Here is a 461,373-nt window from a genome sequence, read left to right as displayed (position 1 = left end):
CGCCGGTGCTCCCATAACGGGCCAGCAGACGGTCCAGCTGGTCGATGACGTCTTCGATGGAATGCCCCGGAGTAACTTGAAGGACCAGGCTATTGAAGGCGCCTCGCATGTCCATGGCTGCTGCGAGGGTTTCCTGATTCAGCCAGAGGACACCAAATCGTTGGTAGTCCGGCAGCATGCCGCCGGGCGGAATGACGTAGATGAATTCCGGGGACTCGACTATGCCAACCACCTTCAGTGTTTGTTTCCGGCCATTGATGATGGCGCTGAAGGTATCATCCAGGCGGAGTTGGTGTGCGTCTGCGAAGCTGCCGATAATCGAGACTTCGGGGGCGTGGGAGGGGGCTGGCAGTCGCCCTTCACGGAGGAAAAGCTGGTTGACCCGAGGCTGGCCTGTGGGCGGCACGGAAACCAGATGAGCGGATACCGGTTCCGGGTAATCGGGCAAGGTTAGTTTGGCCGTGCCTTCCACCCGGCTTGCCAGGCGGGCAACGCCAGGAAGGCTGGCCGCTTGTTGCACGAGTTGGCGGGGGGCTCGTTTCACCGAGACGAACACATCGGCGAACTGATGTTCCTGGTAGTACTGCTCACGGGTTGCAGAGAGTGAGGTGTAATTCACCAGTGACAGCAGGCACACGGCGACTCCGCCGGCGATGACCAGGGCAATGGCCAGTAACTGGCCACGCATATGCCAGATCTCCCTCCTCAGCTTGATGTGCAGAACGCCTGGCCCGAACATCCCGGTGCTACCAGCTCAGGGTTCTGGGATTTTGACGGACGGCGTTTCGGTGCTCGCCGCTGATAACCCCATCCGACAGTGTGATAACCCGGTCAGCCATCCGTGCGATAGAGGCGTTGTGGGTGATGATGACGGTGGTGGTTCCGGTTTCCCGGTTGGCCCGTTCCAGAGCCACCAGCACCAGAATGCCTGTTGCCGAGTCGAGAGCCCCGGTGGGCTCATCACACAGCAGTACCTGAGGGCGCTTGGAAATGGCTCGGGCAATGGCCACGCGTTGCTGTTCGCCACCTGATAGCTGGGCTGGAAAGTGATCCATGCGGCTGGCCAGCCCAACCATGTCCAGAGCGTCTTCCGGCGCCATGGGATCGCGGGCGATTTCGGTGACGGCGATAACATTTTCGCGAGCCGTCAGGCTGGGAATCAGGTTGTAGAACTGAAATACGAAACCCACGTAGTCCCGCCGATAGCGGGTCAGATCCCGGTCTGAGGCACCGGAAAGCTCGATGTCCTGGTAACGAACCTGCCCGCTGGAGGGGATGTCCAGCCCACCCAGAATATTCAGTAAGGTCGATTTTCCGGAGCCAGAAGCACCCAGCATGACCACCAGTTCCCCTGGATAAAGCGCAAGATCCACCCCCCGAAGCGCGTGTACGTCTACCTCGCCCTGATGGTAGGTTTTGGTCAGTCCGGTGGTTTGAAATACCGGGGTTTTCTGGTGGGCGTCAGACGCCATGTTGGATTCCGTTGCTGTCCGGTGCATGCTAAACCGAGTATAGCTTAGCGCCGGAGCCCTGCTATCGAGCCGGTGCAGGTGCGTTTCATGGCAGGATTCGGGTACAGTCCTTTCACACATCATGCAAAGGCAATGGGAGACAACCCTATGAGTGACCCGACATACACGCCTCCAAACGTTTGGAAATGGGATCCGGACAACGGAGGGAAGTTCGCCAACATTAATCGTCCTATCGCAGGCCCCACCCATGACAAAGACCTTCCCGTGGGGGAGCACCCGTTTCAGCTTTACTCGCTGGCTACCCCCAACGGCGTTAAGGCAACGGTGATGTTCGAAGAGCTGCTGGAGTTGGGCATTGAAGGGGCAGAATACGATGCCTGGTTGATCCGGATTACTGAGGGAGATCAGTTCGGCAGCGGGTTTGTGACGATCAACCCGAACTCAAAGATCCCCGCCATGCTGGATCGCAGTGTGGAACCGGCTATTAGGGTGTTCGAGTCGGGGTCGATCCTGTTCTACCTTGCGGAGAAGTTCAACGCCTTCCTGCCGAAAGATCCGGCCAAACGTGCCGAAACCATGAACTGGCTGTTCTGGCAGATGGGTAGTGCGCCCTTCCTGGGCGGCGGCTTTGGACATTTTTTCGCTTATGCGCCGGAGAAGTACGAATATCCGATCAACCGCTACACTATGGAAGTGAAGCGGCAGCTGGATGTACTCGATCGCCAGTTGGCAGAGAATCCGTACATTGCGGGCGATGAATACACCATTGCCGATATGGCGATCTGGCCCTGGTATGGCGCCCTGGTGAAGAACATGGTGTATGAGGCCGCTGAGTTTCTTGAGGCGCATACCTACACCAATGTGACCCGATGGGCTGATGAAGTGGCCTGTCGACCGGCGGTCAGGCGTGGTCGGATCGTGAACAAAGCCTGGGGTGATCTGGCATCTCAGCTCCATGAACGGCATGACGCCAGCGATTTCGAGCATCGCACCCAGGATAAACTGGAAAGCCAGGCGTAATTACCAAGGAGGTAAGGATGGCCCTGCCCGAACCCCTGACAGAGGCTCAGGTCTATCGCCAGTGTCCTCTGGACAGGCTTGATTTTGACACCACTGAATCTCTGGAGGACCTGAGTCTGCCTGTGGGTCAGGACAGGATGCTGCGCGCTCTGGAGTTTGGTGCCAGTATGGAGGCGCAGGGCTTTAACCTTTTTGTTCTCGGGCCGTCTGGTGCCGGAAAGCATGAGCTGGTCAGGCGGGTGTTGGCCAGTCACGCCTCTGCCAGGCCGGTACCGTCCGACTGGTGCCATGTTTTTAATTTCCAGCAGTCTGACAGACCCAGAGCCATAGAGTTGCCCCCGGGGCAGGGGGGCAGGTTCAGGCACGATATGAACGAACTGGCCAGTGAGCTGAAAACTACCGTTCCGGCCACCTTTGAGAGTGAGGAATACCAGGCCCGTATTCAGGAGTTGCAGGATGAAGTTACCCGGCGCCAGCAACAGGGGCTGGCGGCCATCGAAGAGGAGGCGAACGCCAATCACATCGCTATGCTCACAACCCCGGCGGGGTTTACGTTTGCGCCTATGCGCAACGGCGAAGTGATTGAGCCGGAAGAGTACAAAACCTTTTCGGATGACGAAAAGCAGCTGATCGAAGCGAAAGTGGAAGATCTGCAGAAAAAACTGCAGCAGGCGATTCAGCAGGTGCCAAGGCTGCGTAAGGAAGTCCGGGAGCGTGTGCATGCTCTGAACGAAGAAATGGTGCAGCTCACGCTGGGTGGCCCGATGGGGGAGCTTCGGGAAAAGTGGGCGCATGTGTCGGCGGTTGTCGGTTACCTTGACGCTGTGCGTGAAGATGTTGTGGAACATGCCGAGGCGTTCCGGGATGCGGAAAATGGTGCTCCTGCGGGCTTGCTGAACCGTTACCGGGTTAACTTGCTGGTCGACAACACCCACACCCAGGGTGCCCCGGTGGTGTATGAGGATCATCCCAATCATCAGCACCTCTCTGGTCAGATTGAGCATCGGGCGCATCAGGGAAACCTGTATACCGACTTCACTCTGATACGGGCTGGCTCGCTGCATCGGGCCAATGGTGGCTATCTGATACTGGATGCCCGGCGCCTCCTGTCTCAGCCAATGGCCTGGGACAGCCTGAAGCGCATTCTTTTTTCGAGGGAGATCCGCATTGAATCCCTGGAGCGTCTGTATGGGTTGGCAACCACCGTGAGCCAGCAGCCAGAACCAATACCGTTGTCGGTAAAAGTGGTGCTCCTGGGAGACCGAACCCTGTACTACCTGCTTTCCCACTATGATCCTGACTTTCTTGACCTGTTCAAAGTAGAGGCGGACTTTGATGATGACATGGACCGGGATGATGAAAGCTACCCGCTGTATGCCCGAATGCTTGCGACCATGGCCCGGTCGTCCGGGGCCCGGGCCATGGACCGGGGAGCCGTCGCCCGGTTGATCGAGCATGCCAGCCGTTTGGCCAGCGACCAGAACAAACTGACGGGGCATGACCGTGTGCTGAAAGACCTGATCAGCGAGGCTGATTATTGGTCGGGTGTGGCGGAAAGCCCCTGCATTCAGGCCTGCCACGTGCAACAGGCGATTGACGAGCGGGAATATCGGGCCAGCCGTATCCGGGAGCGAAGCCTTGAGCAGATCCGCCGCGGCGTTGTCAGAATTTCGACACAGGGTGAACAGATAGGGCAGGTAAATGGCCTGTCGGTACTGCAGTTAGGGGCCACGCGGTTTGGGCAGCCCACCCGGATTACCGCCACCGCCCGCCCAGGAAAGGGGCAAGTAGTTGATATTGAAAGAGAGGCCAAGCTTGGTGGGCCGATTCACAGCAAGGCTGTGATGATTTTGTCCCGGTACCTGGCGAACCGCTATGCCCCGATGGCCGTGTTGTCGTTGTCAGCCAGCCTGGCGTTTGAACAGTCCTATGGCGGTGTGGAAGGGGATTCCGCCTCGGTGGCAGAGACCTGCGTATTGCTGTCGGCCATCGCAGGCGTTCCTCTGAAGCAGTCGCTGGCAGTGACAGGGTCCATGAATCAGCATGGAGAGGTCCAGGCTGTTGGGGGCGTGAATGAGAAAATTGAAGGTTTTTTCAATGTATGTCAGCAGTCGGGGGCGGTGAGTCAGCAAGGGGCACTGCTACCCGCCAGTAATGCTGAGCATCTGATGCTCAGCAGCGCTGTTCGCCAGGCTGTGAAGAATGGGGCGTTTACCATTTATCCGATTTCACACATTGATCAGGCTATTGAATTGCTGTCGGGACTGGCGCCGGGGGAGCCTGATGGCGATGGTTTGTTCCCGGAAGGCAGTTTCAATCGGCGTGTGGCCGATCGACTGGCTGACTTTGCCAAGGTTGGCAAAAGCAAGGACTCCAGTCAGGACGCAGAACATGACGGAAATGACCCGCAAGCCTGAAGGCACTCCACCAGGCCCGGTGCCGGAGCGACGGATTCTGGTGTTGCTGGATGGTTCGAGGCTGAGCCTGGAAACGCTTGAGACGGTTGCTGATCTTGCCCGGGCCAGCAATGCCCGGGTTCTGGGCATCTTTGTGGAAGAGGTGAATCTGCTCCGTAGCGCTGGGTATGGGTTTGCCCGGGAGGTTGGTCGGAGTTCTGGTATCACCCGGCCTCTGGATGTTGAGTCACTTCACCGTCGCCTGGATGCCATGGCCGTGAACATCCGGCGAGCTTTCGAACAGATGATGGCGCCTCACGGGGTCGCTGGCAGCCTGACGACGTGTCAGGGCAAGGTCGCAGAGCAGGTGCTGACACTGGCGCAGCCCGCCGACCTGTTGGTGCTTGGCCGGGCGGGGTGGTCCGGCGGTTCGGGTGCCCGGCTTGGGTCTACTGCCCGTGCTCTGGTTCATCAGGCGCCGGGTGATGTTCTGCTTTGTCCGGCATTCACGGGGGGCGTGGCGGGTCGGGTTGTGGTGTTACTGAATCATGACCAAGGCGCCAATCACCGCGCGGTCAGGGTAGGGGCGGAGCTTGCCCACAGGAACCGAAGCCCGTTAACGGTTCTGGTGCGGGCTGATGGGGAGGATGATCGCCGTCTGCTGACCGACCTGACAGCGTTCTTGGGGCAAGAAGGTATTGCCGCCACGGTGAAGTGCCTTACCGGAGCGGGCGCGATAGCGATGGCCAGGGCCGTTAAGGTTGAGGGAGCTGGCCAGTTGGTTGTCAGTCGTGGCAGCCGCCTGTTCTCTGAGCGGGGGGCGGCGGAAGCACTGCTCTGTGCCTTGAATATTCCCGTGACCGTCACGCCCTGACCGATGACGGTTGTTTTCAGGCCATCTGATTCTTGCGGGCCTGCTCGAGAACGCGGGTAATGTCCGCTGCCGTCAGCGTTTCCGTTGTCATCACCGCCTCCGCCAGAGCGTCCAGTTCGTGACGGTGTTCAGAGAGAAAGTTCAACGTAAAGGCTTCGAAAGCCATCAGTTGGGACTGAATTTCCGAATCGATCATCTCGGCCAGCTTTTCGCTGTATTCCCGGGGCGCGCCCATTTCGCGGCCGAGGAACACGTGTTCTTCTCCGATGCCCAGCCCCAGAGGGCCGATTTTCTCGCTCATGCCCCACTGGCCAATCATTCGCCTTAGCAGTTTGGTGGCTTCCTTGAGGTCGTTCTGGGCGCCCGTGCTGACTTCACCGTAAATGATTTTTTCTGCGGAACGCCCACCCAGCATGACTCTGATGCGGTCTTTCAGGTAGCTCTCCGTGTAGTTGTATTTGTCTTCCCGGGGCGTTTGCTCTGTTACACCCATGGCCATGCCGTGGGGGATGATGGTGATCTTGGTCAGAGGATCGGCTTTTGGCATATAAAACGCCATGATGGCATGGCCACATTCATGATATGCCACGGCTTCGCGCTCTTCCTTCGTGAGTTGAGCGTCGCGTTTTTCGCCCAGAACCAATCGGTCGCGCGCGATCTCAAAGCAGAGGCTGTTGACTTCAGCAAGGTTATCCCGGGCGGCGGTCAGGGCGGCTTCGTTTACCAGATTTTTCAGATCAGCCCCGGAGAACCCGGTGGTTCGGGCTGCGACGTCTGCCAGATTAACATCGGCAGCCAGCGGAACCTTGCGAACGTGGACGTTCAGGATGGCTTCCCGGGCTTCCCGGTGGGGTCGGTCCAGGGTGACTTTTCGGTCAAACCGGCCAGGCCGTAGCAGGGCGGAGTCCAGAACATCTGGCCGGTTGGTGGCCGCCAGCACCAGAATATTCTCATGAGCCTCGAAGCCATCCATTTCCGTAAGGATCTGATTCAGGGTTTGTTCCCGTTCATCGTGGCCTCCGCCCAGGCCGGCCCCACGGGAGCGTCCCACAGCATCCAGCTCGTCAATGAAGATCAGGGCCGGCGCCTCCTTGCGAGCGGTTTGGAACATATCGCGCACTCTGGCAGCCCCCACGCCCACAAACATTTCAATGAATTCCGAGGCGCTGATGCTGAAAAACGGAACCTCAGCCTCTCCGGCAATCGCTCGTGCCAGCAGGGTTTTCCCGGTTCCCGGAGGCCCAACCAGCAAGACCCCTTTGGGCATCTCGGCGCCCAGTTTGCGGTACTTTTCCGGAGATTTAAGGAAATCGATGATTTCGCTGATGTCCCGTTTGGCGGACTCAATACCGGCGACGTCGTTCAGTGTGGTGGTAGACGTTTCCTTCCGGGCTCTGCGCGCCCTGGATTTTCCGTACTCGAATGGGCTTCCGCCCTGAGTCATCCGTTTCTGGGCGGCGCCCCAGAACCAGAACATGAGTGCCAGCAGGAGAATCCAGGGCAGGAAGCCCAGAATCAGTTCCTGCCACCAGGGGCGGCCGGACCGGGAGCCGCGTATCAGCACCTCCTGCTGCTCCAGTAAGGGCAGCAGGTCCGGGTCTTCCAGCGGTGGGCGCAGGGTCACAAAGCGGTCGGTGGGCTCGCGGTTGTCGCCGGTAAACTGACCGACACCGGTGTTGTTGAAGCGGCCGTTGATGTCTTCGGTGCGAAGGGTGATTTCGGCAACCTGGCCATTGATCACGGCCTGCTTGAACTCTGAGTAGGCCAGTTCTTGCTGTTGTGGTTGCCGATTGTCCTGTAACCACAGAAACATCAGCAGGATGGCGGCGCTCAACCACAGAAATGAATACTGGTTGGGAATGGCCGGTTGAGGTGAGGGCGGCTGGTCCTGCTTTCCGGGCTGGTTGGACGTGTTCATTTCGGTCTCCGGTCGCCCTCCATGATTTTCGCAACAAACACCGATTTACCATAGGTCTCAAATGACCATTTAAGCGTGTCTGAAAGCACCCTCATAACGTCATCGTATTCACCGAAGATCTCCGTGCTCATGCGGCCGGGGTAGACCTCTAACCCGGTTTTTTCAAGGCGTGCGATCAGGTCCCAGATGGGAGGCTTGTAGTCATCTTTGAGCGGATAGCAGCTCAATTGTACGGAAAGATACATCAGTTACCTCCTGGCCGGGTCCGGCCCGGTCAATACATGCATTGTCAGAACCCCATGGCTGATGAGGTACTGCGCCTGGGGTCTGCGCCACCATAAAGCGTACCATCGTCGCCAATCATAATACTCTGGATGGCGCCCATGGCGTTGCCGGTTCTAATGGCGTGGCCGCGGGCTTCCAGCAAAGCCAGCGTATCAGAGCTGATTCCCTGTTCCACCCGGATCTCGTCGGGCAGCCACTGGTGGTGGATGCGAGGAGCGCTGACGGCCGTCTGGATGTTCATATTATGGTCAATCACATTCATCAGAACCTGCAAAGTTGTGGTGATGATACGAGAGCCGCCGGGGCTGCCGGTGACCAGAACATTGCGGCCATCTTTGCGGACAATGGTGGGCGACATTGAGCTGAGCATGCGCTTGCCTGGCTCCACTTTGTTGGCGTCGCCGCCGATCAGGCCGTACGCATTGGCGGTACCGTGTTTGGCGCTGAAATCGTCCATTTCGTTGTTCAGCAGGAAGCCGGCTCCGGCGACGGTGATGCCGGAGCCGTAGCTGAAGTTGATGGTGTAGGTGTTGGAGACCGCGTTACCCCATTGATCCACCACAGAGAAATGCGTCGTCTCCGGGCTTTCCCACGGTGCGGGATCGCCGGGGCCGATGTCGCTGGCTTGCCGGGCTTTGTTGGCCTTAATGGTTGTCCGGAGCTGGTCGGCGTACCGTTTGCTGATGAGTCCCGTCAGGGGCACCGATACAAAGTCCGTGTCACCCAGGTACTCAGATCGGTCGGCGTATGCCAGCTTCATGGCTTCGGCCATATGATGAATCGTATTGGCCGAGTTGTGGCCCCACTCACTGATCGGGTAGGACTCCAGAATGTTCAGTATCTGAACGATGTGGGCGCCGCCTGAAGAGGGGGGCGACATAGAATAGACATCGTGCCCGCGATAGGTGCCGTGCACGGGCTGCCGGATGGCCGGCTGATAGCTAAGGAGGTCTTCCCGGGTAATCAGGCCACCCCCTTTTTGCATTTCGGTGACGATCAGTTCGGCGGTTTTACCATCGTAAAAGCCCTTTGCGCCTTGATCTGCGATGCGCTGGAGGGTGTCAGCGAGGTCGGGCTGACGGAACACCTCGCCCGGTTGAGGGGCAGCGCCGTCTTCCCGGTAAAACGCTGCTTTGGTGGCGGGCCAGCGCTCGAGACGATTTCGGGCTTGCTCCAGGCCTTCGGTGAACCGGTGCGGGACCACAAAGCCCTCCCGGGCCAGGCGTATGGCCGGTGCAAGGGCGTCTTTCAGGCTTAAGGTGCCGTGCCGTTCCAGAGCCATTGCCAGGCCCGCGACGGTGCCGGGAACGCCAGCGGCTTTGTGGCTGAAACGGCTGAGTTCTGTGACGACGTTTCCGTCGCTGTCCTGAAACATCGTTTCTGTCGCGGCTGCCGGGGCTGTTTCACGATAATCGATGGCCTCCGGTGCCTTGCCATCACCCGGAGCGTAGAGCAGAAAACCTCCGCCACCAATATTGCCGGAGCGGGGTTGGGTAACCGCCAGGGCGAAGCCGGCTGTCACGGCGGCGTCGATGGCGTTGCCTCCGTTCTTCAGGACCTTCAGGGCAACGTCTGTAGCCAGAGTGTGGCTGGTGGCTACCATGCCCTGAGTGCCCTGAACCGGATGGAACCGCTCGCCTTCGAGGATGGCCTGTTCGTTGGCGCTCGTCCAGCAGGCCGGCAGAAAGAGCAGTAGGGTGGCTATCACTCCCCAGAAGCGCCTCTGGTTGATTGTCGAGGTGGGGCTGTAGATCACTCTGTCCATGGTTGGATTCCTCGTTTCTGACCGTCAGATAGGCTATCATAGCCGGTCATTTTTATTGGTGCGTACCTGACCGCCACCGCAACGATCCGGTTTGCGGTTTCCTGTCGCGCCCGCTTTCCCGGATTCAAGTTAAGGAAAGGCTTCATGGAGCATACCTATCGTCTTGTTATTTCCTGTCCGGACCGGACAGGAATTGTTGCCAAGGTGAGTAATTTTCTGTCCACCTATAATGGCTGGATTACCGAGGCGAGCCACCACTCTGATACCCAGACAGGCTGGTTTTTCATGCGGCACGAAATCAAGGCCGAATCCATTCCGTTCGGGTTGGACCAGTTTCGCGCGGCGTTTGAACCAATTGCCCGTGAGTTCAACATGAACTGGCACATCGCCGATTCTGCACAGCCCAAACGGGTGGTTCTGATGTGCAGTAAAGAATCCCACTGTCTTGCGGATCTCTTGCACCGCTGGCACAGCAAGGATATGAACGCAGAAATTGTGGCGGTGATTTCCAACCACGATGATCTCCGGCGTATGGTGGAATGGCATGAGATTCCTTACCACCACGTGCCGGTCAGCAGAGAGAACAAGGCGGAAGCCTTCGCGCATATCGAAGAGCTTTTCCAGCAGTATGAGACCGATGTGGTGGTGCTGGCGCGCTATATGCAGATTCTTCCGGCCGAGCTGTGCGCGAAATACGCCGGTAAGGTGATTAACATTCATCACAGCTTCCTGCCATCATTTGCCGGTGCCCGGCCATACCATCAGGCCTACAGTCGTGGTGTTAAGCTGATTGGCGCCACCTGCCACTACGTGACTCAGGATCTGGACGAAGGCCCGATCATTGAGCAGGACGTCATCCGGATCAGTCACAGTGATTCCATTGAGGACATGGTCCGCCTGGGTAAGGACGTTGAGAAAAACGTGCTGGCCAGAGGCCTGCGGTCTCACATTGAAGATCGCGTGATTACCTACGAGAACAAGACCGTCGTGTTTGATTAAGGCTTCACCACAGTTGCCCCCGGCGGGGGCGGTCTGTGGTATGCTTGGCGGCTTGTTGAAGAACAAAGACGGGGTCTGGAAACGGCCCCGGAACGACTTCCAGATAACGCAAAGGAACCTTTCTCGATGGGTGAGTTAGCCAAAGAGATCCTGCCGGTCAATATTGAAGACGAGTTGAAACAGTCCTACCTCGATTACGCCATGAGCGTCATCGTTGGCCGGGCATTACCTGACGTGCGTGACGGTCTCAAGCCGGTGCATCGCCGGGTGCTGTTCGCCATGTCCGAGTTGGGTAACGACTGGAACAAGGCGTACAAGAAATCCGCCCGTGTGGTGGGTGACGTTATCGGTAAATATCACCCACATGGTGACTCTGCGGTATACGACACCATTGTCCGTATGGCTCAGCCGTTCTCTTTGCGCTATCCGCTGGTGGACGGTCAGGGTAACTTCGGTTCCATTGACGGCGATAACGCCGCCGCTATGCGTTACACCGAAATCCGCATGGAGAAAATTGCCCACTCCCTGCTGGCGGATCTTGAGAAAGACACCGTTGATTACGTAGATAACTACGACGGCACGGAGCGCATTCCTGAGGTGCTTCCTACCCGGGTGCCGAACCTCCTGGTGAATGGGTCTTCCGGTATCGCCGTGGGTATGGCGACCAATATCCCGCCTCATAACCTGACTGAAGTCGTCAATGGCTGTCTCGCTCTGATCGAAAATCCGGACCTGAGCATTGATGAGCTGATGGAGTTCATTCCCGGGCCTGATTTTCCGACCGAAGGTATTATCAATGGGCGGGCAGGTATTGTTGAGGCTTATCGTACCGGTCGTGGGCGGATTTATATTCGGGCGCGACATGAAATCGAGCAGGACAAGAAAACCGGTCGTGAGTCCATCATCATTACTGAGCTGCCGTACCAGCTGAACAAAGCCCGGTTGATTGAAAAGATTGCCGAACTTGTGAAAGAGAAGCGTCTTGAGGGCATCTCCGAACTGCGGGACGAATCGAACAAGGAAGGTATCCGGGTTGTGATTGAACTGCGTCGCGGCGAAAACCCGGACGTAATCATCAATAATCTGTTTGCCCAGACCCAGCTGGAAACCGTATTCGGCATCAACATGGTGGCGCTGATCAACGGTGAGCCGAAAACGCTGAACCTGAAAGAAATGCTGGATGCGTTCGTGCGCCACCGCCGCGAGGTGGTTACTCGCAGGACCATCTTTGAACTGCGCAAAGCCCGTGAACGCGGCCATATACTGGAAGGCCTTACTGTTGCTCTGGCCAACATTGACGAGATCATCGAGCTGATCAAGCAGTCGCCGTCTGCGGCGGAGGCGAAAGAAAAGCTGATGGACAAGGGGTGGTCCCCTGGCGATGTGCTGGCCATGCTGGAGCGGGCGGGGGAAGATGCCTGCCGCCCGGATGAGCTGCCGGAAATCTATGGTCTTCGCGATGGCCTGTACCACCTGTCGCCGGAGCAGGCTCAGGCGATTCTGGATCTGCGTCTGCACCGCCTGACCGGGCTGGAAACGGAGAAGCTCCAGAACGAGTACAAAGAAATTCTGGAGAAAATCGCAGATCTGCTGGATATCCTGGGCGATCCCGAGCGTTTGATGCAGGTGATTCGGGAAGAGCTCGAAGAAATTGTGAGCCAGTACGGCGACGAGCGCCGTACCGAGATCACCAGCTCCCGTCGTGATCTGACCATTGCCGACCTGATTGACGAAGAAGATCTCGTGGTCACCATTTCCCACAGTGGTTATGCCAAGACTCAGGCTGTAGAAGATTATCAGGCTCAGCGTCGTGGTGGTCGCGGAAAGGCCGCGACGTCCATGAAAGATGAAGACTTCATTGAAAAACTGCTGGTAGCCAATTCCCACGACACCATTCTGTGTTTCTCCAACCGGGGCAAGGTGTACTGGTTGCGAGTATTTGAGATTCCCCGTGGTAGCCGTGGGTCCCGTGGTCGCCCGATGGTGAATATCCTGCCCCTGGACGACGGTGAGCGGATTACCACATTCCTGCCGGTGCGGGATTATCCGGAAGACCAGTTTGTGCTGATGGCGACGTCGGCGGGAGTGGTCAAGAAGACGCCTCTGCCTAACTTTTCGCGACCGCGCAGCAGTGGTCTGATTGCTCTGAACCTGGATGAAGGTGACACCCTGATTGGTGCAGCCATCACTGACGGCTCGGCTGAAGTAATGCTGTTCTCCAGCGCTGGCAAAGCGGTGCGCTTCCAGGAAGAGCAGGTGCGCCCGATGAGTCGGACGGCGCGGGGTGTGCGCGGTATCAAAATGCCCGAAGAGCATCATGTGGTGTCGCTGATCATTCCGCAGGAAGGCGGTGTGATTCTCACCGCCAGTGAGCACGGTTACGGTAAGCGGACGGCTATTGATGAGTTCCCGGCATACAGTCGCGGCAGCCAGGGTGTTATCGCCATGCAGTGCTCGGAGCGTAACGGCAATCTGGTTACTGCACTGCAGCTGTTTGAAGGTGATGAGATGATGCTGATCTCAGACAAGGGCACGCTGGTGCGTACACGGACCGATGAAGTCTCTGTTCTGAGCCGGAATACCCAGGGTGTCCGACTGATTCGTCTGGCTCAGGAAGATGAGCGCCTGGTAGGTGTGGAGCGGATCGCTGAATCCGATGACGACGACGTTGAAGGTGAGGAAACCGAAGAATGAGCAGGGCGTTCAATTTCTGTGCTGGTCCGGCCACTTTGCCGGAAGCTGTACTGAAGCAGGCTCAGAGCGAGATGCTCGACTGGCGTGGTACGGGTATGTCTGTCATGGAGATGAGCCATCGTAGCGATGAGTTTATTGCCATTGCAGAAGATGCGGAGAAAGATCTGCGTGAATTGGCTGGTATTTCAGATGATTACGCCGTTCTTTTCATGCAGGGTGGAGCTTCCAGTCAGTTCTCAACCATTCCGCTGAACCTTCTGGGTGACAAGACTTCTGCGGACTACGTGAACACCGGAATCTGGTCGAAAAAGGCCATTGCGGAAGCCCGGCGTTACGGTGAGGTGAATGTGGTAGCGAGTTCTGAAGACAGTAGCTTCAGCACCATCCCCGACCCGTCCACCTGGAACACCCGCGCCGACGCCGCGTACCTGCACTACACGCCTAACGAAACGATTGGCGGCCTGGAATACGACTTCATTCCGGACAGCGGTAGTGTGCCGCTGGTTGCGGATATGTCATCGACCATGTTGTCTCGCCCGGTCGAAATCAACAAATTCGGTCTTATCTACGCTGGCGCTCAGAAAAATATCGGTCCGTCCGGACTGGTTGTCGTTATTATCCGAAAGGATCTCCTTGGTAAGGCGCGAAAAGAAACGCCGACCATGATGAACTATCAGGTGATTGCGGATAACGATTCGATGTACAACACGCCAGCCACCTATTCGTGGTACCTGGCGGGCCTGGTCTTCAAGTGGCTGAAAGAGCAGGGTGGCGTGCCAGCCATGGCGGAACTCAATGCCCGGAAAGCCCGGAAACTCTACGATTTCATTGATCAAAATGAGTTCTATGCCAATCCGATTGATCCACGATTCCGCTCCTGGATGAACGTACCGTTTACGCTTGCGGATGATTCTCTGAATGGCGACTTCCTGAAAGGTGCCGATGCCAGGGGATTGCTGAACCTGAAAGGACACCGGTCGGTTGGCGGAATGCGCGCGAGCCTCTATAACGCCATGCCTGAGGTTGGCGTTGATGCCCTGATTGCGTACATGGCGGAATTTGCCAGGGAGCGGGGCTGATCATGACGGATGAGAAGGCCCGCCTGGGCGAGCTTAGGGAAGAAATCGACGCTCTGGATCAGCAGATCATGGAGCTGATCAGCGCCCGGGCAAAATGTGCCCAGGAAGTCGCTCACGTTAAAATGGCGGCCAATCCTGGTCAGGATGTGTTTTTCTACCGCCCCGAGCGTGAGGCGCAGGTTCTGCGCCGGATCAAGGAGGTGAACCCGGGGCCGCTGCCAGCCGAGGAGATGGCCCGTTTGTTCCGGGAAATCATGTCTGCGTGTCTGGCGCTGGAAAAGCCAATGCACATCGCATTCCTCGGGCCGGAGGGCACGTTCACTCAGGCTGCCGCCCTCAAACACTTCGGGCACTCCGTGGTGAGTGTGCCTCTGGCCGCCATTGATGCGGTATTCCGTGAAGTGGAATCCGGAGCGGCCCACTACGGAGTGGTTCCGGTGGAAAATTCTACGGAGGGGATGGTCAATCACACGCTTGATATGTTTATTTCCTCTCCGCTGAAAATCTGTGGTGAGGTCCAGCTTCGTATTCATCATCACCTGCTGGTTTCACCTAAACACAAAGACGAAGAAATTACCCGTATCTATTCTCATCAGCAGTCTTTTGCCCAGTGCCGTCAATGGCTGGATACCCACCGCTATGGTATTGAGCGGGTTACCGTGTCCAGTAATGCGGAAGCGGCGCGACGGGCTGCAGAAGAGCCGGGTACCGCAGCGATTGCGGGCGATATGGCGGCGGAGCTGTATGGTCTGGAAAAGCTGGCCAACAGCATTGAGGATCGCCCTGACAATACCACCCGGTTCCTCATTATCGGTCGTGAGGAAGTGCCGCTCAGTGGCCAGGACAAGTCGTCCATCCTCGTGTCTATGCGCAACAAGCCGGGGGCTTTGTACCAGTTGTTGGAGCCCTTCCACCGTCATGGTATCAGTCTGACGCGCATTGAAACCCGGCCGTCGCCCAGTGGTACCTGGGCGTATGTTTTCTACATTGATTTTGAAGGACACATGGACGGACCGGAGGCCAGCAAAGTACTGGCGGAAATCGATGCCGAAGCCGTTGAGCTTAAACGTCTCGGCTCCTATCCGGTTGGCGTGCTTTGATCCTGATTGACGATCCTGAGGAGAGTTGAATGGCAGTGGATTACCAGAGTCTTGCAGTGAAAGGTGTTCAGGCTCTGTCTCCGTATCAGCCGGGCAAGCCCATTGATGAGCTGGCCCGGGAGCTGGGGTTGGACCCTTCGGAGATTATCAAGCTGGCCAGCAATGAAAACCCTCTTGGCCCGAGCGAAAAGGCCATGACGGCGGCCCGAAAGGCACTGGATGAGATGTGTCTCTATCCGGACGGCAATGGTTTTGAGCTCAAGCAGGCGCTGTCGCACCGGTTTGGCGTAGAGATGGACCAGATCACGCTGGGCAATGGCTCCAACGACGTTCTGGAAGTCATCGCCCGTTGTTTTGCGGACGCAGACAGCGATGTTGTTTTTTCCCAGTACGCCTTTGCGGTGTACCCGATTGTGGCTCAGGCCATCGGTGCGAGAGGCATCTCGGTGCCAGCCAGGGACTGGGGGCATGACCTGGACGCAATGGCCGATGCGGTTACTGACCGCACCAAGCTGGTGTTTGTGGCCAATCCCAATAACCCGACGGGTACGGTACACACGCGGCAGGCCCTTGAAGGGTTTCTCGACCGGATCCCGGAGCGGGTGCTGGTGGTTCTTGATGAGGCGTATTGCGAGTATCTGGTTGGGGATGAGTACCCGGATGGTATCCAGCTTCTCGATCGCTATCCTAACCTCATTGTCTGTCGCACATTCTCCAAGGCTTGGGGGCTTGCGGCGTTGCGAGTCGGTTACACCGTCAGTTCTCCGGCCATTGCGGATATTCTGAACCGGGTGCGCCAGCCGTTTAATGTGGACACGGTTGCGCTGTGCGCGGCAACGGCGGTCCTCAGTGACGAGGCGTACCTGCAGAAATCCCGTGAAGTGAATGAGGCAGGGCTGCGTCAGCTGGCCGACGGCTTCGATAGGATGGGGCTGCCCTATATTCCCTCGGTGGGCAACTTTATTGCCGTTGAGGTGGGCGAGTCCGCGATGGGCGTATACCAGGCTCTGCTGGCGCATGGCGTGATCGTGCGGCCGGTGGCAGGCTATGGTATGCCCAGGCATCTGCGTGTTTCCGTTGGTTTGCCTCATGAAAATGAGCGTTTTCTGGATGCTCTGGCTGAGGCGCTGACGTCTGCCGGGCAGGGTGCCTGAGGTGAGCGTTGCTCAGCCTCCGTTTCACCGGGTTGCCGTCATTGGGCTGGGGCTGATTGGCGGCTCACTGGCCAGCGCCATACGTAAGCAGGGTCTGGCCGAGGTGGTGGTCGGGTTTGATGCGAGGCGGGATGAGCTCAGTCTGGGGGTTGAGCTTGGCGTTATTGATCTGGCGGCGGATTCCGTTGAGGGTGCCGTCGCGGGCTGCGATCTGGTCGTGCTGGCGGTACCTGTCAGGGCGACTCGTCAGGTGCTTTCAGATATTAAGCCCGTGCTTGAGGAAGGCGTTATTCTTTCCGATGTGGGTAGCACCAAATCGAGTTTTGTGGCCGATATCGAGGCCGTTTTTGGTGAGCTCCCCTCCTGGGTTATTCCTGGTCACCCCATTGCCGGGTCGGAGAAAAGCGGTATTCGTGCCGCTCAGGCCGAACTGTTTGCTAATCATAAGGTGATTCTTACGCCGGCCAATAATGCGAATCAGGGCGGCGTGGCCCGGTTGAAAACGTTGTGGGAAGGAACCGGGGCAACAGTTCTCACCATGTCGGCGGCCTATCATGATGAGGTGTTGGCCGCGACCAGTCATTTGCCGCACCTCATTGCGTTTTCATTGGTCGATACTCTGGCGGGCGAAGATGAGAATATGGACATCTTCCGTTATGCGGCCGGCGGTTTTCGCGATTTTACCCGGATTGCAGCCAGTGATCCGGTTATGTGGCACGATATCTTCCTGTCGAATCGGGAGGCTGTGCTTCGGGGTATCGATCATTTTACCGAGGATCTTGGCCGCCTCCGTTGCGCCATTGCCAATGGCGATGGCGCTGAGCTGCTCAGGGTGTTCAGTCGTGCCAAGGCGGCGCGGGACCATTTCTCAAAAATGCTTTCAGGACAGGCGTACGTGACTACCAATATCGATAATCAGGTGACGTTCCACATGCAGCCCGGCGGGGCTGTTAACGGTGATATCCGGGTTCCGGGCGACAAATCCATGTCCCATCGCTCGATTATGCTGGGTGCTCTGGCAGAGGGCACCACAGAAGTGAAGGGGTTCCTGGAAGGTGAGGATAGTCTTGCAACCTTGCAGGCGTTCCGGGATATGGGGGTAACCATCGAAGGCCCCGAAGAGGGTTTCGTGCGTATACATGGCGTTGGCATGAACGGTTTGCAGGCCCCTCGCGGTCAGTTGTATCTGGGTAACTCCGGGACAGCCATGCGCCTGTTCGCCGGCCTTTTGGCTGCCCAGAAGTTCGACTCCGAACTGTCGGGGGATGCCAGTTTGTCGAAGCGCCCGATGGGGCGGGTCGCGGACCCGCTGCGTGCCATGGGGGCGGTGATTGAAACTGCAGACGGAGGTCGTCCGCCACTGAAGATTCGTGGTGGCCACGAGCTGACCGGTATTCATTATGAAATGCCGGTAGCCAGTGCTCAGGTGAAATCCTGCCTGCTGCTGGCAGGGCTTTATGCTGAAGGGGTAACCTCCGTGACGGAGCCGGCCCCCACCCGGGACCACACCGAGCGGATGCTTGAGGGCTTCGGCTACCATGTCCATAGGGACGGGGCAACGGCTAGCGTTACAGGGGGCGGTAAGCTCACTGCCTGCTCAATAGATGTACCTGCTGATATCTCATCCGCGGCATTTTTCCTGGTGGCCGCAAGCATTGCCGAAGGCTCTGATCTTACCCTTCGCCATGTGGGCATGAACCCGACCCGGGTCGGGGTGATCAACATCCTGAAACAGATGGGTGCCAACATTGAGGTGATGAACGAGAGTGTTATCGGCGGCGAACCCGTTGCCGATCTGCGCGTGCGTTCGGCGGCTCTTCGTGGCATTGAGATTCCGGAAGAGCAAGTGCCCCTGGCTATTGATGAGTTCCCGGTACTGTTTATTGCGGCTGTGTGCGCAGAAGGGCGCACGGTTCTGCGTGGTGCAGAGGAGTTGAGGGTCAAGGAGAGTGACCGTATTCAGGTTATGGCCGATGGCCTGGCCAACCTTGGTGTAGAAACCACCGTCACATCAGATGGCATTATCATTGATGGCGGGCAGGAGATTGGTAGCGGTACGGTTGAAAGTTATGGAGATCACCGCATTTCCATGTCGTTCGCCGTTGCCTCCTTGCGTGCGACCGGGGCGATTCGCATTAATGATTGTGCCAATGTCGCGACCTCCTTCCCGGGGTTTGTGGAACTGGCGCTGAAAACCGGCATTCGAATTAACGCAGAAGGTAATGATTGATGACTGAAGGCAAGGCACCGGTAATCACGGTTGATGGGCCTGGCGGTTCCGGCAAGGGCACCATTACCCAGATGCTGGCTCGCAAGCTGGGCTGGCATTTACTGGATAGCGGCGCCTTGTACCGGTTGACAGCTCTGGCTGCGATGCGTCAGGGGGTTGCCCTGAGTGACGAGCCAGCGCTTGTCGGGGTTGCGGCCGGTCTTGATGTCACTTTCGAGCCGACTCCGGCTGGCCAGCCTGTCAGGGTTCTGTTGGCGGGCGAAGATGTCACCGCTGAGATACGAACGGAAACCTGCGGCGATAACGCGTCAAAGGTGGCGGTGATGCAGCCGGTTCGGGATGCGCTTTTGCAGCGGCAGCGGGATTTCCGGGTGGCGCCCGGTCTGGTGGCGGATGGTCGTGATATGGGGACGGTTGTCTTTCCGGATGCTCCGGTCAAGATCTTCCTGACAGCCAGTGCCGGAGAGCGGGCCCGCAGACGTTACAATCAGTTGAAGGATGCAGGTGTCGATGTTAACATTGACGCCCTTTTGGAAGAGATACGGGTACGTGATGAGCGGGATATGAACCGTTCTGCGGCCCCTCTCAAGCCTGCGGATGATGCGCAAGTCATTGATTCCACGGGGTTGAGTATTGAAGAGGTGTTGGACAGGTGTATGGCCGCAGCAGGTCAGGCCTGACCACACCTTTTCGTTGTTGAAATGCCGGAAACAGTGTTAATTGCCAGCCCTGGCTGATTCCGGAAATCGCTAACAGACCGTGTTGCTGGCGACACGGAGTACACTTGCGTTGATCACATAGGACACATAATGAGCGAGAGCTTTGCGGATCTTTTTGAAGAAAGCCTGAAAGAAATTGACATGCAACCGGGTTCCATCGTCCAGGGAACCGTAGTTGACGTCGACAACGACTGGGTCACCGTTAACGCCGGGCTGAAGTCCGAAGGCGTTATCCCCGCCTCCCAGTTCCTGAACGAAAAAGGCGAGTTGGAAGTAGCTGTCGGCGATGTTGTCGATGTGGCTCTCGATGCTGTTGAGGATGGTTTCGGTGAAACCCGCCTGTCCCGCGAGAAAGCCAAGCGTGCTGAAGCCTGGAAGGTTCTGGAGAAGTCCTTCGAAGCTGAAGAAGTTGTCAAGGGCGTGATCAACGGCAAGGTTAAAGGCGGTTTCACTGTCGACCTGGCCGGCATTCGTGCCTTCCTGCCGGGTTCACTGGTAGACGTTCGTCCGGTTCGCGACACTGCGCACCTGGAGAACAAAGAGCTGGAATTCAAGGTTATCAAGCTGGACCAGAAGCGTAACAACGTGGTTGTTTCCCGCCGCGCCGTTCTGGAAGCTGAAAACAGCGAGCAGCGTGAAGCTCTGCTGGAAACCCTGACAGAAGGTCTGGAAATCAAAGGTATTGTCAAGAACCTGACCGACTACGGTGCGTTCGTAGATCTGGGCGGTGTTGACGGCCTGCTGCACATCACGGATATGGCCTGGAAGCGCATCAAGCATCCGAGCGAAATCGTGAATGTGGGCGACGAGATCAACGTAAAAGTTCTGAAGTTTGACCGTGAGCGCAATCGTGTGTCTCTGGGTCTGAAGCAGCTGGGCGAAGATCCCTGGGTCGACATCAAAGGTCGTTACCCGGAAAGCTCCAAGGTTACTGCACGCGTAACCAACCTGACCGACTACGGCTGCTTTGCCGAGCTGGAAGAGGGTGTTGAAGGTCTGGTTCACGTATCCGAAATGGATTGGACCAACAAGAACATCCATCCGTCCAAGGTTGTTCAGGTGGGTGACGAAGTTGAAGTGATGATCCTGGATATCGACGAAGAGCGTCGTCGTATCTCTCTGGGTATCAAGCAGTGTGTTGCTAACCCGTGGGAAGACTTCTCCGGTAACTTCAACAAAGGTGATCGTATCTCCGGTAAGATCAAGTCCATCACGGACTTTGGTATCTTCATCGGTCTGGACGGTGGCATCGATGGTCTGGTTCACCTGTCTGACATCAGCTGGAACGAGACTGGCGAAGAAGCCGTTCGCGAGTACAAGAAGGGCGACGAAGTTGAAACCGTGATCCTGTCTGTTGATCCTGAGCGTGAGCGCATCTCCTTGGGTATCAAGCAGCTGGAAAGCGATCCGTTCGCCGAGTTCGTTCAGCTGAACGACAAGGGCTCTATTGTTAAGGGCACTGTGTCTGCGGTTGATGCCAAAGGCGCGACCATTGCTCTGAACGAAGAAGTTGAAGCGGTACTGAAAGCGTCTGAAATCAGCCGTGACCGTGTTGAAGATGCACGTAACGCGCTGAAAGAAGGCGAAGAAGTTGAAGCGAAGATCATCAGCATCGATCGCAAGAACCGCGTTATCAACCTGTCTATCAAGTCTAAGGATGTAGAGGACGATAAGCAGGCTCTGGAAAACGTGCGCAGTAAGACTGCAGAATCCTCAGGTGCCACCACTATCGGTGACCTGATCAAGGAGCAGATGCAGCAGCAGAATGCCAACAAAGAGTAATATCTTCGGTTGGTGTCAAAAAAACGGGCTCTAAGAGCCCGTTTTTTTTGTGTTTTTTTTTGGTTTGGCTAAACTAGAGGCATTGGGTCCCGGTAAAATTTGCTGCGGAAGAATCACGACAGAGGGAATGCCTCATGACGAAGTCCGAACTGGTTGAACTGATTGCCTCAAAGCAGACTCAGCTCTCCGTAAAGGATGTTGAGCTTGCGGTGAAAAGCATCATAGAGCATATGTCTCAATCCCTTGCTGACGGCCAGCGCATTGAGATTCGTGGATTTGGCAGTTTCTCTCTGCATCATCGGGCTGCACGCACTGGTCGTAATCCGAAAACCGGTGATGCTGTTCAGTTGCCGGCCAAATTTGTCCCGCATTTCAAGCCAGGCAAAGAGTTGCGGGAACAGGTAAACGACAGCTTGAAAAAAGGCTTCTGAAGCCCTGAAGGCTGGCCTTATACCGAACCTTACATACCGGGTGACTGACCCACTTGGAGCGCTTAAGACATGGCAGGACTGAGGAAGATCCTAGTTACGTTATTGGTTCTGGTTCTGATCCTTTTAGCGCTGGTGTTTTCCCTGAACAATCAGATGGCTGTATCGCTCAACTTCCTGTTGTTCGAGACCCAGCCTCATGGTGTGGCCGTCTGGATTATCATGGCGTTTGTGATCGGTGCATTGGTCGGGATTCTGATCACGATGATGGCGACATTCCGGACTTCTGTTTCGCGCCGCAATCTACAAAAGCGCCTTGAGCGAACTGAGCACGCACTTGAGAAATCCAGGGCACAAAACGATCGGGCGCTTTGATGGAAATGCTGTTTCAGTGGCTGCTTCTGACGGCAGCCGTTGCTGCTGGCTGGGCTATAGGTCGTTTCAGTAGCCGAAAGGGCCGTGCTTCCCGGGTTATCATGGATGAGGATTCGGTCCGCGACCGATTGCAGTTTCTCTTCACTAACTATTCTGATCAGGCGGTCGAGAACTTTGTTCAGTCACTCGCCGTCAATAAAGATACCGTCAGTTTGCACCTCTCCATTGGTAGTCACTTCCGGAATAAGGGAGAGACGGATAGGGCCATTCTGATCCATCAGAATCTTCTCGCGCGGCCGGAATTGCCTGCCCGTTACTCTCCTCAGGTTACGCTGGAGTTGGCGACGGACTACCTGAATGCGGGCCTGCTTGACCGGGCCGAGGCACTGTTCCATCAGCTTATGGGGGATCGCGATTACGGACGGCGGTCCGCGACGGCTCTGATTGAGTTGTATCAGCAGGAGCGCGAGTGGGAGAAAGCGGCTCAGGTTGCCAACACGCTCGCCCGGGGTGATGCAGATCCTGCCATTTTCAAAACGCTGGCCTACATTACCTGCGAGTTGTCGGATTTCGCGCTTAGCCGAAACGATGATCGCTGGACGGCTCAGAAGCTGGCAAAGGAGGCGCTGGACTATGATCGTTCCTGTGTGCGAGCAACCTTTCTTCTGACGCGGTTGCAGGTTCGGCAGGGGAGTTTTCGTGACGCGGCAAATCAATGCCTGAAAGTGTTTGACCAGAATCCGGAGTTCGGGCCGGAGGCTGTCGACCGGTTAATGAAGCTGGAGCGCGAGCATGGCGACGTGGCTCGTCTGTATAAGAAGCTTCGCAAACTGTATGAACAGTACCCAAGTACAAGCCTGCTGCTGGCTTTGGTTGAATCTGTCGAGCGTTCGTCCGGGCGCCCTGCGGCGATAGATTTGTTGCGTCTGGAGCTTGAAACCCGGCCCTCGGTTCGTGGCTTGCTTCAGTTGGTTGAAATGGCAGGCTACGAGAAAGGGATGACAACCGATGAAGGTCGCCTGGTTAGCCGGATTGGGCATTTGATCCTGGCTAACCGGCCGATCTACCGGTGCGTTAACTGTGGATTCTCCGGACAGCAGTTGCACTGGCTTTGTCCAAGCTGCAAGCAGTGGGAAACCGTCCGTCCCATCCAGGGGGTTGAAGCGGAGTAGCTTCCCTCTGAAATATTCCGAATACCTCTACTCAGGAATCTGAACGTGAAAAACCTGAATGACCCTAAAATCATCGTTGCTCTCGACTTTCCCTCCCAGGACCCTGCCTTGGCCCTGGCTGATCAGCTTGATCCGAAGAAGTGCCGCCTGAAAGTGGGAAAGGAATTGTTCACTCGCTCTGGCCCGGATCTGGTCAAGGCACTGCAGGGCCGTGGTTTTGATATTTTTCTGGATTTGAAGTTTCACGATATCCCCAACACCACGTCAGCCGCCGTGGCTGCTGCTGCAGAGTTGGGTGTATGGATGGTGAATGTTCATGCATCCGGTGGTGAAAAGATGATGCTTGCCTGTCGTGAGCGCCTGGAGGCGTTTGGCCCTGAGCGTCCACTTCTGATTGCGGTGACGGTGTTGACGAGTATGTCTGATGATGACTTGGCCGGTATCGGTATTGCTGATTCGGCAGAGGTTCATGTCTCGCGTCTGGCGACCCTGGCCAGAAACAGTGGTATGGATGGGGTTGTTTGCTCCGCTCAGGAGGCCGCGCGCCTGAAAGCCGAGCAGGGCAGTGACTTTCAGTTGGTTACGCCGGGTATCCGGCCGCTGACCGCCGATAAGGGCGACCAGCAGCGCATCATGACGCCTGCAGATGCTCGCGAGGCTGGTTCTGACTATTTGGTGATTGGTCGGCCGATTACTCAGGCCCCTGATCCTCTGGCGGCTTTGGAGGCTATTTACTCTGAGGTGGCTTCGGTTTGATGTTTTCCGCTGTTCTGGTTTTTCATTCTTAGCTTTGTAGCTCTGTGCGGGTGCCATGGATGGCCGGGTGTGTGTGCTGGTTGCGGATTCTGTAAAGGGCTGCCTGGTCCGGCGTTTCGTCTTTATCGGTCGGTTAAACAAAAAAGCCCGCTAATTCTTTGAACTAGCGGGCTTTTAAAATAGTGGCTCCCCGAGCTGGGCTCGAACCAGCGACAAACGGATTAACAGTCCGTTGCTCTACCAACTGAGCTATCGGGGAACGTCGTCATGTGACGAGGCGCGTATATTAAGTTGACCATACCGCCTCGTCAACCCCTCTAAGCTAAAATTTTTAGCCGAGGGCCTTCTGCAACCGCTCAATGGCTTTTTCCAGATTATCCATGCTTGTCGCAAAGCTCAGGCGCATGTGTCCCGGGCAGCCGAAAGCAGAGCCAGGCACCAGAGCAACGCCAGCTTCAGACAGGAGCTTCTCGGCGAACTCTACGTCGGTATTTACTCCTTCGGTTGCTTCAATGGCGCCCTGGAAACTCGGGAACACGTAGAAGGTGCCGTCACCGTTGAGGCAGTTCACGCCCGGCAGTTTGTTCAGAGCTTCCACCAGCCAGTCGTGGCGCGCTTTAAAGGCTTTGACCATCTCGCCCACGCAGGCCTGGTCGCCATCCAGCGCAGCGGTTGCGGCAGCCTGAGAGACGGAGCAGGGGTTGGAAGTGCTCTGGGATTGTATCTTCTTCATGGCGCCAATGATCCGGGCCGGGCCTGCAGCGTAGCCAATACGCCAGCCAGTCATGGAGTAGGCTTTTGAGACGCCGTTCAGAACGAAGGTGCGATCGTACAGTTCGGGGCACGCGTTCAGAATGTTGCAGAACGGTTTTCCGGTCCACAGAATCGGTTCGTACATGTCGTCGGTGGCAACCATGATGTTCGGATACTTTTTCAGCACGTCGCCAATCGCTTGCAGCTCTTCCATGGAATAAGCCATGCCACTGGGGTTCGATGGGCTGTTGATCACAAACAGACGGGTACGCTCAGTGATGGCGCTTTTGAGCTGCTCCGGCGTAATCTTGAAGCGCGTCTCTGCCGTGGTCTCAATGATGACCGGCTTGCCTTCGGCAACCAGTACCATGTCTGGATAGGATACCCAGTAGGGTGCCGGAATGATGGCTTCGTCGCCCTCATTGAGTGTGGCCAACGCAAGGTTGAAAAAGCTCTGTTTGCCACCACTGCTTACCAGTATCTGGTTGGCTTCGTATTCCAGGCCGTTATCCCGTTTGAACTTCGCAATAATCGCTTTCTTCAGCGCAGGCGTACCATCCACGGCTGTGTATTTAGTCTGGCCGTTGTTAATGGCGTCAATGGCTGCCTGTTTGATGTGATCAGGGGTGTCGAAGTCGGGCTCGCCAGCACCGAGGCCAATAATGTCCTGGCCGGCCGCGCGGAGTTCTGCGGCTTTGTTGGTGACCGCGAGGGTGGGGGAAGGCTTGATTGCCTGTACTCGGCTGGAAAGTTGAAGGTCCAAACTTGAGCTCCTTAAAGCTGCGTCTTATTGGGCTGCGATCGGCCGGGCAACTGGAGCCAGAATTACGGGCTGATTTTTCACCCAGCCGTCGATCGCACAGATGGTATCATGAAGCTGCCAGAACACTAAATTTCTTGAGGATGCGACGCAACTTATCCGTCGTTTCCGGTGTCCGGAGGTTAGAACGCCAGCTATGGCCACAACATCATCCACTACCAGACACGGGGTCTTCCGGGTCGATTCGGAATACCAGCCCGCCGGTGATCAGCCCAAGGCGATAGCGGGGCTTGTTGATGGTATCGAATCCGGCCTGGCTCACCAGACCTTGCTGGGGGTTACCGGGTCGGGCAAAACGTTCACCATTGCCAATGTGGTACAGGCGGTTCAGCGGCCGACCATTATCATGGCTCACAACAAGACCCTGGCCGCCCAGCTTTATGGTGAGTTCAGGGAGTTTTTCCCTGACAACGCCGTGGAATACTTCGTTTCTTACTACGATTACTATCAGCCAGAGGCTTACGTACCGTCATCCGACACTTTCATCGAGAAAGACGCCTCCATCAATGAGCATATTGAACAGATGCGCTTGTCGGCCACCAAGGCTTTGCTGGAGCGGCCTGATGCCATCATTGTGGCGACAGTATCTTCAATCTATGGTCTCGGCGATCCCCAGTCCTACCTGAAAATGATGTTGCACCTGGACCGGGGGGATCAGGTTGATCAGCGGTTCATTCTGCTTAGACTGGCGGAGCTGCAGTACACCCGCAACGACATAGAGTTTCACCGGGCCAATTACCGGGTGCGTGGCGATGTGATTGATGTGTTTCCGGCGGAGTCCGAAAAAGAAGCCATCCGGATTGAACTGTTCGATGATGAAGTGGAAAACCTGAGCTATTTCGACCCGCTGACCGGCGAGGTGCTCAGACGGGTTCCACGGGTGACGATCTATCCTAAATCCCATTATGTTACGCCCAGACAAAAGGTGCTGGACGCGGTTGAGAACATCAAGGTGGAGCTGGATGTCCGGTTACAGCAACTTCGGGACAACCATCGGCTGGTTGAAGCTCAGCGGCTGGAAGAGCGGACCCGGTATGATATTGAAATGATGCTTGAGCTGGGGTACTGCAATGGCATTGAGAACTACTCCCGGTATCTGTCCGGGCGTAATCCTGGCGAGCCACCTCCGACGCTGTTTGATTACCTTCCGCCCAATGCTTTGCTGGTGGTGGATGAGTCTCACGTGACCATTCCGCAGATCGGCGCCATGTATAAAGGCGACCGGTCCCGGAAGGAGACGCTGGTGGAGTATGGCTTCCGTTTGCCGTCTGCACTGGATAATCGCCCCATGCGATTCGAGGAATGGGAGCGAATAGCGCCGCAGATGATTTTTGTGTCTGCCACACCGGGCCTCTACGAAGCTGAGCATGCCGGTCAGGTGGTGGAGCAGGTCGTACGTCCCACTGGTCTTCTGGACCCGGAGATCGAAGTCCGGCCTGCGTCCACGCAGGTGGACGACTTGCTGTCTGAGATTCATAAGCGGGTAGGTGTAAGCGAGCGGGTTCTGGTTACAACCCTTACCAAGCGAATGGCGGAAGATCTGACCGACTTCCTGATGGAGCACGACATTCGTGTGCGTTATCTGCATTCAGACATCGATACTGTGGAGCGCGTGGAGATTATCCGGGATCTTCGCCGTGGCGAATTTGATGTGCTGGTTGGCATTAACCTGTTGCGGGAAGGCCTGGATATGCCGGAAGTGTCTCTGGTCGCTATCCTGGATGCGGACAAGGAGGGCTTCCTTCGCTCCGAGCGCTCCCTGATACAGACCATCGGGCGGGCGGCCCGTAACGTCAACGGTAAGGCCATTCTGTATGGAGACAAGATCACAGGATCTATGCAGAGGGCCATTGACGAGACCGAGAGGCGACGAGCCAGGCAGACGGCTCATAACGAAGAGCACGGTATTACGCCGACGGGGTTGAACAAGAAAATCGCCGATATTATGGAGGGGGCTGCCGGCGGAGGTCGTGGTCGAAGGAAGGGCGAACGGTCCGGCCAGAAAGCGGCAGAGCAGGCAGAAGATTACCTCGTGAAGGCCGGCAACCGGTCGCCGGAGGATGTCCTCAAAGAGGTGGCGAAGCTCGAGGACGAAATGTACAAAGCCGCCGCAGACCTGGATTTTGAAACGGCGGCTCGCCTGCGAGATCAGATTTCCGAGCTGAAAGACGCGGCCCTGCGTACTGTGTGATCAGTCGCGCTTTGGTCCGACAATCACCGCTGCCTGCAGCGGTTGATTTCGGCCGTAGCGCGAGATTTTTTCAAACACCTTGCGGTCGATCGGCAGGTATTGTTTGTCGGCGATGGTTTCTCCCTCCTGAGTATCAATTTCAGGGTCGTGCAGATACACGAAGTCGTCATCGATGGCGCAGACGGTCACCCAGTGAGGAACCCGGCTTTGGTTCAGCTGCCAGGTGCTGATCAGAATCACCGGGATCCGGCCTTCAAGCAGGGCCGTTTCCATGGCAGGGAGAGTGAGCGGGTCGTGGTGCAGCTCAATGTCGGTCTGAGCCAGGTCGTGCAGAAACCCTTCGTGAACCAGTTCCAGTACCCGTTTTTTATCGTTACTGCGCACAGTATCTTTGAATAAGGCACCTTCGCGGCTGACCCAGGCGCTGGCTTTGAATCCTCGGTGCCAGGCGGAGAGTGCAAGGCCGTGAGGGCCGCAGCCACCGTGGCCTGCCAGCATAAAAATAGTGGTGGCTTCACGCCAGATTTTCAGCTCTTCCAGAGTGTTGACCGGCTGTCGTTCATCCAGCGCCGCCATTGCCATGATTAACGCGGAAGGACCACAGGTGAATTCCGTGGTCTGTGGGTAGTATGGCACCGGCATGAAATCGTGTGACGGCTCGTAATAGAGTATCCGGCGCTCGAACCGAAGGGCGTTGCCGTGATCTTCGTAATAATCCCGGTAGGTGCCGAACTGCCGATACCCGAGCCGGCGGTACAGAGCTATGGCGCCAGCGTTATCTTCTCGCACTTCCAGCCGCATGATGATGCGGTCGGCCTCAACGGCTTCTTTTTCGGCTTCGCGCACCAGTCGTTCTCCCACCCCCTGGCCTCGCACCGAGGGTGAGACGGCGATGGAATAGATTCTTGCCAGACGTGTGGCAGCGCTCATCAGAACCAGGCAGTAACCGACCAGACGGCCCTCCTGTTCCGCAACAATCAGCCTGTCCCGGGGCACTTCCAGAAACCTTCGGAAGCTCCGGCGCGATATCCGGTCTTCCGGGAAACAGTCGTTCTCAAGTTGAACCAAGGCATTCAGATCGTGGGTGTGCGCTTGTCGGAGCATCGCATCAGTCATGGCGTGACGGGCCTGTTCATAGAGGCTGGAGCTGTGCCTGGCAGGCTCGCTCGTTGCCGTTATTATGGTAGAGGTAAGCCATTCCGTCATAGCGACTGTTTATGCGTAGAAGCACGCATTTTCGGGTAATTGTACGGCCGCCGCATGGCGAGTATTGTTGCTGAAATCCGTCGGCCTGTCCTTCAGGGAGGAATGCCGCTCCATGTCCCGATTGCTCATCGTTGTAGACCGTGCCAGAGACTGGGCACCGTATTACCCCAGCGAAGATGTGCTTACATTTGACCAGTACCTCCGGTTCACCGCTCCGGCCAATAGCCGTGTTCGGGTTATTAATTTGTGTCAGAGTGCGAAGTATCTGAGCCGTGGTTACTACTGTTCTTTGCTGGCCGAAGCCAGGGGGCATCATGTGGTGCCGTCGGTTATGACGCTCAACGATCTGAGCCGCAAGGGGCTGTTTTCTCTGGAGCTGGAAGAGCTTGACCGCAGTGTAATCCAGTGGCTGGAAACTTCAGCCCTGACCATCGACCCGGCCACGGATAACGGAGAAGCCACCCACGAGGTGCGGATCCGGACTTATTTTGGTCAGGCCGAACACGAGGATCTGAAGCCTGTCGCCCGCGCGCTGTTTGAGCGTTTTCCCTGCCCGGTTCTTGAAGTGGTCTTTCGTCACCGGAAGCAATGGCAGATTGAATCCATGAAACCAGCTTCTCCGGCGGATCTGGATGTGCGGGAGCAGGATCTGTTTGCCAGCGCGCTGGACCGGTTCAGCAGTATGATCTGGCGCAAGCCCCGGGCACGTCGCCGCTACCGGTTTGACCTGGCCATGCTTGTGAATCCTGAAGAGGAGTTGCCACCAAGTGACGAAACGGCCCTCAGGCGCTTTGAACGCGCGGGCCGGAAACTCGGCATCAATGTTGAGCGAATCACGCGCAGAGACTTCATGCGGCTGCCGGAATATGATGGGTTGTTTATCCGGGAGACCACGGCGATTGATCATCATACCTACCGTTTTGCCCGAAAGGCGGAAGCCGAAGGCATGGTGGTGATTGATGATCCCGTCTCAATCCTGCGCTGCACCAATAAGGTGTTTCTGGCCGACCTCCTGAAAAACAACAAGGTGCCGACCCCGAAAACGCTGATCATTTCGAAAGACCATAAAGAGGCTGTGCAGCAGATCAGCCAGGAACTGGGATTTCCGGTGGTTATAAAAATCCCTGATGGTGCTTTTTCCCGCGGGGTAATCAAGGCGAAGGATGAAACAGAACTCCGTAAGGGGCTCCGTGATCTGTTCAGACAATCAGCCCTGGTCCTGGCTCAGGAGTATTTTTACACCGATTATGACTGGCGTATTGGTGTGCTGGGTGGCCGCGCCATCTATGCCTGCAAGTACATGATGGTTAAGGGGCACTGGCAGATCTATCAGCATGGTGGTGCAACGGTGGAGAGCGGTGGCTTCGAGACGATGCCCACGTATGAAGTCCCTCGTAATGTCATTCAGGCGGCCCTGAATGCGACCCGTCTGATTGGCAGCGGTCTCTACGGTGTTGATATCAAGCAAGCCGGAAACCGGGTGGCAGTGATTGAGGTCAATGATAACCCGAGCATTGACTCGGGTGTGGAGGACAAGTTTCTGGGCGGCGAACTGTACACACTGGTGATGCAGGAATTCCTGTCACGGATGGAGGACAACCGGCGCCGCTAAGAGGGTGGACTAGCTGGCAGCAATCCAAACCCGGACACTGCCGAACCACGGGTAGTCGGCCAAGACGGCCCGAACCTGTTCCGTCGACAGGCTCGGGTTGGAATGATTGCCGTCCAGGAAAATCTCAAGGTGGACCCGGTTCTTCAGATAGTGGAGGCGAAGACGGCTTTGTGGGGGAAGTTCGCCCAGGGCTTCGGTCAGTAACCGATGAATACCTTCCCGGCCAGGTAAATGGGATTCGGTGGTGTGAGGGGCCTTCTGATCATTCTCGGCATCAATGTGAAAGTTGATGTCCCGTATATTCTCCAGAGCATCCCGCATACCCGCGACCACCTTCATGCCGATCTGGTGTCCTTCTGAAACGCTGATTTCGGGCCTGACCACCAGATGAATGTCCAGAAGGATGTCATGCCCCATCCGTCGGCTGCGAAGTTCATGGACATTGCGTACGCCATCGGTTTCCATTGCAATGGTTTTCAGCATCTGGGTGTCGTCCTCAGAGAGGCCGGTGTCAATCAGTTCTTTGACGCTGTCCCAGGTAAACTTCCAGCCGATGTGGATGATGATGGCCGCAATGGCGATGGCGGCCACAACGTCCAGCCAGACAAAACCCAGCATGGCGCCGATCGTTGACACAAGCACCACGACTGACGAAAACGCGTCGGTTCGGCTGTGCCAGGCGTTCGCGATAATGAGATCTGAGCGAATCTTCATGCCAACGTGGCGGGTATAGCGATAGATCCACTCTTTACCGGCAATGGAGACCGCAGCGGCGACCAGAACCGGCCAGCCCGGAACCATCTGTTCTTCGCCAGCCAGCAGGCGCAGGATGTTCTCCCAGGCTAAGGCTGCGCCGACCGCGATAAGAATGCTGCCAAGCAAAAGTGTGCCTAGTGTCTCAATTCGCTGGTGACCATAAGGATGGTCTGCATCCGGCTCCTTTCTGGACAACCTCATGACAGCCAGCACAACCCAATCGGAGGCAACGTCCGTAAACGAGTGAACACCGTCCACTACCAGAGCCTGTGAATTGAAAAGAGTGCCACCAATGACCTTTATCAGTCCGAGGACCGCATCCAGCACCATGCCGATAATGGTGACCCTTGAAGCCGCATGCTTTTCCGATTCAAGGGTTGTCTGGGTGGGCTGACTGGTTTGGCCAGGCTGCGTCATCTGACTTACTCCGGGGTTTTTGATGTCGGCAGTATAGCGGTATTTATGAAATAAAGGGCTGGATTTCCCGGTGTGTTTATGGTCGTTTTATGCACATCATGACGAAACGGTTACCCGGTAGCACTTTGTAACCAAATCCGTCAAACACTAATTCAAACTTTGTAACCTCATGAAAATAAAGCAAAAAAACACTGATCAAAAAATGATCAATTTGTAGGCTGGCGCAGTTATCAAGGGGTAGGGGCGCTTGCTACGGGATTTTCAACAGGGTTATCCACAGAATCCGTGGAAAAGCCTCGTGAGCCTATGCGGGCTGGGCATTTGGCGAGTATTTTGGGTTTTCGCAGGATGGTGTGGAAAACTTTCTGTATACTCGCGCAACCCGAGAAAGGAGTTTAATGATGTACGGCCTTCTACGAAATATCCTGTTTCGTCTGCCCCCGGAACAGGCCCACAATTTTACGCTTAGTAGCCTGGATGTTGCTCAAAAATTAGGCATTCTGAATGCATTTACTCGGACACCGGCGCCGTGCCCGGTGAACGTGATGGGGCTGGAGTTTCCAAACCCGGTGGGGTTGGCTGCGGGGCTGGATAAGAATGCCGATCACATCGACTCCCTGGGAGCCCTCGGTTTCGGGTTTATTGAAGTGGGAACGGTAACTCCACTGGCTCAGGCAGGTAATCCGGCGCCCCGAATGTTCCGGCTACCTGAGCACCAGGCGATCATCAATCGGATGGGCTTTAACAATGAAGGCCTGGATCATTTGATCGCCAATGTTCGTAACCGTCGCTATCGCGGTGTTCTGGGGATCAATGTTGGTAAGAACAAAGATACCCCCAACGAACAGTCCGAACAGGATTATCGCAAAGGGATTGCGGCAGTGTATTCCTATGCGGATTACATCACCGTGAATGTGTCGTCGCCCAACACGCCGGGCTTGCGAGATCTGCAATTCGGCGATTCACTCAAGCAGCTTCTGAATGCCATAAAAGAAGAGCAGTTAGCGTGCAGACAAGCCCACGGGCGATATGTGCCGGTTGCAGTCAAGATCGCGCCGGACATGGACGAGCAGGGAATCCGGTTTGTGGCCGGGGCTTTGCTGGAGGCAGGGCTGGATGGCGTGATCGCTACGAATACGACGATCAGCCGGGAAGCGGTCAAGGGACATCGGCATGAACAGGAGGCCGGTGGATTGAGCGGCGCACCAGTTCGCGAAGCGTCTTTAAAGGTTATCCAGTGCCTGAATGCTGAGCTGGGTGAGAAGATGCCGATTATCGGCGTGGGCGGGATTACCGATGGTGAAAGCGCTGCCGAGAAAATCCGTGCAGGCGCTAAACTGGTTCAGCTCTATACCGGGTTCATCTATCGTGGGCCTGCCTTAATCAATGAGGCGGTAGAAGCAATTCGGAAGGAAGTGCGATAAGTGCAGGGGCAGAGCGAAGGTGGGCCCGCTGAGCGGGCCCTTGCGGGGAATAAACCCCGTAGCGCTTCTTCGCATGATACGGGGCGGGAGGCCCCGTTCTGGTTACTTTGGTTACTGCTCGAATTGTGATGTGTATCTGTAACGTAAAGTGAAAAAAAACAGATCAGGGTTAAGCGGGGTTGGCCACTACCGCAGTCACGTTGCGGTTACCGTGGCCAGTTTGTGGATGCCGGAGACGCCGGTCATGCCCTCCCAGTTATCTGTGCGGCCTTCTCGCCACCCGTTGAGCCACTCCTGGCGGACTTCCTGTTGTTCAATCGGGCAGCTGTCTTTGGATTTGCCAGACACGCCAGCGAGATAACCCCGCTTGAATGCACGAGCGTACATATCTCTCTTCTGTCTTTTCATGCCGTTCCTCACTGATGGATTAACAGAACATGTGTGTACACATCCGCACTGACCGTGGCATGTGGCAGTCTCTCCGGGACAACCCACTATTGCCAGCTCTGGTCAGAGCAGTCAGGATCCTGTTAAAGGAGGCTTATACTTGGCCTCCTGAACGACGCGTCAGTTACAAGGTGGACGAATCTCACGCTGGTGTACACTAATTATTTCATCTAAGTGACGCATTTCTTATTATTTTGTGAAATAAAGATGACGGCGCCCGAAAATCTTTTGCTGCCATTCCGTAAACTTACCGGTATCACTCAGAAAACCAGGAGTTGATCTTGTCTAAGCATGTCTTTTTTGTAACCTGCCCCAAAGGGGTGGAGTACCTCCTGGCCGATGAGATGGAGACGTTCGGCCTCCACCTTGTTCGCAATGCGCCAGCCGGTGTCTGGGTAGAAGGAAGCCTGGAGAGCGGCTACCGGGCGTGTCTGTGGTCGAGGCTGGCGAATCGGGTCATCCTGAACGTGGCGGATGTGGATGCGCGCCACGCGGATGAACTCTATGACGGCGTGGTCTCTCTCGACTGGCAGGTCCATATTCCGGCGGGGGGCAGTTTCCGGGTGACGTTTCTTGGGCAGAATGAAACCATACGGAACACTCAGTTCGGCGCCCAGAAAGTCAAAGACGGTATTGTCGACAGTATCCGGGGCGCTGGTGCACCGCGCCCCTCTGTGGCGCCCAAAGATCCGGATGTCACCGTATCCGCAAGGTTGAACCGGGGCAGGTTGTCGCTTGGTATTGATCTGAGCGGGCACAGCCTGCACATGCGGGGTTACCGGACAGACAAAGGGGTTGCGCCCCTGAAAGAGAACCTGGCAGCAGCGCTTCTGATTCGGGCCGGTTGGCCAGAGTTCGTTGCGACCGGTGGCGATTTTGTTGATCCGATGTGCGGTTCCGGGACTCTGCTCATTGAGGCTGCATTGATGGCGCTGGATATTGCGCCGGGTCGTAAGCAGGAACGGTTTGGTTTTGAAAAATGGCCCGGGCACCAGCCGGATCTTTGGCTGGGGCTACGCCAGGAGGCCGAGCGACGGGCCCATGAAGGAAAGCAGAAGCGGGTGCCGCGGTTCTTTGGTTCTGATCAGGATGAGCGGGTCATTGCGACGGCCTGGAAAAATATTCAGCGGGCTGGTCTTGAAGATATCGTTCAGGTGGAAGCGCGGCCTGTCCATTCATTTCGTCGCCAGGAGGGGCTGAGTGACGTGGGGCTGGTGCTGACCAACCCTCCTTATGGAGAACGGTTGAGCGACCGCAAAGAGTTGGCGGTCCTGTATCAGGCTCTCGGCGAGTCCGTCATCCGAGAATTGCCAGGCTGGCGTCTTGGCGTCTTCACTGGCGCCCCCGAATTCGGCAAATCCCTGGGGCTGAGAAGCTTCAAGCAGTACAAGTTGTTCAATGGCAAGCTGCCGGCACAGCTTTTGCTGTTTGAGGTGCTTGCTGAGAACGCTATGACACCACGGGACCCCGCAGCCCCAGGCGAGATTATGCCGAGAATCGCCAACCCGGAGCGGGCGGCCATGCTGCGCAACCGCCTGAAGAAGAACCTGAAAACCATCGGTCAGTGGGCCAGGAAGCAGGGCATTGGTTGTTATCGGCTGTACGATGCCGACATGCCCGAGTATGCCTTGGCTATTGATATTTATGAAGGACAGGTGCATGTGCAGGAGTACGCGGCGCCGAAGTCGGTGGATGAGAGGGCGGCCCGGGAGCGCCTTGCTGAAGCACTCTCAGTGATTCCGGAGGTGCTGGAACTGGAGCCCGGAATGCTGGTGTGCAAGCAGCGCCAGCGTCAGGCTGGCAGTCGCCAGTATGAGAAGCAGGCGGCCACCGGAGACTATTTCAACGTGCATGAGCACGGCTGCCTGCTCAGAGTAAACCTGAAGGATTATCTGGATACCGGGCTGTTTCTGGATCATCGCCCCGTGCGTCACTGGATTCAGCAGAATGCCCGGGGCAAGCGTTTCCTGAACCTGTTCTGCTATACCGGTGCGGCCAGCGTGCATGCAGCGGTTGGTGGGGCGAGCCGTTCTCTGAGCCTCGACATGTCAAAAACCTACGTAGCCTGGGCCAAAGAGAACCTGGCACTGAACGGAGCCGATTCAGGCAGGCATCGGGTTGAGCAGGCGGACTGTCTCGCCTGGCTGGCCGACAGGAAGACCGTGGACCAGCGTTTCGATCTGATCTTTATGGACCCGCCCACGTTTTCCAACTCCGCCCGCATGAGCGGTGTGCTGGATATACAGCGGGACCATGGAGCGCTGATACGTCAGTGTATGGCCCGGTTGTCCAGTGAGGGGCTGCTTATTTTCTCCAACAACTTCCGCAAGTTCAGGCTTGATGAGTCGCTGGAGTCAGAGTTTGAAGTGCAGGAAGTGAGCGGGAGCACCCTCGACAAGGACTTTCAGCGCAACCCGAAAATCCATCGGTGTTGGCACATCCGCCATCAGAACTCGTAACGGAGGCCGGAGGAAAACTGGAAGGCATTGGCCCCGGAGTCGGTGTCTTCAAACAGTTTTCCGCCTTCAAATACCAGGTAGGTGTTCTCCATCAGCTCCAGATCGAGCCCTGCCAGCCAACTGAAGCTGAAGCTGCTGCCGGGGTAGTCGCCCTCCAGTTTCCGGAACTGGGTATTGGCATCGGCCTCCCGGTTGCTCAGGTGCGCATCGCCGCTGATATGGCTGAATCCGGCCTGGGCATAGATGTTGCCGAGGGTGCCAACCGGGTAGTGCAGCCCCATGTACCAACTGCCAAAGTAGTCCACCGACAGCGTCAGGTCTCCCCTGGAGATTTCAGCATCGGCAAAGCCTCCTCCCAGTCTGATCTCGGCGTGGATCAGCTCACTCAGGTGTCCGCCAATGATCACAGTGCCTGCCTGGCCCCAGCCATCCTCATCAGAAGAACCAATGGATCGGTGTTCGATCGCCGTCGCCAGTAATCCAACGTAGTGTTTGTCGGCGCGGGGTGTTTCCTGGGCCACGATGGCCGGAGCAAACACGCTCAAGGTGGCCAGGGTAAGGCTGAGGACGCGGGGGTGAATGTTGTTCATTATTATCAGGCTTCCTGTCAGTCACGATACTGACGCCCGATTCTGCCTTGTGTAACGCAATGTTACGCAGACACCTGTCACAGTTCCCCGTCAGGGGTTCAGAGGTCCTCCAGGTAGCCCTCTTCCTTAGCCAAAAGCAAAAGTGCGTAAACGCCGTTCTCGGGCAACTGAGGCTCAAGCCCTTCCTCAAACAGCAGCTGGCGCCGCCGGTCTTCCAGAGTGTCTGTATCGAGACCATGGATAAGCTCCGCAATCGGCGCGATCTCGAAGGGGGCTTCCTGATGAACCGCACCGAAAATCAGGTCAATCAGTATTTCATCCGGGTCCAGGCCGTCTACGTAAACGGTCTGGTCTGGCAGGTCTTCGTGTAATTCGCGGGTGAGCTCCAGCAGGGGGACTCCTTGCTCTTCCAGATGCCGGAGGTCGACATCGCCGAGATCGCCGTCTTCCGGCAGCCAGGATTCATCCGGCGCAATCACAACGGTTTTCATCTGGCCGTCTGCCAGCGACCAGGCGATGGCGGTGGGGAACAGGGAATCGTCTGTCTGGCAGTATTCGATGTCCAGAAATCGGGGTAGCGACACAAGCGTCTCCTGCGTTGTCCGTTGAGTGCTCACAGTGAATGTTCGCCCGGTAGGAGCAGGCGCGGCTTCATGCGATACTGTAGCCGCCATTATCATGCAATCAGGAAGATCATGGAACATACTGAATTCAATAAAGACTTGATTGAGTTTTTGAACGCCTCACCCACACCCTGGCACGCCGTAAATACAATGAGGGCTCGGCTTGAGGCGGCTGGATTTGAACCCCTGGATGAACGCGACGACTGGTCGTTGAAGCCTGGGCAGGGCTACTACGTTATCCGGAATGGCTCATCCATTATTGCGTTTCGAACCGGCACCACAGATGTGGTCAGTTCCGGTATCCGCATGGTGGGCGCCCATACCGACAGCCCATGTCTGAAAGTGAAGCCCAACCCTGAAATTCGCCGGAAAGGTTTTTTCCAGTTGGGGGTGGAAGTCTATGGGGGAGTGCTGCTGAATCCCTGGTTTGACCGTGATTTGTCTCTGGCTGGCCGGGTCACATTTTTGGATGATAGCGGTCATGTGCGTGACACTCTGGTGGACTTCCGGAAGCCGGTCGCGATCATTCCCAGCCTGGCGATACACCTTGATCGGGAGGCCAACAGCAATCGCAGCATCAACGCTCAGACGGATCTGCCGCCGGTGGTTATGCAGGTTCCTGAGGCTGATACCACCACATTTTCTGAATTGCTCAGGCAACAGGTGGCCAGCGAACAAGGCCTTAATGCCAGCAAGATTCTGGGCTATGAGCTGAGTTTCTACGATGCCCAGGGGGCCGCACTGGTAGGTCTGCGCGAGGAATTCCTGGCGTCGGCCAGGCTGGATAACCTGCTCAGCTGTTACATCGGTCTTCAGGCCTTGCTGGCATCGTCGGATGACGAACCGGCTCTGTTGGTATGCAACGACCATGAAGAGGTTGGCAGTATGTCCGCTGAAGGGGCGCAGGGGCCGTTTCTGGGAGCGGTTCTTGATCGCTGGTGCGGGTCAGGAAAAGTCCGGGCGATTGCCCGCTCCATGATGATCTCGGCGGACAACGCGCATGGTGTACATCCTAACTATATGGATCGTCACGATGAAAACCATGGTCCGTTACTCAACCAGGGGCCGGTTATCAAGGTGAATCATAACCAGCGCTACGCCACCAACAGCCGGTCGGCTGCGTTGTACCGTCACATCAGTGATGAGTTAGGGTTGCCGCATCAGACGTTTGTGGTGCGCAGCGACATGGCGTGTGGCAGCACCATTGGGCCGCTGACAGCAGGTAATCTGGGAGTGACCACGCTGGATATCGGGGTTCCGCAGTTTGCGATGCATTCGATCCGGGAAATGATCGGTACCCGGGACGGCTACACGCTGTTCCAGGTACTGCGTGAATTCATGCAGCGGAAAGAGATTTTCTAACGTAGAAAAGAAAAGGCCGCTGATAAAATATCAGCGGCCTTTCGAAATAAGTGGCTCCCCGAGCTGGGCTCGAACCAGCGACAAACGGATTAACAGTCCGTTGCTCTACCAACTGAGCTATCGGGGAACAGCATCAATGTGGCGCGCATATTAAGTACTTTAATCCTGTTCGTCAACCCCCTGAAATAAAAGGTCAAAATTTGCACAAAAGTAAGCTGGAACCCTATCGTCCACCGGTCTGGTTACGCAACGGGCATGTTCAATCGGTATGGCCCACTCTGTTCCGCAAAGTGTCTCTGCCAGAACCGGTTACCGAAGTACTGGCTACGGCCGATGAGGACGAATTGCACCTAGACTGGTATCGGCAGGGAAGCAGTCGGCTTGCTGTGTTGTCCCATGGCCTGGAAGGCCACAGCCGGAGGCCCTATGTTCTGGGTCTGGCGCGTGCCCTGATGGGCGATGGCTGGGACGTGCTGGCGTGGAATTTTCGGTCGTGCGGTGGGCAGATGAACCATCGGCCGCGTTTTTACCACAGTGGTGCGACGGAAGACCTTCATGCGGTGGTCAGTCGCGCCCTGTCAGAGCACTACCGGAATTTATTCCTTTCGGGGTTCAGTATGGGTGGAAACCTGACGCTGCTGTACCTGGCTGAGCAGGGGGCGCAGATTGATTGTCGGGTCAGTGGTGCGGTGACTTATTCCGTGCCACTGGATCTTGCCGGCAGCGCCGATGTACTCGCATTGCCCAGTCGACGCATCTATATGCAGAGGTTCCTGAACGACCTGCACGCGAAAATGCTGGAAAAGTCCCGCGCATTTCCAGAGGTGATTGATGTCAGCGGGTTTGAGCAGATCCGGGATTTTCACGAGTTTGATAACCGTTACACTGCCCCGCTCCACGGTTTCCGGAATGCAGCGGACTACTGGGCCCGGTGCTCTGCGTTGTTTCGGTTGAGTGAGATTCGGGTGCCGGCGCTGGTGGTCAATGCCGCCGACGATCCATTTCTGTCACCTCGGTGTTTTCCCTGCGATCCGCAGATATTAGGGCCGTGTGTGCAGATGGAAGTACCCAGGTGGGGCGGGCACGTCGGTTTTGTTCAACATGCCCGGGATGGTTACTACTGGTCCGAGCGGCGCGCGCTTGGATTTGTGCGTCAGGTACTCTGACAGGCTTCAGCCCCTGACCTGATCGCTCAGCAGCGGCTCGAGGCGCGGCCAGATATTGTCGAGAAGCCTCGGCTGGGCGTCTTCGGTCGGGTGGATGCCATCGTCCTGCATCAGACCGTCCTGATCGTAAATGCCGTCCAGAAAGAAGGGAACCAGAACTGTGTCGTAGCGGTCAGACAGGGTCGGGAAGATACTGGCAAACATCCGGGTATAGCGCTGACCATAATTGGGTGGTATCTGCATACCGACCAGAACAGGGGTTGCCCCGGCCTGTTGCACCGTCGAGATCATGTCTGCGAGGTTGGACTCGATGACGTTGGGCGGGAATCCCCGTAAGCCGTCGTTGCCTCCAAGCTCAATGATGACGATGTCGGGGGCGTTCTTTTTCATCAGGTCGGGCAGGCGGCGCAGGCCCCCGTCGGTGGTTTCGCCGCTAATGCTGGCGTTGACCACGGCCCAGTTCATACCCTGGCGCTTCAGGCGGTTCCGAAGCAACTCGACCCAGGCGGTTTCTGAGGGTATACCGTAAGCGGCACTCAGGCTGTCTCCCAGTACAAGAACCGTGTTCTGACTGGCCAGGGCCGGGAGGGCAAGAAGAAAGAGCGTCGAGAGAGCGATTGATCTGACGTACATCGATATCGTATGCATAGCGAAATCATATACCCTTTACAGGTTCAAAGTGACAGACAATGGAGCAACCGTGAACCAGATGACGGATCTCAGAAAAACTGATAACCGCCCCATGTTGCGGGTGTCTGATCTGACCCATCGGGTCAGCCTGGAAACCGATACTCTGACGATCTTGCAAGGGGTCAGCCTGGAAATCAATCGGGGAGAATCCGTAGCCATTGTCGGGCGCTCCGGTTCCGGTAAAACCACTCTGCTCGGGTTGCTTGCAGGGCTGGACACACCCTCTGAGGGCACGGTCGAGCTGGATGGCTCGGTCATCAGCACACTCAGTGAAGATGAGCGGGCGAAACTGAGAGCGCGTCGCGTCGGGTTTGTGTTTCAGTCTTTCCAGTTGCTGCCAGCCCTGAGCGCCCTTGAAAATGTGATGCTTCCACTGGAGTTGGCCGGTATGGAATCGCCACAGCAACGAGCCCGGGAATTGCTGGAGCGGGTCGGACTGGGAGAACGGCTCAATCATACACCACGACAGTTGTCGGGTGGTGAGCAGCAACGCGTGGCCATTGCCCGGGCGTTTGCTTCCGATCCGGTCGTTATGTTCGCGGACGAACCCACTGGCAATCTGGATAACCGGACGGGCCAGGCCGTGTCGGATCTGTTGATGGAACTCAACCGGGAGCAGGGCACGACACTGGTCATGGTGACTCACGATGAGCACCTCGCCGCCCGTTGCGGCCGGCAGTTGCATATTGAAGCTGGCCTTCTGACTGAGCCTGAAACCGCTGGGGAGCCGGAAATCTGATGGCCGCTTCCGGAAAACTCATGTCGGTGACCCGGGACTGGCGAGAACGTGATGTCCGGGTTGTGTTGGTTGCGTTGGTGATCGCTGTTGCGACCGTCGCTACCATTGCGCTGTTTGCCGGCCAGTTGCAAAGAACTCTGGTTTCATCCGCAAGCTCATTTCTGGCTGCGGATCGGCAGCTCGAAGCTGAGAATGGCTTGCCCATTCCGCCCGAGTGGCTGGATGAGGCTGAGGCCCGTGGGCTGGAGACCGGACAGATGGTGGAGTTCTCCACCATGGTTTTCGGTGAGGGTGGTTTCCAACTGGTTTCGGTCAAGGCAGTCAGTGATGAATACCCTTTACGGGGAGATATCGAGACTCAGTCGGGGAATCAGGCACCCCGGGACACTGTTGACCGGGGCCCGGGGCCGGGCGAGGTGTGGGTGAACCCGCGCCTGCTTCGGCTGTTGGAGCTGAACATTGGCGATACCCTGGAAGTCGGCAACCTCGAGCTGGACATCACTCGCCTGCTTATCCGCGAGCCGGATGGCGGCTTTCGGCTGTCTTCTCTGGCTCCGAGAGTGATGATGCACGTGGATGACGTTGCGGGCACGGGCGTTGTGCAGGAAGGCAGTCGGGTGGAATATGTGTACCTGTTTGCCGGTGCGGAACCCATGCTGGAGGACTACTACCACTGGCTGCAGCCGCAATTGGCACCCAGCCACGAGTGGGAAGGTGTACAAGATGGAGAAACCTTTTCCCGTTCTCTTCAGCGGGCGGAGCGTTTCCTGCTTCTGGGGGGCAGCCTTGCGGTTCTGCTGGCGGCGGTCGCCGTGGCAGTCGCAAGCCGACAGTATGCGCTGTCCCAGCGCGATACCGTCGCTCTTTTGAAGACGCTGGGGCTGTCCAGTCGTGGTATTGGTGGCCTCTACCTGCGTCGTCTGAGCCTGTGGGGCGTGGTGGGCATCCTGGGGGGGCTTGCGGTGGCGCTGCCGTTGTTCTGGCTGCTGGTGAGCCTGCTGAGTGATGTTCTGGAGCGACCGGTGGACCTCTATCTGGACCCGGCGGCGGTGATGCCTGCACTGTTGACAGCGGTGGTTTCCCTGTTTGCGTTTGCCTATCCACCCATCCGGCGCCTTCGGAGTGTGCCCGCGATGCGTGTTCTGCGCGCGCAGCCGGGTGAAAGCGGCCGGGAGGTCATACCGGATATGGTTCTGGCGGTGCTCGCGGTGTTCGGGCTGGTCTGGATGTATGCCGGGGAATTCACATTGGTCGTTGCCCTGCTAGGTGGACTGGCTCTGCTTCTTGTGGTGCTTGCCATGCTTGGGTGGGGCATGGTGGCGGTTTTGCGAAGGGTTCAGGGCGGTGGTAATGCCTGGCGTCTGGCGCTTGTGGGGCTCTACCGGCATCGTCGCTCGAGCATGGCTCAGATGGCCGTCTTTGCGATGACCCTGATGCTGGCAGCCACACTTGTTCTGGTGCGTTCTTCGCTTCTGGATGACTGGCAGGCCCAGCTTCCGGAAAACGCTCCCAATCACTTTCTGATCAATATTGCCCCCGATGCCGTAGATGATGTTGAAGGCTTCTGGCACCGTCAGGGTGCGCCGCTGGAAGCCCTTTACCCTATGGTACGAGGGCGCTTGACGGAGCTGAATGGTGAACCGGTGAAAGAGGTGGTCAGCAAAGACGAGCGTATTGGTGCTCTGAATCGTGAGCTGAACCTGACCTGGATGGGCAGCCTTCCGGAAGACAACCAGATTGTGTCAGGGCAGTGGTTCGGGCAAGGCCAGACTGAAGGGGTGTCGGTGGAAGCGGAGCTGGCGGCCAAGTTGGGGCTGAAGCTCGGAGACCGTCTTACCTTCACGATTGGTGCCAGCCGGGTGACAGAGCCGGTGACCAGCATCCGGACCGTCCAGTGGGACAGCATGAAACCCAACTTCTACATGGCTTTCCCGCCAGGTGGCGGGCTGGCAGACATGCCCGCCACCTGGATCACCAGCTTCTTTCTGGGCCCGGACCAAAAGCTGGCACTGAACGATTTCTCCCGAGCATTCCCCACCGTGTCCGTGCTGGAGATTGACCACATTATTGATCGGATCCAACAGATCGTTCGGCAGGTCACACAGGCCATTGAGGCCATTCTGGCGCTGATACTGGCGGCGGCTCTGGTGGTCATGGCGGCTGTGGTCAGTGCGACCCTGAGGGATAGACAGCGTGAAGGGGCCTTGTTGCGTACGCTGGGCGGCCGGCAGTCACTGCTGGTTCGAAGTACCATGCTAGAATTCGCTTTGCTCGGATTCGTTGCCGGTGCCCTTGGTGTGGTTGCCGCTGAGGGGGCCGTTTACGCGCTTCAGGCGGGAATGTTTGAGGGGGAGTTCCGATGGCATTGGCAGGTAGTTTTGCCTGTACCGGTGATTGCCGGCGTATTACTGGCGATCCTTGGTCGCTGGCAATTGCAGCCTGTGCTCAGTGTCTCGCCCATGCTGTTGCTGAGGCGGTTGGAGTGATCCGTTCTTAACGGTAGTCCGCAAGTATGGCCTCCAGTTCGCCATTCTTGCGGATGGTTTCGAGCTCCTGATTAAAGGCTTTGGCGAAGTCGCTCCAGTCTTTTCTGAGCATAATCCGGAAACCAAACTGACTGATGCCTTCCTCTGATGAACGAAACTCGCCAGACAGCCCCTCGTTTCTCAGAATCCAGCGACCCACCAGTTTGTCGGCCAGCGCGGCGTGAAACTGATCTCCGTGCAAGACAAAGGTGAACATGTCCCGGTCCCTTGACACATCAAAGCGTTTGATCCGCCGGTCACCAAAGTAGGGTTCCAGCGTCGGGTACAGGTAGCCCAGGTGCGTGACGACAGTCTTGCCGTATAGATCGGTGGGATGCTCGTAGTCCAGCTCCGAAGTGTTGGGAAAGAAAAACACTTCCTCAACGTGGACAACTGAATCTGTAAACAGGAAGTTCTCCGGGTTTTCGGTCCATTCGATGGCACGGGGTGTACCGTCGATGTAGCCGTCCGCCAGCATGGGGTCCACCCGCTTTCGGGGAATCATCAGTGGTTTCACTTCGTATCCCAGGCGGGGGACGATCAGGTTCACCACATCCCACATAATACCGGATGGTTGCTGTTCGTTGACGATCAGATACGGGGGGTAGCCATTGGGGGAGATGTTGAATCGGAACGTCTGGTTATCTTGCCCGGGCTGAGCGGATGCGTTCAGAGTTGTAAAGGGAATCGCCAGGCTTGTGAAGGTAACGACCGCCGACAGGATGCGTCTGGCCTTGGGGATAGGGACTCTCTTCATCGCGGAACTCTGGATAGGTCAGGCCCATGCATTAGTGTGATGATTATCCGGCCAACTCCCTGCCAGTATGCACCTAAATATTACCTTTTTACCGTTTTATTTCAATCATTGTGAATCTGACTTTAGACTAACCCCGGGAGAAACGGGGTTAGTCTATGGTTATTCCGAGTCAGGCCCAGGCGCGGCGCAGTACTGCCATGGCGTCGTCGAGGCTCACTTCCCTGGGGTTGAACATGATGGAACCGTCGTCCAGTGCGAGTCTGGCGATGCTTTCCAGCTGGCTCTCCAGTACTTTGCCGGTTTCCTTCAACGTTCTGGGCAGTTCACACCGCTTGTACAGTGCGTCCCGTAGCTTCCGGATGGCGGAAATACTGGCTTCGGCACGTCGGGCTGCGGGGGTGGCTGAGTAGACTTCGGGGCCTTCCAGATACAACAGCAGTTCGCCCAGTGGCTCGCGAATGGTCTCAAGGTTGAATTCCAGAACGTAGGGCAAGTACAGGCTCATGCAGAGCCCGTGAGGCAAGTGACAGATGGCACCAGTGGCGTGGCCCAGAGAGTGCACAAGCCCCACCATGGAATTGGAGAATGCGATGCCTGCCATGGTTGAGGCCTGGGCCAGTTCAAGCCGGCCATCGGTATCTTTGGGATTGTCCATCACCGCTACCAGAGACTGGCTGACTTTCCGTATAGCCGCCGTAGCATAGGCGTCGCTGAGCGGATTCTTCGCCATGCAGGTGAAGGCTTCGGTGGCGTGGGTAAGGGCATCCATTGCCGTTGCGGCCGTGATATGAGGCGGCAGAGTCAGTGTCATCCGGGGGTCGATGATGGCGGCGTTGGGGAGCAGGAATGAGGACGTGAAGGGCAGCTTCACGCCTTTGCTCTCATCGGTAATCACGGCTACAGAGGTGACTTCTGAGCCAGTGCCGGCCGTGGTTGGAATGACGAAAAAAGGTTTCAGGGGGTGCTTGAGAATGCCCGCACCGCTGTATCTGGCAATGTCATCGCCGCCTTCGGACACCAGAATGTTGACCGCTTTTCCGGTATCGATGGCAGAGCCGCCCCCCACCGCGATGATGGAATCGCACTTTTCCTGCCGATACACACCGGCAATATCCCGAACCACCGAGGTGGAGGAATCGGGCGGCACATCGTCGTAAACAGAGACGATTTCGAGCCCGCTTTCTTCACAGGCTGAAATCACCGGGTCCAGCAAGCCTGCGGCGCGAACCCCTTTGTCGGTCACAATCATGGGCCGTTTTGCCGCCAGCCCGGTCAGCTCATAAGGAAGGTGTTCCAGCGCGGATTTTCCGGCAATCACCTTAACCGGGCAGAAGAACTCATAGTAGTTATTGGTCATTATGCTCTCACTGTCTCGACAAAATTAGAGGCGACTTTCAGGTAGATTCGGGCAGCGTTGATCAGCTTCTCCGGCAGTTTGAGATTGGCCGGATACTCCTTGACCGCCCGCTCTGCAACCAGTTTAGGAAGAATGAACGATTCCAGACGATTGAGAACCCGGGTCATCCTGACGGCATAGCTGATATCTCCATCCACCAACATGCGGTCGTTGGCAAAGGCCACGGAGGTTTTCTCCTGGAAGGAAAGCACCAGGAATGCATGGGCAATGTGTTTGAACTGGATGGACAGATCGACCGGTCGGGGTGCCTGGTCGCCATGGAAATGCAATCGGCCATCCCCCGTGTGTTCAACGATCAGTTTTGGCCCATTCGGCATTACCTGCATTTCAAACAGGAACCCCTCTGGCAGTTCCCGGGTTTCGGTGCGGGTGGTTTCATCCACTTCACTGATGGCCTGAAGTGCCCGGCCCATCACCTGGAACATCAACTCTACATAGCTGCGCCTGGCATGAGACGCCATTGGCTGAAGTCGTTTTGCAATCATGGTCGCCATCCGTTTGTTGTTGGATTTTTTGATTTTTAGAGTTATTGCTCTAGAAGTCAATGCAATCATTGACGCGATGGGTGTGTCAGGGCAGCAAATGTGACGGGCACAAAAAAAGCCGGACTTGGGAGTGCCCGGCTTTGGTGAGGGTTCGCCGGAGCGATCAGTTGCTTAGCTCGGCCAGCTTACGTTTGGCTTCCTCGCCGATGTTGCCACCGGCTTCTGCTGCCTTTGAGTAGTTGGCCACGGCATCTTTGCGTTGACCCTGCTGGCGGGCAATGTCGCCCAGCCTCAGGTAGGCTATTGAGGTGGGCACCACCTGATTGGCCTTCTGCAGGTGATCCCGGGCGGCTGTCAGGTTGTTCAGCTCCAGTTCATTCAAGCCGTTGTAAAGCTGGTACTGAAACATCTCCGGGTACAGTGACACCGCTTTGTCAAAGTCGGCTTTGGCGAGGTCAGGGTTATCCATGCTACCGTGGATACGACCACGCAGGGCGAAAAACATGGCTTCCCGGGGCTCCTGCCTGATCGCTTTGTCGATCTGTTCCAGCGCAGCCTTGAATTCAGCTTCCGAAGCCAGCTTCAGGGCCTTGTCGTGGGCATCGTAGGCGGGCTTGAGTTCCTTTATCTTGGCGATACGCCGTTGATAAATCTCTTTGCCCCGGAAACCGCCGGCACCGATTTTAAAAACCAGCTCCTGGTTTTCCTGAACTCGCTTTGCGGAGGGGGGGTGGGTGGCAAACAGTCCGTCCAGCCAGCCACTCTGGCGGCCTTCTGACAGCCGGAGAAACAGTTCCTGAAGTTCTACCGCTGCCTGAGGGTCATAGCCGGCTTCTTTCATGTAGCGGATGCCGTAAGAATCTGATTCCAGCTCGTCTCCCTGGCTGTACTGGGCCAGTGCCAGCTGTGCGCCGACGGCCGCGCCTCCCATAATCAGTCCTGCCCATTCATTGTCCGACAGTGCAAAGCCCAAACCTGCGACCCCCGCACTGATCAGCATGCCCTGTTGCATACGCTGGACACTGTGTCTGGCCGCAGCGTGCACAATTTCATGCCCAAGCACAGAGGCCAGCTGGGCCTCGTCGTCCAGTTCGGCCAGCAGTCCACGGTTGATGGCAATTTTGCCACCGGGCAGGGCCCAGGCGTTGGGAACACTGCTGTTGAGCACCACGAACTCGTAGGGGAGGTCTGGGCGATCGCTCACCCGGGCCAGTTTCTGGCCAACGTCCCGGATGTAGATCGAGAGTTCGGGATCAATATAGAAACGGCCACCCTGAGTTTGTTGGGTCGGTGTGTACTGTTCCGCCCCGAGGGCCAGCTCCTGGCTTTCAGATATCAGTGAGAGCTGCTTTTCGCCCGTTACCGGGTTCACAGTACAGCCTCCCAGGCCGGTCAGCGTCAGCGTAAGGGTGGCAATTGCGAGATATCTGCTCAACATTCCTGGTATCACCTCTGGTTCCTTAGCGTTGAAATTCGTTTATAGCACAGACGCTTTTCCAATACTGCGGCCGGAGTGCGTGTCGGTGTCTCCGAAAGCAGGCCGGGGCGCATGGTGGCCGGCCATGGCCCCATGGCGTATCATAGAGAGAAGATGGTTTTTTTCACCCCCGGTAATGCAGGCCTGTAACCACCTAAATGACCTATTATCTGGATTTTCTGGCGCTCTTCTGGTTCATCGCCTGCTGGGGAGGCTACACATGGTATTCCCGGAACCGGGCCAATTCCCGTTCCTGCCTCTCTAACACGCTTGATCTCTACCGGGAAGACTGGATGCGGGTGATGCTCAAGCGGGAAAACCGTATCTCCGATGCCTCCGTGGTCGGTAATCTGGAGCGCAACGGTGCTTTCTTCGCGTCCAGTTGCCTGCTGATTCTGGCGGGTATTATCACCGCGCTGGGGTACACCAGTGAAGCCATGGAGATCTTTGCCACCATGCCGTTCTCGGTGGTGCCCAGCCGGGAAATCTGGGAGCTGAGGCTGGTGGTTTTGTTGGTGGTGTTTATCTATGCCTTCTTCAAGTTTACCTGGTCTATGCGGATGTACAATTTTGTGGCCGTGATGATTGGCAGCGCGCCCTTGCCAGACGACAGCAAAACCAGCCCGGCAGCCCGTGAAGCGTTTGCCCGCAGCGCCGGTAATATTTGCAACCTGGCGGGGGACGCCTTCAACCTTGGGTTGCGGTCGTATTACTACGCTCTGGCCGTGGTTGCCTGGTTTATCCATCCGGTTGTCTTTATGGCAGCCTCAACTCTGGTGGTATACGTACTGTACCGCCGGGAGTTTCACTCTGACGCTTTGAGTGCGCTGCGTGATGGCAAGGTCTTCGAAGAAGCCATACCTGCACGCACCGAGACCGACGTAAAATCGAAAAGCTGATCTGCAGGACAGTCCTGAATGAATGACGAAACCCGAATCAGCCGGGTCAACCGGTTTATCAGTACGCTCAACCAAGGGCGAGAGCTTGGCCTGAACGCCATTGAGGCGGGGGAAGGCTACCTGGTCGTTGAGCTGCCATACAGCGATAAGATCATTGGCAACCCGGACACTGGCGTGATCCATGGCGGGGCCATTACCACGCTGATGGATACCGCATCGGGTTCCGTGATGATCTGTGCGCTGGAAGACTTTGAGCTGTGTCCGACGCTGGACCTGAGGGTGGACTACATGCGCCCTGCAGAACCGCGAAAGCCAGTGTACGCCAGGGCTGAGACCTACAAAATCACCCGGAACATTATATTTACCCGTTGTGAGGCCTATCAGGAAGGCGGCGAAACCATTGCCAACTGCGTGGGCACGTTCATGCGCATTGGCAAAGACGCCACGCCGAAACCCTATCGAGACCTGATTGCCGGAGGTGAAGAATGACCGACCCGGAAATTCTCCGCTACACCCAGGAAACCGGTGACTTTTCCCGCATGATGGAGAGTATTCCGTACGCCAGCTGGATTGGTCTTCAGTGCGACCGTTTTGGCGACGACCTGATTTTTCGCTTGCCCAAAAAAGAAGAGAATCTGGGTAACCCCATTTTGCCGGCCATCCACGGCGGTGTCATCGGCGGGTTCATGGAGATGTCAGCGGCGATCTACCTGATTATGTCACAGGACACCTTCCGCATGCCGCGCATCGTCGACTTTTCCCTCGATTACCTGCGTGCTGGCCTGAACCGGGAAACCTACGCCGAATGCCGACTTACCCGTCAGGGTAACCGGGTGGCCAACGTAATGATCTCTGCCTGGCAGAAGTCCCGTTCCCAACCCATTGCCACTGCTCGGGCGCACTTTCTGCTCGAAGACTGATATTGCCTTCCGGCCGGGGTTGAAATGCCCCGGCCCACCCCCATTTTCAATGTCATTGACAGGGCTCACAGCACGGTGTTGCTGTGTGATCAGCCAAACCAAAACAGCAGGAGACCAACACAGCCATGACGGTAGAAACCAACAAAGAGACCCTTGGGTTCCAGACCGAAGTGAAGCAACTGCTTCACCTGATGATCCACTCTCTGTACTCAAACAAAGAAATCTTCCTTCGTGAGCTTATCTCTAACGCTTCAGACGCGGAAGACAAACTCCGCTTCGCCGCCCTGAAAGACGACACACTTTACGAAGGTGATTCCGAACTGAGAATCCGGCTGGATTACGACAAAGACGCGGGCACCATCACCATTGCCGATAACGGCATCGGTATGTCCCGTGACGACGTTATTGCCAACCTCGGCACCATTGCCAAGTCTGGCACAGCCGATTTTCTCAAGCAGTTGTCCGGCGACGAAAAGAAAGACAGCAAACTGATTGGTCAGTTTGGTGTGGGCTTTTACTCCGCCTTTATTGTTGCCGACAAGGTGGAAGTGTTTACCCGAAAAGCCGGCGAGCCGGCAGATAAAGGCGTGCGCTGGGAATCCAAAGGAGACGGTGAGTTCACTATTGAGCCGGTTAACCGGGAGCAGCGTGGTACTGAAATCGTTCTGCACCTGAAAGCCGAAGATAAAGAATTCGCGGATGGCTGGAAGCTGCGCAGTCTGGTCAAGAAATATTCCGACCACATCTCTTTCCCGGTGGTGATGCCGTCTGAATCTGAGGAAGAGGACAAAAAGGGCGAGGATGAGACGGTTAACGATGCGACCGCCCTCTGGACCCTGCCGCGCACCGAAGTGAAGGATGAAGAATACAAGGAATTCTACAAACACATCGCCCATGACTTTGAAGACCCGCTTGCCTGGTCTCACAACAAGGTCGAGGGCAAGCTGGATTACACCAGCCTGCTGTATATTCCCAAGCGTGCTCCGTTTGACCTGTACAACCGGGAAGCGCCCCGCGGCCTGAAACTGTACGTCCAGCGTGTGTTCATCATGGATGACGCCGAGCAGTTCCTGCCGCTGTATCTGCGCTTTACCAAAGGCGTGATTGACTCGAATGACCTGTCCCTGAACGTCTCGCGGGAAATCCTGCAGAACGACAGCACGGTAGACAGCATCCGCACCGCGATGACCAAGCGCGTGCTGGATATGCTGGGCAAGCTGGCAAAGAAAGACAGCGATGAATACCAGGGCTTCTGGGATGAATTCGGCGCGGTCCTGAAAGAAGGCCCGGCGGAAGACTTCAGTAACCGCGAGAAAATTGCTGGTTTGTTGCGGTTTGCGTCTACCCAGACCGGTGAAGCAGCGCAGAACGTTTCTCTGGACGACTACATCAGCCGGATGAAAGATGGCCAGAACAAGATCTACTACCTTACCGGTGACAACTTTGCAGCGGCCAAGAGCAGCCCGCATCTGGAAGTTTTCCGTAAGAAGGGGATTGAGGTCCTGATCCTGTCTGATCGCATTGACGAATGGATGATGGGCTACCTGAATGAGTACGATGGTAAGTCCTTCCAGGACGTTGCCCGTGGTGATCTCGACCTGGGTGAAGTTGAAACCGAGGAAGACAAGAAGCATCAGGAAGAGGCGGCCAAAGAGCACAAAGATCTGTTGGAGCGCATCAAGGGGGCCTTGGAAGACCAGGTTCAGGAAGTGCGTGTGACCAATCGTCTGACCGATTCTCCGGCCTGCCTGGTTGTGGGTCAGTTCGACATGGGCGCCCAAATGAAGAAAATCATGGAAGCGGCGGGGCAGAAAGTGCCTGAAAGCAAGCCGATCTTCGAGATTAACGTAGAGCATCCGTTGGTTCAGCGCCTGGAAACCGAGCAGGGTGAGGAGCGTTTCAGGGAGCTCTCTGCCGTGCTGTTTGATCAGGCAACCCTGGCGAGCGGCGAGCAGTTGAAAGACCCTGGCGCCTACGTTAGTCGCCTTAATCGTCTGTTGCTGGAACTGGCGAACTGAGCCGGGATTGATGCAGCAGATCATTGTGGACATCGACATTAGTCCTGAGGAGTGGATCAAGCTCTATCAGGGCGTGGCGACCGATGTCCACACACGGGCCCGGGATGGACGCTCTGTTCGTTTCCCGGCCCGTATCCTTTCCCGTTTTTTCCTCCAGGATGGCGTGCGTGGCAGCTTCCGGATTCTGTTTGATGACACCGGAAAGTTCACGTCTATTGAGCGCCTCTAGTCGATTAATAAAAGCTTTCAAAATCTTATCTTTAATTAATTGTCTCTCTTGATAGCCCTGGCGTTAAGGTAGTTCTGTCTCGTAAGCACAGGAGCGTCCCTATGTCAGCGTTGGTTCATTTCACCTCGGTAGCATGGTGTGATTCTCTTTGCATCCTCGCGGATTACTGTGGGAATTATGCAATTTCTCAATGAGTTGTAGTCATCCGAGAAGGGCGGGATATCGATAGTTCTTCACTATTTTGGCGGTAGGAAACATTCAAGCAGTGAACTATGGATGATCTATAGTGATAGTGGCTCTTGAATCAGAAACGCCTTTTTGCCAATGACGCAGAAGCAGGAGAGTATGATGAGTGAGACTAATTCTGGTGGTAAATGCCCCGTCATGCACGGCGCCAATTCGACGGAAAACCGAGATGTCATGGACTGGTGGCCAGAAGCCCTGAATCTGGACATTCTTCACCAGCATGACCGTAAAACCAACCCGCTGGGTGAAGACTTCGATTACCGCAAAGAAGTCAAAAAACTCGACTACGAAGCCGTCAAGAAAGACCTGCACACACTGATGACCGATAGCCAGGACTGGTGGCCCGCAGACTGGGGGCACTACGGAGGCCTCATGATCCGTATGGCCTGGCACTCTGCAGGCACATACCGGATTGCGGATGGACGTGGTGGCGGTGGTACCGGAAACCAGCGCTTTGCCCCCATCAACTCCTGGCCCGATAACGTCAGTCTGGATAAGGCGCGACGGTTGCTGTGGCCGGTTAAGAAAAAGTATGGCAACAAACTGAGCTGGGCAGACCTGATCATCCTGGCCGGTACCGTTGCGTATGAATCCATGGGGCTGCCTTCATACGGCTTTTCGTTCGGCCGTGAGGATATCTGGCATCCTGAAAAGGACATTTACTGGGGCGCAGAGAAAGAGTGGCTGGCGCCGTCAGACGAGCGATACGAAGACGTAGACAAACCCGAAACCATGGAAAATCCGTTGGCTGCGGTTCAGATGGGGCTGATCTACGTGAACCCGGAAGGGGTGAACGGTAAGCCAGATCCCCTCAAGACCGGCGAGCAGGTACGTGTGACCTTTGCGCGGATGGCCATGAATGATGAGGAAACCGCCGCACTGACGGCAGGAGGGCATACTGTCGGAAAATGCCATGGTAACGGTGATGCTGGTGCCCTTGGGGCCGAGCCGGAAGCAGCGGGCGTTGAGCAGCAGGGCCTGGGCTGGAGCAACCCGAACATGAACGGCAAGGCTGCCAATGCGGTAACCTCGGGTATTGAAGGGGCCTGGACAACACACCCGACCCAGTTCGACATGGGCTACTTCGACCTGTTGTTCGGTTACGAATGGGAACTCAGGAAAAGCCCGGCCGGCGCCTGGCAGTGGGAACCCATCAACATGAAAGAAGAGGATAAGCCGCAGGACGCCAGTGATCCGTCCAAGCGCCACAATCCGATCATGACCGATGCCGACATGGCCATGAAGATGGACCCTAAATACCGTGCCATCTGCGAAAAGTTCATGGCCGACCCTGAGTACTTCCGGGATTGTTTTGCGCGGGCCTGGTTCAAGCTGACGCACCGGGATCTCGGGCCTAAGAGCCGCTACATAGGTCCGGAAGCGCCGGCAGAAGACCTGATCTGGCAAGACCCGGTGCCGGCTGGCAATACTGACTACTGCGAAGAAGTGGTGAAAGCAAAGATCGCAGCCAGTGGACTGAGCATCAGCGACATGGTGAGTACAGCGTGGGACAGCGCCCGCACCTATCGGGGATCGGACATGCGGGGTGGGGCGAACGGAGCCCGTATCCGTCTGGCACCCCAGAAAGACTGGGAAGGCAACGAACCGGCTCGTCTGAGCAAAACTCTGAAGGTGTATGAGCAGATTTCGGCAGACACCGGGGCCAGTGTGGCCGATGTCATTGTATTGGCGGGCAGCGTAGGTATTGAGCAGGCCGCCAAAGCCGCCGGTTATGAGGTCCGGGTGCCGTTCCTCAAAGGTCGCGGAGACGCGACGGATGACATGACCGATGCTGAATCTTTTGAGCCGTTGGAACCGGTGGCTGATGGTTTCCGTAACTGGCTCAAGAAGGACTACATCGTCAAACCGGAAGAGCTTCTGCTGGATCGTGCCCAACTGATGGGCCTGACCGCACCGGAAATGACCGTACTGATTGGTGGCATGCGCGTGCTTGGCACCAACCACGGCGACACTAAGTTCGGGGTGTTCACCGATAGAGAAGGACAGCTTACCAACGATTTCTTCGTGAACCTGACCGATATGGCATACAGCTGGAAGCCGGCCGGGAATGGCACCTACGAAATTCGCGACCGCAAGACCGACCAGGTTAAGTGGACCGCGAGCCGCGTAGACCTGGTGTTTGGCTCCAACTCCATCCTGCGCTCATACGCCGAGGTGTATGCTCAGGACGACAACGGTGAGAGATTTGTTCGGGATTTCGTCGCAGCCTGGGCCAAGGTCATGAACAGCGACCGTTTCGACGTGCAGGCGTAAGCCACCCATAACGTTGTTAGACTCGCCGGACATCCTGTTTCGGGATGTCCGGCTACCAACTTCTCCCTGAATTCCTTACAATCCGCCCCGCCTGAAAATTGATCAGCAACACCCTTACTGCATTTCTCTCGACACTGGAGCCCCCATGCGAATCATCCTTGCCCCGATGGAAGGGCTGGTCGACGCACCTATTCGTGAAACCCTGACCAAAGTGGGTGGTATCGACCGTTGCGTGACGGAGTTCATTCGCGTGACTCAGGGCATGTTGCCCCCCCGGATTTTCTACAAGTTTGCGCCAGAGCTGCACAATCGGGCCCTGACGGAAGTGGGTACCCCGGTGGCGGTTCAGCTTCTGGGCTCTGACCCGGAGATGATGGGGCGTCACGGGGCCAAGGCCGCCGAGCTGGGGGCCGGGCAGGTAGACATAAACTTTGGGTGTCCCGCCAAGACCGTCAACAAACACAAAGGTGGTTGTGTGCTGATGCGCGAGCCGGAGCTGATGCACGAGATTACCGCTGCCGTGCGGGCCGCCTTGCCGGTGGATATTCCGGTAACCGCGAAGATGCGCCTGGGGTACGAGGACCGCTCTATGGGAGTGGCTTGTGGCCAGGCATTAGAGGCAGCGGGTGCTGCGGAGATCGTGATTCATGCACGCAGTAAGGTGGACGGCTACAAGCCGCCAGCATACTGGGAAGAAATTGCCCGCGTGCGTGAAGCGGTCAGCAACCGGGTGATTGCAAATGGCGAAATCTGGACCGTTGCAGATTACTGGCGTTGCCGGGAAGTCTCGGGTTGCGACGACGTCATGATCGGCCGGGGTCTGATTGCCAGGCCGGATCTGGCGGCTCAGATTAAGGCCTCCCAGAACGGCGATACTCTGGAGCCTATGGCCTGGCAAGAGGCTGTGGCGCTGGTCCGGGAATACTCTGCTGCCTTACAGGCCCGGCTCGAAGACAAATACGTGACAGGGCGTATCAAGCAATGGCTGAATTATCTGCGCCAGGGGTTTGCTGAGGCCGAGGCTCTGTGGCCCCAGGCTCGGAAAATCCGGGAAGTGGCGCCTATGCTGGCCTGCCTGGACCAGCCGGCACATCAGCTTAAACGCTGCACCAACGCGGCCTAGTCGTCAGCCTCCATTAGCGGTGCGTAGGCGCCGGAACGGGCCAGGCCATTGAGTCTGGCACGTTTTATCAGCGCCGCCTGAGTGGCTCCTGCGTTACTCCGTTGCCCGGCCCAGGCTTTTTGCGCGGGCTCCTGGAGTGCCCGCCCATAGGAAAAGCTCAGTGCCCAGGGGGCCTCTTCCAGGCGGTTCAGGGCGTTCAGATTGTCGGTGGCTTCCTCCGGAGTCTGGCCACCCGACAGAAAGAAAATACCCGGCACCGCTGCAGGCACCGCACGCCGGAAGACTGCCAGAGTGGCGTGTGCAACCTCCTCTGGGCTGGCTCTCCTGCTGGCCTTTCCGGGCGTTACCATACTTGGTTTGAGTACCATTTGTTCCAGACTCACCTGGTGCCGGTGCAGGGCCTTGAATACCTCAAGCAATACCTCTTCGCTAACGTCGGCTGCCCGACTGATACTGTGGGGGCCATCCATCAGCACTTCCGGTTCCACGATTGGCACGATGCCCATGGCCTGACACACGGCTGCATAGCGAGCCAGGACCTCTGCGTTGGAACGTATGGCCTGAGAGGACGGCAAGACATCGGAAATGTGGAACACATCCCGCCATTTGGCGAATCTCGCCCCCAAGGATTTGTAGCGTTCCAGCCGGGACGAGAGTCCGTCCAGGCCGTAGGTAATCTCGTCACCGGGGGCATTTACCAAGGGTCCTTTGCCCATGTCGACCTTGATTCCGGGCACGATGCCCTGGTTGCACAGCAGCCGGGGAATGGCGACATCCTCCAGGCTCAGTTGTTGCAGCGTTTCCTCATACAGAATCACTCCGCTGATGTGTTCGCCAAGGCCTGGCGTGGAGAATATGAGGCTTCGGTATTCGCGGCGGGAAGCTTCGGTGGATTCGACACCCACGGCGCTGAAACGTTTGGCGATGGTGGGTGTGCTTTCATCGGCTGCCAGAATTCCCCTTCCTGGCCGCACGAGGTCGGCAATGGTGGTGTTGAGTTCTTCCTGAATGGACATGGTGCCTCCCTGTGACTGACGTTGGTGTTCAGGATGAGTTTAGACCTAAATTTCGTGGTGGGTATTTGATCTGGGCTAAAGCAGGTGGACGCTCCATCTTCTAGACTGAAGCCATAATAAATCCAAAAGGAAACCCACCATGAAAACGGTTGTCAGCGTTAGCCTGGGATCGTCAGAGTTCGATTACGAACTGGCCACCACGTTTATGGACCAGCCGTTCCGTCTTCTTCGGCTGGGGGCCGATGGCAATCTGGAGCGCGCTGTAGCCCTTCTGGATTCGGTTCGGGGTGAGGCCGATGCCATAGGGCTGAGTATGATTCATGATCACTATCAGGTGGGGGAGGAGCAGTTGGAGCACCCGGATACCGCCCGGCTGGAGGCCTGTGTACCTGACAAACCAGTCACCACCGGGGCAGGGCTGCGGGGTATCCTTCAGGAATGGGCGGTCAGGCATACTCAGGCTGAACTGGGCCACTTCTTTGATAATGCCCGCGTCCTGTTTCTCAACGGTCAGGCCGGGTACCGAATCGCCCGTGCGCTCTCGGAACACACCGACAACCTGTTTTTTGCCGACCCTTATCTGGATTTTGGTGTACCCAGGCTGCTGACGTCGCTACGGCAACTGGAAGCCTACACTTCAATGACAGCTGGCGTTATTTTCCGCCCGGTAGCGGTGAAGCTGATTGAAGCGGTTCACAAAACGCCTTTGTACCGCATGGGTGAGAAGCTGATTCAAGGGTCGTTGCATGAATCGGTCAGGGACTGCCATGTCATCGTGGGCGCCATTGGGGACCTTGAGGCATTCTCAGAGAAAGAACTGGATGGCAAAACCCTGATTACCTCCCGGGTAACCGACTCCGCACTGGATTGGCTAAGGTCCCGTAAAGTAGCCATGGTGGTGGATTACAGCCCGTGGCTGGAAGGCCGACCGGTCGGCGTTAATGTGATGGAAGCGATGATCAGCGCAGCCCTGTCCCGGACCCCGGAGCAACTGGGCACTGACGACTTTCTGGAGGTTATCCAGACGCTGGGTATTGAGCCCAGAATCCTGTATCCCAACGGTTATCGACGGGTAAACCGCTTTGCTTTTGTGATCCATCCGCTTTCGCAGCAGTACTTGACCAAGACACCCCCTTTGGACTGGATTGCCAATGTGTCTCCACCCACGGTGATGAATCTGGTGGAAAAAGCCGTGGCCTACGCACCTCCGTTCATTTATTCGAAGGTGAGTGGTATCCGCTCGCCTACGGGAGACGAAGTGGAAGGCTGGCTGATCACCGTGGGCGGCACGCCAAAAGAAATCATGGCCCATGGCCCTGAATTTACCTATAGCCGGTTACTGGCAGCAGCCCGGCTCGCCAAAAAACTGGGCGCCCAGATTATGGGGCTGGGGGCCTTCACCAAGGTGGTGGGTGATGCCGGCATTACTGTGGCCAAACGTGCGCCATTGCCTATTACCACCGGCAACAGCTACAGCGCCTCAGGTGCGTTGTGGGCTGCCCACGAGGCTGCCCGCAAGATTGGCCGGGTCCGCATTGGCAAGAGTGGCAAAATGGCTGGTAAAGCCATGGTGGTGGGAGCCACTGGTGCAATTGGCTCGGTGTGCGCGCGACTGTTGGCTAAAGCAGTGGACGAAATTTATCTGGTGGCCCCTGAGGCGGCAAAACTGCTGGCCCTGAAAGAAAGCATTGAGCTGGAAACGCCGGGTGCCAGTGTACAGGTGGCAGCCACTACGGACCGGGACCTGCCAGACATGGATATGATAGTGACCGCCACCTCGGGCGCTGGCAAACGCATTCTGGACATCATGAACGTGAAGCCCGGTTGTGTGATTACCGACGTGGCCCGGCCACTGGATATTCCCGCCGAAGACGTGGCTAAGCGGCCGGACGTACTGGTCATCGAGTCCGGTGAAATCCGGTTGCCGGGGGAAGTCCGAATGAAGGACATTGGCCTTCCCAATGGCATCGCCTATGCCTGTCTGGCGGAGACCATTGTGCTGGCTCTGGACGCCCGGTTTGAAAATTTCACCCTGGGCCGGAACATTGAGTGGGAGAAAGTGCGGGAGATCTACAAACTTGGCCTCAAACACGGCATGGCGCTGGCTGCGGTTTCCGGTGTGAACGGCGTGTTTACCGAGGACGATTTCGAGCGGGTCCGGGCCCTTGCCGCCGGAGCGGAAGAGCCCGTGGGATAACGGGTTAGTCTGCCAGGGTTTTACGCATCAGATAGCGAAGGAACTGAGCGCCACGGACGGTCACCCGCTGCTCATCAACCACCTCAAAACCATGACGTTCAAAGAACGGCCGGGCGACCACACTGGCTTCGGTTTTCAGTTCGTTGACGTTCAGAGCTTTGAGCTGTACTTCGGCTTCATGGTAAAGCGCAGAGGCTATGCCCCGGCGAGCATAATTGGGGGCGGTAAATACCAGATCGATGTGGCCGTCTTTTTCATAGGAAATGAATCCGGCCAGATCGTTCCCTTCCTCCGCGACCAGCGTTTCGAGGGATTCCAGGCGTTCGCGCCAGGTATCTAAATGAGGCGTGCGGGAAGCCCAGGCGTAGCGCTGGGTTTCGTCGTAGGCGCCTGCTGTGAGTTCATGCACCGAGTCGGTAAACAGGCGAACCACCGGGCTCAGATCCTGAATCCGGTATTTACGAATAGCGATCGAAGTTACGGTAGTCATGTCGGTTCAGTGTGCACCTGTGTTGGAAAGCAGGTTGATAACCAGTACGCCGGCTACAATCAGCAGCATACCGACAACCGCAGGAAAATCCAGCTTTTGGCCGAGCAGCGCCCAACCGATGAGCGAAATTAATACAATGCCCAGCCCGGCCCAGACGGCATAGGCAATGCCGACTGGAATGACCTTGATGGCCAGGGACAGAAAATAGAAAGCCACGCTGTACCCGATGATGACGACCACAGAGGGCACCAGACGCGTAAAGCCTTCACTGGATTTCAGCGCCGACGTTGCAATCACTTCGGCCACAATGGCCACACCGAGAAGTAACCAGCTTTTCATAACCGCTCTTCAGTTCCTGTCTTTCAATACGGTGTATATCTGATAGGCCGTCGCATGGGCCGCACCCTGAGCTGGCAGCCCGCTTTCAATGGCGGCCGTTAATTCGCCCGGGGCAGGAGCGTCTTGAGTCTTCGCCCAGGCACCCAGCAACCGTAGCACGCGCTTCTCATCGTTGCTGCGGTATCCGGGCCAGTACACGTAGGGCACGAGATCCGGGCGGCTGATAAAAAACAGAGCCGCTTCTTCGGGCTTTTCCGTCATGTCCCCCCGCAGGCCGACCGTAAAGCGCCGTCCATCGCGGCCGATAAGCGACACCATCAACGAATTGTCATCGTCCACCAGCCGGGCATCACGAACCACAATCGGCGGCTCCAGGCCTGGTACCGAAGTGATCATATACTGAAAAACAAGCAACACCAGCAGCAGAACCAGTAGCCCTGCCAACGCTATTGATTTACCCATGATGGTGGTCGCCTTTTGGGAGTTCCAGGACTGGGGAGAGGTCAGATTGCAGCGGCAAAACGTGGGAACACCAGCCCAGCCGGGAGACATGACGTCTCCGGGCCTGGGTTAAAAAGAGCCGGTCTGAACTCACTGCATTTCCGAAACGGCTCTCATGATTTCGCGCTGGATCGCTGGCATGACCATTGCCATGTAGGTGCCGAACTTGCCCATGGCGGATTTGCCAACGTCTGAGCCGTAAAAGTCTGCCAAGGCGTTCAGCTCTTCAAGTGTGAATGTTTTTACCATGGCGTCCAGGGCGGCAGATTCCAGCTTGCTGACGTCGACTTCCGTGGTCATCAGGCGAATGAAGTCGTCTCGTTCTGCTTCCGGGATCTGCATGGCCATATTGCCCGCCATGTCCGACAGCATGTCTGACATGGGGGTCGCCGCCAGATACCGCTCGGCGGCGGCCTTCTTCTCGCTTTCTTCATTTGCAAATGAGGTGGATGCGCAAAGGATAAAGGCCAAGAAAACAACAATTCTCATGTTACTGCTCCGTTTGTAAAGATTGCCCGGCGGAGGTATCGCCAGGCTCCGTTGTCGGCCAATGCATCCTTGAACGCATCAGCGGGCAGGGCATTTTTGATCAAACCGCTTGTGAGCGCAAAACTTTGTGGTTTTTGCTGAAACCTTCGTCTCAGGTCCATTTCTGCCTGGGGGCCTGGTAAGAGCGGATCGACGACAGCAATGTTTCGGCATTATCTGTATGGATCAGCATCTCTGCATGATGGGGCTTCAGAAAGCCGGAATGGACCATGTTTAAGACCATTTCCATCAACAGATTGTAGAAACCGTTGATGTTATAGAACGCACAGGGCTTGGCATGGTGGCCCAGCTGGCCCCAGGTCCAGGCCTCGAAGATTTCCTCCAGAGTGCCAGCACCGCCAGGCAGCGCAACAAATGCATCGGCCATGTTGGCCATGCTCGCCTTTCTCTCGTGCATGTCGGCCACAATACTCAGTTCGGTGAGGCCCTGATGGGCGAGTTCCCGTTCTTTCAGGTATTCTGGAATTACCCCGTAGACCTTCGCGCCTTTTTCAAGAAAAGAATCGGCAATCACGCCCATCAGCCCCACGTTTCCGCCGCCATACACCAAATCCACGCCCTGGCCTGCGAGGTAGTGCCCTAAGGCCCGGGTGGCCTCGACAAAGGCTGGATTCTCACCGCTGCTTGAACCACAAAATACGGCAATTTTCATATCTTTGATGTGACTCCATCGTTTGGTTTGAGGGCAGGACTGCCTGCTTGTAAGCAGAAGGCCTGATAGAAAGATAAGAGAGACCGGGCTGGTGCTGATCCGCCCCGTGGAACTCAGAACCCGGAAAAGCTGTTTAAGCGCTGTGCCTGTTCCTTGGTCACCTTCATCGCCTGCTGGGCCTGTACGACGCGCCAGATTGTACCATCCCGGTCATAAATGGCATGAATGGATACCAGCTGAGCGTCTTTGAAGGCGATCCAGGCTTTCTGGCTTTGTCTCAGAAGGGCCTGCTGCCCTGGGGACAATGTATTCATCAGCCTTTTACAGTGCGCATTCAGCTCTGCATCCCAACGGGCATGGGTCGCGCCGTAGCATTCAATCATTCCAAGGGTTGTCCAGTTTTCCTCAAGGCACTGATCGAGAATTCGGTCCAGCGGGTGCTGAGCCAGCCCGGATAACACGGGAATTTCTTTGCCGGTCTTGGGGTCGTGCAGCAGGGTACCAACGCCGGTCCGGTAGCCCAGAATGAGCGGTTTCCCCTCAGCCCAGCTGTCGACTTCCTCCCACGGGATGGGCTCGTAGATCACTTCTACCTTACGTCCGTCGGCCAGCCAGATCCTGCTGGGATCGCCATTCGCCAGGTATTCCACATTTTCCTGATAGTCCCATGTGGGTTGAGCCAGGGTGGTTCCTGATACCAAGATCAGGAAAAACAGAAGCTTATGCATAGGGTTTCCAGGTATGCTCAGGTAAGTGCTTGGTGGCGCCTTTAAAGGTCAGGGATCAGGCCAGTCAGGAGCGAGGAGCGCGATTAAGTTGGCTCAGACCTTTCCGGGGGTCACTCCTGCAATCGCACGAAACTCTCGTGTCATGTGGGCCTGATCGCTGAATCCAAACTGATCGGCAACCTCCGCCAGATTAGCCTCATTGTGGGTACGGAGGTGGTCGATCGCTCGCTTTACCCGCAAAATACGCTGATACTGCTTCGGTGTCATTTCAATCCAATGTCGGAAAAGACGCTCCAGGTGCCGTTGGCTGACGTTCATCCGATCGATCAACGCACCGGGTGGCACGGTGTGATTAAGGTGATTCAGTGCCTGCTTGAGCGGGCCGGGGATGACGTTTTCGAAACGGAAATTTTGCTGTACCCAGTGATGCAGGGTTGTCACCCGGTGCTCATTGTTTGGAATGGCCTGCAGGTCTGTGAAGAGCTGTTGAAGACCTGGCATGAGGGCGTGTTCCGTGCTCAGGGTGGTAGGGCGGTCAACGTGTTGTCCTATGACACCGTAGCCAATGGCGGGCTGGAAGCGTATCCCTGCAAGCTGTGACTCGGGATACAGGGAAACGGTTTGGGAAGCTTTCTCGACTGGCAGTGCGATGACGCCTTCGGGAATCGAGGTGTCGCCGATCTTTACCTCGCCAGCCAGATGAAACCAGAGACTGCTGCACGCCTCTGAGTGCAGCAGTTTCACCACTGGCCCGGAATCCCCCCTGTCTACCGACGCTGACCAGATACCCTGAACAAAGGCTGATGCTGGTCCCGATGGACAGGACAACTGAAAGTCCAGAACTGGTCTGAGGCTATCTGGGTTTATAGCTTCCTACCTCCGGTTTGAAGGTCTTTACGATCCTGTTCCATCCATTGATTGCATTCACGGCCAGGGTTATATCTAACAGCGCCCGCTCACCCAGGGTATTGACCATGTTCAGGTACATTTGGTCGTCTACCGTTCTGCCATCGGTAAGGTGCTCTGCCCAGGCCAAAGCAGCTTCTTCTACTGCAGAATATAGAGGCATATCGCGCCAGGCGCTCAAGCCAATAATACGCTCCGCAGTTTCGCCCTGCGCCAGTGCCTCTTTGCTGTGCAAATCAATGCAAAAGGCGCATTGGTTTATCTGGGATACTCTGAGTTTGATCAATTCCCAAATGGCAGCCCCAAGGGGCTCCGACGCGTGAAAACGGTCTCTCAGATAGCGTTCCTGATCCATCAGAATCTGCATGGCTTCCGGAGCCAGTGCAACGTAGTTTGCGCGTGCGGTTATCATCAATGTCCTCCCGTTGGTTTGGAGTGACACGATAGGGAATGGTGAGAAACCGGTATTGAAGATTTCCGACACCAGTGCGTATCAACTTCGATGAATGAACAGTTTGATATACAGGCAATAGGCCGAGAACAACACTATTGGTGCTGTATACCAGAGGTAGGCTGATTCACTGGCTCCTGTGCGGTAGAGCCAGATCACTATAACGGCGCTGATCAGGCTGCTTGCCGGCACGGAATAGATGGCAGAGTTCAGCACGGAATTGTCGAACTGCGTTGGGGCCCGGTTGGAGCCTACCGCGCTGAAGCCAAATACCACCAACATAAACAGCATGTAGGCCAGAAGAAACTGCCCGATTGTACCGGCAACTACCCATCCCAGTGTCATCAACATTCCTTTTCAATCAATCAGCGAATGGACCAGATACGGTGACTTCCTTTAGAGCGTCTGTGGTGCAGTTTACTCATTTCATTGGGTCGGCAACATACCTGGAGCTTTGCAGATACTATTGTTCGCTGCGCCTTCGCTCTGGCGGAGTGGGAAAGTAAGGGGCGCAGGCCGCTGACAGTTTAGCCTGTTGCTGGTGGAACCACTCTGCAATCGCGCCATATCCAGGCACGCAATTACCCAGCCTGATGTTCATTTCAGCAGTTCACGTAGATCTATCTGCACAAGTGTTGATGGTGGCTTTTAGGTAGCTTCCCGGACGACTGGTCGTGGTGGTTTACGCTTACCCCTTATAACCATGTTTTTCTCTCGACTTTGCGGATAAACAGGGGGGAGGGTAGATGCTACATCAGTAAACCCTTCCAACTTATTGCATTTATTTAAGTTTTTTGATTTAACATGATTGAAACATTATTATGCCCTCCACCGATACATGGTAGTTCGCCTCTAGTCTGTGACGGAGGCCTCAAAAGGAGGATGTAATGATGGAAATGTTTGAAGCTTCTTACTTTGAGCTCATCGCTCGCTTCGGTATCAACGTGGTGTCGATGTTGGTGCTGATTTTTGGCATGTACTACCGGCGCTATCGCGACAAGGAACTGGTAACCACCGCTGCCATGTTCAACGTGTTTGTATTCGCTGTGCTGTCGGTGCTCTCAAATGTGCAGTTCAGCCTGGGTGCCGGTTTTGGTCTGTTTGCTATCCTCGCGTTGTTTACCCTGCGTTCTGAGCAGATTTCGAAAGTCGAAATCACTTACTTCTTTGGCAGTGTTGCTATTGCGGTGATCTGCTCGGTATATGGCACCCAGCTGCCATTTGTGATGGCTATTTCTTTGTTAGTGCTGATAGGTGCGTATCTGATCGACCACCCCAGAATTCTCAGCAAAGTGGATGGCATCAAGATCACCCTGGATCGCATAGACGTCCATGCCTTGGCTGATCCGAACACCATGCGCACAGACCTTACCGAGCGCCTGGGAGTTCAGGTGATGTCTTACCAGATCCTGTCGTTCGACTACGTGAATGATACCGCTCGCATCAACGTGTTCTACCGCAAAAACTGAGGTGAGTGTGATGTTACAAACGATCTCAACAGCGGGAAGTCGTCGGCAGTTCCGCCATGAAGAACATCATTCATTGGGAGTGTCTGGAGGGGCTGAAACCGGCAATCCGGAACAGGCCATCCAGTCGGACGCTGACCAGAGCGGTTACGACTGGCTGGTGGCACCGTTCGAGCCCATCAGTCTGGATGAATTGAATGCCAAAGCTTCGATGCTGGTCCGGCTCGACAACAAATATGTTCTGGACGCGGCAGATATGAAGCACGCCATTGCGCGCTTCAACGAGAGTTTTGATGTGCTGGAAATCGATGGTCTTCGCCGGTTCAACTACGAAACCTGCTACTTTGATGATGAAGATAACACCTCGTACACCGACCACCATCGTGGCCGCAGGAAGCGCTTCAAAGTGCGTCTGCGCAAGTACGTCGAAGCGCAGCTGTGTTTTGTAGAAGTGAAGCTGAAAAGCAAGCGTGGCATTACCATCAAGAAACGCATGAAACAACAGGTGGAAAACTACGGCACTCTGGATGAGGCTGCTATGGAGCATGTACGCCGTTCTTATGCGGAGGTCTATGGGGGCGATTTCAACCGGCCACTGATGCCATCGGTTGAAATGCGCTATCAGCGGGTAACCCTGGTTTCAAAGGAAGGTGATGAGCGCATGACCATTGACTTCAATCTGGAGTTCATGCGCGGGGAGCGCCGTCTCAGGCTGGATTCCGGCAAGTTCATTATTGAAACCAAATCACCGAACGCCAACGGTCTGGCCGACAAAATCCTGCGGAGCCTGCACAAGCACCCGACCAAGAACTGCTCGAAATACTGTGTGTCGATGGCGTCGATGCAGGCGGTAGACAAATACAACCGGTTCATTCCCGCCATGCGGCGCCTGAATGTGCTGCCGGAATCCAAAATGCTGACCCAGGCGAGAGTGCGAGAATGGGCCAGGGTGCAAGGACAGGATCGGGAGGCGGAGTACTCTGGCAGCGGCGTATTAATATGCCCTGCCTGACGGACATTCAAACCCCTGTGGCGAAACGGGACAGGGTACCTGCCCGTTGGAAACGGTCAGGGTAACCGGCGTGTCGCATTGATTGCAGTCCAATAAAAAGGCCTGGTAGATTTCGCAACCAGGCCTTTTCTGCTTTGGGGTTGATTACCTCAGCCGCACTTGCTGTCTCCGCAAGACAAGCAGGTAGCACAGCCGTCCATGACGATGACGGCCTTGGTGCTGCACTTTCCGCACATAGTGGCGTTGGCCGGGTACTCGCTGGCGCTGTCGTCGTTGGTGGCTTTGTTCTGGCTGGCTTCAAACTCGGCGCGTTTCTCTGCGAGGATGCGCTTGGTGGTTTCGCTCAGCTCGTCACTTTCCAGCAAGCCGATGGCTTTCAGGTGCTTTTCAATCACCGCGCCGATTTCGGCCACCAGTGAGGGCATGAACACGCCACCTTTCTTGAAGTAGCCACCGTTGGGGTCGTACACGCTGCGAAGTTCTTCCACCAGGAAAGTAACGTCGCCGCCTTTGCGGAAGACCGCAGAGATAACTCGGGTGAGGGCGATAACCCACTGGAAGTGTTCCATGGCTTTGGAATTGATGAACACTTCGTACGGCTGTCGGCTTTCGTGGTCGGTGCCTTCGTTTAGCAGGATGTCATTGATGGTAATGTACATCGCATGCTCGGCCACTGGCGGCTTGATCTTGTAGGTGGTGCCCAGCAGGAAATCGGGGCGCTCGATGTTTTCATTCATCTCCACCGGTTTGGTGTCGGCTGCCACAGACGCTTGCTGTTCACCGTTGGTTTCGGCATCGGCTTTCTTTACCCGGTAGCCGACGATTTTGTTGCTGATTTTCACTGTCATTTTCGTAGTCCTGTCTGTCGGTTCCCGGATTAATACTTGCCGTAAGTGCCTTCTTTCAACGCGTCGAAGAGGTTGGCGGCAGTGTGGGTCTCGCCGTCATACTCTACCTGTTCGTTGCCGCGCAGGGTCACTTTGCTGCCGTCGTCCAGCGTAAATTCGTACAGGGTGTTCTCAAGGTCTTTCTCTTTGACCAGTACGCCCTGGAAAGCTTCCGGGTTAAAGCGGAAGGTGGTGCAGCCTTTCAGGCCCTTGTCGTAGGCGTAGAGGTAGATGTCCTTGAAGTCCTGGTACGGGAATTCTGTCGGAACGTTGGCGGTTTTGGAAATGGAGGAATCTACCCACTTCTGTGCCGCAGCCTGGATGTCGACGTGCTGCGTGGGCGTTACGTCATCAGAGGTGGTGAAATAGCTGGGTAGCTTCTTGTCGGCCTCGTCGGAGAAAGGCATAGCGCCCGGGTTAACCAGGTGACGGTATGCCAGCAGCTCAAAGCTGAAAACGTCGACTTTCTCTTTGGTTTTACGGCCTTCACGAATGATGTTCCGGGCGTAGTGGTGAGAGAAGCTCGGCTCAATGCCGTTGCTGGCGTTGTTGGCCAGCGACAGGCTGATGGTGCCAGTCGGGGCAATCGAGGTATGGTGGGTGAAGCGGCCGCCTTTCTCAGCCAGTCTGGCCACCAGTTCCGGCTCTACGTTGGCAATACGGCCCATGTAGGCGCTGTATTTGGCGTGCAGAACCTTGCCCTTTACCTTGTCACCCACCTTGATGCCGTCTTCGGCCAGTTTCGGGCACTTGGTCATCATCTTTGGTGTGATTTCGAAGTCATCTTCCATGATTGGTGCCGGGCCTTTCTCTTCGGCCAGGGCCAGGGACTGGCGCCAGCCTTCTACCGCCATTTCACGCACCACTTCTTCCGTAAACTTCACGGATTCGTCAGAACCGTAAGGCATGCGCAGCATAGCGAGGGTAGACCCCAGGCCCAGAATGCCCATGCCATGCCGGCGCTTGTAGGTGATTTCATGGCGCTGTTCGTCCAGAGGCAGGCCGTTGATCTCAACGACGTTATCCAGCATGCGGGTGAAGGTGCCCACGACTTTGCGGTACTTTTCGTAGTTGAAGCTGGCTTTCTCTGTAAACGGGTAATCAACGAACTTGGTCAGATTCACCGAGCCCAGCAGGCAGCTGCCGTAGGGGGGCAGGGGCTGTTCGCCACAGGGGTTGGTGGCGCGTATGTCTTCGCAGAACCAGTTGTTGTTCATCTGGTTGACCTTATCAATCAGGATGAAGCCGGGCTCAGCGTAGTCGTAGGTGCTGGTCATAATGGTGTCCCAGATGAACTGGGCTTTCACCGTTTTGTAAATGCGGCAGGCCACTTTGCCTTCGTTGTTCGCCACGTAGCCTTCCTGTACCGGGAAGTCGCGGTAGACGAACTGGTTGGCGTCGTTCAGGTTCAGGCCTTCGTCATCGGCTTCTTTCTGGGTGACGGGGAAAGACAAGTGCCAGTCGTCGCCGTTGCGCACGGCTTCAATGAAATCTTCGGTGATCAGCAGAGACAAGTTGAACTGGCGCAGGCGGCCGTCTTCACGCTTGGCCTGGATGAACTCGATGACATCGGGGTGGTGCACATCGAAGGTGGCCATCTGTGCGCCTCGGCGGCCACCGGCAGAAGAGACGGTAAAGCACATGCGGTCGAAGATATCCATGAACGACAATGGGCCAGATGTGGTAGCGCCGGCACCGGCCACGTAGGCACCGCGAGGACGCAGGGTGGAGAACTCATAACCAATACCGCAACCGGCTTTGAGGGTGAGGCCGGCTTCGTGGTTTTTCTCCAGGATGTCATTCATCGAGTCGTCGATGGTGCCTGACACCGTGCAGTTGATGGTAGAGGTCGCAGGCTTGTGGGCTTCTGCTCCGGCATTGGAGGTAATACGGCCCGCCGGGATGGCACCGTTTTGCAGCGCCCACAGGAATTCCTTCATGTACTTGTCGCGCACAGTCTTTTTCTCAACCTCGGCGAGGGCTCTGGCCACCCGCTCGTAGGTTGCGTTGATGTCCTGATCGACCGCTTCGCCGGTTTTCGTCTTGAGCTGGTACTTGCTGCTCCAGATATCCAGCGAAGCTTCCTGCATCGGAATCGTTGTGATCACTGCCTGTGCCTTAGCGTTCATTGCCACCCTCGATTTTCAGTATGTCTCTTTTTGAAGGCGCCGTCCTCAGCGCCTTACCCCTGTAAGTTTCTGGTACTGCTTTGGTTATCTGCGCGCCCGGACCACTAGATGTGGTGTTTTCGCCGGGTAAGGAAGGCGGGCTTCCTTACCCATAAATCTGTCTGCTTCATTGTAGCCAGCGGACTGTCTGCTGGCATTTCTACTGCTTGACTTTCAGTAGGTGTTGGCGTAACGACCCTATATATGGGCTTATTTTGGGGAAGTATAACAGGATATAGTGTTCTGTGAATAAGGGAGCAACTATTGATTGGCCTCGGTAGCGAAAGAAAATCAATGAAAAAATTGTTGAAATGGCGGGAGACCGCGCCAAGCAGGGGTCTCCGAAAGTTACTATATGTTGTGGTTAAAAAGTGTTCGGGAAGATTAACCTGAAGAGCAAAGATTTTGTGATTTCTGCACGTATACGGGCGCGACGTGCCGGTAAAGTATGAAGCGGTGTTGCTAGTATCGGTATGTGGATGGGCGGCCATAAAAAGGGGCCGCTGAAGGCCCCTTTTCTGTGTCCGGCAACTAGCCCAGGAGGAGGCTGTCGTCGTCCACCTGCAGGCCGCGTTGCTTCTCAAACAGGCCGAGAAGGTCTTTCACTTCCAGCCCGTCGCGGTCCTTGCCTTCAATATCAAACACTACCTGGCCCTGATGCAGCATGACGGTTCGGCTGCCGACCTCCAGTGCCTGCTTCATGCTGTGGGTGACCATCAGGGCAGTGAGTTTCTGCTCTTCAATGATCTGTTGGGTGAGCTCCAGCACGAAGTTGGCGGTTTTGGGGTCCAGAGCGGCAGTGTGCTCGTCCAGTAGCAGGATACTGGATGGCGTCAGACTGGCCATCAGCAGGCTAACGGCCTGCCGCTGGCCACCGGAAAGCAGGCCCATTTTGTCACCCAGGCGGTTTTCCAGTCCCAGTTTCAGGGTCGCCAGGCTTTCCCGGAACTGGCCGAGATACTGGCGCTTGACCGCGGCTGTCAGCCCCCGGCTCTGGCCTCGTTTGATGGCCAGTGCCAGATTCTCCTCAATGGAGAGGTTTTCGCAGGTACCGGCGAGAGGGTCCTGGAAAACCCGGGCAACGCGGGCTGCACGTTTGTGTGTGGGCAGGCGGGTCACGTCGAGGTTGTCGACGATGATCTGGCCGCTGTCGACCATCACCTCTCCTGCGAGGGCGTTCAGAAAGGTCGATTTGCCCGCACCGTTACTGCCAATCACGGTAACGAATTCACCCTGGTTGACGGTCAGGCTCATGCCCTGCAAGGCCGGGTTCTCCAGCGGAGTGCCTTTGCCGAAGGTGAGCCTCAGATCGGTTGCGCTGATCATAGTGCCTCCTCAGGCCTTTTTGCTGGTGAAACGGCTGGTGACTTTGGTGCGTATACCCGGCAGAACAATGGCGAGGGTAACCAGAACGGCCGTTATCAAGTTCAGATCCTGAGCCTGAAGGCCCAGCACATCGGCGTTCAAGGCGAAGGCGATTGCTAAGCGGTAGATGATTGCGCCGATCACGCAGGCGAGCAGGGCGCGCACTACTGTAGACGGCGTGATCACGGCTTCACCACCAATGAGTGACGCCAGTCCAATCACGATTACGCCGACCCCCATGGTGACGTCGGCGGCGCCCTGGCTCTGGGCGAAGAGTGCACCAGCCAGGCCGACAAGGCCGTTAGACAGGGCAACGCCAAGGATGATCATGCCGCCAGTGGCGATGCCTTGGGCGCGGGCCATCCGGGCATTGGCGCCGGTTGCGCGCATGGCCAGGCCAGTTTCTGATTTCATGAAACGCCACAACAGGACCAGAGACGCAATCGCAACAAGGGTAAAGAGCACTACGGGAACCTGATGGAAGGCCAGCCCCAGGTCGTACCAGGGGGTAAGAACGGTTTCTTCGGTCAGCAGGGCCACGTTTGGGCGCCCCATGATGCGCAGGTTAACCGAGTAAAGCGCGATCATGGTGAGGATGGAAGCCAGCAGGTTCAGGATGTTGAGCTTCACGTTCAGGATGGCGGTTACCGCACCGGCAGCCATACCGGCAAGAACGGCGCAGCCGGTGGCCAGCCAGGGGTTCCAGCCCTCAATAATCAGGATAGCGGCGACGGCGGCGCCCAGAGGGAAGCTGCCGTCCACCGTCAGGTCGGGGAAGTCGAGTACACGAAACGAGAGATAGATGCCGAAGGCGACCAGACCGTAGATGAGGCCGGTTTCGAGGGCACCGTAGAATGCAATTTCACTGAGCATGGGCTGTTTATCACCGTGAAAGAAAACGGGCGGGCCCTTGTGGGGTCCGCCCGTGTTGGTCAGGCGTTACTTGTCGCTTTTGACGACTTCCTTGGCGTCCTGGATCAGGTCCTCGGGCAGGGTGATGCCCATACGCTCGGCTGCTTCGGGGTTCACGAACAGATCAAGCTCTTCCATAGTTTCAACCGGGATGTCCGCTGGCTTGGCACCCTCGAGAATGCGGGCGACCATAGCGCCAGTCTGGCGGCCGTGGTTGTAGTAGTCGAAGCCCATGGCGGCAACGGCACCACGAGCCACCGTTGCGGTATCTGCCGCGAAGACCGGAATCTTCGCACGCTCACCCACAGAGATAACCGCTTCGGCGGCGCTGACGACGGTATTGTCGGTGGTCAGATAAATGGCGTCAGCCTTGCCAACCAGTGAGCGCGCAGCACCCAGCACTTCGGAAGTTTTGGTTGCAGCCCCTTTTACCAGTTCCAGACCGCGGGCCTGCAGTCGTTCTTCCAGCAGATCAATCAGGGCTGCGGCGTTGGCTTCACCGGGATTATATACGGTGCCGATGCGCTTGGCGTCGGGTACGGCACGTTGCAGCATGTCGAGGTGTTTGTCGATGGGAAGCATGTCGCTGACGCCAGTGACGTTTCCGCCCGGGGCTTCCCAGCTCTTCACCAGTTTTGCGGCAACCGGATCGGTGACGGCAGAGAACACGACAGGCACGTTACGGGCTGCGGCAGCGACGGTCTGGGCTGACGGCGTGGCAATCGCGACGATGATATCCGGGCTCTCGCCAACGAACTTACGGGCAATCTGTGCAGCGATGGCGGAGTTGCCCTGAGCGCTTTCGTGCATCAATCGCAGGTTTTCGCCTTCACGGTATCCGCGCTCGGCCAGCTCATCTTTCACGCCCTGGTGGGCGGCATCCAGGGCCGGGTGTTCAACAATTTGTGTGATAGCAACAACACGAGGGTCGTCCGCCTGAACCAGACTGGCTGCGGCCAGCAGCGACGCGCCGATCAGGGTACGCAAAGATTTTTTGGCCATATGCCCATCTCCGAGTTTGTGGTTGTTTTTCCGTAAAACCGGGGAAAAAAATTATAAGGTGCGCAAGTTTACCACAGGCATAAGGCATTCGGGGTAGCCGAAGGGGCATATTCTTGTACAGATTGGCCGGGTCGTTACAGGTGAAATTATTTTGCACGGATCACGTTTTGACGAGCTCTGGTATGTTGAAATACGCTACTAAAGTCTAATAATACGTAAGCGCGTCACTGCGAATCTGAAACTATAACGACAAATCAGGAAAGTCCATGGACACAACGAAGAAGCTTCCGCTTGAAATGGTCTACCACTGGGAGGCCAGCAGCCCCGATTCTCTCTACATGACTCAGCCGATTGGCGAAGGCAGGGTGGTTGAGTACACCTGGGGCCGAGCCGTGGATGAGGCACGCCGGGTGGCGGCATATCTGAAATCACTGAACCTGCCGGAGAAAAGCCGGATTGGCCTGATTTCCAAAAACTGTGCCCAGTGGGTCATGACTGATTGGGCTATCTGGATGGCCGGGCACATTTCTGTCCCGCTTTACCCGACCCTGAACGCTGAGACAGTGAATTACATCCTGGGCCACGCCGAGTGTGATGTGCTGTTTGTGGGTAAGCTGGACGACTGGGACACCATGAAGCCGGGTGTGCCGGATTCAGTGCGCTGCATTTCTTACCCGCTCAGCCCGCCTAATGACTTTGAAACCTGGGATGACATCGTGGCCAAGTACCCGCCACTGGAGGGCAAAACCCAGCGTGCGCCGGAAGAGTTGGCCACAATCGTGTACACCTCCGGCAGTACCGGCCGCCCTAAAGGTGTCATGCTCAGTTTCAATAACATGGCGTTTGCCGCCGCCGGCGGGATCGAAACCCTGAACGTGGGGCCGGGCGAGCGTATGTTGTCGTATCTTCCGCTGGCACACGTATTCGAGCGCACCTTTGTCGAGCTGGGGTCGTTGTATTCCGGGTTCCAGTTGTATTTTGCAGAGTCTCTGGAGACCTTTGTCCAGGATCTTCAGCGTGCCCGCCCGACCTTGTTCCTGTCGGTGCCCCGTCTGTGGGTGAAGTTCCAGCATGGGGTCCTGCAGAAGGTGCCCAAGCAGAAACTGGAGCGTCTGCTGAAGATTCCGGTGGTGAACAAGCTGATCAAGAAAAAGGTACTCAAGGGGCTGGGCCTGGACAAAGTGAAGCTGGCCGGGTCCGGTTCGGCACCGTTGTCCAACGATGTGCTGGACTGGTACCGCAACCTTGGACTGGAGCTTCTCGAAGGCTACGGCATGTCTGAGAACTTCGCTTATTCCCACATGAACAAACCGGGACGGACCCGAACCGGTTACGTGGGGGAGGCTTTGCCGGGCGTTGAGGTGAAAATCAGTGAGCAGGGTGAAGTGTTGGTGAAGAGCCCCGCTACGATGATGGGTTACTACAAAGACGACGAAAAAACCCGGGAAGCGTTTACCGAGGATGGTTTTCTGCGTACCGGTGACAAGGGCGAGATTGACGAAATGGGTCGCCTGAAGCTGACCGGTCGTATCAAGGAAATCTTCAAAACCAGCAAGGGCAAATACATTGCGCCGGCTCCGATCGAGAACCGGCTGATGGCGCACGATGCCATTGAGATGGTGTGTGTCTCGGGGGCGAACCAGACGCAGCCCCACGCGTTGGTCGTGCTGGGTGAGGAAATTCGCCCGAGGGCTGCGGATGAAAGCTTCCGCAAGGAGTTGGAAGAAAGCTTCCGGCAGTTGATTCAGGATGTGAACAAGACTGTCGATCCGCATGAGCAACTGGCGTTTATTACCGTTGTGAGTGATGAGTGGTCCATTGAAAACAGCTTCCTGACTCCCACGCTCAAGCTCAAGCGAAACGTGGTGGAGGATGCCTATCAGGCGAAAGTGGATAGCTGGTATGCGCAGAAGAAGCCGGTAATCTGGCAGTAAATTGTCCCTTCGTTCCACGAAGAAACAGAAAGGCCCGGCAATTTGCCGGGCCTTTCTGTTTCGGGGCGGGACAAGGCTGTCGTCAGGCCACGGTCCTGGAATTGGAGATGGAGCGATTCATCAGAATGATTGGAATGATGCCGGCGAGTACGATGATCAGCGCGGGAAGGGCGCTGTGGTATAGCTGCTCGTCCGAGGCGAACTGGTACACGTAGGTGGCCAGGGTTTCGTAGTTGAACGGCCGCAGGATCAGGGTGGCCGGAAGCTCTTTCATGCAATCCACGAAGACCACCAGAGCCGCGGTGACCAGCGTGCCGCGCAGAATGGGCAGGTGGACTTTCATCAGGGTTTTGCCCGGTGTGTGGCCAAGAGAACGAGAGGCCATGTCCATGCTGGGGGTTACCTTCTGTAGAGCGCTTTCCACGCTGCCTGCGGAAACTGCCAGAAAGCGAACGGTGTAGGCAAAGATCAGGGCGAATGCGGTGCCACTCAGTAGCAGCCCGGTGCTGACACCGAGATGGTCGCGCATCAGGGTGTCCAGCCAGTTATCAAAGCCCGCCAGCGGCACAATGACACCCACGGCCAGAACGGCACCCGGCATCGCGTAGCCAAGGCTGGAAAGTCGCATCAGCACCTGCATGCCCCGGGTATTGTGCAGCCGTCGGCTGTAGGCCAGTGTGACTCCGATGATCAGGGTGGTGAGGGCTGCGGCGCCCGACAGGAACAGACTATTGAAGGTGTTCCTGATGAAATCAGGGTTCCAGCTGACGTCGAAATACTCCCACGCGTAGTAACCCAGGGAGGCTCCGGGAATGATAAAGCCGAAAATCAGAGGCACGGCACAGACCGCCACGCAGATCATCTGGCGTGGAAATGACATGGTGAAGCGGTGAATCGGGTCCCGGTTGTCGCGGGCAGCATATTGTTGTTGCCGACGCCGGGAGTATCGCTCCAGCGTAACCAGAATAACCACGAACATCAGCATGGTGGTGGCAATCTGGGCAGCACCTCCAAGGTTTCCAAGATTCATCCAGGTGTCGAACAACCCCCGGGTGAGGGTTTGCACTGCGAAGAAATCGACGGTACCGAAATCATTCAGTGTTTCCATCAGTACCAAAGACAACCCAACCGCAATGGCCGGGCGAGCGATGGGCAGAACCACCCTGAAAAACGTGCTCAGGGCCGAATGGCCTAAGCTTCGGCTGACGGCGAACAGCGATGGAGACTGCTCCAGAAATGCGGCCCGGCCCAGCAGGTACACGTAGGGGTATAGCACCAGGCCGATCATCAGGATGGCGCCTTCGAGGCTCCGGATTTCCGGGAACCAGTAGTCGCTGGCGTTCTGCCAGCCAAACCACTCGCGCAGGGCTCTTTGCACAGGGCCAGCGTAATCCAGCAGGCTGGTGTATACATAAGCGATAACGTAAGCCGGTATCGCAAAAGGCAGCAACAGCGCCCATTCGAAGAACTTTCGCCCCGGAAACTCGCACATCGTCACGGCCCAGGCGGTGGCCAGGCCAATTACCAGAGTTAGGGCGCCCACACCGACCATAAGCTTGATGGTGGTCGTGAGATAGCGCGGCAAGGTGGTTTCAAGCAGATGTGGCCAGATGTTCTCTTCCGGGAACAGAGCCAGGAACAGCACAGACAGCACGGGGAGCGCCACAATCGCGGTGGTGATGAATGCGCTGATGAGCCATCGCTTCGAGGTTCGTTTGGCCAGTAGCGGTTGGGCTAGCCCCGGGTTTGCACTGGTAACGACCTCAGTCATGATGATCCTGTTGCGTAATTGGTGATGAGAAGTGTTGCGATTTTAGATAGTGCGTTGCGTCCCTGCAATGACCGCGGTCATCTTTAGTGCCAAAAGAAAAAAAGGATGCCCGGAATGAGCACCCTTTTGCGAGCCTGATTGTGAAGGCAAATTAGCCGTCGTAATCAACCCGATCGACCAGTTTTACGGCAGCTTCGCGGTTGTTGGCGATTTCCTGCAGGGACAGGTTGTCCGGATGGATCTCACCCCACTCAGCGACCAGACCGGAAGGTTTAACCCCGGAGTTGGCCGGATATTCGGTGTTGGCCTCGGCGTAGATGCGCTGGGCCTCGGGAGAGGACAGGAATTCCATCAGCTTGATGGCGTTGTCTTTGTTCGGCGCGCTCTTGGTGAGAGAGATGCCGCTGATATTCACGTGGGTGCCACGGCCTTCAGCATTCGGGAAGACCAGGTTCACTTGCTCGGCAATCGGGCGCTGGTTTTCGTCCATCAGCATGTTGCCGTAGTAGTAGCTGTTACCGATGGAGATGTCGCAAACGCCTTCGGCAATGGCTTTAATCTGGTCGCGATCACCGCCCTGGGGTTTGCGGGCGAGGTTGTCTTTAACCCCTTCCAGCCATTCCTGAGTCTTCTCCTCACCGTGGTGGGCGATCATGGAGGAGATCAGTGCAATGTTGTACGGGTGCTTGCCGCTGCGGGTGCAGATCCGGCCTTCCCACTTGTCGTCTGCCAGTTCCTCATAGGTGCTGATTTCGCCTTCTTTAACCCGGTCTTTCGACGCGAAAATCAGGCGGCCACGGGTTGTCAGGGCATACCATTTACCCTCAGGGTGGCGCAGGTTCTCCGGAATGTTCTTTTGCAGGGTGTCGGACTCCACACCGGCTACCAGATCTTTTTCGACCAGTTCGTTGATCCGGGAGATGTCGACGGTCATCACCACATCCGCCGGGCTGTTACGGCCTTCACGCTCCAGGCGCTCGGCCAGACCTTGCTTGGCGAACACCACGTTGGCTTCAATGCCCGTTTCTTTGGTGAAGGCGTTCAGCAGGGGCTCCAGCAGGTAAGCCTGCCGGTAGGAGTAGATATTGACTTCGCCATCGGCAGAGGCGGAAAGCGGCATGGCGGCCAGCGCGATGGCGGCAGTAGCGGCAAGTTTCATTCGCATAGGTGGTTCCTTTCTATCGCATGGCTGTGATCAATGGGGTTAGCCGTAGATCAATGCTATCGGCAATTAAAAACGACAACTATTCTCATTGTTAAGCGCGAATGAGTCAATAACCCTTCTGGGATATTTTTCAGAAAATAGTGTTATGCTTCATGACACTATAAGAACGAACTAAAATGAGCAGGGTATCCGGGCATGGTCGGTAATGATCGCAGAGAGCATAGCCGCACGGCGATGAGCGCAAAGGTAAAAGTGGTTCATCAGCGATTAGGGGAATTTGTGTTCTCCACTCGTGATATTTCCGACGGCGGTGTTTTTATTGTCCCCGGTGAACAACCCTTTGAGCCGTCCATCGGCGACCTGGTGACGGTACAGGTGCAGGGGCTTCCGGTGCCCGCTCCCATTCTGCACATGGTGGTGGTACGCCGCACGGTCGATGGATTTGGGCTACAGTTTTCCGGGAGTGACGAATAGTCGGCAGAAGTGGTTGCTGTGGTCGCCGTAAACTGTCTGGGTGATCAGGCAGGTTGTAGTCGATGAACAGAATTGTGTCTCTCCGGATGATGGCGTTATTGCTGCCGATGGCCTGGTTGTCGGGGTGCGCCAGTTACTACACTCATTACGCGATGTTTCCCGCCGAAAATTCTGCCGGAGAATCCCGGCATGTGAGAATTCACTGGCAAAGTGCAGAATACCCGGCCTGGTGGCCAGGGGCGGATCAGGCTACGACAATGCGGGTCGAGACCCAGTGCAGTGAGCGTATATGGCGTATTTCAGACGATAGCCATGACGACGCCGGAGCGTGTGGAACCGGGTTGCGGGCTTGTGGTGTGCCAGAGTTCGACATTCTGACGGCGACGGGTGAGCCGGCAGGCGAGGATCAGCCGTGTATGCAAGTGCATCTCCCCGCTGGGGCAGAGCGGGTGGCCGAGGTGGGCAACAGTTTTGACCTTCTGGTGTCTTGCCGCCCGGCGAAGGCGGAAGCCAGGCGAGGTGGTGATCTGGTCAGCCAGGATTACCTCCGGTCGTCCCCTGTGGCGTACACCGTCTATGCCAGGAAAGTTCCCCGAGGCTCCCTGAGCGCGCGTTTGCCGGATTTTGATGAGACTCAGTGCCAGGAAGAGTGAGCGGGATCGGTTTTTACGTGTGAACTTTGTCACGCTGCTACATTTCGTTGCCGAGTGAAACCGGGGGTTACCTTGTGTGTCGAATGAGTAACGCTTGACTACTTATTCGTAATGGTATCTTTACAGTAACGTGTCAAACTGGGAACCCTCAGATGTTCTCTGTCCCCGAGGTGTAGAGTGGGCGTTCGTCAAAAGAAAATTGCGACACATGATCTTGAAATCGGCATGTTTGTGTCTGATCTTGATCGCCCGTGGCATCAGACTCCCTTTCCGATACAGGGCTTTTATCTCCGTACCGAGGATGATCTCAAGGCCGTGGTTTCCCATTGTAAATGGGTGATGATCGACGTTGCCGAAACCCGGGAAGAAATTGCCCTCAGTACAGACCGGATCAAGCCGTTTTCCCGCCGTTCGAACACTCGCTCGGGTGGGCGGGAGGAAGTCCAGTTACCGCCGTTGAGCATTCGTGAACCGGTGACCTATGCCGCCGATGTGCCTCTTCGCAAGGAGGTCAAGGTCTCTCGAAAATTGCTGAGCGACGCCGAATCAGCACTGAGCCGGATGTTTGAATCTCTGGAGGCGGACCAGATGCCGGATCTGCGCCCGGCCGCAGACGTTACCCGTCGGATGGTTGAGAGTGTTGCCAGGCAGCCCAATGCCTTGTTGTGGCTGAGCCGGACCCGCCAGTACGATGACTTTATATACCGCCACGCCTTGAATACGGCGGTCTGGGCGTTGGTGTGTGGTCGGCAGTTGGGCCTGAATGAAGGGTTGTTGAATCACCTGGGTGTAGGCTGTTTGTTGTCTCAGGTGGGTAAAACGGCGCTGCCTAAAGAGTTGCTTGCCCGTGAACACCAGCTTTCCCCTGAAGACTACGCGGTTTACCGGACATACGTAGAGCTTGGCTGCGAGATGCTGGACAGCGCCGGATTATCCCGTGCAGTGATGAGTGTGGTGCAGGGGCATCGTGAGCGCCATAACGGCTCCGGGTTTCCGAAGGGTACTCGGGGTGACCGGATTCCTCTGTTGGCAAAGGTAGCCGGGCTTGCAGAGTTTTTTGAGTCTCTGATTGCGCCGAGAGACGACCAGGAGCCCATGACGCCAGAGAAAGCCGTTGCGCTGCTGTACGACATGCGCAATATTGAGTTTCAGGAAGATCTGGTTGAGGCGTTTATTCAGGCGGTGGGGGTGTATCCCACTGGCAGCCTGGTGGAGTTGTCAGATGGGCAGCGCGGGATTGTCGTGTCTCACTCGCCTGGTCGACGTTTGTGGCCGAGCGTGATGATCATGCAGGACGCAGATCGTCGTCCACTGAAATCGGCCAGGATTATTGATCTGGCCCGCCACAATGAGTCCAGGCCTGCTTCTGAGTTTCTCACGGTGCGCGAATGCCTGCCACATGGTACAGAGGGGCTGGACCCGGCAGGTTACGATGTTACTGGTGCCGAATCCCGCTGGTCCATCAGTAAACTGATCAATCGATAAGCACGCGTATCTGTTTCCGTACCCAGCGATACGTACCTTCGGGTTGAAAGTTCACCAGAATTTCAGATTCCCCGCCTTTCGGGCCATCCACGACATACTCGACTTCCGACGCTTGCCAGTTCTCGGCATGGATAAAGATGTCTGCCGGGCGTTTGCTCTGGGCCTGCAGCCGGATCAGCTGAGGTTTGCCGTCGATTTTCCGGATTCTGACCGTCTGGATGCCGGTGTCGCTGGCAGAATGCACGGCATCTTCCGGTGACAGATAGTATTGCCGTGACAGTGTCCGGGTAATGGCGCCCAACTCCCTTCGCAGGTAATTGCGAGCCTGTTCGTTGTCGAATTCCGTCAGGTCGCGTCTGCCCTGCAGGATCCGGTCTCGCAGGGTTTGCAGGTCCTCCTTGTAGTCAATGTCAGGGTCTAGCTCGCCATCGATGGGGCGCACGGGTGCATCTTCAATCTCAGATTCGGAAGGCGGTTCGCTGCAGAGAGCATCCCCCTTGGGGTAAAAACAGATACTGGCGAGCAACTGGTTGGCCGGAGAGTCCTCGGCGGTAAACTCGCTGATGCTGACGGTAAAGTCCACTTGATTCGGCAGGCCTGGATCGCTCAGCGCCTGGTTGAGCTGGTTGATGACACGCTCACGGAATTCGATGCCTTCATCATCATCTACATTCTCCGACCAGTTCAGGGCCAACAGGAATCGGGAGATGTTCATGAGGGTGCTGTTTTCAAAAAGGGCTTCTTCGGTCACAGAATGGCTGCTCAGGCCTTCGTCATCCACACCCGGGGTTTGCAAGGCATTGCGGGTGGCCTCGAGGAATTCCAGAAAAGTGATGTAATCCCGGGCGGGTACCCCGCCGACAATGGGAAGGTCGCCCACACGGAATGAGATTGTCTCTCCCGGGTAATAACGGAAGCGACCATCGAGGTCTGTCGTTCCGGATTGGCTGGCGGTCTGGTAGGTCAGCCCACTGACACCCTGAAAGTGGAGCTGGCCAACATGCGTGTCGTCGGAGCCTGAGCCTCCGCCACTGTCCAGGCAACCGGCAAGCATGAGTGCGACAGAAAGTGGCATAAGTTGGCGGGCAAGGTGAACGAATTTCATGGCGTGTCGTACAATCCCTTCGCGTTGATCCGGAGTGTCCGGGGGCCGGTGTCCGGTTTGTAAGTTGTTGTAACTGCATTATAAGGGGGGCTTTCGGACCATATCGGGATTCCCGTCGCAGTTTGGCGGTTTCAGGTGGGGTCTTTTCCGGCCCTGCTCCCTTGAATTTTCGGCCCGTGCCTCAATCAAATAGCTCTCTATCTTTTACCTCCTCTGGAGCCATGTTTTGTCACAACGGTGGGGTGTATGACCTACGCACTGGAAATTGAGGGGCTGACCAAAAATTACGGTGATGGTTTTCAGGCTTTGAAAGGCATTGATCTCCAGGTCCGGGAGGGTGATTTTTTCGCGCTTCTGGGGCCGAATGGCGCGGGGAAGTCCACCACTCTTGGTATTGTCTCGTCGCTGGTCAACAAAACCAGCGGGGCGGTCAGGGTGTTTGGTCACGATATCGACACTGATTTGTCGAACGCCAAACTATCGCTGGGAGTGGTGCCTCAGGAATTCAACTTCAATCAGTTCGAGAAAGTGGTGGATATTGTCACCACGCAGGCGGGTTACTACGGCATTCCGCTGAAAGCTGCCAGAGTGTCTGCAGAAAAGTATCTGAAAAAACTCGGGCTGTGGGACAAGCGGGATACCCCGGCACGTATGCTGTCCGGAGGCATGAAGCGCCGCCTGATGATTGCGCGGGCGCTGGTACATGAGCCAAAGTTACTGATCCTTGATGAGCCCACCGCCGGTGTTGACATCGAATTGCGGCGATCGATGTGGCAGTTCCTGGAAGAAATGAATCGCCAGGGCACAACGATTATTCTGACCACGCACTATCTGGAAGAAGCAGAAGCGCTGTGCCGGAACATCGCGATTATTGACCATGGCCAGATCATCCGGCATACCAGCAAGCGCGAACTGCTCCAGCAACTGAGCGTAGAAGCCTTTGTTCTGGATACTGAGCAGGCGTTAGTGGAAGCCCCGGAATTGCCTGGCTTCAAGGCCTGCCTGGGTGAGGATGGGGCGCTTGAAGTGGAAGTGGCCAAAGGGCAGGGCCTGAATGCCTTGTTCCTTGAACTGGAAAGCCGGGGTATCCGTGTGCTGAGTATGCGGACGAAGGCCAACCGACTGGAGGAGTTGTTTGTGCGTATGGTTGAGGAAAATGCCCGCGAGGCGCGTTCTGCAGGGGAGGTGAAAGCATGACGCCCCAAGCACTCTGGACGGCCTTCTCAACCATTGTTATCCGGGAAGTCCGTCGATTCACCCGCATCTGGCCGCAGACATTGTTGCCGCCAGCGGTGACCATGACGCTGTATTTCATCATTTTTGGCAACCTGATCGGTTCTCGTATCGGGGAAATGGGCGGCTACGACTACATGCAGTTCATTGTGCCTGGGCTGATCATGATGGCGGTGATCACCAACTCCTACGCCAACGTGGTGTCGTCCTTCTTCTCAATGAAGTTTCAGCGCAGCATTGAGGAGTTGTTGGTGTCGCCGGTGCCGAACTGGACCATTCTGTCGGGATACGTGGCAGGGGGGATGGCGCGGGGGCTGAGTATCGGGCTGATTGTGACGGTGCTGTCGCTGGCGTTCACCCGGTTGAGCATTCACAACCTGCCCATGGTGGTGGTGACCGTTATCCTGACGTCAGCCCTGTTTTCACTCGGCGGGTTCATTAACGCGATGCTGGCGACGAAGTTTGACGACATTTCGATTGTGCCCACCTTTGTGCTGACGCCGCTCACCTATCTGGGCGGGGTGTTCTACAGCATCCAGCTGTTACCGTCGTTCTGGCAGGGTGTGTCCATGGCCAACCCTATCCTGTACATGGTTAATGGGTTCCGTTACGGCATACTGGGAGTTTCGGACGTTAATCCGTTCGTGTCTCTTGGTATGATTCTGGTTTTCATCATCTTGCTGGCGGTCGTTGCATTGCGCATGCTCGCCCGTGGCAAGGGTATCAGGCACTGATTCATTTCCGGAAGTGATATGGCTCTTGATAATGCGCCGCTGGGCAAGTCCAGTGAGTACCCGGATCAGTACGATCCGGCTTTGTTGTTCCCCGTGGCCCGGGGCGAAAACCGTCGTCGAATCGGGCTGGAGGATGGTCGCTGGCCGTGGTTTGGCGGGGATCTTTGGCAGGCTTGGGAGGTCTCCTGGCTGAAGCCTGGCGGCATGCCTGTCGTGGCCTGGGCGGAGATCTGTTTCCCGGCGGCTTCGCCAGCCATTATCGAGAGTAAATCGCTGAAGTTGTATCTGAACTCTCTGAACCAGGCGGTGTTTTCGTCCGGAGAGCAGGTGGTGGAAACCATCACCCGGGACTTATCCAGCGCCTGTGGTGCATCGGTGAACGTGCAGTTGCGCAGTGTGGATGCATCCGCGCCAGCAGTGGGTCGCCCTGACGGTTTTGAGCTCATCGACGATGAGCCTGTGGATGCTGTGGTTTATGACTACGCGCCGGAATCGCTTCTGGCAGATGGCCCGGTTGTTACCGAGGGCTTGTGTTCCCACCTCCTGAAAAGCAATTGTCCGGTAACCGGGCAGCCGGACTGGGCTACCGTCTTCATACGGTATACCGGCCGGAAGCTTAACCGGTCTGGGATATTGCGTTACCTCGTCAGTTTTCGCCAGAAACAGGATTTCCATGAACACTGTGTGGAAACCATCTTTACTGACCTTATGACCAGATGTCAGCCCGAGTCGCTGACGGTGTGTGCACGCTACACGCGTCGGGGCGGGCTGGACATCAACCCCTGGCGAAGCACGGATGCAGAAGAGGGCCCGGGCCCGAGGCTTGTCAGGCAGTAACGGGCAGATTATTCCGTATCGTCTTCCTGGCGCAGCCGCTCGGCTGCGTCTTCCAGGGCGCAGAGGATGGCTTTGCGCTCCCTTTCGGTCACTTTGTCGGAGTCCAGATACATGGCAAAGCCGCTGTGCTCGTGCTCCAGAAAGCTTCGGTTGGGCCCCATATCGCGGCGGAAATCCACTACTTCATAGATGGGAACTGGCCGGCCAAAACCTTTCACGGTGATCTCGCCTTTGTCCCGGCACATGATGCGGTCTTTGATCAGTGAGAAGGTTTCGTAGGAGACCAGGATTTCACCGGGTTCAGCCAGGGATTCGAGGCGGCTGGCAAGGTTCACTTCCTTGCCGATGATGGTGTAGTCCATTCGGTTTTCAGCGCCAAAGTTGCCCACCGTCGTGTAGCCGGTACTGATGCCCATGCGGATTTCCAGTGGCGTCTTGATGCCCTGGCTGCGCCATTTCTGGCGCATAATCTTCATGTGCTTGCGCATCTCAATGGCCATGGAGACGCAGGAAAATGCGTCTTCCCTTGGGCCCCGGCTGGTCGGGTCACCGAAGAACACCATGATGGAGTCGCCCACAAATTTGTCGATGGTGCCGCCATACTTGAGTGCGACTTCAGACATCTCATTGAAGTAGTGGTTAAGCAGTTCCGTAAGCGCTTCGGGCTCCATTTCCTCAGACAGCTCGGTAAATCCCTTGATGTCTGAGAAGAAGACCGCGAGTTTCTTGCGCTGGGTTTCCAGGCGAACGTCGCGCTCTCCGGTAAATATGGATTGCCAGACCTGCGGCGAGAGGTATTTGGACAGTTTGTGAGACAGGGCGATGGACTGTTCCCGCTGATTCTGGATCTGGGTCTTGGCCAGCAGCAGGGCCCTGGCTTGTTGATGAGAGTAATACGCGGTCACGCAAATGTAGGTGCCGGTCGCAAGGATCGCAACAATGCTGGTCAGTAGTGGGGCGTCAAGGCTGGCTGCCGTGCCGGTGCCGGCAACGGCAGCGACCATCGAGCCCGACATGATGGCGGTGCCAAACAGCCATTGCCGAACACCGCCGACAATCAGGCAGCTGAACATCAGCATCAGAATCACCGAAACGGTGGGGATGGCAATCAGGCCGAGCAGGCCGATAAATACACCGCCGATGAGGCAATCGAAAAACAGCATTTTCTGCCGGATTCGGGCGGAGCGTCTCAGAAAGGTCCTTCGCGTCAGTAAATGTGCGAGATGTGGCCAGATCATTGCGCCTGCCACCATCCAGAGCAACCATTGTGGAAGCACTTCCTGTAGCACCCCGGTTACAATAATCACCGCGGTTGCGGTGTAAGCCAGGATGCGCCCGTTGTAATCCGGCATGGGGGGGATAGCGACGGTGTGGTCGTAGAGTTCGCCTTGTCCAAGCTTGCCGGCGTTGTCGGTGACGCTGCGTAATTCGGCAGGTGCACTCATCATTTTCAGAACCGGATCCTGCCGATCAGCATGTCACGAAACATCACCCAGTCTCCCATCAGGCTATACAGAGGATGTTTGAAGGTGGCGGGTCTGTTTTTCTCGAATTGGAAGTGGCCAATCCAGGCAAACCCGTATCCGATAACCGGTAAGGCGAGCAGCCACAGTACGTTGCCGCTCAGAATGGCCCCGATACCGACCAGAAGTACAAGTAAGCTGCCGGCGAAATGAAGGCGGCGACAAATCACGTTCTGATGTTCTTCCAGATAGTATGGGTAGAATTCTGCAAAGTTGCGAAATGCCCGCTGGTCGCTCATGGTATGCTGCCGGTGCTTTATAATTGTTGGTTTGAACTACGACTAAAGGTTAACAGTATTACGTAGAACTCACAATTGATCCGGAGCAAGGTTGCCCCTGAGAGTCATTGGAAAAACCATCAACAGCGAGAGTGTATGAGTTCGATTACCCGTTTTATTCTGGACCGTGCCTCCGAACCACGTTTGGAGCAGCCTGCGCCGCCGGTGGCGGTTGTTGATCAGGCTTTTCAGTGTGCAAGCAGAGCGCCTGATCACGCCTTATTGAGGCCGTGGCGGTATCTTGTCGTGGAGGGTGGCGGGCTGGCGGCTCTGGGTAAGCTGTTCGCGGCGTGTTGTCCGCCGGAAGCGTCGGAAAAAGAGCAGGAGAGGGCGCGTAATGCTCCTCTTCGGGCACCCATGGTGATAGTCGGTGTTGCAAGCCCCCGTCCTCACCCCAAAGTGCCGGAAGCAGAGCAAGTGATGTCAGCTGCTGTCGGGATGTCCTTTATCTCGTTGGCGCTGAATGAGGCGGGTTTCGGTACGATGTGGCGGACCGGGCCGGTGGCTTATCATTCCTCGCTTCATGAGGGGTTGGGGCTTGAGTCGGGCGAGTCGGTCGTGGGCTTCCTCTATACCGGCACGGTGGCCAGTAAGAAGCCGCAGGTTCCCCGGCCTGAACCCCGGGACTACGTGGCCAGGTGGGAAGCGCCGGATCGGATCATGCCCTGGCAAGAATAGGTAGGCGGAGCCGGTGAGGAAACCGGTTGCCGCCTCCGGCTTCTTATTCGGCTAATTGCCGCCCAAATAATATACAGCCTCCTTTGAAACCCGCACCAGTGCGGGTTTTTCTGTTTCTGGCATCCTGCTTGCTTTACCTGCTTCAGAACGCAAAACCGGCAATCACTGAGGCGTTGGCCGGTCGGTGCAGAGATCTGGAGGCAGTCATGGCAATTTCATTCGATAACGCGCTGGGTATTCACGAGCAGGCCCTGCAGACCCGAGTCAGGCGTGCGGAAGTGCTGGCCAACAACCTTGCCAATGCTGACACCCCGGGATACAAGGCCCGGGATGTGGATTTTCGGGCCATGATGCAAAAAGCTCAGGAGTCGGTGTCCGGGCTGGCAATGGCTACCACTCACAATGGTCATATGGATACCTCTCAACCGGGCAGTGACGGTGAGTTGCTGTACCGGACTCCGCACCAGCCTTCGATCGACGGTAACACCGTTGACGCCCAGGCCGAGCAGAGCCGGTTCATGCGCAATGCCATGGACTACCAGGCCAGTTTCCAGTTTCTGAGCAGTAAGTTTGCCGGTCTGACCAAGGCGCTGAAAGGCGAATGATCCGCCGTATGAGCCCGATTAAAGGAGATTGTCATGTCACTGGGTAACATTTTCGATATTGCCGGTTCCGGCATGACCGCGCAGTCCCTGCGTCTGAACACAACAGCATCCAACATTGCCAATGCGGAGACTGCCAGTTCGAGCACAGATACCGCCTATCGTGCCCGAAAGCCTGTGTTTGCGGCCATACAGCAGGCCATGCTGAATCCGGGCCATCAGGGGGCGGGGGGCAGCGAAGGTCCCGGCGCCGGGGTTCGGGTCGAGGGTATTGTTGAAAGTGATGCCGAACTTCAGATGCGTTACGAGCCGCATCATCCGGCCGCCAATGAGGATGGTTACGTGTTCTACCCGAACGTTAACGTGGTTGAGGAAATGGCGGACATGATGTCCTCGTCCCGGAGTTTCCAGATGAATGTCGATGTGATGAATACCGCGAAGTCGATGATGCAACGAATTCTGACTCTGGGTCAGCAGTAAGAGAACGGGGAGTAAGCCATGAGTGCAGTGAATTCCGCAGCCGCCTCTGATGTGCTGAGCCAGTATCGGGCGCAGGCGGAGAGCCGGTCCGGCAAAAGCAATGAGCTTGGCAAAGATGCCTTTATGGAGCTGATGCTGGCCCAGTTGAAGAACCAGAACCCGTTGGAGCCGCAGGATAATGGTGACTTCATCGCTCAGTTGGCTCAGTTCAGCTCCCTTGAAGAAATGCAGAACCTGTCTTCCCGGGTCGATGATGTGGTGGGGCAGTTCCGCTCAAGCCAGGCGCTGCAGGCGTCGGCGATGGTCGGAAAAACAGTGCTGGCTCCTTCGCAGGTTGGCATTCTGGGTGACGAGGGTGAGGTCACAGGTACCATTCAGGTGCCGGCCTCCACTGGTGGTTTGAGTTTGTCGGTTATGAACCAGAGCGGTGAACTGGTGCGGCAGATTGATATGGGAGGCAGCCAGGCTGGTGTGGTGTCCTTCAAATGGGATGGTCAGGATGGTAACGGCAATGATTTGCCGCCCGGACCCTACACAATTGTCGCAAAAGGGTCCTATCCCTCCGGCATGGAGCAGTTGCCAACGATGGTCAGTGCTAATGTGGATAGCGTGTCGCTGGGCAAGAACGGCTTCATTACATTGAATCTGGCGGGAATGGGCTCTATTCCGCTGTCTGAAGTTCGACAAATTAACTGATCCGGTGTCAGGTCAGGAGGTATAAGTCATGGCGTTTAATACAGGTCTGAGTGGTCTTCGTGCTGCCTCGGTGGATCTTGAAGTTACCGGTAATAATATTGCCAATGCCAGTACCGTCGGTTTCAAAGGCAGTCGGGTGCAGTTCGGCGACCTTTATGCCAGCGGATTCCTGAGTTCCGGTACGAATCCGATCGGGGACGGGGTTCGGGTGCAGGATGTGGCTCAGTCGTTTGGTCAGGGCAACATCAGCTTTACCGATAACGGGCTGGATATGGCGATCAGCGGCGATGGCTTCTTCATACTGAACAATGGGGGAGAGATTCGTTATTCCCGGGCCGGACAGTTCACCATCGACAAAAACGGTTACGTGATCAACAATCAGAGTATGCGTGTTCAGGGCTACACTGCTGACGACGACGGCAATCTGTCAGGGATTCGCGGGGATCTGCAGATTCAGACCGATAACCTGGCGCCCCGGCGTACCACTAATCTGATTTCCGGCCTCAACCTCGATTCCCGGGAATCTGTTCTTGAACGTCGTATTCGGGATTTTGATCCGCTGACCATTGCGGATCTGCAAGGTGAGGGGTTCACCTTCAGTTACTCTGATGGCACGGGTGATTATACGGTGCCACCTCTGTCGGCGACGGCCTCTGCCAGTGAAGCGGCGGCAGCGATTAACGCCGCACCTGGCGTCACGGCAACAGCCACCACCACGGCGGTTCTGGACGGCGGCCTGACGGACAACTTTATCAGTACCGCTGGCAATTTCCGCCTGGAAATCAGCGTTAATGGTTCTGCGCCCATTCCTCTGGATCTTCAGGGCGTCTCCTCGCTGGACGAGCTGGCCAGTGCCATCAATGCCACATCCGATAATGCGATTTCTGCGTCAGTGGTGGATCATGATAACGATCCTGCGACGGCAGGCCGTCTCCGGGTCATTCACAGCGGTGGCGAACCCCTGGAGATCGCCTTTGGTGATGCGCCTGCCGGTGATCCGTTACCCCCAGCGACCGCTTATGAAGGCGAGGTGTTTGTGACCACCAACCGGAACGTGGCGCAGGTGGCGACGGACCCGGCCTCCAGCGGGACGAACTTTGAGACGGCTTTCAACGACACGCCGTTTACGGTCACCAATGAGTTCAACCCGATTGACCAGCGTACCTATAACCACGCAACGTCAACCACGATTTTCGACAGTCTCGGGAATGACCATAAGCTGACTCAGTTCTTTGTCAAAGAGCCGTCACCGGGCAATGGCGTTGGTCAGAGCCAGTGGTCGATCTACCTGCAGATCGATGGAGAGCTGGTGGGTGGTACCGATCAGACGCCATACACTGCGATCTTTGATCAGGATGGTGAACTCGAGTCGATAAACGGAGATCCTAACGGCGAGATCATTGTGACGGATTGGGTGCCCAAGGATCCCAGTGGCCAGCCGAACGGTGCGGATGGCCCTCCGGCAGACCCTGGCAGTGTGGTTAGCCCGATTCCTGAGCCCGCTGTCAGTTCCGCTTTTATACTGAGTCTTGGCGACACCTCCCAGTACGGGGCAACGTTTGGTGTGAATGATCAGCGCCAGAATGGTTACACCACCGGCCGTTTGTCAGGTCTGGATGTATCTGATCAGGGTGTGATCTTTGCCCGGTACACCAACGGTCAATCGAAGTCGCTGGGGCAGGTGGCGCTGGCTGCGTTTAACAATACCGATGGTTTGTCGCCGGTTGGCGATACCACCTGGGTGGAGACGTTTGAATCTGGCCAGCCGGTCATTGGAGCGCCGGATACAGGCACTCTTGGGTCCATTGAGGCCAGCTCGGTTGAGGAGTCCAACGTTGATTTGTCTGCGGAGCTGGTGAATCTGATCATCGCGCAGCGCAACTATCAGGCAAACGCCAAAACGATTGAGACCTCTGACTCGGTCACCCAGACGATCATCAACCTGCGCTAATTCCTTTCATAGAAAACATGGCACGACTCCTGCAGTAAGACTGGAAACAGTCAGAATTCCGGCAGGAGTTTGCCCATGGACAAAGCCCTCTACATTGGAATGTCTGGTGCCAAGCAGAACATGTTGGCCCAGCGTGCCCACGCCAATAACCTGGCTAACGTAAATACCACCGGGTTCAAAAAGGATTTTGCCCAGGCCCGGAGTATGCCGGTGTTTGGGGAACATCATCCCACGCGTGCCTACGCCTTGACCGAAAGGCCAGGGACCGACCTGTCTGCCGGTGCCTTGATGGAGACCGGCCGTAAGCTGGATGTGGCGGTTGATGGCGAGGGGTGGCTGGCCGTTCAGAACGATTTTGGGGAAGAAGTTTTTACCCGCAGCGGGAGCCTTCAGGTAGACGTCAATGGTCTGGTAAGGCTGGCCAGTGGTGAGTTAGTGCTGGGGAACGGTGGCCCGGTGGCTTTACCGCCTTTTGACAATCTGCAGGTCGGGACCGACGGAACCATTTCGATTGTCCCGGTTGGCGGTCCCCCGGACCAACTGGTTGAAGTGGACCGCCTGAAGCTGGTTAATCCGCCGTCCGGGGCACTGGAGAAAGGGCTCGACGGGTTTATTCGTCGCCAGCCGGGCCAGGTGCTGGACGGCCCCGAGCCGCCAGATGCATTGATGCGGGTGGCTACCGGATTTCTGGAGAGCTCCAACGTCAATGCCGTGGAGGAAATGATAGCCAACCTTCAGCTGTCCCGTCAGTACGAGATGCAGGTGAAGGTGATGTCTACCGCCAATGAAAATTCACAGGCTGCGGCACGACTGTTGCAGAACCTCTGATAACGATGATCAAAAAGCCCGTGACCGGCATCAGGCGGCAAAAGATCGCCGCCGTGAACGGTAACAGGCAAGGAGTGGAAGCATGCATCCAGCACTTTGGGTCAGTAAAACGGGGTTGAGCGCTCAGGACACCAATATGTCCACGATCTCAAATAACCTGGCGAACGTGAATACCACAGGGTTCAAACGGGACCGGGCGGTGTTTCAGGATCTGCTCTACCAGATTAACCGGCAGCCAGGCGGGCAAAGTACCGAGAACACTCAGTTGCCTTCCGGGTTGCAGCTGGGCACTGGGGTCCGGATTGTTGGCACCGCAAAACAGTTCAGTCAGGGCAATCTGCAGATTACCGAGCAGCCTCTGGATATGGCGGTTAATGGCCGGGGTTTCTTCCAGATCGAGCTGCCGGATGGTCAGATTGCTTATACCCGTGACGGCCAGTTCCAGCTCAACGCCGATGGTGATGTCGTCACCCCGGACGGGTTTCCGCTGCAGCCCAACATCAATGTGCCGGAGAACGCCACCAATCTGAGTATTGGCAAGGACGGAACGGTTACTGCAATTACCGATGACCAGTCGGCGCCGATCAATCTGGGCCAGATCACGCTCGTGGACTTTATCAACCCGCAGGGGCTGCAGGCGATTGGTAACAACTTGTTCAAGCAAACCAATGCCAGTGGTGATCCCGCAGAAGGTGAAGCCGGGCTGGCCGGCCTCGGAACCATTGAGCAGGGGTCCATTGAGTCCTCCAACGTGGAAGTGGTTGAGGAGCTGGTGAACATGATCACAACGCAGCGAGCCTATGAAATGAACTCCAAAGTGGTCTCCACCACAGACCAGATGCTTCAGTTCATCACCAACAATATTGGTTAAGCCATGACACGCATACAACGCACGTTACGCACTGAAAAGCTGGCCACCCTGGCACTTGTGGGTGTGCTGATTGTGCTGCAGGGATGCACCGCAATGACCCGCCCACGGGCGGTGCCGGATGATCCTGCGTATGCGCCGGTTCGCGCACATTCGATGATGCAGCGAGACCCGGATTCCGGAGCCATCTATCAGGTATCCCGAAACTACAATCTGTATGGCGACACCAAAGCTCTGAACGTGGGCGATGTGCTGACGGTCTTGCTGCAGGAGTCCACGAGCGCGAGCAAAAACGCGGAGACGTCTATCACCAAGGATCAGGAACTGAGCCTCCCGGAGCCCAACCTGTTTGGCAAGAACAACATCGGCCTGAATACGTCGGTGAACTATGAGCGGGATTTCGAAGGCTCAGCCGAGGCAGACCAGAGCAACAGCCTGGCGGGCAGTATCACCGTGACGGTAATAGAAGTGCTTCCTAATGGGGTGCTTCGGGTCCGAGGGGAAAAATGGTTGTCCCTCACCAATGGTGACGAGTATATCCGGATGACCGGACTGGTCCGGCCTCAGGACATTCAGCCCGATAATACCGTTGCTTCGAACCGGGTGGCGGATGCCCGGTTTGCCTATGGTGGCACGGGTGATTTCGATCAGGCCAACCAGATGGGCTGGCTCGCGCGCTTCTTTAACAGTGAATGGTGGCCGCTATGATCCGGAAACTGATATCGGTGATGTTGCTGGTGGCGATGGTCGCTTCGCCGGCGATGGCTGACCGTCTGAAAGACCTGGCCAAGGTGAAGGGGGTTCGCAACAACCAGCTGATTGGTTATGGCCTGGTGGTGGGGCTTGATGGCACTGGTGACAAGGCACCATTCACCAACCAGACCTTCCGGAACATGATGAATCAGTTTGGCATTACCTTGCCAGATGGTGTGAACCCGAACCTGGCCAATGTTGCGGCGGTGACGATCAGTGCCACCTTGCCGGCGTTTGCGAAAGCTGGCCAGGAGCTTGATATTACCGTGTCCTCAATCGGTAATGCAGACAGCCTGCGTGGCGGTACCCTGCTGATGGCCCCTTTGAAAGGCGCAGACGGGCAGGTTTACGCCATGGCTCAGGGCAGCCTGGTGGTAGGCGGTTTTGGTGCGCAGGGGCAGGATGGTTCCCGAATTACGGTGAACGTGCCCAGCGTTGGGCGTATCCCCAACGGCGCAACGATAGAGCGTGAGGTTGAGTCCCCGTTTGCTCGGGGGGACACCATTACGTTTAACCTCCAGCGCTCTGATTTTACAACGGCTCGCCGGGTTGTCGAGGCCATCAACGATCGGCTTGGGCCAGACATGGCTTATGCCCATGATGCCACTTCCATTTCCGTGAGAGCGCCCCGCGATCCTTCCCAGAGAGTCAGCTTTCTGTCCATTCTGGAGAACATTGAAGTTGATCCGGCACAGGAAGCCGCCCGGGTGGTGATTAACAGTCGCACTGGCACCATTGTGGTAGGCCAGAATGTGAAAGTAAGCCCGGCCGCAATTACCCATGGCAACCTGACCGTCACCATCCAGGAAAATCCGGAGGTGGTTCAACCGAATCCACTGGCTCAGGGCGAAACGGCGGTCCAGCAGAATACCCAGATTGCGATCACCGAAGACCCTGCACGCATGTTCCAGTTCGGCCCCGCAACCACCCTGAATGAGATTGTTCAGGCGGTGAATCAGGTGGGTGCGGCGCCGGGTGATGTCATGGCGGTGCTGGAGGCCCTGAAACAAGCCGGCGCATTGCGTGCCGAGCTGATTGTGATCTAGGTGGGACTATGCAGGATTCCCGGATACAGCAAGCCCAGGTCTACACCGATTTCAGTGGTCTGAACGCCCTTAAAGCCCGGGCACGCACTGACAAGCAGGCCGCGCTGGAAGAGGTTGCAAAGCAGTTTGAGAGCCTGTTTCTGTCGGAAATGCTGAAGTCTATGCGAAAAGCCGGAGAGGTCTTTGCGGAAGGCAATTACCTGAACAGCCATGAGAGTGCCTTGTATCGGGATATGTTTGATAGCCAAGTCAGCCTGAGCATGGCCGGTGGGTCGGGTACCGGGCTGGCGGAAGCCTTGGTGCGCCAGCTTGGGAAGCAGGTGCCAGACCTGCCGCAGGCGGGTGAGGCGTTGGGAGGGCACAAGCGTTCCATTGTGGATTACGATCGCAGATTGCCGGCGATTTCCAGCACCTTGCCGGAGCGGTTGGCTGAGGTGGATGAGGTGGTGGCCAGAGTTGACAGGAAGGCCGGGAGCCCGCCCCAGGCCCGGCTGCCTGAGGCATTTGAATCCCCCGAGCATTTTGTCGCCTCTTTGATGCCGTTTGCTGAGCGGATTGGCAATGAAAGCGGGATCGATCCGAAGGTCATGATTGCTCAGGCCGCGCTGGAAACAGGGTGGGGCCGCCACATGATCAAAGGCGACGGGGGCCAGCCCAGTTTCAATCTGTTTGGCATCAAGGCGGACGGTCGGTGGAACGGCGATGCCGTGGGTATTACCACGACGGAGTTCCGGGGTGGCGTGGCCATGAAAGAGCGCGCGGACTTCCGTGCTTACCCCGATTATGAGGCCAGCTTCCGGGATTATGTCGACTTCCTGCAGAGCAACCCCCGCTATCGGGATGTCCTGTCTTCTGCGGGCCAGCCAGAGGTCTTCGCCGACAAGCTGCAGGAAGCGGGTTATGCAACTGATCCCGAGTACGGAGCCAAAATCCGTCGAATCATGAATCGGGATTCTCTGATGACGCTGACGATGAACGGCGACCAGACCAAGGAGTAACAGATCATGGCGGGCCTGATTGGTATTGGTCTGAGTGGCGTGTTGGGCCATCAGACCGCGCTGAACACCACGGCTAACAATATTACCAATGCGAACACGCCTGGCTACAGTCGCCAGGAGGTTCAGTTTGAGACTCAGGACGGCCGGCGCACCGGTGCGGGTACCATTGGCAGCGGCGTTTCAATTTCGAACATCCGCCGGTTGGCGGATGCCTACCTCAACCAGCAGCTGCGGGAAGACAGCACGTTGTTTGGCGAACAGAACGCCTTCAATGCCGAATTGACGCGTCTCGACAATCTGTTGGGGGGCGAGGACACAGGGCTGAACAACGCTCTGAATAACTTCTTTTCTGCCCTGCAGAATGCGGCTGAGGACCCAACGTCTTTGCCGCAAAGGCAACTGGTGCTGAGTGAGGCGCAGCAGTTGGTGAATCGGTTTCAGGGACTGAACCAGGAATTCATCCAGCAGCGAGAATCCGTTAAAACCCAGATGCAGCAAGGCGTTAACGACGTCAATACTTTGCTCAAGAGCATCGCTGACCTGAACCTGGCTATTTCGGAATCGCCGGGTGTGGCTCAGGGCAAGATGCCTCTGGAGCTGATGGATCAGCGAGATGAAAAGCTTCGCCAGTTGTCGGAGTTGGTGAGCATCCGTGTGACCGAGGTGGAAGGCAGTCAGGTTAACGTATCGCTGGCCAACGGTCTGTCTCTGGTTACCGGTGCGAATGCGTCAGAATTCGCAACCCGGTCCAGCGCCCAGGACCCGACCCGGCTGGAATTCACCCTGACCACCGGTGGCCGGACACTGCTGGTGGATGAGCAGATTCAGGGCGGTAAGCTCGGTGGTTTACGGGCGTTTGATGAGCTGGCTCTGAAGCCGGCGTTCGACGAACTGGGCCGGTTGGCCATAGCCATATCTTCTGCCATGAATCACCAGCATGAGATTGGGATGGATCTTGAGGGCGACCTGGGAGGCAGCTTCTTTACCGACGTCAATGCTCTCGAACTGCAGCGAAGCCGGGTGGTGCCAAACGGTAACAACAATCGCAACACCACCGGTCAGCTTGCGGTGGAAATTACCGACAGTTCGCTATTGCCGGCCGGGTCCTGGGAGCTTCAGTTCTCGGGCGATGGGCGCAGCTACGAGCTGATCGATTCCATGACTGGCGAGACGGTGAGGCAAGGGCGGTTACCAGACCCGGTTCAGTCTGAAATCAATATGCCCGGGTTCAATATCCGGGTGGAAGGCGGTGAGTTCAATCCCGGCGACAAATACCTGATTCAGCCAGGCCGGAATGCGGCTGACAGTATGAACCTCAACATTCGTCGAGAGGAAGATCTTGCCTTCGCAAGCCCTATCCGTACCGCGGCGAATGACAGTAATCTGGGAACTGCGACGATCAACCAGGGCGACATGCTGAATGTCCGGAACCCCAATACCGGTGCGTTGCTGGATGACTTTCAGGGAGCCGGGCAATTTCCGGATGGGCCTGTAACCGTTACGTTCAGCAACGACGGGGCCGGTAATATCGGCTACGTCGTCTCGAACGATAGCGGGGTGCTGTTCGACAGTACCATGGTGGACAACGATGGTGACGGGGTGGCGGATACCTACGATCCCCAGAAGATCAATCAGATTTTCAGTTCCCGGCCAGAAGACGAAGCCAATGGGCAGTACCGTGGTTATGTGTTCGAAATGACGGGAGAGCCCGCCGATGGCGATGTGTTTACCATCGATTTCAACAAGAACGGTGTCTCTGACAACCGTAATGCCGAGTTGCTCGCTGGCCTGGGAACGAAGAACACGCTTAACGGTGGTTCCCAGAACTTTACAGAGGGGTATGCCGGGCTGGTCGAGGATATCGGTGTGAAAACTCGTCAAAGCCAGATGGATAAAGAGGCCAGCGCGACACTGCTGGAGCAGTCGGTTAACCAGAGGGAGTCCATGTCGGGCGTGAACCTGGATGAAGAAGCCGGAAAGTTGATTCAGTACCAGGCCGCCTACAACGCTTCGGCTCAGGTGATGTCGGTGGCGCAGGATCTTTTCAATACACTGTTGCAGAGTTTTCGCTAAGTCGAGGTGATGTTTCATGATCAGAATTTCATCACAGCAGATTTTTTCCGGGGGAATTAATCGGCTTCAGGACATCAGCAGTAATCTGGTGAATACCCAGCAGCAGATTTCCACCGGTAAAAAGGTCAACAAGCCTTCTGATGATCCGGTTGCTGCGGCGCGGATCCTGAAGCTTGATCAAGAGCTGAAGCGTATTGAGACCTATGGTCGAAACGCTGATCTGGCTGATAACCGGCTCAAGCAGGAGGAGAGTACGCTGGCCAGTGCCGTGGATCTCCTTCAGCGGGTCCGGGAACTGACAGTGCAGGCTGGCAACGGAACATTGTCAGCCAATGACCGCCAGTCTATCTCGGAGGAGCTGAAAGAACGTCTGGACCAGTTGGCCAATATCGCCAATACACGCGATGCCTCCGGTGAATATATTTTCAGTGGATATCAGGGCAGTACGCCAGCGTTTGCAAAGAATGATGAAGGTAACTGGATCTATCAGGGGGACGAGGGCCAGCGGGAACTCGAAATTGACGACGGTGTAACGGTTGCCATCAGTGACCATGGAAAAGGCATCTTTGTGGATGTTCCGAAGGCTGTTTCTGCCAAAGGAACCACCTCTGCGGACGGATTTGTGTCGGATCTGGAGTTGATCGCGCCCACGGACCTGACTAACGCCTTCGGCCCGCGAGCGCCGGATGATTTTGACCTGACGGTAACGGCTAACGCAGCGGGCGACCTGGAAATAACAGCTTCCTATACCCGGGACGGAACCACCTATCCTTTAACGGTGGAGCCGGCCGGAGCAGTGGTGGGGGAGGAGTTTCAGGTGGCGGGGGTTCGGATGACCCTCAATAACGCACAGGATGGTGATACCTTCACGCTGGGCGTGAGCGACAAACAATCCGTGTTTGGGACCATCGAGAACCTGATAGATGGCCTGGACAGTCTCTCAAAAACGGACCCCAAGAGCCGTGCGGCATACGATGCTCTGGTCGCCGAGTCGCTGATCAATCTGGATAACGCTCAGGAATCCATCATCCTTAAGCAGACCGAACTGGGCGGCCGTATGAATGCGGTAGAATCAACCACGGCCTTTCTGGATGATTCCGGTTTGTACACTCAGGAAATCCGCTCCCAGCTTCAGGACGTGGACTACGCAGAGGCTATCAGCAATCTGAGCTTTCAGAGCTTTGTATTGCAGGCTGCGCAACAGTCTTTTGCGCAGGTTTCTCAGCTGTCCTTGTTCGATCGGCTGTAATTGATTGTGCCAGCGAGCGATTTTTGCCGCTGGCTTGTTGATTTCAGGCTCTGGCTCAGTATAATCCCTTCCACTCTCCGATGGCGGCGTGGTGAAATTGGTAGACACGACGGATTCAAAATCCGTTGGGGTAAAACCCGTGGCGGTTCGAGTCCGCCCGCCGCTACCACTTATAGGCCGCAACCTGCGGCATCGTGAATAGCCCGGCCCATGAACGTCTCCGATTTTCATTTTGATCTGCCGGACGAGCTTATCGCCCGTTATCCGCTGAAAGAACGCAGCGCCTCGCGCCTGCTCTGTCTGAATGGCCTATCCGGCCAGACGCATCACCAGACCTTCAAAGACCTTCAGGGGCTGCTGCAGCCTGGCGATTTGCTGGTGTTTAATAATACCCGGGTAATCCCTGCGCGCCTGTTCGGTCAGAAGGAAACCGGTGGCAAGGTGGAAGTGCTGATTGAGCGCCTGCTTGGTGAGCGCGAGCTTCTGGCGCACACCCGCTCATCGAAATCTCCCAGAGAAGGGCAGCGCCTGTTGCTTGAAGATGGCAGCGCGCTTCGCATGACTGGCCGGGAAGATGCCTTGTTCCGTTTCGAATACGAAGGCGACGGCCCGTTTCTGGACGTGCTTGAGCGGATTGGGCACATGCCCTTGCCGCCCTATATGGAACGGGACGATGAGCGGTCAGATCGTGAGCGTTATCAGACGGTCTACGCAAAAGAAGCGGGTGCGGTGGCTGCGCCCACTGCCGGGCTGCATTTTGATGACGAGGTGCTGGCGGCACTTGAAGCCAATGGCGTTGAATTTGCCTACGTCACACTGCATGTGGGGGCGGGCACATTTCAGCCGGTCCGGGTCGACCGAATCGAAGATCACGTCATGCACAGTGAGATTGCCCACGTACCGGTGGAGACCGTTGAGGCCGTTGGTCGGGCGCGCGCCAGAGGGGGGCGGGTGGTTGCTGTTGGCACGACCTCTGTCCGCTCTCTGGAGTCGGCAAGCCGGGCGGGGCGCCTCAGTGAATTTCGTGGTGAAACCGATATTTTTATCTACCCTGGTTATCGCTTCCAGACCGTAGACGCCATGATCACGAATTTTCATTTGCCGGAATCAACTCTGATTATGCTGGTCAGTGCATTTGCCGGCTATAGCAATATCATGTCGGCCTACCGGGAGGCGGTGGATCAGAAATACCGCTTCTTCAGTTATGGTGATGCCATGTTTCTCACCGCTCAGGAGCCCAGTCGGGGAATGATGCTGGGAGCGGATGCCGCTGAGCAATGTCAAACCGAATCCCGTGGAGAATCCCTGTGAGTGAATCCTGTTTTATGTCGTTCGAAAAACTCGGAGAGGATGGCAAGGCCCGGCGTGGCCGGCTGACATTTCCTCGCGGTGTTGTCGAGACGCCAGCGTTCATGCCGGTTGGTACCTACGGTACGGTGAAAGGCATGTTGCCAAGAGACATCAAGGAAATTGGTGCTCACATTATTTTGGGGAACACCTTTCACCTGATGCTCCGTCCCGGTACTGAGGTGGTTAAGGCGCATGGCGATCTGCACGATTTTACCCAGTGGCACGGCCCCATTCTGACGGATTCCGGCGGGTTTCAGGTGTTCAGTCTTGGTGAGATGCGAAAGATTACCGAGAAGGGGGTGACCTTTCGTTCGCCGGTCGATGGCTCGAAAGTAGAATTGTCTCCGGAGATTGCAATCGGAGTTCAGCGTGATCTCGGCTCAGACATTGTCATGATCTTTGATGAGTGCACGCCATACCCGGCGACGGAAAAACAGGCCAGAGAGTCCATGGAGCTCTCACTTCGCTGGGCGGAGCGAAGCAAGAAGGCTCATGAAGGGAATCCTGCGGCACTGTTTGGGATTGTTCAGGGCGGGATGTACGAGCCACTGCGGGATCAGTCGCTTGAGGGGCTCAAAAGCATCGGATTTGATGGTTACGCGATTGGCGGTCTTTCAGTGGGTGAGCCAAAGGAAGACATGATTCGGATTCTCGACCATTTGCCCCCGAAAATGCCGGAAGATAAGCCCCGGTATCTTATGGGCGTTGGCCGTCCGGAGGATATCGTTGAGGCCGTGCGCCGAGGCGTTGATATGTTCGATTGCGTGATGCCAACCCGGAATGCCCGTAATGGGTATCTGTTCACGTCGACCGGAATTGTCAAAATCCGCAATGCAAAGAATCGCCACGATACCGGGCCACTGGATGAGCGCTGCGACTGTTATACCTGCAAGAACTTTTCGAAGAGTTATCTGCATCACCTTGATAAGTGTGGGGAAATGCTTGGTTCACAGCTGAATACCATCCATAACCTCAGGTTTTACCAGAACCTGATGAGTGGATTGCGTGGGGCCATTGAAGCAGGTACATTGTCGGACTTTGTAAGCGAATTCTATGCCTTACGTGGCGAAACTGTGCCGCCACTGGGCGTTTCCTGAACAAATTTTGCTCTAAATCAGTCAATAAACGGAGAACCTGAATGAAATCAGTCAAATTGCTCATTGCTGGCCTGCTGTCTCTGATGCCTGCTCTGGCTTCGGCTCAGGAAGCTGGCGCTCAGGGCATGAGCGTGATGGGTCAGATCATCTTCTTCGCCGGCTTCATCCTGATTTTCTATTTCCTGATCTGGCGTCCTCAGTCCAAGCGCGCGAAAGAGCATAAGGCTCTGATGTCCGGGCTGAACAAAGGTGATGAAGTGGTGACCTCTGGCGGTGTCGCTGGCCGGATCACCAAAGTAACCGACGACTTCATTGTTCTGGAAGTGTCTGACAACGTAGAGATCAGAATTCAGAAAGTGGCCGTTGCGGCTGCGTTGCCTAAAGGCACTCTCAAGGACATCTGAGCTGTTTCCCGGGCGCATCCTTGATGCGCCTGTTCTTTTTCTGACTGCCTGAAACACCAAGACCGGCGAGTCTGCCGGCTCGAAGGATTCTCATGCTGAACAAGTATCCTCTCTGGAAAAACCTGATCATCGTGTTCGCGCTGGTGATCGGTTTTATATACGCTCTACCGAATTTCTTTCCCGATGATTATGCCGTCCAGATTACCGGTGCCCGCGGCAGCACGGAAATTGATCAGCGTGTGCTTGATCGTGCCCTGGCGAAGCTCGAACGGGAAGGTATTGAAGTCAAGTCCAGTATTCTGGAAGACCGCGATGCCCTGATTCGTCTCAACGGTTCCGATGATCAGTTGCGGGCTCGTCCGGCCGTCCAGGCAGCGCTTGGTAATGAATATCTCGTGGCGCTGAATATGGCGCCGTCTACCCCTGGCTGGCTGCGTAGCCTGGGAGCAGGCCCGATGAAGCTGGGTCTCGACTTGCGGGGTGGGGTTCACTTCCTGCTGGAAGTGGATATGGAAACGGCACTCAATCAGCGGCTGGAGGCTTTGTCTGGCCAGATCAAGCGTGACCTTCGTGATGAGCGTATTCGCTACCGGGGTGGGGATATTGAGAGCCAGACCCGCATTGTGCTGAGCTTCCGCGATGAGGCATCCCGTACTGAGGCATTTCAGCTGGTTCGCGATCAGTACAACGAATTTCTGCTAGACGAGAGCGCGGAAGGGGGCGAATTTCTGCTGACGTTGTCTCTGGCCGAAGCCGAAATCCGGAATATCCAGGAATACGCGCTGGAGCAGAACCTGACGACCATCCGTAACCGGGTAAATGAGTTGGGGGTGGCGGAGCCATTGGTTCAGCGCCAGGGAGCCGATCGCATCATTGTTGAGTTGCCCGGCGTTCAGGATACTGCGCAGGCGAAACGAGTTCTGGGGGCTACTGCTAACCTTGAGTTCCGTATGGAGGCTCGTCAGGATGCAGCGTCTGCTGAAACTGAGCAGTTTTCGTTCCGCGACAATGCTCAGCGCACCGCCCGGCTTGAGCGTGACGTGATTGCCACAGGCAATAATGTCGCCAATGCCCAGCAGGCATTTGATGAAAACGGTCAGCCCCAGGTCAACATCACCATGGACTCTGTGGGTGGTGACCTGATGAATCGGGCTACCCGCAATAGCATTGGTCGTCGGATGGCGGTTCTGTTTATTGAATACCGCACCGAGACCGATACTCGCGAAGTGAATGGAGAGATCCAGGAAACGGAAAAACGGGTGGTCGAGAAGGGCATTATCAGTCTGGCGACGGTGCAGTCGGCCTTGGGTAGCAGTTTCCGTATTACCGGGCTCGATTCTATCCCTGAAGCCTCTGAGCTTGCTCTCCTGCTGCGGGCAGGGGCGTTGGCAGCTCCGATGTACTTCGTTCAGGAGCGCACCATAGGGCCAAGCCTGGGGCAGAAAAATATTGATGCCGGCATGATGTCTGTGTTGCTGGGCTTTGGCCTGGTGCTGCTGTACATGCTGATTTTCTATCGGGGCTTTGGGCTTATTGCCAATGTGTCGCTAACGCTCAACCTGATGCTGTTGGTGGCGTGCATGTCCATTCTGTCTGCAACCCTGACCCTCCCGGGCATTGCCGGTATTGTACTTACGGTTGGTATGGCTGTAGATGCGAACGTCCTGATCTTTGAGCGTATAAAAGAGGAGCTAAAATCTGGTGCGCCTCCCCAGAGTGCTATTAACGCCGGATACGGACGGGCGTTTGTCTCAATCTTCGATGCGAATATCACAACCCTGCTGGTGGCCGTTATTCTGTTTGCCATGGGCTCGGGGCCGGTCAAGGGCTTCGCCGTTACTCTGTGTATCGGTATTCTGACGTCCATGTTCTCAGGGCTGATGGTCAGTCGCAGCATCGTGAACCTTGTCTATGGTGGTCGCCGGGTTGAAACACTGTCGATCGGGGGGAAGCTTAAAAATGCCTGATATGGAAAAGCAACCGTTTGATTTCATGGGGTTGCGGAAGGTTGCTTCCGTAGTTTCTATTTTCCTGGTGGTCGCCTCCATCGCGCTGTTGGCGGTTCGCGGGCTCAATCTGGGGATGGATTTTACCGGGGGGACGTCGGTTGAGCTGGAGTACGCCGAAGCGCCAAGCCTGGATGGCATCCGAAGTACGTTGACCGAAGCCGGATACGAGCAATTTGCTGTCCAGAATTTCGGCGCTGACACCACGGTCCTGATTCGTATGGCCGAGGCGGGCAACGATCAGTTGGCGGCGGACGTTGCTGCGGCACTTGCCGGTAGTGGCAATGAGCTTGAACTGGTCAGTTCTGAGTTTGTCGGCTCTCAGGTTGGTGAGGAACTGAAAGAGGACAGCGGGCTTGGGTTGCTGATTGCGCTTGCGGTAGTGTTGATTTATGTCGGCATGCGCTTCCAGTTCAAGTTTGGCATTGCCTCGGTGATTCCGCTGGCCCACGATGTGATTATCGTGCTCGGTGTTTTCGCGTTGTTTCAGTGGACATTTGATCTGACCGTGCTGGCGGCATTGCTGGCGGTCATTGGCTACTCTCTGAATGACACGATCGTGGTCGCTGACCGGATTCGTGAGAACTTCCGTAAGATGCGAGTGGGTGAGCCCTGGGACATCATTAACCAGTCAATCCATGAGACCATAACACGAACCATCAACACCTCTGGTACCACGTTGGTTGTGTTGCTGGCGCTGTACTTTCTCGGCGGGGAGGCGATCAATAACTTCGCCATTGCGCTGATTATCGGTGTGGTCGTGGGTACCTATTCCTCTATCTATGTGTCGGCGAACATGTTGATGGTGATGGGGGTGACTCGCGAAGACCTCATGGTGCCTTCCAAAGAGGGGGCAGGAGAAGAGGAAGAAGAGCAGCCGCCTGAGTGGCTGAACCGGATGTAAGTCCGGTTTTTGAGCGAGCATAAAAAAACCGCCATCCTTTGGGAGTGGCGGTTTTTTTTATCCGGGCAGGTCAGGTTATTACCGTGGCAGTCTGCCTCGGAATGGGTGAAGCGTTTTGAGCAGTTCCCGGAAAAGCTTGGGGTTGGCCACGACAAGCTGCTTCGCTGCGCCGGCAGCAGGGTTGCCTGAAAAGTCGCCGGTGAGGGCGCCCGATTCCATAGCCAGTGTGACGCCAAGGTCGTAATCGGCAGCCTCTGGCCGGAAGATCACAACGGCGTCCAGCAGGCCGGCTGAAACCCGGGCAATGTCCAGCGTGACACAGCCGGAAGTGCGGAACATTGCTGTATCGCGTGCCAGGACGGCAGCCATCTCGCCCCAGATCATTGGGTCGTCACCCTGCCGTGACTGATCCAGCAGGTTGGTCGCCAGGGCTGCCCGTGATGTGGCCTTGATATCGGACGTGCGCACCCGTCGGCTGTTCAGGGCTGCGCCATGGCCGCGGCTCGCTGAATATTCTTCTCCGGTGATCGGGTTGACCAGCAAGAGGTTTTCTGTGCGGTTGTTCCTCTTCTGGGCCAGGGCGAGGACAAACTCCGGAATGCCCCGGACAAAGTTGTCACGGCCCAGGACCGGGAAAATGTGCCAGCTTTTTTCGTTGGTACCGGCATCGGCCTCGCCTGCTGGGGCGATGACGTGGTCCTTGTAGGCCTTTTCCAGTTGCTCAGTGAAGTTGTCGTAGATTGACCGCTCCACGCGCTCCAGTTGCCGATAACGCTCGGACTCGTCCTTGCCGTTAGGCTCCTGGCGCTCGAAATGGGCTTTCAGGTAGTCAGAACCCTGGCGGGCGACGCGCAGGGCCATTTTAATTGCTGGTTGCATCTGAGTGTTCATTATCCGGGTGTGTGAAGGCCGGCCATCATAGCAAAAAGTGGCCCGTCTTGTATGTTTTTTGGCTCAGCAAAAGCACGGATGTCATGGGGTTGCGAGATATCCTGGAAGCGGATTGGCCCCGAATTCTGTTATAATGCAGCTCCTTTCACTACGTTTCTTGAAGTAACAGGCCTAATGACCATGAACAAGCCCGCGTTGCCGTTGGAAAGCACCGATACCTACAACGACCAGATTCGTATTGTCCTCGTTGAGACGACACATTCGGGCAACATAGGCGCCGTGGCCCGCGCCATGAAGAATATGGGGCTGGGGAATCTTTGGCTTGTTAACCCTTCGTCGTTTCCGGATGAGGCCTCCTATGCGAGAGCTTCTTCTGCGGCTGACGTGCTGGATCGGGCGCAAGTGGTGTCGACACTGGATGAGGCCTTGTCAGAGTGCGTGCTGGTCATGGGGACCAGTGCCCGTGGTCGCAAGGTTCCGTGGCCGGTTGTGTCGCCTCCGCAGGCAGCCGTGACAGCTGCAGAACACAGCAGTCGTGGCCCGGTTGCCCTGGTGTTCGGCCGGGAGAGCAGCGGGCTCTCCAATGAGGAGTTGCAGCATTGCCATTACCACATCCACATCCCTTCGAACCCCGATTACAGTTCACTGAATCTGGCTATGGCAGTTCAGGTGATCTGTTATGAGCTGCGGATGCATTACCTGAGGGGGCTTGAAGAGGAGGAAAGCAGCCCCTACCTTGATGCCATGCTGGTGCCTGGCGATCGCGGCTGGGATGTTCCTCCGGCGACCGTGAATGAGGTAGAAGGCTTCTTTGGCCATCTTGAACAGATGCTGGAGGATGTGGATTTTCATCGCCGTGATAACCCCAGGCAGCTGATGGCCCGGTTGCGGCGGCTTTTTCAGCGGGCGCAGATGGACCAGATGGAAATCAATATTCTTCGAGGGGTGCTGTCGTCGGCGCAAAAGGCTGCAGGTGCCCGTGAAGGGGTAAGAGGCAAGGCAACGGCGGCCAGAGTCGCCGATGAAGGACAGGAATAACATCATGTTTGAGCGCTTACGCGAAGATGTAAACAGTGTATTTCATCGGGACCCGGCTGCCCGGAACACCTTCGAGGTACTGACCAACTATCCGGGGCTGCACGCCCTGTTGTTGCATCGTTTTTCCCACTGGCTCTGGGGGTTGGGGCTGAAGTGGCTTGCCCGGACCATCTCCACTCTGGCGCGATGGTTTACCGGTATCGAAATCCATCCGGGTGCCTCGATCGGGCGTCGTTTCTTCATAGATCACGGAATGGGAGTGGTTATTGGGGAAACCACGGTGATCGGCGATGACGTTACGCTCTATCAAGGGGTTACTCTGGGCGGCACAAGCTGGAATAAAGGCAAGCGACACCCCACCATCGGAAATGGCGTGGTTGTGGGTGCCGGCGCAAAGATTCTTGGGCCATTTGAGGTGGGTGAGGGGGCCAAAGTTGGCTCCAACTCGGTGGTGACCAAGGCCGTGCCTCCGGGGGCAACCGTGGTGGGGATTCCCGGGCGAGTGATTGTTAAGCGCCAGGGCGAGGATGATGTCCGGCGCAAGCAGATGGAAGAGCGCATGGGGTTCGATGCGTATGGCGTCACTGAGGAAATGCCTGACCCGGTCGCTCGCTCGGTCCGGGCGTTGCTGGATCATATGCATGCGGTTGATGACCGGATCGAAATCATGTGCAAGGCGCTGCGCAAGGTTAATGCCGAATACCAGAATGGCGAGCTGCCTCGTTTGCACGATGAGGATTTCGACTGTGTGCGTGATGAGCCGGATGAGCCGGGAGAGTCGGGTGAGCAGGGGCGAGGCTGAATACTTGACTGTTTTGGTGGGTCAATTCATACTCGCTCCAGTGAATCGGGATCCAATCCCATTACTGGGGCTGAGGTTATGAAGCTGACCACAAAAGGCCGCTATGCTGTAACGGCAATGCTGGATCTTGCTCTGCACGCAGGGCAGGGGCCTGTGAGCCTCGCGGATATCTCGACCCGGCAGGAAATCTCCCTTTCTTACCTAGAGCAGCTTTTTTCTCGGTTGCGGCGCCAGAACCTGGTGGACAGCGTGCGTGGGCCGGGGGGCGGGTATCGTCTCAGTCGGTCTGCCGATGAGGTTTACGTGGCGGACGTTGTCGATGCGGTGAGTGAATCTCTGGATACTACTCGCTGTGGCAACAAAGGCGATTGTCAGAACGGCGAGAAATGCCTGACTCATCATCTGTGGTCCGACCTTAGCGATCAGATCCATCAGTTTCTGAGTGAAATCAGTCTGGGTGATTTGATGCGTAAGCATGAAATTCGCCAAGTGGCTGATCGCCAGAACCGCAAGCATTCCGAAGAAAACCCGGAAACCATTAATACCCAACGACTGACTGACCAGGCTCCGGCCTGATAACCCGACCTCTTTGACTATGAAAAAGCCCGTCTATCTGGATTATGCGGCAACGACGCCCGTTGACCCGGCCGTTGCTGAAGAAATGATGAAATGCCTCACGCTTGACGGGGTGTTCGGTAACCCCGCGTCCCGTTCCCATGGCTATGGCTGGCAGGCAGAGGCCGCTGTTGAGAATGCCCGACGCCAGGTGGCGGAACTGATTCAGGCTGACCCTCGGGAGATTGTCTGGACATCCGGGGCAACTGAGTCAGATAACCTCGCCATAAAAGGGGTGGTGGAGCTACACGATCGCCCCCATGTCGTTACGTCGATTATCGAGCACAAGGCGGTGGTCGATACCTGCAAATGGCTGGAAGACAAAGGGGTTGGCGTTACCTGGCTCAGGCCAGATGCCGATGGACGACTTAGGCCTGAGGTGGTGGAGCAGGCGCTTAGGGACAATACGGTGCTGGTTAGTCTGATGATGGTCAATAACGAGCTTGGTTCTATCACTGATACGCAGGCAATTGGTGCCATGCTGCGCCGTCGGGGTGTACTTTTTCATGTTGATGCCGCACAGGCAGCAGGTAAGTGTCCGCTGAATGTTTCCGAGTTGAATGTTGACCTGCTCTCGCTTTCCGGTCACAAGGTATACGGCCCCAAGGGTATTGGGGCGCTCTATGTTCGGCGTGCACCGGATGTTCGCATCGCCGCCCAGATTCATGGGGGCGGTCATGAGCGTGGAATGCGTTCAGGCACGCTGGCAACGCATCAGATTGTCGGGATGGGCAAAGCCTTTGAACTCGCCAGGGCAGGTCTTGAGTCTGAAATGGAGCGGCTTGAGCAGCTTCGGTCCCGGTTTTTGGAAGCGCTCGAAGGGCTGGAGGGGGTTCACTTCAATGGTAGCCGGGATCATCGGGTGCCTGGCCTGATCAACCTGTCGTTCGAAGGTGTAGAGGCAGAGTCGCTGATGCTTGGCCTTAGGCAGGTAGCGGTGTCGTCGGGGTCGGCGTGCGCGTCGGCAACGGTGGAGCCATCTTACGTGTTGCGTGGCATTGGCGTCAGCGATGAGCTGGCGCATCGGGCATTGAGATTTTCGTTTGGCAGGTTTACGACAGAAGATGAAATCGTCTTTGCCTGTTCACAGATCAGGGATGTTGTGGAGCGACTTCGTTCTGTGCGGTAGGCAGGTGCATCCGGACTGCGTATAATCCCACCCCTGAATTTTCAACACTGAACTGACTGGAGAAACATTATGGCCAACGAGCGCACGCTCTCTATTATCAAGCCCGACGCGGTCGCCAAGAACGTTATCGGCGAAATCTACAGCCGTTTTGAAAAAGCCGGCCTGAAAATTGTTGCGTCAAAAATGATGCACCTGACTCAGGAACAGGCGGAAGGCTTTTACGCAGAGCACAAAGAGCGCCCGTTCTTCAATGATCTGGTTGCTTTCATGACCTCTGGTCCGGTTGTGGTTCAGGCTCTGGAAGGTGAAGGCGCTATCCTTAAGAATCGTGAGCTGATGGGTGCCACCAACCCGAAGGAAGCAGAAGCCGGAACCATCCGAGCTGATTTCGCTTCTTCTATCGACGCAAACGCAGTTCACGGTTCCGACTCTGCCGCGTCTGCTGAGCGTGAAGTGGCGTATTTCTTCAACGACAACGAAATCTGCCCGCGCGGCTGAGGTTGTTGTTTCGGGGGTGCCTTTCCGGGCATCCCCGAATTGGTTATCTGATCGAGGTTATGTAATGACTCGCCCCGCCGAAAAAGTCAATCTTCTGGGAATGCCGAAGGCAAAACTGGAAGCGTTTTTTGAATCTCTGGGTGAGAAGCGTTTTCGCGCCCAACAGATGCTTCAGTGGATGCATCAGCGTGGCGTTGATGACTTCGATCAAATGACCAATGTGAGTAAGCCGCTCCGGGAAAAGCTGAAAGAGATCGCCGAAATTCGTGGTCCTGAGGTCGTCTACGATGAGACCTCGAAGGATGGGACCCGTAAGTGGGTCATGCGGATGGACAACGGCAACAGCGTTGAAACCGTTCTGATTCCGGACGGTGAGCGTGGAACACTGTGTGTCTCGTCCCAGATCGGGTGCAGTCTCGATTGCACCTTTTGTTCTACCGGTAAACGCGGTTTCAACCGGAATCTGACGGCTGCTGAGATTATCGGGCAGGTTTGGGTTGCCCGAAAGGCGTTTATGCCTTTTGAGCCCAGTGAACGACCGATCACGAACGTGGTTATGATGGGCATGGGAGAACCCTTGCTGAACTTTGAGAACGTGGTCGATGCCATGAATCTCATGATGGAAGACCTGGCCTACGGTATTTCGAAACGGCGGGTGACCCTCAGTACCTCTGGCGTCGTGCCGGCGTTGGATCGTCTCGGTGAGGTTACCGATGTTTCACTGGCCATCTCCTTGCATGCGCCCAATGATGAACTCAGGAATCAGTTGGTGCCCCTGAACAAGAAATATCCGATCTCCGAGTTGCTTGCGGCTACTCGTCGGTATCTGGCCCGCTTGCCGGATAAGCGTAAAGCGACGATTGAGTACACGGTGATCGAGGGTATGAATGATCAGCCTGAGCATGCCCGTGAGCTTGCCATGGTTTTGAAAGGGTTGCCGTGCAAGATTAACCTGATTCCGTTCAACCCGTTCCCCGAAAGCGATTTCCGCCGGCCGAGCATGAATGCTACCCGGCGCTTTCAGACGGTGCTGAATGAAGCGGGTTATGTAACCACCATTCGCACGACACGTGGTGATGACATTGATGCGGCCTGCGGTCAGCTCGTAGGGCGGGTTGAGGACAGGACCCGTCGGAGCCAGCGATACATAGCGGTACAACAGGTCAACCCCTGAAGGCCGCAGGGTCGAACAACAGGAAAAGGTGTTTGTTGATGGCAAAGGACGTTACCGTGAGATTGATGTCGGTTGTGGCTCTTATGCTCGCGATGCTGGTGTCGGGATGTGTGACCACAACAGACAGCCGGTTCAGCCGGGAAGCTGATCGCCAGAAGGCCCTCAACAACTACGTCCAGCTGGCCACCGCCTACATTGGTCAAGGAAATCTGGACCGCGCCCGCAATCACCTGGACAGAGCGCTTGAACTCGATAACAGCAGCGCGGCCGCACTGGCAGCACGTGGCCTTGTGCTCAGTGCGGAGGGTGAGGAGAAGCTTGCGGAGAAGAGCTTTCGGGATGCCATTTCGTCGGACGGTGGTTATACGCGGGGGCGGGTCTACTATGGCGCCTTTCTTTATAGCCAGTCCCGATTTGAAGATGCCCGTGACCAGTTTCAGGTAGCATCCCGGGATACAGAGTATCCGGATCGGGGGGCGGTCTTCTATAACCTTGGCATGACAGAAGAACGTCTCGGCGCTCCAGAGGCCGCAGAAGCAGCCTACCGGAGAGCTGTTGAGCTGACTCGAGGCGAGGCCAGAGCGCTGCTTTCGCTGTCACGGGTCCTGGTGGAACAGCAGGATTTCAGTGACGCGTCGCGTTATTACAGTCGTCTTCAGACCATGATACAGCGCAACACCCGGCTGACGCATTCGCCGGAAAGTTTGTATACCGGTATTCGGATTGCCCGGCATTTTCAGGACAGGGATCAGGAAGCTAGTCTGGCGTTACTGCTGAGGAACGAGTATCCGGATTCCGTGGAATATCAACACTATAAGGTATTGATTGCCAATGACCGGTGAGGAGCAGTCACAACCAGCAGCGGGAACTTCCGTTGGCCAGCAGCTCAGGCAAGCCCGTGAAAAGCTCGGGCTCAATGTGTCAGACATTGCGAACCTGCAGCACCTTCGCCCGTCGGTTATTCAGGCCATTGAAGCGGGTGACTACAGCAAGGTAGATACTGAGCTGTTTCTCAAAGGCTACGTCCGTACCTACGCCCGGCAGGTCGGGCTGGATGCCGATGCCCTGATTCGGACACTGGACTCTGAGCTTGAGCCCCTTCGTCAGCGTCGGGTTCAGGAGCAGCAGTCAAATCCTCTGATTGATATCGAGCGCAAGAAAAAACGAAAGCGGCAGTTTGCCAAGCTTACGCTGCTTCTGGTTTTTGTTGCTGTTGTCGGGTTTCTGGTTTACGACCATTTTTTAAAGCCGGGGCCTGAGCAGGTGACGCCGGCCGCCGACATTCCTGAAGAAGCGTCGGCACCATTGGTGGATGAGTCTGTCCCGGGCGAGGATATTCCAGCTGAAACCCGTGTGTCGTCAGCTTCCATCGCTGAAGCCCCGATCGTCTCGCCTGAGCCCGGGGTTGTGACTGAGAATACGGACACAGCCCCGTCCGCAATAAGCCAGGAACCTGCATCAGCTGAGCCAGAGATGGCTGTGGGCGGTGAGGCTACAGAGACTGCTGGGCCGTTAACCACCGATACTGAGGTGTCCGTGGTAGCGCAGAGTGAATCTGTGGACCAGGAGAATCTGCCAGGCTTGGTGCGGCTGGAAATGAATTTCAGTAATGACTGCTGGGTTCAGGTAACGGATGCCGATGGTAAGCGTCTCGTAAGTGCTTTGCGCCGGGACGGCGATGCGCTGGACGTCCAGGGCAGGGCGCCTCTGAGGGTTGTGGTTGGTGCGATGAATGCCGTGGAGTCGCTCAGGTTTGAGGGCGAGTCGATGGACCTTGGCAGTTTTCGCGTCGTAAATAACCGGTCAGAGTTTACCCTCGAGCCCTGAACAGAATGATCGAAAAGGTTGCTGGTTGAGTTCCATGAAACAAGAGTCTCCGATAAAACGACGTAAATCCCGTCAGATTATGGTGGGTGATGTGCCGGTGGGTGGTGATGCGCCAATTGCGGTGCAGAGTATGACCAACACCAATACCTGTGATGTTGACGCCACGGTTGGTCAGATCCGGGCGATACAGGATGCCGGTGCAGACATTGTCAGGGTATCCGTGCCTTCTATGGAAGCGGCGGAAGCGTTCGGGAAGATCAGGCAGCAGGTATCTCTGCCCCTGGTCGCAGATATTCATTTCGACTACAAGATTGCGCTGAAGGTAGCGGAACTTGGCGTAGATTGCCTTCGCATCAACCCGGGAAACATTGGCCGGGATGATCGTGTGAGCGCAGTCATCAGCGCGGCACGGGATCGCAACATCCCGATTCGCATCGGGGTTAATGCCGGTTCTCTGGAGAAGGCCCTGCAACGGAAATATGGTGAGCCGACTCCCGAGGCACTCGTGGAGTCGGCGATGCGTCATATCGATATTCTCGATAAACACGATTTTCAGAACTTCAAGGTCAGCCTCAAGGCTTCCGAAGTTTTTATGACCGTGGCTGCATACCGTCAGATTGCTGCTCAGATTGAACAGCCGCTTCACCTTGGTATTACCGAAGCAGGCGGGTTCCGCTCTGGAACCGTAAAGTCCTCAATCGGGCTTGGCATGCTGTTGATGGATGGTATCGGGGATACGATCCGGGTTTCCCTCGCGGCGGACCCTGTGCAGGAAATCAAAGTTGGCTTTGACATTCTCAAGAGTCTGCGCCTGAGAAGCCGCGGCATCAATTTTATCGCATGCCCGAGTTGCTCGAGACAGAACTTCGATGTGATTCAGACCATGAATGACCTTGAGTCTCGTCTTGAAGATGTTAATACCTCGATGGACGTTGCCATCATCGGCTGTATCGTCAATGGCCCGGGTGAAGCAAAAGAAGCGGACATCGGGCTCACCGGCGGTACACCGAAGAACCTGTTCTACATGGGCGGCAAACCGAACCAGAAGCTGGATAACGCGACCCTGGTTGAAGACCTGGAGCGCCTGATCCGCGAAGAAGTCTCGCGTCGTCAGGAGCAGGAAGACGCGGTGATCGCCAGATCTACGGACTGACCCGAAACGATTTCAGAAACACATCAGGATTTTATTTTGGCAAAGATTCAGGCAATCCGGGGGATGAACGATATTCTGCCGGAGCAGACACCCGTCTGGCAGTATGTTGAGTCAACCGTTCGGCAAGTGCTCGGGCAATATGGGTACCAGGAAATCCGTATGCCCGTGGTGGAGCATACGGAACTTTTCAAACGCTCGATCGGTGAAGTCACCGATATCGTTGAAAAGGAAATGTATACCTTTGATGACCGCAACGGAGACAGTCTTACTCTGCGTCCTGAAGGAACGGCAGGGTGTGTCCGGGCGTCGGAAGAGCATGGGTTGCTATTCAATCAGACCCGACGGCTCTGGTATACCGGCGCGATGTTTCGTCATGAGCGCCCCCAGAAAGGTCGTTACCGCCAGTTCCACCAGATTGGTGTTGAATGTTTCGGTATGGCCGGTCCGGATATTGACGCCGAACTGCTGATACTCACCGCGAGGCTCTGGAAAGCCCTTGGCTTGGCCGATCATGCCCGGCTTGAGATCAATTCCATTGGTACCAGTGCATCCCGTAAAGTCTACCGGGAAGCGTTGGTGCAGTATCTGGAACAGTTCAGAGAGCAGTTGGACGAAGACAGCAAACGCAGGCTGTCGACCAACCCATTAAGGATTCTGGACAGCAAAGACCCGGCCACCCGTGACATTCTTCAGGGGGCTCCCAGCCTGGATGATTATCTGGATGACGAGTCGCGCCAACATTACGATCAGCTGAAAGCGATGCTGGATGCAGCTGGCGTACCGTATACCGAGAACCCTGCTCTGGTGCGTGGTCTCGACTATTACGGTAAAACCGTGTTCGAGTGGATTACCGAAAGCCTGGGAGCTCAGGGAACCATCTGCGCCGGTGGTCGTTACGATGGCCTCGTGGAGCAGTTGGGCGGTAAGTCAACGGTGGCCGTCGGATTTGCGATGGGGCTTGAGCGTCTGATTTTGCTACTTGAGACCCTTGGTCTGGTGCCTGATCATGTGAACAACCAGGCAGATGTCTACGTAACGGCGATGGGGGAGCAGGCTGTGGTACCAGCGATGGCGCTGGCGGAGACCCTGCGTAACGAATTGCCGGGTGCAATGGTCGTTTCCCATTGCGGCGGCGGCAGCTTCAAGAGTCAGATGAAAAAAGCCGATCGCAGTGGTGCCCGCTACGCAATTATTCTGGGTGAGAACGAAATCGCTCAGGGCACCGTTGGGCTTAAACCGCTTCGCGACGATGAGCCTCAGCAGGACGTTGCCCAGGCTGAGTTGGCCGGGGTTCTTGCGGGTCTGCTCTAATCAGTATTTAACTAAACAGGCAGTTACAACGGACAACAGGAGTTTTCATGGCGGAGTTGCGTACCGAAGAAGAACAGGTCCAGGCGATCAAGGACTGGTGGAAGAATAACGGTAGCTCACTGCTGATCGGTGTTGGTGCAGCCCTGGCGATTGTGTTTGGTTGGCAGGCCTGGCAGAACCACGAAGCGCAGCAGCGCGCAGAAGCGGCCAGCCAGTTTGCAAACTTGCTGAACGCTTATTCGTCAGGTGATGAGGAGTCTGCGAATACCGTGGGATTCGTGGCTGAGACACTGCGTGATGAGCATGGCGACAGCGCCTATGCAATCTACGGCAATCTTGTACTGGCCCGTGCTCAGCTGGTTGAGGGGAGTGATCCCGCGGCGGCTGTCGAGTCGCTGACCTGGGCTTTGGAGAAATCTGCTGAGCACCCCGCTCTGGAGTTGGTTATCCGTAACCGTCTTGCCCGGGCACAGTTTGCGGCCGGTGAACATGACGCTGCACTCTCGACGATTGACGGTGCCAAAAGCCCGGACGCGTTTTCGGCTATTTTTTCCGAGCTGAAAGGCGATGTATTGTTGGCTAAAGGTGATCAGGAAGGTGCCCGGGAGGCGTATCTGGCGGCGAGAGAACAAAGTCAACAGGGCCGCAGTGGTGTCCTTGAGTTGAAGTTGTCAGACCTTGGTGTCGGGGAGGACGCCTGATGTTTGCCGGGCGTTCGCTCAGAGCCGGGATCGTCTCCGTTGTCTGTGGGCTGGCTATCGGGCTGTCCGGCTGTAGTTCAACGGATACCTTCGAACAGCCTGCACCGTTGCCGGAGATTCGCGAATCGGTTGAGCTGGATACGCTCTGGAGCATGTCTGTTGGTGATGGCCACGATGACCAGTTTCTACAGATGGCACCTCTGTATGCGGGCAGCGTGATTTACGCTGCCTCCGCGGACGGTATTGTGGTTGCTGTGACGCCAGATGACGGTGAGGTCATCTGGCAGAAAGAATATGAAGACCGTTTCTTTGCTGGCCCAGGTGCCGACAACCGCCATGTTTACCTGGTCACTCGGGATGCGGAGCTTGTGGCGCTTTCTTCCGAGGATGGGGAGGAGGTCTGGCGGTCCTCTCTGCCAACGGAAGTTATGGCTGCGCCCCAGTCCAACGGGAATCTTGTGGTGGTGCAGACCACGGATGGTCGCGTCATTGCGCACGATGTCGCCGATGGCGAGCAGCGCTGGCAGTACGAAGCTCAGGTGCCGGTGTTGACTGTGAGAACGGCTGCCGAGCCCCTGGTGGGCGGCGATATTGTAATCTCGTCGTTTTCGAACGGTCGGGTGATTGCCCTGACGGCTGCCGACGGACAACCGGTCTGGCAGTATGAGGTAGGACAACCACAGGGGCGTACCGAACTGGAACGGCTGGTTGATATCGGCGGACAGCCCCTGGTTCTGGATTCAGCCATTATGGTGGCCGGCTATCAGGGAAAGCTGGCGCTGGTTGATATTCGGTCCGGGCAGGAAATCTGGAGTCGTCGTGCGTCCAGCTTCCATTCGCCAGCCCTTGGGGGCGGGAACATCTTTCTTGCATCGGCAAACGGGGATGTTGTAGCGCTTCGGGGCAGCGACCGTCGTGAGCTCTGGGTACAGGATAACCTGTCCTGGCGTCAGTTGACTCGCCCGGCGGTCTCTGGCGATTACGTGGTCGTAGGCGATTTTGAGGGCTACCTTCATGTTCTGTCCGCCAGTGACGGCAGTTTGCAGGGGCAGAAAAAATTTGACAGTGACGGTATCCGCGTACCGGTTCAGTTGATGGAAGGTGGTAAGCTTCTTGTTTTCGGCAATGGCGGAAAAATGGCCGTCCTGAAGATCGAGCAGGACGACTGATCCCGCCCTGAATTTAATGCCCGGCCCAGGTTTACGCCTGTGATGCCGGGTTTCTGGTTTCTTGAATAGCAGATCATTATGACCCCAGTTATTGCCCTTGTGGGACGCCCTAACGTTGGCAAATCCACGTTGTTCAACCAGATGACCCGTTCAAGGGATGCCCTTGTGGCGGATTTTCCTGGACTGACCCGTGATCGTAAGTACGGTGAGGGAAACTATGAGGGTCAGAAATTTATTGTCATTGATACCGGTGGATTGACTGGCGACGAGGCGGGTATTGATGCGGAGATGGCTCGTCAGTCTTTGCAGGCTGTCGAGGAAGCCGATATTGTTCTGTTCCTGGTCGATGGCCGGGCAGGCCTGACGGCCGGTGATGAGATGATCGCCGATTATTTGCGTAAATCCGGGAAGCAGGCCCATCTGGTGGTTAACAAAACCGACGGGCAGGACCCGGACGTCGCCGCGGCAGATTTTTACCGCCTGGGGTTTGAGTCTACGTTCCTGATTGCTGCCGCCCATAACCGCGGAATCCTTTCGCTGCTTGAAACTCTCTTGCCGGAGCCCGTAGATCCCGAAGAGCAGGATCGGGCAGACCGTTATCCGGGCATACGGATTGGTGTGGTCGGGCGGCCAAACGTTGGTAAGTCCACGTTGGTGAACCGGATGCTGGGCGAAGACCGTGTGGTGGTCTACGACATGCCGGGGACCACTCGTGATAGCGTGTACATTCCCTACGAGCGCCAGGGCCATCAATATACCCTGATTGATACAGCCGGGGTTCGCCGCCGCAAGAACGTTCGGGAAACCGTTGAGAAGTTCTCCATCATCAAGACGCTGCAGGCAATTGACGATGCCCACGTGGTGATTCTGGTGATTGATGCGCGTGAAGGGCTCGTGGACCAGGATCTGCACTTGATAGGCTTTGTTCTGGATGCTGGCCGGTCACTGGTTATCGCTGTCAACAAGTGGGATGGGATGGACCCGGAAGATCGCGGCCGGGTAAAAGAGCAGGTGGCCAGGCGCCTCGACTTTCTGGATTATGCCGACAAATATTACATATCGGCGTTACACGGAACGGGTGTCGGGACCATGTATGAGTCCGTTCAGGCCTGTTACGAGTCCGCCATGGCCAAGTGGCCCACAAACCGCCTGACCGCGATTCTCCAGGATGCGGTTGCTCAACATCAGCCACCGATGGTCCACGGGCGACGTATCAAACTCCGCTACGCTCACCAGGGCGGCTCGAATCCACCTGTCGTGGTGGTTCATGGTAATCAGGTGGATTCGCTGCCTGGTGCCTACAAGCGTTATCTGGAAAATACGTTCCGGAAGGTCCTGAAAGTGGTGGGAGCGCCCATTCGCTTCGAGTTCAGATCCGGAGAGAACCCCTTTGCCAACAAGGTAGATCGGCTAACGCCGCGGCAGAAGGTCAAGAAAGACAACGATCTTAAGAAAGGTCGCCGGATCAGGAAAACCCGGCAAAAGAGCGTTAAACGCTGATCTGCCGGGGAGCGCCCTCAGGGAGCCTGGTCAGCCGGCTCCCGCCTCCTCTACCTGCTTGGCCTGCACCGCAGTCAGTGCAATGGTAAAGACGATGTCTTCTACCAGCGCGCCACGAGAAAGATCATTTACTGGCTTTCTCAGACCCTGCAGCATTGGCCCGACACTCACGACATTGGCGCTACGCTGAACGGCTTTGTACGTGGTGTTGCCAGTGTTGAGATCCGGGAAGACAAAAACCGTGGCTTTACCCGCTACCCGACTGTTGGGAGCTTTCGATTTTGCCACGCTTTCGATGGCGGCGGCGTCGTATTGAAGCGGGCCATCGATCAACAGGTCCGGACGCCTTTCCCGGGCAATCCGGGTGGCTTCCCGTACTTTGTCGACGTCCTCGCCACTGCCAGACTCGCCGGTGCTGTAGCTGATCATGGCCACCACAGGCTCTATACCAAAGGCTTCTGCAGATTCGGCGCTCTGGATGGCGATGTCGGCCAGTTCCTCGGCGTTCGGGTCGGGATTGATCGCGCAATCGCCGTAAACAAGAACCTGTTGCGGCAGTAGCATGAAGAAGACGGACGAGACCACCTTGGCGTTATCGTGGGTCTTGATCAGCTGCAGGGCCGGCCGAACGGTGTTGGCTGTGGTATGAATGGCACCGGAGACGAGGCCGTCAGCTTCGTCCATGGCGACCATCATGGTGCCCAGAACCACATTATCTTCCAGCATGGCCTCGGCCATCTCCGGCGTCAGGCCTTTGTGTTTCCTTAACTCCACCATGGGAGCGATGAATCGGTCCCGAACCGAGGGTGGGTGAATGATTTCCAGATCGTCCGGCAGCTCGACCCCCTGAGAGGTCGCGACTGAGCGGATCTCATGTGGGTCGCCAATCAACACGCAATGGGCAAGCCTTCGCTGGTGGCAGATGATCGCGGCCTGAATGGTTCTTGGCTCACAACCTTCGGGCAAGACAATGCGTTTTGCTGCGGCTCTTGCCCGTTCTGAAAGCTGGTAACGGAAGGCCGGTGGTGCCAGGCGGCTTTGTCTCTGAACTTTCAGGTGCTCCTGAAGCCATTGAGTGTTGATACGACGGGCTACGGATTCCATCGCCTCTTCAATGCGCTCTGGATCGTCAATCGGGATGGCGGCTGAGAGATTGGCCAGCATATGGGCGCTTTCGTACGTATTGGTTTCGGAGCTGAGAACCGGAAGGCCGGTATCCAGCGCCCGGCGGCAAAGTTCAATGACCCGGTCGTCGGGCATAAGCCCACCGGTTAGCATCAGGCCCGCCAGTGGTACGCCATTCAGCGCAGCAACCGCCGTGGCGACCACGATGTCTTCGCGGTCGCCGGGGGTTACCATCAGGGTTCCGGGTTTCAGAGTGTCGGTCATGTTGCGGATTGTTCGGGCACAGACAGACACGCGTTGGACGCGTCGGGTTTCCATCTGGCCTTCGTGCAGAACCGGCACCCCCAGTTCACGGGCGACGTCGGATACTCTGGGGGCCAGAAGTTGAGGCTGCCAGGGGATCTGAGCGAGTAACTGGAACCGGCCAGTGGAAAAGACCCTGCAGGAGGACTGGTAGTCGATGTCGGTGGCATCGCTGGAAGGAGGCAGGTTCAGGGCCAAACCGGACTTCTGGGGCTCGCCAACCTTGTTGAGGATGACTGCAATGACGTCCGGGTCCGAAGGTGCAGCGAACAGCCGGGCGGAGAAGTCGAGTTCTTCATCCAGCTCACCGGGTGTGCAGCTTTTGGGTGTGCTTACGAGTATGACTTCAGAGCCCAGGTTGCGGGCCACCTCCACATTCAGACGTGCGATGTAGGCTTCACTCCGGTCGGGAACCAGGCCTTCAATAATCACCACATCAACCTCGTTGGCGACCTTCTGGTATTCCCCGACGATGTTCTCCATCAGTAGGTCGGCTTTGCCGTGATTCAGTAGCTGCTGGGCTTTTTTCAGCGGGATCGGGTTGGGTGGTTGCAGGTGGCTGCGTGCCCGGACAAAGGCGACGGAAGAATCCTTGCCGTCGTTGTGAAGGGCTTCACCCCGATGCACCGATTGACTGAAGGGTTTATAGAAGCCAACGCTGACGCCTTCACGCTCCAGGGCCCGAAGTAACCCCAGGCAAACCGAGGTGAGGCCTGAGTCCAGGGAAGTCGGGGCCAGAAATAGACTTTTTGCCATGATGTATCCTGATCTCGTCAGATAGCGGTGTTGCCGGCGGCAGCAGCCAGGCGGGCTGCCTCACGGGCAATCACCAGTTCTTCGTTTGTGGGGATCACCAGCACGGGGTAGCGGGAGTCTGGTGTATCAATTCGCCCGTTGCTCACCTGGCCGTGGCTCCGGTTTAGTTCCGGGTCTAGACGGATGCCGAGCAATCCAAGGTGTTTAACCGTTTCCTGGCGTATCCGGGGGCTGTTTTCACCAATGCCGCCGGTAAATACCAGGGCGTCCAGGTGGCTCAGCGAAGCTGTCATGGCACCGGTATAACGGGCCAGTCGGAAACAGAAAACATCAATAGCCAACTGGGACGGCTCATGGCCGTGATCGGCAAGTTCGCAAAGGCTTCTCATGTCATTTGTCTGGCCCGACAGTCCAAGCAGGCCGCTGTCGTTGTTGAGCATTCTGTGGGCTTCGCCGGAACTGATCCCTCTCGCGGCCAGATAGTCGAACAGACCGGGATCAACATCGCCGCTTCGGGTGCCCATGACCAGGCCTTCCAGGGGGGTCAGGCCCATGCTGGTGTCCACGCTGAGGCCGTCCCGGATGGCGGTGATGCTACATCCGTTGCCCAGGTGAGCGGAGATGATGGACGTGGTGGCAGGGGTTTTACCAAGACGCTGTGCGGCTTGCTGGGCCATATACTGGTGGCTGGTGCCATGGAAACCATAGCGCCGGATCCCCCAATCCTGATAGCAGTGATCTGGCAGGGCGTACCGATACGCGCGCGCTGGCAGAGTTTGATGGAAGGCGGTGTCAAAGACTGCAACATGAGGAATGTCTGGAAACAACGACTGCATTGCCCGGATGCCCGCCAGGTTAACCGGATTGTGGAGTGGTGCAAGCGCTGCGCAGTTATCTATGGCCGTTATGGTCGATGGATCAATCAGGACTGCCTGACGAAACGTTTCTCCCCCGTGAACCACCCGATGGCCAATGGCAATGGGGTCGCAGGTCATCCATTGGCGGACCCGGAAGGCCTCTACCAGCGAAGCCAGGGCCTGATTGTGGTCCGCGTTGGCTGGCAGAGGCACCGGGACGCTGTCGCCGCTGATCTTCGCATAGGCGTCGGGTTGGTTCAGTCGCTCCGCAAGAGCAGAGGCAATTTTCTGGTGGTCGTGATCAAACAAGGCGAGTTTCAGCGAGGAACTGCCACAGTTTACGACGAGAATTGATTCGTCCATGGTTTTGCCGTGTCAATTACGTGGGATTGGCCCGTTCGTTGGTCTCGAGCCAGTGAATAAAGTCCTGTTCGGGAAGTGGCCGACTGTAAAAGTAGCCCTGTGAGTAGTCACAATGCTCGGCTTTCAGGAAGTGCGTCTGAGCTTCTTCCTCAACGCCTTCTGCGACCACCTTCAGGCCCAGGCTGTGGGCCATATTGATGATTGCCCGGATCAGGGAGGCGTCTTCTGACTCTTTCAATACGTCCTGCACAAATGATTTGTCGATCTTGAGCGTATCGAACGGATAACTCTTCAGGTAGCTGAGTGCAGAATATCCGGTTCCGAAATCATCGACGGACAACCGGATCCCGACCTTATCGAGCTGTTTCAGGATATCGGCGGTTTCGATCGTGTTATCCAGAATCAGCCGTTCGGTAATCTCAAGTTCCAGGAGCTCCGGCTTCAGATTGCTGTCGTTCAATGCCCGCATGATGGCATCGGTGAAGCCGGGGTCACGGAATTGTCTGGGGGAGACGTTAACGGCAATGCTGATCTCCTGACCAGTCATGGCTTGCCAGCAATAGGCCGCTTTACAGGCTTCGCGAACCACCCATTCACCGATGGGGATGATCAGGCCGGTCTCTTCAGCGAGGGGGATGAAGCGGTCTGGCATCACCAGCCCCATGGCGGGGTTATTCCAGCGCAACAGGGCCTCCGCTGCCACCAGTTCACCGCTGGTGGTGTCGACTATTGGCTGGAAGTGGAGTTCAAACTCCCCGAGCTCTAGCGCTTTTCGCATGTGCGATTCCATCTGGAGGCGCTCATGGGAAACCTCGCTCATCTCGGGGGTGAATCGGGCGTAGGCGCTTTTACCTTTGTGTTTTGCCTGATACATGGCGGCATCGGCGTGCTGCAGCAGGGTTCCGCTGTTGTCCGAGTCGGTCGGGAAGGTGGCGATGCCAATACTGGTGGTGACAAAGACCTCCTGACCGTTAAGCATGAATGGCGGAGAGAAAGTCTTGAGGATGCGCTCTGCGACCTGGCACGAATCCTCTGCGCCGTTCAGGCCGGGCAGTACAACCAGAAATTCATCGCCGCCCAGGCGCGCAACGGTGCTGGTCCCCCTCAGGCAACTGGAGACTCGGCGTGCAGCTTCTATCAGCAGCGTGTCACCGGCATCGTGGCCAAGGGTGTCATTGATGTGCTTAAAATTATCCAGGTCCAGAAACATCACTCCGACCTGGGTTTCATCCCGCCGTGCCTGGGCAAGGGCCAGCTTCAGGCGGTCGAGTGCGAGCATTCGGTTAGGCAGCCCGGTCAGGATATCGTAATTAGCCTGGCGTAACAGTTGCTGCTCATAGCGTTTCCGGATACTGATGTCTTCACCCAGAATCAGATAGCCTGTGGATTCGCCGTTGTGGTCTTTTATAGGGGTGACCACCAGTTGCTCCCAGTAACGCTCACCGTTTCGGCGGCTGCTGTTTACCTCGCCTTGCCAAACCCCGACCCTTTGCACCTGGAGCCGGATAGAGTTCCAGAGTTGCCTGGCTTCCATCGAGCCCGTGCCCGGGTCAATCAGTGCAGAGGGGTGTTTTCCGGTGATTTCAGACGCTGCATGGCCGGTCAATTGGCTGAACTTCCGATTGGCGTATTCAATGCGCCATTGCCGGTCGCAGATCAGGACGGAAGAGGGGCTTTGATCGATTGCCTTGGAGAATTTCCGGATTTCAGCTTCGTCCCGTTCTCTGCGAACCACGTCGTCGTTTAACCGTTCGCGCATCTGGTTAATCGCTTCCGTGACCATGCCGAGTTCGTCGCGCTGGAAGGCGGGAGTATCGGGCCTGTCCAGTTCAAGTGGGCGTGAGAGGTTTCGGAGCGAAAGGTCTCGGGTGTAGTCGGCCATGGCCGCGAGGTGCCGGGTAACGAGATGCCGGAAAATCCAGAGAATGAGGATCGAGGCGAAGAAAACAATCAGGAACTGAGTTGCGAGGATGAAACCAACCCGCCGACGAAGTTCATCGTAGAGACGTTCCAGGCTGGCGGTGATAGTCAACTCTCCCAGGTGGAACTCAGTATCGTCGTGGTAGACCAGGTCGAAGCTGTGGGTGAGGGTGTCGGTATCCCGGGGAAGTTCTCCCATAACCAGCTCGGAATCGGGCTCGATCCGGAGTCGGAGATGCTCAATATCGGGCAAACTGAGCATGCCCTCCATCTGGGTTTGCAGGTGTTTCTGATCCAGCGCCCAAAGGCTCTGAGCCAAGCTGGACCGATAGCCGGATTCAATAACCTGCATCCGTTGTTCAATCTTTGAAAGGTCTTCGCGGTAATCGGAATAAATCTGGATGCCGGATGCCAGCAGGGTAAAGGCAGAGCTGAACAAAAGAATCCATGCCACAAGTCTGAACGACAGCGGAGAGGCTGCACGAAAACGTTTCAAACGCGTCGCAATGTCTGGCATGTCGTTGATTTTTTGGCCATCCAAAGAAGTGTCGGACATAGCAATAACGGAAGCGATCCCTGTCGTTGTTACCTTCTTTCCCTTGAATTCGACTATAGCAGCACTTTGTCGCAAATGCGCTGCAAACTCAGGATAAATCGGGAGAAATAGGGGGTGAATGTCTCAGTTTGACAATTACTGCAATGACGAAATGTGCTTGATGCAGATCAATACGACACATACGCCGCGAGCGTAACCTGAGCTCAATCAAGTTCTTCAGTAACAGGAGATAACGCCATGTATATGGACGCCGTTGTAATCGCAGGTATTGTGACCGTACTTCTGATGATTGGCTTTTTCGTTGGGGTAGGGATCTTTGTTATAAAAGATCAGAAAAGCCATGCTGCCAAACAAGATAAGCTCCACCGGAGCGGTCATGGCAGCTGACGATCAGGTCAGTTGAAAAATTGGCGTCCCCTAGGGGGTTCGAACCCCTGTTGCCGCCGTGAAAGGGCGGAGTCCTAGGCCACTAGACGAAGGGGACGCAACGTTTTCAAAAGCTTGCCTCGTCGAGGTGGCGCGTATATTAAGTATGGCGCCGGGGAGTGTCAACACTTTTTTTTAAATTAATTTCCCGTGCTTTCCTTCAGGGCAGCTTCAAGCTCTGTGTAGCGAAATTTGAAGCCCTCTTCCTGTAGCCGTCTCGGGATTGCCTTTTGACCTGTCAGCAGCAGGCTCGCCATTTCGCCGAGCATCAGTTTAAGAGCGGCAGCAGGTACTGGAACCAGAGCGGGGCGATGGAGGGTTTGTGCCAGGGTTTGAGTGAATACCCGATTGGTCACAGGATTGGGGCTGACCATGTTGTAGGCCCCGTTTGCTGAAGGAGTTTCCATCATCCAGAGCAGGCCGGACACCACGTCCTCACGATGAACCCAGGGCATGAATTGTTGTCCGGCCCCCAGTCTCCCGCCCAGGCCCAGTTTAAAGGGAAGAAGCATTCTTTGCAGAAAACCTCCATGACGGCCTGTCACGATTCCGGTTCTGGACAGGCAAACGCGAACATCGTCGGCCTGGAGTTCCAGAGCTTCCTGCTCCCAGTCGCGGCACAGGCGGTGGGTGAATTCGTCATGAGGGGGGGTGTCCTCGGTAACCAGGGAATCCCCCTGGTCTCCGTAATATCCCACAGCGGATCCTGATACCATCACCTCTGGCAGCTTCTGCCAGGATCTCACTATCTGCACCAGATTCCGGGTCAGCTCGATACGACTGCTCCGAAGCGTTTGTTTTCGGGCATCGGACCACCGTTTGTCGGCAATGCCTTCGCCTGCGAGATTAATGACCGCATCAAATCCAGGGTGAGCGCGTAACGTATCCAGTGTCTGGACCACTTCCACTCTGCCGCAAACTGACTTCGCAGCGTCTGCAGACTGGCGGCTAAGAACAGTCAATGAGTGACCTTCTGCCATTAATCTGCGACACAGAATGTGCCCAATAAAACCGGTAGCGCCTGTTAGCAGTATCTGTTTGCCCATGGTGGTCCTCCGGATATGCTGAGTGGTTCTCAGCTTTCGGCCCGCCCAAGTTCGTCCCGAACGACTTCTCGGATGGCGAGGCCAAGCTTTGGGTTGGTGCCAATAGGTTCTGCCAGCCGGATGCTGACCTGATGCTCGGCTTCCAGTTTTTCTATCATGGCAGGGACATCCTTCCGCAGGTGTCGGCCTGCCGCAAGAAACAGGGGAACCACGGTAAACCTCCTAGCACCTGAGCGGGATGCCTGAGCGATTATGGTATCGAGCGATGGCTCTGCCAGCTCCATATACGCAATGGCTGCGTTCTCTATGGACTGAACGGTGGGTTCCGCCAGTTTCTCGAACGTTTCGCACCAGCGGATGTCGCTGCTGCCGTGAGCTAATAGAATGATCTGATGGGGCTGCGTCATAGGGCCTTTGCTCTGGTCGTGTCCTGTTCCTCAATCGTACGTTGAGGAGGCGTTGGTAAGTGCTCTGTTGCTCTGTATAAATGTATCAGGGAGTTGTCATATGTTCGATTGGAAAGAGCTACTGGATTTCTGGTTTGGAAAATTGGATGAGCAAGGTCTCCCGGACCGGGAACACAGGAGCAAGTGGTTCCGCAGTGACCGGGCTTTCGATCAGGAAATTCGGCGTAGGTTTATGTCTCTGGTTCTGTTTGCCTCGGAGCAGGGGCTCGACCATTGGCGGGGTGCGCCCGGTGGCGCGTTGGCAGAGATTCTTTTGCTGGATCAGTTTACCCGCAATATTTTTCGCGGCGGAGCCATGGCATTTGAGAATGATCGGCTGGCCAGAGAGCTCTGCCGACGGGCGATGGAGCGGGGGCAGGATCTTGAGTTGCCCGCAGTACAGCGAGCTTTTCTTTATATGCCTCTGCAGCACTCAGAGAAGCGCAAAGATCAGGATCTGTCCGTAGAGTGTTATCAGCAACTCGCAGCAACAACCTATGGGGTGCCCGGGGAGTTCCTTGGTAGCTTTCTTCAATCGGCCCATGATCATCGGGAGATTATCGTCAAGTTTGGTCGTTTTCCTCATCGTAACCAGGCACTAAAGCGATCCAGCACCCCTGAGGAGCTGCAGTATCTGAAGGGTGCTCGCCGATTTGGGCAGTAGCTTGTTCTGAGTGGCCGACTCATTGAACGAGTTGTGCCATCGGTTTTGGCTGGCTCGTTGCCTGAGGTGCCGAAAGCAAGGGTTGTATTGAAACCTGAAAAAAAAATCACGAAAGTATTGACGCCCAGAAAGTTATCAGTAGAATACGCAGCCGTTGTCAGGCAACGCCCTGAGGACAGTCAGCGGGAATAGCTCAGTTGGTAGAGCACAACCTTGCCAAGGTTGGGGTCGCGAGTTCGAATCTCGTTTCCCGCTCCAGATTCAGGAAACCCGGCCAATGGCCGGGTTTCTTCGTTTTCAGTACCTCATTTCCCACCAGTCAGAAGTCTCGTCAGTTATACTCGGCAGCCATTACCGTTCAGTCGGCAACCGAAAAGGTGTAACCATGAAGGTCAGATCTCTCTATATCTATCCGGTTAAATCCCTGGCAGGGATCCCGGTCACCCGCCTGGAGCTGGACGAATTCGGGCCTCGGGGAGATCGTCGCTGGATGCTTGTCGACGACCAGAATCGATTTATCACTCAGCGACAGCTGCCTCAACTTGCGAATGTTCGTACCTCGTTGGAGGAAGGCTGTGTGGTTGTCCAGATTCCGGAAGAGGGGCGCTACCGTCTGGAGCCTGGTTCAGAGACCACGGGGGTAACCGTGTGGAAGGATCAGGTGGTCGGGACGATGGGGGCTGAGGCGGCTGGCCTGGCGTTAAGTAGATACTGTGGAACGTCGTTGCGGTTCGTTTATATGGACGATGATTCGTACCGAAGGGTTGATCGCGAGTGGGTCAGTGAGCCTCGTCGCGTGGGATTTGCCGACGGTTTTCCGTTTCTGGTCGTCAATCAGTCATCGCTCGAGGAGTTGAATTCCAGGCTTGAGCTCGCCATTGATATGCGTCGTTTTCGCCCGAATATCGTGATTGAGGGAGCTGATGCCTGGGAAGAGGACGTCTGGCAGACGATGCGGATTGGTGACGTTCAGTTGCAACTGGTCAAACCCTGTTCCCGCTGCGTGATGACGACGGTAGACCCGGATACTGGCAAGAAAGATACCGACGTTCAGCCGCTTAAAACCCTTGCCGGCTATCGAAAGACGCCGAACGGGATCATTTTCGGTCAGAACGCCGTACACGACAGTGTTGGCACGATCGCAGTAGGCGACTCGGTAACCGTCTTGAAGCAGGAGAATTGAAACTGTGCCTTTGTTAACGCTTGATCGGATCTCTCTCGCCTACGGAATGCATCCGTTGCTTGATGACGCCGGCCTTATGGTGGAACCCGGCGAGCGGGTTTGTCTATTGGGGCGCAACGGCGAAGGGAAGTCCACGCTTCTTAAAATTGTCAGCGGGGAAGTGACCCCGGACGGTGGTATTGTTCGCCTGGAAGAGGGCTCGGTTTTGTCGGTTCTGCCGCAGAGCCTTCCGTCAGACGACACCCGGACAGCCTATGATGTTGTGGCATCTGCGTTCCCGGAGACGGGGGACTTGCTGGCGGAGTTTCATCGTCTTTCCCTGCAGGCCGATGAGGCTGGTCTCGAGCGCCTTATGAAGGTTCAGGAACGGCTGGAGGCGCTCGACGGCTGGCGGCTAGACCAGAAGGTCACAACGATCCTGGGGCAGTACGGCGTTGATCCCGACCGTGTGCTCAATACTCTGTCGGGAGGCTGGCAGCGGCGTGTGCTTCTGGCAAAAGCGCTGGTTGCGGACCCGGATATCCTTTTGCTGGATGAGCCGACCAACCATCTGGACGTCCCCGCCATTGCGTGGCTGGAAGAGACCCTTGGGCAATTCCGGGGTGCCATGCTGTTTGTCAGTCATGATCGAGCGTTTATACGCCGAATGGCCACTCGGGTTGTAGAGTTGGACCGTGGGAAGCTGGTGAGTTTTGCGGCCAGCTATGACCGTTATCTGGAGCTGAAAGAGAAGGCGCTGGAAGAAGAGGAGCGTCAGAATGCCCTTTTTGACAAGCGCCTGAAGCAGGAGGAAGCCTGGATTCGGCAGGGCATTAAAGCTCGACGTACCCGGAACATGGGGCGGGTGAGGGCGCTTAAGGCGATGCGTGAGGAGCATCGGCAGCGTCGGGTTCGTGGTGGTACTGCGAGTTTCGCTGTAGAGCAAGCCGATATATCCGGAAAGCTGGTGGCAGAGGCGCGTGGTGCCGGTTTTGCCTATGGTTCAGGAGAGGCGGTCGTGCGTGAAATGGATCTGACGATCCTTCGCGGCGATAAGATCGGGCTGGTTGGTGAAAATGGTACCGGCAAGACAACACTGGTGCGCCTCCTTCTGGGAGAATTGCAGCCAACCGAAGGAAGCATACGGCTTGGCACTAACCTTCAGGTTGCCTATTTCGATCAGCTCCGCGGAGAACTGGGTCTTCAGCGAAACGCTCTGGATAACCTGGCGGAAGGTCGTGAATTCATTGACATCAACGGTCAGAGCAAGCACGTCCTTGGATACCTTCAGGAATTCCTCTTTACACCGGAACGGGCGCGTTCTCCTGTGCGGGTGTTCTCCGGGGGCGAGCGGGCGCGCCTGTTACTGGCAAAGCTGTTCAGTAAGCCTGCTAACATTCTGGTTCTGGATGAGCCAACAAACGATCTTGATGTCGAAACGCTGGAGTTGCTGGAAGAGCAGCTGGCGGAGTTCAAGGGCACGGTTATTGTGATCAGCCACGACCGGGAGTTCCTCGACAATGTTGTAACCGACACCATCTTCCTTGATGGCTCGGGGGCTGTGGCTGAGTATGTCGGAGGCTACAGTGACTGGCGCCGTCAGGGGGGGCGATTCCCCGCTGAGAGCTCCGGCAGTCGCCTGGACAAGCAGGACAAGCGTGACAAACCCGACACTTTGGCGAAAAAAGAACAGTCGGTTGGCGGGAGTGTGGGGCAGTCGGCAAAATCAAAGCCTGCAAAACTCAGCTATAAGCTTAAACTTGAGCTGGAGCAATTGCCGGGCAAAATCGAATTGTTAGAGAAGCAGGTTGCCGAGCTTCAGGATAAGATTTCCGGCGCGAATTTTTATTCAGGTCCACCGGAAGAGGTATCGTCTACTCTGGAGCAATTGGCGGACGCCGAAGCGCGTCTTGAGTCGGTGATTGAGCGGTGGATGGAGCTGGAAGAACAGGCGAATTGATGAAAATTGACTACAGTTTCAGGTTTGAGGACGGTCGTAATATTGTATTCAGGGTGACCGGGGAGCCTGAATTGCGTCCACCAGAGCAGACACCGCCTGCCTGGGTTCGGTTGCAGCATTGTCAGTGCTCGAATTGCCCTTTGGGGCCGGCTAACACCCCGAATTGCCCGGCGGCAGTCGGAATCTTGCCGGTTGTGGAGGCGTTTCAGGCGGAAGATGCTTATCAGAAGGTTGATGTGACGGTGACCGATGAGCGTCGATCCTATTTTAAGCAGACCACGCTGGAAGAGGCTCTGCGGTCGCTGTTGGGGTTAAAAATGGCGAACAGTGGCTGCCCTGTGTTGTCAGAGCTCAAGCCGATGGCCCTTCATCACCTGCCATTTGCCAATAGCGATGAGTTCGTGATGCGTAGTGTTGGTTACTATTTGCTTCAGCAGTTGTTTGCGAAGCGTAATCAGCATGAGGCGGACTGGGAGCTGAAAGGGCTTGTGGAGAGGAATCAACGGCTCCAGCTTGTTAATCAGGCGCTTTGGCAAAGAATACACGCCGTGTGCAAAGGGGATAGTAATCTCAAAGCGTTGCTTAACTTTTTTTCGATGGCGTCCAGTGTCAGTGTCTCACTGGAGAGTCAGTTAAGAAAGCTGCAGGCAAGGATGAAGGGGGAGTAAATTCCCCCTCCAGCCATCGATTAATGGATGCGAATGGCGAGCACGTCGCACTCGGTACCATGCAGAACGCCGTTGGCCGTTGAGCCCAGCAATAGCTGGAAGCCCTTGCGGCCATGGCTGCCTACAATGACCAGATCAACGTTATGCTCTTTAGCCAGTCGATGAATTTCTGATTCGGGGCGACCAACGGTTACAACCTGCCTGTCTGCACCGATGCCATACTCTTCCCCATATTTGCCCAGCTGTTCGCGAGCAGCCTTGTCCAGCTGATCCTGCAGCTCGGACAGGTCCATCGGGATATCGCCACCGTAGGCGTAACCAACCGGCTCTACCACATGAACCAGCAACAGCTCAGCTCCCTGTGCGTCACAGATGGCCTTGGCTTTGTTCAGAACCTGCGGCGCCTCTTCGGTCAGGTCGATGGCAACCAGCATTTTCTTGTAGGTGGACATGGGTAATGCTCCTTTGTGCTTTGGGGAATATGTTCAGAATAATACCGAGAGTATACCGGGGAAAGTGATTTGTCATTCTGACGGGCATCAACCGAGCGCCGGATTGAGGGGCTGGATATGTGTCAGCCCCGGGGAGGAATCAGGCGTTGGCGCGCATCAGGTCGATGACGTTGGTCAGGCCTTCAATGATGCCTTTGGAATACCGGTCGATGACAAAGCCGACGTTGTTTTCGTTGTAGTTAATGTATGAGCTCCGTATGAATTGCCACTTGGAGGCAACGTCGTCCAGAGAGGATTTCAGGTCGCCATTGGACTGGCCGTTTCGCATCGACGCGAGCAGTTGGTCAAAGGTTTTGGCCTGTTCGTCAAGGGGGATTTCGCTGGATGCGCCCTGAAAGGTTTGCGCCACCGACGAATGGGTTCGGGCGGCGTAGCGAGCCATCATCTGGGCCATGACCACCGCAGCTGAACGGGCGGATTCAACCCTCGCATCTGGCTTAACATCGCCGCTTTCCTGAGCCACTGCATAAAGTTCCGTGGCGAGGTTATTCATGTTCAGCGCCTGGTTGGCCAGATCGGCCATCAGTCGCAGGTCAGGGTAGCCCCGGTCTCGGACTTCGTTGATATTGCCCCGCATCAGATTCTTGAACTGGTCAAACTCCTGATTGAGCTCTTCTATCTGCTGCGCAGAGAGCGCGCCGCTGGTGCTTGAAACTACTGAGTTCATGGCGTCGTTGGCGTTGTTGACGCCGACAACAATTCGGTTCAGCGTTTCCGTGTCACCTGTGGCGCTGAAACTGTAGAAAGCGTCCAGTGCCAGGTAGTTGTTGATGCGGAAATCGTGGAGGTCAGAAAGAAATTCGGCTCCTGATTCCTGGGCCTTGGCCCCAACGGCTGTGAGTGAGAGAAGGATAAGCGTGGTAGCCAACGAACGGAAGCGCGAGCGGGCATCTTTCATCGGATGAGTCTCCGTAATGCTGTTTTATTATTGTGGACTAAAGTCGCATTCCGAAGTTAAAGTAACTCTGTCGGCTAATCAAGTGGTTTCCGGTCCTCATCGTGAGCCAGCTCTCTTTTTCCTCCGGTTTCGTTAAGAAACAAATTGACAAACGCCCGTTTTTTTTCCATCGTGTTGCCTCACGATTCAAACGACTGTATGAATTTTTGGATCGGAAGATCGGGCAGTGACCGAAATCTCGCTGCACAAACAGCCGGGCAGGCGGCTAGCGCCAACTGGCTGTCAGCAGTTCCAAACACAGACTGGAGATCAGTTGATGATTTACGAAGGTAAAGCCATCACGGTTAAAGAGATCGAAGGCGGGATCGCTCAGTTGGACTTCGACTTGCAGGGCGAGTCAGTCAACAAGTTCAACCGTCTCACCATCGAAGAGCTGGGCGCCGCAGCTGAAGCACTCAAATCCCAGAAGAACCTCAAGGGCCTGGTGGTAACCAGCTCCAAAGACAGCTTTATTGTCGGTGCAGACATTACCGAGTTCACTGAGCTGTTTGCTGGTTCCGAAGAAGATCTCGTGGCCAATAACCTGAAGGCCAACGAGGTTTTCAACGCCATTGAAGACCTGCCGTTCCCGACCGTTACCGCGATCAACGGTATTGCGCTGGGTGGTGGTTTTGAAATGTGTCTGGCGACCGACTACCGGGTGATGGCGAATAAAGCCAAGGTAGGTCTGCCGGAAGTGAAGCTGGGGATTTTCCCGGGCTTCGGTGGCACCGTGCGTCTGTCTCGCCTGGTTGGTGTGGACAATGCGGTTGAGTGGATTGCCGGTGGTACCGAAAATCGCGCTGATGCTGCCCTGAAGGTTGGTGCTGTTGATGCCGTTGTCGGTGTCGACAAGCTGGTCGATGCGGCTGTGGCCATTATCAACCAGTGCAACGACGGCAAGCTGGATCACCTGGCACGTCGTGAAGAGAAGAAAGGCAAGATCAAGCTCAACGCCATGGAAAGCATGATGGCATTTGAGATTTCCAAGGCGTTCGTTGCTGGCAAGGCTGGCAAGAACTATCCGGCGCCTGTGGAAGCGATCAAAACCATGCAGAAGCATGCCGGCATGACCCGCGACAAGGCGATCGAAGTCGAAGCCAAAGGCTTTGCCAAGATGGCCAAGACAAACGTAGCGGCTTGTCTGGTCGGGCTGTTCCTGAACGACCAGGCCCTGAAGAAGAAAGCCAGTGCCTGGGAAAAGGAAGCGTCTGACGTCAATCTGGCTGCCGTACTGGGGGCCGGTATCATGGGCGGTGGTGTTGCATTCCAGTCGGCGCTGAAAGGCACGCCCATCGTTATGAAGGACATCAATCAGGACGGCATCAAGCTGGGCCTGAATGAAGCGAAGAAGCTTCTGTCCAAGCGTGTGGCCAAGGGCAAGATGGATGCAGGCCAGATGGGTGATGTTCTGAACAACATCACGCCGACCCTGAACTACGGCGATTTCAAGAGCGTAGACCTGGTTGTTGAGGCGGTTGTTGAGAACCCGAAAGTAAAAGATGCTGTGTTGCGCGAGACTGAGGATGCAGTTCGCGAAGACGCCATCCTGACTTCCAACACCTCGACCATCTCCATCAACCTTCTGGCCAAGAACCTGAAGCGCCCTGAGAACTTCTGCGGGATGCACTTCTTCAACCCGGTGCACATGATGCCGCTGGTTGAGGTTATCCGTGGCGAGAAGACCAGTGATCGCGCCATCGCGACAACCGTGGCGTACGCCAAGGCCATGGGCAAGACCCCGATTGTTGTTAACGATTGCCCGGGCTTCCTGGTTAACCGCGTTCTGTTCCCGTATTTCGGTGGCTTTGCTGCACTGGTGCGTGACGGTGCCGATTTCCAGAAGATCGACAAGGTCATGGAAAAGTTTGGCTGGCCGATGGGTCCGGCGTACCTGCTCGACGTTGTCGGCATGGACACCGCCAAGCACGCCAACGAAGTAATGGCCGACGGCTTCCCGGATCGCATGAAGGCCGACTTCAAGTCTGCCATTGATGTGATGTTTGAGAATGATCGCTATGGTCAGAAGAACGACAAAGGCTTCTACAAATACGAAGAAGACAAGAGAGGCAAGCCGAAGAAAGTTGTCGATGAAGAAACCTACAAGCTCATCGAGCCTGTGGTTAACGGCAGCAAGGACTTCGACGAAGAAGAAATCATCGCTCGCATGATGATTCCTCTGTGCCTGGAAACCGTTCGCTGTCTTGAAGATAACATTGTTGAAGACCCGGCTGATGCAGATATGGGCCTGATCTACGGTATCGGTTTCCCGCCGTTCCGTGGCGGTGCTTTGCGCTACATCGATGACATGGGTGTCGACAAGTTCGTCGAACTGGCAGATAAGTATGCAGATCTTGGTCCTTTGTACGCACCGACCGAGAAGCTGCGTGAAATGGCCAAGACTGGCAAGAAGTTCTTTGGCTAACCCTAACGAGATTTCCGAACGGAGAAAGATCTATGAGCCTTAATCCGAGAGACGTTGTCGTCGTCGATTGCGTGCGGACTCCGATGGGTCGTGCCAAAAACGGCTGTTTCCGCAACGTACGTGCCGAGACCCTGTCGGCTGCACTGATTGAAGCACTGTTTGAGCGCAACCCGAAGCTGGATCCGAAAGAAGTAGAAGACGTGATCTGGGGCTGTGTGAACCAGACCAAGGAGCAGGGCTTCAACGTGGCACGGCAGATTTCTCTGCTGACCCGTATCCCGCACGAGTCTGCAGCCCAGACCGTAAACCGTCTGTGTGGCTCCGCCATGAGTGCTATCCATACGGCAGCCCAGGCCATCCAGACCGGCAACGGCGATGTGTTTGTGGTGGGCGGTGTTGAGCACATGGGCCATGTACCCATGACGGCTGGTTTTGACCACAACCCTGCGGCCTCTAAATACTCTGCCAAGGCGTCCAACATGATGGGCCTGACCGCAGAAATGCTGGCTAAAATGCACGGTATCACCCGTGAACAGCAGGACGAGTTTGGAGCCCGTTCCCATCGCCTTGCTCACGAAGCGACCCTTGAAGGCCGTTTCAAGAACGAGATTGTTCCGATTCAGGGGCACGATGAGAACGGTTTTGTGAAGCTGATCGAGGAAGACGAAACCATTCGTCCGGAAACGACCGCGGAGTCCCTGGGCCAGCTGCGCCCCGCGTTTGACCCGAAGAACGGTACAGTAACGGCGGGCACCTCCTCCCAGCTGACCGACGGTGCGGCCGCGATGATCCTGATGTCCGCAGAGCGGGCTGAAGCCCTGGGTCTGAAGCCTCGTGCCCGTGTTGTCAGCACGGCGGTAGCTGGCTGTGATCCTGCCATTATGGGTTACGGTCCGGTTCCGGCCACCAAGAAGGCGCTCAAGCGTGCAGGCCTGAAAGTTGAGGATATTGACTTCTGGGAGCTGAACGAAGCCTTTGCAGGTCAGTCCTTGCCGGTTCTGAAGGACCTGAAGCTGCTGGGTGTGATGGAAGAGAAAGTGAACCTGAACGGCGGTGCGATTGCCCTTGGGCACCCGCTGGGCTGTTCCGGTGCGCGTATCTCGACCACGCTGATCAATGTTCTGGAGTCCAAAGGCGGTAAATATGGTGTGTCCACCATGTGTATCGGTCTGGGGCAGGGCATTGCCACGGTGTGGGAGCGCCTCTGATCAGAGCTCTCTGACAGAATCGCTCAATCAGGGGGCCCGGCTTATGCCGGGCCTTCCTGTTTCCGGCTCTGAAAAATGGGACGGAAGCCCGAAAAAAGGACGACAGAAATTAAAGAATGGGTTGTCTTGCCAATCTTGACCCTGTAAAACAGTGGGCCTATACAGAATGGCAGCCTTTGTGTTTTCCAGTTGCCTGATTTTTATGCGAGTTTACGGTTTGGTTCAGTTATTGACCGATTGATCGCCAAGGATACAGATCTCCGATATGGGTAAAAGTCTCGTTATTGTCGAGTCGCCAGCGAAAGCGAAGACCATCAACAAGTACCTGGGCTCGGATTACATTGTAAAATCCAGTGTTGGGCACATCCGCGACCTGCCTGTCAGTGGCAGTGGGAGCCAGTCAGACCCGAAAGAGCGGGCGAAACAGGCTGCCGCTACGCGCAAGATGAGCCCGGAAGAAAAGGCCGCGCACAAGAAGCGAAAAGCCCGGGAACAACTGGTGGCCCGAATGGGGGTCGATCCGGACAAGGACTGGAGCGCACGTTACGAGATACTGCCGGGTAAAGAAAAGGTCGTCAGTGAGCTGAAACGGTTGGCTAAATCTGCAGACCATATCTATCTCGCAACGGATTTGGACCGCGAAGGAGAGGCTATTGCCTGGCACCTTCAGGAGACTATTGGTGGTGAGCCCGAAAAGTATCGCCGGGTAGTCTTTAATGAAATCACCAAGCGGGCTATCCGGGCAGCCTTTGAAGATCCGGGTAGCCTGGACAATAACCGCGTAAATGCGCAGCAGGCCCGGCGCTTTCTGGACCGGGTGGTCGGGTATATGGTGTCCCCGCTGCTTTGGGCCAAGATTGCCCGAGGACTGTCTGCTGGCCGGGTGCAGTCGGTGGCTGTCCGTCTTATTGTTGAGCGTGAGCGGGAAATCCGGAAATTTGTTCCGGAGGAATTCTGGCAGTTGCACGCTGACCTGGCGACCGGGGGGGGCGGTGAGCCCGTTCGTTTTGAGGTTACCCGCTACGACGACAAGCCCTACCGGCCGGTTAATGAAGCCCAGAGCAGCGAGCATGTCAACCGCCTGAAGGCTGGTGCGTTCAAGGTTGCGAAGCGTGAAGACAAGCCGACGCGTTCGCGTCCGTCTGCACCATTTATTACTTCAACGCTCCAGCAGGCCGCAAGCAACCGGATGGGCTTTAGTGTCAAAAAGACCATGATGTTGGCTCAGCGCCTCTATGAAGCCGGCTTCATTACCTACATGCGTACCGATTCCACGAACCTGAGCCAGGATGCGGTTGCTGGTTGCCGGGATTTTATCGAGAAGCAGTTCGGCGAGCGTTATCTTCCTGAAAATCCGCGCGTCTACGGCAGTAAGGAAGGCGCACAAGAGGCGCACGAGGCAATCCGGCCGACCGATGTGTCCCGCCGCTCTGCGGATATTACGGGCCTTGAGAAGGATGCCGAGAAACTTTATGACCTGATCTGGAGACAGTTTATTGCCTGCCAGATGGCCGACGCCGAGTTTCTCAGTACGTCCATCGTTGTTGCCAATGGTGAATATGAGTTACGGACCCGTGGCCGGATCGTCAAGTTTGATGGTTTTCTGAAGGCTGCGCCCCAATCCGCCAAGAAAGATGAAGATGTGGCGTTGCCGGACATCAAGGTGGACGAGGCGCTGGACCTCAAAAAGCTGGAACCTACCCAGCATTTTACCAAGCCGGCTCCGCGCTACACGGAGGCCAGTCTGGTCAAGGAGCTTGAAAAGCAGGGCATTGGCCGTCCCTCAACTTATGCCTCGATTATTTCCACGATTCAGGATCGGGGCTATGTACAGCTCCAGAATCGTCGATTCTATGCTGAAAAGATGGGCGAAATCGTTACCGAAAGGTTGGCGGAGTCGTTCCCGAATCTGATGGATTACGATTTCACGGCGCGGCTTGAGGATGAGCTGGACGATATTGCCGAAGGTGATGTTCAGTGGAAAAAAGTCCTCAACGATTTCTATGCCAAGTTCCGTAATCAGCTGGAGAGTGCTGAACGGTCCGAGGATGGCATGCGTGCGAATCTGCCTACGGAAACCGACATCCCGTGCCCGACCTGCGCGCGCAATATGCAGATCCGGGTTGCCAGTACCGGGGTTTTTCTGGGCTGTTCCGGTTATTCACTTCCGCCGAAAGAGCGTTGTAAGACCACGATTAATCTGGTGTCTGGCGACGAGGTGGTCAGTGCTGATGATGATGTCGAGGGCGAGGGTGAAACCAGACTGCTTCGGATGAAGCGTCGATGTGCCAAGTGCGGTACCGCCATGGACAGCTACCTGATTGACGAAAAACGAAAGCTGCATGTTTGCGGTAACAACCCGGACTGTTCCGGATATGAAGTCGAAGAGGGTAGTTTTCGGATCAAGGGATACGATGGGCCGACGCTTGAGTGCGACAAATGCGGCTCCGAAATGCAGTTAAAAACGGGTCGTTTTGGTAAGTACTTTGGATGCACCAACACGGAATGTAAAAATACCCGGAAACTGCTGAAAAGTGGTGAGCCCGCGCCTCCCAAAATGGACCCTGTGCCCATGCCGGAGCTGCAGTGTGAGAAGGTGGATGACACCTACGTCCTTCGCGACGGTGCCTCAGGGCTGTTTTTGGCGGCCAGTAAATTCCCGAAAAACCGGGAAACCCGGCCACCTCGGGTGATGGAGATCAAGCCGCACCGGAAGGAGATCGATCCTAAATACGATTACCTGATGGATGCACCGGAAAAAGATCCCGAGGGCAATCCAACGGTGATTCGTTACAGTCGCAAGTCGAAAGAGCAGTATGTAATGTCCGAAAAGGACGGCAAGGCGACGGGTTGGTCTGCGTGGTACGAAGGCGGGCGCTGGGTGCCGCGAGATAAGAAAAAATAGGGTAAGCGACTCACCCTTCTGCCATGGGCAGCAGGGTGAGTCTGATTCGTTCTGGCGTCACCGAAACTTCCGCAGGCGCTGAATCAGAGAAGATGTATCCCACCGATTGCCGCCCATGGCCTGCACGTCGGCATAGAATTGGTCGACGAGTGCCGCTACCGGCAGGGAGGCGTTGACCTTTCGAGCCTCCTCAAGGCAAATGCCAAGATCTTTGCGCATCCAGTCGACCGCGAATCCGTGCTCGAACTTGCCATCAATCATGGTGTCCGAGCGGTTTTCCATTTGCCAGGATTGCGCTGCACCTTTTGAGATAACATCAACGACCTTCCGGGCATCCAGATTGGCTTGCTCGGCAAAGTGCAGGGCTTCAGACAGGCCCTGGACCAGTCCGGCGATGGCAATCTGGTTCACCATCTTGGTTTTCTGGCCGCTGCCCGCCGGGCCCATCAGGTTGATGGCTCTGGCGTAGTGCTCCATCACAGGCTTTGCTGCCTCAAAAGACGCTTCAGACCCGCCACACATGATGGTCAGGGCGCCATTCTCCGCGCCTTGTTGTCCTCCGGAGACGGGTGCATCAATGAAGGCTTGCTGTCGGGCTTTCGCGGATTCTGCCAGTTGCTCGGCAATGCCGGCGGACGCGGTCGTGTGGTCAATGAGGATGGCCCCTGCGGGGGCGTTGGCGATAATGCCTGCCGGGCCTTCAAAGACTTCGGTCAGGTCTTTGTCTGCGCCTACGCAGGTCATCACCATATCTGCGCCCTGAACTGCACTTGCGATGGTCTCACAAGCGCTTCCGGAATATTCGGAGGCCCATTGCGTTGATTTTTCCCGGGAGCGGTTCCAGACCCGTACCGTCAAACCGGCCTTTGCCAGATGTCCGGCCATTGGGTAACCCATTACGCCCAGGCCGATAAAAGCGACTGTTGTTGTCATTGGTTTGCTCCAGATTTTGAGTATCAGGTTTGGATGATTATCAGGGTGGCGGTCGGGGAATGGAAGATTTTGGTTGTGAATCCGAAAAAAGGTGCGCTCGAGATGGGGCTTTAAAGGATGAGCTGGGTCGCAAATGTGCAAGCGTGTCGGTACTCCTGGAGCCAAACTGATGGATCTCGACGAGTGGCATTTTTATACTTGGCAGGCTAGCTGCACGGATGCGCAAAGGCTGTTAGAACCGAAATTTTACCTGCCCTGGGTTCACATCTCTGTTGCCTGGCTCCAAAAGGGAGAGCGTTGACGTTCTCCGTCGTTTTTGTTGAGGGATCTGAATGAAGCTTGTCTATAAAAATGAGAAACCGTTATTTCTGATAACGGCGGTGCTTGCGTTGTTGATCTGGTTGGCGCTGGTCGTGGGGACGTTGGGCATTGTGCTGATCTACTTGCTCGCGGCATACGTGTTCTTCCTGTTTGCCCACTCGGCGTTCATTTCACACCTTAAGGGGTCTGGGGTACGAATTACCCAGGAGCAGTACCCGGATCTACACGAACGATTGCTGCGCTGTTGCGATCGGGTGGGCGTCAGAGAGGTGCCGGAAGCGTACCTTTTGCGGACGGATTTTTTTAATGCGCTTGCCACTAAATTCCTGGGGCGCCACTTTGTCGTGCTCTTTACCGATGTGGTTGATGCGCTGGAGGATCAGCCTGGTGCAATTGATTTCTATATCGGACACGAGCTGGGGCATGTTCATCGAAAGCATTTGTCATGGGGGCCTGTGCTGGCGCCCGCGGCCTGGTTGCCGCTGCTGGGGCCGGCGTTGAGAAGGGCGGGCGAGTACACTTGTGATCGCTATGGTGTGGCTTGCTGTCAGTCGCCGGAGGACATCAAAGCGGCACTTGCCGCCATCGCTGCGGGCGATACCCGGTGGGCGACGATTAATGTGGATGCCTTCGTTGGTCAGGTTGCAGCTACCCGGGGTTTTTGGATGTCGTTCAATGAGCTGACGGCGGATTATCCCTGGTTAACCAAGCGTATGGCGACAGCGATGGCGCTTTCGGAAGGTCGGGAAGTGTCTCACCCTGGCAGGAGTAAGCTTGCGTGGTTTCTGGCGCTGTTTGTTCCGAGGCTGGGTGTCGGCGGCGGAGCAGCCTCACTGATCATCGTTGTGGCCCTTGTCGGTGTGTTGGCGGCAGTCGCGGTTCCTCAGTATCAGGAGTATACGGAGCGGGTTCGCTATCAGGGCGCTTATCTTGAGGCCATGGAGGTAACCAGTTCCGTCGAGGTCTTTGTGGATGAGTATCAGGCGTGGCCGGGTTCGATGGAAGATCTGGGGTACGGCCCCGGAGTCCTGGAGGATGAGTCTCAGGGATACTCTATCGATGTCTACGACGGGGGAGTGATTGGTGTCGAGATGGGGGTGGATGAGTCAGGGGAGTCGGAATACATTGTACTGGAGCCGGAAGTTACGGAATCAGGCCTGGTCTGGGCCTGCTACGGGCAAAACGTCACAAATGACTATCTTCCGTCCGGTTGTCGTTGAGTGGTGAATGCCTGGTCGAGGTAAATGCCAACAAAAAGCCGCTGATTTCAGCGGCTTTTTGTTGGATGACGAGACTGCTTATTTCTTTGGGTAGTCTCGCTTGGGAGAGCCAGTGTACAGCTGGCGAGGGCGGCCGATGCGGTTTGCGCCGCTGACCATCTCGTTCCAGTGGGAGAACCAGCCAATGGTTCGGGACATGGCAAAAATAACCGTAAACATGGAGGTCGGAATGCCAATAGCCTTCAGGATGATGCCCGAATAGAAGTCTACGTTCGGGTACAGCTGGCGCTGAACGAAGTATTCGTCTTCCAGAGCAATCTTTTCCAGGCGCTGAGCAATTTTGAGCAGCGGATCGTTTTCCAGGCCAAGCTCGCTCAGGACTTCGTGCGCAGTCTGCGCCATAACCTTGGCGCGTGGATCGAAGTTCTTGTAAACCCGGTGGCCGAAGCCCATCAGGCGGAACGGATCGTCTTTGTCCTTCGCCTTCGCAATGAATTTCTCAATGTTGGACTCGTCGCCAATCTCGGCCAGCATGTCGAGCACGGCTTCGTTCGCGCCGCCGTGAGCCGGACCCCACAGAGCCGCAATGCCGGAGGCGATACAAGCGTAAGGGTTGGCGCCGGTGGAGCCCGCAAGGCGAACCGTGGAGGTGGACGCATTCTGCTCATGGTCAGCGTGCAGAATGAAAATCTTGTCCATGGCGTTGGCCAGAACAGGGTTCGGCTTGTATTCCTCGCAGGGCGTGCCGAACATCATGTGCAGGAAGTTCTCGGCATAGGACAGATCGTTCCGCGGGTACATGAATGGCTGACCCATGGAATATTTGTAGCACCAGGCCGCAATAGTGGGCATCTTGGCGATCAGGCGGTGGCCGGTGATCTCGCGCTGTTTGGGATCGGAGACGTCCATCTGGTCGTGGTAGAAAGCAGACAGGGCGCCTACAACACCACACATGATGGCCATTGGATGCGCGTCACGGCGGAAGCCGTTGAAGAAGTTGCGCATCTGATCGTGCAGCATGGTGTGGTTTTTGATGGTCTCGTGGAACTGCTTATTTTCTTCTTCGCTTGGCAGTTCGCCGTTCAGAAGCAGGTAGCAGACTTCCAGGAAGTCGGAGTATTCCGCCAGTTGGTCGATTGGGTAACCGCGATGTAGCAATACGCCTTTGGCGCCATCAATGTAGGTGATGGCTGATTCGCAGGCTGCGGTGGATACAAACCCAGGGTCGTAGGTGAAAACGCCTTCCTGTACCAGGCCGCGTACGTCGATAACGTCAGGGCCGACGGTGCCGGAGTAAACCGGTAGCTCAATGGACTTATCTCCCACCGAGAGCGTGGCTTTCCTGTCGGTCATGGTGCTCTCCTGTCTGATTAGCTATAACAGCTTTTCTGCATGTGTAGATGCGCCAGAAAGCGCGTATTATCGCAAAACTGGCGGCAAAATATAGGGCGTCAGCTTCTTTTGTCAATGCACGGGTGTTGAAAACGGCAAAATTATTCCCGCGTGTAAATGAGGGATATCCGGAATATCAGGCCGCTGCGGGTGAAATTGTTTTTGTCAATAAGCCTTATAGATGGGTTGGGGCTACACTCGGCAAGGCTTGAGGCGTTGTTGCAAGTTTGTAATTACCGGGGTGTCTCCTTATAATCCGTAGCCCGGAATCGGGGATGCATCTGCTTGCAGGCTTGAGTATAGCAAGCTACCGGGTAGTCATTCTCCCTCCTGAACCAATCGGTTATCGGTATCGTATCGATTCTCCGGTCCCAACATACCAACCATCCGCCACCGCTTAGCGGTCCCGCGGAACCAAGAGAGAGTGTGAGAGCGCTGTGAATAGCAAACGACCAGTAAATCTCGATCTCGGCAAGTTTCATTTTCCGCTGCCAGCCATTACCTCGATCCTGCATCGTATCAGCGGCATCATCATCTTCGTTGGTGTTGCTTTCCTGATGTACGGTCTGGATCTCTCCCTGTCCGGAGAAGATGGCTTCAACCGTGTAAATGAGCTGCTGGACAGTTTCCTTGCGAAGCTGATCATCTGGGGCATCCTGTCTGCTCTGCTGTACCACCTGGTTGCAGGTATCAAGCACCTGCTGATGGACGCCGGCATCGCCGAAGAGCTTGAAAGCGGGCGTCTCGCCGCGAAGGCCACGATTGCGGTCTCCGTTGTTCTCATCGTTCTGGCAGGAGTCTGGGTATGGGCATGAACAGTGTAACGAACATTGGTCGAAACGGTATTCAGGACTGGATCATCCAGCGTGTTACCGCTTACGTATTGGCTCTGTATACGTTGTTTCTGCTGGGCTTCTTTGTAACCACAGAGGTTGATTACCAGGCCTGGTCAGCGCTCTTCGCGCAGGGGTGGTTTAAAATCTTCAGCCTGCTTGCGCTGTTGTCCATCGCCGGGCACGCGTGGGTTGGTTTGTGGACAGTTTCTACCGACTACATCAAATCTGCGATGCCGCGTTTTCTGCTTCAGGCAGCCTGTGTGCTCGTGATGTTTGTGTATGTAGTCTGGGGTATTCAGATTCTTTGGGGGCTTTGATCGATGGCTAATATTAAAACCATGTCCTTCGACGCGATTGTTATCGGTGGTGGCGGTGCCGGTATGCGGGCTGCCCTGCAGTTGACTGAGTCAGGTCTCAACACCGCGTGTATCACGAAAGTATTCCCGACGCGTTCGCATACCGTTTCTGCTCAGGGTGGTATCACCTGTGCAATTGCCAGTGCAGACCCCAACGATGACTGGCGCTGGCACATGTATGACACCGTTAAGGGGTCGGACTACATTGGCGACCAGGACGCAATTGAATACATGTGTTCTGTAGGTCCTCAGGCGGTTTTCGAGCTTGAGCACATGGGGCTTCCGTTCTCTCGTACCGAGCAGGGGCGTATTTATCAGCGTCCGTTTGGTGGTCAGTCCAAGGACTATGGTAAGGGTGGTCAGGCTGCCCGTACCTGTGCCGCTGCCGACCGTACTGGTCACGCGCTGCTGCACACGCTTTATCAGGCAAACCTTAAGGGTGGCACCTCGTTCCTCAATGAGTGGTACGCCGTTGATCTGGTAAAGAACAGCAAAGAAGAAGTGGTTGGTGTTGTTGCGATCGAGATCGAGACGGGTGAGGTCTGCTACATCAAGGCCAAGGCGACTGTTCTCGCAACGGGTGGTGCGGGTCGCATTTATTCCTCTACAACCAACGCTCTGATCAATACCGGTGATGGTATTGGTATGGCGTTGCGGGCCGGTTTCCCGGTTCAGGATATGGAAATGTGGCAATTCCACCCAACGGGTATCCATGGTGCCGGTGTTCTGGTTACCGAAGGTTGCCGGGGTGAGGGTGGTTACCTGATCAACTCCGAAGGCGAACGTTTCATGGAGCGTTATGCTCCGAACGCCAAGGATCTGGCTGGTCGTGATGTTGTGGCCCGCTCCATGGTTCTGGAGATTCTGGAAGGTCGCGGTTGTGGTCCCGACAAGGACCACGTGCTGCTGAAGCTGGATCATCTGGGTGAAGAAACTCTGAATCTGCGCTTGCCGGGTATCTGCGAACTGTCCCGCACGTTTGCCCACGTCGATCCCGTTAAAGAGCCGGTGCCGGTGGTTCCGACCTGTCACTACATGATGGGTGGTATTCCGACCAACGTTGGTGGTCAGGCGCTGACCCAGGATGAAAATGGCAGTGATAAGCCTATCCCCGGCCTGTTTGCGTGTGGCGAGGCTGCCTGTGTATCCGTACACGGAGCTAATCGTCTGGGTGGGAACTCTCTGCTGGATCTGGTGGTCTTTGGTCGTGCGGCCGGTCTGCACATCGAAGAACAGCTGCGCGGTGGCTTTGAGGTTGACGGCGCAAGTGACGAAGACATCAAGCGTGCAATGGCTCGCCTTGAGCGACTGGATAGCGCGGCTGAAGGTGAGGATGTTGCGCAGGTTCGTAAAGATCTTCAGAGCTGTATGCAGCTGTACTTCGGTGTATTCCGTGACGGTGAGAGCATGGAAAAAGGCCTGAAGATGCTGGAAGAGATTGGTGAGCGTGTGCGTAAAACCAAGCTGACCGATACCAGCAAAGCTTTCAACACGGCCCGGATTGAAGCGCTTGAACTGGATAACCTGTATGAGGTTGCCTACGCAACAGCTCATTCTGCGATCGAGCGTAAAGAAAGTCGCGGTGCTCATGCCCGTAACGACTTTACAGAGCGCGACGACGAGAACTGGCTGAAGCACTCCATGTACTTCCCGCTGGACAAGCGTGTTGGCAAGCGTGATGTGAACTTTGCACCGAAAACGGTTCCGACCTTTGAGCCGAAGATTCGGACCTACTAAGGGGGTATCCTGAAAATGTTGGTAAGTCTGTACCGTTATAACCCGGAAACTGACAACGCCCCTTACATGCAGGACGTTGAGGTTGAGCTGCCGGAAGGCAAGGACCTTATGGTTCTGGATGTGCTGGCGCTGGCCAAGGAAAAGGATCCGACTGTTGCATACCGTCGCTCTTGTCGCGAGGGTGTTTGTGGCTCTGATGGCATGAACATGAACGGCAAAAACGGGCTGGCGTGCATCACTCCGGTTTCCGATGTGGCCAAGAACAATAAATTGGTTCTGCGCCCACTGCCGGGCCTGCCGGTTATTCGTGACCTTGTCGTTGATATGGGCTTGTTCTACAAGCAGTACGAGAAAGTCATGCCGTATCTGGTGAACGAGAATCCTGCGCCTGCGATTGAGCGTCTCCAGTCTCCGGAAGATCGTGAGAAGCTGGATGGTCTTTACGAGTGCATTCTCTGCGCCTGCTGTTCTACGGCCTGTCCGTCGTTCTGGTGGAATCCTGACAAGTTTATCGGTCCGTCAGGTCTGCTTCAGGCCTACCGGTTCCTGGCAGACAGTCGTGATACTGCCCAGGCTGAGCGTCTGGCCAATCTTGATGACCCGTTCAGCGTATTCCGCTGTCGTGGCATCATGAACTGTGTCAGTGTTTGTCCGAAAGGCCTGAACCCCACAAAGGCGATTGGTCATATCCGGAATCTGCTGCTGCAGCGAGCCACCTGACCGGCAAAACCTGCAGTAACAGCTATACTGGTGTTCTGGCACCGGTCAGCACCCTTGAAGGCCTCGCTATACGCGGGGCCTTCAACCAAAGGCTTATAGTCAAAAGTCTTAACGGGGTGCAAACTTGTGCGCGCTGCTCCGGTTCCTTATCCAGTCACCGGGCAGTGTTGCTGAGTATAAAAATCACAGGGGACGGAAAACATCCTTGCCGGGTGTGGTGGCCAAAGTCATGCCGTAATAACCCGTATTGACTGAGAATTACCCCTGGCCGACCATACTGGCTCCCCCGCACCAGCCCAAGGTGAGCTATTCAAAATGCACGAAAGCATCATGGAGCAGTTATGGCAGACTTCCCACTTGCAGGGTGGAAATCTAGCCTATGTTGAACAGCTTTTTGAAACCTACCTGACAGACCCCAATGCAGTTCCTGAAGAGTGGCGGAGTTACTTTGATAAACTCCCCAGTGTGGATGGCCATCATGGTCGCGACATTGTTCATTCCACCATTCGCGAACAGTTTGAACACATCTCCCGGAATCAGCGTTTTCTTGCGGCCAATGGCGTGCCGGCAAGTGCGACGTCTGATTCAGATAAGAAGCAGATTCGTGTTCTTCAGCTGATCAATGCTTTCCGTTTCCGTGGTCATCAGGAAGCGAAGCTGGATCCGCTGGGTGTCTGGCAACGACCTCAGGTGGAAGATCTCGATCCGAGATTTCACGAACTCGGTGAATCTGATCTCGATCTGGAGTTCCAGACCGGTTCTCTGAATTTCGGTTCCGAGAGCATGAAGCTGGGTGATATCGTTCAAGGATTGCGCCAGACATACTGCGAAAGTATTGGTGCAGAGTACATGCACGTTGTGGATACCCGCATCAAGCGGTGGTTCCAGCAGCGCATGGAGCCCGTTCGTTCACGTCCGGAATATGAAGCGGAAACGCGCAAGCATGTTCTGGAGCGACTGACAGCGGCCGAAGGACTGGAAAAATACCTGGGTTCCCGCTACCCGGGCGTGAAGCGCTTTGGTCTTGAAGGGGGTGAGAGCCTGATCCCCTGTCTTGACGAGCTGATTCAGCGTGCAGGCTCTTACGGAGCCAAAGAAATCGTTCTTGGTATGGCTCACCGTGGCCGCCTGAACGTTCTGGTTAATACCCTGGGCAAGAACCCGAAAGAACTGTTTGATGAGTTCGAGGGTAAAAAGCTCGCAGATTCCGGTTCTGGTGACGTCAAGTATCACCAGGGCTTTTCATCCAACGTTATGACCCCGGGTGGCGAAGTTCACCTGGCCATGGCGTTCAACCCGTCTCACCTGGAAATTGTGTCTCCGGTGGTAGAGGGCTCGGTTCGTGCTCGTCAGGATCGTCGTGGCGATAAAGACGGCAGTCAGGTGGTTCCGATTGTCATGCACGGCGATGCCGCGTTTGCGGGGCAGGGCGTGGTGATGGAAACCTTCCAGATGTCCCAGACCCGGGGCTTTGGCGTAGGTGGCACCATTCACATCGTGATCAACAACCAGGTTGGCTTCACGACAAGCAAGCAGGAAGATGCCCGCTCGACCGAATACTGTACCGATGTGGCCAAGATGGTTCAGGCCCCGATTCTGCACGTTAACGCAGACGATCCGGAAGCGGTTATGTTTGTCACCCAGATGGCGATGGACTACCGCAACGAATTCAAGCGTGACGTCGTTATAGATCTGGTTTGTTACCGTCGTCGCGGCCATAACGAAGCCGATGAGCCGGCGGCAACTCAGCCGCTGATGTACGACAAGATCCGCAAGCTTAAAACGACTCGCGGGATCTACGCGGACCAGCTGGTGGACGCCGGTGTGATCACCGAAGAAGAAGCCAAGCAGATGGAAAATGACTATCGCGATGCCCTCGACAAAGGGGATCACGTGGTCAAGTCTCTGGTCAAAGAACCGAACAAAGAACTGTACGTGGATTGGGCTCCGTACCTTGGTCATGAGTGGACGGCCAAGTGCAAGACCAGCGTCGCTCTGCGGACAGTGCAGCGGCTGGGCAAGAAGCTGACGGAAGTTCCGGAAGGGTTCAGCGTTCAGCGCCAGGTTTCGAAGATTGTGAATGACCGTGAAAAAATGACGGCGGGCGCTTTGGCTCTGAACTGGGGCTATGGCGAGATGATGGCGTATGCAACTCTGCTCAATGAGGGGCACCCGATCCGTCTGACCGGTCAGGATGTTGGGCGTGGTACGTTCTCGCATCGTCATGCGGTACTGCACAATCAGAAAGATGGTTCCACTCATATTTCCCTGCAGAACCTGAAAGACGAACAGCCGACGTTTGAGATCTACGACTCTTTGCTCTCAGAAGAGGCCGTCATGGCCTTTGAATATGGTTACTCCACAACCACTCCTGATGCATTGATCGTCTGGGAAGCTCAGTTTGGCGATTTTGCCAACGGTGCGCAGGTGGTCATTGACCAGTTCCTCACCAGCGGCGAGCACAAATGGGGCCGTCTCTGTGGCCTGACCCTGTTGCTGCCACATGGGTATGAGGGGCAGGGGCCGGAACACAGTTCCGCCCGCCTTGAGCGTTTCCTTCAGCTGTGTGCGGAACAGAACATTCAGGTCTGTGTCCCGACCACGCCGTCGCAGGTCTTCCACATGCTGCGTCGCCAGGTGAAGCGGCCGCTGCGCAAACCTTTGGTGGCAATCACGCCGAAGAGTCTGTTGCGGCATAAAGAAGCTATTTCCGGTCTCGATGACCTGACTACGGGAACTTTCCAGACAATTCTGCCTGAGAAAGAGCCTTCTGATCCGAAGAAAGTGACTCGCCTGATCATGTGTAGCGGCAAGGTCTACTATGATCTTCTGGAAAAGAAAAAGGCAGACGAGCGGGAAGATGTTGCGATTGTGCGTATTGAACAATTGTATCCGTTCCCAGCCGATGACCTGGATGAGCTGCTGAGTCAGTATCCCAAGCTCAAACATGTTGTCTGGTGTCAGGAAGAGCCGATGAACCAGGGGGCCTGGTATTGCAGTCAGCATCATATGCGCAATGCCCTGCTTCGCCTGAACCCGAAATTATATCTTCAGTATGCCGGTCGTGAGGCTTCTGCTGCTCCCGCTTGTGGACACATGTCTGTTCACATTGAAGAGCAGAAGAAACTGGTTAACGACGCGTTTGAAATCTGACGAGCTACCGAACTAAGGATCCGTAATGTCAACAGAGATTAAAGCCCCCGTTTTCCCTGAGTCGGTCGCCGAAGGCACTGTCGCGACCTGGCACAAGCAGCCTGGTGAAGCCTGTTCCCGTGACGAACTGATTGTCGATATTGAAACCGACAAGGTGGTACTGGAAGTGGTTGCGCCGGCGGATGGTGTGATCGAGGAAATTGTTAAAAACGAAGGCGACACCGTAGAAAGCGGTGAGCTCATCGGGAAGTTTAAGGCCGGTGCTGCCGGCGAGGCCAAGCCAGCTGAAAGCAAGGCCGAAGCCCCGAAAGCTGAGGAAGCGACTGGCTCTGCCAGCTCCGCAGACGCGATTCTCAGCCCGGCTGCCCGTAAGCTGGCTGAAGAAAATAACGTAGACCCGAATGCCGTTAAGGGCACGGGTAAAGACGGTCGCGTCACCAAAGAGGATGTCCAGAAGCATGTGGACAGCAGTAAGGCCTCTGGTACAGCGCCTGCCAAATCGGCAGCAATGCCGGAAGTCAGCGTCGCCCAGGGTGAGCGAGCAGAGAAGCGCGTTCCGATGACTCGTCTGCGCGCCAGCATCGCCAAGCGACTGGTGGACGCCCAGCAGACAGCGGCCATGCTGACCACCTTTAACGAAGTGAACATGGCTCCGATCATGGAACTGCGTAAGCAGTACCAGGAAAGCTTTGTGAAGCGCCACGGCATCAAGCTCGGCTTCATGTCGTTCTTCACCAAAGCGGCGACTGAAGCGCTCAAGCGGTTCCCGGCGGTTAACGCGTCTATTGATGGCAATGACATGGTTTACCATGGGTATCAGGACGTTGGCGTAGCTGTCTCTACCGATCGCGGTCTGGTTGTGCCGGTATTGCGTGACACCGATGCCATGGGCCTGGCTGACATCGAAAAGAAAATTGTCGAATACGGTACGAAGGCGAAAGAAGGTAAACTGGCGATCGAGGATATGACCGGTGGTACCTTCACGATCACTAACGGCGGTATCTTTGGCTCCCTGATCTCCACGCCGATCCTGAACCCGCCTCAGACCGCAATTCTGGGCATGCACAAGATTCAGGAGCGCCCGATGGCGGTGAATGGCAAGGTTGAAGTCCTGCCTATGATGTACCTCGCGTTGTCATACGATCACCGTATGATCGATGGTAAGGAAGCCGTTCAGTTCCTGGTGGCGATCAAGGAAATGCTGGAAGACCCGGCGCGTATCCTGCTGGATGTGTAAGCTGACACTCAACGAATTCGAGAACAGGAAAGACTATGTCCGATAAATTCGACGTTATTGTCATTGGCGCAGGGCCCGGTGGTTACGTTGCTGCCATCAAGGCCGCTCAGCTGGGCCTGAAAACCGCGTGCGTAGAGTCATGGACCGGTAAAGACGGCAAAAGCCAGGTTCTGGGTGGCACCTGTCTGAACGTGGGGTGTATCCCTTCCAAAGCGTTGCTGGAAGTAACTCACAAGTTCGAGGAAGCCAGCCACGACTTTGACAACTTCGGTATTCAGGTCAAAGACGTTCAGATGGACGTTGCCAAGATGATGGAGCGTAAGGCTGGCATCGTTAAGCAGCTGACCGGTGGGATCGCCGGTCTGTTCAAGGCCAACGGCGTCACGCCTATCCATGGTCATGGCAAGCTTCTGGCGGGTCGTAAGGTTGAAGTCACCGACAAGGATGGCAAATCGAAGACCTATGAAGCCGAGAACGTGATTATTGCGACAGGCTCACGCCCGATCGAAATTCCGCCAGCTCCATTCGACGGCGATTACATCGTAGATTCCGAAGGCGCGTTGGAGTTCACCGAGGTGCCAAAGCGTCTGGGTGTTATCGGTGCCGGAGTTATTGGCCTTGAGCTGGGCAGCGTCTGGGCACGCCTTGGGTCCGAGGTGACGGTGATCGAAGCGCAGGACAGCTTCCTGCCCGCGGTTGACCAGCAACTGGCAAAGGATGCACTCAAACAGTTCCAGAAACAGGGGCTGAATATCGTCATGGGTGCACGTATGACGGGCGCGGAAGTCAAGCGTAAGCTCGTTAACGTCAGCTATGAAGACGGTAAGGGCAAACAGGAGGCCAAGTTCGACAAGCTGATCGTGGCTGTTGGACGGCGCCCCTATACCGACGGCGCTCTGGCGGAAGATTCCGGTGTCACCATGGATGAGCGTGGCTTTATTTTTGTAGATGATAACTGCAAAACTGAAGCACCGGGTGTCTGGGCTATCGGCGACGTGGTACGTGGTCCGATGCTGGCCCATAAGGCTTCTGAAGAAGGTGTGATGGTTGCTGAGCGTATTGCCGGGCACAAGCCCCAGGTCAATTACGACTGCATTCCGAACGTCATTTATACCTTCCCGGAAGTTGCCTGGGTGGGTAAGACCGAGGAGCAGCTGAAAGCGGAAGGTGAAGAGTACAACGTCGGCACCTTCCCGTTTGCGGCGAATGGTCGTGCCATGGCCGCGAATGCGGCATCGGGCATGGTCAAGATCATCGCAGATGCGAAGACCGACCGCATTCTCGGCTTCCACGTGGTGGGCCCGCAGGCGTCTGAAATCGTTGCTCAGGGCGTTATCGCCATGGAATTCGGTTCCAGTGCTGAGGATCTGGCCTTGACCTGCTTTGCGCACCCGACGTTGTCTGAGTCGGTGCATGAGGCGGCGCTGGCCGTGGCGGGCGGTGCGATTCACGTCGCGAACCGTCGCAAGAAGAAGTAACGCATTGCTGAAATTCGGGGCGCCAACTGGGGCGCCCCGCTGCCATCATAAAGGCAGACTTTTGCAGGCGTAACCGGCAGTCCGAGGCGACCCCAGGCCTGCCAGAACGAATTCGTTCCAGTTTCACCGGGGATGGTGTGCTGACGGGTTCATTTCCGTACGTGGTTATCCTCCATCAATTGACGGGACATTAACTATGAATTTGCACGAATATCAGGGCAAGCAGCTGTTCGCTGAATATGGCCTGCCAGTATCCAAGGGCATTGCCTGTGATACTCCGAAAGAAGCAGTAGACGCGGCCGCGGAAATCGGCGGCGACGCATGGGTTGTGAAGGCTCAGGTACACGCGGGTGGCCGCGGTAAGGCTGGCGGTGTAAAGCTGGTCAAGAGCAAAGACGAGATCCGTGAGTTTGCTGAAAACTGGTTGGGCAAGAACCTGGTAACCTACCAGACCGACGAAAAAGGGCAGCCGGTCAGTAAAATTCTGGTTGAATCCCTCACTGACATTGACCAGGAACTGTATCTGGGAGCTGTTGTTGACCGCGGAACCCGTCGTATCGTGTTCATGGCCTCCACCGAAGGCGGCGTTGAAATCGAAAAGGTTGCCGAAGAGACTCCGGAGAAAATCCTGAAAGCGGAAGTTGATCCGCTGGTTGGTGCTCAGCCGTATCAGGGACGCGAGCTCGCGTTCAAGCTGGGCCTGGAAGGCAAGCAGATCGGTCAGTTCACCAAGATTTTCCTGGGCCTGGCCAAGCTGTTTGAAGAGTGCGATCTGGCTCTGGTAGAGATCAACCCCCTGGTGATCACTCCGGCCGGTGATCTGCATTGCCTGGACGCCAAGATTGGCGTAGACGGTAACGCTCTGTATCGCCAGAAGAAGATTCACGAGATGCACGATCCTTCACAGGAAGACGCACGTGAAGCCGAAGCTGCCAAGTGGGAGCTGAACTACGTTGCGCTTGAAGGCAACATCGGTTGCATGGTGAACGGTGCAGGTCTCGCCATGGGTACCATGGACATCATCAAGCTGTCTGGCGGCCAGCCGGCTAACTTCCTGGACGTTGGTGGCGGTGCAACCAAAGAGCGCGTGTCTGAAGCGTTCAAAATCATCCTGTCTGACGATGCAGTACAGGCGGTATTGGTGAATATCTTTGGTGGTATCGTTCGCTGCGACATGATCGCAGAGGGCATCATCGGCGCGGTTAAAGAGGTTGGTGTTAAGGTGCCGGTTGTGGTTCGTCTGGAAGGTAACAATGCCGAACTGGGCACCAAGGTACTCGCTGAGAGTGGTCTGAACATTATCGCCGCCACCAGCCTGGCGGATGCCGCAGAGCAAGTCGTTAAAGCCGCAGGGGGTAAATAATGAGCATCCTGATCAATAAAGACACCAAGGTAATCTGCCAGGGCTTTACCGGCGCACAGGGTACCTTCCACTCTGAGCAAGCTGTTGCCTACGGTACTCAGATGGTTGGCGGTGTCAGCCCGGGTAAAGGCGGCACAGAGCATCTGGGGCTGCCGGTCTTCAATACGGTACGCGAAGCTGTTGAAAAGACAGGTGCAGAAGCGACCGTCATCTATGTTCCGGCTCCGTTCTGTAAAGATGCCATCATTGAAGCTGCCGATGCGGGCATTCAGTTGATCGTATGTATTACTGAAGGCATTCCGACCATCGACATGCTGTACGCCAAAGAATATGTTGATCGCAAAGGTGTGCGCATGATTGGTCCCAACTGCCCGGGCCTGATCACGCCGGACGAGTGCAAAATCGGCATTATGCCTGGCCACATCCACAAGAAGGGTAAGGTTGGCATCGTTTCCCGCTCTGGCACTCTGACTTATGAAGCGGTCAAGCAGACCACCGATTTTGGTTACGGTCAGTCCAGCTGCGTGGGCATTGGCGGCGACCCGATTCCCGGTTCCAACTTCATCGACATTCTGAAGCTGCTGCAGGAAGATCCGGAAACCGAAGCCATCGTGATGATCGGTGAAATCGGTGGTACGGCTGAGGAAGAAGCGGCGGCGTTCATCAAAGAGAATGTGACCAAGCCTGTTGTCTCCTACATTGCCGGCGTTACTGCACCTCCGGGCAAGCGTATGGGCCATGCTGGCGCCATCATTTCCGGTGGTAAGGGTACCGCAGACGAGAAGTTTGCCGCTCTGGAAGACGCCGGTGTTAAAACCGTGCGTAGCCTGGCCGACATCGGCAAGGCGCTGCAGGAAGTTACTGGCTGGTAACCCCTGCCTGAGCTTCAACAAAACCCCCGGGTTCGAGAGAATCCCGGGGGTTTTGCGTTATGGTGACGGGGTTTTGGCTCGGTTTGCTTAACGCAGGGCAATGTAACGACTATAATGCCCGGTCAGCCTGCTTTCGATACCCTGTGCACAGGGCTGCGTTCAGGTGCCTTATAAACAGAAAGAAGGAGTTCGTGCTTTGAGTTCTGTCGATTCCCAGCAAAGAGTGTTGTCCGGTATGCGTCCGACCGGAAAGCTACACCTCGGCCACTATCACGGTGTGCTGAAAAACTGGGTCAAGCTCCAACACGAGTACGAGTGCTTCTTCTTTGTGGCGGACTGGCATGCCCTGACGACGCAATACGATGACCCCTCGAATATTGAGCAGAGCGTTTGGGATATGGTGATTGACTGGCTGGCGGCCGGTGTCAATCCGGGGTCATCTACCATGTTCATTCAGTCCCAGGTGCCTGAGCATGCTGAGCTGCACCTGTTGCTTTCGATGATCACTCCGCTGGGCTGGCTTGAACGTATCCCTACGTATAAAGATCAGCAGGAGAAGCTCCGGGAGAAAGACCTCGCGACTTATGGTTTCCTGGGGTATCCGCTGCTGCAAACGGCCGATATTCTTATGTACCGCGCCGGGAAAGTGCCGGTTGGTGCGGACCAGGTATCCCATGTGGAAATCACCCGCGAAATTGCACGTCGTTTCAACCATATTTATGGTCGTGAGCCTGGCTTTGAAGAGCAGGCAGAGGCGGCGATCGTCAAGATGGGCAAGAAGAACGCCAAGCTGTACCGCAACCTGAAGAAGCGCTATCAGGAAGAGGGCGACAGTGACGCGCTGGAGACCGCCCGGGCGTTGCTGAAAGAGCAGCAGAACATCTCTCTGGGTGACCGGGAACGCCTGTACGGTTACATTGAGGGTGGCGGCAAGGTGATACTGCCGGAGCCGCAACCGCTGCTGACGCCAGAGTCCAAGATGCCTGGGTTGGACGGCCAGAAGATGTCCAAGTCTTACAATAACTATATCGGTCTGCGGGAAGATCCTGATAGCGTGGCGCAGAAAATTCGCACCATGCAGACAGACCCCCAGCGTGTGCGCCGTACAGACCCGGGAGAACCCGAGAAATGCCCGGTCTGGGGGATGCACAAGGTCTATTCTGATGAAAAGACCTGCGAATGGGTACAGCAAGGCTGCCGCAGTGCAGGCATTGGTTGTCTGGACTGCAAGAAGCCGTTGATCGACGCCATCGTTGAAGAGCAAAAGCCGTTGCATGAGCGGGCCCGGGAGTATGAGAGTAACCCGGATCTGGTGCATTCGATTTTGCAGGAAGGTCGAGAGCGTGCCCGGGATGCGGCTCGAGACACCCTTGAAGAGGTGCGAGCGGCGATGGGGCTCAGCTATCGCTGAGCCCATCACACCGGAAGGCTGACGCAGGCATGACCGACGATACCAGGGAGCCGCAAGACATCCAGGGCCCGGTGCCGGAGCAGGTGCCGCTGGCACTGGTGTCCGGTAAACCTGTGGTCGACCTTCCGAAAGATCTGTATATACCGCCGGATGCCCTGGCGGTATTTCTTGAGGCCTTTGAGGGGCCTCTGGATCTTCTCCTTTATCTGATTCGCCGCCAGAACATGAATATCCTGGATATTGATGTCAGCGAAATTACCCGACAGTACATGGAATACATCGGGGCCGTTGAGGCGATGCGCTTCGAGCTGGCGGCCGAGTATCTGGTGATGGCGGCAACCCTGGCAGAAATCAAATCCCGGATGCTGCTGCCCAGACAGGAAAGCGACGAAGAGGATGATCTTGACCCAAGAGCGGAGCTGATTCGCCGGCTTCAGCAGTACGAACGGTTCAAGAAAGCGGCTGAGGATATCGATGAGATGCCGCGCCTGGAACGGGATACCTACGCAACGTCTGCGGCTTTGCCTAAGCTGCCTTCGTCGCAGCCTCACCCTGAGGTCGATATGCGTGAGCTTTTGCTGGCGCTGCAGGGTGTGTTGCAGCGGGCTGATTTGTTTACCAGTCATCATGTAGAGAAAGAGCGACTTTCCACCCGCGAACGGATGTCTCACATCCTGTCGGTTCTCCAGGGGGATCGTTTTATTACCTTTGAAAGCCTTTTTTCCCTTGAAGAAGGGCGGCTGGGGGTTGTGGTGACCTTTTTGGCGACTCTGGAGCTGGTCAAAGAACAATTGATTGATATCGTTCAGGCGGAAGTTCTGGGGCCCATCCACGTAAGAGCGCGGGCGGCCAGCTGAAGGATCGAGTGACGTTATGAATGAAGAACACCTGAAGCGGGTTCAGGCAATTGCTGAAGCCGCACTGCTGGCAGCAGGTAAGCCGCTGTCTCTGGAACAGCTCAGAGAGCTCTTTAGCGAAGACGAACGCCCGGTCCGGCAGGTGATGGAGCAGGTCATGATGATGCTTGAGCGGTCCTGCGAAGGGCGTGGCTTTGAGCTGAAAAAAGTGGCCAGTGGCTATCGGCTGCAGGTGCGGGAAGAGTTTGCGCCCTGGGTTGCCCGGCTGTTCGAGGAAAAGCCCCAGCGGTACTCCCGGGCCCTGCTGGAAACGCTTGCGCTGATTGCCTACCGGCAGCCGATTACCCGCGGTGAAATTGAGGATATACGGGGCGTTACGGTAAGCAGCAATATCATTCGGACGCTCCTTGAGAGAGAGTGGGTGCGTGTGGTGGGCCATCGGGATGTTCCCGGTCGGCCTGCAATGTATGCCACCACCCGCCAGTTTCTCGATTACTTTAACCTGACGGGGCTGGATGAGTTGCCTCCTTTGTCAGACGTCAGGGATCTGGAGGAAATTGGCCGGGAAATAGAGCAGAAGATGCAAGGGGAGATCACGTTGGACTCCCAGGCCCATTCTGGAGGCAGCCCGGACGCCGGGGAGGGGGCACAAGCCCCCGACTCTGATCAAACACTACACTGAGGCTAAGGCTTCACACCGTATTCAAGGATTGCATCCATGGCGGCAAACGGCCCCGATAAAAGAACACCCCGTAGCGAAAAGTCCCTGGCAGGGGGGCCGGAAAGGGTCCAGAAGCTTCTCGCCCGGGCCGGTATTGGTTCCCGGAGAGAGGTGGAAGGCTGGATTGAGGCTGGCCGTCTGCTGGTGAATGGCGAACCGGTGCAGCCTGGCCAGAAGGCCTCGACCGATGATCGCTTTGAGCTGGACGGGAAACGGCTGGACGTTAGCGCGGCCGCACAGGTGGTTCGCCGTGTCCTGCTGTACAACAAGCCCGAAGGTGAGGTAACCAGCAGAAAAGATCCGGAGGGACGGCCAACCGTTTTTGATCGGTTACCTCGCCTCAGAGATCAGCGCTGGATCTCGATCGGCCGACTGGACATCAACACAACCGGGCTGGTGCTCTTTACCACGGACGGTGAGCTGGCAAACCGCCTGATGCATCCTTCGAGCCAGATTGACCGTGAGTACGCTGTGCGGGTGTTTGGTGATGTTGACGATGCAATGATTCAGCGTTTGCAGGATGGTGTGTTGCTGGACGATGGCATGGCCCGTTTCACAGACATTTCCCCGGCGGGGGGGAAGGGGATGAACCAGTGGTTCCATGTCACCCTGCTAGAGGGGCGAAACCGGGAGGTGCGTCGGCTTTGGGAGTCTCAGGGGGTTCGGGTGAGCCGCCTTAAAAGGGTTCGATACGGCCCGATCTTCCTGCCAAGCCGGTTGACCATGGGGCGCTGGGAAGAACTCGACCAAAAAGGTGTTGATGCGCTCAGTCGGGCTGTGGGGCTTGAAACCGTGGCGATCCCCCAGAAAACCCCGGGAGAACAGGCTGCCGATGATCGTAAGCGTCGTAAGAGCCCCGGCAAATCTGCCCAGCGGTCAAGAAAGGGTGGCAGTTGGCAGGTTTCCGATGCTGCTCCGGCCCGGAAACCGGGTGCCAGGGCTTCGGATAAACCCATTTCCTCGAAGGGTAAAAAACCAACCCGCTCCCAGGGGCGGTGAGGGCGGGCGGTCAGGAAATGCTTGCGAATACTCGCGTGCAGTTCCGTCCGCCGGCCTTGGCGCGATAGAGGGCCTCGTCGGCTCTGGCGAGCCATTGCTCTGACGATTCTTCGGTCAGGTGCATGGCGACACCACAGCTGGCGGTTACCGTCAGAGGAATCTCTCCCCCGTCTACCCGAATGCTCTCCAGAGCGTTTCGGATCCTGTCTGCCACTTCCCGGGCTTCCTGTTCGTTGGTGTGTGGCAGCAGTATCGCAAACTCCTCGCCACCGAATCGGTAAACGGTATCGGAGTTTCGCAAGGCCTGTTCCAGTTTTTCGGCCGTCCGCGCTAAGATATGGTCTCCGACAACATGACCGTGATGGTCGTTGATCTGCTTGAAGTGGTCTAAATCACAGAGGATCAGGCTCCATGCGTAGCCGTGCCGGTTCGACATGGCGCTCGCCCGTTGAAGTGCTTCGTCCAGCGCACGTTTGTTACCGATGCCGGTCAGCGCGTCGGTCAGGGCGGCCTGTTCGATGGTGAGAAACTGGCAGGCGTTGCGAATGTGGCAGATGGCCCCTGACAGCATCATTTCAATTCCTGCAAGCTCGTCGTCGCTGAAACGCTGGCGACGATGCAGCGTCAGCGTTCCATAAGGGAGGCCCTCCAACGTGAGGCGGTATTCACAACGGTGTGGACCGCCCATGCCGGTTGCAAAGACAAAATCCTGTCGGGCGATGCGATTCCGGTAGTTCAGAGCATCAAATGGGATCGTGCCGGACATCTCGTCGGCGAGAATCGTAAGCTGGTTCTCAAGCGATAAGGTTGTGCTCAGGCGCCGGCAAAGTCTTGTTATGGCGTCCTGTGTGTTGTTCCAGTCCTGAAATGACTGCTTCAGGGCGGCTAGCCGGGCCGGGCGGGACGAACTTGTCTGGATGGGCGTCAGATTCTTCACAATGAGTCGCTCTGATCGTAACAGGAAGTAGTGTTGTTCTATTAAGCATAAAAAGTGCCACCATCTTCATATCATTAAAATACAATGTGATATGAGGTTTATGTAAAGTGGTTTCTATATAAATCTTGAAGGGCCAGGGTGACCTGCCAATTTTTCGGCAGAATATTGCCGCCGGGTTCGACGTGCAATCGAAATGTCAGACAAAGGGGTGGGGCGGAATAACGCCTGTGGTAGACTCGTGCGCCTGAACATGCAGAGTGAGTTAGACCATTTATGAGATTTCAGGCCCCTGAAAGCCTTTCCGAGCAAATTGCCCAACACCTGGGGCAGCGTATCGTGACCCGTGACCTGGTGCCCGGAGAGCGTATACAGGAACTCAAGGTTGCCGGGGATCTCAATGTCAGCCGTGGTTCGGTGCGTGAAGCGTTGCTGATTCTCGAGCGCCGCCATCTTGTTGAAATCTATCCCAGGCGGGGAGCTGTGGTTTCCAAGCTGACCGAGGAATCGGTGAACGCGCTCTATGATATCTATATAGACCTGCTGTGTATGCTGGCCCGGAAAGTACTTGAGCGATGGCCCGGAGAGCAACTGGGTGGTGTGATGGGGCAAGTGAGAGAGCTTCAGGCGATGGTTGATGCCCTCAGTTCCACCGCACCGGACGCAGCGGAGCGCGTCATTGACGCCGGTTTTGGCGTGATGCGGTATGCCTACGGGTTGGTTGAGAATCCCTTTCTGGAAGAAACCCTTGAAAACTTTCGCCCGGCCATCAGCCGGACTTATTACGTGGCTCTCGATCACTTTCGAAGTGAAATTGCCGGAACCGGCACTTTTTTCCGACAACTGTCCGATGCGGCGGTTTTGGGGGATGCCGAGCAGTTGCAGCAGGTTATTCAGGCGTTCGGTGAACACCAGCGTCGTCAGGTTCTGAGCATTCTCAGGGAGGAGAACGCCTGATATGCGGCTGAAGTCCATCAAGCTTGCAGGATTTAAATCGTTTGTTGATCCGACGACCGTTCCGTTTCCATCAAACATGACGGCGGTTGTCGGCCCGAATGGTTGCGGTAAATCCAATATCATTGATGCCGTTCGGTGGGTGATGGGGGAGAGCTCTGCGAAGTACCTCCGTGGTGAATCCATGACGGATGTCATTTTTAATGGGTCCAGTGCCCGGAAGCCGGTAGGCCAGGCGTCTATCGAGCTGGTTTTTGATAACAGCGATGGCACCGCTCCCGGCGAATTCGTGAAGTTCAGCGAGATCTCGGTTAAACGCCGGGTATCCCTTGAAGGACAGTCTGAGTATTTCCTCAACGGGTCCAAGTGTCGCCGACGCGATATTACAGACTTGTTTCTGGGTACCGGTCTTGGCCCCAGAAGTTATGCCATCATCGAGCAGGGCATGATTTCGCGGTTGATTGAAGCGAAGCCCGAGGAGCTTAGGGTATACATTGAAGAGGCCGCTGGCATTTCCAAGTACAAGGAGCGGCGTCGGGAGACCGAAAACCGCATCCGCCGGACCCAGGAGAATCTGGAACGCCTGACAGACCTGCGCGAAGAGCTTGGGCGCCAGCTTCAGCATCTTGAGCGCCAGGCCGCGGCCGCTGAAAAGTACAAGGCCTACAAACTCGATGAGCGTAGGAAAAAAGCAGAGTTAACCGTTCTTCGCTGGCAGGCGCTTGATCAGGATCTGCAGACCTGGCGTGGCAAAATCCGCGATACCGAGCTTGAGCTGGAAAAGTTCCTGACGGAAAGAGTGAATCTCGAAACGTCTTTGGAATCGCTGAGAGAAGCTCATCATGAGCGGACGGAGCATTTTAATCGGGCTCAGGCACGTTACTACGAGGCCGGTGCAGATATTGCCCGAATCGAACAAAGCCTGGAGCATCAGCGCGAACGTAGCCGGCAAACGGCGGCCGAGCTGGACCAGGCCATGGCCAATCAGCGTGAGCTGGCACGGGAGCTTGAACAGGACGAAGAAAAACTGGGTGCTCTTCAGGAAGAGCTCGACATGATTGAGCCCGAGCAAGAGTCCCTGGCGATTCGTTCAGAAGAATCCGGAGAGAAGCTCCAGCAGGCAGAAGATGCCATGAGTGACTGGCAGCATCGCTGGGATGAGTTCAGCACCCGCTCCTCGGATGCACGACGTCAGGCCGAACTGGCGCAATCGCGCATTCGTTCTCTGGAAGAGGCCATTCAGCAGCTGATCAACCGCCAACAGAAGCTCCGGGACGAGCAGACACTGCTTGATGAACAGCTTGACCGGTCAGAGCTTGAATCGTTGGTGGAGCAACAGGAGATCCTGGAGCTGAAAAGGGAAGAAGCGGCTGAACGTATTCAGCAGCTTCAGGATGAAGTCTATGCTGGCAGGCAGGCGCTTAAAGAAGCTGAAACGGTTGGCGCCGGTCATCGCCAGACGGTCCAGAGCCTGAGGGCAACACTGGATTCTCAGCAGGCCCTGCTGGATGAGCAAATGGGGGCCAGCGACGATGCCTTGCAGGCCTGGCTGGCGGCGCAGGGGCTGACCGATGCACCGCGTCTGGCGGCACGGTTAACCATTGAGGCCGGGTGGGAGTTTGCGGTTGAACAGGTGATTGGTCGTTTTACCCAAGGTCTGACCCTCCCGGGCTTTGACCACCTGGGTGCTGCCCTCGAGTCTGCGCCCAAAGGCTTGGCGGTCGTGAATGAAACCGGAGCTGTGGAGCCGGGTTCAGGATTGGGCGCAAAGGTTGGCGGGAACCCCGTGATTGCGTCGCTCCTGGCGCCGATCCGCGTGGCGGACTCTCTGGCAGAGGCGATGGCGGATCGGGCACAACTTGGCAGTGGGGAAAGCATCATGACCCGGGGCGGGGTCTGGCTGGCTCGTGAATGGTTGCTGATGCCGGACTCGGAAGCCGGGCAGGTGGGTGTTATTGAGCGCCAGCAAAAAGTGTCTGAACTGCAAACCAGTCTGGCAGAAGCGGAAGGAAAACTGGGCGAAGTCTCGGATCATATCGCCCACCTTCAAGAGAAGGCTGAGCGTACCGAGGCGGAGCGCGATGCGGCCCAGGCTCGCCATAGCGACATAGAGCGGGATTTGGGCGCGTTGGCGTCCCGTGCGAGCGGGTTGAAAGCACGCGCAGAACAAATCGACGCCCGCCTGAGCCGGATTCGTGAGGATTCCGGGGATGTCGGGATAGCGCTGGAGGATCAGCAGTCTCAGCTCCAGGAAGCCCGGGAAGAGTGGGATATTGCACTTGCGTCCAGTGAAGACAGTGATGAAGAAAAGGAGAAACTGCTTGAGCAGCGAGACTCGCTCAGGGAGACCCTGGATCGCTTACGGCAGGAAGCCCGCCATGACCGGGATCATGCTCATCAGTTACAGCTTCAGCTCCAGACACTTCAGAGTCAGCGCGATGGCGTAAAGCAGACGATTGACCGTATGCAGTTGCAGAAGGCGCGGCTGGAAGAACGCCTCGACGTACTCCGGGAATCCCGGGAAAATGCCGAAGAGCCAATAGAAGATCTTCAGATGCAGCTTGAAGGACTTCTGGAGCGACGCCTGGCGGAAGAGGAGAAACTCGCGGTTGCGCGGGATGCCCTGGAAGATATTGATCGCCAGGTTCGCGATCGCGAACAGGGTCGCAGTCGCTCGGAGCATCAGGTACAGGAGATCCGCTCCCGGCTGGAGAAGCTTAAAATGGAGTCTCAGGCATTGGAGATTCGCTCCGGGAATCATATTGAGCAGTTGAAAGAGCTGGATGTGAAGTTGCAGGAGGTTCTGGAGCAATTACCTGAAGATGCAGAGGAAAAACTCTGGGCCGAGGAGCTGGAAAAAATCGGCAATCGTATTCAGCGCCTGGGGGCCATTAACCTGGCAGCTATTGAGGAGTATCAGGTACAAAGTGAGCGAAAAACGTATCTGGACGAGCAACACGATGACCTGATGGAGGCCCTGGAGACGCTGGATACTGCCATTCGTAAGATCGACCGTGAAACACGCCAGCGATTCAAAGAGACCTTCGATCAGGTGAATGGCGGGTTACAGGCCTTGTTTCCAAAGGTCTTCGGGGGCGGTAATGCCTACCTTGAGCTGACCGGTGAAGATCTGCTTGAAACCGGTGTTGCGATTATGGCCAGGCCGCCGGGCAAAAAAAACAGCACGATTCACCTGTTATCAGGCGGAGAAAAGGCGCTCACGGCTATTGCGCTGGTGTTTTCGATCTTTCAGCTCAATCCGGCTCCTTTCTGCATGCTGGATGAAGTTGATGCGCCGTTGGACGACGCCAACGTAGGGCGTTATGCGAACATGGTGAAAGAAATGTCGAAACAGGTCCAGTTCATCTACATTACTCATAACAAGATTGCTATGGAAATGGCTGACCAGTTGATGGGGGTAACCATGCACGAACCCGGTTGTTCGCGCCTGGTCTCTGTGGACGTGGATGAGGCGGCTGCCCTGGCAGAAGCCTGATCTGAGCAGAAAAGGTTGGCGAATTGCTCGTCAACCATGACAATAACGCCATCTGGGCCCGGTGCGCGTTGTATTCATTACGGGCTTTTCTTAGAGTAGCAACGTTCCAAACTGCAAACAGGACAGCAGCATTATGTCACTTAGGGAATGGTTAATTGCCATAGGTACCCTGGTTATTATTGGAATTGTGATTGACGGAGTTCGCCGGATGCGGCGCGCCCGGAAAGAAGCGATGGCTATCTCGTCCGGCATGGGGGCTGACGACCTGAAAGAGTCGCCGCTGGATGCAGACTACAATCCAGAATTGCCAAATGGCGGAGCCCGGACTATCTCCAGAACGACTCTGGAAGACCGTGGGTATCTGAAATCCCGCTCGCCAGAACCGGTCAGTGCGGATGACGATGAGGTGCTGCCGGAATCTGGTTGGAGTGCGCGTGATGACGAGGATGACCGTTTCCTGAGTTCAGCCGCCGACACCTCGCCTGAGGTTGAGGATGCGCCAACACCTGAGGGCGCAGTTGTTTCTCAGCCAGAAGCGTCCGCACCGAAGCCGACGGGTAGAGAGTCTGGCCGGAAGGCGACCCGGGCCGAGGCGGAGGAGCCGCCAGTGGTGACGACGGATGTCGAAGAAGATACCGCGCGCCGTATTCCGGCTAAACCTGCTAAAAATCAGCCGCTTGCCGGGGCCAATCGGCCAGAGGCGAGTGAAGTTCTCGTGATCAATGTTTTGGCTCGAAAAGGTGAGCAGTTTCAGGGGAATAAGCTGAAGAGTTTGTTCGAAGCTTGCGGTCTGGAGCACGGTGATATGGATATCTATCACCGCCACGAAACTGAAGACACCACGACACCGGTGCAGTTCAGTGTCGCCAATGCGGTGGAGCCGGGAACCTTCAACCCCGAAAATGCTGAGACTCTGAGTACGCCGGGTATCAGCTTTTTCATGAGCCTTCCCGGGCCTACCAATGCCCTTCAGGCCTTCGAGTTCATGCTGGAAACGGCTCAGTGCGTGGTCAAAAACCTGGGGGGTGAACTGAAAGATGAGCGCCGCAGTGTTATGACGCCGCAGACCATTGAGCACTGCCGCCAGCGTATTCGCGAATTTGAACGAAAACAGCGCTCTCCCCGAGCACAGTAGCCCGTCCGGACCCCAACTCTGATGACCGAAATTCCCCACGATGTCCGGGAGCGCGCAGAATACCTGCGCGCGACTCTGGACGATCATAATTACGCCTATTACGTCCTTGATGACCCCACAATTCCCGATGTCGAATACGACCGCTTGTTCCGGGAGTTGCAGAAGCTTGAAGCCGAGCATCCCGAGCTGGCCTCTGAAGCATCCCCTACACGCCGGGTTGGCAGCAGTGGTGATACCAGCTTTGCGGAAGTCACCCATCGTTTGCCAATGCTGTCGCTGGATAATGCATTCAGTGAAGACGAACTCCGGGATTTTGACCGTCGTGTCCGGGAGCGTCTGGGTGTCGACGGGCGGATTGAGTACGTGTGCGAACCCAAGCTCGATGGTCTGGCGGTTAGTCTGAATTATGAGCACGGTGTACTGACTCGCGCTGCGACCCGTGGAGACGGATACACCGGAGAGGACATCACTGCCAATATCCGGACGATACCCTCGGTTCCGCTGCAGCTTCGTGGTTCTGGCTATCCGGAGCTGGTTGAGGTTCGTGGTGAGGTCTACATGCCGAGGGAGGGCTTTGAAAAACTGAATGAGCGACTGGCGGAGCAGGGTGAGAAAACCTTTGTAAACCCGCGGAACGCCGCGGCGGGGAGCTTGCGCCAGAAGAAGTCCACAGTCACAGCCAAACGCCCTCTGGAGTTGTGTGCCTACAGTCTGGCCGTGACCGATGAGGGAATCCTCCCCGAAACTCATTGGGACAGCCTGCAGAAAGTCAGGGAATGGGGTTTCCGGGTGAACCCGGAAATGCGTAAAGCCGATGGGGTAGAAGCCTGCCTTGAGGCTTACACCGGTTTGATGAACAAAAGGGACAGCCTGCCTTACGAAATTGATGGCATTGTCTTTAAGGTGAATCGCCTTGATCAGCAGAAAAAGCTTGGGTTTGTCTCCCGGGCGCCCCGTTGGGCCATCGCCCATAAGTTTCCGGCGCAGGAAGAGCTTACGGTGATTGAGGGGGTTGAGTTTCAGGTTGGTCGCACCGGGGCGGTAACCCCTGTGGCAAGACTGAAGCCGGTGTTCGTCGGTGGAGTAACCGTCTCCAACGCGACACTCCACAATATGGATGAAATCCGGCGCCTTGACGTTCGGGTTGGCGATACGGTGTTCATTCGTCGTGCCGGTGATGTAATCCCTCAAGTGGTCAAGGTGGTGCCAGAGCAGCGCCCTGAGCAGGCGTCCGTGGTTGAAATGCCGAAGCATTGTCCGGTCTGTGGCTCGGATATTGTCCAGATAGAAAGTGAGGCCGTGGCCCGTTGTTCCGGCGGTCTATATTGTCCGGCACAACGTAAGGAAGCAATCCGCCACTACGCCTCCCGGAAGGCGCTGGATATTGAAGGGCTTGGAGACCGGTTGATTGATGTCCTGGTGGATGAGGGCATGGTTCATACCGTGGCGGACCTCTACCGACTGACGAAGTTTCAGGTTTCCAGCCTTGAGCGTATGGGCGACAAATCGGCCGCTAACCTTATTGCTGCAATTGATCGCTCCCGTGCGCCCCTGCTGAGGCGGTTTTTGTATGCGCTTGGAATACGGGAGGTAGGGGAAGCGACCGCCAAGGCGTTGGCCTCCTATTTTGGCACTCTGGAGGCAATCTCCGAAGCAAATGAAGAAGCCCTGCAGGCAGTGCCCGATGTCGGGCCGATTGTGGCGGGACACATTCGCAGCTTCTTCGATCAACCTCATAATCAGGAAACCCTCGCGGCTTTGAAAGAGGCCGGTGTCGTTTGGCAGGAAGAAGAGGTTGTGGCGGCGAACAACCAGCCACTGACAGGCCAGACCTGGGTCCTCACCGGGACATTGTCGAGGATGACAAGGGATGAGGCCAAAGAAAAACTGGAGCGACTGGGTGCCAAGGTGGCGGGCAGTGTGTCAAAGAAGACCGCCTGTGTTGTTGCCGGGGAGGCCGCTGGCTCCAAACTGGCCAAAGCGGAGCAGCTTGGGGTGCTGGTTCTGGATGAGGGCGGGCTGATCGACCTGCTAACGGAGTATGGTCAGGAAGCCTGAGCCCGCTGGCCAAAGAATCTGAGAACTCGCGCAGGTCCCTCAGGATTCAAATTGGCTACCATGACGTTGATCTGTAACGGTGTGTAAACCGGGTGTCTGTTCTGCACCCGGGCACGGCCATAACAACAACGTCATGAAACGGATTTTTGCATGCGCGCCGATTTGCTCCCCCGCACGTTCCCGTCAGGCCGATTCGCAGGCCTGATTTTCCTTGTTCTGGCTGCAACCGGCTGTAAAACGGAAAAAGACCCGGATCAGCCGACCTTGCTGGGTGCCCCGCCTGCCACGGCTTACCTTGGTGTTGAGTACTACTACAACTGGGGTGCCTATGGTGGCGAGAGCATTCTCGATTATTCCCTCACCAATGCACCGTCCTGGCTGGCACTCGAAGATACCAGCAACAAAGCAAGGCAGGGAATTATCATGCGCGGGGTTCCTGGCTTGTCGGGTGGGGCACGGGGTGAGGCGGATCTGGGGCAGACAGAAAATATTGAAATCGTGACCACCGACGGCCGCGTGGCGGGCTTTCAGCCCTTCAATATTGAGGTCAAGAGAAACGTTATTGCGCTTACGGGAGTAAACCTGACCGAAGGTGAAACTCAGGAAGCCGAAGACGGCGCTGAAGAGCGCTGCGCCATCCCGGAGCTGAATGCCGGCTCCTACACCTACGATCTCCCGTTATTCAATGCAGACGGCTCTCCGAACGGAACCCGGGTTGTGACTTATCCGACAACACGAGGATATGTCAAAGTCGAGTTGGATCAACCCTCCGTGACTGAGGTAAAAATTGCGTTTGAGCTGCGTACCAGTTTTGACCCTCTTGTCTGTGATAATAATGAAACTGACCCTGCTCATCAGGATTGCAGATACAGCCGGGCAAACACGGGTGCAGCCATCATCGGCGAAGACATCGTTGCCCTGAGTGACCCGCAGAACCCCCCGACAGACCGTGAAGGCAACCCGCTCGATTACATTGAGTATGATGAGAGTAACCGTGTGATTTCGGGTGGACTGGTCACCTTTAGGCCCGGCATTACCGAATGCTACATTCCTTTTGAAGTGGTAGACGACCTGATCCCGGAACCCACGGAAGTGGCAAACGTTACTCTGACGGAAGTGCGTCAGGGTATTGCCTCACTTGGTAAGGGAGGCGTTGAGGTCAGCGCCAATGTCTCCATTGACGATAACGAGCCGGTGTTGCGCCTTGAGACGATCAAAGGGGGAACCCGGGATACCATCAACACGGGGACGAACCGGGAATACCGGGCGGTGGTGTCGGGTGAGCGAAAAAATCAGGTCCGGGCGCGACTGGTCCGAATCGGCGAACTGACTGGTGTGGTGGAAACGAAAACCTTCGAGATTGGCCAAAATGAACATCAGGGCCAGTTTATTGCAAACAATGAGCTTTTGTTTCCGATAGGCCCCGAGGGTACCCCGATTGACGAGGTTCCTTTCAGTGTTCGCGGGTTGGCATACACCAATAGCCCGGATACGCTGGAGGACAGCGCGGCTCCGATCGGCGTGGATGAGCGTTTTCAGGCAGGTCGTGAAGGATATGTCCGGGGCGTTACCGAGACGCTTCTGCGGGTCAGTCTGAATCGCCTGAATACGCCGCTGGTCTGGAACGATGGGTTCGTCGCCACCGATGTCGCCATCGGCCACGACAGCCGGTTGTTTGTAGCGGGATATGACATCTCGGCGAACCATCAGGTACAGGTGAGGATTTTCGATCAGACGGGAACCCCGTTGCAGGTGGTTGAAGTGACCGATCCCGCATTGGTTTTGCAGGCATCGGAGGTGGTTCTGGATGTTGGCGTCCGCACGGGAACAGGCGCCGTAGGCAATAGTCAGGTCAGTCGCTACGAGATCGCGGTGGCCTTCAGCACGGAGAGTGGTGTGCTGGGGGCTGTGGCCGGTGGGGAGGATGCGGTTGTGTCTCTGCTTCACTTTGACGGCGCAGAGTACGTTCCCAGCTGGACCGATGACGTGTTCCGGATCGGGTCTGCCGGGGATGACATCGTGCGCTGGGTAGGGATCAGCGATACCACAGGCTACGTTTTGCTGGGGGGGGAAACGCAAGGGGCCTGGGCTGACAACCTCTATCTGGGTGGGACTGACAGTTTTCTGGCCCGTGTCGACACCAGGCCGAACGCCAATCTGTTGCAGCCGACCCTGGCGTGGGTAAAGCAGGTGGGAAGTGCCGCCGACGAACAGGTCGTCGGTGGCACTGCAGAAGGCTCGCTGGCCCTGTTGTTTGGTTCATCGCCATCAACCCTGGATGGCTTGGGTAACGTTGGCCCTTATTTCTTCAACGGAAACTCGGCGGACGGGGAAGGGCTGTACCAGATTGGTGAGGATGCTGGTGAAATCCTGGGCCACGGGTTCTACAGTGGAAGCGGTGTGGTGCTTATAGGTCATGGCCCCTACGGATATCAATTCCGGAAGGCTCAGTCTGAAGACGCTGGTACCGTCAACGCCGACGATGAGATTATCCGGACCCGGTTGAACAGCGGGGCAGGGTTTGTGCTTGGGTTCAGCACGGCGGGAGCGCCATTCAGCGCGTATACCGTCAATGATGACGAAGACGTTTCAGAGGAAGTTCTGACCCGTGGTGTCCGATTTGCTGGCGATATTGTCGTGGCAGGTTCGACCACCGGTCGTTTTGCAGGTGACCAGATACCTGTTACAGCGCCAGAGGCTATCCTGGCCCGGGTAGATACGGCAGACACTGAGTTGGCGTTCCGAAACTGGCGTACGCAGTTGGCGGTGGAGAATCTGACCCTTCTGGATCTCGAAAACTACCGGGATGACGAACTGGTGGTGCTGGCAGACCGAAATGGCGAACGTATGGTCCTGATCTTCAGTCCCGAGGGAGAGCTCCTGACGCCGATCACGCCCTAGCTAAAGGCCGTGGTCAGACGGCGCCTTCCTGGCGACCTGCGTTGGCATAGAGTTTGAGGTAGTCGGTACTGGTAACGATCCCTTTAGGCTCGCCAGAGGCGTCGATGACCAGTGCGGCGTTTAGTCGATGGGCGAGCATCAGGCGGGCTAACTGATGGGCGTCAGTTTCCGGAGAGGCCGTCAGGAAGGCGGGCAGTTCAATGTGGGCCAGATTGTGATTCAGAGCGTCTGAACCGTATTGGTGAACCCAGGAAAGCAGCCAGCGAAGGTCGATCAGGCCAGCCACGTTGTTCTCTGCGAAAACAACCAGGTGATGAACGCGGTTCTGTTCCATAGTGTCCAGAGCTTCCGCGAGGGTAGCAGAGGCAGGCACTGAAAATTGCGCGGGTGAACTGATCTCTGCGACCGGAAGGTACACTCGTTCCTCCCGGCGTTCGCCGGCAGCTGCCGCACCGTATTCCTGCAAAGCGCGGAAACTGCCGCTATGGGCCGCTTGCTGAAACTCCGCGTCGGTGGCCTCACTGTGCCCTGGAGAGATAGGCGCCGATTCCGACAGTTCGGTGACATCACCGACCCGACGACTTCGGAACGCTTCGGGAAGCCGGGTTCCGATCGGACGTCCTGGCTCACTGACGAAAATAGACATCTTCCTACCTCTCCGGGTTACCCCTGACAACGACCCTGTTTAAGGTTATCGGCCAGCTTTCAGTTTACTGGAGTGTTGGTTTATTAACGATCAGTAAGCGGCTTCCGGTAAAGTCGTTCGGCGTCGACACGGCGGGACAGTCGCCTGTTGAGGCAGGGCGGGTGCCCGCAGATTCTGTCTGCCAGGTACTCTGCCATTAATGGCGCCCAGGTCAGCCCTTTGCTGCCAAAGCCGGTTAGCAGGTAAGCTCCGTTGGCACAGTCCTCATCTTTCGCAGGGCAGGCTCCGGCGGCGGGTTGGTAGTCGTGAGTGGTGCAGCGAAATGCTACTCGCCCTTGGAGTTCACTGGCATCTGCCGGGCCGGAAATGTTCACGGATGGCAGTAGCTGTGCCAATTGTTCCAGGTTTTCCCGATGGCTCTCGAGGGTTGGGAAAGGCGTGTTGTCGCGGAGATCAAACGTGGCCCCCGTTATGGCGTACCCGTTATAGGGTGGGTTCAGGTACTTTGTGCCGCAGATGACGACCTGGGGAAGCTGAGTACTCTCGGATCGCAACTGCGTGACTTGCCCACGAATAGGTTTAAGCCGGATTTCTGTGCCCTGTGCCCGGGGAGCAATTGATGCTGTTCTATGGCCGGCAGCGATAATCAGCGTTGCCGCAGTTATCTGTTGGTTGTTCGGGCCATGCAGAACCCATTGTCCGCGTTCTCGCCGAATAGACTCTACCCGGAAATCAAACATTGCCGAAATGGCAGGGTGGTCAATGAGCGTGTTGCACGCCATTGCCGGCTGAAGCCAGCCTGATTGTGGGAAACAGAGCGCTTCCCGATGGATGGGGATGCCTGCCAGTTCGGAAGCCTCACCGGCCGTGACCTGGCTAAGTACGTCGTCGGGGTAGTGATTTCGGCTCAGAAAGCGGCGTTGCCGGTCCTGTTCCTGCTCTGTGGAGGCCAGCTGCAGCAAGCCTGTCGGGTGCCAGAATTCGCTCTCCCAGCGTTGGTAAAACCGCTGACTGAAGGCCAGGGCGGTCACTGCAAGTTCGGTCTGGTCATTATAGTCGACCCCAAGTTTTGCATAGAGGGCCCCCTGAGCGTTGCCCGAGGCTCCACTGCCAGGTTCTGGCGCCTCATCGACCAGAATCACCGGGACTCCACGCTCGGCCAGGTTGCGGGCCAGAGTGGCGCCCGCGATGCCTGCACCGATAATTGCGACGGATTGAGGGGAATGGGCTTGGGGAGGGGCGTTCTCCGTAACCGGTAGTTTACCGATCAGCATTTCCCGCTTGCGGCCAAAGCCGGCGACTTTTGCCATGGCGAACCCTTCCGCCGCGAGAGCCCGGCGAACCCTGCCAACGGATGTGAAGGTGGCCAGGGTCGTTCCGGGCTTGCTGTGAGTGCGGACCTTGCCAATGGCTGTTTCCAGCCACATGTCCGGGTTCAGGGAGGGCGCAAACCCATCCAGAAACCATGCGTCAGCCTGAAACTCCAGGTCGTCCCAGGCGTCAAGCACATCGCCCAGATACAGGGTAAGCCGGACCCTGCCTCCGGCCAGAACCAGTCGGTGCGTACCGTTTATCAATGGCGGGTAATGGAGAATCAGTTCCTGCGCCATTGGTGCCAGCTCTGGCCAGCTTTCCAGGGCTTTTCGAAGATCGGCCTTGGACAGGGGATACCGCTCCACCGAAATGAAGTGAAGGATGGCGTGATCTCCCTCTGATGGCCGCTGCTTCAGCCATTCCGACCAGGTTGCAAGGAAGTTGAGCCCGGTTCCGAACCCGGTTTCAGCGATCACAAAGTGGCCGTATGCACCTAGCGAATGAAACCGTTCAGGCAAGTGGTTCCTTTCGATAAAGACGTATCGGGTTTCGGCAAGGCCGTCATCGCGGCTGAAGTAGACGTCTCCGAACTTCGTTGACTCCGGCACGCCATCCCGCCAGATCAGTTCCGCAGTTTCCATGGCCGGAGGCAGGACGTTGGAGGGCATCGGGCTCAGTCGTCCTGCGCGATTTGTTCGGCCAGTTCGATCACGACCGGCGTAACGGGCACATCGGCCATACCGCGTTGACGCCCTGTCTGGACACTGGCAATACGATCAATAACGCCCATACCCTCGGTTACCTTACCGAAGACGGCATAGCCAGGGCCACGTACACCTGCGTTAAGAAAATCGTTGTTGGCGACGTTAATAAAAAACTGAGACGTGGCGGAATCCGGTGCGTTGGTGCGGGCCATGGCGATGGTGCCACGGAGGTTTGGAAGTGTGGGTTTGGCTTCGTTAGGGATCGGAGCCTGGGTTTGTTGGCGTTCCAGCTTTTCATCAAAGCCACCGCCCTGGACCATGAAACCGGGAATCACCCGGTGAAAGACAGTGCCGTCATAGAAGTCGCTGTTTACATAAGATAGAAAATTCTCGACGGTTTTTGGTGCAACGTCGGGCCTGAGCTGAAGGACGAAAGCGCCTTCGGTTGTCACAAAGCGGACTTCAGGAAGCGGCGAATCCTGAGTTTCAGCAGATACCTGGCTGGCGGGTAGAAGGGCGCCAGCCATGACAAACAGAGTGGACATCAAAAGCGAGGAGCGTTTCAGGGAAGTGGCCATATTGGGATTACTCTCTGTTGCTGGTGACCGAGAACATCGAATTGGTTCAGTTCTTACGAAGAATGTGCAGATCTTAACAGATCCTTACGCCAGTGAGGCTAAATCCGAACAGCATACACACAGGTTGTGAGCTACTCTTCAGGAGACTGTTCAGTGCCGGGCCGGGAAGTACGGTGATCACTGTTACTCAGGAGGAATCCGGTGAGAATCCGTCAAGGTTTTGAGGAAAAATCCCGGCTTGGCCGGTTATTGATCAACAGGGGCTATTTGTCGGAAGGGCAGCTCGAAGAGGGGCTCCGGCGCCAGCGCGATACGGGGCAGCGCCTTGGGGAAGTGCTGGTGGCATCCGGCTGGGTTTCAGAGAAAGAGCTGCATCGTGTCCTGAAACACCAGTCGAGGTATCGCAACGCTGCGGCGTTGGTCGCTGTAGTCACTTTGCCTTTCCAGCCTTTGGTTTCGCTGGCGGCCAGTAACACTCAGGCTGCGCCGGTGACACCGGAAGCCGGTGAGCTCTATTCTCAGCCAGGGCTGGCCCCTTTGACGGAGGCCGAGCTGGCCGGTGTTTCCGGTCAAAGTGATCTTGGGTTACTGGTGCGTCTTGAGGCGGTTTCGCTGATGCCAGGTCAGGCTGTGAGTGCTGGGGAAGAAGCCTCAGGCGCGGATGTGGTGGAAGGAATCCGGTTGGTGGCCAATGTGTTTGTGCCTGTGCTGAGTTTCCTGGAGTCGGACTTTAGCGTGAAGGGGGTTCACTATCGGGAAGGAGAATCCCGTTTTACGGTTCTGAATGATGGAGGTTTGCGGTTGGCATTCCCGGAACGTATTGAGGAAATCCGTATGGATAATATCCGGGTCATGGGGGGGCAGACCCCGTCCATGGGAAACGTGAGCCTTCGGGACATCCGTTTTCATCCGGATTCACAGATGACCATTTACACACGTTAGTGTGTCCTGGGAATGATGGGGAAAGCCCGGACTTATGTCCGGGCGTTTGATAAAGGCTGGCTCGATGTCAGGCGCTTGCGAGAATATTGGTGCTGGAAACGCTGGTTTGCTGGCCTTTGGCGCCGTACAGTTTCTGCTGGCCAGAGGCGCCCCGGAAGATATCGGTCAGTCGTGTCAGTCTTTGTTGCAGGTGCCCGAGAACCCGGCCGTTATTCTGGTTGATGGCCTGGCAGTTTCGCAGCTGAGTCTCGGCCTCTTTCCAGAGTTGGTGCAGTGAGTCCATTCCCCCGGCACGGATGAACCTTGAAGGCTCCCCGGCTTTTGGGTTGTAGCCTATGCTGACCAAAAGGTGGATTTTCTTTTTCGCGCGTTCACGAACTCCCTCAAGCAGCCCGTTTTTTAGAGCGGTAATGTCTTGCAGTGGCTGAATGTCGGGGGAAGAAAGAACGCCCTTTTCCTGGAGCAGCAGGGCCGCCAGTTCGTCAAGCTGACGGATGTCTTCCTCAAGAAGGGTCTTCAGTTGATCATGTGCAGTCATGCTTTACTCACCCAAAAATGCTTTTATCCATCTCAAGCATTTTCTGGGCCAGTTTTTGAGCATCCACCTTGTAGGTGCCGTTCTCAAGAGCAGAGCGAATCTGTTCGATGCGGTCATCATCCATTTCTGGGTAATCACCCAGTTTCTGCTCAAGTTGTTTCAGGTTCTTTGCCTGGCTACTCAGGTTGACGTTCTCGCCTCGGCCAGCCAGATTCTGAGCCTTGGCTTGCTCACCCGTGGGAGCCTGCGGAGCCTGATTGCCTGCACTTTTGTCGGCTGTGGTTCTTGTAGTGTTGACTTGGCCGGGGCCAATGCCATTGAAGTCAACTGACATAGTAATACCTGCTTGCCTGGGGCCACGCTGAAGGTGGCGTATTCGGATTTGTAGTCGTCTATCGGCAATTTTGCGCCAGACTTTAATTAAAATGCGGTAAATATTTGCCGCTTTTGTCATTCCCGGTACTACATAGGGATCTCTACCCGTCCTGGCCCGACAGCCCGGGCTTTTACTGTTCTGGACGAACGGAGGTTCTCCACAAGAACCTGCTCGCCAACCCCGGCGTTTGCCAGGGCTTTCCCACGAGAGGTGACGGAGAAGGACCCCGAGCGCGCGGTGATCATAACATGATCACCTCTCTCGATGGCGTTGGGGGCTTCCAGCAGATCGGGGGTTAATATTGTCCCGGCATTTACGGGGCGACGCATCATCATGCCGTCCACCGACGCTTCGTCTGTCAGAACGCCCCGGCGGCTGGCGTTGAGTTGAACCTGTTTAACTGAAAGCAAATCTTTCGTGAGCCTTTCTCCTCGGGCCAGAGGCCGGGCGGCAACCAGTGCCGGGCCAATCACCCTGACGCTGGTGGTGACGTACATTCTCCAGGGGCGCTCACCGCGACAGGAGATCAGAACGGAAGGGCTGGTCGTTCGTAGCGGATCGCCTGAAAATTCCGCTGCCAGCGGCTGATGACAGGATGCCAGAGCCAGTCGGCTGTCAATATGGCCAATCTCGTAAGTGCCTTCATAACCGCGGTTCGAAAGTGAGTCAGCCCACGTGGCCAGAAAAGAGTGGGCGGCTGTTCGGATAGCGTCAGCCGTGGTCTTTTCTGCGGCTGGCGTAACAGGGCTCAGCAAAACGCACATGGCAGCCAAAAAGATGATTCGCATACGCACCGCTTTGTCCTATGCTGTCTGTAGCTGTATGTTTTCCGGCAAATCGTTAAGGATTCCGTCTTCCGGGCCGTTAAACTCTGGAAGGCAGTCAGGCGTCAAAAATATGTCTCTTGTGTGCCTGATATCAATCTACCGAGAATGAAGCAATATTGGTGCCGTTTAGGCATGCCTGGAGTAAATGCGTCATGGCAGGGGTATTAGACAGCGTTAATCAGCGCACTCAACTGGTCGGCCAGAATCGGCTTGAGCTTTTGCTGTTCCGTTTAAAGGGGCGGCAGATATATGGCATCAACGTCTTTAAAGTCAAAGAAGTGCTGCAATGCCCCAAGCTGTCCTCCATCCCGAATAGTCGAAGTGTTGTCCGGGGGGTCTCCCATATTCGGGGAGAAACCATTCCCATTATTGATCTGAGTATGTCAATCGGCTTGCCGGGGATTCCACAGGAGCAGTTGTCAGCCAGTTTCGTGGTCATTACGGAATACAACCGGAAAACTCAGGGGTTTCTGGTCACCGGAGTTGACCGGATCATGAACATGAATTGGGAAGATATCCTTCCGCCTCCCAAAGGGGCGGGTAAAGATGTGTACCTGACGGCAGTTACGAAAATTGACGATAAACTTGTAGAAATCATAGATGTAGAAAAGATTCTTGCAGAAGTTTCTCCGCTCAGGGAAGATGTCACTGAGGAGTTGGTGAGCCGAAGTGCAGAACGGGTTCCCGGGCACATGCCGGTTCTGGTGGTGGATGACTCCTCTGTTGCGCGGAGGCAGATAGAGCGTTGCCTGACCGCCATCGGAATGGATGTTGTTACCCGGAATGACGGGAAGCAGGCCCTTCAGTATCTGCAAGAAATTACAGAAGACGGCTCGAAGGCCAGAGACCATCTTTCTCTGATCATCTCGGATGTTGAAATGCCTGAGATGGATGGTTACACCCTCGTGACCAGAATTAAGGAAAACCCCTCCCTGAAAGACATGTATGTGATGCTGCATACGTCGCTGAGCGGGGTATTTAATAAGGCAATGGTGCAGAAGGTGGGCGCAGACGATTTCATGGCGAAATTCAGCCCTGACGAGCTGGCCGAGCGTGTGATGGAAATTATTGACCAGCACTAGAGAGCCTCGGCTGTTGGTTTTACCCACGAAGAGATCCAATGAAAGCGGATATTACGCCTCAGGAATACGAAGCCTTCAAAAAATTCCTGCAGGATGCCTGCGGCATTCTGCTTGGTGACAACAAGCAATATCTGGTGAAGAGCAGGCTTCGCCGGATTCTTGAAGAGAATAGCCTCAACTCCCTTGGGGCGCTGCTGGAGCGACTGAACCGTCCCGGTCGCGGAGGGTTGAAGGAGGTGGTCATTGATGCAATGACCACCAATGAGACGCTGTGGTTCAGGGACAATCATCCGTTCCGGATTCTGCAGGAAAAGCTGCTGCCTGAGTTTTCTGATCGGAATGGGTTGTCGCCCCTACGCATCTGGTCTGCAGCCTGCTCAACAGGGCAGGAGCCGTATTCCGTGGCCATGGTGATTGATGAATATCGCCGCTCCAGACCTGGCAAACTGCGAGATGTAAAAATCACGGCAACGGACATCTCCAAGAGTGTGCTTGAGGTGGCCCGGCGGGGCGAGTACGAGATGATTGCGATCGGTCGGGGGCTGTCTCCTGAGCGCCAGAAGCAGTTTTTTACCGCTTCGGCCAATGGCGGGTGGCAGATCCGCCCGCAAATTCGATCCATGGTCGATTTTAAGGAACTGAATCTGCTTGATCGATACATGTTGGGCAAGTTCGATGTGATTCTGTGTCGCAATGTGCTGATCTACTTCTCTGCGGATCTTAAAAGGGACATTCTGACGCGATTGCATGGCGCTCTTAATCCGGGAGGTTACCTGATTCTCGGGGCCTCTGAGTCGCTCAATGGGCTTCCCGACCTGTATGAAATGGTGCAATGCCATCCCGGGATCATCTACCGTAAAAAGTAGCACGGCTCTTTTCCGGATCGGAGGGAATTGGTCTTAATGACCAACCCCGGCGTGCCGCCCCTTTATGGTTCTGGGTGGCCGTGTGACGAGAAGGAGGAGCCTGACCTCTTTGTTCATTTAATAAGAGCCTGTACGTCCCGGAAGTGGGGGTGTTTACAGTGGACCATCCACTCAAAGGCCACCATCTCGGTTGTGACGATTCTGGCACCACTCTGATGGAGGCGATCCAGAGCCACGTCCCGGTCGAATTCGTTTCTGGATCCGGTCGCATCTGCAACAACCCAGACTTTGTAGCCGGCATCCAGGAGGCTCAGTGCGGTTTGCAGCATGCATACGTGGCTTTCACAGCCCCCGATGACGATGTGCTGACGGCCTTCGGGCAACTCTTCGATCAGTCCGTCCGGGCATGCATCAAAATGGGTTTTGGGCAGTGTGGTCTGGCACAACTCTTTGACACGCTCTAGATTCGGCCCGAGTTTTTCCGGGAGTTGTTCTGTCGCGATGACCGGTACACTCAGCAGGCCTGCAACGGTCGCCAGGGTGACACATCGTTCCGCCACCTCGGCACCCTGGGTGATGGCGGGCATCAGTCTTTCCTGAACATCAATAAGCAGCAGGGTCGATTGGTCTGCTTTCATGAACATCGCAATTCTCCGTGGATGGGGTTGATGATTTCCTTAAAGGATACGCCAAGGCTCCCGGGTTTGTTACGGTCTTGGGGGGAATGAATGTCGGCCCGAAAAAAAATTTAAGGAATTGAGTGCATAGAGTTGCCAAACGCCGTTAAAAGCATTAAAGTTTGCGCCCTCAAATGAGCGACGAGATTGCTGATTTGAAACAGTTTATTGGAGAGGTGGCCGAGTGGCTGAAGGCGCACGCCTGGAAAGTGTGTATACGTTAATAGCGTATCGAGGGTTCGAATCCCTCCCTCTCCGCCAATATAAAACCCCAGCAGAAATGCTGGGGTTTTTTGTTGCCTGACGGATAAAGGTAAAAATGCTTGCGGGCAACGTCTTGGTGCCTGAAAGCAGAAAGCCCCGGCAAGGCCGGGGCTTTCCTGTCTGACGGGGCGACCGATCAGAAGTTGTACTGGGCGGCAAACATCAGGCGATTTGCATCACCTTCGTCACCGCTCACTTTCTTGACCTCAAAGCGGCCGTATTCGACACCCAGAGTGACGCTCTTCAGCGGACTCCACTTATAGGTAATAAAGGCGTTGGTGTTGCGCTCGTGCTTGTCTGCAACATCAAGACCGTCTTCTTTAGCGTCGTCCCAGTCCATTGACGTCAGTCCATACACCACGCTCAGCGCGCCCGGGCCGACATTCAGTGTCGCGCCCAGGTTGGCGCTGTAACCCTCGATGGTCTCAACGGAATCGCCGTTCAGGTAGGCATCCTCGCCGTAGTAGTTGGTGCCTGAACGCCACAGGTAACCGTTGGCGCCATCGGTGTAGTTGACGTTACCCTGAATGCTCAGATCGTCGGTCAGCTGGTACTTGGCTGCCCCAAAGACCGCGAATCCCAGCGCAGAATCGTCGGTGTTGCCATCATCGTAACCAACTTCCTGAAGCAGGGCGGCGGTAGAGTATTTCAGAGCGCCCGCCTTGGATTCATAGCGTGCAGTCAGCGTTGGCAGGCCGTTTTTGGAGGACTCGTCCAGGATCTTGGATTTCGGGTCTTCTACCGCAACGGAAAAATTGCCGGTGGTATAACGAACCTGTGCAGTCCGGTTGTACAGTCCTGCGTTACCGGCGACTCCATCCATCTCCAGGACCGACGTGTTGCCCACGAAGCTGTTGTAGTTGGACCAGGTGCGGCCAAGAATCCAGTTTTTGTACTGGCCGTAGGCGTGACGAAGGCGCAGCTGGCCTCCGTTTGAGCCACCGCGGAAATCGCCTTCTACGTTGATTTTCAAGCCGTTGGAAAGCTTGGTGGTGATGCCAAGGCGGGATTGAACAGCATCGGCCCCAAAATAGCCACTGGCTTCGCTGTCTTCGGCTGCGCCGGTGTTGATCTGGCTGAAGTCGCCGGATCGTGTTCCGGTGTTTTTGCTGATGTCTTCGTCAATGTCGTAAGACGCGTTCAGGCGTGCATAGCCATAGATGTCGACAGTGGCGTCATCCGTTTTGAATTCAATCGCTGAGGCCGGGTTGGCCAGGCCCATCATTAACGCGCCGGACAGTGCTGTGATTGAGAGGGAAAGTTTGTTCTTTGTCATCGCTATTGCCTTTTCCGTGTTGTTTTTGCTGTTGTACAGGGGTCACGCCAGGGAAATAGGGCGACCCGACGCCGGGTGTTACCCGCGCCGGGAAGCTATCAATGACAAACTATTCGCACAATTATCTAATTTGGATAATTAATATGCCTGTATTGTATGGCTTTGAGGGCTACTCTTCGGAGAGTCCGAAGTTGATCGGTGTGCTCAGGCTATCAAGGCTGCCTTCATTAAACAGTGGGCGGCCTTTCCAGATTCCCTGCTCAACCTGTAGCGTGACCTGGTGCATCACTGTCTCGGCCAGCTTTAGTGTGGCCAGCGTGGGGGGGAGGTCTTTCGGAGTGACGATGGAGAGTGAGCGAAAGAGTTCCGGGCTGGTAATGGGGACGGCGACCACTTCACGACGCTCCAGCATTTCGTGGACAGAGGCATAGGAAAGCACGGTGTACCCCAGCCCGCGCCGGACCAGGTCGGTCATCAGCGGCCAGGCGTTAACCTCCAGAGCCAGCCGTAATTTTTGCTGAAGCTTCATTGCCTCTCGCTCCATTAACTCCCGGAGCCCGTGTTTTTCTTCCGGCATAATCAGCGGCAGATCCAGCACCTCACTCAGGGTCACGCTGTCACGGCTGGCAACTTCGCTGCCTGGATTGGCAATCAGATAAAATCGTTCCTCAATAAGAGGGGTGTATTGCAGGTGTTTTTGCTTGCCGTAGCTGTAGGTGATCGCAAGGTCGACTCGATGCTGGGCAACGAGTTGCTGCAATGTGCCACTCATCGCCGATTTCACGGCGAGTGACACCTGTGGATAGGACCGCCGGAACTCTTCAATTACTCCCCCGGAAAAACTGTAGGCAGCGGTTGGCAGTATCCCAAGCACCACCTGGCCCGTTACCTCACCGGCAATGGCCGAGACCGAGGCCTGGGTGCGCTCAAGATCCTGCAGTATGGCCTGTGCCTTCTCATACAGGAGTTCGCCAGCTGGCGTCAGGACCACGCCGCGACCATGGCGGACAAAAACGTCTACGTTCAGAGCTTCTTCCATCAGTCGAATCTGCCGGCTCAAAGCTGGCTGGGCAATGAAAAGTTTCTCTGACGCGCGACTGAAGCTGCCGGTATTGGCGATGGTCAGAAAGGTGTTCAGCTGGCGGAAATCAATCTTGATCTGGAGTGCCATGGCGGCCTTCTGGGTGTTTGGATTGGGTGGTTTGCTGAATTATACAAGAATTAGATGGCTCGTATATAAAGCATATAATAGTGGTATTTTTTGCCCGGTGGTAAGGTGCCTCTCATCGTAAAAGGCATTGATGAGGCTTGCACCGTGAGTGACGTGAACCTGCTGGCAGAAAACGAAGGACTGAGTGGATTCAGGGACGTCCTTGGGTTTTCCCTGACCGAGTGGAAGGAGGGGCAGGTGGTGATTGAAGCGCCTGTCTCTGGGCGGCATATGAATCGTAATGGATTTGTGCACGGAGGCGTTGTCAGCTCGTTACTGGACAGCGCGGCTGGGCTGGCTGGTACGTTTTGCCCGGTTCCCGGGCATATTCGGCGCTGCAGCACCATTTCGTTGAACACCCAGTTCATGGCGCCTGTTCAAAGCGGCGTTATGATCGCCACCGCACGCCAGCTCAGCCGCGGAAGAAAGATCTTTTTCGTCGAAGCGTCGGTAACGTGCAATGGCATATTGGTTGCGACCGCTCAGGGATCGTTTCGATACATTTTCGGCGGCGAGCACGAACAGGGCGTTCCCGTCCAATGAAATCGATTCAGTTGAAGATGCGGGCTTATGACTGACGGCTCCTTACTCGCCTCGCTGCGCTCGGTTCTCGGGTATGCGGCCCTGGCGTCGGCGGCTTCGGTGTTCTTGCCAGGGCATGCCCAGGTAACGGCTGTTCTGGCCATCCTGGTCATTTTCATGGGGTGGGGGACATTAAGGCCGATTGCCAGAGTCATTGGGTCACTGGTCTTGTTTGTCCTGATTCTGGCATGGCTGTTTGATGCCCAGGTGCTGATAAGTGCCTTTGGCGGTATGTCTGCCATTACCGGGCTGGTTCTCTCTGTCATGTTTTTGTCCGCCGTGCTTGGCAGATCGCAGGATCTGGAGGTGATTTCACGAAGCCTTTTCCGGGGCCGGTCAATGGGTCGGTATCTCGGGCTCAGTGTCGGAACCAGCACTCTGTCTGTGCCTCTGAATTTCGGCTCAATTGGTCTGGTTGCTCCCATGATCGGTACTCAGATTCGGGATGGGGGAGAGTCCGTCGCGACCCGGAACGCCGCCCGGGCTGTGATTCGCGGGTTTGGTGCGTCACCCATGGGGTCGCCACTTTCGGTTGCCGTGGTCATGACTGTAACTCTGCTTCCGGGCCTGGAAAGCTGGAGCCTGCTGGCCTGGAGCGTGCCATTCGCGTTGGCGTATCTCTTTGCAGGCGCCTGTTTCCGGGAAAATGAACACACCGGACATACCGGGTCTTTCGCTCCGGTAAACGCGCCGGAAGACCGGGCGCAGGTTGTTGGATCGTGGCTTCGGTTTTTGGGGCTGGCCGTGCTGATCTCATTATCGGCATTTACGCTCAACGCCAGGTTTGGCTTCCGGTATTCGCAAGCGGTCACTGTCAGCTGTCTGGCGGTCGCCGTCCTGATTCTGCTGAAGCGGCGACTGGGGCGTGCGGGCACCACACTGCCATCCATGGCCAATGTCTCGAATGAGCTGGCCATTATGGGCGGAGCGTCATTTCTGGGGGGAGCCCTGGCGGCTACCGCGATGAATTCGCTGGGTAGTGATTTTTCCCTGCCCGGGGCGGCCTATCCGGTGATCGCACTGTGTGTTCCCTGGCTGTTCTATCTGGGGGGGACAGTGGGAGTAAACCCAATCGTCTCCGCAACAGTGGTCGGCGGTATTCTGGGGCCTGTCTGGCCCCCGGAAGCGTTTGTAGGTCTGGGCCTGGCGATGGTAACCGGGTGGGGCATTACCATTGCCGGAACACCATACTCTGCCAATGCACTTCTACTAGAACGGTTCACCGGATACGGCGCTCGCCGCGCAGCTTATGGCTGGAACCTGCAGTATTCAATGCTTTTTCTCGGACTAAGCGGTTGCCTTTGTGCAGCCCTGGTTTACAGCGCGCTTTGATAGCGTGGTTTTCATACGTTGGTAAGAACATGGGAGGCCGGAATGGCACTTGATCAAGAAACCCTGAATCAGTTTGTCGACAGTGTGCGTCGTTATGTTCGGGATCGATTGGTCCCTCTGGAGATGCAGGTGGCAGAGGAAGACCAGATTCCGGATGACGTCATTGAAGAGCTGAAAGAGCTGGGGCTGTTTGGCATTTCCATTCCTGAAGAATTTGGCGGTCTTGGTCTGAATATGGCCGAAGAGGCGGCCATTATTCAGGAGATGGGCTATACCTCGCCGGTCTTTCGTTCCATGTTTGGTACCAACGTAGGGATTGGCTCCCAAGGCATCATTATTGATGGGACAGAGGAGCAAAAGGCCCGCTACCTTCCAAAGCTTGCTACAGGTGAACTTATTGGTTCCTTCGCACTGACCGAAGCGGACGCTGGATCAGATGCGGGATCCGTGATGACGTCAGCTCGGCGCGAAGGCGACGATTACATTATTAATGGTGCGAAGCGCTTCATCACCAATGCACCCAGGGCGGGTGTTTTTACCGTGATGGCTCGGACTGGCTCTAAAGAAGAGGGCGGGCGCGGCGTTTCTGCATTTCTGGTAGATGCCGACTTGCCGGGAATCAGCCTGGGCAAGCCCGACAAGAAAATGGGTCAGAAAGGCGCGCATACCTGTGATGTCATGTTCGACAATGTCAGGGTGCCAGCTTCCGCCCTGATCGGCGGAAAAGAAGGGCAAGGTTTCAAGACGGCCATGAAAGTACTGGACCGTGGGCGACTGCACATCAGTGCGCTGAGTGTTGGTACGGCAAAGCGTCTGATTGATGAGAGCCTGGCCTATTCATCACAGCGAAAGCAGTTCGGAACAGAAATCGCGAACTTCCAGCTCGTTCAGGCCATGCTGGCAGACAGCCAGACGGAATACTATGCCGGTAAGTGCATGGTTGAAGAAACCGCCCGCTCCTACGATGCAGGGCAGCCAGTGTCTATGAATGCCGCAAGCTGCAAGCTGTTTTGTACAGAAATGGTGGGACGTGTGGCCGACCGGGCCGTGCAGATCCACGGGGGCGCGGGTTACATCAGCGAATACTGTGTTGAGCGTTTTTATCGGGATGTCCGGTTATTCCGTCTCTATGAGGGTACATCACAGATCCAGCAGTTGGTAATTGCCAAGCAAATGCTGCGTAAGGCATCGGGTTCACTATGAGTCGCGAGTTCGCTATGTCCGGTCCTTTAGCTGGTATTCGTGTGCTGGATCTGTCTCGCGTGATGGCGGGTCCCTGGTGTACTCAGATTCTCGCGGATCTTGGGGCGGAGGTTATCAAAATTGAGCGTCCGGGGCTGGGAGATGACACGCGGCATTGGGGCCCACCGTGGCTAAAAGACAAGGATGGGAATGCTACCCGGCAGTCTGCCTATTATCTGTCAGCTAACCGGGGCAAGCACTCAGTTACCGTTGATCTGGGACAGCCCGAGGGTCAGAAACTGATCAGGGAGCTTGCGGTCGAATGTGATGTTCTCGTAGAGAACTTCAAGACCGGAGGCCTCGCAAAGAAGGGGCTTGGGTACGATGCCCTTTCTGAAATTAATCCCGGTCTGATTTACTGTTCCGTCACAGGGTTTGGGCACACAGGGCCGATGGCCAGCGATGCCGGTTATGACTATCTGATCCAGGCGCAATCCGGGCTGATGAGCATTACTGGTGTGGCCGATGGTCAGCCAGGGGCCGGCCCCCAGAGAGTGGGCATGGCTGTGGCTGACCTGACCACGGGTATGAATTCGGTCATCGCCATTCTTTCTGCCTTGCATCACCGGTCGAAAACCGGTGATGGCCAGCACATTGACATGGCCTTGCTGGACGTACAGGTCAGCTGGCTTGCCAACCAGGCGCTGAACTACTTCTGCAGCGGAAACGTGCCGGGGCGCACCGGGGAGTACCACCCCAATCTGGCGCCTTATCAACCGTTCCCGACGAAGGACGGTCAGGTCATCCTTGCGGTTGGGAATGATGGGCAGTTCCAGCGATTGTGTCAGGCAATGGGGTGTCCGGAGCTGGCAGAAGACCAGCGGTTTTCAACGAACCCTCAGCGCGTCCTCCATCGGCCGGAGTTGGTCGGCAAACTGTGTGAAATTATGCGCACACGCACCAGCCGAGACTGGATGGATACTTTGGTGAAGGTCCATGTGCCTTGCGGGCCAATCCAGAACATCGCGGAAGTCTTCGAGGATCCTCAGGTTCTTGCGCGTGAGATGAAGCTTGAGCTCGAGCATCCGGTATTGGGCAAGGTGCCGGGCATCGCTAACCCGATCAAGTTCTCCAGAACGCCGCAGAACTATCAGAAGGCTCCCCCCCTGCTGGGGGAAGACACCGATGCGGTACTCACGCGGGTATTAGGGAAAAGTGCCGAAGATATTCAGAAACTACGATCCACCGGCATTCTCTGATGCTGCTGGTCCCTTTTTCTCCAGGGCCGCTGCTCGCTTTATGAAAGTGGGCTTTGGCTCTTTTTTCCAGGGAGACAGATTTCTATGTTGGTGAAATACGAACGTATCGATGAACTTGGTGTTATTACCATCAGTAACCCCCCGGTTAACGCGCTTTCCCACGGCGTCCGGAGCGGTATTCTTGAGGCTGTAACGCAGGCGCAGGCCGATGATTCGAAGGCGATAGTCATCCTGTGTGAAGGGCGGACCTTTGTGGCGGGTGCGGACATCAGCGAATTTGGAAAGCCAATCCAGGAGCCGTCCCTGCCGCAGGTTAACGCCGCGATTGAAGCGTCAGTCAAGCCGGTGATTGCTGCGATTCATGGTACGGCGCTCGGTGGTGGGTTTGAACTGACGCTGAGCTGCCACTATCGCTGTGCGGTGCCGTCTGCATTTGTTGGCCTGCCGGAGGTCACTCTCGGGTTGTTGCCGGGCGCTGGCGGGACGCAGCGTGTGCCCCGATTGATCGGTGTAAAGGCTGCGCTGGACATGATGACCAGTGGTGAAAAAGTGCCGGCCGACCGCGCCAGGGATCTTGGGTTGATTGACCGGGTGCTTGAGGGTGACCTGCCCGAGGCCGCGTTAGATTACGCCCGGGATTGCGTGGCTGGGGGCCTGGGTGTCCGCAGAATTCGCGATATGCAAATCCCCGTTGACAGCGGTGATGAGCAGACACTGGACGCGTATCGCAAACAGCTGAGTAAAAGGAAGCGTGGCCAGGAGGCGCCTCAACGTATTGTCGATTGCGTCGAAACCGCACTGAACAAGCCGTTTGATGAGGGGCTTGCCTTTGAGCGTGCGCAGTTCGTGGAATGTACCCAGTCCGGTCAGTCGGCTGCACTCCGTCACCTGTTTTTTGCAGAGCGTCAGGCGCTTAAGGTACGCAACTTAAACCCGGACGCTTCCGCCCGCGAGATATCCCGGGTGGGTATTATCGGCGCTGGGACCATGGGGGGCGGTATTGCCATGGCCTTTGCCAATGCCGGTATTCCGGTCACGCTGCTGGAACTGAATCAGGACGGGCTAGACCGGGGGCTTGCGTTAATTGCCAAGAATTATGGTCGCACTGTTACCCGAGGCAAGTTGTCAGCCAGTGAGGCTTCGTCACGACAGGCTCTGATTACTGGAAGCACGAACTACGAAGACCTTGGCGCGGTTGATCTGGTTATCGAGGCCGTTTTTGAGAGCATGGACGTAAAGAAACAGGTGTTCAGGCGTCTCGATGAAGTATGTCGCACCGGGGCTATTCTGGCGACAAATACCTCTTACCTGGATGTAAATGAAATCGCGGCGGCAACTTCCCGGCCTGAAGATGTGGTTGGTCTTCATTTCTTCAGCCCGGCGAACATCATGCGGTTGCTGGAAGTGGTTCAGGCAGAGCACACGGCTGATGATGTCATTGTAACGGCGATGGCGTTGGGCAAGCGCATCCGGAAAGTGCCGGTGCTGGCTGGCGTCTGTTACGGATTTATCGGTAACCGTATGCTGAGGCAATACGCCAAAGAGGCGCAGTTGTGCATGATCGAAGGCGCAGCGCCTGATCAGATTGACGGTGCCCTGACGGATTTCGGGATGGCCATGGGTCCCCTCGCGGTAGGGGATCTGGCTGGGTTGGATATTGGCTATAAGGCCAGGCAGGCGCTGACGGATGAACAGAAAGGGGATCCCCGCACCTACTGCATTGCAGATGCATTGGTTGAAATGGGGCGCCTGGGGCAAAAGACGGGGGCGGGATACTACCGCTATAATCCGGAAACCCGGGCCCGGTCGTTTGATCCCGAAGTGCTGGAGGTCATCAGGTGTGAGGCCGAGAGGCACGGAGTTGTGCAGCGCACGCTTAATAATGAGGAAATCCTGGACCGCCATATTCTGGCTCTGGTTAACGAGGGCTTCCGCATTCTGGAGGAGGGCATCGCCCAGCGGCCGGGCGACATCGATCTGGTGTATGTGCACGGTTACGGTTTCCCATCCTATCGGGGTGGGCCTATGTTCTATGCCAGCCAACGCGGGTTGGATGTGGTCTGTCAGCGCCTGGAGGCCCTGGCTGATCAATCCGGGGAGCGCTACTGGGAACCGGCACCGCTTCTGAAACAGCTGGTGGATCAGGGGCAGTCCCTGGACGACTGGATGAACAACCAGCGCTGAGGGCTGGACCTGTGGTCACAGCGGGGCGACAAGAAGGCCCCGCTTTCCCTTTTTCACTGACTTGCATAGCCGTAGTGGGGCTGTCATCATCCCGCACCGAAAAATGACCGATTATCGAACGGTCAACGGTTGCGTACCAATTTCAAAGGGATGGATTCGGTGAGTCGCGAGAATGAGGGTAATGTGGCTGCAGACAAAGAGTTCCTGACGACGTTTGCGCGTGGGCTGGATGTCATACGTTCGTTCGACACTGACACGCCGTCAATGTCGCTTTCCGCCGTGGCTGAAAAGAACAATCTGTCCAGGGCATCGGCTCGCCGTTTTCTCCTGACGCTGCAGAAACTTGGCTACGTCTCTCAGGACGACAAGAAGTTCAGACTGACCGCCAAGGTTCTGGAGCTGGGTTATTCGTTTCTTGCCTCTCTGGATTTTTCCGAGACGATCACACCTTTTATGGAAGAGGTGTCTTACCAGTTGGGTGAATCCTGCTCTGCACTTGTACTTGATGGTGTAGATATCGTGTATGTGGCGCGGATTCCCAGACGAGGGCTGATTCCGATTAACCTCCAGATTGGGGCACGGTTGCCGGCGTACGCGACCTCCGGGGGGCGGGTATTGCTTGCATACCTGCCAGCCCAGGAGCTGGAACAGGTGATCCAGGATACCCATTTCGAAAAGCTGACAGCCTATACGAAGGGGCCTGAGTCACTTAGGGCCGAGCTGGAACAGATTCGAAGGAATGGTTATGCCATTGTGGATCAGGAGCTGGAACTCGGTATGAGGGCGTTGGCTGTTCCGGTTCTCGACCGCAGGGGCAGGGCGCGGTTTGCTCTCAACTCCAGTAGTCACGTCAGTACGGTGTCGGTTGATCGTATTGTCGAGGAGTATGTTCCGATCATGCAGAGCGCCGCTCGGAAAATTACCGAAGTCTTACCCTGACAGGGCCCTCTTTCTCCTTCCTGAAACGCTTCTGACGATTTTTCCAGGCTGTGGTCAGTAACTGGCCTCAGCTATGCCTCCTCGTGGCAATCTTCCCATCGCCCTGCCTTTATTTGAACCACTTCACATTTGGTTGTTCCAAACCCTCAATGGGTGCCGGAGTTATTTGGGGCAAAAAAATCTTGCACCGCACTTATGAATATGTGAGATTACTCCCGCGAACAATAATCGAACATAAGTTCGATATGCGAACAACGACATGACTAACGAGGACAATCATAAAAATGATGAGTTCAAAAATAGGGTTCCGTTTGAAGCGTAGTGCACTCTGCGTCGTGACAGCTGTATCCATGGCCTGTGGTGGTGTCGCACAGGCCGACGAGTGGCCGGATGACAACATCCGTCTGGTGGTGCCGTACTCTGCGGGTGGGACGACAGATCTGTTGTCCAGAAAAGTTGCTGATCTTCTGCAGCGTGAGCTGACCACCGTGGTGGTTGAAAACCGTCCTGGTGCCGGCTCAACGGTTGCGACCGGACAGCTTGCTCGTGGCGGTCGTGGTTCAGACCACATGCTGCTGATGGCATCCCCCGGGCACACCATTGGTGCTTCACTCTACCCGAATCTTCGTTACGATCCGGTGGCAGACTTTGCCTTTATCCGGAACGTTATCAATATCCCCAACGTGATGGTTGTGCCGGGCAACAGCCCTTACAACACGGTGGCTGAATTTGTTGAGGCGGCTCGTGCCAAGCAGTTGTCGTTCAGCTCGCCCGGGATCGGCAGCTCCGTACATATGTCCGGTGAACTGTTCAAAAACCTGACCCAGACCCAGCTGATTCATGTGCCCTTCCGAGGCTCGGGTGAGGCGCTGCCTGCGCTGCTGGCGGGTGATGTCGACGTCGCGTTTGAAAACATGCCAACGGTCTATCCCCATATTCAGTCTGGTAAACTCAAAGCATTGGCTGTAACAACTCCGCAGGAGTCTGAGTTTCTGCCGGATGTACCTTCCATGCAGCAAGCAGGCGCCGGTTATGGCCTGGAAAACTATGAAACCTCTGCCTGGTTTGGCCTGATCGCCCACAAGTCGTTCCCGGAAGCCGGTCTTGAGAAACTGGAATCTGCACTGGCAAAGATTATGTCCGGAGAAGATTTCCAGAACTTCCTGCCACAGTTCGGTGCGGTTGCAGGTGAGGAAGTCGGAGATGACTTCCGTACGATGGTGGATAACGAAGTGGCAAAGTGGTCTGAGGTCGCTGAACAGGCAAACCTGAAACGCTGAGCAACTTAGCCGTCACAGGCGGGACAGAGCCTAAGGCCGTCCCGCCTTTTTCTTTGAGGCTGATCTGCATAGAGGTCAATCATGGAAATATCAGAAGTTCAATCCAGCAAGGCTGCTAGCGACCATTACGGTCTTCTGAACCCGAACTCCGTGCTTGGAGGGGTGTTCTTTGTACTTTCGATGGTGTTTCTTTTCTTCATCATCCCGAACTACATTAATCTGCCGCCCTACATGCAGCATCCATTGCTATCGCCGCAATTTCTTCCTCAGCTGGCGGGTTGGTTGGTGCTCATTCTGGCCTTTGTGCTGATGGTCAGCGGGTTGTTCAATCCCCCAAAGCGGGAGGAAGCGGACGAGCTTCGCCGGGGTGTACCTGTGCTTCGTCAGGTCCTGATGCTCGCGGCGGGCGCCATTTATGCCATGTTTTTCGAGCAGTTTGGTGCTATTGGCAGCGGCATTTTCGCGAGTGTGTTGCTGTTCCTGGCCAGCGGGCTCCGGAGTGTCTGGATTTACGCGTTGGCTGTCGTTTTTCCCGTGGTTGTCTCGCTCCTCTTTATTCATGTCCTGAATGTGCCTCTGCCAACAGGAACACTTTGGGAAGCTCTCTTTCAGCTGTGAGGGCTGTGCGCCGGATGACTTAGCCATCCGGAGGCAGCGGAAAGGTATTTGTCTGAGATCAGACAGAACGCTCTTGGGTTAGTAACGATGGATAATTTTTCAGAAGTCCTGACACTCTTTCTGAGTGTTGATAATTTTCTTGCCATTGCGGCAGGTGTGCTGATCGGCGTCGTGGTTGGCGCGATCCCCGGGCTGACGGCAACCATGGCGGTTGCACTGGCATTGCCGTTTACTTTTTCAATGGAGCCGGTTACGGCGATTTTGTTGCTGGTTGGTATCTATAAAGGTGGCATGTACGGCGGCTCTATTACCGCGATCCTGATCCGGACGCCCGGTTCGCCGGCTTCTGCCTGCACACTGCTTGATGGTTATCCGATGGCACAACAGGGGCATGCAAAAAAAGCCCTGAAGACAGCGTTGTATTCCTCCGTTGTCGCGGATCTTATCTCAAATATTGCACTGATTTTCTTCGCGGCTTACCTGGCCAAGATCGCACTGAACTTTGGTCCGCCTGAGTATTTCTGGCTGATCTGCTTCTCCCTCACGATTATTGTTTCCGTATCAGGAAACTCGGCTATCAAAGGGCTGATTGCTGCCGGACTGGGTATCATCATTTCGACCATTGGTCTGGACGCGGTGTACGGAACCCAGCGCCTGACTTTCGACAACTACAACCTGATGGATCGGGTATCTTTCATTCCGCTTCTGATTGGTCTGTTTGCGATTCCGGAAGTGATTGATTTCTACACATCGAAAGTTGCGCCGCATATCCGGACGGCCGTTTCCGGTGCCTCTCTGACCTGGAAGGAATTCAAAGGGTCGTTGAAAACCGTCATCCGGGGTAGTGTGATCGGGGTTATTATTGGTGCGATTCCCGGAACCGGTGCAACCTCGGCCGCTTTCATCTCATACAGTGAAGCAAAGCGTACGTCACCAAGAAAAGCCAATTTTGGTAAAGGCGAAGTGGAAGGGGTTGCTGCCGCGGAAGCCGGAAACAACGGTGTTGCTGGTGCAACGCTGATACCGCTGCTTTCTCTGGGTATCCCGGGCGACGTGATTACCGCGATTATTCTGGGTGCGTTCATGATTCACGGCCTTACACCGGGCCCTGTTCTGTTCCAGGAAAACCTTCCGCTGGTGTACGCTCTGTTCTGCGGCATCCTGGTCAGCTCATTTGTTCTGGTGTTCGTTGGAAACGCGGCCATCCGGTACTTCTCGCTGATTGCGGACATCCCGAAAACCATTCTTCTGCCCATTGTTCTGATGTTCTGTATTTATGGTGCGTATGCGGTAAACAACAGTACGTTCGACATTGGCCTTATGCTGGCGTTCGGTATCCTTGGCTTCGTGTTTAACCGGACTGGCGTGGCAGCCGCTCCTTTCCTGATTGGTTTCATCCTTGGCCCCATGTTTGAAGACAACCTTCGGCGCACGTTGCTGATCAGTAAAGGCGATCCGACCATCTTCTTCCGTGGCCCGATTGCGTGGGTGTTTATCACTCTGACTGTTGCCTCCCTGGTATTCGCGTTCCGGCGGTACTGGGTGTCACGTAAGGAGCAGCAGGCCGAAGCCTGATGTTCTCAAGGTCTCCGGCACCTCAGTCATTCACTGAGGCGCCGGAGCCTGAGGCGTGCCCATCGGCCTCTGGCGGGCACGTTCCTGCCTTCCCGGACACGCGCTTTCCTTTCTCCTCCGTATTAACCCCTACCTGCCGCGACCCTTCCCGGTAAAACTGACATCAATCAATCCCTGAAGGCTCCAAAGCACTACATTGGGTCTCAAGCAAAGGACATGACACACCATCCTGAACAGGGGATTCCGTATGAAAAAACAGAAACTTGCGCTGTGTATTGCTGTTGCCGGTTTGGCCTCGGGGCCTGTATTCGCTCAGAACGTCGTTGAGGTGCCGGAGCTGGACGTTGATTTCTATGGCCATATCAACCTGGCGGTCATGCACGCAGACACCGGTGAAGGGTCCGAGCAGTACATCGTGGACAACGATTATGCGTCAAGCCGGGTTGGCGCGAAAATCAGTACCGATTTGCAGGATGTCGGCTTGAAGGTTGGGGCGCACGTAGAGTTTGAATACCAGCATAATCCATCAAATCTGGTGACCCCGGACGACCGCTCAATCAAGGGTGAGTGGAACGAGCGCCATATTAACCTGTTCGCGGCGGGGCGTTACGGCAAGATCTCGGTAGGGCAGGGTTCCGGTGCAGCCGATGGTGCAACGGAAGCCGATTTGTCAGGCACCAAAGTGGCTTCATTCCCGGATTTGGCGCTGGTGGGTGGTGCGTTGAGGTTTGTGGACGATTCCGACGTCGGGCCAACCCTGTTTTCTTCGATCCGAAACCAGGATTTTGAGGCCCGTTATGATCGCCTGCGTTACGATGCCCCGGCCTGGGGTCCGGTGACGCTGTCAGTGAGCCAGGGCTATAAGGACGACATGGATATCACCGAGGTTGCGGCAAGGTATAACATGCACCTTGAGGGGCTCGGTAAGCTGTCTGCAGCGATCGGATACTCCACCAAAGACGTTGGCGGGGCGGCTGGCGATTTTGAAACGCTGGGGGGCTCCTTGTCCTGGTTGCACGACACCGGCATTAACATGACGGTCGTCTATTCCAACGCGGAGAACGACGCGGGCCGGGACTCGGATTTCAACATGTTCAAGGTTGGCTATAAAACCGGGAAGCACGCGTTTACGGTCCACCGGGCCGAGGGCAAGGACTTCGATCCGACCTATGTTGACAGTGCGGGCATGAAGCAGACCGTCATGGGTTCTGATGTTGAAATCTACGGGGCGGCTTATGTGTACCAGCCGGTCAAGCGTTTGGATGTGTACGTTGCCTATAACAACTTCGCTCTGGATGCAGACCGGGGTGATTATGAAGACGTTAACGTTGCGATGATTGGCAGTCGGCTGAAGTTCTAGGCCTACCCTCCGATATCACCGGGCTGGCGTTTCAGGCCAGCCCGGCTGACTGCAGTATAAACACCCCGATGGTGATGGTTACGCTGGCCAGCAAGGTCGTAAGCGCGATGATGTTGGCGGCCAGCCGGTCGTTACCGCCGATCGCCTTGACCATGACAAAACTTGCGGCTGCCGTTGGGCTGGCGAAGAAAAGAAACATCAGCCCCAGCTCCCGGCCTTCAAACCCCGCCATCCAGGCGACCAGGGTGCACGCCGCCGGTAGTGAGATCATTTTCCATACAGATGACCCCACCGCAGGACCACTGTCCTTTTTTATTGCTTTCGAGGAAACGGTGGCGCCAATGCATAACAGAGCCAGGGGTAGGGTAAGAGAGGCAAAGTAATCACCGCTTGTCATGACCCAGCCTGGCAGCCGGAGCTCCAGAGCCGCAAACGGTATGGCCACGACAACGGCAATGATCAACGGATTTCTGGCAATGTCTCTCAGAGTGGTTGCCAGGTTCATGGTTTTTCCAGGTTGGTAGGCGAGTAAGACAATAACCGAAAGAGAGTTGTAGGTGACAATCACAACGCCTAGCAGCAGACCTCCCGCAGACAGGCCATAGTCTCCATAAAGATTGGCGGCCAGGGCCAGGCCCACGATACCGCAATTTCCCCTGAATGCCCCCTGTACATACACTCCCCGGTCTTCAGAATGTACCCGTTTCACTGCCCACATCCAGACTGCAGCAAAGCTCGCCAGGGTGGCAAGAAAGTAAAACCCGAGCACGTCTACATTGAGGGTTGTGTCCAGATCGGCTCTGATGATACTCAGAAAGACCAGGGTAGGCAGCGTGGCCTTGAAGACCAGCGCTGAGGCGGTTGCAACGAAGCCCTGGTCGATCCATCCGATGCGCCGGAGACCGAGGCCGATAAAGACCATGGCGAAGACGGGCAGGGTGGTTTCCAGAGTATGGAGGAAGGTTCCGAGCAGGCTGGTCAATGGATTGTCCTGAAGCCGGTAAACTCGTTGGTAGGAGTTTCCTCATGAACAGACACCCCGTCGACGACAGCCTCTTTGGGGCCTGCCAGGCACCAGGTTCTGAGGGCATCGAGCTGTGGAAGCTCACCTTCCGCAAGAATCTCGACCCGGCCATCGGGTAGATTTCTGACCCAGCCTGTCAGGCCCAGGCGACGGGCAGTCTGTTCGGTTGACGCTCTGTAATACACGCCCTGAACTTTTCCGTTAACCAATAGGTGCCAGCGACGATTTGCCATAGCGTCTCCTTGCCCGTTTACCTGTGATCGAAACCAAAAAGGCCTCCGCTAGGGAGGCCTGTTCTTCACATTATAACGATTGTCAGTCGAATGTTCTCGGACGGATGGAATCCGGCTTCAGGAAGGGTTTTTCCCCGGTGTTGTCGTGATCACCCAGAATCTCCCCGTCTTTTTCCCGGGCCTGGCCGTACAGCGAGTGCTTATGGAACGTTGGCCCGAACTTCTCCAGTGTTTCCTTGATGTCACCGGTGTAACGAGGGTCCTGCGGACGCTCCTGGCTGTCCATGTAGAACGCAATGTCCCAGGCTTCCTGGTCTGTCAGGGAATTAGGCTGGCCCAGCGGCATGTTGTTCTTGATAAAGCCGGCAGCGGTGAACAGGCGAACAATGCCTGCTCCCCAGTTGTTGGACATATCGCCCCAAGTGGCCGGGAAGACGGTCTGGTTGTCGACACGAAGACCTGAGCCATCTTCGGAGTGGCAGATGGCGCAGTTCTCTTCGTACAGCTTCTGGCCATTGTCATAGCTCAGTTCAGCCGGGCGCTCGGGGGCGGGAAATCCGCGGCCATAGACCGGCTGCTTCGGATACATCTCCACCCCCGTGGCCAGCCACTGATGGTAGGCGGACAGCGCCAGCATATTATCGCTGCCATACTCCAGCGGTTTTCCGTTCATGGAATAGGTGAAGCAGCCCGCGATGCGCTCTTCCAGGTTATTCACGTGGCCGTTCTTGCCCCGGTAGCCCGGCAACGTCACCGCCGCCGGCCAGATGGGTGCACTGAATGGCATTCTCCCTTCACCAAGGTGACAGCTAGAGCAGTTCATGTTGTTGAACACGTACTCGCCACGGAGTTGCTGAGTGTTGGTGAACAGGTCGTAGCCCTTGCGAATGACTTTCTTCAGTTCCGGGTGAATATCGGCTGCCTCAAGATCCGCCATAGTAGGGGGAATATGAACCAGCTGGTTTTCCTTCGGAGCCGGCAGCCCCATGGACGTCAGTTGGTCGATGTACGCCTGGGTTGTGGCGTCGTAGTCAGCGCCGTGGGCCGAGAAGGCGAAGGTTCCGGAGAGGGCGATAGTAAGCAGTTTGCGAATCATGGTGTCAGTCCTCTCAGTTATTGCCCGGCTTCTGGCTGGCAAGCCATACAGCCACGGCGTGTATGTCATCATCGCTCATGCGGCGGGCGATAGACCCCATCAGGTCTTGTGGGTCGTTCTTGCGAGCGCCGGTTTTCCAGGCCTTGAGCTGAGCTTCAATGTAACCCGCATGCTGGCCGGCAATCCCCGGGAAAGCTTCGCCGGCACCGCGGTTGCCCGGCCCGTGACAGCTTTTGCACGAGACAATGTACTTGGACCAATCGCCCTGTTCGGCCAACTGCTGGCCTCGTTTCAGCGTTGCAGGATCCGCGTTTTCCCCACCCTTGCCAGCGGTTGGTTCAAGCTGGCTGTAATAGGCCGCAACGTCTGCGGTTTTCTGGTCGTCCAGCATGGAGGCGAAGGGCGCCATAGTGGGGCTAAGTCGGGTGCCCTGTTTGATGTCCCGAATCTGCTTGGCAAAGTACTCGGCGTTCATGCCCGCAAGACCGGGCCACGATTCACCCCCTTCAAGGTTCATGCCACTGCCATCGGGCTGATGGCAGGCAACGCACAGGTTCGCGACTTCTTTACCTCTGCTGGCATCGCCGGCAGGAGCCGACACAGCCATGCCTGCATAGGTAACCAGTCCGAGTGCGGCTAGCGTAACTGGAAGTTTTTTCACGGTAGACAGCCTCTCTCTTTATCATCAAAAGCACTTTTAGTGCTTCAGGTTATTTAGATATAGCTTGATATAATCGGCGGATTCTCGCTTGACGAAGGTCAAGATTGCAATGGAACCCCTCCGAAAGGTGAAGAGGGTGATGCAAGTGGCTGAGTTTTGGTTTACTGTCATGACCAAAGAATGGCGACAAAGAGCCATCTGCTAACGAATGGACAGGGATATTTATGGCGACCGTTAACCCATCGCAGGAAGAGTTAAGGCAAATTCTCGACGACATCCCCAGTGACCAGCCTGTTGTGATGTTGAATCTGCTTCGATTCCGGGACCGTGCAGTCTACAAGGATGACAGTGACGCATGTTCAGGAAGGGACGCTTATGAACGTTATATGCGGGAAGCTGCACGAAGTGTGTCGGCCGTTGGTGCTGAAGTCATCTGGTCTGGCAGGAGTGTGGGCTCTCTGATCGCCCCTCCGGATGAATCCTGGGATCAGGTCCTGTTGGTGCGCTACCCTTCGATCAACGCCTTTCTGGCGATGATCGAGAGTGCAGAATATAAGGGAGTGGAGAAGCACCGTACCGCAGCGCTGGAAGATTCCCGCCTGGTGGCGAATGTTGAGGACGCCTCCTGATCAGAGTGCGCCCTGCAACAGACCGGTCTGTTGAATAGCCATGTAGGTGATCGTTCCTGCCGCAATGGAGAGCAAGGCATTGCGGCGCCACAAATGGATAGCGATCACCAGAAAGGCCGGTATCAGAGCATCTGCGCCAGGCAGTTGCCCCTGCCAACCCGATGAGCGCTGCAGAAATACGGTTGCCAGCAGCGCCATGACGGCCGCAGGCAGAAAGCGGCCGATGTGTTTGACGAGTGGGTGGTCCGTGTGTTTCTCGAAAAACAGGAACGGCACCACACGGGTAGCGAAGGTGGCCAGGGCAGACACGGCAATAAATGCTGCCAGATAATAGCTCTCAACCACGGCTAACGTCTCCTGCTAATACGTTACTTCGGTGCTTTCTGTAATGGATAAGCAGCACGGTGGTGACGATAACAATACCGGCTACCAGCTGATGTGTGGCTGGTACCAGCATAATTGCCAGCCCTGCCGCTGCAGCTCCCGCCCAGACCGGAAACGAATCGCCGAGCGCCTTGAGTTGCTCAATCGTCAGCACAATAAACAGGGCCACCAGAGCAAACTCAATTCCGGTGCTGTTGAACGCCACTGCTTCTCCGAGTACCGCTCCGAGGGTGCATCCTGCAATCCAGTAGAGCTGGTTCAAAACGGTAATGCGAAAGTCGAGATGTTGCTCCTGGGATCGATTGTCGGAGCGGGGGCGACTGGTCAGCAGAGAGTAGGTCTCATCCGTCAGGCCGAAGATAAGATAGGCCTTGCGCCAGCCCGCGCCGCGAAACTGCCCCAGCAAAGACAGCCCATAGAAGAGATGCCGTGCATTCAGAACAAGCATGGCTATGGCGACTTCCAGAAGCCCGGCGTTGGCCGCTAGAAGGCTAACCGCCAGAATCTGGCCGGCGCCTGCATAGATGACCAGCCCCATCAGAGGGGCGACCCACCACGCGTAGTCGAGTTGAGTGGCAAATAGAACGCCAAATGCCATACCCAATGGGATGTAGCCAAAGAGAATGGGAAGGGTCAGTTTGAAAGCTTTGTGATTCATTAGGATCCGACGGGAAATTAAAAAGGGATGATAGTGAATTGAGCGCAGGTTTTGAAGGACGGGCACCGTAGATCTGAAAAACGTGATAATGTGTCTCCATTGGCGGGGGTTCTTGTCGGGCTCATAAAACCGTAACATACAGCGACTGACTGGAGGTTTTATGAGTAACGACGCAGTTCAGCCATCCGAAGCAGACCCCCGGGAAGAAAAATTTGTGGTTGACTCAGGCCTGCTGACGGAGGATCAGTTGGAGGGGTTAGCTGAAGAGTACTGCACCCGATACCATGGCCTGAATGAGACAGAGCACCCTCTGGCAGAGCGGGGCCGGGTTATTGAGGCAGTTCGCCGGGGAGAATTGGTGGTCTGGTTTGATCCGGTGGAGAATACTGCCGGGCTGGGTGCGCCTTCCAACTCTGGAGTGTGGCCGGGGCAGGAGATCATATAGGATTTTCCCGCTCTGGCTATCGGCTGGCCCTGCGAACCGTTACAATCGGCCTGTTTTCCCCATACCTGACGGCGAGGTGAGTTTTGATCAGGGTATTGGTTGTTGACGACCATGAGCTCGTGCGCTCCGGTATCACTCGCATGCTGGCTGACAATCCCGACATCGAGGTGATTGGCCAGGCTTCTTCTGGTGAAGAGGCAATTGACTGTGTGCGAGAGAACCGTCCGGATATTGTCCTGATGGATATTCGCATGCCGGGTATTGGTGGCCTGGAGGCAACCCGCCGCATCCTGCGAATTGACGACTCCATCCGCGTTATTGTGGTGACTGCCTGCGCGGATGATCCTTATCCGGCCAGAGTGATGCAGAGTGGCGCCACCGCTTATATCACCAAGGGGGCCGACATCCAGGAAATGGTGCGGGCCATTCGAAAGGCGCATTCCGGACAGCGTTATATCAGCCCTGAAATTGCCCAGAAGATGGCTCTCAAGCAGTTGGGTGGAGAGCGAGAAGACGACGGGGAATTGTCGCTGTTCGAGCGTCTGTCTGAGCGTGAAATGCAGATTGCCATGATGGTGGTCGATTGCCAGAAGGTGCAGGACATTTCTGACAAACTGTGCCTTAGTCCGAAAACCGTGAATAGCTATCGGTACCGGATTTTTGAAAAGCTGGAGATTTCCAGTGATGTGGAACTGGCCCTGATGGCAGTAAGGCTTGGATTGCTGGATGCCGACAAGGTCTGATTCCGAGCCTTCTTCCGGTAAGTTCGACAGCCAGAGCTTCCTGAAACAACTCACCGAGCGGCCTGGTGTTTATCGCATGTACGATGAGCCCGGGGAAATTCTGTACGTGGGCAAAGCTCGCAATCTTCGTAAGCGGGTGAGCAGCTATTTCCGCAAGACGGGCCTGGCACCGAAAACCGAAGCCCTGGTTGCCCGGATAGCGACCATTGAGGTGACGATCACAGGCAGCGAAACCGAAGCTCTGTTGCTTGAGCAGAACCTGATCAAGTCACTGAGGCCGCCCTACAATATTCTGCTGCGGGACGATAAGTCGTACCCGTACATCTACCTGTCATCCCACTCGGATTATCCGTCTCTAACATTCCGGCGAGGACGCACCAAGAAGGGCGGCGGCACCTGGTTTGGTCCGTTTCCGAGCTCTGGCGCGGTGAAGGAAAGTCTTAATATTCTACAAAAGGTTTTCCGCATAAGATCTTGTAGTGAAAGCTATTTCCGAAACAGAAACCGGCCTTGCCTTCAGTATCAGATCCATCGATGTACCGCTCCTTGTGTGGGGTACATAAGTCCCGAGGCGTATCTGGAAGACATTCGCCATGCCACTATGTTTCTGGAAGGCAGGAATCCGGCCATTCTCCAGGATCTGATGAATTCTATGGAAACGGCGGCACGTAGCCTCGAGTTTGAAAAGGCGGCCGCATATCGTGACCAGATCAATAACCTGCGGCATGTGCAGGAACAGCAGTCGGTTGATGGGGAGGGGGGCGATGCAGATGTGATTGCCATTGCTCAGGACGCTGGTGTGGTCTGCGTGGTTGTTATTGTTGTTCGTGGTGGCCGGGTGCTGGGCACCAAGGACTATTTCCCCCGGTATTCCCTGGAACAGACAGAAGGCGAATTGCTGGCGTCCTTCCTCGGCCAGTATTATTTCGGTGGGGATACCCGCCGGGAAATTCCCAGGGATATTCTGGTGCCTGTTCCCGTTGAGGGGCAGGAGTTGCTCTCCGATGCATTATCAGAAGCGGCCCGGCGCGAAACCCGGGTTCGCGGAAACGTCAGAGGCGAGCGTCGGCGTTGGCTGGAGCTCGCCATGACCAACGCCCGGCAGACGCTCCTGACGCATCTTGCCAGTAAGGAAACGGTGTATCGCCGGTTGCTGGCGTTACGCGACTTGCTGGAGTTGCCCGAAACGCCATCGCGTATGGAATGCTTTGATATCAGCCACAGCCATGGGGAAAATACCGTCGCATCCTGCGTCGTTTTCGACGAGAATGGGCCCCTGAAGAGCGACTACCGTCTCTACAACATTGAGGGCGTGACGGCTGGCGACGATTATGCCGCCATGAAACAGGTGCTGACCCGCCGCTACCGACGGGTGGTCGGCGGTGATGGAAAACGGCCAGACCTTGTTTTCATTGATGGTGGCAAAGGGCAACTGAATGTGGCCAGGGAAGTCTTTGAGGCGCTCGGGATTTCCGATATTCCCTTGATCGGGGTTGCTAAGGGAGTTACGCGCCGCGCCGGAATGGAGCAGCTCATCGATGCGCTGACCGGAGCGGTTTTCAGGGTTCCGGCGGATTCGCCGGCCCTGCATCTGATTCAGCACATTCGGGATGAGTCCCATCGTTTCGCCATCACGGGGCATCGGGCAAGACGTGACAAAAAGCGTCGGCAGTCGACTCTGGAAGGCATTGAGGGTGTCGGCCCAAAGCGCCGGCGCGAGCTGATCCGTTATTTCGGCGGTATTCAGGAATTACGAAAAGCCAGCATTGATGAGATGGCCAAAGTTCAGGGCATCAGCAAGTCGTTGGCCGAGACCATTTACGCAGCATTGCACGATCAATAGGATAACCATGAACTTACCGAACATACTGACCATGTCCCGCATCGTGATGATTCCGGTATTCGTGGCTGTGTTCTATTTACCGATGCAGTGGAGCTATCTGGTCAGTGCACTGATCTTTGCCTTGGCAGGGCTCACTGACTGGTTGGACGGGTATCTCGCGAGAAGGCTGAACCAGAGCACACCGTTTGGTGCCTTTCTGGACCCGGTTGCGGACAAGCTCATGGTGGCGGTGGCACTGGCTGTCTTGATCGAAGAATATTCTGCGGTCCTGCTGACCATTCCTGCAACGGTCATTATCGGTCGTGAAATTGTTATTTCTGCGCTTAGGGAGTGGATGGCAGAAATCGGAAGCCGGGCCAGTGTGGCTGTTTCCTATATCGGGAAAATAAAAACAACGGCTCAGATGGCCGCTATCGTCGGGCTACTGGCCTTTCCTCCGGGCAATGTCTGGGCCTACGTTGCTATTGGCTTGTTGTACATCGCCGCTGCGCTCACCCTTTGGTCAATGTTCCTGTACCTGCGGGCTGCCTGGGGCGACCTGTTTCCCAAAGCGGAAGGCGGACACAGTTAAATGCATGTCCCGCTTAGCATCGTTGTAGGCATTTCTTTCGTATGCGGCCCATCCGATGACCGCTTCCCGGCCGTCGTCTGACAGCCGGGCAAATGGATTGAGACGCTGAATCTCTCGCTGCGGAGGCAGAGTGGCACCCAGGTTCAGAGTATCTTCTATCCGGTGTTTCAGAACGGGTTTTTCGTTGTCGATCCCGAACAACCAGGCCCGTGCAATCCATTGATGCTTTTTGCTTCCGGATTGTTGCTCAAGGCCGCTCAGCAGTGTGTTGCCGTCGGCACTTAATTGGAAGTTCAGGTTGAATCGGTAGGTTTCTGTAAAAACGGAAGCTAAAGCAAAAGATGGAGTGGCCGGATTATCGGGGCCCTGAACGACACTGGCCCTGGGCAACGCAAAAGCGCCGCCGGCGGCCCAACGACTTTCCTGGGTTGGCTTTGTCCAGACACGCAGCCCGGAATGGGCCACTCTTACTGTTACCGGTTTGTTGAGCAGGCGATAACGAGTGTTGTCATCTTCCAGGTTGCTGTACTCGCCAATAACCAGCGTTTGACCGTCGGCACTGACCTCAACTGCCGGAGCGAGCTTTGTTTGCTCGTCTGGCCAGTGTTTGGCGAAGTCAGTCATCAGCTTTAATGCCCCGTTCTCCTGGTGATACTCAAGCACAGTGGCCTGGTAGCTGAGGCCGTACTCTTCTATTCGGGACAGGGCTACATAGATATGCTTGCCGTCCGGCGTTATAGCCAGGTCTGAAACCCAGAGCGATTGATAGTCGGCAGGGTAATCAATATCGGCCAGAGGCTGTTTTGGGGCGGATGTGTTGTAGACGGCCAGGGTTTCCGGGCCGGCAATGACGACGATTTGATCGTCATCCGTCACCTCAAATAACCAAGGTGGGATGCTGCGCCGCTTGCCGGAGCCGTCATTTTCAGGCGCCTGAACGACCGGAAAGAGCACTTCGTCTCCAGCGCGGTCGAACCTGGCTAGTTGGTGACAGAGCAGTTGAAAGCCACACTTTCGGGCATAGAGTGCGCCAGATTCCGGGCTGACGTGCCAATCCCGAAGTTGATAGCTGCTTCCTACCGGGTAGCTGAGGTTGGTTTCCTGAAACGCGCCACCCGGTACATCAAGGTAAGTCAAACTGACCGGAGCCTGTTTCGTGTAATCCCAGCCTGAGCTCATGGGCGAAAAAGACAGCAAGGGTATGCTCGAGTAATTGCTGAAATGGCCGGCAGAAAAATAGGGCAAAGCTGGATTATCCTGCGGGGGGGCATTCCGGTTTGCTGGTAACGCAAAAGGGTTTCCGTCTGGCAACGGGTGCTTGCTCTGATGGCGGTTATCCCTGGGGGTACGGTTGCCCAAATGTCGCCAGGTTGTTCGTTTGTACTCTTCCACCCATGCTTTCTGACGCGCCTCGTCTTGCTGCTGAGCGAGTTCTTGTCTCTCCCGCTTCTGGCTCTCACTGTACAGCTGCCCCCCCAAAACCAGGACGATAAAGATTACGAAAGCAATGCCCGCAACTCGGGATGGTAAGGCTGGGGCTGCGGTCTGGGTGGGTGCAGAAGGGCGGGAGCGGTGAGGATATGCTGGCCTGGGGTTGCGCCGGGGCCGAGCCCTTGGCTTTTTGACATCGATGGCGACATCGCTTTGCTGGCACTGAGGACACACGTTACCCCAGAATGCATGATTCCGGTTTTTCTGGCAGACGGTAAGGCGCTCGAAAGCCCCGGCCAGAATCGTCTCCCACTCAGAGGCTTGTGGCCGGGGTTCATGGTCGCGAAATGCTTTGCTGAACAAATCGGTGACAATGTTGGGGAAATCCCTGTGCAGACTCCAGGGTGATGGGTCGATGCGCCGATGGCCTGGATTGCCGTAGGCATAAAGCCCTTTCCCGATCCGGCTCTGGGTATCGGGAGGAATCTCGGCCTTACCTTTAGGTACGCCCTGATAAGGGTGAAGCCCTTCGTTCAGTAGCTGAAAAATAATGACCGCGAGAGCAAACAGGTCCTGTGGCTGCCCAAGGGTCTCGGGTTTTTGCTCCTGCGACCAGGCTTCTGGCGCAATGTAACCTGCGGTATATTGATGCCCGGGGAGGAATTGGTTCTTTGCCTGAATCGCAAAGCCGTCGCAATCGACCACCACGATGTCGGCGGTGTCGCGGTTCACCAGCAGGTTGGCGGGCTTCATATCAATGATGCAGTGGCCTTTGGCGTGCAATTGGGCCACTCGGGCAGCCAGATTGCCAGCAGCTTTTACCCGGAAGCTACGGCTTTCCAGCAGCTTTCCAAGATCACGCCCACGGCGGGTCAGCAGCAGATCCAGGTTGGCATAGTCCGCCACTGGCAACAGTGGCATTGCGTAACCCACAAACTGCTCGTTCTTATTGAGCACCAAAGCGACCGGCCAGGCAAAGTGTGCCATGCCGACATCATCCGGAGGGCTCTCAAGCATCCGACGGATCTTGTCTGCGCGTTCCGGGTCCTTCGCTGGATCGTGGTAGATCTTCAGGGCGAGTTGCTTTTCGGGCACCCCGAAAATTATGCCGTCTGCGCCCTGGTTCAGGGGCTTGTGCCCCAGCCTTAAGGTTGTGCGCCGGCCATCCAGATAGATCAGCGAATAATCAGTTTTGGCGTTGGTCATTCAGCCACACAAGGGTTTTGTCGTCGGCCGTAATCCGGTCCGCTTCGGGAGACTGCAAGGTGCTCATCAGCGCCTGGCTGCATTCCGTATCATTAGTCTGGTTGAGGAGATAGCGGTGTATGGGTACCAGAAACCGGGAGGTTGGGCGCCAGGGGGCGGTTTTCACTGCGAAACTCGCCGTGCCATCGGACATCAGGAACCAGGACCGGTATTTTCCGGGAACTGAAAAAATACGCAGGTGACGGCGCCAGTCGGGCAGGGTGAAAAAGTAGGTGGTTTCGGCAAAATCACCGTTTTCAGGTTCGCTGACGACAAAGTCTTCCCAGTCAGGGGTGGCTGTTCCCAGAACGATGCCGTCACCTAGATGAAACACCACACTTTGATCGTGACCCATGGCAACACCGCACAAGGTGGCGTGGAAGTCGGATAACGGGCCACGCTCTGCCAGAGCGCGGCGGGTGTTCTCGATAGCCTCCGCCAACGTACCGATAATGGTCTGAGAATCCAGGTTTTCCAGTTCGCAGATCAGCGCTTCGCAAACTGCATCCGCCAGGCATCGGGCGCCCTCTGCTGATCGGGAGGCGGACCCGGCACCATCACAGACGCAGGCAACAACCCCGTGTTCGTTTGCCTTCACGCGCCAGGCGTCCTCGCAGACCGTGCCTGTGTCAAGGTGGCCTTTCCCCGTGGCAGAGGCCCCGGCGTAACGGAAGGTCATATCAGACCTCGATTTCCGCCCAGGAGTCTGTAGCCGGCAGGCTAATGGTTTCGCCCGGTACGCTGGCGGAAACCGTTGACATACTTCTGCTTAGCCAGATGAACAATTCACGAAACTGAAGCCCTTTCAGCTTCTTCGGTGTTTTGTTTGAGAAGCGGCCAAGTGCTTCGAAATCGGCTCCTTTTGTGCCGATGGGGAACACAATAACTCGCTTGTTCTTCTCTTGATTGCGGGCCTGATCGGCGTAGGACTCCCAGCCATAATCGTTGGGGCAGCCGTCGGACAGCATAATGATCCAGGGACGAGTGCTGGAGATACCGTTGGCATCATACAGGGCTTTCTGATTAGCGATCTCATCCAGTGCCTGAGCCATGCCCTGGCCAAGCGGTGTCAGGCCGTTGGCGTGAAGAAAGGGCGGCTCGAAATCTGTGGCATCGGTCCAGGGCTGAACAACCCTCACATCTTCCGGGCCACCAACAGTAATCACCATAACCTGAACCCGAAGTGCCGCAACGGGATCATTTTTGAGCTCTTCGGCAAAGGTTTTCAGGCCTTCGTTCAGTTGCCGGATGGGCTCTCCCGCCATGGAGGATGAAATATCCAGCAAGAGCACGCAGGGGGTGCGCTGGTTGGTGTTGTCGGCGAATTCGAGGCCGGGGATGGCAGACATAGATACTGTCCTTGTAGTGAAGAAATGAATGTCAGGCGGTCCGATTCATAACGCGGCGGCATTTTAGCGTTGAAACCGGACCCCAGCAATTAATCCTGGAGCCCTGGCTGGGACTCCAGGCACTGGTGTGCCCAGCTTGTGATGGCGGTGGATGCGGTATTCGCGGCCTTGCTGAAGGCTTCCATCAGAGGCTCCAGCTCGGTGCCCGAGGCCGGGACCTGCTGTTGGTAGTCCTGCACACACAGGCTTTGCCTTGATCGGTTTTCCATCAGCTCCAGATGGAAAGCAATGGTCACCTCGGCGCCATCCTGGGTCTTTTGGGCTTGAAAACGGTTGATCTCTGAGACCAGGGTAAGGTCGGCGGTTGCCGGGCTGGTATCGGTCATGACATTGGCGAAGCCGCCACTGGCTCTGAGTGTGTCGATCAGGTGGTCGCGAACCACCACGGGAATACTCTCCCGCCAACGGGCGTCTGCCATTGCCTGATATTCGTAGGCCGAAGGCTTGATCAGAATCCGGGCACTATCCAGCGGGTCGGATGCCATTGGCGTATCGACGCGAAGGCTGACCGGTAGCGTCCGGTCGAAGGTCAGATGTTGGCTGGCTGGCATCAGTTCCATAAATCGTGGCGGTTCCGGAACGGGAAATACCGTGCAGCCGGAAAGCATCATACTTAGAAGCAAGGTTGGTGCCTTTTTCATTCTTCATACTCCTTGATTCTCGCTCCGCCCCACAACGTGCCGGTAGGGTCCTGCTCCAGCCTTCGGGTGAATGAGTTCAGGTTACGTAGCGTGCTCCGCAGCTCTCGCAGGGCCGGCGTAATCTCACCCAGGCCTTGCAACCCTGCGTCCAGTGCAAGTTCGTTGTCACCGCTGAGCAGGTCGAGCCGTTCCAGAGTGGGTTGTAATGTATTGAGCGCTTTTGACATAGCCAGAAGCATTGGTTCCACTCGTTCATCCAGGACTTCCCTCGAACGGTCTGCGGCGGCAGATACCTTGATGGCTGCTTCTTCTGCGCGAATGCCGGCAGCGTCGAACTGGGCCAACAGGGCCTCAAGTTCACCGCGGCTGTCTAACAGGGAGTTACTGGCTTGCCGGGTATTTTCAAGAATGGAGGCGACGTTGGCCAGGTTGTTCTCCGACATGAGCTGGCTTGCACTTTCCAGTAACTGCTCTGCTTTCCCAAGCATGGCTTCGCTGTTGGTCAGCAGATTACTAAAGGCGGAGCGGTCGGCGGCTATTAGCGGGGGAGCTTCCCGATTTCCTTCCAGTATCGGACTGTCGGGCGTGCCGCCGGTAAACTGAATGCTCATGCTGCCTGTGATATTGGCCAGCACCAATGTGGCGTGGGTGTTCTCCCGAATCGGGATGTCCCGGTTAACCCGGATCAGTACGCGAACATGGGCCGGGTTATCAGGTGCCAGGGTCAGATCCAGTACGTCCCCGACGGGTACGCCGGTGTACAGCACAGGATTGCCTTTGGCCAGCCCGCCAACGGGGTGGTCAAATCCAATCTGATAATAAGCCCAGTCGGTATCGGTGGAGGATTTTCCGAGCCATAAAGCGAAAAGGAGGGCGGCACCTACGGCAGCCAGGGTAAAGAATCCGATAATCACATGGTGGGCTTTCGGTTCCATTAACCGGGCTCCTGTTGTGAGTGCCTTTGATGGGCGCTGAGGGCTGCACGCCCTCTTGGGCCATGGAAATAATTCTGAATCCATCGGTCATCGGTTTGTGCGACCCGTTCCAGAGTATCGGCAACCAGCACTTTCCGTTGGGAAAGCACCGCCACGCGGTCGCAGGTGGTGTACAGGGTATCCAGATCGTGGGTGACAAGAAACACGGTTAGCCCCAGTGCGTTGCGAAGCGTGACGAGCAGTTCGTCAAACGCTGCAGCACCGATCGGGTCGAGCCCTGCGGTGGGTTCGTCCAGAAACAGGATTTCGGGGTCCAGGGCCAGGGCCCGGGCCAGCGCTGCACGCTTAACCATGCCTCCAGACAGTTCGGCCGGGTACTTTTGCGCCGCATCGGGGGGCAAGCCCGTCAATGCCAGTTTCATTCTGGCCAGTTCTTCTGATTGTGGTCTTGTTAACCCTGCATGCTCAATCAGCGGTAATGCAATGTTTTGTTCCAGATTCAGTGAGGTAAACAGGGCGCCCCCCTGAAACAAAACGCCGAATCGCTGTTCGTATCGGGAGCGTTCCTGCGAAGACAGGCCGGTCAGGTCCTGGCCGAAAACCGTAATGTGTCCACCGGACGGCGGGTTCAGCCCGACGATGCTTCGCAGGAGCACTGATTTCCCTGTTCCGGAGCCTCCCACCACGCCCAGAATTTCCCGGGGATAAAGGTCCAGATCAAGATTCTGGTGAACAATGTGGGGGCCGAACTGATTGTTAAGGCCACGCACCTGAATGATCGGGTGGTCGGTCATCGGGCTACCATCCCATTTCCAAGAAGAACAGAGCAGCGACGGAATCGAGCAAAATAACCATAAAGATCGACTGAACCACGCTTGACGTGGTGTGCTGTCCGACTGACTGAGCGCTCCCTGAAACCTTGAAGCCTTCCAGGCAACCAATCACCGCGATCAGAAAGGCAAAGACCGGCGCTTTGGCAAGGCCGACCAGAAAGTGATTCAGGGCGATATCTCGTTCGACAATGGCAAGGAACTGGCTTGGTGGAATGTCCAGCGCAAAAGCACAAACAACCGCGCCCCCAATCATCCCGGATATCATGCCGATAAACGTCAGGATGGGCAGGCTGAACATCATGGCAAGTACTCTGGGGACCACGAGCAGCTCAACCGGGTTCAGGCCCAGGGTGCGAATGGCGTCCAACTCTTCGTTCACCTTCATGGCACCAATCTGCGCCGTGAAGGCACTGGCGGTTCGTCCCGCCAGAAGGATAGCGGCCAGCAGAACGCCGAATTCCCGCAGGAATGAGAAGGCCACGAGATTGACGGTGTAGATGGTTGCACCAAAGTCTTCCAGTACGGTGGCGCCAAGAAAGGCGACGACGGCGCCAACCAGAAACGTTAGCAGGGCGACGATGGGAAGGGCGTTCAGGCCGGTACTGTGAACCGCGGCAACAAATGGGGTCAGTCGCCAGCGGGCAGGGCGCGGCAAAATAAAAACGAGAGTTGAGAGGGTTTGGCCGATAAAGCCTGCCAGCAGCCAGGTCAGTTGCCAGAATGAGACGACTTGTTGTCCTGTCTGTTCCAGAAATGCCAGCACCGGGTTTACCGGCATGGCCTCTGGCTCTGGTTTTTCCATGGCTTTTGCCACTGCATGCACCAGAGCGCGCTGCTCCTGGGGGAGTTGTGCGTGGTCCAGAGCCCGGATCAGGGCGTTTGCCCCCAGCAACCTGACCATCAGGGAAGCACCCGCGGTGTCCAGCCGGCCCAGTCTGGAAAAATCGGGTTTGGTGCCTGCGGCTCTCTTCGGGGGCGCTTCGATCTGTCGGCTCAGGCGCTGATAATGGTCCAGAGTCCAGTCTCCTTCAAAGGAGATCGTCGTGCCACTGAATTCAGCGTTTCCGGCCTTGTGGGCCCCAAGCGGCTGGGAGAGTCCAGTTTCATTTGCCACGGTGTCACGGAGTCCCTGTCTGAGTTCCCTGAAAGCTTAAAGATTCCATTGGATGTCTGCCAGTGTTCTGCGCTCCTCGTTATCGTGGCTCGCCAGCAACATGGTTACGCCTCGCTGTTTTTCCTCAAGCACCATGTCATAGAGAATCGCTCTGGTTTCGGGGTCAAGGCCGGTCATGGGCTCATCCAGTAACAGGATTGGTTGCTGGCGCAGGAGTGCTCTGAGCAGGGCAACCCTCTGACGCTGGCCGCCGGAGAGCTCGCCGGGCATTCGAGCGCCGAAGCCGGCAAGCCCGGTACGTTCGAGCCCGGAGTCAATCGCTTTACGCTGACTCGGGGTCAGCTTGAGGCCGGGGTGTATGCCCAATCCGATATTACTGAAAACGTCCAGATGTTCGAACAGGTTATGCTCCTGAAACACGCTGGTGACCGGCCTCTGCCAAGGGTAGAGGGTATGGATGGGGTGTTGATCCCAGAAAATCTGGCCTTCATCGGGTGACAGGAAACCGGCAATCAGGCTGAGCAGTGTTGACTTGCCGGACCCGCTGGGGCCTTGAATGGCCAGGCACTGGCCTTTGGGCACCGTTATGTTGAAGCGCCACTGCGTTTCGTTTGGGGCATACCGAAAACACAGTTGATTGATTTCAAGCATGGTCAGGCTCCGGCACCGGTTTTATTGCCCCGGAGCCCTTGCCGGAGGAGGGCGAGGAAACCCCGGAAAGCGAAGCAAAAATTGATATCAGCACCAGCAACAACCAAAGCCCGGTACCTGCGGCCTCGGTCATGCGGTAGCTGCCCAGTTGCTGGTAGAGCAAGACTGGCAATGTGGGTTGGCCGGGGCTACCGAAGAGGGCAATAACGCCAAAGTCACCCAGTGACAAGGCGATTCCGTAGGCCAGAGCAAGGGCGATCGGGCGCCGAAGGATTGGCCAGTAGAGCCAGCGCCACCGATACCATCCCAGAACACCAAGCTGATCTGCCTGGTTCTTTGAGGCACTATCCAGGCTTGAAACAGGCCCCCTGAGAACCTGAAGCGTAAACGGTACCGCCATCAGGCCGTTGATTAGTGCGACCAGACTCCAGCCCTGCATGGGGTTGCCAAGTTGCGGTTTCAGAAAAATGAAAAGACCGGTGCCCAGGACCAGAGGGGGAACGATCAGGGGCAGATAACCGGTCATCGCCGGGATGACTGCCAGCCAGCGACCAGATGCGCGATTGGCTGCGGCCAGGGTGAGCAGGGCGACGGCCACGGCGCCAACACCGGCGGGAACGGCAATCAACAGGCTTCGAGCGGTGGCCGGCAACAGCTGATGATAAAGCGCTATTGGCTCGTTCATGGGTATCAGGGCTGGCAGCCCCCGTACAGCGATGGCCACCAGAGGGGTCATAAGAAACACAATAAATGCGGCAAGCACTAGCCCGCAGGCAACACCAAACCATTTCCCCCTCACCAGCGACGCGGGTTGTGAGAGCTGGCGGTTCGGCATAAAGGCGGTATCGAGGCGTTTTCTGAACACAAGAAACCAAAGGCTGCCGCAAATCGCTAACTGGCATAGCGCAAACAGTGCCGCCTGAGTGAAATCAAATTCAAATCGTAATGCCTGGTAAATGGCCACTTCGAGGGTGGTGGTTCGTGGCCCGCCTCCAAGCGTCATAATGATCGCGAAGCTGGTAAAGCAGAGGGTGAAAACTAATGCCGCAAGGCCTGGCAAGACGGGTTTAAGCGCTGGCCAGTGCACCGCTCGCCATAGCCACCAACCATGGAGCCCCAACTGGGAAGCAACCCGTAATCTGGGCGCCGGGACAGTCTCAAGAGCTTGCAGAAGAATGCGGGCCGCCAGCGGCGCATTGAAGAAAACGTGGGCCAGAAGAATGCCATTCAGTCCGTACAGGTTCCACCCATGGCCCGGCAACCCCGCATCCAGCAACGCCGTGAACCAGCCTTGACGGCCGAAAACCGCAATAAGGCCGGAGACTGCAACAATGGTGGGCAGAACCAGGCTGAGTTCCAGCAACCTGAGAACCAGCGCCCGACCCGGAAAAGCCCGGAAGCGATTCAGGGCGAAGGCAACGGGTAAGGCGATGCCAAGGCTGAGGATAACAGATAGAAATGCCTGCCACAGGGTGAAGCGAATCACGTTTTGAAAATAGGAGCCTGCCAGCAATCGCCCGGCGTCCGATGCCCCTGATGCCTGCAGCAGGCTTCCCAGACCAAGGCCAGCCAGCAGCAATAGCCCGGAACCGATCACGAGGCCGGGCCAGAGTTGCCAGCGGGGATGACTGAACGGGGGGGCTTGAACCTCGTTTGCCATGGGGTCAGCGGGTAAGCGCATCCAGCCAGTCATTCACCAGGCGCCGCCGAATGCCTGAAACGTCGGCTGGGTCGAGATAGAGGGCCTGGCTGGGTTCGATGAGCCGATCGAACACCTCTGGCATCTCGCTACCCAGGTCGATGGCCGGGTACATGACGTTTTTCAGGGGAATGTGACGCTGGAAATCGCGGGTCAGCATAAAATCCAGAAAAGACCGGGCAAGGGGCTTGTTGTCTGATGTTTTAACCAGAGCGGCGACTTCAACCTGGAGATAGTGCCCCTCTTCAAACCGGGCTGCCTGGTAGCGGTCGGTCTTGTCGACGGCCATGTGATAGGCAGGTGACGTGCTATAGGAAAGAATCATAGGAGCCTCGCCATTCATGAACAGCGAAAAATAGCCATCGCTCCAGCTCTGGGTGGTGGCCAGTATCTTGCCACTGAGCTGCTGCCACTTGTCTGGTGCCTGTTCGCCATAGACAGAGTGCATCCAGAGGAGAAAACCTAACCCCGGGGTGCTGGTTCGAGGGTCCTGAAGAATGATCTTCAGGTCGTCCGGGGCCGCAATCAGAGCTTCGAGGCTCCGTGGGGGCTCTGGTAATCGTTCCGTATCGTACACGAAGGCAAAGTAGCCCCAGTCATAAGGCACGAAGGTGTCGTCTTTCCACTTGATGGGCAGTGCCAGATCATCCAGTTTCCGTTCATGGTGATCCAGTAAGCCGATTTGCCGGGCACTTGCCATGGTGCCCGTATCGAGCCCCAGGACCACATCGGCCGGGGTTGATTCGCCTTCAAGGCGTAAGCGCTGAAGAATGGCCCCCCCGCTATCCAGAACCGTGTAGTTAAGTGTGCATTCGCAGTGCGCTTCGAACGCCTCTTTTACAGCGGGGCCGGGGCCCCACTCGGCGGCAAACGAGGGGTGAGTGTACACGTTCAGTTCGGGCTGCGTGTCTGCTCCTGCAAGGAGCGGCAGCGCGGTCATTACGGCAACAGGCAACAAGCGGAAGAACATAAACAGCACCTTTGGGTTCAGGGACGGGGGACCACACCTCGAACACCACTGAACCGTGGCGCCTCAATCCCTACGCCGGTGTTATCCGGGTCAGGTTCCGCGGGTATGGTCTCAGCCTGCCAAGGCACCCCGTTGAGTTACACGAATGGTACCACGACGCATCCTGCCTGGCCCGGCATTGGCGCCAATCTGCCTCATCGCACTGAATAGAGTGGTAGGGGAAATGTGAGGGCGAGGCTATAATATGAACGGCTGCTCATAAATTTGCGGCAGTTTTCTTGCCCGGAACGTTTAGCTACGGATTCCGGTACCGACTGTTGAACATCAGGGAACGATATGCTGTCCGATCCTAATACCATCAAGCCGGGCGCCGGGCCGGTTCGTGTCCGCCGCCCCGCATTCTGGACACTGGCCATGCGCTGTACCCAGATTGCGGCGCTCGTTGATATCGCTTTTTTCATCCTGTTTCTTGCGCTCGATTCACCGGTTCTTGCCTGGGTGAACGTGGTCAGCGTTGGGATGTACGTTGGGGCCTATTACGCCTTGAAAACCCGACGTAACCGGCTTGCCGTCTGGCTATTCTGGACGGAAGTGCTGGCGCACGCCGCACTTGGCATCACCATGATCGGGTGGGGCAGCGGGTTTCATTATTACCTGTTGCTGTTTATCCCCGCCATTTGCCTGTCTGCACCGCGAAAGTGGGTCTTCCCGGGGCTCTGCGCGCTTTGGGCATATTATGTGGCGCTGGACGTGTTGATGTGGTCCATTGAGCCATTACAGCCCATTCCCCAGACCGCATTGTATGTGGTGCACCTGTTCAACCTGACCGTGGTCTTCGCCATGTTCAGCTATTTGTCTGTGTTCTATCTCGGCGTGGTGATTGCTACCCAGCGCAAGTTGCAGGCGGTTGCGATTACCGATGTTCTGACCGGCCTGTTAAATCGCAGGCAGATGCAATATCTGTTGGACCAAGAGGTTGAGCGATTCAAAAGGAGTGGCCAGCCCATGGGGCTCATGCTGCTGGATCTCGACCACTTCAAACAAATTAATGACACGTATGGTCACGATATGGGCGATAAGGTGCTGCAGGAGTTTGCGGTGGTTCTCAATGAACAATTCAGAAGCCAGGATCTCGTTGCCCGTTGGGGTGGTGAAGAATTTCTCGTGGCCATGCCGAACAGTACCGGCGCCGACGTTGTAAGAGCGGCTGAGCGTGTGTGCCAGGCCACTGCTGGCAGGGACTGGTCTGAATGGATGGGGGAGGGAAGGAACGTTACCGTGAGTATTGGCGTGTCTGAAATAAAAGCGGGGGATGATGCAGCTCAGGCGCTGTCCCGCGCGGATGAGGCCCTGTATCAAAGCAAGGCAAGTGGCCGTAACTGTGTAATGGGACTGAAGGTTGGATCAAACTCGGGATCGAACAAAAAACATTCAGTAAGTTGTTAAAAAACAAAAAGATGAAAAAAATAGTTGACGGCAAAGGCGGAATCCGTAGAATACGCAGCCGTTGAAGAGGCAATGCCTCGAAACGAAGAGCGGGAATAGCTCAGTTGGTAGAGCACAACCTTGCCAAGGTTGGGGTCGCGAGTTCGAATCTCGTTTCCCGCTCCAATTTCCCACCGGTCACCCGGTTGGAAATCGCAATTCAAGTCTCTCATTGCCTCCAGAGAGCAAAAGCCAGATTCAAGGCTTCCCCGGCGCGGTGGCAGAGTGGTTATGCAGCGGACTGCAACTCCGTGTACGCCGGTTCGATTCCGACCCGCGCCTCCATTTTTACCCTTTAAAATCAACAAGTTACTCTACCCGCATTTAGTTGATTTTCTCACCCAAAAAATATCCAAATTAAACCCAAAATATTATCCGTGTTCTACGGCAGAACATAGTGTGTCCGCTAACTTGTCTGTCATCATCAGGTCTTTTGTTCCCGCTCAAATCTGATCGTTGTCCTTGCCCGCTTGGGCGGCTTGATCAAACGATAATGATTCCGCATGGCCTGCGTTTCATGTCCGCCTTTGTCGTTTTCTCCTTGGCTCAGGAATTCTTCGGTCAGTCCTTTCTTACGGAGGTCTCTGAGGTGGTACATGCCTCCATAGCCCGCTGTCTTGCAGGCATCTCGCCAGGCGGCCTGCATCGTTCTGTGTTTTACTTGTTGGGCTCTGGACCGCTTATCGAAGTAGCGCGGGTATACTAGGAGGTACTCGCTTATGATTGCCTCTTTCCGCTTGAACTCCACAAACCACTTCCACAGATCGGCGAGATCCTCGTTCATCTCGAGTTCGATGCCGATTTTGGTTTTATGGCGAGCAAAGCGGATCACTCCGTAGGCCAAATAGTCGCCGCGATCGATGGGCTCGGCATAGAGCTCGCCTTGGCTTTCCTTCAAATTGAAAACGTCAATTGGCTGCTGACTCATCATGTAAATGAGATCGCAAATCTTCGCACGCCACGTGCCGTCCATATCTCGCTTGTTATGACGATGGACGCACAGGTTCTCAGTTATCTTTCGATAGGCCTCATCAGGGATTAGAACTTGGCGTTTTTCTTCGGCGGCTTTACGGATATCAATCATCGGATTTCGGTCAATGAGACCTTCCTGAACCGCATGGAGAAACACCCGGTTCAATGTATTTTTGAGACCGTTGTAATGGGTCGGCATCGGAAGCCATGGGGAAAGCAGTTTGCGAATCTTGCGAAGGATTTGCGGATCAGAAAGCGGGAATTTTGCATCGTCGCTTTGCTCCAATTGCCGGGCATCACTCGCGTAATCGACTCGGGTTGGTTTAGCGATAGGGGCGCCTTTATTTGGTCCTCGTAGGGATAGGACTCGGCACTCTGACCAAGCTATGCTCTTTCCCTTTATCTGATGGCCAAGGACCTCCGTTCTCCATTTTTTCAGGTAGTCCTGGAGAAGGATGTGATCCCCCTTGCTTGCTGGTATCGAAAGGCTATCCAGCTTTTCAGCCAGGGCGTTGGTTTTCCGTTCTTGGACTTCGGCCTCCCATCTGTGGTTAAGCATTGACCACAGTCGGATTGCTTGATTCCTGTCCTTGGTGTCCAAGGTGCCACGTTTTTTTGTAATCGGATGGATAACGAAGTAGACACCGTCCTCGCTCTGATAGAGCCCAGGGTACCTGTGCAGCGATGAGTGTTTTTCAGAGCGGTATCTTGGTGCCATGTTAGGAAGCCAGTTTATTTGCCAAGTCATGGATAAAGGCGTCTTCTGCAGCGTCAGATCCGGACACCCGACGCTCCATCTCCCGAAAATACCCGTCCAAGTCAATTTTCCAGGCTTTTCCCAGCTTAAAGGCGCCCGGGATAACTGCCAGTCCGCACTCGTCTCTCGCAGCACAAAGTCGACGAATAGTTGATGGGGCAGGTGGCGTACTGTCGTATTCAAAAACGACCTTAATAAAATCCTCAATCGATACCGGACGCATGGCAATCTCCCGAACTTACTGGTTTGGACGCATCTGAGCCCCTAAAGTGTGCAGTTTCAGAGGCACTTCTGCTCAGACATTGAGATCACTCTACGTTTTTTTGGGGAGGAGCAAGTGCAAAACGACCGCATGAAAATACCGTCGTTTTGCGCAAGGAACAGCGGTTTGGTGTGTCAGGGCATCAATTTTGGCGATGAGCCAAATCGTTAGCGGCGAGGCCTATCCTTTGCTGAATACCTCCTTGAGTACTGAGTGGGCTTGGAACTCAGTGGCGATTTGCATAGGCGTCACCCATTTACCTGAATTTTGATCAAGGTACGTCTTCTCAAGGATTCCACCGGCGCTGACCATTCTGTTTACTAGGTCTAGTTCATCACTTTCAATTGCAAGCATAAGGGGGGTATAGCCTGGAATGGGGTAATTCTGTTCTGCGTTGGGGTCTGCTCCCTGCTCGATGAGCAGTCCGGCCATAGCCCGCAAAACATCCAGGTCAAACGACTTTCGCTCTGTTTCAACCAGAATTTTTCCGGCCGCTTGGTGGATGCTGTTATACCTAGGGTTGGAGGCGACTCGTTCCAGATACTGCCGTTGGGCTTCGAGGGTCATACCAAGACTCCCTGAGGTATATCGCCGGATGCTTTCAAGTAGCACCTGATCTTGGGGAACCTGTGTTATCTGTTTTAAGACCTCACTCTTGCCCTTTACCAATCCAATTTTTTGAATGCAGTAGTACAGGGGTGTGCTCAGCTCGATGCCGGCTCTGGAATCTGGCGCGCAACCCATATCAAGTAATTTTCGCAGCACATCGAGCCTGTTGGTATTGATAGCGGCTGTTAGCAGGGATAGGCGCTTCTTCTGCGTAGTCGCATTCAAAACTTCTGGCTCGTGTGGCTTTTCACTCAGCAAAGTGAAAAACGAATCATAACCTGGCTTTTGGTTCGGGGTAGTGACATCCAGCAACTGCACAGCCTGCAATAATGCTGAGTCGCCCGCATCGGACAATTGATTCACGTTGGCGCCAGCGTCCAGAAGTTTCTCTACAGCGTCTGCGTTTTCCCTCCATACGAAATAGGTAAGTTGGGGCATTCGTTTCTGACGAAGCTGGCCGATTTTTATCTTCCGATTTGGATCTTTGGTGGAGGGTTTCTTGGCGAGGTCCTCATCAGTTACAAGAATCGATCCAAGGAAGTCTGGCTCCTGCTGCGGGTACTCTGTTCCGGGGAACGCACCATCAGAAGGGAATATCCTTGGAAAATGTCCTCGATACTGAGGCATGAACCAGTTTTCAAGATGTTTGTCGTATCGGGACGACACAGCGGTTCTGTCTCCGAGATCCAGGGGTACTTCGAGCCCTAGCACTACCTGCGCATTTCGAAGTTGCCTGAGAAATGTCTTAGGGGGCGATGGGAGTATTGCCGCTACGGCCAGGGCCTCTTGGATAATTAGGCCCTGATTTGGCCCTGCATGAAAATAAGACTGCTCAAACGCTTTCTGGTAAGCCTCAGCGGCACGATCCAATTTTCCTGAGAGGGTGAGCCAGCGCGCTTCATGCCAGCTTTGACAGTAGGAGAGCGAGCCTGAGGGGGCAACCTTCTGCAAAAAGATCTTAAAATGCGTGAGTAGCTGTTGGGTGAAAGCTTGATCCGTGGATGCCTTTTCACGACCAGGATTCAGTAGTGTTGCCAGCATCGTATTCAGCTTCGCGATCGGCTTGAATTGGGGAGCTTTTAACAAGCACTCATCAACAATTCGAGAGTGGATATCTTGCGGGTTTGCAGGGGAACGGCCCTGTGTCCGTTCGATTGCAACCTCTCCAAAAGTCAGAGTTCGGTAATAATCAACGGCTCGCGCTGTAACGAGCAGCGCTCGCAATCGAGTTCTCTGTATTTCATCGAAGAATTTGCCAGCATCTTGTTTAGAAAAGAGGGCGCTGAGCGAACTCAGAGCAGGAAGCTGTGTGCCCGTTTGCCACCTTCGCATGCGGTCTTTCACTTCTTTGCTGAGCTGGCCATAGAAATCGTCCCAGCTAGGTACCGATAACTCGAACCATTCGAACAAAGTTGCAATGGCTTGTTTTCCGGGCGTCAGAAACTGTTCTGGGGGTGGACCGTTGAGGTTATTGCTGACGCTTCTCAAAGCTTCAGCTCCAAAGGAGCTGAATAGGTGACTCGAGAGAATTCTCAAAGCTTCTGTGCGAGAAATTCCCTCTAGGCTCAGGTTCGAAACAAACAAGCTGTATGCTTTGCAGAAGGCGGTTAACTTGGCGGCCACATCTCGCCCAAAATCCTCTCCGATGTATCGTGATAGCGGTTCATAGACTACCTTGTCGGTTGCGACGGGAATGGCTCTATAATCAAAATCCCATTTACCGGCATGGTCATCAATCCACTTATCAGATCCCTTTGTGTCAAACGCTCGTGCAAGTGACCTGATGATCTCGAGGTGGTTCGGATAGGCAGGAGTGCTATGCAAGAGTCGCCTCCCTGCGCTCAAGTTGACGAATATCTCGAATGAGATTCTGTAGGGTCCGTCGGTCGCTGGGGCTCGTCGGGATAACCACTTTGCCAATTCCAGGTAGTTCGATTTTCCCGTGCTTTTTGCCAGACTGATAACGCCAACCGTTCTGAATTAGCTCTTTAATCAACTGATTTATATCCTTATCGCTGCTTACTCGTTTCATCGTACTCTCCCGCAACAAGAGAGCGGGCACAAGGCCCGCTCTCTTGTAATGCCTATTTAGAATCCTTTTTTGCAACAGTCCTCTGAGCCCTGGCGACAAACGAATCCTTACTAACTCCACCGCCAGATTGCTTGGCGGTGGCGCTCTGGATCCTTGCCACATCTGCGGCGGTCATGGGCTTGCTTGAAGGTTTCTTGCTCATTTCATATCTCCGTTCATTGGTTGTTTGAATCGTCCCATCGGGACCCTTTGAAATTTACAGACGCGGAGATAAATCGTCGGCAGCGCAGTTGGCGGAAAAATCTGTTTTTTTGCGGATCGATATTCGGTGGGCTTGCGTAGAGCTATTTTTACCACTCGATTGAAACCATAAATTCCAACCTTTCTGCCGTTTTGGGAATTTCATTCAAATCCAAATCAGGCAGATTCCATCATTTAACCATGTTGTCTGATTTGGATCGGTGCCACGGCCCGCTTATCTGATTTGGATACTTCACCCAATTCCCAAATCTCGAATTTGTTTAATAACTTGGCGATTTGGGAGCCATTTGTAGTGGTTCAATGATTCCGGACACCAACGTAGGTGGTAAGATCGCCACCATAAACGAGGTGTCTGATGACCAGGAAGCGACGTTCTTTTTCTCCTGAGTTCAAACAGGAAGCAGCCAGCTTGGTGCTGGATCAAGGTTACACGATTCCCCAGGCGAGCGTGTCCCTGGGAGTTGGTGAAAGCGCTATCCGGCGCTGGGTTAACCAACTGACCGAGGAGCGTGACGGTGTCACCCCGAAGGGCAAGGCCTTAACCCCAGAGCAGCGCCGTATTCAGGAGCTGGAAGCCCGCTGCAAGCGCCTTGAACTGGAGAAAGACATACTAAAAAAGGCTACCGCTCTCTTGATGTCGGACGACATGAATCGTACGCGCTGATAGACCAGTTGAGTGAGCAGATGCCTGTTGAAATGGTCTGCAATGCGTTTGATATCAGCCGTTCCAGCTATTACGAGTACCGCCAACGGCGGAAGCACGTGGATGTTGAGCGTCTGGCCCTGAAGGCTCAGGTAAACCGTCTATTCACCAAGAGTCGCAGCTCTGCCGGCAGTAGAACGATCAAGGGCATGCTCAATGACGACGGCGTTGTCATCGGGCGCTTCAAGGTTCGACGATTGATGAGTGAGCTGGGGCTGATCTGTAAGCAGCCGGGTCCTCACGCCTACAAGCAGGCGACCGTTGAGCGACAGGATATCCCGAACCATCTGGCTCGTGAGTTTACGGTAGATCGGCCGAATCAGGCGTGGTGTGGTGACATCACCTATGTATGGAGCGGCCAGCGGTGGAGCTATCTGGCTGTCGTTCTGGATTTGTATGCCCGACGCGTCGTTGGTTGGGCGATGTCATCCAGTCCCGATGCCGATTTGGTAGTCAAAGCGCTGGATCACGCCTGGGAACAGCGTGGTCAACCAGAAAAGGTCATGTTCCACTCAGATCAGGGAAGTCAGTATGCCAGCCGTAAGTTCCGTCAGAGGCTCTGGCGCTATCGAATGACACAAAGCATGAGCCGGCGTGGGAACTGCTGGGACACTCAATCTACTATTCTTATGAACATCGTACTGGCCTGACCCTTGCTGGGATTGGCTTGACTGCCTTTGCGTTGACCTGTCGGCCAGTACCGATGTTCCCCGAGAATTCCCGGGCCCGGCGTCTGTGACCTAATAGGAGCTTTGTTCTGCACCGTGAGTGTCCTGTCCTGCGATTGGGGTTGGGAATACGCCGCCACTGCGGAGGATGACCCATGAGAATTGAATCGATACAGGAAGTCATTCTGGGTGTGGATACACACCTGGACGTGCATGTCGGAGTGATTATTAGTGAGATAGGTCAGTTGCTTGGAACTCGGTCCGTTTCTGCAAGCACGGCAGGTTATCTTGACCTGTTGAACTGGGCTTCGTCATTTGGTGTGCTGACTCGTGCAGGTGTGGAAGGTACAGGCACTTATGGAGCTGGGCTTTGCCGCCTCCTGCTCGATCATGGAATTACTGTCCTGGAAGTTAATCGGCCTGACCGAGCAAAGCGACGCCAGCAAGGCAAATCTGACCCGACTGATGCCGAAAGTGCAGCTAGGGCTGTGTTGTCGGGTATAGCGACCGCAATACCCAAGCAGCAGTCCGGAGCCTGTGAGGCGATGCGCATTGTATCCGTCGCTAGGCGTAGCGCTGTAAAGGACAAGACGCAAACAATCAACCAGTTGCGGGCCCTTCTGGTCAGCGCACCACAAGACATTCGTGAAAGGCTCTGGAGAGCGAAAACAGACGACTGTGTAAAAGCCTGCGCAAAGGTACGGAACCTGGGTGACAGTGTCCTCTTGCAAGCACTAAGCTCGACGCTCAGATCACTGGCCAAGCGATGGTTGACGCTTGCCGCCGAACTGGATCAGTTTGATAGACAGCTCGATGCATTGACACGAAAGCATGCTCGGCAATTGCGGAGCCGTTTCGGCGTAGGTCCTCATACGGCTGCGATTCTTTTATCTGTTGCCGGAGACAACCCTGACCGCCTGAAAAATGAGGCAGCGCTAGCCTCCCTTTGCGGTGTAAATCCGTTGCCCGCTTATTCGGGCAAGACGACACGGCATCGATTAAACCGAGGCGGCAGCCGAGCTGCAAACAACGCGTTATGGACAATTGCCATGGTCAGAATGCGAAGCGATCCTCGAACCCGAACCTATGTGAACCGACGAACAACAGAAGGGCTTACGCCTAAAGAAGTTCACCGCTGCCTGAAACGCTATATTGTACGAGAATTATTCCCTCTGATAGTCGGTGATCTCGGCGAATTACGGAGTAGTCCTTGACATAGGAGCGTCAACGCACCGATGGAGAGGCTGTTCCGGAGTCTGAAGTCTGAATGGATACCGGCCCTGGGATATCGAAATCTGCCTGAGGCCAGAAAAGATGTTGGTGGCTATCTGATGGACTACTACAACCGGCAGCGACCTCACGCATTCAACGACGGCATTTCGCCCGTTGCGGCTGAGGAAAACCTTAAAATACTGTCCGGGATTAGTTGACCACTACATTAGTCGCTGTGCAAGGTGTGGCGCAGTCTTTGGGCTAAGCCGATGTTGCGTGACACCTGATAGTGGGCATTCATGCCGTCTGCCACGTTTAATTGGTGAGCGGCGAGCGACTGAAGTGCTTTTGACTAAGCGTCATTTTGAGTCTGGGCAGGCCGAGACTTGGGGACATATTGCAAAATCGGTTGAAGCGCGCAGATTAGATTATGAATGAAGAATAGGGCTGATGAGCGATGATCAAAAATTATGGCATCCTTTTGTTGCCAGAGTTCAGCAATCTTTGTTTTTCAAACCTGATTGAGCCGATTCGAGCCGCAAATGATTTGTCGGATCGGCCAGTTGCCAAATGGCATTTATTCTCGGTTGACGGTCAAGCTGTATCAAGTACGAGTGGACTGACTTTTCCTGTTAGTAAAAGTATTGCTGATATTCCCAGTGCAGCACCGCTGGACGTGCTCTTTGTGCTTGCCAGCTATAATTATGAGTCCTATGTTACGGCGGATTTGGTTAAGAGTCTCCGCAAGCTAAAGCCTTATGCTGCTCAAATTGCGGGGCTGGATGCTGGCGCTTTTGCGCTTGCTAAAGCAGGCTTGCTGAGTGGTTACCGGGCAACGATTCATTGGGCAGAGCTAGAGGTATTTCATGAGCGCTTCCCTGAAATCAAAGTGTGTGCCGACCGTTATGTAATTGATAGAGACAGGATTACGACCGGTGGGGCCAGTACCTCTATGGACCTTATATTGGAGTTGATGCGTCAGCATCACGGCGAGCAATTGGCCCTTGCCGTCGCTGAGTATCTTATTTTCGATATTGAGCAACCGGGCAGCAAGAAGCAAAGGGAGTATGCGTCGACCTGGCTCAGTGTGCGAGCTCCGCGATTGGCGAAAGCCGTGAGGATTATGGAGTCCAATATCGAGCAGCCAATAGCGATCTCGAATTTGGCTTCCAGGGTAGGAATATCACAGCGTCAGCTAGAGCGGGAGTTTCATGAAATACTGGAGACAACACCAGCTCGGCACTACATTGAATTGCGGATTGCAGCAGCGCAGCGTTTGTTACGCGAGACCAGCCTTGGGATAACCCAGATAGCTGTTCGTTGTGGATTTAGTTCCTCCGCAGCGCTAACACGAAATTACCGTTCGGTACATAGCTGTACTCCGTCGAATGATCGTAAGTCTCACAGAGAGCGTGCTGCGTCTCCTCAACCGTGAAAAAAGCCCCCGGAAGGGGGGCAAAGGTTAAGGCATATGCGATCTTGACTGGCGTTAATCCTTGATCAGTTCAGCCAGACGTCCCTGAATAAGGTTGGTAGCATCTGAAACGATTCGTTTTACTAAGACATCCACCGTTGGGATGTCATAAATCAGGCCTTGTGACATACCTGCCCACCAAATGCCGTGTTCCATGTCGCCGGTTTCCAGCACTTTTGCACCGCGCTTACCGGACACTAGTTCCGCTATATCCGAAAACTCAGACTCGTTCTTTTGCTCAATGCTAATAACCTCTTCTGCGATTGAGTTCCGATAGACTCTGGCCGTGTTACGGAACTTGCGGAAAATCAGCTGAGTGTCTAACTCGCTGCCTTCAATAAGTTTGTCTTTTAGGTTTTGATGCACAGGAGCTTCGGCAGTTCCTAGAAACCGGGTGCCCATGCTGACGGCTTCCGCGCCCATAGCCAGGGCTGCTGCAAGACCCCGTCCATCACTGAACCCACCACAGGCTATTACCGGGATGTCCAAAGCATCAATGGTACGTGGCAGTAGTACAAGAGAAGGAATGTCATCTTCCCCAGGGTGACCCGCAGCCTCAAACCCATCAATAATGACAGCATCGCAGCCGACTTCCTGTGCTTTCAGCGCATGGCGTACAGACGTGCACTTGTGTGCCACCTTTATACCGGCTTCCTTAAACGCCGCCATAAACGGTTTGGGGCTACGCCCTGCGGTTTCGACGATCTTCACGCCAGAATCAATGATGACCTGAGCATACTCTTCGTATGGTGGAGGCGTAATGCTTGGCAAGATCGTCAGGTTTACCCCGAAAGGCTTGTTCGTCATCGCCTGAGTTCGAGCAATTTCCTCAGCCAGAGCAGCAGGGGTTGGCTGAGTGAGGGCGCTCAGAAATCCGAGTCCGCCTGCATTCGCCACAGCTGCAACCAACTCTGCTGTTGATACCCGCTGCATTCCGCCCTGAATAACTGGGTGCTCAATACCGAAGAGTTCGGTTATTCGAGTCTTAAACATAGCTCTCTGCTCCTACTGCTGAGTTACGATTGGCTTCGGTATTGACATGCTGCTTGCGCGTCATTTTTGTTTCGATACCTGGATTAAGCATGGGGTAGTCTGCCTGCAACCATTTCAAAAGTGAGAAGAAGGACATACACATCACTAAAAGAAGCGGCACTCCAACAACGAGGCTTGCCGTTTTAAGGGGCTCAAGGCCACCGGCGTTCATAAGAACCAGCCCGGCACCCCCTAATGCAATCGCCCAGAAGAAACGGTTGGCAACATTCGGTTCAACGCCTTCACGAAGGTTATAGGAAGTCACGGAGGCCAGGACATACGCTGATGAGTCGACCGTAGTACCTGAGTAGACGAACCCGACTACGATAAACAGGATTAGGATGACGTCATAAAACGGAAGCTGCTCTAGCGTGCCCAAAATGGCAGCCGAAGGGCTTTCGTTGGCAATTGTTTCCAGTACCGGGAAGGCACCCGTTAATTCAGCGTTCATAGAGGTGCTGCCGAAGAGTACGAAAAACAACATGCACCCAGCGCTGCCTGCCGACAAAACGGTTAGCCCAATGTCTCGGAAAGTGCGGCCACGAGAGATCCGCGCAATGAAAATGCCCATATATGGCCCCATCGCGACCCACCAGGCCCAGTAAAAAATCGTCCACCACTGCGGGAACATGCTGTTCGCAACTGGGTCTGTATAGAACGCCATATGGGCAAATTCGGTGACCATCAGGCCGAGACTGTTGGTAAAGCTGTTCAACATAAAGAAGGTGGGGCCACCAATAAAAATGATGAGGCACAGGATGGTTAGCGCATACATATTGAGTCGGCTCAGACGTTGGATGCCTTTTTTAAGGCCGAGCACTACGGATGTGACGAAGATGGCAACCCAGACAAGGACTACCGCGATGTCGACAGTGAACGTGTGCTCAATATTCAATTGGCGGCTAACGGCCTCTGCGAGCATGGGTGTACCCGATGCCAGTACGGTGCCGATACCTCCAACCAGACCGAACACCATCAGGATGTCGATGATCTTTCCAATGAGGCCATTGGTATTCTTGTCGCCAAGAAGGCCTGCACACGCGGTGCTGAGTCGTAGCTGGGGTTTCTTCCGATTGTAGAACGCGTATCCAATAGGAAAGGCGGTTAAACAATAAAATGCCCAAGCCAGCGGTCCCCAATGGAACATGCCGTACATTGCAGCATAGTCTGCAGCAAGATCACTTCGGGGCTCCAGGCCAAAAGGAGGTGCTGTGAAGTAATAAGTCCACTCAATTGAAGACCAAAAAATCAGCGAAGTCCCAATGCCTGAGCAGAAAAACATGGTGATCCAGCTAAGCCGCGAGAATTCGGGGCGAGCCTCGGGTCCGCCAAGGCGCACTTGACTATAGCGCCCTAGCGATAACCACAACACCGCCCCAAAAAAGAACGCGCCAGCCCAGATATAGGCAAAGCCGAATTGGTTGGTGACAAAATCAAATGCCACCTTGATACCTGCTAACGCCTGATCTTCAAAGACAATCATCCCGAGGATAACCGCCGAAACGATCAGGCAAGAAGGCCAGAAGATGTGCTTATCTATCGGAGCATCTTTGGGGCGGGCAGCCCCAGCAATATTGTTGTTCATTGTTCAATGCCTTTGTTTTGATCTGTTTTATTGTTGGAAGATCTTTTGGGGCAAGATTATTTACTGTGCCTGATTCCTTAGAAGGTCTTTGGAGATGATATGGCGCTGAATCTCAGAGGTGCCTTCCCAAATCCGTTCAATGCGTGCGTTTCGCCACAACCTTTCTACTGGTGTTTCATTCATTAACCCCATACCGCCGAAGATTTGCACGGCTTCGTCTGTGACTCGCCCCAGCATTTCGCTAGCGAACAATTTTGCTATACCCGCATCTGAATCGGTCATCGTACCTTGGTCCATCTTCCAGGCGGCATGAAGCGTTAACAGTTCTGCAGCGCGAATTTCTGTTGCCATATCCGCAAGCTTGAACGAGACGCCCTGATTTCTGCCTATGGATTTGCCGAACTGCTTGCGATCTGCGGCCCACTGAACGGCCATATCCATTGCACGTTGCGCTTGTCCTACACAGTTTGCAGCCACCATGACGCGCCCCGCTGTCAACCATGTGTTGGCGACTTCCCAGCCTTTGCCCACTTCACCCAGAACCTTGGACTTGTGTACACGACAATCATCAAAGAAGAGCTCATATTGCTCGTAGCCACGGTTGCTGACGCAGATTGGGCCACGACGGCACTCAAATCCGGCGATGCCTTTATCGACAAGGAACGCTGTCACCTGGTTGCGAGGGCGTGATGAGGTGTCGTCAACCCCTGTGACCGCAAATACAATGGCGAAGTCAGCCTCACCGGCGTGACTTATAAAGTGCTTGCTACCGTTAATAATGTATTCATCGCCGTCTTCCCGTGCTCGGGTGGTGATGCCGGCAGCGTCCGAACCGGCTCCGGGCTCTGTAAGCGCAAAGCAATCCGACTTTTCGCCGCGTACGCATGGCATGAGGTAGTCATTGATTTGGTCGTCACGACACGCCATCAGAATATTGCTTGGACGAGCTACGTTTACTTGAAGTGCCCAGGAAACTTTGGAAAGCTCCCGCTCAATGAGCGCTTGGCTTACATGATCAATTCCGAGGCCACCAACAGATTCAGGCAAGTTAAAGGCGTAAAGGCCCGCATCAATCGCTTTGGATTGGATGGTTGCTGCCAGTTCGGGGCTTACAAATCCACGTTCTTCAACTTCGTTCTCATGAGGGAGCAGCTCTTTTTCCACAAACGTAGATACCGTCTGCACGAGCATGTTCTGTTCTTCTGTCAGTTGAAAATGCATAACGTTTCTCCGGTTAGAATATTGTTATTGTCCAGTCCACTCAGGTGAGCGCCCCTCAAGAAAGGCTTTGGCGCCTTCCTTCGCATCACTGCTTTCAAGCATGGCCATAAACGCCGGCCACTCTTTCGAGCGGAGGGCGGCATAACTTTCACTGAATGTAAGCCCCTCGGTCAGTTCAGCAGCTTCTTTTATGGCGGCCAGCGATAGCGGAGCGGCTTTGATGAGCTCCTCTGCAAGATCACGTGCTGCAGCCATTGCTTGCCCTGCTGGTACAACGCTGTTTACCAACCCTAGGGCGGCCAACTCTTGTCCTGTGTATCGACGGCCAGTCATTAAAATTTCCATGGCCTTTTGACGTGGCAGGAGTTTCGGTAGCAGGAAGGTTGCTACATCGGGCGCAACGCCAAGCTGGGATTCCGGAAGCCAGAACTGTGCGTTCTCAGCAGCGACCACAAAGTCGGAGCGCAGCAGCATTTCGAAGCCCGCACCGATCGCATAGCCGTTAACAGCACAAATTACAGGTTTGTAGAGTTTTGGCATTTCGATAAATCCGCCAAAGCCACCTTCACCGAAGTCTCCGGTATACTCCTCACCGTCAGCTACTGAATTCAGGTCCCAGCCACCGCAAAAGAACTTCTCGCCCGCACCCGTCAGTATCGCGACTCGTAGGGAGGGATCGTCTCGAAATTCGGCAAACAGGTTTCCCATCTCTCGGCTTAGAGCCGCGCTCACGGCATTGCCTTTTGGCTTATCTAAAGTGATTTCGAAAATTTCGCCATTACGTACAGCGTGTAAATACTCAGACATTACGCTCTTCCTTTATTGTTCTGGGTGGATCTTGGTTGTTTATTTGTGAGCCCATCGGGGAGGGCGCCGTTCACCAAATGCTCTGGCACCTTCTACTGCGTCATCGCTCTCGAGCATGGCCTTGAATGCTGGCCAGGGATGGCTCCGCAAACGTCGGTAACAGTCAGAAAAGGTGGTGGTTTCAGTTTCCTCAACGGTCTCTTTGATAGCTGCCAATGACAGTGGGGCGGAGGTCAGCAAACTCTCAGCCAGAGCCCGGGCAGCCGTCATAAGCTCTGTCCCGGGCACCACTTGATTTACCAGGCCCCAGTTCGCCATCTGTTGGGCTGAAAAGCGCCGTCGAGTCATCAGGGCCTCCATAGCGCGCTGGCGGGTTAACAATTTGGGCAGCATGAAGGTGCCGATGTCCGGAGCAATTCCGATACCTACTTCGGGCAACAAGAACTCGGCGTGGTCGGCAGCAACGACAAAGTCAGCGCGGGTTAGCATTTCAAAGCCTGCGCCTACAGCCATTCCGTTAACCGCGCATATCACCGGCTTGTTGAGAGACTTCAGCTCGGGGAATCCGGCGAATCCCCCCTCGCCAAATTCGCCGATGTATTCTTCGCCATCAGCAACAGCATTAAGGTCCCATCCTGCAGAATAAAAGCGATTTCCCGCTCCCGTCAGAATGGCAACACGAAGCTCAGAGTCATCCCGAAACTCAGAAAATACCCGGCTCAGCTCTTGGCTCAGCGGGATATCTATGGTGTTTGCTTTAGGACGGTTCAGCGTTATTTCGAGCACCGCCCCACGACGCTCCAGTTCCAGGTAGTTGTTCATGACGCTGGCTCCTGATCGGCGATCTCATGAACGCCTTGTTCTGCGTGAGGGAGTTCGGGTGCCAGGCGAATCAAGGCATCGGCAGCTACCACACCTTGGCCTCTAGGTAGAACCATTAATGGATTGACGTCTAATTCGATCAGCGAAGACGCATGTTCCTGGGCGTAGGCAGCGATCGCCATAACGGCATCAATGACAGCTTCAAGATCAGCCTCTTCCCGCCCGCGAAAACCAAACAGCAAGCTAGAGGTCTTAAGTGATCGAAGGGCAGCCTCAATCTCAGATCGGCTGGTCGGCAATAAAAGCGGGTGACTGTCCTTGAGCAGCTCTACCATGACCCCTCCGGCACCAACCACAAGATGCAACCCGAACTGCTCGTCGCGGTTGACTCCGATGATCAACTCGGTGACAGCGCCAGTTACCATCTTCTCGACAAGAACATCCCGAGATAACAGCTTCATTTCGGACACTGCTTTGGCTACAGATTGTGGCTTGGTTAAGTTGAGGCGAACGCCGCCAACATCGGTTTTGTGAGCGATGCCCAGTGCTTTAATAACCACTGGATACCCAAGTGCTTCAGCAGCTGCGATGCCTTCCTCTTCGGTATTAACAATGCGGGAGGGAGGGATTGCCAAGCCGTGTTTGGCGAGCGCTTTTTTTGCGCTCGCTTCATCAACAATCCTCTCGCCTGAAAAACATGTTTTTACGCTCGGCAATATCAGCTCTGTTGGCGCAGTACGCGCCCAGAGGCGGCCGATGCGGGCTACCGCCTCGATGGCCGGAACAGCAGCTTGAATACCGTTTAAGGGTGCGATCTCTCTGTCAATTAACCGAAGTGCCAGTGCTTCGGGTAGATTGTCTGAAACTGTTGACATGACGGCAGTTGGGTATTGAGAGTTTTTGCTGGCTTCAATGAAAGCGAGCTCAGCACTTTGCCAGTCTGACGCGTCGCAACGATCTTCGCGAGGAAGGTCGAGCATGCTAATGGTCAGATCGAAGCCATCGTTCAGAAACGCTTCGTAGGTGGCCTGCAGCCGTTCTTGGTTACCCCAATCGAACAACTGGTAATCCAGAGGGTTGCCAACCGTCATGCGTTCGTGAACGACTTGTTTCAGCGATATTTCACCGCTGTCGGATAGGGGCGCCAGAGTTAACGCCGTTTCACTAATAGCATCGGCCAGGATTGTCATGTCCCCGCCGGAAGTGCTCATTGCACCAATGCGGGCGCCGCGAAGAGGGCCGTGTATGTGCAGCAGTTTCAAGGCTTCAATCAGGGTCTCCAAAGAATTAACTCTGGCCACGCCTGAGCGTTCGAACAAGGCATTAATCAGTTCGTCGGAACCACTGAGAGCTGCGGTGTGTGACATTACAACCTTGCTGGCCACTTCGGAGTGGCCGGACTTCAGGGCGACAATTGGCTTACCAAACTGACGTGCGACTTCAGCGGCTTCCTGGAATGCTCGCGGATTTGTAATGCCCTCGACGTATAGCCCAATTGCCGTGACCTCGTCTCGCTGGGCAAAGGTTGTGATCGCGTCTTGGAGGTCAAACTTGAGGCGGTTACCCAGAGACACAAGATAGGAGATTGGCAGACCGCGCCGCTGCATAGTGAGATTGAAGGCGATGTTGCTTGACATGGTAATGAGTGCGACGCCCCGATCCACTTTTCGACCGCCTTGTTGGTCCGGCCACATCATGGCTCCCTGGATGTAGTTCAGGAACCCATAACAGTTAGGTCCGAGCAGCGGCATGTTTCCGGCTGCCGTCAAAAGTTGCTGCTCGAGTTCCTTACCGTCGTCACCAGACTCAGAGAATCCTGTTGCGTAGCACACCACACCACCTGCTTCCCGAGCGGCTAGCTCTCCAACAATCTGGATGCTCAAATTACGATTAACCGCAATATAAGCTGCATCTGGGCTAGCAGGTAGGTCGGCAACCGAACGGTATGTTTTCCGCCCGGAAATTTCAGAATGTTTAGGGTGAACCGGCCAGATTTCTCCAGTGAATCCAACGGCTTCGCACTGTTCAATAACTTTTCTAGCTTCGCGTCCACCAAACACAGCGATGGATTTTGGGTTTAAGAAACGTGCAGACAACATGAGGGTTAGCCACTCCGGATTGGTTTTTGTTTTTGATGTCTTTCGTGATTACTTGGGTAGAAGGTTCTGGGGTTCGATTGCGCCTTTAGCTATCTACCCGGCACAGGCTTAGTGTTACCCATAAGGTGAGACGACCAATTTCTAAAAAGCGACAGAAAATGACCATAAAACGACATGGCTGATTTTCTTTCATTGAGGTAGGAAGGCTTGTGTGTATTTTCGGGGACACTGCTTTGAACCAGGGACGAGCATCATTCAATACAATCCAGACCGAAAATACCTGGCAAACCCAATGTCATTCGATATTTCGGTGCGGCAAGACGATTTTCTAGCGACCCATAGTCGCGTCGGCATAACCGCCCCGAATCCCCGGGGCGGTTATCTCAGTCCATTTAACGAACGAGGTGAAGGAAATGAAGGTGCTTCTCGTACTGGTCGAGAATGTCGCCGATCACCTGGCCTTTCAGATACCCGACAATGCTGTACTGCTGTCCGCCCTCGCGCAGGAACACTTCGGCGCGGTAATGGGCGTTTCGGTCGGATTCCGCATCCTGAGGCACCGCGCCAATGGTGAATGAGGGCATGGCGTAGGCCCTGGCTCGCACACCGTAGATGAAATCGGCTTCGTCGCCGTGGCTCACCCTCAGGTAACAGCGGTCTTCCTCTCGGGTAATGCGCACATCCAGACCCTGCTTCTCGAACTCCAGTGCCACCTCCTGCATGGCCGGCTGAACGGTTTCATCCAGATAATCCAGCACCTGCTGGCGGCGGGGGGACGACACCAGCACCTTGAGCCTCTGTTGCCAGCGGTAGTTGCTGCCGGAACCAATACGGGAAACGTTGCCCGGGGTATTCGTGGCGTGTTGAAGGCTATCCCGTTTGCAGGCTTCAATGCGCAATGAACGGAACAGGCCAAAACCAACCAGAATCAGAATGGGGGCAAAGGGCAGCGCCGAGGCCAGAGAGGCCGCTTGCAGCGCCGATAGGGCATTGCTCCCGCCGGCCAGAATCAGGGCGCCGGCCACCAGTCCCTGGATGACAGCCCAGAAGATGCGCTGCCACACCGGGGCCTCGCCATTGTCTTTTGAGGTCAGCGTATCAATAACCAACGAACCGGAATCCGACGAGGTGACAAAAAAGGTGATCACCAGCAGCGTTGCCAGCACCGACGTCACGCTGGCCCAGGGCAGGGCGTCGAGAAAGTGGAACAGGGATGTGGAGCTGTCGGCGAACACCTGGTCAACCAGATCGGGCATGGTTCCCGTCAGGATGCCGTGCAACGCGGTGTCGCCAAAAACCGTCAGCCAGACGCAGGTGACCCCGACAGGCACGAAAATCACACCCAGCACAAACTCGCGAATGGTGCGCCCCCGGGAAACCCGCGCCACGAACATGCCTACGAACGGAGACCAGGCAATAAACCAGGCCCAGTAGAACAATGTCCAACTGCCCATAAACGATTGCGTGTTTTCATTGCCCGCATAGGCGTAGGTATTGAACGTCATTTCAACGGCGGATGAAAGGTAGGTGCCGATGTTCTGGGCGAGGGTCTGGAAGATGAACAGGGTCGGGCCCGTGATAATGACGAACGCCAGCAGGATAACTGCCAGGCGGATATTCCATTCCGAGACCCGTCGAATACCGCCGTCCAGCCCCATGGCAACTGACAGCGTCGCGATGCCCGTTACCACTGCAATCAGAAGCAACTGAATTGCTGTGCTGGAGGGGATGTCGAACAGGTAGTTCAGGCCAGCATTGATCTGCATAACGCCCAGTCCAAGAGATGTTGCGATACCGAACATGGTGCCAAACACCGCAAACACGTCGACCGCGTTGCCAATCGGGCCGTGAATGCGTTTGCCGATCAGTGGATACAACGCAGAACTGATGCGTAACGGAAGATTGTGGCGGAAGCTGAAGTAGGCCAGGGCCAGTGCCACGATTGCATACACGCCCCAGGCATGAATACCCCAGTGGAAGAAGGTGGTTTTCATGGCTTCCCGGGCGGCTTCCGGGGTGCCGGCTTCGCCCAGGGGAGGGCCGGCAAAATGGAAGACGGGCTCTGCCACGCCGTAGAACACTAACCCGATGCCCATCCCCGCAGAGAACAACATTGCAAACCAGGATAGATAGCTGAAGTCGGGCTCGCTGTGGTCAGGCCCGAGTTTCACCTGACCATATCGGCTGAGGGCCAGTATCAGGGCCAGTGCCAGATAGATGCCCATCGATAGAAGGTAGAACCAGCCGAAGGTGTCGATGATCCAGCTCTGGGCAGAGCCGAACAAACGACCGGCGGTGTCGGGTGCGGCGATGGTGAAGAGCACGAACAGCAGAATAAGAGCTGCTGAGGGGTAAAAAACCGGAGCATTGATGCCAGAGACCGGTCGATGACCATGTCTAGCCATAGGTATTTTGTCCTCATGGTAGGGTTGTTAGGTGGCGCGGGAGCGGGCCGGGCAGGGAGCTCTGCCCGTCGGGGACGGGGGTTGCCAAAAAAACAGAAAGTTGAACCGTGCACGCCCGGCATGATTGCCATGGCCCGCTGGTCAGGGAAGCGCCTGAAAGACGTGCATCCTCTCAAAGAGTTCGCCATCATGGAAACGAAGTCTTGTGATGGAGTGATCGGATATCATGATGACCCGGGATAACCCTGTGCGCCTGCTGGACCTGGTACTGCTGAAAACGTTTGTCAGTGTGGTGGAGCAGGAAGGGTTTACGGCTGCGGCAAACCAGTTGCATCTTGCTCAATCTACGGTGAGCGCCCACATCCGGCGGCTGGAGGAAACCCTGGGATGCCAGCTCCTGCAGCGCGGGCAGGTGGCAGCCCACCCAACCCAGGCGGGCGAGCGGCTTCTTGCTCACGCCCGGCACATGCTCAGGCAAAATACCCTCGCCTGGCAGGATGTCTGGCAGCAGCGACTTCATGGGGTAGTCCGATTGGGAATACCCGACGACTATCTGGTGTATCTGCCGAAAGCGCTGGCGGAGTTTGAAGAGCGTTACCCGGGGGTAGAGCTGGAAGTGCGGTGTGGGCTGAGTGTCGACCTGATTCAGGAAGTTCAGTCTGGCGCCCTTGATCTGGCCGTGGTAACCCGCCAGCCCAGCAGTCCTGGCGGGGAACTGCTGTGCCGGGAGTCTATGGTCTGGGCGTGCAGCAGTGGCTATCGGCCCCAGAGCCGGTCGCCGTTACCCCTTGCGGTGTCCCGGCAGGGGGTTTGTGTGTTCCGCGACCGGGCCATTGCGGCGCTGGAGGCTGCCGGTATTGCCTGGCGCATTGCCTACGCCAGTGCCAGTCTCTCGGGATTATCGGCCGCCGTGCGCGCGGGGCTTGCTGTGACCGTCCTGACCCCCTCCATGGCGGGGCCTGACCTCCGGCTCCTGGGCGTGGAAGATGGCCTGCCAGAATTACCCAAGACCGAGATTACCCTGCATCGCCGGCCAGGTACCCTCACTGAGGCAGCAGAACAGCTGGCGCAGCAGTTGAAAGCACACGTGAAAGCCCGAAGCGAGCTGGATACCACCACATGGCAGGACGGTGTGGCTTCTGGGGAGTAAATGGGCCACCGCTGGTTGTATCGTTGTGAAATGAAGGTATATTGCAGCGGGAAACTGAACGACTGGCGAGCCTGATGCCCGGAAACCATGCAAACATCGTCCCTTTTGAATCTCTGGCCTGCCCTTTGGATGGTGAGGCATTGCAGTGTGATGAAAAAACCTGCCGTTGTCCCAGGGGGCACAGTTTTGACCGGGCGCGTCAGGGCTACGTGCACTTGCTGCCGGTGCAGAAAAAGCGGTCTAAAGATCCCGGCGACAGCAAAGCGATGGTGGCAGCCCGCCAGAGGTTCCTGGAAGCCGCGTACTACCGGCCCATTGCTGATGCGGTTGCCCGGGAGGTTTTGAAGCATGCCCCTGAAGAAAAGCCACTGGCGTGTCTGGATGCGGGTTGCGGTGAGGGTTACTACCTTCGGCACCTGATGTCTGAGGCCGAAGAAGGTCGGTGTCTGTCGCTGCTGGGGTTGGATATCTCGAAATGGGCGGTGCTGGCCGCAGCGCGTAAAGATCGGCGTGCAGACTGGGTGGTGGGTAGCAATGCCAACCTTCCGGTTTTGCCCGGATCGGTGGATCGCATCCTGTGCCTTTTTGGCTTTCCCGTCTACGCGGAGTTTGCCCGTGTACTTCGCCCGGGAGGCCGATTGATTCAGGTCGACGCCGGCCAGGGTCATCTGAAAGAACTGCGTGAAGTGGTCTATCCGGAAGTCCGCTCAGAGCCCAGATCAGTCAACCCTGTTCCTGACGGATTCCGGAGAGTCGCCACACAGGATCTTCACTTCACTGTGCATCTGGAGGGCGCCGAGGCCATTGCTGATTTACTGGCAATGACCCCGCATCTCTATCGCGCCAGTGCTGAGGGCAGGGAGAAGGCGGCGGCGCTGGACACTCTTTCGGTTACCGTTGACGTCTGTCTGCAGGTGTTTGAGCGTTACGGCCCGGCCAGCTGATCGTTGCTGTCCATGCCCAGGCGTGTGCCCCGGGCCTTGAGTCTGTAAAACTCTTCAACAATGCCGGCCATGGCGTCTGGGCAGTATTCTCTCAGCCCGCCAAGGACCAGGCGCTTGGACACGTCGCCGACAAGCTCCCCTGATGACCGCAACTGGTAATCCAGGGTCACGTTGCCGCGTTTGCCCGCCACTTCCAGGTCGGCCCGGTCAAGCACCAGTTCGGGCTCCGGGTTTTCCAGCCGCGACAGGGCGAGACTCATGCTCTCATACATAACCATGGGACGAGCCGGGTTAAACATCACCCCTTTGGATTCCATCAATGGTTTGAGCGTGTGCGGGAAATTTTTCCCGGATGCCGCCACGTAGCAGCGGGCAAATTCTTCAATGACTTTGGCATCCCGGGTGACATCACCACGCCGGGTGACGTCCAGGTAAATTTTGCCTGCATCGTCCATAACTTCGATGGTTTCGCCATCATCACTTTCCCTGAATATCAGAGGAATACCGGCTCCAAGCAGGTTGCGGAACCGGAACGTCATTGTTTCCGACAGTCCGAAGCGGATCAGCACGACCGTGAACAGCAGGTCACCGGGTACACAAAAACGTCGTGCATCCGGATCGTGGATCGGGTTGAAGTCCCCGGCCACTTCTTTGGCGAAGTAACTGGCCTGTGGCGCTGTGATATGAATCCGACCGTTCTGGACGGAAAAGAATTGTTCAGAAAACATGACAGGCCTTTTCGAAAAGAAGACGACAGCATCTGACCAGGGCAGACACGGCAATCACGATTTTAAGGGTTCAGCGGCATTAGTGGGAGCCCGACTATGGTACTAACACCGGCAATGCGGCAGCATAACCGCTGCTGCCCTGCCTATGGTTGTTTCTGGTAGGGTAGATGGTTTCTGTCTGCATCGCCAAACCTGAGAGGAGACATTATGCCACGGTTCCTGCATACAGCGGACTGGCAAATGGGAAGAACCTTTAGCCGCTTCGAGGCTGAAGACGGCGCCGCGTTGGTAGAGGCGCGCTTCAAGGCCATTGAAACACTGGCTGGGCTGGCCCGTGAGCGCCAGTGTGATGCGGTTCTGGTGGCGGGTGATGTATTTGATGCTCAAGGGGTATCAGACCGGACCATACGCAGAGTTTTCAACGCAACTCAGGGTTTTGACGGCCCCTGGGTGCTGCTTCCGGGTAACCACGACGCGGCCTTGGTCGAAAGCGTCTGGACCCGCGCCCAAAGGCTGAAGTCGGTCCCCGATAATGTGCTTCTTGCCCTGACGCCCGGGGTGATCACTCTGGACGAACAGGGATTGGCCGTATTGTGCGCGCCACTGACCCAGAGACACACCTATAGCGACCTAACGGCAGCTTTTGATCGCTATGAAACGCCGGGCCATCTGGTCCGGGTAGGATTGGCCCACGGGGGTGTAGAAGGCCTGCTTTCCGAAGACATAGATGCAACCAATCCGATTGCGGCAGACCGGGCAAAAGCCAGCCGTCTGGATTACCTGGCCCTTGGGGATTGGCACGGCACGCGTCAGATTGATGAGCGCACCTGGTATAGCGGCACACCAGAACCGGAACGGTTCAGGAACAACGACGCGGGTAATGCACTGGTGGTTGAGATTGATCACCCAGGCAGCCAGCCGCACGTGGAAGCCGTTGCGACGTCACAATTTCAGTGGCACCAATGGCGGGAAGCGCTTTCAGTAAACTCCGATCTGGAGCGCCTGATTGAGCGTTTGCAGGCGCTGCCAGCGACTTCGGTACTGGATCTTCGCCTCTCAGGTGAGATTACCCTCGACGGGGATGAGCGGCTGAACCACGCGTTGTCGGTGGCCGAAGCCCGGATTCGCAGCATTCAGTGTGAGCGCAGTAGCCTGCAGCTTTCTCCCACACAGGAAGACATCGCAACCCTGCAGGCAGACGGCTATCTGGGCAACGTAATTACCCGGTTGCGAGACCTTCAGGAAGGGGAGCAGGGGGAAGCTGCCCGGGATGCCTTGGCCATTCTGGCAACCGTGCTGAAAGACCCGCGTGGGGAGTCAGCGTCATGAAGCTTCAGCGTCTTCGCGTGGAACAGGTTCGGCAATTCCGGGCGCCCTTTGTTCTAAATGACCTGAATCCCGGACTTAACCTGATTCACGGCCCTAACGAGTCGGGGAAGAGCACACTGGTGCGGGCTATCCGGGCGGCATTTTTTGAGCGATACCGGTCAAAATCTGTTCAGGATCTCTGCCCTTGGGGAGATTCCAGTGCAGCACCGACGGTTGAGCTGGAGTTTGAGCACCAGGGCACTCAGTGGCGCTTGATCAAGAGCTTCCTCAAACGCACCCGTTGTGATCTGACCATCGGCGGCGACAGCTTCAGTGAAGATGAGGCAGAAGAGCGGGTGGCAGAACTGCTCGGGTATGAGTACTCAAAAAAAGGGGGCAGCAAGGCGGCTCACTGGGGTATTCCCGGTTTGCTCTGGGTTGAACAAGGCACCGGGCAAGACATAGAACAAGCGGTAGAGCACGCGGGCGATCACCTTCAGTCTGCGCTGAATACCCTGGTGGGTGAAGTGGCGAGCAGTGGTGGCGATGCCGTCATCGACAAGGTGACGGCAGAGCGCGGGGCGCTGCTGACCAGAACCGGTCAGCCGACGGGGGAATACCGACAACTGGGTGAAGCGCGGGAGGGCTATCAGGAAGCGGTAAACGATTTGGAGTCCCGTGTTGCTCAATATCAGCAGCAGGTTGACCGGCTGCAGGCCGTCACGCAGGAATTTCAGAAACACCAGCAGGAACGGCCCTGGGACAAAGCGCAGACGTCGCTTGAAGAGGCGCAGGCGCGCCTGGCCGGCATTCAGCAGCTGGAGCAGCAGCAACAGAGGGAACTGGAAACACTGGGGCATCTTGAGCAGCAGCATGAACTGACCGGCCAGAATCTGGCGCAGATGAAACGAGCCGGTGAGCAACTGACTGAACGCCGGGAAGCGCTCGAAATGGCCGAACAGCGGCTGCGGGTCACGGAGAGTCAAAGCAACGCCGTGACCGGGGAGCTGGCGGCGGCCACAGAAGCCTATAACGCTGCAGCGCGACAGCTAACGGCTGCCCGGGCCCAGGATCAGCGAGCCCGACTGGTGCGTGAGAAAGAGCAGGCTGCGCAGCGAAAACAGACCCTCTCAGAGCAGCTTGAAAAAGCACGGACCTATCAGGTGCAGCTCAATGAGGCGCTGAAACAGTCGCAGGAGAACCGAATTGACGTTGAGGCGGTTGCAGAGCTTAAACGCAGTGACCGGGCGCTGCGTGAAGCCCGGATTCGTTCAGAAGCAATTGCCAGCCGCTTATCCTGGGCATTAGAACCGGGAGTTCTGGCCAGTCTCGACGACCATCCCATCACTGGAGACGGAGCGGAGCAGTTGCTGGACCGCGCCCGGCTCCGCATTGCCGGCGTCGGTACGTTCGACATCACGCCAGGCGGCGACCAGTTGGCAGATACCCGTCGGACCCTGGCGGAACGGGAGCAGAGCGTTCAGGCTCAGCTGGACAAGCTGAGCGTTCCTTCCCCGGAGGACGCGGAGGAACGCAAGGCCCGTTTCGAGGCTGCTGAACAACGGCGAATGCACGCGGAGGATCTGCTCCGATCTGTAGCGCCGTCCGGCATTGAGGTTCTGGGTGTCGCGCAGGCGGAAGCCGCCTCCGAACTTGAAGCACTGGAAAAGCGATTAGGTACCGCGCCGGAGGTTGTGAAAGCCAACGTTCCAGCACTGGCTGAGGCGGAGGTTGAGTTTTCCCGTGCAGAAAGCCGATTGAAGGCGGCCGAGCGTGCGGAGCGAGAGTACCAAACGCTGCTCCTGACCCGGCGGCAGGCCCGTGACAATGCCCACAGCGAATGGCATCGGCTGGATCGGGAATTCCAGAGCAATGAACACCAGAAAAAGCTGGCCGGGCTGGAAGAGCGTTTTGGCGCGCTTTCGGCTGAGAAACGGGAGAAAGCCGGCCGTGTTGAGCGCCGGAAAGAGCAGATCCAGCAGGCGCGCCCGGACATTCTTCGCCAGGATATTGAGCGATTCGAGAAAACCATTCAGCACCTCCACGATACCCAGGTGGCCCGCGAACGTGAAATGCGGGAAATCAAGGTGCGCCTCGAAGCCTGGGGGGCCGAAGGGTTGGAAGAGCAGCTAAGTGAGGCCCGGGTGGGGTTAGAGCAATGCAACCGGCGTTATCAGGAACTTTCCCGTCGTGCGCGGGCCTTGGATCTCCTTCTGAGCCTGTTGGTCGACCAGCGTCAGGCGCTGACCCGCCGCTTGCAGGCGCCGCTTCAGAAGCATCTGGACCACTACGTGTCTTTGTTGTTTCCCGAAGCAAGGCTTGAGGTTGACGAACAACTCCAGCCAGGCCGGTTCAGCCGTGGCCGCGAACTTGGCCACGTGGGCGAACTGAGTTTCGGAGCCAGGGAGCAGATGGGATTAATCAGTCGTCTGGCATACGCAGACCTGCTGCTGGAAGCTGATCGACCGACGCTGATCATGCTGGATGACACCCTGGTGCACAGCGATCAGTCTCGTCTGGACGCCATGAAACGTATTCTGTTCGACGCCGCCCGCCGACACCAGATCCTTCTTTTCACCTGTCATCCCGAAAAATGGCAGGACCTTGGTGTGGCGCCGGTCGATCTTGAACATCTCAAGAAAAGCCCACCGACACCGGCCTGACGTGTGCCAGTGTCGGCTTGCATTTTGGGCCAAAACCCGGAAATTCACGTTTCCGGGAAGATTCCAGCCCGCCGGGTCGTGATAATAGCCCCCCTTATCAAGTGGACTATCGGGAGCCCGTTGCGTGAAGAAAAGACTGCCCTCTCTTTTGACTGCTGTTTTCCTGGCCGTTGCGTTACCGGTTAAGGCTGACGCCTGGGAAATGAACGAGCAGGGTGAACTGCGAACGGAAGTGACGACCTACGTTCGGTCCGTTGAGGATTCCCCCATCAAACAGTTTCGGGGCGTGGTGGAAACCCCGCATTCCGCGCTTACCGCGTTGGCGGTTATTGACGACATTTCTCTGTGTTCCCGCTGGATCTATAACTGTCAGCAGGCCAAATACCACTATACCGAGGATGGCGAACGCCGGTTGTGGATGATGTTCGATGGCGTCTGGCCGGCGGCAGACCGGGACGTTGTGATGCAATCGGAGTTTGTTCAGCAGGAACCCGGCGGCCCGGTCAGAGTGGTTTCGATTGGGGAGCCATCTGCGGCGCCAGAGCAGGGTGGTTATGTGCGCATCCCCATGCTGAACAATAGCTTTTATGTGGAGCCCCTGGAAGACGGATGGACACGGGTGACGTTTACCACTCATATGAATCCTGGTGGGCTGGTGCCGGCCTGGATCGCCAATATGGTAGCGACCGACGCGCCCATGCGCACCCTGGAGGGGCTCAAAAAAATGATGGAGCTGTCGCCGTATCGTGATTACTCGGCCCAGACCCCGCCGCCGGAACTGCTCGGAAAGCACGCTCTCAGTTTCTGAGGAGAGTGCCGGGCAGTCAGGGTTGCCTGAGCTCAGCCGTCAGTCGTTCCATCATCTCGCCTCCGTGCCGCCAGAAATGCCAGTAAAGCGGGACATCCAGTTGGTGGCCCGGCGCGATGCTGGCAAGGCGCCCGGCCGTTATATCTGGTCGGGCCTGAATTTCCGGGATCATGCCATACCCCATTCCCGCCAAAGCAAGTTTGACAAAACCTTCGGATGACGGGCAAAGATGGTGGGGGAATTTACCATGGTAGCCGACCTGTGCCAGAAACCGATGCTGGAGCTGGTCGTTTGGGCCAAAAATGATCGCTGGGGCTCTCTCAAGCCGGGTATCTGTCAGGCCACCTGGGAAATGGTGGTGAATGTAATCCGGCGTTGCCAACGGAAGGTACGTCATGACACCCAGAGGTACACAGCGCCCACCAGAAACGGGCTGAGGGGAGCTGCATAGGCAGGCCGCGACATCGCCCTCCCGCATCCGGCGAAGGCCGATATCCTGATCCTCGATAACGAGGTCCAGCAACAGATTTTCCCTGGCGCAAAAGCGACCGACCCTGCCTGCCCACCAGGTTGCGAGGCTATCGGCGTTGACGGCGATCCTAAGACGCGCCGCAGGCTCCGATAGCGAGGGGATGGCGCTGCCCAGATCCCGTTCAAGCAGACGGACCTGCTGGACGTGGTTCAGCAAACGCTGGCCTGCGGGCGTGGCTCTGGGCATTGGGCTGCGCACCAGCACCGGCTGGCCCAGGCGGATCTCCAGAGTCCTGATGCGTTGAGAGACCGCCGACTGGCTGATATCAAGCACTTCGCCTGCTTTTTCAAATCCGCCGCAATCAACCACCGCAGCAAGAGCCTCAAGAAGTTTGTAGTCCAGCATAAGCAAAACTTATCAGGCATTAACAGAATGAATTTTAAGTATAACGCTAAAGCATTACTCTTGCGCCATGTGAAACAGGGAGCCCGCTTGTGCTTGAAAGTTATCTCACCGGATTGATTGTCTGTGGTGGCATCATTGTGGCCATTGGCGCCCAGAATGCCTATGTATTGAGCCAGGCGATTCGGCAGGAACACCATTGGTGGTCTGCGGGGTTGTGTATGACCTCGGATGTGCTGCTGTTTTCACTGGGTATGTTTGGCGTGAGTGCTGCCTTGATGGCGATGCCTGAGGCCCTGAACGCGTTGCGTTGGCTGGGGGTGCTTTTTCTGGGTTGGCTGGCCATTCAGGCGTTCTATCGCGTCATCATCGGGCGCGCTGCTCTCAAAGCGGGGGAAGGGCGTTCGGCCACTTTAAAAGGGGTCGTGCTGACCACGCTCGCCGTCACTCTTCTTAACCCCCAGGTGTACCTGGACACTCTGTTGCTGATTCCCGCCGTTGGCGCACAACAAGCCGACAGCGCAACGTTCCTGGCTGGTGCAAGCAGTGCTTCGATTCTGTGGTTTGGGGGCCTGGCCTGGGCGGGGTCCCGGTTAGCGCCCTGGTTGGCAACACCCACGGCCTGGAGGGTGATTGATGGTGTGATTGGCTTGATGATGTCTGCGATTGCCCTGCAACTGGCGATCGGGGGGCTTTGAGTTCGGGCGATGCCTGAGGTTTTGAATGTAAAGGTTGCGCAAAAGAATGACCGGTGGCTTTTTATTTGGCTACCGCTTATCTATGGTGCCGGCTGATCTGGATTCCTGGAGACCTGCACCATGGCCCCTGTTGCCTCAAAACGCCGTGAATGGCTGAAACCACTGTTGGTTCTGTTTGTTTTCTGTGTGGTGGGGGCAACCGGCTGGTGGTTTGTGCGCGATGGCCATGCCGAGACCTTATCGCTGGAGACCTTCACGGTCAGCCGGGGCGATATCCTGAAACTGGTGACCGCGACTGGCGTGCTGGAGCCAAGCAACTATGTTGATGTGGGGGCTCAGGTCTCCGGGCAGTTGGAGCGGATTCACGTTCGGGTGGGGCAGTCTGTGGCTGAAGGGGAGCTGCTGGCGGAAATCGACCCAACGGTTTATATGGCGAAAGTGGATGCGACCCGCGCCCAACTGAAGAACCAACAGGCCCAACTGGAGGACCGGAAGGCCCAGCTGAAGCTGGCAGATATTCAGTTCCGGCGCCAGCAAAACCTGTGGCAAGAGGATGCCACTACCCGTGAGGCTCTGCAGGTGGCCGAGGCCACCCGGGCGTCCGCCAGGGCTCAGCTGGCCATGCTGGAAGCCCAGATTGAACAGACGTCGTCCACCTTACGTGCGGAAGAAGCCAACCTTGGATACGCCCGCATCCATGCTCCGATGGATGGCACCGTGGTTTCCATCGAAGCCCGCCAGGGGCAAACCCTTAACGCCACCCAGACCGCGCCTTTGTTGATGCGCATTGCCAACCTGAACACCATGCGGGTTCGGGCTCAGGTGTCGGAAGCCGATGTCACCAACCTCTTGCCTGGAATGCCTGTCTATTTCACGACGCTGGGCGATTCGGACCACAAGCTCTTTGGCGAGCTACAATACATTGAGCCCACACCGGAAGTAACGAACAATGTCGTGCTCTATAACGCGTTGTTTACTGTTGAAAACACCGAACGCCGGCTTTTGCCACAAATGACAGCGCAGGTGTTCTTCGTACAGGAGGAAGCCCGGGGAGTCTTGCGATTGCCGGCCAGTGCGGTGACGGGCGAGCAGGTTCAGGTTCAGGTGCTCGGTGATGGGGGGCAGCCTGAGCCCCGCATCATTGAAACTGGTGTTACCAACCGTGTTCATGTGGAAGTACGAGCCGGGCTGAGTGAAGGGGAGCGAGTGGTGTCGGGCAGCCGGGATCCGCGTGCCGGACAAGGACAGGGGCGCTCTTCGTTTCGGGGCATGTTGCGATGACGTCGCGCCCGCTGATTGAACTGAAGGGCATTACCCGGTCTTTCGGTGAAGGCGAGCTGACGGTACCTGTTCTGAAGGGCATAGACCTGAGGATCTGGCCGGGAGAATTCGTCGCCATTATGGGGCCGTCCGGCTCTGGAAAATCGACCCTGATGAACATTCTCGGCTGTCTGGATATGGCCAGTTCAGGCCAGTACTGGTTTGATGGGGCAGAAGTGTCGGGCCTCGACAGGGATCAGCTTGCGCTGATGCGTCGGGAAGCTTTTGGTTTCGTCTTTCAGAGCTACCACCTGTTACCAGGATTGACGGCCCGGGAGAACGTTGAGATTCCAGCCGTCTATGCAGGGATGCCGCCGGAAAAACGCCGCGAAAAGGGCAAACGCCTTCTGCAAGATCTCGGCCTGGAAGAACGTTTTAATCATAAACCTTCGGAGCTCTCCGGAGGGCAGCAGCAACGAGTTTCCATCGCCCGGGCCCTGATGAATGGCGGCCAACTGATCTTTGCGGATGAACCGACCGGTGCGCTGGACAGCAAAAGCAGTCAGGAAGTCATTCGTCTGTTGACGGAGCTTTCAGAGAATGGCCATACCGTGGTCCTTATTACTCACGACGCCGATGTGGCGAAGGTGGCCCGCCGCCAGATCCGGATAGCCGATGGTGAAATTGTCGCCGACAGTGGCGAAAGCCAGCATCCTGAACAACCGGCATTCCACCAGCGTGACCGGAAGAGCGCTCGCCTGAGTGACTGGCACGAAGGCCTGAAAAGTGCGTTGCGGGCATTGAAAAGTAACGTGTTCCGAACCGCTCTGACCCTTTTGGGGATCGTCATTGGTGTGGCGTCGGTGATCACCATGCTGGCCATCGGGGAGGGGGCGCGGAAGGACGTAGTGGACCGGATCAGCACCATGGGCAGCGATCTTCTGTTGGTGCGCCCGGGAGGGCCGGATCAGCGGGGCGGGCGCTGGAGTGTGACGACGTTGGTGCCCGGGGATTTTAAGTCAATCAATGAGATACCGGGGGTTCTTGCGGCAATACCTGAACTCACCGGTGGCCAGACGCTGCGTTATTTTAACCGCGATCACGCCGCGGAGATCAATGCCACGTCGTACCAGTTTCCGGTTGCCCGGCAATGGCCAGTGGCCGAAGGCACGTTTTTCAGCGCTGCCGATGAGGATGGGTATGCTGCCGTTGCTGTGCTGGGGAAGACCACAGCTGAGACTCTTTTTCCCGATGACAGCCCGCTAGGGAAACACCTGATGGTTAACAATGTGTTGCTTCAGGTGGTCGGCGTGATGGACGAAAAGGGCGCTTCGCCCATGGGGCAGGATCAGGATGACGTCGTTTTTGTGCCCTATACCACCGGCAGTCTCAGAATATTCGGGCAAACCCACCTTCGAAATATCACGGTGGCGGTGGCGGATGTCGATCGAATGACAGAGATAGAGGCGATCATCCACGATACCCTGATGGCCCGCCACGGGCTTGAAGACTTCACCATACGAAACATGGCCTCGCTGATCGATACCATTTCGGAGACCCAGAACACACTGACCTGGTTACTGGGGTCCATCGCCGCCATTTCGTTGCTGGTTGGAGGCATCGGGGTCATGAATATTATGCTGGTCAGCGTTACAGAGCGCACCCGCGAAATCGGTATCCGCATGGCCACCGGCGCGCGGGCCTGGAATATTCTGCAACAGTTTCTGACGGAAGCCTGGCTTGTCTCTGCGCTTGGGGGTGTGATTGGTGTCGTCATCGGGGTGGCGGCGACTCAGGTGATCGGTGTGATTGGAACACCCATTCATGTAACGGCTATGCCGGTGGTTCTAGCGTTCGGTTGCGCCTTTGCCACAGGCCTGCTATTCGGATTCCTGCCGGCCCGCAAGGCTGCGCACCTGGACCCTGTTCATGCCCTGGCATCGGAGTAACAGCATGCATCTTCGCTCTCTTACATTGTTGTCCATTCTGTTGTTATCAGGGTGCGCGAGCTTTGAGCCACAACCTATTGAATATGAAATGGAAATGCCGGGTAGCTGGGCGATTGAAAGCGGGGCGGCTCAATCAGTGGGCACGCGCTGGTGGGAAGGGTTTCACGATCCGAGACTGAACCAGTTGGTTGACCGTGCGTTGGCCAATAATCCGACCCTCGCGGTGACGGCACAGTCCATCCGGCAGGCGGATTTGCAGTTAAAAAACGCCGGCGCAGCACTTTTGCCGTCGATAGAGGCCTCGGGTAATACCGGGAAGCAGACGAGCAAGGCCCCCGGGATGGAGCGACAGAGCGGTGGGTCGTCCAGTCTCGGGCTGTCTGTCAGTTACGAGCTGGATTTCTGGGGGCGCTTGACGGCAGCGGAGGCCAGTGCGCTGGCAACGTTCAAGGCGACCGAGCGGGATTATGATGTGGCCAGAATGACCTTGGCGGCCTCGGTCGCCAGCACCTGGCTTGAGTGGCAGGAATTACGGCAGCGCGCCGATATCGCCCGGAAAAATCTGGCGCTGGGGGAAAGAACGCTTACGCTTGTTGATGCCAGGTATCGAAACGGGGTGGCGGACCGTTCCGAGCTGTCCCGGCAAAAAACTTCGGTACTGAGCCTGCGCAACGCCCTTCCGCCACTGGAATATCAGGCACGTCAAAGGCTGGCCGCGCTGCGTATTCTGACAGGGGACTATCCCTTTACGGATGACCTGCCGGAATCCCGGTTTGGGCAAGTTCAGGTACCGCTGATTGATCCGGGCACGCCAGCCAGCCTTGTGTCGCGCCGCCCGGATCTGGCAGCCAAAGAGCACCGGCTGGCGGCAGCCAGTGCGGATATTGCGCAAGCCAGAGCGGCCTTGTTGCCAGCGGTTTCACTCACCGGTGCGGTTCGCCTGTCTACAGACGCGTTTCTCAGCCTCTCTGATCCGCTCGGGACCGCCAGTGGCTTGCTGGGTTTAAGTCAGACCCTGTTCGATGGGGGGCAGCGGCGTCACTCGGTGGCGCTGAGTGAGTCCCGGCGTATTGCCTTGCTGGAGGAGTATCGGGCAGCCCTGCTGGTGGCCTTCCAGGAAGTGGGCGACGCCCTCGACAGGGGCTCCTTGTACCTTGCCGAGGAGCAGCGCCTGCAAGCCATTCTGGTGCAGGCCAAAGAAACGCTGCAGTTAACCGAGATCCGGTATCGCGAAGGTGCTGATGACCTCCTGGCTTTGCTGGCGAGTCAGCGAGCCGTGTTCGATGCGCGTCAACAGCTCAGTCAGGTTCGCCTGAATCGGCTGATTGCCGCTGTAGACCTGTACAAAGCGCTTGGAGGGGGATGGCAGGCTGGCCTCCCCGAAACGGCTAAGGCGCCGGCTGAGGAAGTTGTCCATCCACAAGGTAGTCGTCCAGGCTAAACTCGAAAACCCGATGGCTCCCATCTGCCTCGGAAAGGCTCATGGAGACCTGGCTGGATGAGGTGACGGCAATCAGTTTCTGATAGGTGCGTGGGGCCGCATCCCGGAATGCTTCCGGGTTGAACAGAGCAACATTCACCCCTTCTACGCCGTTATCTGAAGCCAGTGGCAAGGTATAAAAGCCTGCCTGCCGGGCCCTGGCAGAAAGAAACTGAAAGGCGCCAACGCCCTGAGTTCTCATGTCGGTGCCCATGGCCTGGCTTTCCCGATAACTGAACGGGTCAGAAAGGGTTTGGTGCAGGTCCTGCCAGGTTTCCGAATGCAAACGAAGACCCCGCTCAGTGCAAAACCGGGCGCTGAATACCGTGTGCAAGGTGGTCAGGGGGCGAGAGAACGGCTTTTCCAGGTGGCTGATGAACACAAAACGGTAGAATGCCGTCTCGGCCAGAGCGGTGGGGATGCTCATGGCCCCATAGAACAGGCTCGGCTCAAAACTCCGTCCGTAGCGGGAACCATACTTCAGAGGCGGATACCGGAAAGGGGTGGTGAGCAGGTAGTGACGCTTGCGGGAAGAGGCTGGCATGGCTGGCTTACTGCCTTCCAGAAGCTCTTCCAGGCGGTTTTGTTCCTGCATATTGTCGACGATACGCGCCGTGGCTATGTCTTCCTGACTCTCTACCACACGGAACAGGGTTCCCTGCAGGGGGGCAACGGCTTGGATAATTCTTTCCTGATAATTCAAATGCGCCCCCGCATGGCATCAAGATAATGCACCACTCGCACCAACCCTTCCGTTGTCTGGATCATGTTTCTTGGCGTTGCGGCAAAGTAGTGGTTTGGGGTGTTCAGCCAGTGAATCATGGCTTCCTGCTCGCCGCCCGTCAGGGCATAGACACTTCGGTAGAGTCGTATGAACAGCAGGGCAAGCTCGCCGGATTTGCTGGCGGGATCGATTCCGTCTCGGGTGAGCCCGCTGCGGTTACGGCCAATCACTGCCGCAATCTCCGTCTGAGGCAAGCCGAATGCTTTTGCGGCATTCAGCAGCGCCTTGGACAGCAGTGCCCGGTCGCTGGTCCCCTGCATCATATCAATCGCTTCAGACATGGCTCAGCCTCCCTTGGTGATTTCTCATCATTATAGACATAAATGATGATATTTCACCACGGGCTATCTCGGGTAACCCGTAATATCCCGGATTTTCCGGTACAGCGGCTGAAGCCTGGGGTACATGTCCCGATACACCTCCGAATACAGCCTCTGGTAGAGTGCGGAGTCTGCAGGGTTGGGTTCGAAAACCCTGCCGGTGCGCGTCATGGCGCGCACCGCGGTTTCGAAATCCGGATGCAGCCCCAGCCCGACGGCAGCGTCAATGGCGGCACCAAGTCCTGAGGTTTCATAGGTATGGGGGCGCTCGGCCGGAAGTCCGAAGATATCTGCGGTCAATTGCATGGCGGCGTCGCTTTGAGAACCTCCACCAGCCACCCTCAACCGTTTGATCGCATGGCCACTACGTTTTTCGATGCGCTCTTTGCCTTCCCTCAAGGCATAGGCGAGGCCTTCAAGGATGGCTCGGTAAACGTGGGCCCGGGTGTGGACGTCTCCAAAACCGATGATTGACCCTTTGGCTTCAGGGCCGGGCTGGCGGACGCCCGGGCTCCAGTAAGGCTGCAGCATGAGCCCCATTGAGCCCGGCGGCACGGCATTGACCAGTTCATCGAAGAGTGCTTCGGGCTCGATGCCGTTCTGCTCGGCGAGCCTTTGCTCCCGTAGCCCGAATTCGCGCTTGAACCAGCTGACCATCCAGAAACCGCGATAGATCATGACTTCGGTTGAATAATGCCCGGGCAGTGCAGACGGGTAGGGGGGCATGAAGCGTGTTGGCTCTACGAACCGTGCATTGGTGGTGTTGATGGTTGCTGTGGTGCCATAGCTCATGCATCCGATGTCGGGGCTGAGCCCGCCAGACCCCAGAATTTCGCAGGCTTTGTCCGACGCAGCCGCAATCACCGGCAATCCCGCCGGTAAGCCAAGGTGGGTGGCTGCCTCGGGTAAAAGCGATCCGATCGGCTGCCCCGGAGGCACCAGTTCCGGCAACATCTGGCGCTTGATGGGCATGACCTGCCACTTGAAATCCCGAGGAGGGGCCCATTGCTGACGCTTGTAGTCGAACGGCAGGTAGCCGACCTGGCTGCCTGTGGAATCTCGATACTGGCCGGTCAGCCGGAAATTGAGGTAGCCCGACAGCAGAAGATATTTGTAGGTCCTTGCCCAGATGTCCGGTTGGTTCTGCGCAATCCAGTTAGCCTGGGTTTTCTCCCGGAATCGACTGATTGTGTCTTCCAGCCCCATGATTTTGAAAATCCAGCCCCAAGGGCCTTTAACCGGTCCTTCAACCCGGGCATGGCGCTGGTCCAGCCAGATGATCGCTGGCCGGAGGGGGGTCCCCTGGCGGTCGAGATTGATGACGGTACCACGTTGGGTCGTGGCGGTGACGCCAACTACTTGCTCAGGACGTGCGTCGGTGCTTTGCCAGAGTTGTTGGCAAGCCAGCCCGAGATTATCCCAGAAATAATCGGGGTGCTGTTCGGCCCAGCCTGGCTGGTCGGAAAAATAAGGTTCAATTTCCTGTTTTCCTTTACCAACCAGATTGCCCCGGGTATCAAAGAGCAGTGCCCGGACACTTTGGGTTCCGTTATCAATAGCCAGAATCAGCGGGGTGTCAGGCACCTTGCTCCTCCTTCTGGTGGGGCAATTGATAGGCTTCCTGATACAGGGTGAGGTATCGGTCCTGCTCCTTCAGCCAGCGTTCATCATCCCATCCCAGCAGCGCCTGACACCGGGTACGCAGCGCAGATAGCACACCAGCGCCGCCGTTGGGCAGCACCAGTCCAAGCCTGCTTCGGCGGAGCATCAGGTCGTCGAGGTGCAGAACCTGCTCATGTCGGCATGCCCACTCAAGTTCGGCCCAGAGTGTCCCGGTACCGGCGATCTCCTCAAGCCTTCCTTCCTGAAGCAGATTCTGGCGGTCTGGCCCGTAGTAGCCGCCTAGCCGACGCCAGGTGATAGCCGTAATGTTTTCGGGCTTAGGGGCCGGGGGCGTTGGCCTGAAAACCGGGTGCTCATCGGGGCGGAGCGTAGCTGCGCGGGACTCCGGGAGTGCCATCGCCAGTGCCTGCCGGGCCATTTGGCGGAACGTCGTCAGCTTGCCTCCGGCAATACTGATGAATCCCCGGTCCTGCCGGATGACATGTTCTCGATTCTCTTTGGAGGGGGCCTTGCCCTCGCCGGCAGTCACCACCGGGCGTACACCGGCCCAGGTGGAGAGCACATCCCGGGCCGTCAGGGGAGAGCCGGGGAACAGGCGGCGGGCGATTTGCAGGAGGTAGTCAACCTCGGCCGTGGTGATGGCTGGTTCCCGATTGAGGTCTCCCCGGTGCTCCAGGTCTGTTGTGCCAAGCACCGTGGTTCCCGCCCAGGGGAAGGCGAACACCGGGCGCTTGTCTTCCGGGTGCAGTAACGACACGGCGCAGGTTACCGGCAGGCTCTGCCACGGAATCACCAGGTGACTGCCTCGCAGTGGCCGGATGGACAGTGGATTGTCCGTTCCCGATTGTTTTTGTAACCGATCGGCCCATGCGCCGGTGGCGTTGATGACCTGCCGTGTGTTTACGAGAATTTCTTCAGTGCCAGGCGGGCCTTCGGGAGCCAGTTTCAGCCCACATACCGAGCCCTGCCCATCCCTCTCAACCGATGTTGCGGTGACATAGTTGAGGCAAATGGCACCGTCACGCCGGGCTTCAGTGATCAGTCTTTGGACCAGTCGGGCGTCATCGGTTACTGCGTCTGTAAATCGGCTGGTGGCCTGCAATCCCTCGTCAGTCAGGCCGGGCACCCACTGCTGGGTGTCTGCCGGCGAGTATTTCCGATGTGTGTTGGTGCCAGCCAGGCGGTCGTAAAGGGTCAGTAAAGCCTGAAACAGGCGAGGGCCTGGAAAGTGCCCTTTGAAATGGGGCATCAGAAAGGGCAGGGGTTCGACCAGGCCCGGGGCTTCTTTCATCAGCCGTTCCCGTTCGCGGGCAGCATTCCTGGTCAGGCCAAGGTGCCCGCTGGCCAGATAGCGAAGCCCGCCATGGACCATTTTGGAAGACCGGCTGGAGGTGCCCCAGGCAAAATCTTTTTGTTCAACCAGCAATGTGCGAAGACCGCTTCCGGCGGCCTCCCTGGCCACGCCAGCTCCGGTGATGCCCCCTCCGATGACGACCAGATCGAAACCAAGGCGGCCTGCACGCAGACTCTCAAGCAGGAGATGTCGGTCCATATTCACCTCAATCGAGCAGAGTTTTCGGATTCAGTCGCTGGTCCGGGTCAAAGCTGTCTGTGAGCGACCTGATGGCCCTCATCCCCAACTCACCTTTTTCGACGGGCAAGAACGGAGCATGATCCTTGCCAACGCCGTGTTGGTGGCTGATGGTGCCACGGTTCTGGACGATCAGCTCGGAGGTGGTGTTCTTGAGGTGCTGCCAGCGGCTTAGCGTTTCCTCATAGGTGTCGGCAACCCGGAAGACATAGGTGGTGTAGATGGAGCAGCCCTGACCGTAGAAATGGGACAAATGGGTGAACACGTGGGTGCGTTCGTTCCGGTCTGCGAGCCCTTCACGAAGGTTGGTTTCCATGCTGTTCAGCAGGTTGTCGACGTTATCCCAGTCGGTGGCCGTTTCCAGGGTGTCCACGGCATAGCCCATGTGCCAGAGCGCTTCGCGGAGGTAGGGCATAGTGAACCGCTTTTCGGCCCACTTGGCGCCCAGTTTGGTGCCGGTGTAGACGCCCTGCTGGCTGGCGCAGATCTTCCGGGCTTCCGCCAGGGCGGCTCGACACTGGGATTTGGTGCCGGTCACACCAAAGGTCATCATGCATTTGCCTTCGTCGGCTCCCCGGAAAGCCAGAAAACGCTCCAGAAGGCCGATAAGGCGGGGATGTCCGGCCAGTGCCAGTTGAGTTTCAGTTTCAATGGCGTTGCTCAGACGCAACATGGAAAGCTGAACACGGTTCTGCACCAGCCGGCGGGCCGCAGTCCTGGCATCGTTCCAGTTTGGAAAGAAGACCACGTGGAAGCTTTCCTGTTCCGGTAGCTGGCTGACGCGGGCCTTGACCTCGGTAATCATCCCCAGCCGGCCTTCGGAGCCGAGAATCATTTCCCGGATATCGGGGCCGGCGCTGGACGCAGGGATGGTGGGAAGGTTCAGGGTGCCTTGCAGGGTTTCGATACGACCACCGGCAAACAGTTGTTCAATACGACCGTAACGCAGCGACTGCTGACCGCTGGAGCGCGATGCAACCCAGCCACCTATCGTGGACAGTTCAAAAGACTGGGGGAAATGGCCGAGAGTGTAACCCTGGGCACGCAGCTGGGACTCAACCAACGGGCCGGGTGTACCCGCGCCGAAGGTTGCGACCTGGCTTTCGCGGTCAAGATCAATCATTCGGTTGAGCCTGGCAAGGCTGACGGTCAGTACCGGTTTGCCCTGATCCACCGGGTTAATATGGCCGGCAACGCTGGTTCCGCCGCCGTAGGGGATCAGGTGAACATCCTGCTCTTGGGCGAAGTGCAGCAGTGTGCGCACATCGGTGTTGGTTTTGGGGAAGGCGACGCCGTCCGGGAACTCTCCGATTTCACCGCTGCGCATGGCCAGCCAGTCTGCGAGGCTTTGGCCCCGGGCGTGCCTGACCCGGGTCTCTGGAGTCCGGTCTATCAGATCGTCGACGCTGGCGTCGGCGGGAAGACGGGATTCCGGAACGCTGGCGCAAACCGACGCCAGGGTTGTGTCCTGAAGCGGAGTGGCAGCCCCGATACGCTCCGACAGAAAGCTCTGCCCCTGTTCCGGCAGTTCCAGTGAAAACTGATCGTCACCCCATCCATTCCAGCGTCGCATGTACTGCTCCCTCAATTAATTGAATTGCGGGCATTCTAACCGCACGGGGGGCAGGTCGGATGTCAGAGAGCGACAAGGGGACTGTCATTTACCGCCACCCGGAAATACCCTTTGCGGCGTTTTGCACTGGAGCCGCCGCTAGGGACGCAGCGCTTCGGTCATGCGTTCATTCAGGCTGCGCCAGTGATCCAGCCGGCCAGCATCGCCGATTCTGGGGTTGTCGCCAGACGACCTGTTAAGCCAGAGACCCTGGCCGTTGAAGCTGTAGACCGGCTCCAGGTCTGGTCTTTGGGAGGCGGGTTTGATGTCATTGATCAGGTTGTCCAGGATCAGCGGGTCGGCGCCAGGTGTTTCATACCAGGCGAGGACCATGTGGGCCTGATTCAGCTCAAGCGCCTTAACATAGATGATTCGGAGCTGCTCATCCGGAACCCCCATGGCTCTGAGGGTCAGGTACTTGGCGATGGAAAAATCCTCGCAGTCACCGCCGTTTGTGGTGAGTAGTTCCACTGGTGTGGCCCAGTAGTCTTCTTCGCCCCAATGCTGAATGTCGCTGACAAACTCGACGCGATTAAAGAAGGAATTGACCAGCCGAAGCTGGCGGTCTACCGGTGCGTTGGCTGCCAGAATATGCAGGCGCTGCCAGTTTTCAAGGCGTTGGTGTGCGGCCTCGCCAAACTCACCCCGAACATAGGTCATGAGCCGGTCGCTCAGCTCCAGCGCGCTGACCATTGAGACAGCAAGGAGGAGTGGGAGCAGCAGTGACTTGGGTTGTCTGAGTCGACTTGCCGCTTCCATGGCAGGCCTCAGCTATTGTTCTGAAGCCGCTGGCGCAATTGTTCCAGCCTTTTTCGGATTTCCTCGCGCCGCTGTTGCTGCTCGGCAGGGGGGGCGCTGGTCTGCGAGCCGGATTGCTGAGCTCGGGAGGGTTCGGTTGCCGGTGGTTCCCGGGAGGGTTCGCTATTGCTGGCGAAATCCACGCCGGACCGGTCATCGGTTTCCGGGAAGTATAGGTTTTCGAGCTTTCCGGCCCGTTCAATAATGACCCGGTTGGCGAACACGGTTCTCAGTCTGGCGTTTCCGGGGAGTTCATTTCCCACAAGAAAGGCTTCGGTTTTTCCTTTTTCGTCTTCAATCAATGCACTGCCGGGGAAGTCGCCGTCGGCAGCCAGGACGCCCCGGAGTGACAGTCGCAGGTTGGTTTCAGGCAGGTTTTCGGTATTGGTGTCAGCGGCCTGCTCCAGGGCGCCAGGCGCGCCAAACACCTCAAGATCTGACAATCGGACATCGGGAACCGGCCGCTCCTGGCTGGCCATGATTGTGTCTGAGGGGGGCGTCTGGGACAGGGGGCGATGGGATTCAGTCTGCCAGAACTGGTAACCTTGCCAGCCTGTGAAGCCCAGCATGGCGACGGCTGCGACTACAGCGAGAAACAACGGAGTCCTTTGATCGATGGCAAGCATTGGTCGTCCTGAATGCGGTGTAGGAAATCGTAAAAAGCTCACAGGTTATCAGACTGCAATGATTTAGTGGCAGTATAGTGTATAGAGTTGTTCAGTGGTTCCCATTCCTGTGGTAGCCTTTTTGCATACGCTGACGACGCAGGGGCCTGACGTAACGCCAGGCTTCACAAGAAAAATCAGTGAACAGACGGATTTAACGAGGACGAGCTTGACCACCGACACCGACATTCAGCCGCAGGACGCGCCGCTGGGCCGACTTCCCTTTACCTTCGCCAAGCGCAACGGGGTCATACTGACCCGTAATGATGAGGGTGAGGCGGTCATCCTCGTTCGCCCGGGAGCGTCCCACACCGCACTGGCCGAGGCAAACCGCGTGAGCGGGGGCCGGGCGCGCTTCACACCCATCGAACCGGAACGCTTTGATCAGGCGCTCAATGCGGCTTATCAGAACGATTCAGCTGAAGCCATGCAGATGGTCGAAGGGATCGGGGATGACATGGATCTGGCATCACTGGCCGATTCCGTGCCGGAAACGGAAGACCTGCTTGAGCAGGAAGACGACGCCCCCATTATCCGTCTGATTAACGCCATCCTGACTGAAGCCGTAAAAACCAATGCCTCGGATGTACACATCGAAACTTATGAGAAGCAACTGATTGTTCGCTTCCGGATTGATGGTGTATTGCGGGAGGTGGTTCAGCCCAAAAGGGCTCTGGCACCTTTGCTGGTCTCCAGAATCAAGGTTATGGCCAAGCTGGATATTGCGGAAAAGCGGGTTCCTCAGGATGGCCGGATTGCCTTGCGGGTTGCGGGGCGGGAGGTCGACATCCGGGTTTCGACCATGCCGTCATCCAGCGGTGAGCGTGTGGTTCTGCGTCTTCTGGACAAACACGCCGGCGCCATTCGCCTGGAATCCCTGGGCATGGCAGGTCAGGATCTGAAAAGCCTGAGAAAGCTGATTTACCGCCCTTATGGCATTTTGCTGGTGACCGGGCCAACCGGCTCGGGTAAGTCCACCACGCTGTACGCAGCGTTGCAGGAGATCAATGATCGTAGCCGCAACATTCTGACGGTAGAAGACCCTATTGAGTACAACCTGGCAGGCATTGGTCAGACTCAGGTCAACACGAAAGTGGACATGACCTTTGCCCGAGGGCTGCGGGCAATTCTCCGGCAAGACCCGGATGTGGTCATGATTGGTGAGATCCGGGATCTTGAAACCGCAGAAATTGCCGTTCAGGCGAGTTTGACCGGGCACCTTGTGCTCTCCACATTGCATACCAATACCGCCGTCGGAGCGATCACCCGGCTGATGGACATGGGCATTGAACCCTTCCTGATTTCATCCAGTCTGGTGGGAATTGTTGCGCAGAGACTGGTTCGGGTGCTTTGCACTCAATGCCGCGAGCCTTACATCCCCACGAAAGAGCATTGCGAGTTTCTGCAGCAGGACCCGGCAAATCCGCCGACTATTTTCCGGGCCAAAGGCTGTGAGCACTGTAACCAGCTTGGCTACCGTGGCCGTATTGGTATTTATGAGACCGTTGAGATTACCGAACAGATCAGCAGCCTGATCCATAAACGGGCAGGGGAGCTGGATCTTGAACGGGAAGCCCGCCGGCACAGCCCGAGCATTCATGCCGATGGCGTTCAGAAAATTCTGGATGGTGTGACCACGGTGGAAGAAGTTCTGCGCGTTACCCACCGGAGCCAGTAATCGATGCCGGCCTACGAATATAAAGCCCTGGATGCCCGGGGCAAACAAAAGCACGGCGTGCTTGAGGCGGATGCCCCCAGGGCCGTTCGACAGCAACTTCGCGAGAAAGGCCTGACCCCTCTGGCGGTTGAAGCCGCTGCCGAAAAGCAGGCTCGCAGCAATCCATTGAGCAACCGGGGGTCTCTCAGTGCGGCAGACCTCGCGCTTGTTACCCGCCAAATGGCCACACTGATTCAGTCTGGCATACCGGTGGAGCAGGCGTTAAGCGCCGCCGCCCAGCAATCCGCCAAACCCCGTATTCGCAGCATGCTGATCGCGATTCGGGCCAAGGTGATGGAAGGTTATACCCTGGCGGACAGCTTTGGTGAGTTCCCCAAAGCGTTCCCCCGGCTCTACCGCTCCACCGTGGCTGCCGGAGAGCACGCCGGGCATCTGGACCTGGTCTTGAACCGGCTGGCCGACTATACCGAGAGTCGGCAGGAAGCCCGCCAGAAAATCCAGCTGGCCGCTATCTACCCGATCATTCTGAGCGTGGTTGCCATCGCGATTGTGGTCTTCCTCTTGACCTATGTCGTTCCTGATATTATTGAAGTTTTCGTGAAACAGGGGCAGGAACTCCCGGGCCTGACAGTGGCAATGCTGTCAATCTCAGAGTTTCTTGGCAGTTTTGGTATCTATCTGCTGGTGTTGCTGGTGACTGCGGTCATCGGGTTCCGGTTTGCGCTTACCAAGCCCGCCCTCAGGCTCCGGTTTCACAAGCGTTTGCTTCATCTGCCTCTGTTTGCCGGCATGGTCCGGGGGGTGAATACAGCCCGGTATGCCAGCACCCTGAGTATTCTCACAACCAGTGGCGTGCCATTGGTTGAGGCGATGAAAATTGCCGGTGAAGTCCTGTCCAATGACTACCTTAGGCAGGAACTCAGAGAGGCCGCGCGCAAGGTCAGTGAAGGCGGCTCTTTGCACAGGTCGCTGGATCAGACGGGATACTTTCCGCCGATGATGCTTCACATGATTGCCAGCGGGGAGGCCAGTGGAGAGCTTGACAGCATGCTGGAGCGGACGGCCCGAATGCAGGAAAACACGCTGCAATCCAAAATTGCCGCCATTGTTGGCCTGTTTGAGCCGCTGATGCTTCTGGTCATGGGGGCTGTTGTACTGATCATTGTATTGGCCATTATGTTGCCGATACTGAATATGAGTAATCTGGTGGGTTAGCGTTCTGGTTCTGAACCGGAGAGCGTCATTACCCACGTTAACCTCTTGAAACGACGAAAACGGATCGACGATGAGTGAAACTATGAACATCCAACAACCGAAAAAACTGTCACGGAACCGGGGCTTCACCCTGATCGAAATCATGGTGGTCATGGTTATCCTGGGGCTGTTGGTGGCCATTGTTGCCCCCAATATCATGGGCCGTAGTGATCAGGCGAAAGTGACCGTGGCCGAAACCCAGATCAGTAACATTGCCAACTCACTGGATCTGTATCGCCTGGATAACAGTCATTACCCCTCTACCCAGCAAGGGCTGGAGGCACTGGTGAATAGGCCCAGCGGCAGCCCGGAGCCGAAAAACTGGAACCCGGACGGATACCTTAAGAACGTCCCGGAAGACCCCTGGGGGAATGAATATCAGTACGTCAGCCCCGGTGTAGAAGGTCCCTACGACCTCTATTCCTACGGATCTGATGGCCAGGAAGGCGGTGATGGCGATGCGGCCGACATCAGTGTCTGGAAGTCCGGGAACTGATTGCAGGTGCTCCAGAGCAGCCGCCAACGCGGTTTTACGCTGATCGAGATCCTTGTGGTTCTGATTATTGTCGGACTGCTGGCTGCCCTGGCCGTGTTCAATATGGGCGGCAGTTCGCAACAGCGTGAACTTGAGAGCCAGGTTCGGGAGCTTTACCTGTTGATGCAGACCGTGCAGGAACAGGCGGTGCTGAACAACCTGGAAATGGGGCTGCTGCTGGAGGAAGACGGGTACCGTTTTGTCGCGTTTCAGGATATCGACGGTGAGTGGAAAGCGTCGGGCGAACGCATGTTCCGAAAGCATACGCTCCCGGAATGGCTGACGGTGACGCCATACGTTGAAAGTGATGCGCCCAGGCTGGCTTCTGCAGAGGATCGGCTCAGGCCGGACGTTGTCTTTTTCTCCAGTGGCGAAACGACCCCCTTTGAAATTGAATTTACCCTGGGCAAAGACACTGATCTTATGCACGTTATTGCCTCGGACGGTATCTCACCGATGGAATGGCGACGTCCCGGTTCCGGAGACGATGCATGATCACTCGTGCACGGGGATTTACGCTGATTGAAGTGCTGGTCGCGCTGCTGGTGTTCGGGCTGATTGCAACGGCCGCGGCAGAGGTCGGAGGCAACTACATCACCAGCTTCGAGCGGACACGGGACAAATCCCTGGCGGGCTGGGTGGCGGATAACCGGATCAACGAACTTCGCCTTCAGGATGGGCTTCCCGGGGTTTCGGAGAACTCAGAGGATGTCGACTTCGGCAACTTTCGCTGGCGAGTAACCACGGCGGTAAAAGCTACGGCTGAACCCACGATGCGCCGGGTGGAAGTGTCCGTCGCAAAGCACACCGAAACACATTCCGAGCCCTACACGGTTCACACCCTCTCCGCATTTCTGGGAGAAACCTGATGAGCGCTGCCAGATTCGGGGGGGCTTTTCCGGAAGAGCGGGGCTTTACGTTGATGGAGGTGTTGATCGCCGTGACCATCACCTCGGTGATCGGGCTTGGCGTATGGCAGGTTATAAGCAGTGTCATGAATTCCCGGGACCGGGTTGATCAGGTGGCAGAGGACTTCGATGGCTTGCAGAAAACCATGCTGCTGCTGGAGCGTGACATCACACAATTGGTTAACCGGCCAGCCCGCGACGTGTATGGCGATTTCTCTCCTTCGCTGACAACCCGGGATGACGCCTTTGTTTTGATGCTCACTCGGCAGGGGTGGCGCAACCCACTCGGACTGAGGCGCAGTGGCTTACAACGTGTGGGCTGGGAGTTTACCGGCACCGAGTTGCGTCGCCGGTACTGGCCCGTGGTTGATCAGGGTCAGGAGGATGAGAGCATTGACATCCTGTTACTGGACAGCGTGCTGGAATTTGAAGTCCGGTTTCTGGATCGGGAAGGCAAGTGGCAGGAAGAGTGGCCCGGCGAAAACGTTATGGCGCAGCTAATGCCGGGTGCCCGGCCTGACATTGCATTGCCCAGGGGGATTGAAGTTACGCTTGAACATGAACGCTTCGGGGAGATGACTCGAACCTTCAGTCTGCCGGATTTCGAAACCTCACAGGCCCAGGCCATCATCAATCGGCAACAGGAATCCGGGGATGAATCAGACGAAGAGCCTGATGAATCTGGTGATCGGTCCGGTGCAGGGAGTGCCCGGGAATGATGTCCCTGGCCGCTGAAAGACAACGGGGAGTGGCCCTGATCATGGTGTTGCTGGCCATGGCGCTGGTGGTGTTAATGGCCACGGGTATGACCCGACAGCAAAGCCTCAGGGTCTTCAAGGCAGGGCATTATCTGGCCCAGCAACAGGGGCAGAGTATCGCACTGGGTGCTGAGGAATTCGCGAAGCGGATTCTGGTCCGTGACTATGAGGAGGATAAGGAAAACAGCCTCATGGTTGATAGCCCGGACGAGTTCTGGGCCATGCATGCTGCCATTCTGCCCCTTGATGACAACGGTGTAGCGGAAGTCCAGATTGATGACCTGGGAGGGAGGATCAATCTCAATGATCTGGTAACCACCTCCGGAGAAGTTGACCCGCTGACGAAAGACCGCCTCACTCGTCTGTTCCGAGCTCTGGGTATCACCGGGTTGACCGTGGATCCGTTGATTGACTGGATGGACGCAGATGACCAGACCATCAGTGCCTATGGCGCAGAGGATGGACAGTACCTTATGGCGGACCCTCCTTACCGTACCGGCAATCAACCCTTTGTCTCGATCACGGAACTGCGCCTGATTGAGGGCATGACGGAAGAAATTTATGTAGCCTTGAGGCCACATCTGGTTGCTTTGCCGGTTTCTGGCGTAGGCATCAATGTAAACACCGCCTCCGTACCGGTACTGATGAGCCTTCACGATGAGCTGAACGAAGCCCAGGCCGAGTCTTTGATTGCCAAGAGGGAAGAAGAGCGGTTTGAGAACCTTCAGGACTTTCTGGCCATGCCGGAGTTTGCTGCATCGGGCATGAAGACCAAGGGATTAACGCTGCAGACCCGTTTTTTTGAAGTTGTTTCACGGATTACCTACGATAATCGTGTCGTCAATATGGTTAGCACCGTGTATAGAAACCCGGAAGGCGAGGTCCGGACGGTTCACAGGGATACCGGACAGAAAAATCGCATCACCAAGGAACCCTACACTTTCTCAGAAGGATAACCATGTCTTACCGCCTTTTTGTCCGGCCCGTGCCCCCGTACATGGCCCCGGACCAGAGCCCCGATACCCAGCTGTTCAGCTGGGTGCTTCAGGATGCCGGTGGCGATGCCCAGGCACGAGGCGAGGCCGATACCAGGGAAAACATCGAACAGACCCTGGCACAGAATGCACTGGAAAAAGTACTTCTGATTGGCTTGGTGCCTGGTGATGAGGCGGTCTTCTGTGTCGCTGACATTCCTGCCAGACAGAACCGTTTCATTCAGCAGGCATTGCCGTATGCGGTAGAAGAACAGGTTGCTCAGGATATTGATTCGGTGCATCTGGCTCTGGGGCCTCACACGCCGGACGGGTATCTGGTTGCCGGTATCGACCGGGAGCAGATGGCCCATTGGCGTGAACTTTTTGATGGCTGGTACCACACGCAGCTGGAGGCGATCTACCCGGATGCGGCGCTGTTACCGGTGGGTGAGTCGGCTTGGGCGATCTGCCTCGATGGTGACTTCGCCATACTGCGAAGCCAGCGCGGTGAGTGGCTGAGAATGCAGGCCAGCAATCTGCCGATGCTGGCCGTAACTCTGGCCGCGCCCTCATCTGATGAGGTTGTGGCAGAGATTCCGGTGACACTGTATGGCTCTGAAACAGAACTGGAATCCAGCGAGGCTCTGGTCAGTGAACTGGCTGGCAGCACCGGGCATATGCGACTTGAGAAAAAACCACTGGAGTTTTCGGCCATCGAATTGCTGGCCTGGTCGCACTATCAGCATCTGTGTGAACCCATCAACCTGTGTCAGGGCCCGTTTTCACCCAAACGGGAAGGGAGCAGTCCGCTGAAACCCTGGAAGCCGCTGATTGCCGTTGCATCGCTCTGGTTTGTGATCCAGATGGGGCTGGAAATTGGCATGGGGGTATACCAGCAGAAACAGGCCGACCAGCTTGAGGCCCAGGCAATGACGATTTACCGGAAGGCTTTCCCGTCAGACCGTCGCACTCACGCGGGGAACGTCCGGCGGGTCATTGAAGGGCAGCTTCGTATGGCGGGATCACAGGGGCCTGAGGTTGATTTCATTACCCTGATGAAATACACCGGGGATCAGTATGGGCGTTTGCAGAACCCCGGCGCTGTCACGTTTAATTCGATTAACTACAGCCGAAGCCGGGGTGAGCTGGTGGTGGATATCCGGGCTGACAGCTATGATCGTTTAAGTCGCTTGCGCAACGGCCTGAGCAACGCAGGTTTACAGGCGCAGATAGGATCCGTCGTCAATGAATCCAGTGGCGCTCGCGGTCGTTTGACGGTTTCAGGAGGATAATGTCATGTGGTCACGCATCAAAGACCAGCCAGCCGTCGGCAAGCTGATTGCACGGTACGACCAGCTCCCCACTCGAGATCGTCAGGCGCTTACGGTGCTCAGTCTCGCTTTGCTGCTGGCGCTGATTTATTTATTGATCTGGCGGCCCGTTACGCAGTTTCATGACCGGGCGACCGCGAGTCGCGAGAATGCCGGTGAGCTTGTGGCCTGGATGCAGGCGAATCAGGCCTCCATCGAGCAACTGGGGGGGGGCGGTAACGCAGCGTCGTCTTCTGCGGCAGACAAACCGGAAGACGGGCGCGCACTGATGGCGCTGGTCACTCGCTCCGCAGGAGAAGCTGGCCTCTCGTTGCAACGTTTCGAGCCCAGCGGGGATAGCGCTATCCGGGTGTGGCTTGAGAACGCCGGCTATGCTGATGTTGCGTCGTGGCTAGAGCGCCTTAATGGCAATCATGGCGTGATGATCGACCAGGCGGCATTGGATAGAGGCAATGAGCCCGGTCAGGTATCGGTCAGGCTCACTCTGACAATCTGACCCGGGGTGTGAACTTATCGGTAAAGAGAGGCAACACCATGGCAGAAAACAACAATAATGCCGGGGCAGTGCTGGTTCGCCTGGATGAGACCGCAAGAAATGAAGCGCAGTCGGTCCTGTTCCATGCGTACCGCGAAGACCCCACCTTTCAGTACCTTTTTGATCATCGTAAACCAGGCTATAACCAGCGAGTAAGGGCGACGATCCGGGAATTGATCGACCTTTATCTGGAGCTCAATCAGGAAGCGGTCGGCGTGATGATTGATGACACTCTGGTGGCGGTCGCGTTTCTTGGTGAGCCGGAACTCAGGATAAACCTCGCGGACCAGTTCGGGTGGCGGGTACGGATGGTGTTGACCGCTGGCTTTTCGTCAACCCGGCGTTATCTGGAATATCATCAGAAAATCCGGGAACTTTTGCCACAGCGCCAGGCCCATCAGTTGCCTTTGATGGGCGTCAACCCCAAGTATCAGCATAAGGGGTATGGTCGGATGATACTGCAGGCGGTAGAACGACTTTGTGAAGATAACCCCAGAGGCCATGGTCTGGTACTGGATACCGGAAACAGCCGATATCTGCCGTTCTACCAATCAGAAGGGTTCCGAAGCCTCGGCAAGATTCGTCTGGGCGATTTCGAGGATCATGTTTTATTCCGCGATGTGATCCCTGCCGAACGTCAGGCACGGGAGCCCGCGAAACAGTCATTTTGATGTTAACAGGAGATACTGTGTCTGAGAGCCATGATTTTGATCTGATTGTCATTGGCGCCGGTTCCGGCGGTGTGCGGCTGGCACGGATGTCTGCACAGCGTGGTGCACGGGTAGCGGTGGTCGAGTCCCGCTATCTGGGCGGAACCTGCGTTAACGTAGGGTGTGTCCCGAAAAAACTGTTTGTTTACGGGGCGCATGTCAGGGATGAGCTTGAGGATGCAGAGGGATATGGCTGGTCGGTGCCGACCGATGACGTTACGTTCGACTGGCCGACACTGGTGGCCAACAAAAATGCCGAAATCGAACGCCTGAATGGCATCTACGGTCGTTTGTTGGAAAATGCCGGGGTCACCATCATTGAGGGGACGGCCAGCATCCGAGACCCTCAGACCGTTGTCGTAGGGGACAAGACTTATTCAGCGGCACACATAACCGTTGCGACCGGCAGCTGGCCGGTGGTGCCGGATATTCCCGGCAAGGAACTCCTGCTAACCTCCAACGAGATGTTTTACCTTCCCCAGCTGCCCAGGCACGCGGTCGTCTGGGGTGGCGGGTACATTGCGGTTGAGTTTGCCGGCATATTGGCAGGGCTCGGGGTTGAAACCACGCTTTTGTACCGGGGAGAGCGTTTTCTGAGAGGGTTTGACGAAGACGTGCGGGCGTTTACCGAGCAGGAGATGCGCAAGAAAGGCGTGGACCTTCGGTTTAATGTGACGATTGAGTCTGTCGAGCAGCTCAATGCCCATTATCAGGTTAACCTGAATGATGGTTCCAGCCTTGAGACCGGGCTGGTGATGGCAGCCACAGGGCGCCGGGCTTTGGTGGATGGGCTGGGGCTGGAAGAACTTGGGGTTGAGATCAACGCCTCAGGCCATGTCCGGGTAGACGATCATTTTCAGACGGCGGTGCCGTCAATCACGGCGCTTGGTGATGTCATCGGGACACCTCAACTGACCCCGGTAGCGCTGGCCCAGGCCATGGTGCTGTCCCGGCGGCTGTTTGGTGATGGGCAAGGGGAGATGGACTACAGTGCCATCCCCACAGCAGTCTTCTGTCAGCCAAACATCGGAACGGTGGGCCTGACTGAAGAAGAAGCGCGCCAGGCGGGGCACACGCTGCGCGTTTACCGGTCCGAATTCCGACCGATGAAATACACCCTGAGTGGCCGGGATGAAAGATGCCTGATGAAGCTCATTGTGGATGACGCGTCCGATCAAGTGCTGGGAGCCCACATGGTTGGCCCTGATGCGGGTGAGATTATTCAAGGCCTGGCGGTGGCCATCAAGGCAGGGGCAACCAAGGCGCAGTTTGATGCCACAATGGGTATTCACCCAACCTCGGCTGAAGAGTTTGTCACGATGCGGGAGCCGGTTGCCTGAAGCGCTATGCCAGGGCTAACTTTCCCTGGCGTTTTCTCTGAGGGTCATCTGAACCCATCGGGACAGCACTTCGGTGAGCGTGTCCTTGCGTATGGGTTTGGTGAGGTAGTCGTTCATGCCTGCGGCCTTGCAGGCATGTTCGGTTTCAGCAGAGACATCGGCCGTCAAGGCGATGATCGGGATGCTGTTCTGGCCGTTGCCTAATTCCCACTCGCGAATCATGCGGGTAGCCTCGTAACCGTCCATCACCGGCATCTGACAATCCATCAGGATAACGTCGTATCCCTGTTGCTCCTTCTTCAGTCGGTTAACCGCCTCCGAGCCACAGGGCACTACGTCGGTTTGGAAGCCGATTTTGCGCAACAGGGCTTCGGTTACTTTTTGGTTCACCAGGTTATCTTCAACCACCAATGCCCGGGCGGCCCCTGATGTCGGTTCTATAGCACCGGGTGCTGGTGGCTCCTGGTGGGCTAACTCGAACGGCAGCTCAAACCGGAACGATGAGCCCTGGCCTATGTCGGAATCCACGTGTACATGCCCGCCCATCAGCTCAACCAGGCGCTGGACCAGGGATAGCCCGAGCCCTGTGCCGCTGTGGGCCCGATTATCCCCGCTGTCTACCTGCTCAAAACTATTGAAAACGCTCTGCAGTCGCTCTGCGGGAATGCCGGTGCCAGAATCCGTCACGACACATTGAACCAGAGCCGACTGCTTATCAAGATCCAACCAGTTCATCCGGATGGTGATAAAACCCTCTGTGGTGAATTTCAGCGAGTTGTCGATTAAGCCGGCAAGAACCTGTCGGACCCGTGGTGCATCACCCACGACCAGAGGGCGTGAAGGCCAGTCTCCGAGAAACTGAGCTTCTAGAACAAGCCCTTGCTGCACTGCTGCGTGGCGGTACGACGCCACGCAGTTGGAGAACAGGGCGCGAAGATCAAAAGCCTGTTTTTCGAGTATATGGTTGCCACTGTCCATCCGGGCATAATCCAGAATGTCTGAGATCACAGTAAGCAGGTCCTCGGTGGATTGCTGCGCAGTGGTGAGATAGTCATGCTGGCGCCTGGTCAGGGGCTCCGCCCGGACAAGGTCGAGCATACCGAGTACGCCGTTTAATGGGGTCCGCAGCTCATGACTCATTGTTGCCAGAAATTCTGATTTAGCCTGGCTGGCATACTCTGCTTTTTCCCGGGCCGTTTCGGAAACGGCCAGAGTCTGGTCCCGGGCTGACCGAAGCGCTTCAAGGTGTTCGGCAAGTTCATTCAGTTGTTGTTGAATTTCAGCGATCTCACGAGTGCTGCCTTTTGTTGCGACCGGCTGTGCCTCGTAGTCACCGATAATCAGCCGGCCGACCCGGCTGGAGAGTTGCCGCATGGGTTGAAGGACGTTATTCAGGAAATGATTGACCAGCAATAACGTGAACAGCAGCAACGCCACGCCAACCGTAATGGATGACCAGAGGATGTCTTGTTGTCGCGCTTCAAGGACGTTCTGGCTGACCCCGACTTCAACGGTACCCACCCGCAGAGCCCCGGAGCTGAGTCCCCAGCCGACGGTGAACCAGTCAGCCATGCTCTCTGAGCCGATCTCGAGCGGCTCCTGAAGGATTTCTGTTCTATAGACATCAAATGCCGGGCTCAATGCTCTTGAAGATGCCCCGTCATGACTGACGAAACCCAGCTCCTCCCCAGCCACATCGGTTACCCGAATCCACTCGGCTTTGCTGTGTTTCAGGGACTGCCTGAGTATCTGTTCCAGTGCGAGCGTGTTACCGGACACCACGGCATATTCCAGTGCTGGTGCCAGGCTGTCTGCCAGCATCTGGGAGCTCTGGGCAAGATCCCGGCGCGCATCGTCCAGACGGGCCGAGGTAAAGAACACCATCAGGGCGGCAAAAATGACCACTGCGGGCAGGGCACCTAATAACAGGAGCCGGCGTGATAGTGACATGCGGGGAAGGCTGACAGAGCTGCTCACGGGCCTGCCTCCGGATCGTCGATATTGATCATGTTCTGTACCGATTGGGCGATCCATTCACGCGCGGGTAATGGAATATTGAGAGACCGGGCAACTTGTTGATTAACTTCAATCCGGTATTCGTCAGGGTAAACCGGGGATGGAAAATTCCCGGTACTCAGGTACGCCAGCAACAGACCACCTGCCTCTTTTGCCATCGAGGAAAACGGAGCGTAGCTGGACGCAAGGGCCCCGGCTTTGACGTAGGCCTGGCTTGGGCCGATCAGTATCCGGTTACGCCGGTAGGCCGTTAAAAGGATGTGTTTGATATTTCTGGGGTTATAAATGGTGTCGTCCGGCCCGGCAAGCAGGAAATCCCCGTAGCTAAGGGCGCGGATCAGTGTTGGTATCAGTTGGTCCTCGGTATCAGCGATGAACACCTTGGCATCCAGATCATAGCCTTTGAGCTGGTCGATGAGCGGCTCGTAGAGCTCTGCGCTCTCTGTCGTTGCGAGCATGGCCACCCGGTTAGCCTGAGGGAGAATGGCTTTACCCGTCAGGGCCTGGCGTAGTAGCGGCACGTCGTAATAAACCGCCGAGATGCGGCCCGGAGATCGTTCGATATAGCTTTGGATGAATTTTCTTGCGACCAGTAATGCCAGAACCGGTATCTCCCGGTTCGCCTGGCGAACGCGTGAAAATGCCGTCGGGCCGATGGTAATCACTGGTGTTTTTCGGATTGAGGCCAGATCGTTGTCGGCCAGCGGTTTTAACGTCGCAGTGTTTCCCAGCTGCTGTTCCAGGAGTTGTGTCACATGGTGATCAAGGGCGGTGTTTCCGGAACCGGCAATGTAGGCGACGGGCGGGGCTGCTGCCTGAGAGTGGTCAGCCAACGGGGCGGTGAACAGCAAGAACAACAGCCAAAAACCGTGTCTGGCCAGGAACGAGGAGCGGCTTATCCGCTTTTCATGCTGGCGGAACCCCTTATACATAATCGGACAACTGGTCCATTCCATTGATGGTGTTTGTTCCCTGCGTCAGAAGCGAATGCCGGCTTCTACGAAAAACTGATTTGCGTCTTTGATGTTATTGTCTGAGCTTAGTTCAGGATCCCGGTTGAGGTAGTGTTGCATCGTAAATGCAAGCTCTGCAGTGTATCTTGGCTGCACAACCTGTTTGACAAGCCGGGTATCAAATCGTTCGAAATGGGTCTTAAACTCATCGGCCCAATAGAAGGCGCCGGACCACTTAAGGCCTAATGGCAGATCCTGAATAACGGCGAGACTCCCCGAGTGACGAACGGATAAACGCTCAAGAAGTTCGGTCTGGTAACGTTGTTCATTCTCGTTAATAGTGCCGTCGCGGTTGAGAATCGGCCCTCCCGTGTAACGGGTATCCTGATCCATATAGCCGTAGCTCGCTCTCAGGCGAGTACCAGGGAAGTCCAGGGTGGCTTCCAGTTCGAACCCTTTCTGGTCCGCCTCCACGTTGTTGTCTATGGTCCATTCCTGAAGCTGAATGACGCCGCTGATCATGTCGCGGAGCTCGTCCCGGAACACCCGGATCTCCAGAGAAAGCAGGGCCTGTTCCAGAGGGAATTGGCCAAAGTAACTGATTTCCTGAGAGGTCAGTCTTTCCTCCTCCAGGTGGTTGCCCAGGGTCAGTCTCTGAGGCTCTTCTACAACATCGTTGATGGTGATGCGTCGACCCTCAAGATTTGAATACAGCTCTGGCCTCACGTTGTAGAGTGTGTACCCCCAATCCGGGTCCTGCTCGAAACCGTCCGGAGTCCGAACCGCCTGAGAGTATACAATCCTTATGGCATGGTTGTGATTCAGAATAAAATTGGTTGCCAGACGAGGTGAAAAATAACTGTCGTCGGTTGTGCTTGTGCGCTCCCAGTTACCACCGGCATTCAGGGTCAGCCAGGTTTTGGGGCTGTACTCCACGTTGCCGAAAACCCGGGACTGGTAGTTGTTTCCCCGCCCATTGAAATAAGTGTCCGATCGGAAGATGTCTTTACGGAATCCGGCACCGCTGACAAACTTAAGGTTATCGGAAACCAGCAACGTATCCTGAAACTCCAGCTCAAGGCGGGTATCTTCGGAATTTGCATTAACATCTGCGTAGAGGTCGGGGCCACCCTGAGGGTTCAGGCACAATTGCTCCGGGTTCCCACCAACATCGGTATATTCGAAAATCGGTGTGTTGCTGCTAAGGCACTGGGCAATGCTGTCGGGAAAGCTGACCGGGTATTCTATGCGACGATCAAAATTTTCCACGCTGGCCTGCACATGAAAAAAGTGCTGCTCTGAAAGGCTATGGTTGAGCTTGCCTTGCAGGTAGAAGTCGCGAACGTCAACATCCGGGTGCTCCAGCGGATTCAGTTCACCCGTTTTATTTCGGTCCTGGTACTTAACCCCGTCTACCACACCCGCCCGAAACTCCAGATTGGATTGCCGGTTAAAATTAAAGCGGGAGTCGTACAGGAAGGAATTGATGTCGTGTCCGTCCCGGAACGGGAAGCGCTGACCATCATCGACCTGATAGTCGAAGCCGTCAAACTTTCGCTTTTCGAAGCTCAGGCGCCAGTCGTAGTTCGAGCTTCCATTCCCGGTGGAGGCGAAGCTCCGGAGATAGCCCCGTGATCCCGAGGTGATGGTCGTTTCCAGGTTGCTGCTATCCGACGGATCGCGTGTGATGATGTTGATTGAACCGAGAAACGCATTGATGCCATAGGCCGCTGAGTTGGGGCCGCGAGCAACTTCAATTCGCTCAATCAGCTCAAGGGGCACGGGCATGGTTTCCCAGTCCATGTCCGACAGCGTTGCTCTGTGAGCGGTGCGGCCGTCAACCAGAACCTGCATACGTCGTTGTTCGTAGTGAACTGTGCCATGATAGGTGGTTACCGGCTGATGGCTGGCGACGAAATTCACGACCATGCCGGGAACCAGCCGGAACACCTCATACAAATTCTTGATGCCCAGGTCCCGGATCAGATCACCCTCGATGACGGTGGTGCTGCCTGGCACCCGGGTTTTTGGCTGTCGTAGGCGTGTGGTGGTCAGGACTTCCGGAATCTCGGTGTTCAAACCCGACAAATCCGTGCTGAACTCCGGGGGCAGTGCCTGGGCCGCCCTGGGCCCGCTTGCCATGAACAGTGCCGTGGCTAATGAAACAGGCACCCAGAAATATTTGGATAATGGAAACGGGACAGGACGTTTTGCGTCTTGGTAATTCGTAATAGGCATGAGTGTCGTTCTATAATTTGCCGAGATATCTATTTTGTTCTGGTTCTCAACTAATCCTAAGGTAGGGAGCCGGATTTGTCTTCATAAAGATTACCGATTTTCCATGATTGGAGTTACTGCTGTATGAATTGTTGGGATCTTCTCGGGATTGAGCCAACCGGCGACGCCGAAGCTATTCGCCAGGCTTATGAGCGCCAGCTCAAGTTTGCTTCTGAGGAAGAAGCCCGTGCTCTGGCGCAGGCGTACCGGGAAGCGACCGGGGGGCGGCCTCCTGAGGCATCCTCTCCGCCGCGTGCAGAGGTGGCGCCCGTGGAAGCCGTAGCCGCAAAGGGTGAAGAGCAACCGGATGATTCAGCAGGGGAGACGTTGAGCGCAGAAGAAACGCAAGTGGTTCGGGAGGTCGCGATTCAGGTCAAGGCCCTGATGAATGACAATTACCGGCAACAGGACGTAGCAGTCTGGAAGGCGATTCTCTGCGAGCCCCCGGCTGACCGAATGCCAGTTCGCCGGGAGATTGCCCGGCTGCTGGAATCGCAGATTCGCCCACTTGCCGAGAATGGAGCCTTGACCAATCCAGTCGCCCGTTTTCTGGGCGATTGGTTCGAATGGTTCAGCCTGCACGATCTTGAGGTAGAGCAAGACCCCCGGAGCTACCCTGAAGTGGAGATGGTAAACGGTGGCGCAGACAATGGAGAGCCCGCCGACCAGCCACCTCAGATGGTTAATTTCTGGCCGGCTGTAATCGGATGGATCGTAGGTCTGATCATTCTAGCCACTCTGTTCGGTGGTATGGGGGGCGGCTGAGTTCGCCCTTTCTATTTTCTGGCGGTACTTCTGAGCCAGAATAGCGCCGACGATCACCTGAATCTGGTTGTAGCACATGATGGGCAAGACAATCATGCCGAACCCCGGATGCCCTGAAAACAGGACCTTAGCCATGGGCAGTCCGGAGGCCAGGCTTTTCTTTGAGCCGCAGAACACAACAGCGGCTTCGTCTTCCAGGCTGAAGCCCAGCTTTCGAACCATCAGCCTGGCTACCAGCATGAACAGTAAGAGCAGGCCCGCACAGATCAGAATGGCGAGCACGATCGCCTGGACCGGCAGGTTCTGCCAGAGCCCACTCACCACCGAGTGTGAGAAGGCCGAATAGACAATGATCCAGATAACACACTGATCGTAACGAGCCATCAAGGCTTCATTCCGGGAAAGATAGCCACCCAGCCATGGCCGCAAGGCATGGCCGGCAGCAAACGGCAGCAGTAACTGCAGAACAATATCCTTGAGCGCCTCCGCCACTGAGAACTCTCCGGCTCCTGACGTCGAGACCAGCAAGAGCAGAAGGAATGGGGTGAGCATCATTCCAAATACATTGGAGGCAGCCGCGCTGCAGATGGCGGCAGGAACGTTCCCCCGGGCCATGGCGGTGTAGGCGATAGAAGACGACACTGCAGACGGCAGAACGCCAAGGTAAAGGAAACCCAGCCCAAGATCCTCCGGCATCCATTGAGGCGCGATAGCGCTAAGCTCATTGACCGGAAGCACCGCGAGAGGGAAGAACACGAAGGTGAGGGCGGTGATCAGGATGTGCAGGCGCCAGTGAGTGGCACCATCAATGATCTGCTGCCGGGACAGGGCGGCTCCATGCAAAAAAAATAACAGCGCAACGGCAAGAGTCCCTGTGGTGGCCAGGGCGTCGGCAGCTTGTCCGGTTACCGGCAAAAAAGACGCCAGAACAATGGCACCGAGCAGTAACAGGGTAAAGGGGTCGATCCGGAATTTCATCACTCAATGCTCCCCGGCCAGAACGTTCAGACTGGGGGTGAGGAGTGACCTGGAAAGCGATTCGGCCTTCTCGCTGTCTCCTCTTCGAACCGCCGCCAGCAGGAGTTCGTGGTCTTCCTGAGAGGGCTCCGGAAGGTCGGAATCCATTTCTGTGCGCTCAATGGTCTGGCTGACGGCGTTGGAGAAGTAGTCATAAAGTTCAATCAGCGCTGCATTGTGGGACGCCCGCACGAGGGCATGATGGAAGCGCTCATCGTGTCTGATGCGCTCTAAAACCTGATCGCCAGACGCAGCGCGGTCATCCAGAGCGCTGGTCATGGCTTTCAGGTCCGCGTCAGAGCGTCTTCTGGCTGCCAGTCTTGCAGCCTCCGTTTCCAGCATGATTCTGACTTCAATCTGTTCGGCAAGTCTGCTGCGGGCAATGCGCCGGAGCGTTTCGCCTGCATCCCGGCTGGCCCTTACATAAGTGCCATCACCCTGCCGGGTTTCGAGCATGCCAACGTGAACAAGCACCCGAACCGCTTCCCGTATCGTGTTGCGGCTAACACCCAAAGCATCCGAAAGATCTGCCTCTACGGGTAAGCGAGCACCCACCTGCCAGTCGCCGTTCTCAATAGTTTGTCTGAGGCTTTCAATGGCGGTTTCGACCAGTGAGCCTTTCCGTATCGGTGTTAGCATGTCGGATCATCCCTCTATATGATGACCCAATCATCCTATGAATTTTTTTAAAATTCAACCAACGGATCAATCCCGGTCAGGAGGCTCCGCCAGGGGGCGCAGGAACTGATAGTCCGCCGTATCCACAGACCGTGTGGCAAACCGGTAGCTGAAGGTGAACCCTGGCCAGTTCACTGTGTTGTTACCATGTTTGTCCAGATACCAGGAAGAGCATCCGGCTTCCCATACACTCCCTTTCAGGCCTTGTTGAATCACCTGGCAGTAGCGGGTTTGCCGGTCTTCCCGCACGTCCATTGCAGCCTGCGGATAGCGAGCCAGAGCCTGCAGCGCGCTCATGATGTAGCGATACTGGGATTCGAGCATAAACAGGATAGAGCTGTGGGCAAGATTGGTGTTTGGCCCATAAAGCATAAACAGGTTTGGAAAGCCGCTCACTGAAATGCCTTTGAAGGCTTTGGCCCCCTGGCTCCACGCCTCATTCAGGGATTGGCCATGGCGTCCCGTAATGTGGATTGGAGAGAGAAATTCGCTGGCCCGGAACCCGGTGCCCAGAACAATGATGTCGACTGGCCGGTGCTCTCCGGTTGCTGAGACGATACCGGTTTCGTCAACGTTCGTGATTTCATCGCTGATCAGATTCACGTGTGGCTGATTCACCGCGCGATACCAGTCATTGGAGATCAGGATGCGCTTGCAACCAATCCGATAATCCGGAATCAGTCGCCTGAGCTTGTCCGGATCGGTCACCCAGCGCCGGGCTTCCCGGATGGCCTGCCGGGCAAAGAGCTCCAGAATCCACGAAAAGCGCGTGAATGCCAGGGCCCGTGATTCGTTCTTCCAGTACAGGAGGCTGCGATACCCACGGTCCCAGAGGGGGAGCCTTTGGAACAAGGCCTGCTCAAAGCGGGTAAATGTGCGATCGGGTTTCGGCAGCACCCAGGCCGCTGAGCGCTGGTAGAGGTCAAGGTGTCCGGCTTCAGAAACTATCTCAGGAACAAACTGGATGGCGCTGGCTCCTGTTCCGATAACCGCAACCCGTTTGTTTCTGAAACTGACATCATGATCCCATCGTGCAGAATGAAAACAGTCGCCCCGAAAACGCTCCAGCCCTTGCAGGGCCGGCCAGGCAGGGCGATTCAACTGGCCGGTGGCTGTGATCAGAACATCGGCACAGAATTCTTTGCCGGTTTCTGTGACGACTCGCCACTGATTGGTCTGATCATCGAAAGTCGCCGACATAACCGCCTGATTGAACCGGATGTGGCTCGCCAGCTGATACTTGTGAACACAGTGCTCAATGTATTCAAGAATCTCTGGCTGGGTGCCGAATTTTCGCCGCCAGTCGTGCCTGGGCTCGAAGGAATATGAGTAGAGGTGGGATTGTACGTCGCAGGCTGCACCGGGGTAGGTGTTGTCGCGCCAGGTACCACCGATACCGCCCGCTTTTTCCAGTAACGTCAGGTGGTGAACACCGGCCTTTTTTAGCGCTATCGCCATGCCGATGCCCCCGAATCCGGCACCGATGATCAGGACAGAAGGCTTGTGCGGTAGGGAGTATGCCATGAGCCATCCTTATAGTTGTTATTGTCATCACTGAATATAACGATGTCTCTGGGCAATACAAAGTCCGAATCCATCAGATTCATTGTCCGAAACGCCCACCACGACTAAAGCGCGCGCCATGGAATGTGAAGGGAGGCAGCCCCGACCGCCGCATCGGCCGGGGCTGTGAAGGCTTGATTACATGCTGCTGGCGTTCGCCGCCTCGGTGTATTGCCAGTCAATCGTCCGGGGCTGAGCGCTGTCGGCGACAAAAAGGTGGCCGACACCGGGCACTGCGTACCAGAACTCGCCACGAGCCGGATTCTGGCGCGCGAACTCGGCATGACTCATGCCAATCTCCCAGATTTCGTCGCTTTGCCATCCTTCCGGTGCCAATTCGATTCGGACTTCAGACCCGATCAGACTGATCGCTTCGATTCGCAACGGCAGTTTGGCCTGGGCGCAAGGTGTGCGGGCCAGCTGAACCTCATGAGGACGGAGGTAAAGCTGAGCCTCCTGATCGTTGCGGACCGCTGGCAGAGAGACCCAGGCATCGCCCTGAACCAGTTTTTGCCCCTTCACGACGCCAGCCAGCACATTTACATGGCCAAGAAAATCGAACACAAAGCGGCTTTCCGGTCGTGCGTACAGCCCGGTTGGGGAATTAACCTGCTCCACCTTGCCCTGACTCATCACCACAACCTGGTCAGACAGCTCCAGAGCTTCTTCCTGATCGTGTGTCACGAAGATGCTTGTGAAGTGATACTCGTCGTGCAGGGCTCGCAACCAGCGTCGAAGATCCTTTCGAACTTTTGCGTCGAGCGCTCCAAACGGTTCATCCAGAAGCAGAATTCTCGGTTGAGTTGCCAACGCCCGAGCCAGGGCAACGCGTTGTTTTTGCCCACCGGAAAGCTGGGCCGGGTACCGCTTAGCCAGCTCTGGCAACTGGATCATCTCAAGCAGCCTGGCCACCCGCTGCCGGATGTCGGGTTTAGAGGGGCGCTGTTTCCTGGGTAGCGATTCAAGCCCGAAGGCAATGTTTTCTGCGACCGTCAGGTGACGGAACAAAGCGTAGTGCTGGAAAACAAAGCCAATGTTTCGGTCCCGAACGTGCAACTGACTGACGTCATCGCCTCCGAACAGAATGCGCCCTGAATCGGATGACTCCAGGCCCGCGATGATTCTCAGCAATGTGGTTTTGCCCGAGCCGGAGGGGCCAAGAAGGGCGGTTAGCTGCCCCTCGGGAATATCCAGTGAGACATTGTTCAGCGCCTGGAATCCGCCGAAATTTTTGCTGATCTGATCAATGGTGATACTCATGTCACGCACCTCCTTCTTCGGGCGCCGCGTCTTCAGTTTGGGACTGGCGCCACTCAACGAATGCTTTTGCTATCAGTGTCAGAATGGCGATGCCTGCCAGAAGCGATGCACTGGCGAACGCTCCGGCGATGTTGTAATCCTGATAAAGTAGTTCAACATGCAGTGGTAAGGTATTGGTTTCCCCTCGAATATTTCCAGAAACCACAGATACCGCCCCAAATTCGCCAACGGCACGTGCGTTGGTCAGAACGACGCCATAGATCAGAGCCCATTTGATGTTAGGCAACGTAATCTTCCGGAAAATCCGCCAGCCGGATGCGCCAAGAACCACACCGGCTTCCTCTTCTTCACTGCCTTGCTGCTGCATCAGGGGGATGAGCTCACGAGCCACGAAAGGGCAGGTTACAAAGACGGTGACCATAACAATCCCTGGCCATGCGAACATCAACTGAACGTCGTGAGTGCTTAGCCAGCCCCCCAGCCAGCCATTGCGCCCATACAGCAGCAGATACAGCAAGCCGGCAACAACCGGGGAGACCGCAAAAGGGATGTCGATCAGGGTGATCAGCAGTTTGCGACCGGGGAAACGGAACCGGGTAACTGACCAGGCCAGAGCAGTGCCGAACACCAGATTCAGCGGTACGGTTAGCGCCGCGACAAACAGGGTGAGGCCGATGGCGTCGAGGGTGTACTCGTCCAGCACATTTCCTGCAAAGGTGCTCCACCCCGTCCCCAGAGCCTGCACGAAGATCAGGACCACCGGAATGACCAGCAGAATGATGGTGAGGGCCATCGCCAGACCAATAAGGCTGCGGCGAACCCACGGCTGATCTCCAATCCTGCGATTATGACTCGCCATTTATCGCCCCTCCAGCCGCCGCAGATAGCGGCCTTGCCACAGGTTGATTGAAAACAGAAGAATCAGCGACGCCAGCAGCACCATCGCTGCGATTGCGCTGGCGGCTGCGTAGTCGTACTCCTGAAGCCGGATAAAGATCATCAGACTGGTTACTTCACTGACATAGGGGGTATTGCCGGCGATGAAGATGATCGCCCCGAATTCACCAAGGCTCCGGGTGAACGACAGCGCGACACCGGTCACCATCGCGGGCCACAGGGAGGGGAAAATAACCTTCCGGAACACCCGCCCATCAGAGGCTCCAAGACTGACCGCAGCTTCCTCATCCGCTGGCGAGAGTTCTTCCAGCACTGGCTGGACGGTGCGGACAACAAACGGAATGCTGGTAAAGGCCATCGCTACAACGATGCCCAGCGGGGTAAAGGCCACCTCCAACCCGGCCTTGGCCAGCCACTGCCCGTACCACCCGTTTTGAGAAAAAAGGGTGGCCAGCGTAATGCCTGCAACGGCTGTCGGGAGCGCGAAAGGAAGGTCTACCACAGCATCGATCAGACGCTTGCCGGGAAACTCATAGCGTACCAGGACCCACGCCAGCAGCAGGCCAAAGAGGCCGTTGAACAGCGAGGCGGCAAGCGCTGTCCAGAGCGTTACCTTATAAGATTCGACAACCCGTGGGTCGGTGACGGTAAACCAGAACTGGTCCCAGGTCATGCCGGAGGCTTCAACCACCAGCCCTGTCATGGGAAGCAGAAGAACCAGGCTGACGAAAAACAGCGAAATGCCGAGGCTCAGACCGAACCCCGGCAAAACGCGCTTGTGACGACGACCAAGGCGCCGCACGGGGGCGACGCCTGTTTGAGCTGAGGTGGTCATGGCTTCCTCTTACCGACGCCGCTGTAACTGGTCCAGTTTTCCGCCGCTGCTGAAATGATCAGACATTGCGTTTTCCCAGCCACCAGTAATGTCGTCAATAGACAGGAGTTTCAGGTCCGGAAAGCGGTCGGCATTTTCTGCTTTGACGGCGGCGTCGTGGACGCGGTAGTTAAAGCCGGCCAGAAGTCGCTGGGATTCTTCCGTGTAAAGATGCTCCAGATACTCTTTGGCCAGAGCTTCGGTGCCGTTCTGCTCCGCATAATCGTCAATCCAGGTCACCGGAAATTCAGCAAGGAAGCTTACTTTGGGTGTCACCGCCACGTACTCGCCATTTTCAAAGCGATCCGCAATGTTCAGCACCTCAGACTCGAAAGTCAGCAGGACGTCACCGATTCCTCGCTCAACAAAGGTCGTGGTTGCGCCACGGCCGCCACTGTCGAACACGCGAACCTGCCCGAGAAGCTCCGCCATGAACTGATCGACCTTGTCCTCATTGTCGCCGAACTGATCCTGCGCATAACCGAGGGCGGCCAGATAGGTGTATCGGCCGTTGCCAGAGGTTTTCGGGTTGGGCATGACCAATTGGACGTCTTCACGTACCAGATCGTCCCAGTTCTGGATATTCTTGGGATTACCCTCGCGAACCAGAAATGCCATCGTCGAGTAGTAGGGGGAGCTGTTGTTTGGCAGACGGGAAGCCCAGTCTTCAGGAATCAGCTTGCCGCGCTGATGAAGAATATCGATGTCGGTAACCTGGTTGAACGTCGCAACGTCAGCTTTCAGACCCTGAATGATGGCCTGGGCTTGTTTGGATGAGCCTGCATGGGACTGTTTGATCTCGACAGTCTCGCCGGTTTTTTCTTGCCAGTGTTTTTTGAACGCTTCGTTATAGGCGGCGAACAGCTCTCTGGCAATGTCGTATGAGGTATTGAGTAGCTCCCGGTCAGCAGCCAGAGCCGGTTGGGCGGAAAGCAGGGCGGCACCCAGCGCAAGACCCTTGAATAGTTGCTTCATGATGAGCTCCTCAAATAAAGATGGTTCCAATCTGAGGAGCAATCTAACAAAAGGTTCTAAGAACTAAAAAGATTAAAAATAAATATTGAAATTCCTAAAGCGAATATCTTCTAGTAGCGAAGAAGAGCTGAACCCCAGGTAAACCCGCCACCGAAGGCCTCGAGAAGAACAGTCTGCCCCCGTTTGATGCGACCATCCCGAACCGCTTCATCCAACGCCAGCGGAATGGAGGCTGCCGAGGTGTTTCCGTGGCGATTGACAGTCACAACCACCTGGTCCATTGGCATATCGAGCTTTCGTGCCGTGGCAGCAATAATTCGCAGGTTAGCCTGATGAGGGACCAGCCAATCAATGTCAGACTTTTGCATCTGGTTGGCTTCGAGAGTTTCATCCACGATGCGCCCTAGCGTGTTTACTGCGACTTTGAAGACTTCGTTGCCTTTCATCTCGACAAACGCCTGGCCTGCTTTTACCGCATCAAACTCATTGGCTATTCCGCAGGGCACATGCAGCAGCTCTTCATAGCGACCATCGGCGTGAAGGTGGGTAGACAAGATGCCGGTGTCTTCGCTGGTTTCCAGAACCACGGCGCCTGCACCATCTCCGAACAGTACGCAGGTTCCCCGATCTTCCCAGTTCAGGATTCTGGAGAACACTTCGGCCCCGATGACCAGAGCCTTTTTGCTGGTACCGGTGCGTATAAACTTCTCGGCGGTGGCCAGCGCGTACACAAAACCGCTACAAACCGCCTGAATATCGAACGCCGGGCAGCCATGAATGCCCAGGCGGGCCTGAAGGATGCAGGCACAGCTGGGAAACACCTTGTCCGGCGTTGTGGTCGCGAACACGATCAGGTCGATGTCCGTTGCATTGATGCCGGCAGCCTCAATGGCTCTCAGAGCGGCTTGTTCAGCGAGATCAACGGTGCTTTGGCCTGGCGGAGCAATGTGCCGCTGCTCAATACCGGTGCGTTCGCGAATCCATTGGTCAGAAGTATCCAACCGCTGCTCCAGATCGTGATTGGTAACAATGTTGTCCGGTAAGCAGGAGCCGGTTCCGGCAATACGTGCAAAGGTCATAGATATTGTCCAGAAGTCTATAAAGTAACGATAGACCCATGCTAACCCTTTGCAACCGGATTGGTTATTAGCGGATTGTCAAAGACAGCCCGGGCGATACACTGGCCAGCCCGGGCTGAAGATCCGGGGTGGATCAGCTGTTTTTCAATGATTTCATGTCAATCACAAAGCGGTACTTCACGTCACCTTTCTTCATGCGGGCATAAGCTTCGTTGATGTTGTGGATATCCAGCATCTCAATGTCACAGGCAATCTCATGCTCGGCACAGAAGTCGAGAACTTCCTGGGTTTCCGGCATCCCGCCAATCAATGACCCGGCCACCACTCGGCGCCTGGTTACCAGGAGCCCAGCCTGCAGAGCTGGCTCTACCGGTGTCAGCAACCCGACCAGTATGTGTGTGCCGTCGTATCGCAGGCACTTAAGGTAAGGGTTGAGATCGTGAGCAACCGGTATGGTATCCAGCAGGAAATCAAATGAATCCGAGGCGGCTTTCATCTGCGCCTTGTCGGTAGAAATAATGACATGGTCCGCCCCGTGTTTTCTGGCCTCGGAGACTTTGGCCTCTGAGCGGGTGAATATCGTGACTTCCGCCCCCAGCGCTTTGGCAAATTTCACGCCCATATGGCCCAGGCCACCCATTCCAAGTACGCCAACCTTATGACCTTTGCCGACGTTGAAATGCCTGAGTGGCGAATAAGTGGTGATGCCTGCACACAGAAGCGGGGCAGCGCTGGCAGGGTCCAGCTGTTCCGGTATCCGAACAACGAACCGTTCGCTCACGACAATGCGTTCGGAGTAGCCGCCGTGTGTAACCGTACCATCGTGACGATCCAGGCTTCCGTATGTCATGGTGGCCCCGCCCAGACAGTACTGCTCGAGCCCTGATTCGCAGGCCTGACAGGTGCGGCAGCTGTCCACCATGCAACCAACGCCAACGAGATCACCTTCTTTATAGAGGGTGGCAGCCGGGCCGACAGCGGTCACCCTGCCAACGATTTCGTGGCCAGGAACGACGGGATACTTAGACCCGCCCCAATCGTTTTCGACGGTATGGAGATCGCTGTGGCAGACGCCGCAGTAGTCAATGTCGATGGAAATGTCGTCGGCTCTGAGTTCGCGGCGATCAATGGCAAAAGGTGCCATGCCGGAATCGGGGGCCGTGGCGGCATAGGCTTTGATGTTGGCCATTCGTCCACTCCTTTTCAGTTTTAGTACAGGGGTCACGGTTCTGGCCCGCCATCACCGTTACCTTGTGTTACCAGGTGAAACTCAAGTGTAACTTACGTATTCGATACCCATCAGGGATGGCCAGATGATAAATACGCGACCTTTTAAAGCCTTGTTACTGGCAGGCACCATTGCCGCAGGCACGACCCTGGCCAGTGGCTGTATGCCCGGAACGATTGCCACCGGGGTCGGTACTGGTTTTGTGTACGAACAAAAACAGGATCACAAGCACCGACATGACGTCGAGCGGGCGGTCGACCAGTATATTGAGGACCATGCAAACTCACCATGCAAGCACGGTGAAGACCGCGTGATGGAATCCGCCGCCGAAATCCTCAAGGAGTATCGCCTGACGGGCCTTAACGAGGTGCTGGGCCGGCTCGAGAAGATCTATCTCGATGAGACTCAGCCTGACGGAATCAGGGCAGGTGCACTTTATAATATGGCGGTCCTGCAGTCGCGCAGGAAAGAACCCGACAAAGTACTGGCCAGAGAGTATTTCAAACGGCTGTACGTTGAGTTTCCGAACGATTACCGCTGCATCTTTGAGGAATCTGACTGGCGGGACTCTATGATTGAACAGCAACTGTTGCTGCCGGGGGAAACGGTGGAGTCGTTTCTGCGGGACGCACAACAGGACGTAGAGCAGATGGAAGGGCGGAACTGAGGCCGTCGCGGCCCCTTGGGCCAGGAAATGGTCGAGCTTGAATCGGGGCGCGGTTAACAAGTTGGCCTCTGAGAGCCGTAGGATGTCGCTGAACTTGCTGTTATTGTCTGCACCAGTCGTAAATCAGGCGGATTCGCCTTCAGCAGCGTGGCAAGGCAGACATGCAAACTCTGGATTATCGGGTAATTGAGCAGGCGGTCGAATGGCTGGAGCAGGGGCACACCATCTGGTTGTGTACCGTGTTATCGACCTTTGGTTCTTCACCCCGGGAGCCCGGCGCCCTGATGGTGGCCAGAGCCAACGGTGATCATCTGGGTTCATTGTCGGGTGGCTGTGTTGAGGAAGACTTTCTCCAGCGCCTTGTGGCCGGCGCGTTTCCTCAGCCCGCTGTCACCATTCGCTATGGCGGATCGGACGGCACCGATGCTCCAGACGCGACGGTCAGATTACCGTGCGGGGGCGTTCTTGAGGTATTGGTTGAGCGTCATGAGCCGGGTTCCGGATGCCTTGAACAGCTGCGGACGATACTTGGCGGGCTGGGCAAGGGCGTCGCTTTTTGCCGTGAGGTCAGTCTGGCCAATGGGGAGGTCCGGCTATCCTCTGCCGGGACAGGCCATGGACAGGGCCGGGCAAAGCAGGAGGGGGAACAGGTTTTGGTGACCATTGCTCCGGTTGCCCGGCTGATCCTTGCAGGGCACTCACCGGTCGCCGAGGCTTGTGCACGGTTTGCCGTGACCCTGGGGTATGAGGTGGTCATCTGCGACCCGCGAAAGGAGATCACTGATAACCTCGCGCTCCCCGATGGCGTGACCCTCGTCACCAAATTGCCGTCGGTGTATCTGGAGACGGCTGGGGTGTGCACCCCTACAACCGCGGTGGTGGCCAGTACCCACGATCCTCGTATTGATGACCTGGCAATGATGGCCGCGGTGAAAACACCCGCAGGCTACATAGGGGTCATGGGCTCGATGCGTACTTCCCGCTCAAGGGCCGAACGCCTGCGTCGAAGCGGCGGCCTGACGGAGGCGGAAATTGAGCGCATTCACATGCCCATCGGGCTGGACATCGGGAGCAAGACACCGGCGGAGATCGCCTTGTCGATCATGGCAGACGTGGTACGAACGCGGCGCGGTAAACCCTCCGGATCATAGCACCTAGAGCTCGACTACAACCTGCAGCCCCGCGCCTGAGGCCAATTCAAACCGGACGTGGCCGCCGTAACGGGCGACAATGTCCCTGACGATGGCCAGCCCCAGCCCATGACCAGGTGTTTGCTGGTCCAGCCGAAGCCCGCGCTTACCTAGCTGGGCAAGATCTTCTTCGGAGACGCCGGGACCATCATCAATCACCGTAATTCTCATGCGACGCTCGTGCTGATGAAGGGATAACTCAACGCACCGGGATGCCCACTTGCCGGCGTTATCCAGCAGATTCCCCAGAACTTCATTGAGATCCTGTTCTTCGACCGGCCAGCGACTGTCCTCCGTGAGAGAGCTGGATAACTCGAAGGAGGTGTCTGGATACAGGCGGCCAAACATCCATAGCAGATCTCTTGCCTGCTTTACCGGGTAAGCGCTTTTTCCCAGTTGCGGTCCCGCAAAACGACTACGACGCATCTCAGCCTCCAGTTGCCGGTCTATGTCGTTGAGGCGGTCTGCCAACTGATGTCGCAAAGCATCGGTCAGGGGACGCTCTGTATCACTCAGGATCTGTCTGACGGCAGCGATCGGGGTTTTAATGCTGTGAGACAGGTTGGCCAGCGCATCTCTTGAACGCTCCAGCCGCTGATCCAGCGAGTTCAACAACTGGTTGAGCTGGCTGACAAGGGGCTTGAACTCTTCAGGGGCACCAACGTCAACGCGAGAGATCTCGCCTTCCTGAAGTCGCTTCAGGGCCGCCTTGATGGGCGTGACCGGGCGCATGGCCAGATTGATCCCGAACCAGATCACAGAGACCAGCAAAAGTATCAGCAGCAAGGACACGATGGCCGTCCAGGCATGCAGCTCGCTCTGACTCCGCTTAAGAGCCCCGAGATCCTCGGATACCAGAACCACAAAAGGAATGCCGTTGGCCTGAAATGAACGTCGATAGGCAACGATATCCACCTCCGTGTCAGAGATATCGGCGCCTTGCACGCGCAGAGAGCCTTCCTGGCCCACAGTGACTAGTGGCACGAGCAAAGAACGCCAGGACTCCGGCGACACCAGTGTCCGGGATGGTGAATGGATCACAAAGGCGTGGTGAAAAACATCCTGGAAATAGTCGCCAGTCTGCAATCGCCCGGTGTCGCCACCGACTTCCCGGATCTGGTGCTCCAGAAAGGCGACCTCATCTTTGAGCCGGCTTTCCAGAAATTCCCGGGACATCCGCTCCAGCAGCAACCCGTGTACCAGCCAGGCAATCCCCATCAGGAGTATGCCTGATGGAAGCAGCAGCGCCAGCAAGGTGCCCTTAACGGAAGATGGCTTCCTAAATAGCATCGTTGAACAGGTACCCCTGGCCCCGGCGGGTAGAAATGGTGTCCGGCCCCACAAGCTTCCGTAACCTCCGGATGTAAGCTTCAATAACATTGTCGCTGGGGCTCTCATTGAGATTGTAGAGCTGCTCCAGCAGTTGCTCCTTCGAGAAAACATGGCCCGGCCGGCTCATCAGGCAGCGTAGAAGCCGGAATTCAGTGCCCGTGAGGCTGTGTTCCTGCCCATCCGACACCTTCAGACTCTGGCGATTTTCATCCAGCTCAAACGGGCCTGCCTTGAGCACTGAATGAATACGACCCTCGCTCCTTCGGACCACTGCGTGGATTCGGGCAACCAACTCTTCCACCTGAAATGGCTTGGCAAGGTAGTCGTCTGCCCCGGCCTTGAGCCCATCAACCTTGTCTTGCCAGTCGCCCCGGGCGGTCAGGATCAGTACAGGAAATTCGATCTGATGGCGGCGCCACTGAGCAAGAACATCGAGGCCATTACCGTCTGGAAGGCCCAGGTCCAGCACGGCGGCCCGGTAATCTTCCTGCTCTCCCAGAACCCGGGCATCCCTGGCGGTTCGGCCGATATCCACACTGAACCCTGCTTTTTCCAGCTGACTGGCAAGCCCATCTGCCAGCAGGCGGTCATCTTCGACCAGTAGTAAACGCATTCTCTGTCCTCAATCCTGGCGGTACAGGGCACCAGTGTCAGGGGTAAAGCTGAACTGAACCTGAAAACAATTCTCCTGTTTTTCAGAAAGAATTCAGGTTCGTGCGCGATGGTGTAGCCGTTTTTGCTTATGAACACTTCCCGAGGTGATGTCCCAGATGCCCGGGGCACATTATTTCACAGGAGAAAAACGAATGAATGCATCAAAAACTCTGGCGGCCATGGCGATTCTGTCGGTATCAGCAACGGCAGGCGCGGCAGGCAACCACGGCAATGGTCACCATACCGCGAACAGCGGCGAGGCCGGAAAGGCATCGGAAGCAAGCCGAACCGTCACGGTTGAAATGTATGACAACTATTACGAACCCGAGTCAATCAGCGTGAAGCCCGGCGAAACCGTTCGTTTCGTGGTGGAGAACAAAGGCAACCTGGTGCACGAGTTCAACATCGGCACACCAGGTATGCACGAAGCTCACCAGAAAGAAATGCAGATGATGGTTGAGCACGGCGTTATCCAGGGAGGCACCCTGAATCACGACATGATGAACATGGAGATGGGGAACGGCCATTCCATGAAACACGATGATCCGAACAGCGTTTTGCTGGAGCCTGGGCAGCGTGAAGAGATTGTCTGGACGTTCTCAGGGGCTAACGCCATTGAATTCGCCTGCAACGTTCCGGGGCACTATCAGGCAGGCATGTATGGCGACATTGAGATAAACAAAGGCGACTAATGGATTAGGAGGAGTAGCACCTATGAACAGACGCCTGGTTGCGGGATTTCTGTTTTCACTGCTGCCGGCACTGGTAACCGCTGGCGAGTATGACCTGACGGTAGACCGGGTTGACATTGATACCGGGGAATTCGTCAAGCAAGGCATTGGTTATAACGGTGCCTCCCCGGGGCCTGTGCTTCGGTTTAAAGAGGGCGAAACGGTCCGGATTAACGTCACCAATAATCTGGATGAAGTAACGTCGATTCACTGGCACGGGCTGATACTACCTTTTGAACAGGATGGCGTGCCGGGAATCAGCTTTCCAGGTATCAGGCCCGGAGATACGTTCACCTATGAGTTCCCGATTGTTCAGGCCGGAACCTATTGGTTTCACAGCCATTCGGGCTTTCAGGAGCCCGACGGTGCATACGGAGCCATCGTTATTGAGCCTGAAGGAAGGGAGCCTTTTCGGTACGACCGGGAGTACGTCATCCAGTTGACCGACAAGCACCCGCATTCCGGTGATCGCATCATGAGAAACCTGAAGATGATGCCAGACTACTACAACCGGCAACAGCAAACGGTGGGTGAGTTCTTTTCCGATGCCTCGGAACAGGGGCTCCTTACGACACTCCGTGACCGCATGGCATGGGGCAATATGAGGATGATGAAAGCCGATGTGGAAGACCTCCAGGGATTCACCGGGCTGATTAACGGCAAAGGCCCGGAACAGAACTGGACCGGCTTGTTTGAAGCCGGGGAGCGTATTCGCCTCAGGTTCATCAACTCCTCTGCCATGACCTACTTTGATGTTCGGATTCCTGGCCTGAATATGACGGTCGTTCAGGCCGATGGCAATAACGTGCAGCCAGTGACCGTGGACGAGTTCCGCATCGGGGTGGCCGAAACCTATGATGTTATCGTGAGGCCAAAAGATGCCGAGGCGTACACCATCTTTGCGGAATCCATGGGCCGGTCGGGGTATGCCAGGGCAACCCTGGCTCCGGAAAACGGTATGGAAGCCCCGGTGCCCGCACTCCGGGAACCTTCTCGACTGACCATGGCCGATATGGGTGGCGCCCATGACAGGGCTCACGGCGATATGGCAGGAATGAACCATGGTGATGGAGATAATTCGATGCCATCAGACATGAGCGGCATGGATCACTCAGGCATGGCCGGCATGGACCATGGCGCTATGGCGAGGGATCAGTCCGCTGAAGGTGATCCGTTCTATGCGAAAGGCAGCGGACTGTTACCGGAAGCTGCCAATGGTGGAAAATTCCTCTCTTATGCCGACCTCAAAGCCCAGAAACCACTTTATGAAAACCGCGCGCCCACCCGAGAAATAGAGCTTCGGCTGACCGGCAACATGGAACGCTACACGTGGAGCATCAATGGGGTGAAGTACGAGGATGCCGATCCCATCCGCCTTCAGTACGGAGAACGTGTCCGGTTTAAATTTGTGAACGAAACGATGATGACACACCCGATGCACTTGCATGGTATGTGGTCGATTCTGGATGTTGGCGCAGGAGAGTGGAACCCGGTCAAGCACACGGTCAGCGTGCAGCCCGGAACCACCGTGTTTATGGAAACCGAAGTGGATGCTACGGGCCAGTGGGCGTTTCACTGCCACCTGTCTTACCACGCTGCGGCTGGAATGTTCCGAAAAGTGATCGTTGAAGGTGGTCCTGAGGGGAGTGGGGCATGACTCGTATACAAACCATTACCAGCACCGGTGCTCTGGTGCTCTCGTTGATCCCGATGGCCGCAGACGCCCGGGAAATGATTGCCGATCACACCGCCCGGAAACAGCCTTTGACCACCTGGGGCATCCAGTTTGAGGAGCTTGAATACCGGTACAGTGATGACGATGAAGAGGTTGGCGTGTGGAGTGCAGATGCCTTCTACGGAACGGACGACCTGAAGTTTCGCTGGATGAGCAAAGGCGAGTATGCCATTGATGAACAAGCGTACGAAGGGCTTGAAAACCAGTTGGTTGCTCAGACCCCCATCTCGGCGTTCTTCGATGCCAAAGCGGGGATGAGGTTTGATACCCCCGAAGGCCCGGACCGAACTTACGGCGTTGTTGGGGTTACCGGGCTGGCCCCTCAGTGGTTTGAAATTGATGCCAGCCTCTACGTCAGTGATGAGGGCGATGCGTCCGCAGAACTTGATGCAGAATATGAGTTATTAATTACCAATCACTGGATTATTGCCGCCACGCTGGACGCTTCCGTAGCCTTCAGTGAGGACCGACAAATCGGCGTTGGCAAAGGGCTGGTGTCCACCGAAACCGGGGTCAGGTTGAGCTATGACCTGATCGACCGGGCCTTCTCTCCCTATCTGGGCGTGGTGCATGAGCGCAAGTACGGCGACAGTGCCGATCTCGCCGAAGCCGAAGGTGCCAGTGCCGAAGACTGGTTCGCCGTTATTGGTGCACGCATAGCGTTTTGACCCTGGCCCCCCGCGGTAAAGCACTTCAGGGTGGGGAGCTTTGTTGCCGGGGGTTGCGCGGATAATACCGGTCGGGCATTCGCTCAATGTGGGGGAAGAAACGAGTATCTTTGTAGGGCATCTTCATGTAACCAGACACGCCGAGCCCGGTTATCTGCTCTACCGCTGAAAGAATACGGTCTAACAGGCGCTGGAACTCGGCTTCACGTTCCGGGTCCAGAAGCCGGTAATGGCTGTGTATCTTAAGGTGGAGGGGCAGGGCCTCGAAGATGATCATGCCGGTATGGTGAATGCTGTTCAGCTTTTCCAGCGCATGAATAATGGTTTTCGGGAGGACCAGGAATTCTTCCGGGTCCGGGCCATCCTCAAAGTAGGAATGCACCCGGCTTTCGTCGTCTGCGCCGGGGGCAGCGCTGACTTCGTAATGCAGGCTCATGCCCGGAGTTGCCCTGAACGGCTGCCCCGGGTCCTCGCGCTCAATGTGCAGAGTGTTTCGGGCGTTAAACAGGCAGCTCTTGAAAATGCCGTGCCGATATATGGCCTGCGCCAGGTAAACCATATTGTTGACGGCCTGCACAAAAGCCGACTTCATTGCGGGGTCGTGGAGGTTCAGAGAGGTGTCGATATAGATACCGTCGGTTTCCCAACGTACAGCCAGACCGCCTTCCACCGGGTAGCGCCCAAGCCTGCTGACGGCCGCCAGGAATGCTTTTTCGGTTTCCCCCATGCCCTGCATGAAGTTCTTGTAGTAGCGGTCTAACTGAACGTCATTGACGTCGTTAAGGGTTTCTGGCGCGCCTTCCTCCCTCAAAAAAGATTTTCGGGAGCTGTATACAACGGTATCGATTTCCTGCCCGGAAGAACGGACCCACACAGGTACCTGAGGCTTGGGAGGCATTTCCGGCAAATCGATCATCACTGTGCGAGCTATTCGGGACATTTCCTGAAGGTAATAGTCACCGGCCTTGCGGCGCGTGGTGGGATCTGGCGCCAGCAGGCCATCAAGCATACGGGCAAACTCCATGGGCAATCCCAGTGAGGTGGCCGGTATCGCACGGTGGCCGAAACGGCAGGATTGCGCAGAGGCCAGGGCGTACAGGGTTCCCGCTGCGCCTTGCTCGTCAAACCGGGGCGATGACAGCCCGCCGTTAAGCTGCTCTTCACCGATAAAATACACATCGCCCAGGCGGGCGTTCGTTTGCTGAAGATTATCCGACATCAACTCCATCACATTGGCAGCCACAAACTGCTGGTTGGCATCCAGTTGGGCGAACACGGAAGACCCCCAGTCAATCAGCGCGATGTTTTCCGTCCGGGCATCAAACACCAGATTGGATGGCTTGATATCGCCATGAACGATAGGGCGCCCGGCAGCTCCGTTCTCCCTTCTCAGACAACGCAGAATATCGGCGAGTTGATCGGCAATTCGAATGATCAGCCTGGGAGCCAACCGCCCCTCTTGCAGAGAAACCTCCTCGAGATTGAGGCCGGCAGCCCTCTCCATCACCAGAATGGGCTGATTGTTGGCTCGCTGAAAGGCTATGAGCCTGGGCACTCTCGGGTGGTGGACCTGCTCGAGAATGAACGCCTCGTCTTCCAGGCGCTCCTGTAAATGACGGGGCAGGGTGATTCGCGTGAATTTAAATACGTGCTCCGGGCCTGGAGTATCCAGCCCAGGAACACGCCCTGAAAATACAAAACCATAGGCACCTTTACCGATCAGTTCGACGTCCCGGTAACCCAGCTGGCGGAGCTGGGTGACGCAAAGTGCCACCCAGTCCTTCAGCTTCTTGGCATCGTCGTGGCTGAGCAGGTAGATCGACTGCTCTTCCGGAATATAGAATTGCTGAAGCTGCCGTTCCTGCTCGATCACTGTCCGCTAGCCCATCTGCAGTAGCATGGTCTGAGGCGATTCCAGATAGTGCTTCCAAAGGTTACAGAATCGCGCAATGGTACCGCCGTCAATAATTCGGTGATCGCCGGCCCAACTGATCGTCATGATCGCCCGCTCAACAACCTGACCACTGGCATCAAAACGCGGTAGCTTCTGGGTGCGGCCCAGAGCCACGATCGCCACTTCTGGTGCGTTGATGATGGGCGCCGCGTAGGTGCCGCCCAACGCGCCTATATTGGAAATGGTGATGGTGCCGCCCTTAAGGTCACCCTGGCTGACCCGGCCGGAACGGGCGGCCTCGGTGAGTCGTGCAATTTCCTCGGCAATACCCAGCAGGGTGAGCTGTTCAACGTTCTTGACGTTGGGCACCACCAGGCCGGCCTTGCCATCCACGGCCATGCCAATATTGCAATGAGGCAGGTAGTGGATTTCGGTCACATCGGCGTTCAACTGACTATTCAGGACCGGGTACTCCTGAATGGCCAGGGCCATGGCTTTCATAAAGAATGGCATGAGCGTTAGCCGGGTACCTTTGGCTTCGGCCTCCGGTTTCAGCCGTTCCCGCAGTTTGAGCAAGTCGGTTACATCAATGTCCTCACTGTAAATAAAGTGAGGAATGGTCGTTGCCGATTGCACCATCGCTCGGGCCATGGCGGCTTTCATGCCCTTGATCGGCTCCACACGAACTTGCTGATCGGTCTCTGCGTGGCGGCGAGGCGCCGTGCTGCGTTCTGCCTGGCAAACGCTCGCGCCGGAAGCTGCCCCGGGTGACTCCAGGTGTGCCAGAACATCTGCCTTCAGCACCCGGCCATCCTTACCGGAACCCGCAATGTCGCTCAGGTTGAGTTCGTGCTCGCGCACCATCCGACGAACGGCAGGGCTTGCGGGAGTCCGGGGCCGATTGTCGGTTGGTGCCGGTGTGGCTTTTGCCGGCATGGTCTCCGGGGACGGCCTGGATGCAGCCTTTGGCTGAGGAGTGTCTTCCCGGTCCCGCGGGATGAAGGCAAACAGCGGTGAATGCACCCGGGCCATGGATTGCTGCTCGTGGTAGAGTTTGGTAATCCGGCCAGCCTTGGGAGCGGTTATTTCAACCAGCGCCTTGTCGGTCATGACGTCCACCACCGGCTGGTCTTCTTCTATCTCATCTCCCTCGGCCACGCGCCATTCGACCACCTCGCACTCTACAATGCCTTCACCGATGTCCGGCAGAATAAAGTCTTCAGTCGCGTGGTCTTCCCCGTGCTGAGCGGGTTCCGGCTGTGCTGTAGCTTCCGGTGCGGCCTTTATCTGCGGGTTCTCTGCAGTACTTGTCTGCGCCCCGGCATCTTCGCTTTCATCCACCAGCTCAAACAGTGGCGCATGCACTTTCGCGACGTCACCCTCGCTATAATAGAGGCGGGTAATCCGGCCCTTGTAGGGCGCAGGGATCTCAACCAGCGCCTTGTCGGTCATCACCTCAGCCACCGGCTGGTCTTCCTCTATGACGTCGCCTTCAGCCACCAGCCATTTGACCAGTTCACATTCCACGATACCTTCACCGATATCGGGCAGAATAAAATCACTCATACTTGTTCTCCTGTCCTGATATCCGCTTAGAATTCCACGCTTTCCCTGATGGCCTCGTAGACCTTCAGATGATTCGGTAAGTGCTCTTTTTCAAGCACCAGCGGAAACGGGGTGTCTATCCCGGTCACCCGTGCAATGGGAGATTCCAGGTACAGGAAACAGCGCGCCTGAATGGTCGCTGCAATTTCACCGGCAAATCCGCCGGTGAGTGGGGCCTCGTGAGTGATCACCAGCCGTCCGGTTTTGAGCACAGATTTGGCGACAGCCTCGACATCCCATGGCAGGATCGATCTAAGATCAATCACCTCACAGGAAATGCCTTCCTTCTCCGCACGTTCTACAGCCTGATCAATCACTTCCATTTGGGCGCCCCAGCCCAGAACCGTGACATCGGTACCTTCTTTCGTGATCTCAGCCTCTCCCAGAGGAAGACGATAGTCTTCGTCGGGCACGTCACCGACCGATGCCCGGTACAAACGTTTGGGCTCGAAGAACAGGACCGGGTTTGGGTCGTGGATCGCGGCCAGCAAAAGGCCTTTGGCCTGGTGCGGGTTGCGCGGCACGACGATTTTCAAGCCTGGCGTGTGGGCAAAATAGGCTTCCGGGGATTGCGAATGGTACAGCCCGCCCGCGATGCCGCCACCATAGGGTGCCCGAATCGTCAGGCCGCCTACGTTGAAGAGGTTGCCTGAGCGATAGCGGTATTTTGCGGATTCGTTCACGATCTGATCAAAGGCCGGGAAAATGTAGTCGGCGAACTGAATTTCGGCCACGGGCACGGAACCCTGGGCAGCCAGCCCGTTGGCAAAACCGATGATTCCCTGTTCTACCAGCGGTGTGTTGAAGCACCGGGATTTGCCGTATTTCTGCTGCAGATTGCTGGTGGCTCGGAACACGCCCCCGAAAACCCCGACATCCTCGCCAAAGCAGAGCACTCGCTCGTCAGCGCTCATGGCGGTATCCAGAGCGTTGTTGATGGCCTGAAGCATATTCATGGTCGTCATATCACACGCCTCCCTTTACGTGCCGGGCACTTTTTGGATACTCGTCCGGGTATCGACGAATGTGAGCCTTCAGTTTTTCAAACTGCTCAGCCAGCATGGGTGGTGCTTCGTCGTAAACGTCGGTTATGAGTGTCTCAAGGGGAGGTGGAGAGCGCTTCTGAGCGCGTTTCATTGTTTCAAGCACTTCCCGGCGCATGTCTTCCTGGAACTGCTTCTCGTCTTCTTCAGTCCACCATTGCTTGCTTTCCAGCCACAAGCGCATGCGCAGGATCGGGTCTTTTTCGCGCCACGCAGCCTCCTCGTCTTTGCTGCGGTATCCGGAAGGGTCGTCTGAGGAGGAGTGGGCTGCCAGCCGATAGCTCATAGCTTCAATCAACACCGGTCGATTGTGTTCAACGGCCAGGCGGCGGGCGGCACGGGTTGCCTCGTACATGGCCAGAACATCGTTTCCATCTACCCGGATAACGTCCATTTTGTACCCGTAAGCCCGGGGAGCTACGCCGTCGGCCGCAAACTGTTCCGCCGCCGGGGTGGAGATGGCATAGCCATTGTTCCGGCAGAGGAAAATGACCGGCACCCGATGGACGGCCGCCATGTTCAGGGCTGCGTGGAAATCGCCCTCAGAGGCTGCACCTTCGCCAAAATAGGTAATCGTACACTCGCCCTGGCCAGCCAGTTTCTGGCCATACGCGTAACCGGTTGCCTGAGGAATCTGGGTAGCCAGCGGTGATGAGATGGTCATGTAATTCAGCACTTTTGAACCATAGTGCACGGGCATTTGCCGGCCCTTGCCGTAATCGAGTTCGTTGCCAAAGAGCTGATTCATGAATTCATCGATGGTAAAGCCCCGGTAGGCAAGGGCGCCTTGCTCCCGATACTGGGCCATGATCATATCGCCATCGTCCAGCGCTGCTGCGCTGCCAACCACGGCGGCTTCTTCACCGGTACACTGCATGTAAAAGCTCAGTCGCCCTTGGCGCTGGGCGGCCAGCATCCGCTCGTCCAGAATCCGGGTGGTGACCATGGCCTTGTATATGCGCAGGGCTTTCTCTTTGTCGAGATCGGGGGTTTTGGCGCTTTTATAGAGTTTTCCGTCCTGTTTCAGAAGTCTGAAGGTCGGAATCTGGAACTCCGCGCCATCGGTAAACGCAGGGGAATACACAACTTTCGCTTTTGTTGTTGTCATAGTCCTCTTCCTGGGGTGTTGGCCTGAGGAAACAGAACACGCCTTTTGGGCATGTCGCTAATGTCATTGTAGACAACCTGGTGAAACCTGATGTGGATTGTGCCAGGTGAAGTTTACCTTAACGTAAACTTCGGATTTAAAACAGCCCTACCGAGGGGTTTTTGAGCGAACACGGAAGAACATCCGGTTTTCAGTGAGAACCAGAGGCATGCTACCGTCAATACAGATACACTGTTGAGTAGATTCAGGAAACAGACTCTGACGGGAAACGCTTATGAATGTGGTCATTATCGGTGCGGGCATAATGGGAACAACGTTTGCCACACTGGCGAAGGAGGTGGCGCCGGAACTGGATATCACCATTCTGGAAAGACTGGACCGGGCAGGTGCCGGCAATTCCTGGGCATTCAATAATGCGGGCACTGGGCACGAGGCTAACTGCGAGCTGAACTATACGCCGGTAGATGGCGAGGTCATTTCTGTTGAAAAGGCGCTGAAAATTCACGCCCAGTTTAATGTGGCGAAGCAGTTTTGGGCCTATCTGCTCAATAAAGGGGCGATTAAAGATCCCACCAGCTTTATCAACCCGACGCGTCACTGCACCCTGGTTTCCGAGTCTTCTATCGAAGAATTAAAGCTGCGCTTCAACGAGATGTCGGCGCACCATTTCTTCGAAGGCATGAGATATTCCGACGATTTCGACGAGATCAAGAGCTGGATTCCATACACCATGGAGGGCCGCCCCCGTGCTGAAAAAATGGCCGCAACCATTGTCGAAACCGGTACCGACGTGAATTTCGGGGCTCTGACCGAGCAAATGGCCAGCTACGCAACAAAACAGCTTGGGGTAAAGATTGAGTATGGGGTGCACGTTCAGCGTGTACACCGAAGTCCGGCTGGCAGCTGGCTTCTGGAAACCCGGCAGAATGGAGGCTCTGTCCAGCATCGTGCCGATGTTTTGTTTGTGGGGGCCGGTGGCGGTGCATTCCCGATCCTGAAGAAGAGCCACCTTCCATTCGCACGGCGATTCACGGGCTTTCCGGTGGGCGGCCGATTCCTGCAGGCAGAGATCACAAAAGAACAGGCCGGCCAGTACCGGGCAAAAACCTACGGCAAAGCAGAGGTTGGCGCGCCCCCCATGTCCGTGCCCCATCTGGATCTTCGAGTTGCTGACGGCAAGCATTACCTGCTCTTTGGGCCATTCGCGTCATTCAAGCCCGTGCTCGAAAAGGGGCGGGGCTTTCTGGACTACCTCAGCTCGATGAGGCTGCACGACATTCCGGGGCTGCTGAATGTGGCCGTTGAACACTTTCCGCTGGTGAAGTACCTGGTGTCCGAAACGTTTAAAGGCGAAAAAAGCATGCTCGACTCGCTGGAAAAGTTTGCGCCAGGGCTGAGCTCACGATTCAACTGGCAACCCGTTGAAGCCGGGCAGCGGGTGCAAATTATCAAAGACGGCGATTTGCAGATGGGGACGGAAATCATTGTGTCCACTGACAAGACCTACGGTACGATACTGGGTGCCTCGCCCGGGGCTTCTGTGTCACCGGAAGTCATGTTACGGGCACTGGAACAACTGTTCCCGAGCCTGTGTGCCGGGGAAAGCGCAAAAGAAAAGCTGAAGGAAATATTCCCGGAAGACAAGCTGGAAGCACTGATCAACAACCCGGATCATTACCGGGAAATTCGTGACACCGTCAACCAGACTCTGGGAATCATCCCTCAATAGTGGTTGATCTGCCCACACGGGATGATATCAGGCGTGAAAACACTTGAACTGAAAATACCACCACTGGCTCTGATGATTCTCTTCGGAACCGGAATGTGGGCCGTTTCCCGACTGCTTCCGGTGGGCTACTTTGTCATCCCGGGCCGCATGGCGCTGAGTGGCACGACGTTTCTGGTGGGAGCTGTTGTTGCTCTGCTCGGCGTGATGGCGTTTCGTGCGGCAGGCACCACCGTGGACCCGCGAACCCCGGAGCAATCCCGGAACCTGGTCGTCAGAGGGGTCTACCGTTACACAAGGAATCCGATGTACCTCGGATTTTTACTGATGCTTGTCGGTTGGGGGCTTTTTCTTGGCAGTGTGTTTGCGGCCCTGCTGCTTCCTCTTTTTGTGCTTTACATGAACCGGTTTCAGATCAAACCGGAAGAGCGGCATATGCAGGCCCTCTTTGGAGGCGCATATTCCCGCTATACGTCTGAAGTAGGGCGCTGGTTGTAGAGCATTCGTTTCTTTGGTGAGCGACAGTGGCATTACCCAGATATCAGATCCTGGAGCAGACGCTTGAAAGCGGAATAGGCAGTGGGCGCTGGCGGCCGGGGGAACGCCTGCCATCAATCCGGGCACTATGTCAGGAACATAGCCTTGCCAAGGTCACGGTTCAGCATGCTCTTCAGAGACTCGAAGCCCGGGGGCTTGTTGAAGCCCGCGAACGAAGCGGGTTCTTTGTCTCCATTCCGCCACGTGAATTTGATGCACCTCAACAGGTCTCTGCACTGGATGAACCCCGGCCCGTCTCGGTCAGCCAGATCTTTCAGGACATCATGACGCGAAGTGCGGCGTTCGACCTGCTTCCAGACCTGTTACAGGATGAGGTGCCTGCAGGAATCGTCCAGCTAAACCGCTCCATCGGGCGAGCCTTACGTCGCCAGCGAGGCAGCTTCCAATACTACGATGAGCCCGCAGGCAACCCCGCGCTGAGACACCAGCTGGCGCTTCGCTTCGTAAAGCGGGGCTGGGGAGCGGAAGCCTCAGACTTTTGCATCACCTCTGGCTGCCAGCAGGCCCTGTTTCTGGCACTCATGGTAACGTGTCAGAGGGGGGATGTGGTCGCGGTCGAGGCTCCGGGGTTCTATGGCGTACTACAGCTACTGGAACAGCTGGGGCTGAAAGCGGTGGAGATTCCCGCGTCACCTGCTACCGGGATGGATCTAAGCGCCCTGGAGCAAACGTTGGCGTCGTGGAATGTCAAAGCTTGCGTGGTTTCGCCGTCGTATGCCACACCCACTGGCGCCTTGATGCCCCCGGAAGCTCGCCAGCACTTGCTGGAGCTTGCCGAGCGCCATGACCTGGCGGTTATTGAAGATGATATCTATGGCGAGTCCGGCTGGCTGTCGGTGCCGGATACTCTCAAGGCGATGGACGCTTCCGAGCGGGTCATTCACTGCAGCTCTTTTTCGAAAATGCTCTCACGGGACCTCCGCCTTGGCTGGGTTTGCGGGGGGCGATGGCATAAAGATATTGTTCAGTTAAAGCTGACCTCTCAGCTCGCCGGGAGTCGCTTTGTGCAGGAGGGTGTGGCAGAGTTTTGCGCTGATGGCGGCTACGCCGCCTTCCTCAAGCAGCATCGGCAACGCTTGCAACTGCAGCGCAACCAGTTGCTTGATGAACTTGCGTTGTGGGGCACAACGCTGCGAGCAACTGCGCCCCAGGGGGGGCTCGCGCTGTGGGCAGAGCTTCCGAAGCATGTCGACACGCTGGCACTTTATGGCCAGGCCCTGGAAGCAGGCATTGTCATCACTCCGGGTAACCTTTTTTCAGTTTCCGGACAATTCTCGAATTGCCTGAGGATCAGCTTTGCCCATCCCTGGAATGAACAAAGACTGACGGCGCTGGCGAAGCTGTCTCAGCTTGTTTGCTGAACCCCGAAGATCTGTACCCATTAAATCTTAAAAAGTTGGTCCTGCCCCTCACGGCTCTAAAATCCTATTCTGCCGCCATTCGTCTTTAAGCCAATGGCAAGGTGAGCCGCAGTGACCCAACTAATCTCCGCGAAACAGATAGATGCCTGTGCGCCTGGCGCTCATGCCAAACCTAAAATACAACCTCGCTATTTCACCGGCTTCTTCCGGCGCCTCAGGATGGCCGGTGGCGCGGTGCTGTTTGCACTTTACTTCGGGGTTGCGTGGCTGAACTGGGGCGGACGACAGGCCGTTCTCTGGGATCTCTCCGGCAAAGAATTCCACATTTTTGCAGCCACATTCTGGCCTGAAGATCTCATTCTTCTCTCTGCCATTTTGTTGATTTGTGCTTTTGGGCTGTTTTTCATAACGGTTCTTGCTGGCAGGGTATGGTGTGGGTATACGTGCCCTCAAAGTGTCTGGACCTGGCTTTTTCTGTGGGCAGAGCGGGTTACGGAGGGAGACCGCTCAAAGCGCATCAAGCTGGACAATGCGCCGCTGAGTTTTCATAAGTTTGGGCGCCGCACCGCTAAACACGGCCTCTGGCTACTCATCAGCCTGCTGACAGCTGTGACGTTTGTTGGCTATTTTACGCCCATTCGGGATCTGGTCGTCGATATCGCACTTCTGGAAGCCTCTGGGTGGGCCGCTTTCTGGGTGTTTTTCTTCACCGCAGCGACCTACCTTAACGCGGGGTGGCTGAGGGAAAAGGTCTGCTTCCACATGTGCCCTTACGGTCGCTTTCAGTCATCTATGGTCGATGCCGATTCTCTGGTGATCACCTACGATGCCGAACGTGGTGACCCCCGAGGGTCGCGCCGCAAAGATCAGAAACCCTCTGCGACGGGCCTGGGCGACTGCATCGATTGCCAACTTTGCGTGCAGGTTTGCCCGACCGGCATTGACATACGGGATGGCCTGCAAATGGAGTGTATCGGTTGTGCCGCATGCATCGATGCCTGTGATTCCATCATGGATAAAATGGGGTACGACCGTGGCCTGATTCGCTATGCGAGTGAGCGCGAACTGGATGGGGGCGAATCCCGCATCCTGAGGCCAAGGCTGATTGGCTACTTTTTGCTGTTGATCCTGATGATCGGGCTATTCTCCTGGGGCGTGGCGTCACGCCCTTTGATTACGCTGGATGTCGAGAGAGACCGGGGCATGTACCGCTTCACGTCGTCAGGGCAGATCGAGAATAGTTACCTGATTAAAGTTCGAAACAAAAGCAGTAGCGCGCGCCATCTGGTCATCGACGTCGCAGGCCCGGGGCGCTCCACCATCCAGGGCCCGGATGGCGTTGCGCTGGCGGCGGGAGAAAAGGCGGAAGTACCGATATCAGTGGCCTACGATCCGGAAACCCTTTCCGGCAACCGTGTTGATATCCGCGTTCAGATCCGTTCGCTGGATGGAGCTGGCGAGACGGTTGCCGAGAAAACCACGTTCGTGGGGCCTGCATCCGGCCCGGCTCGATAAAGATCGGGTAGAAAGCGGGAGTTGGCGCGCAGGCGTCCTCCCGGATACTTGTAACGCCGGCAGTCAATCTACGGATTTGATGATGAGTGTCGTCGCAGTATACTCAGGGAATGCCAGATTCAGCCATCTCACTGCATCTTCGAACCTACGATGATGAAGTAAAACAACACACCCACAGCCATCATCAGATTGTCCTCCCCCTGGCTGGCGCTCTGGCGCTTTCCGTAGATGCTCAGGAAGGCGAAGTGGCACATCGTAACGCTGCGATTATTCCAGCGGGCCGAGGCCACGGCTTCCTTGCAAATACAGAGAACCGCTTTCTGGTTGCTGATGTTCCGGAGGGGCTGGCCCCGGCGCTGGAAAGACTTCCCTGTTTTGTCGAGCTTGACCGGGCGATGCTCCACTATGTTCAGTTTCTGCACCACCAGATGGGCAATGGCACGGTATATACGCAGCAGCAAATGTTGTTGTTGCTCATTCAATTGCTTCAGGAACGTCACGGAGGCGCCTTGAAACTTGACCGCCGGGTGTTAGCGGCCAAGCAATTTATAGATGAGCATTTCCGTCAGCCGGTGACAGGAAAATCACTGGCTGGCATTGCAAACCTCAGCGTTCGGCAACTGAACGACCTGTTTCGCGCCCAGGTTGGCATGACACCTCATCAATACCTGACCGAGTTGCGAATGAAAGAAGCCTGGCGTTTGCTGGAGCAGTCCGGTATGAGCATGCAGCGGGTAGCCGATGCCGTTGGCTATCAATCACTTTCGTCGTTTAGTGATCGCTTCCGGAACCATTTTGGCAAGGCGCCCAGCCATTTCCGCCGAAAATCGAAATAATTCCACCGTAAACGGAAAGTCTTGAATGGCGTTTCTATCTATTCTCTCTCTCGGGATAAGGCGCCGGGTGCGCCCGTCAATTTGTAGCCATTAAGTGCGCCACTCAAAGGTGCAGAGCAGGGGGACAGAGCGTGATTACCTGGGATGAATTTGAGAACGTTGAGCTGAGGGTAGGGACAGTTATTGACGTTGAGGAGTTTCCGGAAGCCCGGAACCCGGCTTATAAACTGAAGATCGATTTTGGCGAAACTATGGGGATTCGGAAATCCAGCGCGCAGATTACAACGCTATACAGCAAGCAAGATCTTATTGGCCGGCAGGTGCTGGCTGTCACCAATTTCCCGCCCAAGCAGATAGGTCCATTCATGTCGGAGTGCCTTGTCACCGGCGTCAAAACGGAAAAGGGGGGTGTTGTACTGGTGGGGCCAGATTCGAGAGTGGCAGACGGTTTGAGGCTTGTGTAACGCAGTGCCAGCTTGTGGCACGGCAAGGAGGTCGAGCCAGTTGCTGGCACACCTTCAGGCTTGTGCCATCTGGTGGCATGGCTATAATTGCCCGCCTCAAGCCGAATTGATTGGGATGCGCCGCCGATCAGGGCCGCCTCTCTGTCGCATGCCAGCTTCTGGCACGGGGACACCCTTGTGCCAAAAACTGGCATCGAACCATCAGAGCACTTATGTACCGCGATTTTAAGACCACTCTCGAACTGATTGTTGCTGTACTTGATAATGAAAAACTGACCTCCGATCAGCTTCGAAAACGTTTTTCCGACATGCCTGACCGAACGTTCAAGCGCCATATGGCGACCGCCCGGAAGCACGGGGCCCAGATGGAATGCGTGGCTGACAACAAAGGCCGTTACACATGGGTTTGCCGAAATCGGCGCCAGGTGGAGAGCCGGGTCAGAATGTGGTTGATCTTTGAGCGGGAGCGGACGTTGGTTGGGGAATCCCAGCTGGATCTGCTGCATCAGGCGTTGTAGGCGTGGGCTCAAGGCTACTAGCGGGCAAACCTTCCCGAAAGCACACTCTTTGCCCAGCCCCCCGATAGTTCTGAGAACCCCGCTCCCCATTCGTTGACTTGGATGATAAAGCGTTCTTGGCGGAAGCGGGGGTTTAGCATGATCGGGCTCCGTCCCGAGGTGATTGGCGCTTTACGTACTCGGTCGCAGCGTTGATGTCCTCATAAACTTCGAACAGTTCGTAAAGCCTGCTGGACTCAAGGAGTGCCTTCACCGCAGACGTGGGCTCAACAAGCACCATCGTTCCACCCAGCTTCTCAACTCTCTTCCAGACGGCAATCAGGACGACAAGTCCACTGAAATCCATTCGCTGGGTGAGTCGAAGATCGATCGTCCAGTGAAGCGCGCCTCGTTCGATTTCAGCCATTAACTGCCCCCGAATCAAGTCCGCGTTTTTCAACACGACCTTTTCTGGCATGGTGAACAATGACACCGTATTCGTTAGCTGTGAGGTGGCAGTGCTGAGGTCCATTGAATTCATCGTACCGATGCCTTCACTGAGAACGGAGTTTTGGCGTTGAGTGTTCTTCCTGTTAGAGGCCGTCATGATTCGTTACCTTTGTCGATTGTCCGGCATTTCAAGGCGCTCTGAGCACTCGAAAACGCCTGTTCAACAATTTGTCATAGTGCCTTACGTTCCAATTTCTTGGTCTCTGCGCGGGGGTTGACGGTGTGCAGAGCGCTCCATGATCAAAATGGAAATGTCATCTACCGGCTCTTGAGGCTGGATAAGCTGGTCCAGCGCGTTTTCCAGTCGAGCCTGAAGCCTGTCAGGGCCTGAGGCCCTTATCTTGTCGAGAAGCTCGGAGATGTCGGCCAGTGAGAGCGGCGCTCCAGTCTTCTGAACGCAATCCAGTAAGCCATCGGAGGAAATGATCAGTCGTTCGTCGGTGCCCAGCTCGAATGGCTGGTCCCGGAATACAGCTTCTTCAAGAATTCCCACGGGAAACCCACCCCCGTTTAACGCTCGTTTTTTCTCCCGGCCTGGCCAGGTTGAGTAAATCACCGGGGCTGGATGCCCGGCCTGGCATAAAAGCCCTTTGCCGGTTTGAACGTCCAGTGTTCCATAGATCATTGTGAGGTAGTCCCGCCCCTCAAATTGCTTAAGGAACATGGTGTTAAGACGTGAAACCAATTGGCTGGGGCTCTCGGGATGCCAGGAGTCAACGCCAGATTTATGGCGTATTAGCATCCGGCTTGATAACAACTGGGTTGCATAGAAAGACAACATTGCGGATCGAACACCGTGTCCCGAGATGTCGATCAGATAAAAACAAACAACACTGCCTTGAAGGGGGATTACGTTGTAAGCGTCACCGTTGACCCCTGTAGCGCCCCGGAAGTACTGTAATAAGTTCAGTCCGGCTGGCAGCTGTTGTGCGCCAGGCAGCACTGAGCGTTGCAGGCTCTCCGCTGCAGCAAGGTCGGTCCTCAGCTGATCCAGGCGGTTGGTTTCGTTTGCCAGTGAGCTAAGGAGTTCCGTGTTGAGAGAGGACAACTGCTGTCGGCTGTCGATGATTCTTAGTCCGGCACTGATGCGGGCTCTCAATTCCTCTGCTGCAAAGGGTTTGGCAATAAAGTCATCGGCGCCGGCATCCATTGCGGCTGCCAGATCCAGAATACTGTTTTGTCCCGTCAGCAGAATGAAGTAGGGCGGGCACTGCCAGTCGCTTTTAATGTTCTGGCAAAGCTCAAAGCCGGTCATATTCGGCATGCGCCAATCGCTGATGACCAGGTCTATAAGCTGGGACTCAACGATGCGCAAAGCCTCCATCCCGTCCTCCGCTTCCACCACGCTGTAGCCAAGCCTGGTGATAATGGCAGCAAGTCGGAGCCGTTCAGAGTGATTATCTTCAACCACCAGAATCGTCTTTTGATGAGTGCCCGCTGATGGAGCTGTATCCAGAGTCATCGCCTGTCTCCTGCTGGATTGAAGTGAAGATTCCGGGGCGCTTCGCCCCTTTCCTTTTGGATGTGGGCGGGTTAAAGCGCAAAACGTGCCATTCACTGAATGGTTTTAAGTATCAATGGCATGAGATGAGGTTTGGCGGTATTTTCCGGCCCCTGTTTTAGCTGCCGGGCAAATCGCTTTGCGTTTTGCAAAAGCGAACATCGCCTGGCTGGCAAAACGAGAATGCCTGCAAAATGCAAAAATCGAAGACTCTGCTAATGTTTGAATTAGGCCAGGGAAGCGAGCGTTGGTTGATTCCAGCTCGTGACGCACACGTTGCTGCGCCTAAAGGGAGCGCAGGGGTCAATGCTGGGCTTAGAAGGAAAAGTAATGGGAAGATTCCTTGTGTTTCTTGTGGCACTTGCGTTTGCATTCGATGGGCAGGCGCAACAGGCGACAGAAAAACATCTGTCATTTGGTGTTGTCCCTCAACATGATCCCGAGAAGATGGCCCGCCAGTGGGCGCCGTTGATGGCCTATCTCAGCAAACAGGCTGGCGTTACTATTCGGTTTTCCACTGCTCCCTCTATTCCCGAGTTTGAAAGGCGTCTGGCTGAAGGTGTATACGACCTTGCCTACATGAATCCCTACCATTTCACCGTGTTCAATGAGCGTCCGGGCTATCGGGCGATGGCTAGGCAAAATAACCATGTCATCAAGGGCATTCTGGTGGTCTCGAAAGATGCCCGCGCTTCCTCATTGCGCGATCTCAAAGGCAAGAGTCTGGCTTTCCCGGCACCCCACGCCTTTGCTGCAACCCTTATAACCAGAGCGCAGCTTGAGAAGACGGCTCCCGGATATAAAGCATCGTTCGTTCAGTCCCATGATTCGGTCTACCGGGCTGTTTCCGAAGGGCTGTTTGCCGCAGGTGGTGGCATTCATCGAACGCTGGGGGAAATGGAGCCCGCTATCAGGAAGAAAATTCGGGTCTTATGGGAGTCTGCCGGATTCACCGGACATGCCATCGCCAGCCACCCGTCCATGCCCGAAGAACAGAGAGAAGCTATTCTGGGGGCGCTGCTGTCGATGAGCTCGACGCAGGCGGGGCAGGAGCTTCTTGAAAATATTGGGATGGCCGGCTTCGTGGAGGCCGTGGGAAGTGATTGGGACGATGTCCGCCGGTTGGGCCTTGGCGTCCCGCTTGGGCACTGACTTTGGAATAGACAACAATGGGGCTCTGCTATGTCCTTTCGATGGAAAACCGTCCTTGGAGTAGGCCTGATCGAGCTGTTTTTTCTATCCGTACTTGTCTGGCAGGCCATCAGTTTTATTCGGGTCACTTATCATCATGCTCTTGAGGAGAGAGCCCGGGACACCCTGATGCTTGCGAGCTCGGTCATCGTTGCTGATCTGATTTCAGTCAACGTCGCATCACTTCAGGCGAAAGTGCACCAGATAAGGAGTCTGGGCGGTGTTGACTACGTCCGGATTCGGGGGTTCGACAGAGTGCTCGCAACGGCCGGAATTTCTTCATCGGAGGTTGTCACTCAGGACCGCAATCTCGCCGGGATTGACGATGGTCGCTACGATCAGTCTCAGGACATCGTTGTTGGCGGTCAGCATTTTGGCGCCATCGAGATGGGATTGTCCTTATCCGATCTTGAAGCCACGCTTGCCGAAGCCAAACTCCGGTTCTACGTTATTGCGGCCCTGGAGCTGTTGCTGGTAGCGCTGGTTTCATTGTTCTTTGCCCGGTATCTGACCCGCGAGCTGATCAGACTCCGATCTGCCGCTCACCGGGTTGCAAAAGGTGAGGAAATTGAGCCAATTCTATCCTCTCGTAATGATGAACTCTCCGAGACAGTGGCAGCCTTCAATCAGATGCTCGGCACGCTGAAGGCCAGGGAAACCGCCTTGCAAAACGTCAATGACGAATTGATTGTGGTGAACGACGAATTGCAGAGAAAAGAAAGCGAAACGACGGCTTTGTTAGAAGCTGCCCCCGACGGTATAGCCACACTGGATGAAGAAGAGAATGTGGTCTTCGCCAATCCGGCGATGGCGCAGTTACTCGGCGTTGATGCCTCAGAACTGATGGGGCAGCCTTTGGCAGGAATCCTTGATCTAAAGGGGCTTGGCGTGCGCGAGTGGATTGATCGGCAGAGCCGGAACCCAAACACCTGGTTCGAATCCACGATTATCGACGATAACGGTGCCGAGTTGATGACTGAAATGAACCTTCTCCCCTTTGAATCGGGGGAGAGAGGGAGGTACATCCTGATCGTCCGCGATCGCACTCACACCGCCAGGCTGGAACGAGATGCGCGTGTGAGTGAAAGGCTGAAGGCGAGCCTGATCGATGCCAGCCTGGATGCCCTGATAACCATTGATAAGCGCGGTAAGGTGACGGACTTCAGTCAATCGGCTGAAGTGATGTTTGGTTGGGCCAAATCGGAGCTGACAGGTCAGGATATGGCCAGCCGCATTGTCCCTGCGGAGTATCGGGATGCGCACCACAAAGGGTTTGCCCGCTACCTTGCAACCGGTGAGGGGCCGTTGATAGGGAAGCGCATTGAAACCTACGCTGTTAAGAAAAACGGTGATGTCTTTCCGGTAGAGCTTTCGCTCACCGCTGTGCGAATTGACGAAGAGGTCTTCGTAACGGCCAATATCCGCGATATTTCTGATCGCAAGAGTAAAGAAGAAGAACTCCTTGCCGCAAAAGAGAGTGCCGAGGACGCATCCCGGGCGAAATCACGCTTTCTATCCCATATGAGCCATGAAATCCGCTCGCCTTTAACGGCCGTTCTGGGGTCGTTGTCTTTGTTAGAACATCGCGGGTCTCTTGAGCCGAAAGATCTTCGTTTTTTGCAGATGGCCAGGCGCTCCGGGGATGCTTTGCTTCAGGTTGTGAATGAGATTCTGGATTTCTCAAGGATTGAAGCTGGAGAAACAGAGTACCAGAAGGTCTTGTTTGCTCCACGGGAACTTGTTGGTGAAGTCTTTGATGGCATTGCGGCGCACCGACAAAAATCTTCCGTGTTACTGATTCCGGAAGTGTCATCGGCGGTGCCCGAGGTGGTAAAGGCCGACCGGGATCACCTTCGCCAGGTGCTGACCATCCTTGTCGACAATGCGGTTAAATTTACCGAAGAGGGACATGTGATGATCGAAGTGACGTCTCTTGAATCGGACGATTCCGGCTGCTGGCTTCGAATCAATGTGAATGACACGGGCCCTGGGATCCCCGATGAGCTTGTAGAGTCTGCTTTCTCAGAGTTTGGGCAGGTCGATGCTGCCCGGGACCGTGGTTTTGGCGGGTCTGGGTTGGGGCTGGCGATTGCGCGCCAGTTAGTGACAGGCATGAACGGCGCGATAAGTCTGACCAGCACTGTCGGCCAGGGATCAACCTTCAGTTTGAGTATCCCTTACGAGGTTCCGTCAAATGAAGACTTGAAACGCTACCGGTCACCACCGGATCAGCATTCAGAGCCTCTCTCACCACCATCCGGAAACGACAGTGACCAGAAAGGCGCTCCCCGCAAACGAGTTCTTCTGGTGGATGATGTTGACGCTAACCTCCTGATCGGTGCGGAAATGCTCAAGTCCCGGGGGTTTGATGTAGAGACGGCCAGAGATGGGGCCGAAGCGGTACGGCAGGCCGAGAGTAAGCGCTACGACGCCATTCTGATGGACTTACGCATGCCTAACATGAATGGGTTGGAGGCAACCGAAACGATCCGGCAGTCTGGGGGTATCAACGCCCAAACGCCGATCATTGCAGTGACCGCCAACGCAGAAAAATCTGAAATTGAACGTTGCAAACGAACCGGGATGAATGACTTCGTCAGCAAGCCTTTCAACCTCCAGCGCCTGGTTCAAACGGTGTATCACTGTCTGGACAATTCGGTGCCGCCTCCGTCGGCACTCCGGCAAGACGGTCAGGGTGAGCGGGCCATACTGAGCCAGCAGGTTCTGGAACAGTTGGCGCTGGACACCTCAGAAGCATCGCTTCCGCTTATGATTTCAGTCTTCATAAATGAGATTAAAAAGCGCATGCAACTAATTGATTCAGCAATTGGTGAGTCTGACTACTCCGAGTTGAGAGAGCAGGCGCACGCCCTTAAAAGCTGCTCTGGAACCTTTGGCGGAATGCAGCTTCATCACAAAGCCCAGGAGTTAGAGCTTTTGCTTCTTCAGGGGCGCCATCAGAGTGTTAAGGGCGTCATCGACACCTTGAGAGCCAACGCGGATGAAACCGTGAAAAAATACGAATCTTATTTAAAGGCATTGGAGAATGCGTCCGGTCAGAACCTGTAATTCAGGTGCTGGCCAGTTGCTTATGGAGGGCGAACCATGCAGACAACCTCTCGACATACGATATTGCTGGTCGAGGACAGCGTCTCGAATGCGCTGGTTTACCAAAACTACCTGAAAGACACCTACCGTGTTTTGGTTGCAGATACCGGCCACGCAGCTCTTAAGCTGTTGGCTGAGAATACTATCTACCTTTTAATAACGGATGTCCGGTTACCCGATATGAGTGGATTGGATATTGTCGACTACGCCCAGTCAACACAGCCTGATCTGCCAATCATTGTTATTACCGCTTTTGGGTCTGTAGACCTGGTGGTCGATGCGATGCGCCGAGGGGCCAGCGATTTCTTATCAAAGCCTTTTGACAGGGCAAGGCTTGAAGTAACCATCTCCAATATTCTGGAGCGCCAGCACCTGCAAGATGTGGTTAATGAATACCAGAAAACGTTTGAACGCGACCGTTTTCACAACATGATCGGAGGCTCTTTGCCGATGCAAGGTGTCTACAGAATCATAGAGAGTTGCGCGGCAAGCAAAGCCAGTGTGTTCATTACAGGTGAGAGCGGTACGGGCAAAGAGCTTTGTTCCGAAGCGCTTCATGCGGAGAGTACCCGTTCCGACAAGCCATTTATTGCCCTCAACTGCGCAGCGATTCCTAGGGAACTCATTGAAAGTGAAATTTTCGGGCATGTAAAAGGCGCTTTTACCGGGGCAGCGACGGCGAGAGAGGGCGCCGCGCTGCGAGCCTCGGGGGGCACGTTATTTCTGGATGAAATTGGCGAAATGCCCCTTGATCTTCAAAGCAAGCTGCTTCGTTTTATTCAGTCCGGCACTTTTTCGCCGGTTGGGAGCAGCAAAGAAATCAAGGTGGATGTTCGTTTCATCTGCGCGACTAATCGGGACCCCTTGGCTGAAGTGAGGGAGGGGCGTTTCCGGGAGGATTTGTATTACCGTCTCCACGTCATTCCCTTGCACATGCCGCCTCTGAGAGACCGTGGCAATGATGTGCTGAAAATTGCGGGTGAGTTGCTCCGTAAGTATTCCGAGGATGAAGGTAAATCCTTCCGCTGTTTTGATGACAAGGTTGCAGACTATTTTCTCCGATATCCCTGGCCTGGAAACGTTCGGGAGTTGTCGAATGTTGTGCGTAATATCGTTGTATTGAATGACGCGGAAACAGTCACTATGACCATGCTTCCGCAGATGTCTGAGTCGACGCCGGGTGCCGCTCAACCAGAAGGGGGCGCTGTCGATGGCGGCCCCGGGGTTCCGGCTGCTCCATTCTCTGATGAGGTTGGTGGCGAACAGGATACGCCGCCATCAACTGGTGCTGTGAGTGACGATGCCCCCGGCGTTAATGGTGCATCGAATGTCGCAGACCGTGATAGCAAAGCCATACTGCCGCTTTGGAAAGAAGAGCAAAGGATCATCGAGACGGCCATACAAAAATGCAGCGGCAACATCCCACGGGCGGCAGCCTTCCTGGAGATTAGCGCATCAACAATCTACCGGAAAAAGCTGGCGTGGGAGAAAAGCCACAGCCCGTTCGGGCAGGACTAATGATCACCCTGCGCGCGCAAAATCGCCCCGACTTTCCCAAGGACGTTCCTTCACTGGTAAGTGAATCAGGACGGAGAGAGCACCAACGCCTACGCCCACCCACCACACAACAGTGTAATCGTTGTACAAATCGTACATGGAGCCGCCCAACCAGACGCCCAGAAACCCGCCAAGCTGGTGGGAGAAGAAAACCAGACCATACAATGTCCCCATGTATTTGAGGCCATAAATATGCGCCACCAGCCCAGATGTCAGTGGAACAGTTGCGAGCCACAGGGAGCCCATGGCGACCGAGAAAAGCACAACGGTCTCTGGGGTAATGGGAGTGAGAATGAAGGCAGCCGAGACCAGTGTTCGCAGCAGATAAATCGACGCAAGCAGGTATTTTCGTGAGTAGCGATTGCCCAGCCATCCTGCCAGCAAGGTTCCGCCTATGTTAAAGAACCCGATAATGGCGATTGAAATGGCGCCCAACCCCGATGCCGAAGTAACTCCTATGACATAAAGAAGGCTGTCCGGGGTAACCGGACCGCACATTTCGGTGATAAACGCAGGAAAGTGAGCCGTGATAAAAGCAAGCTGATATCCGCAAGAAAAGAAGCCAATAAAAATAAACCAGAAAGTTGGATCTTTCAGGGCTCGCTGAAGTACGACTCTCATGGGCTCATCGCTGGTATCGGTTTGGTCTCGTTGTGGGGCTCGAAACAAGCGTAGCGCCAACATAGACGCCAGAATTGCACCCGCAAAAATGATGAAAACCCATTGCCATGGCATTTGAGCAATCAGCAGCTGAGCAATCGGTGGTCCCACTATCTGACCGGCTGACCCCGCTGCCGTTGCAATGCCCAGCGCCATAGAGCGATGTTTCTCTGGCGCAGCCCGGCCAACAACCGCGAGAATGACACCAAAGCCCGTTCCGGCAATTCCAAAACCTACGAGCATTTCCAATAGCTGGTGTTGGCCCGGCGTGATCGCAAATGCCGACAATACCAATCCCAGCGCATAAATCAGCCCGCCGGCAAAAATGGCCCTGCGATCACCATACCGCTCCGCGACCGCACCAAAAATAGGTTGGCCAATGCCCCAGAATAGATTCTGGATTGCAATCGCTAGCGAAAATGATTCCCGTGGCCAGGCAAACTCCTGTGCAATCGGTAGCTGGAAAAGCCCAAACGATGCCCTTATGGCAAAACTCACCAAAATGATAATGCAGCCTGCAATGAGAACCGGGTTGATCAGCCCGGTCTGAATGCGGCTGGAGTGTTCTGCGTGAATCATGGTCGGTCCTTGATGTCGGGTGAGCCCCGGCTCCTGGATTGTTTTTCTCTGTCACGCATCATAGCGAACCACGGCTTGTGGTTACACCAATCGCTGCCGCCCTTCGGATCGCCTTCTTGCCTGCTCGGCATTTACATACACCGATTCTGTAAAGGTGGCATTGGCATGGCCCAGCTCTTCACTGATGTGGCGGATGTCGGCGCCGGCTTCAATGGCCTGGCTGGCACCGGTGTGCCGAAGATAGTGCGTTTCCGAACGAATCGCGAGTATCTGCCTGGCTTCATCACAGTAGCCTTCGCGCTCCATCCTGTCTGCTGTAGCAACCATAGCCTGCTCATAAATACGCTGAACCTGGCGCTTACCAATCGCGGCGCCTTTCCTGGATGGCAGAATCGGTGAGGTTTCGCCAGGTACTGGCAGGGGAGAAGTATGCCCCAGGTGCGTTCGCCAACGCTTCAGATAACCAAGGTAGGCATCCGGCAGGGTGACCTGGCGGGTTTTGTCGCCTTTCCCGAAGACAGAGTAAACCCAGTATGGTTCTCCATCGACCACAGTGCGCCGGAAATCCCCAAATGTGGGGGTGCGCCACTGCCCCCGATCTACTGGCCTGGGGGCGAGCTCACTTACCCGAAGAAACAGGCTTTTCATGGTCACAATGATAAACAGATGCCGTTCGAAACTGGCATCCTCACTGGCCAGCTCTGTCAGGGATTCCAGAAGGTAGGACCATTGCCAGTCAGTTAATCGTCGAACGTCTGCATCACGGTCCAGGTTCAGGTTCGGCTTTGCGCTACGGTCCCGTTTCCTCACATCCAGCAATGGGTTTCGAAGTAAGTAATCCTGGGAGACAAGATATTTAAAGAAGGTTTGCAGTGCCGTTCGGCTGGCATTCAGGCTCGCCTGAGTAACAGAGTAGGGGGCCTGAGTGTCTTTGCTTCGAAGCGCCATGGGCCGCCATTGAAAGTTCGGCTGGCGTAGCCCGCCGGATGAGACAAACGCCGAATAAATGCCCCTCGATACCCAGGATGCCGGTGGCGTTTTCATGAACGCAAAATAGCTGCTGATCAGTTCGGAGTCTGCCTGAGCAAGCGTTCGACGGCCAATCAGCCATGTATAATTGAGAAATCTCTGAATTTCCCCGCGAAACCGGTTGAAGGTGCCTGGGACATCACTGTATTTAACAACAAAGCGGTGCGCGATGCGGAAATCCTCATGGATGTCGGCAACCGGTAGCGGCAGGGCGCTCAGGGCAGATTTCAGGCCAGGATACAGCTCAAAATCCGATTGCTCGTGAATGCGATCGGCGGTGTCAAACAGAGGGAATCCTGGGAACTGGGCTTTAGCTTTCATAGCGACACAATGGCTTCTAAATTGGTGAGCAGGGCTGGATAGGTGCCCGGAATGTCCAATACTCCTAAATATTGGACATAGCGTATAATGCCATAAAATCATTATATTACGCCAGCAGTCCTCTTAGGAAAACGCCATCCTCCGTTCGCAATCCATAGACGTCTGAGCGTGAAACTACAGAACATGAATGCTGTCAGGCGTCATAGGCTGAAAACATTGCTCGGTCAGAACGCCCGCTCTCAGGTTTGCACCGGTCCGGGCGCGGTATCTGTATGCCGAAGGCTCAGGTGACGACAGAGCTATCAGAACGCTTAGCTGGAGCAGCACTGGGCGACACTTCGCTAGCACAAAAAAGACGGAGATAGCCCGGAGGGCAACACTTTACGTTCGGGCTCCATTTTACCGGCAGCTTATGCACAGTCAGAGCCAGAGCAACTCAGCAGATATTAAGGTGATGACTTGAGACGGTCGGCCTGATTGAGGAGCAAGGCTGGGAAAAATCACGGCGTTCTGTGGCGCCCGCCCATAACGGACAATTGCCTTATCGCTAAATCCTGCCTTATCGGTGTGGAGTGGCGTTGTCTGCATGCTCAGGGGGTGTGCCACTCTGCGCCTGTCATCGATCCAACAATGACTGCGCATAATGTATATTATGTTAAATATGGTAAAGACCGATATTTAATGTGATCGGCCGCACGCTGCTTCGAAGCTCGGCTCATCCGCCAAGCCAGCGGCTCTGGATGGAGGTGATATTGGCATGCAAGTCGCCTATTTTTGGCATAACTCAATGATACCTAAGAGTTTCCTTTTTTAATCAGCATATCGAACACCACTCGAGCAAACCCTTGAGCAACCTGTGGGTTACTGAGAATCTGCAGCATCTGGTTCTGGTGTGCTTCTGAACTGCTCAGCACGGCATCATCAAGCGCCTGGGGGAAATCGCCAAGAAACGCCTGATCAGGTGTGTTGTTCCTGAGTTGGTGCATCACCTTTTCATTCTCCCCTACTTTATCCGCCACTGTGCGGGCATAGTTGAGCATGTCATCGTCAGTCAGGTTGTCCGTGATAAACAGCTCATTCAGCCGCTGAAGAATGGTGGAAAGGAACTCCTCCTTTTTGTCTCTCGCCTTGGCTGAACCCATTTCATTGCCTGGCTCCAGGCAGTATTCGCCCTGACCTTCTTTCAGCTGAAGATCTTGCTGTTTGATCTTTGAAAGACGGTAGTGGCTCAGCGTGACATTGCTCAGGTCGACATCGTCATCTTCATCGACCTTTTCACGGAGCATCGGTCTCAGGTGACGGGCGTAGAGGCTCAGTTTTTCCAGCTCCTTGTCATCGTAATCGACGATCTGGGACATGAATTCATAGAAGCGCACATAGGTGCCAAGATCCTTCTTGAATATCTCCAGCGTATCTTTCTCTTGCTTGCATTCTTTGAGGCTGTTTTCAGCATTGCCGATCAATACAGCATCGCCCGATGCCTTGCAGCGTTCGAACATGTCTTTCGCGGTTTTGTATGCATCCACGGCGTTGGCATAGCGCTTCTGCCAGCGCTCTACTGCAGGTTTACAGATATTACTGATCGCTGCGTTGCTCTTATTCGGCACAAAGAACGCGGTGGTGAACTGCTCGATTTCAGTCCAGGTGAAAATGCCCTGAGCTTTGAGCTTTTCGAACAGGTCGTACACTTTGTTCGGGTCGGACACGTCGGTCAGTTCTGCCGTCTGATAGTACGGCTGGAAGGCCTCGAGAATATCCTGAGGATCGTTGAAGAAATCGAGCACGAAGGTGCCCGATTCCGCCTTGCCAGGATAGGTACGGTTGAGGCGTGACAGGGTTTGTACGCATTCCACGTTTGCCAGTTTCTTGTCCACGTACATGGCACAGAGCTTTGGCTGATCAAACCCTGTCTGGAATTTGTTGGCGACCAGCATCACCTGGTAATCATCGCTATCAAACGCTTCGCGCATATCGCGCTTCTTCAGGTTCGGGTTCATATTGGTTTCGGTGAACTTTTCACCCAGCAGGGCTGCCGCGTTCGGGTCGTTCTCGTTGAATTCCACTTCACCCGAGAATGCCACCATGGCGTGGATTTTCTGGTACTTGTGGTCGTCTACGTACTTGTCGAACGCCTTCTTATAGCGCACAGCCTCTTTACGCGAACTGGTGACAACCATCGCCTTGGCTTGCCCACCCAGCAGGCCCATGACGTTTTCCCTGAAGTGCTCAACGATCACCTGCACCTTTTGGGCAATGTTGTAGTCGTGCAGGCCCACCCACTGGTTCAGCTTCACCCTGGCTTTCTTGGCGTCTACCTCTTCATCCTGCTCCCGCACCTTCTGAGCAAGCTGGTATGCCACCTTGTAGCTGGTGTAGTTCTTCAGTACATCCAGGATAAAGCCTTCTTCGATGGCCTGGCGCATACTGTAGACATGCCAGGCTTCTGGCTTGTTCTTGCTTGAGGCAGGGCTGTCGGGGTCGGGGCGACGCCCGAAAAGCTCCAATGTTTTTGGCTTGGGCGTGGCGGTAAACGCAAAGAAACTGAGGTTTTGGTTGCCTTTGCGGGCCTCCAGCGTGGCGTCCAGCAGATCTTCGCTGGTCAATTCGCCCTGTTCTTCATCTGGTTCCAGCATCAAGACTTCTTTGAGCTGACGGGCGGTAGAGCCTGACTGGGATGAATGCGCCTCATCCGCGATCACGGCATAGTTGCGCTCCTTCAGACTCACACTGTTTTCAATCGCCTTGAGCACAAACGGGAAGGTCTGGATGGTGACGATGATGATCGGCTGGGCATTTTCCAGCGCGGCGGCCAGCTTTTCAGACTTGGAGCCGTCGCCTTCCTTGTTGTTGATGCGCCCGACCACCCCGTCGGCATGCTCGAACTGGTAGATGATATCCTGCAGCTGATCATCGAGCACAGTACGGTCGGTGACGACGATCACCGAGTGGAAACGCTTATCGCCCGCTTCATCATAGAGTGAAGCAAGCTGATGCGCGGTCCAGGCGATGGAGTTGGATTTGCCCGAGCCCGCGCTGTGCTGAATCAGGTACTTGTGGCCTGGACCGTTTTCGCGGGCATCCGCGACCAGCTGGGTGACCACATCCCACTGGTGGTAGCGCGGGAAGATGAGCGTCTCTTTCTTGTACTTCTTGCCCTGCCAGTCCTCTTTCTCTTCGATCTGCAGGTGAACGAAACGAGCCAGAATGCGCAGGATATTGTCAGGCGCCAGCACTTCTTGCCAGAGATAGGCGGTGGCGTATTCATTCTGATTCTCGGGCACCTCGTTGCCAGCACCGCCCTCCTTCGTGCCCCTGTTGAACGGCAGAAAGAAGGTGTCGTCCCCCTCCAGCCGCGTGGCCATGTACACCTCGTACTGGCTGACGGCAAAATGCACCAGCGCCCCGCGCTTGAAGGTCAGCAACGGCTCAGGCTTATTGGTGGCAGGATCTTTGGGCAGACGGGTGAGTTTGTATTGCTTGATCGCTCGTTCTACTGCCTGTTTGAACTCAGACTTCAGCTCCAACGTGGCGATGGGCAGGCCGTTAAGGAGCAGCACCAGATCAATGCGCCATTTTTTGGCCTGTTTACCCGTAAGTGCCAGATGTTCTGCGGTGGCATAAGGGCTGTAGACCAGCTCGGGGACGACGCGTAGGCGGTTCTGTCGATAGCGCGTCAGCGTATCGGGGTTCAGGTCGTGATCAGGCTTGAACTGGCAGAGGCGGAAACGGGTGCCGCGATCCTTCAGCTCATGGCGCAGCACGCCAAGTGTGCCAAAGGTGCGCAGTTCCTTGTTGGCGGCGTTCGGGTCCGCCTTGCTCAGCTGATTGGCCACCCGTTCCAGAAATGCTTTCTCGGGGTCGTTTGGATAGAGCTTGCAGTACTTCTGCCACTGCTCAGGCTGGGTTTCTTTCACGAACCCGAGTAAGTCTTCCTCATACAGCGCCAGCTCGCGGTTGTAGCCAGCGGGCTTACCTAAAAGCCAGCCGTTCGCCAGTAGCTGTTTAATAACTTCATTCTGGAAAACGGCTTCTTGTGCTTTGCTGGCGTAACTACTCATATCCAAACGTCCTTGTGGTTCTGTCAGTGCGTTGCGGGTGCTGTTGTTGCTGACTCGGTCATTGTTTTCTGCTGCTTGTCAGCTGAAGGCTGCGGTTTCCAGTTTCTGACATCAATTTTGCCTGTTACAGCAGCGGAAATTAGAGCTGATCGGCGTTCTTTCATGAGATCGATTGACATCTCCGCTTTTTTTACCAAAGAGTCAAAAGCCTGTATCTGCTTCATGATGTATTTAGAAATTTCCATTTGCTCTTCCAAGGGAGGAAAGGTTACATATAATCCTTTTGCCAGTTCAACATTGAAATGCTGCTGGATCGCTCCACCTGAACCTGACGATATCTGTTTTTTACATACATCTGAATTAATTTGATAGCACAAAAAATCAGATATTATTTTTTTACTCTTTCTAATTATTATTAGATCTATACAGTTGTAGCTATCATGTTTAGCTAAAACAACAGCAGCCTTACCAGGCTGTCCTGACCGCACTACTAAAATATCTCCTTGGAAAACTTGGCTTTTCATGAGGTCGGAGTTTGAGGCCTTGGATATGTATACAAAATCCCGTTCTTCAATACTATTTTCTTTAACGTTAAGCGATCTAAAGCAAGGTATCCCGTTATCAACATAATACTTCGCTGGCGTCACCACGATACCGACGGTAACTTCGGGTGTGATATGTCTAAGTGGCACTACACTCCAATGCTCAGGCACTTCCCCCAACCACTCCACACCTGAATCTTTTATCGGCGCATCGGGATTCAGGCCCTTGGTGACGGCATGACTGATCACCGCCTGGCGCTTCTCTTTCAGCAGCTTGATCAGTTGCTGCTGCTTTTCGATCAGGGTGTCGATCTTGGCGGTTTCGTGGTTGAGGAAGGCTGCAATTGCGTTTTGTTCATCTATAGGGGGGCGGAACAAAAGCAAGTTCTCAACTTGCTCGGCACTTACAGCCTCAAAAGTACTCCCTGTTGATACAGAAACAAGCTCTGTTTTAAAGACGATAGCAGCCCACCATAAGAAGTCTTTTGTTAAGCCTGAAGGAGATATGGAACAGAGGCCTCGCCCTATTCCATAAGCTTGATCCGCTAAATTTATAGCGCCGACAGGAGCACGGACAGAAAAAAGGATTTCTCCTTTTTCTGATGTTTTTTTTGCTACTGCGCAGTATTGCTTCGGTATGGGATACAACCTACCAAACTCCGCATTACCCTGTAAGAATGGAAGTCCAATACCGTCCTGATTACAATCATCCGAACTGGGTGACTGCCCCATATTTATATGAGCTTCAAATTTAAGCTTAGATTTCCACCAGTGTTTGGGGGTTTCTCCTATCCATTCGACATTAGAAGCTTGGTAGTCTACGTAAGGCACATACTTGCTCAAAATAGATCCTCCGATGATGCATGGCGAGGATTTTTTCGTGAGCAGAAGGCGCGCCTGCGCGCAGCGACGGAGCATAGTGAACTATGTGACGGAGCGAGCACAGCAGCAACGCATTGATCGCGGAAAAAGACCGTCATGAGTGCACCTCCGCCAGCAGCTCCATAATCTCCCGACTCACCTTATCCAGATCCGCATCAATCTCTCCCAGGCTGCGCGGCGGCTGGTACACATAGAAATGCCGATTGAACGGAATCTCATACCCGACGATACCGACCTCCCCATCCTTCTCGTCACGCTTGTTGGCGTCGATCCAGGCATCTGGCACATGCGGTGCGACTTCACGGTCAAAGTAGTCTTCGATCAGCTCTTCTACCCGTTTTGATGGATCAAGCGGGATGTTCTCGTAATCGCGCAGGTCGCTATCGGGTTGGTATTCGACCACGACGGTCTTGCCGTTGAGCATGGCCTCAAACGCACCATATTTGGGCTGTGCGGTTTCCTTCAGCACCTTCTTGATGACCCGCTCGGCTTCAGGGTTCTTCCAGGTGATGGCGTCCAGCAGCTGCTTTTTCTGTTTTGCGTCGAGCTTGATGCCTGTGGCCTTGAGCGCCTTCTTCAACTCATCATCAAACGGGTTGAAGTCATCACACTGGCCAGAGACGATAGCGCCCTCGCCCATCTGTTGTACCAGCTGGTCACGCAGTTTTTTGGCCGCATCGAGCAGCGCTTTCTGGTCACGCCAAAGTTTGGGGCTGAGCAGGTCTTTGATCTGCTTCTCTTTCAGCTCAGAGAAGCTGGCTTTCATCTCCACCCTGATCTCTTTCTCGACTGCTGCCAGCTCTCCGTAGGAGTCGCTGTCCCACTGCTGACCAAACTGCTCCCAAATCCACTGCATGGGGGCGTTGAACGGCTTGGGCGCAAAGCGCAGTGTTGCCAGGCGTTCATCATCCATCTGTACCGACAGGCGTAGCGGGCGCTCAATGGTGATGCGACGGTAACCGAAATCGGTGGTATCGAAAATCTTAGTCAGCGGCTGGCTGCTGGTTGGGTCGGTGGCGCAGGCGTCATCAAAGGCACCAAATTCACGCGTGATGGTGCGGATATCGTCTTCAGTCAGGTATTTGCGCTTGGAGCCCAGTGACTTGCGCATCTTGCTGCTCAGGTTCACGCCGTTGATAAGCTGGACCTTGCCTTGGCGCTCGGCGGGCTTCTTGTTGGACAGCACCCAGATATAGGTGGCGATGCCCGTGTTGTAAAACATATCGGTTGGCAACGCGACGATGGTTTCCAGCAGGTCGGCTTCCAGAATGTAGCGACGAATTTCGCTCTCGCCGCTGCCTGCACTACCCGTAAATAGCGGTGATCCATTGAGGATGATACCGATACGGCCACCGCCCTCGATCTCGCCTTCCTGGTTGGGCGCACGATCACGCAGCTTGCTGATCAAATGCATCAAAAACAGCAGTGAGCCATCGGACACACGCGGCAGACCAGGCCCAAAGCGGCCATCGAAACCTTTGAGGGTGTGCTCATCTTTGATCTCGCCTTCGACCTTTTTCCAGTCAACACCGAAAGGCGGGTTGGAGAGCATGTAGTCAAACTTGTCGGCATAGAGCTGGTCATTGGAAAGCGTATTGCCCAGCTTGATGTTGTTGACCTCCTGCCCCTTGATCAGCATGTCGGCCTTGCAGATGGCATAAGACTCGGGGTTCAGTTCCTGACCGTAGGCCCGCATCACGGCGCTTTGGTTGGGGCTGCGTTCCAGCACATATTCCATGCCGCTGGACAGGAATCCCCCTGTCCCCGCTGTAGGGTCATAGATGGTTCGTACGATGCCTTCCTTGGTGAAAACATCATCGTCCTCCATGAATACCAGGGAGGTCGTCAGGTTCACAATGTCGCGTGGGGTAAAGTGCTCCCCCGCAGTATCGTTGGCGCTCTCAGCAAAGCGGCGGATCAGCTCCTCGAACACCAGGCCCATTTCGTGGTTGGAGATGCGTTCAGGGCTCAGGTCGGTGTTGGCGAACTTCTGAACCACCTTATATAGCAGGTTGGCATCGCTGAGCAGGCCGACGAATTCATCGAACTTGAAGTACTCGAAGATCTCGCGTGCGTCGCGGGAAAAGCACTGCACGTAGTTCTCGAGGTTATCCTTGATACCTGATTCACCCAACTTCGACAGTGTCATGGGCGAGGTGTTAAAGAATCGCTGGTTGGTAGCCCTCAGGACCATCTTCTCATAGGCTGCTTCGGGCAGGTTCATGCCCTGCACCTTCGTATGCGTATCCAGTACCGCCTGCTTGTCACTCTCAAGCACACATTCAAGTCGGCGCAGCAAGGTGAACGGCAAGATAACTCGCCCATACTGACTTTGTTTGAAATCACCGCGAAGCAGATCAGCTACCGACCAGATGAAGGCAGCTGTTTGTGAGAAGTTTTTCATTGAAGTAATGCCTAAAATCCGTGTATGGAAAACAGGTGATGGGGTGAAGAGCATCTGCCGATTTCTGTGGGGAAATCAGTGTACTATCTGGTGCCGTTTTTGTCTGGCAAGCCTACGATTCACTGTCAGGCCTGCTCTCCACTGGAGGTTGAGGTTCCTGAATGCCCTACCCGGCTTGCCCGTCCAACAAGTAGTACGCAGGGTTGTACCCCATTTAGAGCTATGTATCTACACCCCCATGAGCATGCTTTAGAAAATACCCTTCAAGCCGCCCCTTTACCAACTAGTTTAAGCGTCAAGGATACCCGGTACCCCGGCCCATTTTTCCTCTCTCGAAAGTCTCGGGTATTGGACAATCTAGCCATCATCAAGCCCAGAGGGTTTGGATACAGATATAGAGCCCCAAAAAGAACAGGAGAGCAAGAATCGGATGTTTCGAGTTCTGGTTACCGTCTAGGGTGAGGTCTGGATGTTTTGATCAGGGAGTGCCAATCACCATGACATCTTCGATAAATGCCTCAATGGGTGGTCGCGAATGGGCAATGCTTGTTGCGCTATCCGTTCTCTGGGGTGGTTCGTTTTTCTTCATAGGTGTGGCAGTAGCGGACTTGCCACCACTCACGATAGTAACCCTCAGGGTTTCTATCGCTGCCGTTTTGCTATGGATGACAGCTGTTGTGATGGGGCTGCGCCCACCAAAGGGGGTGAATATATGGGCGGCTTTTCTTGGAATGGGATTACTGAACAACGTTATCCCGTTTTCCCTGATCGTATGGGGCCAAACGCAAATTGCCTCTGGACTGGCGTCGATTCTCAATGCTGCAACCCCGATATTCACGGTTGTAGTCGCCGGACTTTTTCTGCCCGACGAGCGTGTAACACCGCGAAAGGCGCTTGGTGTGACGGTTGGTTTCATAGGCGTTGTAGTGATGATAGGGCTGCCAGCGATCAACGGCATAGGTGTGCTAGCGCATTTCGCCGTTATTGCCGCAACTCTGCTTTACGCATTTGCTGGCGTGTTTGGGCGAAGATTCAAGACAATGGGCGTAAACCCATTAGTCAGCGCAGCCGGCCAGGTTACTGCATCGTCACTGTGGTTGGCACCTGTCGCATTAGCCGTTGACGGCCCGATCCACCTTGCCGATCTGAAGATATCGGTCTTAGGTTCAGTTTTTGGGCTTGCCTTTTTCTCAACAGCGATTGCTTATGTGCTTTATTTCAAAATTCTGGAATCAGCTGGAGCAACCAATCTCCTGTTGGTTACCCTGCTGGTGCCTGTTTCAGCCATCCTTCTGGGGTCACTGTTCTTGAATGAAGAATTGGGGGCTGTTCACTATCTGGGAATGGCTATGATTGCTGCAGGCCTATCAATCATTGATGGCAGACTTTGGCGGAGTCGTAAAAATGAAGTACTTGGAAATTGACCCTGAAGAAGCCCCGCTACCACTTCTACTGGAAGCCGATCCCTCGGATAAGATGATTAAATCATACTTGCCAGATTCGTGGTGCTATGCAGCTAAATCCAATGGTGAGGTTGTCGGCGTGTGCATTGCAAAACGCATTAGAGATAAAACGGCTGAAATATTGAATATCTCTGTGCATCCTAATCATCAAAAAACGGGCATTGGAACCCATCTTCTGAGTTTTTCTTTAAAGAAGTTAATGGATAAGAGTATCCAGCGGGTGGAGTTAGGCACAGGTACATTTGGGTACCAGCTCGCCTACTATCAGAGGCTTGGCTTTCGCGTGGAATCTGTAATTAAAAACTATTTTTTAGAAAACTATGAAGAACCTGTGTTCGAACATGGCATACAGCACAAGGATATGCTCAGGCTCTACCTCGACATTGGTCCAAGCGGCGAATAAAATCCTGGGTATACGGATTTAATGGTTGATGAGGCTGTAACCAAGCCCGCCAGTTGGCGGGCTTGGTCGTTAAGCTCCCGGCTATTCCACATAACAGTTGGCAGTTTCCAATAACTTCTGCTCGTATAAGAAGATATCGTTAAGTGTCTCTATCGGATGCCTGGTTTCATTTTTAGCGCCGTCAAATATTCCGATGTACTTCTGTGAGCGATTGAAGTGCATTCTGCAAAGCGGCTTTCGGTTGTTGTCATCAATAAGCACCCCGCAGTAACTTTTTGTGTCCCGCATCACTACTCTGTCAGGATCGATGGCTTTTCGTACAATTGCTTTAACTAGGTTGTAGCCCTCAACTTCGTCCTCCGTTGTAACAATTCCGCTGTCCGTTTCCTCTGTTTCTCCGATGTCAGTGTCATCAAGAGGGTCTGAGTAGCGATTCATCGCGCTTTGCAGGCGATCATTTATTTGTTCGTTGAGAAACTGATTAACCGCCTTTTTTATAATTGGCTTAAAATCATTTTTTACCGATTGGGTCAGCTTTCCTTCATAAACTGATCCGACCAGCAGTTTAACCATATCATCACTCGGGTCCCTCAGCTCCTGCTGCAACACCTTCTTGATCTGATTGGAAAACTTCATTTCTCCTGCCGAATTAAGCACATCCTCCAGGTCGAACTTTTCCTTGCTCAGCTTTCTCAGCTCAGGAATCAGGCTTTCATCCAGGTTTTCAAAGTCAATTTCAAGAAAGGGACGCTCATCCATCTTGTTGGTGGCATCCAAGTCGCTGAAAAATTGGTAGACGGTTCCGTTGGTTAAAATTGCTATACGAGCGGTTGTCACCGAAAAGTAGCGATAGAGCTGAGAGGCGTGTTTAAGCGTTAGCTGCTCACCGTACTTTTTTGCTTCAATGAGGATCTGGATTTCGCCGTTATGCATGATGGCATAATCAACCTTCTCGCCTTTTTTGGTCCCGGTGTCAGCAGTAAACTCGGGCACCACTTCAGCAGGGTTGAAAATGTCATACCCCAACACCGAATGAATGACAGGCATAACCAAGGCATTTTTTGTCGCTTCTTCAGTTTCCAGTCTGTCACTGACCTTTTCGATTTTTGAGACGAGATCCAGAACTTTTTCTTTAAATTCCATGTTTTTACTCCAGCTCATTAACAGTATCAAAGTTAGTAAGCAGCTTCAGATTCGTCAATAAAATGCTCTATACTCCATGCGTTGCTTGCGACTCGCATTGGGCCTCATTTTATTTAGGGCCAATGGCTTCCATCAATACTCTTAAGCTGAGGGTTTTACGTCCTCTCGCCCAAGTTAATCTCGCATATCTTTGTAATCCGATTTTTGTTCTCTGTGAGAATCACCCTGCTCATGCTGGCGCGCTCTTTCCAGTTGGCGGCGAACATCCGATAGAGATGAGGCAATAATTCCAGTCGGAACCGCAATCATTCCCAGTCCAATCATTAAGATTCCAAACGTAAACAACCTCCCCCCGTTTGTTATGGGATAAATATCTCCATAGCCAACCGTTGTGAGTGTGGCAACTGCCCACCAAAGCGCATCAAATATCGAGCGGAACACTTCTGGCTGAGCGTTGTGTTCAAAATGGTAGATTCCTACGGCTGCAAGAAAAAGCAATACAAGGCTGGCGATGGTAAAAATAACCAGCTCCTCCTTGGCCAGATATATTGCTCGCATAAACCGGAAAATAGCCATGTTGTAACGGGCGAGCTTTAAAACTCGAAGCAAACGCAGCAGACGGACCAGCCTTAGAGTTCGCAAATCCACCAGAAAACCAAGGTAAAAAGGCAGAATGGCAAGTAGGTCAATTAATCCATAGAAACTAAAGATAAAGCGCAGTTTTTGTGGGGCCATGTATACACGGTAAAGGTACTCAACCGAAAAAATTCCCACAACAGCTAATTCAGAATAGTAGAGAAATTCCTTGCTGGTTTCTGAAAGATTCGGAAGGGTGCCAATAGAAAATGTAATGACGGAAAAGAGGATTAGCCCTGCAATTGACCAAGCAAAAAAGGGCCGATCCAAGAGCGATGGCTTACCGGCAATCACAGAACAGTACTCATCAAGTTATCCCTCCAGAGCTTAACCAGTGATCCTCAGTCAAAATTACAACGGGAGCCCCCTTCTTCCGGTATTCGTCTCCTGAATTTTGTTTGCTCACGACCAAGCATGACTAATGAGATTGTAGATTTTTCGATTTATATCAAAATAAAAGGGCCTAAGTAATAAGTAAGGGGTAGTTTTCAAGTTTACGGCTTCTTTCTTCTTCATCCTTAACAGAGCTACAAAACACCCCCACTACCCCATTTACTGGAATAAGGTTAGAATAAATCGTTTAACCCGAACCAGAATCGCACCACTCAAGGCACGCCTCCATGAATCCCGTTACCACCAACCCTTACCGCCTCGAAAAACAGAATGTGGCCATTCTGGTGATCAGTCAGGTGGCGTTCATGGTCGCAGCAATCACCGTGATGACGTTGAGTGGTGTGGTCGGCCAGCAGCTCAGCCCGGACCCGGGGCTGGCGACTTTGCCTATCGCGATCATGATGCTGGGCACGGTGTTCTCCACGTTGCCGGCGTCGTTGTTTATGAAAAACGTCGGTCGGCGCCGGGGCTTTATGGTGGGCGCTCTGTTGGGTGTTGGTGGTGGCCTGGTGAGTTTTGGGGGTATTGTCGCCGAATCGTTTGCGCTGTTCTGTTTTGGCAGCATGCTGCTGGGGGTGTATCAGGGGTTCGCGATGTATTACCGGTTTGCGGCTCTGGATGTCGCCAGCCCTTCATTCCGCAGTCGGGCCATTTCGTTTGTGCTGGCCGGAGGCGTGGTTGCCGCGTTTCTCGGGCCGTGGAATGCCAGTGCTCTGGGAGATGTGGTCTCCTCTGTCCCCAATGGCGCGCCTTATCTGTCAATCGCTGTGTTGGCGTTGCTCGTTTTTGTGTTGTTGACTCAGCTAAAGGTGCCTTATGTTGGCGAGGCCCATCAAGGCGAGGTAGCCCGTCCTTTGCGTGCCATCGGCCGCAATCCCGCCTTTGTGGTGGCTTTGGCTTCCGGCGCCCTGGGGTATGCCATTATGGTTCTGGTGATGACGGCAACGCCGCTAGCCATGCGGGCTCAGGCTTTTAGCATGGATCAGGTGGCGTTTATTATGCAGTGGCACGTTCTGGGAATGTATGTGCCATCGTTCTTTACCGGAGCACTGATTTCACGTGTCGGTTTGAGCCGGGTGCTCATGGCTGGCTGCACGATTCTCATCGTGGCCGTAGTAACCGCCATGCAGGGCGCCAGCCTGGCCCATTTTTGGGTGGCGTTGGTGTGCCTGGGGGTAGGCTGGAACTTTCTGTTCATCGGGGGAAGCACCCTGCTCTCTTCGTTGCACACGGAAGCTGAGCGGGGCAAGGTACAGGGCGTGAACGATCTGATTATCTTCGTGCTGGTTACCATTGGTTCGCTCATGTCCGGCACTTTGCTTCACCAGCTTGGCTGGGAAACCCTGAATGTCCTGATGCTGGCACCGATCGCTGTGGTGGCGTTATCCGTCCTCTGGATGGGTGCCCGCAAGCGTTCTGCTCCGGTTTCGGATGCGGGCTCCCTCTGAATGGCGAACGTTTACGGGTTGCCCATTCGCTGATTCTGGATCATCTGCTCCATCATTAATTGCATATGGTCCATTCGCTGCTCCATTTGCTGCAACCGTTGGTCCTGATTCATGCCGACGCCACCTTGCTGGCTTTTGCCGCTGTTGCCCGGGGAGCGATTTTTCATCTGGCCCTGGCCACCCATGCCTGAATTCCGGTTACCCATGCCGGGGCTCTGGCCGTTCATTCCCATTCCCTGGCCCATCATGCCCGGCCCCATCCCGGATTCCCGCATTATTTGAAGATGCTCCTGCATCCGTTCCATGTGTTCTTGCCGGAAGCGCTGCCTGTCTTCCCGGTTTGACGCCACCTGCATTTGTTGCATGGCTTGCTGCATCTGCTCCATGTTCTGTTGCATCTGCTGAACCCGCTCCGGATTCATCCCTTGCCCCTGGCTGCCCTGGGCATAGCTCAGGGTGGGCGCGGCAATCAGGCTGGCGCAGGCCAGCATGCTCAACCAGTGTTTCATCGCAATTCCTCCTCTTTCTAACAACCTATCAATAGCAGAAAGTCGCGGCGCTGTTTTGATCCACGGCAGATTTCAGTATAGGCAAGCTGCGATAATCCACGAATTTGGCGCTGTGGGCGGATAGGTTTAGAATCCACCGCCTACCTTCCCCGCGGTTCAAGGATGCACAAATGCCAATTCTTGAGGCTGTTCTGATTGCTGTTGCAGTGCTGGCCCTTCTGGGCGTGATCTTCGAAGAAGTGATACACGTGAACAAGGCGAAGACCACCTTGTTTTTCGGTACGCTGAGTTGGGTCCTGTTGTTTTTGTTCAGTTCCGGAGCGGACGAAACGGCCACTGTCTCAGCCGGGCTGTCCGAGAGCATCGCGGAAATTGCGGGGCTCTGGCTGTTTCTCGTGGCGGCGATGACCTTTGTCGCCTATCTCAATAAGAAAGGCATGATTGAAAACATGATCTATCTGATCATGCCCCGCCAGGTGACCGAGCGGAAACTGCTGTTTCTGACTGGCCTGTTCTGTTTTGTGTTTTCATCGCTTGCGGACAATATTACCGCCACTCTGGTGTCCTGCTCTCTGATTCTTTCTTTAAATCTTGACTTGAAGAAGCGCCTGCAATTCATTGTTTTAGTTGTTTTTGCGGTTAACTCTGGGGGCGTGTCGCTGATTACCGGCGACGTGACAACCCTGATGATCTTCCTGGCTGGAAAAGTTGAAATTCTCACCCTGCTCACCCTGGCGATACCCGCGTCGATCACCGTCTTTTTGCTGGCTGTGCTGCTTTCCGGGGGGTTGTCCGGCACGGTCACGCTACGAGCCAGCTCCAACGAAGTCCGTGCTGTCGATGCGGTGATAGCCGGTCTTTTCCTGGTGACCATCATCGCTACCATCAGCGGCAACGCATTGTTCAGCATTCCGCCGGTGCTCACCTTCCTGTTTGGTTTGTCGATTATGTTTCTGGTCTCGCGATTCATGAGTGATGACTCCGATCTGGACCCGATTCTGGAATACATTCGGGTTATTGAATTTGAGACGCTGCTTTTCTTTCTCGGCATCCTGCTTCTGGTGGGCATGCTTAAAGAGATTCATGCGCTGGATTCCCTGGTTGCCATTTATGACGTGCTGCCACCGGTATACGCCAATTACCTGATGGGTATTTTTTCGGCGGTTATCGATAACGTGCCCTTGACGGCTGCTCTGCTGAAATCTGGAATCAATATGAGCCCGGGTGAGTGGATGGGCCTTACTTACGCTGTTGGCGTGGGCGGATCACTGCTGGTCATCGGGTCTGCGGCAGGGATTGTTGCGATGAGTAAGATAGAAGGGCTGACGTTTGGGGCATATCTGAAATACGCCCTGCACTTGCTTGCAGCCTATACCGCCGGGTATGTGGGCGTGATCCTTCTGGGCGCGGCGATGAATGGCTGAGCCGGGATTGCCTGCGGGGCTCAGCGCTCCTGCAGGCAATCAGGAGCTCAAGTGATCAGAAGTTAACCTGAACGCCCAGACCAATGCCGTCTACCGTTACATCGTTATCGTCGTAGTAGCGCATGTACTCAAGGTTGCCAGACAGGTTCTGAGCAATCCTGACATTCAGGCCAGCCCCGTACGAGAAATCGGAGTCGTCGTCCTCAACGGAACCGGCAGAAGCCTCAATCCGGGTAAACCCTACCACCGCGTAGGGCGTTACCGGGCTTTCGTTCACCATGTTAAGGGTGGCATAGCCGCCGAAAAAGTTGTCGATCTCGACATCAATGCCGTGCACCTTATCATCGTTTACGCCAAAGCCAGCCCGGGCTTCCAGGCCCAGAAAGTCCGTCGCCATTACGCCGACCTTACCGGACAACGTACCGGTATCGGCCTCGGCGAGACCGTCAAAGTCTGCCTCCATGAAGGTGTAATTTACGCCAGCATAGAGCCCGCCAATGCCGGACTTATACATATCCTGGGCGGAAGCAAAGCCTGCGCCGGTCATTCCCGCAGTGGCAACTGCTGCAAGCAAAACTTTCTTCGTCGTCTTCATGTCGTTTCTCCTTATTCAAGCAGGTCTCAGCGACCCTGCTGTAAACGTGCATCAGCCAGACGGATCTTGCTATAGGGGCGTTCCGTATTTACCCATTTTTTACGTGGATTTAATTTCTGGTTAATGCAGCCCTTGCGGGCCTGTTTCCTTGCGGTTCGACCACCCCGCGGGTATCCTGACGCCGTCTTTTGTCAGCTGGCTTGAGCGTGCCTTGAGAAACCTAGCCCCGGTCGTTTTCATCGTCAGCGTCATGTTTATACTGCTCAGTGTTTTCATGACGTTACCAGTACTGTTATTGGCTGCCACCCCGTCTGGGGCACCCAATGCCGTTGCGTTTGCAGAGTCCGCAGTCATTGTCTGTGTGCTTGGCATTCTGGGCCTGCTGTTAACATTCCGTGAGCCCCGCGACCTCAAACCCCGCTACATGTTTGTGCTCACGGTTTCCAGCTGGTTTGTCATTGCCCTGCTTTCTTCCCTCCCCTTTTACCTGAGCGACAACGGCATCTCTGCGGCCGATGCGTTTTTTGAGGGTACCTCCGGGATCACAACCACTGGTGCAACGGTGTTCACGGGGCTGGACACCATGGATAAAGACCTCCTGCTGTGGCGGTCCATTCTCCAGTGGCTTGGCGGTATCGGCATTATCGGTATGTTCGTTGCGGTACTGCCGTTCCTTCGGGTTGGAGGTATGCGCCTGTTTGCCACGGAATCTTCAGAGTGGACTGAAAAGGCACTGCCCCGGATGAGAACCCTGAGTCGGGGCCTTCTGTTTGTTTATGTTGTGTTTTCGATTGTTGCGGTGGTCACTTATTACCTGTCCGGAATGTCGTTGTTTGACGCGTTCAACCATGGCCTCACGAGTATCGCAACCGGAGGGTTTGCAACCTCGGACCTGTCCATGGGTAAGTTCAGCGATCTTATTCTCCTGGAATCCACCTTTTTCATGATCATTGGCAGCCTGCCATTCTTCCTGTTTGTTCGGGAAATGCACGGCCAGAGGGGCGTTCTGTTTCGCGATCAGCAGGTCCGGCTGTTTCTGACGATTCTGTTTGTTGTGCCGGCCATGCTCACGCTGTACCGCTGGTGGGTTTCCCCGGTTCCGTTTGACCCGGTCCACAACTATACCGCCACACTTTTTAACGTAACCTCGGTGGTAACCACCACCGGCTATGCATCTGAAGACTATTCCGCCTGGGGGCCACTGGCATTTGTGGTGTTTTTCTTTCTGATGTTCGTGGGCGGCTGTTCCGGATCAACGGCTGGGGGCATGAAGATTTTCCGCTTCCAGCTCTCTCTGATCATTCTGCGTGAGCAGCTGATGCGCCTGCTTCATCCAAGGGCGGTCTTTACCCGAAACTATAACGGGCGCGCCGTGAGCGACGAGATTATTTCGTCCATGATTGCGTATACCTTCATTTTCCTGCTGTGCCTTCTGGTGATCACCGTGTTGCTGGCGTCGCTGCAACTGGACTTTGTGACAGCCCTGTCCGGTGCCCTGACATCGCTGACCAACGTGGGCCCGGGGCTGGGCGATATCATTGGGCCTGCCGGAAACTTTTCGCCCCTGCCAGACGCAGCGAAATGGGTCCTGGCGGTTGGCATGCTGATGGGGCGTCTCGAAATCCTCAGCGTGGTGATTGTGCTCTCACCCGGTTTCTGGCGAGGCTGATTAGCGGAACCAGAGAATGTGAGGGGCCTCAAGAGGCAGGTTCAGTCGTGCGTTCCGGGCCCGAAGTCGGGGCGTGTAGTGCTCTGAAGGGCGGTCCGGAACCAGGCACTCGTAGTGATACGTTTGCGCTTCTTCCGCCAAAGGCCCCTGCAGTGTCATGGGCTGTACCACCCGTTCGCCAAGGCTGGACGCTTCGGCGACAACGTCAACGGCGACCAGTTCCGGCCCCAACCCGTCGAGATAAACATCCAGTTCTACCTTTAGTTCATCGCCACTCCGGGTATATGCCAGGCGGCCAAACCGGAGCCTTGGCCAGTGCTTCGTGATGGTTTCCCGAAACAGCACCAGCTCCCGGGCTATCCGGGGCGTCCGCTCCCTTCCCTGAGCCACCATCGGTCGATAAAACGCGTTCACATATTCCCTCACCATCCGGTTGGCGGAGTAGTGGGCCGTGAGCTGATCCATACTTGCACGCACTTTCGCGAGCCAGGTTTCCGGCAGGCCTTGTTCGCTCCTTTGGTAGAACTCAGGAACCACCTGTTGCTCCAGCAATCGATAAAGTTCGTCAGCGTCGGCTGCATCGTGTTTGTCGGTCTGGCTTAGCTCGGCAAACGTTGCTCCGGGGCGAATCGCCCACCCTACCTCCGGCTGCCAGGCTTCCGCCCACCAGCCATCGTACTGGGAGAGGTTCAGCCCGCCATTCACTAGCACCTTCATACCACTGGTTCCGCAGGCTTCCCAAGGGTGCCGTGGGCAGTTAAGCCAAACGTCCACACCCTGAATAAGCTCACTCGCCACGGCCATGTCGTAGTCTTCAACAAACACGATCCGGCCCTCAATCTCTGGCCTGCGGATGAACTGTTTCCAGCGTTTGATAAGGGCTTTGCCTTCGGCGTCATTCGGGTGCGCCTTGCCGGCCAGAACGATTTGCAGTGGTCGATCCCGGCTGGTCAGCAGGCTGATCAGGCGCTGGGGATCTGTCAGCAACAGGTCTGGTCGTTTGTAACTGGTGAACCGCCGGGCAAAACCCAGTGTAAGGGATTCGGTGTCCAGGAGCATGCCGCAGGCGGCCGCGGGGCGGCTGTCGTCTTCGTGCTCACAATGCTGGTTCTGCAGGCGCTTGCGAAGATAATACACAAGCCGGTGGCGTTGGTTTCTTCGCATTTGCCACAGATCGTGGTCTGGCGTGTCGCGCAAAGGGTATGGGTCGGTCATGGGCTGTCGCCAGCGGTCCTGGCCACAGGCTTCGGTCCAGAGTTCATCCGCTTCCGGAGAGTCCCAGCTTGGGGTGTGGACGCCATTGGTCACGTATTCAGCCGGGACATCGGCGGCGGGCCAACGGCCAAACCAGGGCTGGAAAATAGACTGGGTCACCTGTCGGTGTATCTCACTGACCCCGTTGAAGCGACCACTCATTCCCAGGGCAAGCCCGGACATGTTCAGTTCTGACCCACCGCCATTGGCGATGCTCAGAATGGTGTCCAGAGTGTTGCCGATGTCCTCAAGCCATGGGGTGAGATACAGTTTCGCCAGGCTCTCCGGAAACCGATCGAACCCGGCGGCCACCGAGGTGTGGGTTGTGAACAGGTTGGTCGCACGGGTGGCCTGTCGTGCCACCTCAAAGCTTGTCTTGTTCTGACGTTGCCAGTGAGCGGCCCGCTCAATCAGTGCCAGGGCACTGTGGCCCTCATTGATGTGGCAAAGCCCGGGTTCGCGCCCGGTCTGAGCCAGTAGCCTCCATCCCCCGATGCCAAGAACCATTTCCTGTTGCAGCCGTTTTTCGAGACCACCACTATACAGCTCACTGGTAATTCCCCGATCTCCTGGCTCATTGCGGGGGTCGTTACTGTCCAGCAATAAAAGCTCACACCGGCCCACCTGGGCTTTCCATACCCGCAACCGAAGCGCCCGGCCAGGAAAGGGCACATTTACCCTCACCCAGTCTCCGGCGTCGTTCCGCAAAGGCGTCACCGGCAGCATCGTCGGGTCATTGTATGGGTAGAATTCCAGCTGCTCGCCTTCCGCATTCAGTGCCTGGCGAAAATAACCTTGCTGATACAACAGGCCAATGGCTGTGACTGGCACACCGAGGTCACTGGCCGTTTTCAGATAATCACCGGCCAGAACTCCCAGGCCCCCGCTGTACAGAGGAAGGGATTCAGACACCCCATACTCCATGCAGAACCACGCAATTCCGCCGGCTAATTGCGCCTCATCATCTCTGGAGCACCAGGGGGGCGCACTGGTTAGTGCCTGGTGCCGGCTTAACTGCTGCTGATAGAACGCTAAAAATTCCCGGTCTTCAGCCAATTGTTGCAATCGCTCGGCCGAAACGCTGTTCAGTACAAACCAGGCGTTATGAGTCGCCTCCCAGAGTTCCGTATCCAGCCGCCGCCACAACTGGTCACTCCCATGATGCCAGCTCCATTGGAGATCCAGTGCCATGGAGACCAAGCCATTCAGCGGTTCCGGCAGTGCTCTTATGGTGTAGGCCGCCAGTGTCATGGGTTCGGTCAGGACATCTGTCGGCGTCGGTAGCCAGCCGCAAACGCCGTCGACGATTGCTGCTGGAGAAATGCGATGAGTTCAGAAATGATCAGAGCGTTGTTCTCAATTCCATCAAAGTCCACGCCCAGGCCGCTGTCATCTGTGCGGACGATGTGTGCACTGAGGGTGTAATGCCCCTGATCTGTCCGCTCTGGAAACCGGAATGCAAGCTCGATGGTCTGGTTGAGTCGCACATCCGCGTAATCCGTGGCGATAAACATGCCTCGCCGGGAGGCGTCCCTTATCATGCCGGTGGCCACCGGCATCCCTCGTTTATAGACCAGAATGGGCAAGCCACCCTCCACCCTTTGGCTGAGCCGATGTTCCATGCCGTTTCCTCCTGTCAGTGTCCGGAGTGGGTACGATTTGTTCTCACTCTACACCTGGTTATTTATTAACCACTTTGACCTTGATCAAATGCAGGTCTGTCTTTTACCTCCCATACAGGCTCACCATCGATTTCAAGCCTGACAGATTGACCTGCTCGCGGTAATTCACCGGCAAGGCCCAGCGCCAGTTGTCCCGGCTGGTTCCGGGGGTGTTGAATCGCGCGATTGAACCGAGGGCCAGGAGATCCTGAGCCGGCACCATAACCAGCCTGGACACCGACCCCATGGCTGCCTGTATTAAGGCCCACGGCATTTCCTGCCCCTGAATCCTCAGGTACTGATCAACATGCCATCGGGTTCGCTCATCAAGGCTCCGGTACCAACCCAATGTGGTGTCGTTATCGTGCGTTCCGGTGTACACCAGATTCATTTCGCGGTGGTTGTGCAGTAAGTGAGGGTTATCAGGGTTTCCATCAAACCCAAACTGCATGACGGTCATTCCGGGCAGCTGAAACCGGTGTCGGAGTGCTTCAACATCCTCGCCGATGATTCCGAGATTCTCTGCAACCAGCGGCAGGCCGGGCAGCTCTCTGAGGCAGGCTTCCAGAAAATGGTCTGCGGGCCCTGGAACCCAGTAACCCCGGGTTGGCTGGGGGGTATCGGCAGGGATCTCCCAGAAGGCCTGAAAACCTCGAAAATGGTCTATCCGTAGCAGATCAAAGCATTCCTGCTGGCTGGCCAGTCGCTCAATCCACCAGCGATAACCGTCTTCGGCCATTCGGTGCCAGTCAAACAGTGGATTTCCCCAGTGCTGGCCCTCTGGCGAAAAATAGTCCGGGGGGACCCCGGCAACCACCCTTGGATTGCCATCGCCATCGAGTTTATAAAGTTGAGGGTTGGCCCAGACATCCGCGCTGTTATGGGCTACGAAAATGGGGATGTCGCCAAAAAGCCAGATCCCGCGCGCCCGGGCGTACTGTCGAACCTGCCCCCACTGGGAGAAAAACAGGTATTGCTCAAAAATCACCCTGTCTAACGTGCTGCGATGCGAAGCTCTCAGGGCGTCCAGCGCAGCAGGCTCCCTGTCCCGCAGTTGGTCTGGCCAGTCAACCCATCCCATGCCGGGAAACGCTTCGCGCGCCGTCATGAAGAGTGCAAAATCGTCCAGCCACCGGTGCCGCGTCACAAAGTGATGGAAGGTTTCCGGGGTGAACACCTCGCATGGCGTATAGTGACCGGACTGGAAGCGCTGGCTTGCCCGAGTGGTTGCTTCTGTTCTGGTCAGGGCGCCGAGCTCTTCTGTCTTCAGAAGGCCTGCGGGTACCAGTTCCTCCAGGTCGATCATTAACGGATTACCGGCATGGGCCGAGAGTGCCTGGTAGGGTGAAAGGTCTGGGTGCGGAGGCCCCAGCGGCAGCGTCTGCCACACGGTCATTCCTGCGTCAGCGAGTGTGTCCATAAAAGCTCTTGCTGAGGCGCCCAGCTTACCAAAAGCGCCGGGCAAGGCCGTGGGATGAAGCAACACGCCGGCACGGCGCCGGTTCAGGACAGGGTTCCGTCGTAGTTCCTGAATCATAGTTCGGCCTCGTGCCCTGGTCTCATCGCTCCCCCTTTAGCCGGAGCGCCACCTCCCTGGCTCATGGGCTGAAACAGGTTGGCCGGCGCTTCGCAGCCGATCCGTTCATACAAATTAACCAGATGGCGTCGGTACAGTTGCTCAAAATCCTGCACAATCGGGGCAGGATTGTAGTCACCGAACCACCAGAACCAGTCAGATCCCTCGCACAAACCCAGTTGTCGTAGTGCAGCTTCTTTTTGATCGGCGGAAAGGGGCTCGTTGTCGAGCGCACGATCAACCTGCTGCTTGGCATCACACAGGAGGTCCCAGGCGCGATTCTTGTCGGGATCACCAATCCAGGTGGAGAACGTGCCGTAGATCCAGCTGCCAGCCACCAGTTCCGGAAGCTGCGCCGGTGATGTTTTGGCCCCCTCAAGGTAGGATGTGTACGTGGTAAGCCGGAGTTTCGGGTGCCGCTCCAGAACTTCGTAGAGTTCATCTAGAAAGTGGAAACCGTTCTCCGGGTAGTATTCCCAGGCATTTTCTCCATCAAGAATCACTGAGATAACACGGGTGCCCGGTTCTCGGGCAATGGCTTCCATGTGATGCACCAAGTCGCCAACGGCGTCTTTGGCGTGCCAGTCGGCATAGCTGAACCCGATGCGGTCAGATAATCCGTCATCCCGGAAGAACGCAGTCACAGAGGCTTCGCCAAACCGGTAGGGCTGATGCACGCTTTCCTGCTCTGGGCCAGCATGTCCGGATGCCGCATAGCGAAGACTGTTATGAATGACCGAGTCGCCGGAAGCCGTCCAAAGAATGCCCTGATCGGAGAGTAATGCGAGCGTCGCCTGGCTTAGCCCGCCCTCCGAGGCCCAGCAACCGCGTGGCGCCATTCCGAAAAACCGTTCGAAGGTTTTTCGCCCTTCGTTCAGGTGCCAGATGGCCCTTTCACGCCCGCCCGGATAGCCCGGGTGTTCCGGCAAGGTGATGTCTGGCAGCGATTCCCGGGCTGAGCCAAAATCCAGCAATAACGGGAGAATGGGGTGTCCCCAGGGGCTCATCGACAGCTCTATCTGGCCTTTCTGAGCCAGATGCCGGTAGCGTGGACCAAGGCTGCTCATTAATTCAGCAATCACGTCGAGTAGCGCCCGGCGGTCCTCCAGTGTGTAATTGTGGGATTTCTCCTGAAGACCCTGTACCACAGCGTTTGTCCTTCTCACCGTTTCGGCCATCCAGCCAAGGTGGTACCACACCAAGAGATCGGCCAGAAACTGCGCTGACAGGTATCTCTGCAGATCCGGCCTGGTTCGGTACAGGTCGGCCACGTCAGCCAAACGGGCATAGGCAGGAAACCGTTTGATGATCCGTTCTTTGTTGGCCCTCAGGCATTTGTCGATCAGGGCAAGGAATGCGGGCGAACCTGGGGTTGGTAACGTAGGTGCAACCAGAGCCGCAAGGAGTGGGTCGCCCATGGTTGGGCCGTCATGGCGCCATCGCTCAATCTGAAGCAGGTAATCTTCAATCTGCTCCAGCAAAACCGGGGCAAAGTTCACCACGGCCTTTGCGCCGGGATGATGCTCCAGGTGGGCGGCCATATCGACATAGTCTTTAAGACAGTGCAGATACACCCAGGGAAACAGAAACTCGCCGGTCTTGTGGTTCTGATAGTCCGGCTGGTGCATATGCCAGCACAGCACAACCGGCGTTGTATTCTCAGAGGCCATGGGGGTAGTCCTGCCCAAGCATCTCCGGCGTGACCAGAACCACGCCGCCGGGAGAAACGTGAAAACGTTTTTCATCTGCGGCCCGATCAAATCCGATTCGGGTTCCTTCAGGAATCCGGCATCCCCGGTCGATCACCGCTTTTCGGATGTTACACCGTCTGGCTATGTCCACATCGGGGAATACGACCGCATCTTCCACCTCGCAGAAGGAATGCACCTGTACCTGAGAAAACAGAAGCGAATGCCGGACATGGGCACCGGAAACGATGCACCCACCCGCAACCATCGAGTCAACGGCGGTGCCCCGGCGATTGTCATCATCAAACACAAACTTGGCCGGAGGCAGCTGTTCCTGATAGGTCCATATAGGCCACGCGGAATCGTAGAGATTCAGTTCCGGGCTGATGCCTATCAACTCAAGATTCGCCTGCCAGAGCGCATCGATCGTGCCCACATCCCGCCAATAGGCAACTTTGTTGTTCACAGGGTCCCGGAAAGGGAAGGCAGACACACGAAGGCGTCGGATAACCGAAGGAATAATATCCTTGCCAAAATCGTGGGAGGAATTGCCGGCCTGTTTGTGATCGCTTTCCAGTTCATTAAACAGGGCTGCGGTGTTAAAAACATAGATACCCATCGAGACCAGTGCCGTCCCAGGCTTGCCGGGCATGGATTTTGGGCTGGCCGGCTTCTCCTCAAATTCGGTAATGCGATAGCTCTCGTTCACCGACATCACCCCAAACGCGGAGGCTTCCGCCAGGGGGACTTCGATGCAGCCCACGGTGATGTCTGCGCCCTGCTCCACGTGAGCCGCCAGCATTGTACCGTAGTCCATTTTGTAGACATGATCGCCCGCCAGAATTAAGACATACTCGGGCTGGTGGCTGCGAATAATGTCCAGATTCTGGAGCACCGCGTCTGCGGTCCCCTCGTACCAGGATGTCTCAATGCGCTGTTGTGCTGGAAGCAGCTCAACAAACTCATCAAGGTCACCCCGGAGAAACCCCCAGCCCCGCTGGATATGACGAATCAGGGAGTGAGATTTGTATTGGGTGATCACCCCCACTTGTCCGATTCCCGAGTTAATGCAATTGGACAGCGGAAAATCGATGATCCGGAATTTCCCCCCAAATGGCACCGCCGGTTTGGCGCGCCATTTGGTAAGATCATGAAGCCTGGACCCCCTGCCCCCGGCCAACACCAGGGCCAGAGTCTGCCTGGTAAGGCGGCTGACGAAACGCTTGGCGGTGTGCATAGCTGCTTCCCTGTTTCAACTGAAAACGCGCCGACACTTTCTTGACGTTATTTGGCGCGATTGCGCCCCTCATTTCACCAATGACGTATATTTGTCTTAGGTCATTTTTTGCGCAAACGCAAAAACGTCTTATGCTCTAATCACCGACTTGTATTCTGTTCAGGAATGTGTGGCCCATGGAAAGCCCTGCCCTGAGTGACTTTGACTTGCATCTGTTTGCCGAAGGCCGGCACTGGCACATCTACAATGTGCTGGGCGCGCACCCGGTGAGGCATCGAAATACCGAAGGCGTGCGGTTTGCTGTCTGGGCACCCAACGCCCATAGCGTGAGTGTGGTAGGAGATTTCAATCACTGGGATGTCCGACAACACCCTCTTGCCCTTCACCACGGGTACGGCGTGTGGTCTGGCTTTGTGCCAGGGGTGCTTGCAGGGCATCGGTACAAATTCGCGATCACCACCCCGGACGGCCAACAGGTCACGAAAACCGACCCTTACGGACAACAGTTTGAGCATCGCCCCGCGAACGCCACCGTTATTACCGAGCGAGGCCATTATGGCTGGCAGGATGGGGATTGGCTTTCGCGACGAAACCGCTTTGACTGGCAACAGAGCCCGGTTTCAATCTACGAAGTGCACCCGGGGTCCTGGCGCCACCATGGCTCCGGCCGCTGGCTGAATTACCGGGAGTTGGCGGATCAACTGGTCCCCTACCTGCTGGACACCGGGTTTACCCATGTGGAACTGCTTCCGGTCACAGAGCATCCGCTGGACGAATCCTGGGGCTACCAGACTACAGGGTATTACGCACCAACCAGTCGGTACGGAGACCCGGACGATCTCCGTTATCTGGTGGATCTGTGCCATCAGCACAACATTGGCGTGATTCTGGACTGGGTGCCTGGTCATTTTCCCGATGATGAGTTTGCCCTGGCCCGGTTCGATGGCACAGCACTCTACGAGCATGAAGACCCCCGTCGTGGCCGGCATCAGGATTGGGGGACGCTGATCTACAACTACGGACGCCATGAGGTTCGCAACTTTCTGATCGGCAGTGCGCTGTTCTGGCTCGACGCGTTCCATATCGATGGCCTGAGAGTGGATGCCGTGGCGTCCATGCTGTACCTGAATTATTCCCGCAAGGACGGCGAATGGCTGCCCAACGAGCATGGTGGCCATGAGAACCTGGAGGCAATAGGCTTCATTCAGGATCTGAACCGGGTCTGCCAGAGCCGGTTTCCGGGTATTTTGATGATTGCGGAAGAATCCACCTCCTGGCCCCGCGTTACACGTCCGCCGGAGATTGGTGGTCTTGGATTTAACCTGAAGTGGAACATGGGGTGGATGCACGATACGCTGAATTACCTTCAGCAAGACCCGGTGTACCGCCAGTACCACCACGACAAACTCACCTTCGGTCTGCTCTACGCCTTTTCTGAAAACTTTGTTCTACCACTCTCCCATGATGAGGTTGTGCACGGAAAATCCAGCCTGATCCAGAAAATGCCGGGAGATGAATGGCAGCAACGGGCGTCCCTCAGGCTTCTCTTCAGCTACATGTTTGCCTATCCCGGTGCCAAGCTGCTGTTTATGGGGGGTGAGTTTGGCCAGCGTGAGGAGTGGAGTGAACAACGGCAACTGGACTGGGGCCTGCTGAAACACCCGGAACATCAGGGTATCCAAAAGCTGGTGCAAGACCTCAACGGGCTCTACCGACTGGAGCCGGCACTCCATCAGAACAGCTACCATCCCGATGGCTTTGAATGGATTGACTGCCACGATTCCACCCAATCGGTTATCAGTTTTCTTCGGCGAGGAAAACCTGGCCTGTCGCCCATTCTGGTTCTGGCTAACTTTACGCCCGTGCCCCGGTACCGGTACCGGATTGGTGTTCCGGTCCGTGGCGTCTGGCTGGAGATCTTTAATTCTGACTCCACGTATTATGGCGGGGGGAATCTGGGCAACCCCCTGCCCGTGGCGGCGGAAGACGTCCCCTGGATGGCCCGCGCCTGGTCGATTGAGCTTACGCTGCCACCTCTGGCTCTGGTCATTATGAGGCTGGAGCCATGATCCGGATACTGTTTGTTACCAGTGAGGTTTTCCCTCTGATCAAAACCGGAGGGCTGGCAGATGTCTCTGCGAGCCTGCCAGATGCTCTTTGTCGCCTGGGCTATGACTGTCAGCTGTTGTTGCCTGGCTACCCGGCGGCCCTGAACGCCGCCCGGGAAAACGGTTCCCGGCGAAAAACCCGGTTCCGGTGTGGTCAATACGATGTATCACTCTGGCAAACCCGTTTACCGGGTACCACCGTCACGCTCTGGCTGGTGGATTGCCCGGCTCTTTTCGACCGGGCCGGCAACAGCCCTTACCAGAACGAATCTGGCGAAGACTGGTGGGACAACGCCCACCGGTACCACCTGTTCGCCCGGATTGGCAGCATGATGGCCCTTGGCCAGCTTGGCTTACCCTGGGTGCCAGACATCGTTCATTGCAACGACTGGCAGTCGGCACTCATTCCGGTGTTCCTTTCCGACGCACAGAATGCCCCCAAAACCGTGTTCACCATCCACAACCTCGCCTACCAGGGGCTCTTTTCCCACGAAACCTTCAGGGCTCTGGGGCTACCGGATTTTTTGTGGCGATACGAGTTACTGGAATTCCACGGCCAGCTGTCCTTTCTGAAGGGGGGGCTGGTATTCAGTGATGCTATAACCACGGTCAGCCCCGGCTATGCAGCGGAAATTCAGACCCCATGGTTCGGTTACGGGCTGGATGGTTTGCTTAGGCACAGAGCCTCTCGCCTCCGGGGGATTTTGAATGGAATCGACACGCGGCAATGGAACCCCAACGACGATCCCCATTTAATGCATCACTACGGCGCCGACAACATCACCGACAAAGCCATGGGCAAGTCCCGTTTGCAGCAGGAGCTGGGGCTCGATATCAGCTCTGCCCCCCTGTTAGGTTTCGTTGGTCGGCTGGTAGAGCAGAAAGGTCTGGACTGGCTGCTGGGCGTGATCACGCCCCTGCTCGAGAGAGGATGCCAGTTCGCCATACTTGGCTCCGGTGAACATCATTATCAGGAAGCGCTGACTTCTGTGGCAAGGAATTGGCCGAACCAATGCTCCCTCTCTCTGGGCTACCATGAAGGGCTGGCCCACAGAATCACGGCTGGCGCCGACGGTTTTCTGATGCCCTCAAGGTTTGAGCCCTGTGGCCTGAACCAGATGTACAGCCTCCGGTATGGCACTGTTCCCGTGGTTCATGGTGTCGGAGGACTCAACGATACCGTTTTTGACCCTGCAGAGGTCGGCCTGCCAAGGGCTAACGGTTTTGTGTTCCGTGAGCCTACTCCAGACGCTTTTTACAAAGCGATTGAACGGGCACTCACGGCCTTCGGGTGCCGGAAAACCTGGCGAAAGCTCCAGGACAACGGAATGAAAGGCGATTATTCCTGGGCGAACAGCGCAGGCCAATATGTATCCCTGTACCAGATGCTGTCAGGTACCAGTAATCAGGGCTAGCCCTGACTGGGCGACACCTGTAAACAGGAGGCGAATACCATGCATAGGGCAACCGAATTCCGCCTGGAAGCTCGCCCCAGGCTGCCTGAGGTTCTGGCGCAACTGGATGTTCTGGCCAACGACCTGTTTTACAGCTGGAATCATGGGGTGCGGAGCCTGTTTGCCAGAATCGATCTCAGGTTGTGGCAGAAAGTTGAACACAACCCAAAGGTATTTCTGCGCCGAGTCGCTCAGGTGAGGCTGGATGAGGCGGCCGAGGACCGGGCGTTTCTGGCGGAGTACCGCCGGGTGGTGTCGGCTTACGAGGCCTACCTCGAATCCGAACCCGGCAATGAAGTTCTGGAGGCTCTGAACCCGAGCGATAGCCTGGTGGCCTATTTCTGCGCGGAATTCGGATTTCACGAAAGCTTCCCGATTTATTCAGGTGGCCTCGGCATACTGGCAGGTGATCACTGCAAGGCGGCCAGTGACCTTGGGTTGCCGTTTGTGGCGGTCGGCCTGTTGTACCAGCAGGGTTACTTTATTCAGACCATCGACGCCCATGGCCATCAGATTGCCCGCTATCAGTGCCATTCCAGCGACGAGTTGCCAATCACCCTGGTGGAAACGGGCGGTACTCCCCTGACAGTGTCGGTGCCGTTCCCGGGCCGGGATGTGCAGGCCCGGGTGTGGCTGGCCCGGGTCGGCCATATTTCTCTGTATCTTCTGGACACCAACACCCCTGAAAACAGCGAAGAAGACCGGAATCTTACGCTGCAGTTGTATGGGGGCGATTCCGCTACCCGGATCAGCCAGGAAATGTTGCTGGGTATTGGCGGCACTCGGGTCTTGCACAAGCTTTCAATCAACCCCACCGCCTGGCACATCAATGAAGGCCACGCAGCCTTCCAGATTCTGGAGCGTTGCCGCATGGCTATGGCCAATGGCTTGCCTTTTGGCGCCGCTCTGGAATGGGTGGCGGGGTCTACCTTGTTCACTACCCATACCCCCGTCCCGGCCGGCCATGACATCTTCCCCCGAGATCTGGTTGAGCATTTTCTCGGCCCCTATCTGCAAGAGGCCGGACTGGAGTTTCAGGACGTGTTCGCACTGGGTAGCAAGAACGGTGATCACAGTTTCAACATGACCAGTCTGGGCTTGCGCGGGTCCCGATTTCATAACGGGGTTAGCCGGATTCACGGCGCGGTCGCCTCACAGATGGAAGGGGATATCTGGCCCCAGATTCCTTTCGGAGAGAATCCCATTGGTTACATCACCAACGGCATTCACGTGCCAACGTTCCTCGCTCCGGAATGGGCAAGCCTGTTCAATATTCAGGCACCCACCTGGAAAAGTGAGCTGAGAAACCGGGAGTTCTGGCAGTTTGTCGACCGTATTCCCGATTATCACTACTGGAGTGTGCACAAAGCCCTGAAACAGCAGATGGCTGAGTTCATCGTTCGACGACTCCGGCGCCAGCACACTCGTAACGGAACCGGACATTCAGTCACCGAGCGGATGACCAGAAAGCTGGTCTCGCCGGAACAGGACGCTCTTGTTATAGGTTTTGCCCGCCGGTTTGCCACCTATAAACGCGCAACCCTGATCTTTTCGGATCTCCCAAGACTGGAACGATTACTTACCCGGCCAGATCAGCCAGTGGTACTGGTGTTTGCCGGCAAAGCGCATCCGCAGGACAAGCCCGGCCAGCAGCTGATCAAAGTCATCCACGATCTGTCCCTGCAGCCGAACCTGATCGGCCATATCGTTCTTCTGGAAGATTATGATCAGGCTATGGCGCGCCGGTTGCTCAGCGGTGTAGATGTCTGGCTGAATACCCCGGAATACCCCAAAGAAGCGAGCGGCACGTCCGGCGAAAAGGCGGCAGTGAATGGTGCCCTCAATCTCAGTGTGCTTGATGGTTGGTGGGGGGAAGGTTACGAGAAAACCAACGGCTGGGCGATCACCCCAAGAGATACAGGGCTGGATGCTGAATTCCGCAACCGGGAAGAGGCCCGGGACCTCATTGACCTCCTCGAGCACGAGGTCATTCCGCTCTATTACAATCGCGCCTCCCAAGGCTACTCGAAAGACTGGGTTGCTCGCTCCAAGGCATCGATGAAGACAATAACGCCACGATTCAATGCCCAGCGCATGGTGATGGACTATGTCCGTCACTATTATCGTCCTGCCACGCGCCAGGGCTTACGGCTGATTGAGAACGATGCCAGGCTGGCCCGCGACCTGGCCGACTGGAAGGCCCGGGTTCGCCATGCGTGGCCCCGGGTATCCATGCAGGTTCACGGCTGTGTGACCGATCGCTGTTTCTGGGACGAGTCAGTGGAACTGAAGGTCGCGGTGGATCTGAACGGGCTGGCGCCAGAAGATGTACGAGTGGAATGTCTGGTGGCGCCCGAGTGTATCGGTACGCATGCGGAACCGGGCCCGGAAGCGTTCCTGCTGGCGCCCTCTGGAGGCATCGACGGCAAAACGCTGTTCACCACACAGATACAACCCCCAAACCCCGGGTTACAGACCCTCCGCCTTCGCATGTACCCGTATCACCAGGCCTTGACCCATCCACTGGAGATGGGCGCCATGCTCTGGGCCTGAACCTCAGTCCTCTATCGGAGCCAGAGGCTCTCGGTGGTTGCTGGCCGCCAGCGCATTGACCACCGGGTTCGCGTACATGTCGAGAAGGTATGGGCGGATAGCCGGAGCACAGGCTTCAAGCCGGCGCTCCATTTCTGCCGTTGCCGCCTCCATATCTGCTGGTGACCAGGTTTCTGCAGTCACCACGCTTTCCCCGATGCTGTCCGGTATTTCATGACTTTCGGGATGAACGCCCCGCATTTGATAAGCCACCAGATTGGAGGCGTGCAGGTGGTAGTTTGAATGCATTTCGTGGTCAATACGGGCAGCCAACGCCTTCGGGTTGTCGGGTGAATCAGAAATCGGTGCTCCGAAATGCACGTGCACGTGGCCCTTGTAGCCCGTCAGCCCTTTGACGATCTGGTCGGTATCTTCGCCTTCCGTCTTCTGGTACACCCCGGTCCGCGCACGGACTTCCAGCTCCTTTGCTTTATCGGCATCGCAAGGGTCGTACTCATAGGCAATGGAGACCGGCACGATACGCAAGCGGTTCATGGCCTCATCGAAGCCCAGGCCGGATTTCTTCTGGCTCATGTAAAACATCTTTACGATCGCCGGATCTGTGGCGTCAATCCCGTCCTTGGCCCGCCCCTCACGCTGGGCAATCCAGATGCTGTGATTGGTTTCAATGCTGTGATTGATGAAACCGGAAAGTGTGAGATAAGCGTCTCGCATTTCCCGCGGGCTGGTGATGTTACGGCGAACCACGAAACTCTTGTTGAGCCGCATCATCTCTGCAAACACCCGGTTGGAGAGCAGGTTGTCTCCAATCGCTATGCGAGTGGTATGAAACCCATTCTGGAACAGCAGGTAGTTCACCACCATCGGGTCAAACACGATATCCCGGTGGTTTGAGATAAACAGATGAGCCGTATTCTTGTTCAGATTTTCCAGCCCACTGTGGGTGACTCGCGTGGTGGTTTTCTCAACCAGTTCACCCACGTATTGGGACACCCCCGCCTGAAGGTCATCCACACGGCTGTAATGCCCGAAATGGCTGATCAGCCAGCGGCGAATAAACAACCTCAGAACGCTGGGCGCCCATTTTGCCAGGGCTGGCGATTTAAACCGGCCAACCATATCGAGGAAATCCCGGTCATTCACCAACCGCTGGATGGTTGGTGCGGTTTCTTCATCCGAATAGGGACGGATTGCGTCAAATTCCTGCATGCAAGCCCTGTTGTTGTTCGCAGCGTTGATCAGAGTATCTTGAAAGGGGCGCTATTGTATCCTTTCTCTTCCCGGTTTTCCTCCACCCTAATGGCCAGTTGACCAAACAATCCCGAGGATCTGATAGAATCCCGCCGTTCCCTCTATTCCCCAAAGGCCGACCACTGAATGTACACCGACCAGGACTTCGATCAACTGACCAGCGAGCGACCGACTTCCGCCGGCAGAAGCCCGGAACAGGTGCTGCATGAAGTGTTTGGCTATGAGGCATTCCGCCCGCTACAGGGTGACATCGTTAACGAAGTGGTCAGCGGCGGCGATGCCCTGGTTCTGATGCCAACGGGCGGCGGTAAATCCCTGTGTTATCAGGTGCCGGCGCTGGTCCGCCCGGGGACCGCCGTGGTTGTCTCGCCTCTGATTGCGTTGATGCAGGATCAGGTGGCCGCGCTTCGGGAGCTGGGTGTAAAAGCCGCGTTTCTGAACTCGACAATGGACTATGAGCAGGCCCGGGCTACCGAGTATGCGCTGGCAACGGGTGAGTTGGATTTGCTGTACTGTGCCCCGGAGCGCCTGATTCAGCCCCGCACCATTGAGCTGTTGCACAACGCCTCTCTGTCGCTGTTTGCCATTGATGAAGCCCATTGCGTATCCCAGTGGGGGCATGATTTCCGCTCAGATTACCTTCAGTTGAGCATGCTCGCCAGCGAGTTCCCTGGCATTCCCCGCATCGCGCTGACCGCCACCGCCGACGAGCGCACCCGTAAGGAAATTGCCGAACGCCTGTCACTGACCCGGGCCCGCCACTTCATCAGTGGGTTTGACCGGCCAAACATTCAGTATCGGATAACTCCAAAAACGAATGCAAACAAACAGTTGCTGGACTTCATTCATGCTGAACATCAAGAAGATTGCGGGATCGTGTATTGCCTGTCCCGAAATAAAGTGGACGCCACTGCTCGCCTTTTGAGCAGTAAAGGCTACACCGCACTCCCCTACCACGCGGGCCTGAGTGCCGAGGAGCGAGCCCGCAATCAGGAGCGTTTTCTCCGGGAAGATGGCGTGATTGTTGTGGCCACCATTGCCTTTGGTATGGGTATCGATAAACCGGATGTGCGGTTTGTGGCGCATCTGGACTTGCCCAAAAGCCTGGAAGCCTACTACCAGGAAACCGGCCGCGCTGGCCGGGATGGGAAACCATCAACGGCGTGGATGGTCTATGGCCTTCAGGATGTCATCAAACTCCGCCAGATGCTGGAGGCCTCTCAGGGCAACGACCAGTTCAAGCGGGTCGAACGCCAGAAGTTAGATGCCATGCTCGGGCTGTGTGAAGTTACTCAGTGCAGGCGCCAGGTGTTGCTGAATTATTTTGGCGATTCCCTTGAAGCCCCTTGCGGCAATTGCGATACCTGCCTGACCCCTCCGGAAACCTGGGACGGGACGGTAGCCGTTCAGAAGGCCCTGTCCTGCGTCTATCGGACCGGGCAGCGCTTTGGCGTGAGTTATGTCATTGATGTGCTCAGAGGGTCTGAAAACGAGCGTATTCTGCAATCCGGACACCAGGCCATTACCACCTATGGCATTGGACAGGAATTATCCGCCAACGAATGGAAGTCGGTTTTTCGGCAATTGGTGGCTAACGGTTACCTGAGAGCCGACCCCGAGGGTTACGGGGCCTTGCAGTTGACCGAGCGTTGCCGCCCCCTGCTCAAGGGAGAGCAGGCCATTGAGCTGAGAAAAGATCCGGTGGCTCGCAAAGGCGCAGGCGCCAAATCATCCGGCGGCCGGCGAAGTGGCCAGGATGTGCGTGACCAGATTACCGACCATGCGGGCTGGGATGCTCTGCGAGCCTGCCGGAAAGCCCTCGCCGATAAGCAGGGCGTGCCTCCCTACGTTATTTTCCACGACACTACCCTGTTCGCGATGCTCGAACGTCGGCCTGCCACACGGGAAGAGCTGGCCGAGGTGAGTGGCGTAGGTGCCGCCAAACTGGAAAAATATGGCGACGTCTTCCTGGAAACCCTTCGCTCACTCAGCCCTGAGGCGTGAAGCCTTTCTTGCGTACCCGGTAGTGCGCAACCGAATTGGCAACATGATTGCCCTCCTCGTCTTTCAGAACCCCCTCCAGAGTAAATTTGGCCCGCCCGGTTGAGTCAGCGTCAGCCAGAATACCCGCCACCGCCTCTGGTGACAGAGCAAACTCCACCGTAACGTCTGAATTTGCCGGTTGCAGAAACTCCAGCGTCATCTCTTTCAGGATTGGCGTGTAATTCGGCCCAAGGTCAAACAGAGTCAGGACACCACCGGGGATTTCCGCCACCAGAAAGTAGGCGCCGGCGTACAGGCTGCCAAAATGGTTTTTGTTGCCTTTAAGGCGTATCCGGGCTTTAACGTAACCAGGCCGGAGCTCCTCCACACTGAAGTTATTTCGGGTGGCAAAGGGTATGGCCATGCCAATGATCCGGTTTACCGCCGCATAGCTGCCGGTTTTCCTGAGCCAATCCAGAGGTTGTGCCAGCGTCGCTTTAGGGTTGGAAGACGCAACCCATTGGCCTGCGGTGCCAATCAAAGAATCGATAAGTGCCATGAAACTGTACCCTGCTTTTTTGTTTAAGAAGGGATACTTACAGCCTGTTTCTGCGACTTCAAGCAACTTTTAGCGATTTTTTGAAAACTGTTCGTTGGCGCTCCCGTTATCTGAACTAAGCTATAAGAATAGTCTGTTAAGTTTTCTCAGCTCTAAGCCGTACACCATGCAAAGGACTCTGCGTTGTATACATTCACCCTGATTACCAGGCGGCTGTGGCCGCTGTGTGCTCTGCTAGCCTGCCTCCAGCTACTGCCTGCTGCCGTTGCGGCCTCCGACACAGAAGCGAGCGCCGTCCGAGAATACATTCTGTGGTACCGCAACTTCGACAACCCGGCTATCCGGAATCTGGTTGAACTCGCGCTTCGCAAAACTCCGGAGTATGGCGCATATCGGATTGTTCGTAGCGAAGAGCTGAGCCAGGGGCGAGCGCTTCGGGAACTGGGCAATACCAAGAGCCGGATTCTGGATATTGCCAACGTAGCGACTTCCGAGGAGCGCGAGCTGTTCCTGAATGCGATCCCGGTGCCGGTCGATGGCGGGTTGCTGGGGTTTCGTGTGTGCCTGGTGCTGCCAGAGAATCTGAGTCGTTTCGACGGCATTACCAGTCTGGACGATATGCGAAAGCGCGGGATCAGCATTGGCCAGGGGGCTCATTGGCCAGACACCCCGATCCTTGAGGCCAATGGGCTATCGGTGATCACCCACACGCGCTATGAAATCCTGTTCGGCATGTTGCGCAACCGTCGGTTCGACTGTTTTGCCCGGGGCGTCAGCGAGGTGATGTTCGACCTGCAGCATAACAAGGCCGACGATCTGGCTATTGAGCCAAACATCCTCCTGGCCTACGCCATGCCATCGTATCTGTTTGTCTCCCCCAGCGACCACGAGACCGCACAGCGGCTGGAACTCGGGCTGGAGCGGGCCATTCTGGATGGCAGTTTTGCTGTGTATCTGAGGAATTGGTTCGGCAACGCCGTCGCCAGCCTCGGGCTGGACCGGCGTTCGGTCATCACCCTGGAGAACCCTTACCTGAGCGAGGATTCAGGGTATGTGGGCCGACATACCCTGGAAAACCTCAAACGGCGGGTAGAGCTTTTGACGGTGGAACAGTGAGTGGCTGGCCCTAAGCCCGGAAACGACTGACCTTGTCATTCAGGGCAACACCGATCGCTTCAATGTGGCCGCTGTATACGTCGTTCTCACTGGCAGCTTTCGCTGCCTCCTGGCCCTGGTCCGCAATCCGGGTAATCGATGCATTGAGCTCTTCAGTCACGGACGTCTGCTCCTCTGACGCTGTGGCAATCTGGGACGTCATCTGACTGATGGCCGTAATGGCTTCCACAATGCGATTCAAGGACTCCATGGCATCCTGAGCCTTTTCCATGCTGACATTGGACACCGCTGTGGATGCCTTCATCACCTCTACCGCGTTGTGCGCCCCCTTTTGCAGGCGCTCGATCATGTTATTGATCTCTTCCGTCGACGACTGAGTGCGCTGGGCAAGGTTTCTTACCTCATCCGCCACCACCGCAAACCCACGGCCTGCGTCACCCGCTCTGGCCGCTTCAATCGCCGCGTTCAGGGCCAGCAGGTTGGTTTGCTCCGCAATTCCCTGAATCACCTCAAGCACGGTTGTAATCGCAGACACGTCGTTGCCAAGGGTATCAATCACCTCCGCCGCTGCATTGATTTCGCCCGCCAGCTTCTGAACGGCGTCGCGGGATGCCGACACGGTTTCCACGGAGCCCCGGCTTTCCTGATCCGCATTTTCTGCCGCCTCAGCGGTTTGCTGGGCATTCTGGGCAATTTCACTCGCCGCTGCCGACATCTCATTAATCGCGGTCGCGATCATGTCGATTTCATGCTGCTGCCCCTCCACGCTGGCGCGACTATCGCTGGATGTCTGACGTAATGACGTTACGTCTCCGGTCAGCTCCTCACTGCGTTCCTTAACCTCTTTCACCACCTGCTGAATGTTTGCAACAAAGGTGTTGAAGCTGGCAGCAAGTTGCCCGAACTCATCTTTTGCGGAATCGTCCAGTCGCTGGGTCAGATCAGCCTCGCCAGAGGCAATGTCAGACATGGCGAGGTTCAGGCCACGCACCGGCGCCATCAGTGCCCGAATGCCAAGATGCAGCAACGCCAACGCAATCAGCAGGCCCGCAACGGCAATACTCAGCCCGGTCATGCGTGCCTCAACGACGGGTGCATTGATCTTGTCCCAGTTGACCACCGAAGCCATATACCAATCGACACTTCGGGCATCGGAGATCGGGGAAAATGCGATGTTCCAGGTGGCGTCCTCACGCTCGAACTGCGCTGGCGCGCCATCGAGCGACGGAGCGAAACCGAGCAGATCCCGGACGTTTTTACCAATCATCGCCTCCTCAGGATGAAACAGGATAGTGCCTGACCGGGTTACAAGCACCGCGTACCCGGCGTCACCAAGAGTAATCGCCGACAGCAGTTCCTGAATGGCGGTCAGCGTGATATCCATGCCCACTACCCCCTGAAAGGCGCCGGATGCCACGGGTGCAATGGCCGACAAGACAGTCTCGCCGGTCTGGGCATCCTGATAGGTTTCGGTGAACGACGCACGGCCCTCGGTCATAGCCTGGCGGTACCAGGGGCGCTGGCGAGGGTCAAACCCAGCGGGCAGCGCCTGTTCGGTCTCCTGGGTTCTCATGATCATCCGGCCATCGTTCGTGCCTACGTAAACGTCTTTGGCGGCACTTCCGTTTGTCATTCCTTGTAACAGGTTGCGGGCCATGCGGTCTGTGCGGACGTTAACCAGCGATGAGGCCGTGGCTTCTGTCATATCCAGACGAGTGTTGAGCCAGTTGGCAATACTCGCCGTACTCTGTTTGACGGCATCGTCCAGCATCGCGGAAACGTAGGTGTTGGTGGTTGACTGCAGTCGCTGGTCGGCGGTCAGGGTGAACACAGACATGATCACAACGATCAGGAGGCCGACTGCGGCTAGCAGTTTCTGGCCGAAAGATAATTGCACGGTGGGAGCTCCTTCTGATGAACACCGGCTATGATAAGACGCAACGTCCGGTTTCGCCGTTACCGATTGTGTCGGCCGATAACGGGATTACTTTAGTAAACGCCCTGTGCACGAAGCGATGCCAGCACGAGTGATGGAGAGCCCCTTCTGCTAGAATGCGTTGGGCAATGCTGCCCTGCACTTCACGTCAACCCATGGAGAGTCATCAATGGCCCACGAAGAATTGCACCTGAATCTGCGTAACCTGAACCTGGAAGACTACAACCAGCTACAGGACCTGATGGACCGGGTATACGACGATATCGGTGGGGCCTGGCCAAAGGAGACCATCAAGGCTCTGGTGGAGCAGTTTCCGGACGGGCAGATCTGCATTGAGGACAATGGCCAGCTGGTTGCCGTGGCCCTGACCGTCTGCGTGAAATACGAAAGGTTCAGCAACCCCCACGCCTACGACGACCTGATCCTTCGTAACGAAAAAATCTGGCACAACCCCAATGGCGATTCGCTTTACGGCCTCGACGTGTTCATCGATCCGGAATACCGCGGGTACCGGCTGGGCCGCCGCCTGTACGAAGCCCGCAAAGAGTTGTGCCGGTCCATGAACCTGAGGGCCATCCTGGCTGGCGGCCGCATTCCCAGCTACTTCAAATACGCAGAACAATATACGCCGGAAGAATACATCCAGCGTGTTGACCGGAAAGACATCTACGATCCGATCCTGACCTTCCAGCTCTCCAACGACTTCCAGGTTACCCGGTTAATGCACAAGTACCTGCCGGAAGACCAGAAATCCCTGGGCTACGCGACCCTGCTGGAGTGGCGCAACATCCTTTACACGCCGCCCTCTCCGGTTCTTGATGTGAAGAAAACCCAGGTACGCATGGGGGCCGTACAATGGCAGATGCGTGAGTTTACCTCGGTTGAAGAGGTGTTGAAGCAGGTGGAATATTTTGTCGATGCGCTCTCCGATTACAAAAGCGATTTCGCACTGTTTCCGGAGTTTTTCAACGCGCCCCTGATGGGCCTGACCGACCAGATGGACCAGACCCGGGCTATCCGCTTCCTGGCGGGGTTCACCGAGCAGTTTCGGAACGAAATGTCTGAGATGGCAGTGAGCTACAACATCAACATCATCACCGGTTCTATGCCGCTGATTGAAAACGATCGGGTTTACAATGTCTCCTACCTTTGCCATCGGGATGGCCGCGTGGATGAGCAGCGGAAGGTTCACATCACCCCCCACGAACGCCGGGACTGGGTGATTGAAGGTGGTGACCGTTTCCAGGTGTTTGAAACCGACGCCGGACGGGTTGCGATCCTCATCTGCTACGACATCGAATTTCCGGAACTTGGCCGCATAGCCGCAAATCAGGATGTAGACATTATCTGCGTGCCCTTCTGGACCGACACCAAGAACGGCTACCTTCGGGTTCGCCACTGCGCCCAGGCCCGGGCGATTGAAAACGAATGCTATGTGGTGATCACCGGCAGCGTGGGCAACCTGCCCAAAGTTGAAAATCTGGATGTTCAGTATGCCCAGTCTTCGGTATTCTCCCCTTCGGATTTTGCCTTCCCCCACGATGCGGTGATGGCAGAAACTACACCGAATACCGAAATGATCATGTTCTCAGACATGGATCTGGAAAAACTCAAGCTGGTCCGTAACGAAGGTTCTGTCACCAATCTGAAAGATCGACGTGTTGATCTTTACGAGCTGAAAACACGATAACCGGACGGGTTCGGCCCCCGGCAAACGGGGCCAAACCTTGACCGTTTCCATGAAAGCAGTACGGTAGATGGCTGACGGCATTGCTAAAAATGAACGCCCAGTCTATTGTTTAATTACTGTTCACACTATCTGGCCGATCCCAATTGCAGAGAAAGCGTTCCATGAACGAAGAATTACCGGATCTGGTCGCGCGTTTCCGCATCCGCCATGGCATTTTTCGCAAGGAAACCGTCGAAGCGCGACTTTACGAACTCGACAGCTACGGCTGCGTGATGAAAACAGACAAATTGTTTGACCCCGGCGACACGGTTGTACTCGATCTGATCATGGATATGCCTTTTGAGGAAATCCGGGCTGAAGGGGTCACCGGGCTCGTGACGGAAAAGAGAAAGCACTGTAGCAACTTCTTTTACTCCCTTGATTTTGTTGAGCTTGACGGCAGGGATGGATCGCCGGTTTCCGATAAACTCAGGCGCATCAGGGAAGTATTGCTAAAAAAGCAGAGTCTGAAATCCCGGCGGGGCCCAGGCCCCGCTTCCAGCATGCGCCAAATGGCTTGATACCCGTTGCTTTTCATCTGCAATCCCTTTCGTAAGGAGACATACCCCATGGCCAAAAAAGCCAAACCGAGCGTTGATAAGATCGTCAAGAAAGTGAATAAGGAATTTGAAAAAACCTCGGCCCAGATCGAAGGTTTGATCAACGACGCACTCAAGCAGTTCGATACGCTGCAGAGCCAGGTTCAGGAGCCCGTACGCAAGCTCCTCAAGGACATGGACGAACTCCGCGACCGGGAAATGAAGCGCTTCAACGATGAGTTTGAACGCCGCATGAACGAGTTCCATGAACTGCAATCTGCGCTGCTGGAAAAGCTTGGCGTAGCTTCCCGAGACTCAGAGAAATCAGCCCCGGAGAGCAAAGCACCGGCAAAAGCGAAAGCCACGGAAAGCAAACCTCAGAGCAAGAAGGCCTCCCCGGCTAAAAAAGCCACGCCTGCCAAGCCTGCTCCCAAGAAACCTGCGGCAGCGAAACCCAAAACCACCAAAGCGGCGGCCCCGAACAAGGCCGCCAAGCCCGCGGACAATTCCGACCTGACCCGCGTGAAGGGAATTGGGCCGGCCACCGCCAAAAAAATGAAAGAAGCCGGCATTACGTCGATTGAACAGATCGCCAACCCAAGTGATGCCGACAAGCAGAAACTGGAGGCCTTCAAAGGCGTGAGAGGCTTCAGCCAGTTCTCTGCCGAAGCCAGCAAAGTGCTTTCATAACTGGCCGAAACAAGACCAGATCGAATAAAAGGGGTGGGCTTTGGCCTACCCCTTTTTGATTCTTGCCAATGCCATCTCAAGGCTAATCCGTTCCTGATCCGGCGTGAACGTCGGAGCCAGCGCCTCCACCCCGGCCCTCAGCCGTGCCAGGAAGTCACCGTCGGACTCTGCCCGCCACATCAGCCGAGCCAATGCCTGATCATCCTTCACCGGAAAGTATCCTGGGTAGTCGTCTCCCAGTAACCCGCGATTCCCGGGAACATCCGACGCCAGCACGGGCAATCCCGCCCGGCACGCCTCTGAGACAACGTTGGCCCCGCCCTCCATGATCGAACTGATGACCATCACCTGACTGACCGCCATCAGATTTTCAAGTTCGGCTTTGTTCAGCTCTCCGAGGTAATGAAAGCGAGGGTTCGACCGGCTTTCATCCAGAGCCTTTTCGCGCCATTCCTCGCTGTGCGCTTTGCCCGCACACGACACCACAATCGTGGACTCCTCCGGCAGATGATCGCAGGCCCAGGCCGCACGAAGCGAATCCTTTTCGTCGCGCAGGTGGCCTATAACACAGATCTGGAACTGACCGGGTTCGGCACGGGAGCCGCCCCTGACGGCAGGTTCCGGCGCCGATTGCCGCAGGCACAGCAGCTTATCGTGATACCGCACCGGGATATCATCGGCTACCCGGTCATGGAGGCCAATCAGCAGATCGGCGGTATCCATCGATGCCAGCGTAATGTCCGGAAACTCATGCTGATGCCGGTAAATGTCCGTGCCTGTCAGCACCACAATCAGGGGCTTTCCCGGCCACGCGGCCCGGTAGTTTTTAATTGCACTGGCGCTTCGCCAGGCGTGAAGCGCTAACAGGCAGTCGGTGTCTTCGCCCTGATAATCCGTCAGTACCTCCACCTGATGGCCCGCTGATTCAAGCAACTGCTGCCAACGCATCGCCGTTGCGCGATTGCCCGCTTTTGAATCCGGCCCCGCCGGCGTCACAATTGTCAGTTTCATGGTGACCACTTATAGGAATTCATGAAAATTCTGCCTCTGGTACAGCTCCAGGTAAAGCCAGACCGCGTATACCGGTTCAGAGTTCACTGAAATCGCGGTATCCTGAACCAGTTCGTTTTAACCGTTTCGGTTTTTCACCCCACACCTCGCAAAGGAATGAATCACAATGACAATGAGCCCTTTGAAAAAATGGCTGGCCGCCGGCTTTCTTGCCCTGTCTGCCGCCAGTTCCGCTCAGGCCGACACTTTTGTCTTTACCGCCATACCGGACGAAGACGAAACCAAGCTGGTCGAGCGTTTCCGGGGAGTAGCCGATTATTTGCAGGAGCAACTGGACGTTGAGGTGCGTTACATCCCGGTCAAGTCCTACGCTGCTGCGGTCTCTGCCTTCCGTAACAATCAGGTTCAACTGGCCTGGTTCGGCGGCTTGTCCGGCGTACAGGCCCGGCGCCTGGTGCCAGGGTCAGAGGCCATCGCTCAGGGCGTTGAAGACGAAGCCTTCGAAACCTATTTCATTGCCAACACCGCCTCCGGGGTAAAGCCAGCCGACAGCCTGGACGAGCTGGGCGACGATCTGGCCGGTAAAACCTTTACCTTTGGTTCAAAGGGCTCAACCTCAGGCCGTCTGATGCCCGAATTCTACCTACGTGACGTGTTCAGCAAAGCACCAGAAGATCTGTTCTCTCGTGTTGGATTCAGTGGCAACCATACCCGTACACTGCGACTGGTGGAAGCCGGCACCTATCAGGTCGGCGCACTCAACTTTCAGGTATGGGAGAAAGAGCTGGAAAACGGCAACATTGACACCGACGCCGTTCAGGTTGTCTGGAAAACCCCAAGTTACCCGGATTACCAATGGACCATCCGCGGGGATGTCGATGAGCGTTTCGGAGAAGGGTTCAAGCAGAAGGTTACCGAAGCCCTGCTGAGCCTTGATGACCCGGCACTGCTGGAGAGCTTCCCTCGCTCGGGGTTCATTCCCGCCTCCAACGATGACTATGAGCCCATTCGTGCGACGGCGGAAAACATCGGAATCCTCGATTAATGTCAGGCTATGATTTTAATGGCCTGACAGCCAGCTTTGACGGAGAGCGGGTCATTGGCCCGCTCTCTTTCTCCGTACAGAAGGGGGAACACGTTGGACTGGTTGGTAAAAGTGGTGCTGGCAAATCTACCCTGATCCGGCTGCTGTATGACCGGCTGGATGGCGAGGCTTCTCTGATCCCTCAAAACCTGGGGCTGGTGAATGCACTCCCCGTCTTCCACAACGTCTTTATGGGGCAGCTCGACCAGCACCCTTCTTGGTATAACACCGTGACACTTGTCCGCCCTTTCCGGCGAGATAAAGACGCCGTGCGGACCCTACTCCGTGAACTGGGAATCCCTGAAAAACTGTGGGTTCCGACCGCAGCGCTCTCCGGCGGCCAGCGCCAGCGCGTGGCCATTGCCCGGGCCATTTATCGCCAGGCCCCGACCCTGCTCGCAGACGAACCGATTTCCGCTCTTGACGGCCCTATGGCCTGGCAGGTCATGGCTATGCTTACCCAGCAATTTGCGACCAGCATCGTCGCTTTGCACGACGTAGAGATGGCCCTCGCTCACTGTTCCCGTATTATCGGCATTCAGGACGGCCAGATTGCGCTGGATGCACCAGCCAGCCAGCTGACCACCGCCGATATCTCTGAACTCTACTGACAGGCCCTGATTCGCCTCATGTTTGCCTACCCCACCGTCCGGATAAGCTTTCTGTTTCTTGCCCTGGCTGTGGCAGGTGTTCTGGTGGCGGACATTGCGATCACCACGGCCAACCCCTGGCAGGATCTCGGCCAGTTCTTTCTCGGCGTTGCCACGCCAAACTTTTTCAGTACAGAAGGGCTGATGACGGCGCTTCTGCGCACCGTCGCCTTCGCGTTTGTCGGAGTAACGCTGGGCAGCATCTGCGGATTTCTGCTGGCCCTGGTTTACCGCTCCCTTCCGGTCCGGGTGTTCTGCGCTTTTATCCGCGCCATCCACGAGCTTTTCTGGGCGCTGATTTTTTTACAGTTTTTTGGTTTTCACCCACTGACCGGCGTGCTGGCCATCGCGATCCCCTACGCCGGTATCTTTGCCAAAGTCTATTCGGAAATACTGGACGAAGCAGACCCGGAGCCCGCGCGCCTGCTGCCACCCGGAACATCGTCCCTGGCCGCTTTTCTCTACGCCCGCATCCCGGATTGCTGGGTCCAGATGAGAACCTACACCGCTTACCGCCTGGAGTGTGGCCTGCGATCGTCGGCTATCCTGGGCTTTGTCGGGCTGCCAACCCTGGGGTTTTATCTGGAATCGTCGTTTTCTCAGGGCCTGTATTCCGATGCCGGTGCCATGCTGATCCTGTTTTACCTGCTGATTGCCACCATGCCACTGTGGGTTCGGCCCAAACTGCTGCCTTTCTATATTCTCGCGGCACCGTTTTTTCTTGGCGAAGGCCTGCCCATTGTCTGGGGTAATGTGGAGCGTTTTTTCACAGAAGACATCATTCCGTCGCCTATCCGCAGCGGAGAGGGCCTGGCGGCATTCACGCATTGGTTCGGCGATGTCATGGTTACCGAAGCGCTGCCCGGCATCTGGAATACCGTAGTGCTTACCCAGATCGCACTGGTGGCCACCGGCATCCTGGCTCTTCTGGCCTTCCCACTGATCTCAAGCCACTTCGGAGGGCCAGTCCGGCGCACCTCCGGCCATGTATTTCTGGTTATTGCGCGATCCACCCCGGAATACATTCTGGCCTACATTCTGCTGCAGCTCTGGGGGCCATCCATGTTGCCCGCGGTGGTCGCGCTGGCTCTCCATAATGGCGGCATCATTGGGCATCTGATCGGGCGGCAGACCAACAGCCTGAAACTTCGGCCAGATGCGCCCAAGGGGCTTTCCCGCTACAGCTGGGAGCTGGTGCCCCGGGTTTACCGCTCTTTTCTGGCGTTTCTGTTTTACCGCTGGGAAATTATCATGCGGGAAACCGCCATCCTCGGGATTCTCGGCATCTACACCCTGGGCTTCTACGTCGACAGCGCCATCCAGAACATCCAGTTTGACCGCGCCATGATTCTGATCCTGATTACTGCACTTCTGAACATTGGTATCGACGCTCTGGGGCGGCTCATCCGCAGAAAACTCGCGCTTCAGACAATGCCGAGCTGCTGACCACTGGGACAAGCATCACAGTTTTCAACCGAAACCCCGACCTTATCGGCATTTTGAGGCTTGCCCCCTGCCCTCCACGTTACACACAGTTACAATCAGCACCTTTATTACCTGCATAATTCGAGGAGACGCAACCGATGGTCCATGGATTGGTGACCGCCACCGAAGTGGGGCTACTGACTTTGCTGGCGCTATTGGCTGCCCGAATGGTGAGCCTGTCCAGATCGGACCTGTTGGTGCCGGCCTCCGCAGACAACGTTACCGGGCAGAAAGCAACACGTTCCGGCGTGTCTCAAGGCATTGCGCCCCCGGATCGCACCGAATTGTTTTCTCAGCTTCACATTCTGGCCGGGTTGCAGGAACGGGACTGCCGGGTAAATGGGCTGATTCTGACCGACGCACCGCAAGCGGTGCAGACCTACGCCGCCGCCTGGCTGTATGGTGCAAGCTGTGCGCTCAGCCCCAAGCCTGTTCGCCACTCCGAAGCGCTGGCTGGCATGGCTGCCGGGATCGTGAGCCGGAAAACAGGCATTCGGCAAGCTGAAGCGCTGCAGGCCATCTCCACGCTGACTCAGAGCAGTGTACTGCTCGCCTGTTATCGGGCGGGATTGGAAGGTGCGGAATTCTGGCAGGCCAATCGACACGTTCCGGCCTGCTCAGCTCTTTACGAGGTGGTCACCAGCAACGCTTTTATCTAGCAGCTTCCAGTTGCCAGTCGGTTCCCAGGGTGATGATTTCCTTCGCGGATTCGTCAGTAACGGAGGTTCCGGTGATGACCGGCTTGGTGAATTCGCCGTCGTCGGTGTAGGCCATGGAGTCTACATCCACCGCCCGGACCACCCAGGACTGGCCCTGCGAGGTCACCGTTGTGCGGTGAGTCAGCCCAAAAACAAAACGGCAATAGTCGAGTTTGAGCTGCAGAAGATCCTGCTCGGCCTTGCGGATCTTCCGCAGGAGGACTTTCTGAACACTTTCTCCGTAATCCATCACTTTTCCCTGTAATTTATTACTATTTTTGGGATTTTAACTACTTTTCGGCATGAAAGACCAGTGTCCACGGTACATTTTCGATCACCTTCTGGCCATCCTGAAGATCAATACGCCACACCATATCGGCTCCCGTGGTGCAAAACGGTGCCGTAAACGTGGCCTGGTACCGAAGGGGTTCCTGGCGTTCCATGGGGACCGGATACTCCCCCATGTACATGGATTGCCCTTTTAACACCGCGAGAAACCGGTCCGGCGCCTTCGGAACGGTGATTCCCAGCTGATACTCCATGCCCTGATCCCCGGCTTCCATGCGTTCAAGCACCACCTGCCAGAGACCGTTGTCCGCCTCCCAGGTACAGGGGCCCGAAAGAAGATCGCATTCGGGCTGGCTCTCGGCCTGGCTGGCATCGTCGAACCACTGCGGGCCGAACACCCACAACGCGATGGCAACAACCACTCCCCCAAGAACACCGATGGCTCGTAACATACCTTGCCCCACAACCTGACTGAAGGGGGCATTATGGGGATAAATCCCGACATAGCAAAGGTTTCTAAACGGCTGCCAGCATGAGAAAATACGCGGCTTTCTGGTTTACCTTCAACAGAACAGGAAACAGCCGTGCAACCGGACATATCCGTAAAGCACCTGAACAAAATCTACGAAGATGGTTTTCAGGCGCTGAAGAACGTGAGCCTGGAGATCTATCCCGGCGAGATTTTTGCCCTGCTGGGGCCTAACGGTGCCGGCAAGACCACCCTGATTTCCATCATCTGCGGTATCGTCAATAAAGGCGACGGCGAGGTAACAGCCGCCGGCTATGACATCGTCAGGCAATACCGCAAAGCCCGTGAGGCCATCGGCCTGGTACCGCAGGAACTGAACACCGATTCCTTCGAGACAGTCTGGGATGCCGTGTCTTTCAGCCGGGGCCTGTTCGGCAAGCCGCCCAAGCCGGCTCACATTGAAAAAGTCCTGAAAGACCTTTCCCTGTGGGACAAACGCAATAACAGGATCATGTCGCTGTCTGGCGGTATGAAGCGCCGGGTCATGATCGCCAAGGCCCTCTCCCATGAACCGAGAATTCTGTTCCTGGACGAACCCACCGCCGGCGTGGACGTTGAATTGCGACGCGACATGTGGGAAATGGTGCGCAAGCTCCGGGAAAACGGCACCACCATTATTCTGACCACACACTACATTGAAGAAGCCGAAGAAATGGCTGATCGTATCGGGGTTATCCGCCAGGGCGAAATCATCCTGGTGGAGGATAAAGATCGCCTGATGTCGAAACTCGGCAAAAAGGAACTCCGGCTGCAGCTTCAGCACAAGATGGACAAACTGCCCGGCGAACTGACGCTGGAGCCCATCGAACTGTCGGAAGACGGCTATGAGCTGATCTACACCTTCGATTCACAGCAGCAACAGGCCGGGGTTGCCCGCCTGCTTCGCACGCTGGGTGAGCTGGATATTGAATATCGGGATCTGCGCACCCGGGAAAGCTCCTTGGAAGAGATATTCGTGGGCCTGGTGCATGAGTAACCACCCGCACGAACGGAGAGATTGATGAATCTTTACGGCGTCAAAGCAATCTACAAATTCGAAATGGCCCGCATGAAACGCACAGTCATGCAGAGTGTACTCTCGCCCGTCATTTCCACCTGCCTGTACTTCGTGGTGTTTGGCTCGGCCATCGGGTCGCGCATGGGTGACATCGACAACATCAGCTACGGGGCCTACATCATTCCCGGCCTGATGATGCTCTCGCTGCTGATGCAGAGCATTTCCAACGCCTCCTTTGGCATCTACATGCCGAAGTTCTCGGGCACCATCTATGAGGTTCTGTCGGCCCCCGTCTCCTATCTCGAAATTGTGCTGGGTTATGTTGGCGCCGCCACCACCAAGGCGGTGATTCTTGGCCTGATCATTCTGGCCACGGCCAGGTTTTTCGTGGACTATTCCATCCTCCATCCCTTCTGGATGCTCTCGTTTCTGGTGCTCACAGCGGTAACCTTCAGCCTGTTCGGGTTCATTATCGGCATATGGGCCGATGGGTTTGAGAAACTCCAGATCGTCCCGATGATGATCGTCACTCCTCTGGTCTTTCTTGGTGGCACGTTCTATTCCATCGACATGCTGCCGGAGGTCTGGCAAACCATCAGCTTGTTTAACCCGGTGGTTTATCTGATCAGCGGCTTCCGATGGGCTTTCTACGGCGTATCCGATGTCCATGTCGGCATCAGCGTGGGTATGACCCTGATCTTCCTGACCATGTGTATGACCGCGGTGTGGTGGATTTTCAAAACCGGCTACCGGCTCCGCTCATGATCACCCGGGCACTGATCGTGTTTGCTACAGCGGCACTGACTGGCTGTGGCCTGGCAGACGCCAAAGGCCCGGAGCACCTGCCGGTCTCGCAGGGCTGTTTTGTAGCCGCCTCCGGGCAGCATCCTGTGGTACTGGAGGTCGCCAGTCAGAGCAGCGACCGGCAAAAGGGGCTCATGGGGCGGGAAGCACTGGCAGAGAACGCTGGCATGCTGTTCACCTACGGCTATGAGCGAACGTCAGAGCAAGGGTTCTGGATGTATAAAACCCTTTTGCCGCTGGACATTGCGTTTCTCGATCAGCAAGGCGTGATCGTCAATATTCGTGAAATGCATCCCTGCGCGTCATCGCGCAGCGGCGATTGCCCCAGCTACCCTGCGGGAGCTTCATACTGGAGTGCCGTGGAAATGAACGCCGGGTATTTTGCCGACCATGGAATTATCACCGGAGATCGCCTGATCCTGAACCAGGCGACCGCCTGCACCGACTGATTACTCGTGCTTCCAGGTGGGATCACGCTTATCCAGGAAGGCGGAAATACCTTCCTGCGCATCGTTGGCCTGAACATTACCGGCCATTACCTCGGCGGTATAGTCGTAGGCCTGATCCAACGGCATCTCCAACTGCCGATAGAACGCTTCCTTTCCGATTCTCAACGTGTGGCCCGACTTGCCTGCGATGGTGGCGGCCATTCTGTAGACGGTCTCATCCAGGGCTTCGGCCTCAACCGCCCGGTTAATCAGCCCCATCTGCTCGGCACGAGCGGCATCAATCAGCTCCCCGGTCAGCAGCATTTCCATGGCGTGTTTACGGGTGACATTCCGGGACAACGCCACCATTGGCGTTGAACAGAACAAACCAATGTTCACACCCGGGGTCGCAAACCTTGCCCCCTGCTCTGCCACCGCCAGGTCACAACTGGCCACAAGCTGGCACCCGGCCGCTGTCGCAACACCGGCTACCCGCGCAATAACCGGTTTGGGAAGATTGACGATTTGTTGCATGACCTTGCTGCACTGCTGAAACAACCGAAGCTGAAAATCATGGCTGCCAAACTGCTCCCGCATTTCCCGCAGATCGTGGCCAGCACAGAACACATTACCCGCTGCCGCAAGCACCACCACCCGGGTTTCATCATCCGCGGCAATCCGGGTGAACACGTCTGAAAGTGCTTCGAGCATGGCCATAGACAGGCTGTTCCGGCGTTCCGGATGATTCAGCGTAACCGTGGTTACCCCGTTCTCGGTGCGTACCCGCACCAGAGTTTCAGATGCCATCGTCATACAACGTCCCCTTATTTGCCTTAACTGTTTTTGTAGGAAAGTCAGTATTCCCAACCTAACCGGATGTGTCGAACCGACCTTAGGCCAATTGTTGCAATCTGCCTGAATGCCCTCAGGGTAACAGTAAAGCCGATAAAAAGGAGGCGCCTGTGTTCCGCTCAACCTTGCTGAAAGCGCTCGTTGGCATTGCCATTATCGCGGGGGCCATTCTCGTGATCCTGAAAGACGATCCCGCCGTCCCAACGGGTGATATCAACCGAATCCAGCCATTGCCAGAGCAAAGTAACCCGGACCGATAGTTTGCACTCGGCCTGTCGATGTTTTTTACAACTTTCCCGATCCGGGCGTCATCCATCCAAAAGATGACGCCTGTTTCACTTTGTAAAAAGGGCGTTTTTTCATTTCGGGCATTCTAGTTGCTGTTATTGATCGGTCGCTCAAGGGTTCCCCCATGAGCGCCTTCTAACAACCAACAAAGCCCATAGGGAGAGTCCCCCCATGATCAAAAACACAATGATTGCCAGCGCCGCAGTGGCCCTGTTCGCCGCAGGCTCTGCGCAGGCCGCCCTGATTGAATTGACCAGTGTGACCGGCACCTGGACCACCACCAACCCCTCCGCGCCGACAGTCACTGGCGGAGGCACTAACGAAATCCGCTGGGGCACCCCGGCCAACATTCAGAACCAGCAAAGCGGTTACCGGTTTGATGGCTCTGCTCCCCCCACCGCCACTGTAACCGAAAACGTGGATTTCAATCTGGGCACCTTCACCCATTTCAACTGGCCCATTACCGGCACAGCCCTGAGCTCGGCCGAACTCACCGTTCAGACCGATCTGATGATCGACGGCATCAGTGAAACGGTCTCATCCGTCTTCGAGTTCCAGCACCTGGAAACCCCGAACGGCAGCAACCCCTGTGCCGATGGCGGTGCCAACGGCGTTGGTGTTAACGTTAACGGTTGCGCAGACAGAGTCACCTTCTCACTGAACGTGGGAGCCTCCGACTCTTTCCTGATTGACGGGGTGAATTACTTTGTCGATATCTCCGGATTCTTCTTCGGTGGCGCCCTCGCCAGCGAATTCTGGACCAAGGAATACTTCGACAACACCGCCACGCTGAAAGGTGTGATCACCTCCCGGGTTGCATCCGTACCGGAACCTTCAACCCTGGCCCTGCTTGGCCTTGGGCTGATCGGTTTTGGCGTTCGTAAGCGGATGGTAAAAGCGGGCTGAGTGGCCCTTTGATGAAAATCCGTACCTAGGGATGGGTTCGGTTTTTTAGGGGCTTTAGCCCGGCAAGCGGAAGCAGCTTAAAACTCCCCCCGCTCATGGCGCTCGGCAATGCCCTTGAACACATCCAGCAAGCCCTGATCAAACAGCCATGGGTCGCCCATTTCAAACATTTGGCACCAGTTGTCGCTGGTCCGGATGGTGGTATGAGCATAACGATTCAGGTTGTCCAGGGAATAACCAGGAATCCCCTTCAGCACGCTGCCGTATTGCGCGCCCCGGGTGACACCCAACATTTCTCCATCCACCTCTTCCTCAACGGTAATCGCGCCCCGTGGCACCGCCTTAGGGTGATCCGGGTGAAGAAAGAAACGCGCGATGGTGTCCACAAACCATCGGGCCGCGCCAAGGGGGTATTCGTATTGTTCTGTCACAAATTCGCCTGGATCATCTTCATCAAGCTGAACCAACTCTTTGCTAACTAGCAACAAATGTTTGTCCGTAACAAAAAAGTCCCACGGGATATCCCCACGATCTTTATCGGTACCATGAGCAATCTTGGCATAACCTTCTGGTGGGTTCTCCGGGTCGATGATCGGCCACTCAGGCAGTTTCGGGTAAGCCATTACTCAACTCCTAAATTAATCGGTTTCAGGTCCACCAACTCAACCCACTGGGGGCCTCCATCCATGCCCATCATCTGCCGGAAGGTTTGGGGGCTCTTGTGCAAGCTGAAGGCTTCCACAGCTCCGAATACAGGGCGCTGCCCTGTCGCTCTGGTCATTTCGGTGAGACCGTTGCCTGTAAAATACTAATTTGCTCCGGTGTTCTTCTGAATGCTAAAACGGGTTTCAAAGACCTTAACCTCAGACAAGTCGAGCCCCACATCAGATAGGAAAGCTTCTTCGTACTTCTGATTGAACGTGTCGTACCAGCCATCGTCTCCGTTATCTTTCCAGGTGCCCCACGCTGCCGAGAGCCCATCCAGTAAACGCTTGCCCGGATGGGTAACCTCATTAAGGCCCGCAACGAATTCAAAAAGACTGACACCCGCGTCGTACGCACCTTGAAACAACGCGTCTGCGCTCGAGACAGGCTTCTGATACCAAGGCAGCGCCTCGTACTCTTGCGCCCGGGCTTCGGCGTCCTTTCGTTCCCGGGCCAGCAATTCGCCCAGCCCTTCCTGAATCGCTTTACGCTCACGGCGCACCGCATCATCGTCGGCGTCTGGCGCTAACCATACGGTGGCGTGCCAGTGCGCAAGCCCCTCCACAGAGGCTTTGCCCTGAGCATCCAGCTTGCCGTTAACTATGCCCCCATCCGTCCACACCTGATAAGGCAGATGGGCAACCCCGGTGCCATCGGGCCACTGGTAATGAATGCTGAGGCCGTACTCTCCGGAAATGAGCGCCCCCTCTACCACAGGCTCCGGGGTATAGGTTCGCTCGCGTGCGCTGGGGACCAGCGCTATCACTATAGGGAGCCGAAGGACCAACGCCCCGGGCGGTTGGCCAGTTATTCTGCAATTTACGGCGCAAGATGTCGGGTAAATCGGGGCGCAAGCGTTCCGGGCTGAATGCAGAAGTATGGAGTGCGCCGATTTCTGGCGCCTGAAACAAGCCTTGGGGTGCTTTTTCCCTACTCCCCAAAACCATGTGTCCCACCTGCAGTTGGTAGAGAAGGTCCTGTAGCTCGCTGGTATTGAGGTCCGGCGCACTGGCCAGCGGGATATCTGGTGCAAAATCAATGGGAGCGCCACGATACCCGAACTGAAAATAGTTGCGGGCAATGGTGACGGCTTCAGAGGGGTGAAACAATGAGGGAAGAATTGCTTCCGTAAACCCCTCCCCACCGGTGAGGTAGATCTGGTAGGACATTGTTCTTTTTTCCTTGTCCGTTGTTCATCAATCCATTTGATGCCCGAGCGATGTTAGTGGCTTGCGCGCAGGCTGACAAGCGCAAAAGACTCATACACCACGTGTTTAAATTTGCTTGGTTTGAAGAACATCAGATTCAGGAAAATGGCTGGGGTTTGATCAGGATCACCGGCGAATATCTGGACAGCCCGGTTAACCAGTATGGCGAACCCGCTAAAGGCAAGCTGTTTGGCCTGTTCGATCAAGGCCGGTATTGGATCGCGCGAACACTGCGATGGGAGATCAAGCGACTGAAAAAGGCAGAACCCGAGATTAATCCCGGTTCCTCCTGGCTGGACCGCCTGAAGCAGTTAACCCAGGTGCGGGAGCCGACAGAAGCGGAAATCGCCAAATTGCCCGACGCCCCCGCTTATGTCTGGGAGAAGCTGAGTGGTGAGGTTCACCGGCCACCTTGGAGTTCTGTTAATAACTGTACTGCCGAATGTTCAAGCCAGTTGAGAAAGAAAGCTTCCAAAGCTGAGAAAATTTCAGATACTTTCAAACTAATTAAGTCGAAAACTGATGATAGTACTTCAAAAAATGAAGTAACCGAATTTCCATTAGATTGGTATGAATCAAACGCTAGCCAGAGGCTATAAAGAACTGCTACCCAAAATGTACCACGAGCCAATTTATCAACGTTTCGAATTTTCTCCTCGGCTTTTGTAATCTTGCTAGTTAATTTATCTTGGTTCTGTTGAGCACTTTCATAAACTTCATGCCCCTCGCTCAACGATTTATATTTCTTAAAAGAGGTATCTATTTGCCACTTTAAATCCTCAAAAGTACCACGTAAAATTTCATTGGCCGTAGTAACCAGGTGTTTTACCATCCAAACGCCAATCAGGATTAAAAATATTTCGATAAGACCTTTGGATCTGACCAAGGCTCCCATTGCAATCAGAGCCCCCGGAATCGTGAGCGCTTTATTCTGACTACTAGAAATAAAGTCCATTAATTTTGAATTAAACTCCAAACTTCTCTGATCTATCTCACTAAGAAGCTTGCTAACAGAAAAATTATGGACATAAAGATCATATTGCTCTTTGTATTTTCTTTTTAATTCTTCAAAATTGTTTAGTAAAAAAAACAACCCCTCTTGACCATGTTCGCCCTCAAGCATTTTGACAATGGATCGCCGCATTACTTCATTGCGTTCTTTTTGGTGAGGGTCGTCATGACACAAGTTCGCTTTTATCGACAAAATAGCCTCTAAAGAAAGCGGGATCTTCGACAGTGTTACAACTTCTTCATAGGATATCGCAAGGCTTATCCGAAGCTTAATGGGTTCCTCTTTGTCATGAACAAAAAACAGCGAAGTATTCTCAGCTTCGATTTGGTGATCGGACAACTCAACAATCAAACTCCGAAACTCAATAGTCGCCTTGCTTGCTGTAATCAACGGTGGAGTATCGTCATCGATAGACGAAACTCCCAAGTCGACGATGTAGTAGTGAGTGTCTAGTTGAGTTGCTCGACTGTTTTTGTCCCACCAAGCTTTGGCATTCTTATATATAGGAGGAAGTTCATCCCAGCGATCTGCGTTAAGCGTAAAGTAAAGCTCACCATCCTTACTCCTTGTCTCATCTAGATAACCAGCAGAAGAGAGAACTGTATCTATACTGGCTTTATCGTCAGATGACCTCAAAAAAACAAAAGTATCAGATTCAACGCGGACAGTATCCGCGCTACATAACAACTGAATCAGTGGTAGGTAATCAAAATTTGACACGAGCATTTCAATTCTTCAAACCCGCGATCTTTAATATAAGTTCCTTATTTTCAATATCAATAGGGAACATCAAATATTCGCCATCACTAGAAACCTTAACTGGTTTTCCAGAATTCATGCTGCCGATCGAATTCTTATTTACTTCAGCCTCATAACCCTTGCTTCCGTCTTTGAGCGTGATCCTGCCAGACTTTTTAGCTTGATAGTTAGTCGGAGAGAACCAGGGGCTAACTGGGTATTCGTTATCATTGACGAAAGCAGAAAACACACCCTTTGAGCTGTCACCTTCTGGCAAAACGGTATCAACGCGCTCTTGTACTAATTTAATGCTAAGAGGCTCGGTTTTACGTGAGTAGGAGAGTAAAAGATCTTCGACGCCAGTCCGGAGGTCCTCGGCTACCTTTATGTCAATATTTTTTGCCTCAATAAAGTCTTCTAAAGCCTTTTGAATGGCATCAACGCTTGTGGAGTTGTCGGCACTGATATCACACCCAATAGCGGTCTTAAAGAACTCGCTTTTTGAATTCCCCTCTATAAACCTTAAATACGCTTTCCCATCATTATTGGGAAAGCAAACAGACATCAGATTTAAGTCCACAGAGGCAGCCTGCTTGATTGCTGTCGTGTCAATGAGTTCCAATTTCTCTGGTCTAAGGTCATCATCGAAATCGAACATGCCCTTTTTATCCAAAAACACGATCAGTAACTTGCCAAAATCGTCTTCTTCGTGAGTTTTATAATGCATGATAACGACGTTGCCGCCGGCCATAGAGGGGCCCCTAGCCTCTTCAGCAGCAGTACTCAAACTCACCATTATCGAATCAGAGAAGCTTACAAACTCTTTCTTTGCGGTCGATTCGGGTGCTTCGAAATACTTTTTTAATTCCTTCGGAATCGACTTCGAATACTTTGAAAAATACCCAAAATGTTTATTTTTTCGGCGAAACCGTTTCTCGATCTCAATAATAAAATCAAGAGAAATTTGGTCAGTGACATCCCAAAGCTTGCCAAGTGATTTTTTGAATAAAGCACCTGCAGGAGTTTTCTGTTTTTCTAGTAAGCCAGTAACTGCAAAAATAGGCGTAAGCTTATATTTATTCAGCTTCTGTTCCGCAATGTCACCATCAGTTTCAGGGTTATTTTCAGCCGTGCTGGCAGTTTTTTGACTAACGGTATTCTCCATAGGTAGCCTCATCCTGTGGCAAATGGGAAAGAAGGCAAGCCTTCGCAATAGCTTGGTAGGAATGTGTATGATTTATAGCGATAAATCAACCTAGCCAAGCCAGCATTGGCGAAAGTTCGCGAGAGGCCTTTTTAGTGCCGACTGGAAACCTACAAGCTGCCGATTGTCTACATTTAGGAGCAGCTTCTTCTAGCCCAATGCGTGACCGGCTATAACCTATTGAAAAATATGGTGCCCGGAGCCGGAATCGAACCGGCACGGCCTTACGGCCGAGAGATTTTAAGTCTCTTGTGTCTACCAATTTCACCATCCGGGCATCGGAGGGGAGATTATTGAAGGGCGGAATTGTATAAGGGCCGGTGGCGTAACGCAATTCCGATTCTGCATTGTGTGTTTTGGCACCCACTACCCCTTATCTGGCTTGATTGCCCTGCCCTTGTACACGTAGCCCGCAATTTTAGGTGATTTCGGAATGTAGAGGTTTTCCAGCGTCTGAATTTCGAACCCGGCTTCCTTAATCAGATCGGCAATTTGCCGGTTCAGATGGCAACCGCCGGCCAGTTTTCGCCAGCCGGGGGTAATGCGGTGCTGCCATTTGCGCGTGGCCTCGTCTGGTGATTCACCATGTTCAAGAAACAGGAGGCTGCCGCCCGGGCGGAGTACGCGTTTCATCTGAAGCAGGGCCGCGTGCCAGTCTGGGATGGTGCAAAGCGTGAAGGTAAGCAGCACGGTATCCACGCTATTGTCTTCCAGCGGAATCTTTTCGCCAGGCAGGTCTAGCCACTCCACGGGAATGCCACTGCGCTGGAGGTTGGCCTGGGCTTTTCGCCGCATGCCTGCCGAGGGCTCAAGCCCGTAGATCCGCTTTACGATGCTCGGGTCGTAGAAGTCCAGATTAATAGCTGAGCCCATCCCCACTTCCAAAACCGTCCCTCGGGCTTCCGGCACTACCTGGCTCCGAAGCTTCATTACCTGCCCCATGGAGCAGGCCTTATCTATGATATGGGGTAGAATCCGGTCCTCGTAAAAGCTCATTTCGCTCACCGTCATTGTTTTATATCAAGGGGTGCGACAAACTGCCCTATCGTAATCTGCTACGTTTTTAGTAGCATCGTAATCATCTGCCGGTAATAACAACATAACAAGATCACCTAAGGCAGCGGCTGAACGGGTGCGCTGGCCCCGTTTGTTATGACTTGTGAGAGTTACCGGAGGTTCCTGTGGAACTCGATCCCCTCATCCTATCGCGAATTCAGTTCGCGTTTGTCGTGTCATTTCACGCCATTTTCCCTGTGTTTACCATCGGGCTCGCGTCTTACATCGCGGTACTTGAAGGCCTGGCCTTCAAAACCCGTAATCCGGTGTGGACCAAGCTGTCCGGTTTCTGGACCAAAGTCTTCGCGGTGGTCTTTGGCATGGGTGTGGTCTCTGGCATTGTGATGTCGTTTCAGTTTGGTACAAACTGGAGTGCGTTTTCACAGGCCTCGGCCAACTTCCTTGGGCCAATCCTGAGCTATGAGGTGATCACGGCCTTCTTCCTGGAGGCGGCGTTCCTGGGGGTGTTGCTGTTTGGCAGGGATAAGGTGCCCGCCGGGGTTCACCTGTTTGCCGCCATTATGGTTGCCACGGGTACCTTTATTTCCTCGTTCTGGATTCTGGCGGCAAATAGCTGGATGCAGACCCCCGCAGGCTTTGAGCTTCGTGACGGCATCTTCCACGTGGTGTCCTGGAGTGATGCCATCTTCAATCCCTCCTTCCCGTTCCGCTTCATGCATATGGCTCTTGCGTCGTTCCTGACTGGCGGCTTTGTGGTGGCCGGGGTCAGTGCCTGGTATCTGCTGCGCGGCCGTGAGGTAGAGGCAAACCGTAAGGCGCTGTCTATGTGCCTGTGGCTGCTTTTGATCATTGCTCCGGCTCAGTTGGTGGTTGGGGATTTCCACGGCCTGAATACTATGGAGCACCAACCGGTAAAAGTGGCAGCGATGGAAGGTAACTGGGAAACGTCCCGCAACGTGCCGCTGCTGCTGTTTGCCATTCCCGATCAGGAAAACCAGACCAACCATTTCGAAATCGGGATTCCAAGCCTGGCAAGCCTCATCCTTACCCATGAATGGGATGGTGAGGTCCCGGGCCTGAATGAAGTGGCGGTTGAAGAGCAGCCGCCTGTGGCCATTGTGTTCTGGTCATTCCGGGTGATGGTTGGCCTTGGCATGTTGATGATTCTGTTCGCGATTACCGGTCTGGTGCTGCGTTCCGGGGGGCGCCTCTATAAGGCCCGCTGGTACCTGCAGGGGCTGCGTTTCATGAGCATTGCGCCCTTCTTCGCAGTACTGACCGGATGGTTTGTGACCGAGGTTGGCCGGGCCCCGTGGCTGGTTTATGGCCTGATGACCCAGGCTGAATCGGTGACGCCTTCCCTCACCGGCGGCATGGCCTTGTTCACCTTGATTGGTTATATCCTGGTGTATGCGGCGGTGTTCTCAGCCGGTGTCTACTACCTGATGCGCGTTTTGTACGTTGGGCTGGAAGATGCTGATGACGAAGAGCATGCGTCAGACCGCCCTGCCCGCCCGCTTTCCGCCGCGCACGTGCCGTTTGAAATCGAATCCGGCCAGAGCGGTGTACATCAGGCAAAACCCATGAATGACGGAGGGCACTGACTATGGAACTGTTTGATCTCGCCCTTATCTGGGCATTTATTATTGGCTTCGGCATCATCATGTATGTGCTGATGGACGGTTTCGACCTGGGAGTGGGCCTCCTGTTCCCGTTTGCCCCGTCGGAAGACGACCGGGACACCATGATGAACTCGGTTGCCCCCGTCTGGGACGGCAACGAGACCTGGCTGGTGCTGGGCGGTGCCGGGCTGCTGGCTGCTTTTCCAATGGTGTACACCATTGTGCTTCCGGCCCTGTACATTGGTGTATTCCTGTTGCTGGCTGGCCTGATTTTCCGGGGCGTTGCCTTTGAGTTCCGCTTCAAGGCGCGGACGTCCCGCTATCTCTGGAACTGGTCGTTCGCGGGTGGTTCCACCATCGCGGCGTTTGCCCAGGGCGCGGTGGTTGGCGCATATATTCAAGGCTTCAATACCGTTGATGGTGTGTATGTGGGCGGTGCTCTGGACTGGCTCACGCCGTTCACCATTCTCACCGGCCTGGGCATGCTGGCAGGCTATGCCTTGCTGGGCTCTACATGGCTCATCATGAAAACCGAGGGGCACCTTCAGGCATGGGCTTATCGGATTACAACGCCTTTGCTGATTGCGGTACTCGTGGTGTTCGGAATCATCAGCGTGTGGACGCCGTTTGTGGACGACACGGTGCGTGAACGCTGGTTCTCCAATCTGAGCGTAATCTGGATTCTGCCCGCAGTGACTCTGCTGTGCGCTTTCCAGATCTGGCGCTCGGTTCGCAACCGGTTTGAAGGCATGCCGTTCGTTGCCACCATGGGGCTGTTCATTACGACCTACCTCGGGCTTGTGGTTAGCAAATGGCCGTATGTGGTGCCACCCAACTACACACTTTGGGATGCGGCATCTGCCTACGAATCACAGCTATTCCTGCTGCTCGGCCTGTTGTTCGTTATCCCCATTGTGTTGGTCTACACCGCGTGGACCTATTGGGTGTTCCGCGGCAAAGTCCGCGCGGGAGAGGGATACCACTAAGTGGCTGATCCCGCCCGTGCCAAGGTCAATCGCTGGCTATCAGGCCTTGCCCGCAATAGCCAGCGCTGGATAACCGCTACCGTTCTGGCGGGCGCACTGGCCGGGGCCGCAACCATCGCACAGATGGTGTTGCTGGCCTGGCTGGTGCACCAGGGAGTGATTGATAAGGTGCCGGTTTCGGACCTCACGCCCGGCTTCATCGCGTTGCTGGGCGTGCTAGTGCTTAGGGCCATGGGCCAGGGCCTCCAGGCCCGGTTTGCAGCCCGATGCAGTGAGCAGGTCCGGCGCGACGCCCGTCGGCAATTGCACCAGCACTGGAATGCTGCCGGCCCGGTGGCGCTTGCCGACACATCGGCCGCCTCCCTGGCCAGAGAGTGGCTGGACCATGTCGACGCCCTGCATGGGTACTTTGCCCGGTTCCGGCCACAGATGATGCTGTCTGTGGTGATTCCACTGGCCATTCTCGCTGTTGTGTTTTCCCTGGATTGGCTGGCGGGTATTTTTCTGGTGCTTTCCGCTCCCCTGATCCCGGTGTTCATGGCTCTGGTTGGCATGGGCGCGGAAAAGCTGAATCAGCAACATTTTGAAATCGTCAGTCGGCTGTCGGGACAGTTTCTGGACAAGGTCCGGGGGCTGACCACGCTCCAGCTTTTCGGCCAGACCGGGTATGCCAGCCGCACTCTGGAAGCCCGGTCCGACCAATACCGGCACATTACGATGAAAACCCTGAAAGTCGCCTTTCTGTCGTCTGCGGTATTGGAGTTCTTTGCTTCGGTGGCCATCGCGGTATTGGCGATCTACATCGGCTTCGGCCTGCTCGGCTATATCGAATTTGGCCCCAGTGATGAGCTGACTCTATTCAGTGGCTTATTAATTCTTTTGCTTGCCCCCGAATTCTTCCAGCCGCTACGCACGCTGTCCCAGCATTATCACGACCGTGCAGCCGCCCTGGGTGCCGCCGCTGAACTTCTGGCTCGGCTGGAGCAACCGGTCGGCGAAACGGCAGCTTCTGAGGCTTTTGATACAGCCCCGGAAGACGCCCTCTGCCTGAAGGGCGTCAGCGTGCGTTACGGAAACGGGCCAGCGCTTTTTGAGGATTTGAGCCTGTCCATTGGCTCTGGGCAGGTTGTGGCGCTCACCGGTCCGTCCGGGGGCGGAAAATCCACTTTATTACACATGCTGGCAGGGTTTATTGCCCCCAGCCAAGGCTCCGTTATGGTGTTCGGCGAAGCCCCCGGGCAACAGCCTTTTGGCTGGCTGGGCCAGCGCGGGTTCTGGAGCCAGGGGACCTGGGCGGATAACCTGCGGCTGACCACCCCGGAGGCTTCCGATATCGCCATTGAAACCGCGTTGAGGCAAGTTGGTCTCGGAGAGCTGATCGACAGCCGCGCTGAAGGCATTCACAGCCGTATCGCCGAAGATGGTCAGGGGCTGTCGGGCGGGCAGGCCCGACGCCTCAGTCTTGCCCGGATTTTCCTGGCGGATTATTCCCTCATCCTGCTTGATGAGCCCACCGCTGGCCTGGATGCGACCAGCGAGGTGTTCATTCTGGAGGCCCTGCGCAAACTGAGTGAATCCGGCAAAACACTGGTGTTTTCTACCCATCACCAGGCGTTGCTGACGCTCGCAGACCGGGTGTTGATTGTGAACAACGGTGAGGTGCGAGATGCCTGAACTTCGCCCCTGGCTGAAGCTGATCTTTCAACGCAAAGGCCGCCTCACGGTGGGTGCTGGTTTATTGTTAGGCACCCTGCTTTCGGGCATTGCGCTTCTGGCGTTGTCAGGCTGGTTTCTCACCAAGACCGCACTGGTAGGCTTGTTGCTGGCTGCGGGGGTTGCGGCTTACATTAACCTCTATGTGCCGGGAAGCGGCATTCGGTTTTTCGCGGTCTCCCGCACGGTCTTCCGATACCTTGAGCGGGTGTTTAACCACAACACCGTTTTGCAGTTACTGACCGACATCCGCGTGGCGTTCTTCAACCGGCTGGCAGCCAGCCCAAGAACTCAGCGAGGTGCCCGTTCCGGTGCCCAGTGGCTGTCGCGTCTGACCGCCGATGTGGACGCACTCGACACGCTGTACCTGCGGCTGATCGCACCCGCTGCCCTGGCTGGCGTGGTAACTCTGCTGTTGGCGGGGATGGCCTGGATATTGTTCGATGGCACCACGGCCATGATGTTGCTGGTGCTGCTCTCTTTGGCTTTGATGACAGCCACCTGGCTGGTGTATCGGCGCACGCTGGTGGCCTCTGGCCAGGTCAGCGATCAACAGGAGCAGCTCAGGGCCGAGTTGATTGAACACCTGGAGGGCTACGCTGAGCTCACAGCCGCTGGCCGAACCGGAAAACAGACCGCACTGCTGATGCGGCGGGGCCTGGAGCTCTCACGACTTCAGGCAAAAATCGACACGCGTGCCGGGTGGCATCAGGCCATCTCACACTTTCTGATCAACGTAGCTGCAGTTCTTGCGCTTTGGCTGGGTTTTCAGCTTTTTTCGGGGGGGCTGGTTTCCGGCCCGGTGCTGGTGCTGCTGCCCATAGCCCTGCTAGGTCTGGCTGAAGTCTACGCGATGCTGCCGGAGGCATTCAGCAAACTCGGCGCCACCCGCGCCGCCGCCCAGCGCCTGAATGCCGACAGCAACCCCATACACGATGATTCCGTCAGCCAGAAACCGGGCTTCAATGTACCAGCGCCAATCGCGCTGTCTGCGAGGGAAATCACAGCTGGCTATCCCGGGTATTCACCGTTACTGAGCCACTTTACGCTGGAACTCAACCATGGCGACACCATCGGTATTGTTGGTGTCTCAGGCAGCGGTAAATCTACCCTGGCCGATACGCTGGCCGGACTCCTTCCCCCCGTTCGAGGCACCGTGCAATCGGCAGGCTGCGCCTATCTCACCCAGGCAACGGTGGTTTTTGAGGATACCGTGAAAGCAAATCTTCTGCTGGCCAACCCCTCGGCCGAAGACCGTGAACTCTGGCGGGTTCTCGAACTGGTAGAACTGGCCGACCGGTTTTCCCGCGAAGCCGACGGGCTCGAAACGTGGCTAGGCAGTTCGGGCAACCGTCTGTCTGGCGGAGAAGCTCGTCGGCTGGTGCTGGCGAGAACGCTGCTGAGCCCTGCCCCGGTCATCATTCTGGACGAGCCGTTTACCGGGGTGGACGAGGCAACCCGTCAACGGATTTCTCCCCACATCAGCCACTGGCTGGAGGGGCGCACCGTGGTTTGCCTCGGGCATGGGCCGGAAGCACTGCTGGCATCCGGCCACACACTGCATCTGGGCTGACTCAGCGGGTTTCTACCACCTCGAAGGTGAGGCCCGCGTTCGCCTGAAGTCGTTCCAGCAGTTTGCCATTTAAAGCAGAGGCCGGGGTCCAGAAGCCACCTGCTACGTCGTCTTTGAGGTCAAATGCCAGGCATAGACCGGCTTCGCCCAGCATTTTGGCGGTGGAGCCATACCCCGGGTCCCGGTCGCCTGTCACTTTGGTGATCATGGTTTTGCCATCATCGGTGCGGCCCACGAAACGGATGTCGTAGAAGCCGTTTTGCTGGTCTTCCGGGCTAGGACCTTCACCTGGCTGAGGTACCAGTTTCTCCAGCACCCAACGGGTCGGTTTGATGGCCGACGCGGTAAAGAACGCGCCAAGCGCCGCCACCATCCCATAGGCCGACAGCCTGCCTTTGGCGCCCTTGCCTGTCATGATGGCCTCATCGTAGGTAAATTCCTTGCCATACCGGGCGCCCTGTAACGCGTTGGAGCGATGCACCACCCGGGTGTTAATGGCCCCCATCACAAACGGCGCCAGCCAGGCGTTGAAATACTTGTCGAATTCCGCAGACTTAATGCTGGGTTGGCGTTTGGCCGAGCGGTGCTCTGGCGGACAGATGGAGAATGGGTTGGCCAGTTCCTTTCGCAGTTTCGGATTCGCGCCAACTTCTTTGGCGATGTTGATCATGGAGGCGACGGTCCCGCCAGAAAGCCCGCCCTTGGCGACCTTCACTCGCATTCTTACGTCCTGGCAGGGTTTTCCGAAAGTGGCTTCTGCCTGTTGCTGAAGAAACCAGACCCCCATGTCGGAAGGGATGGAATCAAACCCGCAGCAGTGAACGATCCGTGCGCCGGATTTTCGGGCACTTTCTTCATAGCGCTCGATCATGCGGCGTATCCACTGCACCTCGCCGGTCAGATCGCAGTAATCCGTGCCTGTCTCCGCGCAGACCTTCACCAGAGTTTCGCCAAACAACGCGTAAGGCCCAACGGTTGAGATTACCACTCGGGTCTGGTTACACAGGTCCGTAAGTGCCGCTTCATCTGAGGCATCAGCGAGAATAACCGGCAATTCGGCGGCGGCACTGCCCAGGTCTGACTTGAGCTGGTTCAGTTTGACTTCAGACCGGCCGGCAATGGCCCACTTCAGCCCCTGGGCGGCCTCGTTGTCTACCAGGTATCGGGCCAGAATCTGACCGACGAAACTGGTGGCGCCAAACACGACAAGATCATAGTTCGCAGCGTTGGAGTCTGTCATTTCTGATCCTTTTTCAAACAAATGTATGACTGGATGGTAACAGGTTTTCCAAGCCTTGCGACTTTCCCCCGTGGTCCCGGGTGGGCGTCGGGCCGGCCAATCGTTTGTTCTCTGTTGTGCGTCACACTCTGCTTATTCCCGAAAGGAGGAGCCGCCGTTGACGATTTTTTTAACCTTGACCAGCCTGATGCTGTTGGCATGCGCCGCCCTGCTGTTCTGGCAGGTAATTGAGCAGCGCCGGATGATCGGCCGGATGCTGGAGAGCGAGAATATCAGCGAAACGGCCCGCGATCCGGAACTGATTCTTACGTTGCGGGTCCGGGACCCGATTGCCCTGGCGAAACGGGAATCTCGCACCGGCCGGGTGCTGGCAGACCGGCTCCCCGTTATGGCCCGAAAGATGGTGTATCAGGAGGTCATGAAGGAACTGGAGCGAGAACTGGAGGAGCGGGAGATTGACGTTGATATGCACATTGAGTATCGCTGACCGGAGCCTGGGATGCCTGCACTGACATTCGCCGCTTTGGGGTTGCTGGCCACCGCCGGGCTCCTGACGGCTGCCGCACAGGTCGCCAGCCACAATCGGCGCAACCTGAGGATACTGAACGCCCACCGGATCGGTGCTCTGAGTGCCATCCAGAAAAGCCGTATGGATCTATTGGAAGTGCGCAACCGGGCCAGGCTTCTGGAAGATACAGTTGCCGGGGGAGCAACGGCGGTTGAAAAGGTTCACAGGGCCATCGCCAATACCACGTTCGGCCTGATCGATCTGTTTTCGCGGGATGACGGGTTCCGGGACAGTGCCCGCCGCGTTCAGGAGTCCCACCAGCAGAAAAGTGAGCAGGTTTATAAGGCGGTCAGGACCACCAACCGGGCGCTTCATATCCTCGCCGACACCCTGATCATCAGCAAAGCTGAGAAACGCATGGTCTCAAAAACAAAGAAAGCGCCCTGAGGCGCCTTCTTCGCAGAGAACATCCGAAAGTTACAGAACTTTCTTCAGTTCCTCTTCCAGCTGCGGTACCGCTTCGAACAGGTCTGCAACCAGTCCGTAGTCGGCCACCTGGAAGATCGGGGCTTCTTCGTCCTTGTTGATCGCAACGATCACCTTGGAATCAGACATGCCCGCCAGGTGCTGGATGGCACCGGAGATACCAACCGCAACGTACAGCTGCGGAGCAACGATCTTACCGGTCTGACCAACCTGCATGTCGTTCGGTACAAAGCCGGCATCAACGGCAGCACGGGAAGCGCCAACTGCAGCGCCCATCAGGTCGGCAACCTGCTCCAGCATTTTGAAGTTGTCGCCGTTCTGCATGCCGCGACCACCTGAAATAACGATACCGGCAGAAGCCAGGTCCGGACGGTCAGACTGGGCTTTTTCTTCCCCAACGAAGGAAGACAGGCCGGCGTCTTTAACCACGTCCAGCTGTTCTACAGAAGCAGAAGCAGAACCACCTTCAGCAGCCACCGGATCGAAGCCTGTCGGGCGAACCGTGACTACCTTGATGCTGTCGTTTGCCTTAACGGTCGCAATGGCGTTACCTGCGTAGATCGGACGCACGAAGGTGTCTTCAGATTCAACGCGGATAATGTCAGAAACCTGGGCAACGTCCAGCAGCGCAGCAACACGCGGCATGAAGTCTTTACCCGTGGTGCCGGCAGAGGTCAGGATATGGCTGTAACCCTTGCCTACTTCAGCAACCAGCTCAGACAGGTTTTCTGCCAGGAAGTGACCGTAAGCGGCGTTGTCGGCAACCAGTACCTTGTTCACGCCTTCTGCCTTGGCAGCGGCTTCAGCGACGGCGCCTACGTTCTCACCGGCAACCAGCACGTCGATGTCGCCACCGATGGCCTTGGCAGCCGCTACAACGTTCAGAGTAGCCTGTTTCAGGCTGCTGTTGTCGTGTTCAGCAATTACCAGGATGCTCATTTAGATCACCTTCGCTTCGTTCTTCAGTTTATCCACCAGCTCAGCTACGTCAGCCACCTTGATACCAGCCTGGCGTGCAGCCGGGGCTTCGACCTTCAGGGTGGACAGGCGTGCGGCAACGTCAACGCCCAGATCGGCCGGAGACACGGAGTCCAGCGGCTTTTTCTTGGCTTTCATGATGTTCGGCAGAGAAGCGTAGCGCGGCTCGTTCAGACGCAGGTCTGTGGTAACAACCGCCGGCAGGTTCAGAGCAACAGTCATCAGACCGCCGTCTACTTCGCGGGTTACGTTAACCTTGTCACCATCAACAACCACTTCAGAGGCGAAGGTGCCCTGGCCCATGCCAGTCAGAGCAGCCAGCATCTGGCCAGTCTGGTTGTTGTCGGAATCGATGGACTGCTTGCCAAGAATAACCAGCTTCGGCTCTTCTTTCTCAACAACAGCCTTCAGCAGCTTGGCCGCTTCGAGGGACTGAACTTCTTCGTCAGTCTCAATGTGGATACCACGGTCAGCACCCAGGGCCAGAGCGGTACGGATTTGCTCCTGAGCGGCCTTCGGGCCAATGGAGACAACCACGATTTCACTGGCAACGCCCTTCTCTTTCAGACGAACCGCTTCTTCAACTGCGATTTCGCAGAACGGGTTCATTGCCATCTTGACGTTGGCGAGGTCAACACCGGTGTTGTCCGGCTTGACGCGCACCTTCACGTTGTAGTCGATAACTCGTTTTACAGCGACCAGAACCTTCATAGATTCCTCGTTCTTCTACGATGGGTTTAATGAGTCTTCACAGTCAAAGGACCGGGTTGACCCGACCTGACAATGAGACGATACTAAAAATCGACTCAAAACACACGATATTTCGGTGTATACGTACAATGCCAAAGGTTAGTGCAGATTTCAAACAAACGTTTGTTTGAAACTACAAATGCGTTATCCTTTTGGGACAAAGAGCCGTAATTAGCGGCTTCGGGCTGTCGTCTATACGCATTTTTACCGGTATGATGGCGCCCCTGATGAGGGCCTGCGGGCAAACAATATCCATTAAAAGCTGTTTGAGGAGACCAACGTGGAACGCGAATCGATGGAATTTGATGTTCTGATCGTCGGCGGCGGCCCTGCGGGCCTGTCGGCAGCCTGCCGCGTCATGCAACTGGCGCAGGAAGCCGGCGAAGAACTGACCGTTTGTGTAGTTGAAAAAGGTTCCGAGATCGGTGCGCACATCCTCGCCGGTACCGTATTCGAGCCCACAGCCCTTAACGAACTCTTCCCGGACTGGAAAGAGAAAGGTGCCCCGCTGAACACCCCGGTTACCCGGGACGATATTTTCCTGCTCAAGAACCAGGAAAAAGCCACCAAGGTGCCCAACGCCTTCGTGCCCAAGAATATGCATAACCACGGCAACTACATCATCAGCCTGGGCAACCTCTGCCGCTGGCTGGCTGAGCAGGCCGAGCAACTGGGTGTCGAGGTCTATCCGGGCTTTGCAGCGTCCGAGACCATTATTGAGGATGGCCAGGTTAAGGGCATCATCACCGGAGACATGGGCGTGGCCCGTGACGGCTCCGAAAAAGACGGCTACATGCCCGGCATGGAGCTGCGCGCCAAGTACACTCTGTTTACCGAAGGCTGTCGCGGCCACCTGGGCAAGCGTCTGATCAACGATTTCAAACTGGACGAAGGCAAAGACCCCCAGCACTACGGTATCGGTATCAAAGAACTTTGGGATATCGACCCGGCCAAACATGAGCCCGGCCTTGTTGTTCATACCACTGGCTGGCCACTGAACGAGTCCGGCTCCACCGGCGGTTCGTTCCTGTATCACCTTGAAAATGGCCAGGTGTATGTTGGTCTGATCACCGACCTTTCTTACAGCAACCCGCACCTGAGCCCGTTCGAGGAATTCCAGCGCCTCAAACATCACCCTGAGGTCAAGAAATACCTGGAGGGCGGCAAGCGTGTTGCCTACGGCGCCCGCGCCATTGCGAAAGGTGGCTACAATGCCCTGCCGAAGATGAGCTTCCCGGGTGGTTTGCTGCTGGGCTGTGATGCCGGAACCCTGAACAGCTCCAAGATCAAAGGCTCCCACACCGCCATGAAATCTGGCCTGTTGGGTGCCGAGGCCGTGTTTGAAGCCCTGAAAGAAGGCAAAGCCGGTGAGGAAATCACCAGCTTCCAGCAGCGCTTCGAAGACAGCTGGCTGTACAAGGAACTCTACGCCGAGCGCAACTTCGGCCCGGCTATGCACAAGTTTGGCAACATTGTGGGCGGCGCCATCGCGTTCTTCGAGCAGAACATCCTGCGCGGCAGCCTGCCGATGACCTTCCACGATACCACGCCAGACCACGCAACACTGAAGCCGGCGTCTGAGTGCAAAAAGATCAATTATCCGAAGCCGGATAACAAGCTGACCTTTGACCGCCTGTCCTCGGTGTTCATCTCTAACACCAACCATGAGGAAGACCAGCCGGTTCACCTGAAGCTGACGGACCCGGATATTCCGCTCAAGGACAACCTGCCAAAATACGACGAGCCGGCCCAGCGCTACTGCCCTGCAGGCGTGTACGAGGTGGTTGAGAAGGACGACGGCAGCGGCAAGAAGTTCCAGATCAACGCCCAGAACTGTGTTCACTGCAAGACCTGCGACATCAAGGACCCTGCACAGAACATCACCTGGGTAACGCCGGAAGGCGGCGGTGGCCCGAACTACCCGAACATGTAACAATCTGCCGATTGAAAGCCCCTCTCTTGAGGGGCTTTTTTTGTTCTGTCCGCGAATATGTATTCAGCGAAAGCCCCTTTTCTGTCTAACAGATACCTGACTGAAAAACAGCAGCAGAACTATACTTACTCTTGTGCAAGACCGGTTGGTTATTGCTGTATCCAACCTCCTTTTTCAGTACCCAAGAGAAGTGAAGGGAGGGGTTATGAGCATTTCTTCCAAACTTTTTCTCACCTGCGCCCTGTCGCTTTCTACCTCGCTGGTGATGGCTGATAACCATCAGGCTTTGATCGATCAGGCCCGCTCTGCAGCACCATCGATGGTAAGCGCTCAGGCAACCGTTATGTATCAGGGAAAGGTTCTTGCAGAAGGGACGAATGGCTGGGTCTGCATGCCAGAGACCTTGCCGGGAGACAACTCCCCGATCTGCAATGATTCCACATGGATGACCATGCTGCAGGCGATGGGCAGCAAGGCGCCGTATGAGGCAACGAAAATAGGGATTTCTTATATGCTCAAAGGGGATGGCGGGGTCAGCAATTCAGACCCCTATCATGCAGATCATATGAACGCCGATGACTATATCAAAGAAGGCCCTCACCTCATGCTCATCGTGCCCAGAGCGATGCTGGAAGGGATCACCGATGATCCTCACGCGGGCGGCCCCTATGCAATGTGGAAGGATACTCCTTATGCCCACATTATGATTCCGGTTGGCGAAAGGGATTAGCGGGGACCGGTGTGAGTTGAGTCGTCGTAACGCAAAAAAGCGGCCCCAGGCCGCTTTTTTGTCTACCGAATCGACAGCTTAGTGCACGTGGCCGTGCTCTTGCTCTTCGTCGGTTGCATCACGCGCCTCTACCACTTCAACGTCGAAGTGCAGAGTCTGGCCAGCCAGCGGGTGGTTGGCATCAATGGTAACAGTCTCGTCAGCCACTTCAACCACACGGACCACCTGAGGGCCGCCCGGAGTCTGGGCCTGGAACTGCATACCCGGTTCAATGGTGTCTACGCCTTCAAACGCAGAGCGAGGAACCGGCTGAATGAGCTCTTCGTTCACTTCACCGTAGCCTTCAGCCGGCTCTACGGAAACTTTCAACTGATCGCCAGCGCTCTTCTCGGTCAGCGCACTTTCCAGTCCGCCGATGATGTTCTGTGCACCTTCCAGGTAAGACAGCGGCTCACGGCCTTCTTCGCGGGAGGAATCGAGCTGCTCTCCCTGGTCGTTAGTGAGCGTGTAGTGGATGGTGACAACACGAGGTTGGGCCATGTGATCTCCTTGCGTGTCGCAATGACTGTGTATTTGGATTGTAGGCAATCGAAAGTGATCATGAACAGCCAGACTGCACAGAGGGACTAACGACCACCGGGCCTCGTTAGAGAGCCAGGCTCGATAACAAGTCAGAAAATACAGTTTAACAAGTGACAGACTGCGTTTTCTACCTCATTCATTGGGGTACCCCGAGGCTTTTCAACCGCCCTGCCCGATTTCCCAGAATTTTCCGTGACTCATTACACCAAATACCGGTTTGCCATTGGCGCTACGCTCTTCAGCCAGAGCAGCCAGATCGTAAAAAGCCGAGGTCGTCAAACGGGCTTCGACTCCGTGGCGAACCAGAACAACGGGCCTTGGCTCACCAGTGTCCTGATAAACACCGACCTGTAGCGGGTGGGCTTCACCAACTTCAAGCCTCTCACCCATATTGGTATTCAGTGTAATGACCGGAGTTTCGCTGCCGCAGACTTCCAGGCCATGGGCCAGCAGGGGCGTGTCGTCTACCTGAATCCGCCATTTCTCAACCGGCGTTACCAGATAATAGTGACGGTCTTCCTCGCGCCGGAGAATGGTTGAAAACAGCCTGACGGTGGCTTCCCGGGCAATCGGCTCGCCTTTAAAAAGCCAGCGACCATCGCGGGTGATCACAAGGTCCATGTCACCGGAAAGCTCCGGATGCCAATCATCAAGTGGTGGCAGCTCTTTCTGGCTGGCAGCCAGCGAACCGGCAAGATCGTCGGGAGTACGGCTCATATCTACCTCCGGAGCTTCAAAGCCCGCGCATCCACTCTTCACGCAGCGGCACGGCACCGGGCTGGGTAATCGCCATATTGACCTGCTGGAGCAATCGTTCCTTGTCTTTGCCCAGTGTTCCTTTCAGAACCAGGTAGTTAGACGCATGGTCACTGCGAAAAATGGTTTTCTCCAACTCCAGGTGCTCCAGAAACAGGCGTATCTCCTCAAACAGTCCCTGCTGGGTCAGAGGGACAAAGTCATCACCAAATCCTTCTCTGAAACGCGCTTCGCCCTGAGGAAAGCTGACAACCAGCGTTGACAGGTAGTCGGGCTGGGTTTCGTTACACAGTGACGCTGTGTTGATCGCATGCTGCCGGGACAAATGCTCGCCTCCCAGGCCATTAAGCACCATAACGGAGCTCACCAGACCCGCCTCCCGGATCTTCACCAGCGCCGAACGGGTGGACTCCCAGGTCTCGCCCTTATTCACCCGACGCAACACTTCGTCGTCACCCGACTCCATGCCCACGTAGAGGATTTTCAACCCGGCTTCTCGAAGCTGGACAAGCTCTTCCACGGTTTTCTTTGCGAGATTCCGCGGCAGGCAGTAGCTGGAAACCCGGTTCAACCCGGGAAAAGCCTGTTTCAGATCTCCGATGATTTCAAGCAATCGCCTGGTGGGTAGCACCATCGCATCACCATCGGCCAGAAACACCCGGCGGACGTTACCGAAGGCTTCAGCAGCGTTTTTGATATCGGCGCGGATATCGTCCGGTTTCCGGGCGCGGAACTTCTTCTGGGGTTGAGTGTACATTTCGCAAAACGTGCACTGATTCCAGGAGCAACCGTTGGTCACCGGAAGAATCAGAGACTTTGCTTCACTCGGCGGCCGGAAGACCGGCTCTATGTAATCAATCGGAAAACTGTGCATAACATCGGTCGGCATCAAAAGTGACTGGCAAGGGAATTACATCAGGGCAAAAACTGTGCTTTCAAGTCGGCGCAGCCCGGCCCCACAACAGGCATATCCAGCAGCACTGCCTGAGAGGTCATAAACGGAATGCCCAGGCGATGGCCATCCACCATCAGGGTGGAAAGAGCACCCACAAACGGCATATGGGAGACCAGCATCAGTGGCGAGAGCGTGTTACTCAGCAGTTCGTCGAGACAGCGGCCAGGATCATCATCAGGGGTGATGAAGTCTTTTTCCTCAACCGGGCAATTTAATACCTCGGCCACAATCGCCGCTGTCTGACGGGCCCGGACGTAAGGGCTGGACCAGATCAAAGACGGCCGCCACGGAGAGTCCGCAATCTGCGCTGCTACGGCCGCCACACCCCGCCGACCGGCTTCGGTGAGTTCGCGCTCCTGATCCAGCGTGTGCCAGCCTGCTTCGCCATGACGCATAACTATCAGATGCACATATATCTCCTTCCGGATACCCTCCGGCTCACTGAGCAATGGTGCGTGGCAGAATGAACTCTACATCGGAATTCTGCACGGCCATCATCAGGCTGCTGATTACCGCATTGATGGAAGCGCCTTCGTAAAGGATCTCGTACAGGCCTCTTACCAGCGGCATGTATATGCCAATCGCTTCCGATTTTTCACGCACCAGCTTCAGGGTATAAATGCCCTCGGCAACCTGGCCGAGCTCCTGAACCGCTTCGTCCAGTTTTTTTCCTTTGCCAATCGCGTAACCTACCCTGAAGTTCCGGCTTTTACTGGACGTACAGGTGGCAATCAGGTCTCCGACACCGGCTAACCCCATAAATGTCATGGGGTTAGCGCCCAGGCTGACGGCAAACCTGCTCATTTCCGCCAGACCACGGGTAATCAGCATGGCCCGGGCGTTCTCTCCCATGTTCAGCGCGGAGGCCAGGCCAGCCACAATGGCGTAGATGTTTTTAAGCGCGCCGGCAAGCTCGACACCATAGACATCCACATTGGCATAGACTCGGAAGTATTCGCAGCCCAGCAGCTCCTGAACGGTACGCCGCACTTCCGGGTCTTTCGCAGCAATCACTGTGGCGGTCAGCTCGCGGTTTACGATCTCTGCCGCCAGGTTGGGGCCACTCAGCACACCGGAGCGGCACCTGGGAAGCTCTTCGATGAGGATTTCACTCATCAGTTTGAAACCATGCTCTTCGATGCCTTTGGTGAGGCTGACCACGATCTGACCATCAAAGAACTCAGTACTGTGCTCACGAATGACCGCCCGAAAGGCTTTCGATGGAATGGCTACAAGGACAATTTCAGCCTTCCCTACAGCTTCTGCCAGATCTGTGGTGGGCCGTATGTCACCCTCCAGGGTCACTCCCGGCATATAACGGTGGTTGATGCGAGTGCTGCGAATTTCTTCTGCCTGACCTTCATCTCGCATCCAGAAGTGAACCGCATGACCATTCTCACCCAGCACTTTTGCCATTGCAGTGCCAAAACTGCCGCCGCCAAGTACAGCCACATCGTAGGTGTTCGACCCGTTATTGCGGGACGCCGGTTTCTCAGACATAAGCTTTCCGTTCTGTTTCTTTCGGGACCGACCGGCCCGGAGCGGGGCTGGCACGTCAGCCAGTTTCTTCACACTCCAGTGCCCGCACCAAATTCTTGAACTCTTCCCGGTTTCGGCGGTTCATACCCATCAACACCTTGTGGGCATCGAGAACCTTGTCTCGAACTTGCTGTTCACTGGCTTTGAGCACGGGAATTTCTTCAAGTTCTTCAATGCGGGAAGCTGGCTCGCGAACAATGATAAAAATCTTGTCGAAGCCCATAGACGTAATAATGCGGGTGATATCGGGGTTGGTAGAAATCAATGTCGGCAAAAAGTTGCTCTGCTTCTGCGCCGCCAGCGCAATTTTAGCCAGAAGCCCTAATGTCGTACTGTCGATAATTTCCGTTTCAGTCAGGTCGATAACCACGGTCTTGAACGCAGGATCCCGTGTTATGGATTCAACCAGATTATCCAGCGTCGAACACAGGTTCAGCCGGATTTCCCCAATAAACTTCAGGACGTAGATTCCCTGCTGTTCAGCTTGCAGGATTTTATAACCAGCCATTTTTCACACTGCCACTAAGTCGACGACGTGTTATCTGACCCGTTTATGGTATCAGTTACCGAAACTATCGCGATATCGTCAGGCAGCTCTGAGATGTTATCCAGCCCCAGAGCGTCGCTCAGCGATGCGATAGTGTGACTACCTCCGGAAACGAGTTCAAGTAGTCTGTTCTCCTTTTCGTCCAGAGATTTGGCAGGAATCACTTCCAACAGGCCGTCAGAGAACAAAAGCAGCCTGAAAGGTCGGTCCAGACTGACCTGGTAGACCTCCCACTCCGGCGCCTCAAACAACCCGACGGGCAACCCGCTGCCCTCCAGAAACCGAGTCTCCCCCCCCTCAAACGACAGAATGGGCATTGGGAAGTGAGCCCCGACACCATAACTTAACGTACGCTCAGAGATTGAAATGATGCCAACAAACACGGTGACGTGTTTACCGAGACCGGTATCCAGCAACTCCAAGTTAATTCGTTCAAGAAATCGTTCCGGGTGCAGTATATCGTCGCTGGACTGTCGCCTGAGGTTACGCTGCAACCGGTTGGTCAGGTTTTTCAATAAAACCGTGACAAAGGCCGAACTGGCGCCATGGCCCGACACATCGGCAATGTATACCAGAACTTTGTCTTCGCTGATGCGGAAATAATCCATAAAATCGCCACTGAGATACAGCGACGGCTTGATCAGATAATCCACATGAAGGCCCGCCAGCTCCAGATCATGATCCGGCAGCATCCGCAATTGCACCTTGCGGCCCGCGTTCTGGTCTGCCCGCAATTCAGAAATCCCGTTGCGCAGGTCGCGGTTGGCTTCTTCAAGTTCCTGGCGATAAAGCTGGTTCAGACGGTTAACCCGAACCCGGTCAAACAGTTTGCCAATAACGTCATCAAGCGCATTACGATCGTCGTTGCAGGGCTTCAGGACGACATCTGCCGCCCCGGCCCGCATGGCCTGAATCACATCAGCGCTGGACTCCGTAGCGGTACAGGCCACAATCGGAGTAAAACTCTCGGTCTCTTCGAGGCGGCTGGAGAGTGTTCGGATCGCGTCCGGTGGAAGGTCGGCAAAGATGACATCCGGAACGTTATCGTCAAACAGCCCGCGTGCGGCATGCACTTCCGCTGCGCCGGTCACGTAGAACCCCCGCGCTTCAAGGTAGCGGGACAGGTCGGTACGTGCCTGTTCGTCGGCGTCAATGATCAGAATGCGCTCGGTGCGCGAAGTCATATTAATTGCCCTAAGCTACCAGCGGTAAAGAAAAAAGGCTTTATATCGCCTATTCTGGCATGCCCCTGTGATATAACAAGGCCGCGATCACTATTTTGGGAGGATTGTAACCATGAGACGTGCGGTAAATGATCTGCTCGGAGCCTATGACAAACTGATCATGGACCCTGTGCACGGAGGCATCCCCCTCTACCGGCATGAGATTCAGGTGATCGACCATCCCTTATTCCAGCGGTTGCGCAATATCTGTCAGAACGACATTCTCAGCCTGGTGTTCCCCGGGGCTACCCATTCACGGTTCCTGCACAGCATCGGGGTAATGCATGTCGGCACCCGGATGTTTCGCTCCATGATCGATGCATACCTGCGGGAGCGCCAGCTCAGCGAACAAACCGATCTCAGCCTGAGCCAGCTTGACGCCATTGATTACCTCGCCAAAACCATCCGGCTCGGTTGCCTGTTGCATGACAGTGGCCATTCCAGCTTCTCCCACCAGTTTACTCAGGCGAAGCAAATCCGTAACCTGATGTCCCGCCCGGAACGCTTCCGGGATCTTTGGGACGGCGTCGACTATACGGTGTACCACAACGAGGAGCCTGAAGAACTCGAACACGAGCACTATTCGGTACGGGTCGCCCATGAGGTATTGTCCTCGGTGGACCTTGAAAGTGCCGGTCTGGCGGCGGTTGACGTCATTGGCATCATGGAGACCACTCAGGTAACCCCCAGCCCGGTTTTCTGTCGGCATGCCCAGACCTTCTGGGAATTTATTGCCGGGCCAGACGCCATCGCCGGCCAGCTTCCGGGGCAGGACGTCCCGCATCTGGTGATGGGGCTTCTGTCATCGATTGTGTCTGGCGAAATCGATGCGGATCGAGCCGATTACATGCTGCGGGACGGGTTCCACAGCTCCGTGACCATCGGAGGCTTCAATCTCGACCACCTGTTGAGCAACCTCCGGTTTGGATGGGATGTGTCGGAGCCCTGGATGGGGCTTGCCATTACCCAGAAGGGGCTGGGCGCTTTGGAAGACTTTGTTTACAGCCGTTACCAGATGTACCGAAAAGTCTATGCCCACAAAACCGCACTTGGGTTCGACTGGCTCCTGCGGGAGGCGATTAACGAGGTTCTTGAGGACCAGGAAAATTTTGACTGGGTAGATACCTGCCTCAGCAACATGAACTGGTTTGCCGAGCTGACCGATAACTTTTTCTGGGAAGCCTTCCGCAAAGTCGCTCGCCGCCAGCCCGACAGTTATTCTTTCTGCATCGTCAACCGGGTCAAACTGAACCACATTGATACCCGGGAAAACCTGGAAAAAACTGAAATACTGGCCCATTGCCACTGGCTGGCGGCGGAATTGGGTCTTTCGCCAGACAACGTGGTTACCTGCTCCATGCGAGCCAGATTCTCAAACATTCAGGATAATTTTAACGGGATCAAAGTTCTGGTGAAGAAACCCATTACCCGCGAGCGAAGTCTGAAAAAGATTACCGACGTGAGCGCCTTCTTCTCAAAATTCAGCGACGGTACGATTACCCATTTCTACCGTCGGCCTGAGGTGGCGTCAAATACCCCACCGGGCCTGACAGAGTAAACCGGGTTCAGCATCCATCCGGAGCCATGGCCCGAATCAGCTGGTTGGCGCTTTCCCACGCGCCTTCAACCCGCCCGCCTGCGAGCCAGTCGCCCGCAACACCAATGCCCAGAGAAACATCATACAGGCACCCCGGGTTGTCCCCTGCATCCGAGCGGGCATACAGCCAGCGATGGGCAACCCAATCAGTCGCCTGCCCCTGATGCCCGGTCAACTTCGCAAACTCAGCCATCAGCGCCCTGGCGACCAGGTCCGGCGAGTCATCCAGCCGATGTTGAGTCCACTCCGGCGTGGCGTGCAAGACCCACCACTGCCCTGCTCCCTCCCGTCCGGGCTTTGACGAATTATTGGCCAGCCAGAAGAGAGCTTCAGAAGCCGGGCGCATGGCGTCGAACCTTCCCTGAACCGGTTCGGCAAAATGGGCAGCCACCGCCCAGCATGGCAGCATGTTGCCGCTATGCGCCGCAAGGCGGTCTGCAAACTCATGCAGGCCACTACTCTCCAGCAAGTCCTGGGCCTGTGCTGGCGGCGCGGTGATAACCACCTGATCAAAGCCAGTGTATTCTTTGCCGTCGAAATCTGTGAGCCGCCATTGCAAACCATCGCGGGACATACGTGCGATTCTGACCCCGGCATCCAGCTCCACGTGAGCCGACAAAGCACGGGTGATCGCGGTCATTCGGGGCATACCCACAAACCGATGCTCATCCGGAAAAGCCAGCCAACCACGCTCCGGTGACTGAAACCCAAACCGGGCGTTCCAGATACCATAGGAATCCTTTCCGGCCCAGCGGTCCAGAAAGCGCGTAAATCCCGGGTTTCGGGACGTAAAGTACTGGGCACCGATGTCGGCTGAGCCATTCGTGACCCGCTTTGATGCCATACGACCGCCTGGCCCACGACTTTTCTCGAAGACCCGGACACGATGGCCCGAATCGCCAAGCATAATTGCCGAAGTCAGCCCTGCCAGCCCTGAACCAATTACCGCAACGCTCCGTATTGATGAGGTGTCTGATGTCACTTCACACATGGTTGTCTATGACCCGAATAAACAGTTGGTTAACGAACATTCTGAGATGGTTCGATTCTGAAGCCGGTTCGGATCACCTCAATGCGGCTTCCCGCGACTTCAACTGGGTAAGAGTTCTGCCGTTTATAATGCTTCATCTGGCCTGTTTCATGGCCCTTTTTACCGGCACCAGTGCGTTCGCTTTGGGTTTTGCCATTGCTTTTTTTGTAGTGCGAATGTTCGCCATTACCGGTTTTTATCACCGATATTTCTCACACAAAACCTTTAAGACAAGCCGAACCGCGCAGTTCTTGTTTGCTCTTCTTGGTGCAAGCGCAGCCCAGCGCGGCCCACTCTGGTGGGCTGCACATCACCGGCACCATCACCAGCACTCTGACCGGGAACAAGACCTCCACTCGCCCCATCAGGGCGGCTTCTGGTGGTCCCATGTTGGCTGGTTTACCTGCGACGAAGGCTTCGCGATGGATGAGCGCCGCGTCCGGGACTGGTTGAAGTTCCCCGAACTCAGGTTCATCAATCGATTCGACGCCCTGGTGCCTGCCGCTGCGGCGGTCATCATTTTCGGCCTGGGAGAGGCACTTGCCAGCTGGGCACCGGGGCTGGGTACGAATGGCCTTCAGTTGCTGACGTGGGGCTTTTTCATCTCAACGGTGGCCCTGTTCCACGCGACCGTTTCGATCAATTCGTTGTCGCACGTCTGGGGCAAACGACGATTTGAGACCAGTGATGACAGCAGAAACAACGCCTGGCTGGCACTGATTACCCTGGGCGAAGGCTGGCATAACAACCACCATCGATGGCCCCAGTCGGCACGACAGGGTTTTCGATGGTATGAAATCGACATGACCTGGTATGGCCTCTGGCTTTTGGCCAGGCTTGGTATTATCTGGGACCTCAACCCCATTCCCCCTCATATTCAGGAAGAAACCCGGGAACTCGACCGGAAGAGGAGATATCACTCATGACCACCTGTGCCTCCGCAATTGATGTTGGCGCTCCGAATGCCGATCTGCCACAAGTGTTAGATCGCTTCCGTTGCGTATTCAACCAACTGGATAAGGGCAATCTGCACAAACTTCAGGAGGTTTATGGTGAGGATATACAGTTTCAGGACCCTTTCGGCCAGATCAAGGGGCTTGATCAATTGACCGAGTACATGGCGGCCGCCTACGGCAATGTCATCCGCTGCCAGTTTCGTTTTGATGAGCCAGTTGAGCAAAACGGCTGGTGCGCCTTGCCCTGGGTCATGGAATTGCAACACAAACGCATTCGTGGCGGCAGCCCCCTTTATGTTAATGGGATCAGTCATCTGGAAATACGGGATGGCAAGGTCCGTTACCACCGTCTTCCGGTGGTCGGGCGACTGGTTCGCTGGGTGAAGGAGAGAGCCGGATGAGGCAGCCAAGCCATATCTGGCTTACCGGTGCGTCGTCTGGTATTGGCGAAGCACTGGTGCACGAACTCGCCGGCCTGGGCCATAAGTTGATTGTATCCGGGCGCCGGAAAGCTCCACTGGAAAAACTGGTTTCAACCTTCCCAGACCAGGTGTGCCCGGCGGTGGCAGACACCACCAATCCGACCGACCTTCAGAGCATTGCACCGCAACTCGGCCACTTCGGTGATCTTGATACGGTGATTCTGAACGCGGGAACCTGCGAATACCTGGATGTGGAGAACTATGACAGCCAGGTGATCGAGCGCAACCTGACGACCAACGTGCTCGGTACCGCCCGATGCCTGGATATCGCTCTGCCAGCCTTGAGAGCCACCAGGGCCAAAGGCAAGCCTGCGACACTGGTGATTGTCAGTTCGTCTGCGTGGTGGTTTCCCTTTGGGCGAGCCGAGGGTTATGGCGCTTCCAAGGCCGCACTGACTTATTTTGCACGTTCGTTAAGGGCCGACCTGGCAACAGAAGGTATTCGCGTTGTGGTGGTGTCACCCGGATTTGTGAAAACACCGCTCACAGACCGAAACGATTTCCCGATGCCGTTTTTACTGTCTGCGGAGGAAGCAGCCCGAAAAATCCGGATTGGACTGGAGAAAGGCCGAACAGACATTGCGTTTCCAAGCCGCTTCATCTGGTCCCTGAAACTGCTAGCCGCCCTGCCTCAGGGCTTGATCGACCGATTGGCCGCCAACCTGGCGCGGAAAAGTAACCACTGAAGCCGAACCACAGGAATGCCTTGCATGAATCAGGAACGTCAGCGAATTGCCGTGATTGGCGCGGGAGTATCAGGGTTAACTGCCGCCTGGCTGTTGGCCGAAAAGCACGATGTGCAACTCTTCGAGGCGAACGACTACGCCGGCGGCCATACCAATACTGAGCAGGTTCAGGCGGGCGGCCGCTCCTGGCCGGTAAACACGGGGTTCATCGTATTCAATGACTGGACGTACCCTTACTTCATCAAGTTAATGGATCGGCTCGGGGTGCGGTCTGAAGTCAGCGACATGAGTTTCAGCGTCGACTGTCACGCCACTGGCCTGCAATACAACGGAACCAGCCTGAATACGTTGTTTGCCCAGCGCCGAAACCTCCTCAATCTGAGGTTCCTGAAAATGATTCGGGAAATTCTGCGCTTCAACAAGGAAACCCGAAGCGATCTCGCGACCGGCACGATTCCGGACGGAGAAACGCTCGGAGGTTACCTGAACCGGAACGGTTACAGCCGGTATTTCCGTCACTACTATATTGTACCCATGGGTGCGGCGATCTGGTCTGCACCGGAAATCGTGCTTGAGCAATTCCCGATCCGGTTCTTCCTCCAGTTTTTTAACAACCATGGCATGCTTTCCGTAGATGACCGGCCAACATGGCGGGTTATTTCCGGCGGCTCTGCGACCTACGTCCACCGGATGATGGAGCGATTGGGCGATTGCACCCACCTGAACAGCCCGGTTACCTCGGTGGCACGTGATCCGGACGGCGTGACGATTGTGTCAAACGGCAAGACACACCGGTTCGACCAAGTAATATTCGGCTGCCACAGCGACCAGACTCTGGCCATGCTGGACGATGCCACCACCGACGAACAGGAGATTCTTGGTGCCGTTGCTTACCAGAAGAATGATGTGGTCTTGCACACTGACACCAGGATGCTGCCCTCCAATCGCCTGGCCTGGGCAGCCTGGAACTACGCCATTCCGGAACACAGCACCCAGCCAGTGTCCGTGACCTACAACATGAACATTCTCCAGAACTATGACGATGCTCCGGAAACCTTCTGTGTGACTCTTAACCGCAGTAAGGATATTGATCCACAAACAGTGATCAAGCGGTTTGAGTACCATCATCCGGTATTCACCCTTGAAGCGGTCGCCGCACAAGAGCGCTATGACGACATTGGCAATCGAAACCGTACGCACTTTTGCGGAGCATACTGGTTCAATGGCTTTCACGAAGACGGTGTGCGTAGCGCGGTAAGAGTCGCCCGTGACTTCGGGGTGGAGCTCTGACCATGCCCAGTCAGTGGCTCGAAGGTACAATCAGACACCGCCGTAAGCAGCCGGTTCGGCACGAATTTCGATATAACATCGGCCTCCTCGCCATCGACCTCGACGAATGGTCAATCGTTACCAGCGCGAGCCCGTTTTTTTCGCTGGAGCGCCTGAACTGGCTGGCGCTCTATCGTCGCGACTATCTTGACCCAGAGGTCCCTAACCTGCGTCAGGCGGTCTTCAATCGAGTGAAAAGCGCCACAGGATGGGCTCCGGATGGCCCGATTGAGCTGATCACCCACCCACGGTATCTGGGCCACATCTTCAATCCCGTGAGCTTTTATCTTTGCTATGAGCGGGGCTGCCACCCTGAATCGGGTGACATCCCGAGAGCGATTATCGTGCAGATCACCAATACCCCCTGGAAACAACGGCATGTGTACTGCCTCGAATGCATACAACCAGGGTCTGCTTCGGACAACGCCTGGCACACGGAACGTTTTGCCTTCAGCAAACGCTTTCATGTCTCCCCATTTAACGGCATGAACCAGCATTACCGCTGGCTGTTCAGCTTTCGGGGTACCGATCTGCGCATTCACATGAACGTGGAAGAAGAAGGCCACAAGCATTTTGATGCAACGCTGGTAGTCCAACGAAGGGGACTTGATCGTAAAACCCTCCATGAAAGCCTGCGTCGGTTTCCTCTGGAAACCCTCAAGGGTGTTGCCGGCATCTACTGGAACGCTCTGAAACTGAAACTCAAAGGCACGCCGTTTCACACACACCCAGACAAACTGGAAACAAGCGAACGCGCCTGCCGGCGCGGCGTTGAGGATACGGGGCTGGACGTCACCGAAAGGCCATCCGGAAAACACGAGAACGATTCGGCAGGAAGGGTCAGCTCATGGAGAACCTGAACACATCCGTTGAACACCAGCGCTCTGGCCGCCAGCCACTGCCGTTGATCAGCCGTGTGGCCAAAACGCTGGTGTGCCGGCAATTGTCAGCACTTGGTCACGGTCGGATGATCATACGGGAGGCCGGATCAGAAACACTGACCTTCGGGGATGACGACGAGCGCTACCCCAGTGCAGAACTGGTGATTCACAACCACAGTACCTGGCGGGATCTGGTCACCGGTGGCAGTATTGGCGCCGCCGAATCCTATGTAGCGGGGGACTGGAGCTCACCGGATCTGACCGCACTGCTCCGGTTCTTTACTCGCAATCTTGATACCATGAATCGCTTTGAGGACCGGTTTGCGTGGGTCAGCAAGCCTGCGCTGAAAGCTTTGCACTGGCTGAACCGAAACACTCCGGAAGGCTCCCGTAAAAACATCAGCGCCCACTATGATCTTGGTAATGAGCTGTTCCGGTTGTTCCTTGATCCCACCATGATGTATTCCTCCGCTATCTACCCACGTGAGGATGCTACCCTTGAGGAAGCCGCCGTCCACAAACTCGACACCATCTGTCGCAAGCTGGACTTAAGCCCGGAGGATCAGGTAGTCGAAATCGGCACTGGATGGGGAGGCTTCGCAATTCATGCCGCCAAATACTATGGCTGCCATGTCACCACAACCACCATTTCCCATGAACAACTTGAACTCGCCCGGGATCGGGTACGCGCTGAAGGCCTGGAGGACCGAATCACGCTGTTGTTCGACGATTACCGTGATCTCAACGGGAAGTTCGACAAGCTGGTTTCGATAGAAATGATCGAGGCCGTCGGCCCCCAGTTTCTCGACAGTTACCTGTCCCGAATCAGCCAACTGCTGAAGCCCGATGGGCTGGCTCTGATTCAGGCCATCAACATGCCAGAGCAACGGTATGAACGGGCCCTTAAAAACGTAGACTTCATCCAGCGCTATATTTTTCCAGGTAGTTTTATCCCTTCGTTTGGCGCCATTCTCGCCTCGATGAGCCGTGGCTCTGATCTGGTTCTGACTCATTCTGAAGACTTCGGGTTCCACTATGCCCGAACGCTAAAAGACTGGTGCAGTCGCTTCATGGGCTGCCAGTCAGAGCTGGAGAAACTTGGGTATGATCCGTTGTTCCAACGGCTCTGGCACTTCTATTTCGCCTACTGTGAGGCAGGTTTCAGCGAGCGAGCCATCGGCGTTGCCCACCTGTTGATGGCCAAACCGGCCAACAAGCGCGCCAACATCCTGAGCGTACAATGACTTCAGGAAGTGCTCGCAACATACTGAACTTCCTGCTTTTTCAGGTTGGCTGGCTGGCCTGCGTAATTTATCCGGGACTGGCCTCGGCAGGACTGGTGGTGGCGCTTCTGATGCTGCACTTTACTCTGGTCAGCAAGCAACGGTTTGCGGAACTTCAGTTTGTTGGCTTTGGTGTGGTGCTTGGTGGCCTAATGGATACTTTATGGTTCCATGCAGGCGTGCTGGCACTGGATTCCAGCATCGAGGTAATAGCTGCACCACCCTGGCTGATCGCCATCTGGGCCCTGTTCATGACCACCCTGTGCCACTCACTTGGCTGGGTTGGGCAGCGACGCTGGCACCCTTGGTTTTTAGCCCCCGTTGCAGGCCCGTTTGCCTATTGGTCCGCCAGCCATCTCGGCATCGTTGCCCTGCCGAATCTCACTGTGTCTCTGGTAGCCATGGCCATCGGCTGGCTGCTGCTGTTTCCTCTGCTCCTGTTTATCCGAAAAACCCTGTACACGGAGCTGGAACCATGAAGCCCAAACTCTGGGCTCTGCCCCTGTTGGCCTTGATTGCTCTGCGAGCCCACGCTGCCGTATTCGAGTTTGCCGGAACCGCGTTCGATAGAGGAAACGCCCTATACCGCGAGCATCATCGTGTTGATGGAGCCTGTATCCAGGGCATGTTCGCCCCTCGTGACCATAACGTGAACTATTTCAAACAGGAAGGCGACGCCACCTTCGCGACCAAGCAGCTTACTTACCTGGATACGCCGTTCCGGCCGGAAGTACTATTCCACCAACCCTTGTTCGGAGAGCGGCTGCAAATCACCTACCCCAAAGAACAATCGCTGAGCATTGCCTGGCAACCCCCATCCGGCCATGAGAAGGCGTTTTCTGTCGAGGCCGACCCGGCACTGGTGGTGGATTCTGGTTTCGACCACTTTGTCAGAGCCAACTGGGAACGCATCGTCGCCGGGGAGTCGATCACTTTTCGGTTTCTGGCCCCTACCCGCGGTGACCATTATGGTTTTGTGCTGGAGCCTGCCAACTCGGACCAGATTGATGCAGATGTTACCATCCAGATCCGCCCGACCAGCGTGTTGCTCAGATTGTTGGTTGACCCTATCCTGCTCGGGTACCGGGCCGATGGGGCGCTGACAGACTACTTCGGGCTTACCAATGTTCGCCGCGATGAAGACGCCAACCATGTGGCCCACATTCGTTACCAGGTCGTCCGTTTACCGGGTTGTGAACTGACACCCTGATCCCGTCGTTGGCGCCAGACGGCAGAGCCCCCGGGGTGTGTTAAACTCGCGGAAAATTTTTTCGGAGATTTTTCGCTCATGATGTTCGTGTCGTTCAACGTCAACAGTATCCGCACCCGCCTGCACCAGCTGGAAGCCGTCATCCAGCAGCTCAATCCGGATGTTATCGGTCTGCAGGAAACCAAGGTTACCGACGAGGAATTTCCGGTGGAAGCCATTCAGGCACTTGGCTACCACGTTCATTTTCATGGCCAGAAAACCCACTACGGCGTTGCCCTGTTATCACGGGAAGAGCCGGAAAGCGTCGTGAAAGGCTACCCCAGCGACGGCGCAGACTCCCAGCGAAGGCTGATCACGGGCCATTTTACGGTGAACGGAGAGCGCCTGACCGTCATCAATGGCTACTTCCCCCAGGGTGAAAGCCGGGACCACCCGGTCAAATTTCCCGCTAAGCAGAAGTTCTATGCGGATCTGATGCAGTACCTTGATGACCTTGCCAAAACCCCGGGCCACGTTGTTGTCATGGGGGACATGAATATTTCCCCTACCGACCAGGATATCGGGATTGGCCCCGACAACGCAAAACGCTGGTTACGCTCCGGTAAGTGCAGCTTTCTCCCCGAAGAGCGTGAATGGCTTGGTCAGGTTGAGCAACGGGGGTATACCGATGTGTTCAGGCACCTGCATCCGCAGGAGAGCAACACATTCAGCTGGTTTGACTACCGCAGCAAAGGTTTCGACCGGGACCCGAAGCGCGGACTGCGTATTGACCTGATCATGGCCAGTGACAGCCTGCTTCCCAGTGCCCGGGCTGCCGGGGTCGCCTATGAGATCCGAGGCATGGAACGCCCCTCCGATCATTGCCCGGTCTGGGCTGAATTTGAGCTTTGACCGATCGGGACACAACCGATGAAAAAAATTAAAACCAGGGACCGGATACTCAACACCAGCCTGCTGCTGTTCAACAGCCTGGGCGAGCCGAACGTGACGACCCTGCTGATCTCAGACGAAATGGAGATCAGTCCGGGCAACCTTTATTACCATTTCAAGAGCAAGGGCGACATTGTCGAGGAGCTGTTTCAGGCTTATGAAGCTGAAATGCTGGATTTGCTGGCGGTGCCAGAGGATGCGGACGTCCCCATGGATCAGTTCAGCTTCTTCCTGCACCTGCTGTTTGAAGCCGTAGCGCGTTATCGCTTCCTGTATCAGGATCTGGTCAACGTGCTCTCCCGCTATGACCGGCTTCAAGTGAGGTTTCGAAGAATACTGAAGAAAAAAGGCGAGGCGTTTAAGGTACTGTGTGAAAGTTTTCGCCGGCAGGGCATCATGTCTATTCCCGAGGAGGAACTGGCCTCCCTGTGCGAACAACTCACTCTGACGGTGTGCTACTGGAGCAGTTTCGACACCTTATCACACCTGGAGGACCGGGAAGCGGTGGACCCTGGCAGGGGCGTTTACCAGATGCTGCACCTTTTGCTTCCCTACCTGGATGATGACGAACAGGATCAGCTCCGGCTGACCAGCCACATCTATTATCGCTAGACTTATTCTTCCTCGTCGCGGGCTTCGGCCTGGTCACGCAGTTTGGACAGCTCACCCTCAAGAATCTCAATACGACGTTCGAGGGCCTCTATCTCTTCCCGGCGGTGAATTCCCAATCGCCTGAGGGCTCCCGAAACACGCTGGTCAAACATGTGCTCGAGCTTATCCCAGGTCCCGGTGGCCTTGTCCCGAACCTCACCGACCCGGCCTTCAACCGATCGAATCTGCTTTTCCACCACACCGCGGGTTTTTGTCTCCAGCTGTTCCCCTTCCTGCACCAGACGATCAAAGAACTTGCCGGCGTCTTCCTCTGCCTTGGTATACGCCCCCAGGCCCGCCAGCCAGATTTGCCGGGCAGAATCCTTTATCTTGCCCGCCAACTGCGGATCAGTCTCTGGGTTCTTGTCGTCGTGTTCAGACATGCATTCCTCACTGAAAAAGCCCGGCAAAACCGCCAGCTCCTATTGTATTACAGCCAAACCGGGATTGCAGTGGTACCGCTGAAACCCGCACCATTAAAGGCCGCAGTATAACCGCTGATGTCATATGAAAAAATGTTTTCAAACGAAAGTGCCTCTCACTTGAAGTGCTCAGATTATCGTCAATACTTTCCAATACCGGCATCCCTGTTGATGTCGGTTTGTCTGGAAGTCTTTCATGGATACTACTCGCACGCCTCTGCCCGGCATTACCTGCCGGGCTTTTTTTGGTATTATTTCTTAGTAGAATATCGTTATTCCATAATTGAAGTTATGTAGGAGTGTGGAAATGATTGACATCGCCTGGAGCCAGTTCACCCCTGGCACCGCACTGACGGGCGGGCTGCTGATCGGGCTGGCCGCCGCAAGCTTTTTACTTCTGAACGGTCGAATTGCTGGCATCAGCGGCATCCTCGGCGGCCTGCTGACCCCGGCGCGCCAGGACATTCTCTGGCGCGTAGCTTTTCTGGCCGGCCTTATTGGCGCCCCTGTTATCTGGACGCTGGTCGGCAACCTCCCCCCAATCCAGGTCGAAGCCGGCTATCCGGCGTTGATTGTTGCCGGCTTTCTGGTCGGCATCGGAACCCGCTACGGTTCCGGCTGCACCAGTGGACATGGCGTTTGCGGGTTGTCCCGGCTGTCAGTCCGCTCACTGGTTGCAACCCTGAGCTTTATGGCCACCGCCTTCGTAACCGTTTTTGTTATCCGTCATGTGATTGGAGCCTGAATCATGAAGTACAATCTCTTATCGCTTCTGGCAGGCTTGCTGTTCGGCGCCGGGCTGATCGTATCCGGCCTGGCCAACCCAGCCAAAGTTCTTGGATTTCTCGATATTGCGGGCCAATGGGACCCGTCCCTGGCCTTTGTGATGGGGGGCGCCATCCTCGTTGGTCTGTTCGCCTTTGCTGTTGCCCGTAAACGAACGCTGTCATTTCTGGGCTTCACGATGAGGCTGCCCACCAACAAACACATCGAGCCCCGACTGGTGGTTGGTAGCATGCTGTTTGGACTTGGCTGGGGCATTGCAGGATTCTGCCCTGGCCCCGCGCTGCTGGCACTGGGTGCCGGAGAAATCAAGGCTGTGGTCTTTGTTGCATCGATGGTCGCCGGTATGATGGCCTTCGAAATGATCGAACGACGGAAAAGATCGTCAGGTGGAGAATTACGTGGATATCAGAAAAATTGATGACAACCTCTCGGTTTCGCCGCAGATTGCGGTTGAAGACGTAGCCGAAATCGCACGGCTCGGGTTCCGGACCCTGGTCGCCAATCGGCCCGATCGCGAAGAGCCCGGCCAACCGGCCATGGCGGACATTGAAGCCGCTGCCACCGAGCATGGTCTTCAGTGGGTATACTTGCCCGTGGAATCCGGAAACATCACAGACCAGAACGTCGATCAGTTTGCACCCATGATCCGCGACGCCGAAAAGCCCGTACTAGCCTTCTGTCGTTCCGGCACCCGCTGTACGGTACTATGGGCACTGAGCAGTGCCCGTGACCACGGGCCCGAGGAAGTGCTTTCCCGGGCGCGTCAGGCAGGCTACGACATCACAGGGCTTATTCCCCGCCTGATTCAGCAGGCCAACAAGCACTAACCCATCATTCGCGGAACGTTTCAATGCCTTACAACGGGATCGACAGCTACCGTCATAACGAGCCAGACCGGCTGGGTGTACTGATCACTAACCTCGGCACTCCGGACGCCCCAACGCCATCTGCCTTACGCCGGTATCTGGCGGAGTTTCTCTGGGACCCCCGCGTGGTGGAAGTACCAAGACCTTTGTGGTGGCTAATCCTCCACGGTGTCATTCTGCGTATCCGGCCCCGGAAAAGCGCCGAAGCCTATGCCGGCGTGTGGGAAAAGGACGGCTCTCCCCTTCTGATCCATACCGCAAAACAGGCGGAAGAAATCCGGGAGTCGCTCCAGCGGCGCTTTGGCACTAATGTGGTGGTGGGGTTTGCCATGCGGTACGGCAACCCGTCCATTGGGCGGGTCCTGGAAGAGATGCAACAGCAAGGCGTGCGAAAGCTTGTTGTCTTGCCGTTATACCCCCAATATTCCGCCTCCACCAGTGCCTCAACGTTCGACGCCATCGCACGGGATTTCACCAAACGGCGCTGGCTGCCTGACCTGCGGTTCATTTCGCACTACCACGACTTTCCGCCGTATATTGAAGCCATGGCCCGCCATATTGAAGACCACTGGGCTACGCACGGCCGAAAGGAAAAACTGATTCTCTCCTACCACGGCGTGCCGCTGAAATACCTGCTGAAGGGAGACCCGTACCATTGCGAGTGCCATAAAACATCGCGGCTGCTTGCCGATCGACTGGGCCTCGCTGACGGGGAATACCTGACCACCTTTCAATCCCGGTTCGGGCGCGAGGAGTGGCTGAAACCCTACACCGACGAGACACTGAAAGCGCTGCCAGCCAAAGGCATCAAGTCGGTTGACGTATTCTGCCCTGGCTTTTCATCGGATTGCCTGGAGACGATCGAAGAGATCAATGAGGAAAACCGCGAGTACTTCATGGAGTCCGGTGGCGAAGCATTTAGCTACATCCCCTGCCTGAATGCCACGCCCGGCCACATTGAAGCACTGGTTAAGCTAATCGAGGATAACCTTGAAGGCTGGGCGGTACCCGATAACATGCCAGAAACACTCAACGAAAAGGCAACGCTGGCCGAGAAGAGAAAACAGGCAACCTATCCGGGACGCACAGACTTCTGAGTAACGGGGCGACCTCGCCCCGACACCCCCTGCCCGGGCGCGCACGAGATTAGCTTCAACGCTCTGAAGCCTCTCCTTCACGCTCACTTGACTCCGGAGCACACACCACCTGGGTGGCCCGCACCTTTCCTGAATCCGCGATGCTGTCGCCCAGATCCGGAACCGCCTGGCAAAAGGTGCATTCGTCAGGGTCTACCGCACCGCCACCCGTTTCCACATAACGTACCCGATGACTGGCCTGCCCCCGATTTGAAGAAACGGCAAACCGTCGATCTGATCGCTCAGAATGCTTATTGGGGTCCATATGATCAGACATGAAATATTCTCCCGGCATGGAGATGATGGAGTTGACTAATCAGATATGGGGATTGCATGAGGAATTGCAAGAAGAAAAATGGCGGTGGGCCAGGGATTCGAACCCCGGGAAGGCTATTAACCTTCGGCGGTTTTCAAGACCGCTGCATTCAGCCACTCTGCCAGCCCACCGTCTTGTCGAAGAATCGGGAAACTCTTCAACTTGCTGCCTCGTCGACAGCGGGAGGAATCATACCGGATTTGGCTTCTCTGTCAACGCCCTGAAATAAAAACAAAGCAAATTCCGCAGCTTCTGATCAGAGCTTATACAAGATTACCGCATTTTAATGGAATCCAGCCCCTCATTTACTGTCGTAAATGATTGAAAGTTGTGGTTTCGACACTATCATGGTCTACAGTATCCAGTCGCACTAAACGGAGATGACAATGGAGAACAGACAGTACAATTATTCGCAGAACCAGAGCGGTGGCATGATCGCTCGTGGCTCCGCCACCGACGCCATCAGGCCGGAAGCGGTCAAGGTTTTGCGCAACACCTACACCCTGCTGGCCATGACGCTGCTTTTCAGTGCAGTCATGGCAGCTGTATCCATGTCCGTTGGGCTTGGTCGCGGCGCCAGCCTCATCTGCAGCCTGGGCGCTCTGGCTCTGGTTTGGTTTGTTCTGCCGCGCACCGCCAACAGCAGCGCCGGTATCGGTGTCGTCTTCGGGTTTACCGGCCTTCTGGGGCTGTCCCTCGGGCCCACGCTGAGCTACTACCTGCAACTGGCTAACGGTGGCCAGATTGTGATGCAGGCTCTGGGAGGGACCGCACTGGTCTTCTTTGCGTTGTCAGGCTATGTGCTGACCACCAAAAAAGACTTCAGTTTCATGAGAGGCATTCTTGTGGCTGGTCTGGTTGTTGTGCTGGTTGCTGCCCTGGGCTCTATCGTCGCTGCCATGTTCGGCGTTGAGATCACAGCGTTCAGCCTGGCGATCAGTGCCGCTATCGTGTTCCTGATGTCAGGCTTTATCCTGTACGACACCAGCCGTATCGTGAATGGTGGCGAACAGAACTACATCATTGCGACCACAGGCCTGTACCTGAATATTTACAACCTGTTTGTGGCTCTGCTCCACCTGCTGTCAGCGTTCAGTGGCGACGATTGATCATCGCGAACCTGGCGTATTGAGAAAACCCCGGCCTTTGCCGGGGTTTTTGCTTTCGGTACACTGACAACCTATTGTTTAGCTGCGACTCACATCCATGCCCGACACTCTTGGCTATACCTTTGTCATTACCGGTGCCCCGTGGACCACCCAGGCACCCCAAAGTGCGCTGTCCGTGGCTCGCGCGGTGCTTGCTGCAGGGCATCGAATAGACCGGGTGTTTCTCTACGGCGAAGGCGTACACCTGGCTTCGTCCCTGGCGTCACCACCCTCAGACGAGCATAACTGGCCACACCTCTGGTCCGCGTTTCTGACAGAACATGAAATCAGTGCGGTCGCCTGCATCGCATCGGCACTTCGTCGTGGCATTGTTGACCCGAAAGAGCAGGCTCGATACGAACTGGAGTCCAGCAACCTCAGATCGCCCTTTGAGATCGCAGGCCTTGGCGAGTGGGTCGAGGGAAATCTCAAGTCTGACCGGGTTCTCTATTTTCACGGGGCAAACTGACCATGAGTACCCTGATTATCATTGATCAGTCACCGTATGGCTCCTGGGCTGGCCGAGAGGCTCTGGACATGACGTTCTCGCTGGCCGCTTTCGACCAGCCTGCGGCGCTTCTGTTTGTGGGCCCCGGTGTCCACTGGCTTTGCCAGGGCCAGAATGCCGATAACCTTGGCCAGAAATCGGTCGAGAAGAACCTGTCTGCTGCTTCGATGTTTGGCGTGGAAGACATTCTGGCCGACGCCGGCTCATGTGCCCGCTACAACCTGGCCATCGAACACCTTATTTCCGGTACAACTCTTGTTGAATCCATCCGGGACACCATCGCCGGATATAACCAGGTCGTTTTTGCCGGATAGGAGCCTTTCTGAATGACGGATACCACGTTGCACATCACCAACAAGGCACCGGACCATCCCCGGTTCCGGTACTGCCTCAGCGCTTTCAAAGAGGGTGATGCACTGATTCTGATGGAGGATGCCGTACTTGCCCTGACCGACCAGGAGCAGGCCCTCCCAAGCACCAGTTATGCGCTGAGCGCCGATGCACAAGCTCGTGCGGTCGCCAACCGAGCCCCCAGACAGCAGCTGATTGACTACAACGACTTTGTGCAGCTAACGGCCACGTATTCAAGAATCATTAACTGGTAACCCACAAGCATGACGAACCGGCCCGCAAGAAATAATGAAGGTTTTCTGGAAGATGCGACCACCTGGTCAGCCCAGGTGGCGGAGGATATCGCTCAGGAAGACAAAATCAACATGACCGAAAATCACTGGGAAATCATATGGTTTCTCAGGGATTTTTATAAAGAGCATGAGATGTCACCTCCCTCAAATCGGCTGTTTGTCAAAGCCGTGAAGGAATCGCTGGGAAGTGAGAAAGGCGACAGCATCTACCTTATGACCCTGTTTCCCGGAACACCGGCCAAAACCGCCTGCCGGATTGCCGGGCTCCCCCGCCCCACCAATTGCCTCTGAGGGGTTTCAGCCCATTATCGCGAACGGCAACCCCGCCATAACCAAAAACTGGGCCAAGCCAGCGACCGCTCCGAACAGGCCGCCAACGAACATCAACTGAACCTCTTCCTCCCGGAATGCTGGCCGCAGGATATCCTGAAACTCTTCGGGGCGAAGCGCCTTCATCTGCCCCGCCAGCACACTGGCAACGACCGGAGCACGCTCCCGGTTAAACGCAGGATCGCTGAACACATCCCGCGTCGCCAGAACCGCCTTCTGATTCATCACCCGTTTCAGCTCTGTATACCCGGTCATTCCAACAGAAACCTGCGCCGCCAGCTTCATGACCAACGAATTATCAAGCATCGGGCGAAGGTGTTTCTGGAGGATGGCGCGGGTTCGTTCCCCATGACGGCCATTGATCATGGCGTCGGCAACCTTCTCTACAGTAATCAGCTCTTCGGCAACCAGGCGGGCCCAGGTATCACTGATCTCTTCCTGCCGCCTGAGGAACAGCCCCTGCAATCGCCAGAACAACACACGGCGCGGGCGCACCGGAGCGAAAATCAGGTTGATGGCAATCCAGTTGGTGATAAAGCCGATAACAAAACCGCCCACAGGCAACAGCCAGGGTTGCGGGTAAAGCACCGCTGCAGGCGCCAGCACGGCACCCATCAAAGCGCCGATTACTGCGCCCCGGTTAATCACAGAACGAAGTTCAACGGCACCTGCCTGCTGGAAAATACGGTTCATCAGGTCCGGATGATTCTGCAGTTCCCGGCTCAGCAATGCCTTGAGATCAACCAGCTCATCCAGATCCGCTCCGAAATCCTCAACCAGCTCTTCAACCCGGCCAGGCAGTTGTTGGCGCGCCCACTGGTATATTCGCGCCCGGACAAACAAGGGCAGGTTGTCCCACAAGACGGGCTGAATTTCATACATGATCTCGTCAATGTACTCGTCCATCCGTGGCGTCACCTGCGCGACCACCTGCTCGACGATGCGATTGGGTTCGAGTTTCTGATAGACCGAGTTGAGATCCCCGAACTTCTGCAACGTCCGGTCAATGCAGATGTGAGCCATCTTTTCCGCCTTGCGGGGAATGACCCCCTGCCAGCCGATAACCCCCACCCCCATAAAACGCACCGGATGGAAAGACATCTGGATGGCCAGCCAGTTTGTGAACCAGCCCACGACGGCCGCCATGAGTGGCACGGACACAAGCGTAAGGTCAGTCAAGCATTACCCCGGAAATCAAAAAGCGTTCGTTCGCTCACAGAGCCCTGGGACTTACCGGGCTCCGGTTCGGTTTACAGGCGGGGATGATGAAGGAACGCTGCAAAAAGACCATTGGCCGTTCCGCCAGAATTGACGGGTGATTGCGGCAGCCACGCAGAGCGCAGAGGCTGCCGAACAAGGAGAGCAACTTACTGATAATAGGCGTTTTCTGTATTCGAGTGGTCCGTCACGTCGCGCACAGCAGAGATCTCGGGGACGCGCTCTTTGAGCGTTTTCTCAACCCCTTGCTTAAGGGTCAGACTCACCGCCGAGCAGCCCTGGCAACCACCCCCGAAACGCAGCACAGCAACCGACTCTTCGACGATTTCAACCAGCGAAACGTCTCCGCCATGGGCCGCCAGGTTGGGATTGATTTCCGAGGCGAGCACATAGTTCACACGATCCGGCAACGGCGCATCGTCAGCCACCTGGGGCACCTTGGCATTGGGCGCTTTGATGGTGAGCTGCCCACCCATCTGGTCCTTGGAGTAATCGACGTAGGCGTCTTCCAGAAACGGCACGGAATTGTGATCCAGATACAGCGTAAACTTCTCCAGGTCGACCTGCTCGTCTGTTGGCACTACCTCGTTGGGAGGACAGTATGCCAGACAGGTTTCTGCGTTGCGGGTACCGGGCTGGGTGACAAAAATACGCACCCCCATGCCTTCTACATCCTGCTTTTCAATCAGTTGCGCAAGATAGTCCCTTGCGGAATCAGTCACAGTTACCAGAGCCATGCTTCCTACCTGTTTTCAAGTTTGGTTAACATTTTATGAGAGATCGCCGAAACATAAAAGACCAAGTAAAATAGTCGGGCTTTAAATCGGTAATCAGTTTCCCTTATGCGCGGCCCTGGCACAGGTGGCCGGAGCGTTACTTGATAATGATCATCCGTACTAAGACGACTTACCGCATTTTTGCTATGATCCCGCGCCACAACGAAAAACACGCCGTTAATAACGACACCCGGATGAGTTTCCTATGACCGATCGTAAAAAACGCCTGGAACTGCTGCAGCAAGCTCTCAAGGAACGCATTTTGATTCTTGATGGTGGCATGGGCACCATGATCCAGAACCAGAAACTGGATGAAGCCGCATTCCGGGGCGATCGGTTCAAAGATTACGAGCGCGAGGTTCAGGGCAATAACGATCTGCTGAGCCTCACCCAGCCAGCCCTGTTGCGCGGCATCCACGCCGATTACCTGGATGCCGGCGCGGACATCATCGAAACCAACACGTTCAACTCCACTCAATTGTCCCAGGCCGACTACGGCATGGAATCACTGGCAAGAGAACTGAACGTTGCATCAGCACAACTGGCACGGCAGGTTGCCGACGAGTTTACCCGGAGAAATCCGGGCAAGCCCAGGTTTGTTGCCGGTGCGGTCGGCCCTACCTCCCGTACCGCTTCCCTTTCGCCAGACGTGAACAACCCCGGTTTTCGGAACGTCGACTTCCAAACCCTCGTAGACAATTACTATGAGTCGGTCTCAGGCCTTGTAGAAGGTGGCTCAGACCTGATCCTGATCGAAACCATATTCGATACCCTGAATGCCAAGGCCGCCATTTACGCCACCCAGCAGTTCTTTATCGACAGCGGTATTGAGCTGCCCATCATGATCTCAGGCACCATTACCGATGCCTCTGGCCGGACCCTTTCCGGGCAGACCACCGAGGCCTTCTACAATTCCATAGCCCACGCCAGACCGATTTCCGTGGGTCTCAACTGCGCCTTGGGTGCCGATGCTCTGCGGCCGTACATCGAGGAACTATCCGCCAAGGCCGAGACCTACGTTTCAGCCCATCCAAACGCGGGGCTCCCGAACGAATTCGGCGAGTACGATCAGACCCCCGAAGAAATGGCCGACATCATCGAAGGCTTTGCCAAAGATGGTTTTCTGAACATTATTGGCGGCTGCTGCGGCTCTCGCCCGGACCACATCGAGGCCGTGGCCAAAGCGGTATCCAAATACCCACCACGAAAGATTCCAGAGCGCCCAAAGGCGCTGAGACTGTCGGGGCTTGAACCATTTACCGGAGATGAGAACACCCTGTTTATTAACGTTGGCGAACGCACCAACGTAACCGGTTCTAAACGATTCCTCCGGCTGATCAAGGAAGAACAGTACGAAGAAGCGCTCAGCGTGGCCCGTGACCAGGTAGAGAACGGCGCTCAGGTCATCGACATCAATATGGACGAAGGCATGCTGGATTCTCAGGACGTGATGGTGACGTTCCTGAACCTGGTTGCCTCAGAGCCCGACATCTCCCGCGTCCCCATCATGATCGACTCTTCCAAATGGGACGTGATTGAAGCAGGCCTGCGCTGCATTCAGGGCAAGGCGGTGGTCAACTCGATCAGCCTGAAGGAAGGCGAAGAGGAGTTCATCAAGCGCGCGAAAGACTGTATGCGTTACGGCGCTGCCGTTGTTGTCATGGCATTCGATGAGCAAGGTCAGGCTGATACTTTCAGGCGTAAAACAGAAATCTGCAAGCGGTCTTACGATGTACTGGTCGGCATTGGCTTCAATCCCGGCGACATCATCTTTGATCCGAATATCTTCGCGATTGCCACCGGCATCGAAGAACACAACAACTACGCCGTGGACTTCATCAACGCCACACGCTGGATTCGGGAAAACCTGCCCTATGCGTCCATTTCCGGGGGCGTCAGCAACGTGTCTTTCTCCTTCCGGGGCAATGATGCCGTTCGGGAGGCAATCCACTCCGTGTTTCTGTATCACGCCATCAAAGCAGGCATGAACATGGGGATCGTCAACCCCGGCCAACTGGTGATCTACGATGAGATTGAGCCTGGCCTGAAGGCCCTGGTAGAAGATGTTGTGCTTAACCGCCGGGACGATGCGACGGACAGGCTCCTCGAAGCCGCCGAACAGTTCAAAGGTAAAGGCGGAAAGACACAGGAAGAAGACCTCGCCTGGCGCGAATGGCCGGTGGAAAAACGTCTGGAACACGCCCTCGTCAAAGGGATAACAAACTACATTACCGAGGACACCGAAGCCTGTCGCCAGAACGCCAGCCGCCCCATTGAGGTGATTGAAGGTCCTCTGATGGACGGCATGAACGTTGTTGGCGACCTGTTCGGGGATGGAAAAATGTTCCTTCCGCAGGTGGTCAAAAGCGCTCGGGTTATGAAGCAGGCTGTGGCTTACCTCATCCCCTACATTGAAGCGGAAAAAAGCGAAGACCAGCAGGCCAAAGGCAAGATACTGATGGCCACGGTCAAAGGCGATGTTCACGACATCGGCAAAAACATTGTGGGTGTAGTGCTGCAATGCAACAACTATGAAGTCATCGACATGGGCGTCATGGTGCCCTGCGACAAGATTCTGGAGACCGCCAGGAAAGAAAATGTCGACATCATTGGCCTCAGCGGCCTGATCACACCGTCGCTGGATGAAATGGTTCACGTTGCCCGCGAAATGCAGAGGCTGGATTTCCAGATTCCCCTGATGATCGGCGGTGCCACCACCTCAAAAGCTCATACAGCGGTTAAGATCGAACCCCAATACAAGAACGACATCGCCCTGTATGTGTCTGACGCCTCGCGATGCGTGAACGTAGCCTCACAACTGCTCAGCAAAACCGCCAAGCCAGCTTTTGTAGAGGCGGCACGAACCGAATATGACGAGATTCGGGAACGCCGGAAGAACCGTGGCGACCGTACCAAACTGGTGTCACTGACCGAAGCCCGCGCCCGTGCGCCAAAGATCGACTTCGAGAACTACCAGCCTCCGGCTCCAGCCTTTACCGGCGTCAGAGCGTTCGAGAACTATGACCTGAACGAACTGGTGGACTACATCGACTGGACGCCGTTCTTCATCTCCTGGGACATCGCGGGCAAATACCCGACCATCTTTGACGATCCGAAACGAGGCGAGGCTGCCCGCACCCTGTTTGAAGACGCCCAGGTACTGCTGAAACGGATGATCGCGGAGAAACGAATCACGGCTAAAGGCGTGATCGGCTTCTGGCCGGCCAACCGCCGCGGGGATGACGTTGTGGTGTATACCGATGAATCCCGGACCGAAGAGCGGGGCACGCTGCACCACCTGCGCCAACAGGATGAAAAAGCCCCGGGCAAGCCAATGATGGCGCTGTCGGATTTTGTCGCACCAGAAGACAGCCATCAGAAAGACTACGTTGGAGGATTTGCCGTAACGACCGGGATCGGCGTGGATGAGCTGACCGAAGAATTCAAGAAGGCTCATGATGATTACAGCGCAATCATGGTTCAGGCGCTTGCCGACCGGCTGGCCGAGGCATTTGCCGAGTGCATGCATGAGCGGGTGCGCAAGGAGTTCTGGGGGTACGCAACCGATGAACAGATGACCAACGACGATCTGATCAAAGAACGCTACCGCGGCATCCGGCCGGCACCTGGCTATCCTGCCTGCCCAGACCACACGGAAAAGGCCACACTGTTCAGCCTCTTGGATGCCACAGCAAACACCAGCCTCCAGCTGACCGAGCACTTTGCCATGTATCCGACGGCAGCGGTATCCGGCTGGTACTTTGCGCATCCGGAATCCAAGTACTTTGCCGTCGGCAAAATTGGCGTTGATCAGGTTGAGGACTATGCTGAACGCAAAGGACTTTCCAAAGCAGAGGCCGAACGCTGGCTCATGCCCAGCCTGGCGTATGATCCGGCCGAATAACCTGAGGCGGACACCATGAGTGACACAACCGATAACAACAATCGTCACCAACAGCCCCCCCGGACCCCGGGGGTGCTCAGGATCATGCAAAGCATTCTGGCCGGCGCATTTGGCGTTCAGTCTGATAAACGCCGCCGCGAAGACTTCTCACACCATAGCCCCTGGCCCTACATCATCGCGGGCATCCTGTTCACCACAGGCTTCGTTGGGGCACTGATTCTCGTTGTACAGGTGGTTCTGTCCGGGCAGTAGTTATTGCCCGGCAACCCAAACCACGGCGAATCCAACCGCGAGAAACACCAGCAACACAGCTGCTACAGCGTCTGCCTGACTGTCTGAATGTACCGATTTTTTCATGGTTCCGACTCTCCCTGCTGCTGCCTGCCGATTTTGTTTTTCTGCACTCAATCCAAGTAAAGCAGCAAATTGATATTCGTCCAGTAGCCTGCCCCCGCCTTATCACCTCAATCGATAATGTTATGTTGAAATAATCATTTTGAGAATAAAAACTCAGTGGTATCCTGCCTCGCAGGAATAAGGCCGGGTCTATGAAACCCGGCCAGAACTTGAGCTTTTCTGATGCAGCAGGCAGGACGTTCCACTATGTACGTTTATGATGAGCACGATCGGCAAATTGCCGCAGAGCGTGTCGCCCAGTTCCGGGACCAGACCGAGCGCGCCCTCGCCGGCGAACTGTCCGAAGAGGAATTTCTCCCCCTTCGGCTCCAGAATGGACTCTACGTCCAACGTCTTGCGCCGATGCTTCGCATCTGCATTCCTTATGGAATGCTCCGGTCCGAGCAACTTCGCCGGTTGGCCCGGATCACCCGGGACTATGACAAGGGCTACGCTCACTTCACCACGCGCACAAACCTTCAGTTGAACTGGCCAAACCTGGAAGATGTTCCAGACATTCTGGGCGAACTGGCTGAAGTTGAAATGCATGCCAACCAGACCAGCGGCAACTGCATTCGAAACACCACAACCGACCCGTTCTCCGGCGTTCAGGTAGACGAGATTGCAGACCCCCGCCCTTACTGCGAAATCATCCGCCAGTGGTCGACGTTCCATCCGGAGTTTGCGTTTCTGCCAAGAAAGTTCAAAATTGCCGTGAACGCCTCCGAGAAGACCGACCGCGCCGCCATTCGTGTACACGACATCGGCTTGCAACTCACGCGCAATGATCAGGGCGAGCTTGGGTTCAAGGTGCACGTTGGTGGCGGACTGGGCCGCACCCCCATGGTTGGGCCTGTCATTCGTGAGTTTCTGCCGGAACTCGACCTGCTGACTTACCTCGAAGCCATCGTCCGGGTCTACAACCGTTATGGACGTCGCGACAACAAATTCAAGGCCCGTATCAAGATACTGGTCAAGGCGCTCAGCCCCGAAGGGTTTGCCGAGAAAGTCGAAAATGAGTGGGCTCATATCAAAAACTCGCCATCTCGCCTCACACAGGACGTGGTTACCCGATTCCAGAGTTACTTCACTGAGCCCGCCTACGAAACGCTGACCAACGCGACCGACCTGCTCGCGAGCCAGCGTTTCGAGAATCGCGAATTCGACAAATGGCTCACCCACAACGTCAACGAGCATAAAAAGCCCGGGTACGCCATCGTCACCCTCACCCTGAAGAAAACCGGTACGCCACCGGGAGATGTAACCGATGTGCAGCTCGAACAGATCGCCGAGCTTGCCGATGAGTACAGCTACGGTGAAGCGAGGGCAACCCATGAACAGAACGTTGTCCTCGCGGATGTTCGCCAGGACCGGCTCCACGAGCTCTGGCAGAAGCTGATCCCTCTGGGGTTTGCCACGGCCAACCTGAATACATTGAATGATGTTATCTGTTGTCCCGGAGGCGATTTCTGCGCCCTGGCCAACGCCAAGTCGATTCCGGTTGCGGAGGCAATTCAGCGTCGTTTCGACAACCTGGATTACCTGTACGATCTCGGCCCTATCGATCTGAACATTTCGGGATGCATGAATGCCTGTGGTCATCACCACGTAGGCAATATCGGGGTGCTCGGCGTCGACAAAAAAGGTGAAGAGTTTTACCAGATCAGTCTCGGCGGGTCATCGCACCATGATGCCACCATTGGCAAGATTCTCGGCCCCTCCTTCGCCCGCAACGAAATGCCAGACGTGATCTCCAAGCTGATTAACGTTTACGTGGAAAACCGGACCGAAGAAGAAACCTTCCTGGACACCTATCGCCGGGTGGGCCTGGACCCATTCAAGGAGCGGGTATATGCCTGATGTAATTGCCGCTGACGGCACAATTCGTAATGACGACTGGGTCGTGGTACCCCGCCCTGTGGCAGGAGAGTCGATCGACATCCCGGCCAACACCCCTGCATTGATCCCCGTTGATCTGTGGCTGGCCGGCTATGAGCACTTTGCCGGCAATGCAAAGATCGGCGTCTGGTTTGACAGCCATGATGAGCCGGAATTACTTGCCGGAAAAGTGGCAGAGCTGCCATTGATAGCGGTGAACTTTCCACGATTTGTGGATGGCCGCGGCTACAGTATTGGCCGGCTTTTGCGGGAGCGCTTCGAATACCACGGAGAACTTCGAGCCATCGGCGATGTCCTCCTGGACCAGCTGCAGTTCATGAAGCGTTGTGGTTTTGACAGCTATGCCTTGCGCTCAGACAAAGACACTGCGAAGGCGGCGAAGTGTCTTAACTTTTTCTCTCAGACATACCAGGCCGCGACCGATACGAACCAGCCCCTGTTCCGTCGACGGGCCTCGTGAGCCGGAGCACCGGCGCATGAGCCATCATGCACCGGTGCTTCTCCCACGTCACTGAATTTTCTGATTCCGGAACGCGCTTAACACTTTCCAGATTGTATGCTCCAGTGCCGCACTGGTTGCCAACCCCAGCTTTTCTGGCAACGACCTTTTGCGCTGGAACGACACAGCAACAACGTCGCCACGCTCACAGGCTTCAATGAGATACTCATCGGACGTTTTGATTTCATCAATAAGCTTCACTTCAAGAGCCCGCTTACCAAACCAGATATCACCATTGGCCACTGCCTGTATATCCAGATCCGGCCGACGCTCCCCGACATACTCTTTGAACAGAACATGAGTATCCTCAAGGTCCTCCAGAAATTTCTGGCGGCCTTTGTCGGTGTTTTCGCCAAACACGGTCAAGGTTCGCTTATGTTCGCCCGCCGTCAGAACTTCAAAATCCACGTCATTCTTCTTAAGGAGGCGATGGAAATTGGGCAGTTGCGCAACAACACCGATGGACCCCAGTACGGCAAATGGCGATGCAACGATCCGGTCCGCAACACAGGCCATCATGTAGCCCCCACTGGCTGCCACCTTATCGACGCAGGCCGTCAGCTTTACCCCTTTCGCCCGAACGCGGTCCAGCTGAGCGGACGCCAGACCATAGGCATGAACCAGACCTCCTCCGCTCTCCAACCGGATCACGACTTCGTCGGTCTCAGGATTCGCGACGCTTAACACCGCTGAAACTGAACGCCGCAACGTGTCGGTATCGCTTGCTTTGATGTCGCCATCGAAATCAATCACGTAAATTCTGGCCTTAGCACTCTCTTCGGCATCGGTGTCCGACTGTTTTTTTGCAGCCTTCTTTTCCGACTTTTCCTCTTTCTTCTTTTTCTTCTCCCAGGCCTTGCGCTCTGCATCGGTCATCAGCCTGGCTTCGATTGACTCTTTCAAGCGCCGATACTGCTCGTTCAGCTTGCGAATTCTGAGCTCGCCCTCACCCTCATGATCATCCCGGTCCCTTTGGGTTGCCGACAGAATGATCGACACGAAAATTATCGCAGCCACCACAAACGTCGCCACCTTTGCGAGGAACAGGCCATACTCGGTCAGAAATTCCAAAATGCGGTCTCCACACGGTTTATCAAGCCACGAAGTGTACCGCCTTGGCCAAGGCGTGATAAGCCCGCAGCAAAATTAAAACAAGCGTTCGATCAAGCTTGACACGAACCCACTCTAACCATAAAGTCGGATTGCGAGGTTGGCGCTACCCAGGCTGCTGTACCGGCGCCTTTGCCAGGGATCACTAGTCGTCACCATGACATGACATGACAAGACAACCACCAATAAGGGTAAAACAATGTCTGTAGCTCAGGTATTTGAAAAACTCGAACAGAACTTCAACGCAGACGCAGCACAGGGCCTCGACCTGGTCTTCCAGTTCGACATTGAAGACGACAAAACATACCACCTCGTGATCAACGACGGCAGCTGCAAGCTGCACGACGGCGCACACGACGACCCTTCCGTTACCCTGATCATGAACTCCGAAACCCTGCAGGGCATCGTTTCTGGCGAGACCGACGGCATGCAGGCATTCATGGCAGGCCAGCTGCGCGCAGAAGGCGACATGATGCTGGCCACCAAACTGGGCGAACTGTTCAACATGGGTTAATTCCCGGCTCAGTCCAGCCAGATACAAAAAAACCTGCGTCATCCGCAGGTTTTTTTATGCATCGTTAAGGCTACTCTCACAAACCGACATCATCCAGTGAGCTTTGGGCCAGCTTCAGCAAATCGACATTCCGGTCTTCCCGGCGCCCAACCCCCTCAATGTAATACTCAAGAGAAGTCAGCGCATCGGCAAGAGCCTCAAGAACCTGGGGCGACGGTGCCTCACGCGCATCCAGCAATTGATCCTGGATGGATGCTGCAACCCGGGCTATGACATCGGCCGCCATGGGATCATCCACCATCTGCAACCCACCCCAGATACTGCGCAGCGTGCCCGGGAGATTTGCCAGATGAAGTTTGTCATAGTCTGATTCGATGAACGCTGTAATGGCTCGCTTGGCCAGCGTAAGTGCACTCCGGGCCTCATCAGCCACCACCCAGACAGCCTCCTGCAGATAGACAGACTCTTCCCGGCTCCGTTCAACGCCCGCAAGGGCATCCGTCTCGGAGGTAATGCCCCGGGTGACAATCTGCATCACCGCATCCTCAACTCCCAGAACGGAATCGGCAAGACGATAGAGTTCATCCTCGGCAGGTAGCCGGTTCTCCTCTTCCCACTTGCGCAGCCTCTTAGCTTCTTCACGAGAAATGCCAGCCAGCCGACTCAGATCCAGCATCACCAGCGTATTGGCCAGTCGTTCCAGGCTATCGGCTATCGAGGCCAGTTCCGCAAGGTCCGGCTCGATGCCACGCTCAATAATGTCCAGCTTGTCCTTAAGCTGATTCAATTCTTCCTGAAGCGCTTCCGACAACGACTTGAGCACATCCGCACCCGGGCCATAAAGCCGGCGGGAATGGGCCTCAAGAATAGCATCCGGGAATTCCGCAGGAGCCAGTCGGTAGGCAGAAAGCACCCGCGCAACCTCCGGGTTGGCCGAACCGCTGCGGTACAGCAGATATACGAGGTCCTTGATCAGGGACTCCGGGGCATCTTTGGCGGTAGCTACTTTGCCAACATAGACCACTTCGCGGGCATACCGCTCAATGCGCATCAGCAGGCGTTTTCGGGCTTTATTAAAACCCATTGCCCGATCGAGCATGGTGTCTGAAACCAGGGCGAGCAGGCACCACATCTGCCCCATTGGAGCGCCCTGGCACAATCGGGCCAGCCCCCGTGCAGATCTCGCCATCAGTTTTTTACTGACTGTATCGTTGCGATCACGGAGGATGCCCAGAAGCGCGACCTGAAAAGTCAGGCGCATCCTTCGGGCCAGTATTTCGTATTCCGAGTCCCCTTCATCCAGGGACTTGAGTGACAGATCCCCACAAAAATCCGGGCGCTCCTTCGTATCAATCTCGAAGAAGCAAGACTCCGGGTAAGGTTTCTCACGGCGAGCCTCGCGGAGATCATTGATAACCGGCAGCAAAAGCTCCGGGTGATCTTCCCGCTGCTGATGATAGTACTCAACGTAACGCCGGAGTATGAACAAGGCACTGTTCAGGGCGGTCAACAGGATATTCTTGTCATCATTAGCCCCAACCGGGACGTCGTTGGCGAGATACACGGCCTCTTGGCAGAGGAGCGTGCCGCCCCGAAGCTCAACCAGAATAAATATGCCCCGAAGCTGGTTGATATAATCGACACAGTTCTGCAGGTCTTCACCACTTTCGCGGTTTTCCTGAAAGCGCTCAAGGCTGGATTCTGCCTGCTTGATGGTCTGCTCTATTTCACTTTTGACCAGATCAAACGACTGCGATTTCGTCGCCAGAGACGATTGAACCATAAACGCTTCCTGTTAATTTGCGGAGACTACCGCATCCTGTTCGTGAACTGCAGCCTGCATACAGGCAGGACCTTCCAGCCCAGGCAGGCAACTCCTTGTCCTTGCCTGAACGGTTCGCAAAAAACTGGCGAACTTATCATTACTTATAACACAAAACTCAAGTAGCTCAAGAAACCCGGAATGTAACAAATGGTACAGTCGGACCTGGTTCTCATTCTGCTCACTGTAATCTGGACCAAACGGTTTCGCCGGCTTGTTTCTCCATCATCGACATAAACTCATCGTGTGCCGAGACTTCTTCGTCACTGGCATGGACGATGGCCAGCGCCGGCCGGTCTTCAGAAAGCCGCCGAATACCACCAATACCACCTTCATCTCCCGAACCCGCATCCAGAGACAACGCGGTTTGACCACCTGTCATCAACAGGTAAACGTCGGCAAGGATCTCGGCATCCAACAACGCGCCGTGCAAGTCGCGATTTGAGTTGTCTACACCATAGCGCTTACACAAAGCATCCAGGTTATTTTTCTGCCCCGGGTGTTTTTTGCGGGCAATTGCCAGCGTATCCACTACCCCGCAATGATCAGCAGTTTTACGAACCGGCTTTAGGCGGGCAAACTCAGAGTCCATAAAGCCCACGTCAAACGCGGCGTTATGGATGACCAGTTCTGCCCCTTTGATGAAATCAAAAAACTCATCGGCAATCTCTGCAAATTTCGGCTTGTCGGCCAGAAACTCATTCGTGATCCCGTGGACCGTGATCGCTTCGGCTTCAACCTCCCGCTCAGGGTTGATATAAACGTGATAATTGCGGCCAGTCAGTTCCCGCTCAATAACTTCGACACAACCGATCTCGATAATCCGGTGGCCTTCATTTGGATCAATACCTGTGGTCTCGGTATCCAGTACGATCTGTCTCATGGCAAATCAACTCTTAGAACTTGAATCAGAATCATCCGACAGGTAACCGGCTATCAGGAACCGGTCAGCTCGGTGACACCCTTGTTGGCGAGCTCGTCAGCCAACTCATTATCGGGATGGCCGGAATGCCCTTTTACCCAGTGCCAGTTCACGGTATGACGCCCCGTCTCGGTATCCAGCTCCTGCCACAGGTCAGCGTTTTTCACCGGTTTTTTGGCAGCCGTTTTCCAGCCATTGCGCTTCCAGCCAGGCAACCACTCCGTAATGCCTTTGCGGACATACTGGGAATCTGTATACAGTTCGACTTCGCATCTGCGCGTCAGTGCCCGCAAGCCACGAATGGCAGCCATCAGCTCCATTCTGTTGTTAGTCGTTTGCGGTTCACCACCGTGCATCGTCTTGGAGGCGTCACCGTAACGCAGGACCACCCCCCAACCTCCGGGGCCAGGATTCCCCTTACAGGCTCCGTCGGTATACATCACAACTTTTCCAGCCATTACTGCTCCTGCTCTGAACTCTCCCGGCCGACCCGGCCAGAACTGTGGCCTGCACAGCCACTGGATACACCGACTGTCCCTGACAACGAAATCACCTTGCTTTTACGCCACGGCGCGCTCGTCCGGATCCGGGCACACTCCCGTTTACGGGCAAGGATACAGTAATAGGCCCCAGTGGGAAGCAGATGCGCCGTTCCCCGGACCGACAATCGCTCTCGTCTTTGGCTGCTACCAACCGGTTTCTGTACCGGAAGCGTACTGAAATAAGTACCACTGTTCTCGAGCTCAAACCCCAGCAATCTTAGCCAGTCCTCCATTCGCGAGCGCATTAAAATCCGCCCGCCCCAGGGCCCGTGCCGATGCCTGAAGATCAGCTTCCTTGCGCCCCAAAGACTAAAAGGATTAAAACCAATCAATGCTATTCTGCCTTCGCCTCGAAGCACCCTGGAAGATTCCCGCAGTACCTGGTGCGGATCTGGTGAGAAATCAGCTGCGTGGTGGAGAATCACCAGGTCCATGGAGTCTCCCGGAAAAGGCAATTCATCAGAATCACAAACGGCAACGCTTTCCGGCATGTGGGCATGCCACGCCGGACAGGTAATGATTTTCTGCGCGAAATCCGTTCCACTAGCCAGCGGCAGTCGGTGACTCAAGCCAACCTGGAGTTGTCTGGCTCCCGTCAGACCGTACAATTCCCGGTCAAGAACGGCCCGCTGGCTTGCCAGAAGCGCGCGCCCCAAAGGCGTCTGAATCCAGCGTTCAAAACTCTCATGCCGTACTGAATAATCAATTACGCCGTTGCCTGCCACTCTGGCCCCCTGTTCCTTCGCTCAATGACGGATACTGCACATGCAGTCGGCCACGCCTTGGGCTATGCCCCGTGTTGGATTATCATAACAGGCACATTCAGCAAGCACATGGGGTGGCCACATTGCGCATTCATCCGGTTCCGGCGTTTTCCGACAACTACATCTGGTGCCTGTCCGACCCTGAATCCGGCAAGACGCTCATTGTAGACCCCGGGCAGGCTGACCCGGTTCTGGACTACCTCAATACCAACGGATTAACGGCCGACGCCATTCTGATCACTCATCACCACCCGGATCACACCGGTGGGGTAGCCAGTATCCGTCAACGCGTTCCGGATGTCCGGATTATCGGGCCTCAGAACTCCCCTTTCAAAGGCGCGACCGAAACGGTTCGCTCGGGGGATGAAGTTGCCTGGGAAGGGTTGATATTTCATGTTATGGCCGTCCCAGGGCACACACTTGATCATGTCGCTTATTTCAGCAACACCCAGGTGAATGACAACACCGTCTTGTTTTGCGGAGACACATTGTTTGCCTGCGGGTGCGGCCGCCTGTTCGAGGGCAGCCCGGAGCAAATGCATCATTCTCTTAAGAGCCTGCGACAACTTCCTGATAACACAGCCGTCTACTGCGCTCATGAATATACGCTGGCTAACCTTCGGTTTGCTAGGCACTGGCTTCCGCACGATCAAGCCCTGGCGCAGTTTGAAGCCGATTGCGTTGCGCTGAGGCAACAGGGGAAGCCTACCGTTCCGACCACCATCGGCCAGGAAAAACGCCTGAACCCTTTCCTGCGCTGGGACGACGTCGACGTGATTAAAGCGACGGAAGAGTACTGCAGCCAGAAGCAGCTCCCGGCTACCTCTGACTGCGAAATCTTTGCCGCCATCAGGCACGGCAAGGACCATTTCTAAGTGATTGGGAGCGCATTAACAATTTATCTCACAGACGTAACACGGGGCAGCTTGACCGTTCTGAAAACGCTCCCATAGAATTTCACACAATTATTGTTCGTAACTTGTTAAATATGCCGGCCATTTTTACAGATAAACGTCGGCGCTATCCGGAAACCCGTTTTATGCCGGTCAAACGACTCCCTTTCGTTATTCTTGCATCTACTTTTTTCAGTGGTTGCAGCACCAGCCAGGTCGCAGAGAACTGGCACACCCCATCCGCCTGGTTTGAAAACGACAAGCAGGAGCAGCGGACCGATCCACTGGACTCCGAGCAGGTCGTTGTGGCCAAAGGTGACGAAGACCTCAAAGCCGATGTAGCAGCCGGCAACGGCAAAGACAGCGGCGCAAACGCGCGGCTGGACGACGCCATCTCACCCGAGCTGAGGGCTCAGGCACAGGAGGCCAGGGAGAAACTGGATAACCCGAGGCACGCGGATGGTGCCACCCACAACGACGATCTCTGGTCCCGGCTCCGTGCGGGCTTTGCAATGGACCATTCTGTCGATAACGAGCGGGTTCAGGCTCAACTCGACTGGTACGCACGCCACCCGAGGTACATTGATCGTGTGGTAGAAAGAGGTTCACGTTATCTGCATTACATTATCGAAGAAACGGAAAAACGGGGCCTCCCAAGCGAAATGGCCCTGTTGCCAGTTGTTGAAAGCGCCTTCGACCCATTCGCCTATTCCCATGGCCGGGCCGCTGGCTTGTGGCAGTTTATTCCCTCGACCGGGAAGTACTTCGGACTGACCCAGAGCTGGTGGCACGATGACCGGCGGGATGTGATCGCCGCCACCGATGCCGCGCTGACGTACCTTGATCGCCTTGCAAATCGGTTTGACGGTGACTACACACTGGCGCTCGCGGCCTACAACTCCGGCGGCGGCACCGTTTCCAGCGCTATGCGCCGTAATCGCAACGCTGGCAAGCCAACGGATTACTGGTCCCTTAGGCTTCCCACAGAAACCCGTCATTACGTGCCGAAACTGATCGCACTGGCCAAAATCTTTGACGACCCCAAAGCCTATGGCGTGGACCTCCCTCCCCTGAAAGATGAACCTTACTTTGACGTGGTCGAAACCGGCTCCCAGCTGGATCTTGCCCAGGCCGCGGAGCTGGCCGGCGTGGATATCGACGAAATATATCTGCTTAACCCATCGTACAATCGCTGGGCCACCAATCCAGATGGCCCTCACCGCCTGCTCGTTCCGACCCGGCAGGCAGAGTCATTCCGCGCAGCCCTGTCTGAATTTCCGAAGGAACAGCGGGTCTCGTGGCAGAACTACAGCGTCCGAAAAGGCGACAGCCTGAACTCCATCGCTCGCCGATTCTCTACCACACCACCCGTCATCCGGCAGGTCAACAAACTCAACAGTGACCTCATCCGGATAGGCCAGCAACTGCTCATTCCGTCCGCCAGCAAGGGGTCAGATACATACGCACTGAGCCAGAGCCAGCGCCTGGAGCGAACTCAGGACCGAAAACGAAAAGGCAATAAACTTCGCTACACCGTCCGTCGCGGAGACACCTTCTGGGACATTGCCCGCGAGCATCGGGTATCGGTTCGCGAAGTTGCTGCCTGGAACGGCATGGCACCAGGCGACCCGCTGATTCCGGGAAAAGACCTGGTGATCTGGTCCAATACCGCCAAAGCATCATCCATGGTAGCCACAAACAGTCGCGGTAAAGCCATGGTCCGTAAAGTCGGTTACCGGGTACGCAGCGGCGACTCGCTGTCTGCCATCGCCAGCCGTTTCTCCGTGAATGTGCGGGACATCGCATCATGGAATGATCTTAATACAGACCGTTATCTCCAACCCGGGCAAAGTCTGGTACTCTACGTGGATATAAGAAACAGCCCGTAACGTGCGAGAACCATGATAAAAAAACCGAAAGCGTCCATGCTGAGCAGAGTCACGGCGACGCTGGCTCTGGTAGCAACAGCCTGTTTCACCGTGGCAGACGAGGGCGGCTCAGGCGCCCTCACCCCATCCCACGGGATCGCCATGCACGGTGAGCTGAAGTATCCGGAAGGCTTCAGCCATTTCGACTACGTCAACCCCGAGGCACCCAAAGGGGGCGAGTTGAAACTGTCCGTGGTTGCCAACGGCTTTGACAGCTTTAACCCTTTCGTCATCAGAGGGATCTCTGCTGTCGGCGTCAACGCCTATGTCTATGACTCGCTGCTGGACGCCTCTGCGGATGAACCGTTTTCCGAGTATGGTCTGATCGCCGAAACCGTTGAAGTCCCGGACGACCGCAGCTTTGTGGTATTTAACCTGAATAAAGATGCCCGCTTTCAGGATGGCGCCCCCATTACAGCGGAGGATGTTGAGTTTTCCTACCGGATTCTGACCACAGAGGGGCATCCGTTCTATCGCAATTACTACGCCGATGTTGAAAAGGTGACCATTGAGAACAGCCATCGGATTCGCTTTGATTTTGCACAAACCAATAACCGCGAACTGGCCCTGATTCTCGGCCAGATGCCCGTTCTGCCAAAACACTTCTGGGCTGATCGGGATTTCAGCAGCAGCGGGCTGACCACACCGGTTGGCAGCGGCCCCTACCGCATCGACAGTTACGATGCCGGGCGCTCAGTTACCTACGAGCGCGTTGACGACTACTGGGCAGCGGACCTCGGCGTACGCAAAGGCCGGTACAATTTCGACAAGATTTCCTACGAGTACTACAACGACGACACAGTCGCCCTGGAAGCGTTCAAAGCGGGCAACTTTGATTTTCGACTGGAAACATCAGCCAAGAACTGGGCCACGGCGTACACGGGCCGCCAGTTTGAGACCGGCAGCATTGAAAAGAAAGCCATAGAGCATCAACGGCCAACGGGTATGCAAGGATTCATTTTCAACACCCGAAGGGCCGCCTTCAAGGACCCGAAAGTTCGCGAAGCTCTGGCTTACGGCTTTGATTTTCAGTGGGCAAACCAGAATCTCTTTTTCGGGCAATACACCCGCACCCGCAGCTTCTTTGAGAACAGCGAACTGGCTTCGACCGGGCTGCCTGAGGGCCGGGAGCTGGATATTCTGGAGCCTTTCCGGGACCAACTGGCCCCGGCGGTCTTCAACAAAGCGTACACGCCACCAGATACCGGTGAAGGTGCCAGCCTGCGGGATAACCTGCGCACCGCTTTGCAGCTCCTGACTGAGGCCGGATACAAGATCGAAAACGGCAAGATGGTTCATCAGGAGACCGGAAACCCCCTGAGCTTTGAAATCCTGCTGTTCCAAAAAACCTTTGAGCGAGTGGTCCTGCCTTTCAGAAACAATCTCGCAAAACTGGGCATCGACGTCTCTGTGCGCCTGGTGGACAGCAATCAGTACATTCAGCGTGTTCGGAACTTTGATTTTGACGTGATCAGCCAAGTGCTGCCGCAGTCAGATTCGCCGGGCAATGAACAGCGCGATTACTGGCATTCCAGCAACGCCGGAGAAACAGGTTCCCGAAACGCTATTGGCGTCAACAGTCCCGTTGTTGATGAGCTCATTGATCTGGTGATACAGGCCCCGGATCGTGAAGAGCTCGTCTACCGGGTCCGTGCTCTGGACCGAGTGCTCCTGAACGGCCACTACGTTGTTCCCCACTGGCATCTGCGTAAAGACCGGGTTGCCTACTGGAGCCACCTCAAACGCCCCGACACCACGCCCAAGAACGGGATCGATCTCAACAACTGGTGGATTGAACGCTGATGGCGCTCGCTCTCACAAGGCTGTAAGTAAGGATTGCTCCCTTAATGGGCATATACATTCTTCGCCGGATCGCTCTAATCATCCCCACCCTGTTGGGGATCATGTTGCTTAACTTCGTGATCGTTCAGGCTGCCCCCGGCGGCCCGATTGAACAGGTACTCGCCGAGATGGAAGGCCATGGCAGCAGCGCCCTGGCTCGTGCCGGTGGCGGTGATACCGGAGGGGAAGTCTCAACCAACACAGGCGATACCCGTGCATCACGCGGGCTCCCTCCGGAGCTTCTGGAAGAGCTGGAAACGCTGTACGGTTTTGACCGGCCAGCGCATGAGCGTTTCCTGAAGATGCTCGGTGACTACGCCACCTTTGATTTCGGTGACTCCTTCTTCCGGGACCGCAGCGTGGTTGAACTGATCATCGACAAAATGCCGGTCTCCATCTCGCTTGGCCTTTGGTCAACACTGATCATCTACCTGGTCTCCATCCCCCTCGGGGTTCGCAAGGCGGTCACAGATGGCTCCCGCTTTGATGTCTGGACCAGCTCAGCCATTGTCATTGGCTATGCCATCCCCGGGTTCCTGTTCGCTATCCTGCTGATTGTCCTGTTTGCCGGGGGCAGTTATTTCGACTGGTTCCCACTCCGCGGGCTGACTTCGCCTGGCTTTGACCAGATGACCTGGTACCAGAAAATTGCCGACTATTTCTGGCACCTTGCTTTGCCAGTGACGGCCAATGTGATTGGAGGCTTCGCAACCCTGACCCTGCTGACCAAAAATTCTTTTCTGGACGAAATCAGCAAACAGTATGTGGTCACAGCCAGAGCCAAGGGCCTGGAAGAGAAACAGGTACTTTACGGTCATGTATTCCGCAACGCCATGCTGATTGTCATCGCCAGCATGCCAGGAGTACTGGTATCCCTGTTCTTTACCGGTTCGCTGTTGATTGAGGTGATTTTTTCCCTGGACGGTCTCGGACTCCTTGGCTTCGAGGCTGCGCTTAACCGGGATTACCCGGTTATCTTCGGCACCCTGTACATCCTGACACTTATGGGCCTGATCCTGAAACTGATCAGCGATCTCACCTATGTGGCGGTCGACCCTCGCATCGACTTTGAAAGCCGGGAGGGAGCCTGAACATGGTCGCCCTTACGCCAATTCAGCGCCGCCGACTGGCCAACTTTACAGCTAACCGGAGAGGGTTCTGGAGCCTCTGGCTTTTCCTCATCCTGTTCGGCTTGTCACTCTGTGCCGAACTGATTGCCAACGACAAACCGTTGATCGTCTCATACAACGGAGACTGGTATTTCCCGGTCATCCAACAGGTTCCTGAGGAAACATTCGGTGGCTTCCTTCCCACCGAAACCGACTACCGGGATGACTTTATCTCTGAAGAAATCGAGCGCAATGGCTGGATGCTCTGGCCTCCCATTCGCTTCAGCTATGACACCATCAACTACAACCTCGACGTCCCCTCACCTGCACCACCCAGTGCCGACAACTGGCTGGGGACCGACGATCAGGGGCGGGACGTCGCAGCAAGGGTTATCTACGGATTCCGGATTTCCGTACTGTTCGGGTTAACGCTCACGGTAGCCAGCTCGATTGTTGGCGTCGCCGCAGGTGCTCTTCAGGGATACTACGGTGGCAAGATCGACCTGTTCGGCCAGAGGTTTATCGAGATCTGGTCGGGCTTACCCATGCTCTACCTCCTCATTATTCTGTCGTCGATCGTTCAACCCAATTTCTGGTGGCTTTTGGGCATTATGTTGCTTTTCAGCTGGATGGGGCTGGTGGATGTAGTCAGGGCGGAATTCCTTCGGGCTCGTAACTTCGAGTATGTGAAAGCTGCCCGGGCCCTTGGCCTTGGAAACCGAAACATCATGTTTCGACACATCCTTCCGAACGCCATGGTCGCCACCCTGACCTTTATGCCCTTTATTCTCACGGGCGCAATTACCGGCCTGACATCGTTGGATTTCCTGGGTTTCGGGCTCCCTTCAGGCTCACCGTCTCTGGGAGAACTTATCGCCCAGGGGAAAGCCAATCTCCACGCTCCGTGGCTTGGCGTCTCCGCGTTCGCCTCTCTGGCAGTCATGCTCACCCTGTTGGTATTCGTGGGCGAAGCCGTTCGTGATGCGTTTGACCCGAGAAAAAACTGACATGAAGACTCTGCTGACGATCTCGGATCTGTCTATCTGCTTCGACAACGGCCCCAAGGTGGTTGATCAGCTTTCCCTCTCCGTTGAAAGAGGGCAAACCGTCGCCCTGGTTGGCGAGAGCGGTTCCGGAAAATCGGTGTCTGCACTGTCCATCCTGCGATTGCTGGACGAACGCCACGCCAGCTACCCAAGCGGGCAGATCCTATACAATGGCGAAGATCTCCTGAAAGCCAACGAACGGCGCCTTCGCCAGATTCGTGGCAGCCACATCAGCATGATATTTCAGGAGCCCATGACGTCTCTCAACCCTCTGCATACGGTTGAGAAGCAGATCGGAGAAACCCTGGAGTTGCACAAAGGGATGCGTGGCCCCCAGGCGCGAAAACGGTGCATTGAATTACTGGAGTTGGTAGGGATTCCTGAACCGGAGTCTCGCTTAAAGAGCTATCCCCACCAGCTCTCCGGCGGCCAGAAACAGCGGGTGATGATCGCCATGGCGCTGGCGAACGAACCCGACCTTCTGATCGCGGACGAACCAACCACAGCGCTGGACGTTACCGTTCAGAAGCAGGTTCTGGAACTTCTGAAGTCACTACAAGAAAAGCTCGGCATGGCGGTGTTGATGATCACGCATGATCTGAGCATTGTTCGCCGCTACGCCGATCAAGTGGTCGTCATGGAACACGGAAAGCAGGTCGAGAGTGGCCCGACCGGCCCGCTCTTCAGCGCTCCGACCACCCCCTACACCCGCAATCTTATTGAGTCTGAGCCTCCAGCGGCACCACTGCCACGAAGCGGAAATACCGACGTCGTGATGACAGCGAGCCACCTCGATGTGCATTTCACGCTGCGCAAAACGCTGTTTGGCAAAGTCCGGAGCAGCTTCCATGCGGTTCAGGATGTCAGTTTCGAACTACGCAGGGGCGAAACCCTGGGCGTGGTTGGCGAAAGCGGGAGCGGAAAGACCACTTTAGGCCACGCCTTGCTGAAGCTCATCCCCAGCACTGGCACGTTCAGCCTGGCTGGTAACGAGCTGTCATCACTCTCTCAAAAAGAGTTCCAGCCATGGCGGCGACGGGTCCAGATTGTTTTTCAGGACCCTTTCGGGAGCCTGAGCCCCCGTATGTCGATTGAGGAAATCATTCGCGAAGGACTGGAGATACACGAACCGGCCAACAGGGGCCAGCACGAAGCCAGCGTCATCCGGGCCCTGAAGGACGTAGGGCTCGACCCGGACGCACGACACCGCTACCCTCACGAGTTTTCCGGAGGACAACGACAACGCATCGCGATTGCCCGTGCGCTGGTCCTTCAACCCGACCTGATCATCCTGGATGAGCCAACGTCTGCGCTTGACCGAACAGTCCAGAAACAGGTTATCGAGCTTTTACGGGAAATTCAGGCCCGATATGGGCTAAGCTACATCTTTATCAGTCACGATCTGGCTGTTGTCCGGGCCCTTAGTCATAAACTTCTGGTGCTCAGGCACGGGCAGATTGTGGAATACGGCGAGGCAGAAAACCTTTTCCGGGATCCACAACAACCCTACACCCGGGAATTGCTAAGCGCTGCGTTTTTCTATCAGTCTACGACCAATTGAGCGTTACCCGGCACTGACAGGTCGGGGATAATGCGCCGAAACCACGGAACACAGGGAGCAGAAACCCATGGGAATCCTCAGTGGCAAGAAAGCACTGATTGTTGGCGTAGCCAGCAAACATTCCATCGCCTATGGCATTGCCGAGGCATTTGCCCGTGAAGGCGCCGAGATGGCCTTCACCTATCAAAACGAAAAGCTGCAGTCCCGCGTTGAAAAATTCGCGGAACAGTGGGGCAGCACACTGACCTTCCCCTGTGACGTCGCCAGCGACGAACAGATTGACCAGGTCTTTGAACAACTGGGCAAGCACTGGGACAACATCGACATCATCATTCACGCGGTCGGCTTCGCCCCGGCACACGAACTGGATGGCAATTACGTCGACGTCACCACCCGCGATGGTTTCCGGACCGCCCACGACATCAGCTCCTACAGCTTCGTCGCGCTGGCCAAAGGCGCCCGCAAGATGATGCATGAGGGCAGCAGCCTGTTGACTCTGAGCTATCTGGGCGCTGAGCGGGTTCTGCAGAACTACAACGTGATGGGGCTGGCCAAGGCATCGCTTGAAGCAAACGTGCGATACATGGCCGCCAGCCTTGGCAAAGAAGGCATCCGCGTGAACGGCATCTCTGCCGGACCGATCAAGACTCTGGCCGCCTCCGGAATCAAAAGCTTCCGCCGGATGCTGGCAGAGAACGCCAGACAAGCGCCCCTGCGTCGAAACGTCACCACAGAGGAAGTCGGCAACGCGGCGGCTTTCATGAGCTCAGACCTCGCGTCTGGTATTACGGGTGAAATTCTGTACGTCGATGGTGGTTTCAATATCACCGGCATGGCGGAACTGGAAGCCTGAGCGCCAAACGCTCACGCTTAGAAAAGAGCCGGCCTTCGTGCCGGCTCTTTTCGTTCAGTTTTCTGTCAACGCGACGGCAACCGCTTCGATCCATTCCAGATAATCGGTTTCATCCGATTCCAGTACCCTGACACCGACTCTATGCCCCCACTCGGCGTCCCGACACCACACAACCTCAACCGTCAGCACAAACCGTTCCCCGGCGTCTCCAAGGCTGATTTCTGCACTCAGGATCGATTCCCGGCTCAGCGCCTGTGTACACAACAGACTGAATCCCCGCGCTGAAATATCCCGCACCTGGCATTCGAGCTTCTCAGTTACATCGCCATCCATTTCTGAACCAGGTTCCGGTGACTCGGACAGAATCCACGCCCTCGCGCGAGCAATCAATCGGTACTCCTGCCGCAACTCCTGGCCGGATGGCAGAACCTTCTCTGCACCGAACTCATAGTCATCATCGCTCATAACCTAACCTCAGTTCCGTCCAACACGGATGCGCCCCACCACGCGACTCAGGGTGTCGTCAAACTCAGCGGAACTCCCCAGTACCCGGACAGATCCGTTGACCACGCCGGCAACGAGTTCGTCTTGCAGCCATTCGCGGCGATTCAACCCAAGCCTGTCGACAAACACATACTTCCGGGACGCCGAAATTTTAACAGCCAGCTTGAGCCTTACCGGATCGGTTTGACGATCCTTTTCGGTCAGGACGATCCAGCCTCCCAGGGAAATGCTCTCCACCTGTTTTTCGGCCAGTTGCTCCGCCTCTTTTTGCAGGCGCTCCTGCTCAGCCTGTTCGTCTGCCATTCGCTGACGTTCAGCTTCCTCCCTGGCACGCACCAAAGCCTGCTGACGCGCGAGCTCTTCTTTTTCCCGCTGACGCTCCGCCGCTTCTTTCTCCCTTCGGAGTGCCTCGGCCTTTGCCCGGGCTTCCCGTGCGGCTTCCTCACGCTGGGCCTGCTGCCTGGAGCAGACTTTCGACAAAACCTCGAGGGCCTCGGACAAAACTTCACCGAAGGCCGTTGGCCTTGGCAAGGGCCGGATATCACCCGACTGAATCGCCTTTTTAAACTCAGCCCAGGGCTGCAACCCAAGCTTCACGCCCGCGCCATTAGTCCACAACACCTCGCCGCTGTCCGGCAACAGGGCAAAAAAGAAACGTCGCTGCTCCTTGGTGCCCTCACCCGCGAAAAACCACCGCCCGGCATAATCGTCAGCATGATTCGCCGATAGCGTTTCAGCCACGAGCCAGCTTCCATCCCATGAAAAATCAGACCCTGCAGACAAGGCCGTGACCAATTCCGGAACGTCACCCCGGATGCGGGCCACAATGACCGACTGAATGTCGTGCAACGATTGCTCAGGTAATTCCTGATCCAGCACTCTCGACCAGACATCCCGGATACGGTCACCAAGCTGCTCGCCTACATGATACAACCGGTTTCTGTCGCCATCCGACAGATCCGGGTCCCCGACCCAAACCATCCACTCAAGCAGTTTGTTGGCGTGACGATGAACTTCGCTGTCCACGCCGTCCGCCCAAACGCTCTGCTTCAGAACCTTGTACCAGTGACTGCGAACAAACCGGGTGATTGAAGGGGGTAGCTGACGACCGGTCAATGCGCGACCAATCAGCGCTCTGGCAACCTGATCTGCAAGACGCTGACGAGAAGCCCCCTGCTCCGTTTCAAAGAGGCGCTCCCTCAGTCTGGCCACTTGATCATGACGCCTCTGAGTATCCTCAAGCCATTGTCGGCAATAAGTCTCCAGTGCCTCTCGACTCTTAGCCTCAAAGCTCGCAGAGACCGCAACAACCAGACTGTCCAGCTGATCCAGCAACAGCCGGGACGAACGCCCCCCCGTGTCACTCCAGCCTCGCCACTCCTGAAGATTGTCCAGCCAGTCAAGCAACACATCACTTCCAAAGGCCTCTGCGCCAGACAGATCCAGTTGCCAGGCCAGCCAGAACCGGAGCCGGGCAATTCGACTAACCAGAGTGGTGTGCAAACCGGATGTTTTCAGGAACACATCCATAATCCGATCCGAAAGGTAGGCCGCGTTGACTTGCCGAACGGTCCACTCAATGTCTACCGAACGCAGAACCCGGGTAACCCGTTCATCACGCTGCTCAGTCCAGCAAGACAACAGCAACGGGCGCCAGTCCGGCTCCGACTCGGCCAGGCGTTTGCTCGCGGGATATGGGAGATCCGGTACACGTATTCCGGACAAAACCTGAGTGATCCTTTCCGAAACCACCTTTCTGGAAGCAGAGACTGCCTGTGGTTTCTTCGATGAGGGTGACATCCTTTACCTGTTGTCCTGAAGCATTGAGAAGCGTTGAAAAGGGCCTTTAAATAACGCAGTATAACCAACTCGCCGGGGTTTACCGCAACCAAGTGACGGCGCCATTCGCAATTATCTTCAATCATCCGGACAAAAGAATGAATACTCCCGGATGAGGTAACGACAAGATTCGGGGAAGCACACCAAGATGTCAGGCAAGAAACTGGAAAACCTGAACGTGGCCAGTCAGGAAACACTGATCACTCCTGAAGCGCTCAAACAAGAGATGCCACTGTCTGACACGGCAGCGGAAACCGTCGCCAATGGTCGCCAGGCCATCTACAACATCATGGATGGCAAGGACCACCGCCTGTTCATCGTTGTCGGGCCCTGCTCAATCCATGACGTTGAGGCTGCCCGCGACTACGCCAGCCGTCTGAAAAAGCTCGCTGACGAAGTCAGTGACACTCTCCTGCTGGTTATGCGGGTCTACTTTGAAAAGCCCCGCACAACCGTGGGATGGAAAGGGCTGATCAACGACCCCCACCTGAATGACACCTTTGATATTGAACAGGGTCTTCATATCGGTCGGCGCCTGCTGCTGGACATCAATGAAATGGGCATCCCAGTGGCTACCGAAGCCCTGGACCCGATTTCCCCCCAGTACCTGCAAGACAGCATTGCCTGGTCTGCCATCGGGGCCAGAACGACCGAGTCTCAGACTCATCGTGAAATGAGCAGTGGCCTGTCGATGGCGATTGGTTTCAAAAACGGCACCGATGGCAGCCTTGATGTCGCAGTCAACGCGATGAAATCAGTGTCCCACCCTCACAGTTTCCTGGGCATTGACCAACAGGGAAAAGTCGCCATTATCCGCACCAAAGGCAACCATTATGGTCATGTGGTGCTGCGCGGTGGTGGCGGGAAGCCCAACTACGATTCGGTCAACGTAGCCCTCTGTGAACAGGCCCTCGACAAGGCTGGTCTGCGCAAGTCCATTATGGTTGACTGCAGCCACGCGAACTCAAACAAAGACCCGGCTATTCAGCCGCTGGTCATGCAGGACGTAACCCACCAGATTCTGGAGGGTAATCAGTCCATCCAGAGCCTGATGGTAGAAAGTCATATTAACTGGGGGAGTCAGTCGCTTCCGGACGATCTTGCAGACTTGAAGTACGGTGTGTCGGTAACCGATGCCTGCATCGACTGGGAAACCACCGAAAAAGCCATTCGCGACATGCGTGACAAGCTCAAAGAGGTGTTGCCCAAGCGGGCAACATCCGCCTGAAGTCGGTAGCCGGGCCTCAGCGCCCGGCTTCTTCTCTGCCCAGCCAATCCAGCCGGTTTCGCAAAGACACAACGTTACCAATAATCACCAGTGTCGGCGCCTGGGCCCCTTTTTGCTGAACCCGCTCGACAATATTCTCAAGTGTACCAGTAATAACCTCCTGTTCCGGTGTCGTGCCTTTTGAGACCAACGCAACAGGCGTATCCTGAGCCATGCCATGGGCCATCAGTTCCCGGCTGATGATTGGCAATCCGACCAGCCCCATATAAAACACCAGCGTCTGGTTGTTCTGGACGAAGTCTTTCCAGGGGAGATTACAGGTATCATTTTTCAGATGCCCGGTGATGAACCGCACAGACTGAGCATGATCGCGATGGGTCAGTGGAATACCCGCATAAGCAGCACACCCCGACGCCGCGGTGATGCCCGGCACCACCTGAAAACGAACACCGGCCGCCGCCAGCGTTTCGATTTCCTCTCCACCACGACCAAAGATAAAGGGGTCCCCCCCTTTCAGGCGGACTACACGATGCCCTTCTCTGGCAAGGTCAACCAGACGCTGATTAATCTGATCCTGCGGCAAGGTATGATTCGCCCGCTGCTTACCGACGTGGACCTTCCGCGCGCCATCCGGAATCAGCGCCATGATTTCTGGTGACACCAGCCGATCGTATAACACGACATCCGCCGACTGAATCAGTCGCCAGGCTTTCAGAGTCAGCAGCTCAGGATCACCAGGGCCGGCTCCGACCAGCGCCACCTCTCCGGCGGAATTGTTCGGATTATCCGTTACCGGGTTAACCCGGTAGCGTGCTGGCGCAGACCCTACGGGTACGCCCGTCCCTGGTATATCCCGTGAGTGATCTGTCATTGAATACGCTCTACTCCACCCATATAGGGCCTGAGAACGTCAGGCACAAGAATGCTGCCGTCCGCCTGCTGATAGTTTTCCATAACGGCCACCATTGCCCGGCCAACGGCCAGCCCGGAGCCATTCAATGTGTTCACCGGTTCTGGTTTACCGGTTTCGGGATTCCGCCAACGAGCCTGCATCCGACGGGCCTGAAAATCCCGGGTGTTGGAGCAGGATGAGATTTCCCGGTATTTGCCCTGCCCTGGCAGCCAGACCTCCAGATCGTATGTCTTGGCGGCGGAGAAGCCCATGTCACCACCGCAAAGGGTCACCACCCGATAAGGGAGACCCAGTAACTGAAGAATCTTTTCGGCATGCCCTGTCAGCTCCTCCAGCGCCTGTGCGGACTCCTCTGGCCGGACGACCTGCACCAGCTCGACCTTGTCAAACTGGTGCAGACGAATCATGCCGCGAACATCCCGACCGTAGGAACCGGCCTCACTCCGAAAGCACGGAGTATGGCACACCAGCCGAAGGGGCAGCTCCGCATCGTCCAGAATGGTGTCTGCCACCAGATTGGTTACCGGTACTTCCGCCGTCGGTATTAGGTAAAGCGGGTTATCGCCGGCGGTCCTGAACAGGTCTTCCTCGAATTTCGGCAATTGCCCGGTACCAAACAAGGTATTGGCATTCACCAGATAAGGCACATAGGTTTCGGTGTAGCCATGCTTCAGGGTGTGCTGATCCAGCATGAACTGCGCCAGTGCACGGTGCAATCGGGCCAATTGACCACGCATGACCGCAAACCGTGAGTGGGCCAGGTGTGTGGCCTTTTCAAAATCCAGCCCCTTCAGTTCTTCGCCCAGCGTAACATGGTCCTTCGGCTGAAATTCGAACGTTGTTGGCGTTCCCCAAACGCGGGTTTCGACGTTGTCGTCCTCACTCTCTCCCGCCGGAACGTCTTCATCCGGAAGGTTCGGAATCCCGGCAAAGAAGGCATTCAGGGATTCCTGCACCGAACGCAACTCATCCTCAGCTTCACCACGCTGCTTCTTCAGGCTCTCAACCTCGTCAAGCAGGGGTTTGATGTCCTCGCCCGCAGCCTTGGCTTTGCCAATGGATTTCGACCGTTTGTTTTGCTCGCTCTGCAAGGTTTCAGTACGAACCTGGATGGCCCGGCGGCGCTCCTCCAGTTGCTCGAAGGTGGCAATATCAAACTCGAAATTCTTGATGGCCAGCCGACGGGCGATCTCTTCAGTCTGTGTACGGACACGTTTCGGATCGAGCATGTTTTTCCTGATTTCCGGTTAACGAATAAATGGTGATAGAGGCATTATACCTGCCGTGAATGCGGTGGCCACTATCGGAAAGATCACGACGGGGTATGGACGACGGGGATTCAGTAGCGCTGCTTCTGGCTCGCGGCGTCCAGTGCCGCCAGGCGCTGGCGCTTTTCGGCCAGCTTGATCTCCAGCCCCCGCTGCACCGGCTGATAGTAATTGCGAGCCTGAATGGCCTCCGGCAGATAGCATTCCCCCGCCGCATAGGCGTCCGGTTCGTCATGCGCGTACCGGTATTCCTCGCCATGCCCCATACTTTTGAGCAATTTGGTCGGCGCATTGCGCAGGTGCACCGGCACTTCATAATCCGGATCACTGCGAACGTCGGCCATACACTGATTGAACGCGTTGTAGACCGCGTTGCTTTTCGGTGCAAGCGCTAGGTAAGTAACCGCCTGAGCCAAGGCCAGTTCGCCTTCCGGTGACCCAAGACGCTCCTGCGCATCCCAGGCTTGCAAGGTAATCTGAAGCGCCCTCGGGTCGGCGTTGCCAATATCCTCACTGGCAATCCGGACCAGTCGCCGGGCGATGTAGAGAGGGTCACATCCACCATCAATCATCCGGCACAACCAATAAAGAGAACCATCCGGGCTCGAACCCCTGACAGACTTGTGCAACGCTGAAATCTGGTCATAGAAAACATCCCCTCCCTTGTCAAAACGACGAAGGCTGGTCTGAAGAACCTGCTCAAGGGTAGCCGAGGTGATCGTGCCAGAGCCATCCGGCCCGGGCTCCGCCAGATCAGCGGCGACTTCCAGAATGTTCAAAGCACGGCGGGCATCGCCCCCAGAAGCCTGCGCCATCGTCTCCAGCACCGTTGCGTCGACTTTTAGCTGGCCATTGAAGCCCTGTTTACCGGTCAGCGCGGTGTTGAGCAGCCTGAGTATATCCGGCGTATCGAGGTTTTTGAGAACATAAACGCGGGTCCTTGAGAGCAACGCACTGTTCAGCTCAAAGGAAGGGTTTTCCGTGGTCGCTCCCACGAAAATGAACGTACCGTCTTCAATGTGGGGTAAAAAAGCGTCTTGCTGGCTTTTATTGAAGCGGTGCACCTCATCGACAAAAAGCAGCGTATCCTGCCCCTGGGAATACTTTCGGTTACGGGCTCGCTCCACTACTTCTCGGATGTCCTTTACGCCACTGAGGACTGCCGAAATTGTTTCAAACGAAAGATCCCCGACGTTCGCGAGCAATCGGGCAAACGTGGTTTTGCCCACGCCAGGCGGACCCCAGAGGATCATCGAATGCAGCTGACCCTGCTCAACAGCCCGCCGCAATGGCTTGCCCGGCCCAACCAAGTGGGCCTGACCGACGTAACCCTCAAGAGAGGCTGGCCGCATGCGAGCGGCCAGGGGCTGAAAACCCGCCTCAGCCTGAAACAGACTATCCTGCATCAGGCACCGTCCCGAATCACATCCACGCCCTCCGGGTAGTCAAGCCGAAAGGCGCTGTTGTCGATAGACCGATTCAGCTCAATATCATCAAAGCTCAGGATGCTCATCTGGGACAGAGAATCCTGCATCCTCATCTCCTGAAGCTCGCCATCGTAGAAGCTCAACCGAAGCGAGGTGAACAGTGAGTCAGCACTGCGGGGAACGAGGGTAAATTCGCGGGTGCTTTCTCCCAGCTCACGGACACTGACCTCATAACTTTCGTTGAGGTTGCCCACTTCGCCGCTCAGCAACAGCGCCGGGGTGGTCTGAACCCGTTCATCGAGCGAATGAATCGTAACCTGTTCGAGGTCCGGGTCGTACACTTCAACCGTTTCACCGTCACTGACAATGAACTGTGACAGCGGTGCACCCGTTTCCCAGTAGAACAACCCCGGGCGTTTCGCCTTCAAAGAGCCCCGGGTCTCCTGAACCTCGTTGCCATTCTCATTGACCACAATCTGGATGAAATCGGCCTGATAAGTCTCGTAACTTCCCAGCAGGGAAGATAACTGCCCGGCTGCGTCCCGGGTGGTTTCCAGCTCATCGGCCTGAGTTCCTGCGGCCCACAACGCCGCCAAAGCAAACAGTATGCCTGTCATTGTCCTGATCATAACGTACTCCTAGTCTCTTGGAGGCGGCGGTGCCAGAACCTCTCTGGCACCGTTGTGGCCCGCCGGGCTGACTACTCCCGAAGCTTCCATGGCATCCACCAGATTGGCAGCACGGTTGTAGCCGATCTTGAATTTACGCTGAACCGATGAGATGGATACCCGGCGGTTTTCCGTGACAAAAGCAACCGCTTCATCAAACAGAGCATCGCCTTCATCCCCACCGCCGGCGCCCCCGTCACTGAGCGTCGGAACTCCCGGCAAGTGCTCCCCTTCGGCGCCATTCAGAACATCATCCACGTATTCCGGTTCGCCACGGGCTTTCCAGGCATTAACCACGCGATGAACCTCATCATCGTCCACAAACGCGCCGTGGACGCGCACCGGGAGGCCGGAACCCGGGGGCAAGTACAACATGTCCCCATGTCCGAGCAGCTGTTCCGCCCCACCCTGATCAAGAACTGTCCGCGAGTCGATTTTGGACGACACCTGAAATGACATCCGGGTCGGAATGTTGGCCTTGATAAGCCCGGTAATTACATCAACCGATGGCCGCTGGGTTGCGAGGACCAGATGAATGCCTGCGGCACGCGCCTTCTGGGCAATCCGGGCAATCAGTTCTTCAACTTTTTTGCCAACAATCATCATCATGTCAGCAAACTCATCAATCACCACCACAATGAATGGCAGCGTTTCCAGTTCCGGGCGTTCCTGCTCATCATTAGCCAGGTACTCATCCGGCTTCCAGAGCGGGTCCAGAAGGGGCTCGCCCTCAGCGCGAGCATCCCTCACCTTCTTGTTATAACCGGCAATGTTCCGCACGCCCATACTGGCCATCAGGCGGTAGCGTCGTTCCATTTCCGCCACGCACCAACGCAGTGCATTGGCAGCCTCTTTCATATCTGTCACGACTGGCGCCAGAAGATGCGGAATACCATCATAGATGCTTAACTCAAGCATCTTCGGGTCAACCATGATGAACCGGACTTCGTCCGGCGTCGCTTTCAGCAACATACTCAGCAACATCGCGTTGACACCGACCGACTTACCGGACCCGGTTGTACCTGCCACCAAAAGGTGTGGCATCTTGGCCAGGTTGGCAACCATCGGGTTCCCACCAATGTCGTTGCCCAGGGCCAGCGTCAACGGGGAGGCAGAATCGGTAAATACGTTGGCACCGAGAACTTCACTCAGGCGCACAATTTCCCGCTTCTCGTTCGGGATCTCAATCCCCACCACTGACTTACCAGGAATCACCTCAACCACCCGTACGCTCAGAACCGCAAGAGAACGAGCCAGATCCTTCGCCAGGTTGGAAATCTTACTGACCTTAACGCCGGGTGCAGGCTTGATTTCAAAGCGGGTAATCACCGGGCCGGGGTTGACTTCCACGACTTCCACCGAGACGCCGAAGTCACTGAGTTTCTCCTCCAGCAGGCGCGACATATGCTCGAGAGACTCTTCCGAATACCCGGTCTCCTTGTGCACTTCCGGAGGGTCCAGCAAAGTGATGGGCGGTATCGGGCTTTCGATATCCTCAAGCAAAGAACCCTGACGGTCTTTGCCTTTTTTCTTGGAGCTGCCTTGCTCGTCCTTTTTGAACGGCGATATTTTGAGCGACCTTGCCTTTGGCCTTGCAGGCTGGGCCTCTGGCGGCTCAGTCACCTGATCCTGGGAACTGAAGCTCTCGAGCCGCTCCGGTTCAGGGGTTGACGCGGGCAGCCCTTCAATTTCGGGCTCTTTGCGCTCCTTTTTTGCGATTGGAGCGGGCTCGGCTTTCGGAGCTTTGGAGGCTCGACCAAACAACCGCTTGATCAGGGAACGCTTTTCAGACGTATTATTCTCTTTGCCCTGCTTTTGCTCACGAACTTCGTCCCGCACCACAGGAGGCTCAGGTTCAGCCACTTTGGGCTCATCACGGGGCGCCGGAGTTTCCAGGCCTTTACGTTCTTTCTTGCGAGCACCCTCATACCATGATTTTATGGCTTCGGCGCTTTTGAGCGTCAGCCCGCCCAACTGGTCCATCATACGAAACCACGACAGCCCGATGGTGACGGTCAGCGCAAACAGGAAAATCGCGATCAGCAATAAGGTTGTGGCCGGCAGGTTGAAAAAACGAACCATCGCTTCTGAGACAGCGGTGCCCAGCACTCCCCCGGAGGAAGCTCCCAACCCGAAAACGGAGTAGAGGGAAAGCAGGCTGGTTGCTGACAGAAGGATGAGAATAAACCCGCCAAAGCGAACCATGAACAACGGCCAGTGCAGATCCATCGGCTGGTTACGGCGGCGGATCAGCATAACAGCGTAACCGGCCACCATCACCGGAAACAGCCACGATACATGCCCGAAAAAGTCCATGAACAGACTTGCCAGCCACGCGCCTGTCCGGCCAGCATGATTCTGAACCCGGATATCATGACCAATGCTGGCCCAGCCCGGGTCGGCCGGATTGAAGGTAAAGAGTGCCATCGCAAGGTAAATGCAAAGCACAATAAGGCCAATAACCGCACCTTCCCTGGCACCCTGAGCCGTAAGGCGACGAAATCGCTTCTGCTTCTCGGTCAGTTCTGTGGCTACTGCTTTCTTCGCTTTCGCGGATTCCGCCATGAATACTCAAACCGTCCGGTTGTTTAGTCTTTTATGGCCTGAAAACCTCTTTCCAGATCAGCTTTCAGGTCATTAACAGATTCGATACCCACAGACAAACGAAGCAGGTTTTCAGTAATACCAGCTCTCGCTTTGTCTTCCGGAGAAAGACGGCCGTGGGTTGTGGTAGCCGGATGGGTGATGGTGGTTTTTACATCGCCCAGGTTTGCGGTTATCGAGATCATTCGGGTAGCGTCAATAAACGCCCACGCATTCTCCCGACCGCCCTTTACCTGAAACGAAAGCACCCCTCCGAAACCGTCCTGCTGTTTTTTGGCAAGCTCATGCTGCGGATGACTCTGCAGGCCGGCATAAAACACTTTTTCCACTAACGGCTGCTGCTCCAGCCACAGCGCCAACTCTAGCGCATTGTTACAGTGTGCGCGCATACGAATCGGTAAGGTTTCCAGGCCCTTCTGAAACACCCAGGCATTGAACGGGCTCATGGTCGGCCCGGCAGAGCGAATAAACCCGTAGATCTCATCCAGATACCTGGAAGGACCGACAACAACACCCCCAACACACCGCCCCTGACCATCCAGGTATTTGGTTGCTGAATGAACCACCAGATCAGCGCCGTGCTCCAGCGGTCGTTGGAGAACCGGCGTGCAGAAACAGTTATCAACCACCAGCAACGCATGGTTACCCGTCGCTATCTCTGACAGCGCGGACAGGTCCGCAACTTCACACAATGGGTTTGAGGGTGTTTCCAAAAACAGCATGCGGGTCTCTGGCCGGACCGACTCTCGCCATTCATTGAGATCCGTCAGGCTGACAAACGTGGTGTCGACCCCAAAGCGCGCCATGTATTTCTGGAACAGGACGTTGGTGGTTCCAAATACCCCACGCGAACAGATAACGTGATCGCCGGCTTTAAGCAGCGCCATACAGGTGGCCAGAATGGCTGCCATCCCTGAGGCTGTCGCCACCCCCCGTTCACCGCCTTCCATCGCGGCGATTCTTGACTCAAACGCCTGGACCGTCGGGTTGGTGAAACGGGAATAGATGTTACCAGGCTCTTCCCCTCCGAATCTGGCGGCCGCCTGAGCGGCACTGCCATAAACGAAGCTGGAGGTAGGGAAAATTGCATCACTGTGCTCAAGCTGACCGGTACGGATCTGCCCTGCCCTCACGGCCACAGTGTCGAGCGACATACCATCCAGGTCCGATTCGGGTATCCAAACATGCTCGTCTCGGCCGAATGTCATCGCAACCTCCCTGCGCCGTCAGCGGCGTTAATCTTCATCGTTATGTAAGTCGATAATGGCGTTATCATCATCGGCCATCTGATCCCCGGAACGCTGCTCGTCATTCCGTGAGTTTTCCAGGCGTGCGAGATAATCTGCATCCACATCCCCGGTGATGTATTCACCGTTAAAGACCGACCCTTCCCAGCCATCAATGTCTTCATTGACGTCATTCACACAGGTAATGAGGTCTTCCAGGTCCTGATACACCAACCAGTCGGCGCCAATCAGGTCCCTGACTTCATCAACTTCACGGCCATGAGCAATCAGCTCACTCGCCGTAGGCATATCGATACCGTAAACGTTCGGGTAACGCACAGGGGGCGCGGCCGAGGCAAAGTAGACATTCCGGGCACCGGCATCCCGAGCCATCTGAACGATTTCCTTGCAGGTTGTTCCCCGAACAATGGAATCATCCACCAGCATGACGTTCTTGTCCCGGAACTCCAGATCAATCGGATTGAGTTTCTGGCGGACGGACTTCTTACGCATTTTCTGGCCGGGCATAATAAAAGTACGCCCGATGTAACGGTTTTTGATAAAGCCTTCCCGGTACTTTACCCCCAACTGGTGCGCCATCTGCATCGCGGATGTGCGACTGGTGTCAGGAATCGGAATCACCACATCAATATCGTGATCAGGGCGCTCACGCAGTACTTTATCCGCGAGAACCTCCCCCATCCTCAAACGTGCTTTATAAACCGAGACGCCATCCATGATGGAGTCCGGACGGGCAAAATAGACGTGCTCAAACAGGCAGGGATAGAGCTTCGGGGCTTCCGCACACTGCTCGGAATACAAGGTGCCATCGGTCTCGATATAGACCGCTTCGCCCGGCGCAATGTCGCGAACCATGCTGAAGCCTGCTGCATTCAGGGCCACACTTTCGGAAGCGATCATATATTCACTCTGACCATTTTCACTCTCCCGCACCCCGTAACAGGCCGGTCGGATACCGTTCGGATCACGGAAGCCAACGATCCCATATCCGGTGATCATGGCGATAACCGCGTAGGCACCCTTGCAGCGCTTGTGAACGGCCCTGACGGCGGCAAAAATCTCATCCTTGGTCGGATCAAGTTTGCCCTGTTTCTGAAGCTCATGTGCAAAAACGTTCAACAACACTTCGGAATCGGAGTTGGTGTTGATGTGTCGCAAATCAGTGCGGAACAGATCTTCACTCAGCTCGTCCGCGTTTGTCAGATTTCCGTTGTGGGCCAGGGTAATGCCATAGGGGCTGTTGACATAGAATGGCTGGGCCTCTGCTGAACTGGAACTGCCCGCGGTCGGATACCGAACATGCCCGATTCCGACGTTGCCGACCAGACGCCGCATATGACGCGTGTGGAATACATCCCGTACCAAACCGTTATCTTTACGAAGGTAAAAACGATTATCCTGGAAGGTAACAATACCCGCCGCATCCTGGCCACGGTGCTGAAGAACAGTCAGTGCATCATAAAGAAGCTGGTTGACGTTGGAAGTACTGACGATACCGACAATGCCGCACATGGCTGGAAAATTCTCCGAGTGTTAAAACTGAATGTTAACGGGATGCAGACGCAGGTTCCACGTCTTCTGATTCGTCCGCAGCCTCCGGGGCTGCCTGAACGTCATCCCCAGGACCGAGGAAACGGGCAAATTCGTCCCCCAGGGTGCGCCGGGACCAGTCCTCGACGACCGCTAGGCGATCTATCATGACAGACGTCTTCCACCAGGTATCCTGGGCCAACGGCGTGTAACGGGTAAACGCTATGGCAACAATCACCACAACCACGCCCCTGAGCAGGCCAAATCCCATACCCAATACTCTGTCCGTTGCGGACAAACCCGTTGCCCGAACCAGATGTCCGATCATGTTGTTGATAATGGCACCAACAATCAGAGTACCGAAAAACAGAATGGCGAAAGCGGCAATCAGGCGCACCAGAGGCGTTTCAACCGACGCTTCCAGCAAGGATTGCATCTGAGGATGGAATGTCCGGGCAATAATAAACGCCCCCACCCAGGTCACAAGCGACAGCGCTTCACGCACAAACCCACGTTTCAGGCTAATGAGCGTGGATACGGCAATCAGGGCAATGATGACCCAGTCAATCCAGATCAGCGATTCCATGGAAAACCCGGTGGAGAAAACGAAACGCGGATTCTAACAGGAAACCGCGTGTCACCAAACTGCCGGAAAAGGATTAATCGGCTAAAGAACGATTATTTGTCGCCCGTGGTCACGAGGCTGTTGAGCCCGAAGGCTTTATCGAGTGCGGTTTTGGCTTCCTGCGCATCGTCCTTGCTGACAAACGGCCCACTGAACACGCGTGTCAGAGAGCTGTCGCCACGCTCCAGTTGCTGAAGGTGTGCGCCATAACCCATGTCCAGCACCTTGTCACGAAGGCGCCTTGCGTTGTCCTGATTGCCAAAGCTGCCAAGCTGCACCACCCATGCTCCGGACAGCGAGCCCGTGAACTCCGCCTTTTCAGAAGGCTTCGAGTCCGAACGGGGCTGCTCCTTCACCGGCTCAGGCTGACGAACCGGGGCAGGCTGACGAACCGGGGCAGGATCCGGCTGCACCGGTGGCTCGGTAGCGACCTGAGGAGCCGGCGCTTCTGGGGACACAGTATCCGGAGTGGTCTCATCGGGGCGGGCTCCACGGTCTCCGTCCTCTATAACCCGGAAACCGGGTGATTCAGAATCTTGCGGGGAACCGGCCGCCTCAGTACCGGCAAAACCACCATCCTGAGGATCAGGGGGCCGGCTTTCCGGCATGTCAACTTCAGGGAACGGCGGCTCTTCCGGAATCGTAATGGGCGTTGACTGTCGCTGGGAATGCGGCTCATCAAATATCATTGGAACAAAAATTACGGCCAGTGAAACCAGCACGAGCGCGCCAATGATCCGCTGCTTCAATCCATCCACCTGAGAAGGCTCCCATTCATCGTCTGTTTGTTCACGATACTAACTGGCCATCCGTGATAACTCAAAGGCCTACCACAACCTATGGACAAACTTTAAGAACCACCGGGCACACCCAACACAAAGGCCCTGGCTGCCGCAACGGTAAAGAAAGACCCGAACACAACAATCACGTCGTCAGGGCCCGCACCTCGGATTGCCGCCTCCAACGCCTCCGGAACAGAAGGGTAAGCGTCCTGTCCCCCGGGATGACACTGCGCCCCCAGGCGCTGAATCAGTTGCCCGGACGTCAATCCACGCGGCTCATCGAGCCCGGCAAAATACCAGCGATCCACAAGGGGCGACATAGCCCCAAAGACTCCCTCAACGTCTTTATCGGCCAGCGCGGCATACACGGCCAGAACGCTCCCTGAGCTGGCCGCTTTCAGGCCTTCAACCTTACCCGCCAACCAGCGAGCTGCATGGGGATTATGCCCAACGTCCGCGATGACGGTCGGCTTCGAACGAATTGCCTCAAACCGGCCCGGAACCCTGACCTCCTGTAAGGCTTTGGCCACAATCTCACGCGACACGTCTGGAACCAGCGTGCATGAGAGCACCGCCGCAGCAGCAAGACTCTGAACAGGAAGCGGCCCCGCAGGCAACGACAGGCGCTCAGCCCCCACGGTCAGCGACACCGTCTCATCGTCCTCACGCGAAAGCGTGTAATCACGCCCGGTCACCTTGAGCTCAACGTTCTGTGCAGCAGCCTGCTGAAGCACAGACGACGGAGGATTCGGGTCAGCGCAGACTGCGGTAATGCCAGGCCGCAGAATACCAGCCTTTTCAAACCCAATGACCTCCCGGTTATCCCCCAGGAATCCTACGTGGTCAATGTCGACGGACGTAATGACGGCATAGTCCGGATCCAGTACGTTAACGGCGTCCAGGCGCCCTCCCAATCCAACTTCAAGCAACCAGTCCTGAACACCGGCTTCCGCCATCACCACAAACGCCGCCAGCGTGCCAAACTCGAAATAAGTCAGAGACACTCCCCGGCGGGCAGCCTCAACCGCTTCAAACGCCGCAACCAGAGCGTCGTCCGATACGCTTTCGCCACCAATGCGAACACGCTCGTTGTAACGGAACAAATGTGGCGATGTGTAAGCTCCGGTCGTCCGGCCGGAGGCGATCAACACCGCCTCCAAAGCCGCAACCGTTGTGCCCTTACCATTAGTTCCGGCAACTGTAATCAATCGGGCTGCCGGCCTGCGAGGAAAGAGACGTCGAAGTACCACCAGGACACGGTCAAGCCCGAGATCAATCTCAGTGGGATGAATAGCCTCAAGCCAGCGAAGCCATTCATCAACGGAAGCGCCGGGCGCAGGTGCCCGGTCAGGGACAGGCATCACGTCAATGGTCTGCCGATTCATCAATGTCTGGCTTTTCCGTAACTTCAAACTCAATTGGCGCCTCAGTGCCCGGCTTTTCCTCAGCCGTAAATTTGGCCAGCAAGTGAGCAATGCGCTCACGCATCTGATGACGATGCAGTATCATGTCAATCGCTCCATGCTCCAGCAGGAACTCACTGCGCTGAAACCCTTCCGGCAACTTTTCACGAACCGTCTGCTCGATAACCCGGGGGCCGGCAAAACCAATCAGCGCGTATGGCTCGGCAATATTAAGATCTCCGAGCATCGCCAGACTGGCCGAAACACCGCCAAACACGGGATCGGTCATCACCGAAATATACGGAACACCCTCTTGCTTGAGTTTCTCGAGAACGGCGGCGGTCTTGGCCATCTGCATGAGTGACAGAATCGCCTCCTGCATCCGCGCTCCGCCACTGGCGGAAAAACAGACCAACGGAATCCGTTGTTCGAGCGCCACATTGGCGGCCTGCACAAACTTCTCGCCTACCACCTGGCCCATCGAGCCACCCAGGAAGTTAAACTCAAACGCACAAGCGACAAGCGGAACCCCCAGGGTGCTGCCCCGAATGACCACCAGAGCGTCCTTCTCGCCCGTAGCCTTCTGCGCGGCCGAGAGACGGTCCTTGTAGCGCTTGCTGTCCTTGAACTTCAGGCGATCTGACGGCTCAAGATGCGTCGCGAGTTCTTCCCGACCATCTTTATCAAGGAAAATGTCCAACCGACGACGGGCTGATACCCGGAGGTGGTGGTTACACTTGGGGCAAACGTCCAGGTTTTTCTCGAGCTCCGGCTTGTACAGAAAAGCACCGCACTTAGGGCACTTCTTCCACAACCCTTCCGGCACTCCGGTACGTTGCCGTGATTCCGAGCGGATCTTGCTCGGCATGATTTTGTCCAGCCAGTTACTCATGCTCTCATCCTGTCCTGTGATGCCTGGATCTAGACCGGTCAGTGAACCAGGTCGTCCAGCGCTACGCGCATCGGGTGTAGCAGATCCGTCAATGCCTTACGCAGGGCTGCCGGATCCGTCTGATGTCGAGCTATTGTATCGACCAGCACGCTGCCAACAATTACACCATCGGATACTCTGCCCACGGCCGCAGCTGTCTTCGCATCCCGGATGCCAAAGCCCACACCAACGGGCAGCGCCGTAAGTTCGTGCACATGCGCCACCTTTCTTGCGACTTCATCGACATCAATCGTCGCAGACCCGGTCACGCCCTTGATAGAAACATAGTACACATAACCGGAGGAGTGCTCGCTGATCGCTCGAATCCTGTCATCGGTTGTTGTTGGCGCCAGAAGGAATATCGGGTCAATATCGCGCGCCGAAAACAAGGGCGCCACATCATCAGCTTCCTCAGGCGGAAGGTCTACAGTCAAGATGCCATCGATACCCGCATCAGCGGCCAGAGTTGCAAACGTCTCATATCCCATGGCCTCCATCGGATTCAGGTAACCCATCAGAACAACCGGTGTATCCGGATCGGTAGCCCGGAACTCCTTGACCATGGCCACCACCCGTCGCAGGGAGGTGCCATGCTTCAAAGCCCGCTCACAGGCCAGCTGGATAACCGGACCATCGGCCATTGGGTCGGAAAACGGCACGCCCAGCTCAATAATATCGGCCCCCGCTGAAACCAGGGCATGCATCAAACCAACCGTTTCATCCGGATTCGGATCGCCTGCCGTTATATAGGGGATCAACGCCTTCCGGCCCTGATCTTTCAATGTCTTAAGTACACCTTCAATTCGGCTCATGCCTGCTCCTGATACCGTCAGATCTCAATACCGTCCAGTTGGGCGATAGTGTGAATATCCTTGTCGCCCCGGCCAGAGACATTAATCACCAGCATTTGGTCTTTATCCATGGTAGACGCCAGCTTCAACCCGTAGGCCACGGCGTGGGCCGATTCCAGTGCGGGCATAATACCCTCAACACGAGTCAGCCTACGGAATCCATCCAGCGCCTCATCATCCGTCACCGACACGTAGTTAGCGCGACCAATATCTTTCAACCAAGCGTGCTCCGGCCCGACACCCGGATAGTCCAGGCCTGCACTGACGGAGTGAGTTCCGGCAATCTGGCCATTTTCGTCTTCCATCAGATAGGTACGGTTGCCATGCAGAACCCCGGGGCGACCAGCACACAACGGCGCCGCATGCTGCCCGGTTTCAATACCGAATCCACCGGCTTCAACACCGTAGAGCTGAACATCCTCGTCTGCCAGGAACGGATAGAACATGCCAATGGCGTTTGAACCACCCCCGACACAAGCCACCAGCGCATCCGGCAACCTGCCAACGGCATCCATCGACTGCTGACGAAGCTCCCGGCCAATCACAGACTGGAAGTCCCGGACCAGAAGCGGGTACGGGTGGGGGCCTGCCACCGTGCCGATGATGTAGAACGTGTCATCGACATTGGCCACCCAGTCCCGCATGGCATCGTTCATGGCGTCTTTAAGCGTTTTGGTGCCGCTCTCAACCGAATGAACCGTTGCGCCGAGTAGTTTCATACGATAGACATTCAGCGACTGACGCTTGATATCTTCCGACCCCATAAACACGTGGCATTCAAGGCCAAGGCGGGCACATACGGTGGCTGTAGCAACGCCGTGCTGCCCTGCTCCGGTTTCAGCAATGATCCGCTTCTTTCCCAGAAAACTGGCGAGCAACGCCTGGCCAATCGTGTTGTTTACTTTGTGGGCGCCGGTGTGATTCAGGTCTTCGCGCTTGAGCCAGATCTGAGCGCCGCCGGTCTCGCGGGTAAGCCGTTCGGCAAAATAGAGGGGACTTGGGCGCCCGACATAGTCAGCCAGATCTTTATCGAAAGCTGCCTGAAAGTCAGGATCGTCCTTTAGCCGAAGGTACTCTTTTTCAAGAGTCATCAGCGAATCCATCAGGGTTTCTGAAACAAACCGTCCACCAAAGGTACCAAAGTGACCTCTCGCATCAGGAAGCGCCTTCAACATTTCTTCAGTCAGTTTTACAGACACGGTGAACCTCTTTGAAAAATTGAGACAATTTGGCGGCGTCTTTTTTGCCTTTGGCCTCTTCAACTCCACCGCTGACGTCGACAGCCCAGGGACGAACCTGCTCAATAGCGCGGGCTACGTTAGCAGATGACAAACCACCGGCCAATATCAGAGGCAACGGGCGCTCATCGGGAATCAGAGACCAGTTAAACGAGTGACCCGTGCCGCCGTACCGATTCGGGTCCCAGGCATCAACCAGCAATCCGGAGGCCTGATGATAGGTACGGAAGGCTTCGGCTATTTGCCCTGCTTCCCGAACCCTTACCGCTTTTATCCAACGGCGACCAAAAGACTGGCAAAACTCAGGATCTTCATCGCCGTGAAACTGGAGAAGATCCAGTGAAACCTGTTTTAGCACGGAGTCCACAACCTGGGGCTCCGGGTTAACAAACAGCCCGGTCACAGACACAAAGGCTGGCACACGTTCCGCCAACCCAACCGCCTGTGCGATATCGACGGCCCTCGGGCTCTGGTCGTAGAATACCAGCCCAATAGCATCTGCCCCGCAGGCAACCGCCGCATCAACGTCTTCAGGACGAGTCAGGCCGCATATTTTCACACGAGCCGTCATGATTCAGCCCTTACCTGTTTAGGATGAATGTGCGTTGGCGCTATGGGTTCGTTGCACTTCCGGTCGAACCAGGGGGCAACGAAGGCTGGCCCACACAGGGCTTCTGGTATTCCGAGGTGCTCCGGATAGCCAACATCAACCAGATAGAGGCCGTAAGGAGGAGCCGTGACACCAGCACACGTGCGATCACGAGCCTCCAGAATACCACTAATCCACTCCTGGGGCTGCTGACCATTACCAACGGCCATTAAAGCCCCTGCAATGTTCCTCACCATATGGTGAAGAAACGCATTGGCCTGCACATCTATTACGACATAATCCCCGCATCGGGTTACCGAAATCCGTTCCAGGAAACGGACCGGTGTACGAGACTGACACCCCGCCGCCCGGAAGGACGAAAAGTCGTGCTCACCAACCAGAGCCTGAGCCGCTCGATGCATCCGGTCTGTGTCCAGTGGCCGGAAGGTCCAGCTTACCTGCCCTCTCTGGATTCCCGGTCGAACCGCGTGGTTATAGATCACGTAACGATATCGGCGATACGTTGCCGAGAATCGGGCGTGAAAATCGGCGACGCCATTCCCCGCCCAATGAACCGAAATATCATCGGGCAGGGCCGTATTCATCCCCATCACCCAGGATCGGAGGTTGCGGACCGAGGGCGTATCGAAGTGAGCCACCTGAAAGCTGGCATGCACTCCCGCATCGGTCCGCCCCGCGCACACCAGATCAACAGGATGGTCAGCAACCCGGGCCGCAGCCCTGGATAACTCCCCTTCAACAGAGCGAACTCCACTCTTCTGGAATTGCCAGCCATGAAAAGCCTGACCGTCGTACTCGAAGATAATGGCAACCCTTCCGTTACCAATCGTATTGTCTGTCGTGAGGGGCTGAGGCGTGAGGAACAAGTGGCGATCCGGTAACTGTCTACTGAAAAAGCAAAACGCCGGCTCTGTGGCCGGCGCTTGCCGCTCTTGAAACGATTATAACGAATCAGGAAAGATTTTTAAGAAGCTCTTGCGCTTCCGTTTTCTGATCGTCACTCCCTTCAAGGGCAACCTCTTCGAGAATATCCCGGGCACCGTCACTGTCCCCCATCTCGATATAGGCTCTCGCCAGATCGAGCTTGGTGGCCGCTTCGTCAGTACCGGCGAGGAAATCAAAGTCATCCTCATCGTCCAACGAGCTCTCATCAATGTCTGGCGTACCACTGTTCCGGGAAGCATCCTGCTCCAGTGCATCCGAAGCGACAGGCACAACATCATGATCTTCATCCGCTTCAACATCAGCGTCTTGAAGACCTTCCGATTGCTCCAGGATCACTTCCGGATCCTGCTGATCCATTGCCGGCTCGCCCTCTTCAAGTTCGCTGAGCGCGTCCTCAAGCCCCAATTCATCATCCAGAGATGACTCCTGGCTCTGCGGCACGTCTGAATCTCCGGTGTCAGAGAATTCTTCCATCAGCGCCAGATCTTCATCGGACACATCCAGCTCAAGGTCATCAAGGTCGGATTCATCAAGGGCGAGCTCGTCCGGCTCATTATCCTGCCCCGCCACTTTGTCGAGCTCTGCATCAAGCTCATCAAGGAAGGATTCATCCAACCCTTCAGCGTCCAGTTCTGAATCCAGGCTCTCTTCCGCTTCCGTCTCCAATTCACTTTCAAGCGCATCGAAGCTTTCATCAAGATCCAGGTTCAGATCATTCTGCAGATCAGCATCACTTGACGCCTCGTCAGAGGTGACGGCGGTCTCTTCAGAAGCAAGCTCATCGTCACCCGCCAACGCCTCATCCTCAAAGGCAGACTCAAAATCCAGGCTCAGATCTTCGCTTTCAGGCTCTTTAGACTCTTCCAGATCTGCATCCAGATCCAGCGACGCATAGTCCATTTCAGTAGCAGGTTCATCGACCTCAGACTCAGCGCTTTCACCTATGCCAGAAAGGTCGTATTCAATCAGATCATCCCGGGCATCGGTCTCTTCCGCGACATCGGATTCCAGCTCGCCGAATTCATTCTCTTCCACCGCAGCGGCGCCTGTTTCGGCCTCAAACTCATCGGCCTTGAGCTCATCCGACAGATCCCATTCCCCTTCAGACACATCCTCCCGGGAGGCCTGAGCGGATTCGCCAAACGAATCTGAGCGCAACTGCGATTCCAGATCGTCAATGCTGGGCATCGCCTCTGCTTCGGCAAGACGCTCGCGAAGCAGTTCCGCTTCCCGCATAGCATCCTCGTCATCCAGAGCCTCTACTTCACGATACTGCTTTTCAAACGCGTCGCGATCTTCACTATCTGCGTAGACAGATAACAGCTTCAAGCGCAAATCGGTCCGACTCGGCTCTTTGGAGATGGCGCTTTCCAGTACTTGCGCAGCCTGATCATGACGCCCGTAAGCCACATACGTCTCGGCCTCTGCAATGGCATCACTACCTTCGCCTTCGCCAGCACCTTCATCTTCGAGACTCAGGTCAAAGGTGTCCTTTTCATCGGCTTCATCACTGTTCAGCTGGTCGTAGAACTCTTTCTCACGGCTTGCATTCCGCCTCGCCACCAAAAGCAGTAACAAAAGGAGCACAATCAGGCCGCCACCGAGAACAATCTGATACAGAGGATTGTTCAGTATTCCGTCAATAATATTGCCCGGAAACGCCTTTTCAGGGGACACCATTGGCTGCTGAGCTTCGGGGGCCTCAACCTTTGGTGCGGCTGCCTGTTCCGACGGAGAATCGCCATCGTTTAAGGCTTCAGCTGCAGAAGTCGCGGCAGCATCCCCCTCTCCAGCACCCGCTTCAGCGCTCAACGCGTCCTCAGGAGTTGCCGGATCGCCAACTGAACTCTCAGGTGCAGACACAACCTCTGGCTCAGCAACCTCATCCTCTGTCAGGCCGGAAGCCTCAGCGGAATCCGTAACACCTGCCTCAGGCTCGCCCTGATCATCAGCCATTCCGGCCTCGGAGACCTCACCCGCAACCTGCCCTTCGGCCTCGCCAGAATCCATTGCTGACAATTGAGGGTCAGCCGCCCCTTCCTGAGCTGTGTCTACTGGCGCAGCCTCTTCACCTTCTGCCGCCATGCCCTGCATGTCGGCCAACTGACTGTTTTTCAGTTCGAGAAGGCGCTGTAAGGTCTCAACCTGGTCCTGCAGGTCTGCAACACGACTGTTGAGTTCATCGTTCTCGCGTTTGGCCGCCTCAAACTCTTCCATCGCAACCGCAGAGCCAGAATCCGCACCGCCTGGCAGGTCACCGTCACCGCCTGCGGAGCCTCCATCCTGTTCAGTACGAGACTCGGAATCGTCGGCTACCAGTAAACGAAGCTCGTCGCCTGAGGTTGCCTGGCTACCCGCCTGCTCTGAAGCGGCTGGCGTGCTTTTCGTTGCATCAACCGGTCGTGGAGACTGGAATTCCTGGTTTTGTTGAGCAACAACACGGTTCGCTTCTGCACGACTGCGACTGCGAATATCATCCAGTGACGGAATGCGCAGTACCTCACCCCGCTTCAGCCGGTTGATGTTGCCATCAATGAACGCATTCGGGTTCTGATCCTGAATCGCAAGCATAACTTGCTGCATCGACACCGACGTGCTCGGGCGTACCTGTTGAGCTATGGTCCAAAGCGTGTCTGACGCACCAGTCGGGCCGAATGTATCGCCCTGATAACCACGAGACGCAGAACCCTCAACAGCGGCCTGGCGGCGAACCGACTCCGGGCTGCGAGTCGCAGGTTGCTGACGGGCCGCGGTGGCCGGCGCACTCACCGGCTCTTCAACGCCGGATTCCTCCGCGTATACGGGCGGGTCCACGAGTACCGAATATTCCCGCATCAGTCGCCCGTTGGGCCAGGTCAGCTCAAGAAGGAAATTGAGATACGGTTCACGCACCGGTTCGCGAGAAGACACATTAATGGCCAGACTGCCATCCGCGCCGGTCACCACTTCAAATTTTAACTGACTCAGAAACCGATGCCGATCCAGCCCGACCCGCTCATACGCGCTCTCCGGTGCCACATTGACAAACACGTCACCGGGATCAACGCCACGACTCTGATTCAGTGATATTTCTGCATCCAGCGGCTCATTAAGCCAGGACTGGAGCTCTATTTCTCCGAGTCCAAGGGCCTGAGCCATTCCAGAGCCGAGCCCTCCCGCCAGCGCCAGGGCAACCGCAAGCTTGCGTACCTTCATGCTTATTCCTTTCCAGTCTCCGTTATTCTTTACTGCCGTATCTCAACAGAATCGGACGAGGTTGGATGACTTTCGCCTTGTTATTTCTCGTTTTTATATCGCACTTATACCAATCGGTTCGGCAAGTATTGTTGATAAAACCCGTTTTATCAATCAATCAGCCGCAATCCTTGCACCGTTTTTTTATCTATCGGGCGGAACTCCTTAGCGCCCTTGAAAATAACAGGGGCGGACGCTGAAATCAGCCTCCGCCCCAGACCGGCATGCAAAAAACCGGACACAGTTGGCATTAATTACCACTGCGTAACAATTTTTAACGTTCCTGAAGGATTCTCAGCATCCGACGCAGAGGCTCTGCAGCCCCCCACAACAGCTGGTCACCCACCGTAAACGCAGAGATGTACTCCGGCCCCATGGACAACTTGCGAATCCGACCAATGGGAATGCTCAGCGTCCCTGTCACCTTGGTTGGTGTCAGCTCTTCCATCGTTGCTTCCCGATCATTCGGAATCACTTTTACCCAGTCGTTGGCGCCCGCGAGAATACCTTCGACTTCAGCAACCGACAGATCCTTTTTCAACTTGATCGTCAGCGCCTGACTGTGCGAACGCATGGCACCGATCCGAACACAGATACCATCAATCGGAATCGGTCGATCAGAACGGCCGAGAATCTTGTTAGTCTCAACGCCCGCCTTCCACTCTTCCTTACTCATACCGTTATCAAGCTGCTTATCGATAAACGGAATCAGGCTGCCCGCCAACGGGACGCCGAAATGTTCTACAGGAAACTCAGCCGAACGCATGGTGTCTGTTACCTTGCGGTCAATGTCCAGAATCGCGGACGAAGGATCAGCCAACTCGGATTGCACGCTGTCATTCAGCGCCCCCATCTGAGCCAGCAATTCCCTCATGTTCTGGGCACCGGAACCTGACGCCGCCTGGTACGTCATCGGAGACACCCACTCGATCAGGTCCTGCTCAAGCAACCCCCCAAGCGCCAGCATCATCAGACTCACGGTGCAGTTTCCACCAATATAGTCCTTAACGCCTTTATCCAGCGCCTCGTCAATCACGTTGCGGTTGACCGGGTCGAGAACGATCACCGAATGATCCGCCATGCGCAGAGTAGATGCGGCGTCAATCCAGTATCCCTGCCAACCGGCGTCTCGCAACTTCTGGTAGACAGCGCCGGTGTAGTCCCCACCCTGACAGGTCAGGATGACATCCATACCTTTCAGAATGTCGATATCAAACGCATCCTGAAGTACCGGAACACCCTCTTTCCCGACATCCGGGGCCGGCTTACCAGCCTGAGATGTGGTGAAAAATACCGGATCGATGCCGGCAAAATCATTTTCTTCACGCATGCGCTGCATGAGGACAGAGCCCACCATGCCACGCCAACCAACCAGTCCAACTCGCTTCATCTGTCAGGACTTCCAATTCTATGCCCGCCCGCTACCGTTATCGCTGGCACGGACAGGATGAATGATCCCGCAGCAGCTGCATCCTGCCGCTGTCGGGCTTTGCTCTTATCGGACCAGTAACGCCTTAAAGCGCGTTCAGAACGGCCTCGCCCATTTCACGGGTCGACACTTTGCGCCCACCCTCAGACATAATATCGGCCGTGCGCAGCCCCTGGTCCAGCACCTTGCTGACGGCAGCTTCAATAGCCTGAGCCGCGCTTTCCTCGTTCAGACTGTACCGCAGCATCATCGCCGCACTGATGATCGTCGCCAGCGGGTTGGCAATGCCCTGCCCGGCAATGTCTGGCGCAGAGCCATGACACGGCTCATACATGCCCTGCTTATCCGAGTTCAGTGACGCAGAGGGCAGCATGCCGATAGAACCGGTGAGCATTGCAGCTTCGTCGGAAAGAATATCACCAAACATGTTGCCAGTCACAATCACATCAAACTGCTTCGGCGCACGAACAAGCTGCATGGCCGCGTTATCGACGTACATATGAGACAGCTCTACATCCGGATACTCACGCTTGAGATCCTCCATGATTTCGCGCCAGAGTACGGTTACCTCAAGCACGTTCGCCTTGTCGACAGAACACAACTTTTTGCCTCGCTGCTGCGCCGCTTCAAAGGCAACCCGCCCAATCCGGCGAATTTCAGATTCCGTATACTGGTAGGTGTTGTAGCCCTGACGCTCTCCGCTCTCCAGCTGACGAACGCCGCGCGGCTGGCCAAAATAGATACCACCCGTCAGTTCCCGGACAATCAGGATATCGAGACCAGAAACCACTTCAGGCTTCAGGGATGACGCCGACGCCAACTGCGGATAAAGAATGGCAGGCCGCAGGTTGGCGAACAATTCGAGATTAGAGCGAAGGCCCAGCAAGCCTTTTTCTGGCCGCCTGGCCATGGGCAGACTATCCCACTTCGGCCCACCGACGGCGCCCAGAAGGATAGCATCGGCGTTACGCGCCTTTTCAAGGGTTTCATCTGGCAAGGGCGTGTCCGTTTCATCAATCGCGGCACCACCGACCAAAGCCGAATCGAAACTCAGCCCCAGGCTGAACTGATCATTGACTTTGTTCAACACTTTTTCTGCTTCGGCAACAATTTCGGGGCCAATACCGTCACCCGGCAGGAGCAATACGTTACGGGACATTATTCAATTCCTTGTTCAGTCAGTTTCCAGCGTTAAACAACCAAGGGGCCGTTTTTCGGCGGGACGATTCGTATGCACGAATTGTCTCCGCATCCTCCAGGGTGACACCAATATCGTCCAGCCCATTTAACAGACAGTGGCGGCGGAAATCATCCACCTCAAAACTGAACGACTCGCCACTTGGCGTAATGACCGTTTTCGTTTCGAGATCAACCGTCAGTTGATACCCTTCAGTTTCTTCCGTTTCGCGGAACAGTTTATCAACAACTTCTTCTTCTAAAACAATGGGAAGCAAGCCATTCTTAAAGCAGTTATTGTAGAAAATGTCCGCAAAACTCGGCGCAATGATTACCCGAAAACCATAATCATCCAGCGCCCAGGGGGCATGCTCACGGCTGGAGCCGCAACCAAAGTTGGTTCGGGCCAGCAACACGCTTGCGCTTTTATAGCGCTGCTGATTCAGCACAAAATCCGGGTTCAGGGGGCGATTGGAACAATCCTGGTCGGGCTTACCTTCATCCAGATAACGCAGCTCATCAAACAGGTTAGGACCAAAGCCCGTGCGTTTGATCGACTTCAGAAACTGCTTGGGGATAATCATGTCCGTGTCCACATTGGAACGGTCCATGGGGGCAACAATGCCCTGATGTTGCGTAAATGCTCGCATGGTCTCTCTCCTGTGGTTCAGTTCAACAATTCACGGACATCAATGAAATGACCGGTGACTGCCGCGGCGGCAGCCATGGCCGGGCTTACGAGATGGGTTCGCCCACCAAAGCCCTGCCGACCTTCAAAGTTCCGGTTTGAGGTGGAAGCACAATGCTCACCCTGGCCCAGCTTGTCGGCATTCATGGCCAGACACATGGAGCAACCCGGATCGCGCCACTCCAGGCCCGCCTCAATAAACACCTTATCGAGCCCTTCCCGCTCAGCCTGGGCCTTTACCAGCCCCGAACCCGGAACAACCATGGCCTGCTTAAGACCCGCAGCCACCTTCCGGCCTTTCACCACGGCCGCTGCTTCGCGCAGATCCTCAATGCGGCTATTGGTGCAGGAACCAATAAACACCCGATCCAGTTTAATATCAGTAATTTTCTGATTTGGCTGCAATCCCATGTATTTCAGAGCACGAACAATACCCTCACGCTTGATCGGGTCAGCCTCTTTCTCCGGGTCTGGAACCGCACTGTCTACGCCAACCACCATTTCCGGCGACGTTCCCCAACTTACCTGAGGCTGAATCGCCGCTCCGTCCAGCTCCACCACTTTATCGAACACCGCATCATCGTCCGTATGGAGGGTACGCCAATACTCAACGGCTTTGTCCCAGGTTTCACCCTCTGGGGAGAAGGGGCGGCCTTTCACGTATTCAATTGTGGTATCGTCCACGCCAACCATCCCCACCCGGGCACCGGCTTCGATGGACATATTACAAATGGTCATCCGGCCTTCCATACTCAGGCCCCGGATAGCCTCGCCACCAAACTCGATGGCGTAGCCGGTACCACCAGCCGTGCCGATTTTGCCGATAATGGCCAGAACAACATCCTTGCCCGTTACACCCGTGCCAAGTGTGCCGTTCACCCTCACCAGCATATTCTTCATCTTCTTCTGAACCAGACACTGGGTAGCCAGCACGTGCTCAACCTCAGACGTCCCGATACCATGGGCCAGGCACCCAAAAGCTCCGTGAGTAGACGTATGGGAATCGCCACAGACAATACTCATGCCCGGCAAGGTCGCTCCCTGCTCCGGCCCGATAACGTGGACGATACCCTGGCGCTGATCCTTGATTTTGAACTCCAGAATCCCGAACTCATCGCAGTTCTTGTCCAGCGTCTCAACCTGGGTGCGGGACACCGGGTCCACAATTCCATCAATGCCTTTATCACGATCCGTCGTCGGAACGTTATGATCCGGCGTGGCAATATTGGCATCAACCCGCCATGGTTTGCGGCCGGCCAGACGAAGCCCCTCAAAAGCCTGAGGTGATGTAACTTCGTGCAGCAACTGACGATCAATGTATATCAACGCGGAACCATCATCCCGCTGCTTGACCAAATGGTCGTCCCACAATTTGTCGTATAAGGTCTTGCCCGCCATGATTCTCTCTCACTCTTTGGGGGTTTCTGTTTCTGCTTCCAATGCTGACATCATACCCTGCGCCACAAATAACCCCAATTCATGTTTTTTATGCTTTGCATTCCTTTCCGTTATCTTAGATAGTGGAGATCAACCCCGGCGCAAGCCCTGGCATTAAAGCCTCAACCAAAGAGAAACCATGGACTCAAACGCCCTGAAAGCATTTCTGACCATCGTCGATCAAGGCTCTTTCTCGGAAGCTGCCGAAATCCTGCATCTGACGCAACCAGCCATCAGTAAACGCCTGGCCTCTCTGGAGGCCCAGCTCGGCAAGCGACTGATCGAGCGCAGCAACCGGGAGATCCGGCTTACCGAAGCCGGAACGCGGCTCTTCCCCCACGCCCGGAAAATTCTTGATGAAATCCATAACGCCCGCCTGGCGCTGAGCACGAACCCCGACCGCATCGAAGGCGAGCTCCATGCCATTGCCAGCCACCACATCGGCCTGCATCACCTGCCCAACTGGTTGCGTCGTTATCGCCGGGAGCATCCCCAGGTGGATCTGCACCTGCAATTCATGGAATCCGATGCGGCCTACCACCAGATGAACAAACGAAATGCGGAACTGGCCTTCGTCACCCTGAGCGACAGCATGGACCCGGAATTCACCATCCTCGCCCAGTGGCCTGACCCCATGGCCTTCGTCGCCAGCCGGGAGCACTCCCTGGCGGCACTGGAGGCACCTACACTAGCAGACCTCGCGCCCCACCCATCGCTTCTTCCAGACACCAGCACAGCAACCTATCGGGTAGTCAGCCGACTGTTTCTCGAGGCGAACCTGTCCCTGAAACCACTGATGCCCACCAACTACCTTGAGACCATCAAAATGATGACCAGCGTGGGCCTGGGCTGGAGTGTGCTGCCGGTCAGCATGCTTGACGACACCCTGGTCAGGCTCGAGGTCCCCCACCCGGTTAACCGTGTACTGGGAGCGGTCGCCCTGTCCGGCCGACAACTGAGCAACGCTGCGATGGCCCTACTGGCAACCATCCGGGCAGAAGAAAACGAGCTGCCTGCCAACCAACCACGCTAGCGATTGACCGGTGGTGGCTGCAGCCCGCGCCAGGTAACCGCAATGGCTATTGCCATCGCAACCGCGCCACCCCAGAAAGCGGCAGACGTACTGAACCCATCCACCAGAAACCCCGACATCCAGGCACCCAGAGCACCCCCCGCCCCAAACGTAAGACCGCTATACAACGCCTGCCCTTGCCCATGATGGTGCCTTCCGAAGAATCCGTGAATGTACTGAACCGAAACCGCATGCAACGCGCCATAGGAGGCCGCGTGCAACAACTGGGCAACAATCAGAATGGACAGAACCGTCGTAAACTCAGCGATCATTACCCAGCGCATCATCGTCAGCACCAACGCACACAACACAATTGCCCGGACGGAAAAGCGCCTGAAAAACCGGTGCATAACAAGAAACAAACCAATTTCCGCGATCACCCCAAGAGACCACAGCAACCCGATGGCAAGCTTGCCATAACCGTGCTGCTCAAGGTGAATACTGAAAAAGGTGTAGTAGGCTCCATGCGACACCTGGAGCAGAAAATTCATTGCAAAGAACGTAATGACAGCGGGCTGTAAAACCACCGATTTCAGGCTACCTCTCGGGGCCGGAGCCTGACGCTCGCCCTTTTCAGACGGCACCAGAAACGACGAAACCGCAATGCCTGCAAATACCGGGAGCAATAACCACGGTAAGTACTGGATCCTGACCTGCTCCAGCAGAGCGCCCACCAGCGCCACCGCCCCGATAAAGCCAACTGAACCCCACAACCGAATCCGGCCATACTTATCACGCCGCTCGCCCAGAGCACGAAGCGTGATGACTTCATACAGAGGCAAAATGGCGTTCCAGAAAAAAGTGAACACCAGCATGACTAGCAACAGCCCTAAGAATTCCGGATCAAGAAACACGCCGGCGAAAAATACCGACCCGGACACAGCCCCCAGGCGCACCAGCCGGACGCGTTGCCCGGTACGATCTCCCAGATATCCCCAGACACTGGGAGCCACAATCTTGGTAAGCTGGATGGTCGCCATCAGAGTGGCGATTTGCAGGTAGGAATAGCCCTGCCCCTCAAGGTAGAGGGACCAATAGGGCAACAGCCCTCCAAGGAGGGCGAAAAACCAGAAATAGAGGTTCGACAGACGCCAGTATATGGTAGCGCCTCCTCCTGATCAGAGCTGCCCGAGAACCGGGGTGCTCACAACCACATCGCCGTTCTGGCCCCGGTGGCGCAGATAATGGTCCATCAGCACAATCGCCATCATCGCCTCAGCGATCGGTGTCGCCCGAATGCCAACACACGGATCGTGGCGCCCCGTGGTAACCACCTCAACCGGATTACCATCCACGTCGATTCCCCGGCCAGGAAGGCGAAGGCTTGAGGTGGGCTTGAGTGCAATGCTGGCGACAATTGGTTGCCCCGAGGAAATACCGCCCAACACTCCACCCGCATGGTTAGAAAGAAACCCTTCCGGCGTCATCTCATCCCGATGCTCAGTCCCTTTCTGCTCGATGCAGGCAAAGCCGGCTCCAACCTCCACCCCCTTGACTGCGTTAATGCTCATCAACGCGTGGGCGAGATCAGCATCCAGGCGGTCGAAGATAGGCTCTCCCAAACCGGGGGGAACCCCCTCCGCGACCACATTGATGCGGGCCCCGATGGAGTCGCCTTCCTTGCGCAGGGCATCCATGTAGGATTCCATCTCTGGAACCTTGGACGCATCCGGGCAGAAAAAGGGGTTCTGATGCACCTGGTCCCAGTCCAGAACCTCTGCCTTGATGGGCCCTAACTGCGACAGGTAGCCCCGAATCCGGATTCCCAGCCGCTGCTCCAGAAACTTTCGGGCAACCGCACCGGCAGCCACACGCATCGCGGTCTCTCTGGCCGAGGAGCGGCCGCCCCCCCGATAGTCTCTGACACCATATTTATGGTGGTAACTGTAATCAGCATGGGCCGGGCGGAACTGAGAGGCAATCTTGGAGTAATCTTTCGAACGCTGATCGGTATTCTCGATGAGCAGACCGATCGGTGTCCCCGTCGTCTTACCCTCAAATACACCCGACAGGATGCGAACCTCATCCGCCTCCCGACGCTGGGTCGTATGCCTGGAGGTACCTGGCTTACGGCGATCCAGATCCCGCTGCATGTCTTCCTCAGACAACGCCAAGCCGGGAGGGCAGCCATCAATAATGCAACCCAGAGCTGCGCCATGACTCTCACCAAACGTGGTGACACTGAATAGCTTTCCGAACGTATTTCCAGACATATTTCAGTACTTTATATAGATTTTATAATGTATAAACTTAACTCTTTCGAGCCAACCATTCACGAAGATCCGGAGCCGTGATCAAAAACACACCGTCTCCGCCCTGCTCAAATTCCAGCCAGGTTAACGGCAGGTCTGGGTAGGCTTCATCCATGGCACCCCATGAATTGCCAACCTCGACAACCAGGAGCCCTTGTTCCGTCAGGTGCTCTGCAGCCTGGGCCACGATCCGGTGCGCAATATCCAGGCCGTCGTCTCCGGCTGCCAGCCCCAGGGCGGGCTCATGATGATATTCCGCCGGCATATCCGCCAGATCCTCAGCATCAACATACGGGGGGTTGCTGAGGATCACGTCATAGCGCCCATCGATACCATCGAAGACATCCGACTGAATGGTCCTCACTCTTCCCTCAAGCCCATGCAGCTCTATGTTGGATTCAGCCACCGCCAGAGCATCACCGGAAACGTCGGACAAATCGACCTCCGCCTCCTCAAATACCGTTGCCGCCCCGATACCAATGCACCCACTACCAGTACAAAGATCAAGTATACGATTCACCCGACCGCCGCCCAGCCAGGGTTGCAACCCGTTTTCCAGCAACTCACCGATGGGCGACCTGGGCACCAGCACCCTCTCATCAACCCGGAACGGCATCCCCATAAACCATGCTTCACCAAGCAGGTAAGCGACAGGAACACGCTCTTTCACCCGACGCTCAACGCGGGCCAGAATCAGTTCACGCTCTGGCCGGGTCAGGCGGGCATCCAGAAACAGATTATTGTTCTCCAGGGGCAGATGAACACTGCGCAGAACCAACTGAACGGCCTCATCCCAAACGTTGTCAGTGCCATGCCCAAAGTACAACGGCGAGGCGGCAAAACGGGATACCGAAAACCGCAGAAGATCACGGATGGTATGCAGATCGTCAACTGGACTGGTCAATGGATGGCTTCCTAGTCTGAACAATGTTGCACGGCATTATACGCGCATTGGGTCGCCCGCTGCAGCCCCGGGAGGTCACAGCGCAAGCGGTCCGGAACTGCTGCGGCTTTCCTCAAAACGGTCAAGGGCAGCCGACATCCGTTCGCGGCCGAGACGTATCAGCTCCGGCGCTTTGTGGTAGTCATAGCTCCGGCAGGCGTTCTTCGGAATATTGACCAGCAGGTCCGGTGGGTACCCGGCAATCTTGTACTGCACCAGAGCACTCTGCATGGTCTCGATGGTGAGGTTCATGACATCAAACTTACCGATACCAAGCTTGTCCCAATCAATGGTGTCATGCTCATCCCGGGGCCTCTCGTGGCCCGGGGAGTCACTTTTCTTTTTCTCCGGGCCCGCCTTTCTTGCCATTTCCCGGCTTATTTTTTCCTCGGCAGACTCACCCGTATCGACCTTTCTCGACGCCAGCGCTTTCAGGGCATCCCAATCAAACCAGCGAGACGCTTTATCCCGGACCGCGTCCACCCATTCCTCGATATCACCACCGGCGTCTTCCGGCGTAAACGCTGCGTCCGGGATACGACGACGCTGGTCGTCCTCGCCACTCAGGTTGACCGCCATGACCAGATCCGCATGGGCAGAGATGGTGGGGATGATTGGCAGTGGGTTCAACAGCGCACCATCCACAAGCACCCTGCCATTTAACACCAGAGGCGTCACAACACTGGGAATGGCAATGGAGGCCCGGATGGCCTGATCCAACGGTCCTTCCTGAAACCAGATTTCCTTGTGCGCCAGCAAGTCGGTGGCAACGGCGGTATAGGCGATCGGCAGATCTTCAATCCGGGTGTCTCCCAGAATGTCACGAACCACTGAAAAAACTTTTTCACCCCGTATTGCCCCCACCGAGGTAAAGGTGACGTCCAGCAAGCGCAAAACGTCAAACTGACCAAGCCCGGTCACCCAATCCTTGTAATCCTGCATTTTGCCAGCACTGTACATCCCGCCAATCAGCGCTCCCATTGAGCAGCCAGAGATCGCCACAATGTCATAGCCACGTTCCTGGAGCACCTCAATCGCACCGATGTGCGCGTACCCACGGGCACCACCGCTCCCCAGAGTGAGAGCGACGGTTTTTCCCTTGCCGGTCTGGTGTCCCAGCCGCTCAGTGCTGGCAGGGGCCGACACAGGGGAAATCCCGGAACTATCGACCACCGAGCTGACGCCATCCTGAGCTGCTCCGGTGCTGGCGGGTGATTCTGTGCCCGGCTTGTCCTGCTCTGCCATATCAGCTACCTCTTACCACGACGATTTCAACCCGATCGCCCTGGCGTGCAGGGTCATTCATTCGCACCATTGGCCCCACGGGGACTATCCGGATCCGGGCGCGGGAAATACCGGTCTTGCCAAGCAGCGTCGCCAGACTTTCAGCCGCCTCTTCTGAACGGCTAAGGGCCTGATCCAGCGTTTCGCCCTGCCGAAGATCCGTGAAGGATGCCAGGACCACTTCCGAACCGTCGGCTGCCCAGTCATTCAGCGTGCGCCGGTCATCCGCCGACCAGTCAAAACGATGGGTAACGCCCCCCGACCATGGCACGACCAAGGGCCCTCTGACAGGGCTTGCCCCGGCGGTATACCCAGGGATAGCGACGCCGTTCTGTACGGCGAGGTGTTCAACCCAAACGTACTCCCTCAGGTTACCTCTCGTGACGGTATATACCAGCGTCAGCCATTGACGACCATCTTCTGCCGTTGTTGCTGCAACCACATAATCCTGGGCAGCGTCGCGCCCCAGCAACCCGGGCTGCTGAAAGATCTGGTTGGCCCAAACGTTACTTCGGCCACAGGCGATCCCGGTACATTCAAACAGCAGCTGGGCTCCCCCACCCGTTAGCTGTTTCAGATAATACGCTCTCGCAGCCAGGCGCGTTGCATCGCGGGCAATTTCATACAGCTGCCCCTCTCCCTGAACCGGCAGGCGGGCCATGACCTCTGAACGGATCTCATTCCTGATTTCCCGAACGGGGCTGAAAAGCACGAGGTGCCCGGGAGACCGGATATCCACCGATGATTTTAGGGTTGACTGCGGGAAAGCCTCGGGCGCACTTTCCGGCCAGTCGGCCGCAACCAGGCCTGCAAACAACAGACAGAACAGGCCAGCAGCCATTCTGGCTGCACTGGAATTTCCGGAATTAGCCATGGTAAAGAAACCTGTTGATTGCCCGTGCAACGGGAACTACATCACCGTCCAGGTGGCAATGATGCCCACCCGGCACATCCACCGTCTGAAGCCCCGGAATCAGATCTGCCCTTTGATCAAGGCCACTACGGGTGACCAGCAACCCCTCTTCAGCCCTCACAAACAGCGCCGGAGTTCGAATGGCCGACAGTGATGCCCTAACTTGTTCCTCGGTCATCATCAGTGGCGTTGGGTGGCGCAACCGTGCGTCTGTACGCCAGACGTACCCATCGGCTTCCGCCCGCATATTTCTTGGCACCAGCGTTCTCGCGGCCTCCTGGCTCAGTGGGCTGAGACCACCTTCCCGAATCCGGGCGGCGGAGTGGACATCCGGATAGACAGCCGGAGCTGCTGAACCGGCCCGCCTCTTCTGCAGAGCTCGCCGAAGCTGGGGAATGGTGTCCGCCGCTGGCCGGCTCAAAGCCCCCAGGCTATCGATCATCACCAGTTTGCGCACTCGCTCAGGAAAGGCGGCGGCATACAACGCACACACAATCCCCCCCAGGGAATGGCCAATTAAATCAAGAGGGAAGCGTTCACTCTCCGGAAAATGCCGCTCCAGAAACTCAGAAAGATCGGCCACATAGTCCATCAACCAGTAGGTATACCCGGGCGGGCGGTGCCCGGAATGGCCGTGCCCGGCCATATCAAGCGCATGTATCGAGGTATTTTCCGCCAGCAGTGGCGCCAGCCGGGCAAACGACATGGCGTTATCCAGCCAGCCGTGCAAGAGAATGGCCGGGGGACGGGAAGACGCTCTGTCTTCGTGTTTGGGCCAGCTCAACCCGGCAAGTGTGATGTTATCCAGTGGCCAGTGCATTTCGTGACAGCCAGCCTGTTCGCCAGGTGCGCTGCCAGGCAACAAAGTCTCCGTCATTCGATAACGGCCTTACATCGTGTGAGTGGGACGATCGGAACTCAATGAACCGGCCAGGTAGGATTCGATTTTCGTCCGGGCGGTTTCATCGTCACCGTTAAACTGCACGCCAATACCGGCGGCCCGGTTGCCCTGGGCACCCTTGGGTGTAATCCAGATGACCTTGCCCGCCACCGGAATTTTCTCTGGCTCATCCATCAGGTTCAGGAGGAGAAAAACTTCATCCCCTAACTGGTATTGTTTCTGGGTAGGGATAAACAGACCACCCTGGCGGATGTAGGGCATGTATGCCGCATACAGAACCGCCTTGTCCTTGATCGTCAGGGTTAGAATGCCACTGCGCGCTCCGAATCCGGGCCCCATATCAAACACCTTCTACGCAAATTTACTGATATTTCGCAATGATAGCAGTTGATTACTGACAACGCTCACGTTGTCTTCCGCTTCCGGGGCATCAACTCGCGCCACGCCAGCAGAAGCTGACTTGCCTCCAGCTCCGGGCTGGCATTGTATACTCCGGCACTCCGGCTTTCCCGAACCCTGTCGACAAGCTGATGAGCCCGCCACGGTGGATTGCTCCTGGCAAGGTAAGCCAGCATATCCTCGGCTTCCGTGTCCTGAACGACTCCTCCGGCGCTGCATCTCGCCAGATCGGCTGCCCAGTTTTCGAAAAGCAGCAAAGTGTCGTCGAGCCCCAGCGTTTTGAAACGGCGGGCCGCTTCACCAACGGGCATCTGGCCTTTCATGAATTGGCGAAACGCATCAAAGGCCTCCTCTCTCCGTGGCAGGAAATCTCCCGTCGCATATTCAAGGGCC

406 protein-coding genes, 10 tRNA genes, 3 pseudogenes and 1 riboswitch (2 of these 420 only partly in view) are annotated in these 461,373 nt (G+C 55.9%); of the genes and pseudogenes, 226 read left to right on the top strand and 193 right to left on the bottom strand.

The window, feature by feature from the left end:
* A protein-coding gene (locus tag K325_RS0108140) for an ABC transporter permease (protein WP_228128413.1) crosses the window boundary here: on the bottom strand, positions 1 to 688 show its 5' end (the start). It extends 1,634 nt beyond the left edge of the window; the window shows 688 of its 2,322 coding nt (coding positions 1–688); it begins with the start codon at positions 686 to 688; the stop codon falls past the left edge of the window.
* Between the two features lie 58 nt (positions 689 to 746).
* Entirely contained in the window at positions 747 to 1,472 is a 726-nt protein-coding gene (locus K325_RS0108135) for an ABC transporter ATP-binding protein (RefSeq protein ID WP_029653772.1), read from the bottom strand.
* 147 nt (positions 1,473 to 1,619) lie between these two features.
* On the opposite strand from K325_RS0108135, the gene yghU reads away from it, so the two are divergent.
* From yghU to K325_RS0108120, 3 genes are read left to right on the top strand one after another with little or no spacing between them, the layout of a single operon-like run.
* Entirely contained in the window at positions 1,620 to 2,492 is an 873-nt protein-coding gene (gene yghU / locus K325_RS0108130; protein WP_029653771.1) for a glutathione-dependent disulfide-bond oxidoreductase, read from the top strand.
* A 17-nt stretch (positions 2,493 to 2,509) separates the two neighbouring features.
* Positions 2,510 to 4,909 carry a Lon protease family protein gene (locus tag K325_RS0108125; RefSeq protein ID WP_029653770.1) on the top strand — a complete coding sequence of 800 codons (2,400 nt, stop codon included), beginning with the start codon at positions 2,510 to 2,512 and terminating at the stop codon, positions 4,907 to 4,909.
* Positions 4,884 to 5,762, top strand: a complete 879-nt coding sequence (locus tag K325_RS0108120) for a universal stress protein (protein WP_051146596.1) — start codon at positions 4,884 to 4,886, stop codon at positions 5,760 to 5,762. Before K325_RS0108125 ends, K325_RS0108120 begins: the two co-directional genes overlap by 26 nt.
* 16 nt (positions 5,763 to 5,778) lie before the next feature.
* On the opposite strand, the gene ftsH is transcribed toward K325_RS0108120, so the two are convergent.
* Genes ftsH through ggt form a run of 3 tightly spaced genes read right to left on the bottom strand, consistent with a single transcriptional unit; the run spans position 5,779 to position 9,730 of the window.
* Entirely contained in the window at positions 5,779 to 7,680 is a 1,902-nt protein-coding gene (gene ftsH, locus K325_RS0108115) for an ATP-dependent zinc metalloprotease FtsH (protein ID WP_029653767.1), read from the bottom strand.
* A complete protein-coding gene (locus K325_RS0108110; protein WP_029653766.1) occupies positions 7,677 to 7,925 on the bottom strand; it encodes a YkoF family thiamine-binding protein in 249 nt (82 codons plus the stop codon). The genes ftsH and K325_RS0108110 overlap by 4 nt, the downstream gene beginning before the upstream one ends.
* Positions 7,926 to 7,969: 44 nt before the next feature.
* Positions 7,970 to 9,730: a gamma-glutamyltransferase gene (gene ggt, locus K325_RS0108105; protein WP_029653765.1), complete on the bottom strand. Its 1,761-nt coding sequence runs from the start codon at positions 9,728 to 9,730 to the stop codon at positions 7,970 to 7,972.
* Between the two features lie 144 nt (positions 9,731 to 9,874).
* On the opposite strand from ggt, the gene purU reads away from it, so the two are divergent.
* The 12 genes from purU (at position 9,875) to pyrF (ending at position 24,218) form a co-directional block, all read left to right on the top strand.
* Positions 9,875 to 10,729, top strand: a complete 855-nt coding sequence (purU, locus tag K325_RS0108095; protein ID WP_029653764.1) for a formyltetrahydrofolate deformylase — start codon at positions 9,875 to 9,877, stop codon at positions 10,727 to 10,729.
* A gap of 126 nt (positions 10,730 to 10,855) precedes the next feature.
* Positions 10,856 to 13,423 carry a DNA gyrase subunit A gene (gyrA, locus tag K325_RS0108090; RefSeq protein WP_029653763.1) on the top strand — a complete coding sequence of 856 codons (2,568 nt, stop codon included), beginning with the start codon at positions 10,856 to 10,858 and terminating at the stop codon, positions 13,421 to 13,423.
* Positions 13,420 to 14,502: a 3-phosphoserine/phosphohydroxythreonine transaminase gene (gene serC / locus K325_RS0108085; RefSeq protein ID WP_029653762.1), complete on the top strand. Its 1,083-nt coding sequence runs from the start codon at positions 13,420 to 13,422 to the stop codon at positions 14,500 to 14,502. Before gyrA ends, serC begins: the two co-directional genes overlap by 4 nt.
* Before the next feature lie 2 nt (positions 14,503 to 14,504).
* Positions 14,505 to 15,602 carry a prephenate dehydratase gene (gene pheA / locus K325_RS0108080; protein WP_029653761.1) on the top strand — a complete coding sequence of 366 codons (1,098 nt, stop codon included), beginning with the start codon at positions 14,505 to 14,507 and terminating at the stop codon, positions 15,600 to 15,602.
* Positions 15,603 to 15,631: 29 nt separating this feature from the next.
* Positions 15,632 to 16,756: a histidinol-phosphate transaminase gene (gene hisC / locus K325_RS0108075; RefSeq protein WP_029653760.1), complete on the top strand. Its 1,125-nt coding sequence runs from the start codon at positions 15,632 to 15,634 to the stop codon at positions 16,754 to 16,756.
* A 1-nt stretch (position 16,757) separates the two neighbouring features.
* Positions 16,758 to 18,986, top strand: a complete 2,229-nt coding sequence (locus K325_RS0108070) for a bifunctional prephenate dehydrogenase/3-phosphoshikimate 1-carboxyvinyltransferase (protein ID WP_029653759.1) — start codon at positions 16,758 to 16,760, stop codon at positions 18,984 to 18,986.
* A complete protein-coding gene (cmk, locus tag K325_RS0108065) occupies positions 18,986 to 19,666 on the top strand; it encodes a (d)CMP kinase (protein WP_029653758.1) in 681 nt (226 codons plus the stop codon). Before K325_RS0108070 ends, cmk begins: the two co-directional genes overlap by 1 nt.
* A 129-nt stretch (positions 19,667 to 19,795) precedes the next feature.
* Positions 19,796 to 21,487, top strand: a complete 1,692-nt coding sequence (gene rpsA / locus K325_RS0108060; protein WP_029653757.1) for a 30S ribosomal protein S1 — start codon at positions 19,796 to 19,798, stop codon at positions 21,485 to 21,487.
* Between the two features lie 134 nt (positions 21,488 to 21,621).
* On the top strand, positions 21,622 to 21,918 hold the full coding sequence (locus tag K325_RS0108055; protein ID WP_029653756.1) for an integration host factor subunit beta: 297 nt from the start codon (positions 21,622 to 21,624) through the stop codon (positions 21,916 to 21,918).
* Between the two features lie 69 nt (positions 21,919 to 21,987).
* The gene (locus K325_RS0108050) at positions 21,988 to 22,290 is read left to right on the top strand and encodes a LapA family protein (protein WP_029653755.1); all 303 of its coding nucleotides are present in this window, start codon (positions 21,988 to 21,990) and stop codon (positions 22,288 to 22,290) included.
* The gene (gene lapB, locus K325_RS0108045; protein WP_029653754.1) at positions 22,290 to 23,462 is read left to right on the top strand and encodes a lipopolysaccharide assembly protein LapB; all 1,173 of its coding nucleotides are present in this window, start codon (positions 22,290 to 22,292) and stop codon (positions 23,460 to 23,462) included. Before K325_RS0108050 ends, lapB begins: the two co-directional genes overlap by 1 nt.
* A 45-nt stretch (positions 23,463 to 23,507) precedes the next feature.
* A complete protein-coding gene (gene pyrF / locus K325_RS0108040) occupies positions 23,508 to 24,218 on the top strand; it encodes an orotidine-5'-phosphate decarboxylase (RefSeq protein ID WP_029653753.1) in 711 nt (236 codons plus the stop codon).
* A gap of 183 nt (positions 24,219 to 24,401) precedes the next feature.
* Here the strand turns inward: pyrF and K325_RS0108035 are convergent.
* Both K325_RS0108035 and K325_RS0108030 read right to left on the bottom strand, forming a co-directional pair.
* A tRNA-Asn gene (locus K325_RS0108035) sits at positions 24,402 to 24,477 on the bottom strand.
* A gap of 72 nt (positions 24,478 to 24,549) precedes the next feature.
* On the bottom strand, positions 24,550 to 25,734 hold the full coding sequence (locus tag K325_RS0108030) for a pyridoxal phosphate-dependent aminotransferase (RefSeq protein WP_029653752.1): 1,185 nt from the start codon (positions 25,732 to 25,734) through the stop codon (positions 24,550 to 24,552).
* 193 nt (positions 25,735 to 25,927) lie between these two features.
* Here K325_RS0108030 and uvrB point away from each other — a divergent pair, with 193 nt between their 5' ends.
* A complete protein-coding gene (uvrB, locus tag K325_RS0108020) occupies positions 25,928 to 27,982 on the top strand; it encodes an excinuclease ABC subunit UvrB (RefSeq protein WP_029653751.1) in 2,055 nt (684 codons plus the stop codon).
* On the opposite strand, the gene rimI is transcribed toward uvrB, so the two are convergent.
* On the bottom strand, positions 27,983 to 29,098 hold the full coding sequence (gene rimI, locus K325_RS0108015; RefSeq protein WP_029653750.1) for a ribosomal protein S18-alanine N-acetyltransferase: 1,116 nt from the start codon (positions 29,096 to 29,098) through the stop codon (positions 27,983 to 27,985).
* A gap of 202 nt (positions 29,099 to 29,300) precedes the next feature.
* On the opposite strand from rimI, the gene K325_RS0108010 reads away from it, so the two are divergent.
* Complete coding sequence (locus K325_RS0108010) at positions 29,301 to 30,800, top strand: RimK family protein (protein ID WP_029653749.1); 1,500 nt, start codon at positions 29,301 to 29,303, stop codon at positions 30,798 to 30,800.
* Positions 30,801 to 30,809: 9 nt separating this feature from the next.
* On the opposite strand, the gene K325_RS0108005 is transcribed toward K325_RS0108010, so the two are convergent.
* Positions 30,810 to 31,973 (bottom strand): cation diffusion facilitator family transporter, encoded by a 1,164-nt coding sequence (locus K325_RS0108005; protein WP_029653748.1) that lies wholly within the window; start codon positions 31,971 to 31,973, stop codon positions 30,810 to 30,812.
* 401 nt (positions 31,974 to 32,374) lie between these two features.
* Here K325_RS0108005 and K325_RS0108000 point away from each other — a divergent pair, with 401 nt between their 5' ends.
* Positions 32,375 to 33,397, top strand: a complete 1,023-nt coding sequence (locus K325_RS0108000; RefSeq protein ID WP_029653747.1) for a quinone-dependent dihydroorotate dehydrogenase — start codon at positions 32,375 to 32,377, stop codon at positions 33,395 to 33,397.
* A 195-nt stretch (positions 33,398 to 33,592) separates the two neighbouring features.
* Here the strand turns inward: K325_RS0108000 and rmf are convergent, their stop codons facing one another.
* On the bottom strand, positions 33,593 to 33,805 hold the full coding sequence (gene rmf / locus K325_RS0107995) for a ribosome modulation factor (protein ID WP_029653746.1): 213 nt from the start codon (positions 33,803 to 33,805) through the stop codon (positions 33,593 to 33,595).
* A gap of 320 nt (positions 33,806 to 34,125) precedes the next feature.
* Here rmf and rlmKL point away from each other — a divergent pair, with 320 nt between their 5' ends.
* Positions 34,126 to 36,303 carry a bifunctional 23S rRNA (guanine(2069)-N(7))-methyltransferase RlmK/23S rRNA (guanine(2445)-N(2))-methyltransferase RlmL gene (gene rlmKL / locus K325_RS0107990; RefSeq protein WP_029653745.1) on the top strand — a complete coding sequence of 726 codons (2,178 nt, stop codon included), beginning with the start codon at positions 34,126 to 34,128 and terminating at the stop codon, positions 36,301 to 36,303.
* Here the strand turns inward: rlmKL and K325_RS0107985 are convergent.
* Together K325_RS0107985 and K325_RS0107980 are read right to left on the bottom strand one after the other, a co-directional pair.
* On the bottom strand, positions 36,291 to 36,893 hold the full coding sequence (locus tag K325_RS0107985) for an outer membrane beta-barrel protein (RefSeq protein ID WP_029653744.1): 603 nt from the start codon (positions 36,891 to 36,893) through the stop codon (positions 36,291 to 36,293). The genes rlmKL and K325_RS0107985 overlap by 13 nt on opposite strands.
* Positions 36,894 to 36,991: 98 nt before the next feature.
* A complete protein-coding gene (locus K325_RS0107980) occupies positions 36,992 to 37,477 on the bottom strand; it encodes a hypothetical protein (protein WP_029653743.1) in 486 nt (161 codons plus the stop codon).
* Positions 37,478 to 37,588: 111 nt separating this feature from the next.
* Here K325_RS0107980 and K325_RS0107975 point away from each other — a divergent pair, with 111 nt between their 5' ends.
* A complete protein-coding gene (locus K325_RS0107975; RefSeq protein WP_029653742.1) occupies positions 37,589 to 38,878 on the top strand; it encodes a M18 family aminopeptidase in 1,290 nt (429 codons plus the stop codon).
* 51 nt (positions 38,879 to 38,929) lie between these two features.
* Here K325_RS0107975 and K325_RS0107970 read toward each other — a convergent pair.
* Positions 38,930 to 39,005 (bottom strand) — tRNA-Asn (locus tag K325_RS0107970).
* Positions 39,006 to 39,078: 73 nt separating this feature from the next.
* Here K325_RS0107970 and K325_RS0107965 point away from each other — a divergent pair.
* Positions 39,079 to 40,044 carry a YheT family hydrolase gene (locus K325_RS0107965; RefSeq protein ID WP_029653741.1) on the top strand — a complete coding sequence of 322 codons (966 nt, stop codon included), beginning with the start codon at positions 39,079 to 39,081 and terminating at the stop codon, positions 40,042 to 40,044.
* 6 nt (positions 40,045 to 40,050) lie between these two features.
* Here K325_RS0107965 and K325_RS0107960 read toward each other — a convergent pair whose 3' ends face one another.
* Complete coding sequence (locus tag K325_RS0107960) at positions 40,051 to 40,692, bottom strand: arylesterase (protein WP_029653740.1); 642 nt, start codon at positions 40,690 to 40,692, stop codon at positions 40,051 to 40,053.
* Positions 40,693 to 40,753: 61 nt separating this feature from the next.
* Between K325_RS0107960 and K325_RS0107955 the strand changes: the two genes are divergently transcribed.
* Together K325_RS0107955 and K325_RS0107950 are read left to right on the top strand one after the other, a co-directional pair.
* Positions 40,754 to 41,473 (top strand): ABC transporter ATP-binding protein, encoded by a 720-nt coding sequence (locus K325_RS0107955; RefSeq protein WP_036193296.1) that lies wholly within the window; start codon positions 40,754 to 40,756, stop codon positions 41,471 to 41,473.
* Positions 41,473 to 43,959, top strand: coding sequence for an ABC transporter permease (locus K325_RS0107950; protein WP_029653738.1), 2,487 nt, complete (start codon positions 41,473 to 41,475; stop codon positions 43,957 to 43,959). Before K325_RS0107955 ends, K325_RS0107950 begins: the two co-directional genes overlap by 1 nt.
* Positions 43,960 to 43,966: 7 nt before the next feature.
* Here K325_RS0107950 and K325_RS0107945 read toward each other — a convergent pair whose 3' ends face one another.
* From K325_RS0107945 to K325_RS0107925, 4 genes are all read right to left on the bottom strand, one after another.
* Positions 43,967 to 44,755: a substrate-binding periplasmic protein gene (locus K325_RS0107945; RefSeq protein ID WP_051146595.1), complete on the bottom strand. Its 789-nt coding sequence runs from the start codon at positions 44,753 to 44,755 to the stop codon at positions 43,967 to 43,969.
* Between the two features lie 169 nt (positions 44,756 to 44,924).
* The gene (locus tag K325_RS0107940) at positions 44,925 to 46,112 is read right to left on the bottom strand and encodes an iron-containing alcohol dehydrogenase (RefSeq protein WP_029653736.1); all 1,188 of its coding nucleotides are present in this window, start codon (positions 46,110 to 46,112) and stop codon (positions 44,925 to 44,927) included.
* On the bottom strand, positions 46,112 to 46,657 hold the full coding sequence (locus tag K325_RS0107935; protein ID WP_029653735.1) for a hypothetical protein: 546 nt from the start codon (positions 46,655 to 46,657) through the stop codon (positions 46,112 to 46,114). Before K325_RS0107935 ends, K325_RS0107940 begins: the two co-directional genes overlap by 1 nt.
* Positions 46,658 to 46,820: 163 nt before the next feature.
* Complete coding sequence (locus K325_RS0107925) at positions 46,821 to 48,095, bottom strand: M48 family metalloprotease (RefSeq protein WP_029653734.1); 1,275 nt, start codon at positions 48,093 to 48,095, stop codon at positions 46,821 to 46,823.
* A gap of 197 nt (positions 48,096 to 48,292) precedes the next feature.
* Between K325_RS0107925 and K325_RS0107920 the strand changes: the two genes are divergently transcribed.
* From K325_RS0107920 to K325_RS0107890, 7 genes are all read left to right on the top strand, one after another.
* Positions 48,293 to 49,033: a DUF599 domain-containing protein gene (locus K325_RS0107920; RefSeq protein ID WP_029653733.1), complete on the top strand. Its 741-nt coding sequence runs from the start codon at positions 48,293 to 48,295 to the stop codon at positions 49,031 to 49,033.
* 18 nt (positions 49,034 to 49,051) lie between these two features.
* On the top strand, positions 49,052 to 49,522 hold the full coding sequence (locus K325_RS0107915) for a PaaI family thioesterase (RefSeq protein WP_029653732.1): 471 nt from the start codon (positions 49,052 to 49,054) through the stop codon (positions 49,520 to 49,522).
* Positions 49,519 to 49,953: a PaaI family thioesterase gene (locus tag K325_RS0107910; RefSeq protein WP_029653731.1), complete on the top strand. Its 435-nt coding sequence runs from the start codon at positions 49,519 to 49,521 to the stop codon at positions 49,951 to 49,953. Before K325_RS0107915 ends, K325_RS0107910 begins: the two co-directional genes overlap by 4 nt.
* 125 nt (positions 49,954 to 50,078) lie before the next feature.
* Positions 50,079 to 51,971, top strand: coding sequence for a molecular chaperone HtpG (htpG, locus tag K325_RS0107905; RefSeq protein ID WP_029653730.1), 1,893 nt, complete (start codon positions 50,079 to 50,081; stop codon positions 51,969 to 51,971).
* A 10-nt stretch (positions 51,972 to 51,981) separates the two neighbouring features.
* Positions 51,982 to 52,200, top strand: a complete 219-nt coding sequence (locus K325_RS0107900; RefSeq protein WP_029653729.1) for a DUF2835 domain-containing protein — start codon at positions 51,982 to 51,984, stop codon at positions 52,198 to 52,200.
* 348 nt (positions 52,201 to 52,548) lie between these two features.
* Positions 52,549 to 54,720 (top strand): catalase/peroxidase HPI, encoded by a 2,172-nt coding sequence (gene katG / locus K325_RS0107895; protein WP_029653728.1) that lies wholly within the window; start codon positions 52,549 to 52,551, stop codon positions 54,718 to 54,720.
* 145 nt (positions 54,721 to 54,865) lie between these two features.
* A complete protein-coding gene (locus K325_RS0107890) occupies positions 54,866 to 55,843 on the top strand; it encodes a tRNA dihydrouridine synthase (protein WP_029653727.1) in 978 nt (325 codons plus the stop codon).
* On the opposite strand, the gene K325_RS0107885 is transcribed toward K325_RS0107890, so the two are convergent.
* Positions 55,840 to 56,859 carry a class I fructose-bisphosphate aldolase gene (locus tag K325_RS0107885; RefSeq protein ID WP_029653726.1) on the bottom strand — a complete coding sequence of 340 codons (1,020 nt, stop codon included), beginning with the start codon at positions 56,857 to 56,859 and terminating at the stop codon, positions 55,840 to 55,842. The genes K325_RS0107890 and K325_RS0107885 overlap by 4 nt on opposite strands.
* Positions 56,860 to 56,998: 139 nt before the next feature.
* Between K325_RS0107885 and K325_RS0107880 the strand changes: the two genes are divergently transcribed.
* On the top strand, positions 56,999 to 59,056 hold the full coding sequence (locus K325_RS0107880; protein ID WP_029653725.1) for a dehydrogenase: 2,058 nt from the start codon (positions 56,999 to 57,001) through the stop codon (positions 59,054 to 59,056).
* Positions 59,057 to 59,060: 4 nt separating this feature from the next.
* Here the strand turns inward: K325_RS0107880 and K325_RS0107875 are convergent, their stop codons facing one another.
* The 9 genes from K325_RS0107875 to K325_RS0107835 form a co-directional block, all read right to left on the bottom strand.
* Positions 59,061 to 59,546, bottom strand: coding sequence for a GNAT family N-acetyltransferase (locus K325_RS0107875; protein ID WP_036193193.1), 486 nt, complete (start codon positions 59,544 to 59,546; stop codon positions 59,061 to 59,063).
* 6 nt (positions 59,547 to 59,552) lie between these two features.
* Entirely contained in the window at positions 59,553 to 59,885 is a 333-nt protein-coding gene (locus K325_RS0107870) for an SMR family transporter (protein ID WP_029653723.1), read from the bottom strand.
* A gap of 9 nt (positions 59,886 to 59,894) precedes the next feature.
* On the bottom strand, positions 59,895 to 60,437 hold the full coding sequence (locus tag K325_RS0107865; RefSeq protein ID WP_228128412.1) for a hypothetical protein: 543 nt from the start codon (positions 60,435 to 60,437) through the stop codon (positions 59,895 to 59,897).
* Between the two features lie 39 nt (positions 60,438 to 60,476).
* Positions 60,477 to 60,875: a DUF2059 domain-containing protein gene (locus tag K325_RS0107860; protein WP_029653721.1), complete on the bottom strand. Its 399-nt coding sequence runs from the start codon at positions 60,873 to 60,875 to the stop codon at positions 60,477 to 60,479.
* 151 nt (positions 60,876 to 61,026) lie between these two features.
* Positions 61,027 to 61,587 carry an LOG family protein gene (locus K325_RS0107855; RefSeq protein ID WP_029653720.1) on the bottom strand — a complete coding sequence of 187 codons (561 nt, stop codon included), beginning with the start codon at positions 61,585 to 61,587 and terminating at the stop codon, positions 61,027 to 61,029.
* A gap of 113 nt (positions 61,588 to 61,700) precedes the next feature.
* Complete coding sequence (locus K325_RS0107850) at positions 61,701 to 62,315, bottom strand: lysozyme inhibitor LprI family protein (RefSeq protein ID WP_029653719.1); 615 nt, start codon at positions 62,313 to 62,315, stop codon at positions 61,701 to 61,703.
* Between the two features lie 93 nt (positions 62,316 to 62,408).
* The gene (locus K325_RS0107845; protein WP_084694192.1) at positions 62,409 to 63,062 is read right to left on the bottom strand and encodes a helix-turn-helix domain-containing protein; all 654 of its coding nucleotides are present in this window, start codon (positions 63,060 to 63,062) and stop codon (positions 62,409 to 62,411) included.
* A 106-nt stretch (positions 63,063 to 63,168) separates the two neighbouring features.
* Complete coding sequence (locus K325_RS0107840) at positions 63,169 to 63,633, bottom strand: carboxymuconolactone decarboxylase family protein (RefSeq protein ID WP_029653717.1); 465 nt, start codon at positions 63,631 to 63,633, stop codon at positions 63,169 to 63,171.
* Positions 63,634 to 63,714: 81 nt separating this feature from the next.
* The gene (locus tag K325_RS0107835) at positions 63,715 to 64,017 is read right to left on the bottom strand and encodes a hypothetical protein (RefSeq protein ID WP_029653716.1); all 303 of its coding nucleotides are present in this window, start codon (positions 64,015 to 64,017) and stop codon (positions 63,715 to 63,717) included.
* A 542-nt stretch (positions 64,018 to 64,559) separates the two neighbouring features.
* Here K325_RS0107835 and K325_RS0107830 point away from each other — a divergent pair.
* Positions 64,560 to 65,141, top strand: coding sequence for a DUF4956 domain-containing protein (locus K325_RS0107830; RefSeq protein ID WP_211218143.1), 582 nt, complete (start codon positions 64,560 to 64,562; stop codon positions 65,139 to 65,141).
* 10 nt (positions 65,142 to 65,151) lie between these two features.
* The gene (locus K325_RS0107825; protein ID WP_084694191.1) at positions 65,152 to 66,150 is read left to right on the top strand and encodes a polyphosphate polymerase domain-containing protein; all 999 of its coding nucleotides are present in this window, start codon (positions 65,152 to 65,154) and stop codon (positions 66,148 to 66,150) included.
* A gap of 149 nt (positions 66,151 to 66,299) precedes the next feature.
* Here K325_RS0107825 and K325_RS0107820 read toward each other — a convergent pair whose 3' ends face one another.
* From K325_RS0107820 to K325_RS0107800, 5 genes are all read right to left on the bottom strand, one after another.
* A complete protein-coding gene (locus K325_RS0107820; RefSeq protein ID WP_029653713.1) occupies positions 66,300 to 66,998 on the bottom strand; it encodes a TSCPD domain-containing protein in 699 nt (232 codons plus the stop codon).
* 29 nt (positions 66,999 to 67,027) lie between these two features.
* Entirely contained in the window at positions 67,028 to 69,166 is a 2,139-nt protein-coding gene (locus K325_RS0107815) for an adenosylcobalamin-dependent ribonucleoside-diphosphate reductase (protein WP_029653712.1), read from the bottom strand.
* Positions 69,167 to 69,736: 570 nt separating this feature from the next.
* Positions 69,737 to 70,531 carry an ABC transporter ATP-binding protein gene (locus tag K325_RS0107810; protein ID WP_029653711.1) on the bottom strand — a complete coding sequence of 265 codons (795 nt, stop codon included), beginning with the start codon at positions 70,529 to 70,531 and terminating at the stop codon, positions 69,737 to 69,739.
* A gap of 9 nt (positions 70,532 to 70,540) precedes the next feature.
* Complete coding sequence (locus K325_RS0107805) at positions 70,541 to 71,443, bottom strand: ABC transporter permease (RefSeq protein ID WP_029653710.1); 903 nt, start codon at positions 71,441 to 71,443, stop codon at positions 70,541 to 70,543.
* A gap of 66 nt (positions 71,444 to 71,509) precedes the next feature.
* Entirely contained in the window at positions 71,510 to 72,484 is a 975-nt protein-coding gene (locus K325_RS0107800) for an ABC transporter substrate-binding protein (RefSeq protein WP_029653709.1), read from the bottom strand.
* A gap of 266 nt (positions 72,485 to 72,750) precedes the next feature.
* On the opposite strand from K325_RS0107800, the gene K325_RS0107795 reads away from it, so the two are divergent.
* A complete protein-coding gene (locus K325_RS0107795) occupies positions 72,751 to 74,418 on the top strand; it encodes an AMP-binding protein (protein ID WP_029653708.1) in 1,668 nt (555 codons plus the stop codon).
* A gap of 82 nt (positions 74,419 to 74,500) precedes the next feature.
* Here K325_RS0107795 and K325_RS0107790 read toward each other — a convergent pair whose 3' ends face one another.
* Complete coding sequence (locus tag K325_RS0107790) at positions 74,501 to 76,189, bottom strand: ABC transporter permease (RefSeq protein ID WP_029653707.1); 1,689 nt, start codon at positions 76,187 to 76,189, stop codon at positions 74,501 to 74,503.
* A 151-nt stretch (positions 76,190 to 76,340) separates the two neighbouring features.
* Complete coding sequence (locus K325_RS0107785; protein WP_029653706.1) at positions 76,341 to 77,354, bottom strand: Fe(3+) ABC transporter substrate-binding protein; 1,014 nt, start codon at positions 77,352 to 77,354, stop codon at positions 76,341 to 76,343.
* A gap of 195 nt (positions 77,355 to 77,549) precedes the next feature.
* On the opposite strand from K325_RS0107785, the gene K325_RS0107780 reads away from it, so the two are divergent.
* From K325_RS0107780 to K325_RS0107770, 3 genes are all read left to right on the top strand, one after another.
* Positions 77,550 to 77,828: a PilZ domain-containing protein gene (locus K325_RS0107780; protein ID WP_029653705.1), complete on the top strand. Its 279-nt coding sequence runs from the start codon at positions 77,550 to 77,552 to the stop codon at positions 77,826 to 77,828.
* 62 nt (positions 77,829 to 77,890) lie between these two features.
* On the top strand, positions 77,891 to 78,481 hold the full coding sequence (locus K325_RS0107775; RefSeq protein WP_051146594.1) for a hypothetical protein: 591 nt from the start codon (positions 77,891 to 77,893) through the stop codon (positions 78,479 to 78,481).
* A 177-nt stretch (positions 78,482 to 78,658) separates the two neighbouring features.
* Complete coding sequence (locus tag K325_RS0107770; protein WP_029653703.1) at positions 78,659 to 79,966, top strand: HD-GYP domain-containing protein; 1,308 nt, start codon at positions 78,659 to 78,661, stop codon at positions 79,964 to 79,966.
* Here the strand turns inward: K325_RS0107770 and K325_RS0107765 are convergent.
* Positions 79,956 to 81,071: a hypothetical protein gene (locus tag K325_RS0107765; protein WP_029653702.1), complete on the bottom strand. Its 1,116-nt coding sequence runs from the start codon at positions 81,069 to 81,071 to the stop codon at positions 79,956 to 79,958. The genes K325_RS0107770 and K325_RS0107765 overlap by 11 nt on opposite strands.
* A 246-nt stretch (positions 81,072 to 81,317) precedes the next feature.
* Between K325_RS0107765 and K325_RS0107760 the strand changes: the two genes are divergently transcribed.
* The 3 genes from K325_RS0107760 to queF are packed head-to-tail and all read left to right on the top strand — an operon-like array spanning position 81,318 to position 83,875.
* Positions 81,318 to 82,268 (top strand): ABC transporter ATP-binding protein, encoded by a 951-nt coding sequence (locus K325_RS0107760; RefSeq protein ID WP_029653701.1) that lies wholly within the window; start codon positions 81,318 to 81,320, stop codon positions 82,266 to 82,268.
* Positions 82,265 to 83,038 (top strand): ABC transporter permease, encoded by a 774-nt coding sequence (locus K325_RS0107755; protein WP_029653700.1) that lies wholly within the window; start codon positions 82,265 to 82,267, stop codon positions 83,036 to 83,038. The genes K325_RS0107760 and K325_RS0107755 overlap by 4 nt, the downstream gene beginning before the upstream one ends.
* 18 nt (positions 83,039 to 83,056) lie before the next feature.
* Complete coding sequence (queF, locus tag K325_RS0107750; protein WP_029653699.1) at positions 83,057 to 83,875, top strand: NADPH-dependent 7-cyano-7-deazaguanine reductase QueF; 819 nt, start codon at positions 83,057 to 83,059, stop codon at positions 83,873 to 83,875.
* An 8-nt stretch (positions 83,876 to 83,883) separates the two neighbouring features.
* Here the strand turns inward: queF and K325_RS0107745 are convergent, their stop codons facing one another.
* Together K325_RS0107745 and K325_RS0107740 are read right to left on the bottom strand one after the other, a co-directional pair.
* Entirely contained in the window at positions 83,884 to 85,323 is a 1,440-nt protein-coding gene (locus K325_RS0107745; protein WP_029653698.1) for an adenylate/guanylate cyclase domain-containing protein, read from the bottom strand.
* Between the two features lie 2 nt (positions 85,324 to 85,325).
* On the bottom strand, positions 85,326 to 85,637 hold the full coding sequence (locus K325_RS0107740) for an Mpo1-like protein (RefSeq protein WP_029653697.1): 312 nt from the start codon (positions 85,635 to 85,637) through the stop codon (positions 85,326 to 85,328).
* A 135-nt stretch (positions 85,638 to 85,772) separates the two neighbouring features.
* Between K325_RS0107740 and K325_RS0107735 the strand changes: the two genes are divergently transcribed.
* The 18 genes from K325_RS0107735 (at position 85,773) to secF (ending at position 103,659) form a co-directional block, all read left to right on the top strand.
* Positions 85,773 to 86,354, top strand: coding sequence for a nitroreductase family protein (locus tag K325_RS0107735; RefSeq protein ID WP_029653696.1), 582 nt, complete (start codon positions 85,773 to 85,775; stop codon positions 86,352 to 86,354).
* A 206-nt stretch (positions 86,355 to 86,560) separates the two neighbouring features.
* Positions 86,561 to 86,959 carry a flagellar basal body rod protein FlgB gene (gene flgB, locus K325_RS0107730; protein WP_029653695.1) on the top strand — a complete coding sequence of 133 codons (399 nt, stop codon included), beginning with the start codon at positions 86,561 to 86,563 and terminating at the stop codon, positions 86,957 to 86,959.
* 33 nt (positions 86,960 to 86,992) lie between these two features.
* On the top strand, positions 86,993 to 87,436 hold the full coding sequence (gene flgC, locus K325_RS0107725) for a flagellar basal body rod protein FlgC (protein ID WP_029653694.1): 444 nt from the start codon (positions 86,993 to 86,995) through the stop codon (positions 87,434 to 87,436).
* Positions 87,437 to 87,454: 18 nt separating this feature from the next.
* A complete protein-coding gene (locus K325_RS0107720) occupies positions 87,455 to 88,132 on the top strand; it encodes a flagellar hook assembly protein FlgD (protein ID WP_029653693.1) in 678 nt (225 codons plus the stop codon).
* A gap of 28 nt (positions 88,133 to 88,160) precedes the next feature.
* Positions 88,161 to 90,083 (top strand): flagellar hook protein FlgE, encoded by a 1,923-nt coding sequence (locus K325_RS0107715; protein WP_029653692.1) that lies wholly within the window; start codon positions 88,161 to 88,163, stop codon positions 90,081 to 90,083.
* 75 nt (positions 90,084 to 90,158) lie between these two features.
* Complete coding sequence (locus tag K325_RS0107710; protein WP_029653691.1) at positions 90,159 to 90,911, top strand: flagellar basal body rod protein FlgF; 753 nt, start codon at positions 90,159 to 90,161, stop codon at positions 90,909 to 90,911.
* An 82-nt stretch (positions 90,912 to 90,993) separates the two neighbouring features.
* Positions 90,994 to 91,782, top strand: a complete 789-nt coding sequence (flgG, locus tag K325_RS0107705; protein WP_029653690.1) for a flagellar basal-body rod protein FlgG — start codon at positions 90,994 to 90,996, stop codon at positions 91,780 to 91,782.
* A gap of 3 nt (positions 91,783 to 91,785) precedes the next feature.
* Positions 91,786 to 92,487 (top strand): flagellar basal body L-ring protein FlgH, encoded by a 702-nt coding sequence (gene flgH, locus K325_RS0107700; RefSeq protein ID WP_029653689.1) that lies wholly within the window; start codon positions 91,786 to 91,788, stop codon positions 92,485 to 92,487.
* Positions 92,484 to 93,578, top strand: coding sequence for a flagellar basal body P-ring protein FlgI (locus K325_RS0107695; RefSeq protein ID WP_029653688.1), 1,095 nt, complete (start codon positions 92,484 to 92,486; stop codon positions 93,576 to 93,578). Before flgH ends, K325_RS0107695 begins: the two co-directional genes overlap by 4 nt.
* Before the next feature lie 8 nt (positions 93,579 to 93,586).
* Positions 93,587 to 94,576 (top strand): flagellar assembly peptidoglycan hydrolase FlgJ, encoded by a 990-nt coding sequence (gene flgJ / locus K325_RS0107690; RefSeq protein ID WP_029653687.1) that lies wholly within the window; start codon positions 93,587 to 93,589, stop codon positions 94,574 to 94,576.
* 6 nt (positions 94,577 to 94,582) lie between these two features.
* A complete protein-coding gene (flgK, locus tag K325_RS0107685) occupies positions 94,583 to 96,649 on the top strand; it encodes a flagellar hook-associated protein FlgK (protein WP_029653686.1) in 2,067 nt (688 codons plus the stop codon).
* A 16-nt stretch (positions 96,650 to 96,665) separates the two neighbouring features.
* Positions 96,666 to 97,898 (top strand): flagellar hook-associated protein FlgL, encoded by a 1,233-nt coding sequence (gene flgL, locus K325_RS0107680; RefSeq protein ID WP_029653685.1) that lies wholly within the window; start codon positions 96,666 to 96,668, stop codon positions 97,896 to 97,898.
* A gap of 82 nt (positions 97,899 to 97,980) precedes the next feature.
* A tRNA-Leu gene (locus K325_RS0107675) sits at positions 97,981 to 98,067 on the top strand.
* 41 nt (positions 98,068 to 98,108) lie between these two features.
* Positions 98,109 to 99,209: a tRNA preQ1(34) S-adenosylmethionine ribosyltransferase-isomerase QueA gene (gene queA, locus K325_RS0107670; protein WP_029653684.1), complete on the top strand. Its 1,101-nt coding sequence runs from the start codon at positions 98,109 to 98,111 to the stop codon at positions 99,207 to 99,209.
* Positions 99,210 to 99,223: 14 nt separating this feature from the next.
* Positions 99,224 to 100,345 (top strand): tRNA guanosine(34) transglycosylase Tgt, encoded by a 1,122-nt coding sequence (gene tgt / locus K325_RS0107665; protein WP_029653682.1) that lies wholly within the window; start codon positions 99,224 to 99,226, stop codon positions 100,343 to 100,345.
* 41 nt (positions 100,346 to 100,386) lie between these two features.
* The gene (gene yajC / locus K325_RS0107660) at positions 100,387 to 100,749 is read left to right on the top strand and encodes a preprotein translocase subunit YajC (protein WP_029653681.1); all 363 of its coding nucleotides are present in this window, start codon (positions 100,387 to 100,389) and stop codon (positions 100,747 to 100,749) included.
* Positions 100,750 to 100,841: 92 nt separating this feature from the next.
* Complete coding sequence (gene secD / locus K325_RS0107655; protein ID WP_029653680.1) at positions 100,842 to 102,716, top strand: protein translocase subunit SecD; 1,875 nt, start codon at positions 100,842 to 100,844, stop codon at positions 102,714 to 102,716.
* Positions 102,709 to 103,659: a protein translocase subunit SecF gene (gene secF, locus K325_RS0107650; RefSeq protein WP_029653678.1), complete on the top strand. Its 951-nt coding sequence runs from the start codon at positions 102,709 to 102,711 to the stop codon at positions 103,657 to 103,659. Before secD ends, secF begins: the two co-directional genes overlap by 8 nt.
* A 78-nt stretch (positions 103,660 to 103,737) precedes the next feature.
* Here the strand turns inward: secF and K325_RS0107645 are convergent, their stop codons facing one another.
* Complete coding sequence (locus K325_RS0107645; RefSeq protein ID WP_029653677.1) at positions 103,738 to 104,538, bottom strand: inositol monophosphatase family protein; 801 nt, start codon at positions 104,536 to 104,538, stop codon at positions 103,738 to 103,740.
* A gap of 192 nt (positions 104,539 to 104,730) precedes the next feature.
* Here K325_RS0107645 and trmJ point away from each other — a divergent pair, with 192 nt between their 5' ends.
* The 13 genes from trmJ to der all read left to right on the top strand — a co-directional run bounded on the left by trmJ (position 104,731) and on the right by der (position 117,467).
* On the top strand, positions 104,731 to 105,588 hold the full coding sequence (gene trmJ, locus K325_RS0107640; protein ID WP_029653676.1) for a tRNA (cytosine(32)/uridine(32)-2'-O)-methyltransferase TrmJ: 858 nt from the start codon (positions 104,731 to 104,733) through the stop codon (positions 105,586 to 105,588).
* A 4-nt stretch (positions 105,589 to 105,592) separates the two neighbouring features.
* Complete coding sequence (gene cysE / locus K325_RS0107635; RefSeq protein WP_029653675.1) at positions 105,593 to 106,390, top strand: serine O-acetyltransferase; 798 nt, start codon at positions 105,593 to 105,595, stop codon at positions 106,388 to 106,390.
* A 78-nt stretch (positions 106,391 to 106,468) separates the two neighbouring features.
* The gene (gene iscR / locus K325_RS0107630; protein ID WP_029653674.1) at positions 106,469 to 106,966 is read left to right on the top strand and encodes a Fe-S cluster assembly transcriptional regulator IscR; all 498 of its coding nucleotides are present in this window, start codon (positions 106,469 to 106,471) and stop codon (positions 106,964 to 106,966) included.
* A 19-nt stretch (positions 106,967 to 106,985) separates the two neighbouring features.
* Entirely contained in the window at positions 106,986 to 108,134 is a 1,149-nt protein-coding gene (locus K325_RS0107625; protein WP_029653673.1) for an IscS subfamily cysteine desulfurase, read from the top strand.
* Positions 108,135 to 108,203: 69 nt separating this feature from the next.
* On the top strand, positions 108,204 to 108,632 hold the full coding sequence (gene ndk, locus K325_RS0107620) for a nucleoside-diphosphate kinase (RefSeq protein WP_029653672.1): 429 nt from the start codon (positions 108,204 to 108,206) through the stop codon (positions 108,630 to 108,632).
* Between the two features lie 64 nt (positions 108,633 to 108,696).
* The gene (gene rlmN, locus K325_RS0107615) at positions 108,697 to 109,806 is read left to right on the top strand and encodes a dual-specificity RNA methyltransferase RlmN (protein ID WP_029653671.1); all 1,110 of its coding nucleotides are present in this window, start codon (positions 108,697 to 108,699) and stop codon (positions 109,804 to 109,806) included.
* A gap of 38 nt (positions 109,807 to 109,844) precedes the next feature.
* Positions 109,845 to 110,648, top strand: a complete 804-nt coding sequence (gene pilW / locus K325_RS0107610) for a type IV pilus biogenesis/stability protein PilW (RefSeq protein WP_084694190.1) — start codon at positions 109,845 to 109,847, stop codon at positions 110,646 to 110,648.
* Positions 110,638 to 111,633, top strand: coding sequence for a RodZ domain-containing protein (locus tag K325_RS0107605; protein ID WP_029653669.1), 996 nt, complete (start codon positions 110,638 to 110,640; stop codon positions 111,631 to 111,633). The genes pilW and K325_RS0107605 overlap by 11 nt, the downstream gene beginning before the upstream one ends.
* Positions 111,634 to 111,667: 34 nt before the next feature.
* On the top strand, positions 111,668 to 112,786 hold the full coding sequence (gene ispG / locus K325_RS0107600; protein ID WP_029653668.1) for a flavodoxin-dependent (E)-4-hydroxy-3-methylbut-2-enyl-diphosphate synthase: 1,119 nt from the start codon (positions 111,668 to 111,670) through the stop codon (positions 112,784 to 112,786).
* 33 nt (positions 112,787 to 112,819) lie between these two features.
* Positions 112,820 to 114,097 (top strand): histidine--tRNA ligase, encoded by a 1,278-nt coding sequence (hisS, locus tag K325_RS0107595; protein WP_211218148.1) that lies wholly within the window; start codon positions 112,820 to 112,822, stop codon positions 114,095 to 114,097.
* Positions 114,098 to 114,144: 47 nt separating this feature from the next.
* A complete protein-coding gene (locus K325_RS0107590; protein ID WP_029653666.1) occupies positions 114,145 to 114,798 on the top strand; it encodes a YfgM family protein in 654 nt (217 codons plus the stop codon).
* A complete protein-coding gene (gene bamB / locus K325_RS0107585; RefSeq protein WP_029653665.1) occupies positions 114,798 to 115,967 on the top strand; it encodes an outer membrane protein assembly factor BamB in 1,170 nt (389 codons plus the stop codon). The genes K325_RS0107590 and bamB overlap by 1 nt, the downstream gene beginning before the upstream one ends.
* 78 nt (positions 115,968 to 116,045) lie before the next feature.
* On the top strand, positions 116,046 to 117,467 hold the full coding sequence (gene der, locus K325_RS0107580) for a ribosome biogenesis GTPase Der (RefSeq protein WP_029653664.1): 1,422 nt from the start codon (positions 116,046 to 116,048) through the stop codon (positions 117,465 to 117,467).
* Between the two features lie 30 nt (positions 117,468 to 117,497).
* Here der and pta read toward each other — a convergent pair whose 3' ends face one another.
* Genes pta through K325_RS0107565 form a run of 3 tightly spaced genes read right to left on the bottom strand, consistent with a single transcriptional unit; the run spans position 117,498 to position 123,347 of the window.
* The gene (gene pta, locus K325_RS0107575) at positions 117,498 to 119,651 is read right to left on the bottom strand and encodes a phosphate acetyltransferase (protein ID WP_029653663.1); all 2,154 of its coding nucleotides are present in this window, start codon (positions 119,649 to 119,651) and stop codon (positions 117,498 to 117,500) included.
* A gap of 17 nt (positions 119,652 to 119,668) precedes the next feature.
* Complete coding sequence (locus tag K325_RS0107570) at positions 119,669 to 120,871, bottom strand: acetate/propionate family kinase (RefSeq protein ID WP_029653662.1); 1,203 nt, start codon at positions 120,869 to 120,871, stop codon at positions 119,669 to 119,671.
* Positions 120,872 to 120,887: 16 nt separating this feature from the next.
* Positions 120,888 to 123,347, bottom strand: coding sequence for a bifunctional diguanylate cyclase/phosphodiesterase (locus K325_RS0107565; RefSeq protein WP_084694188.1), 2,460 nt, complete (start codon positions 123,345 to 123,347; stop codon positions 120,888 to 120,890).
* A 237-nt stretch (positions 123,348 to 123,584) separates the two neighbouring features.
* Here K325_RS0107565 and ccoM point away from each other — a divergent pair, with 237 nt between their 5' ends.
* On the top strand, positions 123,585 to 123,734 hold the full coding sequence (gene ccoM, locus K325_RS18675) for a cytochrome c oxidase subunit CcoM (RefSeq protein WP_169441770.1): 150 nt from the start codon (positions 123,585 to 123,587) through the stop codon (positions 123,732 to 123,734).
* 21 nt (positions 123,735 to 123,755) lie between these two features.
* Here the strand turns inward: ccoM and K325_RS0107555 are convergent.
* The 3 genes from K325_RS0107555 to K325_RS0107545 all read right to left on the bottom strand — a co-directional run bounded on the left by K325_RS0107555 (position 123,756) and on the right by K325_RS0107545 (position 125,226).
* Positions 123,756 to 123,831: transfer RNA gene (locus tag K325_RS0107555), tRNA-Glu, on the bottom strand.
* An 82-nt stretch (positions 123,832 to 123,913) separates the two neighbouring features.
* Entirely contained in the window at positions 123,914 to 124,819 is a 906-nt protein-coding gene (locus K325_RS0107550) for a TIGR01777 family oxidoreductase (RefSeq protein WP_029653660.1), read from the bottom strand.
* A 29-nt stretch (positions 124,820 to 124,848) separates the two neighbouring features.
* Positions 124,849 to 125,226 carry a sirohydrochlorin chelatase gene (locus tag K325_RS0107545; protein ID WP_029653659.1) on the bottom strand — a complete coding sequence of 126 codons (378 nt, stop codon included), beginning with the start codon at positions 125,224 to 125,226 and terminating at the stop codon, positions 124,849 to 124,851.
* 100 nt (positions 125,227 to 125,326) lie between these two features.
* Here K325_RS0107545 and K325_RS0107540 point away from each other — a divergent pair, with 100 nt between their 5' ends.
* From K325_RS0107540 to K325_RS0107520, 5 genes are all read left to right on the top strand, one after another.
* A complete protein-coding gene (locus K325_RS0107540; RefSeq protein ID WP_029653658.1) occupies positions 125,327 to 125,929 on the top strand; it encodes a DUF924 family protein in 603 nt (200 codons plus the stop codon).
* A gap of 182 nt (positions 125,930 to 126,111) precedes the next feature.
* A tRNA-Gly gene (locus K325_RS0107535) sits at positions 126,112 to 126,187 on the top strand.
* Positions 126,188 to 126,314: 127 nt separating this feature from the next.
* Entirely contained in the window at positions 126,315 to 127,112 is a 798-nt protein-coding gene (locus tag K325_RS0107530) for an MOSC domain-containing protein (protein WP_029653657.1), read from the top strand.
* A gap of 4 nt (positions 127,113 to 127,116) precedes the next feature.
* The gene (locus K325_RS0107525; RefSeq protein WP_029653656.1) at positions 127,117 to 129,051 is read left to right on the top strand and encodes an ATP-binding cassette domain-containing protein; all 1,935 of its coding nucleotides are present in this window, start codon (positions 127,117 to 127,119) and stop codon (positions 129,049 to 129,051) included.
* The gene (locus K325_RS0107520) at positions 129,051 to 129,719 is read left to right on the top strand and encodes a DUF6901 family protein (protein ID WP_029653655.1); all 669 of its coding nucleotides are present in this window, start codon (positions 129,051 to 129,053) and stop codon (positions 129,717 to 129,719) included. Before K325_RS0107525 ends, K325_RS0107520 begins: the two co-directional genes overlap by 1 nt.
* Positions 129,720 to 129,739: 20 nt before the next feature.
* Here the strand turns inward: K325_RS0107520 and K325_RS0107515 are convergent, their stop codons facing one another.
* Complete coding sequence (locus tag K325_RS0107515; protein ID WP_029653654.1) at positions 129,740 to 130,171, bottom strand: universal stress protein; 432 nt, start codon at positions 130,169 to 130,171, stop codon at positions 129,740 to 129,742.
* A gap of 139 nt (positions 130,172 to 130,310) precedes the next feature.
* Positions 130,311 to 131,129 carry a hypothetical protein gene (locus K325_RS0107510; RefSeq protein ID WP_029653653.1) on the bottom strand — a complete coding sequence of 273 codons (819 nt, stop codon included), beginning with the start codon at positions 131,127 to 131,129 and terminating at the stop codon, positions 130,311 to 130,313.
* 316 nt (positions 131,130 to 131,445) lie between these two features.
* Here K325_RS0107510 and fadB point away from each other — a divergent pair, with 316 nt between their 5' ends.
* The 3 genes from fadB to topA all read left to right on the top strand — a co-directional run bounded on the left by fadB (position 131,446) and on the right by topA (position 137,706).
* Positions 131,446 to 133,593: a fatty acid oxidation complex subunit alpha FadB gene (gene fadB, locus K325_RS0107500; protein ID WP_029653652.1), complete on the top strand. Its 2,148-nt coding sequence runs from the start codon at positions 131,446 to 131,448 to the stop codon at positions 133,591 to 133,593.
* A 32-nt stretch (positions 133,594 to 133,625) separates the two neighbouring features.
* Positions 133,626 to 134,801 carry an acetyl-CoA C-acyltransferase FadA gene (gene fadA / locus K325_RS0107495; RefSeq protein ID WP_029653651.1) on the top strand — a complete coding sequence of 392 codons (1,176 nt, stop codon included), beginning with the start codon at positions 133,626 to 133,628 and terminating at the stop codon, positions 134,799 to 134,801.
* A gap of 265 nt (positions 134,802 to 135,066) precedes the next feature.
* Complete coding sequence (gene topA, locus K325_RS0107490) at positions 135,067 to 137,706, top strand: type I DNA topoisomerase (RefSeq protein WP_029653650.1); 2,640 nt, start codon at positions 135,067 to 135,069, stop codon at positions 137,704 to 137,706.
* Between the two features lie 57 nt (positions 137,707 to 137,763).
* On the opposite strand, the gene K325_RS0107485 is transcribed toward topA, so the two are convergent.
* Positions 137,764 to 138,639, bottom strand: a complete 876-nt coding sequence (locus tag K325_RS0107485; RefSeq protein WP_029653649.1) for an NAD(P)-dependent oxidoreductase — start codon at positions 138,637 to 138,639, stop codon at positions 137,764 to 137,766.
* 332 nt (positions 138,640 to 138,971) lie between these two features.
* Between K325_RS0107485 and K325_RS0107475 the strand changes: the two genes are divergently transcribed.
* Positions 138,972 to 140,180: a M48 family metalloprotease gene (locus K325_RS0107475; protein ID WP_029653648.1), complete on the top strand. Its 1,209-nt coding sequence runs from the start codon at positions 138,972 to 138,974 to the stop codon at positions 140,178 to 140,180.
* Positions 140,181 to 140,258: 78 nt separating this feature from the next.
* Here K325_RS0107475 and gltA read toward each other — a convergent pair whose 3' ends face one another.
* Positions 140,259 to 141,533 carry a citrate synthase gene (gltA, locus tag K325_RS0107470; RefSeq protein ID WP_029653646.1) on the bottom strand — a complete coding sequence of 425 codons (1,275 nt, stop codon included), beginning with the start codon at positions 141,531 to 141,533 and terminating at the stop codon, positions 140,259 to 140,261.
* Positions 141,534 to 141,580: 47 nt separating this feature from the next.
* On the opposite strand from gltA, the gene K325_RS18575 reads away from it, so the two are divergent.
* From K325_RS18575 to rluB, 14 genes are all read left to right on the top strand, one after another.
* A complete protein-coding gene (locus tag K325_RS18575) occupies positions 141,581 to 141,784 on the top strand; it encodes a hypothetical protein (RefSeq protein WP_156836577.1) in 204 nt (67 codons plus the stop codon).
* A 225-nt stretch (positions 141,785 to 142,009) separates the two neighbouring features.
* Positions 142,010 to 142,387 (top strand): succinate dehydrogenase, cytochrome b556 subunit, encoded by a 378-nt coding sequence (gene sdhC, locus K325_RS0107465; protein ID WP_029653645.1) that lies wholly within the window; start codon positions 142,010 to 142,012, stop codon positions 142,385 to 142,387.
* Positions 142,384 to 142,725 (top strand): succinate dehydrogenase, hydrophobic membrane anchor protein, encoded by a 342-nt coding sequence (gene sdhD, locus K325_RS0107460; protein WP_084694206.1) that lies wholly within the window; start codon positions 142,384 to 142,386, stop codon positions 142,723 to 142,725. The genes sdhC and sdhD overlap by 4 nt, the downstream gene beginning before the upstream one ends.
* 3 nt (positions 142,726 to 142,728) lie before the next feature.
* Complete coding sequence (gene sdhA, locus K325_RS0107455) at positions 142,729 to 144,501, top strand: succinate dehydrogenase flavoprotein subunit (protein WP_029653643.1); 1,773 nt, start codon at positions 142,729 to 142,731, stop codon at positions 144,499 to 144,501.
* Between the two features lie 15 nt (positions 144,502 to 144,516).
* The gene (locus tag K325_RS0107450) at positions 144,517 to 145,221 is read left to right on the top strand and encodes a succinate dehydrogenase iron-sulfur subunit (RefSeq protein ID WP_029653642.1); all 705 of its coding nucleotides are present in this window, start codon (positions 144,517 to 144,519) and stop codon (positions 145,219 to 145,221) included.
* A 315-nt stretch (positions 145,222 to 145,536) separates the two neighbouring features.
* Positions 145,537 to 148,374, top strand: a complete 2,838-nt coding sequence (locus tag K325_RS0107445) for a 2-oxoglutarate dehydrogenase E1 component (RefSeq protein WP_029653641.1) — start codon at positions 145,537 to 145,539, stop codon at positions 148,372 to 148,374.
* A gap of 25 nt (positions 148,375 to 148,399) precedes the next feature.
* Entirely contained in the window at positions 148,400 to 149,611 is a 1,212-nt protein-coding gene (gene odhB, locus K325_RS0107440; protein WP_029653640.1) for a 2-oxoglutarate dehydrogenase complex dihydrolipoyllysine-residue succinyltransferase, read from the top strand.
* Between the two features lie 35 nt (positions 149,612 to 149,646).
* The gene (lpdA, locus tag K325_RS0107435; RefSeq protein WP_029653639.1) at positions 149,647 to 151,089 is read left to right on the top strand and encodes a dihydrolipoyl dehydrogenase; all 1,443 of its coding nucleotides are present in this window, start codon (positions 149,647 to 149,649) and stop codon (positions 151,087 to 151,089) included.
* A gap of 196 nt (positions 151,090 to 151,285) precedes the next feature.
* Entirely contained in the window at positions 151,286 to 152,452 is a 1,167-nt protein-coding gene (gene sucC, locus K325_RS0107430; RefSeq protein ID WP_029653638.1) for an ADP-forming succinate--CoA ligase subunit beta, read from the top strand.
* Positions 152,452 to 153,324 (top strand): succinate--CoA ligase subunit alpha, encoded by an 873-nt coding sequence (sucD, locus tag K325_RS0107425; RefSeq protein WP_029653637.1) that lies wholly within the window; start codon positions 152,452 to 152,454, stop codon positions 153,322 to 153,324. The genes sucC and sucD overlap by 1 nt, the downstream gene beginning before the upstream one ends.
* Before the next feature lie 196 nt (positions 153,325 to 153,520).
* Positions 153,521 to 154,735 (top strand): tryptophan--tRNA ligase, encoded by a 1,215-nt coding sequence (locus K325_RS0107420; protein ID WP_084694187.1) that lies wholly within the window; start codon positions 153,521 to 153,523, stop codon positions 154,733 to 154,735.
* A 29-nt stretch (positions 154,736 to 154,764) separates the two neighbouring features.
* The gene (locus K325_RS0107415; protein WP_029653635.1) at positions 154,765 to 155,592 is read left to right on the top strand and encodes a segregation and condensation protein A; all 828 of its coding nucleotides are present in this window, start codon (positions 154,765 to 154,767) and stop codon (positions 155,590 to 155,592) included.
* A 16-nt stretch (positions 155,593 to 155,608) separates the two neighbouring features.
* Positions 155,609 to 156,274, top strand: coding sequence for an SMC-Scp complex subunit ScpB (scpB, locus tag K325_RS0107410; RefSeq protein WP_029653634.1), 666 nt, complete (start codon positions 155,609 to 155,611; stop codon positions 156,272 to 156,274).
* Positions 156,275 to 156,310: 36 nt separating this feature from the next.
* On the top strand, positions 156,311 to 157,312 hold the full coding sequence (gene rluB, locus K325_RS0107405; RefSeq protein WP_029653633.1) for a 23S rRNA pseudouridine(2605) synthase RluB: 1,002 nt from the start codon (positions 156,311 to 156,313) through the stop codon (positions 157,310 to 157,312).
* A 10-nt stretch (positions 157,313 to 157,322) separates the two neighbouring features.
* On the opposite strand, the gene K325_RS0107400 is transcribed toward rluB, so the two are convergent.
* Complete coding sequence (locus K325_RS0107400) at positions 157,323 to 158,249, bottom strand: GGDEF domain-containing protein (RefSeq protein ID WP_029653632.1); 927 nt, start codon at positions 158,247 to 158,249, stop codon at positions 157,323 to 157,325.
* Positions 158,250 to 158,522: 273 nt separating this feature from the next.
* Between K325_RS0107400 and K325_RS0107395 the strand changes: the two genes are divergently transcribed.
* From K325_RS0107395 to K325_RS0107375, 5 genes are all read left to right on the top strand, one after another.
* Positions 158,523 to 159,203 (top strand): GntR family transcriptional regulator, encoded by a 681-nt coding sequence (locus K325_RS0107395; RefSeq protein ID WP_029653631.1) that lies wholly within the window; start codon positions 158,523 to 158,525, stop codon positions 159,201 to 159,203.
* A gap of 1 nt (position 159,204) precedes the next feature.
* A complete protein-coding gene (gene smc / locus K325_RS0107390) occupies positions 159,205 to 162,696 on the top strand; it encodes a chromosome segregation protein SMC (RefSeq protein ID WP_029653630.1) in 3,492 nt (1,163 codons plus the stop codon).
* Positions 162,697 to 162,829: 133 nt separating this feature from the next.
* A complete protein-coding gene (gene zipA / locus K325_RS0107385) occupies positions 162,830 to 163,831 on the top strand; it encodes a cell division protein ZipA (RefSeq protein ID WP_029653629.1) in 1,002 nt (333 codons plus the stop codon).
* Positions 163,832 to 163,852: 21 nt separating this feature from the next.
* Positions 163,853 to 165,889 carry an NAD-dependent DNA ligase LigA gene (gene ligA / locus K325_RS0107380; RefSeq protein ID WP_029653628.1) on the top strand — a complete coding sequence of 679 codons (2,037 nt, stop codon included), beginning with the start codon at positions 163,853 to 163,855 and terminating at the stop codon, positions 165,887 to 165,889.
* A 150-nt stretch (positions 165,890 to 166,039) separates the two neighbouring features.
* Positions 166,040 to 168,790 (top strand): hypothetical protein, encoded by a 2,751-nt coding sequence (locus K325_RS0107375; protein WP_029653627.1) that lies wholly within the window; start codon positions 166,040 to 166,042, stop codon positions 168,788 to 168,790.
* Positions 168,791 to 168,803: 13 nt separating this feature from the next.
* On the opposite strand, the gene K325_RS0107370 is transcribed toward K325_RS0107375, so the two are convergent.
* The 3 genes from K325_RS0107370 to K325_RS0107360 form a co-directional block, all read right to left on the bottom strand.
* On the bottom strand, positions 168,804 to 169,436 hold the full coding sequence (locus K325_RS0107370; RefSeq protein ID WP_029653626.1) for a CBS domain-containing protein: 633 nt from the start codon (positions 169,434 to 169,436) through the stop codon (positions 168,804 to 168,806).
* Between the two features lie 83 nt (positions 169,437 to 169,519).
* Positions 169,520 to 171,418: a bifunctional tRNA (5-methylaminomethyl-2-thiouridine)(34)-methyltransferase MnmC2/FAD-dependent 5-carboxymethylaminomethyl-2-thiouridine(34) oxidoreductase MnmC1 gene (gene mnmC / locus K325_RS0107365; RefSeq protein ID WP_029653625.1), complete on the bottom strand. Its 1,899-nt coding sequence runs from the start codon at positions 171,416 to 171,418 to the stop codon at positions 169,520 to 169,522.
* Positions 171,419 to 171,423: 5 nt separating this feature from the next.
* Entirely contained in the window at positions 171,424 to 172,002 is a 579-nt protein-coding gene (locus tag K325_RS0107360; protein WP_476738562.1) for a peptidylprolyl isomerase, read from the bottom strand.
* A 231-nt stretch (positions 172,003 to 172,233) separates the two neighbouring features.
* On the opposite strand from K325_RS0107360, the gene K325_RS0107355 reads away from it, so the two are divergent.
* Positions 172,234 to 172,974 (top strand): cyclic di-GMP-binding domain-containing protein, MshE-related, encoded by a 741-nt coding sequence (locus tag K325_RS0107355; RefSeq protein WP_029653623.1) that lies wholly within the window; start codon positions 172,234 to 172,236, stop codon positions 172,972 to 172,974.
* A gap of 67 nt (positions 172,975 to 173,041) precedes the next feature.
* On the opposite strand, the gene K325_RS0107350 is transcribed toward K325_RS0107355, so the two are convergent.
* The 3 genes from K325_RS0107350 to flgA are packed head-to-tail and all read right to left on the bottom strand — an operon-like array spanning position 173,042 to position 174,682.
* On the bottom strand, positions 173,042 to 173,512 hold the full coding sequence (locus K325_RS0107350) for a flagella synthesis protein FlgN (protein ID WP_029653622.1): 471 nt from the start codon (positions 173,510 to 173,512) through the stop codon (positions 173,042 to 173,044).
* 7 nt (positions 173,513 to 173,519) lie between these two features.
* Complete coding sequence (gene flgM / locus K325_RS0107345; RefSeq protein ID WP_228128411.1) at positions 173,520 to 173,966, bottom strand: flagellar biosynthesis anti-sigma factor FlgM; 447 nt, start codon at positions 173,964 to 173,966, stop codon at positions 173,520 to 173,522.
* A gap of 8 nt (positions 173,967 to 173,974) precedes the next feature.
* A complete protein-coding gene (flgA, locus tag K325_RS0107340) occupies positions 173,975 to 174,682 on the bottom strand; it encodes a flagellar basal body P-ring formation chaperone FlgA (RefSeq protein WP_036193182.1) in 708 nt (235 codons plus the stop codon).
* Between the two features lie 185 nt (positions 174,683 to 174,867).
* Between flgA and K325_RS0107335 the strand changes: the two genes are divergently transcribed.
* Both K325_RS0107335 and K325_RS0107330 read left to right on the top strand, forming a co-directional pair.
* Complete coding sequence (locus K325_RS0107335; RefSeq protein ID WP_029653619.1) at positions 174,868 to 175,797, top strand: chemotaxis protein CheV; 930 nt, start codon at positions 174,868 to 174,870, stop codon at positions 175,795 to 175,797.
* Positions 175,798 to 175,835: 38 nt separating this feature from the next.
* Positions 175,836 to 176,663, top strand: coding sequence for a CheR family methyltransferase (locus tag K325_RS0107330; protein ID WP_029653618.1), 828 nt, complete (start codon positions 175,836 to 175,838; stop codon positions 176,661 to 176,663).
* 113 nt (positions 176,664 to 176,776) lie between these two features.
* Here the strand turns inward: K325_RS0107330 and K325_RS0107325 are convergent, their stop codons facing one another.
* Positions 176,777 to 177,307 carry an isochorismatase family protein gene (locus K325_RS0107325; protein WP_029653617.1) on the bottom strand — a complete coding sequence of 177 codons (531 nt, stop codon included), beginning with the start codon at positions 177,305 to 177,307 and terminating at the stop codon, positions 176,777 to 176,779.
* A gap of 203 nt (positions 177,308 to 177,510) precedes the next feature.
* On the opposite strand from K325_RS0107325, the gene K325_RS0107320 reads away from it, so the two are divergent.
* A tRNA-Ser gene (locus K325_RS0107320) sits at positions 177,511 to 177,601 on the top strand.
* Between the two features lie 139 nt (positions 177,602 to 177,740).
* On the opposite strand, the gene K325_RS0107315 is transcribed toward K325_RS0107320, so the two are convergent.
* Positions 177,741 to 178,880 carry a DcaP family trimeric outer membrane transporter gene (locus K325_RS0107315; RefSeq protein WP_029653616.1) on the bottom strand — a complete coding sequence of 380 codons (1,140 nt, stop codon included), beginning with the start codon at positions 178,878 to 178,880 and terminating at the stop codon, positions 177,741 to 177,743.
* A gap of 169 nt (positions 178,881 to 179,049) precedes the next feature.
* Entirely contained in the window at positions 179,050 to 180,051 is a 1,002-nt protein-coding gene (locus K325_RS0107310) for a LysR family transcriptional regulator (RefSeq protein WP_029653615.1), read from the bottom strand.
* Positions 180,052 to 180,156: 105 nt separating this feature from the next.
* On the opposite strand from K325_RS0107310, the gene K325_RS0107305 reads away from it, so the two are divergent.
* From K325_RS0107305 to K325_RS0107260, 10 genes are all read left to right on the top strand, one after another.
* Positions 180,157 to 180,633, top strand: a complete 477-nt coding sequence (locus K325_RS0107305; protein ID WP_228128410.1) for a PaaI family thioesterase — start codon at positions 180,157 to 180,159, stop codon at positions 180,631 to 180,633.
* A gap of 27 nt (positions 180,634 to 180,660) precedes the next feature.
* A complete protein-coding gene (locus K325_RS0107300) occupies positions 180,661 to 182,004 on the top strand; it encodes a hypothetical protein (RefSeq protein WP_029653613.1) in 1,344 nt (447 codons plus the stop codon).
* Positions 182,005 to 182,046: 42 nt separating this feature from the next.
* Positions 182,047 to 183,207: an acyl-CoA dehydrogenase family protein gene (locus tag K325_RS0107295; RefSeq protein WP_029653612.1), complete on the top strand. Its 1,161-nt coding sequence runs from the start codon at positions 182,047 to 182,049 to the stop codon at positions 183,205 to 183,207.
* 14 nt (positions 183,208 to 183,221) lie between these two features.
* Positions 183,222 to 184,445 (top strand): CaiB/BaiF CoA transferase family protein, encoded by a 1,224-nt coding sequence (locus tag K325_RS0107290; RefSeq protein WP_029653611.1) that lies wholly within the window; start codon positions 183,222 to 183,224, stop codon positions 184,443 to 184,445.
* A gap of 78 nt (positions 184,446 to 184,523) precedes the next feature.
* On the top strand, positions 184,524 to 186,629 hold the full coding sequence (locus K325_RS0107285; RefSeq protein WP_228128432.1) for a 3-hydroxyacyl-CoA dehydrogenase NAD-binding domain-containing protein: 2,106 nt from the start codon (positions 184,524 to 184,526) through the stop codon (positions 186,627 to 186,629).
* A 150-nt stretch (positions 186,630 to 186,779) separates the two neighbouring features.
* Entirely contained in the window at positions 186,780 to 187,568 is a 789-nt protein-coding gene (locus K325_RS0107280) for an IclR family transcriptional regulator domain-containing protein (protein ID WP_029653609.1), read from the top strand.
* A 284-nt stretch (positions 187,569 to 187,852) separates the two neighbouring features.
* Positions 187,853 to 188,848, top strand: a complete 996-nt coding sequence (locus K325_RS0107275) for a Bug family tripartite tricarboxylate transporter substrate binding protein (protein WP_228128409.1) — start codon at positions 187,853 to 187,855, stop codon at positions 188,846 to 188,848.
* A gap of 81 nt (positions 188,849 to 188,929) precedes the next feature.
* Positions 188,930 to 189,466 (top strand): tripartite tricarboxylate transporter TctB family protein, encoded by a 537-nt coding sequence (locus K325_RS0107270; RefSeq protein WP_051146593.1) that lies wholly within the window; start codon positions 188,930 to 188,932, stop codon positions 189,464 to 189,466.
* A 48-nt stretch (positions 189,467 to 189,514) separates the two neighbouring features.
* Positions 189,515 to 191,041: a tripartite tricarboxylate transporter permease gene (locus K325_RS0107265; RefSeq protein ID WP_228128408.1), complete on the top strand. Its 1,527-nt coding sequence runs from the start codon at positions 189,515 to 189,517 to the stop codon at positions 191,039 to 191,041.
* A gap of 247 nt (positions 191,042 to 191,288) precedes the next feature.
* Positions 191,289 to 192,401, top strand: a complete 1,113-nt coding sequence (locus K325_RS0107260) for a porin (RefSeq protein ID WP_029653605.1) — start codon at positions 191,289 to 191,291, stop codon at positions 192,399 to 192,401.
* Between the two features lie 31 nt (positions 192,402 to 192,432).
* On the opposite strand, the gene K325_RS0107255 is transcribed toward K325_RS0107260, so the two are convergent.
* The 4 genes from K325_RS0107255 to K325_RS0107240 all read right to left on the bottom strand — a co-directional run bounded on the left by K325_RS0107255 (position 192,433) and on the right by K325_RS0107240 (position 195,415).
* The gene (locus tag K325_RS0107255; protein WP_228128431.1) at positions 192,433 to 193,374 is read right to left on the bottom strand and encodes an AEC family transporter; all 942 of its coding nucleotides are present in this window, start codon (positions 193,372 to 193,374) and stop codon (positions 192,433 to 192,435) included.
* A 5-nt stretch (positions 193,375 to 193,379) separates the two neighbouring features.
* On the bottom strand, positions 193,380 to 193,658 hold the full coding sequence (locus K325_RS0107250) for an acylphosphatase (RefSeq protein ID WP_029653603.1): 279 nt from the start codon (positions 193,656 to 193,658) through the stop codon (positions 193,380 to 193,382).
* An 82-nt stretch (positions 193,659 to 193,740) separates the two neighbouring features.
* Positions 193,741 to 194,754, bottom strand: a complete 1,014-nt coding sequence (locus K325_RS0107245; RefSeq protein ID WP_029653602.1) for a c-type cytochrome — start codon at positions 194,752 to 194,754, stop codon at positions 193,741 to 193,743.
* 13 nt (positions 194,755 to 194,767) lie between these two features.
* Positions 194,768 to 195,415 (bottom strand): c-type cytochrome, encoded by a 648-nt coding sequence (locus tag K325_RS0107240; RefSeq protein ID WP_029653601.1) that lies wholly within the window; start codon positions 195,413 to 195,415, stop codon positions 194,768 to 194,770.
* Positions 195,416 to 195,639: 224 nt separating this feature from the next.
* Between K325_RS0107240 and K325_RS0107235 the strand changes: the two genes are divergently transcribed.
* Positions 195,640 to 196,044, top strand: a complete 405-nt coding sequence (locus tag K325_RS0107235; RefSeq protein ID WP_029653600.1) for a DUF1330 domain-containing protein — start codon at positions 195,640 to 195,642, stop codon at positions 196,042 to 196,044.
* Here the strand turns inward: K325_RS0107235 and K325_RS0107230 are convergent, their stop codons facing one another.
* Both K325_RS0107230 and K325_RS0107225 read right to left on the bottom strand, forming a co-directional pair.
* Positions 196,045 to 196,389 (bottom strand): branched-chain amino acid transporter permease, encoded by a 345-nt coding sequence (locus tag K325_RS0107230; protein WP_029653599.1) that lies wholly within the window; start codon positions 196,387 to 196,389, stop codon positions 196,045 to 196,047. It lies immediately after the preceding gene.
* The gene (locus K325_RS0107225) at positions 196,382 to 197,086 is read right to left on the bottom strand and encodes an AzlC family ABC transporter permease (protein ID WP_029653598.1); all 705 of its coding nucleotides are present in this window, start codon (positions 197,084 to 197,086) and stop codon (positions 196,382 to 196,384) included. Before K325_RS0107225 ends, K325_RS0107230 begins: the two co-directional genes overlap by 8 nt.
* Positions 197,087 to 197,246: 160 nt before the next feature.
* Here K325_RS0107225 and K325_RS0107220 point away from each other — a divergent pair, with 160 nt between their 5' ends.
* The 4 genes from K325_RS0107220 to pgsA all read left to right on the top strand — a co-directional run bounded on the left by K325_RS0107220 (position 197,247) and on the right by pgsA (position 200,688).
* The gene (locus K325_RS0107220; RefSeq protein ID WP_029653597.1) at positions 197,247 to 197,531 is read left to right on the top strand and encodes a YheU family protein; all 285 of its coding nucleotides are present in this window, start codon (positions 197,247 to 197,249) and stop codon (positions 197,529 to 197,531) included.
* 83 nt (positions 197,532 to 197,614) lie between these two features.
* A complete protein-coding gene (gene uvrY / locus K325_RS0107215; protein ID WP_029653596.1) occupies positions 197,615 to 198,274 on the top strand; it encodes a UvrY/SirA/GacA family response regulator transcription factor in 660 nt (219 codons plus the stop codon).
* The gene (gene uvrC, locus K325_RS0107210) at positions 198,258 to 200,117 is read left to right on the top strand and encodes an excinuclease ABC subunit UvrC (protein ID WP_029653595.1); all 1,860 of its coding nucleotides are present in this window, start codon (positions 198,258 to 198,260) and stop codon (positions 200,115 to 200,117) included. Before uvrY ends, uvrC begins: the two co-directional genes overlap by 17 nt.
* Before the next feature lie 7 nt (positions 200,118 to 200,124).
* Positions 200,125 to 200,688 carry a CDP-diacylglycerol--glycerol-3-phosphate 3-phosphatidyltransferase gene (gene pgsA, locus K325_RS0107205; protein ID WP_029653594.1) on the top strand — a complete coding sequence of 188 codons (564 nt, stop codon included), beginning with the start codon at positions 200,125 to 200,127 and terminating at the stop codon, positions 200,686 to 200,688.
* Here the strand turns inward: pgsA and K325_RS18245 are convergent.
* The 10 genes from K325_RS18245 to thiB form a co-directional block, all read right to left on the bottom strand.
* Positions 200,620 to 203,325, bottom strand: a complete 2,706-nt coding sequence (locus K325_RS18245; RefSeq protein ID WP_051146592.1) for a protein kinase domain-containing protein — start codon at positions 203,323 to 203,325, stop codon at positions 200,620 to 200,622. The two genes, pgsA and K325_RS18245, sit on opposite strands and share 69 nt — an antisense overlap.
* Positions 203,306 to 204,043 (bottom strand): PP2C family serine/threonine-protein phosphatase, encoded by a 738-nt coding sequence (locus K325_RS18240; RefSeq protein ID WP_051146591.1) that lies wholly within the window; start codon positions 204,041 to 204,043, stop codon positions 203,306 to 203,308. Before K325_RS18240 ends, K325_RS18245 begins: the two co-directional genes overlap by 20 nt.
* 1 nt (position 204,044) lies before the next feature.
* On the bottom strand, positions 204,045 to 204,713 hold the full coding sequence (locus tag K325_RS0107190) for a vWA domain-containing protein (protein ID WP_029653591.1): 669 nt from the start codon (positions 204,711 to 204,713) through the stop codon (positions 204,045 to 204,047).
* Positions 204,714 to 204,802: 89 nt separating this feature from the next.
* Complete coding sequence (locus K325_RS0107185; RefSeq protein WP_029653590.1) at positions 204,803 to 205,414, bottom strand: ABC-type transport auxiliary lipoprotein family protein; 612 nt, start codon at positions 205,412 to 205,414, stop codon at positions 204,803 to 204,805.
* Positions 205,411 to 206,349: an MlaD family protein gene (locus tag K325_RS0107180; RefSeq protein ID WP_029653589.1), complete on the bottom strand. Its 939-nt coding sequence runs from the start codon at positions 206,347 to 206,349 to the stop codon at positions 205,411 to 205,413. Before K325_RS0107180 ends, K325_RS0107185 begins: the two co-directional genes overlap by 4 nt.
* A complete protein-coding gene (locus K325_RS0107175) occupies positions 206,349 to 207,143 on the bottom strand; it encodes an ABC transporter ATP-binding protein (protein ID WP_029653588.1) in 795 nt (264 codons plus the stop codon). The genes K325_RS0107180 and K325_RS0107175 overlap by 1 nt, the downstream gene beginning before the upstream one ends.
* A 4-nt stretch (positions 207,144 to 207,147) precedes the next feature.
* A complete protein-coding gene (locus K325_RS0107170) occupies positions 207,148 to 208,296 on the bottom strand; it encodes an MlaE family ABC transporter permease (RefSeq protein ID WP_036193178.1) in 1,149 nt (382 codons plus the stop codon).
* 36 nt (positions 208,297 to 208,332) lie between these two features.
* Entirely contained in the window at positions 208,333 to 208,947 is a 615-nt protein-coding gene (locus K325_RS0107165; RefSeq protein ID WP_029653586.1) for a thiamine ABC transporter ATP-binding protein, read from the bottom strand.
* Complete coding sequence (locus tag K325_RS0107160; RefSeq protein ID WP_228128407.1) at positions 208,940 to 210,640, bottom strand: ABC transporter permease subunit; 1,701 nt, start codon at positions 210,638 to 210,640, stop codon at positions 208,940 to 208,942. The genes K325_RS0107165 and K325_RS0107160 overlap by 8 nt, the downstream gene beginning before the upstream one ends.
* Complete coding sequence (gene thiB / locus K325_RS0107155) at positions 210,612 to 211,616, bottom strand: thiamine ABC transporter substrate binding subunit (RefSeq protein WP_029653584.1); 1,005 nt, start codon at positions 211,614 to 211,616, stop codon at positions 210,612 to 210,614. Before thiB ends, K325_RS0107160 begins: the two co-directional genes overlap by 29 nt.
* A gap of 50 nt (positions 211,617 to 211,666) precedes the next feature.
* A riboswitch (TPP riboswitch) is annotated at positions 211,667 to 211,758 on the bottom strand.
* Between the two features lie 194 nt (positions 211,759 to 211,952).
* Here thiB and K325_RS0107150 point away from each other — a divergent pair.
* The 3 genes from K325_RS0107150 (at position 211,953) to K325_RS0107140 (ending at position 213,386) form a co-directional block, all read left to right on the top strand.
* Positions 211,953 to 213,062: a GGDEF domain-containing protein gene (locus tag K325_RS0107150; protein ID WP_051146590.1), complete on the top strand. Its 1,110-nt coding sequence runs from the start codon at positions 211,953 to 211,955 to the stop codon at positions 213,060 to 213,062.
* 89 nt (positions 213,063 to 213,151) lie between these two features.
* Positions 213,152 to 213,227 (top strand) — tRNA-Gly (locus tag K325_RS0107145).
* A gap of 85 nt (positions 213,228 to 213,312) precedes the next feature.
* A tRNA-Cys gene (locus K325_RS0107140) sits at positions 213,313 to 213,386 on the top strand.
* Positions 213,387 to 213,525: 139 nt separating this feature from the next.
* On the opposite strand, the gene K325_RS0107135 is transcribed toward K325_RS0107140, so the two are convergent.
* The 3 genes from K325_RS0107135 to K325_RS0107125 form a co-directional block, all read right to left on the bottom strand.
* On the bottom strand, positions 213,526 to 214,791 hold the full coding sequence (locus K325_RS0107135) for a site-specific integrase (protein ID WP_228128406.1): 1,266 nt from the start codon (positions 214,789 to 214,791) through the stop codon (positions 213,526 to 213,528).
* 1 nt (position 214,792) lies between these two features.
* On the bottom strand, positions 214,793 to 215,053 hold the full coding sequence (locus K325_RS0107130) for a hypothetical protein (protein WP_029653581.1): 261 nt from the start codon (positions 215,051 to 215,053) through the stop codon (positions 214,793 to 214,795).
* A 219-nt stretch (positions 215,054 to 215,272) separates the two neighbouring features.
* Positions 215,273 to 217,525 (bottom strand): ankyrin repeat domain-containing protein, encoded by a 2,253-nt coding sequence (locus K325_RS0107125; protein ID WP_029653580.1) that lies wholly within the window; start codon positions 217,523 to 217,525, stop codon positions 215,273 to 215,275.
* A gap of 824 nt (positions 217,526 to 218,349) precedes the next feature.
* Here K325_RS0107125 and K325_RS18570 point away from each other — a divergent pair.
* From K325_RS18570 to K325_RS0107090, 4 genes and pseudogenes are all read left to right on the top strand, one after another.
* Positions 218,350 to 219,308: pseudogene (locus tag K325_RS18570) on the top strand (IS3 family transposase); the annotation flags it as partial.
* 212 nt (positions 219,309 to 219,520) lie between these two features.
* On the top strand, positions 219,521 to 220,579 hold the full coding sequence (locus tag K325_RS18370; RefSeq protein WP_084694184.1) for an IS110 family RNA-guided transposase: 1,059 nt from the start codon (positions 219,521 to 219,523) through the stop codon (positions 220,577 to 220,579).
* Between the two features lie 12 nt (positions 220,580 to 220,591).
* Positions 220,592 to 220,795, top strand: a pseudogene (locus K325_RS0107095) (integrase core domain-containing protein); the annotation flags it as partial.
* A gap of 239 nt (positions 220,796 to 221,034) precedes the next feature.
* Positions 221,035 to 222,012: a GlxA family transcriptional regulator gene (locus K325_RS0107090; RefSeq protein ID WP_029653575.1), complete on the top strand. Its 978-nt coding sequence runs from the start codon at positions 221,035 to 221,037 to the stop codon at positions 222,010 to 222,012.
* Positions 222,013 to 222,066: 54 nt separating this feature from the next.
* On the opposite strand, the gene K325_RS0107085 is transcribed toward K325_RS0107090, so the two are convergent.
* The 7 genes from K325_RS0107085 to betT all read right to left on the bottom strand — a co-directional run bounded on the left by K325_RS0107085 (position 222,067) and on the right by betT (position 232,022).
* Entirely contained in the window at positions 222,067 to 223,044 is a 978-nt protein-coding gene (locus tag K325_RS0107085) for an NAD(P)H-dependent flavin oxidoreductase (protein ID WP_029653574.1), read from the bottom strand.
* Positions 223,037 to 224,668: a BCCT family transporter gene (locus K325_RS0107080; RefSeq protein ID WP_036193175.1), complete on the bottom strand. Its 1,632-nt coding sequence runs from the start codon at positions 224,666 to 224,668 to the stop codon at positions 223,037 to 223,039. Before K325_RS0107080 ends, K325_RS0107085 begins: the two co-directional genes overlap by 8 nt.
* A 60-nt stretch (positions 224,669 to 224,728) precedes the next feature.
* Entirely contained in the window at positions 224,729 to 225,889 is a 1,161-nt protein-coding gene (locus K325_RS0107075; RefSeq protein ID WP_029653572.1) for an acyl-CoA dehydrogenase family protein, read from the bottom strand.
* Between the two features lie 24 nt (positions 225,890 to 225,913).
* Entirely contained in the window at positions 225,914 to 226,696 is a 783-nt protein-coding gene (locus tag K325_RS0107070) for an enoyl-CoA hydratase-related protein (protein ID WP_029653571.1), read from the bottom strand.
* A gap of 39 nt (positions 226,697 to 226,735) precedes the next feature.
* A complete protein-coding gene (locus K325_RS0107065) occupies positions 226,736 to 227,518 on the bottom strand; it encodes an enoyl-CoA hydratase-related protein (protein ID WP_029653570.1) in 783 nt (260 codons plus the stop codon).
* Complete coding sequence (locus tag K325_RS0107060) at positions 227,515 to 229,617, bottom strand: acetate--CoA ligase family protein (RefSeq protein WP_051146588.1); 2,103 nt, start codon at positions 229,615 to 229,617, stop codon at positions 227,515 to 227,517. Before K325_RS0107060 ends, K325_RS0107065 begins: the two co-directional genes overlap by 4 nt.
* 392 nt (positions 229,618 to 230,009) lie before the next feature.
* Positions 230,010 to 232,022: a choline BCCT transporter BetT gene (gene betT, locus K325_RS0107055; RefSeq protein WP_029653568.1), complete on the bottom strand. Its 2,013-nt coding sequence runs from the start codon at positions 232,020 to 232,022 to the stop codon at positions 230,010 to 230,012.
* A gap of 226 nt (positions 232,023 to 232,248) precedes the next feature.
* Between betT and K325_RS0107045 the strand changes: the two genes are divergently transcribed.
* Together K325_RS0107045 and K325_RS0107040 are read left to right on the top strand one after the other, a co-directional pair.
* Entirely contained in the window at positions 232,249 to 233,172 is a 924-nt protein-coding gene (locus K325_RS0107045) for a LysR substrate-binding domain-containing protein (RefSeq protein WP_211218142.1), read from the top strand.
* A gap of 41 nt (positions 233,173 to 233,213) precedes the next feature.
* Entirely contained in the window at positions 233,214 to 234,116 is a 903-nt protein-coding gene (locus tag K325_RS0107040; protein WP_338047445.1) for a putative RNA methyltransferase, read from the top strand.
* Here K325_RS0107040 and K325_RS0107035 read toward each other — a convergent pair.
* Entirely contained in the window at positions 234,098 to 234,844 is a 747-nt protein-coding gene (locus tag K325_RS0107035; RefSeq protein WP_029653564.1) for a DUF3581 family protein, read from the bottom strand. The genes K325_RS0107040 and K325_RS0107035 overlap by 19 nt on opposite strands.
* A gap of 207 nt (positions 234,845 to 235,051) precedes the next feature.
* Between K325_RS0107035 and K325_RS0107030 the strand changes: the two genes are divergently transcribed.
* The 3 genes from K325_RS0107030 to K325_RS0107020 all read left to right on the top strand — a co-directional run bounded on the left by K325_RS0107030 (position 235,052) and on the right by K325_RS0107020 (position 239,623).
* A complete protein-coding gene (locus K325_RS0107030; RefSeq protein ID WP_029653563.1) occupies positions 235,052 to 236,173 on the top strand; it encodes a metallophosphoesterase family protein in 1,122 nt (373 codons plus the stop codon).
* Positions 236,170 to 238,815 carry an AAA family ATPase gene (locus K325_RS0107025; RefSeq protein WP_029653562.1) on the top strand — a complete coding sequence of 882 codons (2,646 nt, stop codon included), beginning with the start codon at positions 236,170 to 236,172 and terminating at the stop codon, positions 238,813 to 238,815. Before K325_RS0107030 ends, K325_RS0107025 begins: the two co-directional genes overlap by 4 nt.
* 124 nt (positions 238,816 to 238,939) lie before the next feature.
* Positions 238,940 to 239,623, top strand: coding sequence for an START domain-containing protein (locus K325_RS0107020; protein ID WP_051146587.1), 684 nt, complete (start codon positions 238,940 to 238,942; stop codon positions 239,621 to 239,623).
* A gap of 16 nt (positions 239,624 to 239,639) precedes the next feature.
* On the opposite strand, the gene K325_RS0107015 is transcribed toward K325_RS0107020, so the two are convergent.
* Entirely contained in the window at positions 239,640 to 240,500 is an 861-nt protein-coding gene (locus K325_RS0107015) for a LysR family transcriptional regulator ArgP (RefSeq protein ID WP_029653560.1), read from the bottom strand.
* An 89-nt stretch (positions 240,501 to 240,589) separates the two neighbouring features.
* Here K325_RS0107015 and K325_RS0107010 point away from each other — a divergent pair, with 89 nt between their 5' ends.
* The 4 genes from K325_RS0107010 (at position 240,590) to K325_RS0106995 (ending at position 245,845) form a co-directional block, all read left to right on the top strand.
* Complete coding sequence (locus tag K325_RS0107010) at positions 240,590 to 241,195, top strand: LysE/ArgO family amino acid transporter (protein WP_029653559.1); 606 nt, start codon at positions 240,590 to 240,592, stop codon at positions 241,193 to 241,195.
* A 120-nt stretch (positions 241,196 to 241,315) separates the two neighbouring features.
* The gene (locus K325_RS0107005) at positions 241,316 to 242,476 is read left to right on the top strand and encodes an efflux RND transporter periplasmic adaptor subunit (protein ID WP_029653558.1); all 1,161 of its coding nucleotides are present in this window, start codon (positions 241,316 to 241,318) and stop codon (positions 242,474 to 242,476) included.
* A complete protein-coding gene (locus tag K325_RS0107000) occupies positions 242,473 to 244,404 on the top strand; it encodes a MacB family efflux pump subunit (RefSeq protein WP_029653557.1) in 1,932 nt (643 codons plus the stop codon). The genes K325_RS0107005 and K325_RS0107000 overlap by 4 nt, the downstream gene beginning before the upstream one ends.
* A 4-nt stretch (positions 244,405 to 244,408) precedes the next feature.
* Positions 244,409 to 245,845 carry an efflux transporter outer membrane subunit gene (locus tag K325_RS0106995; protein ID WP_029653556.1) on the top strand — a complete coding sequence of 479 codons (1,437 nt, stop codon included), beginning with the start codon at positions 244,409 to 244,411 and terminating at the stop codon, positions 245,843 to 245,845.
* Here the strand turns inward: K325_RS0106995 and K325_RS0106990 are convergent.
* The 7 genes from K325_RS0106990 to K325_RS0106960 all read right to left on the bottom strand — a co-directional run bounded on the left by K325_RS0106990 (position 245,793) and on the right by K325_RS0106960 (position 253,238).
* A complete protein-coding gene (locus tag K325_RS0106990) occupies positions 245,793 to 246,587 on the bottom strand; it encodes an RES family NAD+ phosphorylase (protein ID WP_029653555.1) in 795 nt (264 codons plus the stop codon). The two genes, K325_RS0106995 and K325_RS0106990, sit on opposite strands and share 53 nt — an antisense overlap.
* A complete protein-coding gene (locus tag K325_RS0106985; RefSeq protein ID WP_029653554.1) occupies positions 246,584 to 246,949 on the bottom strand; it encodes an MbcA/ParS/Xre antitoxin family protein in 366 nt (121 codons plus the stop codon). Before K325_RS0106985 ends, K325_RS0106990 begins: the two co-directional genes overlap by 4 nt.
* Positions 246,950 to 247,012: 63 nt before the next feature.
* Entirely contained in the window at positions 247,013 to 248,572 is a 1,560-nt protein-coding gene (locus tag K325_RS0106980; RefSeq protein ID WP_029653553.1) for an FGGY-family carbohydrate kinase, read from the bottom strand.
* On the bottom strand, positions 248,565 to 250,163 hold the full coding sequence (locus K325_RS0106975) for a glycerol-3-phosphate dehydrogenase/oxidase (protein ID WP_029653552.1): 1,599 nt from the start codon (positions 250,161 to 250,163) through the stop codon (positions 248,565 to 248,567). The genes K325_RS0106980 and K325_RS0106975 overlap by 8 nt, the downstream gene beginning before the upstream one ends.
* Before the next feature lie 7 nt (positions 250,164 to 250,170).
* Positions 250,171 to 251,775: an FAD-binding oxidoreductase gene (locus K325_RS0106970; protein ID WP_029653551.1), complete on the bottom strand. Its 1,605-nt coding sequence runs from the start codon at positions 251,773 to 251,775 to the stop codon at positions 250,171 to 250,173.
* A 138-nt stretch (positions 251,776 to 251,913) separates the two neighbouring features.
* Positions 251,914 to 252,573, bottom strand: a complete 660-nt coding sequence (locus tag K325_RS0106965; RefSeq protein ID WP_029653550.1) for a transglutaminase-like cysteine peptidase — start codon at positions 252,571 to 252,573, stop codon at positions 251,914 to 251,916.
* An 8-nt stretch (positions 252,574 to 252,581) separates the two neighbouring features.
* Positions 252,582 to 253,238 (bottom strand): type II secretion system protein N, encoded by a 657-nt coding sequence (locus K325_RS0106960; protein WP_029653549.1) that lies wholly within the window; start codon positions 253,236 to 253,238, stop codon positions 252,582 to 252,584.
* A gap of 208 nt (positions 253,239 to 253,446) precedes the next feature.
* Here K325_RS0106960 and gspE point away from each other — a divergent pair, with 208 nt between their 5' ends.
* From gspE to gorA, 11 genes are all read left to right on the top strand, one after another.
* Positions 253,447 to 254,955 (top strand): type II secretion system ATPase GspE, encoded by a 1,509-nt coding sequence (gene gspE, locus K325_RS0106955; protein WP_029653548.1) that lies wholly within the window; start codon positions 253,447 to 253,449, stop codon positions 254,953 to 254,955.
* A gap of 3 nt (positions 254,956 to 254,958) precedes the next feature.
* Positions 254,959 to 256,170 (top strand): type II secretion system inner membrane protein GspF, encoded by a 1,212-nt coding sequence (gene gspF, locus K325_RS0106950; protein WP_029653547.1) that lies wholly within the window; start codon positions 254,959 to 254,961, stop codon positions 256,168 to 256,170.
* Positions 256,171 to 256,252: 82 nt separating this feature from the next.
* Positions 256,253 to 256,705, top strand: a complete 453-nt coding sequence (gene gspG, locus K325_RS0106945; RefSeq protein ID WP_029653546.1) for a type II secretion system major pseudopilin GspG — start codon at positions 256,253 to 256,255, stop codon at positions 256,703 to 256,705.
* A gap of 6 nt (positions 256,706 to 256,711) precedes the next feature.
* Entirely contained in the window at positions 256,712 to 257,239 is a 528-nt protein-coding gene (gene gspH, locus K325_RS0106940) for a type II secretion system minor pseudopilin GspH (RefSeq protein WP_036193264.1), read from the top strand.
* The gene (gene gspI, locus K325_RS0106935) at positions 257,236 to 257,613 is read left to right on the top strand and encodes a type II secretion system minor pseudopilin GspI (protein WP_029653544.1); all 378 of its coding nucleotides are present in this window, start codon (positions 257,236 to 257,238) and stop codon (positions 257,611 to 257,613) included. The genes gspH and gspI overlap by 4 nt, the downstream gene beginning before the upstream one ends.
* Positions 257,613 to 258,371 carry a type II secretion system minor pseudopilin GspJ gene (gene gspJ / locus K325_RS0106930; RefSeq protein WP_084694182.1) on the top strand — a complete coding sequence of 253 codons (759 nt, stop codon included), beginning with the start codon at positions 257,613 to 257,615 and terminating at the stop codon, positions 258,369 to 258,371. Before gspI ends, gspJ begins: the two co-directional genes overlap by 1 nt.
* Positions 258,368 to 259,366, top strand: coding sequence for a type II secretion system minor pseudopilin GspK (gene gspK, locus K325_RS0106925; protein WP_029653542.1), 999 nt, complete (start codon positions 258,368 to 258,370; stop codon positions 259,364 to 259,366). The genes gspJ and gspK overlap by 4 nt, the downstream gene beginning before the upstream one ends.
* A gap of 2 nt (positions 259,367 to 259,368) precedes the next feature.
* A complete protein-coding gene (gspL, locus tag K325_RS0106920; protein ID WP_029653541.1) occupies positions 259,369 to 260,676 on the top strand; it encodes a type II secretion system protein GspL in 1,308 nt (435 codons plus the stop codon).
* Positions 260,677 to 260,680: 4 nt separating this feature from the next.
* Positions 260,681 to 261,211, top strand: a complete 531-nt coding sequence (gene gspM / locus K325_RS0106915) for a type II secretion system protein GspM (protein WP_029653540.1) — start codon at positions 260,681 to 260,683, stop codon at positions 261,209 to 261,211.
* 38 nt (positions 261,212 to 261,249) lie between these two features.
* Positions 261,250 to 261,921, top strand: coding sequence for a GNAT family N-acetyltransferase (locus K325_RS0106910; protein ID WP_029653539.1), 672 nt, complete (start codon positions 261,250 to 261,252; stop codon positions 261,919 to 261,921).
* Positions 261,921 to 263,300, top strand: coding sequence for a glutathione-disulfide reductase (gorA, locus tag K325_RS0106905; RefSeq protein WP_228128405.1), 1,380 nt, complete (start codon positions 261,921 to 261,923; stop codon positions 263,298 to 263,300). Before K325_RS0106910 ends, gorA begins: the two co-directional genes overlap by 1 nt.
* A 15-nt stretch (positions 263,301 to 263,315) precedes the next feature.
* On the opposite strand, the gene K325_RS0106900 is transcribed toward gorA, so the two are convergent.
* Genes K325_RS0106900 through K325_RS0106890 form a run of 3 tightly spaced genes read right to left on the bottom strand, consistent with a single transcriptional unit; the run spans position 263,316 to position 268,411 of the window.
* Positions 263,316 to 265,277 carry an ATP-binding protein gene (locus K325_RS0106900; protein ID WP_228128404.1) on the bottom strand — a complete coding sequence of 654 codons (1,962 nt, stop codon included), beginning with the start codon at positions 265,275 to 265,277 and terminating at the stop codon, positions 263,316 to 263,318.
* Positions 265,274 to 266,272 (bottom strand): ABC transporter substrate-binding protein, encoded by a 999-nt coding sequence (locus tag K325_RS0106895; protein ID WP_228128403.1) that lies wholly within the window; start codon positions 266,270 to 266,272, stop codon positions 265,274 to 265,276. The genes K325_RS0106900 and K325_RS0106895 overlap by 4 nt, the downstream gene beginning before the upstream one ends.
* Before the next feature lie 21 nt (positions 266,273 to 266,293).
* Positions 266,294 to 268,411, bottom strand: a complete 2,118-nt coding sequence (locus K325_RS0106890) for a TonB-dependent receptor plug domain-containing protein (RefSeq protein WP_338047444.1) — start codon at positions 268,409 to 268,411, stop codon at positions 266,294 to 266,296.
* A 219-nt stretch (positions 268,412 to 268,630) separates the two neighbouring features.
* Here K325_RS0106890 and K325_RS0106885 point away from each other — a divergent pair, with 219 nt between their 5' ends.
* Positions 268,631 to 269,311, top strand: coding sequence for a J domain-containing protein (locus K325_RS0106885; RefSeq protein WP_029653534.1), 681 nt, complete (start codon positions 268,631 to 268,633; stop codon positions 269,309 to 269,311).
* Here K325_RS0106885 and K325_RS0106880 read toward each other — a convergent pair.
* From K325_RS0106880 to K325_RS0106840, 9 genes are all read right to left on the bottom strand, one after another.
* Complete coding sequence (locus K325_RS0106880; RefSeq protein ID WP_029653533.1) at positions 269,276 to 270,289, bottom strand: bile acid:sodium symporter family protein; 1,014 nt, start codon at positions 270,287 to 270,289, stop codon at positions 269,276 to 269,278. The two genes, K325_RS0106885 and K325_RS0106880, sit on opposite strands and share 36 nt — an antisense overlap.
* A gap of 3 nt (positions 270,290 to 270,292) precedes the next feature.
* Complete coding sequence (locus K325_RS0106875; protein ID WP_029653532.1) at positions 270,293 to 270,967, bottom strand: FadR/GntR family transcriptional regulator; 675 nt, start codon at positions 270,965 to 270,967, stop codon at positions 270,293 to 270,295.
* 66 nt (positions 270,968 to 271,033) lie between these two features.
* Positions 271,034 to 272,530, bottom strand: a complete 1,497-nt coding sequence (locus K325_RS0106870) for a flavin-containing monooxygenase (protein WP_029653531.1) — start codon at positions 272,528 to 272,530, stop codon at positions 271,034 to 271,036.
* A gap of 177 nt (positions 272,531 to 272,707) precedes the next feature.
* The gene (locus K325_RS0106865) at positions 272,708 to 273,829 is read right to left on the bottom strand and encodes a sulfate/molybdate ABC transporter ATP-binding protein (RefSeq protein WP_029653530.1); all 1,122 of its coding nucleotides are present in this window, start codon (positions 273,827 to 273,829) and stop codon (positions 272,708 to 272,710) included.
* A gap of 1 nt (position 273,830) precedes the next feature.
* Positions 273,831 to 274,688, bottom strand: a complete 858-nt coding sequence (gene cysW, locus K325_RS0106860) for a sulfate ABC transporter permease subunit CysW (protein ID WP_029653529.1) — start codon at positions 274,686 to 274,688, stop codon at positions 273,831 to 273,833.
* The gene (gene cysT / locus K325_RS0106855) at positions 274,689 to 275,561 is read right to left on the bottom strand and encodes a sulfate/thiosulfate ABC transporter permease CysT (protein ID WP_036193173.1); all 873 of its coding nucleotides are present in this window, start codon (positions 275,559 to 275,561) and stop codon (positions 274,689 to 274,691) included.
* A gap of 9 nt (positions 275,562 to 275,570) precedes the next feature.
* On the bottom strand, positions 275,571 to 276,575 hold the full coding sequence (gene cysP, locus K325_RS0106850) for a thiosulfate ABC transporter substrate-binding protein CysP (protein ID WP_029653527.1): 1,005 nt from the start codon (positions 276,573 to 276,575) through the stop codon (positions 275,571 to 275,573).
* A 110-nt stretch (positions 276,576 to 276,685) separates the two neighbouring features.
* A complete protein-coding gene (locus K325_RS0106845; RefSeq protein ID WP_029653526.1) occupies positions 276,686 to 277,654 on the bottom strand; it encodes a beta-ketoacyl-ACP synthase III in 969 nt (322 codons plus the stop codon).
* A gap of 133 nt (positions 277,655 to 277,787) precedes the next feature.
* Positions 277,788 to 278,843, bottom strand: coding sequence for an NAD(P)-dependent alcohol dehydrogenase (locus tag K325_RS0106840; RefSeq protein ID WP_029653525.1), 1,056 nt, complete (start codon positions 278,841 to 278,843; stop codon positions 277,788 to 277,790).
* Positions 278,844 to 278,967: 124 nt separating this feature from the next.
* Here K325_RS0106840 and K325_RS0106835 point away from each other — a divergent pair, with 124 nt between their 5' ends.
* Positions 278,968 to 279,549, top strand: a complete 582-nt coding sequence (locus K325_RS0106835; protein WP_029653524.1) for a hypothetical protein — start codon at positions 278,968 to 278,970, stop codon at positions 279,547 to 279,549.
* Positions 279,550 to 279,710: 161 nt separating this feature from the next.
* Positions 279,711 to 280,700 carry an XdhC family protein gene (locus K325_RS0106830; RefSeq protein WP_029653523.1) on the top strand — a complete coding sequence of 330 codons (990 nt, stop codon included), beginning with the start codon at positions 279,711 to 279,713 and terminating at the stop codon, positions 280,698 to 280,700.
* A 3-nt stretch (positions 280,701 to 280,703) separates the two neighbouring features.
* Here the strand turns inward: K325_RS0106830 and K325_RS0106825 are convergent, their stop codons facing one another.
* Positions 280,704 to 282,029: a sensor histidine kinase gene (locus tag K325_RS0106825; RefSeq protein WP_029653522.1), complete on the bottom strand. Its 1,326-nt coding sequence runs from the start codon at positions 282,027 to 282,029 to the stop codon at positions 280,704 to 280,706.
* On the bottom strand, positions 282,019 to 282,684 hold the full coding sequence (locus K325_RS0106820) for a response regulator (protein ID WP_029653521.1): 666 nt from the start codon (positions 282,682 to 282,684) through the stop codon (positions 282,019 to 282,021). Before K325_RS0106820 ends, K325_RS0106825 begins: the two co-directional genes overlap by 11 nt.
* Positions 282,685 to 282,877: 193 nt before the next feature.
* On the opposite strand from K325_RS0106820, the gene K325_RS0106815 reads away from it, so the two are divergent.
* The 3 genes from K325_RS0106815 to K325_RS0106805 are packed head-to-tail and all read left to right on the top strand — an operon-like array spanning position 282,878 to position 285,859.
* Entirely contained in the window at positions 282,878 to 283,417 is a 540-nt protein-coding gene (locus K325_RS0106815; protein WP_029653520.1) for a cupredoxin domain-containing protein, read from the top strand.
* Positions 283,418 to 283,439: 22 nt separating this feature from the next.
* The gene (locus K325_RS0106810) at positions 283,440 to 285,113 is read left to right on the top strand and encodes a copper resistance system multicopper oxidase (RefSeq protein WP_029653519.1); all 1,674 of its coding nucleotides are present in this window, start codon (positions 283,440 to 283,442) and stop codon (positions 285,111 to 285,113) included.
* A 53-nt stretch (positions 285,114 to 285,166) separates the two neighbouring features.
* Positions 285,167 to 285,859 (top strand): copper resistance protein B, encoded by a 693-nt coding sequence (locus tag K325_RS0106805; protein WP_420835446.1) that lies wholly within the window; start codon positions 285,167 to 285,169, stop codon positions 285,857 to 285,859.
* 25 nt (positions 285,860 to 285,884) lie between these two features.
* On the opposite strand, the gene K325_RS0106800 is transcribed toward K325_RS0106805, so the two are convergent.
* Genes K325_RS0106800 through K325_RS0106785 form a run of 4 tightly spaced genes read right to left on the bottom strand, consistent with a single transcriptional unit; the run spans position 285,885 to position 291,509 of the window.
* Positions 285,885 to 287,729: a protein kinase domain-containing protein gene (locus K325_RS0106800; RefSeq protein ID WP_029653517.1), complete on the bottom strand. Its 1,845-nt coding sequence runs from the start codon at positions 287,727 to 287,729 to the stop codon at positions 285,885 to 285,887.
* Positions 287,730 to 287,738: 9 nt separating this feature from the next.
* Positions 287,739 to 289,319: a dihydrolipoyllysine-residue acetyltransferase gene (locus K325_RS0106795; RefSeq protein ID WP_029653516.1), complete on the bottom strand. Its 1,581-nt coding sequence runs from the start codon at positions 289,317 to 289,319 to the stop codon at positions 287,739 to 287,741.
* Positions 289,320 to 289,345: 26 nt separating this feature from the next.
* Complete coding sequence (locus K325_RS0106790; RefSeq protein WP_029653515.1) at positions 289,346 to 290,323, bottom strand: alpha-ketoacid dehydrogenase subunit beta; 978 nt, start codon at positions 290,321 to 290,323, stop codon at positions 289,346 to 289,348.
* A gap of 1 nt (position 290,324) precedes the next feature.
* Positions 290,325 to 291,509, bottom strand: coding sequence for a thiamine pyrophosphate-dependent dehydrogenase E1 component subunit alpha (locus K325_RS0106785; protein ID WP_029653514.1), 1,185 nt, complete (start codon positions 291,507 to 291,509; stop codon positions 290,325 to 290,327).
* A 274-nt stretch (positions 291,510 to 291,783) separates the two neighbouring features.
* Between K325_RS0106785 and K325_RS0106780 the strand changes: the two genes are divergently transcribed.
* The 7 genes from K325_RS0106780 (at position 291,784) to K325_RS0106750 (ending at position 298,487) form a co-directional block, all read left to right on the top strand.
* The gene (locus tag K325_RS0106780) at positions 291,784 to 293,238 is read left to right on the top strand and encodes a malate:quinone oxidoreductase (RefSeq protein ID WP_029653513.1); all 1,455 of its coding nucleotides are present in this window, start codon (positions 291,784 to 291,786) and stop codon (positions 293,236 to 293,238) included.
* A 33-nt stretch (positions 293,239 to 293,271) separates the two neighbouring features.
* The gene (locus K325_RS0106775) at positions 293,272 to 293,733 is read left to right on the top strand and encodes a methyltransferase family protein (RefSeq protein ID WP_211218141.1); all 462 of its coding nucleotides are present in this window, start codon (positions 293,272 to 293,274) and stop codon (positions 293,731 to 293,733) included.
* Positions 293,734 to 293,759: 26 nt separating this feature from the next.
* Complete coding sequence (locus K325_RS0106770; RefSeq protein ID WP_029653511.1) at positions 293,760 to 295,154, top strand: aminotransferase-like domain-containing protein; 1,395 nt, start codon at positions 293,760 to 293,762, stop codon at positions 295,152 to 295,154.
* A 111-nt stretch (positions 295,155 to 295,265) separates the two neighbouring features.
* Complete coding sequence (gene ccoG, locus K325_RS0106765) at positions 295,266 to 296,669, top strand: cytochrome c oxidase accessory protein CcoG (protein WP_029653510.1); 1,404 nt, start codon at positions 295,266 to 295,268, stop codon at positions 296,667 to 296,669.
* An 86-nt stretch (positions 296,670 to 296,755) separates the two neighbouring features.
* Positions 296,756 to 297,505 carry an AraC family transcriptional regulator gene (locus tag K325_RS0106760; RefSeq protein WP_228128402.1) on the top strand — a complete coding sequence of 250 codons (750 nt, stop codon included), beginning with the start codon at positions 296,756 to 296,758 and terminating at the stop codon, positions 297,503 to 297,505.
* A 131-nt stretch (positions 297,506 to 297,636) separates the two neighbouring features.
* Positions 297,637 to 297,969 (top strand): tRNA-binding protein, encoded by a 333-nt coding sequence (locus K325_RS0106755; RefSeq protein WP_029653508.1) that lies wholly within the window; start codon positions 297,637 to 297,639, stop codon positions 297,967 to 297,969.
* A gap of 212 nt (positions 297,970 to 298,181) precedes the next feature.
* Positions 298,182 to 298,487 (top strand): hypothetical protein, encoded by a 306-nt coding sequence (locus K325_RS0106750; RefSeq protein ID WP_029653507.1) that lies wholly within the window; start codon positions 298,182 to 298,184, stop codon positions 298,485 to 298,487.
* Between the two features lie 133 nt (positions 298,488 to 298,620).
* Here K325_RS0106750 and K325_RS0106745 read toward each other — a convergent pair whose 3' ends face one another.
* From K325_RS0106745 to K325_RS18565, 3 genes are all read right to left on the bottom strand, one after another.
* Positions 298,621 to 298,998, bottom strand: coding sequence for an STAS domain-containing protein (locus K325_RS0106745; RefSeq protein WP_211218140.1), 378 nt, complete (start codon positions 298,996 to 298,998; stop codon positions 298,621 to 298,623).
* Positions 298,999 to 299,157: 159 nt separating this feature from the next.
* Positions 299,158 to 300,438: a PP2C family protein-serine/threonine phosphatase gene (locus K325_RS0106740; protein ID WP_051146585.1), complete on the bottom strand. Its 1,281-nt coding sequence runs from the start codon at positions 300,436 to 300,438 to the stop codon at positions 299,158 to 299,160.
* Positions 300,439 to 300,543: 105 nt separating this feature from the next.
* Positions 300,544 to 300,750 (bottom strand): hypothetical protein, encoded by a 207-nt coding sequence (locus K325_RS18565; RefSeq protein ID WP_156836576.1) that lies wholly within the window; start codon positions 300,748 to 300,750, stop codon positions 300,544 to 300,546.
* 33 nt (positions 300,751 to 300,783) lie between these two features.
* Here K325_RS18565 and K325_RS0106735 point away from each other — a divergent pair, with 33 nt between their 5' ends.
* The 3 genes from K325_RS0106735 to K325_RS0106725 are packed head-to-tail and all read left to right on the top strand — an operon-like array spanning position 300,784 to position 306,294.
* Positions 300,784 to 301,629, top strand: coding sequence for a phosphate/phosphite/phosphonate ABC transporter substrate-binding protein (locus K325_RS0106735; RefSeq protein WP_036193168.1), 846 nt, complete (start codon positions 300,784 to 300,786; stop codon positions 301,627 to 301,629).
* Positions 301,630 to 301,659: 30 nt separating this feature from the next.
* Positions 301,660 to 304,737, top strand: coding sequence for a PAS domain S-box protein (locus tag K325_RS0106730; RefSeq protein ID WP_029653503.1), 3,078 nt, complete (start codon positions 301,660 to 301,662; stop codon positions 304,735 to 304,737).
* Positions 304,738 to 304,773: 36 nt separating this feature from the next.
* Entirely contained in the window at positions 304,774 to 306,294 is a 1,521-nt protein-coding gene (locus K325_RS0106725; protein ID WP_029653502.1) for a sigma-54-dependent transcriptional regulator, read from the top strand.
* Positions 306,295 to 306,297: 3 nt separating this feature from the next.
* On the opposite strand, the gene K325_RS0106720 is transcribed toward K325_RS0106725, so the two are convergent.
* From K325_RS0106720 to K325_RS0106700, 5 genes are all read right to left on the bottom strand, one after another.
* On the bottom strand, positions 306,298 to 307,572 hold the full coding sequence (locus K325_RS0106720) for an MFS transporter (protein ID WP_051146584.1): 1,275 nt from the start codon (positions 307,570 to 307,572) through the stop codon (positions 306,298 to 306,300).
* Between the two features lie 81 nt (positions 307,573 to 307,653).
* Positions 307,654 to 308,922 (bottom strand): tyrosine-type recombinase/integrase, encoded by a 1,269-nt coding sequence (locus tag K325_RS0106715; RefSeq protein ID WP_029653500.1) that lies wholly within the window; start codon positions 308,920 to 308,922, stop codon positions 307,654 to 307,656.
* Positions 308,923 to 309,716: 794 nt separating this feature from the next.
* Positions 309,717 to 312,980, bottom strand: coding sequence for a type I restriction endonuclease subunit R (locus K325_RS0106710; protein ID WP_029653499.1), 3,264 nt, complete (start codon positions 312,978 to 312,980; stop codon positions 309,717 to 309,719).
* Positions 312,981 to 313,003: 23 nt separating this feature from the next.
* Positions 313,004 to 314,365 carry a restriction endonuclease subunit S gene (locus K325_RS0106705; protein ID WP_036193166.1) on the bottom strand — a complete coding sequence of 454 codons (1,362 nt, stop codon included), beginning with the start codon at positions 314,363 to 314,365 and terminating at the stop codon, positions 313,004 to 313,006.
* A gap of 133 nt (positions 314,366 to 314,498) precedes the next feature.
* Positions 314,499 to 316,808: a type I restriction-modification system subunit M gene (locus K325_RS0106700; protein WP_029653497.1), complete on the bottom strand. Its 2,310-nt coding sequence runs from the start codon at positions 316,806 to 316,808 to the stop codon at positions 314,499 to 314,501.
* Positions 316,809 to 317,305: 497 nt separating this feature from the next.
* Between K325_RS0106700 and K325_RS0106695 the strand changes: the two genes are divergently transcribed.
* Together K325_RS0106695 and K325_RS0106690 are read left to right on the top strand one after the other, a co-directional pair.
* Positions 317,306 to 318,232: a DMT family transporter gene (locus K325_RS0106695; protein WP_029653496.1), complete on the top strand. Its 927-nt coding sequence runs from the start codon at positions 317,306 to 317,308 to the stop codon at positions 318,230 to 318,232.
* Entirely contained in the window at positions 318,213 to 318,674 is a 462-nt protein-coding gene (locus K325_RS0106690) for a GNAT family N-acetyltransferase (RefSeq protein ID WP_029653495.1), read from the top strand. Before K325_RS0106695 ends, K325_RS0106690 begins: the two co-directional genes overlap by 20 nt.
* 81 nt (positions 318,675 to 318,755) lie before the next feature.
* Here K325_RS0106690 and K325_RS0106685 read toward each other — a convergent pair whose 3' ends face one another.
* Both K325_RS0106685 and K325_RS0106680 read right to left on the bottom strand, forming a co-directional pair.
* A complete protein-coding gene (locus K325_RS0106685; RefSeq protein WP_029653494.1) occupies positions 318,756 to 319,817 on the bottom strand; it encodes a type I restriction endonuclease in 1,062 nt (353 codons plus the stop codon).
* Positions 319,818 to 319,991: 174 nt separating this feature from the next.
* Complete coding sequence (locus tag K325_RS0106680; RefSeq protein ID WP_051146583.1) at positions 319,992 to 320,747, bottom strand: ion transporter; 756 nt, start codon at positions 320,745 to 320,747, stop codon at positions 319,992 to 319,994.
* Positions 320,748 to 321,073: 326 nt separating this feature from the next.
* On the opposite strand from K325_RS0106680, the gene K325_RS0106675 reads away from it, so the two are divergent.
* Positions 321,074 to 322,294: an MFS transporter gene (locus K325_RS0106675; protein WP_029653492.1), complete on the top strand. Its 1,221-nt coding sequence runs from the start codon at positions 321,074 to 321,076 to the stop codon at positions 322,292 to 322,294.
* Between the two features lie 11 nt (positions 322,295 to 322,305).
* Here K325_RS0106675 and K325_RS0106670 read toward each other — a convergent pair whose 3' ends face one another.
* Positions 322,306 to 322,803, bottom strand: coding sequence for a hypothetical protein (locus K325_RS0106670; RefSeq protein ID WP_029653491.1), 498 nt, complete (start codon positions 322,801 to 322,803; stop codon positions 322,306 to 322,308).
* A 170-nt stretch (positions 322,804 to 322,973) separates the two neighbouring features.
* Between K325_RS0106670 and nhaD the strand changes: the two genes are divergently transcribed.
* Positions 322,974 to 324,227 carry a sodium:proton antiporter NhaD gene (gene nhaD, locus K325_RS0106665; protein WP_029653490.1) on the top strand — a complete coding sequence of 418 codons (1,254 nt, stop codon included), beginning with the start codon at positions 322,974 to 322,976 and terminating at the stop codon, positions 324,225 to 324,227.
* Positions 324,228 to 324,282: 55 nt separating this feature from the next.
* Here nhaD and K325_RS0106660 read toward each other — a convergent pair whose 3' ends face one another.
* Positions 324,283 to 324,822, bottom strand: a complete 540-nt coding sequence (locus K325_RS0106660; RefSeq protein WP_029653489.1) for a porin family protein — start codon at positions 324,820 to 324,822, stop codon at positions 324,283 to 324,285.
* 250 nt (positions 324,823 to 325,072) lie between these two features.
* Between K325_RS0106660 and K325_RS0106655 the strand changes: the two genes are divergently transcribed.
* Positions 325,073 to 326,491, top strand: coding sequence for a TrkH family potassium uptake protein (locus tag K325_RS0106655; protein ID WP_029653488.1), 1,419 nt, complete (start codon positions 325,073 to 325,075; stop codon positions 326,489 to 326,491).
* Here K325_RS0106655 and glgP (K325_RS0106650) read toward each other — a convergent pair whose 3' ends face one another.
* The 5 genes from glgP (K325_RS0106650) to glgC all read right to left on the bottom strand — a co-directional run bounded on the left by glgP (K325_RS0106650) (position 326,492) and on the right by glgC (position 333,907).
* Positions 326,492 to 328,996, bottom strand: a complete 2,505-nt coding sequence (gene glgP, locus K325_RS0106650) for an alpha-glucan family phosphorylase (protein WP_029653487.1) — start codon at positions 328,994 to 328,996, stop codon at positions 326,492 to 326,494.
* An 8-nt stretch (positions 328,997 to 329,004) separates the two neighbouring features.
* Complete coding sequence (locus K325_RS0106645; protein ID WP_029653486.1) at positions 329,005 to 329,367, bottom strand: PilZ domain-containing protein; 363 nt, start codon at positions 329,365 to 329,367, stop codon at positions 329,005 to 329,007.
* Between the two features lie 103 nt (positions 329,368 to 329,470).
* On the bottom strand, positions 329,471 to 330,943 hold the full coding sequence (gene malQ / locus K325_RS0106640) for a 4-alpha-glucanotransferase (protein WP_029653485.1): 1,473 nt from the start codon (positions 330,941 to 330,943) through the stop codon (positions 329,471 to 329,473).
* Entirely contained in the window at positions 330,940 to 332,652 is a 1,713-nt protein-coding gene (locus K325_RS0106635) for a glycoside hydrolase family 57 protein (protein ID WP_029653484.1), read from the bottom strand. The genes malQ and K325_RS0106635 overlap by 4 nt, the downstream gene beginning before the upstream one ends.
* Positions 332,642 to 333,907: a glucose-1-phosphate adenylyltransferase gene (glgC, locus tag K325_RS0106630; RefSeq protein WP_029653483.1), complete on the bottom strand. Its 1,266-nt coding sequence runs from the start codon at positions 333,905 to 333,907 to the stop codon at positions 332,642 to 332,644. Before glgC ends, K325_RS0106635 begins: the two co-directional genes overlap by 11 nt.
* Before the next feature lie 176 nt (positions 333,908 to 334,083).
* Between glgC and glgB the strand changes: the two genes are divergently transcribed.
* Genes glgB through glgP (K325_RS0106615) form a run of 3 tightly spaced genes read left to right on the top strand, consistent with a single transcriptional unit; the run spans position 334,084 to position 340,022 of the window.
* Positions 334,084 to 335,976, top strand: coding sequence for a 1,4-alpha-glucan branching protein GlgB (glgB, locus tag K325_RS0106625; protein WP_029653482.1), 1,893 nt, complete (start codon positions 334,084 to 334,086; stop codon positions 335,974 to 335,976).
* Entirely contained in the window at positions 335,973 to 337,430 is a 1,458-nt protein-coding gene (glgA, locus tag K325_RS0106620; protein WP_029653481.1) for a glycogen synthase GlgA, read from the top strand. Before glgB ends, glgA begins: the two co-directional genes overlap by 4 nt.
* Positions 337,431 to 337,469: 39 nt before the next feature.
* Positions 337,470 to 340,022, top strand: a complete 2,553-nt coding sequence (glgP, locus tag K325_RS0106615) for an alpha-glucan family phosphorylase (RefSeq protein WP_029653480.1) — start codon at positions 337,470 to 337,472, stop codon at positions 340,020 to 340,022.
* Positions 340,023 to 340,025: 3 nt separating this feature from the next.
* Here glgP (K325_RS0106615) and K325_RS0106610 read toward each other — a convergent pair whose 3' ends face one another.
* Positions 340,026 to 341,231, bottom strand: coding sequence for a 1-acyl-sn-glycerol-3-phosphate acyltransferase (locus tag K325_RS0106610; RefSeq protein WP_029653479.1), 1,206 nt, complete (start codon positions 341,229 to 341,231; stop codon positions 340,026 to 340,028).
* Between the two features lie 168 nt (positions 341,232 to 341,399).
* Between K325_RS0106610 and recQ the strand changes: the two genes are divergently transcribed.
* Positions 341,400 to 343,277 (top strand): DNA helicase RecQ, encoded by a 1,878-nt coding sequence (gene recQ, locus K325_RS0106605; protein ID WP_029653478.1) that lies wholly within the window; start codon positions 341,400 to 341,402, stop codon positions 343,275 to 343,277.
* On the opposite strand, the gene K325_RS0106600 is transcribed toward recQ, so the two are convergent.
* Complete coding sequence (locus K325_RS0106600; RefSeq protein WP_029653477.1) at positions 343,261 to 343,815, bottom strand: PaaI family thioesterase; 555 nt, start codon at positions 343,813 to 343,815, stop codon at positions 343,261 to 343,263. The genes recQ and K325_RS0106600 overlap by 17 nt on opposite strands.
* Positions 343,816 to 343,998: 183 nt before the next feature.
* Here K325_RS0106600 and K325_RS0106595 point away from each other — a divergent pair, with 183 nt between their 5' ends.
* Positions 343,999 to 344,931: a hypothetical protein gene (locus K325_RS0106595; protein ID WP_029653476.1), complete on the top strand. Its 933-nt coding sequence runs from the start codon at positions 343,999 to 344,001 to the stop codon at positions 344,929 to 344,931.
* A gap of 10 nt (positions 344,932 to 344,941) precedes the next feature.
* On the opposite strand, the gene K325_RS0106590 is transcribed toward K325_RS0106595, so the two are convergent.
* Positions 344,942 to 346,828, bottom strand: coding sequence for a methyl-accepting chemotaxis protein (locus K325_RS0106590; RefSeq protein WP_029653475.1), 1,887 nt, complete (start codon positions 346,826 to 346,828; stop codon positions 344,942 to 344,944).
* Between the two features lie 208 nt (positions 346,829 to 347,036).
* Here K325_RS0106590 and K325_RS0106585 point away from each other — a divergent pair, with 208 nt between their 5' ends.
* From K325_RS0106585 to K325_RS0106575, 3 genes are all read left to right on the top strand, one after another.
* A complete protein-coding gene (locus K325_RS0106585; RefSeq protein ID WP_029653474.1) occupies positions 347,037 to 348,557 on the top strand; it encodes a bifunctional GNAT family N-acetyltransferase/carbon-nitrogen hydrolase family protein in 1,521 nt (506 codons plus the stop codon).
* Between the two features lie 161 nt (positions 348,558 to 348,718).
* Positions 348,719 to 349,117, top strand: a complete 399-nt coding sequence (locus tag K325_RS0106580; RefSeq protein WP_029653473.1) for a hypothetical protein — start codon at positions 348,719 to 348,721, stop codon at positions 349,115 to 349,117.
* Between the two features lie 48 nt (positions 349,118 to 349,165).
* Positions 349,166 to 349,825, top strand: coding sequence for a helix-hairpin-helix domain-containing protein (locus K325_RS0106575; RefSeq protein ID WP_029653472.1), 660 nt, complete (start codon positions 349,166 to 349,168; stop codon positions 349,823 to 349,825).
* A gap of 45 nt (positions 349,826 to 349,870) precedes the next feature.
* Here K325_RS0106575 and senB read toward each other — a convergent pair whose 3' ends face one another.
* Complete coding sequence (gene senB / locus K325_RS0106570; RefSeq protein ID WP_029653471.1) at positions 349,871 to 350,836, bottom strand: selenoneine biosynthesis selenosugar synthase SenB; 966 nt, start codon at positions 350,834 to 350,836, stop codon at positions 349,871 to 349,873.
* 172 nt (positions 350,837 to 351,008) lie between these two features.
* Between senB and K325_RS0106565 the strand changes: the two genes are divergently transcribed.
* From K325_RS0106565 to K325_RS0106550, 4 genes are all read left to right on the top strand, one after another.
* Positions 351,009 to 351,881, top strand: a complete 873-nt coding sequence (locus K325_RS0106565; RefSeq protein ID WP_476738561.1) for a putative selenate ABC transporter substrate-binding protein — start codon at positions 351,009 to 351,011, stop codon at positions 351,879 to 351,881.
* On the top strand, positions 351,881 to 352,531 hold the full coding sequence (locus tag K325_RS0106560; protein ID WP_029653469.1) for an ATP-binding cassette domain-containing protein: 651 nt from the start codon (positions 351,881 to 351,883) through the stop codon (positions 352,529 to 352,531). The genes K325_RS0106565 and K325_RS0106560 overlap by 1 nt, the downstream gene beginning before the upstream one ends.
* Before the next feature lie 18 nt (positions 352,532 to 352,549).
* Positions 352,550 to 354,016: a PhnE/PtxC family ABC transporter permease gene (locus K325_RS0106555; RefSeq protein ID WP_029653468.1), complete on the top strand. Its 1,467-nt coding sequence runs from the start codon at positions 352,550 to 352,552 to the stop codon at positions 354,014 to 354,016.
* A gap of 137 nt (positions 354,017 to 354,153) precedes the next feature.
* Positions 354,154 to 354,714, top strand: a complete 561-nt coding sequence (locus K325_RS0106550; protein WP_029653467.1) for a hypothetical protein — start codon at positions 354,154 to 354,156, stop codon at positions 354,712 to 354,714.
* On the opposite strand, the gene K325_RS0106545 is transcribed toward K325_RS0106550, so the two are convergent.
* Complete coding sequence (locus K325_RS0106545; RefSeq protein WP_029653466.1) at positions 354,707 to 355,003, bottom strand: hypothetical protein; 297 nt, start codon at positions 355,001 to 355,003, stop codon at positions 354,707 to 354,709. The genes K325_RS0106550 and K325_RS0106545 overlap by 8 nt on opposite strands.
* 40 nt (positions 355,004 to 355,043) lie before the next feature.
* Positions 355,044 to 355,493, bottom strand: a complete 450-nt coding sequence (locus tag K325_RS0106540) for a hypothetical protein (protein ID WP_029653465.1) — start codon at positions 355,491 to 355,493, stop codon at positions 355,044 to 355,046.
* 132 nt (positions 355,494 to 355,625) lie between these two features.
* Here K325_RS0106540 and K325_RS0106535 point away from each other — a divergent pair, with 132 nt between their 5' ends.
* Genes K325_RS0106535 through K325_RS0106525 form a run of 3 tightly spaced genes read left to right on the top strand, consistent with a single transcriptional unit; the run spans position 355,626 to position 357,820 of the window.
* On the top strand, positions 355,626 to 356,546 hold the full coding sequence (locus K325_RS0106535) for an ABC transporter ATP-binding protein (RefSeq protein ID WP_029653464.1): 921 nt from the start codon (positions 355,626 to 355,628) through the stop codon (positions 356,544 to 356,546).
* A gap of 24 nt (positions 356,547 to 356,570) precedes the next feature.
* Positions 356,571 to 357,332 (top strand): ABC transporter permease, encoded by a 762-nt coding sequence (locus K325_RS0106530; RefSeq protein ID WP_029653463.1) that lies wholly within the window; start codon positions 356,571 to 356,573, stop codon positions 357,330 to 357,332.
* The gene (locus tag K325_RS0106525) at positions 357,329 to 357,820 is read left to right on the top strand and encodes a DUF192 domain-containing protein (RefSeq protein ID WP_029653462.1); all 492 of its coding nucleotides are present in this window, start codon (positions 357,329 to 357,331) and stop codon (positions 357,818 to 357,820) included. The genes K325_RS0106530 and K325_RS0106525 overlap by 4 nt, the downstream gene beginning before the upstream one ends.
* On the opposite strand, the gene K325_RS0106520 is transcribed toward K325_RS0106525, so the two are convergent.
* Complete coding sequence (locus K325_RS0106520; RefSeq protein ID WP_029653461.1) at positions 357,821 to 358,612, bottom strand: enoyl-CoA hydratase; 792 nt, start codon at positions 358,610 to 358,612, stop codon at positions 357,821 to 357,823.
* Positions 358,613 to 358,761: 149 nt separating this feature from the next.
* On the opposite strand from K325_RS0106520, the gene K325_RS18670 reads away from it, so the two are divergent.
* Both K325_RS18670 and K325_RS0106510 read left to right on the top strand, forming a co-directional pair.
* Positions 358,762 to 358,911 (top strand): hypothetical protein, encoded by a 150-nt coding sequence (locus tag K325_RS18670; RefSeq protein WP_169441767.1) that lies wholly within the window; start codon positions 358,762 to 358,764, stop codon positions 358,909 to 358,911.
* 199 nt (positions 358,912 to 359,110) lie between these two features.
* Positions 359,111 to 359,845: a THxN family PEP-CTERM protein gene (locus K325_RS0106510; RefSeq protein WP_029653460.1), complete on the top strand. Its 735-nt coding sequence runs from the start codon at positions 359,111 to 359,113 to the stop codon at positions 359,843 to 359,845.
* A 77-nt stretch (positions 359,846 to 359,922) separates the two neighbouring features.
* Here the strand turns inward: K325_RS0106510 and K325_RS18235 are convergent, their stop codons facing one another.
* The 6 genes from K325_RS18235 to K325_RS0106470 all read right to left on the bottom strand — a co-directional run bounded on the left by K325_RS18235 (position 359,923) and on the right by K325_RS0106470 (position 365,708).
* Positions 359,923 to 360,468, bottom strand: coding sequence for a hypothetical protein (locus tag K325_RS18235; protein WP_051146582.1), 546 nt, complete (start codon positions 360,466 to 360,468; stop codon positions 359,923 to 359,925).
* Between the two features lie 185 nt (positions 360,469 to 360,653).
* Positions 360,654 to 361,316, bottom strand: coding sequence for a hypothetical protein (locus K325_RS0106495; RefSeq protein WP_156836575.1), 663 nt, complete (start codon positions 361,314 to 361,316; stop codon positions 360,654 to 360,656).
* 842 nt (positions 361,317 to 362,158) lie between these two features.
* Positions 362,159 to 363,490, bottom strand: a complete 1,332-nt coding sequence (locus K325_RS0106485) for a hypothetical protein (RefSeq protein WP_156836574.1) — start codon at positions 363,488 to 363,490, stop codon at positions 362,159 to 362,161.
* Between the two features lie 7 nt (positions 363,491 to 363,497).
* Positions 363,498 to 364,673, bottom strand: coding sequence for a nucleoid-associated protein (locus K325_RS0106480; protein WP_029653455.1), 1,176 nt, complete (start codon positions 364,671 to 364,673; stop codon positions 363,498 to 363,500).
* 229 nt (positions 364,674 to 364,902) lie between these two features.
* Positions 364,903 to 364,989: transfer RNA gene (locus K325_RS0106475), tRNA-Leu, on the bottom strand.
* 89 nt (positions 364,990 to 365,078) lie between these two features.
* Entirely contained in the window at positions 365,079 to 365,708 is a 630-nt protein-coding gene (locus tag K325_RS0106470) for a class I SAM-dependent methyltransferase (protein WP_029653454.1), read from the bottom strand.
* A gap of 185 nt (positions 365,709 to 365,893) precedes the next feature.
* On the opposite strand from K325_RS0106470, the gene K325_RS0106465 reads away from it, so the two are divergent.
* From K325_RS0106465 to cydC, 4 genes are read left to right on the top strand one after another with little or no spacing between them, the layout of a single operon-like run.
* Positions 365,894 to 367,333: a cytochrome ubiquinol oxidase subunit I gene (locus tag K325_RS0106465; RefSeq protein WP_029653453.1), complete on the top strand. Its 1,440-nt coding sequence runs from the start codon at positions 365,894 to 365,896 to the stop codon at positions 367,331 to 367,333.
* A gap of 2 nt (positions 367,334 to 367,335) precedes the next feature.
* Positions 367,336 to 368,337 (top strand): cytochrome d ubiquinol oxidase subunit II, encoded by a 1,002-nt coding sequence (cydB, locus tag K325_RS0106460; RefSeq protein WP_029653452.1) that lies wholly within the window; start codon positions 367,336 to 367,338, stop codon positions 368,335 to 368,337.
* The gene (cydD, locus tag K325_RS0106455; protein ID WP_029653451.1) at positions 368,338 to 370,011 is read left to right on the top strand and encodes a thiol reductant ABC exporter subunit CydD; all 1,674 of its coding nucleotides are present in this window, start codon (positions 368,338 to 368,340) and stop codon (positions 370,009 to 370,011) included.
* Entirely contained in the window at positions 370,004 to 371,623 is a 1,620-nt protein-coding gene (gene cydC, locus K325_RS0106450) for a thiol reductant ABC exporter subunit CydC (RefSeq protein WP_029653450.1), read from the top strand. The genes cydD and cydC overlap by 8 nt, the downstream gene beginning before the upstream one ends.
* Before the next feature lies 1 nt (position 371,624).
* Here the strand turns inward: cydC and K325_RS0106445 are convergent, their stop codons facing one another.
* Positions 371,625 to 372,863, bottom strand: coding sequence for a saccharopine dehydrogenase family protein (locus K325_RS0106445; protein ID WP_029653449.1), 1,239 nt, complete (start codon positions 372,861 to 372,863; stop codon positions 371,625 to 371,627).
* A 157-nt stretch (positions 372,864 to 373,020) separates the two neighbouring features.
* Between K325_RS0106445 and K325_RS0106440 the strand changes: the two genes are divergently transcribed.
* Both K325_RS0106440 and K325_RS0106435 read left to right on the top strand, forming a co-directional pair.
* On the top strand, positions 373,021 to 373,350 hold the full coding sequence (locus K325_RS0106440; RefSeq protein WP_036193156.1) for a hypothetical protein: 330 nt from the start codon (positions 373,021 to 373,023) through the stop codon (positions 373,348 to 373,350).
* Positions 373,351 to 373,362: 12 nt separating this feature from the next.
* Positions 373,363 to 373,818 (top strand): hypothetical protein, encoded by a 456-nt coding sequence (locus K325_RS0106435; protein WP_029653447.1) that lies wholly within the window; start codon positions 373,363 to 373,365, stop codon positions 373,816 to 373,818.
* Positions 373,819 to 373,848: 30 nt separating this feature from the next.
* Here K325_RS0106435 and K325_RS0106430 read toward each other — a convergent pair whose 3' ends face one another.
* Positions 373,849 to 374,796: an electron transfer flavoprotein subunit alpha/FixB family protein gene (locus K325_RS0106430; protein WP_029653446.1), complete on the bottom strand. Its 948-nt coding sequence runs from the start codon at positions 374,794 to 374,796 to the stop codon at positions 373,849 to 373,851.
* Positions 374,797 to 375,546, bottom strand: coding sequence for an electron transfer flavoprotein subunit beta/FixA family protein (locus K325_RS0106425; RefSeq protein WP_029653445.1), 750 nt, complete (start codon positions 375,544 to 375,546; stop codon positions 374,797 to 374,799).
* 319 nt (positions 375,547 to 375,865) lie between these two features.
* On the opposite strand from K325_RS0106425, the gene K325_RS0106420 reads away from it, so the two are divergent.
* A complete protein-coding gene (locus K325_RS0106420; RefSeq protein ID WP_029653444.1) occupies positions 375,866 to 377,518 on the top strand; it encodes an electron transfer flavoprotein-ubiquinone oxidoreductase in 1,653 nt (550 codons plus the stop codon).
* Positions 377,519 to 377,723: 205 nt separating this feature from the next.
* Positions 377,724 to 378,248 carry a hypothetical protein gene (locus K325_RS0106415; protein WP_029653443.1) on the top strand — a complete coding sequence of 175 codons (525 nt, stop codon included), beginning with the start codon at positions 377,724 to 377,726 and terminating at the stop codon, positions 378,246 to 378,248.
* Positions 378,249 to 378,326: 78 nt separating this feature from the next.
* Here the strand turns inward: K325_RS0106415 and K325_RS0106410 are convergent, their stop codons facing one another.
* The 7 genes from K325_RS0106410 to K325_RS0106380 all read right to left on the bottom strand — a co-directional run bounded on the left by K325_RS0106410 (position 378,327) and on the right by K325_RS0106380 (position 383,811).
* The gene (locus tag K325_RS0106410) at positions 378,327 to 378,788 is read right to left on the bottom strand and encodes an FKBP-type peptidyl-prolyl cis-trans isomerase (RefSeq protein ID WP_029653442.1); all 462 of its coding nucleotides are present in this window, start codon (positions 378,786 to 378,788) and stop codon (positions 378,327 to 378,329) included.
* A gap of 201 nt (positions 378,789 to 378,989) precedes the next feature.
* Positions 378,990 to 379,547, bottom strand: a complete 558-nt coding sequence (locus tag K325_RS0106405; protein WP_029653441.1) for a DUF1285 domain-containing protein — start codon at positions 379,545 to 379,547, stop codon at positions 378,990 to 378,992.
* Between the two features lie 16 nt (positions 379,548 to 379,563).
* Entirely contained in the window at positions 379,564 to 380,460 is an 897-nt protein-coding gene (locus K325_RS0106400) for a radical SAM protein (RefSeq protein ID WP_029653440.1), read from the bottom strand.
* Between the two features lie 41 nt (positions 380,461 to 380,501).
* Positions 380,502 to 380,951, bottom strand: a complete 450-nt coding sequence (locus tag K325_RS0106395; protein WP_029653439.1) for a SixA phosphatase family protein — start codon at positions 380,949 to 380,951, stop codon at positions 380,502 to 380,504.
* Between the two features lie 28 nt (positions 380,952 to 380,979).
* Positions 380,980 to 382,041, bottom strand: a complete 1,062-nt coding sequence (locus tag K325_RS0106390; protein WP_029653438.1) for an NAD(P)H-dependent glycerol-3-phosphate dehydrogenase — start codon at positions 382,039 to 382,041, stop codon at positions 380,980 to 380,982.
* Between the two features lie 55 nt (positions 382,042 to 382,096).
* Positions 382,097 to 382,588 (bottom strand): STAS domain-containing protein, encoded by a 492-nt coding sequence (locus K325_RS0106385; protein ID WP_029653437.1) that lies wholly within the window; start codon positions 382,586 to 382,588, stop codon positions 382,097 to 382,099.
* Positions 382,589 to 382,602: 14 nt separating this feature from the next.
* Positions 382,603 to 383,811, bottom strand: a complete 1,209-nt coding sequence (locus K325_RS0106380; RefSeq protein WP_029653436.1) for a PP2C family protein-serine/threonine phosphatase — start codon at positions 383,809 to 383,811, stop codon at positions 382,603 to 382,605.
* Between the two features lie 112 nt (positions 383,812 to 383,923).
* Between K325_RS0106380 and K325_RS0106375 the strand changes: the two genes are divergently transcribed.
* Complete coding sequence (locus K325_RS0106375) at positions 383,924 to 385,408, top strand: HD domain-containing protein (protein ID WP_029653435.1); 1,485 nt, start codon at positions 383,924 to 383,926, stop codon at positions 385,406 to 385,408.
* A gap of 7 nt (positions 385,409 to 385,415) precedes the next feature.
* Here K325_RS0106375 and K325_RS0106370 read toward each other — a convergent pair whose 3' ends face one another.
* Complete coding sequence (locus K325_RS0106370) at positions 385,416 to 386,438, bottom strand: NAD(P)/FAD-dependent oxidoreductase (RefSeq protein WP_029653434.1); 1,023 nt, start codon at positions 386,436 to 386,438, stop codon at positions 385,416 to 385,418.
* Positions 386,439 to 386,446: 8 nt separating this feature from the next.
* On the opposite strand from K325_RS0106370, the gene K325_RS0106365 reads away from it, so the two are divergent.
* The 10 genes from K325_RS0106365 (at position 386,447) to K325_RS0106320 (ending at position 394,846) form a co-directional block, all read left to right on the top strand.
* Positions 386,447 to 387,403: an acyl-CoA desaturase gene (locus K325_RS0106365; protein WP_029653433.1), complete on the top strand. Its 957-nt coding sequence runs from the start codon at positions 386,447 to 386,449 to the stop codon at positions 387,401 to 387,403.
* A complete protein-coding gene (locus K325_RS0106360) occupies positions 387,400 to 387,834 on the top strand; it encodes a nuclear transport factor 2 family protein (protein ID WP_029653432.1) in 435 nt (144 codons plus the stop codon). Before K325_RS0106365 ends, K325_RS0106360 begins: the two co-directional genes overlap by 4 nt.
* Positions 387,831 to 388,601, top strand: a complete 771-nt coding sequence (locus tag K325_RS0106355; RefSeq protein ID WP_029653431.1) for an SDR family NAD(P)-dependent oxidoreductase — start codon at positions 387,831 to 387,833, stop codon at positions 388,599 to 388,601. Before K325_RS0106360 ends, K325_RS0106355 begins: the two co-directional genes overlap by 4 nt.
* 24 nt (positions 388,602 to 388,625) lie before the next feature.
* Positions 388,626 to 389,891 carry an NAD(P)/FAD-dependent oxidoreductase gene (locus K325_RS0106350; protein WP_029653430.1) on the top strand — a complete coding sequence of 422 codons (1,266 nt, stop codon included), beginning with the start codon at positions 388,626 to 388,628 and terminating at the stop codon, positions 389,889 to 389,891.
* Positions 389,892 to 389,893: 2 nt separating this feature from the next.
* Positions 389,894 to 390,790 carry a DUF1365 domain-containing protein gene (locus K325_RS0106345; protein WP_029653429.1) on the top strand — a complete coding sequence of 299 codons (897 nt, stop codon included), beginning with the start codon at positions 389,894 to 389,896 and terminating at the stop codon, positions 390,788 to 390,790.
* On the top strand, positions 390,778 to 392,055 hold the full coding sequence (locus tag K325_RS0106340) for an SAM-dependent methyltransferase (protein ID WP_029653428.1): 1,278 nt from the start codon (positions 390,778 to 390,780) through the stop codon (positions 392,053 to 392,055). Before K325_RS0106345 ends, K325_RS0106340 begins: the two co-directional genes overlap by 13 nt.
* Positions 392,052 to 392,573, top strand: a complete 522-nt coding sequence (locus K325_RS0106335) for a DUF2878 domain-containing protein (protein WP_029653427.1) — start codon at positions 392,052 to 392,054, stop codon at positions 392,571 to 392,573. Before K325_RS0106340 ends, K325_RS0106335 begins: the two co-directional genes overlap by 4 nt.
* A complete protein-coding gene (locus K325_RS0106330; RefSeq protein ID WP_029653426.1) occupies positions 392,570 to 393,304 on the top strand; it encodes a hypothetical protein in 735 nt (244 codons plus the stop codon). Before K325_RS0106335 ends, K325_RS0106330 begins: the two co-directional genes overlap by 4 nt.
* Positions 393,305 to 393,382: 78 nt before the next feature.
* Entirely contained in the window at positions 393,383 to 394,195 is an 813-nt protein-coding gene (gene xthA, locus K325_RS0106325; RefSeq protein ID WP_029653425.1) for an exodeoxyribonuclease III, read from the top strand.
* 18 nt (positions 394,196 to 394,213) lie between these two features.
* Positions 394,214 to 394,846, top strand: coding sequence for a TetR/AcrR family transcriptional regulator (locus K325_RS0106320; RefSeq protein ID WP_029653424.1), 633 nt, complete (start codon positions 394,214 to 394,216; stop codon positions 394,844 to 394,846).
* A 2-nt stretch (positions 394,847 to 394,848) separates the two neighbouring features.
* Here K325_RS0106320 and K325_RS0106315 read toward each other — a convergent pair whose 3' ends face one another.
* Positions 394,849 to 395,268 (bottom strand): phasin family protein, encoded by a 420-nt coding sequence (locus tag K325_RS0106315; RefSeq protein ID WP_029653423.1) that lies wholly within the window; start codon positions 395,266 to 395,268, stop codon positions 394,849 to 394,851.
* A gap of 346 nt (positions 395,269 to 395,614) precedes the next feature.
* Here K325_RS0106315 and K325_RS0106310 point away from each other — a divergent pair, with 346 nt between their 5' ends.
* The 4 genes from K325_RS0106310 to hemH are packed head-to-tail and all read left to right on the top strand — an operon-like array spanning position 395,615 to position 398,056.
* The gene (locus K325_RS0106310) at positions 395,615 to 396,052 is read left to right on the top strand and encodes a YeeE/YedE family protein (protein WP_029653422.1); all 438 of its coding nucleotides are present in this window, start codon (positions 395,615 to 395,617) and stop codon (positions 396,050 to 396,052) included.
* A gap of 3 nt (positions 396,053 to 396,055) precedes the next feature.
* Positions 396,056 to 396,511, top strand: coding sequence for a YeeE/YedE family protein (locus K325_RS0106305; RefSeq protein WP_029653421.1), 456 nt, complete (start codon positions 396,056 to 396,058; stop codon positions 396,509 to 396,511).
* Positions 396,492 to 396,920 (top strand): protein tyrosine phosphatase family protein, encoded by a 429-nt coding sequence (locus K325_RS0106300; protein ID WP_029653420.1) that lies wholly within the window; start codon positions 396,492 to 396,494, stop codon positions 396,918 to 396,920. Before K325_RS0106305 ends, K325_RS0106300 begins: the two co-directional genes overlap by 20 nt.
* Before the next feature lie 23 nt (positions 396,921 to 396,943).
* Positions 396,944 to 398,056 carry a ferrochelatase gene (gene hemH / locus K325_RS0106295; protein ID WP_029653419.1) on the top strand — a complete coding sequence of 371 codons (1,113 nt, stop codon included), beginning with the start codon at positions 396,944 to 396,946 and terminating at the stop codon, positions 398,054 to 398,056.
* 55 nt (positions 398,057 to 398,111) lie between these two features.
* On the opposite strand, the gene K325_RS18020 is transcribed toward hemH, so the two are convergent.
* Entirely contained in the window at positions 398,112 to 398,372 is a 261-nt protein-coding gene (locus tag K325_RS18020; protein WP_036193153.1) for a hypothetical protein, read from the bottom strand.
* A gap of 79 nt (positions 398,373 to 398,451) precedes the next feature.
* Positions 398,452 to 398,542, bottom strand: a tRNA-Ser gene (locus K325_RS0106285).
* A 255-nt stretch (positions 398,543 to 398,797) separates the two neighbouring features.
* Here K325_RS0106285 and K325_RS0106280 point away from each other — a divergent pair.
* The 5 genes from K325_RS0106280 (at position 398,798) to K325_RS0106260 (ending at position 401,002) form a co-directional block, all read left to right on the top strand.
* The gene (locus tag K325_RS0106280) at positions 398,798 to 399,520 is read left to right on the top strand and encodes a Bax inhibitor-1/YccA family protein (RefSeq protein ID WP_036193152.1); all 723 of its coding nucleotides are present in this window, start codon (positions 398,798 to 398,800) and stop codon (positions 399,518 to 399,520) included.
* 97 nt (positions 399,521 to 399,617) lie between these two features.
* On the top strand, positions 399,618 to 400,028 hold the full coding sequence (gene tusD / locus K325_RS0106275) for a sulfurtransferase complex subunit TusD (RefSeq protein ID WP_029653417.1): 411 nt from the start codon (positions 399,618 to 399,620) through the stop codon (positions 400,026 to 400,028).
* A 2-nt stretch (positions 400,029 to 400,030) separates the two neighbouring features.
* Positions 400,031 to 400,381, top strand: coding sequence for a DsrE family protein (locus tag K325_RS0106270; RefSeq protein WP_029653416.1), 351 nt, complete (start codon positions 400,031 to 400,033; stop codon positions 400,379 to 400,381).
* Positions 400,382 to 400,393: 12 nt separating this feature from the next.
* Positions 400,394 to 400,672 carry a sulfurtransferase complex subunit TusB gene (gene tusB / locus K325_RS0106265; protein ID WP_029653415.1) on the top strand — a complete coding sequence of 93 codons (279 nt, stop codon included), beginning with the start codon at positions 400,394 to 400,396 and terminating at the stop codon, positions 400,670 to 400,672.
* Between the two features lie 9 nt (positions 400,673 to 400,681).
* The gene (locus tag K325_RS0106260) at positions 400,682 to 401,002 is read left to right on the top strand and encodes a TusE/DsrC/DsvC family sulfur relay protein (protein ID WP_029653414.1); all 321 of its coding nucleotides are present in this window, start codon (positions 400,682 to 400,684) and stop codon (positions 401,000 to 401,002) included.
* 6 nt (positions 401,003 to 401,008) lie between these two features.
* Here the strand turns inward: K325_RS0106260 and K325_RS0106255 are convergent, their stop codons facing one another.
* Positions 401,009 to 402,220: a DUF445 domain-containing protein gene (locus K325_RS0106255; protein WP_029653413.1), complete on the bottom strand. Its 1,212-nt coding sequence runs from the start codon at positions 402,218 to 402,220 to the stop codon at positions 401,009 to 401,011.
* 188 nt (positions 402,221 to 402,408) lie between these two features.
* A complete protein-coding gene (gene nfuA / locus K325_RS0106250) occupies positions 402,409 to 402,996 on the bottom strand; it encodes a Fe-S biogenesis protein NfuA (RefSeq protein ID WP_029653412.1) in 588 nt (195 codons plus the stop codon).
* Positions 402,997 to 403,240: 244 nt separating this feature from the next.
* Here nfuA and metH point away from each other — a divergent pair, with 244 nt between their 5' ends.
* The 4 genes from metH (at position 403,241) to K325_RS0106220 (ending at position 409,694) form a co-directional block, all read left to right on the top strand.
* Positions 403,241 to 406,939: a methionine synthase gene (metH, locus tag K325_RS0106240; protein WP_029653411.1), complete on the top strand. Its 3,699-nt coding sequence runs from the start codon at positions 403,241 to 403,243 to the stop codon at positions 406,937 to 406,939.
* A gap of 15 nt (positions 406,940 to 406,954) precedes the next feature.
* On the top strand, positions 406,955 to 407,191 hold the full coding sequence (locus K325_RS0106235; RefSeq protein WP_029653410.1) for a DUF2970 domain-containing protein: 237 nt from the start codon (positions 406,955 to 406,957) through the stop codon (positions 407,189 to 407,191).
* A 351-nt stretch (positions 407,192 to 407,542) separates the two neighbouring features.
* Complete coding sequence (locus tag K325_RS0106225) at positions 407,543 to 409,195, top strand: nitrite/sulfite reductase (protein WP_029653409.1); 1,653 nt, start codon at positions 407,543 to 407,545, stop codon at positions 409,193 to 409,195.
* On the top strand, positions 409,188 to 409,694 hold the full coding sequence (locus K325_RS0106220; protein ID WP_029653408.1) for a DUF934 domain-containing protein: 507 nt from the start codon (positions 409,188 to 409,190) through the stop codon (positions 409,692 to 409,694). The genes K325_RS0106225 and K325_RS0106220 overlap by 8 nt, the downstream gene beginning before the upstream one ends.
* Before the next feature lie 48 nt (positions 409,695 to 409,742).
* On the opposite strand, the gene sohB is transcribed toward K325_RS0106220, so the two are convergent.
* The gene (gene sohB, locus K325_RS0106215; RefSeq protein WP_029653407.1) at positions 409,743 to 410,804 is read right to left on the bottom strand and encodes a protease SohB; all 1,062 of its coding nucleotides are present in this window, start codon (positions 410,802 to 410,804) and stop codon (positions 409,743 to 409,745) included.
* A gap of 238 nt (positions 410,805 to 411,042) precedes the next feature.
* Between sohB and K325_RS0106210 the strand changes: the two genes are divergently transcribed.
* Positions 411,043 to 411,357, top strand: coding sequence for an SCP2 sterol-binding domain-containing protein (locus tag K325_RS0106210; RefSeq protein ID WP_029653406.1), 315 nt, complete (start codon positions 411,043 to 411,045; stop codon positions 411,355 to 411,357).
* Positions 411,358 to 411,433: 76 nt separating this feature from the next.
* On the opposite strand, the gene K325_RS0106205 is transcribed toward K325_RS0106210, so the two are convergent.
* The 4 genes from K325_RS0106205 to K325_RS0106190 all read right to left on the bottom strand — a co-directional run bounded on the left by K325_RS0106205 (position 411,434) and on the right by K325_RS0106190 (position 415,368).
* Complete coding sequence (locus K325_RS0106205) at positions 411,434 to 413,140, bottom strand: FimL-related protein (RefSeq protein WP_029653405.1); 1,707 nt, start codon at positions 413,138 to 413,140, stop codon at positions 411,434 to 411,436.
* Positions 413,141 to 413,360: 220 nt separating this feature from the next.
* A complete protein-coding gene (dnaQ, locus tag K325_RS0106200; RefSeq protein ID WP_029653404.1) occupies positions 413,361 to 414,062 on the bottom strand; it encodes a DNA polymerase III subunit epsilon in 702 nt (233 codons plus the stop codon).
* 53 nt (positions 414,063 to 414,115) lie between these two features.
* A complete protein-coding gene (gene rnhA / locus K325_RS0106195) occupies positions 414,116 to 414,559 on the bottom strand; it encodes a ribonuclease HI (RefSeq protein WP_029653403.1) in 444 nt (147 codons plus the stop codon).
* Complete coding sequence (locus K325_RS0106190; RefSeq protein WP_036193149.1) at positions 414,559 to 415,368, bottom strand: class I SAM-dependent methyltransferase; 810 nt, start codon at positions 415,366 to 415,368, stop codon at positions 414,559 to 414,561. The genes rnhA and K325_RS0106190 overlap by 1 nt, the downstream gene beginning before the upstream one ends.
* A 122-nt stretch (positions 415,369 to 415,490) precedes the next feature.
* Between K325_RS0106190 and gloB the strand changes: the two genes are divergently transcribed.
* The 7 genes from gloB to K325_RS0106155 all read left to right on the top strand — a co-directional run bounded on the left by gloB (position 415,491) and on the right by K325_RS0106155 (position 424,639).
* On the top strand, positions 415,491 to 416,282 hold the full coding sequence (gloB, locus tag K325_RS0106185) for a hydroxyacylglutathione hydrolase (protein ID WP_029653401.1): 792 nt from the start codon (positions 415,491 to 415,493) through the stop codon (positions 416,280 to 416,282).
* A 164-nt stretch (positions 416,283 to 416,446) separates the two neighbouring features.
* A complete protein-coding gene (locus K325_RS0106180; RefSeq protein WP_029653400.1) occupies positions 416,447 to 418,189 on the top strand; it encodes a lytic transglycosylase in 1,743 nt (580 codons plus the stop codon).
* 36 nt (positions 418,190 to 418,225) lie between these two features.
* Positions 418,226 to 420,031 (top strand): extracellular solute-binding protein, encoded by a 1,806-nt coding sequence (locus tag K325_RS0106175; RefSeq protein WP_228128401.1) that lies wholly within the window; start codon positions 418,226 to 418,228, stop codon positions 420,029 to 420,031.
* A 44-nt stretch (positions 420,032 to 420,075) separates the two neighbouring features.
* Complete coding sequence (locus K325_RS0106170; RefSeq protein ID WP_029653398.1) at positions 420,076 to 421,161, top strand: microcin C ABC transporter permease YejB; 1,086 nt, start codon at positions 420,076 to 420,078, stop codon at positions 421,159 to 421,161.
* A gap of 2 nt (positions 421,162 to 421,163) precedes the next feature.
* Complete coding sequence (locus tag K325_RS0106165) at positions 421,164 to 422,186, top strand: ABC transporter permease (RefSeq protein ID WP_029653397.1); 1,023 nt, start codon at positions 421,164 to 421,166, stop codon at positions 422,184 to 422,186.
* Between the two features lies 1 nt (position 422,187).
* Complete coding sequence (locus tag K325_RS0106160) at positions 422,188 to 423,786, top strand: ABC transporter ATP-binding protein (RefSeq protein ID WP_029653396.1); 1,599 nt, start codon at positions 422,188 to 422,190, stop codon at positions 423,784 to 423,786.
* A gap of 67 nt (positions 423,787 to 423,853) precedes the next feature.
* On the top strand, positions 423,854 to 424,639 hold the full coding sequence (locus tag K325_RS0106155) for an enoyl-ACP reductase FabI (RefSeq protein WP_029653395.1): 786 nt from the start codon (positions 423,854 to 423,856) through the stop codon (positions 424,637 to 424,639).
* A 54-nt stretch (positions 424,640 to 424,693) separates the two neighbouring features.
* Here K325_RS0106155 and K325_RS0106150 read toward each other — a convergent pair whose 3' ends face one another.
* Positions 424,694 to 425,104: a PilZ domain-containing protein gene (locus K325_RS0106150; RefSeq protein WP_029653394.1), complete on the bottom strand. Its 411-nt coding sequence runs from the start codon at positions 425,102 to 425,104 to the stop codon at positions 424,694 to 424,696.
* 9 nt (positions 425,105 to 425,113) lie between these two features.
* A complete protein-coding gene (locus K325_RS0106145; protein ID WP_228128400.1) occupies positions 425,114 to 426,868 on the bottom strand; it encodes a DUF1631 family protein in 1,755 nt (584 codons plus the stop codon).
* A 262-nt stretch (positions 426,869 to 427,130) separates the two neighbouring features.
* Between K325_RS0106145 and K325_RS0106140 the strand changes: the two genes are divergently transcribed.
* A complete protein-coding gene (locus tag K325_RS0106140) occupies positions 427,131 to 428,210 on the top strand; it encodes a 3-deoxy-7-phosphoheptulonate synthase (protein ID WP_029653392.1) in 1,080 nt (359 codons plus the stop codon).
* A gap of 16 nt (positions 428,211 to 428,226) precedes the next feature.
* Here the strand turns inward: K325_RS0106140 and cobA are convergent.
* The 20 genes and pseudogenes from cobA to leuC form a co-directional block, all read right to left on the bottom strand.
* Positions 428,227 to 428,979: pseudogene (cobA, locus tag K325_RS0106135) on the bottom strand (uroporphyrinogen-III C-methyltransferase); the annotation flags it as partial.
* Between the two features lie 98 nt (positions 428,980 to 429,077).
* Positions 429,078 to 430,352, bottom strand: a complete 1,275-nt coding sequence (gene serS / locus K325_RS0106130; protein ID WP_029653390.1) for a serine--tRNA ligase — start codon at positions 430,350 to 430,352, stop codon at positions 429,078 to 429,080.
* A gap of 110 nt (positions 430,353 to 430,462) precedes the next feature.
* Positions 430,463 to 431,797 carry a replication-associated recombination protein A gene (locus K325_RS0106125; RefSeq protein ID WP_029653389.1) on the bottom strand — a complete coding sequence of 445 codons (1,335 nt, stop codon included), beginning with the start codon at positions 431,795 to 431,797 and terminating at the stop codon, positions 430,463 to 430,465.
* A complete protein-coding gene (gene lolA / locus K325_RS0106120; protein ID WP_029653388.1) occupies positions 431,797 to 432,447 on the bottom strand; it encodes an outer membrane lipoprotein periplasmic chaperone LolA in 651 nt (216 codons plus the stop codon). The genes K325_RS0106125 and lolA overlap by 1 nt, the downstream gene beginning before the upstream one ends.
* Before the next feature lie 9 nt (positions 432,448 to 432,456).
* A complete protein-coding gene (locus K325_RS0106115; protein ID WP_029653387.1) occupies positions 432,457 to 435,051 on the bottom strand; it encodes a DNA translocase FtsK in 2,595 nt (864 codons plus the stop codon).
* Positions 435,052 to 435,074: 23 nt separating this feature from the next.
* Entirely contained in the window at positions 435,075 to 436,298 is a 1,224-nt protein-coding gene (locus K325_RS0106110; protein ID WP_029653386.1) for an O-succinylhomoserine sulfhydrylase, read from the bottom strand.
* A gap of 27 nt (positions 436,299 to 436,325) precedes the next feature.
* Positions 436,326 to 437,849, bottom strand: coding sequence for an amidophosphoribosyltransferase (gene purF / locus K325_RS0106105; protein ID WP_029653385.1), 1,524 nt, complete (start codon positions 437,847 to 437,849; stop codon positions 436,326 to 436,328).
* A 34-nt stretch (positions 437,850 to 437,883) separates the two neighbouring features.
* A complete protein-coding gene (locus K325_RS0106100; protein WP_029653384.1) occupies positions 437,884 to 438,453 on the bottom strand; it encodes a CvpA family protein in 570 nt (189 codons plus the stop codon).
* 92 nt (positions 438,454 to 438,545) lie between these two features.
* Complete coding sequence (locus K325_RS0106095) at positions 438,546 to 439,250, bottom strand: SPOR domain-containing protein (protein ID WP_029653383.1); 705 nt, start codon at positions 439,248 to 439,250, stop codon at positions 438,546 to 438,548.
* A 92-nt stretch (positions 439,251 to 439,342) separates the two neighbouring features.
* Positions 439,343 to 440,659, bottom strand: a complete 1,317-nt coding sequence (gene folC / locus K325_RS0106090; RefSeq protein ID WP_228128399.1) for a bifunctional tetrahydrofolate synthase/dihydrofolate synthase — start codon at positions 440,657 to 440,659, stop codon at positions 439,343 to 439,345.
* Complete coding sequence (accD, locus tag K325_RS0106085) at positions 440,640 to 441,569, bottom strand: acetyl-CoA carboxylase, carboxyltransferase subunit beta (protein WP_029653381.1); 930 nt, start codon at positions 441,567 to 441,569, stop codon at positions 440,640 to 440,642. The genes folC and accD overlap by 20 nt, the downstream gene beginning before the upstream one ends.
* Positions 441,570 to 441,607: 38 nt before the next feature.
* Positions 441,608 to 442,420 (bottom strand): tryptophan synthase subunit alpha, encoded by an 813-nt coding sequence (trpA, locus tag K325_RS0106080; RefSeq protein ID WP_029653379.1) that lies wholly within the window; start codon positions 442,418 to 442,420, stop codon positions 441,608 to 441,610.
* Positions 442,421 to 442,437: 17 nt separating this feature from the next.
* A complete protein-coding gene (trpB, locus tag K325_RS0106075) occupies positions 442,438 to 443,646 on the bottom strand; it encodes a tryptophan synthase subunit beta (protein ID WP_211218147.1) in 1,209 nt (402 codons plus the stop codon).
* Positions 443,639 to 444,268: a phosphoribosylanthranilate isomerase gene (locus K325_RS0106070; RefSeq protein ID WP_029653377.1), complete on the bottom strand. Its 630-nt coding sequence runs from the start codon at positions 444,266 to 444,268 to the stop codon at positions 443,639 to 443,641. The genes trpB and K325_RS0106070 overlap by 8 nt, the downstream gene beginning before the upstream one ends.
* Positions 444,265 to 445,173 carry a tRNA pseudouridine(38-40) synthase TruA gene (gene truA, locus K325_RS0106065; protein WP_029653376.1) on the bottom strand — a complete coding sequence of 303 codons (909 nt, stop codon included), beginning with the start codon at positions 445,171 to 445,173 and terminating at the stop codon, positions 444,265 to 444,267. Before truA ends, K325_RS0106070 begins: the two co-directional genes overlap by 4 nt.
* Positions 445,174 to 445,258: 85 nt before the next feature.
* A complete protein-coding gene (locus K325_RS0106060; RefSeq protein WP_029653375.1) occupies positions 445,259 to 448,447 on the bottom strand; it encodes a FimV/HubP family polar landmark protein in 3,189 nt (1,062 codons plus the stop codon).
* A gap of 313 nt (positions 448,448 to 448,760) precedes the next feature.
* Positions 448,761 to 449,876, bottom strand: coding sequence for an aspartate-semialdehyde dehydrogenase (gene asd / locus K325_RS0106050; RefSeq protein WP_029653374.1), 1,116 nt, complete (start codon positions 449,874 to 449,876; stop codon positions 448,761 to 448,763).
* Between the two features lie 124 nt (positions 449,877 to 450,000).
* Entirely contained in the window at positions 450,001 to 451,074 is a 1,074-nt protein-coding gene (leuB, locus tag K325_RS0106045) for a 3-isopropylmalate dehydrogenase (protein WP_029653373.1), read from the bottom strand.
* A 19-nt stretch (positions 451,075 to 451,093) separates the two neighbouring features.
* Positions 451,094 to 451,741 (bottom strand): 3-isopropylmalate dehydratase small subunit, encoded by a 648-nt coding sequence (gene leuD / locus K325_RS0106040; RefSeq protein ID WP_029653372.1) that lies wholly within the window; start codon positions 451,739 to 451,741, stop codon positions 451,094 to 451,096.
* 17 nt (positions 451,742 to 451,758) lie between these two features.
* Complete coding sequence (gene leuC, locus K325_RS0106035; protein WP_029653371.1) at positions 451,759 to 453,177, bottom strand: 3-isopropylmalate dehydratase large subunit; 1,419 nt, start codon at positions 453,175 to 453,177, stop codon at positions 451,759 to 451,761.
* Between the two features lie 178 nt (positions 453,178 to 453,355).
* Between leuC and K325_RS0106030 the strand changes: the two genes are divergently transcribed.
* A complete protein-coding gene (locus tag K325_RS0106030) occupies positions 453,356 to 454,249 on the top strand; it encodes a LysR family transcriptional regulator (protein ID WP_029653370.1) in 894 nt (297 codons plus the stop codon).
* On the opposite strand, the gene K325_RS0106025 is transcribed toward K325_RS0106030, so the two are convergent.
* The 8 genes from K325_RS0106025 to holB all read right to left on the bottom strand — a co-directional run.
* Positions 454,246 to 455,388, bottom strand: a complete 1,143-nt coding sequence (locus K325_RS0106025) for an MFS transporter (protein ID WP_029653369.1) — start codon at positions 455,386 to 455,388, stop codon at positions 454,246 to 454,248. The genes K325_RS0106030 and K325_RS0106025 overlap by 4 nt on opposite strands.
* A gap of 18 nt (positions 455,389 to 455,406) precedes the next feature.
* A complete protein-coding gene (gene aroC / locus K325_RS0106020; protein ID WP_029653367.1) occupies positions 455,407 to 456,501 on the bottom strand; it encodes a chorismate synthase in 1,095 nt (364 codons plus the stop codon).
* Between the two features lie 37 nt (positions 456,502 to 456,538).
* Positions 456,539 to 457,444: a 50S ribosomal protein L3 N(5)-glutamine methyltransferase gene (gene prmB, locus K325_RS0106015; protein ID WP_029653366.1), complete on the bottom strand. Its 906-nt coding sequence runs from the start codon at positions 457,442 to 457,444 to the stop codon at positions 456,539 to 456,541.
* A gap of 75 nt (positions 457,445 to 457,519) precedes the next feature.
* The gene (locus K325_RS0106010) at positions 457,520 to 458,728 is read right to left on the bottom strand and encodes a patatin-like phospholipase family protein (RefSeq protein WP_029653365.1); all 1,209 of its coding nucleotides are present in this window, start codon (positions 458,726 to 458,728) and stop codon (positions 457,520 to 457,522) included.
* A 1-nt stretch (position 458,729) separates the two neighbouring features.
* Positions 458,730 to 459,641, bottom strand: a complete 912-nt coding sequence (locus K325_RS0106005; RefSeq protein ID WP_084694180.1) for a DUF4892 domain-containing protein — start codon at positions 459,639 to 459,641, stop codon at positions 458,730 to 458,732.
* On the bottom strand, positions 459,634 to 460,557 hold the full coding sequence (locus K325_RS0106000; protein ID WP_029653363.1) for an alpha/beta fold hydrolase: 924 nt from the start codon (positions 460,555 to 460,557) through the stop codon (positions 459,634 to 459,636). The genes K325_RS0106005 and K325_RS0106000 overlap by 8 nt, the downstream gene beginning before the upstream one ends.
* Positions 460,558 to 460,569: 12 nt before the next feature.
* Positions 460,570 to 460,920: a PilZ domain-containing protein gene (locus K325_RS0105995; protein ID WP_008171779.1), complete on the bottom strand. Its 351-nt coding sequence runs from the start codon at positions 460,918 to 460,920 to the stop codon at positions 460,570 to 460,572.
* A gap of 65 nt (positions 460,921 to 460,985) precedes the next feature.
* Positions 460,986 to 461,373: the 3' end of a DNA polymerase III subunit delta' gene (gene holB / locus K325_RS0105990; protein ID WP_029653362.1), read on the bottom strand. The gene runs 644 nt beyond the window's last position; only the last 388 of its 1,032 coding nucleotides appear in the window; the start codon falls outside the window, past its right edge — the gene reads right to left on this strand; the stop codon is at positions 460,986 to 460,988.

Origin of the sequence: Marinobacter daepoensis DSM 16072, from assembly GCF_000421165.1 — a bacterium.
In the GTDB taxonomy this organism is placed as follows: domain Bacteria; phylum Pseudomonadota; class Gammaproteobacteria; order Pseudomonadales; family Oleiphilaceae; genus Marinobacter; species Marinobacter daepoensis.
This window is presented reverse-complemented; position numbering and strand designations above follow the sequence as displayed.

What these genes read in the sequence shown, in the direction of transcription:
- K325_RS0108135 (WP_029653772.1), bottom strand. Translation starts at nt 1,472, where the DNA reads ATGGCGTCTGACGCCCACCAGAAAACCCCGGTATTTCAAACCACCGGA.
- yghU (WP_029653771.1), top strand. Translation starts at nt 1,620, where the DNA reads ATGAGTGACCCGACATACACGCCTCCAAACGTTTGGAAATGGGATCCG.
- K325_RS0108125 (WP_029653770.1), top strand. Translation starts at nt 2,510, where the DNA reads ATGGCCCTGCCCGAACCCCTGACAGAGGCTCAGGTCTATCGCCAGTGT.
- K325_RS0108120 (WP_051146596.1), top strand. Translation starts at nt 4,884, where the DNA reads ATGACGGAAATGACCCGCAAGCCTGAAGGCACTCCACCAGGCCCGGTG.
- ftsH (WP_029653767.1), bottom strand. Translation starts at nt 7,680, where the DNA reads ATGAACACGTCCAACCAGCCCGGAAAGCAGGACCAGCCGCCCTCACCT.
- K325_RS0108110 (WP_029653766.1), bottom strand. Translation starts at nt 7,925, where the DNA reads ATGTATCTTTCCGTACAATTGAGCTGCTATCCGCTCAAAGATGACTAC.
- ggt (WP_029653765.1), bottom strand. Translation starts at nt 9,730, where the DNA reads ATGGACAGAGTGATCTACAGCCCCACCTCGACAATCAACCAGAGGCGC.
- purU (WP_029653764.1), top strand. Translation starts at nt 9,875, where the DNA reads ATGGAGCATACCTATCGTCTTGTTATTTCCTGTCCGGACCGGACAGGA.
- gyrA (WP_029653763.1), top strand. Translation starts at nt 10,856, where the DNA reads ATGGGTGAGTTAGCCAAAGAGATCCTGCCGGTCAATATTGAAGACGAG.
- serC (WP_029653762.1), top strand. Translation starts at nt 13,420, where the DNA reads ATGAGCAGGGCGTTCAATTTCTGTGCTGGTCCGGCCACTTTGCCGGAA.
- pheA (WP_029653761.1), top strand. Translation starts at nt 14,505, where the DNA reads ATGACGGATGAGAAGGCCCGCCTGGGCGAGCTTAGGGAAGAAATCGAC.
- hisC (WP_029653760.1), top strand. Translation starts at nt 15,632, where the DNA reads ATGGCAGTGGATTACCAGAGTCTTGCAGTGAAAGGTGTTCAGGCTCTG.
- cmk (WP_029653758.1), top strand. Translation starts at nt 18,986, where the DNA reads ATGACTGAAGGCAAGGCACCGGTAATCACGGTTGATGGGCCTGGCGGT.
- rpsA (WP_029653757.1), top strand. Translation starts at nt 19,796, where the DNA reads ATGAGCGAGAGCTTTGCGGATCTTTTTGAAGAAAGCCTGAAAGAAATT.
- K325_RS0108055 (WP_029653756.1), top strand. Translation starts at nt 21,622, where the DNA reads ATGACGAAGTCCGAACTGGTTGAACTGATTGCCTCAAAGCAGACTCAG.
- K325_RS0108050 (WP_029653755.1), top strand. Translation starts at nt 21,988, where the DNA reads ATGGCAGGACTGAGGAAGATCCTAGTTACGTTATTGGTTCTGGTTCTG.
- lapB (WP_029653754.1), top strand. Translation starts at nt 22,290, where the DNA reads ATGGAAATGCTGTTTCAGTGGCTGCTTCTGACGGCAGCCGTTGCTGCT.
- uvrB (WP_029653751.1), top strand. Translation starts at nt 25,928, where the DNA reads ATGGCCACAACATCATCCACTACCAGACACGGGGTCTTCCGGGTCGAT.
- rimI (WP_029653750.1), bottom strand. Translation starts at nt 29,098, where the DNA reads ATGACTGATGCGATGCTCCGACAAGCGCACACCCACGATCTGAATGCC.
- K325_RS0108010 (WP_029653749.1), top strand. Translation starts at nt 29,301, where the DNA reads ATGTCCCGATTGCTCATCGTTGTAGACCGTGCCAGAGACTGGGCACCG.
- K325_RS0108005 (WP_029653748.1), bottom strand. Translation starts at nt 31,973, where the DNA reads ATGACGCAGCCTGGCCAAACCAGTCAGCCCACCCAGACAACCCTTGAA.
- K325_RS0108000 (WP_029653747.1), top strand. Translation starts at nt 32,375, where the DNA reads ATGTACGGCCTTCTACGAAATATCCTGTTTCGTCTGCCCCCGGAACAG.
- rmf (WP_029653746.1), bottom strand. Translation starts at nt 33,805, where the DNA reads ATGAAAAGACAGAAGAGAGATATGTACGCTCGTGCATTCAAGCGGGGT.
- K325_RS0107985 (WP_029653744.1), bottom strand. Translation starts at nt 36,893, where the DNA reads ATGAACAACATTCACCCCCGCGTCCTCAGCCTTACCCTGGCCACCTTG.
- K325_RS0107975 (WP_029653742.1), top strand. Translation starts at nt 37,589, where the DNA reads ATGGAACATACTGAATTCAATAAAGACTTGATTGAGTTTTTGAACGCC.
- K325_RS0107960 (WP_029653740.1), bottom strand. Translation starts at nt 40,692, where the DNA reads ATGCATACGATATCGATGTACGTCAGATCAATCGCTCTCTCGACGCTC.
- K325_RS0107955 (WP_036193296.1), top strand. Translation starts at nt 40,754, where the DNA reads ATGACGGATCTCAGAAAAACTGATAACCGCCCCATGTTGCGGGTGTCT.
- K325_RS0107950 (WP_029653738.1), top strand. Translation starts at nt 41,473, where the DNA reads ATGGCCGCTTCCGGAAAACTCATGTCGGTGACCCGGGACTGGCGAGAA.
- K325_RS0107945 (WP_051146595.1), bottom strand. Translation starts at nt 44,755, where the DNA reads ATGAAGAGAGTCCCTATCCCCAAGGCCAGACGCATCCTGTCGGCGGTC.
- K325_RS0107940 (WP_029653736.1), bottom strand. Translation starts at nt 46,112, where the DNA reads ATGACCAATAACTACTATGAGTTCTTCTGCCCGGTTAAGGTGATTGCC.
- K325_RS0107935 (WP_029653735.1), bottom strand. Translation starts at nt 46,657, where the DNA reads ATGATTGCAAAACGACTTCAGCCAATGGCGTCTCATGCCAGGCGCAGC.
- K325_RS0107925 (WP_029653734.1), bottom strand. Translation starts at nt 48,095, where the DNA reads ATGTTGAGCAGATATCTCGCAATTGCCACCCTTACGCTGACGCTGACC.
- K325_RS0107920 (WP_029653733.1), top strand. Translation starts at nt 48,293, where the DNA reads ATGACCTATTATCTGGATTTTCTGGCGCTCTTCTGGTTCATCGCCTGC.
- K325_RS0107915 (WP_029653732.1), top strand. Translation starts at nt 49,052, where the DNA reads ATGAATGACGAAACCCGAATCAGCCGGGTCAACCGGTTTATCAGTACG.
- K325_RS0107910 (WP_029653731.1), top strand. Translation starts at nt 49,519, where the DNA reads ATGACCGACCCGGAAATTCTCCGCTACACCCAGGAAACCGGTGACTTT.
- htpG (WP_029653730.1), top strand. Translation starts at nt 50,079, where the DNA reads ATGACGGTAGAAACCAACAAAGAGACCCTTGGGTTCCAGACCGAAGTG.
- K325_RS0107900 (WP_029653729.1), top strand. Translation starts at nt 51,982, where the DNA reads ATGCAGCAGATCATTGTGGACATCGACATTAGTCCTGAGGAGTGGATC.
- katG (WP_029653728.1), top strand. Translation starts at nt 52,549, where the DNA reads ATGAGTGAGACTAATTCTGGTGGTAAATGCCCCGTCATGCACGGCGCC.
- K325_RS0107890 (WP_029653727.1), top strand. Translation starts at nt 54,866, where the DNA reads ATGCGAATCATCCTTGCCCCGATGGAAGGGCTGGTCGACGCACCTATT.
- K325_RS0107885 (WP_029653726.1), bottom strand. Translation starts at nt 56,859, where the DNA reads ATGTCCATTCAGGAAGAACTCAACACCACCATTGCCGACCTCGTGCGG.
- K325_RS0107880 (WP_029653725.1), top strand. Translation starts at nt 56,999, where the DNA reads ATGAAAACGGTTGTCAGCGTTAGCCTGGGATCGTCAGAGTTCGATTAC.
- K325_RS0107875 (WP_036193193.1), bottom strand. Translation starts at nt 59,546, where the DNA reads ATGACTACCGTAACTTCGATCGCTATTCGTAAATACCGGATTCAGGAT.
- K325_RS0107870 (WP_029653723.1), bottom strand. Translation starts at nt 59,885, where the DNA reads ATGAAAAGCTGGTTACTTCTCGGTGTGGCCATTGTGGCCGAAGTGATT.
- K325_RS0107865 (WP_228128412.1), bottom strand. Translation starts at nt 60,437, where the DNA reads ATGTCTCCCGGCTGGGCTGGTGTTCCCACGTTTTGCCGCTGCAATCTG.
- K325_RS0107860 (WP_029653721.1), bottom strand. Translation starts at nt 60,875, where the DNA reads ATGAGAATTGTTGTTTTCTTGGCCTTTATCCTTTGCGCATCCACCTCA.
- K325_RS0107855 (WP_029653720.1), bottom strand. Translation starts at nt 61,587, where the DNA reads ATGAAAATTGCCGTATTTTGTGGTTCAAGCAGCGGTGAGAATCCAGCC.
- K325_RS0107850 (WP_029653719.1), bottom strand. Translation starts at nt 62,315, where the DNA reads ATGCATAAGCTTCTGTTTTTCCTGATCTTGGTATCAGGAACCACCCTG.
- K325_RS0107840 (WP_029653717.1), bottom strand. Translation starts at nt 63,633, where the DNA reads ATGATAACCGCACGCGCAAACTACGTTGCACTGGCTCCGGAAGCCATG.
- K325_RS0107835 (WP_029653716.1), bottom strand. Translation starts at nt 64,017, where the DNA reads ATGACACTGGGATGGGTAGTTGCCGGTACAATCGGGCAGTTTCTTCTG.
- K325_RS0107830 (WP_211218143.1), top strand. Translation starts at nt 64,560, where the DNA reads ATGATGGAAATGTTTGAAGCTTCTTACTTTGAGCTCATCGCTCGCTTC.
- K325_RS0107825 (WP_084694191.1), top strand. Translation starts at nt 65,152, where the DNA reads ATGTTACAAACGATCTCAACAGCGGGAAGTCGTCGGCAGTTCCGCCAT.
- K325_RS0107820 (WP_029653713.1), bottom strand. Translation starts at nt 66,998, where the DNA reads ATGACAGTGAAAATCAGCAACAAAATCGTCGGCTACCGGGTAAAGAAA.
- K325_RS0107815 (WP_029653712.1), bottom strand. Translation starts at nt 69,166, where the DNA reads ATGAACGCTAAGGCACAGGCAGTGATCACAACGATTCCGATGCAGGAA.
- K325_RS0107810 (WP_029653711.1), bottom strand. Translation starts at nt 70,531, where the DNA reads ATGATCAGCGCAACCGATCTGAGGCTCACCTTCGGCAAAGGCACTCCG.
- K325_RS0107805 (WP_029653710.1), bottom strand. Translation starts at nt 71,443, where the DNA reads ATGCTCAGTGAAATTGCATTCTACGGTGCCCTCGAAACCGGCCTCATC.
- K325_RS0107800 (WP_029653709.1), bottom strand. Translation starts at nt 72,484, where the DNA reads ATGGCCAAAAAATCTTTGCGTACCCTGATCGGCGCGTCGCTGCTGGCC.
- K325_RS0107795 (WP_029653708.1), top strand. Translation starts at nt 72,751, where the DNA reads ATGGACACAACGAAGAAGCTTCCGCTTGAAATGGTCTACCACTGGGAG.
- K325_RS0107790 (WP_029653707.1), bottom strand. Translation starts at nt 76,189, where the DNA reads ATGACTGAGGTCGTTACCAGTGCAAACCCGGGGCTAGCCCAACCGCTA.
- K325_RS0107785 (WP_029653706.1), bottom strand. Translation starts at nt 77,354, where the DNA reads ATGCGAATGAAACTTGCCGCTACTGCCGCCATCGCGCTGGCCGCCATG.
- K325_RS0107780 (WP_029653705.1), top strand. Translation starts at nt 77,550, where the DNA reads ATGGTCGGTAATGATCGCAGAGAGCATAGCCGCACGGCGATGAGCGCA.
- K325_RS0107775 (WP_051146594.1), top strand. Translation starts at nt 77,891, where the DNA reads ATGAACAGAATTGTGTCTCTCCGGATGATGGCGTTATTGCTGCCGATG.
- K325_RS0107765 (WP_029653702.1), bottom strand. Translation starts at nt 81,071, where the DNA reads ATGAAATTCGTTCACCTTGCCCGCCAACTTATGCCACTTTCTGTCGCA.
- K325_RS0107760 (WP_029653701.1), top strand. Translation starts at nt 81,318, where the DNA reads ATGACCTACGCACTGGAAATTGAGGGGCTGACCAAAAATTACGGTGAT.
- K325_RS0107755 (WP_029653700.1), top strand. Translation starts at nt 82,265, where the DNA reads ATGACGCCCCAAGCACTCTGGACGGCCTTCTCAACCATTGTTATCCGG.
- queF (WP_029653699.1), top strand. Translation starts at nt 83,057, where the DNA reads ATGGCTCTTGATAATGCGCCGCTGGGCAAGTCCAGTGAGTACCCGGAT.
- K325_RS0107745 (WP_029653698.1), bottom strand. Translation starts at nt 85,323, where the DNA reads ATGATGAGTGCACCTGCCGAATTACGCAGCGTCACCGACAACGCCGGC.
- K325_RS0107740 (WP_029653697.1), bottom strand. Translation starts at nt 85,637, where the DNA reads ATGAGCGACCAGCGGGCATTTCGCAACTTTGCAGAATTCTACCCATAC.
- K325_RS0107735 (WP_029653696.1), top strand. Translation starts at nt 85,773, where the DNA reads ATGAGTTCGATTACCCGTTTTATTCTGGACCGTGCCTCCGAACCACGT.
- flgB (WP_029653695.1), top strand. Translation starts at nt 86,561, where the DNA reads ATGGCAATTTCATTCGATAACGCGCTGGGTATTCACGAGCAGGCCCTG.
- flgC (WP_029653694.1), top strand. Translation starts at nt 86,993, where the DNA reads ATGTCACTGGGTAACATTTTCGATATTGCCGGTTCCGGCATGACCGCG.
- K325_RS0107720 (WP_029653693.1), top strand. Translation starts at nt 87,455, where the DNA reads ATGAGTGCAGTGAATTCCGCAGCCGCCTCTGATGTGCTGAGCCAGTAT.
- K325_RS0107715 (WP_029653692.1), top strand. Translation starts at nt 88,161, where the DNA reads ATGGCGTTTAATACAGGTCTGAGTGGTCTTCGTGCTGCCTCGGTGGAT.
- K325_RS0107710 (WP_029653691.1), top strand. Translation starts at nt 90,159, where the DNA reads ATGGACAAAGCCCTCTACATTGGAATGTCTGGTGCCAAGCAGAACATG.
- flgG (WP_029653690.1), top strand. Translation starts at nt 90,994, where the DNA reads ATGCATCCAGCACTTTGGGTCAGTAAAACGGGGTTGAGCGCTCAGGAC.
- flgH (WP_029653689.1), top strand. Translation starts at nt 91,786, where the DNA reads ATGACACGCATACAACGCACGTTACGCACTGAAAAGCTGGCCACCCTG.
- K325_RS0107695 (WP_029653688.1), top strand. Translation starts at nt 92,484, where the DNA reads ATGATCCGGAAACTGATATCGGTGATGTTGCTGGTGGCGATGGTCGCT.
- flgJ (WP_029653687.1), top strand. Translation starts at nt 93,587, where the DNA reads ATGCAGGATTCCCGGATACAGCAAGCCCAGGTCTACACCGATTTCAGT.
- flgK (WP_029653686.1), top strand. Translation starts at nt 94,583, where the DNA reads ATGGCGGGCCTGATTGGTATTGGTCTGAGTGGCGTGTTGGGCCATCAG.
- flgL (WP_029653685.1), top strand. Translation starts at nt 96,666, where the DNA reads ATGATCAGAATTTCATCACAGCAGATTTTTTCCGGGGGAATTAATCGG.
- queA (WP_029653684.1), top strand. Translation starts at nt 98,109, where the DNA reads ATGAACGTCTCCGATTTTCATTTTGATCTGCCGGACGAGCTTATCGCC.
- tgt (WP_029653682.1), top strand. Translation starts at nt 99,224, where the DNA reads ATGTCGTTCGAAAAACTCGGAGAGGATGGCAAGGCCCGGCGTGGCCGG.
- yajC (WP_029653681.1), top strand. Translation starts at nt 100,387, where the DNA reads ATGAAATCAGTCAAATTGCTCATTGCTGGCCTGCTGTCTCTGATGCCT.
- secD (WP_029653680.1), top strand. Translation starts at nt 100,842, where the DNA reads ATGCTGAACAAGTATCCTCTCTGGAAAAACCTGATCATCGTGTTCGCG.
- secF (WP_029653678.1), top strand. Translation starts at nt 102,709, where the DNA reads ATGCCTGATATGGAAAAGCAACCGTTTGATTTCATGGGGTTGCGGAAG.
- K325_RS0107645 (WP_029653677.1), bottom strand. Translation starts at nt 104,538, where the DNA reads ATGCAACCAGCAATTAAAATGGCCCTGCGCGTCGCCCGCCAGGGTTCT.
- trmJ (WP_029653676.1), top strand. Translation starts at nt 104,731, where the DNA reads ATGAACAAGCCCGCGTTGCCGTTGGAAAGCACCGATACCTACAACGAC.
- cysE (WP_029653675.1), top strand. Translation starts at nt 105,593, where the DNA reads ATGTTTGAGCGCTTACGCGAAGATGTAAACAGTGTATTTCATCGGGAC.
- iscR (WP_029653674.1), top strand. Translation starts at nt 106,469, where the DNA reads ATGAAGCTGACCACAAAAGGCCGCTATGCTGTAACGGCAATGCTGGAT.
- K325_RS0107625 (WP_029653673.1), top strand. Translation starts at nt 106,986, where the DNA reads ATGAAAAAGCCCGTCTATCTGGATTATGCGGCAACGACGCCCGTTGAC.
- ndk (WP_029653672.1), top strand. Translation starts at nt 108,204, where the DNA reads ATGGCCAACGAGCGCACGCTCTCTATTATCAAGCCCGACGCGGTCGCC.
- rlmN (WP_029653671.1), top strand. Translation starts at nt 108,697, where the DNA reads ATGACTCGCCCCGCCGAAAAAGTCAATCTTCTGGGAATGCCGAAGGCA.
- pilW (WP_084694190.1), top strand. Translation starts at nt 109,845, where the DNA reads ATGGCAAAGGACGTTACCGTGAGATTGATGTCGGTTGTGGCTCTTATG.
- K325_RS0107605 (WP_029653669.1), top strand. Translation starts at nt 110,638, where the DNA reads ATGACCGGTGAGGAGCAGTCACAACCAGCAGCGGGAACTTCCGTTGGC.
- ispG (WP_029653668.1), top strand. Translation starts at nt 111,668, where the DNA reads ATGAAACAAGAGTCTCCGATAAAACGACGTAAATCCCGTCAGATTATG.
- K325_RS0107590 (WP_029653666.1), top strand. Translation starts at nt 114,145, where the DNA reads ATGGCGGAGTTGCGTACCGAAGAAGAACAGGTCCAGGCGATCAAGGAC.
- bamB (WP_029653665.1), top strand. Translation starts at nt 114,798, where the DNA reads ATGTTTGCCGGGCGTTCGCTCAGAGCCGGGATCGTCTCCGTTGTCTGT.
- der (WP_029653664.1), top strand. Translation starts at nt 116,046, where the DNA reads ATGACCCCAGTTATTGCCCTTGTGGGACGCCCTAACGTTGGCAAATCC.
- pta (WP_029653663.1), bottom strand. Translation starts at nt 119,651, where the DNA reads ATGGCAAAAAGTCTATTTCTGGCCCCGACTTCCCTGGACTCAGGCCTC.
- K325_RS0107570 (WP_029653662.1), bottom strand. Translation starts at nt 120,871, where the DNA reads ATGGACGAATCAATTCTCGTCGTAAACTGTGGCAGTTCCTCGCTGAAA.
- K325_RS0107565 (WP_084694188.1), bottom strand. Translation starts at nt 123,347, where the DNA reads ATGTCCGACACTTCTTTGGATGGCCAAAAAATCAACGACATGCCAGAC.
- ccoM (WP_169441770.1), top strand. Translation starts at nt 123,585, where the DNA reads ATGTATATGGACGCCGTTGTAATCGCAGGTATTGTGACCGTACTTCTG.
- K325_RS0107550 (WP_029653660.1), bottom strand. Translation starts at nt 124,819, where the DNA reads ATGGGCAAACAGATACTGCTAACAGGCGCTACCGGTTTTATTGGGCAC.
- K325_RS0107545 (WP_029653659.1), bottom strand. Translation starts at nt 125,226, where the DNA reads ATGACGCAGCCCCATCAGATCATTCTATTAGCTCACGGCAGCAGCGAC.
- K325_RS0107540 (WP_029653658.1), top strand. Translation starts at nt 125,327, where the DNA reads ATGTTCGATTGGAAAGAGCTACTGGATTTCTGGTTTGGAAAATTGGAT.
- K325_RS0107530 (WP_029653657.1), top strand. Translation starts at nt 126,315, where the DNA reads ATGAAGGTCAGATCTCTCTATATCTATCCGGTTAAATCCCTGGCAGGG.
- K325_RS0107520 (WP_029653655.1), top strand. Translation starts at nt 129,051, where the DNA reads ATGAAAATTGACTACAGTTTCAGGTTTGAGGACGGTCGTAATATTGTA.
- K325_RS0107515 (WP_029653654.1), bottom strand. Translation starts at nt 130,171, where the DNA reads ATGTCCACCTACAAGAAAATGCTGGTTGCCATCGACCTGACCGAAGAG.
- K325_RS0107510 (WP_029653653.1), bottom strand. Translation starts at nt 131,129, where the DNA reads ATGAAAGATGCCCGCTCGCGCTTCCGTTCGTTGGCTACCACGCTTATC.
- fadB (WP_029653652.1), top strand. Translation starts at nt 131,446, where the DNA reads ATGATTTACGAAGGTAAAGCCATCACGGTTAAAGAGATCGAAGGCGGG.
- fadA (WP_029653651.1), top strand. Translation starts at nt 133,626, where the DNA reads ATGAGCCTTAATCCGAGAGACGTTGTCGTCGTCGATTGCGTGCGGACT.
- topA (WP_029653650.1), top strand. Translation starts at nt 135,067, where the DNA reads ATGGGTAAAAGTCTCGTTATTGTCGAGTCGCCAGCGAAAGCGAAGACC.
- K325_RS0107485 (WP_029653649.1), bottom strand. Translation starts at nt 138,639, where the DNA reads ATGACAACAACAGTCGCTTTTATCGGCCTGGGCGTAATGGGTTACCCA.
- K325_RS0107475 (WP_029653648.1), top strand. Translation starts at nt 138,972, where the DNA reads ATGAAGCTTGTCTATAAAAATGAGAAACCGTTATTTCTGATAACGGCG.
- gltA (WP_029653646.1), bottom strand. Translation starts at nt 141,533, where the DNA reads ATGACCGACAGGAAAGCCACGCTCTCGGTGGGAGATAAGTCCATTGAG.
- K325_RS18575 (WP_156836577.1), top strand. Translation starts at nt 141,581, where the DNA reads ATGCGCCAGAAAGCGCGTATTATCGCAAAACTGGCGGCAAAATATAGG.
- sdhD (WP_084694206.1), top strand. Translation starts at nt 142,384, where the DNA reads ATGAACAGTGTAACGAACATTGGTCGAAACGGTATTCAGGACTGGATC.
- sdhA (WP_029653643.1), top strand. Translation starts at nt 142,729, where the DNA reads ATGGCTAATATTAAAACCATGTCCTTCGACGCGATTGTTATCGGTGGT.
- K325_RS0107450 (WP_029653642.1), top strand. Translation starts at nt 144,517, where the DNA reads ATGTTGGTAAGTCTGTACCGTTATAACCCGGAAACTGACAACGCCCCT.
- K325_RS0107445 (WP_029653641.1), top strand. Translation starts at nt 145,537, where the DNA reads ATGCACGAAAGCATCATGGAGCAGTTATGGCAGACTTCCCACTTGCAG.
- odhB (WP_029653640.1), top strand. Translation starts at nt 148,400, where the DNA reads ATGTCAACAGAGATTAAAGCCCCCGTTTTCCCTGAGTCGGTCGCCGAA.
- lpdA (WP_029653639.1), top strand. Translation starts at nt 149,647, where the DNA reads ATGTCCGATAAATTCGACGTTATTGTCATTGGCGCAGGGCCCGGTGGT.
- sucC (WP_029653638.1), top strand. Translation starts at nt 151,286, where the DNA reads ATGAATTTGCACGAATATCAGGGCAAGCAGCTGTTCGCTGAATATGGC.
- sucD (WP_029653637.1), top strand. Translation starts at nt 152,452, where the DNA reads ATGAGCATCCTGATCAATAAAGACACCAAGGTAATCTGCCAGGGCTTT.
- K325_RS0107415 (WP_029653635.1), top strand. Translation starts at nt 154,765, where the DNA reads ATGACCGACGATACCAGGGAGCCGCAAGACATCCAGGGCCCGGTGCCG.
- scpB (WP_029653634.1), top strand. Translation starts at nt 155,609, where the DNA reads ATGAATGAAGAACACCTGAAGCGGGTTCAGGCAATTGCTGAAGCCGCA.
- rluB (WP_029653633.1), top strand. Translation starts at nt 156,311, where the DNA reads ATGGCGGCAAACGGCCCCGATAAAAGAACACCCCGTAGCGAAAAGTCC.
- K325_RS0107395 (WP_029653631.1), top strand. Translation starts at nt 158,523, where the DNA reads ATGAGATTTCAGGCCCCTGAAAGCCTTTCCGAGCAAATTGCCCAACAC.
- smc (WP_029653630.1), top strand. Translation starts at nt 159,205, where the DNA reads ATGCGGCTGAAGTCCATCAAGCTTGCAGGATTTAAATCGTTTGTTGAT.
- zipA (WP_029653629.1), top strand. Translation starts at nt 162,830, where the DNA reads ATGTCACTTAGGGAATGGTTAATTGCCATAGGTACCCTGGTTATTATT.
- ligA (WP_029653628.1), top strand. Translation starts at nt 163,853, where the DNA reads ATGACCGAAATTCCCCACGATGTCCGGGAGCGCGCAGAATACCTGCGC.
- K325_RS0107375 (WP_029653627.1), top strand. Translation starts at nt 166,040, where the DNA reads ATGCGCGCCGATTTGCTCCCCCGCACGTTCCCGTCAGGCCGATTCGCA.
- K325_RS0107370 (WP_029653626.1), bottom strand. Translation starts at nt 169,436, where the DNA reads ATGTCTATTTTCGTCAGTGAGCCAGGACGTCCGATCGGAACCCGGCTT.
- mnmC (WP_029653625.1), bottom strand. Translation starts at nt 171,418, where the DNA reads ATGCCCTCCAACGTCCTGCCTCCGGCCATGGAAACTGCGGAACTGATC.
- K325_RS0107350 (WP_029653622.1), bottom strand. Translation starts at nt 173,512, where the DNA reads ATGACTGCACATGATCAACTGAAGACCCTTCTTGAGGAAGACATCCGT.
- flgM (WP_228128411.1), bottom strand. Translation starts at nt 173,966, where the DNA reads ATGACAAAAGCGGCAAATATTTACCGCATTTTAATTAAAGTCTGGCGC.
- K325_RS0107335 (WP_029653619.1), top strand. Translation starts at nt 174,868, where the DNA reads ATGGCAGGGGTATTAGACAGCGTTAATCAGCGCACTCAACTGGTCGGC.
- K325_RS0107330 (WP_029653618.1), top strand. Translation starts at nt 175,836, where the DNA reads ATGAAAGCGGATATTACGCCTCAGGAATACGAAGCCTTCAAAAAATTC.
- K325_RS0107325 (WP_029653617.1), bottom strand. Translation starts at nt 177,307, where the DNA reads ATGTTCATGAAAGCAGACCAATCGACCCTGCTGCTTATTGATGTTCAG.
- K325_RS0107315 (WP_029653616.1), bottom strand. Translation starts at nt 178,880, where the DNA reads ATGACAAAGAACAAACTTTCCCTCTCAATCACAGCACTGTCCGGCGCG.
- K325_RS0107310 (WP_029653615.1), bottom strand. Translation starts at nt 180,051, where the DNA reads ATGGCACTCCAGATCAAGATTGATTTCCGCCAGCTGAACACCTTTCTG.
- K325_RS0107300 (WP_029653613.1), top strand. Translation starts at nt 180,661, where the DNA reads ATGACTGACGGCTCCTTACTCGCCTCGCTGCGCTCGGTTCTCGGGTAT.
- K325_RS0107295 (WP_029653612.1), top strand. Translation starts at nt 182,047, where the DNA reads ATGGCACTTGATCAAGAAACCCTGAATCAGTTTGTCGACAGTGTGCGT.
- K325_RS0107290 (WP_029653611.1), top strand. Translation starts at nt 183,222, where the DNA reads ATGTCCGGTCCTTTAGCTGGTATTCGTGTGCTGGATCTGTCTCGCGTG.
- K325_RS0107280 (WP_029653609.1), top strand. Translation starts at nt 186,780, where the DNA reads ATGGATTCGGTGAGTCGCGAGAATGAGGGTAATGTGGCTGCAGACAAA.
- K325_RS0107275 (WP_228128409.1), top strand. Translation starts at nt 187,853, where the DNA reads ATGATGAGTTCAAAAATAGGGTTCCGTTTGAAGCGTAGTGCACTCTGC.
- K325_RS0107270 (WP_051146593.1), top strand. Translation starts at nt 188,930, where the DNA reads ATGGAAATATCAGAAGTTCAATCCAGCAAGGCTGCTAGCGACCATTAC.
- K325_RS0107260 (WP_029653605.1), top strand. Translation starts at nt 191,289, where the DNA reads ATGAAAAAACAGAAACTTGCGCTGTGTATTGCTGTTGCCGGTTTGGCC.
- K325_RS0107250 (WP_029653603.1), bottom strand. Translation starts at nt 193,658, where the DNA reads ATGGCAAATCGTCGCTGGCACCTATTGGTTAACGGAAAAGTTCAGGGC.
- K325_RS0107245 (WP_029653602.1), bottom strand. Translation starts at nt 194,754, where the DNA reads ATGATTCGCAAACTGCTTACTATCGCCCTCTCCGGAACCTTCGCCTTC.
- K325_RS0107235 (WP_029653600.1), top strand. Translation starts at nt 195,640, where the DNA reads ATGGCGACCGTTAACCCATCGCAGGAAGAGTTAAGGCAAATTCTCGAC.
- K325_RS0107225 (WP_029653598.1), bottom strand. Translation starts at nt 197,086, where the DNA reads ATGAATCACAAAGCTTTCAAACTGACCCTTCCCATTCTCTTTGGCTAC.
- K325_RS0107220 (WP_029653597.1), top strand. Translation starts at nt 197,247, where the DNA reads ATGAGTAACGACGCAGTTCAGCCATCCGAAGCAGACCCCCGGGAAGAA.
- uvrC (WP_029653595.1), top strand. Translation starts at nt 198,258, where the DNA reads ATGCCGACAAGGTCTGATTCCGAGCCTTCTTCCGGTAAGTTCGACAGC.
- pgsA (WP_029653594.1), top strand. Translation starts at nt 200,125, where the DNA reads ATGAACTTACCGAACATACTGACCATGTCCCGCATCGTGATGATTCCG.
- K325_RS18245 (WP_051146592.1), bottom strand. Translation starts at nt 203,325, where the DNA reads ATGACCAACGCCAAAACTGATTATTCGCTGATCTATCTGGATGGCCGG.
- K325_RS18240 (WP_051146591.1), bottom strand. Translation starts at nt 204,043, where the DNA reads ATGACCTTCCGTTACGCCGGGGCCTCTGCCACGGGGAAAGGCCACCTT.
- K325_RS0107190 (WP_029653591.1), bottom strand. Translation starts at nt 204,713, where the DNA reads ATGTCTGCCATCCCCGGCCTCGAATTCGCCGACAACACCAACCAGCGC.
- K325_RS0107185 (WP_029653590.1), bottom strand. Translation starts at nt 205,414, where the DNA reads ATGAAAAAGGCACCAACCTTGCTTCTAAGTATGATGCTTTCCGGCTGC.
- K325_RS0107180 (WP_029653589.1), bottom strand. Translation starts at nt 206,349, where the DNA reads ATGGAACCGAAAGCCCACCATGTGATTATCGGATTCTTTACCCTGGCT.
- K325_RS0107175 (WP_029653588.1), bottom strand. Translation starts at nt 207,143, where the DNA reads ATGACCGACCACCCGATCATTCAGGTGCGTGGCCTTAACAATCAGTTC.
- K325_RS0107165 (WP_029653586.1), bottom strand. Translation starts at nt 208,947, where the DNA reads ATGCTTGAAATCAATCAACTGTGTTTTCGGTATGCCCCAAACGAAACG.
- K325_RS0107160 (WP_228128407.1), bottom strand. Translation starts at nt 210,640, where the DNA reads ATGACTGGCTGGATGCGCTTACCCGCTGACCCCATGGCAAACGAGGTT.
- thiB (WP_029653584.1), bottom strand. Translation starts at nt 211,616, where the DNA reads ATGTTCTTCCGCTTGTTGCCTGTTGCCGTAATGACCGCGCTGCCGCTC.
- K325_RS0107150 (WP_051146590.1), top strand. Translation starts at nt 211,953, where the DNA reads ATGCTGTCCGATCCTAATACCATCAAGCCGGGCGCCGGGCCGGTTCGT.
- K325_RS0107135 (WP_228128406.1), bottom strand. Translation starts at nt 214,791, where the DNA reads ATGGCACCAAGATACCGCTCTGAAAAACACTCATCGCTGCACAGGTAC.
- K325_RS0107130 (WP_029653581.1), bottom strand. Translation starts at nt 215,053, where the DNA reads ATGCGTCCGGTATCGATTGAGGATTTTATTAAGGTCGTTTTTGAATAC.
- K325_RS18370 (WP_084694184.1), top strand. Translation starts at nt 219,521, where the DNA reads ATGAGAATTGAATCGATACAGGAAGTCATTCTGGGTGTGGATACACAC.
- K325_RS0107090 (WP_029653575.1), top strand. Translation starts at nt 221,035, where the DNA reads ATGATCAAAAATTATGGCATCCTTTTGTTGCCAGAGTTCAGCAATCTT.
- K325_RS0107085 (WP_029653574.1), bottom strand. Translation starts at nt 223,044, where the DNA reads ATGTTTAAGACTCGAATAACCGAACTCTTCGGTATTGAGCACCCAGTT.
- K325_RS0107080 (WP_036193175.1), bottom strand. Translation starts at nt 224,668, where the DNA reads ATGAACAACAATATTGCTGGGGCTGCCCGCCCCAAAGATGCTCCGATA.
- K325_RS0107075 (WP_029653572.1), bottom strand. Translation starts at nt 225,889, where the DNA reads ATGCATTTTCAACTGACAGAAGAACAGAACATGCTCGTGCAGACGGTA.
- K325_RS0107070 (WP_029653571.1), bottom strand. Translation starts at nt 226,696, where the DNA reads ATGTCTGAGTATTTACACGCTGTACGTAATGGCGAAATTTTCGAAATC.
- K325_RS0107065 (WP_029653570.1), bottom strand. Translation starts at nt 227,518, where the DNA reads ATGAACAACTACCTGGAACTGGAGCGTCGTGGGGCGGTGCTCGAAATA.
- K325_RS0107060 (WP_051146588.1), bottom strand. Translation starts at nt 229,617, where the DNA reads ATGTTGTCTGCACGTTTCTTAAACCCAAAATCCATCGCTGTGTTTGGT.
- betT (WP_029653568.1), bottom strand. Translation starts at nt 232,022, where the DNA reads ATGGCTAGACATGGTCATCGACCGGTCTCTGGCATCAATGCTCCGGTT.
- K325_RS0107045 (WP_211218142.1), top strand. Translation starts at nt 232,249, where the DNA reads ATGATGACCCGGGATAACCCTGTGCGCCTGCTGGACCTGGTACTGCTG.
- K325_RS0107035 (WP_029653564.1), bottom strand. Translation starts at nt 234,844, where the DNA reads ATGTTTTCTGAACAATTCTTTTCCGTCCAGAACGGTCGGATTCATATC.
- K325_RS0107030 (WP_029653563.1), top strand. Translation starts at nt 235,052, where the DNA reads ATGCCACGGTTCCTGCATACAGCGGACTGGCAAATGGGAAGAACCTTT.
- K325_RS0107025 (WP_029653562.1), top strand. Translation starts at nt 236,170, where the DNA reads ATGAAGCTTCAGCGTCTTCGCGTGGAACAGGTTCGGCAATTCCGGGCG.
- K325_RS0107015 (WP_029653560.1), bottom strand. Translation starts at nt 240,500, where the DNA reads ATGCTGGACTACAAACTTCTTGAGGCTCTTGCTGCGGTGGTTGATTGC.
- K325_RS0107005 (WP_029653558.1), top strand. Translation starts at nt 241,316, where the DNA reads ATGGCCCCTGTTGCCTCAAAACGCCGTGAATGGCTGAAACCACTGTTG.
- K325_RS0107000 (WP_029653557.1), top strand. Translation starts at nt 242,473, where the DNA reads ATGACGTCGCGCCCGCTGATTGAACTGAAGGGCATTACCCGGTCTTTC.
- K325_RS0106995 (WP_029653556.1), top strand. Translation starts at nt 244,409, where the DNA reads ATGCATCTTCGCTCTCTTACATTGTTGTCCATTCTGTTGTTATCAGGG.
- K325_RS0106985 (WP_029653554.1), bottom strand. Translation starts at nt 246,949, where the DNA reads ATGTCTGAAGCGATTGATATGATGCAGGGGACCAGCGACCGGGCACTG.
- K325_RS0106975 (WP_029653552.1), bottom strand. Translation starts at nt 250,163, where the DNA reads ATGGACCGACATCTCCTGCTTGAGAGTCTGCGTGCAGGCCGCCTTGGT.
- K325_RS0106970 (WP_029653551.1), bottom strand. Translation starts at nt 251,775, where the DNA reads ATGCGACGCTGGAATGGATGGGGTGACGATCAGTTTTCACTGGAACTG.
- K325_RS0106965 (WP_029653550.1), bottom strand. Translation starts at nt 252,573, where the DNA reads ATGGAAGCGGCAAGTCGACTCAGACAACCCAAGTCACTGCTGCTCCCA.
- K325_RS0106960 (WP_029653549.1), bottom strand. Translation starts at nt 253,238, where the DNA reads ATGCTTGCCATCGATCAAAGGACTCCGTTGTTTCTCGCTGTAGTCGCA.
- gspF (WP_029653547.1), top strand. Translation starts at nt 254,959, where the DNA reads ATGCCGGCCTACGAATATAAAGCCCTGGATGCCCGGGGCAAACAAAAG.
- gspG (WP_029653546.1), top strand. Translation starts at nt 256,253, where the DNA reads ATGAACATCCAACAACCGAAAAAACTGTCACGGAACCGGGGCTTCACC.
- gspI (WP_029653544.1), top strand. Translation starts at nt 257,236, where the DNA reads ATGATCACTCGTGCACGGGGATTTACGCTGATTGAAGTGCTGGTCGCG.
- gspJ (WP_084694182.1), top strand. Translation starts at nt 257,613, where the DNA reads ATGAGCGCTGCCAGATTCGGGGGGGCTTTTCCGGAAGAGCGGGGCTTT.
- gspK (WP_029653542.1), top strand. Translation starts at nt 258,368, where the DNA reads ATGATGTCCCTGGCCGCTGAAAGACAACGGGGAGTGGCCCTGATCATG.
- gspL (WP_029653541.1), top strand. Translation starts at nt 259,369, where the DNA reads ATGTCTTACCGCCTTTTTGTCCGGCCCGTGCCCCCGTACATGGCCCCG.
- gspM (WP_029653540.1), top strand. Translation starts at nt 260,681, where the DNA reads ATGTGGTCACGCATCAAAGACCAGCCAGCCGTCGGCAAGCTGATTGCA.
- K325_RS0106910 (WP_029653539.1), top strand. Translation starts at nt 261,250, where the DNA reads ATGGCAGAAAACAACAATAATGCCGGGGCAGTGCTGGTTCGCCTGGAT.
- gorA (WP_228128405.1), top strand. Translation starts at nt 261,921, where the DNA reads ATGTTAACAGGAGATACTGTGTCTGAGAGCCATGATTTTGATCTGATT.
- K325_RS0106895 (WP_228128403.1), bottom strand. Translation starts at nt 266,272, where the DNA reads ATGGAATGGACCAGTTGTCCGATTATGTATAAGGGGTTCCGCCAGCAT.
- K325_RS0106890 (WP_338047444.1), bottom strand. Translation starts at nt 268,411, where the DNA reads ATGGCAAGCGGGCCCAGGGCGGCCCAGGCACTGCCCCCGGAGTTCAGC.
- K325_RS0106885 (WP_029653534.1), top strand. Translation starts at nt 268,631, where the DNA reads ATGAATTGTTGGGATCTTCTCGGGATTGAGCCAACCGGCGACGCCGAA.
- K325_RS0106880 (WP_029653533.1), bottom strand. Translation starts at nt 270,289, where the DNA reads ATGAAATTCCGGATCGACCCCTTTACCCTGTTACTGCTCGGTGCCATT.
- K325_RS0106875 (WP_029653532.1), bottom strand. Translation starts at nt 270,967, where the DNA reads ATGCTAACACCGATACGGAAAGGCTCACTGGTCGAAACCGCCATTGAA.
- K325_RS0106870 (WP_029653531.1), bottom strand. Translation starts at nt 272,530, where the DNA reads ATGGCATACTCCCTACCGCACAAGCCTTCTGTCCTGATCATCGGTGCC.
- K325_RS0106865 (WP_029653530.1), bottom strand. Translation starts at nt 273,829, where the DNA reads ATGAGTATCACCATTGATCAGATCAGCAAAAATTTCGGCGGATTCCAG.
- cysW (WP_029653529.1), bottom strand. Translation starts at nt 274,688, where the DNA reads ATGGCGAGTCATAATCGCAGGATTGGAGATCAGCCGTGGGTTCGCCGC.
- cysT (WP_036193173.1), bottom strand. Translation starts at nt 275,561, where the DNA reads ATGACCACCTCAGCTCAAACAGGCGTCGCCCCCGTGCGGCGCCTTGGT.
- cysP (WP_029653527.1), bottom strand. Translation starts at nt 276,575, where the DNA reads ATGAAGCAACTATTCAAGGGTCTTGCGCTGGGTGCCGCCCTGCTTTCC.
- K325_RS0106845 (WP_029653526.1), bottom strand. Translation starts at nt 277,654, where the DNA reads ATGACCTTTGCACGTATTGCCGGAACCGGCTCCTGCTTACCGGACAAC.
- K325_RS0106840 (WP_029653525.1), bottom strand. Translation starts at nt 278,843, where the DNA reads ATGGCCAACATCAAAGCCTATGCCGCCACGGCCCCCGATTCCGGCATG.
- K325_RS0106835 (WP_029653524.1), top strand. Translation starts at nt 278,968, where the DNA reads ATGATAAATACGCGACCTTTTAAAGCCTTGTTACTGGCAGGCACCATT.
- K325_RS0106830 (WP_029653523.1), top strand. Translation starts at nt 279,711, where the DNA reads ATGCAAACTCTGGATTATCGGGTAATTGAGCAGGCGGTCGAATGGCTG.
- K325_RS0106825 (WP_029653522.1), bottom strand. Translation starts at nt 282,029, where the DNA reads ATGCTATTTAGGAAGCCATCTTCCGTTAAGGGCACCTTGCTGGCGCTG.
- K325_RS0106820 (WP_029653521.1), bottom strand. Translation starts at nt 282,684, where the DNA reads ATGCGTTTACTACTGGTCGAAGATGACCGCCTGCTGGCAGATGGGCTT.
- K325_RS0106815 (WP_029653520.1), top strand. Translation starts at nt 282,878, where the DNA reads ATGAATGCATCAAAAACTCTGGCGGCCATGGCGATTCTGTCGGTATCA.
- K325_RS0106810 (WP_029653519.1), top strand. Translation starts at nt 283,440, where the DNA reads ATGAACAGACGCCTGGTTGCGGGATTTCTGTTTTCACTGCTGCCGGCA.
- K325_RS0106805 (WP_420835446.1), top strand. Translation starts at nt 285,167, where the DNA reads ATGGCCGCAGACGCCCGGGAAATGATTGCCGATCACACCGCCCGGAAA.
- K325_RS0106795 (WP_029653516.1), bottom strand. Translation starts at nt 289,319, where the DNA reads ATGAGTGATTTTATTCTGCCCGATATCGGTGAAGGTATCGTGGAATGT.
- K325_RS0106790 (WP_029653515.1), bottom strand. Translation starts at nt 290,323, where the DNA reads ATGACGACCATGAATATGCTTCAGGCCATCAACAACGCTCTGGATACC.
- K325_RS0106785 (WP_029653514.1), bottom strand. Translation starts at nt 291,509, where the DNA reads ATGACAACAACAAAAGCGAAAGTTGTGTATTCCCCTGCGTTTACCGAT.
- K325_RS0106780 (WP_029653513.1), top strand. Translation starts at nt 291,784, where the DNA reads ATGAATGTGGTCATTATCGGTGCGGGCATAATGGGAACAACGTTTGCC.
- K325_RS0106750 (WP_029653507.1), top strand. Translation starts at nt 298,182, where the DNA reads ATGTACCGCGATTTTAAGACCACTCTCGAACTGATTGTTGCTGTACTT.
- K325_RS0106745 (WP_211218140.1), bottom strand. Translation starts at nt 298,998, where the DNA reads ATGGACCTCAGCACTGCCACCTCACAGCTAACGAATACGGTGTCATTG.
- K325_RS0106740 (WP_051146585.1), bottom strand. Translation starts at nt 300,438, where the DNA reads ATGACTCTGGATACAGCTCCATCAGCGGGCACTCATCAAAAGACGATT.
- K325_RS0106735 (WP_036193168.1), top strand. Translation starts at nt 300,784, where the DNA reads ATGCTGGGCTTAGAAGGAAAAGTAATGGGAAGATTCCTTGTGTTTCTT.
- K325_RS0106730 (WP_029653503.1), top strand. Translation starts at nt 301,660, where the DNA reads ATGTCCTTTCGATGGAAAACCGTCCTTGGAGTAGGCCTGATCGAGCTG.
- K325_RS0106725 (WP_029653502.1), top strand. Translation starts at nt 304,774, where the DNA reads ATGCAGACAACCTCTCGACATACGATATTGCTGGTCGAGGACAGCGTC.
- K325_RS0106720 (WP_051146584.1), bottom strand. Translation starts at nt 307,572, where the DNA reads ATGATTCACGCAGAACACTCCAGCCGCATTCAGACCGGGCTGATCAAC.
- K325_RS0106715 (WP_029653500.1), bottom strand. Translation starts at nt 308,922, where the DNA reads ATGAAAGCTAAAGCCCAGTTCCCAGGATTCCCTCTGTTTGACACCGCC.
- K325_RS0106710 (WP_029653499.1), bottom strand. Translation starts at nt 312,980, where the DNA reads ATGAGTAGTTACGCCAGCAAAGCACAAGAAGCCGTTTTCCAGAATGAA.
- K325_RS0106700 (WP_029653497.1), bottom strand. Translation starts at nt 316,808, where the DNA reads ATGAAAAACTTCTCACAAACAGCTGCCTTCATCTGGTCGGTAGCTGAT.
- K325_RS0106695 (WP_029653496.1), top strand. Translation starts at nt 317,306, where the DNA reads ATGACATCTTCGATAAATGCCTCAATGGGTGGTCGCGAATGGGCAATG.
- K325_RS0106690 (WP_029653495.1), top strand. Translation starts at nt 318,213, where the DNA reads ATGAAGTACTTGGAAATTGACCCTGAAGAAGCCCCGCTACCACTTCTA.
- K325_RS0106685 (WP_029653494.1), bottom strand. Translation starts at nt 319,817, where the DNA reads ATGGAATTTAAAGAAAAAGTTCTGGATCTCGTCTCAAAAATCGAAAAG.
- K325_RS0106675 (WP_029653492.1), top strand. Translation starts at nt 321,074, where the DNA reads ATGAATCCCGTTACCACCAACCCTTACCGCCTCGAAAAACAGAATGTG.
- K325_RS0106670 (WP_029653491.1), bottom strand. Translation starts at nt 322,803, where the DNA reads ATGAAACACTGGTTGAGCATGCTGGCCTGCGCCAGCCTGATTGCCGCG.
- nhaD (WP_029653490.1), top strand. Translation starts at nt 322,974, where the DNA reads ATGCCAATTCTTGAGGCTGTTCTGATTGCTGTTGCAGTGCTGGCCCTT.
- K325_RS0106660 (WP_029653489.1), bottom strand. Translation starts at nt 324,822, where the DNA reads ATGAAGACGACGAAGAAAGTTTTGCTTGCAGCAGTTGCCACTGCGGGA.
- K325_RS0106655 (WP_029653488.1), top strand. Translation starts at nt 325,073, where the DNA reads ATGTTTATACTGCTCAGTGTTTTCATGACGTTACCAGTACTGTTATTG.
- glgP (WP_029653487.1), bottom strand. Translation starts at nt 328,996, where the DNA reads ATGACACTGGCGGCCTACACCATAAGAGCACTGCCGGAACCGCTGAAT.
- K325_RS0106645 (WP_029653486.1), bottom strand. Translation starts at nt 329,367, where the DNA reads ATGGAACATCGGCTCAGCCAAAGGGTGGAGGGTGGCTTGCCCATTCTG.
- malQ (WP_029653485.1), bottom strand. Translation starts at nt 330,943, where the DNA reads ATGATTCAGGAACTACGACGGAACCCTGTCCTGAACCGGCGCCGTGCC.
- K325_RS0106635 (WP_029653484.1), bottom strand. Translation starts at nt 332,652, where the DNA reads ATGGCCTCTGAGAATACAACGCCGGTTGTGCTGTGCTGGCATATGCAC.
- glgC (WP_029653483.1), bottom strand. Translation starts at nt 333,907, where the DNA reads ATGCACACCGCCAAGCGTTTCGTCAGCCGCCTTACCAGGCAGACTCTG.
- glgB (WP_029653482.1), top strand. Translation starts at nt 334,084, where the DNA reads ATGGAAAGCCCTGCCCTGAGTGACTTTGACTTGCATCTGTTTGCCGAA.
- glgA (WP_029653481.1), top strand. Translation starts at nt 335,973, where the DNA reads ATGATCCGGATACTGTTTGTTACCAGTGAGGTTTTCCCTCTGATCAAA.
- glgP (WP_029653480.1), top strand. Translation starts at nt 337,470, where the DNA reads ATGCATAGGGCAACCGAATTCCGCCTGGAAGCTCGCCCCAGGCTGCCT.
- K325_RS0106610 (WP_029653479.1), bottom strand. Translation starts at nt 341,231, where the DNA reads ATGCAGGAATTTGACGCAATCCGTCCCTATTCGGATGAAGAAACCGCA.
- recQ (WP_029653478.1), top strand. Translation starts at nt 341,400, where the DNA reads ATGTACACCGACCAGGACTTCGATCAACTGACCAGCGAGCGACCGACT.
- K325_RS0106600 (WP_029653477.1), bottom strand. Translation starts at nt 343,815, where the DNA reads ATGGCACTTATCGATTCTTTGATTGGCACCGCAGGCCAATGGGTTGCG.
- K325_RS0106585 (WP_029653474.1), top strand. Translation starts at nt 347,037, where the DNA reads ATGGCCCACGAAGAATTGCACCTGAATCTGCGTAACCTGAACCTGGAA.
- K325_RS0106580 (WP_029653473.1), top strand. Translation starts at nt 348,719, where the DNA reads ATGAACGAAGAATTACCGGATCTGGTCGCGCGTTTCCGCATCCGCCAT.
- K325_RS0106575 (WP_029653472.1), top strand. Translation starts at nt 349,166, where the DNA reads ATGGCCAAAAAAGCCAAACCGAGCGTTGATAAGATCGTCAAGAAAGTG.
- senB (WP_029653471.1), bottom strand. Translation starts at nt 350,836, where the DNA reads ATGAAACTGACAATTGTGACGCCGGCGGGGCCGGATTCAAAAGCGGGC.
- K325_RS0106565 (WP_476738561.1), top strand. Translation starts at nt 351,009, where the DNA reads ATGAGCCCTTTGAAAAAATGGCTGGCCGCCGGCTTTCTTGCCCTGTCT.
- K325_RS0106560 (WP_029653469.1), top strand. Translation starts at nt 351,881, where the DNA reads ATGTCAGGCTATGATTTTAATGGCCTGACAGCCAGCTTTGACGGAGAG.
- K325_RS0106555 (WP_029653468.1), top strand. Translation starts at nt 352,550, where the DNA reads ATGTTTGCCTACCCCACCGTCCGGATAAGCTTTCTGTTTCTTGCCCTG.
- K325_RS0106550 (WP_029653467.1), top strand. Translation starts at nt 354,154, where the DNA reads ATGGTCCATGGATTGGTGACCGCCACCGAAGTGGGGCTACTGACTTTG.
- K325_RS0106545 (WP_029653466.1), bottom strand. Translation starts at nt 355,003, where the DNA reads ATGGATTACGGAGAAAGTGTTCAGAAAGTCCTCCTGCGGAAGATCCGC.
- K325_RS0106540 (WP_029653465.1), bottom strand. Translation starts at nt 355,493, where the DNA reads ATGTTACGAGCCATCGGTGTTCTTGGGGGAGTGGTTGTTGCCATCGCG.
- K325_RS0106530 (WP_029653463.1), top strand. Translation starts at nt 356,571, where the DNA reads ATGAATCTTTACGGCGTCAAAGCAATCTACAAATTCGAAATGGCCCGC.
- K325_RS0106525 (WP_029653462.1), top strand. Translation starts at nt 357,329, where the DNA reads ATGATCACCCGGGCACTGATCGTGTTTGCTACAGCGGCACTGACTGGC.
- K325_RS0106520 (WP_029653461.1), bottom strand. Translation starts at nt 358,612, where the DNA reads ATGACGATGGCATCTGAAACTCTGGTGCGGGTACGCACCGAGAACGGG.
- K325_RS0106510 (WP_029653460.1), top strand. Translation starts at nt 359,111, where the DNA reads ATGATCAAAAACACAATGATTGCCAGCGCCGCAGTGGCCCTGTTCGCC.
- K325_RS18235 (WP_051146582.1), bottom strand. Translation starts at nt 360,468, where the DNA reads ATGGCTTACCCGAAACTGCCTGAGTGGCCGATCATCGACCCGGAGAAC.
- K325_RS0106480 (WP_029653455.1), bottom strand. Translation starts at nt 364,673, where the DNA reads ATGGAGAATACCGTTAGTCAAAAAACTGCCAGCACGGCTGAAAATAAC.
- K325_RS0106470 (WP_029653454.1), bottom strand. Translation starts at nt 365,708, where the DNA reads ATGAGCTTTTACGAGGACCGGATTCTACCCCATATCATAGATAAGGCC.
- cydB (WP_029653452.1), top strand. Translation starts at nt 367,336, where the DNA reads ATGGAACTGTTTGATCTCGCCCTTATCTGGGCATTTATTATTGGCTTC.
- cydC (WP_029653450.1), top strand. Translation starts at nt 370,004, where the DNA reads ATGCCTGAACTTCGCCCCTGGCTGAAGCTGATCTTTCAACGCAAAGGC.
- K325_RS0106445 (WP_029653449.1), bottom strand. Translation starts at nt 372,863, where the DNA reads ATGACAGACTCCAACGCTGCGAACTATGATCTTGTCGTGTTTGGCGCC.
- K325_RS0106435 (WP_029653447.1), top strand. Translation starts at nt 373,363, where the DNA reads ATGCCTGCACTGACATTCGCCGCTTTGGGGTTGCTGGCCACCGCCGGG.
- K325_RS0106430 (WP_029653446.1), bottom strand. Translation starts at nt 374,796, where the DNA reads ATGAGCATCCTGGTAATTGCTGAACACGACAACAGCAGCCTGAAACAG.
- K325_RS0106425 (WP_029653445.1), bottom strand. Translation starts at nt 375,546, where the DNA reads ATGAAGGTTCTGGTCGCTGTAAAACGAGTTATCGACTACAACGTGAAG.
- K325_RS0106415 (WP_029653443.1), top strand. Translation starts at nt 377,724, where the DNA reads ATGAGCATTTCTTCCAAACTTTTTCTCACCTGCGCCCTGTCGCTTTCT.
- K325_RS0106410 (WP_029653442.1), bottom strand. Translation starts at nt 378,788, where the DNA reads ATGGCCCAACCTCGTGTTGTCACCATCCACTACACGCTCACTAACGAC.
- K325_RS0106405 (WP_029653441.1), bottom strand. Translation starts at nt 379,547, where the DNA reads ATGAGCCGTACTCCCGACGATCTTGCCGGTTCGCTGGCTGCCAGCCAG.
- K325_RS0106400 (WP_029653440.1), bottom strand. Translation starts at nt 380,460, where the DNA reads ATGCACAGTTTTCCGATTGATTACATAGAGCCGGTCTTCCGGCCGCCG.
- K325_RS0106390 (WP_029653438.1), bottom strand. Translation starts at nt 382,041, where the DNA reads ATGTCTGAGAAACCGGCGTCCCGCAATAACGGGTCGAACACCTACGAT.
- K325_RS0106385 (WP_029653437.1), bottom strand. Translation starts at nt 382,588, where the DNA reads ATGGCTGGTTATAAAATCCTGCAAGCTGAACAGCAGGGAATCTACGTC.
- K325_RS0106380 (WP_029653436.1), bottom strand. Translation starts at nt 383,811, where the DNA reads ATGACTTCGCGCACCGAGCGCATTCTGATCATTGACGCCGACGAACAG.
- K325_RS0106375 (WP_029653435.1), top strand. Translation starts at nt 383,924, where the DNA reads ATGAGACGTGCGGTAAATGATCTGCTCGGAGCCTATGACAAACTGATC.
- K325_RS0106370 (WP_029653434.1), bottom strand. Translation starts at nt 386,438, where the DNA reads ATGTGTGAAGTGACATCAGACACCTCATCAATACGGAGCGTTGCGGTA.
- K325_RS0106365 (WP_029653433.1), top strand. Translation starts at nt 386,447, where the DNA reads ATGACCCGAATAAACAGTTGGTTAACGAACATTCTGAGATGGTTCGAT.
- K325_RS0106360 (WP_029653432.1), top strand. Translation starts at nt 387,400, where the DNA reads ATGACCACCTGTGCCTCCGCAATTGATGTTGGCGCTCCGAATGCCGAT.
- K325_RS0106355 (WP_029653431.1), top strand. Translation starts at nt 387,831, where the DNA reads ATGAGGCAGCCAAGCCATATCTGGCTTACCGGTGCGTCGTCTGGTATT.
- K325_RS0106350 (WP_029653430.1), top strand. Translation starts at nt 388,626, where the DNA reads ATGAATCAGGAACGTCAGCGAATTGCCGTGATTGGCGCGGGAGTATCA.
- K325_RS0106345 (WP_029653429.1), top strand. Translation starts at nt 389,894, where the DNA reads ATGCCCAGTCAGTGGCTCGAAGGTACAATCAGACACCGCCGTAAGCAG.
- K325_RS0106340 (WP_029653428.1), top strand. Translation starts at nt 390,778, where the DNA reads ATGGAGAACCTGAACACATCCGTTGAACACCAGCGCTCTGGCCGCCAG.
- K325_RS0106335 (WP_029653427.1), top strand. Translation starts at nt 392,052, where the DNA reads ATGACTTCAGGAAGTGCTCGCAACATACTGAACTTCCTGCTTTTTCAG.
- K325_RS0106330 (WP_029653426.1), top strand. Translation starts at nt 392,570, where the DNA reads ATGAAGCCCAAACTCTGGGCTCTGCCCCTGTTGGCCTTGATTGCTCTG.
- xthA (WP_029653425.1), top strand. Translation starts at nt 393,383, where the DNA reads ATGATGTTCGTGTCGTTCAACGTCAACAGTATCCGCACCCGCCTGCAC.
- K325_RS0106320 (WP_029653424.1), top strand. Translation starts at nt 394,214, where the DNA reads ATGAAAAAAATTAAAACCAGGGACCGGATACTCAACACCAGCCTGCTG.
- K325_RS0106315 (WP_029653423.1), bottom strand. Translation starts at nt 395,268, where the DNA reads ATGTCTGAACACGACGACAAGAACCCAGAGACTGATCCGCAGTTGGCG.
- K325_RS0106310 (WP_029653422.1), top strand. Translation starts at nt 395,615, where the DNA reads ATGATTGACATCGCCTGGAGCCAGTTCACCCCTGGCACCGCACTGACG.
- K325_RS0106305 (WP_029653421.1), top strand. Translation starts at nt 396,056, where the DNA reads ATGAAGTACAATCTCTTATCGCTTCTGGCAGGCTTGCTGTTCGGCGCC.
- hemH (WP_029653419.1), top strand. Translation starts at nt 396,944, where the DNA reads ATGCCTTACAACGGGATCGACAGCTACCGTCATAACGAGCCAGACCGG.
- K325_RS18020 (WP_036193153.1), bottom strand. Translation starts at nt 398,372, where the DNA reads ATGTCTGATCATATGGACCCCAATAAGCATTCTGAGCGATCAGATCGA.
- K325_RS0106280 (WP_036193152.1), top strand. Translation starts at nt 398,798, where the DNA reads ATGGAGAACAGACAGTACAATTATTCGCAGAACCAGAGCGGTGGCATG.
- tusD (WP_029653417.1), top strand. Translation starts at nt 399,618, where the DNA reads ATGCCCGACACTCTTGGCTATACCTTTGTCATTACCGGTGCCCCGTGG.
- K325_RS0106270 (WP_029653416.1), top strand. Translation starts at nt 400,031, where the DNA reads ATGAGTACCCTGATTATCATTGATCAGTCACCGTATGGCTCCTGGGCT.
- tusB (WP_029653415.1), top strand. Translation starts at nt 400,394, where the DNA reads ATGACGGATACCACGTTGCACATCACCAACAAGGCACCGGACCATCCC.
- K325_RS0106260 (WP_029653414.1), top strand. Translation starts at nt 400,682, where the DNA reads ATGACGAACCGGCCCGCAAGAAATAATGAAGGTTTTCTGGAAGATGCG.
- nfuA (WP_029653412.1), bottom strand. Translation starts at nt 402,996, where the DNA reads ATGGCTCTGGTAACTGTGACTGATTCCGCAAGGGACTATCTTGCGCAA.
- metH (WP_029653411.1), top strand. Translation starts at nt 403,241, where the DNA reads ATGACCGATCGTAAAAAACGCCTGGAACTGCTGCAGCAAGCTCTCAAG.
- K325_RS0106235 (WP_029653410.1), top strand. Translation starts at nt 406,955, where the DNA reads ATGAGTGACACAACCGATAACAACAATCGTCACCAACAGCCCCCCCGG.
- K325_RS0106225 (WP_029653409.1), top strand. Translation starts at nt 407,543, where the DNA reads ATGTACGTTTATGATGAGCACGATCGGCAAATTGCCGCAGAGCGTGTC.
- K325_RS0106220 (WP_029653408.1), top strand. Translation starts at nt 409,188, where the DNA reads ATGCCTGATGTAATTGCCGCTGACGGCACAATTCGTAATGACGACTGG.
- K325_RS0106210 (WP_029653406.1), top strand. Translation starts at nt 411,043, where the DNA reads ATGTCTGTAGCTCAGGTATTTGAAAAACTCGAACAGAACTTCAACGCA.
- K325_RS0106205 (WP_029653405.1), bottom strand. Translation starts at nt 413,140, where the DNA reads ATGGTTCAATCGTCTCTGGCGACGAAATCGCAGTCGTTTGATCTGGTC.
- dnaQ (WP_029653404.1), bottom strand. Translation starts at nt 414,062, where the DNA reads ATGAGACAGATCGTACTGGATACCGAGACCACAGGTATTGATCCAAAT.
- rnhA (WP_029653403.1), bottom strand. Translation starts at nt 414,559, where the DNA reads ATGGCTGGAAAAGTTGTGATGTATACCGACGGAGCCTGTAAGGGGAAT.
- K325_RS0106180 (WP_029653400.1), top strand. Translation starts at nt 416,447, where the DNA reads ATGCCGGTCAAACGACTCCCTTTCGTTATTCTTGCATCTACTTTTTTC.
- K325_RS0106175 (WP_228128401.1), top strand. Translation starts at nt 418,226, where the DNA reads ATGCTGAGCAGAGTCACGGCGACGCTGGCTCTGGTAGCAACAGCCTGT.
- K325_RS0106170 (WP_029653398.1), top strand. Translation starts at nt 420,076, where the DNA reads ATGGGCATATACATTCTTCGCCGGATCGCTCTAATCATCCCCACCCTG.
- K325_RS0106165 (WP_029653397.1), top strand. Translation starts at nt 421,164, where the DNA reads ATGGTCGCCCTTACGCCAATTCAGCGCCGCCGACTGGCCAACTTTACA.
- K325_RS0106160 (WP_029653396.1), top strand. Translation starts at nt 422,188, where the DNA reads ATGAAGACTCTGCTGACGATCTCGGATCTGTCTATCTGCTTCGACAAC.
- K325_RS0106155 (WP_029653395.1), top strand. Translation starts at nt 423,854, where the DNA reads ATGGGAATCCTCAGTGGCAAGAAAGCACTGATTGTTGGCGTAGCCAGC.
- K325_RS0106150 (WP_029653394.1), bottom strand. Translation starts at nt 425,104, where the DNA reads ATGAGCGATGATGACTATGAGTTCGGTGCAGAGAAGGTTCTGCCATCC.
- K325_RS0106140 (WP_029653392.1), top strand. Translation starts at nt 427,131, where the DNA reads ATGTCAGGCAAGAAACTGGAAAACCTGAACGTGGCCAGTCAGGAAACA.
- serS (WP_029653390.1), bottom strand. Translation starts at nt 430,352, where the DNA reads ATGCTCGATCCGAAACGTGTCCGTACACAGACTGAAGAGATCGCCCGT.
- K325_RS0106125 (WP_029653389.1), bottom strand. Translation starts at nt 431,797, where the DNA reads ATGCAGGATAGTCTGTTTCAGGCTGAGGCGGGTTTTCAGCCCCTGGCC.
- lolA (WP_029653388.1), bottom strand. Translation starts at nt 432,447, where the DNA reads ATGATCAGGACAATGACAGGCATACTGTTTGCTTTGGCGGCGTTGTGG.
- K325_RS0106115 (WP_029653387.1), bottom strand. Translation starts at nt 435,051, where the DNA reads ATGGCGGAATCCGCGAAAGCGAAGAAAGCAGTAGCCACAGAACTGACC.
- K325_RS0106110 (WP_029653386.1), bottom strand. Translation starts at nt 436,298, where the DNA reads ATGACATTCGGCCGAGACGAGCATGTTTGGATACCCGAATCGGACCTG.
- purF (WP_029653385.1), bottom strand. Translation starts at nt 437,849, where the DNA reads ATGTGCGGCATTGTCGGTATCGTCAGTACTTCCAACGTCAACCAGCTT.
- K325_RS0106100 (WP_029653384.1), bottom strand. Translation starts at nt 438,453, where the DNA reads ATGGAATCGCTGATCTGGATTGACTGGGTCATCATTGCCCTGATTGCC.
- folC (WP_228128399.1), bottom strand. Translation starts at nt 440,659, where the DNA reads ATGAATCGGCAGACCATTGACGTGATGCCTGTCCCTGACCGGGCACCT.
- accD (WP_029653381.1), bottom strand. Translation starts at nt 441,569, where the DNA reads ATGAGTAACTGGCTGGACAAAATCATGCCGAGCAAGATCCGCTCGGAA.
- trpA (WP_029653379.1), bottom strand. Translation starts at nt 442,420, where the DNA reads ATGAGCCGAATTGAAGGTGTACTTAAGACATTGAAAGATCAGGGCCGG.
- K325_RS0106070 (WP_029653377.1), bottom strand. Translation starts at nt 444,268, where the DNA reads ATGACGGCTCGTGTGAAAATATGCGGCCTGACTCGTCCTGAAGACGTT.
- K325_RS0106060 (WP_029653375.1), bottom strand. Translation starts at nt 448,447, where the DNA reads ATGAAGGTACGCAAGCTTGCGGTTGCCCTGGCGCTGGCGGGAGGGCTC.
- asd (WP_029653374.1), bottom strand. Translation starts at nt 449,876, where the DNA reads ATGAAGCGAGTTGGACTGGTTGGTTGGCGTGGCATGGTGGGCTCTGTC.
- leuB (WP_029653373.1), bottom strand. Translation starts at nt 451,074, where the DNA reads ATGTCCCGTAACGTATTGCTCCTGCCGGGTGACGGTATTGGCCCCGAA.
- leuD (WP_029653372.1), bottom strand. Translation starts at nt 451,741, where the DNA reads ATGCGAGCATTTACGCAACATCAGGGCATTGTTGCCCCCATGGACCGT.
- leuC (WP_029653371.1), bottom strand. Translation starts at nt 453,177, where the DNA reads ATGGCGGGCAAGACCTTATACGACAAATTGTGGGACGACCATTTGGTC.
- K325_RS0106030 (WP_029653370.1), top strand. Translation starts at nt 453,356, where the DNA reads ATGGACTCAAACGCCCTGAAAGCATTTCTGACCATCGTCGATCAAGGC.
- aroC (WP_029653367.1), bottom strand. Translation starts at nt 456,501, where the DNA reads ATGTCTGGAAATACGTTCGGAAAGCTATTCAGTGTCACCACGTTTGGT.
- K325_RS0106010 (WP_029653365.1), bottom strand. Translation starts at nt 458,728, where the DNA reads ATGGCAGAGCAGGACAAGCCGGGCACAGAATCACCCGCCAGCACCGGA.
- K325_RS0106005 (WP_084694180.1), bottom strand. Translation starts at nt 459,641, where the DNA reads ATGGCTAATTCCGGAAATTCCAGTGCAGCCAGAATGGCTGCTGGCCTG.
- K325_RS0106000 (WP_029653363.1), bottom strand. Translation starts at nt 460,557, where the DNA reads ATGACGGAGACTTTGTTGCCTGGCAGCGCACCTGGCGAACAGGCTGGC.
- K325_RS0105995 (WP_008171779.1), bottom strand. Translation starts at nt 460,920, where the DNA reads ATGGGGCCCGGATTCGGAGCGCGCAGTGGCATTCTAACCCTGACGATC.